Origin of the sequence: Streptomyces sp. CB00316 (assembly GCF_001905595.1) — a bacterium.
In the GTDB taxonomy this organism is placed as follows: Bacteria; Actinomycetota; Actinomycetes; order Streptomycetales; family Streptomycetaceae; genus Streptomyces.
Genome location: NZ_LIXI01000007.1, coordinates 1 through 392,612, shown reverse-complemented (window position 1 = coordinate 392,612; position 392,612 = coordinate 1). Strand labels below are relative to the sequence as shown.

At 71.3% G+C, this 392,612-nt stretch carries 364 protein-coding genes, 1 tRNA gene, 10 pseudogenes and 3 riboswitches; of the genes and pseudogenes, 225 read left to right on the top strand and 150 right to left on the bottom strand.

What is annotated here, in order from left to right:
* Nucleotides 1-167: 167 nt before the first annotated feature.
* Complete coding sequence (locus tag AMK21_RS22165; RefSeq protein WP_079181224.1) at nt 168-416, top strand: TIGR02391 family protein; 249 nt, start codon at nt 168-170, stop codon at nt 414-416.
* Between the two features lie 17 nt (nt 417-433).
* On the opposite strand, the pseudogene AMK21_RS22160 reads toward AMK21_RS22165, so the two are convergent.
* From AMK21_RS22160 to AMK21_RS22150, 3 genes and pseudogenes are all read right to left on the bottom strand, one after another.
* Nucleotides 434-1,531 (bottom strand): annotated as a pseudogene (locus AMK21_RS22160) (ArsO family NAD(P)H-dependent flavin-containing monooxygenase); the annotation flags it as partial.
* A gap of 94 nt (nt 1,532-1,625) precedes the next feature.
* On the bottom strand, nt 1,626-2,723 hold the full coding sequence (gene arsB / locus AMK21_RS22155; protein ID WP_073880564.1) for an ACR3 family arsenite efflux transporter: 1,098 nt from the start codon (nt 2,721-2,723) through the stop codon (nt 1,626-1,628).
* The gene (locus AMK21_RS22150) at nt 2,720-3,028 is read right to left on the bottom strand and encodes an ArsR/SmtB family transcription factor (protein ID WP_073880562.1); all 309 of its coding nucleotides are present in this window, start codon (nt 3,026-3,028) and stop codon (nt 2,720-2,722) included. The genes arsB and AMK21_RS22150 overlap by 4 nt, the downstream gene beginning before the upstream one ends.
* A 90-nt stretch (nt 3,029-3,118) precedes the next feature.
* On the opposite strand from AMK21_RS22150, the gene AMK21_RS22145 reads away from it, so the two are divergent.
* The 3 genes from AMK21_RS22145 to pstS all read left to right on the top strand — a co-directional run bounded on the left by AMK21_RS22145 (nt 3,119) and on the right by pstS (nt 5,869).
* A complete protein-coding gene (locus AMK21_RS22145) occupies nt 3,119-3,532 on the top strand; it encodes an arsenate reductase ArsC (protein ID WP_073880560.1) in 414 nt (137 codons plus the stop codon).
* Nucleotides 3,529-4,518 (top strand): thioredoxin-disulfide reductase, encoded by a 990-nt coding sequence (gene trxB, locus AMK21_RS22140; RefSeq protein ID WP_073880558.1) that lies wholly within the window; start codon nt 3,529-3,531, stop codon nt 4,516-4,518. Before AMK21_RS22145 ends, trxB begins: the two co-directional genes overlap by 4 nt.
* A 232-nt stretch (nt 4,519-4,750) precedes the next feature.
* Nucleotides 4,751-5,869 carry a phosphate ABC transporter substrate-binding protein PstS gene (gene pstS, locus AMK21_RS22135; protein ID WP_073880556.1) on the top strand — a complete coding sequence of 373 codons (1,119 nt, stop codon included), beginning with the start codon at nt 4,751-4,753 and terminating at the stop codon, nt 5,867-5,869.
* A 49-nt stretch (nt 5,870-5,918) separates the two neighbouring features.
* On the opposite strand, the gene AMK21_RS22130 is transcribed toward pstS, so the two are convergent.
* Nucleotides 5,919-6,290 carry an ArsR/SmtB family transcription factor gene (locus tag AMK21_RS22130; RefSeq protein WP_073880554.1) on the bottom strand — a complete coding sequence of 124 codons (372 nt, stop codon included), beginning with the start codon at nt 6,288-6,290 and terminating at the stop codon, nt 5,919-5,921.
* A gap of 150 nt (nt 6,291-6,440) precedes the next feature.
* Here AMK21_RS22130 and AMK21_RS36925 point away from each other — a divergent pair.
* Together AMK21_RS36925 and AMK21_RS36160 are read left to right on the top strand one after the other, a co-directional pair.
* Nucleotides 6,441-6,614 (top strand): annotated as a pseudogene (locus AMK21_RS36925) (arsenate reductase ArsC); the annotation flags it as partial.
* A gap of 142 nt (nt 6,615-6,756) precedes the next feature.
* Entirely contained in the window at nt 6,757-7,113 is a 357-nt protein-coding gene (locus AMK21_RS36160; RefSeq protein WP_234422007.1) for a low molecular weight phosphatase family protein, read from the top strand.
* A gap of 489 nt (nt 7,114-7,602) precedes the next feature.
* Here the strand turns inward: AMK21_RS36160 and AMK21_RS22120 are convergent, their stop codons facing one another.
* From AMK21_RS22120 to AMK21_RS22100, 5 genes are all read right to left on the bottom strand, one after another.
* Nucleotides 7,603-8,397, bottom strand: a complete 795-nt coding sequence (locus tag AMK21_RS22120; protein ID WP_073880552.1) for a response regulator transcription factor — start codon at nt 8,395-8,397, stop codon at nt 7,603-7,605.
* 48 nt (nt 8,398-8,445) lie between these two features.
* Complete coding sequence (pstB, locus tag AMK21_RS22115) at nt 8,446-9,294, bottom strand: phosphate ABC transporter ATP-binding protein PstB (protein WP_107429960.1); 849 nt, start codon at nt 9,292-9,294, stop codon at nt 8,446-8,448.
* Nucleotides 9,295-9,365: 71 nt separating this feature from the next.
* Nucleotides 9,366-10,274, bottom strand: a complete 909-nt coding sequence (pstA, locus tag AMK21_RS22110; RefSeq protein ID WP_107429959.1) for a phosphate ABC transporter permease PstA — start codon at nt 10,272-10,274, stop codon at nt 9,366-9,368.
* Nucleotides 10,271-11,221, bottom strand: a complete 951-nt coding sequence (gene pstC, locus AMK21_RS22105; RefSeq protein WP_073880550.1) for a phosphate ABC transporter permease subunit PstC — start codon at nt 11,219-11,221, stop codon at nt 10,271-10,273. Before pstC ends, pstA begins: the two co-directional genes overlap by 4 nt.
* The gene (locus tag AMK21_RS22100) at nt 11,221-12,195 is read right to left on the bottom strand and encodes a PstS family phosphate ABC transporter substrate-binding protein (RefSeq protein ID WP_073880548.1); all 975 of its coding nucleotides are present in this window, start codon (nt 12,193-12,195) and stop codon (nt 11,221-11,223) included. Before AMK21_RS22100 ends, pstC begins: the two co-directional genes overlap by 1 nt.
* A 401-nt stretch (nt 12,196-12,596) precedes the next feature.
* Here AMK21_RS22100 and AMK21_RS22095 point away from each other — a divergent pair, with 401 nt between their 5' ends.
* Nucleotides 12,597-14,693: a PhoX family protein gene (locus AMK21_RS22095; protein WP_234422006.1), complete on the top strand. Its 2,097-nt coding sequence runs from the start codon at nt 12,597-12,599 to the stop codon at nt 14,691-14,693.
* 187 nt (nt 14,694-14,880) lie between these two features.
* On the opposite strand, the gene AMK21_RS36155 is transcribed toward AMK21_RS22095, so the two are convergent.
* The 3 genes and pseudogenes from AMK21_RS36155 to AMK21_RS36915 all read right to left on the bottom strand — a co-directional run.
* Complete coding sequence (locus AMK21_RS36155; RefSeq protein WP_234422005.1) at nt 14,881-15,159, bottom strand: hypothetical protein; 279 nt, start codon at nt 15,157-15,159, stop codon at nt 14,881-14,883.
* Entirely contained in the window at nt 15,054-15,464 is a 411-nt protein-coding gene (locus AMK21_RS36920) for an LLM class flavin-dependent oxidoreductase (RefSeq protein WP_324613915.1), read from the bottom strand. The genes AMK21_RS36155 and AMK21_RS36920 overlap by 106 nt, the downstream gene beginning before the upstream one ends.
* 166 nt (nt 15,465-15,630) lie before the next feature.
* Nucleotides 15,631-15,780, bottom strand: a pseudogene (locus AMK21_RS36915) (LLM class flavin-dependent oxidoreductase); the annotation flags it as partial.
* 476 nt (nt 15,781-16,256) lie between these two features.
* Here AMK21_RS36915 and AMK21_RS22085 point away from each other — a divergent pair.
* On the top strand, nt 16,257-16,613 hold the full coding sequence (locus AMK21_RS22085) for a HesB/IscA family protein (protein WP_003969624.1): 357 nt from the start codon (nt 16,257-16,259) through the stop codon (nt 16,611-16,613).
* A gap of 73 nt (nt 16,614-16,686) precedes the next feature.
* Here AMK21_RS22085 and AMK21_RS22080 read toward each other — a convergent pair whose 3' ends face one another.
* Together AMK21_RS22080 and AMK21_RS22075 are read right to left on the bottom strand one after the other, a co-directional pair.
* Nucleotides 16,687-18,117 (bottom strand): hypothetical protein, encoded by a 1,431-nt coding sequence (locus tag AMK21_RS22080; RefSeq protein ID WP_073880545.1) that lies wholly within the window; start codon nt 18,115-18,117, stop codon nt 16,687-16,689.
* Between the two features lie 130 nt (nt 18,118-18,247).
* Nucleotides 18,248-18,445 (bottom strand): hypothetical protein, encoded by a 198-nt coding sequence (locus tag AMK21_RS22075; RefSeq protein WP_073880543.1) that lies wholly within the window; start codon nt 18,443-18,445, stop codon nt 18,248-18,250.
* 156 nt (nt 18,446-18,601) lie between these two features.
* On the opposite strand from AMK21_RS22075, the gene AMK21_RS22070 reads away from it, so the two are divergent.
* Nucleotides 18,602-19,576, top strand: a complete 975-nt coding sequence (locus AMK21_RS22070; protein WP_073880542.1) for a carbohydrate kinase family protein — start codon at nt 18,602-18,604, stop codon at nt 19,574-19,576.
* 3 nt (nt 19,577-19,579) lie between these two features.
* Here the strand turns inward: AMK21_RS22070 and AMK21_RS22065 are convergent, their stop codons facing one another.
* Nucleotides 19,580-20,962, bottom strand: a complete 1,383-nt coding sequence (locus AMK21_RS22065; RefSeq protein WP_073880540.1) for a cysteine desulfurase/sulfurtransferase TusA family protein — start codon at nt 20,960-20,962, stop codon at nt 19,580-19,582.
* Nucleotides 20,963-21,234: 272 nt separating this feature from the next.
* On the opposite strand from AMK21_RS22065, the gene coxB reads away from it, so the two are divergent.
* The 4 genes from coxB (at nt 21,235) to AMK21_RS22045 (ending at nt 25,711) form a co-directional block, all read left to right on the top strand.
* Nucleotides 21,235-22,203 (top strand): cytochrome c oxidase subunit II, encoded by a 969-nt coding sequence (gene coxB, locus AMK21_RS22060; protein WP_073880538.1) that lies wholly within the window; start codon nt 21,235-21,237, stop codon nt 22,201-22,203.
* Nucleotides 22,200-23,936 carry a cytochrome c oxidase subunit I gene (gene ctaD, locus AMK21_RS22055; RefSeq protein WP_073880536.1) on the top strand — a complete coding sequence of 579 codons (1,737 nt, stop codon included), beginning with the start codon at nt 22,200-22,202 and terminating at the stop codon, nt 23,934-23,936. The genes coxB and ctaD overlap by 4 nt, the downstream gene beginning before the upstream one ends.
* Nucleotides 23,933-24,331, top strand: coding sequence for a cytochrome c oxidase subunit 4 (locus tag AMK21_RS22050; protein ID WP_073880534.1), 399 nt, complete (start codon nt 23,933-23,935; stop codon nt 24,329-24,331). Before ctaD ends, AMK21_RS22050 begins: the two co-directional genes overlap by 4 nt.
* A 126-nt stretch (nt 24,332-24,457) precedes the next feature.
* Complete coding sequence (locus AMK21_RS22045) at nt 24,458-25,711, top strand: L,D-transpeptidase (protein WP_073880532.1); 1,254 nt, start codon at nt 24,458-24,460, stop codon at nt 25,709-25,711.
* A 60-nt stretch (nt 25,712-25,771) separates the two neighbouring features.
* Here the strand turns inward: AMK21_RS22045 and AMK21_RS22040 are convergent, their stop codons facing one another.
* Nucleotides 25,772-26,173, bottom strand: a complete 402-nt coding sequence (locus AMK21_RS22040; RefSeq protein WP_073880530.1) for a response regulator transcription factor — start codon at nt 26,171-26,173, stop codon at nt 25,772-25,774.
* 187 nt (nt 26,174-26,360) lie between these two features.
* On the opposite strand from AMK21_RS22040, the gene AMK21_RS22035 reads away from it, so the two are divergent.
* The 6 genes from AMK21_RS22035 (at nt 26,361) to AMK21_RS22010 (ending at nt 33,555) form a co-directional block, all read left to right on the top strand.
* Entirely contained in the window at nt 26,361-26,981 is a 621-nt protein-coding gene (locus AMK21_RS22035; RefSeq protein ID WP_073880528.1) for a cytochrome c oxidase subunit 3, read from the top strand.
* A gap of 55 nt (nt 26,982-27,036) precedes the next feature.
* The gene (locus tag AMK21_RS22030; RefSeq protein WP_073880526.1) at nt 27,037-27,846 is read left to right on the top strand and encodes a c-type cytochrome; all 810 of its coding nucleotides are present in this window, start codon (nt 27,037-27,039) and stop codon (nt 27,844-27,846) included.
* On the top strand, nt 27,843-28,895 hold the full coding sequence (locus AMK21_RS22025) for a ubiquinol-cytochrome c reductase iron-sulfur subunit (protein ID WP_073880524.1): 1,053 nt from the start codon (nt 27,843-27,845) through the stop codon (nt 28,893-28,895). Before AMK21_RS22030 ends, AMK21_RS22025 begins: the two co-directional genes overlap by 4 nt.
* Nucleotides 28,892-30,538 carry a cytochrome b gene (locus AMK21_RS22020; RefSeq protein ID WP_073880522.1) on the top strand — a complete coding sequence of 549 codons (1,647 nt, stop codon included), beginning with the start codon at nt 28,892-28,894 and terminating at the stop codon, nt 30,536-30,538. Before AMK21_RS22025 ends, AMK21_RS22020 begins: the two co-directional genes overlap by 4 nt.
* A gap of 124 nt (nt 30,539-30,662) precedes the next feature.
* Entirely contained in the window at nt 30,663-31,727 is a 1,065-nt protein-coding gene (gene trpD / locus AMK21_RS22015) for an anthranilate phosphoribosyltransferase (protein WP_073880611.1), read from the top strand.
* 86 nt (nt 31,728-31,813) lie between these two features.
* A riboswitch (SAM riboswitch) is annotated at nt 31,814-31,931 on the top strand.
* A gap of 205 nt (nt 31,932-32,136) precedes the next feature.
* Nucleotides 32,137-33,555, top strand: a complete 1,419-nt coding sequence (locus AMK21_RS22010) for an aminotransferase class V-fold PLP-dependent enzyme (RefSeq protein WP_073880520.1) — start codon at nt 32,137-32,139, stop codon at nt 33,553-33,555.
* A 65-nt stretch (nt 33,556-33,620) separates the two neighbouring features.
* Here AMK21_RS22010 and AMK21_RS22005 read toward each other — a convergent pair whose 3' ends face one another.
* Both AMK21_RS22005 and AMK21_RS22000 read right to left on the bottom strand, forming a co-directional pair.
* Nucleotides 33,621-33,902, bottom strand: a complete 282-nt coding sequence (locus tag AMK21_RS22005) for an Lrp/AsnC family transcriptional regulator (RefSeq protein WP_003969641.1) — start codon at nt 33,900-33,902, stop codon at nt 33,621-33,623.
* On the bottom strand, nt 33,899-34,663 hold the full coding sequence (locus tag AMK21_RS22000) for a rhomboid family intramembrane serine protease (RefSeq protein ID WP_073880518.1): 765 nt from the start codon (nt 34,661-34,663) through the stop codon (nt 33,899-33,901). The genes AMK21_RS22005 and AMK21_RS22000 overlap by 4 nt, the downstream gene beginning before the upstream one ends.
* Nucleotides 34,664-34,857: 194 nt before the next feature.
* Here AMK21_RS22000 and AMK21_RS21995 point away from each other — a divergent pair, with 194 nt between their 5' ends.
* The 5 genes from AMK21_RS21995 to AMK21_RS21975 all read left to right on the top strand — a co-directional run bounded on the left by AMK21_RS21995 (nt 34,858) and on the right by AMK21_RS21975 (nt 40,422).
* Nucleotides 34,858-35,100, top strand: a complete 243-nt coding sequence (locus AMK21_RS21995) for a hypothetical protein (protein WP_015608051.1) — start codon at nt 34,858-34,860, stop codon at nt 35,098-35,100.
* Nucleotides 35,101-35,139: 39 nt separating this feature from the next.
* Nucleotides 35,140-36,501: an NYN domain-containing protein gene (locus AMK21_RS21990; protein WP_073880516.1), complete on the top strand. Its 1,362-nt coding sequence runs from the start codon at nt 35,140-35,142 to the stop codon at nt 36,499-36,501.
* Between the two features lie 292 nt (nt 36,502-36,793).
* Complete coding sequence (locus AMK21_RS21985; protein WP_073880514.1) at nt 36,794-37,828, top strand: C40 family peptidase; 1,035 nt, start codon at nt 36,794-36,796, stop codon at nt 37,826-37,828.
* A gap of 266 nt (nt 37,829-38,094) precedes the next feature.
* Nucleotides 38,095-39,123, top strand: coding sequence for a C40 family peptidase (locus tag AMK21_RS21980; RefSeq protein WP_073880512.1), 1,029 nt, complete (start codon nt 38,095-38,097; stop codon nt 39,121-39,123).
* A 33-nt stretch (nt 39,124-39,156) separates the two neighbouring features.
* Nucleotides 39,157-40,422, top strand: a complete 1,266-nt coding sequence (locus tag AMK21_RS21975) for a hypothetical protein (RefSeq protein WP_079181221.1) — start codon at nt 39,157-39,159, stop codon at nt 40,420-40,422.
* Here AMK21_RS21975 and AMK21_RS21970 read toward each other — a convergent pair.
* Entirely contained in the window at nt 40,398-41,669 is a 1,272-nt protein-coding gene (locus AMK21_RS21970; RefSeq protein WP_073880508.1) for a glycosyltransferase family 87 protein, read from the bottom strand. The two genes, AMK21_RS21975 and AMK21_RS21970, sit on opposite strands and share 25 nt — an antisense overlap.
* A gap of 113 nt (nt 41,670-41,782) precedes the next feature.
* Between AMK21_RS21970 and AMK21_RS21965 the strand changes: the two genes are divergently transcribed.
* A complete protein-coding gene (locus AMK21_RS21965) occupies nt 41,783-42,925 on the top strand; it encodes a glycosyltransferase family 4 protein (RefSeq protein WP_073880609.1) in 1,143 nt (380 codons plus the stop codon).
* A 63-nt stretch (nt 42,926-42,988) separates the two neighbouring features.
* On the opposite strand, the gene AMK21_RS21960 is transcribed toward AMK21_RS21965, so the two are convergent.
* Nucleotides 42,989-44,785: an AMP-dependent synthetase/ligase gene (locus AMK21_RS21960; RefSeq protein WP_073880506.1), complete on the bottom strand. Its 1,797-nt coding sequence runs from the start codon at nt 44,783-44,785 to the stop codon at nt 42,989-42,991.
* A gap of 279 nt (nt 44,786-45,064) precedes the next feature.
* On the opposite strand from AMK21_RS21960, the gene AMK21_RS21955 reads away from it, so the two are divergent.
* The 6 genes from AMK21_RS21955 (at nt 45,065) to AMK21_RS21930 (ending at nt 50,174) form a co-directional block, all read left to right on the top strand.
* Entirely contained in the window at nt 45,065-45,874 is an 810-nt protein-coding gene (locus AMK21_RS21955) for a metallophosphoesterase family protein (protein WP_073880504.1), read from the top strand.
* 109 nt (nt 45,875-45,983) lie between these two features.
* The gene (locus AMK21_RS21950; RefSeq protein ID WP_073880502.1) at nt 45,984-46,433 is read left to right on the top strand and encodes an SRPBCC family protein; all 450 of its coding nucleotides are present in this window, start codon (nt 45,984-45,986) and stop codon (nt 46,431-46,433) included.
* A gap of 5 nt (nt 46,434-46,438) precedes the next feature.
* Nucleotides 46,439-47,632, top strand: coding sequence for an ArsA-related P-loop ATPase (locus tag AMK21_RS21945; protein ID WP_073880500.1), 1,194 nt, complete (start codon nt 46,439-46,441; stop codon nt 47,630-47,632).
* Between the two features lie 125 nt (nt 47,633-47,757).
* Nucleotides 47,758-48,237 carry a DUF5304 domain-containing protein gene (locus AMK21_RS21940; RefSeq protein WP_073880498.1) on the top strand — a complete coding sequence of 160 codons (480 nt, stop codon included), beginning with the start codon at nt 47,758-47,760 and terminating at the stop codon, nt 48,235-48,237.
* A 120-nt stretch (nt 48,238-48,357) separates the two neighbouring features.
* On the top strand, nt 48,358-49,299 hold the full coding sequence (locus AMK21_RS21935) for an ROK family glucokinase (protein WP_073880496.1): 942 nt from the start codon (nt 48,358-48,360) through the stop codon (nt 49,297-49,299).
* 116 nt (nt 49,300-49,415) lie between these two features.
* Nucleotides 49,416-50,174, top strand: a complete 759-nt coding sequence (locus tag AMK21_RS21930; RefSeq protein ID WP_073880494.1) for an endonuclease/exonuclease/phosphatase family protein — start codon at nt 49,416-49,418, stop codon at nt 50,172-50,174.
* Between the two features lie 4 nt (nt 50,175-50,178).
* Here the strand turns inward: AMK21_RS21930 and AMK21_RS21925 are convergent, their stop codons facing one another.
* On the bottom strand, nt 50,179-50,910 hold the full coding sequence (locus AMK21_RS21925) for a hypothetical protein (RefSeq protein ID WP_073880492.1): 732 nt from the start codon (nt 50,908-50,910) through the stop codon (nt 50,179-50,181).
* Nucleotides 50,903-51,682 (bottom strand): alpha/beta hydrolase, encoded by a 780-nt coding sequence (locus tag AMK21_RS21920; RefSeq protein WP_073880607.1) that lies wholly within the window; start codon nt 51,680-51,682, stop codon nt 50,903-50,905. The genes AMK21_RS21925 and AMK21_RS21920 overlap by 8 nt, the downstream gene beginning before the upstream one ends.
* Before the next feature lie 166 nt (nt 51,683-51,848).
* Here AMK21_RS21920 and AMK21_RS21915 point away from each other — a divergent pair, with 166 nt between their 5' ends.
* The 4 genes from AMK21_RS21915 (at nt 51,849) to AMK21_RS21900 (ending at nt 55,715) form a co-directional block, all read left to right on the top strand.
* Entirely contained in the window at nt 51,849-52,622 is a 774-nt protein-coding gene (locus AMK21_RS21915) for a lysophospholipid acyltransferase family protein (RefSeq protein WP_073880490.1), read from the top strand.
* 32 nt (nt 52,623-52,654) lie between these two features.
* The gene (macS, locus tag AMK21_RS21910) at nt 52,655-53,902 is read left to right on the top strand and encodes a MacS family sensor histidine kinase (protein WP_073880488.1); all 1,248 of its coding nucleotides are present in this window, start codon (nt 52,655-52,657) and stop codon (nt 53,900-53,902) included.
* Between the two features lie 86 nt (nt 53,903-53,988).
* Nucleotides 53,989-54,633, top strand: coding sequence for a response regulator (locus AMK21_RS21905; RefSeq protein WP_051883954.1), 645 nt, complete (start codon nt 53,989-53,991; stop codon nt 54,631-54,633).
* An 86-nt stretch (nt 54,634-54,719) separates the two neighbouring features.
* Entirely contained in the window at nt 54,720-55,715 is a 996-nt protein-coding gene (locus AMK21_RS21900) for a 2-hydroxyacid dehydrogenase (protein ID WP_073880486.1), read from the top strand.
* Nucleotides 55,716-55,725: 10 nt separating this feature from the next.
* Here the strand turns inward: AMK21_RS21900 and AMK21_RS21895 are convergent, their stop codons facing one another.
* Both AMK21_RS21895 and AMK21_RS37145 read right to left on the bottom strand, forming a co-directional pair.
* Nucleotides 55,726-57,660 carry an anthranilate synthase family protein gene (locus tag AMK21_RS21895; protein WP_073880484.1) on the bottom strand — a complete coding sequence of 645 codons (1,935 nt, stop codon included), beginning with the start codon at nt 57,658-57,660 and terminating at the stop codon, nt 55,726-55,728.
* Nucleotides 57,661-57,789: 129 nt separating this feature from the next.
* The gene (locus AMK21_RS37145; RefSeq protein ID WP_107429963.1) at nt 57,790-57,858 is read right to left on the bottom strand and encodes a trp operon leader peptide; all 69 of its coding nucleotides are present in this window, start codon (nt 57,856-57,858) and stop codon (nt 57,790-57,792) included.
* 102 nt (nt 57,859-57,960) lie between these two features.
* On the opposite strand from AMK21_RS37145, the gene AMK21_RS21890 reads away from it, so the two are divergent.
* Nucleotides 57,961-59,307, top strand: coding sequence for a class II 3-deoxy-7-phosphoheptulonate synthase (locus AMK21_RS21890; protein WP_073880605.1), 1,347 nt, complete (start codon nt 57,961-57,963; stop codon nt 59,305-59,307).
* Between the two features lie 174 nt (nt 59,308-59,481).
* Nucleotides 59,482-59,814 carry a (2Fe-2S)-binding protein gene (locus AMK21_RS21885; protein WP_073880482.1) on the top strand — a complete coding sequence of 111 codons (333 nt, stop codon included), beginning with the start codon at nt 59,482-59,484 and terminating at the stop codon, nt 59,812-59,814.
* A gap of 22 nt (nt 59,815-59,836) precedes the next feature.
* On the opposite strand, the gene bfr is transcribed toward AMK21_RS21885, so the two are convergent.
* Nucleotides 59,837-60,316 (bottom strand): bacterioferritin, encoded by a 480-nt coding sequence (gene bfr, locus AMK21_RS21880; RefSeq protein WP_073880480.1) that lies wholly within the window; start codon nt 60,314-60,316, stop codon nt 59,837-59,839.
* Between the two features lie 152 nt (nt 60,317-60,468).
* Here bfr and AMK21_RS21875 point away from each other — a divergent pair, with 152 nt between their 5' ends.
* Nucleotides 60,469-61,101, top strand: a complete 633-nt coding sequence (locus AMK21_RS21875; RefSeq protein ID WP_073880478.1) for a sulfite oxidase-like oxidoreductase — start codon at nt 60,469-60,471, stop codon at nt 61,099-61,101.
* Here the strand turns inward: AMK21_RS21875 and AMK21_RS21870 are convergent.
* The 5 genes from AMK21_RS21870 to thiO all read right to left on the bottom strand — a co-directional run bounded on the left by AMK21_RS21870 (nt 61,098) and on the right by thiO (nt 66,270).
* Complete coding sequence (locus tag AMK21_RS21870; protein WP_073880476.1) at nt 61,098-61,976, bottom strand: deoxyribonuclease IV; 879 nt, start codon at nt 61,974-61,976, stop codon at nt 61,098-61,100. The genes AMK21_RS21875 and AMK21_RS21870 overlap by 4 nt on opposite strands.
* Before the next feature lie 28 nt (nt 61,977-62,004).
* Nucleotides 62,005-63,933 (bottom strand): Stk1 family PASTA domain-containing Ser/Thr kinase, encoded by a 1,929-nt coding sequence (gene pknB, locus AMK21_RS21865; RefSeq protein ID WP_073880474.1) that lies wholly within the window; start codon nt 63,931-63,933, stop codon nt 62,005-62,007.
* Nucleotides 63,934-64,046: 113 nt separating this feature from the next.
* Nucleotides 64,047-64,787 (bottom strand): thiazole synthase, encoded by a 741-nt coding sequence (locus AMK21_RS21860; protein ID WP_251052721.1) that lies wholly within the window; start codon nt 64,785-64,787, stop codon nt 64,047-64,049.
* Between the two features lie 56 nt (nt 64,788-64,843).
* Nucleotides 64,844-65,065, bottom strand: a complete 222-nt coding sequence (thiS, locus tag AMK21_RS21855; protein ID WP_018511972.1) for a sulfur carrier protein ThiS — start codon at nt 65,063-65,065, stop codon at nt 64,844-64,846.
* Complete coding sequence (gene thiO / locus AMK21_RS21850; RefSeq protein WP_073880470.1) at nt 65,062-66,270, bottom strand: glycine oxidase ThiO; 1,209 nt, start codon at nt 66,268-66,270, stop codon at nt 65,062-65,064. Before thiO ends, thiS begins: the two co-directional genes overlap by 4 nt.
* Nucleotides 66,268-66,380, bottom strand: a riboswitch (TPP riboswitch). (Overlaps the previous gene by 3 nt.)
* 52 nt (nt 66,381-66,432) lie before the next feature.
* Between thiO and AMK21_RS21845 the strand changes: the two genes are divergently transcribed.
* From AMK21_RS21845 to AMK21_RS21820, 6 genes are all read left to right on the top strand, one after another.
* Nucleotides 66,433-66,774 carry a hypothetical protein gene (locus tag AMK21_RS21845; RefSeq protein WP_073880469.1) on the top strand — a complete coding sequence of 114 codons (342 nt, stop codon included), beginning with the start codon at nt 66,433-66,435 and terminating at the stop codon, nt 66,772-66,774.
* A 29-nt stretch (nt 66,775-66,803) separates the two neighbouring features.
* Nucleotides 66,804-68,048 (top strand): NAD(P)/FAD-dependent oxidoreductase, encoded by a 1,245-nt coding sequence (locus AMK21_RS21840; RefSeq protein WP_073880467.1) that lies wholly within the window; start codon nt 66,804-66,806, stop codon nt 68,046-68,048.
* A gap of 70 nt (nt 68,049-68,118) precedes the next feature.
* Nucleotides 68,119-68,484, top strand: a complete 366-nt coding sequence (locus AMK21_RS21835) for an Rv2175c family DNA-binding protein (protein ID WP_073880465.1) — start codon at nt 68,119-68,121, stop codon at nt 68,482-68,484.
* A gap of 80 nt (nt 68,485-68,564) precedes the next feature.
* Nucleotides 68,565-69,215, top strand: coding sequence for a thiamine phosphate synthase (gene thiE, locus AMK21_RS21830; RefSeq protein ID WP_073880463.1), 651 nt, complete (start codon nt 68,565-68,567; stop codon nt 69,213-69,215).
* A gap of 133 nt (nt 69,216-69,348) precedes the next feature.
* Nucleotides 69,349-70,266 carry a methylenetetrahydrofolate reductase [NAD(P)H] gene (gene metF / locus AMK21_RS21825; protein WP_073880461.1) on the top strand — a complete coding sequence of 306 codons (918 nt, stop codon included), beginning with the start codon at nt 69,349-69,351 and terminating at the stop codon, nt 70,264-70,266.
* Nucleotides 70,267-70,314: 48 nt separating this feature from the next.
* Entirely contained in the window at nt 70,315-71,283 is a 969-nt protein-coding gene (locus AMK21_RS21820) for a hypothetical protein (RefSeq protein ID WP_073880459.1), read from the top strand.
* 28 nt (nt 71,284-71,311) lie between these two features.
* On the opposite strand, the gene AMK21_RS21815 is transcribed toward AMK21_RS21820, so the two are convergent.
* The 5 genes from AMK21_RS21815 to AMK21_RS21795 form a co-directional block, all read right to left on the bottom strand.
* Nucleotides 71,312-72,814: a phytoene desaturase family protein gene (locus AMK21_RS21815; RefSeq protein ID WP_199863254.1), complete on the bottom strand. Its 1,503-nt coding sequence runs from the start codon at nt 72,812-72,814 to the stop codon at nt 71,312-71,314.
* A gap of 31 nt (nt 72,815-72,845) precedes the next feature.
* Nucleotides 72,846-73,463, bottom strand: a complete 618-nt coding sequence (locus tag AMK21_RS21810) for a DUF4126 domain-containing protein (RefSeq protein ID WP_073880455.1) — start codon at nt 73,461-73,463, stop codon at nt 72,846-72,848.
* Nucleotides 73,464-73,828: 365 nt separating this feature from the next.
* Nucleotides 73,829-74,440, bottom strand: coding sequence for a TetR/AcrR family transcriptional regulator (locus tag AMK21_RS21805; RefSeq protein WP_073880453.1), 612 nt, complete (start codon nt 74,438-74,440; stop codon nt 73,829-73,831).
* A gap of 29 nt (nt 74,441-74,469) precedes the next feature.
* The gene (locus tag AMK21_RS21800) at nt 74,470-76,557 is read right to left on the bottom strand and encodes a YhgE/Pip family protein (protein WP_073880451.1); all 2,088 of its coding nucleotides are present in this window, start codon (nt 76,555-76,557) and stop codon (nt 74,470-74,472) included.
* Nucleotides 76,529-77,299, bottom strand: a complete 771-nt coding sequence (locus AMK21_RS21795; RefSeq protein ID WP_073880449.1) for an ATP-binding cassette domain-containing protein — start codon at nt 77,297-77,299, stop codon at nt 76,529-76,531. The genes AMK21_RS21800 and AMK21_RS21795 overlap by 29 nt, the downstream gene beginning before the upstream one ends.
* A gap of 198 nt (nt 77,300-77,497) precedes the next feature.
* On the opposite strand from AMK21_RS21795, the gene AMK21_RS21790 reads away from it, so the two are divergent.
* From AMK21_RS21790 to AMK21_RS21780, 3 genes are all read left to right on the top strand, one after another.
* Nucleotides 77,498-78,025 (top strand): SAV_6107 family HEPN domain-containing protein, encoded by a 528-nt coding sequence (locus AMK21_RS21790; RefSeq protein ID WP_073880447.1) that lies wholly within the window; start codon nt 77,498-77,500, stop codon nt 78,023-78,025.
* A gap of 125 nt (nt 78,026-78,150) precedes the next feature.
* Nucleotides 78,151-78,909 carry a class I SAM-dependent methyltransferase gene (locus AMK21_RS21785; RefSeq protein ID WP_073880445.1) on the top strand — a complete coding sequence of 253 codons (759 nt, stop codon included), beginning with the start codon at nt 78,151-78,153 and terminating at the stop codon, nt 78,907-78,909.
* 301 nt (nt 78,910-79,210) lie between these two features.
* The gene (locus AMK21_RS21780) at nt 79,211-79,615 is read left to right on the top strand and encodes a DUF3040 domain-containing protein (protein ID WP_073880443.1); all 405 of its coding nucleotides are present in this window, start codon (nt 79,211-79,213) and stop codon (nt 79,613-79,615) included.
* Nucleotides 79,616-79,747: 132 nt separating this feature from the next.
* Here AMK21_RS21780 and AMK21_RS21775 read toward each other — a convergent pair whose 3' ends face one another.
* The 4 genes from AMK21_RS21775 to AMK21_RS21760 form a co-directional block, all read right to left on the bottom strand.
* Nucleotides 79,748-82,168: a transglutaminaseTgpA domain-containing protein gene (locus AMK21_RS21775; RefSeq protein WP_073880604.1), complete on the bottom strand. Its 2,421-nt coding sequence runs from the start codon at nt 82,166-82,168 to the stop codon at nt 79,748-79,750.
* Nucleotides 82,165-83,544 carry a DUF58 domain-containing protein gene (locus AMK21_RS21770; RefSeq protein ID WP_073880441.1) on the bottom strand — a complete coding sequence of 460 codons (1,380 nt, stop codon included), beginning with the start codon at nt 83,542-83,544 and terminating at the stop codon, nt 82,165-82,167. The genes AMK21_RS21775 and AMK21_RS21770 overlap by 4 nt, the downstream gene beginning before the upstream one ends.
* Complete coding sequence (locus tag AMK21_RS21765; RefSeq protein ID WP_073880439.1) at nt 83,544-84,596, bottom strand: AAA family ATPase; 1,053 nt, start codon at nt 84,594-84,596, stop codon at nt 83,544-83,546. Before AMK21_RS21765 ends, AMK21_RS21770 begins: the two co-directional genes overlap by 1 nt.
* 210 nt (nt 84,597-84,806) lie before the next feature.
* Nucleotides 84,807-85,370, bottom strand: coding sequence for a beta-class carbonic anhydrase (locus AMK21_RS21760; RefSeq protein ID WP_073880437.1), 564 nt, complete (start codon nt 85,368-85,370; stop codon nt 84,807-84,809).
* A gap of 427 nt (nt 85,371-85,797) precedes the next feature.
* Here AMK21_RS21760 and rsmH point away from each other — a divergent pair, with 427 nt between their 5' ends.
* The 16 genes from rsmH to AMK21_RS21675 all read left to right on the top strand — a co-directional run bounded on the left by rsmH (nt 85,798) and on the right by AMK21_RS21675 (nt 103,615).
* Nucleotides 85,798-86,763 (top strand): 16S rRNA (cytosine(1402)-N(4))-methyltransferase RsmH, encoded by a 966-nt coding sequence (rsmH, locus tag AMK21_RS21755; protein ID WP_073880435.1) that lies wholly within the window; start codon nt 85,798-85,800, stop codon nt 86,761-86,763.
* A gap of 19 nt (nt 86,764-86,782) precedes the next feature.
* Nucleotides 86,783-87,343 carry an FtsB family cell division protein gene (locus AMK21_RS21750; RefSeq protein WP_073880433.1) on the top strand — a complete coding sequence of 187 codons (561 nt, stop codon included), beginning with the start codon at nt 86,783-86,785 and terminating at the stop codon, nt 87,341-87,343.
* Between the two features lie 4 nt (nt 87,344-87,347).
* On the top strand, nt 87,348-89,330 hold the full coding sequence (locus AMK21_RS21745; RefSeq protein ID WP_073880431.1) for a peptidoglycan D,D-transpeptidase FtsI family protein: 1,983 nt from the start codon (nt 87,348-87,350) through the stop codon (nt 89,328-89,330).
* Nucleotides 89,331-89,370: 40 nt separating this feature from the next.
* Nucleotides 89,371-91,089, top strand: coding sequence for a UDP-N-acetylmuramoyl-L-alanyl-D-glutamate--2,6-diaminopimelate ligase (locus AMK21_RS21740; RefSeq protein WP_073880429.1), 1,719 nt, complete (start codon nt 89,371-89,373; stop codon nt 91,087-91,089).
* A 4-nt stretch (nt 91,090-91,093) separates the two neighbouring features.
* Complete coding sequence (locus AMK21_RS21735) at nt 91,094-92,515, top strand: UDP-N-acetylmuramoyl-tripeptide--D-alanyl-D-alanine ligase (RefSeq protein ID WP_073880427.1); 1,422 nt, start codon at nt 91,094-91,096, stop codon at nt 92,513-92,515.
* Nucleotides 92,512-93,582 (top strand): phospho-N-acetylmuramoyl-pentapeptide-transferase, encoded by a 1,071-nt coding sequence (mraY, locus tag AMK21_RS21730; protein ID WP_073880425.1) that lies wholly within the window; start codon nt 92,512-92,514, stop codon nt 93,580-93,582. The genes AMK21_RS21735 and mraY overlap by 4 nt, the downstream gene beginning before the upstream one ends.
* Nucleotides 93,564-95,006: a UDP-N-acetylmuramoyl-L-alanine--D-glutamate ligase gene (gene murD, locus AMK21_RS21725; protein WP_199863252.1), complete on the top strand. Its 1,443-nt coding sequence runs from the start codon at nt 93,564-93,566 to the stop codon at nt 95,004-95,006. The genes mraY and murD overlap by 19 nt, the downstream gene beginning before the upstream one ends.
* Before the next feature lie 61 nt (nt 95,007-95,067).
* On the top strand, nt 95,068-96,396 hold the full coding sequence (gene ftsW / locus AMK21_RS21720; protein ID WP_073880421.1) for a putative lipid II flippase FtsW: 1,329 nt from the start codon (nt 95,068-95,070) through the stop codon (nt 96,394-96,396).
* Nucleotides 96,397-96,402: 6 nt separating this feature from the next.
* Nucleotides 96,403-97,497, top strand: a complete 1,095-nt coding sequence (gene murG, locus AMK21_RS21715) for an undecaprenyldiphospho-muramoylpentapeptide beta-N-acetylglucosaminyltransferase (RefSeq protein ID WP_073880419.1) — start codon at nt 96,403-96,405, stop codon at nt 97,495-97,497.
* A 49-nt stretch (nt 97,498-97,546) separates the two neighbouring features.
* Nucleotides 97,547-98,341, top strand: coding sequence for a cell division protein FtsQ/DivIB (locus AMK21_RS21710; protein ID WP_073880417.1), 795 nt, complete (start codon nt 97,547-97,549; stop codon nt 98,339-98,341).
* Nucleotides 98,342-98,617: 276 nt separating this feature from the next.
* Complete coding sequence (ftsZ, locus tag AMK21_RS21700) at nt 98,618-99,841, top strand: cell division protein FtsZ (RefSeq protein WP_073880413.1); 1,224 nt, start codon at nt 98,618-98,620, stop codon at nt 99,839-99,841.
* Nucleotides 99,838-100,578 carry a peptidoglycan editing factor PgeF gene (gene pgeF / locus AMK21_RS21695; protein WP_073880411.1) on the top strand — a complete coding sequence of 247 codons (741 nt, stop codon included), beginning with the start codon at nt 99,838-99,840 and terminating at the stop codon, nt 100,576-100,578. The genes ftsZ and pgeF overlap by 4 nt, the downstream gene beginning before the upstream one ends.
* Nucleotides 100,579-100,584: 6 nt before the next feature.
* The gene (locus AMK21_RS21690; protein WP_073880409.1) at nt 100,585-101,304 is read left to right on the top strand and encodes a YggS family pyridoxal phosphate-dependent enzyme; all 720 of its coding nucleotides are present in this window, start codon (nt 100,585-100,587) and stop codon (nt 101,302-101,304) included.
* A gap of 126 nt (nt 101,305-101,430) precedes the next feature.
* Complete coding sequence (locus tag AMK21_RS21685) at nt 101,431-102,054, top strand: cell division protein SepF (protein ID WP_073880407.1); 624 nt, start codon at nt 101,431-101,433, stop codon at nt 102,052-102,054.
* 72 nt (nt 102,055-102,126) lie between these two features.
* Nucleotides 102,127-102,411, top strand: coding sequence for a YggT family protein (locus AMK21_RS21680; protein WP_006123846.1), 285 nt, complete (start codon nt 102,127-102,129; stop codon nt 102,409-102,411).
* Between the two features lie 49 nt (nt 102,412-102,460).
* Nucleotides 102,461-103,615, top strand: coding sequence for a DivIVA domain-containing protein (locus AMK21_RS21675; protein WP_073880406.1), 1,155 nt, complete (start codon nt 102,461-102,463; stop codon nt 103,613-103,615).
* A gap of 275 nt (nt 103,616-103,890) precedes the next feature.
* Here AMK21_RS21675 and ileS read toward each other — a convergent pair whose 3' ends face one another.
* Nucleotides 103,891-107,034, bottom strand: a complete 3,144-nt coding sequence (gene ileS / locus AMK21_RS21670) for an isoleucine--tRNA ligase (protein ID WP_073880404.1) — start codon at nt 107,032-107,034, stop codon at nt 103,891-103,893.
* Between the two features lie 575 nt (nt 107,035-107,609).
* Here ileS and AMK21_RS21665 point away from each other — a divergent pair.
* From AMK21_RS21665 to AMK21_RS21645, 5 genes and pseudogenes are all read left to right on the top strand, one after another.
* A complete protein-coding gene (locus AMK21_RS21665) occupies nt 107,610-108,422 on the top strand; it encodes a TraR/DksA family transcriptional regulator (protein ID WP_073880402.1) in 813 nt (270 codons plus the stop codon).
* 58 nt (nt 108,423-108,480) lie between these two features.
* Nucleotides 108,481-109,071, top strand: a complete 591-nt coding sequence (gene lspA / locus AMK21_RS21660) for a signal peptidase II (RefSeq protein WP_073880400.1) — start codon at nt 108,481-108,483, stop codon at nt 109,069-109,071.
* A gap of 49 nt (nt 109,072-109,120) precedes the next feature.
* Nucleotides 109,121-110,062, top strand: coding sequence for an RluA family pseudouridine synthase (locus tag AMK21_RS21655; protein WP_073880398.1), 942 nt, complete (start codon nt 109,121-109,123; stop codon nt 110,060-110,062).
* Entirely contained in the window at nt 110,059-110,544 is a 486-nt protein-coding gene (locus tag AMK21_RS21650) for a GNAT family N-acetyltransferase (protein ID WP_073880396.1), read from the top strand. The genes AMK21_RS21655 and AMK21_RS21650 overlap by 4 nt, the downstream gene beginning before the upstream one ends.
* A gap of 182 nt (nt 110,545-110,726) precedes the next feature.
* Nucleotides 110,727-110,915: pseudogene (locus AMK21_RS21645) on the top strand (Na+/H+ antiporter); the annotation flags it as partial.
* Nucleotides 110,916-110,930: 15 nt separating this feature from the next.
* Here AMK21_RS21645 and AMK21_RS21640 read toward each other — a convergent pair.
* Nucleotides 110,931-112,082, bottom strand: coding sequence for a mechanosensitive ion channel family protein (locus tag AMK21_RS21640; RefSeq protein WP_073880394.1), 1,152 nt, complete (start codon nt 112,080-112,082; stop codon nt 110,931-110,933).
* 37 nt (nt 112,083-112,119) lie between these two features.
* Between AMK21_RS21640 and AMK21_RS21635 the strand changes: the two genes are divergently transcribed.
* On the top strand, nt 112,120-112,698 hold the full coding sequence (locus tag AMK21_RS21635; RefSeq protein ID WP_073880392.1) for a dienelactone hydrolase family protein: 579 nt from the start codon (nt 112,120-112,122) through the stop codon (nt 112,696-112,698).
* A 22-nt stretch (nt 112,699-112,720) separates the two neighbouring features.
* On the opposite strand, the gene AMK21_RS21630 is transcribed toward AMK21_RS21635, so the two are convergent.
* The 4 genes from AMK21_RS21630 to AMK21_RS21615 all read right to left on the bottom strand — a co-directional run bounded on the left by AMK21_RS21630 (nt 112,721) and on the right by AMK21_RS21615 (nt 117,554).
* Nucleotides 112,721-114,406: an alkaline phosphatase D family protein gene (locus AMK21_RS21630; protein WP_073880390.1), complete on the bottom strand. Its 1,686-nt coding sequence runs from the start codon at nt 114,404-114,406 to the stop codon at nt 112,721-112,723.
* Nucleotides 114,407-114,539: 133 nt separating this feature from the next.
* On the bottom strand, nt 114,540-115,355 hold the full coding sequence (locus AMK21_RS21625; protein WP_073880388.1) for a DsbA family protein: 816 nt from the start codon (nt 115,353-115,355) through the stop codon (nt 114,540-114,542).
* A 61-nt stretch (nt 115,356-115,416) separates the two neighbouring features.
* Entirely contained in the window at nt 115,417-116,148 is a 732-nt protein-coding gene (locus AMK21_RS21620; protein ID WP_073880386.1) for a hypothetical protein, read from the bottom strand.
* 80 nt (nt 116,149-116,228) lie between these two features.
* A complete protein-coding gene (locus AMK21_RS21615) occupies nt 116,229-117,554 on the bottom strand; it encodes a DUF2252 domain-containing protein (RefSeq protein ID WP_073880384.1) in 1,326 nt (441 codons plus the stop codon).
* Nucleotides 117,555-117,770: 216 nt separating this feature from the next.
* On the opposite strand from AMK21_RS21615, the gene dnaE reads away from it, so the two are divergent.
* The gene (gene dnaE, locus AMK21_RS21610; RefSeq protein WP_073880382.1) at nt 117,771-121,310 is read left to right on the top strand and encodes a DNA polymerase III subunit alpha; all 3,540 of its coding nucleotides are present in this window, start codon (nt 117,771-117,773) and stop codon (nt 121,308-121,310) included.
* A 97-nt stretch (nt 121,311-121,407) separates the two neighbouring features.
* Here dnaE and AMK21_RS21605 read toward each other — a convergent pair whose 3' ends face one another.
* Nucleotides 121,408-121,587 (bottom strand): hypothetical protein, encoded by a 180-nt coding sequence (locus AMK21_RS21605; protein WP_073880380.1) that lies wholly within the window; start codon nt 121,585-121,587, stop codon nt 121,408-121,410.
* A gap of 291 nt (nt 121,588-121,878) precedes the next feature.
* On the opposite strand from AMK21_RS21605, the gene AMK21_RS21600 reads away from it, so the two are divergent.
* From AMK21_RS21600 to AMK21_RS21585, 4 genes are all read left to right on the top strand, one after another.
* Complete coding sequence (locus AMK21_RS21600) at nt 121,879-123,141, top strand: NYN domain-containing protein (protein ID WP_199863251.1); 1,263 nt, start codon at nt 121,879-121,881, stop codon at nt 123,139-123,141.
* Nucleotides 123,142-123,271: 130 nt separating this feature from the next.
* Complete coding sequence (locus AMK21_RS21595; RefSeq protein WP_073880378.1) at nt 123,272-124,255, top strand: ABC transporter ATP-binding protein; 984 nt, start codon at nt 123,272-123,274, stop codon at nt 124,253-124,255.
* A 115-nt stretch (nt 124,256-124,370) separates the two neighbouring features.
* Nucleotides 124,371-125,207: an ABC transporter permease gene (locus AMK21_RS21590; protein ID WP_073880376.1), complete on the top strand. Its 837-nt coding sequence runs from the start codon at nt 124,371-124,373 to the stop codon at nt 125,205-125,207.
* Between the two features lie 60 nt (nt 125,208-125,267).
* Entirely contained in the window at nt 125,268-126,014 is a 747-nt protein-coding gene (locus AMK21_RS21585) for an ABC transporter permease (protein ID WP_073880374.1), read from the top strand.
* A gap of 90 nt (nt 126,015-126,104) precedes the next feature.
* Here AMK21_RS21585 and ybaK read toward each other — a convergent pair whose 3' ends face one another.
* The 4 genes from ybaK to AMK21_RS21565 form a co-directional block, all read right to left on the bottom strand.
* The gene (gene ybaK / locus AMK21_RS21580; RefSeq protein WP_073880372.1) at nt 126,105-126,608 is read right to left on the bottom strand and encodes a Cys-tRNA(Pro) deacylase; all 504 of its coding nucleotides are present in this window, start codon (nt 126,606-126,608) and stop codon (nt 126,105-126,107) included.
* Between the two features lie 18 nt (nt 126,609-126,626).
* Nucleotides 126,627-127,391 (bottom strand): LON peptidase substrate-binding domain-containing protein, encoded by a 765-nt coding sequence (locus AMK21_RS21575; RefSeq protein WP_073880370.1) that lies wholly within the window; start codon nt 127,389-127,391, stop codon nt 126,627-126,629.
* 5 nt (nt 127,392-127,396) lie between these two features.
* Nucleotides 127,397-128,437, bottom strand: a complete 1,041-nt coding sequence (locus AMK21_RS21570) for a hypothetical protein (RefSeq protein ID WP_073880368.1) — start codon at nt 128,435-128,437, stop codon at nt 127,397-127,399.
* A 221-nt stretch (nt 128,438-128,658) separates the two neighbouring features.
* Nucleotides 128,659-130,260, bottom strand: a complete 1,602-nt coding sequence (locus AMK21_RS21565) for an oxidoreductase (RefSeq protein ID WP_073880366.1) — start codon at nt 130,258-130,260, stop codon at nt 128,659-128,661.
* A 182-nt stretch (nt 130,261-130,442) separates the two neighbouring features.
* Between AMK21_RS21565 and hisD the strand changes: the two genes are divergently transcribed.
* The 11 genes from hisD (at nt 130,443) to AMK21_RS21515 (ending at nt 141,921) form a co-directional block, all read left to right on the top strand.
* A complete protein-coding gene (gene hisD / locus AMK21_RS21560) occupies nt 130,443-131,765 on the top strand; it encodes a histidinol dehydrogenase (RefSeq protein WP_073880364.1) in 1,323 nt (440 codons plus the stop codon).
* Complete coding sequence (locus AMK21_RS21555; RefSeq protein WP_073880362.1) at nt 131,762-132,892, top strand: histidinol-phosphate transaminase; 1,131 nt, start codon at nt 131,762-131,764, stop codon at nt 132,890-132,892. The genes hisD and AMK21_RS21555 overlap by 4 nt, the downstream gene beginning before the upstream one ends.
* Nucleotides 132,889-133,485, top strand: a complete 597-nt coding sequence (gene hisB / locus AMK21_RS21550) for an imidazoleglycerol-phosphate dehydratase HisB (RefSeq protein WP_073880354.1) — start codon at nt 132,889-132,891, stop codon at nt 133,483-133,485. Before AMK21_RS21555 ends, hisB begins: the two co-directional genes overlap by 4 nt.
* Nucleotides 133,482-133,649, top strand: coding sequence for a hypothetical protein (locus tag AMK21_RS35480; protein WP_003969742.1), 168 nt, complete (start codon nt 133,482-133,484; stop codon nt 133,647-133,649). The genes hisB and AMK21_RS35480 overlap by 4 nt, the downstream gene beginning before the upstream one ends.
* A gap of 10 nt (nt 133,650-133,659) precedes the next feature.
* Nucleotides 133,660-134,301 (top strand): imidazole glycerol phosphate synthase subunit HisH, encoded by a 642-nt coding sequence (hisH, locus tag AMK21_RS21545; RefSeq protein WP_073880352.1) that lies wholly within the window; start codon nt 133,660-133,662, stop codon nt 134,299-134,301.
* Nucleotides 134,301-135,026 carry a bifunctional 1-(5-phosphoribosyl)-5-((5-phosphoribosylamino)methylideneamino)imidazole-4-carboxamide isomerase/phosphoribosylanthranilate isomerase PriA gene (gene priA / locus AMK21_RS21540; RefSeq protein WP_018512033.1) on the top strand — a complete coding sequence of 242 codons (726 nt, stop codon included), beginning with the start codon at nt 134,301-134,303 and terminating at the stop codon, nt 135,024-135,026. The genes hisH and priA overlap by 1 nt, the downstream gene beginning before the upstream one ends.
* Nucleotides 135,023-135,436 carry a RidA family protein gene (locus AMK21_RS21535; protein WP_073880350.1) on the top strand — a complete coding sequence of 138 codons (414 nt, stop codon included), beginning with the start codon at nt 135,023-135,025 and terminating at the stop codon, nt 135,434-135,436. The genes priA and AMK21_RS21535 overlap by 4 nt, the downstream gene beginning before the upstream one ends.
* Nucleotides 135,433-136,188: an imidazole glycerol phosphate synthase subunit HisF gene (hisF, locus tag AMK21_RS21530; protein WP_073880348.1), complete on the top strand. Its 756-nt coding sequence runs from the start codon at nt 135,433-135,435 to the stop codon at nt 136,186-136,188. Before AMK21_RS21535 ends, hisF begins: the two co-directional genes overlap by 4 nt.
* A gap of 201 nt (nt 136,189-136,389) precedes the next feature.
* Nucleotides 136,390-137,304 (top strand): alpha/beta hydrolase, encoded by a 915-nt coding sequence (locus tag AMK21_RS21525; protein WP_073880346.1) that lies wholly within the window; start codon nt 136,390-136,392, stop codon nt 137,302-137,304.
* 165 nt (nt 137,305-137,469) lie between these two features.
* Nucleotides 137,470-140,334 (top strand): helix-turn-helix transcriptional regulator, encoded by a 2,865-nt coding sequence (locus tag AMK21_RS21520; RefSeq protein ID WP_199863250.1) that lies wholly within the window; start codon nt 137,470-137,472, stop codon nt 140,332-140,334.
* 174 nt (nt 140,335-140,508) lie between these two features.
* Nucleotides 140,509-141,921, top strand: coding sequence for a PucR family transcriptional regulator (locus tag AMK21_RS21515; RefSeq protein ID WP_073880342.1), 1,413 nt, complete (start codon nt 140,509-140,511; stop codon nt 141,919-141,921).
* Nucleotides 141,922-141,927: 6 nt separating this feature from the next.
* Here the strand turns inward: AMK21_RS21515 and AMK21_RS21510 are convergent, their stop codons facing one another.
* Nucleotides 141,928-142,560: a TIGR03085 family metal-binding protein gene (locus AMK21_RS21510; RefSeq protein WP_073880340.1), complete on the bottom strand. Its 633-nt coding sequence runs from the start codon at nt 142,558-142,560 to the stop codon at nt 141,928-141,930.
* Nucleotides 142,561-142,644: 84 nt separating this feature from the next.
* On the opposite strand from AMK21_RS21510, the gene hisI reads away from it, so the two are divergent.
* The 11 genes from hisI to lgt all read left to right on the top strand — a co-directional run bounded on the left by hisI (nt 142,645) and on the right by lgt (nt 151,761).
* Nucleotides 142,645-143,028 carry a phosphoribosyl-AMP cyclohydrolase gene (gene hisI, locus AMK21_RS21505; protein WP_073880338.1) on the top strand — a complete coding sequence of 128 codons (384 nt, stop codon included), beginning with the start codon at nt 142,645-142,647 and terminating at the stop codon, nt 143,026-143,028.
* A 9-nt stretch (nt 143,029-143,037) separates the two neighbouring features.
* Entirely contained in the window at nt 143,038-144,531 is a 1,494-nt protein-coding gene (locus tag AMK21_RS21500) for an anthranilate synthase component I (RefSeq protein WP_073880336.1), read from the top strand.
* A gap of 14 nt (nt 144,532-144,545) precedes the next feature.
* Entirely contained in the window at nt 144,546-145,220 is a 675-nt protein-coding gene (locus tag AMK21_RS21495) for a TIGR02234 family membrane protein (protein ID WP_073880334.1), read from the top strand.
* A 132-nt stretch (nt 145,221-145,352) separates the two neighbouring features.
* Complete coding sequence (locus tag AMK21_RS21490) at nt 145,353-145,604, top strand: HGxxPAAW family protein (protein ID WP_018512043.1); 252 nt, start codon at nt 145,353-145,355, stop codon at nt 145,602-145,604.
* A 319-nt stretch (nt 145,605-145,923) separates the two neighbouring features.
* Entirely contained in the window at nt 145,924-146,364 is a 441-nt protein-coding gene (locus tag AMK21_RS21485; protein ID WP_073880600.1) for a DUF2752 domain-containing protein, read from the top strand.
* 115 nt (nt 146,365-146,479) lie between these two features.
* Nucleotides 146,480-147,289 (top strand): indole-3-glycerol phosphate synthase TrpC, encoded by an 810-nt coding sequence (gene trpC / locus AMK21_RS21480; protein WP_010064524.1) that lies wholly within the window; start codon nt 146,480-146,482, stop codon nt 147,287-147,289.
* Between the two features lie 19 nt (nt 147,290-147,308).
* Nucleotides 147,309-147,524 (top strand): tryptophan biosynthesis modulator TrpM, encoded by a 216-nt coding sequence (gene trpM / locus AMK21_RS36910; RefSeq protein WP_073880332.1) that lies wholly within the window; start codon nt 147,309-147,311, stop codon nt 147,522-147,524.
* A 140-nt stretch (nt 147,525-147,664) separates the two neighbouring features.
* Entirely contained in the window at nt 147,665-148,951 is a 1,287-nt protein-coding gene (gene trpB, locus AMK21_RS21470; RefSeq protein WP_073880331.1) for a tryptophan synthase subunit beta, read from the top strand.
* Nucleotides 148,948-149,760: a tryptophan synthase subunit alpha gene (trpA, locus tag AMK21_RS21465; protein WP_073880329.1), complete on the top strand. Its 813-nt coding sequence runs from the start codon at nt 148,948-148,950 to the stop codon at nt 149,758-149,760. Before trpB ends, trpA begins: the two co-directional genes overlap by 4 nt.
* 102 nt (nt 149,761-149,862) lie before the next feature.
* Entirely contained in the window at nt 149,863-150,690 is an 828-nt protein-coding gene (locus AMK21_RS21460; protein ID WP_073880327.1) for a DsbA family protein, read from the top strand.
* A gap of 120 nt (nt 150,691-150,810) precedes the next feature.
* Nucleotides 150,811-151,761, top strand: coding sequence for a prolipoprotein diacylglyceryl transferase (lgt, locus tag AMK21_RS21455; protein WP_073880325.1), 951 nt, complete (start codon nt 150,811-150,813; stop codon nt 151,759-151,761).
* Between the two features lie 31 nt (nt 151,762-151,792).
* Here the strand turns inward: lgt and AMK21_RS21450 are convergent, their stop codons facing one another.
* From AMK21_RS21450 to AMK21_RS21435, 4 genes and pseudogenes are all read right to left on the bottom strand, one after another.
* Entirely contained in the window at nt 151,793-152,659 is an 867-nt protein-coding gene (locus AMK21_RS21450; RefSeq protein ID WP_199863249.1) for an HpcH/HpaI aldolase/citrate lyase family protein, read from the bottom strand.
* Entirely contained in the window at nt 152,656-153,855 is a 1,200-nt protein-coding gene (locus AMK21_RS21445) for a CaiB/BaiF CoA transferase family protein (RefSeq protein WP_073880323.1), read from the bottom strand. Before AMK21_RS21445 ends, AMK21_RS21450 begins: the two co-directional genes overlap by 4 nt.
* Complete coding sequence (gene rbsK / locus AMK21_RS21440) at nt 153,852-154,736, bottom strand: ribokinase (RefSeq protein WP_073880321.1); 885 nt, start codon at nt 154,734-154,736, stop codon at nt 153,852-153,854. Before rbsK ends, AMK21_RS21445 begins: the two co-directional genes overlap by 4 nt.
* Nucleotides 154,733-156,065, bottom strand: a pseudogene (locus AMK21_RS21435) (ADP-ribosylglycohydrolase family protein). The gene rbsK and the pseudogene AMK21_RS21435 overlap by 4 nt, the downstream one beginning before the upstream one ends.
* A gap of 309 nt (nt 156,066-156,374) precedes the next feature.
* Between AMK21_RS21435 and AMK21_RS21430 the strand changes: the two are divergent.
* The 3 genes from AMK21_RS21430 to AMK21_RS21420 all read left to right on the top strand — a co-directional run bounded on the left by AMK21_RS21430 (nt 156,375) and on the right by AMK21_RS21420 (nt 163,574).
* Nucleotides 156,375-157,106 carry a VIT1/CCC1 transporter family protein gene (locus tag AMK21_RS21430; protein WP_073880319.1) on the top strand — a complete coding sequence of 244 codons (732 nt, stop codon included), beginning with the start codon at nt 156,375-156,377 and terminating at the stop codon, nt 157,104-157,106.
* A 446-nt stretch (nt 157,107-157,552) separates the two neighbouring features.
* Nucleotides 157,553-162,121: a glutamate synthase large subunit gene (gltB, locus tag AMK21_RS21425; protein WP_073880316.1), complete on the top strand. Its 4,569-nt coding sequence runs from the start codon at nt 157,553-157,555 to the stop codon at nt 162,119-162,121.
* Nucleotides 162,114-163,574, top strand: coding sequence for a glutamate synthase subunit beta (locus AMK21_RS21420; RefSeq protein ID WP_073880314.1), 1,461 nt, complete (start codon nt 162,114-162,116; stop codon nt 163,572-163,574). The genes gltB and AMK21_RS21420 overlap by 8 nt, the downstream gene beginning before the upstream one ends.
* 157 nt (nt 163,575-163,731) lie before the next feature.
* Here AMK21_RS21420 and AMK21_RS21415 read toward each other — a convergent pair whose 3' ends face one another.
* Nucleotides 163,732-164,640 carry a rhomboid family intramembrane serine protease gene (locus AMK21_RS21415; protein ID WP_073880312.1) on the bottom strand — a complete coding sequence of 303 codons (909 nt, stop codon included), beginning with the start codon at nt 164,638-164,640 and terminating at the stop codon, nt 163,732-163,734.
* 149 nt (nt 164,641-164,789) lie between these two features.
* On the opposite strand from AMK21_RS21415, the gene AMK21_RS21410 reads away from it, so the two are divergent.
* From AMK21_RS21410 to AMK21_RS21400, 3 genes are read left to right on the top strand one after another with little or no spacing between them, the layout of a single operon-like run.
* Nucleotides 164,790-165,539: a vWA domain-containing protein gene (locus AMK21_RS21410; protein ID WP_073880310.1), complete on the top strand. Its 750-nt coding sequence runs from the start codon at nt 164,790-164,792 to the stop codon at nt 165,537-165,539.
* Nucleotides 165,536-166,093 (top strand): HutD family protein, encoded by a 558-nt coding sequence (locus AMK21_RS21405; protein ID WP_073880308.1) that lies wholly within the window; start codon nt 165,536-165,538, stop codon nt 166,091-166,093. Before AMK21_RS21410 ends, AMK21_RS21405 begins: the two co-directional genes overlap by 4 nt.
* Before the next feature lie 55 nt (nt 166,094-166,148).
* Nucleotides 166,149-166,640 carry a pyridoxamine 5'-phosphate oxidase family protein gene (locus AMK21_RS21400; protein ID WP_107429957.1) on the top strand — a complete coding sequence of 164 codons (492 nt, stop codon included), beginning with the start codon at nt 166,149-166,151 and terminating at the stop codon, nt 166,638-166,640.
* Nucleotides 166,641-166,719: 79 nt separating this feature from the next.
* Here the strand turns inward: AMK21_RS21400 and AMK21_RS21395 are convergent, their stop codons facing one another.
* Together AMK21_RS21395 and AMK21_RS21390 are read right to left on the bottom strand one after the other, a co-directional pair.
* On the bottom strand, nt 166,720-167,736 hold the full coding sequence (locus AMK21_RS21395) for an acyl-CoA dehydrogenase family protein (protein ID WP_073880303.1): 1,017 nt from the start codon (nt 167,734-167,736) through the stop codon (nt 166,720-166,722).
* Complete coding sequence (locus tag AMK21_RS21390) at nt 167,736-168,881, bottom strand: acyl-CoA dehydrogenase family protein (protein ID WP_073880301.1); 1,146 nt, start codon at nt 168,879-168,881, stop codon at nt 167,736-167,738. The genes AMK21_RS21395 and AMK21_RS21390 overlap by 1 nt, the downstream gene beginning before the upstream one ends.
* An 89-nt stretch (nt 168,882-168,970) precedes the next feature.
* Between AMK21_RS21390 and AMK21_RS21385 the strand changes: the two genes are divergently transcribed.
* From AMK21_RS21385 to AMK21_RS21365, 5 genes are all read left to right on the top strand, one after another.
* Nucleotides 168,971-169,753: an SDR family oxidoreductase gene (locus AMK21_RS21385; protein WP_073880299.1), complete on the top strand. Its 783-nt coding sequence runs from the start codon at nt 168,971-168,973 to the stop codon at nt 169,751-169,753.
* 30 nt (nt 169,754-169,783) lie between these two features.
* Nucleotides 169,784-170,395: a TetR/AcrR family transcriptional regulator gene (locus AMK21_RS21380; protein WP_073880296.1), complete on the top strand. Its 612-nt coding sequence runs from the start codon at nt 169,784-169,786 to the stop codon at nt 170,393-170,395.
* Between the two features lie 41 nt (nt 170,396-170,436).
* Nucleotides 170,437-171,594 carry an acetyl-CoA C-acetyltransferase gene (locus AMK21_RS21375; protein ID WP_073880294.1) on the top strand — a complete coding sequence of 386 codons (1,158 nt, stop codon included), beginning with the start codon at nt 170,437-170,439 and terminating at the stop codon, nt 171,592-171,594.
* 285 nt (nt 171,595-171,879) lie between these two features.
* Complete coding sequence (locus AMK21_RS21370; RefSeq protein WP_015607926.1) at nt 171,880-172,083, top strand: cold-shock protein; 204 nt, start codon at nt 171,880-171,882, stop codon at nt 172,081-172,083.
* A 187-nt stretch (nt 172,084-172,270) separates the two neighbouring features.
* Nucleotides 172,271-173,956, top strand: a complete 1,686-nt coding sequence (locus AMK21_RS21365) for a DEAD/DEAH box helicase (RefSeq protein ID WP_073880292.1) — start codon at nt 172,271-172,273, stop codon at nt 173,954-173,956.
* Between the two features lie 92 nt (nt 173,957-174,048).
* Here AMK21_RS21365 and AMK21_RS21360 read toward each other — a convergent pair whose 3' ends face one another.
* The 4 genes from AMK21_RS21360 to AMK21_RS21345 are packed head-to-tail and all read right to left on the bottom strand — an operon-like array spanning nt 174,049 to nt 177,529.
* Complete coding sequence (locus AMK21_RS21360) at nt 174,049-175,137, bottom strand: NAD(P)H-dependent flavin oxidoreductase (RefSeq protein ID WP_073880290.1); 1,089 nt, start codon at nt 175,135-175,137, stop codon at nt 174,049-174,051.
* The gene (locus AMK21_RS21355) at nt 175,137-175,886 is read right to left on the bottom strand and encodes a CoA-transferase subunit beta (protein WP_073880287.1); all 750 of its coding nucleotides are present in this window, start codon (nt 175,884-175,886) and stop codon (nt 175,137-175,139) included. Before AMK21_RS21355 ends, AMK21_RS21360 begins: the two co-directional genes overlap by 1 nt.
* A complete protein-coding gene (locus tag AMK21_RS21350; protein WP_107429962.1) occupies nt 175,883-176,743 on the bottom strand; it encodes a CoA transferase subunit A in 861 nt (286 codons plus the stop codon). Before AMK21_RS21350 ends, AMK21_RS21355 begins: the two co-directional genes overlap by 4 nt.
* Nucleotides 176,744-176,779: 36 nt before the next feature.
* Nucleotides 176,780-177,529 carry an enoyl-CoA hydratase family protein gene (locus AMK21_RS21345; RefSeq protein ID WP_073880283.1) on the bottom strand — a complete coding sequence of 250 codons (750 nt, stop codon included), beginning with the start codon at nt 177,527-177,529 and terminating at the stop codon, nt 176,780-176,782.
* Between the two features lie 96 nt (nt 177,530-177,625).
* Between AMK21_RS21345 and AMK21_RS21340 the strand changes: the two genes are divergently transcribed.
* Together AMK21_RS21340 and AMK21_RS21335 are read left to right on the top strand one after the other, a co-directional pair.
* Entirely contained in the window at nt 177,626-178,555 is a 930-nt protein-coding gene (locus AMK21_RS21340; protein WP_073880281.1) for an SDR family oxidoreductase, read from the top strand.
* A gap of 62 nt (nt 178,556-178,617) precedes the next feature.
* On the top strand, nt 178,618-179,181 hold the full coding sequence (locus AMK21_RS21335) for a GNAT family N-acetyltransferase (protein WP_073880279.1): 564 nt from the start codon (nt 178,618-178,620) through the stop codon (nt 179,179-179,181).
* A gap of 24 nt (nt 179,182-179,205) precedes the next feature.
* On the opposite strand, the gene AMK21_RS21330 is transcribed toward AMK21_RS21335, so the two are convergent.
* On the bottom strand, nt 179,206-179,988 hold the full coding sequence (locus AMK21_RS21330; RefSeq protein ID WP_073880277.1) for an ankyrin repeat domain-containing protein: 783 nt from the start codon (nt 179,986-179,988) through the stop codon (nt 179,206-179,208).
* Between the two features lie 30 nt (nt 179,989-180,018).
* Nucleotides 180,019-180,921 carry a hypothetical protein gene (locus AMK21_RS21325; RefSeq protein ID WP_073880275.1) on the bottom strand — a complete coding sequence of 301 codons (903 nt, stop codon included), beginning with the start codon at nt 180,919-180,921 and terminating at the stop codon, nt 180,019-180,021.
* Nucleotides 180,922-181,154: 233 nt separating this feature from the next.
* On the opposite strand from AMK21_RS21325, the gene AMK21_RS21320 reads away from it, so the two are divergent.
* Nucleotides 181,155-181,934 (top strand): S1 family peptidase, encoded by a 780-nt coding sequence (locus AMK21_RS21320; RefSeq protein ID WP_073880273.1) that lies wholly within the window; start codon nt 181,155-181,157, stop codon nt 181,932-181,934.
* 13 nt (nt 181,935-181,947) lie between these two features.
* On the opposite strand, the gene AMK21_RS21315 is transcribed toward AMK21_RS21320, so the two are convergent.
* Nucleotides 181,948-183,795 carry a glycoside hydrolase family 35 protein gene (locus AMK21_RS21315; protein WP_073880271.1) on the bottom strand — a complete coding sequence of 616 codons (1,848 nt, stop codon included), beginning with the start codon at nt 183,793-183,795 and terminating at the stop codon, nt 181,948-181,950.
* 149 nt (nt 183,796-183,944) lie between these two features.
* On the opposite strand from AMK21_RS21315, the gene AMK21_RS21310 reads away from it, so the two are divergent.
* From AMK21_RS21310 to pepN, 3 genes are all read left to right on the top strand, one after another.
* Nucleotides 183,945-184,829 (top strand): AraC family transcriptional regulator, encoded by an 885-nt coding sequence (locus tag AMK21_RS21310; protein WP_073880269.1) that lies wholly within the window; start codon nt 183,945-183,947, stop codon nt 184,827-184,829.
* Between the two features lie 25 nt (nt 184,830-184,854).
* Complete coding sequence (locus AMK21_RS21305) at nt 184,855-185,235, top strand: chorismate mutase (protein WP_073880266.1); 381 nt, start codon at nt 184,855-184,857, stop codon at nt 185,233-185,235.
* 159 nt (nt 185,236-185,394) lie between these two features.
* Nucleotides 185,395-187,920, top strand: a complete 2,526-nt coding sequence (pepN, locus tag AMK21_RS21300; RefSeq protein ID WP_073880264.1) for an aminopeptidase N — start codon at nt 185,395-185,397, stop codon at nt 187,918-187,920.
* Between the two features lie 42 nt (nt 187,921-187,962).
* Here the strand turns inward: pepN and AMK21_RS21295 are convergent, their stop codons facing one another.
* A complete protein-coding gene (locus AMK21_RS21295) occupies nt 187,963-188,295 on the bottom strand; it encodes a transcriptional regulator (protein WP_073880262.1) in 333 nt (110 codons plus the stop codon).
* A gap of 151 nt (nt 188,296-188,446) precedes the next feature.
* On the opposite strand from AMK21_RS21295, the gene AMK21_RS21290 reads away from it, so the two are divergent.
* Complete coding sequence (locus AMK21_RS21290) at nt 188,447-189,865, top strand: pyridoxal phosphate-dependent decarboxylase family protein (RefSeq protein WP_073880261.1); 1,419 nt, start codon at nt 188,447-188,449, stop codon at nt 189,863-189,865.
* The gene (locus AMK21_RS21285; protein ID WP_073880259.1) at nt 189,862-191,310 is read left to right on the top strand and encodes a lysine N(6)-hydroxylase/L-ornithine N(5)-oxygenase family protein; all 1,449 of its coding nucleotides are present in this window, start codon (nt 189,862-189,864) and stop codon (nt 191,308-191,310) included. The genes AMK21_RS21290 and AMK21_RS21285 overlap by 4 nt, the downstream gene beginning before the upstream one ends.
* Before the next feature lie 72 nt (nt 191,311-191,382).
* Here AMK21_RS21285 and AMK21_RS21280 read toward each other — a convergent pair whose 3' ends face one another.
* Nucleotides 191,383-193,200: a bifunctional metallophosphatase/5'-nucleotidase gene (locus AMK21_RS21280; protein WP_073880257.1), complete on the bottom strand. Its 1,818-nt coding sequence runs from the start codon at nt 193,198-193,200 to the stop codon at nt 191,383-191,385.
* 143 nt (nt 193,201-193,343) lie between these two features.
* Here AMK21_RS21280 and AMK21_RS21275 point away from each other — a divergent pair, with 143 nt between their 5' ends.
* A complete protein-coding gene (locus AMK21_RS21275) occupies nt 193,344-194,078 on the top strand; it encodes an SIMPL domain-containing protein (RefSeq protein WP_073880255.1) in 735 nt (244 codons plus the stop codon).
* 119 nt (nt 194,079-194,197) lie between these two features.
* Nucleotides 194,198-195,637 carry a pyruvate kinase gene (gene pyk / locus AMK21_RS21270; protein WP_073880253.1) on the top strand — a complete coding sequence of 480 codons (1,440 nt, stop codon included), beginning with the start codon at nt 194,198-194,200 and terminating at the stop codon, nt 195,635-195,637.
* 6 nt (nt 195,638-195,643) lie between these two features.
* Here the strand turns inward: pyk and AMK21_RS21265 are convergent.
* Nucleotides 195,644-196,423 (bottom strand): annotated as a pseudogene (locus AMK21_RS21265) (transcriptional regulator).
* A gap of 107 nt (nt 196,424-196,530) precedes the next feature.
* Nucleotides 196,531-196,605: transfer RNA gene (locus AMK21_RS21260), tRNA-Leu, on the bottom strand.
* A gap of 99 nt (nt 196,606-196,704) precedes the next feature.
* Here AMK21_RS21260 and AMK21_RS21255 point away from each other — a divergent pair.
* Nucleotides 196,705-197,361 carry an ANTAR domain-containing response regulator gene (locus tag AMK21_RS21255; protein WP_018512090.1) on the top strand — a complete coding sequence of 219 codons (657 nt, stop codon included), beginning with the start codon at nt 196,705-196,707 and terminating at the stop codon, nt 197,359-197,361.
* Between the two features lie 89 nt (nt 197,362-197,450).
* Here AMK21_RS21255 and AMK21_RS21250 read toward each other — a convergent pair whose 3' ends face one another.
* The 7 genes from AMK21_RS21250 to AMK21_RS21220 all read right to left on the bottom strand — a co-directional run bounded on the left by AMK21_RS21250 (nt 197,451) and on the right by AMK21_RS21220 (nt 206,758).
* Complete coding sequence (locus AMK21_RS21250; protein WP_015607899.1) at nt 197,451-198,167, bottom strand: ABC transporter ATP-binding protein; 717 nt, start codon at nt 198,165-198,167, stop codon at nt 197,451-197,453.
* On the bottom strand, nt 198,164-199,144 hold the full coding sequence (locus AMK21_RS21245; RefSeq protein ID WP_073880251.1) for an ABC transporter ATP-binding protein: 981 nt from the start codon (nt 199,142-199,144) through the stop codon (nt 198,164-198,166). Before AMK21_RS21245 ends, AMK21_RS21250 begins: the two co-directional genes overlap by 4 nt.
* 2 nt (nt 199,145-199,146) lie before the next feature.
* Nucleotides 199,147-200,979: a branched-chain amino acid ABC transporter permease gene (locus AMK21_RS21240; RefSeq protein WP_073880249.1), complete on the bottom strand. Its 1,833-nt coding sequence runs from the start codon at nt 200,977-200,979 to the stop codon at nt 199,147-199,149.
* Entirely contained in the window at nt 200,976-201,905 is a 930-nt protein-coding gene (locus tag AMK21_RS21235) for a branched-chain amino acid ABC transporter permease (protein ID WP_015607896.1), read from the bottom strand. Before AMK21_RS21235 ends, AMK21_RS21240 begins: the two co-directional genes overlap by 4 nt.
* 99 nt (nt 201,906-202,004) lie before the next feature.
* Nucleotides 202,005-203,243: a branched-chain amino acid ABC transporter substrate-binding protein gene (locus tag AMK21_RS21230; protein ID WP_073880247.1), complete on the bottom strand. Its 1,239-nt coding sequence runs from the start codon at nt 203,241-203,243 to the stop codon at nt 202,005-202,007.
* Nucleotides 203,244-203,876: 633 nt separating this feature from the next.
* A complete protein-coding gene (locus AMK21_RS21225; protein ID WP_073880245.1) occupies nt 203,877-204,347 on the bottom strand; it encodes a PaaI family thioesterase in 471 nt (156 codons plus the stop codon).
* 89 nt (nt 204,348-204,436) lie between these two features.
* Nucleotides 204,437-206,758, bottom strand: a complete 2,322-nt coding sequence (locus tag AMK21_RS21220; RefSeq protein ID WP_073880243.1) for an FdhF/YdeP family oxidoreductase — start codon at nt 206,756-206,758, stop codon at nt 204,437-204,439.
* A 121-nt stretch (nt 206,759-206,879) separates the two neighbouring features.
* On the opposite strand from AMK21_RS21220, the gene polA reads away from it, so the two are divergent.
* Nucleotides 206,880-209,591: a DNA polymerase I gene (gene polA / locus AMK21_RS21215; RefSeq protein ID WP_073880241.1), complete on the top strand. Its 2,712-nt coding sequence runs from the start codon at nt 206,880-206,882 to the stop codon at nt 209,589-209,591.
* Nucleotides 209,592-209,665: 74 nt separating this feature from the next.
* On the opposite strand, the gene AMK21_RS21210 is transcribed toward polA, so the two are convergent.
* Nucleotides 209,666-210,544 carry a DUF4184 family protein gene (locus AMK21_RS21210; RefSeq protein WP_073880239.1) on the bottom strand — a complete coding sequence of 293 codons (879 nt, stop codon included), beginning with the start codon at nt 210,542-210,544 and terminating at the stop codon, nt 209,666-209,668.
* A gap of 201 nt (nt 210,545-210,745) precedes the next feature.
* On the opposite strand from AMK21_RS21210, the gene AMK21_RS21205 reads away from it, so the two are divergent.
* The 3 genes from AMK21_RS21205 to AMK21_RS21200 all read left to right on the top strand — a co-directional run bounded on the left by AMK21_RS21205 (nt 210,746) and on the right by AMK21_RS21200 (nt 213,785).
* Complete coding sequence (locus AMK21_RS21205; protein WP_073880237.1) at nt 210,746-212,524, top strand: lytic transglycosylase domain-containing protein; 1,779 nt, start codon at nt 210,746-210,748, stop codon at nt 212,522-212,524.
* Nucleotides 212,525-212,656: 132 nt separating this feature from the next.
* Entirely contained in the window at nt 212,657-212,794 is a 138-nt protein-coding gene (locus tag AMK21_RS34415) for an SPW_0924 family protein (protein WP_107429956.1), read from the top strand.
* A 25-nt stretch (nt 212,795-212,819) separates the two neighbouring features.
* On the top strand, nt 212,820-213,785 hold the full coding sequence (locus tag AMK21_RS21200; RefSeq protein ID WP_073880235.1) for a DUF3068 domain-containing protein: 966 nt from the start codon (nt 212,820-212,822) through the stop codon (nt 213,783-213,785).
* Here the strand turns inward: AMK21_RS21200 and hrpB are convergent.
* Both hrpB and AMK21_RS21190 read right to left on the bottom strand, forming a co-directional pair.
* Entirely contained in the window at nt 213,772-216,279 is a 2,508-nt protein-coding gene (gene hrpB / locus AMK21_RS21195; RefSeq protein ID WP_073880233.1) for an ATP-dependent helicase HrpB, read from the bottom strand. The genes AMK21_RS21200 and hrpB overlap by 14 nt on opposite strands.
* 63 nt (nt 216,280-216,342) lie before the next feature.
* Complete coding sequence (locus tag AMK21_RS21190) at nt 216,343-217,182, bottom strand: class I SAM-dependent methyltransferase (protein ID WP_073880231.1); 840 nt, start codon at nt 217,180-217,182, stop codon at nt 216,343-216,345.
* Between the two features lie 435 nt (nt 217,183-217,617).
* On the opposite strand from AMK21_RS21190, the gene rpsA reads away from it, so the two are divergent.
* Entirely contained in the window at nt 217,618-219,129 is a 1,512-nt protein-coding gene (rpsA, locus tag AMK21_RS21185) for a 30S ribosomal protein S1 (protein WP_018512105.1), read from the top strand.
* A gap of 124 nt (nt 219,130-219,253) precedes the next feature.
* Here rpsA and AMK21_RS21180 read toward each other — a convergent pair whose 3' ends face one another.
* Entirely contained in the window at nt 219,254-220,213 is a 960-nt protein-coding gene (locus AMK21_RS21180; RefSeq protein WP_073880229.1) for a right-handed parallel beta-helix repeat-containing protein, read from the bottom strand.
* A gap of 236 nt (nt 220,214-220,449) precedes the next feature.
* On the opposite strand from AMK21_RS21180, the gene AMK21_RS21175 reads away from it, so the two are divergent.
* From AMK21_RS21175 to AMK21_RS21165, 3 genes are all read left to right on the top strand, one after another.
* The gene (locus tag AMK21_RS21175; protein WP_015607883.1) at nt 220,450-221,388 is read left to right on the top strand and encodes a PAC2 family protein; all 939 of its coding nucleotides are present in this window, start codon (nt 220,450-220,452) and stop codon (nt 221,386-221,388) included.
* Between the two features lie 66 nt (nt 221,389-221,454).
* Nucleotides 221,455-222,060: a dephospho-CoA kinase gene (coaE, locus tag AMK21_RS21170; RefSeq protein ID WP_073880227.1), complete on the top strand. Its 606-nt coding sequence runs from the start codon at nt 221,455-221,457 to the stop codon at nt 222,058-222,060.
* A gap of 69 nt (nt 222,061-222,129) precedes the next feature.
* Nucleotides 222,130-222,498 (top strand): tetratricopeptide repeat protein, encoded by a 369-nt coding sequence (locus AMK21_RS21165; RefSeq protein ID WP_073880225.1) that lies wholly within the window; start codon nt 222,130-222,132, stop codon nt 222,496-222,498.
* A 36-nt stretch (nt 222,499-222,534) separates the two neighbouring features.
* Here AMK21_RS21165 and AMK21_RS21160 read toward each other — a convergent pair whose 3' ends face one another.
* Together AMK21_RS21160 and AMK21_RS21155 are read right to left on the bottom strand one after the other, a co-directional pair.
* Entirely contained in the window at nt 222,535-222,867 is a 333-nt protein-coding gene (locus AMK21_RS21160) for a DUF6343 family protein (protein WP_073880223.1), read from the bottom strand.
* A 222-nt stretch (nt 222,868-223,089) separates the two neighbouring features.
* Complete coding sequence (locus tag AMK21_RS21155; protein ID WP_073880221.1) at nt 223,090-223,446, bottom strand: hypothetical protein; 357 nt, start codon at nt 223,444-223,446, stop codon at nt 223,090-223,092.
* A 370-nt stretch (nt 223,447-223,816) separates the two neighbouring features.
* Here AMK21_RS21155 and AMK21_RS21150 point away from each other — a divergent pair, with 370 nt between their 5' ends.
* Together AMK21_RS21150 and AMK21_RS21145 are read left to right on the top strand one after the other, a co-directional pair.
* Entirely contained in the window at nt 223,817-226,846 is a 3,030-nt protein-coding gene (locus AMK21_RS21150) for a DEAD/DEAH box helicase (RefSeq protein ID WP_073880219.1), read from the top strand.
* Nucleotides 226,843-228,162 (top strand): SWIM zinc finger family protein, encoded by a 1,320-nt coding sequence (locus AMK21_RS21145; RefSeq protein WP_073880217.1) that lies wholly within the window; start codon nt 226,843-226,845, stop codon nt 228,160-228,162. The genes AMK21_RS21150 and AMK21_RS21145 overlap by 4 nt, the downstream gene beginning before the upstream one ends.
* A gap of 264 nt (nt 228,163-228,426) precedes the next feature.
* On the opposite strand, the gene AMK21_RS21140 is transcribed toward AMK21_RS21145, so the two are convergent.
* The gene (locus AMK21_RS21140; protein ID WP_073880215.1) at nt 228,427-229,638 is read right to left on the bottom strand and encodes a pyridoxal phosphate-dependent aminotransferase; all 1,212 of its coding nucleotides are present in this window, start codon (nt 229,636-229,638) and stop codon (nt 228,427-228,429) included.
* A gap of 86 nt (nt 229,639-229,724) precedes the next feature.
* Between AMK21_RS21140 and AMK21_RS21135 the strand changes: the two genes are divergently transcribed.
* Together AMK21_RS21135 and AMK21_RS21130 are read left to right on the top strand one after the other, a co-directional pair.
* Complete coding sequence (locus AMK21_RS21135) at nt 229,725-230,402, top strand: winged helix-turn-helix transcriptional regulator (protein WP_073880213.1); 678 nt, start codon at nt 229,725-229,727, stop codon at nt 230,400-230,402.
* Nucleotides 230,403-230,432: 30 nt separating this feature from the next.
* A pseudogene (locus tag AMK21_RS21130) lies at nt 230,433-230,603 on the top strand (uridine kinase); the annotation flags it as partial.
* Between the two features lie 8 nt (nt 230,604-230,611).
* Here the strand turns inward: AMK21_RS21130 and AMK21_RS21125 are convergent.
* On the bottom strand, nt 230,612-231,526 hold the full coding sequence (locus tag AMK21_RS21125; RefSeq protein WP_073880211.1) for a carbohydrate kinase family protein: 915 nt from the start codon (nt 231,524-231,526) through the stop codon (nt 230,612-230,614).
* Nucleotides 231,523-232,455, bottom strand: coding sequence for a pseudouridine-5'-phosphate glycosidase (locus AMK21_RS21120; protein ID WP_073880209.1), 933 nt, complete (start codon nt 232,453-232,455; stop codon nt 231,523-231,525). The genes AMK21_RS21125 and AMK21_RS21120 overlap by 4 nt, the downstream gene beginning before the upstream one ends.
* A gap of 105 nt (nt 232,456-232,560) precedes the next feature.
* Between AMK21_RS21120 and AMK21_RS21115 the strand changes: the two genes are divergently transcribed.
* Nucleotides 232,561-232,923, top strand: coding sequence for a cupin domain-containing protein (locus AMK21_RS21115; RefSeq protein ID WP_030567974.1), 363 nt, complete (start codon nt 232,561-232,563; stop codon nt 232,921-232,923).
* Between the two features lie 8 nt (nt 232,924-232,931).
* Here AMK21_RS21115 and AMK21_RS21110 read toward each other — a convergent pair whose 3' ends face one another.
* The 3 genes from AMK21_RS21110 to AMK21_RS21100 form a co-directional block, all read right to left on the bottom strand.
* A complete protein-coding gene (locus tag AMK21_RS21110; RefSeq protein WP_079181217.1) occupies nt 232,932-234,212 on the bottom strand; it encodes an MFS transporter in 1,281 nt (426 codons plus the stop codon).
* A 120-nt stretch (nt 234,213-234,332) separates the two neighbouring features.
* On the bottom strand, nt 234,333-234,890 hold the full coding sequence (locus AMK21_RS21105) for a methylated-DNA--[protein]-cysteine S-methyltransferase (RefSeq protein ID WP_073880596.1): 558 nt from the start codon (nt 234,888-234,890) through the stop codon (nt 234,333-234,335).
* 78 nt (nt 234,891-234,968) lie between these two features.
* Nucleotides 234,969-235,859 (bottom strand): glycerophosphodiester phosphodiesterase family protein, encoded by an 891-nt coding sequence (locus AMK21_RS21100; protein ID WP_073880205.1) that lies wholly within the window; start codon nt 235,857-235,859, stop codon nt 234,969-234,971.
* A 236-nt stretch (nt 235,860-236,095) separates the two neighbouring features.
* On the opposite strand from AMK21_RS21100, the pseudogene AMK21_RS21095 reads away from it, so the two are divergent.
* The 5 genes and pseudogenes from AMK21_RS21095 to AMK21_RS21075 form a co-directional block, all read left to right on the top strand.
* Nucleotides 236,096-236,740 (top strand): annotated as a pseudogene (locus AMK21_RS21095) (MHYT domain-containing protein); the annotation flags it as partial.
* Nucleotides 236,741-236,787: 47 nt separating this feature from the next.
* A complete protein-coding gene (uvrB, locus tag AMK21_RS21090; RefSeq protein WP_073880201.1) occupies nt 236,788-238,917 on the top strand; it encodes an excinuclease ABC subunit UvrB in 2,130 nt (709 codons plus the stop codon).
* 167 nt (nt 238,918-239,084) lie between these two features.
* Nucleotides 239,085-239,663, top strand: a complete 579-nt coding sequence (locus AMK21_RS21085; RefSeq protein ID WP_073880199.1) for a TerD family protein — start codon at nt 239,085-239,087, stop codon at nt 239,661-239,663.
* A 114-nt stretch (nt 239,664-239,777) separates the two neighbouring features.
* Complete coding sequence (locus AMK21_RS21080) at nt 239,778-241,724, top strand: TerD family protein (RefSeq protein ID WP_073880594.1); 1,947 nt, start codon at nt 239,778-239,780, stop codon at nt 241,722-241,724.
* 242 nt (nt 241,725-241,966) lie between these two features.
* Nucleotides 241,967-242,980 (top strand): TerC family protein, encoded by a 1,014-nt coding sequence (locus AMK21_RS21075; protein WP_073880197.1) that lies wholly within the window; start codon nt 241,967-241,969, stop codon nt 242,978-242,980.
* 102 nt (nt 242,981-243,082) lie between these two features.
* Here the strand turns inward: AMK21_RS21075 and AMK21_RS21070 are convergent, their stop codons facing one another.
* Nucleotides 243,083-243,739 (bottom strand): MBL fold metallo-hydrolase, encoded by a 657-nt coding sequence (locus tag AMK21_RS21070; protein WP_073880195.1) that lies wholly within the window; start codon nt 243,737-243,739, stop codon nt 243,083-243,085.
* 77 nt (nt 243,740-243,816) lie between these two features.
* Complete coding sequence (locus AMK21_RS21065; protein WP_073880193.1) at nt 243,817-244,506, bottom strand: maleylpyruvate isomerase family mycothiol-dependent enzyme; 690 nt, start codon at nt 244,504-244,506, stop codon at nt 243,817-243,819.
* A 178-nt stretch (nt 244,507-244,684) separates the two neighbouring features.
* Here AMK21_RS21065 and uvrA point away from each other — a divergent pair, with 178 nt between their 5' ends.
* Together uvrA and AMK21_RS21055 are read left to right on the top strand one after the other, a co-directional pair.
* A complete protein-coding gene (uvrA, locus tag AMK21_RS21060) occupies nt 244,685-247,720 on the top strand; it encodes an excinuclease ABC subunit UvrA (RefSeq protein ID WP_073880191.1) in 3,036 nt (1,011 codons plus the stop codon).
* A 221-nt stretch (nt 247,721-247,941) separates the two neighbouring features.
* Nucleotides 247,942-248,370 carry a Rieske (2Fe-2S) protein gene (locus AMK21_RS21055; RefSeq protein WP_073880189.1) on the top strand — a complete coding sequence of 143 codons (429 nt, stop codon included), beginning with the start codon at nt 247,942-247,944 and terminating at the stop codon, nt 248,368-248,370.
* A gap of 53 nt (nt 248,371-248,423) precedes the next feature.
* Here the strand turns inward: AMK21_RS21055 and AMK21_RS21050 are convergent, their stop codons facing one another.
* Nucleotides 248,424-249,353, bottom strand: a complete 930-nt coding sequence (locus tag AMK21_RS21050) for a hypothetical protein (protein WP_073880187.1) — start codon at nt 249,351-249,353, stop codon at nt 248,424-248,426.
* Nucleotides 249,354-249,579: 226 nt separating this feature from the next.
* On the opposite strand from AMK21_RS21050, the gene AMK21_RS21045 reads away from it, so the two are divergent.
* The 20 genes from AMK21_RS21045 (at nt 249,580) to AMK21_RS20945 (ending at nt 269,158) form a co-directional block, all read left to right on the top strand.
* Nucleotides 249,580-250,209 (top strand): papain-like cysteine protease family protein, encoded by a 630-nt coding sequence (locus tag AMK21_RS21045; RefSeq protein WP_073880185.1) that lies wholly within the window; start codon nt 249,580-249,582, stop codon nt 250,207-250,209.
* Between the two features lie 4 nt (nt 250,210-250,213).
* Nucleotides 250,214-251,098 (top strand): hypothetical protein, encoded by an 885-nt coding sequence (locus AMK21_RS21040; RefSeq protein WP_073880184.1) that lies wholly within the window; start codon nt 250,214-250,216, stop codon nt 251,096-251,098.
* Between the two features lie 143 nt (nt 251,099-251,241).
* Complete coding sequence (gene uvrC / locus AMK21_RS21035) at nt 251,242-253,329, top strand: excinuclease ABC subunit UvrC (RefSeq protein WP_073880182.1); 2,088 nt, start codon at nt 251,242-251,244, stop codon at nt 253,327-253,329.
* On the top strand, nt 253,326-254,333 hold the full coding sequence (rapZ, locus tag AMK21_RS21030) for an RNase adapter RapZ (protein ID WP_234422004.1): 1,008 nt from the start codon (nt 253,326-253,328) through the stop codon (nt 254,331-254,333). The genes uvrC and rapZ overlap by 4 nt, the downstream gene beginning before the upstream one ends.
* Nucleotides 254,330-255,364 carry a gluconeogenesis factor YvcK family protein gene (locus tag AMK21_RS21025; protein WP_073880180.1) on the top strand — a complete coding sequence of 345 codons (1,035 nt, stop codon included), beginning with the start codon at nt 254,330-254,332 and terminating at the stop codon, nt 255,362-255,364. Before rapZ ends, AMK21_RS21025 begins: the two co-directional genes overlap by 4 nt.
* The gene (gene whiA, locus AMK21_RS21020; protein WP_026241502.1) at nt 255,355-256,344 is read left to right on the top strand and encodes a DNA-binding protein WhiA; all 990 of its coding nucleotides are present in this window, start codon (nt 255,355-255,357) and stop codon (nt 256,342-256,344) included. Before AMK21_RS21025 ends, whiA begins: the two co-directional genes overlap by 10 nt.
* A 263-nt stretch (nt 256,345-256,607) precedes the next feature.
* Entirely contained in the window at nt 256,608-257,618 is a 1,011-nt protein-coding gene (gene gap / locus AMK21_RS21015) for a type I glyceraldehyde-3-phosphate dehydrogenase (RefSeq protein WP_073880178.1), read from the top strand.
* A 113-nt stretch (nt 257,619-257,731) separates the two neighbouring features.
* Nucleotides 257,732-258,943: a phosphoglycerate kinase gene (locus AMK21_RS21010; protein ID WP_073880176.1), complete on the top strand. Its 1,212-nt coding sequence runs from the start codon at nt 257,732-257,734 to the stop codon at nt 258,941-258,943.
* Between the two features lie 6 nt (nt 258,944-258,949).
* Complete coding sequence (tpiA, locus tag AMK21_RS21005) at nt 258,950-259,726, top strand: triose-phosphate isomerase (RefSeq protein WP_073880174.1); 777 nt, start codon at nt 258,950-258,952, stop codon at nt 259,724-259,726.
* 120 nt (nt 259,727-259,846) lie between these two features.
* Complete coding sequence (gene secG / locus AMK21_RS21000; protein WP_018512146.1) at nt 259,847-260,077, top strand: preprotein translocase subunit SecG; 231 nt, start codon at nt 259,847-259,849, stop codon at nt 260,075-260,077.
* A gap of 108 nt (nt 260,078-260,185) precedes the next feature.
* Entirely contained in the window at nt 260,186-260,521 is a 336-nt protein-coding gene (locus tag AMK21_RS20995) for an RNA polymerase-binding protein RbpA (RefSeq protein ID WP_073880172.1), read from the top strand.
* A 202-nt stretch (nt 260,522-260,723) separates the two neighbouring features.
* A complete protein-coding gene (gene pgi / locus AMK21_RS20990) occupies nt 260,724-262,376 on the top strand; it encodes a glucose-6-phosphate isomerase (protein ID WP_073880170.1) in 1,653 nt (550 codons plus the stop codon).
* Nucleotides 262,377-262,380: 4 nt separating this feature from the next.
* Nucleotides 262,381-262,890: a PH domain-containing protein gene (locus tag AMK21_RS20985; RefSeq protein ID WP_073880168.1), complete on the top strand. Its 510-nt coding sequence runs from the start codon at nt 262,381-262,383 to the stop codon at nt 262,888-262,890.
* Entirely contained in the window at nt 262,887-264,416 is a 1,530-nt protein-coding gene (locus AMK21_RS20980) for a PH domain-containing protein (protein WP_073880166.1), read from the top strand. The genes AMK21_RS20985 and AMK21_RS20980 overlap by 4 nt, the downstream gene beginning before the upstream one ends.
* Before the next feature lie 57 nt (nt 264,417-264,473).
* Nucleotides 264,474-265,313 carry a poly-gamma-glutamate hydrolase family protein gene (locus AMK21_RS20975; protein ID WP_073880164.1) on the top strand — a complete coding sequence of 280 codons (840 nt, stop codon included), beginning with the start codon at nt 264,474-264,476 and terminating at the stop codon, nt 265,311-265,313.
* Between the two features lie 177 nt (nt 265,314-265,490).
* A complete protein-coding gene (locus AMK21_RS20970) occupies nt 265,491-266,303 on the top strand; it encodes a recombinase family protein (protein ID WP_073880162.1) in 813 nt (270 codons plus the stop codon).
* Nucleotides 266,293-266,547: a hypothetical protein gene (locus AMK21_RS36145; protein ID WP_234422003.1), complete on the top strand. Its 255-nt coding sequence runs from the start codon at nt 266,293-266,295 to the stop codon at nt 266,545-266,547. The genes AMK21_RS20970 and AMK21_RS36145 overlap by 11 nt, the downstream gene beginning before the upstream one ends.
* Before the next feature lie 314 nt (nt 266,548-266,861).
* Nucleotides 266,862-267,098 (top strand): hypothetical protein, encoded by a 237-nt coding sequence (locus AMK21_RS20960; protein WP_073880158.1) that lies wholly within the window; start codon nt 266,862-266,864, stop codon nt 267,096-267,098.
* A gap of 1 nt (nt 267,099) precedes the next feature.
* The gene (locus AMK21_RS20955) at nt 267,100-267,600 is read left to right on the top strand and encodes a hypothetical protein (protein ID WP_073880156.1); all 501 of its coding nucleotides are present in this window, start codon (nt 267,100-267,102) and stop codon (nt 267,598-267,600) included.
* A gap of 1,096 nt (nt 267,601-268,696) precedes the next feature.
* The gene (locus AMK21_RS20945; protein WP_324613918.1) at nt 268,697-269,158 is read left to right on the top strand and encodes a phage terminase small subunit P27 family; all 462 of its coding nucleotides are present in this window, start codon (nt 268,697-268,699) and stop codon (nt 269,156-269,158) included.
* Between the two features lie 58 nt (nt 269,159-269,216).
* Here AMK21_RS20945 and AMK21_RS20940 read toward each other — a convergent pair whose 3' ends face one another.
* Nucleotides 269,217-270,200, bottom strand: a complete 984-nt coding sequence (locus AMK21_RS20940; RefSeq protein WP_324613914.1) for a transcriptional regulator — start codon at nt 270,198-270,200, stop codon at nt 269,217-269,219.
* Nucleotides 270,201-271,370: 1,170 nt separating this feature from the next.
* On the opposite strand from AMK21_RS20940, the gene AMK21_RS20930 reads away from it, so the two are divergent.
* The 3 genes from AMK21_RS20930 to AMK21_RS20920 all read left to right on the top strand — a co-directional run bounded on the left by AMK21_RS20930 (nt 271,371) and on the right by AMK21_RS20920 (nt 272,605).
* Nucleotides 271,371-271,778: a hypothetical protein gene (locus AMK21_RS20930; protein ID WP_073880150.1), complete on the top strand. Its 408-nt coding sequence runs from the start codon at nt 271,371-271,373 to the stop codon at nt 271,776-271,778.
* A gap of 134 nt (nt 271,779-271,912) precedes the next feature.
* A complete protein-coding gene (locus AMK21_RS20925) occupies nt 271,913-272,305 on the top strand; it encodes a glycine-rich domain-containing protein (protein ID WP_234422001.1) in 393 nt (130 codons plus the stop codon).
* 33 nt (nt 272,306-272,338) lie between these two features.
* The gene (locus AMK21_RS20920; protein WP_073880146.1) at nt 272,339-272,605 is read left to right on the top strand and encodes a hypothetical protein; all 267 of its coding nucleotides are present in this window, start codon (nt 272,339-272,341) and stop codon (nt 272,603-272,605) included.
* Between the two features lie 73 nt (nt 272,606-272,678).
* Here the strand turns inward: AMK21_RS20920 and AMK21_RS20915 are convergent, their stop codons facing one another.
* The 6 genes from AMK21_RS20915 to tkt all read right to left on the bottom strand — a co-directional run bounded on the left by AMK21_RS20915 (nt 272,679) and on the right by tkt (nt 279,697).
* The gene (locus AMK21_RS20915; protein ID WP_073880144.1) at nt 272,679-273,020 is read right to left on the bottom strand and encodes a VOC family protein; all 342 of its coding nucleotides are present in this window, start codon (nt 273,018-273,020) and stop codon (nt 272,679-272,681) included.
* A 71-nt stretch (nt 273,021-273,091) separates the two neighbouring features.
* Nucleotides 273,092-273,874 carry a 6-phosphogluconolactonase gene (gene pgl, locus AMK21_RS20910; protein WP_073880142.1) on the bottom strand — a complete coding sequence of 261 codons (783 nt, stop codon included), beginning with the start codon at nt 273,872-273,874 and terminating at the stop codon, nt 273,092-273,094.
* Nucleotides 273,871-274,908, bottom strand: coding sequence for a glucose-6-phosphate dehydrogenase assembly protein OpcA (gene opcA, locus AMK21_RS20905; protein ID WP_073880140.1), 1,038 nt, complete (start codon nt 274,906-274,908; stop codon nt 273,871-273,873). Before opcA ends, pgl begins: the two co-directional genes overlap by 4 nt.
* On the bottom strand, nt 274,905-276,437 hold the full coding sequence (gene zwf, locus AMK21_RS20900) for a glucose-6-phosphate dehydrogenase (RefSeq protein WP_073880138.1): 1,533 nt from the start codon (nt 276,435-276,437) through the stop codon (nt 274,905-274,907). Before zwf ends, opcA begins: the two co-directional genes overlap by 4 nt.
* 5 nt (nt 276,438-276,442) lie before the next feature.
* Nucleotides 276,443-277,561, bottom strand: coding sequence for a transaldolase (gene tal, locus AMK21_RS20895; RefSeq protein ID WP_073880136.1), 1,119 nt, complete (start codon nt 277,559-277,561; stop codon nt 276,443-276,445).
* A 33-nt stretch (nt 277,562-277,594) separates the two neighbouring features.
* Nucleotides 277,595-279,697 (bottom strand): transketolase, encoded by a 2,103-nt coding sequence (gene tkt, locus AMK21_RS20890; protein WP_073880134.1) that lies wholly within the window; start codon nt 279,695-279,697, stop codon nt 277,595-277,597.
* A 287-nt stretch (nt 279,698-279,984) separates the two neighbouring features.
* On the opposite strand from tkt, the gene AMK21_RS20885 reads away from it, so the two are divergent.
* Nucleotides 279,985-280,938: a heme o synthase gene (locus tag AMK21_RS20885; RefSeq protein ID WP_073880132.1), complete on the top strand. Its 954-nt coding sequence runs from the start codon at nt 279,985-279,987 to the stop codon at nt 280,936-280,938.
* A 95-nt stretch (nt 280,939-281,033) separates the two neighbouring features.
* Complete coding sequence (locus AMK21_RS20880; protein WP_073880130.1) at nt 281,034-281,411, top strand: hypothetical protein; 378 nt, start codon at nt 281,034-281,036, stop codon at nt 281,409-281,411.
* Between the two features lie 62 nt (nt 281,412-281,473).
* Here the strand turns inward: AMK21_RS20880 and AMK21_RS20875 are convergent, their stop codons facing one another.
* From AMK21_RS20875 to AMK21_RS20865, 3 genes are all read right to left on the bottom strand, one after another.
* Nucleotides 281,474-282,460 carry a COX15/CtaA family protein gene (locus AMK21_RS20875; RefSeq protein WP_073880128.1) on the bottom strand — a complete coding sequence of 329 codons (987 nt, stop codon included), beginning with the start codon at nt 282,458-282,460 and terminating at the stop codon, nt 281,474-281,476.
* A 75-nt stretch (nt 282,461-282,535) separates the two neighbouring features.
* The gene (locus AMK21_RS20870; RefSeq protein ID WP_073880126.1) at nt 282,536-283,303 is read right to left on the bottom strand and encodes an ABC transporter permease; all 768 of its coding nucleotides are present in this window, start codon (nt 283,301-283,303) and stop codon (nt 282,536-282,538) included.
* Nucleotides 283,300-284,226 (bottom strand): ABC transporter ATP-binding protein, encoded by a 927-nt coding sequence (locus AMK21_RS20865; protein WP_073880124.1) that lies wholly within the window; start codon nt 284,224-284,226, stop codon nt 283,300-283,302. The genes AMK21_RS20870 and AMK21_RS20865 overlap by 4 nt, the downstream gene beginning before the upstream one ends.
* A gap of 136 nt (nt 284,227-284,362) precedes the next feature.
* On the opposite strand from AMK21_RS20865, the gene AMK21_RS20860 reads away from it, so the two are divergent.
* From AMK21_RS20860 to AMK21_RS20820, 9 genes are all read left to right on the top strand, one after another.
* Nucleotides 284,363-285,106 (top strand): helix-turn-helix transcriptional regulator, encoded by a 744-nt coding sequence (locus AMK21_RS20860; RefSeq protein ID WP_073880122.1) that lies wholly within the window; start codon nt 284,363-284,365, stop codon nt 285,104-285,106.
* Entirely contained in the window at nt 285,103-286,524 is a 1,422-nt protein-coding gene (sufB, locus tag AMK21_RS20855; protein ID WP_030568051.1) for a Fe-S cluster assembly protein SufB, read from the top strand. The genes AMK21_RS20860 and sufB overlap by 4 nt, the downstream gene beginning before the upstream one ends.
* Nucleotides 286,525-286,625: 101 nt before the next feature.
* The gene (sufD, locus tag AMK21_RS20850) at nt 286,626-287,807 is read left to right on the top strand and encodes a Fe-S cluster assembly protein SufD (protein WP_073880120.1); all 1,182 of its coding nucleotides are present in this window, start codon (nt 286,626-286,628) and stop codon (nt 287,805-287,807) included.
* Nucleotides 287,807-288,124, top strand: coding sequence for a bifunctional 3-phenylpropionate/cinnamic acid dioxygenase ferredoxin subunit (locus AMK21_RS20845; RefSeq protein ID WP_073880118.1), 318 nt, complete (start codon nt 287,807-287,809; stop codon nt 288,122-288,124). Before sufD ends, AMK21_RS20845 begins: the two co-directional genes overlap by 1 nt.
* Nucleotides 288,125-288,131: 7 nt before the next feature.
* Nucleotides 288,132-288,896, top strand: coding sequence for a Fe-S cluster assembly ATPase SufC (gene sufC, locus AMK21_RS20840; protein WP_073880116.1), 765 nt, complete (start codon nt 288,132-288,134; stop codon nt 288,894-288,896).
* Nucleotides 288,893-290,161, top strand: a complete 1,269-nt coding sequence (locus AMK21_RS20835) for a cysteine desulfurase (protein WP_073880114.1) — start codon at nt 288,893-288,895, stop codon at nt 290,159-290,161. Before sufC ends, AMK21_RS20835 begins: the two co-directional genes overlap by 4 nt.
* 10 nt (nt 290,162-290,171) lie before the next feature.
* Nucleotides 290,172-290,627, top strand: a complete 456-nt coding sequence (gene sufU / locus AMK21_RS20830; protein ID WP_073880112.1) for a Fe-S cluster assembly sulfur transfer protein SufU — start codon at nt 290,172-290,174, stop codon at nt 290,625-290,627.
* Complete coding sequence (locus AMK21_RS20825) at nt 290,624-290,962, top strand: metal-sulfur cluster assembly factor (RefSeq protein ID WP_015607822.1); 339 nt, start codon at nt 290,624-290,626, stop codon at nt 290,960-290,962. The genes sufU and AMK21_RS20825 overlap by 4 nt, the downstream gene beginning before the upstream one ends.
* Nucleotides 290,963-291,193: 231 nt before the next feature.
* Complete coding sequence (locus tag AMK21_RS20820; protein ID WP_073880588.1) at nt 291,194-291,559, top strand: VOC family protein; 366 nt, start codon at nt 291,194-291,196, stop codon at nt 291,557-291,559.
* 20 nt (nt 291,560-291,579) lie between these two features.
* Here the strand turns inward: AMK21_RS20820 and AMK21_RS20815 are convergent, their stop codons facing one another.
* Nucleotides 291,580-292,563 carry a hypothetical protein gene (locus AMK21_RS20815; RefSeq protein WP_073880110.1) on the bottom strand — a complete coding sequence of 328 codons (984 nt, stop codon included), beginning with the start codon at nt 292,561-292,563 and terminating at the stop codon, nt 291,580-291,582.
* A 282-nt stretch (nt 292,564-292,845) separates the two neighbouring features.
* Between AMK21_RS20815 and AMK21_RS20810 the strand changes: the two genes are divergently transcribed.
* Nucleotides 292,846-293,172, top strand: a complete 327-nt coding sequence (locus tag AMK21_RS20810; RefSeq protein WP_073880586.1) for a DMT family transporter — start codon at nt 292,846-292,848, stop codon at nt 293,170-293,172.
* The gene (locus AMK21_RS20805) at nt 293,172-293,735 is read left to right on the top strand and encodes a TetR/AcrR family transcriptional regulator (RefSeq protein WP_073880108.1); all 564 of its coding nucleotides are present in this window, start codon (nt 293,172-293,174) and stop codon (nt 293,733-293,735) included. The genes AMK21_RS20810 and AMK21_RS20805 overlap by 1 nt, the downstream gene beginning before the upstream one ends.
* A 10-nt stretch (nt 293,736-293,745) precedes the next feature.
* Here AMK21_RS20805 and AMK21_RS34405 read toward each other — a convergent pair whose 3' ends face one another.
* Nucleotides 293,746-293,937: a hypothetical protein gene (locus AMK21_RS34405; RefSeq protein WP_143194874.1), complete on the bottom strand. Its 192-nt coding sequence runs from the start codon at nt 293,935-293,937 to the stop codon at nt 293,746-293,748.
* Between AMK21_RS34405 and dapD the strand changes: the two genes are divergently transcribed.
* Nucleotides 293,936-294,934: a 2,3,4,5-tetrahydropyridine-2,6-dicarboxylate N-succinyltransferase gene (dapD, locus tag AMK21_RS20800; RefSeq protein ID WP_073880106.1), complete on the top strand. Its 999-nt coding sequence runs from the start codon at nt 293,936-293,938 to the stop codon at nt 294,932-294,934. The two genes, AMK21_RS34405 and dapD, sit on opposite strands and share 2 nt — an antisense overlap.
* Nucleotides 294,935-294,950: 16 nt before the next feature.
* Here the strand turns inward: dapD and dapA are convergent, their stop codons facing one another.
* Nucleotides 294,951-295,832, bottom strand: coding sequence for a 4-hydroxy-tetrahydrodipicolinate synthase (dapA, locus tag AMK21_RS20795; protein WP_073880105.1), 882 nt, complete (start codon nt 295,830-295,832; stop codon nt 294,951-294,953).
* Between the two features lie 167 nt (nt 295,833-295,999).
* On the opposite strand from dapA, the gene AMK21_RS20790 reads away from it, so the two are divergent.
* The 5 genes from AMK21_RS20790 to AMK21_RS34885 all read left to right on the top strand — a co-directional run bounded on the left by AMK21_RS20790 (nt 296,000) and on the right by AMK21_RS34885 (nt 301,439).
* A complete protein-coding gene (locus AMK21_RS20790; RefSeq protein ID WP_079181225.1) occupies nt 296,000-296,677 on the top strand; it encodes a DUF4232 domain-containing protein in 678 nt (225 codons plus the stop codon).
* A gap of 84 nt (nt 296,678-296,761) precedes the next feature.
* Nucleotides 296,762-297,475: an antibiotic biosynthesis monooxygenase gene (locus AMK21_RS20785; protein WP_073880103.1), complete on the top strand. Its 714-nt coding sequence runs from the start codon at nt 296,762-296,764 to the stop codon at nt 297,473-297,475.
* Nucleotides 297,476-297,577: 102 nt separating this feature from the next.
* Complete coding sequence (locus AMK21_RS20780) at nt 297,578-299,068, top strand: hypothetical protein (protein WP_073880101.1); 1,491 nt, start codon at nt 297,578-297,580, stop codon at nt 299,066-299,068.
* Nucleotides 299,069-299,533: 465 nt separating this feature from the next.
* Nucleotides 299,534-301,123: a TROVE domain-containing protein gene (locus AMK21_RS20775; RefSeq protein ID WP_073880099.1), complete on the top strand. Its 1,590-nt coding sequence runs from the start codon at nt 299,534-299,536 to the stop codon at nt 301,121-301,123.
* An 85-nt stretch (nt 301,124-301,208) separates the two neighbouring features.
* Entirely contained in the window at nt 301,209-301,439 is a 231-nt protein-coding gene (locus AMK21_RS34885) for a hypothetical protein (protein WP_143194873.1), read from the top strand.
* Nucleotides 301,440-301,565: 126 nt separating this feature from the next.
* Here AMK21_RS34885 and AMK21_RS20770 read toward each other — a convergent pair whose 3' ends face one another.
* Both AMK21_RS20770 and AMK21_RS20765 read right to left on the bottom strand, forming a co-directional pair.
* Nucleotides 301,566-302,777 carry a TerD family protein gene (locus AMK21_RS20770; protein ID WP_073880097.1) on the bottom strand — a complete coding sequence of 404 codons (1,212 nt, stop codon included), beginning with the start codon at nt 302,775-302,777 and terminating at the stop codon, nt 301,566-301,568.
* Between the two features lie 76 nt (nt 302,778-302,853).
* A pseudogene (locus AMK21_RS20765) lies at nt 302,854-303,074 on the bottom strand (hypothetical protein).
* 261 nt (nt 303,075-303,335) lie between these two features.
* Between AMK21_RS20765 and AMK21_RS35470 the strand changes: the two are divergent.
* Both AMK21_RS35470 and AMK21_RS20755 read left to right on the top strand, forming a co-directional pair.
* Nucleotides 303,336-303,575: pseudogene (locus AMK21_RS35470) on the top strand (5-dehydro-4-deoxyglucarate dehydratase); the annotation flags it as partial.
* Nucleotides 303,572-304,747 (top strand): hypothetical protein, encoded by a 1,176-nt coding sequence (locus AMK21_RS20755; protein ID WP_073880093.1) that lies wholly within the window; start codon nt 303,572-303,574, stop codon nt 304,745-304,747. The pseudogene AMK21_RS35470 and the gene AMK21_RS20755, both read left to right, overlap by 4 nt.
* A 100-nt stretch (nt 304,748-304,847) precedes the next feature.
* Here the strand turns inward: AMK21_RS20755 and AMK21_RS20750 are convergent, their stop codons facing one another.
* Entirely contained in the window at nt 304,848-306,299 is a 1,452-nt protein-coding gene (locus tag AMK21_RS20750; protein ID WP_073880091.1) for a peptidoglycan D,D-transpeptidase FtsI family protein, read from the bottom strand.
* A 142-nt stretch (nt 306,300-306,441) separates the two neighbouring features.
* Nucleotides 306,442-307,212, bottom strand: a complete 771-nt coding sequence (locus AMK21_RS20745) for an IclR family transcriptional regulator (RefSeq protein WP_073880089.1) — start codon at nt 307,210-307,212, stop codon at nt 306,442-306,444.
* A 196-nt stretch (nt 307,213-307,408) separates the two neighbouring features.
* Here AMK21_RS20745 and AMK21_RS20740 point away from each other — a divergent pair, with 196 nt between their 5' ends.
* The 4 genes from AMK21_RS20740 (at nt 307,409) to AMK21_RS20725 (ending at nt 311,525) form a co-directional block, all read left to right on the top strand.
* Nucleotides 307,409-308,929: an aldehyde dehydrogenase (NADP(+)) gene (locus AMK21_RS20740; protein ID WP_073880582.1), complete on the top strand. Its 1,521-nt coding sequence runs from the start codon at nt 307,409-307,411 to the stop codon at nt 308,927-308,929.
* Between the two features lie 2 nt (nt 308,930-308,931).
* Entirely contained in the window at nt 308,932-309,543 is a 612-nt protein-coding gene (locus AMK21_RS20735) for a DUF1349 domain-containing protein (protein WP_199863258.1), read from the top strand.
* Nucleotides 309,544-309,662: 119 nt separating this feature from the next.
* A complete protein-coding gene (locus AMK21_RS20730) occupies nt 309,663-310,379 on the top strand; it encodes a DsbA family oxidoreductase (RefSeq protein WP_073880085.1) in 717 nt (238 codons plus the stop codon).
* 87 nt (nt 310,380-310,466) lie between these two features.
* Complete coding sequence (locus tag AMK21_RS20725) at nt 310,467-311,525, top strand: aminotransferase class V-fold PLP-dependent enzyme (RefSeq protein ID WP_073880083.1); 1,059 nt, start codon at nt 310,467-310,469, stop codon at nt 311,523-311,525.
* A gap of 27 nt (nt 311,526-311,552) precedes the next feature.
* On the opposite strand, the gene AMK21_RS20720 is transcribed toward AMK21_RS20725, so the two are convergent.
* Entirely contained in the window at nt 311,553-312,059 is a 507-nt protein-coding gene (locus AMK21_RS20720; RefSeq protein WP_073880081.1) for a MarR family winged helix-turn-helix transcriptional regulator, read from the bottom strand.
* A gap of 193 nt (nt 312,060-312,252) precedes the next feature.
* Here AMK21_RS20720 and AMK21_RS20715 point away from each other — a divergent pair, with 193 nt between their 5' ends.
* Nucleotides 312,253-313,326: an alkene reductase gene (locus tag AMK21_RS20715; RefSeq protein ID WP_073880079.1), complete on the top strand. Its 1,074-nt coding sequence runs from the start codon at nt 312,253-312,255 to the stop codon at nt 313,324-313,326.
* 35 nt (nt 313,327-313,361) lie between these two features.
* On the opposite strand, the gene AMK21_RS20710 is transcribed toward AMK21_RS20715, so the two are convergent.
* The 4 genes from AMK21_RS20710 to AMK21_RS20695 are packed head-to-tail and all read right to left on the bottom strand — an operon-like array spanning nt 313,362 to nt 317,586.
* Nucleotides 313,362-314,396, bottom strand: a complete 1,035-nt coding sequence (locus tag AMK21_RS20710) for a LacI family DNA-binding transcriptional regulator (protein WP_073880077.1) — start codon at nt 314,394-314,396, stop codon at nt 313,362-313,364.
* A gap of 45 nt (nt 314,397-314,441) precedes the next feature.
* Nucleotides 314,442-315,347, bottom strand: a complete 906-nt coding sequence (locus AMK21_RS20705) for a carbohydrate ABC transporter permease (protein ID WP_073880075.1) — start codon at nt 315,345-315,347, stop codon at nt 314,442-314,444.
* Between the two features lie 2 nt (nt 315,348-315,349).
* The gene (locus AMK21_RS20700) at nt 315,350-316,270 is read right to left on the bottom strand and encodes a carbohydrate ABC transporter permease (protein ID WP_073880073.1); all 921 of its coding nucleotides are present in this window, start codon (nt 316,268-316,270) and stop codon (nt 315,350-315,352) included.
* Nucleotides 316,267-317,586, bottom strand: a complete 1,320-nt coding sequence (locus AMK21_RS20695) for an ABC transporter substrate-binding protein (protein ID WP_073880071.1) — start codon at nt 317,584-317,586, stop codon at nt 316,267-316,269. The genes AMK21_RS20700 and AMK21_RS20695 overlap by 4 nt, the downstream gene beginning before the upstream one ends.
* A 213-nt stretch (nt 317,587-317,799) precedes the next feature.
* Between AMK21_RS20695 and AMK21_RS20690 the strand changes: the two genes are divergently transcribed.
* Together AMK21_RS20690 and AMK21_RS20685 are read left to right on the top strand one after the other, a co-directional pair.
* Nucleotides 317,800-319,821, top strand: a complete 2,022-nt coding sequence (locus AMK21_RS20690; RefSeq protein WP_073880580.1) for a beta-galactosidase — start codon at nt 317,800-317,802, stop codon at nt 319,819-319,821.
* A 40-nt stretch (nt 319,822-319,861) separates the two neighbouring features.
* Entirely contained in the window at nt 319,862-321,430 is a 1,569-nt protein-coding gene (locus tag AMK21_RS20685; protein WP_073880069.1) for a glycosyl hydrolase 53 family protein, read from the top strand.
* Between the two features lie 6 nt (nt 321,431-321,436).
* Here AMK21_RS20685 and AMK21_RS20680 read toward each other — a convergent pair whose 3' ends face one another.
* The 6 genes from AMK21_RS20680 to AMK21_RS20655 all read right to left on the bottom strand — a co-directional run bounded on the left by AMK21_RS20680 (nt 321,437) and on the right by AMK21_RS20655 (nt 327,347).
* The gene (locus AMK21_RS20680) at nt 321,437-322,444 is read right to left on the bottom strand and encodes a VOC family protein (protein ID WP_073880067.1); all 1,008 of its coding nucleotides are present in this window, start codon (nt 322,442-322,444) and stop codon (nt 321,437-321,439) included.
* Between the two features lie 103 nt (nt 322,445-322,547).
* A complete protein-coding gene (gene thpD, locus AMK21_RS20675) occupies nt 322,548-323,441 on the bottom strand; it encodes an ectoine hydroxylase (RefSeq protein ID WP_073880065.1) in 894 nt (297 codons plus the stop codon).
* A 6-nt stretch (nt 323,442-323,447) separates the two neighbouring features.
* Nucleotides 323,448-323,846, bottom strand: coding sequence for an ectoine synthase (locus AMK21_RS20670; protein WP_018488170.1), 399 nt, complete (start codon nt 323,844-323,846; stop codon nt 323,448-323,450).
* Nucleotides 323,847-323,931: 85 nt separating this feature from the next.
* Nucleotides 323,932-325,194 carry a diaminobutyrate--2-oxoglutarate transaminase gene (ectB, locus tag AMK21_RS20665; RefSeq protein ID WP_073880063.1) on the bottom strand — a complete coding sequence of 421 codons (1,263 nt, stop codon included), beginning with the start codon at nt 325,192-325,194 and terminating at the stop codon, nt 323,932-323,934.
* A gap of 207 nt (nt 325,195-325,401) precedes the next feature.
* Nucleotides 325,402-325,932 (bottom strand): diaminobutyrate acetyltransferase, encoded by a 531-nt coding sequence (gene ectA / locus AMK21_RS20660; RefSeq protein ID WP_073880061.1) that lies wholly within the window; start codon nt 325,930-325,932, stop codon nt 325,402-325,404.
* Nucleotides 325,933-326,240: 308 nt separating this feature from the next.
* Nucleotides 326,241-327,347: a pyridoxal-phosphate-dependent aminotransferase family protein gene (locus AMK21_RS20655; RefSeq protein ID WP_073880059.1), complete on the bottom strand. Its 1,107-nt coding sequence runs from the start codon at nt 327,345-327,347 to the stop codon at nt 326,241-326,243.
* 112 nt (nt 327,348-327,459) lie between these two features.
* Between AMK21_RS20655 and AMK21_RS20650 the strand changes: the two genes are divergently transcribed.
* Both AMK21_RS20650 and AMK21_RS20645 read left to right on the top strand, forming a co-directional pair.
* Entirely contained in the window at nt 327,460-328,536 is a 1,077-nt protein-coding gene (locus AMK21_RS20650; RefSeq protein ID WP_073880578.1) for an amidohydrolase family protein, read from the top strand.
* A 301-nt stretch (nt 328,537-328,837) separates the two neighbouring features.
* Nucleotides 328,838-329,911 (top strand): SCO1860 family LAETG-anchored protein, encoded by a 1,074-nt coding sequence (locus AMK21_RS20645; RefSeq protein ID WP_324613912.1) that lies wholly within the window; start codon nt 328,838-328,840, stop codon nt 329,909-329,911.
* 76 nt (nt 329,912-329,987) lie between these two features.
* Here AMK21_RS20645 and cobC read toward each other — a convergent pair whose 3' ends face one another.
* Nucleotides 329,988-331,577 carry an Rv2231c family pyridoxal phosphate-dependent protein CobC gene (gene cobC / locus AMK21_RS20640; RefSeq protein WP_073880056.1) on the bottom strand — a complete coding sequence of 530 codons (1,590 nt, stop codon included), beginning with the start codon at nt 331,575-331,577 and terminating at the stop codon, nt 329,988-329,990.
* 185 nt (nt 331,578-331,762) lie between these two features.
* Between cobC and AMK21_RS20635 the strand changes: the two genes are divergently transcribed.
* The gene (locus AMK21_RS20635; protein WP_073880053.1) at nt 331,763-332,485 is read left to right on the top strand and encodes a ZIP family metal transporter; all 723 of its coding nucleotides are present in this window, start codon (nt 331,763-331,765) and stop codon (nt 332,483-332,485) included.
* Between the two features lie 70 nt (nt 332,486-332,555).
* On the opposite strand, the gene AMK21_RS20630 is transcribed toward AMK21_RS20635, so the two are convergent.
* The 7 genes from AMK21_RS20630 to AMK21_RS20600 all read right to left on the bottom strand — a co-directional run bounded on the left by AMK21_RS20630 (nt 332,556) and on the right by AMK21_RS20600 (nt 341,053).
* Nucleotides 332,556-333,905, bottom strand: a complete 1,350-nt coding sequence (locus tag AMK21_RS20630) for a cobyrinate a,c-diamide synthase (protein WP_073880051.1) — start codon at nt 333,903-333,905, stop codon at nt 332,556-332,558.
* A complete protein-coding gene (gene cobO / locus AMK21_RS20625; protein ID WP_073880049.1) occupies nt 333,899-334,498 on the bottom strand; it encodes a cob(I)yrinic acid a,c-diamide adenosyltransferase in 600 nt (199 codons plus the stop codon). Before cobO ends, AMK21_RS20630 begins: the two co-directional genes overlap by 7 nt.
* Nucleotides 334,498-336,534: a putative cobaltochelatase gene (locus AMK21_RS20620; RefSeq protein ID WP_073880047.1), complete on the bottom strand. Its 2,037-nt coding sequence runs from the start codon at nt 336,532-336,534 to the stop codon at nt 334,498-334,500. The genes cobO and AMK21_RS20620 overlap by 1 nt, the downstream gene beginning before the upstream one ends.
* Nucleotides 336,531-338,159 carry a cobyric acid synthase gene (locus AMK21_RS20615; protein WP_073880045.1) on the bottom strand — a complete coding sequence of 543 codons (1,629 nt, stop codon included), beginning with the start codon at nt 338,157-338,159 and terminating at the stop codon, nt 336,531-336,533. Before AMK21_RS20615 ends, AMK21_RS20620 begins: the two co-directional genes overlap by 4 nt.
* On the bottom strand, nt 338,156-339,136 hold the full coding sequence (locus AMK21_RS20610; RefSeq protein WP_073880042.1) for a cobalamin biosynthesis protein: 981 nt from the start codon (nt 339,134-339,136) through the stop codon (nt 338,156-338,158). Before AMK21_RS20610 ends, AMK21_RS20615 begins: the two co-directional genes overlap by 4 nt.
* 125 nt (nt 339,137-339,261) lie before the next feature.
* A riboswitch (cobalamin riboswitch) is annotated at nt 339,262-339,396 on the bottom strand.
* A gap of 148 nt (nt 339,397-339,544) precedes the next feature.
* Nucleotides 339,545-339,772, bottom strand: a complete 228-nt coding sequence (locus AMK21_RS20605) for a hypothetical protein (RefSeq protein ID WP_073880040.1) — start codon at nt 339,770-339,772, stop codon at nt 339,545-339,547.
* 12 nt (nt 339,773-339,784) lie between these two features.
* Nucleotides 339,785-341,053: an inorganic phosphate transporter gene (locus AMK21_RS20600; protein WP_073880038.1), complete on the bottom strand. Its 1,269-nt coding sequence runs from the start codon at nt 341,051-341,053 to the stop codon at nt 339,785-339,787.
* A 277-nt stretch (nt 341,054-341,330) separates the two neighbouring features.
* Between AMK21_RS20600 and AMK21_RS20595 the strand changes: the two genes are divergently transcribed.
* The 3 genes from AMK21_RS20595 to AMK21_RS20585 all read left to right on the top strand — a co-directional run bounded on the left by AMK21_RS20595 (nt 341,331) and on the right by AMK21_RS20585 (nt 344,719).
* Nucleotides 341,331-341,990, top strand: coding sequence for a class II aldolase/adducin family protein (locus AMK21_RS20595; protein WP_073880036.1), 660 nt, complete (start codon nt 341,331-341,333; stop codon nt 341,988-341,990).
* Nucleotides 341,991-342,068: 78 nt separating this feature from the next.
* Nucleotides 342,069-343,196 (top strand): alpha/beta hydrolase, encoded by a 1,128-nt coding sequence (locus tag AMK21_RS20590; RefSeq protein ID WP_073880034.1) that lies wholly within the window; start codon nt 342,069-342,071, stop codon nt 343,194-343,196.
* A 185-nt stretch (nt 343,197-343,381) separates the two neighbouring features.
* Entirely contained in the window at nt 343,382-344,719 is a 1,338-nt protein-coding gene (locus tag AMK21_RS20585) for a hypothetical protein (RefSeq protein WP_073880032.1), read from the top strand.
* A gap of 27 nt (nt 344,720-344,746) precedes the next feature.
* Here AMK21_RS20585 and AMK21_RS20580 read toward each other — a convergent pair whose 3' ends face one another.
* Both AMK21_RS20580 and AMK21_RS20575 read right to left on the bottom strand, forming a co-directional pair.
* Nucleotides 344,747-345,160, bottom strand: coding sequence for a VOC family protein (locus AMK21_RS20580; protein ID WP_073880030.1), 414 nt, complete (start codon nt 345,158-345,160; stop codon nt 344,747-344,749).
* Nucleotides 345,161-345,165: 5 nt separating this feature from the next.
* Complete coding sequence (locus tag AMK21_RS20575; protein WP_199863261.1) at nt 345,166-345,336, bottom strand: hypothetical protein; 171 nt, start codon at nt 345,334-345,336, stop codon at nt 345,166-345,168.
* A 105-nt stretch (nt 345,337-345,441) separates the two neighbouring features.
* Here AMK21_RS20575 and AMK21_RS20570 point away from each other — a divergent pair, with 105 nt between their 5' ends.
* The 3 genes from AMK21_RS20570 (at nt 345,442) to AMK21_RS20560 (ending at nt 348,544) form a co-directional block, all read left to right on the top strand.
* Nucleotides 345,442-347,040 (top strand): ABC-F family ATP-binding cassette domain-containing protein, encoded by a 1,599-nt coding sequence (locus AMK21_RS20570; RefSeq protein WP_073880026.1) that lies wholly within the window; start codon nt 345,442-345,444, stop codon nt 347,038-347,040.
* Nucleotides 347,041-347,402: 362 nt separating this feature from the next.
* Complete coding sequence (locus AMK21_RS20565; RefSeq protein ID WP_006123601.1) at nt 347,403-347,624, top strand: helix-turn-helix domain-containing protein; 222 nt, start codon at nt 347,403-347,405, stop codon at nt 347,622-347,624.
* A gap of 128 nt (nt 347,625-347,752) precedes the next feature.
* Nucleotides 347,753-348,544 (top strand): enoyl-CoA hydratase/isomerase family protein, encoded by a 792-nt coding sequence (locus AMK21_RS20560; RefSeq protein WP_073880024.1) that lies wholly within the window; start codon nt 347,753-347,755, stop codon nt 348,542-348,544.
* Between the two features lie 16 nt (nt 348,545-348,560).
* On the opposite strand, the gene AMK21_RS20555 is transcribed toward AMK21_RS20560, so the two are convergent.
* Nucleotides 348,561-349,373, bottom strand: coding sequence for a hypothetical protein (locus AMK21_RS20555; RefSeq protein WP_073880022.1), 813 nt, complete (start codon nt 349,371-349,373; stop codon nt 348,561-348,563).
* 95 nt (nt 349,374-349,468) lie between these two features.
* Here AMK21_RS20555 and AMK21_RS20550 point away from each other — a divergent pair, with 95 nt between their 5' ends.
* Genes AMK21_RS20550 through amaP form a run of 5 tightly spaced genes read left to right on the top strand, consistent with a single transcriptional unit; the run spans nt 349,469 to nt 351,781 of the window.
* Nucleotides 349,469-349,945: an Asp23/Gls24 family envelope stress response protein gene (locus AMK21_RS20550; protein WP_073880020.1), complete on the top strand. Its 477-nt coding sequence runs from the start codon at nt 349,469-349,471 to the stop codon at nt 349,943-349,945.
* Between the two features lie 39 nt (nt 349,946-349,984).
* Entirely contained in the window at nt 349,985-350,176 is a 192-nt protein-coding gene (locus tag AMK21_RS20545) for a hypothetical protein (protein ID WP_012381448.1), read from the top strand.
* The gene (locus tag AMK21_RS20540; protein WP_073880018.1) at nt 350,173-350,520 is read left to right on the top strand and encodes an Asp23/Gls24 family envelope stress response protein; all 348 of its coding nucleotides are present in this window, start codon (nt 350,173-350,175) and stop codon (nt 350,518-350,520) included. The genes AMK21_RS20545 and AMK21_RS20540 overlap by 4 nt, the downstream gene beginning before the upstream one ends.
* Nucleotides 350,517-351,197: a DUF6286 domain-containing protein gene (locus AMK21_RS20535; protein ID WP_073880016.1), complete on the top strand. Its 681-nt coding sequence runs from the start codon at nt 350,517-350,519 to the stop codon at nt 351,195-351,197. The genes AMK21_RS20540 and AMK21_RS20535 overlap by 4 nt, the downstream gene beginning before the upstream one ends.
* Nucleotides 351,194-351,781 carry an alkaline shock response membrane anchor protein AmaP gene (gene amaP, locus AMK21_RS20530; RefSeq protein WP_073880014.1) on the top strand — a complete coding sequence of 196 codons (588 nt, stop codon included), beginning with the start codon at nt 351,194-351,196 and terminating at the stop codon, nt 351,779-351,781. Before AMK21_RS20535 ends, amaP begins: the two co-directional genes overlap by 4 nt.
* 21 nt (nt 351,782-351,802) lie before the next feature.
* Here amaP and AMK21_RS20525 read toward each other — a convergent pair whose 3' ends face one another.
* From AMK21_RS20525 to AMK21_RS20505, 5 genes are all read right to left on the bottom strand, one after another.
* The gene (locus tag AMK21_RS20525; protein ID WP_073880012.1) at nt 351,803-352,558 is read right to left on the bottom strand and encodes an SDR family oxidoreductase; all 756 of its coding nucleotides are present in this window, start codon (nt 352,556-352,558) and stop codon (nt 351,803-351,805) included.
* 4 nt (nt 352,559-352,562) lie between these two features.
* Nucleotides 352,563-354,356 (bottom strand): glycoside hydrolase family 15 protein, encoded by a 1,794-nt coding sequence (locus AMK21_RS20520; RefSeq protein WP_073880010.1) that lies wholly within the window; start codon nt 354,354-354,356, stop codon nt 352,563-352,565.
* An 84-nt stretch (nt 354,357-354,440) separates the two neighbouring features.
* Nucleotides 354,441-355,247: an SURF1 family protein gene (locus AMK21_RS20515; protein ID WP_073880008.1), complete on the bottom strand. Its 807-nt coding sequence runs from the start codon at nt 355,245-355,247 to the stop codon at nt 354,441-354,443.
* Between the two features lie 78 nt (nt 355,248-355,325).
* Nucleotides 355,326-355,559, bottom strand: a complete 234-nt coding sequence (locus tag AMK21_RS20510) for a hypothetical protein (protein WP_012381452.1) — start codon at nt 355,557-355,559, stop codon at nt 355,326-355,328.
* Nucleotides 355,560-355,622: 63 nt separating this feature from the next.
* Nucleotides 355,623-356,636 carry a DEDDh family exonuclease gene (locus AMK21_RS20505; protein WP_073880006.1) on the bottom strand — a complete coding sequence of 338 codons (1,014 nt, stop codon included), beginning with the start codon at nt 356,634-356,636 and terminating at the stop codon, nt 355,623-355,625.
* Between the two features lie 288 nt (nt 356,637-356,924).
* On the opposite strand from AMK21_RS20505, the gene AMK21_RS20500 reads away from it, so the two are divergent.
* Nucleotides 356,925-357,860: a sterol desaturase family protein gene (locus AMK21_RS20500; protein WP_073880004.1), complete on the top strand. Its 936-nt coding sequence runs from the start codon at nt 356,925-356,927 to the stop codon at nt 357,858-357,860.
* Nucleotides 357,857-358,531, top strand: coding sequence for a lysoplasmalogenase (locus tag AMK21_RS20495; protein ID WP_073880002.1), 675 nt, complete (start codon nt 357,857-357,859; stop codon nt 358,529-358,531). The genes AMK21_RS20500 and AMK21_RS20495 overlap by 4 nt, the downstream gene beginning before the upstream one ends.
* 87 nt (nt 358,532-358,618) lie before the next feature.
* On the opposite strand, the gene AMK21_RS20490 is transcribed toward AMK21_RS20495, so the two are convergent.
* Nucleotides 358,619-360,154: a S8 family peptidase gene (locus tag AMK21_RS20490; protein WP_073880000.1), complete on the bottom strand. Its 1,536-nt coding sequence runs from the start codon at nt 360,152-360,154 to the stop codon at nt 358,619-358,621.
* A gap of 347 nt (nt 360,155-360,501) precedes the next feature.
* On the opposite strand from AMK21_RS20490, the gene AMK21_RS20485 reads away from it, so the two are divergent.
* From AMK21_RS20485 to moaA, 3 genes are all read left to right on the top strand, one after another.
* Nucleotides 360,502-360,867, top strand: coding sequence for a DUF485 domain-containing protein (locus AMK21_RS20485; protein WP_073879998.1), 366 nt, complete (start codon nt 360,502-360,504; stop codon nt 360,865-360,867).
* On the top strand, nt 360,864-362,507 hold the full coding sequence (locus tag AMK21_RS20480) for a cation acetate symporter (protein ID WP_073879996.1): 1,644 nt from the start codon (nt 360,864-360,866) through the stop codon (nt 362,505-362,507). Before AMK21_RS20485 ends, AMK21_RS20480 begins: the two co-directional genes overlap by 4 nt.
* Nucleotides 362,508-362,690: 183 nt before the next feature.
* Complete coding sequence (gene moaA, locus AMK21_RS20475) at nt 362,691-363,680, top strand: GTP 3',8-cyclase MoaA (protein ID WP_073879994.1); 990 nt, start codon at nt 362,691-362,693, stop codon at nt 363,678-363,680.
* A 9-nt stretch (nt 363,681-363,689) separates the two neighbouring features.
* On the opposite strand, the gene AMK21_RS20470 is transcribed toward moaA, so the two are convergent.
* The gene (locus tag AMK21_RS20470; protein ID WP_073879992.1) at nt 363,690-363,932 is read right to left on the bottom strand and encodes a hypothetical protein; all 243 of its coding nucleotides are present in this window, start codon (nt 363,930-363,932) and stop codon (nt 363,690-363,692) included.
* Nucleotides 363,933-364,153: 221 nt separating this feature from the next.
* On the bottom strand, nt 364,154-364,531 hold the full coding sequence (locus AMK21_RS20465; RefSeq protein ID WP_107429961.1) for a DUF3099 domain-containing protein: 378 nt from the start codon (nt 364,529-364,531) through the stop codon (nt 364,154-364,156).
* Nucleotides 364,532-364,735: 204 nt separating this feature from the next.
* Between AMK21_RS20465 and AMK21_RS20460 the strand changes: the two genes are divergently transcribed.
* The gene (locus AMK21_RS20460; RefSeq protein ID WP_073879990.1) at nt 364,736-365,011 is read left to right on the top strand and encodes a GlsB/YeaQ/YmgE family stress response membrane protein; all 276 of its coding nucleotides are present in this window, start codon (nt 364,736-364,738) and stop codon (nt 365,009-365,011) included.
* A gap of 99 nt (nt 365,012-365,110) precedes the next feature.
* Here the strand turns inward: AMK21_RS20460 and tyrS are convergent, their stop codons facing one another.
* The 3 genes from tyrS to AMK21_RS20445 all read right to left on the bottom strand — a co-directional run bounded on the left by tyrS (nt 365,111) and on the right by AMK21_RS20445 (nt 369,435).
* On the bottom strand, nt 365,111-366,382 hold the full coding sequence (tyrS, locus tag AMK21_RS20455) for a tyrosine--tRNA ligase (protein WP_073879988.1): 1,272 nt from the start codon (nt 366,380-366,382) through the stop codon (nt 365,111-365,113).
* A 52-nt stretch (nt 366,383-366,434) separates the two neighbouring features.
* Complete coding sequence (locus tag AMK21_RS20450) at nt 366,435-367,829, bottom strand: metallopeptidase TldD-related protein (protein WP_073879986.1); 1,395 nt, start codon at nt 367,827-367,829, stop codon at nt 366,435-366,437.
* Between the two features lie 82 nt (nt 367,830-367,911).
* On the bottom strand, nt 367,912-369,435 hold the full coding sequence (locus AMK21_RS20445) for a TldD/PmbA family protein (RefSeq protein ID WP_073879984.1): 1,524 nt from the start codon (nt 369,433-369,435) through the stop codon (nt 367,912-367,914).
* A 237-nt stretch (nt 369,436-369,672) separates the two neighbouring features.
* Here AMK21_RS20445 and fabG point away from each other — a divergent pair, with 237 nt between their 5' ends.
* The 3 genes from fabG to AMK21_RS20430 all read left to right on the top strand — a co-directional run bounded on the left by fabG (nt 369,673) and on the right by AMK21_RS20430 (nt 371,712).
* A complete protein-coding gene (gene fabG, locus AMK21_RS20440) occupies nt 369,673-370,392 on the top strand; it encodes a 3-oxoacyl-[acyl-carrier-protein] reductase (protein WP_073879982.1) in 720 nt (239 codons plus the stop codon).
* 5 nt (nt 370,393-370,397) lie between these two features.
* Nucleotides 370,398-371,165 carry an enoyl-ACP reductase FabI gene (fabI, locus tag AMK21_RS20435; RefSeq protein WP_073879980.1) on the top strand — a complete coding sequence of 256 codons (768 nt, stop codon included), beginning with the start codon at nt 370,398-370,400 and terminating at the stop codon, nt 371,163-371,165.
* A 175-nt stretch (nt 371,166-371,340) separates the two neighbouring features.
* Nucleotides 371,341-371,712, top strand: a complete 372-nt coding sequence (locus AMK21_RS20430; RefSeq protein ID WP_073879978.1) for a hypothetical protein — start codon at nt 371,341-371,343, stop codon at nt 371,710-371,712.
* Between the two features lie 16 nt (nt 371,713-371,728).
* Here AMK21_RS20430 and AMK21_RS20425 read toward each other — a convergent pair whose 3' ends face one another.
* Nucleotides 371,729-372,403, bottom strand: a complete 675-nt coding sequence (locus tag AMK21_RS20425; protein ID WP_073879976.1) for a FadR/GntR family transcriptional regulator — start codon at nt 372,401-372,403, stop codon at nt 371,729-371,731.
* Between the two features lie 116 nt (nt 372,404-372,519).
* Between AMK21_RS20425 and AMK21_RS20420 the strand changes: the two genes are divergently transcribed.
* From AMK21_RS20420 to AMK21_RS20410, 4 genes are all read left to right on the top strand, one after another.
* The gene (locus AMK21_RS20420) at nt 372,520-373,821 is read left to right on the top strand and encodes a CynX/NimT family MFS transporter (RefSeq protein ID WP_073879974.1); all 1,302 of its coding nucleotides are present in this window, start codon (nt 372,520-372,522) and stop codon (nt 373,819-373,821) included.
* Between the two features lie 17 nt (nt 373,822-373,838).
* Nucleotides 373,839-373,955: an SGM_5486 family transporter-associated protein gene (locus AMK21_RS36675; protein WP_093693186.1), complete on the top strand. Its 117-nt coding sequence runs from the start codon at nt 373,839-373,841 to the stop codon at nt 373,953-373,955.
* Nucleotides 373,956-374,103: 148 nt separating this feature from the next.
* Nucleotides 374,104-374,346 (top strand): hypothetical protein, encoded by a 243-nt coding sequence (locus AMK21_RS20415; protein WP_073879972.1) that lies wholly within the window; start codon nt 374,104-374,106, stop codon nt 374,344-374,346.
* A gap of 104 nt (nt 374,347-374,450) precedes the next feature.
* Nucleotides 374,451-374,969: a SixA phosphatase family protein gene (locus tag AMK21_RS20410; RefSeq protein ID WP_073879970.1), complete on the top strand. Its 519-nt coding sequence runs from the start codon at nt 374,451-374,453 to the stop codon at nt 374,967-374,969.
* Between the two features lie 89 nt (nt 374,970-375,058).
* On the opposite strand, the gene serB is transcribed toward AMK21_RS20410, so the two are convergent.
* A complete protein-coding gene (gene serB, locus AMK21_RS20405) occupies nt 375,059-376,360 on the bottom strand; it encodes a phosphoserine phosphatase SerB (protein WP_030568214.1) in 1,302 nt (433 codons plus the stop codon).
* 237 nt (nt 376,361-376,597) lie between these two features.
* On the opposite strand from serB, the gene AMK21_RS20400 reads away from it, so the two are divergent.
* Nucleotides 376,598-379,195: an FHA domain-containing protein gene (locus tag AMK21_RS20400; RefSeq protein ID WP_073879968.1), complete on the top strand. Its 2,598-nt coding sequence runs from the start codon at nt 376,598-376,600 to the stop codon at nt 379,193-379,195.
* 97 nt (nt 379,196-379,292) lie between these two features.
* On the opposite strand, the gene AMK21_RS20395 is transcribed toward AMK21_RS20400, so the two are convergent.
* The 3 genes from AMK21_RS20395 to AMK21_RS20385 all read right to left on the bottom strand — a co-directional run bounded on the left by AMK21_RS20395 (nt 379,293) and on the right by AMK21_RS20385 (nt 382,195).
* Complete coding sequence (locus AMK21_RS20395) at nt 379,293-380,057, bottom strand: transglycosylase SLT domain-containing protein (RefSeq protein ID WP_073879966.1); 765 nt, start codon at nt 380,055-380,057, stop codon at nt 379,293-379,295.
* A 273-nt stretch (nt 380,058-380,330) separates the two neighbouring features.
* Nucleotides 380,331-381,476 carry an S-adenosylmethionine:tRNA ribosyltransferase-isomerase gene (locus AMK21_RS20390; protein ID WP_374194576.1) on the bottom strand — a complete coding sequence of 382 codons (1,146 nt, stop codon included), beginning with the start codon at nt 381,474-381,476 and terminating at the stop codon, nt 380,331-380,333.
* Nucleotides 381,473-382,195, bottom strand: coding sequence for an SDR family NAD(P)-dependent oxidoreductase (locus tag AMK21_RS20385; protein WP_073880574.1), 723 nt, complete (start codon nt 382,193-382,195; stop codon nt 381,473-381,475). Before AMK21_RS20385 ends, AMK21_RS20390 begins: the two co-directional genes overlap by 4 nt.
* Before the next feature lie 245 nt (nt 382,196-382,440).
* Here AMK21_RS20385 and AMK21_RS20380 point away from each other — a divergent pair, with 245 nt between their 5' ends.
* The 3 genes from AMK21_RS20380 (at nt 382,441) to AMK21_RS20370 (ending at nt 384,587) form a co-directional block, all read left to right on the top strand.
* Complete coding sequence (locus AMK21_RS20380) at nt 382,441-383,586, top strand: GAF domain-containing sensor histidine kinase (protein ID WP_073879963.1); 1,146 nt, start codon at nt 382,441-382,443, stop codon at nt 383,584-383,586.
* On the top strand, nt 383,579-384,223 hold the full coding sequence (locus AMK21_RS20375; protein WP_018512265.1) for a response regulator: 645 nt from the start codon (nt 383,579-383,581) through the stop codon (nt 384,221-384,223). Before AMK21_RS20380 ends, AMK21_RS20375 begins: the two co-directional genes overlap by 8 nt.
* Before the next feature lie 112 nt (nt 384,224-384,335).
* Entirely contained in the window at nt 384,336-384,587 is a 252-nt protein-coding gene (locus AMK21_RS20370) for a chaplin (RefSeq protein WP_073879961.1), read from the top strand.
* 180 nt (nt 384,588-384,767) lie between these two features.
* Here the strand turns inward: AMK21_RS20370 and AMK21_RS20365 are convergent, their stop codons facing one another.
* The gene (locus tag AMK21_RS20365; RefSeq protein ID WP_073879958.1) at nt 384,768-385,559 is read right to left on the bottom strand and encodes a hypothetical protein; all 792 of its coding nucleotides are present in this window, start codon (nt 385,557-385,559) and stop codon (nt 384,768-384,770) included.
* Nucleotides 385,560-385,694: 135 nt separating this feature from the next.
* On the opposite strand from AMK21_RS20365, the gene AMK21_RS20360 reads away from it, so the two are divergent.
* The 4 genes from AMK21_RS20360 to AMK21_RS20345 all read left to right on the top strand — a co-directional run bounded on the left by AMK21_RS20360 (nt 385,695) and on the right by AMK21_RS20345 (nt 389,084).
* Nucleotides 385,695-386,492, top strand: coding sequence for an ABC transporter ATP-binding protein (locus AMK21_RS20360; RefSeq protein ID WP_073879956.1), 798 nt, complete (start codon nt 385,695-385,697; stop codon nt 386,490-386,492).
* Between the two features lie 112 nt (nt 386,493-386,604).
* A complete protein-coding gene (locus AMK21_RS20355; protein WP_073879954.1) occupies nt 386,605-387,033 on the top strand; it encodes an NfeD family protein in 429 nt (142 codons plus the stop codon).
* A 200-nt stretch (nt 387,034-387,233) separates the two neighbouring features.
* Nucleotides 387,234-388,232, top strand: a complete 999-nt coding sequence (locus AMK21_RS20350) for an SPFH domain-containing protein (RefSeq protein ID WP_073880572.1) — start codon at nt 387,234-387,236, stop codon at nt 388,230-388,232.
* Nucleotides 388,233-388,316: 84 nt separating this feature from the next.
* Nucleotides 388,317-389,084 carry a sulfite exporter TauE/SafE family protein gene (locus tag AMK21_RS20345; RefSeq protein ID WP_073880570.1) on the top strand — a complete coding sequence of 256 codons (768 nt, stop codon included), beginning with the start codon at nt 388,317-388,319 and terminating at the stop codon, nt 389,082-389,084.
* A 62-nt stretch (nt 389,085-389,146) separates the two neighbouring features.
* Here AMK21_RS20345 and AMK21_RS20340 read toward each other — a convergent pair whose 3' ends face one another.
* The 3 genes from AMK21_RS20340 to AMK21_RS20330 form a co-directional block, all read right to left on the bottom strand.
* Nucleotides 389,147-389,659 carry an HNH endonuclease gene (locus AMK21_RS20340; protein WP_073879952.1) on the bottom strand — a complete coding sequence of 171 codons (513 nt, stop codon included), beginning with the start codon at nt 389,657-389,659 and terminating at the stop codon, nt 389,147-389,149.
* A gap of 138 nt (nt 389,660-389,797) precedes the next feature.
* The gene (locus AMK21_RS20335; protein WP_073879950.1) at nt 389,798-390,334 is read right to left on the bottom strand and encodes a YbhB/YbcL family Raf kinase inhibitor-like protein; all 537 of its coding nucleotides are present in this window, start codon (nt 390,332-390,334) and stop codon (nt 389,798-389,800) included.
* 112 nt (nt 390,335-390,446) lie between these two features.
* Nucleotides 390,447-391,229 carry a sporulation protein gene (locus AMK21_RS20330; protein ID WP_073879949.1) on the bottom strand — a complete coding sequence of 261 codons (783 nt, stop codon included), beginning with the start codon at nt 391,227-391,229 and terminating at the stop codon, nt 390,447-390,449.
* A gap of 87 nt (nt 391,230-391,316) precedes the next feature.
* Here AMK21_RS20330 and AMK21_RS20325 point away from each other — a divergent pair, with 87 nt between their 5' ends.
* The gene (locus tag AMK21_RS20325) at nt 391,317-391,961 is read left to right on the top strand and encodes a DNA-3-methyladenine glycosylase (RefSeq protein WP_073879947.1); all 645 of its coding nucleotides are present in this window, start codon (nt 391,317-391,319) and stop codon (nt 391,959-391,961) included.
* Nucleotides 391,962-392,612: the final 651 nt, after the last annotated feature.

Below are 392,612 nucleotides of genomic sequence, written 5' to 3'. Positions count from 1 at the left end.
AAGCCGGCCTCCTCGTCTCCGAGCGGCGAGGGACGTGGGTCTTCTACCGGGTCGCCCCCTCCTTCGAAGCTGCCGGACCGGCCGCCTGCGCCCCCCGCACGGTCACCGGCAGCACCTGAACCGCGGCCGCGCCGGCCGGCGTCAGCAGGCGGCACCGGGCCCGTGCGATGTCAGTAGCCGCGGGGATGATGCGTGAGCCGCGCCTTCGTCTGATGGCGGAGGACGACAGCGACATCTTCCGCAGTGTGCACCGCGGTGCGATGTCCTTCGCCGAGGGCTGCTTCGCGGGTATTCGGAACCCCAACAGTCATGAGGACGGGCTGCCGGAGCTGGCGGAGCACGGGGCCTTGGGACGGCTCGCGGCCTTCAGCGTCCTGGCGCGCTGGGTGGACAGCGCGGCCCTCGACGCACCCTGAGCCCGACCCGGGAGCCGTCAGCGCAGCAGGGCGGCGATCTCGCGGACGGCGTCGCGGGCGGGGCGGCCGACGCCGATCAGGGTGGCCGAGGCGGGCCCGGTCCAGTCGCCGTAGCCGAGGAGGTGCAGTCGAGGGTCGTCGACGGCCCGGGTGCCGTGGGTGGGGATGTGGCCGTGTTCGCCACGCAGTCCCAGCGGGGCGAGGTGGGAGAGGGCGGGACGAAAGCCGGTGCACCAGATGATTGCTGAGGCTTCCGCTCTGGTTCCGTCCGCCCACTGCGCACCGTTCTCGGTGAGGCGGGCGAACATCGACTGGGCTTTGAGGAAGCCGGCATCCCGTGCGGCGCGGACCGGTGCGACGGCGACGATGTCGCCGAGGGAGGCGACGCCTCCCGTGTCGGTGTTCCCGGCGTCCAGCGCTCTGCGGCGGGCGGTGGCGGCGTCGAAGAGGGCGCGGCCGTCGATGTCGTCGGCCAGGAAGCGTGCGGGCCTTTGGGTGACCCAGGTCAGGTCGGTGTGCGGTGCGAGGTCGGCGGCGATCTGGGCTCCGGAATTGCCTCCTCCGACCACGATGACCCGCCGTCCCGCGAACTCGTCAGGGTTGCGGTACTGCACGGTGTGAAGCTGACGGCCGGTGAAGGTCTCCCGGCCGGGTACGGCAGGGAGAAAGGGCCGCCACCATGTTCCGGTCGCCGAGACGACCGCACGGGCGGACCAGATACCCGCGTCCGTCTCCACCCGCAGCCGCTCGCCGTCACGGTGTACGGCCTCGGCGCGGACCGGCCGCACGACGGGCAGGGTGTAGCGCTCTTCGTACGCGGTCAGGTACTCGACGACATGGTGCGCGTCCGGGTACTCCGCCCTGTCCTGGGCGGGCATGAGCCAGCCCGGCAGGGAGGAGTACGCGGCCGGGGAGAACAGGCGGAGCGAGTCCCATGTGTGCTGCCACGCGCCGCCCGGTGAGGGCTGGGCGTCGAGGATGACGAAGTCGAGGTTCTGGCGGCGCAGGTGGTAGCCGGTGGCGAGGCCCGCTTGGCCGCCACCGATCACCACCACGTCCACCACGTGGGTCACCAGGTCACCCCTGTAGCAGCGTCGGGCGTCCCGGCTCCCGCCCCACTCTTGCGCGGCACGGCTTTCACCGTCGGGCGGACGGTGAAGCGGGCCGGGGCGCGGACGGCGGGATGGGGGCGGGAACCGGGGCGGCGCATCAGTGCTGCGTGGTGATCGCGGACGGGGCGAACTTCTTGCGCCAGGCGAGGGCCACGTAGACCAGGGCGATCAGGACCGGGACCTCGATGAGGGGGCCGACGACTCCGGAGAGGGCCTGGCCGGAGGTGACGCCGAAGGTGGCGATGGCGACGGCGATGGCGAGCTCGAAGTTGTTCCCGGCGGCCGTGAAGGCGAGGGTCGTGGTGCGGTCGTAGGCCAGGCCGATGGCCTTGCCGATCAGGAAGCTGCCGAAGAACATGATCGCGAAGTACACGAGCAGCGGCAGCGCGATGCGGACCACGTCCAGCGGCTCCGAGGTGATCGTCTTCCCCTGGAGGGCGAAGAGGATGACGATGGTGAACAGCAGGCCGTACAGGGCCCAGGGGCCGATCTTCGGCAGGAACTTCGCCTCGTAGGACTCGCGTCCCATCTTCTGCTCGCCCAGGCGTCGGGTGAGGAAGCCGGCGAGCAGGGGTACGCCGAGGAAGATGACGACGTTCAGTGCGATCTTCCACATGGAGATGTCGAGGGTCTCGCCGTCGCCGAGTCCGAGCCAGCCGGGTAGCAGGTCGAGGTAGAGCCAGCCGAGCAGGCCGAACGCGATGACCTGGAAGACCGAGTTCAGGGCGACCAGGACGGCTGCGGCTTCGCGGTCGCCGCAGGCGAGGTCGTTCCAGATGATGACCATGGCGATGCAGCGGGCCAGGCCGACGATGATGAGGCCGGTGCGGTACTCGGGGAGGTCCGGCAGGAAGATCCAGGCCAGGGCGAACATGACGGCCGGACCGATGATCCAGTTGATGACCAGTGAGGAGACCATCAGCCTGCGGTCGCCGGTGACGGCGTCGAGCTTGTCGTAGCGGACCTTGGCGAGCACCGGGTACATCATGATCAGCAGACCGACGGCGATGGGCAGCGAGATGCCGCCGATTTCCACCTTCGCCAGTGCGTCGTTCAGGCCCGGGATCAGCCGTCCGAGGCCGAGGCCGAGGGCCATGGCCAGGAGGATCCAGACGGCGAGAAAGCGGTCCAAGGTGGACAACTTCTTCACGACCGAAGGTTCCTCGGTCGTCGCGGGTGCTTGCGTGGAGGTCACGGGCAGGCCCTCTTGTTCTCGGCAGCGGTACAGGCGGACTCGGCCAGGTCGGCGAACTGGCCGGCGAGCTGGGCGATGACGTCCGGGCGGAGCTTGTAGTAGGTGAAGCGCCCGCACGGTTCGGTCTCCACGACCCCGGCCTCGCGCAGGACCTTCAGGTGGTTGGAGAGATTGGTCTGCTTCGCACCGGTCTCCTCCACCAGATGGCTGGTGCACAGCGTCTCGCGGGCGAGCAGGGTCACGATCCGGAGCCGGAGCGGATCGCCCAGCACCCGGATCAGTTCAGTGTCGACTGACGTCATCATGGGCTGATACTCTCACATCAGTGGCTGCTGACGCCATTGGGTGCTGATATCCCGGGCACCTGAATTCACGCGCGACGAGAGAGACCCCTGATGTCCGAAAAGCCCTCTGTGCTGTTCGTCTGTGTCCACAACGCCGGCCGCTCCCAGATGGCCGCCGCCTGGCTGACCCACCTGGCCGGGGACCGCGTCGAGGTCCGCTCCGCCGGCTCCAACCCCGGCGACACCGTCAACCCCGCCGCAGTCGAGGCGATGGCCGAGGCGGGGATCGACATCTCCGCCGAAACGCCGAAGATCCTGACCGTCGACGCCGTGAAGGAGTCCGACGTCTGCATCACCATGGGCTGCGGCGACACCTGCCCTGTCTTCCCCGGCAAGCGCTACCTCGACTGGCAGCTCGAAGACCCGGCCGGGCAGGGTGTGGCCGCGGTGCGCAGGATCCGGGACGACATCAAGTTCATGGTCGAGGGCCTGATCAAGGAAATCCTCCCGGAGGCATCCCAGTGAGCGACCCGACGGACATCCGTAACGTCATCGTCATAGGCTCCGGCCCCGCCGGCTACACCGCCGCCCTCTACACCGCGCGCGCCGACCTCAAGCCGCTGGTCTTCGAAGGCTCCGTCACCGCCGGCGGCGCGCTCATGAACACCACGGAGGTCGAGAACTTCCCCGGCTTCCCCGCAGGCATCGTGGGCCCGGACCTCATGGACAACATGCGTACCCAGGCGACACGCTTCGGCGCCGAGCTGGTCCCGGACGACATCATCGCCGTCGACCTCACGGGCGACATCAAGACGGTCACCGACAGCAGCGGAGCGATCCACCGGGCCCGCGCCGTGATCGTGACCACCGGATCGCAGCACCGCAAGCTGAACCTGGAGCGCGAGGACGAACTGTCGGGCCGCGGTGTCTCCTACTGCGCGACCTGCGACGGGTTCTTCTTCCGCGACCGCGACATCGTGGTCGTCGGCGGCGGTGACACTGCGATGGAGGAGGCCACCTTCCTCACCCGGTTCGCCCGCTCCGTCACGGTCGTCCACCGCCGCAGCGCGCTGCGGGCCTCCCAGGTCATGCAGGGCCGCGCGTTCGCCGACGACAAGATCGCCTTCGTCTTCGACAGCGAGATCGCGGAGATCAAGGAGGAGGGCGGCGCCCTGTCCGGTCTCGTCCTGCGCGACACGTCCAGCGGCCGGACGCGCGACCTCGACGCCACGGGCCTGTTCATCGCCATCGGCCACGACCCGCGCACGGAGCTCTTCGCCGGCCAGCTGGACCTGGACGACGAGGGATACCTGAAGGTCGAATCCCCCTCGACCCGCACGAACATCCCCGGTGTCTTCGGCGCGGGAGACGTGGTCGACCACACCTACCGCCAGGCGATCACCGCCGCCGGTTCGGGATGCGCCGCGGCCCTGGACGCCGAGCGCTACCTGGCAGCCCTCACCGACACGAAGGCGGCCGCAGAGCCCGAAAAGACGCCGACAGCCGCCTGAACGAGTCCTACCGCGCCCTCGTGGAAGCCTTCCATGCGGGAGAGGTGCGCGAGGCCGACGCCATGCCGCGCCGTAGTCGAGGCGCGGCGCCTCGTCGCGGCGCCCGTATGCCACGCGCAGGCCATCCATCCAGTCGTGTTCCGTCAGCTGCTGTTCGTCGGTGCGTCGCCTCCATGGCGTTTACATCGGCAAGCATCTATCCAGCTGGCTGGCCGTCTGGAAGGAAGCACCGGTGCATCACCGAGGGTCGAATCGACGCACTTCACTGAGAGGCGCCGCGGCAGTAGCAGTCGGCGTGTTGCTCCTTTCGGCCTGCGGACGGGGCGGCGGAGGCGAAGCCGCCCCGTCCCCCTCAAGACCGAGCCACATCACCTGTGCCGAGAAAGGTGAGGTGGCCGGCTCCGGGTCGACAGCCCAGCAGAACGCGATGAAGCACTGGCTTCAGGAGTACCAGAGTGCCTGCCCCGGGGTGCAGCTGCGCTACAACCCCATCGGTTCCGGCGGCGGAGTGGCCCAGTTCCTGCGCGGAGCCACGCACTTCGGTGGCAGCGACACCCCGCTGTCGCGGGACGACGTCGAGTTCTCCCGCCGCACGTGCCCCGGGAGCAGGGCGATCGACCTGCCGATGGTCGGCGGTCCCGTCGCCATCGGCTACAACGTCGAAGGCGTGGACAGTCTCGTCCTCGACGCATCGACGCTCGCGCGGATCTTCGACTCGCGGATCACGACGTGGAACGACCCGGAGATCCGGCGCCTCAACCCCGGCACGCGGCTGCCCGAGACCGAGATCAGTGCCGTGCACCGCTCCGACAACTCGGGTACCACGCAGAACTTCAACGCCTATCTGGCGGACGCGGCACCGGAGGAGTGGCCGTACGAGAAGGCGAAGGCATGGCAGGCCAGGGGTGGTCATGCGGCACCCGGTTCCGACGGGGTCGTGTCCACCGTGAGCAGCCAGAACGGCTCGATCGGCTACTTCGAACTGTCCTTCGCCAAGGCGGAGGGCATACCCACCGTGAAGCTGGATACGGGTGCCCCCGAACCGGTCACGGTCTCCGCGCAGAGCGCCTCCGCCGGCATCGCCGCCGCCAAGGTCGCCGACAGCGGCCAGGACCTGACGCTGGAGTTCGACTACCGCACCAGAGCCCCCGGCGCATATCCGATCGTGCTGGTCACCTACGAAATCGTCTGCGCCGACGGCAACCCGGCCGACGCGCTGCCCGCGCTGAAGTCGTTCCTGACCTACACCGCGAGTGCGCGGGTTCAGGCGGGGCTGGCGCGTATCCACTACGCCCCGCTGCCGGAGAAGGTGGCCTCACGGGTGCGGCACGTGGTGAGCACGCTGTCCTGACCTCGGCGGCAGGGGAGCCGGCACCGGCAGGCGACCAGGACGGGCGGCGTCAGCCTGCCGTCGGCTCCAGGATGTCCCGGATCCGGCGAAGCCCTTCGGGGTCGACCGAGAACCAGGCCCACGTTCCGCGCCGCTCCCGGGTGAGGATCCCGGCGTCCATCATGATCTTCAGGTGGTGGCTCACCGTGGGTTGGCGCAGGCCGAGGCAGTCGGTCAGGTCGCACACGCACGCCTCGCGGGTGGGGGAGCGTTCGATCAGGCGCAGTATCTGCAGCCGGGTGGGGTCGGCGATGGCCTTGAGGGCCCCGGCCATGCGCTCGGCCTCTTCGCGGTCGATCAGCAGGCAGGACAGCTGTGGCACGCACGTGGACGCTTCATCGTCCACGACCGGCTTCGTCGCCTCGTAAGCAGTGATGGCCATCTATCCACCATATGGGGCGGTGAGCGGCCCCTGGGGCGCCTATGGCTCTTGCCACTTTGAATTCACTTATCGTTCACTCTCTTCATGTCGATCAACTCGGATATAGATGAGCGTCTATAATTGGAGTCGACTTTCGGAAGGGGCGCAGTCATGGATGAGCAGCCACCACTCGGCCGGGCCACCCCGCCCCTGCGGAGCGCCGGCGCAGTATTGACGCGGATCACCGCCCGGCTCGCCCTGCGTCACCGCCGCGCCTTCTCGCAGGCCACAGTCGCCCAGTACGTGGAGGAGTGCGCCTCTCTCCTCGCCGGCCGGGCTCGTGCCGCTCAGCATCTTCCAGTCCTCGTGGAGCGGTTCGCCGATGAGCGTCTGCGCGGCCTCGCCCGCGCCCGGGGGCTCTCAGACGAATCGCTGCCTGCGGTGCTTTTCGTCTGCACGGAGAACGCTGGGCGCTCTCAGCTGGCCGGTGCGCTTGCTGCGCCGGCGCGCGCTCGGTGCGGTCATGGTCATGACGGCGGGATCGGGGCCCGCTGCCGACATCTCGCCCGTCGTGGTCCGGCTGCTGGCGGAGCAGGGGCTCGACACCGGGGAGGAGTTTCCCAAGCCGCTCACCACCGAGGTCGTCGACGCGGCGGACCTGGTGATCACGCTCGGCTGCGCCGACGCTTGCCCCGTGCGTCCTGGCCGCCGCTATCTCAACCGGGACCTGCCAGACCTCAGCGGCCTCGACATCGAAAGCGCGCGCGCCGTGCGGAACAGCCTGCACACGCGCATCGACCGCCTGGCGGCAGAGCTGACCGCGCCGTCCCCGTCTCCTGCGTGACCTGCCGAGTGTGACGGCCTGACCAGGAACCGGTTCCTTGGCCAAGGGGGCGGGACCGTGCTCAGCTGACCGGCTACCGGGCGGCGGAATCGCCCGAACAGACAGCCGCGTTGGACCCGGAGGATGTGAACCGGCCGGCGGGGCACCGCCAAGCAGCCCGCCGGCCGGTGTTCGAGCCGATGAGCTCCGCTACGGGTGCACATCGGTGAGACAGAGGGAAATCAACGTCCGGGCTTCCGCGAGGGTGCGCGCCGCGATGATCTCCCTCATGGTCTGCGAGTCCGTGGTAAACGTCCGCGAGGTCGACTGGCCGGTGGCCCGGAACCGGACACGAACCTTCGCCGACCAGCACCGCTTACGGTGAAAAGGCGTGCCGATCGTAGGAATGTGATGCCGCCCGTGCACAGCGCCGCGGCGAGGGTAGTGCGTGGCCCATCGAGGCAGGTCGATGTACGAATCTTCCCCCGGCCTCTCGGTCGTCACGGCTGCCTATGCCGTGGCAGTTGGCCGGGAGGAGGAGAGCGGCGGCCGCACGGTATCGGAGGGTCTGCACTCCAGGCGGTAGCCCATGCCGCGGATCGCGTCGATGGTGCAGCAGCTTCCCGCGCCTTCCCGCAGGCGTTGCCGTACGCGGCGGACGTGGACGGTGAGGGTGTTGCTGTCCAGGCTCTTCGTTCCCCACAGGACCTGCGTCAGCTCTGCTCGGGAGACGAGCCGGTTGACGTTCTCCATGAGGTAGCGCAGCAGCATGAATTCACGTACCGGCAACTGGAGCGAGCGTCCTCGTACGTAGACGTGGAACCCGACGGGATCAAGCTCGATGTCACCGACGACCAGCGTTGCGGCCGCCTTGTCATCCGGTGTGAGTCCTGCCGTCAGGAGCGGGAGGATTTCCTCGATCCGGTAGGGCCGTGCCACGAAGGCGACGGCGCCCGCGGCGAGGGCGGCGGTCGCCTCCTCGGTCCCGTCCGGTCCGGCGCCGACGATGACGGGCACGGGGCTGAGCCGGTTGATCAGGCGGGTGACCTGTACGGCGTTCACTACCGGCAGCGGTGCGCCGAGGAGTACGGCGCCGGGGTGCTGTGCTCCGACCTGGAGCAGGGCCTCGGCACCGTCGTGGCAGCCGATCACGCTCACGCCGGCGGCGGAGAAGCGTGCCATGGCCTGCTTTGCCAGCTTCTCGTCGGGCTCGGCCAACAGCAGGGCCGGGGTCCTGCTGATGGCCGGTCCGTCCGGAGACACCCGTGCGGCGGTCTCCGGTGGTCGTCGTGCGTCGGGGGTCACCCGGGTACTCCTTTACGTGGCGGCGCAAAGAGCAGCTTGGCTTCGGGGTCAGCCGAAGCGGCCCGAGATGTAGTCCTCGGTGCGCTGGTCGGAGGGGTTGGAGAAGATGCGTTCGGTCTCGTCGTACTCGACGAGGCGTCCGTGGCGGACCCCCGCGTCGTCGACGTCGGCGGTGAAGAAGGCCGTGCGGTCGGAGACGCGGGCGGCCTGCTGCATGTTGTGGGTGACGACGATGATCGTGAACTCGCGGGCGAGGTGCGTCATGAGGTCTTCGATCTTGGCGGTGGCGATCGGGTCGAGGGCCGAGCAGGGCTCGTCCATGAGGATCACCTCGGGCTTGACCGCGATGGTGCGCGCGATGCACAGCCGCTGCTGCTGGCCGCCGGAGAGGGCGAGCGCGGAGGTCTTGAGCTTGTCCTTGACCTCGTCCCAGAGGGCCGCGTGGGTGAGGGTCTCCTCGACCAGGTCGTCAAGGTTTCCCTCGAACCCGCCGACGCGGGGGCCGTAGGCGATGTTGTCGTAGATCGACTTGGGGAACGGGTTCGGCTTCTGGAAGACCATGCCGATCCGGCGGCGGACCTCGATCGGGTCGACGTCCCGGCCGTACAGGTCCTCGTTGTGGTAGTGGACCTTGCCGGCCACGCGTGCGCTGGGGACGAGGTCGTTCATGCGGTTGAAGCAGCGCAGCACGGTGGACTTGCCGCAGCCGGAGGGGCCGATCATCGCGGTGATCTGCCGGTGCCCGATGGTCATGTTGACGTCGCGTACGGCCTCGTGGTCGCCGTAGAAGACGGACAGGCTGCCGACCTCGAAGACGGGTCCGGCCAGCGAGGGGGCGCTGCGGAAGGCGACCTGGGGAATCCTCGTGCCACCGGTGGCGTCGGAGGGAGGGGTCATGGCGGTCTCCTGCGGAGAGTCGGCGGCGGGGTCGAGGTGTCGGGTCGCGGAGGGTGGGGAGGTCATGGCGGTCACCAGGTGCGGGAGTAGCGGTTGCGGAGCCAGATCGCCACGGAGTTCATCGCCAGCAGGATCGCCAGCAGGATCACGATGGCGGCGGAGGCCAGCGAGACGAACTCGGCACGGGACTGGCTGATCCAGTTGAAGATCTGGATCGGCAGGACGGTGAACTGGCTCTGCACGCCGCTGGGGTTGAACGTGATGAACGTCAGACCGCCGAGCAGCAGCAGCGGGGCCGCCTCGCCGATGGCGCGGGACAGGGCCAGGATCGAACCGGTGGCCATGCCGGGGACGGCCGCGGGCAGGACCTGGCGCCAGATGGTCTGCCACTGCGTGGCGCCCAGGGCGAGCGACGCCTGACGGATGGACTGCGGGACCGCGCGGATCGCCTCGCGGGAGGAGATGATCACCACCGGCAGGACCAGCAGGGACAGGGTCAGGGACGCGGTGAGCACGGTCTGTCCGAAGCCGAGGCCGCGGGAGATGATGCCGAGGCCGAGGATGCCGTAGACGATCGAGGGCACGGCGGCCAGGTTCTGGATGTTGATCTCGATCGCGCGGTTCCACCACTTGTCCGGGTCGGCGTACTCCTCCAGGTAGATGGCGGTGAGGATGCCGGTCGGGAGGCAGTAGACGGCGGTGAAGCCGATGACCCAGACCGTGCCCATGATCGCCGACTGGGCTCCGCCCTGCGTCGGGTCGATGTAGTCGGGGAAGTTCATCCACAGCCGCGGGTCCAGCCGCGACCAGCCCTCGCTCAGCACGTAGGCGAGCAGCGAGGCCAGGAAGACGACGGCGACAGCGAGGGAGACCCACAGACTCAGGTGAAAGACCCGCTCGCGAAGAGGGGTCCCCTTGCCCTTGAGCCGGGGAGCGCCCTCGTGGAGGGCGGCATCGCGGTCGATGACTTCGGAACTCATTCGTACACCTCGCGGTACTTGCGCACCAGACGGATGCTCAGCAGGTTCATCACCAGCGTCATCACGAACAGCAGGGCACCCACGGCGAAGATCGTCTGGTAACCGGTCGAGCCGGTGGGCAGGTCGCCGATGCCGGCCGCCGCGATGAACGCGGTCATCGTCTGCATGCCTTCGAGCGGGTTGAAGGACAGGTTCGGCTGCCCGCCCGCCGCGATGGCCACGATCATCGTCTCGCCCAGCGCCCGGGAGATACCGAGGACGACGGCGGCGACGATGCCGGACAGCGCGGCGGGGAACACCACGCGGGTGGAGACCTGCATGCGGGAGGAGCCGAGGGCGAACGCTCCGTCGCGCAGCGCGCGGGGCACCGCGCTCATCGAGTCCTCGGCGAGCGAGGCGATCGTCGGGATGATCATGATGCCCATGACGAAGCCCGCGGCGAGCGCGTTGAAGATCTGCGGCCCGTCACCGGCGGGCCAGATGCTCTGCAGGACCGGGGTGATGGCCTTCAGCGCGAAGAAGCCGTACACGACCGTGGGGATACCCGCGAGAACTTCGAGCAGAGGCTTGAAGATCTTCCGCACGCGCTTGTTCGCGTACTCGCTCAGGTACACCGCGGCACCCAGGCCCAGCGGAACAGCCACCAGCAGGGCGATGAACGTGACCATCAGGGTGCCGGCGACCAGCGGCAGGACACCGAAGGAGGCGGGCTTGAACAGGGGTGCCCAGTTGGTTCCGGTGATGAACTCACCGAAGTCGACCTTGGAGAAGAACTCGCCGGCCGGGGGGATCAGGGCGATGACGATGCCGATCGTGGTCAGCACCGAGACCATGGAGGCGGCCACCAGGAGGACCTTGATGACCTTCTCGCCGTAGCGCGGCTGGGACCGCTTCAGGAAGCCGGGGCTTCCTGAAGCGGCCCGCCGTGAAGAGAGGGTGGAACTCATCAGGAGTGCTGCTCCCGCAGAGTCGCGAGGTTTTTCTCCAGCTCCTTCTGCTGCTCGTCGTTGAGCGGCACGAACTGCGCCTTCTCGGCGATCTCGGCGCTGTTCTCGACGTAGTACTCGACGAACGCCTCGGCCTCGGGCTTCTCCAGGGAGGACGCCTTCGGGTAGATGAACAGCGGCCGACCGAGCGGCTTGTAGGTGCCGTTCTGCACCGTCTCGACGCTGGGCGCGACGCAGCCCTCGCCGCCGTCGATCTTGAGGGCCTTCAGCTTGTCCTTGTTCTCCTCGAAGTAGGAGAGGCCGAAGTAGCCGATGCCGCCCTTGGAGCCGGACACGCCGCGGACGGTGACGTTGTCGTCCTCGCTCGGGTTGTAGTCGGTGCGCGAGGCGCCTTCCTCACCGTTGATGGCGTCGGTGAAGTAGTCGAAGGTGCCCGAGTCGGTGCCCGCGCCGAACAGGTCCATCTTCTGGTTCGGGAACTTCGGGTCGACCTGGTTCCAGTTGTTCACCTTGGAGCCGGGCTCCCAGATCTTCTTGAGCTGCTCGACGGTCAGGCACTCGACGAAGTCGTTGTCCTTGCTCACCACGACCGACAGGCCGTCGTTGGCGACCGTGAACTCCTCGAACTTGACGCCCTTCTTCTCGCAGAGCGCCTTCTCCTCGTCCTTCATCTCACGGGAGGCGTTGGAGATGTCGGTCTCGTCGGCGCAGAACTTCTCGAAGCCGCCGCCCGTGCCGGAGGTGCCGACCGTGACGTTGACCCCCTTGTTCGCCTGCTGGAAGAGCTGGGCGGCCACGGTGGACAGCGGGGCCACCGTGCTCGACCCGTCCACCTTGACGGTCCCGGACAGCTTGTCGCCACCCTCACCGCCCGAACCGGCGTCGCCGCCGCCGCACGCACTCGCGGCCAGCATCACAGCAGCCGTCAGAGCCAAAGGAGCCTTGGCTCGGCGCAACGAAGTGGAAATGTTCACGACTCTCGACCCTCGTGTCTGCCGGTACACCCGGCTGTCTGCATCAGGTGCGCAGCGCACCCCGTTCGGACTCCTTCATCGAAGTCTGGCTATGTGAACGCGGGGTGTACGAGGGGCCCACCGGCCATGAACGATAGCTAGTCATCTCTATAGACGGATGGCGATGTTTACGTGCGGGGCGCGCTTTCCGGTCAACGCCTCCCCTTCATCGCCCCGACCGTTTGGCCGAAACGAGCAGCACGGGTACCGCTCAAGGGATCCCTCCGGCTCCACCTTCCCTGCAGAGTTGGGCTCCCGTTCACCTTCCGGACGCCCCTCGGCACCCGGGCTGCGCCTAGCGTCACGGATCGATGGCCACCTATATGAGGCCGCGTTCCGTATCCCACCGCGTGGAGGACCTCGTGCTCGAACAGCCCGACAGCCGCACAGACCGCTCAGCGGACCTGCCCGTACTGCCCAGCCACAACACGGCACGCTCGGCACTCACCTGCCGCTACCGGTGCGGCGACGCCTGCTCACACGAGGCCCCCAACCGCTCGCTCAACACCTACTTCGGCGACATCGTCCACCAGGTGTCCCGCCGCGGAGCGCTCAAGAGCGGTGCCGTCCTCGCCCTCGCCGCAGCCGCCGGAACGGCGGTCGCCACACCCGCGGCGGCGTCCGGCACGACCACCACGCCCGCAGCCCACCGCGGTCCGGACCGAGGTGCGGGCCGCCCGCCTCGCGGTCTGCGCTTCGAGGCGGTGCCGCCTAACACCGCCGACGCCGTCACCGTCCCCGCCGGCTACGCCCAGCAGGTCGTCATCCGCTGGGGTGACCCCGTCCTGCGCGGCGCGCCCCGCTTCGACGCCCGCCGCCAGAGCGTCGCGGCCCAGTCCCGCCAGTTCGGCTACAACTGCGACTACCTGGCCCTGCTCGACCTCCCGGCGCACTGCCACGGCGACCAGCTGCTCGTGGTCAACCACGAGTACACCAACGAAGAGATCATGTTCTTCGGCTACGACCCCGCCAACCCGACCCGCGAGCAGGTCGAGATCGCCTGGGCCGCCCACGGCCTGACCGTCCTCAGCGTCCGCACCGATCGACGCTCCGGCCGACTGTGGCCGATCAGCGGCGACGCACTCAACCGCCGCATCACCGCCACCACCCCGTTCGAGCTCACCGGCCCGGCGGCCGGCAGCGACCTCCTCAAGACCAACGCCGACCCCACCGGCCGCACGGTCCTGGGCACGCTGAACAACTGCGGCGGCGGCGTCACGCCGTGGGGCACCGTCCTGTCCGGCGAGGAGAACTTCAACCAGTACTTCGCCAACGCCGCCTCCGTCACCGACCCCGTGGCCAAGCAGCGCCTGGCCCGCTACGGCCTGCCGGCCGGAACCAGCCAGCGCAAGTGGGAGCGCTACGACGACCGCTTCGATCTGGCGAAGGAACCGAACGAGGCCAACCGGCACGGCTGGATCGTCGAGATCGACCCGTACGACCCCGACTCCGTCCCGCGCAAGCGCACGGCCCTCGGCCGGTTCAAGCACGAGGCCGCCGAGCCCCGTCTGACCAGCGACGGCCGGGTCGCCCTTTACATGGGCGACGACGAGCGCTTCGACTACCTCTACAAGTTCGTCTCCACCCACCGGTTCAAGAAGGGCAAGAACCGGGCCGCCCGAGAGCACAACCTCCGCCTCCTCGACGAGGGCACTCTCTACGTCGCCAAATTCACCGGGGACAGCCCGCTCGCCGAGATCGACGGCACCGGCACCCTCCCCGAGGACGGTGACTTCGCCGGCTCCGGCACCTGGATCCCGCTCGTCACCGGCAACACCTCCCACGTCGCCGGCATGGCCGCCGACGAGGTCTACGTCTTCACCCGCCTGGCCGCCGACAAGGCCGGCGCCACCAAGATGGACCGCCCCGAAGACGTCGAGCCCCACCCCCACACCGGCCGCCTCTACGTCGCGCTCACCAACAACAAGGACCGAGGAGCCGCCGGCAAGACCGGCCCCGACGAGGCCAACCCGCGCAACGGCAACAAGCACGGCCACATCCTCGAACTCGACGAACGCCGCGCAGACGCGGCCGCGACATCCTTCAGCTGGCGCCTCATGCTCGTATGCGGCGACCCCAAGGACCCCTCCACCTACTTCGCCGGCTTCGACAAAAGCCAGGTCAGCCAGATTTCCTGCCCCGACAACATCGCCTTCGACGAACACGGCAACCTCTGGCTCGCCACCGACGGCGCCGCCCTAGGCGCCAACGACGGCCTGTTCGCCGTCCCGGTCACGGGGCCCCACCGAGGCCACGTCAAGCAGTTCCTGACCGTCCCCAAGGGCGCCGAGACCTGCGGCCCGATCATCACCGACGACCGCATCCTCATCGCCGCCCAGCACCCGGGCGAAATCGACGGCGCCACCACGGAGAACCCTGGCTCGGCCTGGCCCGACGGGCCCGGAACGGTGCCCAGGCCGTCCGTCGTCGCGGTGTGGGAGACCGGTTACCGCCACTGACCACGAACCACGGAGCGGTGCCTGGGTGTGTGCGCCCGAACGTGTTTCATGTCCCGGCTAGGCATTATGAACAATCCGGGCTGCCGGACAGGACAAGGACGGTGGCCACGGGGCCTCCTCGTAACTCCTGGAGGATCAGGAGGAATCGGTGATGAAGGGGGGAGGGCGGCGGTCCGGCCGCCCCGTGTCAGTGCGGGTTGTCGGGCATGCCGTAGGCGTCGGCGATCAGCTCGGTGGAACGCAGCCGGGCCCGGAGGGAGTGGCCGACGCTGCCGATCATGAGTTCGTCGGCGTCGGAGTCCCGCTGGACCTGGTTCAGGTGGGCGGTGACCTGCTCGGGGGTGCCGTACGGGACCTGGGTCAGCCAGTCGTCGACGGCTCGGCGTTCCTCGGTGTCGTAGGTGTAGGTGGCCACTTCCTCGGGGGAGGGCAGCAGGTAGGACTCGCGCTGGGACATGCGGAGCATGGCGTGTGCGAGGGTGCCGGCCTGGCGGCGGGCTCACGCTCGTCGTCGGATGCCGCGACGGTGAAACTGACCAGTGCGTACGGCTCGGCCAGGGCCTCGGACGGAGTGAGCCGTCGGCGGTACGGGCGCAGGGCGGACACGGCGTCGCGCGGGTTGAAGTGTGCGGCGAAGGCGAACGGCAGGCCGAGCCGGGCGGCGAGCTGTGCCGAGTAGCCGGATGAGCCGAGCAGCCACACGGGCAGGCGGCCGGTGGTCGGGATGACGCCGTTGAGCCGGTCCTGGGCGGGCCCGGGGACGGCGTACACGCGGTTGGCGTAGGGGTGCTCGGCCGGGAAGTCGTCGCCGAGGAAGTGCGGCAGCTCGGCGACCTGCTGGGGGAAGTCCTCGGCGTCGCCCGCGCCGCGGCGCGGTGGCCGTGGCGTGGTCGGTGCCCGGGGCGCGGCCCAGGCCCAGGTCGATGCGGCCGGGGGCGAGGGCGTTGAGCATGCCGAACTGTTCGGCGACGACCAGCGGCGGGTGGTTCGGCAGCATGATCCCGCCCGCGCCGAGCCGTAGCCTGCTGGTCTCCGCGGTGAGCCGGGACAGCAGGACGGGTGGGCTGGAGGTGGAGACGCCGGGCATGGCGTGGTGCTCGTTCATCCAGTAGCGGGTGAAGCCGCGCCGGTCGGCGAGCCGGGCGAGTAACGGATCAGCTTGTCCTTGCCGATCGTCGGGAACGAGCGCAGGGCCTCCCGATTCCTCATCGGAGAACACCTGCGTCGTCATCTTCCCGCCCCTCTCGCCGCCGGATTCACGAGCAGTAGGTGGAGGCCGGCAGCGACTGGACGCTAACCACATTGTCAGCGCCCGATTACGGAGAGTTGTGCTGTCATCGGTTGAGTGCGTCGGGACTGCTCATCGAGCCGGGGAAGCGGCGCTGCTCGCGAAGCGCGGACTACTGCGCTTCCGCAGCACCCGCTGCTCACGGGCGGGCGGACCCTGGACGGCCGGGTGTGCGAGCATGAAAAGGAACAGACAAGCGCTTGGCCCGGAATGAATCCGCGGCTGAGACGGTTGAACCGTCGGCAAGCAGTCCGTACAACCCGGGAGAGAAGCAGATGTCCGTATCGGACGAGACCACCACCGTGAGCGACGGCATCCTCCTGTCCGACGCCGCCGCAGCCAAGGTCAAGGGCCTGCTGGAGCAGGAAGGCCGCGAGGACCTGGCGCTGCGCGTCGCCGTCCAGCCCGGCGGTTGCTCGGGCCTGCGCTATCAGCTCTTCTTCGACGAGCGTTCGCTCGACGGCGATGTCGTCAAGGACTTCGACGGCGTCAAGGTCGTCACCGACCGCATGAGCGCCCCGTACCTGGGCGGCGCCTCCATCGACTTCGTCGACACCATCGAGAAGCAGGGCTTCACGATCGACAACCCGAACGCCACCGGCTCCTGCGCCTGCGGCGACTCGTTCAGCTAACCGCTGCGAGAGCAGAGACATACGAGGGCGGCCCCGGGAACGATTCCCGGGGCCGCCCTCGTATGGCCTCGACTCAGCTGCGCGGCACCGTGGCCCCGCTCTCCGCGTCGATCACCGTCCGGTCGCCCAGCGGCTTCTCCAGCGTCACCGTCCGCTTCAGCTCCTTGGCGATCATGATGCAGGCGCCGCCCTTCTGCGCCTTCTCCGTGATGGTGATCCGCACCTGCCCCGGGCTCTCCTCGGCGCTCGCCGTGTACGCGGAGCAGACGCCGCCCCAGAAGGTCACCTCGAGCGTCCGGCCGTCGGCCGCGTACGAGGTCGCCTTCCGGTCACCCGAGGGCGTCGGGGCCGTGGGCTTCTCGACGAACTCCGGCGCCACCGCGATCTGGGTGACCGTGCTCTCCGGCCCGCCCGTCCCCTGGCGGACGTGGAACAGCCAGGACGGTACGAGGGTCTGCCGGCCCTCCACGTACCGGAGGGCCAGGCCGAACTCCGCGTCCTCGACCGTCTGTGTCACCGGCGCCCGCTTGCCGTTCGGCGGCACGCACTGCGGGTCCGAAGGCTTCGGCTCACCCTCCAGCGGTACGGGAGTGGCGCAGCCACCGATGTCCTTGCCGCCGTCCCCCTTGGCCTTGCCCGCCTGGTTGAGCTGTTCGAGCGCCGCGTCGGCCCCGATCACCGGGTAGGTGTCGCCCTTCTCCAGCGCCTTCAGCTGTCCGCTGCCCCCGACCACCGTGCCGTCCGGGCCGACCTGCACCCCGGTCGACCAGCCGTACGTGGGCAGCCCGTCCACCTTCGGGTCCGCGTTCACCACGCGTACGTCGCCCATGAGCTGGCCCGCGGTGAGCGCCGCGTCGTCCTGGCCGACGGCCTTGAGCACGGGCACCGCGGCGGCCTTCGCCGCCTTCTCGCTCACCGGCTGACCGTCCGCCTCCGGCGGGCTCTGGTTCGCGCACATCTTCCCCGGATCGCAGGGCTTCGTGGGGATGGTGCGGGCGAACGTCCAGGTGCCCGGGGCCTGCTTGGTGACCTTCAGGAGCGCGCCGGGCCCGTCCTCGTCACCGACCACCCATGACGCGTCCACGGTTCGCGGGGTCCCCGGAATGCCGAGCACCTTCGCCAGCCGCGCGACCTCCGCCGACGCGACCGTGCCCGTGGCGCGGTGGACCGCCGCCTCGTCGGGGCCGTCGGGGAGCTGGCCCGCTGCCCGGTAGACCACGGGCGGACCGTTCGGGTCGGGTTCACCCGGGGCGATGCCCGGGGGCGGTGTGCTCGGGTCGCCGGGCGTGGCAGGGCCCGCCTCGGCGGCGTCCAGGGCCAGCACGGGGGCCTTGTCGCGGGAGGCGCTGCCGCCCGCCGGGCTGCCGTCGCCGGACGCGGTGGAGGCCCAGTAGGCCCCGCCGCCCCCGGCCAGCAGCACCGCTGCCGCCACCGAGGCCACCGCGAGCGGCGGACGCCGCCGCCGGGGGCCGGTCACGTCGTTGTCGGGTCGCTCGGTGCTCACCGGATCGCTCCTTCGACTGCGTTGCCGTCGCGTCCACTACCGCGTGCCCCCGGACGGGGGCACCGGTGGGACGGAGCGGAGGAGGATGCGGTTCCCGTCCGGAGGACGCGGCTCCCGTGCGGCGTGGGAATCAGTCCCCGTACTCGGGAGTCGCGTCGATCAGCCGCGCCGAAGCGGGCGGCACCGTCACCCCGTGGATCAGGGACGGCTTCACGGGCACGGTGACGGCCTTCTGGGGCGCGGCCCAGTGCGGAGCCATGCGCGCGCAGTCCCCGCGCAGCTCGGCCAGGCTCACTTCGGACTCTCGCGATGCGGTGTGGTTCGACATATCCGCACCGTAACCACGGTCACGCTCAGGTAGAAAGACCTACTATCGGGTAGTTTCCCCTTTTCCCGCCTGGAGAGCTCACCCGGTAGCGTGAACTGTCACGCCGTCCCGGAGGGCGCACCTCGGCCCTTCGCCTTCCGCAGGAGAAGCCTCCCCGTGCGTATCGCAGTCACCGGCTCCATCGCCACCGATCACCTCATGACCTTCCCCGGCCGCTTCGCCGACCAGCTGGTCGCGGATCAGCTGCACACGGTCTCCCTCTCCTTCCTGGTCGACAACCTCGATGTGCGCCGGGGCGGTGTCGCCGCCAACATCTGCTTCGGCATGGGCCTGCTCGGCACCAAGCCGATCCTCGTGGGCGCCGCGGGCTCCGACTTCGACGAGTACCGCGCCTGGCTGGACCGGCACGGAGTCGAGACCGGGTCGGTCCGGATCTCCGAGGTCCTGCACACCGCCCGCTTCGTCTGCACCACCGACGCCGACCACAACCAGATCGGCTCCTTCTACACGGGCGCGATGAGCGAGGCCCGCCTCATCGAGCTGAAGAGCGTCGCGGACCGTGTGGGCGGCCTCGACCTGGTCTCGATCGGCGCGGACGACCCGGAGGCGATGCTCCGCCACACGGAGGAGTGCCGCTCCCGGAACATCCCGTTCGCCGCGGACTTCTCGCAGCAGATCGCGCGGATGAACGGCGACGAGATCCGCATCCTGCTGGACGGCGCCACGTACCTCTTCGCCAACGAGTACGAGAAGGGGCTCATCGAGTCCAAGACCGGCTGGAGCGACGAGGAGATCCTCTCCAAGGTCGGCCACCGCGTCACCACGCTCGGCTCCCGCGGTGTCCGGATCGAGCGGGTCGGCGAGCCCGTCATCGAGGTCGGCTGCCCCGAGGAGGACACCAAGGCCGACCCGACCGGCGTCGGCGACGCGTTCCGGGCCGGGTTCCTCTCCGGCCTCGCCTGGGGCGTCGGCCTGGAGCGCGCCGCCCAGGTCGGCTGCATGCTCGCCACCCTGGTCATCGAGACGGTCGGCACCCAGGAGTACACCCTGCGCCGCACCAACTTCATGGACCGCTTCACCAAGGCGTACGGCCACGAGGCCGCCGCCGAGGTCCAGCAGCACCTCGTCTAGCCCTCAGGAGAGCCGGCGGACCACATAGGCCGAACCCCGGTCCGCCGGCTCCTCGCCCACGTACTCCTGCTCGCGCATCTGGCACCAGGCGGGGATGTCCAGCCGCGCCGCCTCGTCGTCGGCGAGCACCGTCACCGTGGCGCCCACCGGTACCTCCCCGATCACCTTTGCGAGCTCGATCACCGGGATCGGGCAGCGCCGGCCGAGCGCGTCCACCACCAGGGACGCGGCGGGGGAGGGGGGCGGGGGCGAGGCGACCGGGGCGCCGAGCCGCTCCCGTACCTCCGCGACCACCCCGGGCAGCACCTCCAGGAACCGGTCCACGTCCGCTTCCGCCGTGCCCATCGGCAGCGACACGCGGACGTTCCCCTCGGACAGCACGCCCATCGCCCTGAGCACATGGCTCGGCTCCAGCGTGCTGCTGGTGCAGGACGAACCGGATGATACGGAGAATCCGTGCCGGTCCAGTTCGTGGAGGAGGGTCTCCCCGTCGACATAGAGACAGGAGAAGGTGACCAGATGCGGCAGCCGCCGCTCCGGATCGCCCACCACCTCCACATCGCCCACCCGCTCGGCCACCACCGACCGGATCCGGCCGACCAGCGCCCGCAGCCGCTCCGCCTCCACCGCCGCCTCGTCCCGTACCGCGCGCAGCGAGGCCGCCGCCGCCACGATCGCCGGCAGGTTCTCGAACCCCGGCGCCCGGCCCGACTCCCGCTCCCCGGCCGGGCCGTGCGGGGCGAACCGTACCCCCTTGCGTACCGCCAGCAGTCCCACCCCGGCCGGCCCGCCCCACTTGTGCGCGCTCGCCGCCAGCAGCGACCAGCCGCCCGCCACCGGCCCCCACCCCAGCGACTGGGCGGCGTCCACCAGCAGCGGCACCCCCGCCTCGGCGCACAGTGCGGCCACCTCCTCCACCGGCTGCTCGGTCCCCACCTCGTGGTTGGCCGACTGGAGACAGGCCAGCGCGGTGTCGGCGCGCAGCGCACCGGCGTACGCCGCCGGGTCCACCGCACCCGACCGTCCCACCGGCACCCCGGTGGACGAGCCGCCCGCCGCCTCGTGGGCCCCCGCGGCATGGAGCACCGAGGAGTGTTCGACCGCCGAGAGGGCCATATGGCGGCCGACACGCCGACGCCCCGAAAGAGCTCCGGCAACTCCCGCGTGCACCGCGGTCGTCCCCGAAGAGGTGAAGACCAGCTCGTCCGGACGGCAGCCGACGGCGTCCGCGGCGGCCTCCCGGGCAGCGTCCAGCAGCAGCCGGGCGCGGCGCCCCTCCCGGTACAGGCGGGCGGGATCGGCCCAGCCCTCGTCGAGCGCGGCAAGCAGCGCCTGGCGGGCGACGGGGTGCAGGGGGGCGGCGGAGGCGGCGTCGAAGTAGGGCACACCGCCACGCTAGCCCGCAGCCGGTCCCGCCCCGCAGCCACCTGCCCGCCCCGGCCTGGGAGAGAGGGCGTCAGATGGCGTCCGGAGGCCCCGATTCCACCCCTTCGGGGAGTCGGGCGGCGCGTTGGGCACCCTCCCCGCGCGACCCCAAATAGCGTCCAGTAGGGTTTGGTCCGCATAAACATCCAAACCCCTGCCCGCGACAGGGACGGCGACCGACCACAGAGACGGGCGCGCCGACCGTGCGGGCGAGACTCTCGGGAAGGCGCTACGTGAGTCCCAACGGCTCCGACCGCTCGTCGCGGCGCCCGATGCGGCGGAAGCTGCCGCAGGTGCTGACTGCGGGCCTGGTCCTGGCGACGGCCTCCGGTTGTTCATACAACTGGGAGGATTTTCCCCGCCTCGGTATGCCCACCCCGGTGACGGAAGAGGCCCCTCGGATCCTCTCCCTCTGGCAAGGCTCGTGGGCGGCAGCGCTCGTCACGGGTGTCCTTGTCTGGGGGCTGATCCTCTGGAGCGTCTTCTTCCACCGGCGTAGCCGCACCAAGGTGGAGGTTCCTCCGCAGACCAGGTACAACATGCCCATCGAGGCGTTGTACACAGTGGTTCCCCTCATCATCGTCTCGGTGCTCTTCTACTTCACCGCGCGTGATGAGTCGAAGCTCCTCGAGCTCTCCGACAAGCCGGCCCACACCATCAACGTGGTCGGTTACCAGTGGAGCTGGGGCTTCAACTACATCGAGAAGGTGGAAGGCCAGCCCGCTGCGGGCAGCGAGATCCCCAAGGAACTCGACGCCATCCCCCAGAAGTACCAGGATGACTTCCCGAAGGACGCCACCGGTGTCTACGACGCGGGCATCCCCGGGACGCGCAACCCCCAGAACGGCAACCCGGGCCCGACCCTGTGGCTGCCGAAGGGGGAGAAGGTCCGCTTCGTCCTCACTTCGCGTGACGTCATCCACTCCTTCTGGGTGGTGCCGTTCCTCATGAAGCAGGACGTCATCCCGGGCCACACCAACGTCTTCGAGGTCACTCCCAACCGGGAGGGCACCTTCATGGGCAAGTGCGCCGAGCTCTGCGGCGTCGACCACTCCCGGATGCTCTTCAACGTCAAGGTCGTCTCCCCGGAGCGGTACCAGCAGCACCTCAAGGAGCTGGCTGAGAAGGGTCAGACGGGCTACATGCCGGCAGGCATCGAGCAGACCGACCCGGCCAGGAATTCGGAGAAGAAGCAACTGTGAGCATCCTCAACGAACCTCAGGGTGCGGCTCCGGCAGACGACTCGTACGAGGACGAGCTGCCCGTGCGCCGCAAGCAGCCGGGAAATGTCGTCGTCAAGTGGATGACCACCACTGACCACAAGACGATCGGCTCGCTCTACCTGGTCACGTCGTTCGCCTTCTTCATCATCGGCGGACTCATGGCGCTCTTCATGCGCGCCGAGCTCGCTCGTCCCGGCACGCAGATCATGTCGAACGAGCAGTTCAACCAGGCGTTCACGATGCACGGCACGATCATGCTGCTGATGTTCGCGACGCCGCTGTTCGCGGGGTTCGCGAACTGGATCATGCCGTTGCAGATCGGCGCGCCCGATGTGGCGTTCCCGCGGCTGAACATGTTCGCGTACTGGCTGTACCTCTTCGGCTCGCTCATCGCGGTGGCCGGCTTCCTCACCCCGCAGGGCGCCGCCGACTTCGGCTGGTTCGCCTACGCGCCGCTGAACGACGCGGTCCGCTCGCCGGGCATCGGCGCCGACATGTGGATCATGGGTCTGGCCTTCTCCGGCTTCGGCACGATCCTCGGCTCGGTCAACTTCATCACCACGATCATCTGTATGCGCGCCCCCGGCATGACGATGTTCCGCATGCCGATCTTCACCTGGAACGTCCTGCTGACCGGTGTCCTGGTCCTGCTGGCCTTCCCGGTTCTCGCCGCCGCGCTCTTCGCGCTGGAGGCGGACCGTAAATTCGGTGCGCATATCTTCGACTCCGCCAACGGCGGCGCGTTGCTGTGGCAACACCTCTTCTGGTTCTTCGGACACCCAGAGGTCTACATCATCGCCCTGCCGTTCTTCGGAATCATCTCCGAGGTCATCCCGGTATTCAGCCGCAAGCCGATGTTCGGCTACATCGGTCTGATCGCCGCGACGATCGCCATCGCCGGACTTTCGGTGACGGTGTGGGCGCACCACATGTATGTGACGGGCGGCGTGCTGTTGCCGTTCTTCTCCTTCATGACCTTCCTCATCGCGGTGCCAACGGGTGTGAAGTTCTTCAACTGGATCGGCACGATGTGGAAGGGGTCGTTGTCCTTCGAGACACCGATGCTCTGGGCCGTCGGCTTCCTGATCACCTTCACCTTCGGTGGTCTGACCGGCGTCATCCTGGCCTCGCCCCCGATGGACTTCCACGTCTCCGACTCGTACTTCGTCGTCGCGCACTTCCACTACGTCATCTTCGGCACCGTGGTCTTCGCGATGTTCTCCGGATTCCACTTCTGGTGGCCGAAGTTCACCGGCAAGATGCTGGACGAGCGGCTCGGGAAGATCACCTTCTGGACGCTGTTCGTCGGCTTCCACGGCACCTTCCTGGTGCAGCACTGGCTCGGCGCCGAGGGAATGCCGCGTCGCTACGCGGACTACCTCGCCGCCGACGGCTTCACCGCGCTGAACACGATCTCCACGATCGCGTCCTTCGTGCTCGGCCTGTCGATGCTGCCGTTCTTCTACAACGTCTGGAAGACCGCCAAGTACGGCAAGAAGGTCGAGGTCGACGACCCCTGGGGTTACGGCCGCTCGCTGGAGTGGGCGACATCCTGCCCGCCCCCGCGGCACAACTTCCTCACCCTGCCGCGGATCCGTTCCGAATCCCCGGCGTTCGACCTGCACCACCCGGAGATCGCGGCGCTCGAACAGCTCGAGTACCACTCCGAGTCGGACAAGGCCCTCGCCGGCGGCAAGGAGGCAGGCAAGTGAAGATCCAGGGACAGATGTTCATCTGGCTGAGCGTCTTCATCCTCGGCATGGCCGTCGTGTACGGCGTGTGGTCGAAGGAGCCGGTCGGCACCACGGCCCTCTTCCTGGCCTTCGGGCTCTCGGTCATGATCGGCTTCTACCTGGCCTTCACGGCCAACCGGGTCGACGCCATGGCCCAGGACAACAAGGAGGCGGACGTCGCCGACGAGGCGGGCGAGCTGGGGTTCTTCTCCCCGCACAGCTGGCAGCCGCTCTCCCTGGCGATCGGTGGCGCCTTCGCCTTCATGGGCGTCGTCTTCGGCTGGTGGCTGCTGTACTTCTCGGCCCCGCTGCTCCTGATCGGCCTCTTCGGCTGGGTCTTCGAGTACTACCGGGGTGAGAACCGCACCCAGTGACACCCTCCCGAGGGTGACACCGCACTACCCCACGAGGGGCCCGCGTCGCAGGAAGCGACACGGGCCCCTCGCTCGTTCGGAGTCATTGAACGCGCTGGATCGGATGAATCTTCTTACGTTGAGTTCATGAACCACACGCCGCGCATCCGCACCGTAGTGAGCTGCACTCTGCTGGTCGTGACCCTTGGCGCGGGTGCGACCGCCTGTGGCGAGCCCGACGGACACCCGCTGTCGACGAAGCCGTACGACGCGGGCGACCAGGTCTCCTTCAACGGCCCCTCCAAGAACGAGAAGGCCGACCCCGACAAACCCCTGGAAGTCACCGTCAAGGGCGACGACGGCCGCATCACCGACGTCAGCGCCGTGGACACGGGCGGCCGCCACCTGGCGGGCGAGCTCTCCGCCGACGGCAGGAGGTGGCGCTCCACGGCCCCGCTGGCGGCCGGTACCGGATACACCGTCAGGGTCTCCACCGAGAACGGGGACGGCGCCCCCGGCACCCGTACGCTCTCCTTCGACACCTCCTCGCCCAAGAAGCTGCTGAAGGTGGCCTTCGGCCCGGAGGCGGGCACCTACGGCGTCGGACAGCCCATCACGGCGGAACTCAGCGCTCCGGTCACCGACAAGGCCTCCAGGGCCACGGTCGAGCGTGCCCTGAAGGTCCGCTCCACCCCGGCCGTCACGGGCTCCTGGTACTGGGTCGACGACAAGAAGCTGCACTACCGGCCCAAGGAGTTCTGGCCCGCCGACGCCACCATCGAGGTCCGCTCCAACCTGACGGGCATCAAGGTGACCAACGCCCTCTACGGGGCCGAGGCCAAACCCCTGAAGATCACCACCGGCGACCGGATCGAGGCCCTCACCGACGCCTCGACCCACACCATGACGGTCCTGCGCAACGGAGAAGTGATCAACACCATTCCGGTCACCACCGGCAAGCCCGGCTTCTCCACCCGCAACGGCGTCAAGGTGATCCTCGCCAAGGAGCAGTTCGTACGGATGCGCGGCGAGAGCATCGGCATCGCCGCCGGCTCCTCGGAGTCGTACGACCTGCCGGTCTACTGGGCCACCCGGGTGACCTGGAGCGGCGAGTACGTCCACGCCGCGCCGTGGTCCACCGGCTCCCAGGGCAGCGCGAACGTCAGCCACGGCTGCACCGGGATGAGCACCGGCAACGCCGAGTGGTTCTTCGACACCGTGCGCCAGGGCGACATCGTCAAGGTCGTCGGCAGCGCGGGGGAGACCATGACCCCGTTCGACAACGGGTTCGGCGACTGGAACCTCTCCTGGGAGAAGTGGCAGAAGGGCAGCGCCCTCAACGAAGGGGTGCCGGACAGCCCGCAGACGCTCCAGGCCGCCCGCCTGCGCCCGCATGTCTGACCGGGCAAGGAAGGAGCGCCCCGCACGGCGGGGCGCTCCTCACGGGCGCACAGGGCCCTCTCAGGCCTCCACGGCGAGCCGGGCGCGCAGCAGAGCCGCCAGCGCGCCGGCGAACTCCACCGGGTCCACCGGCAGCGTCACAGCGGCCTCCGCACGGCTCCAGGTGGCCAGCCACGCGTCCTGCGGGCGGCCGATGAGCAGGAGGACCGGGGGGCAGCGGAAGATCTCGTCCTTGATCTGACGGCAGACGCCCATGCCGCCGATGGGAGCCGTCTCGCCGTCCAGGACGCAGACGTCGATCCCGCCGCCGTCCAGCGCCGCCAGGACGGCCGGAAGCGTCGCGCACTCCAGGAACTTCACCGGTGGCACGTCGGCCGCGGGCCTGCGACCGGCTGCCAGCTTCACCTGCTCGCGGATGTTGGCGTCGTCGCTGTAGACCAGGACCGTGGCGGTCGCCTGCATTGTTCCTCCGTGACATCTGTGTCTTCGGGGCTCTCGGGGCATGAACCGATGCGCGGATCGTACTCCGGTCGACCGGCCGTCAGCACCGGTAAGGACACCGATTCGATGGGCCGTTCGGGCAGGACACACGGGACTGACACACCGAACGGCACCCCCCGGGGTGAGGGCGGGATAAGCGACCGACATAATGTCGGTCGTGGCGACAGCAACGACAGTAGAAACCGGGCACGCGCACCCGTCGGTCAATCGGCCGAACCTCACCAGCGTCGGAACCATCATCTGGTTGAGTTCCGAGCTGATGTTCTTCGCGGCCCTCTTCGCGATGTACTTCACCCTTCGATCGGTGATGGGACCCGATTACTGGAAGGAGATGGCCGGTCATCTGAACTTCCCGTTCGCGGCCACGAACACCACGATCCTGGTGCTCTCCTCACTCACCTGCCAGCTCGGCGTCTTCGCCGCCGAGCGGGGCGATGTGAAGAAGCTCCGCACCTGGTTCATCGTGACGTTCGTGATGGGTTCGATCTTCATCGGCGGCCAGGTCGTCGAGTACGTCGAGCTGGTCAAGGAGGCGGGGCTCTCCCTGTCGTCCGACCCGTACGGCTCGGTGTTCTACCTGACCACCGGCTTCCACGGTCTGCACGTGACGGGCGGCCTCATCGCCTTCCTGCTGGTTCTCGGCAGGACGTACGCAGCCAAGAGGTTCACCCATGACCAGGCCACCGCGGCCATCGTCGTGTCCTACTACTGGCACTTCGTGGACGTGGTGTGGATCGGCCTGTTCGCAACGATCTACATGATCAAGTAACCGGGTTCGCACCCGCCCACCATCGACGCAGAAGATCCTGACACCGGGGTAATCCGTGAAAAAGCTCTCCGCACGACGACGCCATCCGCTGGCGGCGGTCGTCGTACTACTCCTCGCGCTGGCGGCTACCGGGGGGCTGTACGCCGCGTTTGCGCCTGCGGGCAAGGCGCAGGCCGATGAAACCGCCCAGTCCCTCGCCATCGACGAGGGCAAGAAGCTCTACACCGTAGGCTGCGCCAGCTGCCACGGAACCGGCGGTCAGGGCACCACCGACGGGCCGTCCCTCGTGGGCGTGGGCTCCGCCGCCGTCGACTTCCAGGTCGGTACGGGCCGTATGCCCGCGCAGCAGCCGGGCGCCCAGGTACCGAAGAAGCCGGTCATCTACACCCAGGCGGAGATCGACCAGCTCGCGGCGTACGTAGCGTCGCTCGGCGCCGGTCCGATCACGCCGACCGACAAGCAGGTCGACCCGGCCGGCGCGGACGTCGCCAAGGGTGGCGAACTGTTCCGCAACAACTGCGCCCAGTGCCACAACTTCACGGGTAAGGGCGGCGCCCTCACCAACGGCAAGTACGCCCCGGACCTCGAAGGCGTGAGCCCGAAGCACATCTACGAGGCCATGCAGACCGGCCCGCAGAGCATGCCCTCCTTCCCCGACACGACGATGCCGGAGCAGGAGAAGAAGGACATCATCGCGTACATCCAGACCGTGAACGGTTCGGAGTCGGCGAGTCCCGGTGGCCTCTCCCTCGGCGGCCTGGGCCCGGTCAGCGAGGGCCTGTTCGCCTGGATCTTCGGGCTCGGCGCCCTCGTCGCAACCGCCGTCTGGGTCGCGGCCCACACCGCTAAGGCCAAGAAGTCATGAGTAGCCAACAGATTCCAGAAGACAACCTGCCCGTAGTGCAGGAGACCGCGCACGGCGCGGTGGTGGGTACGGACGACCCGTTCGCCGACCCGGGGCTGCCGGCCCACAAGCCGCGCATCCAGGACCTCGACGAACGCGCCGCGAACCGCTCGGAGCGGGCCGTCGCGTTCATGTTCGTCCTCTCGATGCTGTCGACGGTGGGCTTCATCGCCTCCTACGTCATCTTCCCGGTGGACAAGATCGTCTACATCTGGCCCTTCGGCCATGTGAGTGCGCTCAACTTCTCCCTGGGACTGACGCTCGGCTTCGCGCTCTTCTTCATCGGAGCGGGCGCCGTCCACTGGGCGCGCACCCTGATGTCCGACGTCGAGGTCGCGGCCGAACGGCACCCGATCGAGGCGCCGGCCGAGGTCAAGGCCCAGGTCATGGCCGACTTCAAGGCCGGAGCCGAGGAGTCGGCGATCGGCCGGCGCAAGCTCATCCGCACCACCATGTTCGGCGCGCTGGCCCTGGTGCCGCTCTCCGGTGTGGTGCTGCTGCGCGACCTCGGTCCGCTCCCGGAGAAGAAGCTCCGGACCACGATGTGGGCCAAGGGCAAGCTGCTCGTCAACATGAACACGGGCCAGCCGCTGCGTCCCGAGCACGTCGCCGTGGGGTCGCTGACCTTCGCCAAGCCCGAGGGGCTCGAGGACGACGCGCACGACTTCCTGTCGCAGATCGCCAAGGCCGCCCTGATGATCGTCCGCATCGAGCCGGACGACATCAAGGACAAGCGCCAGCGCGACTGGGCCCACGAGGGCATCGTCGCCTTCTCCAAGATCTGCACCCACGTCGGCTGCCCGATCAGCCTGTACGAGCAGCAGACACACCACGTGCTCTGCCCGTGCCACCAGTCCACCTTCGACCTCTCCGACGGCGCCCGCGTCATCTTCGGTCCGGCCGGCCACGCGCTTCCGCAGCTGCGGATCGGCGTGAACAGCGAGGGCAACCTCGAGGCGCTCGGTGACTTCGACGAGCCCGTCGGCCCTTCCTTCTGGGAGCGCGGATGAGTACTGCGACAACCAACCCGCCCGCCGACCAGGCGGGACAGCGCAAGGCACCCGCGGGCGAGCGGGTCGCCGACTGGGCGGACGGCCGGCTCGGCATCTACGGCCTGGCCAAGGCCAACATGCGCAAGATCTTCCCGGACCACTGGTCCTTCATGCTCGGTGAGGTCGCGCTCTACAGCTTCATCATCATCATCCTCACGGGTGTGTATCTGACGCTGTTCTTCCAGCCGAGCATGAACGAGATCGTCTACCACGGTCCGTACGAGCCCATGCAGGGCATCCGGATGTCGGAGGCCTACGCCTCCACGCTGAAGATCAGCTTCGAGGTCCGCGGTGGTCTGCTCGTGCGGCAGATCCACCACTGGGGCGCGCTGATCTTCCTGGCCGCCATGTTCGTGCACATGTGCCGCGTCTTCTTCACGGGCGCCTTCCGCAAGCCGCGCGAAGTCAACTGGGTCTTCGGCTTCCTGCTCTTCGTGCTGGGCATGTTCACCGGCTTCACCGGCTACTCCCTCCCGGACGACCTGCTGTCCGGTACGGGTGTCCGCTTCACCCAGGGCGCGATCCTGTCCGTGCCGATCGTCGGTACGTACATCTCGATGTTCCTGTTCGGCGGCGAGTTCCCCGGCCACGACTTCGTGGCCCGGTTCTACTCGATCCACATCCTGCTGCTGCCGGGCATCATGCTCGGGCTGCTGGTGGCCCACCTGATCCTGGTCTTCTACCACAAGCACACACAGTTCGCGGGCCCCGGCCGGACCAACAAGAACGTCGTGGGCATGCCGCTGCTGCCGGTGTACATGGCGAAGGCCGGAGGGTTCTTCTTCCTGGTCTTCGGCATCATCGCGATCATCTCGGCCATCGCCACGATCAACCCGATCTGGGCGCTCGGCCCGTACCGCCCGGACCAGGTGTCCACCGGCGCCCAGCCCGACTGGTACATGGGCTTCGCCGAGGGTCTCGTACGTGTCATGCCGGGCTGGGAGATCGTCTTCTGGGGCCACACGCTCAACCTGGGCGTGTTCATCCCGCTGGTCCTCTTCGGCCTGGTGCTCTCGCTGCCCGCGGTGTACCCGTTCGTCGAGTCCTGGATCACCGGGGACAAGCGCGAGCACCACATCCTGGACCGCCCGCGCAACGCCCCGACCCGTACGGCGCTCGGCGTCGCCTGGATCACGGCGTACTTCATCGGCCTCGTCGGCGGTGGGAACGACCTGTGGGCCACGCACTTCCATCTGTCGCTGAACGCCATCTCGTGGTTCGTCCGGATCTTCTTCTTCGCCGGGCCGGTCATCGCGTTCATCGTCACGAAGCGGATCTGCCTGGGCCTCCAGCGCCGCGACCGGGACAAGGTGCTGCACGGTCGCGAGACCGGCATCATCAAGCGCCTGCCGCACGGTGAGTTCGTGGAGGTCCACGAGCCGCTCTCGCCGGGACAGCTGCACACGCTCACCGCGCACGAGCAGTACAAGCCGCTCGAACTCGGCCCCGAGGTCGACGAGAACGGCGTCAAGCGCAAGATCTCCCCGGTGCAGAAGGTGCGGGCCAAGCTCAGCAAGGGCTACTACGGCGAGAACAACCAGATCGCCAAGCCCACCGCGGAGGAGTACAAGGAGATCAGCGAGGGCCACGGCCACCACTGATCGTCCGACCTGATCGCCACCGTGAGAGCCCCGTCCATTCGATGGACGGGGCTCTTCGCGGTCCCGGTGGCTGGATAGGGTGGAGCCGGACTCTTTACCGGCTGTGGACCCCCTGGAGCGGACCATGAACGTTGTGACCCCGAGCGGCGGCGACAGCGTGGCGGACCGTTCCTGGCCCGGCCTGCTGAACCCCCTGCTGCGCGGCGAGAACCTCTCCTCCGAGGAGACCGCCTGGGCGATGGACCGCATCATGAGCGGCGAGGCGACCGACGCGCAGATCGCCGGCTTCGCGGTCGCGCTGCGGGCCAAGGGCGAGACCGTCGAGGAGGTCACCGGCCTGGTACGCGCGATGTACGCGCACGCCAACACCATCCACGTGCCCGGCCGCACCGTCGACATCGTCGGCACCGGCGGCGACCTCGCCAAGACGGTCAACATCTCCACCATGTCCGCGATCGTCGTCGCCGGGACCGGCGCGAAGGTCGTCAAGCACGGCAACCGGGCCGCCTCCTCCGCGAGCGGCTCCTCCGACGTGCTGGAGAAGCTCGGCGTCAACCTGGAGCTGACCCCGCAGCGGGTGGTCGAGGTCGCCGAGGCGGCGGGCATCACCTTCTGCTTCGCCGTGAAGTTCCACCCCGCCCTGCGGTACGCGGCCAAGGCCCGTCGCGAGCTCGGCGCGCAGACCACGTTCAACATTCTGGGGCCCCTCACCAACCCGGCCCAGGTGCGATCCCAGGCCATCGGGGTGGCCGACGCCCGGATGGCACCCATCGTCGCGGGCGTCCTCGCGGACCGGGGCAACTCGGCCCTCGTCTTCCGGGGTGACGACGGCCTCGACGAGCTGACCACCACCGCCACCTCGCGGGTCTGGGTGGTCCGTGACGGCACGGTCCGCGAGGAGCCCTTCGACCCGCGCGACGTCGGCCTGCCGCTGGTCCCCGTCGAGGCGCTGCGCGGCGCCGACGCCTCGTACAACGCCGATGTGGCCCGCCGCCTGCTGGACGGCGAGGGCGGCGCGGTACGTGAGGCGGTGCTGCTCAACTCGGCGGCGGCGCTGGTCGCCCTCGACCCGGGGCCCGGCACGCTGACGGAGCAGATCGCGGCGAAGATCGTGGTGGCGGCCGAGGCCGTCGACTCCGGGGCCGCCAAGCGCGCGCTCGAGCGGTGGGTGGCGGCCAGCAACGCCTGACCGTAGTCGCGTTGTCACGTAGGGCGCGGTCCGGATGCCGGACCGCGCCCTTGCGCGTACGCACCCATATGGCAAGATGCTGCGCAGGTCATGAGTGACAGCGACTACGGCCCCGGCCCGCTGTCCGGCAACCCTCCGTCCGTGGCGGGGTGCCCCGGGTGAAGACCAGGCCGTAGGCAGCGAGGTCTGCGGCAAGCGCGGGCCCCTCGGCGTCCAGTGGACGCCAGCCCCCGGGGTCCTGGTCCCTAGGGAGCCTCTTGTGAGCAAGCGAATGCGTTAGGGCTCGTCCCAGGGCTCTCCGCGCCCTGGGCTGAACGGCCCTCCTTCCGCGCACCCTTTTTCTTCCTTCTCCTGCGCTGCCGCGTACCCGTCGGCGCCGGATTTCGCCTGCCTTTCACGGGAGTTCGCCATGTCTGTCTCCGCCGCTGCCATCGACCCGTCGGTGTGTTCCCCACTGCCCGTCCTGGGGTGGAATGTCACCGTTCCGCTTGTCACCGGCGGTGAAGTCACCTACGCCGCACTCGACTACGCAGCCAGCACCCCGGCCCTCCAGCGGGTCTGGGACGACGTCGCCGCGTACGCCCCGTACTACGGCAGCGTCCACCGCGGGGCCGGATACCTCTCGCAGCTCTCCACCGACCTCTTCGAGAACAGCCGCCGCACGGTCGCGGAGTTCCTCGGCTGCCGCGCCGAGGACCAGGTCGTCTTCACCCGCTCGACGACCGACTCCCTCAACCTGCTGGCCGCCGCGATCCCCGCCGACTGCCAGGTCTTCGTGTACGAGACGGAGCACCACGCCTCCCTGCTGCCCTGGCGCGACGCCCAGGTCACCTACCTCGACGCGCCCCGCACCCCGGGCCAGGCGGTGGAGACCCTGGAGCGCGCGCTGGCCGACCGCGATCCCTACGGCCCGGCCCTCGTCTGCGTCACCGGCGCCTCCAACGTGACCGGTGAGCTGTGGCCGGTCAGGGAACTGGCCGCCGCCGCCCACGCGCACGGCGCCCGGATCGTCCTGGACGCCGCGCAGCTCGCCCCGCACCACCCCGTGGACATCGCCGAACTGGACGTCGACTGGGTCGCGTTCTCCGGCCACAAGCTGTACGCGCCCTTCGGCTCCGGGGTCCTCGCCGGCCGCGCCGACTGGCTCCAGGCGGCCGAGCCGTACCTCGCCGGCGGCGGCGCCTCCCGCAAGGTCGCCCGGCGCGCCGACGGCGGCGTGGACGTCGACTGGCACACCACGGCCGCCCGCCACGAAGCCGGCTCGCCCAACGTCATCGGCGTCTACTCCATCGCCTCCGCCTGCAAGGCCCTCACCGAGGCCGGGTTCGACTCGCTGGTCGCCCGGGAGCAGGAGCTGGTGACCCGGGTCCGTGAAGGGCTCGCCGAGGTCCCCGAGGTCCAGGTGCTCTCGCTCTTCGGCGACGACGCCCCCCGGGTCGGCGTCATCTCCTTCGTGGTGCGTGGCTGGAACAGCTCGCACTTCGCCGCAGCCCTCTCCGCCGAGTACGGCATCGGCGTCCGCGACGGCCTCTTCTGCGCCCACCCGCTGGTGCGCACCCTCCTCGGCGGCGACCCGCAGGACCCGGGCGAGTGCGGCGCCCCCGAGGCCGAGCCGGGCGAGCTCCCCCAGCCTCCGGCCGGGGGGACCCCCTCCTCGCTTCGCTCGCTCAACGCGATCCGGGTCAGCTTCGGCGCCGGTACGCCGGACGAGCACATCGAGCGGTTCCTGCGCGCGGTCACCGAGCTGGTCCGCGAGGGCGCCCAGTGGAAGTACCGCACCGAGGACGGCCGTTGTGTTCCGGACCGGGGCGAGGCCGCACGGATCTGAGGCTGGTAGAACACTTCGGCCGGGGACAGGCAGCGTGCCTGTCCCCGGCCGAAGTGCGTCGGAGGTTATGCGTCCAGGCCGATGGCGAACGCCGCTTCCAGGTCGTGCTGGGAGTACGTACGGAACGCCACATGGGTGTCGGTGCCCTCGACGCCCGGGATCTTGCTGATCCGGCCGGGGATGACGTCGGCGAGGTCGTCGTGCCTGGCGACCCGGACCATGGCGATCAGGTCGTAGGTGCCGGTGACGGAGAAGACCTCGCTGACACTGTCCAGCGCGGCGATGGCCTCGGCGATCTCCGGAATCCGGTCCACGCTGGTCTTGATGAGCACGATCGCGGTGATCACGGCTGGCTGTCTCCCTCGGTGGCCGTGGCTGGAACCTTCACTCTAGTCCTTCGCCCGTAGCGTCCCCAGGCGTAGAGGAACCCGGCCGCGAACCCCGCCACATGCGCCAGATACGCCACCCCCGGCCCCGCGTCCGCCGCCTGGGCCGCCGCCCACTGGAGCCCGAACCAGAAGACCAGCACGATCCAGGCGGGAAAGCGCAGCGGCAGGAAGAAGAGGAACGGGAACAGGCTGGTCACCCGGGCCCTGGGGAACAGGTGGAGGAAGGCGCCGAGCACCGCCGAGATCGCGCCCGACGCGCCGACCAGGGTCTGTTCCGACTCCGCGTGCAGCGCCGCGTAGCAGACCAGCGCCAGGTAGCCGCACCCCACGTAGAAGAGGGCGAACTGCACCCGGCCCATGCGTTCCTCGGCCATCGCCCCGAACACGTACAGGAAGAGCAGGTTGCCCAGCAGGTGCAGCCAGCTGCCGTGCACGAACAGCGCGGTGAACGGGGTGAGAAGGGCGCGCGCCGAACCCTCCCACAACTCGGCCGGGATCACGCCCCACCGCTCGAAGTATCCGGCCTGCGCGGCGAGCAGAGCGTCCTGGCTCCCGTAGGAGGCGCCGCCGAACCCGGAGAGCGGGCTGATCAGGAAGATGGCGCAGCACAGGGCGATCAGCCCGTACGTCACCGGCGCCCCGCCCACGGTCCCGCCCGCCGCGCTGTCCCGGACCTTCCCGGCCGAGGCCCGCCAGTCGAACCGCCGTACGTCGATCATGTACAGAGCATGACGTACCGGAGGAGAACGGGACGGAGCGCCTCGCCGTGCCGATGCCTATACGCGAGGCCGTAGGGTTACGCCAGGACTTCCGCAGTTCGACGGCGCACCGCGAGATCCTTGACGTAGGACAGGAAGCGACGCGGCGGCACGCCCGGCGCGCGCTGTCGGAGACGACGAAAGAGGACGCAACGATGACGACGGTTCCCCTGCCGACCGACGGGACCCGCTGGCGCTGCACCCTGTGCGGCAATCTCACGCGCTTCGACGTGACGCGGTCCTCCAAGGTCGTGGAGTACGTGCACCTCGACCTGGCCGGTGAGTCCAGTGTCGAGGAGCGGGAGGTGGTCAGTGAGACCATCGAGTCGGTCCGCTGTCGTTGGTGCAACGCGGTGGACCAGATCGAACTGGTTGACAGGCCGGGTGCCGCCTCCTGACGGAGCGCACCGACAGACATATCTATGGGGTGACGGACGGTGGATCAGCCGACCAGCGGCGCCGAACCGGCCGATGCGGCCGACGGCGGTGCAGAGGCGCTCGACCGCCCGCTGCCCGAAGGCGTACGGCGCCGGGTCATCGCCCTGGTCGCGGACGCCTTCGGCGGCCTGACCGTCGCCGAACTGCCCGCCCAGTTGCGACAGTATGCCCGGTTCACCCCGACCCGGCGGGCCAAGTTCGCGGGGAACGCGATGGCCGCCGCCCTGGAGGGCGACCCGCTGTTCCGGCAGCGCATCGGCGAGCGGCTGTGCCAGGCCCAGCCGGAGCTGGCCGGTGCGCTGGAGGCGGGGTCGCCGCCCGCGGCCGCCGACCCCGTCGATGTGGCCGCCGCCGCCTATGTGCTGCGCCCGGTGGGCTGGGTCAAGCTGGTCGAGGCGGCCGGCGAGGAGGTCCAGCGCGCCGACGCGGAGCGGGTGGGCGAGGAGACCCGGCGCGAACTGCTCCAGCTGCGCGAGGAGCTGGAGCGGGCACGCGCCCACACCCACAGCGAGACCGAGCGGCTGCGCGCCGAGCTGGACGCGGCCCGCAAGGAGTCCGAGTCGCTCCACCGCAAGCTCCGCTCCGCGCAGAGCGAGGTGAAGCGCGGCGAGGCCGCCCTGCGCCGCAGCACCGCCGAGGCCGACGCCCAGCGCGCCGAGGCGGCCGCCCAGCTCTCCGCCGCCGAGAGCGAGTCGCGTCGGCTCAAGCACCGGCTCGGCGAGGCCGAGGCGGCCGTGGAGGCGGGCCGCAGGGCCTCCCGCGAGGGGCGCTCGATGGAGGACATGCGGCTGAGGCTGTTGCTCGACACGGTCCTGGACGCGGCCTCGGGGCTCCGGCGCGAGCTGGCCCTGCCCCCGGTGACGGCCCGCCCGGCCGACAGCGTGGACGCGGTGGAGCCGGGGCGGATGTCACCCAAGGACATCGCCGCCAGGGCGCTTTCGGACACCGATCCGGCGCTGCTCGACCAGCTGCTGGCGCTCCCGCAGGCGCATCTCATCGTGGACGGCTACAACGTCACCAAGACCGGCTATCCCCAGATGCCGCTGGAGAAGCAGCGGTTGCGTCTGCTGGGCGGCCTCTCGGTGCTCGCCGCGCAGACCGGCGCCGAGATGACCTGTGTCTTCGACGGCGCCGAACTGGCCGCCCCGGTGCTGCTCGCGCCGCCGCGCGGGGTGCGGGTGCTGTTCAGCAAGGCGGGGGTCACGGCGGACGAGCTGATCCGCCAACTGGCCCGTGCGGAACCGCCGGGACGGCCCGTGGTGGTCGTCTCCACCGACCGGGAGGTGGCGGACGGGGTGGCCAAGGCCGGTGCCAGGCCGGTCGCGTCCGTCTTGCTCCTGAAGCGCCTTTCGCGCGTCTAGGCACAGTTGTACGACATGTGTGGCATGCCGGATTCTTGGGAACGTACCGTCAAGTCGCCACTACACGTGGTGGAGTGAGAGTAAAGAAGTGCCTGATGTGACAAGAAAAATCCTGTGAGGATTTGAACTGATCACAAGAAGGTCACTAGGGTCAGGCCTCGAACCTTCGCACGGTTGATCACCCATCCGGGGTGGCAGCGAAGGAACCGCCTAGTCCGTCATGTGCACGGAGCCGGGGATTCGTTCCCCCACAAGCCCGGTAGGCGGCTCGAGGAAGAAGGAGCTCGCCTTCGTGGCGTCCCACCGTCGTCCCAAGCAGCCGAGCCGCACCCGCGTGACCGTGCTCACCGCGACCGCCGCTGCGGCCGTGGCCCTGACCTCCCAGGCCGCCCACGCCGACCCCAAGCCGACCAAGAACGAGGTCAAGGCGAAGGTCGACAAGCTCTACCACGAGGCCGAGGCCGCCACCGAGAAGTACAACGGGGCCAAGGAGCAGCAGGACAAGCTCAAGAAGCAGGTCGACGCCCTGCAGGACAAGGTCGCCCGCGGCCAGGACGAGCTCAACGACCTGCGCGGCGAGCTGGGTTCGATCGCCACCGCGCAGTACCGCTCCGGCGGTATCGACCCCTCGGTCGCCCTCTTCCTCGCCTCGGACCCGGACAGCTTCCTCGACCAGGCCTCCGCGCTCGACCAGCTGACGGTCAAGCAGACGGAGTCGCTGCAGAAGATCCAGGCCAAGCAGCGCACCCTCGCCCAGCAGCGCAAGGAAGCCCAGGACAAGCTCGGCGACCTCGCCGACGTCCGCAAGGCGCTCGGCGAGAACAAGAAGAAGTACCAGGGCAAGCTGGCCGACGCGCAGCGGCTGCTCAACAGCCTCACCGCCGCCGAGCGGGCGAAGATCGCCCAGGAGGAAGAGGCGAAGGACCGCGCCAGCCGCGCCACCAGCGAGCGCGTCCAGCTCGGCAACGAGGCCCCCGCCTCCAACCGTGGTGCCGCCGCCCTCTCCGCCGCCGCCACCCAGCTCGGCAAGCCGTACGTCTCCGGTGGCTCGGGCCCCAACTCCTACGACTGCTCCGGGCTGACCCAGTGGGCCTTCGCCCAGGCCGGCGTCAACATCAGCCGGACCACGTACACCCAGCAGAACGACGGCGTGAAGATCGGCCGGGGCCAGCTCAAGCCGGGCGACCTGGTCTTCTTCAACGGCCTGTCGCACGTCGGCTTCTACGCCGGCAACAACCAGATCCTGCACGCCCCGAAGCCGGGCACCGTCGTCCGCTACGAGTCGATGGACTACATGGGCACCTTCCAGTTCGGCGTCCGCATCTGACGCCACGCCCGCCCGGAGCGACGCCCGAACGAGGGAATCGCCCCACCCCACGCTGACGCGCTGCCCCGCCTGGAGACCGAGGTCACCGGCGGGCAGCGCTGTTTCGACGCCCCTTCCGCCACCGGCGAGGTCTTTGGCCGCCCGGTAGTCGTCCGATTACTGTCTGGCTGCTGTGCGGCTCCCGCTCTCGGTCCGCCCGTCCCGGGCGGCAGGGCGCCGCGCGTTCCTGCGTCGAACTGCGTCAGCGGAAGGAAGTGCGGCTTCCTGTGGTGTCCCATCGCCGTCCCACCCAGTCCGGCCTCCATCGGGGCGTCCGCGTCACGGTCGTCACAGCGGCCGCCGCCACCGCGGCCGCGACCCTGACCGGGGCCCCGGCGAGCGCCGACCCGAAGGACACCCGCCAGAGCGCCAAGGCGGCCGTCGACCGGCTCTACGCCGAGGCCGAGAAGGCCACCGAGCTCTACAACGAGGCCGGGGAGCGGGTGGAGCGGCTGCGCGGCGAGGCGGACCGCGCCCAGGACGCGGCGGCCCGCGGCCAGGAGTCCGTCAACCGGATGCGCAACTCCCTCGGCGCGATGGCGGGCGCCCAGTACCGCACCGGCGCCATCGACCCCGCGCTCGCACTGCTGCTCTCCTCCGACCCGGACACCTACCTGGAGCGGGCCGCCGCCCTCGACCGGGCCGGCGCGCGCCAGGCGCTGACCCTGGACAAGCTCCGCCGCGCCCAGCGCGGCGTCGCCCAGACCCGCGCCGAGGCCTCGCGCGCCCTCACCGAGCTGGAGCGCAACCGGGCCGCGGTCACCCGCCACAAACGGGACGTCGAGGCCAAGCTCCGTCAGGCCCGGCAACTGCTGAACTCCCTGCCCGCCGAGGACCGCGCCTCCCTCGACCGGGTCTCCCGCTCCGGCCGCGACGGCGCCCCCGACCTCTCCGGCGTCGCCCCCGGCTCGGCCCGGGCGATGTCCGCCGTCGCCGCCGTACGCCAGGCGCTCGGCAAGCCGTACGTGTGGGGCGCCAACGGGCCCTTTGGCTTCGACTGTTCCGGCCTCATGCAGTGGGCCTACGCGCAGGCCGGGGTGAGCCTGCCCCGCACCTCGCAGGCCCAGCGGTACGCGGGCCGCATGGTGCCGCTCTCCCAGGCCCAGCCCGGCGACCTGGTCGCCTACCGTGCCGACGCCAGCCACATCGGGATGTACGTGGGCAACGGCCAGGTCATCCACGCCCCCTACCCGGGCGCCCCGATCCGCTACGACCCCGTCGGGATGATGCCCGTCTCCTCGGTGACCCGGATCTGACCACCGCCCGGAACGGACCGTACGATCGGCAGGGTGGCCGTAGAAGGACGTGGTGCGCGGGGGAGACGCCCTCGACGGCGGCGGCGTGCGGCGGGCCTGGTGCTCGCCGCCCTGCTGACCGCCTCCGCCTGTGTGACCCCGGCGGGCCAACGGGACGCCGCCACCTCTCTCACCGTCCGCGAGATCGACGCCACCCTGGAGCGCCGCGCCGCCGCTGTGCTCGCCCGCGACCCGGCGGGCTACCTCGACACCCTCGCGCCCGACGCCGCGAAGCTGCGGGCCGCCCAGCGCACGGAACTGGCCAACCTCGCCGACGTACCCCTGAAGTCCTGGTCGTACGAGGTGAAGGGCATCACCGAGGAGGACGGCGACCGGGCCACCGCCGAGGTGGAGCTGCGCTATCGGATCGACGGGTACGACACAGCGCCCGTCGCCGCACGCCGCACCCTGGAGCTGATGCGGGACGGCGAGCGGTGGTACGTCAGCGCCGACCGGCCCGCCAAGGGCGCCACCGACCAGCTCTGGCACCAGGGGGAGGTGGAGGTCGTCCGGGGCGCCCACAGCCTCGTCCTGGGCGTCGGGCGGCCCGAGGCGGAGCTGCGCCAGGTCGCGGACACCGTGGACCTCGCCGTCCCGGCCGTGTCCGACGCCTGGCCGCAGCCGTGGGCGCGCCGGGTGGTGGTCCTCGTCCCGGACTCCGTGGAGTCCATGGCGGGGCTGCTGGGCTCCCAGGAGACCAGCTACCGGGGGATCGCCGCCGTCACCACGGGCGAGGCCGGCGCCACCGGGAAGCGCCCCGCCCTCGCGGACCGGGTGATCGTCAACCCGCAGGCGTACGCCTCACTCGGCAGCTTCGGCCAGCGGGTCGTCCTGACCCATGAGACGACCCATGTCGCCACCCGGACCAGCACCTCCGCGGCCACTCCCGTCTGGCTCTCCGAGGGCTTCGCCGACTGGGCCGCCTACCGGGGCGAGGACCGCACCCCCGACCTCATCGCCCCCGAGCTGACGGGCGCCGTCCGGGCCGGTGACGTACCGGCCGAACTCCCCGTCGACAAGGGCTTCGGCTTCGACGGCGACCCCGCCGAGCTCGCCCGGGCCTACGAGAGCGCCTGGATGGCCTGCGAGCTCATCGCGGAGCGGTGGGGCAAGGAGAAGCTCACCGCCTTCTACGCGGCTGTGGGGGCCCATCCCGGGCGGGACGGGGCGGTGGAGCAGGCGCTGGGATCGGTCCTCGACACGACGCCCGAGGAGTTCACCGCCGACTGGCGCGACTACCTGAGCGCCCGGCTCGGCTGATCCCCGCGGGCCGGGTCCGCCCCGGCCGTCTCCCAGGACCGTACCCCCGGCACCGTCTCGCGCCACAGCCGCCGCGCGGCCAGCAGCGAGGCCGCCACCAGGAGCCCGTTCCGTACGCACAGGAGCGCCACGCCCCACGCGTCGCTCGCCACCACCTCGGCGAAGTACACCGGGAACTCCAGCACCGTCACCGCGGCCGCGACCAGCACCAGCACGGCGGGCCGCGACATCCCGCCGCCCCGGAACGCCAGGCAGACCGCCGCCAGCCCGACCAGCCACACCACGTACTGCGGGCTGATCACCCGGCTCGTCGTGGTGAACAGCAGCACCGCCGTGAACGCGGCCTGCGCCGGGGTGTGGGCGGCGAACGTCCGGGCCCGCAGCCGCCACACCAGCAGCCAGCCCAGCGCGAGCACGGCCAGTCCCAGCGCCAGCGTCGAGACCAGTCCCACGTGCGGGCCGAGGAACTCCATGGAGCCGTAGTGCAGCTCCACCCGCCCCTCCCAGCCGACGTGCCGCGCGAGGTGGAAGTACAGCGCCCCCAGCGACTCGATCTCCAGGCCCCGGTCCCGCTGGAAGGCCAGGAACGCGTACGCCCCCGGCATCCACAGCGCGAAGCCCACACCGAGACCGGCCGTCGTCAGCGCCGCCGCCGACCAGGCCGCCCGGGTCGGCCGCCCCCGCCGGACCCCCACCAGCACCAACGCCGGCCACACCTTCAGCAGCGCCCCGAACGCGGCCAGCACTCCCAGCACCTTCGGGTGGCGCACTCCTGCCAGCAGCGCCGCCACCGCGACCGCCGTCACCATCAGGTCGTACCGGGCGTACACGGTCGGCCCCAGCAGCGGCACCCCCACGGCCCACACCCACGCGCCCGCCGCCCTTATCCCCGGCCGCCGGCCCGCGTACAGCAGCAACCCGAACACGAGCGCGTCGCAGAGCAGGACGAGGGCGTAGAAGGCGCTCGCGTACTCCCAGAGGGGCAGCAGGGCGGGGGAGAGGATCGCGAGGGCGGCACCGGGCGGGTACTGCCACGTGACGTCGTCCAGCGGGTACGTGCCGGTGAGCAGCGTCTCGTACCAGCCCCGGTAGATCACCGACACGTCCACCGTGACATCGAGGCCGCCCAGGGAGAACACCCCGGACACACTGAGCAGCAGCGCCGCCCGGGTCAGCGCCCAGGCCGCGCACGGCAGCAGTCCGTACGGCGGCAGTCGTACGCCGGTGGATGCCCGTCGTCCCGTCATCGCCGCCGCCCTCACCGTCCGGGGGCCCTCTCCGGCCCGGGTCCGGCGGCCCATGATGCCGGGGGGTGAGGGCGTGGGCCGTGAAGCGCGGCCGTTCGGTACTGTCAGCCACGATGGACAAGACCCTGATCGTGACCAACGACTTCCCGCCCCGCCCCGGCGGCATCCAGGCGTTCCTGCACAACATGGCGCTGCGCCTGGATCCCGACCGGGTCGTCGTCTACGCGTCCACCTGGAAGCGCGGCGAGGAGGGCGCGGCGGCCACCGCCGCCTTCGACGCCGAGCAGCCGTTCACCGTGGTCCGCGACCGCACGACGATGCTGCTGCCGACCCCGCGCGTCACCAAGCGTGCCACCGCCCTGCTGCGCGAACACGGCTGCACCTCCGTCTGGTTCGGCGCCGCCGCCCCGCTCGGCCTGATGGCCCCGGCGCTGCGCCGCGCGGGCGCCCGGCGACTGGTGGCCACCACCCACGGGCACGAGGCCGGGTGGGCCCAACTGCCCGCCTCCCGGCAGTTGCTGGGGAGGATCGGCGAGGGCACGGACACGATCACCTATCTGGGGGAGTACACCCGCTCCCGGATCGCCGCCGCCCTCACCCCGGACGCGGCCGCCCGCATGGTGCAACTGCCGCCGGGCGTCGACGAGAAGACCTTCCACCCGGCCTCCGGCGGAGACCGGGTCCGTGCCCGCCTCGGGCTCTCGGACCGCCCGGTGGTCGTCTGCGTCTCGCGTCTGGTCCCGCGCAAGGGCCAGGACACGCTGATCCTGGCCATGCCCGCGATCCTGGCGCAGGTCCCGGACGCGGTGCTGCTGATCGTCGGCGGCGGCCCGTACGCCAAGGACCTCGAGCGGCTCGCGGTGGAGACCGGGGTGGAGGACTCGGTGCGGTTCACCGGGCCCGTGCCGTGGGCGGAACTGCCCGCGCACTACGGGGCCGGGGACGTCTTCGCCATGCCGTGCCGGACCCGGCGGCGGGGGCTGGACGTGGAGGGGCTCGGGATCGTCTACCTGGAGGCGTCCGCGACCGGGCTGCCGGTGGTGGCCGGGGACTCGGGCGGCGCACCGGACGCGGTGCTGGACGGCGAGACCGGGTGGGTGGTGCGCGGGAGCAGTGCCGAGGAGTCGGCGGACCGGATCGTGACGCTGCTCGGCGACCCGGAGCTGCGGCAGCGGATGGGGGAGCGGGGGCGGGCCTGGGTCGAGGAGAAGTGGCGCTGGGACCTGCTGGCGGAGAAGCTCAAGACGCTGTTGTGAGTACGGAGGAGGGGCCCGCACCGACTCCCGGTGCGGGCCCCTCCTCCGTACGCGTGACACCGCTCACGCGCGGTAGATCGACTCCACCTCGTCCGCGAAGTCCTTCGCCACCACGTTCCGCTTCAGCTTCAGCGACGGCGTGATGTGGCCCGCCTCCTCGGTGAACTGGGCCGGCAGGATCCGGAACTTGCGTACGGACTCGGCCTTGGAGACCGCCGCGTTGCCGTCGTCCACCGCCCGCTGCACCTCCGCCAGCAGCTCCGCGTCCTCGCGCAGCGACAGGGCGGTCGAGCCGGCCGGCTTGCCGTGCTCCTCGGCCCAGCGGCTCAGGAACTCCTCGTCCAGGGTGACCAGCGCGCCGACGAACGGGCGGCCGTCGCCGACCACCATGCACTCGGCGACCAGGGCGTGGGCGCGGATGCGGTCCTCGATCACCGCCGGGGCGACGTTCTTGCCGCCCGCCGTGACGATGATCTCCTTCTTGCGGCCGGTGATCGCGAGGTAGCCGTCCTCGTCGAGGGTGCCGATGTCGCCCGTGTGGAACCAGCCGTCGGCCAGCGCCTCGGCCGACGCCGACTCGTTCTTCCAGTACCCGGTGAACAGGTGCTCGCCGTGGAGCAGCACCTCACCGTCGTCCGCGATCCGGACCACCGAGCCGGGCAGCGGCTGCCCGACCGTGCCGATCTTCTGCCGGTCCCACGGGTTGAACGCGGTCGCCGCACAGGTCTCGGTCAGGCCGTAGCCCTCCAGGACCGTGAAACCGATGCCCCGGTAGAAGTGGCCGAGCCGCTCGCCCAGTGGAGCACCGCCGGAGATCGCGAACTCGCCCTTGCCGCCGAGGACGGCGCGGAGCTTGCCGAAGACCAGCTTGTCGAAGAGCTTGTGCTTGAGCTTCAGCCCCAGCGAGGGGCCCCGCGGGGTGCTCAGCGCCCGGCTGTAGGCGATCGCCGTGTCGGCGGCCCGGTCGAAGATCTTGCCCTTGCCGTCCGCCTGCGCCTTCGCGCGGGCCGCGTTGTAGACCTTCTCGAAGACCCGGGGCACCCCGAGGATCAGCGTCGGCCGGAACGAGGCCAGCTCGTCGGTGAGGTTCTTGATGTCGGGGACGCAGCCGAGCTTGATCGGGGCCATCACCGAGGCCACCTCGACCAGCCGGCCGAAGACGTGGGCGGCGGGCAGGAACAGCAGCACCGAGCACTCGCCCGTACGGAACAGCGGCTTCAGCCGCTCCACCACGTTGCCGCACTCCGCGAAGAAGCTGCGGTGGGTCAGCACACAGCCCTTGGGGCGGCCCGTCGTGCCGGAGGTGTAGACGATGGTCGCCGGGTCGTCCGCCTTGGCGCTGACCGTCCGCAGGTCCATGGTCTCGTCGGAGACCTCGGCACCCGCCTTGCCGAGCGCCTCCACGGCGCCCGCGTCGATCTGCCAGACATGCTCCAGCTCCGGCAGCGCGTCCCGTACGGAGGCCACGGAGGCCGCGTGCGCGTCGCTCTCCACAAGCACCGCCACCGCACCGGAGTCACCGAGGATCCACTGGACCTGCTCGGCGGAGCTGGTCTCGTACACCGGCACGGTCACCGCGCCCGCGCTCCAGATCGCGAAGTCCAGCAGCACCCACTCGAAGCGGGTGCGGGACATCAGGGCGACCCGGTCGCCGGGCTGCACGCCCGAGGCGATCAGACCTTTGGCGGCGGCTCTCACCTCGGCCAGGAACTGGGTGGCGCTGACGTCGGTCCAGGCACCGGCCACCTTGCGGCTCATCACCGCGACTTCGGGATGCTGAGCGGCGTTGCGGCGGATGAGATCCGTCAGATTGCCGTCCGTCGGGACCTCGTACAGGGCCGGAAGGCTGAACTCGCGCAAGGCTGCTGCTCCTCATCGGGCTCCGGTGCCACGGCTCTGTGTGACGCACCGGCTGCGGTCCAAGAATGGCAGGTGCTCAGTGGGGTGAGCACGACTGGACTGCCCGGACGTTACCCACCGGTACTGGGTTCCCGATAGGGGGTTCCGGCCAGATGTCTTATGCATCACACATATAAATGGCCCTTTCGCGCACAGTAGTCCACCGGCGTGACGACTCGAAAGTAACCGCAGGTCCGGCCGGTCTACCCGCGCGTGGACGGGCGCTTTAGGGTGATCCGCATGCGAGGCAGCGAAGCGGACGGGACCGCGCCGGGCGCACGGCGCTCCACCCGGATCCACGTGGTCAGCGACGTGCACGGCAACACCGAGGCCCTGGCCCGCGCCGGGGACGGCGCCGACGCCCTCATCTGCCTCGGTGACCTGGTGCTCTTCCTCGACTACGCCGACCACTCGCGCGGCATCTTCCCCGATCTGTTCGGCAGGGAGAACGCCACCCGCATCGTCGCGCTGCGCACCGCCCGCCGCTACGAGGAGGCCCGCGCCTTCGGCCGTGAGCTGTGGGCGGGCCGCGACCGCAACACCGAGATCATCGGCGCGGTACGCAGGCAGTACGCCGAACTCTTCGCCGCCTTCCCCACCCCGACGTACGCCACCTACGGCAACGTGGACGTCCCCCGCCTGTGGCCCGAGTACGCCCTCCCCGGCACCACCGTGCTGGACGGCGAGCGGGTGGAGATCGGCGGCCGGGTCTTCGGCTTCGTCGGCGGCGGCCTCAGGACCCCGATGAACACTCCGTACGAGATCAGCGACGAGGAGTACGCCGCCAAGGTCGAGGCGCTCGGCCCGGTCGACGTGCTCTGCTCGCACATCCCGCCCGACGTCCCCGAGCTGACGTACGACACCGTCGCCCGCCGCTTCGAACGCGGCAGCACCGCCCTGCTGGAGGCCATCCGCGTCACCCGTCCCCGGTACGCGCTTTTCGGCCATGTTCACCAGCCGTTGGTCCGCCGGATGCGGATAGGCGACACCGAGTGCGTCAACGTCGGGCACTTCGCCTCCACCGGGACGCCCTGGGCGCTGACCTGGTGACCGGAAGCGCCCGGGCCGTGGACCGGAGCGCGGCGGGCACGCGATAGCCTGCACAGCGGCAGGCTCCTGCCGAACGCGACCGGTTACACCGCACTGGAGGGCCACGGCGATGGCTGAACACACCAGCTCGAGCATCACGATCGAGGCGGCACCGGCCGACGTCATGAGCGTGATCGCCGACTTCGCCCGCTACCCCGAGTGGACCGGCGAGGTGAAGGAGGCAGAGGTCCTGGCCACGGACGACCAGGGCCGCGCCGAGCAGGTCCGCCTCGTCCTGGACGCCGGAGCCATCAAGGACGACCACGTCCTCAAGTACACCTGGCTGGGCGACAAGGAAGTCAGCTGGACCCTGGTCAAGTCCCAGATGCTGCGCTCGCTGGACGGCACGTACGCCCTCGCGCCGATGGCCGGCGGAGTGCGCACCGAGGTCACCTACCGGCTCGCCGTCGACGTCAAGATCCCGCTCCTGGGCATGATCAAGCGCAAGGCCGAGAAGGTCATCATCGACCGCGCGCTCGCCGGTCTGAAGAAGCGCGTCGAGTCCATGCCGCAGGGCTGAGAGCGATGCGTACGGTCCTGGTCACCGGCCCCGGCGGCGCGGGCCGTACCACCCTCGCCGCGACGACCGCCCTGGCCGCCGCCGCGGGCGGCCGCCGCACCCTCCTGGTCTCCGCCGAGTCCATACCCGGCTTCCCCGCCGGCACGGGGCCAACCGCGGTCACCGACCGCCTCGACCACGCCCGGATCGACTCCGGCACCCACTTCCGCGCCGAACTCACCGAGCTCCAGGAGCGCGCCTCCGGCGTGCTGGACCTGGTCGGGGCCGGGCGCCTGGACGGCGAGGAGCTCACCGAACTCCCCGGTTCCCCGCAGCTCGCCCTCCTGCACACCCTGCACCGGGCGGCCGCCGGCGACTGGTCCACCGGCGGCTACGACACCCTCGTGGTCGACCTCCCGCCGCTTGACCAGGCCCTCGCCCTGCTGGCACTCCCCGAGCAGCTCCGCCGCTATCTGCGCCGCCTGCTGCCCGCCGAACGCCAGGCCGCCCGCGCCCTGCGCCCGGTCCTCGCCCAGCTCGCCGGGGTCCCGATGCCCGCGCAGTGGCTGTACGAGGCCGCTTCCCGCAAGGACGAGGAGCTCGCGGCCGTCCAGGCCCTGCTCGAGGACGGCGCCACCACGCTCCGCCTGGTGGCCGAGCCCGGGCCCGCCGCCGAGGACGCCCTGCGCACCGCCCGCACCGGCCTCGCCCTGTACGGGCTCCGTGCCGACCTGCTGGTGGCCTCCCGGGTCCTGCCCCGCCACTCCTCCGACCCCTGGTTCGCCGATCTCGCCGCCCAGCAGGAGAAGTGCCTGGGCCACTGGCACGAGGAGTGGGCCCCGCACGTCCCGGTCCACGAGGCCCCGCACCTGGGCCGCGCCCCCCGGACCGCCGACGACCTGGCCGCGCTCACCGTCCCCGCGCCGGACGAGCGGGGACCGGGCCGGGTGGACGACCCGTGGTGGATCGAGGAGGAGCCGGGTGAGGGGGGCCGCCCGTCCGTGCTGGCCTGGTGCCTGCCGCTGCCCGGCGCGACGAAGGAGGACCTGCGCCTGGTCCGCCGGGGCGAGGAACTGCTCCTGACCGTGGGCCCGTTCCACCGCATCGTCCGGGTCGCCTCGGCCCTGCGCCGCTGCACGGTCTCGGGCGCGGCTCTGACGGACGGCGTCCTGCGGGTCCGTTTCACGCCCGACCCGGCGTTCTGGCCGCGCACCCCGTGACCCCGCGTCCGCGTACGTCCCGCTTCCTGAACGGTCCGCGGCCATTCGGGTAACGTCGGTAGTACGAGTCACGAGCCCTGCCGGCCGCCCGTCGGCGGTCGGCACCCGCGTCGCAGGAGTCCGCCATGAGTGAAGCCACCGATCGTCCCGTCGACGGCGACGCGTGGGCCGACGCCTGCGCCGAGGACCTCGCGGCGGAGAAGGCCCGCCGTCGCGCCCAGTACGGCCCGCAGCCCGGCTCCGCCGCCGAGGAACTGCGCAAGCTGGTCGACGCGGTCGCCGACAAGGTCTCCTCGCTCCAGTCGCCGCTGCTCGGTGTCGCCGCCCAGGGCGCGGTCCAGCAGGCCATCCGGCAGGCGAAGTCCGCCGTCGAACCGGTCATCGAGCGCAACCCGCAGGTCTTCGACCACCTCGCCGCAGCGGGCAACGAACTGCTCGCCGCCTACCGCTCGGCGGTGGAGGGCCAGGAGAGCCGCTGGACCCGCACGGCGGCCGACCCTGCCAAGGCCGCCCCCGCGGACAAGGCCGCCGACGACCCGTCCGACCCCCGCGACGAAGGCCGCGGCGAAGGCCCCTCCGGCACCGAACGCATCGACCTGGACTGACCGGGCGCACCACCCGGCAGCCCGCTCCACATCGGCCGGGACCGACCGGTCCCGGCCGGGCCCGAGCGCTGCCTCGGGTACGGTTGGCCCTAGCGGGGCTCGACCGAAACTGAGGGATTCATGGGACTCACCATCGGCGTCGATATCGGCGGCACGAAGATCGCGGCTGGAGTGGTCGACGAAGAGGGCCGGATCCTCTCGACGTTCAAGGTGGCGACGCCCCCGACGGCCGAAGGCATCGTCGACGCGATCTGCGCGGCGGTGGCCGGCGCGAGCGAGGGCCACGAGGTGGAGGCCGTCGGCATCGGCGCCGCCGGCTACGTCGACGACAAGCGCGCCACCGTGCTGTTCGCGCCCAACATCAACTGGCGCCACGAGCCGCTCAAGGACAAGGTCGAGCAGCGTGTCGGCCTGCCCGTCGTCGTCGAGAACGACGCCAACGCGGCCGCCTGGGGCGAGTACCGCTTCGGGGCCGGCCAAGGCCACGACGACGTCATCTGCATCACGCTCGGCACCGGCCTCGGCGGCGGCATCATCATCGGCAACAAGCTGCGCCGCGGACGCTTCGGCGTGGCCGCCGAGTTCGGCCACATCCGGGTCGTCCCGGACGGTCTGCTCTGCGGCTGCGGCAGCCAGGGCTGCTGGGAGCAGTACGCCTCCGGCCGCGCCCTGGTCCGGTACGCGAAGCAGCGCGCCAACGCCACCCCCGAGAACGCCGCCATACTGCTGGGCCTCGGCGACGGCACGATCGACGGTATCGAGGGCAAGCACATCAGCGAGGCCGCCCGCCAGGGCGACCCGGTCGCGGTCGACTCGTTCCGCGAGCTGGCCCGCTGGGCCGGCGCCGGACTGGCCGACCTCGCCTCGCTGTTCGACCCGTCCGCGTTCATCGTCGGCGGCGGCGTCTCGGACGAGGGCGAGCTCGTCCTCGACCCGATCCGCAAGTCGTTCCGGCGCTGGCTGATCGGCGGCCAGTGGCGCCCGCACGCCCAGGTGCTCGCCGCCCAACTCGGCGGCAAGGCAGGGCTCGTGGGCGCGGCCGACCTGGCCCGCCAGGGCTAGGGGGTGTCCGGCCCTGATCCGCCGGACACCCCCCGGTCACCCGGCTCGTACGACGCACCAGGCGCCCGTCGCCGCCTTCCGGGGCGGCGGCGGGCGTCCGTCGTATCGTGGCCCGCATGGTCCTGACGCCGCTGCCCGACTCCCGTACCGAGCCGGACGGTTCAGCCGTGATCCGGGTGCTGAGCTACAACGTCCGCTCCATGCACGACGACGCCGCGGCCCTGGCCCGGGTCATCCGCGCCTGCGCCCCCGACCTCGTCCTCGTCCAGGAGGCGCCGCGCTTCTTCCGCTGGCGCAAGGCGGCCGCGAGGCTGGCCAAGAGCAGCGGCCTCGTGGTCCTCGGCGGGGGTGCCACTGCCGCCGGACCGCTGCTGCTGTGCTCGTTGCGGGCGGCCGTCGAGAGCACCGAGGACGTTCTGCTGCCGCTCACGCCGGGCCTGCACCGCAGGGGCTTCGCCACCGCCGTCGTCAGGATCGGCGGGGTGCGGCTCGGTGTGCTGAGCTGCCATCTGAGCCTTCAGCGCGAGGAGCGCCTCACCCAGGCCGGCCTGCTGCTGGAACGGCTCGCTTCCATGGGTGTGGACCACGCCGTGGCGGGCGGCGACCTCAACGACGTACCGACCGGGAAGGCGTTCGCACACCTGGCCGGGCACCTTCAGGACTGCCGGGCCGTCGCCCCCTGGGGCGGCGAGCTCACCTTCACCCCCGACGACCCGCGCAAGCGCATCGACGCGGTCTTCGCGACCCCGGGCATCGAGGTGCTCGGCTGCGGCGTCCCGGACGGGCTCCCCGGCGTGAGCGGAACGGACCTGAGGGCGGCCACGGACCATCTGCCGGTCCTGGCCGCCCTCAGAGTCCCGGCCGCAGCCGGCTGATCCGTCACACGACCGCGCCGCGCCCCGGGTCGCCGTAGGTGTCGTCATCGTCGTCGTGCGGCATCCGGGCCACCAGGGTGACGAAGCCGCCCAGGAAGCCGCCGACGCAGAGCGTGGTGAGCCACCACGTCATGTGCCACTGCAGCAGCACCGCCAGCAACATCAGGACCGGCCCGCCGATCACCGCGAGCCAGGCGAACTTCGCCGTGGTGTCGGCCTCCGGCAGCGGCGGCGGCTCCGGGGGCACGAAGTGGCCCTCATCGCCGTCGTCCGGCACGTCGATGCCGTCGTCCTTGGACTCGGGCAGCTCGTAGTCGCGGGGACCGGCCACGCCGGGCGCGAAGACGACGGAACTGCCGAGCGGCTTCTTCTCCGGCGTCTTCGGGGGCGTCTTGCCCGACCCCTTGTCCGCCGGGTCACCGGCCCGGCCGTTGTCCGGCCCCAGCACGTTGCGCTGGTCGTCCTCCAGCAGGGCGAGGTCCTCGATCGACTTGAAGGGCTTGGCGCCCGGGGGGTCCGGCGGTTCCTCCCCGTACCCCGCGACGATCGCGGCCCAGGCCGCGTCCTCGTCGATCGCCCGCTCCTCGTCCGCCCCCTTCTCGGGCCCCGTGCCCTCCGCTCCCTCCGCGCCCTCCGGAACGGCGGACTTCGCCCCCTCCGGGACGGCCGCGCTCTCCGTGGGGCGCGGTTCGCGCTCCTCGTCGCTGCCCGTGCGTTCCGCGTCGTGCTCAGCCACCGGACGTGCTCCCCTTCATCCCGACGCTCGGTGCGAGACGGCCGATGAACCGGTAGCTCTCATCGAAGATCCGCTCCGCATCATGGTCCAACGTCGCCACGTGGTAGCTCTGTTCCAACAGGATCTCCTCGACGTCCGTGGAGGAGATCCGGCTCAGGATTCGCGCGCTGTCCGCGGGCGGTACGACATGGTCCTGCGGGCTGTGCAGCAGCACCACCGGCTGGGTCACCTGCGGCAGCTCGCCGTCGACCAGCCGGAAGAACTTCCGAACCGAGTGGGCGGCGTGCAGCGGCACCTTGGTGTAGCCGACCTCGTGCGAGCCCGGGAGCGCGATGTCGTCGGCCACGCCCTTCGTCGTCCGCACCAGGTGGCGGGCGACGGGCAGCGCGTACGCCGAGAGGCCGTGCACCTTGTTGGCCGGATTGACCAGCACCAGACCGCTGATCGCGTCCCCGTGCTTGGCCGCGAGCCGCAGGCTCAGCGCACCTCCCATGGAGAGGCCGAAGACGAAGACCTGCTCGCACTTCTCGCGCAGCACCCGCAGCTCGCGGTCCACCTCCGCGTACCAGTCCTGCCAGCCGGTGACCGCCATGTCCTCCCAGCGGGTGCCGTGGCCGGGCAGCAGCGGCAGGGAGACGGTGAGCCCGCGCTCGGCGAGGTGATCGGCCCAGGGACGCAGCGACTGCGGCGAGCCGGTGAAGCCATGACAGAGGAGGACGCCGACCTCTCCGCCCTCGTGGCGGAACGGCTCGGCTCCAGGGAGGACCGGCACCGGGGTCTCCTGTTCGTGAGGTGAGGCGGGGGCGGGGCGCGCACCGGGGCGTGCTTGACGGATGACTTCACCGTACGCGACCGGACCGACACCGACCAGGGCCGTCACCGCCCCTCCGGGGCCCCGGGTTAGGGTCTCAACCGACAGCACACAGGAGGCACCACAGTTGATCTACGGCGCAATGAAGTTCTCCATCGGCGGGTCCTTGAAGCTCGCCTTCCGGCCGTGGGCGGAGGGCCTGGAGAACATCCCCGAGCGGGGGCCGGCGATCCTCGCGAGCAACCATCTCTCCTTCTCGGACTCGTTCTTCCTCCCCGCTGTCCTGGACCGCAAGGTCACGTTCATCGCCAAGGCCGAGTACTTCACGGCCCCCGGGGTGAAGGGCAAGCTCACCGCCGCCTTCTTCAAGGGCGTCGGCCAGCTCCCCGTCGACCGCTCCGGAGCGCGTGGCGCCGGTGAGGCCGCGATCAAGGCGGGCATCCAGGTCGTCGAGAGCGGCGGCCTCTTCGGCATCTACCCCGAGGGCACCCGCTCGCCCGACGGCCGCCTCTACCGCGGCAAGCCCGGCGGCCTGGCCCGGGTGGCGCTGGCCACCGGCGCCCCCGTCATCCCGGTCGCGATGATCGACACCGAGAAGATCCAGCCGCCCGGCCAGGTGATGCCCAGACTGATGCGCCCCGGCATCCGGATCGGCAAGCCGCTGGACTTCAGCCGCTACCAGGGCATGGACGGCGACCGCTTCATCCTGCGCTCGGTGACCGACGAGGTCATGTACGAGATCATGAAGCTCTCCGGCCAGGAGTACGTGGACATCTACGCCACCGCCGCCAAGCGCCAGATCGCCGACGAGGCGAAGGCGAAGGCGGAGGAGGCCAAGCGTGGGCGGAAGCAGGCACAGGCGGCCGGCGACGAGGACGGAACGGAACGGTCCGGCGCGTAACGGCGTCGTGGACCGTCGGGGGGTGGGGCCAGATGGCCAAGCGTGAGCGGGTCGTACGGATGTCGGTCGAGCAGCCGCTGTGGCGTGCGCTGACGGGCTACCGCGTACTGACGATGGTCTACGCGGTGCTGCTCGCGATCTTCGGGAAGGACAACTTCGGCCAGCAGAGGTTCGAGCGGCCCTGGGTGGCCTTCGCGTACCTCGCGTTCCTCTTCGTGTGGACGCTCGCCACCCTGCCCAAGGTCCGCTCGGCGGCCAGCTGCACCAAGCGCTTCCTCGGCGCGGACCTCGTCGTCGCGCTGACCGGGATCATGCTCACCCCGATCGCCGACGTCCACTCCCACACCTTCGACGGCCCGACGCTGCCCTCGATCTGGACGGCCGGAGCGGTCCTCGCGTTCGCCATCAAGGGTGGCTGGCGGTGGGCGGCCTTCGCCTCCACCTTCGTCGCCGCCGCCAACATCGTCCAGCGCGGCGACCCCAGCCGGGACACCTTCCACAACGTCCTGCTGGTCTGGGTCGCCTCCATCGCCATCGGGTACGTCGTCGAGGTCGCCCGCGCCAGTGAACGCACCCTGGCCCGCGCCCTGGAGATCGAGGCGGCGACCCGTGAACGCGAGCGCCTGGCCCGCGACATCCACGACAGCGTCCTCCAGGTCCTCGCCATGGTGCAGCGCCGGGGCACCGCGATCGGCGGCGAGGCGGCCGAGCTGGGCCGGATGGCCGGGGAGCAGGAGGTCGCCCTGCGCACCCTGGTCTCCAGCGGCCTGGTCCCGCCCACCCGGGTCTCCGAGGACGCCGCCGAGGGCGCGGTCGTCCGCACGGTCGACGTGGACGAGGAGAGCCCGGACGGCGGGGCCACCTGCGACCTGCGCGCCCTGCTCGCCCCGCACGCCGGCGCCCGCACCAGCCTCGCGGAGCCCGGTGCCCCCGTGGTCCTGCCGGCGGAGGCCGCCCGCGAGCTGGCCGCCGCTGTCAGTGCCGCCCTGGACAATGTGCGGGTGCACGCCGGGGATGGGGCGCAGGCGTGGATCCTGGTCGAGGACGAGCCCGGCGAGGTCATCGTCACCGTCCGGGACGACGGCCCCGGCATCCCGGAGGGGCGCCTCGCCCAGGCGGAGGGGGAGGGGCGGATGGGGGTCGCGCTCTCCATCCGCGGCCGGCTGCGCGATCTCGGCGGCACGGCCGAGGTGATCTCGGTGCCGGGACAGGGCACCGAGGTCGAGTTGAAGGTTCCGAAACCACAGGTTTCCCGGGGGAAGGCAGGATCGGCCCGATGAGCACGCAGAACGCAGTACCGCAGGACGCACCGCACGGCGCACCGCAGCAGGACGGCGCGGAGGCCGCGGACCGGCGCATCAAGGTCATGGTGGTCGACGACCACCCCATGTGGCGCGACGCCGTCGCCCGCGACCTGGCCGAGTCCGGCTTCGACGTCGTCGCGACCGCCGGCGACGGCCCGCAGGCGGTCCGCCGGGCCAAGGCGGCCAACCCGGACGTCCTGGTCCTCGACCTGAACCTCCCCGGCATGCCCGGCGTCCAGGTCTGCAAGGAGCTGGTCCCCTCCCACCCCGGGCTGCGCGTCCTGGTCCTCTCCGCGAGCGGCGAGCACGCCGACGTCCTGGAGGCGGTGAAGTCCGGCGCCACCGGCTATCTCCTGAAGTCCGCCTCCACCCAGGAGCTGACGGACGCCGTCCGCTCCACCGCCAACGGCGACCCGGTCTTCACCCCGGGCCTCGCGGGCCTGGTCCTCGGCGAGTACCGCAGGCTCGCCTCCGACCCCGTACCCGCCGCGTCCAACGAGCCCAAGGCCCCGCAGCTCACCGACCGGGAGACCGAGGTGCTGCGGCTGGTCGCCAAGGGACTCTCGTACAAGCAGATCGCCGAACGCCTGGTCATCTCGCACCGCACCGTCCAGAACCACGTGCAGAACACCCTCGGCAAACTCCAGCTGCACAACCGGGTGGAGCTCGTGCGGTACGCCATCGAGCGCGGCCTCGACGACGTCTGATCCGGGGCCGGGGCCGGGGCCTGTGGCCGGGAGGGCAGGGCCGTCCGGCCCCTGCGCGCCCGGCGGTGGAGCCGTATATTCGCGCTATGGAGATCCTGGCGTTCGGTGTGCAGTCCGACGAGAAGCCCCTGATCGAGAAGGCCTTCGCCGGACTGCACGAGGTCCGCTGCCTGGACGTCTTCCTGAACCGGGACACCGCCCCCATCGCGGCCGGGTACGAGATCATCTCCACCAGCGTCAACGCCGACCTCGGCTCCCCGGTGCTCCAGACCCTCGCCACCGGCGGCACGCAGATGATCGCCCAGCGCTCCACCGGCTTCAACAACATCGATCTGGACGTCGCCGAACGGCTCGCCCTGCGCGTCGCCCGGGTCTCGTACTACTCGCCGTACTCGGTCGCCGAATTCGCCTGGACCCTGGCCATGGCGGTCAACCGGCGCGTCATCCGGGCCGCGAGCCGTACCCGCGACTTCGACTTCCGCCTCGACGGGCTGCTCGGCCGCGACATGCACGGGCGGACCGTCGGCGTGGTCGGCACCGGCAAGATCGGTGAGGCGTTCACCCGGATCGCCCACGGCTTCGGGATGAAGCTGCTCGGCTGGGACGTCGCGGAGAACCCGGCCTGCCTGGAGCTCGGCATGGAGTACGTGGAGAAGGAGCGCCTCTTCGCCGAGGCCGACGTCATCAGCCTCCACGTCCCGCTGCTCCCCGCCACCCAGCACATCATCAACGAGGCCGCCCTCAAGTCGATGAAGGACGACGCGATCCTCGTCAACTCCAGCCGCGGCGGCCTCATCGACACCGCCGCCCTGGTCACCGAGTTGCGCGCCGGCCGCTTCCTCGGCGTCGGACTCGACGTGTACGAGGCGGAGGCCGGGCTCTTCTTCCTGGACAAGTCCCTGGAGGGCGTCGACGACGACACCCTGGCCCGGCTCGTCACCTTCCCCAACGTCATCGTCACCTCGCACCAGGCGTACTACACCGAGGACGCGGTGGGCCAGATCATCGACGCGACCGTGCAGAACGTCACCGACTACCTGGCCCGCCGCACCAGCGAGAACGTGCTCGTGCCGCGTATGTGAACCCGAAGGCTCAGCTCAGCACCGGCAGTCCCGCCAGCAGCTCCGTCACGATCGCGGTCCCCCGCACGGTCAGTACCGACTCCGGGTGGAACTGCACCGAGGCGAAGCCCGGCCCGCGCAGCGCGTGCAGCTCGCCGCTCTCCTCGTCCCGGCTCACCTCGATCCCGTGCGCGGCCAGCTCGGCGGCGGCCGGAGAGTCGCACCGCCCGGTGAAGCTGTTGTAGAAGCCGACCGTCTCCGGCCGCCCGAACAGCTCGATCCTGGTCTGCGCCCCCTGGTACGGCACCGCCTTGCGCACGATCTCCAGGCCCAGCTCGGCCGCGATCAGCTCATGCCCGAGGCAGACGCCCAGCAGCCCGTACCGGTGCTGCCGCACCAGCTCGGCCGCCAGCTCCCGCAGCAGCCGCATCTTCGGATCCGTGAGATCGCCCGGATTCCCGGGGCCGGGGCCCAGCACGACCGGCCCCCGGTGCGCCCGCACCACCTCACGCAGCCCCGGCTCGTCGAACCGGCGCACGGACACATCGAGCCCCGAGGAGCGCAGCAGGTGGGCCAGCATCGCGGTGAACGTGTCCTCGCCGTCCACCACCAGAGCGTGCCCGGTCAGCTCCCGGGTGCGCTCCTGCATCCGCAGCCAGAACGGGGCGAGACCGCCCCGCCGGTCGTCCAGTGCCGCCTGCACCCGGGGGTCGGCGGCCAGCAGCGGACGCCCCGCCTCCGCCTCCGGCCGCCCCGGCCGCACCCCCAGCGCCGCCAGCACCCCGGCGGCCTTGGCATGCGTCTCGGCGACCTCGCTCTCCGGGTCCGAGTGGCGTACGAGCGTGGCGCCGACCGGCACCTTCAGCGAACCGTCCGGGGCGATGTCGGCGGTCCGGATCAGGATCGGCGAGTCCAGCGTCTGCGCCCCGTCGGCGTCCCGGCCCAGAAGAGCCAGCGCCCCGGCGTAGTAGCCGCGCCCGCCCCTCTCGTACCGCTCGATCACCCGGCAGGCGTTCTGCACCGGGGAGCCGGTGACGGTGGCCGCGAACATGGTCTCGCGCAGCACGTCCCGTACGTCCAGGGAGGAGCGGCCGCGCAGTTCGTACTCCGTGTGGGCGAGGTGGGCCATCTCCTTGAGCCTGGGTCCGACGACCACCCCGCCCATGTCGCCGACCGTGCACATCATCTTCAGCTCCTCGTCGACCACCATGGACAGCTCCTCGCTCTCCTTGCGGTCCCCGAGGAACGCCAGCAGGCTCTCGGTGGTGGGCCCCTCGGCCGGGTAGCGGTAGGTCCCGCTGATCGGGTTCATCACGACGGTCCCGCCGGACATCCGTACGTGGACCTCCGGGCTCGCCCCGACCAGCACACGCCCACCCGTCGCCCGCCGCCGCCCTTCGGGCCCGCTGCCTCCCGTGTGCACGACGAACGTCCAGTACGCGCCCCGCTCGCCGGCCAGCAGCCGCCGGAACAGTGCCAGCGCGTCGGCCCGTCCGAACTCCGGGATCTCACCCCGGAACGTCCGCCGGATCACGAAGTTCGCGCCCTCGCCCTGCCCGATCTCGTCCCGGATCACCCGCCGCACGATCTCCGCGTACTCCCCGTCCGCCACGTCGAAGCCCCGGTCCTCCACCGTCACGTCATGGGCGGGCAGCGCGGCCAGCACATCCGCGAGCTCCAGCTCGTGCGTCTCGTCGGCGACCAGCACGCTCAGCGGCGTCCCGTCGTCCCGCACCTCGAAGCCGCGCTCGGCGATCTGCCGGAACGGCACCAGGGCGAGCGCGGGCGACGCGCCCACCGGCAGATCGGCCAGCCGCTCCGCCTCCCGCACCTCACCGATCAGCACTTCCACGTGATCGTGGTCACGGCCGGGCGTACGCCGACGCAGCAGGGCGAAGGGCGGAGCGTCCTCCGCCAGCAGCCGGCGGACGAGGTCGGGGGCGGTGCGGGGCGCGGTACGGGACATGGGAACGGGTTCCTTCCGGACGGTCCGTACGAGGGCTTCGTACAGGACTCACGGGGGAGAGGAACGGCTCCGAAACGCGGATAAGGCCGCCCCTCGGGCGGCCTTCGCGAAGTGTGTCAGCGCGATGAGTCAGCGGGCCGCCGGATGAGCGGTCCACCACCAGTTCTGGATCGAGATCTGGATCTTTCGCGTCGACATGCTGCGACCCTAGCGGACGTTCCGGGCATCGGAGCGGGTGTCTCAACTATTGAGCGCTCGCATGGACGCCCCCCGCGACCCCGTAATGTTGTACGCGTGACCGTGAACGCCAATACCTCCGTCGCCGGTGGCAACACCTGGCGAGACCTTCCCGCGGCGCAGCAGCCCGAGTACCCCGACTCCGAGGCCCTGCGCGATGTACTCGCGGACCTCGCGTCGTATCCGCCGCTCGTCTTCGCGGGCGAGTGCGACCAGCTGCGCGCCCGCCTGGGAGCCGTCGCCAAGGGCGAGGCGTTCCTGCTGCAGGGCGGCGACTGCGCCGAGGCCTTCGACGCCGTGTCCGCCGAGCACATCCGGGCCAAGCTGAAGACGCTGCTCCAGATGAGCGCCGTCCTGACCTACGCGGCCTCCGTGCCCGTGGTGAAGGTCGGCCGGATCGCGGGCCAGTACTCCAAGCCGCGCTCCAAATCGACCGAGACCCGCGACGGCGTGACCCTGCCGACCTATCGGGGCGACTCGGTGAACGGCTTCGCCTTCACCGAGAAGGCCCGGATCCCGGACCCGGCGCGGCTGAAGCAGATGTACCACGCGTCCTCCTCCACGCTGAACCTGGTGCGTGCCTTCACCACCGGTGGTTACGCGGACCTGCGCCAGGTGCACGCCTGGAACCAGGACTTCGTGAAGTCGTCCCCCGCAGGCCAGCGCTACGAGGCCCTGGCCCGCGAGATCGACAACGCGCTCAACTTCATGAAGGCGTGCGGCACCGACCCGGCCGAGTTCAAGGCGGTCGAGTTCTACGCGTCGCACGAGGCGCTGCTGCTGGACTACGAGACGGCGCTGACCCGCACCGACTCGCGCACCGGCGAGCTGTACGACACCTCAGGCCACATGGTCTGGATCGGTGAGCGCACCCGGCAGATGGACGGCGCGCACATCGAGTTCGCCTCCAAGGTCCGCAACCCGATCGGCATCAAGCTCGGCCCGACGACCACCGTCGACGAGGCGCTCGGCTACGTAGACCGCCTGGACCCCGAGCGCGAGCCCGGCCGGCTGACCTTCATCGTCCGCATGGGCGCCGACAAGGTCCGCGACAAGCTCCCCGAGCTGGTCGAGAAGGTCACCGCCTCCGGCGCCACCGTGGCGTGGGTGACCGACCCGATGCACGGCAACACCTTCGAGGCCGCCTCCGGCCACAAGACGCGCCGCTTCGACGACGTCCTGGACGAGGTCAAGGGCTTCTTCGAGGTCCACAAGGGCCTCGGCACCCACCCGGGCGGCATCCACGTGGAGCTGACCGGCGACGACGTCACCGAGTGCGTGGGCGGCGGCCACGAGATCTTCGTGGACGACCTGCACCAGCGCTACGAGACGGCCTGCGACCCGCGGCTCAACCGCAGCCAGTCCCTGGACCTGGCGTTCCTGGTCGCCGAGATGTACCGCGACCAGTAAGCGGTCCGGCGGATATTCCCGTCGGTCGCACCTGTGGGGCACGGATCCATGTGATCCGTGCCCCACAGTCCGTCTCCGGGCTTTTGCGCGCCTCGCCAGGCGGGTAAGGTTAGGTTAGCCTCACCGACGAAGACGGGGACGGCACAGTGACCGGCCCGCAGGGAGGTGAACCGCATGTACGTCTGCTCCTGCTTCGGCATCACCGAGGCGCAGGTCAAGAAGCACGCGGACGCCGGGGCCTGCACCCCGCGTCAGATCGCCTCGGCCTGCAAGGCCGGTACGGACTGCGGCGGCTGTGTACGCCGGATCCAGGCCCTGCTGGGGCGTGACTGCTCGCGCCGCGACCTCGTGGGCCGGCAGCGGGAGTCCGTGGCGGCGTCCGGCACGCACCCGGTCCCCGCAGCGGCATCGGTCACCCACCCGGACACCGCACCGGTCGGGACGCCGGTCACAGCGGGGGTCGCCCTCTCCGCGATCCGGGACGTCCAGCTCTCCGACGCCGCCTGACCACTCCTCGTAACGCGTCGGCTCAGCTCTCCGGCTGCTCGATCAGCTGCGCGATGTAGAGCGGCTCACCGAGCTTCTCCACCAGCTCCAGCTGGGTGTCGAGGTAGTCGATGTGGTGCTCCTCGTCCTCCAGGATCGACTCGAAGATGTTCGCCGAGGTGATGTCCCCCTTGGCGCGCATCACCACGATCCCGCGCTTGAGGCGGTCGATCGCCTCCACCTCGACCTGGCGGTCCGCCTGGAACATCTCGGTGACCGTCTGGCCCACCCGGACGTGGAAGAGCCGCTGGTAGTTCGGCAGCCCGTCCAGGAACAGGATCCGGTCCGTGAGGGTCTCGGCGTGCTTCATCTCGTCGAAGGACTCGGCCCGGGTGTACTTGGCGAGCTTGGTCCAGCCGAAGTTCTCCTGCATCTTCGCGTGCAGGAAGTACTGGTTGATGGCGGTCAGTTCGGCGGTCAGCTGTTCATTGAGGAACTCAAGGACCTCGGGGTCGCCCTGCATCGCAGAGGCTCCTTCCAAGCGTGATCGACAAGGTGGCCGCATCCTCGCACCGCACTCACCGGCCGTCCAGTAAGTGCACGCTTAGTACGAGTTGACCCCATGGGGGTCTGCCCTGGTCATGACCACCCCTGCCTGTCTGTCACCATGGAAGCATGGGTCAGCCGGAAAGCCGGGAATACCGCGAATCAGAGCAGTCCGAGCTTCCGCCGGGACAGCGACTGCAGCGCGGGTGGCCGGTCACCCACTACGGGCCCGTTCCCAAGTTCAGGCCCGAGCGCTGGGAGTTCCGGGTCTTCGGGGCCACCGCCGACGGCGACAAGCACTGCTGGAACCACCAGGACTTCTCGGCGCTGCCGTTCTCCTCGGTCGTCGCCGATCTGCACTGCGTGACGAAGTTCAGCATGATCGGCGCCGAATGGGGCGGAGTCCTCGCCCGCACGGTGCTCGACCTGGCACCGCCCGCGCCCGACGTCACCCATGTGATGGTCTGGGCCGAGTACGGCTTCTCCTCGAACCTGCGCCTGGACGACTTCGCCTCCGAGCGCACCCTCTTCGCCACCCACAAGGACGGCGAGCTCCTCACCGCCGAACACGGCTTCCCGCTCCGCCTCGTCGTCCCGCACCTGTACGCCTGGAAGGGCCCGAAATGGGTCCGGGGCGTGGAGTACATGACGACCGACCGGCGCGGATTCTGGGAGGAGCGGGGCTACCACAACATCGGCGACCCCTGGAGCGAGCAGCGCTACTCCTACCAGGAGGAGCCCGGGGACGGCCCCGAGCTCTAGCGGGTCTTCCGGAGGGCTTTGAGGCGGGCCACGTCCGCCGCGTGCCCCTCCTTGCCGCCGGGCGTCTCGATGATCAGCGGTACGCCCTCGGTCGCCGGGTGCGCGAACAGCTCCCGGAAGGGCTCCGCCCCGATGTGACCGGCGCCGATGTTCTCGTGCCGGTCCTTGTGGGCGCCCACGACGTCCTTGGAGTCGTTGGCATGGATCAGCTTCAGCCGCCCCTCACCGACCGTCTCCACCAGCAGGTCGAGTGTCTGCCGCATCCCCGAGGGGCCGGCCAGGTCGTGCCCCGCCGCGTAGATGTGGCAGGTGTCCAGGCAGATGCCCAGCCTGGGGTGGGAGTCCAGCGCCTCGAAGTACGGCCCGAAGTCCCACGTACGGGAGCAGAGCGAGGAACCCTGGCCCGCGGTGGACTCCAGCAACAGGTACGGGTCGTCGTCGTGGGTCAGCTCGTCCAGCAGCGGCCGCATGTGCTCCCGCACCTGGGCCAGCGCCTCGGAGCGGGGCCGCCCGCCCGTCGCCGAGCCGGTGTGCACCACCACGCCCAGCGCGCCGATCTTCCGGGCCCGTCGCAGCGAGTGGCGCAGGGAATCCACGGATTTCTCGACCGTGGCCTCGGTGTGCGAGCCGAAGTTGATCAGATACGGGGCGTGGACGTACGCCGGTATCGACGCCGCCGCGCACTCCGCGCGGAAGAGCTCGTCCTGGGCCGGGTTCCCGGTGGGCGTCGCCCAGCCGCGCGGGTTGGCGACGAAGACCTGCACGGCCTCGGCCGCCAGCTCACGGGCGTACTCCAGACCGACCTTGGCCAGGCCGCCGGCCACCGGGACATGTCCGCCCACAGGGTTACGCGGGTTGCCCACGAGGTTACGCATGGATCGCTTCCGGCTGTCGCATGTCGTCCTAGAACCCCTTGGTCCTGATGGTGATGGTGGAGCCCTCGGGGGCCTGCTCGCCGCCCTCCACGGACTGGCTCGCGATGGTGTTGCCGAAGGAGAGGAACGGCCGGTCGACCTTCACCTCGAAGCCCGCCTCCTCCAGGGTGGCCCGGGCCTCGTCGACGTCCCGCCCGGTGACGTCGGGGACGTCCAGCATCCGGGGGCCCTTGGAGACGGTCAGCTCGATGGTGTCGCCCTCCGCCGCATCGGCGCCCGCGCCGGGGGACTGCTTCGCGATGTCCCCGTCGGCCTCGGAGGAGTGGACCCGGCCGGGCAGCACCTCCACCTTCAGCCCCTCCTCCGCCAGCTCCGCGGTGGCGTCCTCGACCGAGAGGCCGGTGACGTCCGGGACGTCGACGGGACTGCCCTTGCTGACGACCAGGGCCACGGCCGTGTCGGGGTTCCGGTCGGTGCCCGCGCGGGGATCCGTACGGATCACCTCACCGCGCGCCACGTCCTCGCTGAACTCCTTGGCCACCATGCCGGGGGCCAGGCCCACCTTCTTCAGGGAGCGCCGGGCGTCCGCCAGGGAGGACCCCGCGACATCGGGGACCCGGACGATCTCCGGGCCGCGCGAGACGACGAGCTTCACCGAGCCGTTGCCCCGGATCCGGTCGCCGGAGGCGGGGTCGCTGCCGACCACCGAGCCCCGCTCGACGGTGTCGCTGAAGACCCGCTCCACGCCCTTCAGCCCGAGCCCCTCGTCCGCGAGCCGCTGCTCCGCCACCTTCTGGGTCTGGCCGAGCAGTGAGGGGACCTGGGTGAACTGGCCCGAGTTGATGTACCAGACGCCCGCACCGACGCCGAGCGTCAGCAGGACGGCGGTGATGATCGTGATCAGCTTGCGGTGCCGTCCGCCGACCGGGCCCCGCCGGGCGGCCCTGCGCCGGGGCGGGGCGAGGGGCGGCGGCATCTCCAGGCGGCTGGTGCGGTGCACCGCGCCGCCGTCGCCGTCCACCGGAAGGGCCCGCGGGATCACGCTCGTACGGTCCCGGGCCCCGTCGTGCTTGTCCGACAGCGCCTGCGGCGGTACGGCGTCCAGCTCGGCCTCGGTCAGCCCGGCACGGGCCTCACGGGCCTCGGCCAGCAGCAGGACCGCGTCGTGCGGGCGCACCTCGGGGTTGCGGGCGGTCGCGCTCGCCACCAGGCTGTCCAGCGCGACGGGGAGCCCCGGCACGACGGCGGACGGGGCCGGGACGTCGGTGTTGAGGTGCTGGTAGATGACCTGGGCGGCGTTCTCACCGGTGTGCGGCTTGGCGCCGGTCAGCATCTCGTACAGGACGACCCCGCAGGCGTACACATCACTGCGGGTGTCGGCGGTGCCGTGCTCGATCTGCTCGGGCGCCAGATACGACACCGTGCCCAGCAGCGAACCGGTGGTGTCGGTGGCCGTGCCGACCGCCCTGACCAGGCCGAAGTCGGCGACCTTGACCCGGCCGTCGTCCCCTATCAGGACGTTCTCCGGCTTCATGTCGCGGTGCACGAACCCCGCCCGGTGCGCGGCGCCGAGCGCGGCGAGCACCGGCTCCAGGATGTCCAGGGCGGCCCGGGGCTGGAGGGCGCCGCGCTCGCGCAGGACGTCGCGCAGGGTGCAGCCCGCCACATACTCCATCGCGAGGTAGACGTACGCGCCCTGGGCGCCCTGGTCGAAGACCGCGACGACGTTGGGGTGGGCCAGCCGGGCCACCGACTTGGCCTCGCGGATGAACCGCTCGACGAAGGCGGCGTCGACGGCGAGCGCCGGGTGCATCACCTTGAGGGCGAGTACCCGGTCCAGGCGGGTGTCCACGGCCCGGTAGACCGTGGCCATCCCGCCGACGGCGATGCGCGCCTCAATGCGATACCGGCCGTCGAGCAGCTGCCCGACGAGAGGGTCCTGGAGGGTCGTGTCCACCCCGAGAGTCTACGAGCCGCCACCGACACCCCGGACGGGCCGGGGCATTCCCGGGGCTGTTCTGCAGCCGATCCGTGACAGGGACACGCCCCAGGTCCGGGGCGCGGGAGACCTCAGAACGCCGGGCGCTCCGGGTCGAGCGCCGCCCGCCCGTCCACCGGCGACGAGGCCTCGGCGAAGTGCCGGCGCGGGATGCGGCCCGCCCGGTACGCCAGGCGCCCGCCGTCCACCGCGTGCCGCATCGCGGCGGCCATCAGCTCCGGCTCCTGCGCCCGGGTCACCGCCGAGGCGAGCATCACGGCCGCGCACCCCAGCTCCATCGCCAGCGCCGCGTCCGACGCGGTCCCGGCCCCCGCGTCCAGGATCACCGGCACCCCGGCCCGCTCCACGATCAGCTCGAAGTTGTGCGGGTTGCGGATGCCGAGCCCGGAGCCGATGGGGGAGCCGAGCGGCATGATCGCCGCGCACCCGACGTCCTCCAGCTTCCGGGCCAGTACCGGGTCGTCGTTGGTGTACGGCAGCACGGTGAACCCGTCGTCGACCAGGAGTTCCGCCGCGTCCAGCAGCTCGATCGGGTCGGGCAGCAGCGTCCGCTCGTCAGCCACCACCTCCAGCTTGACCCAGCCGGTGCCGAGCGCCTCCCGGGCCAGCCGGGCGGTCAGCACCGCCTCACCCGCGGTGAAGCAGCCCGCCGTGTTCGGCAGTACCTGGATGGAGAGCCGCTCCAGCACGGAGAGGACCGAGCCCTGCACGGTCGGGTCGAGCCTGCGCATGGCGACGGTGGTCAGCTCCGTACCGGAGGCGATCAGCGACCGCTCCAGCACCTCCAGGCTCGGCGCCCCGCCGGTGCCCATGATCAGCCGGGAGCCGAAGGTGGCGGGTCCCAGGGTGAAGGCGTCGTCGGACACGGTCAGCCTCCCTGCACGGCGGTCAGGACCTCGACGCGGTCGCCCTCGCCGAGCGTGGTGGCGGCCCACTGCCCGCGCGGCACGACGCACTCGTTGACGGCGGCGGCGACGCCGGAGGGCGCGGTGGTCAGGGTGGCGACCAGGCGGTCCAGCGCGGTGCCCGCGTCGAGGACGCGCGGCTCCCCGTTGACCGATACCGAAACGGGCGGGCTCAGAGTGCTCATACGGGCTGCTCCTGGAGTACGCGGGGGGCGCCGGCGGACGTGAACCGGCCCGGGGTGAAGGGGCGGGCCACCTCGGGCAGCTCGCCGGTGGTCAGAGCGTGGGCCATCGCGTCGCCGGTGACGGGCGTCAACAGCACGCCGTTGCGGTGGTGGCCGGTGGCGAGGAGGAGACCGGGCAGGGCGGTCGGGCCGAGCAGCGGGGCGTTGTCGGGGGAGGCGGGGCGCAGACCGGCCCGGGTCTCGGTGAGCGGCAGCTCGGTGATGCCGGGCACCAGTTCGTGGGCGTCGCGCAGCAGCTCGTAGACCCCGCCGGCGGTGACCGTGGTGTCCCAGCCCATCTCCTCGCTGGTGGCGCCGACGACCAGCTCGCCGTTCTCGCGCGGTACGAGATAGAGGTGGCCGCCCCGGACGACGGCGCGCACGGTCCGGCTGAGGAAGGGGGCGTACGTCCGGGGCACGGTGAGCCGCAGGACCTGGCCCTTGACCGGACGGACCGGCGGCACGACCTCCTCCGGCAGCCCCGCGAGCCGCCCGCTGAGGCTGCCCGCCGCCAGGACGACCTGGTCGGCCCCGATCCCCGTACCGTCATCGAGCACGGCTCCGGCCGCCCGGCCCCCGCTGACGGTGAGCCGCTCGGCGGGGGCCGGGCGGAACACCACCCCGGCGCGCTCGCAGGCGGCCAGCAGCGCGGCGGCGAGCCGGCGCGGATCCACCTGGTGGTCACCGTCGACCCGCAGCCCGCCCCGTACGCCCGGCGCCAGCATCGGCTCCAGGCGGCGGCACTCACGGCCGCTCAGCCAGACCGACTCCAGGCCCGAACGCTCCTGGAGGGCGTGCAGCTGGCGCAGATGGGCCCGGTCGTCGGAGTCCAGCGCGACGGCGAGCGTTCCGCAGGTACGGAAGCCGGTCTCCCGGCCGCTCGCCGCCTCCAGCTCCGCGATGAACTCCGGATAGCGGGCGGCGGAGGCGAGGTTGAGGCCGAGCAGCGTCTCCTCGCCGTAGTGCAGTTCGGTGACGGCGGCCAGCATGCCCGCCGCGACCCGGGCGGCGCCGCCGCCCGGATCGGGATCGGCCACGGTGACGGTCAGCCCGCGCTGGGCCGCCCGCCACGCCGTGACCAGGCCGATGATGCCGCCCCCGATGACGAGGACATCGGATCCTGATCTTTTCCCCGGGCTTCCGGAGGTCTTCCCCGAGACGCGCATGGGTGTCCAGCCCCTCCCTTCGCCGGCATGACCCGGATCAGGTTCGTACGGTCGGAGGCGCTCCAGCCTCCCTCTCAGCCCGGTGCGTCCGGGCTCCCGCGAGTGTTCTACCTTGGTCAGCCTAAACCCACCCGCCTCTCGCCCGGCAAGGGAGCAGCCACCGTGGCCCGTTCGCTCGACGGACTCGTCCTCTCGCCCGTCGCCGACCAGGCCCCGGGCCAGGTCGGCACCCGAACCCGCTTCACGTACCACGAGCAGGAGGGCAGGATCTGGGCCGAGTACGCCGGCGGTGACGTGGTCCGCGGCCATCTCGTCGGCACCCGCGAGGGGGACGCGCTCGACTTCCGCTACGTCCAGCTCGAACAGGACGGAACGACCTCGTCCGGTCACTGCCTCTCCACCGTCACCGACCTCGCCGACGGCCGGGTGCGGCTGGAGGAGCGCTGGGCGTGGGAGTCCCAGGAGGGCAGCGGGACGAGCGTGGTGGAGGAAGTCACCATCTGACGCATGGTCAGATGAATAGACTGGTACGCGTGAGCGAGCAGACGGAACACCACGCGGCGCGGCGGCGGACACGGAACGTCGTGGTCGTCGGAGCGGGCATGGCGGGCGTGCAGACCGCCGTCGCCCTGCGGGAAGCCGGCTTCACCGGCCCCGTCACCCTGATCGGCGCCGAACCCCACCAGCCCTACGACCGGCCGCCGCTGTCCAAGGCGGTGCTCCTGGGCAAGGCCGAGGACTCCGCCTTCGACGTCGACTTCGAGGCCCTGGACATCACCCTCCGCCTCGGTGTGGACGTCACCGCCCTGCGCGCGGCCGACCACGTCCTGGACACGGCGGACGGCCCCGTCCCCTACGACGTCCTGGTCCTGGCGACCGGCGCCGAGCCCATCGCCCTGCCCGGCGCCGAAGGCGTCCCCGGTGTCCATCTGCTGCGCACCCTGGACGACGCCGCCCGGCTGCGGCCCGTCCTGGAGCAGCAGCACGACGTGGTCGTCGTCGGGGCGGGGTGGATCGGCGCCGAGTTCGCCACCGCCGCCCGCGCCGCCGGCTGCGCGGTCACCGTCGTCGAGGCCGCCGCCCGCCCGCTGGCCGGCACCCTGCCCGCCGAGGTCGCCGCCCCGATGGCCGACTGGTACGCGCAGAGCGGCACCGAACTCCTCACCGACGCCCGGGTCGAGCGCGTCGAGGAGGGCACGGTGGTCCTCGCGGACGGCCGGACCCTGCCTGCCGGAGCCGTGGTCGTCGGCATCGGCGCCCGCCCCGCCACCGGCTGGCTCGCCGGCTCCGGGATCGAACGCGGCCCGGACGGCTCGGTCACCGCCGACAGCGCGCTGCGCACCTCCCTGCCCGATGTGTACGCGGTCGGGGACTGCGCCTCCTTCCCCTCCGCCCGCTACGGCGAACGCCTGCTGATCCACCACTGGGACAACGCCCTCCAGGGCCCGCGCACCGCCGCCGCCGCGATCCTCGCCGCGGAGACCGGCGAGCCGCTGCCGGTCCACGACCCCGTCCCGTACTTCTGGTCCGAGCAGTTCGGCCGCTTCGTGCAGTACGCCGGCCACCACGCCCACGCCGACACGCTCCTCTGGCGCGGCGACGGCGCCGAGGCCACCTGGTCGGTGTGCTGGCTGAAGGCCGGGGCGCTGGTCGCCGTCCTCGCGGTGGGGCGCCCGCGCGATCTCGCCCAGGGCCGCAGGCTCATCGAATCCGGGGCGGTCCTCGACCCCGAGCGGGTCGCCGACCCCGCCGTACCGATGAAGTCCGCCGCCCTGTGAGCCCCCGGGCCGACCCCCGTACGGTCGGCCCGGCTACCGGCTGTCAGTCCGGGATGGCACGCTTGTCCTTGTGACCGAGATTGACGCAAAGACCGATGCTCTCGTCCCCGCCTGGCTCCACCTCCCCGACATCGCGGAAAAGCTCGATGTCGAGGTGACGCGTGTACGGCAGTTGGTCAGGGAGGGCCAGCTCATCGCCGTACGCCGTGGTGAGAAGCGGACGCTCCAGGTGCCCGCCGCCTTCATCGACGGAGACAAGGTGGTCAAGGGCCTCTCCGGCACCCTGACCCTCCTGAGGGACGACGGCTATTCCGACGAAGAGATGCTGGAGTGGCTCTTCACTCCCGACCCGACCCTGCCCGGCACCCCCGCACAGGCGCTGAGCGAGAATCGCGGTACGGAGGTGAAGCGTCGCGCCCAGGCGCTCGCCGTCTGACCGACACGACCGGAAGCGGCGTACGGGCCCCGCGTTGAGCGCGGGCCCGTGCCCCGCCACGACCACGGGGGGACTCCACCATGCCCACGCCTCGCGAGCAGCTGTCCGACGCCCGGCTCTATCTGTGCACGGACGCCCGTAAGCGGCAGGGTGACCTCCCCGCCTTCCTGGACGCCGTGCTCGCCGGCGGTGTCGACATCGTCCAGCTCCGGGACAAGGGTATGGAGGCCGCCGAGGAGCTGGAGCACCTCGCGGTCCTCGCCGACGCCTGCCGGCGCCACGGCAAGCTCCTCGCCGTCAACGACCGCGCCGATGTCGCCCACGCCGTCGGAGCCGACGTCCTGCACCTGGGCCAGGGAGACCTGCCCGTGCCCGCCGCCCGCGCGATCATCGGCTCCGACCGGCTGATCGGCCGCTCCACGCACGCCGAGTCCGAGGTCGACGCCGCCGTCGCCCAGGAGGGCGTGGACTACTTCTGCACCGGCCCGTGCTGGCCCACCCCCACCAAGCCCGGCCGGCAGGCCCCGGGCCTCGGCCTCGTGCGGTACGCCGCCTCCCTGAAGCAGCCGCGCCCCTGGTTCGCGATCGGCGGGATCGACGCGGGGAACCTGGACGAGGTGCTGGAGGCGGGCGCCCGCCGGATCGTGGTCGTCCGGGCGATCACCGCGGCGGACGACCCTGCGGCCGCCACCGCCGAGCTGGCGAAGAGGGTCCGGGCGCACGCGCTCTGAGCAGCTCTTTCGCGTCTCCCGCAGTGCCCTTGGGGGCACCCTCGTCCCAAGGGGTGGACGGCAAACAGGGAAAACGAGACAATCCAGGCCGCCCTGGTTGGGGAGGTGTCCACCCCCTGGTTAACCTCGGCCTATGGCCCTTGGGACAGCTTCCACCAGAACGGACCACGCACGCACGGTGCGTGACCTGCTCGCGACCGGCAAGACCTCGTACTCCTTCGAGTTCTGGGCGCCCAAGACCGAGAAAGGCGAGCGCAACCTCTGGAACGCGCTGCGCCGGGTCGAGGCGGTGCGCCCGAGCTTCGTCTCGGTGACCTACGGGGCCGGTGGCTCCACCCGGGCCGGGACCGTGCGGGCGACCCAGCAGATCGCCGCCGACTCCACGCTCACCCCGGTCGCCCACCTCACCGCGGTCAGCCACTCGGTCGCCGAGCTGCGCAACATGATCGGCCAGTACGCCGACGCCGGGATCAGGAACATCCTCGCGGTCCGAGGCGACCCGCCCGGCGACCCCATGGGGGAGTGGGTCGAGCACCCGCAGGGCGTGAAGTACGCGGCCGACCTCGTCCGCCTCATCAAGGAGTCCGGCGACTTCTGCGTCGGCGTGGCCGCGTTCCCCGAAATGCACCCGCGCTCCACCGACTGGGAGTCGGACATCGGCCACTTCGTCGACAAGTGCCGGGCCGGGGCCGACTACGCGATTACCCAGATGTTCTTCCGTCCGCAGGACTACCTCCGGATGCGTGACCGAGTCGTCGCGGCCGGTTGCGACACGCCGGTGATTCCCGAGGTCATGCCGCTCACCAGTGTGAAGCAACTGGAAAGATTCTCCCAGCTCAGCAACGCGACCGTCCCTGAGCCGCTGAAAGAGCGGATCCTCGCGGTCAAGGACGATCCGGCCGCTGTACGCTCCATCGGTATCGAGTTCGCAACGGAGTTCTGCGCGAAACTGCTGTCCGAGGGCGTGCCCGGGCTGCACTTCATCACGCTCAACAACTCGACGGCAACGCTCGAAATCTACGAGAATCTCGGACTGCACAAGCAGTCGTGACCGGCCGTACCCGCCCCCGAGCGGCTGCGGCCGCAGGAGGGGGCGGGCGTGGGCTGGACGGTCCTCTACATCGCATTCGGCTTGGTGGCACTGTGGCTGTTGGGTGAGGTGCTGCTGCAGTACAAGGCACGGCTGCGCTGGCGGCTCCTCGCCTTCGGTGGCTTCCTCGGTGTGGTCATGGGGGTCCTGCTCGCCTCCGTCCCGGTCATCGTCGTCGGCACCCTCGCCTTCGCCACCGGCCAGACCTATGTGACGCTCTCCTTCCGGCGCGGCTTCTCCACCGGCTGGGCCATAGGCGGCAGCCCGGGCGAGAGCCGCCGTCGCCGGGGCGGCGGCGAGGGCGCGGCCGCCAAGCAGCCCACGCTGGAAGTCTCCGACCTGGAGGTCTCGGACCCCGCCGCCGAACAGGGCTTCGACTCCTTCGGCCCTGGCGCCGGGGCACCCGCCACCGCGTCCGACGCCCCCACCTCGGTGTACGAGCCGCAGCCGCTGCCCGACGACACCGGTCAGTACGGCGTGTACAGCGAATCCGGCTACGCGGCCGACGGCCCCGGCCAAGGCGGCCAGGACCCGTACCCGTACGAGCCGGACCCCGCGGCCCAGCCGCAGTTCGCCGCGTACGACCCCTACTCCGGCTACGACCAGCAGGCCCAGGACACCTACGCGGGCCCCTACGACTACGGGACCGGCCAGCAGAGCTACGCCGCCTATTCCGACCCGTACATCGGCACCACCAACGGGACCGCCCCCTACGGCGGTTACGACGCCTACGGCAACGGCAACGGCAACGGCAACGGCAACGACAGCCAGGGCGGCCAGCAGAGTCACGCCGACCCCTACGCCCAGAGCTACGGCACGGACGCGTACACCACGGACACCCCGCCCGGAGGCGTCTGGGTCCCGCAGCAGCGCGACGCCGAGCAGCACCCCCCGATGCCGCCCGAGCAGCCCGCTCCGTACGGCCAGGGCAACACCAGCGGCTACGACACCGGCCAGAACGAGCAGTACCGCTACTGAGGCGGGGCGACCTGGCTGCTAGCAAGGCCTACTGCGAGCCGCGGAATCCGTCGCCCTCCACCACGAGCCCGGCCACCAGAGTCCCCGACATCCCGGCGTGCGCGAGCCCGCCGCCCGGGTGCGACCAGCCGCCGGCCAGATACAGCCCCGGCAGCCGGGTGAGGTTGCCGGGGTGCAGATACGCGCCCCGCGCACCGGCCAGCGCGGGCGGCGGCACCGCACCGCCCGCGGCCCCCGTCTGCGCCTCGGTCTCCGCCGGCGTACGGACCTCCGTGTGCAGGATCCGCTGCCGCAGCCCGGGCACGGCCGAACCGGCCCGCTCCACCAGGGCGTCCGCGAACCGCTGCCGCACCGCCGGGTCCGTCCAGTCCACCGGGCCCTGCGGGGCCACCACCGCCGTCAGCGTCACCGCCTCGTGCGCCTCGTCCGGCCGGGTCGCCGGGTCGTCGGGGCGCAGCACCGTCACCGTCGGGTGCGCGGCGACCCGGCCCCCGAACACCGCCTCCTGCTCCGCCGCCCCGTCGGCGCTGTGCACCACGGTCCGGTGCGCCGCGTCCGCCTCCCGGCCCCCACGCAGCGAGAGCAGTACCACGAACCGTCCCGGCACCGAGCCGGCCCGGACCGTCACATCGTCCGCGCCCCACACCTGCCCGCCCGGCACCAGCCCCGCGTGCGGCCGCGCCCCCAGCACCACCCGGTCCGCCTCGGCCACCTCACCGCCCGACAGCTCCACGCCCGCCGCCCGGCCGTCCTTCTCCACGACCCGGACCACCTCGGCCCCGAAGGCGAAATCCACCCGCCGGGCCACACACCGCTCGTACACCGCCCGGGCCAGCTCCCGCATCCCGCCCATCACGTACCAGCTGCCGAAGGTCTGCTCCATGTACGGCAGCAGCGCCGCACTCGCGGGAGCGGTGCGCGGGTCGAGGCCGTACGCGAGCGCGTACCCGTCGAGCAGGGCGCCCAGCCGGGCGTCCGCCAGCTCCCAGGCGCCGATCTCCGCCACGGTGGCCGCCTGCCGGGTGCGCAGCAACCGCCGCTGCTTCAGGGCCGGATACGGGTCGCGGCCCAGCACCTGGTGGTCCGCCCGCAGCGGCTCCTCCAGCAGCGGCCGCCGCGACCGGTCCCAGGCGTCCCTGGCCCGCTCCAGGAACCCGGTCCACCGCTCCCCGGCACCGGCGCCGAGCGCCGCGTCCAGAGCGGAGGCCACCCCGGCCCGGGAGGCGTTGGGCAGGGACACCGCCGTGCCGTCGGCGAAGAGGTGACGGCTCGCCGGGTCGACCTGGGTCAGCGTGACGCTCTGCTCCAGGGACTCCTTGCCGGTCTTGACGAAGAGGTCCCGCTGGACGGCGGGCAGATGCAGCAGCCCGGGTCCGGTGTCGAAGACGAAGCCCTCGTGCTCATGGCGGCCGAGCGAGCCGCCGAAGCTCGCGGACCGCTCGTACACCGTCACCTTGTTGCCCGCGACGGCGAGCCGGGCGGCCGCCGCCATGGCGCCCGTCCCGGCGCCGATCACCGCAATTCGTGCCATGCCGGTGACTCTATCGACCGCCACCGACAGCTCAGCCGGGAGGCCAGGGCCCTTCCGCGCCGGCCAGCCGTTTCTCCTCGCGGCGCTGGGTCCGGCGGCGCAGGAAGCGACGGATCCGCGAGGCCATGAAGATCACTATGACGATCCCGAGCACCAGGAGCACCGCGGCGATGACGGCGGCCGCCACCGGATTGAATATGGCGAACGTGACCACCCCGGCGACCCCGAGGTCCTCCGCGATGCTCATCCCGATGTTGCTGAAGGGCTCCGGTGAGGTGTTGACCGCCATCCTCGTGCCGGCCTTGACCAGATGGCTCATCAGCGCCGTCGACCCGCCGATCGCACCGGCCGTCAGCTCCGGCAGCGAACCGCTCTCCCCGGCGAGCAGCGCGGCGATCACCGCCCCCGTCACCGGACGGATCACGGTGTGCGCGGTATCCCAGACCGAGTCCACGTACGGGATCTTGTCGGCCACCACCTCGCAGAGGAAGAGCACGCCGGCCACGATCAGGACGTCGGTGCGCTGCAACGCGGCGGGCACCTCGTCGGAGACGCCGGTCGCGCCGAAGACGCCGAGCAACAGGACCACCGCGTAGGCGTTGATCCCGCTCGCCCAGCCACTTGTGAACACCAGAGGGATTACGGACACGCAGGAGATCGTAACGACCCGGTCCGACAACGGGCCGGGGTCGGGTGCGCAGCCCTGAGTACCCGTACTCAGGGAGCGAGATGAGTAGGTGCGCGGATAGGCCCGGACCCGCGGGGACGGAAGAGTGGTGACCACGGAAGGGGCGCGGCGCCCGGACCGCCGGCACGGGGCGGCGGACCGGCGCGGCCCCTGACGGAACGGGGGTGCACGACGTCAGGACCCGAGGGCCACGGGGGACATACGGGGTCACGGGGAACGGGTCCGACGGATGCACGGAAGACGCCGGTCCGGTGGGGTTCGCAGGGGGATGCGAACTCCAGCGGCCGGCGTCTTCGTGTTGGTCGCCCGGTGCCCGGGTGGCCCTCTCAACGCCCGCTGACCCGCCCGTGCAGCAGCAGGGACAGCGCCGAGTGGACCTCGTCGATCGACCGCTCCGGCTGGAACGCCTGCCAGTCCAGTGCCGCCACCAGCACCATCCCGACCAGCGCCGCGGCCGTCAGCGGGATGTCGATCTCCTCGCTCAGCTCACCGCTGCGCACCGCCTCGCGCAGCACGTCCTCCACCACCGCGACGGCCTCCTGCCGCACCACCAGCAGCGTGGACTGCCAGGCGCGGTTGGTGCGCCAGAGCTCGGCCACGTACAGCTGGGTGAAGGCCGGGTAGCGGTCGATGAAGGCCAGGCCGGCCCGGATCATCGCGTCCAGCGCCTCGACCCGGGTGCCGCCGCGCTCCTCCGACTCCTCGGCGGCGGCCCGCAGTGAGGCGGTGAGCAGCCCGACGCCGTGCCGGAGCAGCTCCTCGAACAGTTCGGTCTTGCTCTTGAAGTTGTAATAGACGGTGCCCTTGGCGACGCCGGCCCGCTCGGCGATCTCGTCGACGGTGGTGGCCGAGAAGCCCTGCTCGGCGATGAGGGTCACCGCCGCCTCGTAGAGCCTCTGCCGGGTGGCCTGGCGGCGCGTGGTGCCACTGCTTTCCATGAGGCCGATTCTCCCAGCTTCCGGCGCGCTCACAGGCTCAGCTCCGGGTGCAGCCGGCTCAGGCTCCACACCTGCTTGCGGCGCGCGGTGAACGCGGTCAGGGCGAGCGCGCCGACGGTGAAGGCGCCCAGCACCGCGCAGCCCAGCCAGACCGGGCCGAGGGGACCGCCGGTGATGAGCCTGCGCAGCCCTTCGACGACGTACGTCATGGGCAGGTACGGGTGGATCGCGCCGAAGAAGCCGGGGCTGGTCTGGACGGGGTACGTGCCCCCGGCCGAGGTCAGCTGGAGCATCAGCACGACCAGCACCAGGATGCGTCCGGCCGCGCCGAAGCAGGCGTTCAGCCACTGCACGATCGAGGCGAAGCAGCACGTCACCAGGGTGAGGAAGGCGACCGTACCGGCCGATCGCTCCATCTCCAGGCCGAGGCCCCAATGCAGGACGGCCATCAGGGCGCCGACCTGGAGGATGCCGATGGCGGCGACCGGCAGCCAGCCGGCGAAGGCGATCCGCCAGGCGGAGGCGCCGGTGGAGAGCGCCCGCCGGTTGAGCGGCTGGATGATCATGTACGCCACCATCGCGCCGACCCAGAGGGAGAGCGGGATGAAGTACGGGGCGAAACCGGTGCCGTAGTTGGGTGCCGCGTGAAGAGACTTGGAGGCCAGCTGCACCGGGTCGGCCATGACGTCGGTCCGGGCGTCGCGGTCCTTCTTGTCGTAGTCCGGGATCTTGTCGACGCCGTCGTTGAGTCCCTGGGCGAGCTCGGCCGAGCCGTCGCCGAGCCGGAACAGCCCGCCGTCGAGGTTCTCGGCGCCCGTCTTGAGCTTGCCCATGCCGGTGTCCAGATCGGCCGAGCCGGTACGGGCGTTGCCCAGGCCGGTGTGCAGGTCCGCCGCGCCCGCGGCGACCTTGTGGGCACCGGTGTTGAGGGCGTTGACGTCCTTGACGGCCCTCTCCAGGTCGTCGTCCAGGGTCGGGGCGCGCTTCGCCAGCGTCTCGGCCTGCTTCTGGAAGTCGGCCAGATGGGCGCTGAGCTTCTTCAGCTCGCCGTTCTGGCCGGTGACCAGCTTGCTGACGTCGGCGGCGACCATGGCGACGTCCGATGCCGCCTCACTGGCCTTCTTCAGCGCGGGGCAGGACGCCGTATCGGGCTCGGCGGCCTCCTCGCACCGGGTGCGGTACACCCCGCCGAGCTCGTCGGAGGCCGTGCGGGCGTCGGCGGCCGCGGTCGGGGCGGCGGCCACCAGCCGGTCGAGCTCCGCTCGCCAGGTCTTCGAACCGTCGGCCACCAGGCGGGCGGTGTCCCCGATGGCCTTCCCGTTCTCCTTGAAGAAGGGGCGGGCGTCGTCGGCGATGCCGTTGACCTTGTCGGCCAGCTGCTGGGTGCCGCCGGCCACCTCACGGGCACCGGAGGCGACCTTGCCCGCCCCGGTGCTCAGCTTGCCGATCCCGTCGGAAAGCCGCTTGCTGCCCGCCTTGGAGTCCTTGAGGCCGTCCGCGAGCTCCTTGGAGCCCTTCTTCGCCTTTGATATGCCGCCCTTGAGCTCGTCGGCGCCCTTGGCCGCGTCCGCGGTCTTGTCGTGCAGATCGGAGAAGTTGACGAAGATGCGGTCCAGGAAGCCCCGCGAGGCGTTGGTGGAGGCGGCGTTGCGCACCTCACCGAAGACCGTCTTGGAGATCTGCCCGACGATGTAGTTGTTGGCGTCGTTCGTCCGCACCTGGAGCGCGCCCGTCTCCGGGGAGTCCCCGCCACTGGACGCGATCTTCTTGCTGAAGTCGGCCGGCATCGTCAGCGAGAGGTAGTACGTCCCGTCCTCGACGCCCTTCTCCGCTTCCGCGGAGCTCACCTCATGCCACGCGAACACCTTGGAGTCGAGGAGCTTGTCGCTGATCTCGCCCCCCGCGTCGACCCGCTTGCCGTCGCTCGAGGCCCCCTTGTCGTTGTTGACCAGGGCGACGGGCAGCTTGTCGAGATTCCCGTACGGGTCCCAGAACGAGAACAGGTACAAGGCGCCGTAGAGCAGCGGCAGGAGCAGCAGGGCGACCAGTGCGGCGGCCGGCAGCTTCCCCCTGCGGAACCGCCTCAGCTCAAGCGCGGCCAGCTTCGACGATCGCATCGGCGCTCTCCTTCTCGGTGGTGGGTGCGGTCGGGACGTCTTCGGCGGCGGGCGCGGTGCGGACGACCTGGGCGCCCTCGGGGGCCTCGCTGCACACGGCGAGCACGGTGGTGCCGGAATCGGCGATGGAGCGCAGCAGCGCCCAGGCGTCGGTGCGTTCGGCGGGGGAGAGCTTGAGGTCGGCGTCGTCCAGTGCGAGCAGCCGCGGGGTGCCGATCAGCGCCAGGGCGACGGAGAGCCGCAGCGCTTCGAGCCGCTCCAGATCCCGTACGGAGGTCCGCTCGGCCTTCGGCAGGGTGGCGGTGTCGAGCCCCGCGGCTTCGAGCGCCGTGTCGATCCGGGCCCGGGCGGTGGCCCGGCGTTCGGCGCGCGGGCGGAGCAGGGTGCGCAGGGAGGCCCCGTAGCGGCCCTGGAGCAGGGCCCGCTCACGCAGGTGCTCGGCGACGGTGAAGGCGGGGTCCAGCTCGCTGACGCCGGGCACCGGGCCGAGGGCCGCGATCCTGCGGACGGTGGCCGCCTTGCGGGGCAGTTCGAGGCCACCGGTCTCCGCGCTGCCCTCGGTGGCGCGCATGCGGCCGGTCAGAGCGAGCAGAAGACAGGTGCGCCCGGAACCGGACGGCCCCTCGACGGTGACGAGCGACCCCGGCGGAGCGCTGAACCCCACATGGCGGAAGGCCCATCCGCGCGGCCCCTTGAGTCCGAAGTCCTCGGCGCCGACTGCGGCGCCGTGCGGGCTCTCCACAGACCCTCCCCTGATCTCGTCCGTGATCCGATCCGGCCGCACTCTTTTGCACTGACCGGTCAGTGCAAAAAATTAGCCCGAACTCGCGCTCGAAGCAAAGCGGCAGGTCAGGAAAGGTTTTTGATCGATTGTCAGTGGGAGTCGTCACCATGGACACATACGGCCACGGAGCCGTCACACGACGACAGGAGGTTCGTCATGGCCAGCTCGTCCGCAGCCGCCGCCCCGCGGCGCCGCGCAGGCAGCCCTGCCCCCTCACTGACCGGTCCCGCCGACGATGTGCACCCCGTGCTGCGCCGCACCACGGCACCGTCCGCCGCCCTCGACCTGCTCGCCAAGGCCCGTACCGGCCTGGACGAGGCCGCCGTGCTCCACGAACCGAACGAGCGCTACGCCACCGCCCACCTCGCGGCTCTGCGCACGGCGGCCGCCGTGCTGGCCGCCCGTGGCCGCCCCGAGACGAACAAGCGCCACCGCGACCGCATCCGGAGCGTCTGGGAGGTCCTCCCGGAGATAGCCCCCGAGCTCACCGACTGGAGCGACCTCTTCGCCTCCGGAGCGCCCCGCCGTGCCCGCGCGGAGGCGGGCATGCCCGGCGCCGCCGGCGACCGGGACGCGGACGACCTGCTGCGTGACGCCGCACAGTTCCTGCGTCTGGTGGAGCGGCTGCTGGTCCTCCAGCCGGTGCTCCCGCAACCGAGGCCGGGGAGGCCGGCCACGGGATGAGACGGGCCGGTGCCGGATGACCGGGACGGCGGTGCGAGGCAATAGGGTGGTCAACGCTCGCATCACCACCCGCACTGTTCACGCTCCGCCGTCCCAGGCGGCACCGTGCCGAGGAGTCATCTGCCGTGTCGGACCAGCTGCGCCCCCGCGCCTCCCTCCGTACCGCCGTGGTCTGGGAGGTCCTGAAGGACGCTCTGGACCGTCAGGTCAAGGCGGCCGGCCGGGACGCCCTGGATGTTCTGGACACCGGCGGCGGCACCGGCAACTTCGCGGTGCCCGCCGCCCGGCTCGGTCACCGCGTCACCGTCGTCGACCCCAGCCCCAACGCGCTCTTCGCGCTGGAGCGCCGCGCCGCCGAGGCCGGGGTCGCCGACCGCGTCCGGGGCGTCCAGGGCGACATCCTCGGCCTGTTCGACGTCGTGGGGCGCGGCGGCTTCGACGCGGTGCTCTGCCACGGCGTCCTGGAGTACGTCGACGACCCCGCGGAGGGCGTACGGAACGCGGTGGCGGCCCTGCGCCCCTCCGGTGCCCTGAGCCTTCTCGCCGCGGGCCTGGGCGGGGCCGTCGTGGCCCGCGCGCTGGCCGGCCACTTCACCGAGGCCCGGCACGCGCTCGCCGACCCGGCGGGCCGCTGGGGCGAGGGCGACCCGGTGCCGCGCCGCTTCACCGCCGAGCAGCTCACCGAGCTGGTCGCCTCGGCCGGTCTGGAGGTCGGCGCCGTGCACGGCGTGCGGGTCTTCGCCGACCTCGTGCCGGGCGTCCTGGTGGACACCGAGCCCGGTGCCATGGACGCGCTCCTCAAGCTCGAAGCCGCCGTCGCGGAGCTGCCCGCCTTCCACTCCGTCGCGAGCCAGCTGCACGTTCTCGGCGAGAAGCGCCCCTGAATCGGTCGCCGGACCGGCCCCCGGAAGTCCCCGCGAGGACCGGTACGGGGCTGATCAGCAACGAAGCTGCGTACGGAGTGGGACTCGGGACCCCCGTAGCGGGCAGGAGCCCCGTATGATCGGGTGACACCATCCGGCATGACGGATCGGTCGTCGGGGAATCTACGCCTCAGCAGCCGAGCCGACATAGCGGTCCGGACTGGCTGAACGCTAGAGGGCGGGTTTCACGGGGGCGAATCCCTGCCTATCCTGGAAGGGCCGCATACCGGTCGCCCCCGCGGCCGACGACGAGGAGGATCCCGTGCCGCTCTCGGAGCACGAGCAGCGCATGCTCGAGCAGATGGAGCGAGCGCTGTACGCCGAAGATCCCAAGTTCGCGACAGCGCTCGAGGGAACCGGACTGCGTACGTACACCCGACGAAGGGTCTACCAGGCGGTCGCTGGCTTCCTGGTGGGTATCGCGCTCCTCATGGCCGGAATGGTCGCCCAGCAGATCTGGATCAGCGTGGTGGGGTTCCTCGTCATGCTCGGCTGTGCCGTGCTCGCGGTCACCGGATGGCGCAAGGCGCCCAAGCCCGGTGAGCAACAGCAGGCCGCCGGGGACAGCGGGGACAGCGGCTCGCGCCGCCGGCCGAGACAACGCCGGTCGATGATGAACCGCATCGAGCAGCGGTGGCAGCGCCGCCGCGACGAACAGGGCAAGTAGGACTCTCTCGGTCGGCCCTCGGAGTTCATGGCGGGGCCGGGCCGTGGTCGGCAGGGCGTACGACGCCGATGGCTGAGGGGCGGCCGCATTTCTGCGGTCGCCCCTCAGCCGTTGCCTCCAGCCGTCGCGCCCTCAGCCGTGCTGGCGTGACAGCCTGCGCCACCGGGCGGTCCAGCGGCCCCGCCCAGGACTGTCCGTCCACCGCTGGACGAGCGCCGCCCACCGGTCCGAGACCGCCCAGGCCACCCGGACAGCCGATCGGGGTGCCAGCCTCGCCCGCAGCCGTGCGCCCCGGCCGGCTGAGGCCTCCAGCCCCGCCCGTACCGTCAGCGCGTCCTCGGCCAGACCGGCCGCCTGGCGCGGCTCGGGGGCGTACAGCACTTGTTCCACCGCGCCCGCGATCCGGTGCACGGCCTCGGCCGCCATGATGTCGAGCCCGCCCAGACGCACGATCCGGGCCGCCGCCTTCCGGGGCGTCAGCGACTCGTCCGGCGCGATGCCGTAGTCCCAGGCGCAGTCGGTGATCTCCTGCCAGGCCGCCAGAGCCCTGGCCGCCGCGTCCGCGGGCGTGCGCCCCCCGGAACCGAGACGCCTGTCTCTCGCCCGGATCCGCCAGAGCAGCGGCAGCAGGGGCAGCAGCAGGACCAGGAGCCCCCCGAGAACCACCAGCAGGACCGTGCCGGCCGGGGTGCCCTCGTCGGTCGGGGACGTCGGACCGGGCGCGGCGGACAGACCGCACTCACCCTGTCGGCGCATCTGCGGCGAGCAGCTTTCCGGGGCGGACGGGACCGCGGACGGGGCGGTGGAAGCACCGGCCGACGGCTGCGCCGGAGCGCTCGCACCGCCCGTGGGGGTCTCCGGCAGGGTGTACGTCGGCGTGGACCCCCGGCTCGGGGTGGGCTCGAACCGGGTCCACCCGACGCCCTCGAAGTACAGCTCAGGCCAGGCGTGCGCGTCCCGCAGCCCGACCGAGGTCGAGCCGTCCGCCTGGAGGGTGCCCGGGGTGAAGCCCACCGCGACCCGGGCCGGGATGTCCAGGGTCCGGGCCATCGCGGCCATCGTGAAGGAGAAGTGGATGCAGAACCCCTCCTTGTCCCGGAGGAACCGGGCTATGGCCGAGGAGCCCGTCCCCGAACTGACCGAGGTGTTGTACGTGAAGCCGCCCTCGGAGGCGAACCAGCTCTGGAGCTTCACGGCCCGCTCGTAGGCGTTGGCCGAGCCTTCGGTGATCTTCCCGGCCTCCTCGGCCACCACGTCCGGCAGCGAGTCGGGGACCTGGGTGTACTCGCTGCGCAGCTTCTCCGGCGGCGGTCCGGCCGCCGCCAGCTGGGCCGCGGTCGGCTCGACGATCAGGCTGGAGACCTCGTACTGCGCGCCGCCGGTGCTCTGCCCGTTGTCGCCGACGAGCGTGCGGCCCTCCGCCTCGTACCGCCAGCGGCCGTCGATCGACACCTCGCTCGCCGGATAGGGGAGCGGCAGATAGGTCTGCTGGTACGAGGGCGAGGACGAGATGTTCGTCCGGATCTCGGTGACGTCGACGTCCCGGCCGAGACCGGTCGGCTGCGGGAGGCGGTTCGGCACATCCGTCAGACGGCGGGTCGAGGAGCGCCATTCGCTGCCGTTGAACTCGTCCAGGGCCAGGATCCGCAGATAGAGTTCGCGCGGGTCCTCGGCGTTGGTGCGATAGGTCATCACCTCCCGGTTCTCCGGCTGGTTGAGGTTGTCCTTCAGCGACACCAGCGGGTTCACCGCCGAGATGGTGCCGCCACCGCTGCCCTTGCCGCTCCCGCCCCCCCTGCCGCCCAGCAGGCCGCTGTCCAGGGCGGGCAGCGCGAGGGGGACCACCAGGGCGATGCCCAGCGCCAGCACACCGATGCGCCGCCCGGTACGGACCGGCGCGGACGCACCGCCGCCCCGACCGGACAGGCCGTCCGACAGGCCTCCCGGGGACCGGTTGGCACCGCCGAAGACACGCCCCCACCGGGAGAGCCGGTCGCGGCCCTCCGCCAGCAGGAGCAGCAGATAGCCGCAGGCCGCCAGCAGGAACCACAGCCAGCCCGACCCGCCGTCACCGAGTCCGGCGGCGACCGAGTACAGGGCGAGCAGTGGGAGTCCGGCCGGGGCCGCGCTGCGGAAGGTCACCGCCAGGGCGTCCACCGCCAGCCCGATCAGCACCACCCCGCCGACCACCATCAGCCGGATGCCGTCCGTCATGGGGGCCGGGATGGCGTACGTACCGATGTCCTCCCCGCCCGCCACCAGCAGCTCACCGAGGCGTACGACGGCCTGCGGGCCCGGGACCACGCCGAACACTGCCTGGTCCCGCGCGAAGACCACGGTCAGCAGCAGCAGGGTCACCAGCGTCTGCGAGGCGATCGTCAGCGACCGGGCCAGTGGAACCCGGCGGGCGAGCGCGCCCACCCCGCCCTGGACCCCGAGCAGCAGCGCCGCCTGCACGAGCCAGCCCGACCCCTCCACCAGCGGGAGCAGGGCCCCCGACGCCAGGAGTGTCGCCGCAAAGGCGCACAGCGCCAGCCGGGCCCGCCCGCTCATGACCATCCCCCCGGGAAACCTGTCGAACCGCCGTTCCCGGCGGACTGGGTGTCGGTGCGCATCCGACCCGCCAGCCGCCACAGCGCCGGCAGCTCGGCCCCGGGCGGTACGGGCACCACGATCCAGCCCGCCTCTCGCAGCTGCCGCAGCCGCTCCTCGGCCCGCGCGGCCGGGATCGCCGGCGGCTCCACACCGCCGGACCAGCGGGCGCTGTCCAGGACGAAGGCGACCGCAGCGCCGGTGCGCTGCCGCATCCGGGCCGCGACCGAGGTCTGCTCCTCGTCGAGATCGCCGAGGAACGCGATCAGCAGCCCTTCGTCGCTGCCGCGCAGCACATCGTGGGCGCGCGAGAGTCCGCCGCCGTCGGAGTGGCCGACGACCGCGAGGGTGTCCAGCATCAGGCCCGCCGAGTCCGCGGACTCCTGGGTCGAGCCCGCGAAGCCGTCGGACCCGCTCCCGGGCACCGCGTTCCCGTCGTCCGTGAGCAGCCGTACGGCGAAGCCGCGTTCCAGCATGTGCACCAGAGCGGAGGCCGCCCCCGAGACCGCCCACTCGAACGCCGAGTCGGGCCCGGCGCCCACGTAGGCGACCTGCCGGGTGTCCAGCAGCACCGTGCAGCGGGCCCGCTGCGGCTGTTCCTCGCGGCGGACCATCAGCTCGCCGTAGCGGGCGGTGGAGCGCCAGTGGACCCGGCGCAGGTCGTCGCCGTGCCGGTAGCCGCGCGGAATGATGTCGTCCTCACCGGCCAGCGCGAGCGAGCGCTGACGCCCGTCGCCGTATCCCGAGGCCTCCCCCGCGAGCCGCAGAGCGGGCAGCGGGACCGTGCGCGGGATGACGACAAGCGTGTCGTACGCGCTGAAGGAGCGGGTCAGCTCGCACATCCCGAACGGGTCGCTGAGCCGCAACTGCAACGGGCCCAGCGGGTAGCGGCCGCGCAGATCGGAACGGACCCGGTAGGACACCTCACGCCGGCCGCCCCCCTCCACCCTGTCCAGCACGAACCGGGGCCGCGGCCCGAGCACGTACGGCACACGGTCCTGGAGCATCAGCAGCCCCGTGGGGAGCCGGGACACGTTGTCCATCCGCAGGTGCACCCGGGCCTCCGAGCCCGTGGGCACCCGGGACGGCGTCAGCCGCCGGGTCCCCGTCACCCGGTAACGGGTGCGGTAGAGCACGATCACGCAGACCAGGGGCAGCACGGCCAGCAGCAGCCCGACGCGCAGCAGGTCGGCCTGGCCCAGGACGTAGGCACAGACGGCGGCGGCCACCCCGGCGGCGAGGAAGGAACGACCCCGCGTGGTGAGCCCGCCGAAAGCCGCGCGTAGTCCGCCCTTGCTGGAGCCGTCCCGCACGGCGCCGGGCTCGCCGGCCGTCATCACAACCGCCGGGTGCCGGGCTGCTGCTGGCCGTAGAGCGGGCGGCCCGGCTCGTGCGCGCCCTGGACCGGGGGCACGGAACCGCCGGCCGAGGTCGGGACCGGGGTGCGCTGGATGATCTCCAGCACCACCTGCTCCGCCGTCCGGCGGTTGAGCTGGGCCTGTGCGGTGGGCAGCAGCCGGTGGGCGAGCACGGGCGCGGCCAGGGCCTGCACGTCGTCGGGGAGGGCGTAGTCACGGCCGCTGAGGGCCGCCGAGGCCTTCGCCGCGCGCAGCAGGTGCAGCGTCGCGCGGGGTGAGGCGCCGAGTCTGAGGTCCGGGTGGCTGCGGGTGGCCCCGACCAGCTCCACCGCGTACCGCCGCACGGCGTCGGCGACGTGCACCGTACGGACCGCGTCGATCAGCTTGACGATGTCGTGGGCGTGCGCCACCGGCTGGAGGTCGTCCAGCGGGGAGATGCCCCCGTGCACGTCGAGCATCTGCAGCTCGGCCTCCGGGCTCGGATAGCCGATGGAGACCCGGGCCATGAAGCGGTCGCGCTGGGCCTCGGGCAGCGGGTAGGTGCCCTCCATCTCCACCGGGTTCTGGGTGGCCACCACCATGAAGGGGTCGGGCAGCGCGTACGTCTTGCCGTCGATGGTGACCTGGCGCTCCTCCATCGACTCCAGCAGCGCCGACTGCGTCTTCGGCGAGGCGCGGTTGATCTCGTCGCCGATCACGATCTGCGCGAAGATCGCGCCGGGCTTGAACTCGAAGTCGCGCCGCTGCTGGTCGAAGATCGACACACCGGTGATGTCCGACGGCAGCAGGTCCGGCGTGAACTGGATGCGCCGCACCGAACAGTCGATGGACCGCGCCAGCGCCTTGGCCAGCATCGTCTTGCCGACCCCGGGCACATCCTCGATGAGGAGATGTCCCTCCGCGAGCAGCACGGTCAGCGAGAGCCGTACGACCTCAGGCTTGCCCTCGATCACACCCTCCACCGACCTGCGCACCCGCTCCGCTGTGGTGGTCAGGTCTGTGAGGCTCGCTCGATCGTCATAGGTCGTCACCCGGCCCTCCTCGGCCCTTTTCTGCGCACGGGCCGCGGCGGACGTACCCGCCCGGCCCACCCCGAAATACGGACGCTCCTCCGGAAGGTCCGGCGGAGGTCACCCACGCATTCTTGTTGCCGTTACCGCTTCGTGTCACTCGCCTGTGGATAAGTGGGTGCGAAATGTCAGTCTCTGCCGTGTTTCGCGGGTGGGTGGGCGGGCGGAAGGTCAGGAGGCGGGCTGGATCTCGCGGAGCAGACCGGTGGTCACGTCGAAGACGAAACCGCGGATGTCGTCGGTGTGCAGGAGGAACGGCGAGGTCCGCACCCGCTGCATCGACTGGCGCACGTCCTGGTCGGCGTCCGTGTAGGCCTCCACCGCCCAGACCGGCCGCTGGCCGACCTCGCGCTCCAGCTCCTGCCGGAACTCCTCGGTGATGGATTCCAGGCCGCAGCCCGTGTGGTGGATGAGGACGATGCTGCGGGTGCCGAGTGCCCGCTGGCTGATGGTGAGTGAGCGGATCACGTCGTCGGTGACGACACCGCCCGCGTTGCGGATGGTGTGGCAGTCGCCGAGTTCGAGACCCAGCGCGGCGTGGAGGTCGAGACGGGCGTCCATGCAGGCCACGATGGCGACCTGGAGGACCGGCCGGGCGTCCATGCCGGGGTCGCGGAAGCCCTTGGCGTACGTGGAGTTCGCCTCGACCAGCTGATCGGTGACCTGACCCCCCACGCGGACCGCCGCGGCGGTGGACGTCACGGACTCGGCGGGGGAATGAGCAGAAGTCGACATGGATACGACGTTAGCCTTCCCACCAGGCTCGGGTGTGCTGTGAGAGCGGACAAAGAACATGAACGCGGGTTGTTGTGAGCTAACCCACAAGCACCAGGAAACGCGCCCGTTCGGGTGAGGTCGCCGCTTCCGGACGGGTGGCGCGACTCGCTGCCCGGTTCGTTGATCGCGAATCGATCGAGTGGCAGGGTGGACTAAAGTAACGCGAAGTCACCACCCTGAACCCGCACCACCACCACTCCGCACACCCTGCACCTCCTGCATATTCCGTTTTTCCCCCGTGATGTGCGGCGTACGTGCGGCCCGGCCCTCTCCCGCTCTCGGTCGGCCGACGCCCCTTCCCCGGCGCCGGCGGACCTCCCCTTCAGAGCGGGCGGGGACCAGGACGTACGTACCGGCCGCGCGGGACAGAGCCTGAGAGGGCGCATTGAGCCAGACCCGACACGTCCCGGTGATGCTCCAGAGGTGTCTGGACCTGTTGGCCCCGGCTCTCCAGGACTCAACCCACCCCGAGCCCGTGGTCGTCGACTGCACCCTCGGCCTCGGCGGCCACAGCGAGGCGCTCCTCGAAGCCTTCCCGACCGCCCGGCTGGTCGCCCTGGACCGGGACAAGGAGGCCCTGCGGCTCTCCGGTGAACGGCTCGCCCGTTTCGGCGACCGCGCCACCCTCGTCCACGCCGTCTACGACGAGCTCCCCGACGTCCTCGCCCGGCTCGGCGTCCCCAAGGTCCAGGGCATCCTGTTCGACCTCGGCGTCTCCTCCATGCAGCTCGACGAGGCCGACCGCGGCTTCGCGTACGCCCAGGACGCCCCGCTCGACATGCGCATGGACCAGTCCACCGGCATCGGCGCCGCCGAGGTGCTCAACACCTACCCGCCCGGTGAGCTCGTGCGGATCCTGCGCGCGTACGGCGAGGAGAAGCAGGCCAAGCGGATCGTCTCGGCCGTCGTGCGCGAGCGCGAGAAGGAGCCGTTCAGCAACAGCGCCCGGCTCGTCGAGCTGATCCGCGACTCCCTGCCCCAGGCCGCCAAGCGCACCGGCGGCAACCCGGCCAAGCGGACCTTCCAGGCCCTGCGCATCGAGGTCAACGGCGAGCTCAGCGTCCTGGAGCAGGCCATCCCGGCGGCCGTGGCGAGCCTCGCGGTCGGCGGCCGGATCGCCGTGCTGTCCTACCACTCGCTGGAGGACCGGCTGGTCAAGCAGGTCTTCGCGGCCGGCGCCGCCAACACCGCGCCGCCCGGACTGCCCGTCGTCCCCGAGCGCTACCAGCCCCGCCTCAAGCTGCTCACCCGGGGCGCCGAACTGCCCACCGAGGAGGAGGTCGCCGAGAACCGGCGCGCCGCCCCCGCCCGGCTCCGCGGCGCCCAGCGCATCCGGGAGGACGAGCGATGAGCATCACGGGGGGCACGCGGTGAGCAGGCCGGCCGCATCGCCGAAGGGGCGCGCCGGGCGGCTCGCCCAGCTGATGCCCACCGCGTCACCCAGCAGCGCGGCCCGCACGCCTTTCGTCCTGCTGGTAGTGCTCCTCCTGGGCGGCGGACTGATCACCCTGCTCCTGCTGAACTCCGCGCTCAACGAGGGATCGTTCAGGCTCAGCAAGCTCAAGCGGGACACCACCGAGCTCACCGACGAGCAGCAGGCCCTCCAGCGCGACGTCGACAGCTACTCCCAGCCCGACGCCCTGGAGCGCCGCGCCAGGGAACTCGGCATGGTCCCCGGCGGCAGCCCCGCCTTCCTGAACCCGGACGGCACGGTCCGCGGAGTCCCCAAGGAGGCCACCGCCCCGCCGCCCAGCCCCGACCCGACGCCCGGGAACGGCGCCCCGGCCGACGGCACGGACCCCGCCGCCCCGGCCGTCTTCTCCGGCTCCGCGAGCCCCTCGCCGGGCGCATACGCCGAGGCCGAGCCCCAGGACGCCCCCGCCCTGGAGAACACCCCGGCGACCCCGCCCCCGACCACCCCCGGCAGGTGACGCAGTGCCGCCCAAGGAACCGCCGCGCCGCCGCGTACCCGGCCCGGCGCGCCCCCGTAACGGGGCCAACGGCCGCTCCGGCGCGCGCCCCCCGGCCCGCGGCCCCCGCCCCGCCCCACGGCGCCCCGCCACACGCGGACGAGCGCCCCGCACACTGCGGCTCGGCAGCCCGCGCCCCCGGCTCCGGCTGGTCAGCCTCGGCCTGACGCTGATCATGCTGCTCTTCGTGGCCCGGCTGCTCCAGGTCCAGGCCGTCGACGCCACCGCGTACGCGGCCAAGGCCGAGAAGAACCGCTACCTGGAGTACACGGTCGCCGCCGAGCGCGGCGAGATCACCGACCGCAGGGGCGTAGCGCTCGCCACCAGCGTGGACGCGCACAACATCACGGCCGACCCCAAGCTCTTCACGCCCGAGGAGAGCAAGGCCCCCGACGCGCCCCAGCAGGCCGCCGCCCTGCTCGCCCCGATCCTCGGCAAGGACGTCGACGGGCTGGTCGAGAAGCTCTCGACGCCCAAGAGCCGCTACACCGTGCTCGCGCACCGGCAGACCCCCCAGGTCTGGAAGCAGATCAAGGACCTCAAGGCCGTCTTCGCCGAGAAGGCCGCCGAGGACAAGCTGAACGGCGGCGCGGGCGCCAACGTCCTGGCCGGGGTCCTCCAGGAGCCCACCACCAAGCGGGTCTACCCCAACGGGGACCTCGCCGCCGGGATACTGGGGTTCGTCAGCGCCGACGGCAAGGGCGGCGGCGGACTCGAATCGCAGCTGGACAAGGAGCTCGCGGGCGAGGACGGCAAGATCCGCTACGCCCAGTCCGGCGGCCGCCGCGTCCCCACCGCGGGCGGCAGCGAGGTCCCGGCCGTGCCCGGCTCCGACATCGAGCTGACCATCGACCGCGACATCCAGTGGGCCGCCCAGAAGGCCATCAGCGACCAGGTCGAGAAGTCCAAGGCCGACCGCGGATACGTCATCGTGCAGAACACCCGGACCGGCGAACTGCTGGCGATGGCCAACGCGCCCGGCTACGACCCCAACGACCTCTCCCAGGCCACCTCGGCGTCGCTGGGCAACGCGGCCCTCCAGGACGTGTACGAGCCCGGCTCCACCAGCAAGGTCATGTCGATGGCCGCCGTACTGGAGGAGAAGGCCGCCACGCCCGGCACCCACGTCACCGTCCCCAACCGCCTGCACCGCGGCGACCGGCTCTTCAAGGACGACGTCGACCACCCCACCTGGTACCTCACGCTCAACGGGGTCCTCGCCAAGTCCAGCAACATCGGCACCATCCTGGCGACCGGTCAGCTCGGCAAGACCCAGGCCGAGTCCAACCAGGTCCTCTACTCCTACCTGCGCAAGTTCGGCCTCGGCGCCAAGACCGGGCTCGGCTACCCCGGCGAGTCGCCCGGCCTCCTCGCCCACCCCAGGGACTGGTCGACCTCGCAGCAGTACACGATCCCCTTCGGCCAGGGCCTCTCGCTCAACGCTGTCCAGGCCGCCTCGGTCTACTCCACCATCGCCAACGGCGGGGTCCGGATCGCACCCACCCTCGTACGCGGAACCAAGGGCGCCGACGGCCGCTTCACCGCCGCCGAGGCCCCCGAGCAGAACCGGGTGGTCAGCGAGAAGACCGCCAGGACCCTGGCGACCATGCTGGAATCCGTCGTCGACGACCAGGAGGGCACCGGCACCAAGGCCGCCATCCCCGGCTACCGGGTCGCGGGCAAGACCGGCACCGCCAACCGGGTCGACCCGGTCCGCGGCGTCTACAAGGGGTACACCGCCTCCTTCGCCGGCTTCGCCCCGGCCGACGATCCGCAGATCACCGTCTACTGCGCGATCCAGAACCCCACCAAGGGAAGCTACTTCGGCGGCCAGATCTGCGGCCCGATCTACAAGCAGGTCATGGAGTTCGCGCTCAAGACGCTCCAGACCCCACCGTCCGGCAGCAGGCCGCCCCGGCTGCCGGTGTCCTTCGAACCCGGCGAGTGAACACGGGGATGCGCGAGCATCTCCTCCAAGGGAACCCTCAGTGACAACCATCACCCCCGATCCCGGGAACCGGAACGAGAACTTCCCGGGACCCGGTGCCTCGCTTCGCGAGAGCCCGCACCGGCCCGGTACGCTCACCGCCGTGCCCCACGCTGATCAGTCCCAAACCTCTCAGAAGGACGCGCCTGTGACCTACCCGGGAGCGCCCCGACCGGACCGGCTCCGGCCGACCCCCCTCGGCGAGCTGGCCGCCCGGCTCGGCGTCGAAGCGGCCGGATCCGGTGACGTCACCGGCATCACCCACGACTCGCGGGCCGTGCGCCCCGGAGACGTGTACGCGGCCCTGCCCGGCGCCCGCCTCCACGGCGCCGACTTCGCCGCCCAGGCCGCGGGCCTCGGTGCCGTCGCAGTCCTCACCGACCCGACGGGCGCCGAACGCGCCGCCGCCACCGGCCTGCCGGTCCTGGTCGCCGAGGACCCACGCGGCGTCATGGGTGAGCTGGCCGCCGACATCTACGGGCGGCCCGGCATCGGCCTCCTCCAGATCGGCATCACCGGAACCTCCGGCAAGACCACCACCGCGTACCTGGTCGAGGGCGGACTGCGCGCCGCGGGCCGGCCCACCGGGCTCATCGGCACCGTCGAGATGCGCATCGGCGACGAGCGCATCAAGTCCGAGCGCACCACCCCCGAAGCCACCGACCTCCAGGCCCTGTTCGCCGTCATGCGCGAACGCGGCGTCGAGGCCGTCGCGATGGAGGTCTCCAGCCACGCCCTCGTGCTCGGCCGGGTCGACGGCTGCGTCTTCGACGTCGCCGTCTTCAACAACCTCAGCCCGGAGCACATGGAGTTCCACTCCGGCATGGAGGACTACTTCCAGGCCAAGGCCCAGCTCTTCACCCCCGAGCGCAGCCACCGGGGCGTCGTGAACTTCGACGACGAGTACGGCCGCAGGCTCATCGCCGAGTCCGGCGTCCCGGTCACCACCTTCTCCACCGAGGGCCACCCGGACGCCGACTGGCACGCCGAGGACGTCCAGGTCGGCCCCCAGGACAGCACCTTCACCGCCGTCGGCCCCAAGGGCGAGCGGATCGCCGCCCGCGCCCCGCTGCCCGGCCCCTTCAACGTCGCCAACACCCTCGCCGCGATCGTCACGCTGGCCGTCGCGGGCGTCGACCCGCAGACCGCCGCGGACGGCATCGCCGCCGTCCCCGGTGTCCCCGGCCGGCTGGAGCGGGTGGACGCGGGGCAGCCGTACCTCGCCGTCGTCGACTACGCGCACAAGACCGACGCCGTCGAGTCCGTCCTGCGCTCCCTGCAGAAGGTCACCGAGGGCCGGGTGCACATCGTCCTCGGCTGCGGCGGCGACCGCGACACCACCAAACGCGGCCCGATGGGCGCCGCCGCGGCCCGCCTCGCGGACACCGCCGTCCTGACCTCCGACAACCCCCGCTCCGAGGACCCCCTCGCGATCCTCGCCGCGATGCTCTCCGGCGCCGCCGAGGTCCCCGTCCACGAACGCGGTGACGTCCTGGTCGACGCCGACCGGGCCTCGGCCATCGCTGCCGCCGTCGCCCGCGCCGAGCCGGGAGACACCGTCCTCGTCGCGGGCAAGGGCCATGAGCAGGGCCAGGACATCCACGGGGTGGTACGCCCCTTCGACGACCGCAAGGTCCTGCACGACGCCATCGAGCGGTCCCTGGGGCGCACCGGCGCCGCCGACCGTGCCCCTCACCACGAGAACAACAGTCAGGGATGACCAAGTGATCACCCTTTCCCTCGCCGAGATCGCCGAAATCGTCGGCGGGCAGCCGCACGACATACCGGACCCGGCAGTCACCGTCACCGGCCCCGTCGTCATCGACTCCCGCGAAGTCGGACCCGGCAGCCTGTTCGCCGCGTTCGCCGGCGAGCGCGTGGACGGCCACGACTACGCGCAGCGCGCCGTCGAGGCGGGCGCGGCAGCCGTCCTGGCCGCCCGCCCCGTCGGCGTTCCCGCGATCGTCGTGGACGACGTCGTCGGCGCGCTCGGCGCGCTCGCCCGTACCGTCGTCGAGCGCCTCGGGACCACCGTCGTCGCGCTCACCGGCTCCGCGGGCAAGACGTCCACCAAGGACCTGATCGCGCAGCTCCTGCAGCGCAAGGCCCCCACGGTCTGGACGCCGGGCTCCCTCAACAACGAGATCGGTCTGCCGCTCACCGCGCTGCGCGCCACCTCCGAGACCCAGCACCTGGTCCTGGAGATGGGCGCCCGCGGCATCGGGCACATCCACTACCTCGCCGACCTCACCCCGCCCCGCGTCGGCCTGGTCCTCAACGTCGGCTCCGCCCACCTCGGGGAGTTCGGCAGCCGGGAGGCGATCGCCCAGGCCAAGGGCGAACTGGTCGAGGTGCTCCCCGAGGACGGCTGCGCCGTGCTCAACGCCGACGACCACCTCGTACGCGCGATGGCTTCGCGCACCAAGGCCCGGGTTCTGCTCTTCGGAGAAGCCCCGGATGCGGACGTACGGGGCGAGAAGGTCCGCATGACCCCCGACGGGCGGCCCGCGTTCGAGCTCCACACACCCACCGGGTGCAGCGACGTGACCTTGCGCCTGTACGGTGAGCACCACGTGTCGAACGCGCTCGCCGCGGCCGCCGTCGCCCATGAGTTGGGCATGTCCGTGACCGAGATCGCCGAGGCGCTCTCGGAGGCGGGCACCCTCTCCCGCTGGCGCATGGAGGTCACCGAGCGTCCGGACGGTGTGACGGTCGTCAACGACGCCTACAACGCGAACCCCGAATCCATGAGAGCCGCACTGCGTGCGCTGGCTGCCATGGGCCAGGCCCGAGCGGCCGACGGGGGACGCACCTGGGCGGTGCTCGGTCAGATGGCCGAGCTCGGTGACGCGTCGCTCGCCGAGCACGACGCGGTCGGACGGCTCGCCGTCCGGCTCAACGTCAGCAAGCTCGTCGCTGTCGGGGGGAGAGAAGCCTCCTGGCTGCAACTGGGCGCATATAACGAGGGTTCGTGGGGTGAGGAGTCGGTGCACGTGTCCGACGCACAGGCGGCCGTCGACCTGCTGCGCAGTGAACTGCGCCCGGGAGACGTCGTGCTGGTGAAGGCGTCCCGGTCGGTCGGCCTGGAGAAGGTCGCCCAGGCACTGCTGGAGAACTCGACCGAGGGCGAGGTCGCCGGCCGATGAGGCAGATCCTCTTCGCGGGGGCCATCGGGCTCTTCCTGACCCTGGTCGGTACCCCGCTGCTGATCAAGCTGCTGGCCCGCAAGGGATACGGGCAGTTCATCCGGGACGACGGCCCGCGCACGCACGGCAGCAAGAAGGGCACGCCCACGATGGGCGGCATCGCCTTCATCCTGGCGACGATCATCGCGTACCTCCTGGCGAAGGTGATCACCGGCGAGGACATCCGGTACTCCGGCATCCTCGTGCTGTTCCTGATGGCCGGGATGGGCCTCGTCGGCTTCCTCGACGACTACATCAAGATCGTCAAGCAGCGTTCGCTGGGTCTGCGGGCCAAGGCGAAGATGGCCGGCCAGCTGATCGTCGGTATCGCCTTCGCGGTGCTCTCGCTCCAGTTCGCGGACTCCCGGGGCAACACCCCCGCCTCCACCCGGCTCTCCTTCGTGGAGGACTTCGGCTGGTCGATCGGCCCGGTGCTGTTCTGCGTCTGGGCGCTGTTCATGATCCTCGCCATGTCCAACGGCGTGAACCTCACGGACGGGCTCGACGGACTGGCCACCGGCGCCTCGGTGATGGTCTTCGGCGCCTACACGTTCATCGGCCTCTGGCAGTTCCAGGAGTCCTGCGCCAACGCGGACAACCTGACCAACCCCAGCGCCTGTTTCGAGGTACGCGACCCACTCGACCTCGCCGTCGTCGCCGCCGCCCTGATGGGCGCCTGCTTCGGCTTCCTGTGGTGGAACACATCGCCCGCCAAGATCTTCATGGGCGACACCGGATCGCTCGCCCTCGGCGGCGCCCTCGCGGGCCTCGCGATCCTGTCCCGCACCGAGTTCCTGCTCGCCATCCTCGGCGGCCTCTTCGTGATGATCACCATGTCCGTGGTCATCCAGGTCGGCTCGTTCAAGATGACCGGCAAGCGGGTCTTCCGGATGGCACCGCTCCAGCACCACTTCGAACTCAAGGGGTGGTCCGAAGTCCTTGTCGTGGTCCGCTTCTGGATCATCCAGGGCATGTGCGTGATCGTCGGCCTCGGCCTCTTCTACGCGGGATGGGCAGCCAAGAAGTGAGCACCGTGGACTGGCAGGGCAAGCACGTCACCGTCGCCGGGCTCGGCGTCAGCGGCATCCCCGCGGCCCGCGCCCTGCACGAGCGCGGCGCGCTCGTCACCGTCGTCAACGACGGCGACGACGAGCGCGCCCGCGCGCAGGCGGCCGAACTGGAGGCGCTCGGCATCACCGTGCGCCTCGGCGACGGTGCCACCCTGCCGCCGTCCACGGAACTCGTCGTCACCGCCCCCGGCTGGCAGCCGGACAAGCCGCTCTTCCTGGCTGCCGCCGAGGCGGGCGTCGACATCTGGGGCGACGTCGAACTCGCCTGGCGGCTGCGCGGCACGAACGGCCGCAAGGCCGCCCCCTGGCTCGCCGTCACCGGCACCAACGGCAAGACCACCACCGTACGGATGCTGGCCTCGATCCTTCAGGCGGCGGGCCTGCGCACCGCGGCGGTCGGCAACATCGGCGTATCGCTGCTGGACGCGGTGCTCGGCGAGCAGGAGTACGACGTCCTCGCCGTCGAACTCTCCAGCTACCAGCTGCACTGGGCGCCCTCCCTGCGCGCCCACTCCGCCGCCGTCCTCAACCTCGCCCCGGACCACCTCGACTGGCACGGCTCGATGGAGGCGTACGCCGCCGACAAGGGCCGCGTCTACGAGGGCAACACCGTCGCCTGCGTCTACAACGCGGCCGACCCCGCCACCGAGGACCTCGTCCGCGAGGCCGATGTCGAGGAGGGCTGCCGTGCCATCGGCTTCACCCTCGGCACCCCCGGTCCCTCACAGCTCGGGGTGGTCGACGGCATCCTCGTCGACCGGGCCTTCGTGAAGAACCGCCAGAAGCAGGCCCAGGAGCTGGCCGAGGTCTCCGACGTGAACCCGCCGGCGCCGCACAACATCGCCAACGCGCTGGCCGCCGCCGCCCTCGCCCGCGCCTTCGGCGTGGAGCCGGCCGCAGTCCGCGACGGGCTGCGGAGCTTCCGCCCCGACGCCCATCGCATCGAACACGTCGCGGACATCGCCGAGGTCGCCTACGTCGACGACTCCAAGGCCACCAACACCCACGCCACCGAGGCCTCCCTCGCCGCCTACGACTCCATCGTCTGGATCGCCGGCGGTCTCGCCAAGGGCGCCACCTTCGACGAACTGGTCACCGGCGCGGCGAAGCGGCTGCGTGGGGTCGTGCTGATGGGCGCCGACCGCGCGCTGATCCACGAAGCCCTGACGCGACACGCCCCGGAAGTCCCGGTGGTCGACCTCGACCGGACCGACACTGGGGCGATGTCCGAGGCGGTGGAGCACGCCGCCCGGCTCGCGAGGCCGGGCGACACGGTACTGCTGGCCCCGGCCTGCGCCTCGATGGACATGTTCACCAACTACAACAAGCGGGGCGAGGCGTTCGCGGACGCGGTCCGCGCGCGCGCCGAGACGAGCGCCTGACCGACCGGGCTCCGACCCGGGGCCGAGCCCCCGGGCACGAGCAGTGGAGGGGACAGCGACAATGCCGGCCGAGAAGAGCTCCGCCGTACGCAGCCGTCGGCCGACGCCGCCCCGGGGCGCGGGACGCGGCTCCCCGGCCCCCCGGGCCCCACGCGGCGGCGTACGGCGCCTCTACGAGCAGGCACGCCGGGCCTGGGACCGCCCTCTGACCGCCTACTACGTGATCCTCGGCTCCAGCCTCCTGATCACCGTGCTGGGCCTGGTGATGGTCTACTCCGCCTCGATGATCCAGGCGTTGAACATCGACAAGTCGTCGACGTACTTCTTCGGCAAGCAGTTCGTCGCCGCCGTCATCGGGGGCGTGCTCATGCTGATCGCCTCCAGGATGCCGGTGAAGCTCCACCGCGCCCTGGCCTACCCGATGCTCATGATCACGGTCTTCCTGATGGTCCTGGTCCAGGTGCCGGGGATAGGGATCTCCCGCAACGGAAACCAGAACTGGCTCTACCTCGCCGGCCCGTTCCAGCTCCAACCCAGCGAGTTCGGCAAGCTCGCGCTGATCCTGTGGGGCGCCGACCTGCTCGCCCGCAAGCAGGACAAGCGGTTGCTGGCGCAGTGGAAGCACATGCTCGTCCCGCTCGTCCCGGTCGCCTTCATGCTCCTCGGGCTGATCATGCTCGGCGGCGACATGGGGACCGCGATCATTCTCACGGCGATCCTGTTCGGGCTGCTCTGGCTGGCCGGCGCCCCAACCCGGCTCTTCGCCGGAGTGCTCGGATTCGCCGCCGCCGTCGCGGTCCTGCTGATCTGGACCAGCCCCAACCGGATGTCCCGGCTCTCCTGCATGGGCATCATCGGCGAACCCGATCCGGACGACGGCTGCTGGCAGGCCGCGCACGGAATCTACGCTCTGGCCTCCGGCGGATGGTTCGGTTCCGGGCTGGGTGCGAGTGTGGAAAAATGGGGCCAACTCCCGGAACCGCACACCGACTTCATCTTCGCGATCACCGGTGAGGAACTGGGTCTGGCGGGGACGCTGTCCGTGCTCGCCCTGTTCGCGGCTCTAGGCTATGCGGGTATCCGCGTGGCCGGACGCACGGAGGACCCCTTCGTCAGGTATGCCGCGGGAGGCGTGACCACCTGGATCATGGCCCAGGCCGTGATCAACATCGGTGCGGTGCTCGGCCTGTTGCCGATCGCCGGTGTCCCGCTCCCGCTGTTCTCCTACGGAGGGTCCGCCCTGCTGCCGACGATGTTCGCGGTCGGGCTCATGATCGCCTTCGCGCGGAACGATCCCGCCGCGAAGGCGGCCCTGGCCATGCGGAGGCCCGGGGTGAGATGGAAGACGATGAGACGGCGCGTCAAGAAGCGTCCGTCCGGAGAGCGGTGAATTTCGGTGCATGTCGTACTCGCCGGCGGGGGGACCGCCGGACACATCGAGCCCGCGCTTGCCCTCGCAGACGCCCTGCGCAGGCAGGACCCGACCGTGGGAATCACTGCCCTCGGCACGGAGCGCGGTCTGGAGACCAGGCTCGTACCCGAGCGGGGGTACGAGCTCGCCCTCATCCCTGCCGTGCCGCTGCCCCGTAAGCCCACCCCCGAGCTGATCACCGTCCCGGGCCGGCTGCGCGGCACCATCAAGGCCGCCGAGCAGGTCCTGGAGCGCACAAGGGCGGACTGCGTGGTCGGCTTCGGCGGCTACGTCGCGCTGCCCGGCTACCTCGCCGCCAAGCGTGTCGGTGTGCCGATCGTGGTCCACGAGGCCAACGCCCGCCCGGGCCTCGCCAACAAGATCGGCTCCCGGTACGCCCACGGGGTCGCCGTCTCCACCCCGGACAGCAAGCTGCGCGGCGCCCGCTACATCGGCATCCCGCTGCGCCGCACCATCGCCACCCTGGACCGCGCCCGGGTCCGCCCGGAAGCCCGCGCCTCCTTCGGCCTCGACCCCAACCTGCCCACGCTGCTGGTCTCCGGCGGCTCGCAGGGCGCGCGCCACCTCAACGAGGTGGTCCAGCGGGTCGCGCCGCTGCTCCAGCGCTCCGGGATCCAGATCCTCCATGTGGTCGGCCCGAAGAACGAATTGCCGCGGATCGACAACATGCCCGGGATGCCGCCCTACATCCCGGTACCGTACGTGGACCGGATGGACCTCGCGTACGCCGCGGCCGACATGATGCTCTGCCGTGCGGGCGCGATGACCGTCGCCGAACTCTCCGCCGTCGGGCTCCCCGCCGCCTACGTCCCGCTGCCCATCGGCAACGGCGAACAGCGGCTGAACGCCCAGCCGGTGGTCAACGCCGGCGGCGGCCTGCTGGTGGACGACGCGGCGCTGACCCCCGAGTGGGTGCAGGGCAACGTCCTGCCGGTGCTGTCGGATCCCCACCGGCTGTACGAAATGTCCCGTGCCGCGGCGGAGTTCGGCCGGCGCGACGCCGACGACCTGCTCGTCGGCATGGTGTACGAAGCGATTGCCTCCCGCCGCCAGGCGTGAGGCGGTGCGGACCCGGGGCGGGCGCCCCGGGTCCGGCGAAGGAGCGAGCGTGGCCGGACCGACGACCGCCCAGCGCGGCGCAGCGGGGCGTGCGGACACTCCCGCCCGCCCGCCGCACATCGGCCCCGAGGAGCGCCGGCTGAGCCGCCGCACGCTGCTGATCCTGATCGGCGTCGCGGCGGCCCTGCTCACCGCGTTCGTCATCTGGGTGCTGTACGGCTCCTCCTGGCTCCGCGTCGAACGCGTGACCGCCACCGGCACCGAGGTGCTGACCCGCGAAGAGGTGGAAGCGGTTGCCGCCGTACCCCTCGGGGCGCCACTGATCTCCGTGGACACCGGCGCGATGGAAGGCCGGTTGCTCCAGAAGCTGCCACGTATCGACTCCGTGGATGTCGTGCGGTCCTGGCCGCACGGCATCAGCCTTAAGGTGGCGGAACGCAAGCCGGTCCTTCTGGTGGAAAAGGGTGCGAAGTTCGTCGAAGTCGACGGAACGGGCTCCCGTTTCGCCACGGTGGACCGGGCACCCGAGGGTGTGCCGCTGCTGGAGCTGAGGCCGGAACGGTCCGCGAGTCTGCGCAGGTTCGACAGCGACCGCCTGTCGGCGGAAGCCGTGCTGGTCGCGGGCGAGCTGCCGAAGCGTCTCGTGAAAGAGGTCAAGGCGGTGCGGATCACCTCGTACGACGGGATCTCCTTGCGGCTCACCCGTGGCCGGACGGTGATCTGGGGCAGTAGTGAGGACGGGCCGGTGAAGGCGCGTGTTCTCGCCGCCCTCATGAAGGCGGACCCCAAAGCGGGACAGTTCGACGTGAGTGTCCCCAGCGCCCCTGCGGTATCGGGGAGTTGACGTGCATTTGTGCTGGCCAGCACCCTGGTTGGTCAGCGCTACGGGTGATCACATAGGGTGAAAAGAAAAACGGGAGGTTCGGCGTGTTCGTTGAACGTGCGCCACTTGTCGACTTAGTGTCCTGTTCGGAAGAGTCCAGGAAGCAGACACACTGGTAACCCTAAAGTTGAACGTTAGGGTTTGGGTCGGCGTTCGGACCGTCCCCATCGACATCAGTCGTCGCCGCGGGTCCTCCGCAGAGCGACGACACGTAACTCGAGGCGAGAGGCCTTCGACGTGGCAGCACCGCAGAACTACCTCGCAGTCATCAAGGTCATCGGTGTCGGCGGCGGTGGTGTCAATGCCATCAACCGAATGATCGAGGTCGGTCTCAAGGGCGTCGAGTTCATCGCGATCAACACGGACGCACAAGCCCTGTTGATGAGCGACGCCGACGTCAAGCTCGACGTCGGCCGCGAACTCACCCGGGGCCTCGGCGCCGGGGCGAACCCGGCCGTCGGTCGTAAGGCGGCAGAGGACCACCGTGAGGAGATCGAGGAGGTCCTCAAGGGGGCCGACATGGTCTTCGTCACCGCCGGAGAGGGCGGCGGCACCGGCACCGGCGGCGCACCCGTCGTCGCCAACATCGCGCGCTCGCTCGGCGCCCTGACGATCGGTGTGGTCACCCGCCCGTTCACCTTCGAGGGCCGACGGCGCGCGAACCAGGCGGAGGACGGCATCGCCGAACTCCGCGAAGAGGTCGACACCCTCATCGTCATCCCCAACGACCGCCTGCTGTCCATCTCGGACCGCCAGGTCAGCGTGCTCGACGCCTTCAAGTCGGCCGACCAGGTCCTGCTCTCGGGTGTCCAGGGCATCACCGACCTGATCACCACGCCGGGCCTGATCAACCTCGACTTCGCCGACGTCAAGTCGGTCATGTCCGAGGCCGGATCGGCGCTCATGGGCATCGGCTCGGCGCGCGGCGACGACCGCGCGGTCGCGGCGGCGGAGATGGCGATCTCCTCGCCGCTCCTGGAGGCGTCCATCGACGGCGCCCGCGGCGTCCTGCTCTCCATCTCCGGCGGCAGCGACCTCGGTCTCTTCGAGATCAACGAGGCCGCCCAGCTGGTGAGCGAGGCGGCACACCCCGAGGCCAACATCATCTTCGGCGCCGTCATCGACGACGCCCTGGGTGACGAGGTGCGGGTCACCGTGATCGCGGCCGGATTCGACGGCGGACAGCCGCCGACCCGCCGGGAGAACACGCTGGGCGCGAACACGAACAAGCGGGAGGAGCCTGCCGCCCCGGCCAGGCCCTCCGCCGAGAGCGCGCGCCCGTCGGGCGGACTCGGTTCCGTACCTCCGCGCGAGGAGAGCCCGGCCCCGGCCGAGCCCGCCCCCGCGTCGGCTTCGAGCGAGGGCCCGCTGTCGCAGGTCTCTCCGCCGCACGTCCCGCCGGCCCGCCCCTACCAGGACGCCCAGGCCGAAGAGCTGGACGTACCGGACTTCTTGAAGTGATAGGTCAGCACCAGGCGGAACCCGTCACGGGCAGCGCTCATTTCGCCTTCACCGACCGGTGGGGCGGGGTGAGCGCCGCTCCGTACGGTGAGCTCAACCTCGGCGGCGCGGTCGGTGACGACCCCGCCGCCGTCGGCGCGAACCGCGAGCGCGCGGCCCGTCGGCTCGGCCTCGACCCGGCCTCGGTCGTCTGGATGAACCAGGTGCACGGCCGGGACGTGGCGGTCGTCGACGGACCCTGGGGCGCGGACGCGGAGATTCCGGCCGTGGACGCGGTGGTGACCACGCGGCGCGGACTGGCGCTCGCGGTCCTCACCGCCGACTGCACCCCCGTCCTCCTCGTCGATCCGGTCGCCCAAGTCGTCGGGGCGGCGCACGCCGGGCGGCCGGGACTGGTCGCCGGAGTCGTCCCCGCGGTGGTCGACGCGATGACCGCGCTGGGCGCACGCCCGTCCCGGATCACCGCGCACACCGGACCGGCCGTCTGCGGACGGTGTTACGAAGTGCCCGAGGAGATGCGGGCCGAGGTCGCCGACGCGGTCCCCGGTACCTGGTCCGAGACCAGCTGGGGGACCCCGGCGGTCGACGTCACCGGCGGGGTCCACGCCCAGCTCGCCGCTCTCGGGGTGAGCGACCTGCACCGTTCGCCGGTCTGCACCCGTGAATCGGGCGACCACTTCTCGTACCGCCGCGACCGCACCACCGGGCGGCTCGCCGGATATGTCTGGTTGGACTGATAGGGCATGACGGACCGTAAGGCTCAACTCGCGGCGAATCTCGCACAGGTGGAGGAAAGGATCACCTCCGCCTGCACTGCGGCCGGCCGCAAGCGCGAGGAAGTGACCCTGATCGTGGTCACCAAGACCTACCCCGCGAGCGATGTGCGGATGCTGCATGAACTCGGTGTGCGCCATGTCGCCGAGAATCGTGACCAGGACGCGGCACCGAAAGCCACCGCTTGTGCGGATCTTTCCCTGACATGGCATTTTGTCGGACAATTGCAGACGAACAAGGTTCGTTCTGTGACGAGTTATGCCGATGTCGTGCAGTCGGTCGACCGGCTCAAGCTGGTCACCGCCCTCTCGGGTGCCGCGGTCCGCGCGGAGCGCGAGCTCGGCTGTCTGATCCAGGTCGCCCTGGACGCGGAGAGCGGTGAGCGCGGTGAGCGCGGCGGCGTCGCGCCCGACGGGATCGAGGAGTTGGCGGCCGCGGTCGACGCGGCCGAGGGTCTGCGGCTCGACGGTCTGATGACCGTGGCGCCGCTGGCCGGACCGTTTGCCGGCAGGCAACGGGCCGCGTTCGACCGGCTCATGGAATTCGCCACCCGCCTGCGCGCCGGTCATCCGGCTGCCACCATGGTCTCCGCAGGTATGAGTGCGGACCTGGAGGACGCGGTGGCGGCCGGAGCGACACATGTACGCGTCGGTACGGCGGTACTCGGAGTCCGACCCGGGCTCGGGTAACGTCGCGAAGCAGGTCGGACCACAGCAGAAAATATGGTCATTCCCCAGCACGACGGGGCGGACCACAGTGGATCGCGGGCACTTGGTGACGAATGCCGATCCACCACAGAGCGGAGGACTCGGAGCATGGCCGGCGCGATGCGCAAGATGGCGGTCTACCTCGGCCTCGTGGAGGACGATGGGTACGACGGTCCGGGGTTCGACCCCGATGACGAATTCGAGCCTGAGCCGGAGCCCGATCGGCGACGGCATCAGCCCCCGCACCAGGTGGAACGCGAGCGCGAGCGGGAGCGCGAAAGGGGCGAACCGGTACGAGTGGTGCAGCCGCCCGCCCAGCGCGAGCCGGTTCAGCTCCCCGCGGAAAGCGGGCGACCCGCCCGAATCGCACCCGTGGCATCCATCACACCTGAACGCCCGAACATGGAGAAGAACGCACCGGTGATCATGCCCAAGGTCGTGTCCGAGCGGGAGCCGTACCGCATCACCACGCTGCACCCCAGGACCTACAACGAGGCCCGTACCATCGGGGAACACTTCCGTGAGGGCACTCCGGTGATCATGAATCTCACGGAGATGGACGATACGGACGCGAAGCGACTTGTCGACTTTGCCGCAGGACTCGTCTTCGGGCTCCATGGCAGCATTGAACGCGTGACGCAGAAGGTGTTCCTGTTGTCGCCTGCTAACGTCGATGTCACGGCGGAGGACAAGGCCCGCATCGCAGAGGGCGGATTCTTCAACCAGAGCTGAGAACACGACACCGGGAACAACCCGGCCGCGAGGCCGGAGCTACGAGAGCCAGGGGAGAGGGAAGCGCGAGACATGGGCGTCGCACTGGATGTGGTCTATATCGCGCTGATGTGTTTCCTCATCGTGCTGATCTTCCGGCTGGTCATGGACTACGTCTTCCAGTTCGCACGTTCATGGCAACCCGGCAAGGCGATGGTGGTCGTACTTGAGGCCACCTACACTGTCACCGATCCACCGCTCAAGCTTCTGCGGCGGTTCATTCCGCCGCTGCGTCTCGGGGGCGTGGCACTCGACCTGTCCTTCTTCGTTCTGATGATCATCGTCTACATCCTGATCAGCGTTGTGGTCAGGTTGTGAGCGATACGGTCTTGCCGACTGCCGACGACTACGTAGAGGTGAAGAAGAGATGCCGTTGACCCCCGAGGACGTGCGGAACAAGCAGTTCACGACCGTCCGCCTCCGAGAAGGCTATGACGAGGACGAGGTCGATGCCTTTCTCGACGAGGTCGAATCGGAGCTGACCCGTCTGCTCCGTGAGAACGAGGACCTGCGCGCCAAGCTGGCCGCCGCGACGCGCGCCGCCGCGCAGAACCAGCAACAGCAGCAACAGCAGCAGCAGGGTATGCGCAAGCCCCCGGAGCAGCAGGACCGCCCGGGTGCGCCCGTTCCCGCCGCCATATCTGGACCGCCGCAGCAGCAGCAGCCCCCGCAGATTGGTCCCCCCCAGCTGCCCGGTGGAGCTCCGCAGCTGCCTGCCGGTCCCAGCGGTCATGGCCCCCAGGGTGGCCACGGCGGCCCGCAGGGCCCGCACGGCCCCGGCCCGATGCAGGGCGGTCCCATGGGTGGCCCGATGGGCGGCCCCATGGGTCAGCACCCCCAGCAGCAGCAGATGCAGCAGATGCAGCAGCCGCAGATGCAGCAGCAGGGTCAGGCCCCCGGTGGCGACAGCGCCGCCCGTGTCCTCTCGCTCGCGCAGCAGACCGCCGACCAGGCGATCGCGGAGGCCCGTTCCGAGGCCAACAAGATCGTCGGCGAGGCGCGCAGCCGTGCCGAGGGCCTGGAGCGCGACGCCCGCGCCAAGGCCGACGCGCTGGAGCGGGACGCCCAGGAGAAGCACCGCGTGGCGATGGGCTCGCTGGAGTCGGCCCGCGCGACGCTGGAGCGCAAGGTCGAGGACCTGCGTGGCTTCGAGCGCGAGTACCGCACGCGGCTGAAGTCCTACCTGGAGAGCCAGCTGCGTCAGCTGGAGACCCAGTCGGACGACTCGCTCGCCCCGCCGCGGACGCCGGCGGCGGCCTCGCTGCCGCCGTCCCCCTCGCTGGCTCCGGCCGGTGCGGGTGCGATGGGTCACTCCATGGGCAGCTCCAACCACGGTGGCCACGGTGGCCAGCAGATGGGTGGCGGCCAGTCCATGGGCGGTGCGCCGTCGTACGGCGGGCAGCAGCAGATGTCGCCCGCGATGACGCAGCCGATGGCACCGGTTCGGCCTCAGGCGCCGCAGCCGATGCAGCAGGCGCCGTCGCCGATGCGTGGGTTCCTGATCGACGAGGACGACAACTGAGCGGATCGCGCTCGCTGAGCGCGTAGCCGTCGGCAGTCAAAGGGCCGGGCCCCGGGGTTTCCCCCGGGGCCCGGCCCTTTGGCGTGGGCGCCTGCGGCGGGCTGTTCCCCTGGGCTGGATTTTGCTGAGGACATCTTTCAGCCCCGTCGGCGTTTGAGGCGCGGGGATACGGAGGAGGACCCCTTGAGGTGGGTACGCGGAAGGGCCCGGCCGGGATGTGTCCGACGCTGTTGGTCGCGTCGGGATGTGTCCGGCCGGGCCCCAGGCGTAAGGACCTACTTCTTGCGCAGGCGGAACGTCAGCGCAAGGCCCTCGTCCTCGAACGGGGCACCGTACGTGTCGTCCGCCTCTCCCTCCGCGTAGTCCAGGGCCAGGACCTCGTCCGAGATCAGCGGGGCATGCTCCGTGAGGGCCTCCGCCGTCGCCGGGGACGTCGAGGTCCAGCGGACGGCGATGCGGTCCGCCACATCCAGACCGCTGTTCTTGCGGGCCTCCTGGATCAGGCGGATCGCGTCACGGGCCAGGCCCGCGCGGCGCAGCTCCGGGGTGATCTCCAGATCCAGGGCCACCGTCGCGCCCGCGTCCGAGGCGACCGACCAGCCCTCGCGCGGGGTCTCCGTGATGATGACCTCATCGGGGGTGAGGGTGACCTGCTCGCCCTCCACCTCCACCGACGCCGTACCCTCGCGCAGGGCGAGGGAGAGCGCCGCAGCGTCCGCGTTCGCGACCGCCTTGGCCACCGCCTGCACGCCCTTGCCGAACCGCTTGCCCAGCGCCCGGAAGTTCGCCTTCGCCGTCGTGTCGACCAGCGAGCCGCCGACCTCCGCGAGCGTGGCGAGGGATGTGATGTTCAGCTCCTCCGTGATCTGCGCTCGCAGATCGGCGGGGAGTGCGTCGAAGCCGCTCGCCGCCACCAGCGCCCGCGACAGCGGCTGGCGCGTCTTCACGCCCGACTCCGCGCGCGTCGCCCGGCCCAGCTCCACCAGGCGGCGCACCAGCGCCATCTGTGTGGAGAGGGTGGGGTCGATCGCCTCCAGGTCCGGCTCGGGCCAGGAGGCGAGGTGCACCGACTCCGGCGCGTCCGGAGTCACCGGGGCGATCAGGTCCTGCCAGACCCGCTCGGTGATGAACGGGACCAGCGGCGCCATCAGCCGGGTCACCGTCTCGACGACCTCGTGCAGCGTGCGCAGGGCCGCCTTGTCGCCCTGCCAGAAGCGGCGGCGCGAGCGGCGTACGTACCAGTTGGAGAGGTCGTCGACGAACGCCGAGAGCAGCTTGCCGGCGCGCTGGGTGTCGTAGCCCTCCATCGCGAGCGTCATCTGGTCGACCAGCGCGTTGAGTTCGCTGAGCAGCCAGCGGTCCAGGACCGTGCGGTCCGCCGGGGCCGGGTCCGCTGCAGACGGGGCCCAGCCCGACGTGCGCGCGTACAGGGCCTGGAAGGCGACCGTGTTCCAGTACGTGAGGAGCGTCTTGCGGACGACCTCCTGGATCGTGCCGTGGCCCACCCGGCGTGCCGCCCACGGGGAGCCGCCCGCCGCCATGAACCACCGCACCGCGTCCGCCCCGTGCTGATCCATCAGCGGGATCGGCTGGAGGATGTTGCCCAGGTGCTTGGACATCTTGCGGCCGTCCTCGGCGAGGATGTGGCCCAGGCAGACCACGTTCTCGTAGGACGACTTGTCGAATACCAGCGTGCCTACCGCCATCAGCGTGTAGAACCAGCCGCGGGTCTGGTCGATGGCCTCCGAGATGAACTGCGCCGGGTAGCGGCTCTCGAAGACTTCCTTGTTCTTGTACGGGTAGCCCCACTGCGCGAACGGCATCGAACCCGAGTCGTACCAGGCGTCGATGACCTCCGGGACGCGGTACGCCTCCAGCTGGCAGTTCTCGTGCGTGCAGGTGAAGGTGATCTCGTCGATGAACGGGCGGTGGGGGTCGAGCGATGACTGGTCGGTGCCTGTCAGTTCGGTCAGCTCTGCTCGCGAGCCCACGCAGCTCAGGTGGTCGTCCTCGCAGCGCCAGATCGGCAGCGGTGTGCCCCAGTAGCGGTTACGGGACAGCGCCCAGTCGACGTTGTTGTTCAGCCAGTCGCCGAAGCGGCCGTTCTTGACCGAGTCCGGGTACCAGTTGGTCTTCTCGTTCTCCTGGAGGAGGCGGTCCTTGATCGCCGTCGTCCTGATGTACCAGGACGGCTGCGCGTAGTAGAGCAGCGCCGTGTGGCAGCGCCAGCAGTGCGGGTAGCTGTGCTCGAACGGGACGTGGCGGAAGAGCTTGCCGCGCGCGTCCAGGTCCGCGGTGAGTGCCTCGTCGGCCTTCTTGAAGAAGACGCCGCCGACCAGGGGGAGGTCTTCCTCGAAGGTGCCGTCGGGGCGGACCGGGTTGACCACCGGCAGGCCGTACGCACGGCAGACCAGGAGGTCGTCGGCGCCGAACGCGGGGGACTGGTGGACCAGACCCGTACCGTCCTCGGTCGTCACGTACTCGGCGTTGACCACGTAGTGCGCCTCGGCCGGGAAGTCGACCAGCGTGAACGGGCGCTCGTAGGTCCAGCGCTCCATCTCGGCACCGGTGAACGACTGACCGGTCACCTCCCAGCCCTCGCCCAGCGCCTTCTCCAGGAGGGGCTCGGCGACGACGAGCTTCTCCTCGCCGTCCGTCGCGACGACGTAACGGACCTCGGGGTGCGCGGCGACCGCCGTGTTGGAGACCAGGGTCCAGGGGGTGGTCGTCCAGACCAGGAGCGCCGCCTCGCCGGCCAGCGGGCCGGAGGTGAGGGGGAAACGGACGAAGACCGAGGGGTCGACGACCGTCTCGTAACCCTGGGCCAGCTCGTGGTCGGAGAGGCCGGTGCCGCAGCGCGGGCACCAGGGGGCGACGCGGTGGTCCTGGACCAGCAGGTCCTTGTTGAAGATCTCCTTCAGCGACCACCACACGGAGTCGACGTACTCCGGGTCCATCGTGCGGTACGCGTCGTCCAGGTCGACCCAGTACCCCATGCGGGTCGTGAGTTCGGCGAAGGCGTCGGTGTGCCGGGTCACGGACTCACGGCACTTGGCGTTGAACTCGGCGATGCCGAACGCCTCGATGTCCTTCTTGCCGTTGAAGCCCAGCTCCTTCTCGACCGCGAGTTCGACCGGCAGGCCGTGACAGTCCCATCCGGCCTTGCGGCCGACGTGGTAGCCCTGCATGGTGCGGAAGCGAGGGAAGACGTCCTTGAAGACGCGGGCCTCGATGTGGTGGGCGCCGGGCATGCCGTTGGCGGTGGGCGGGCCCTCGTAGAAGACCCACTCCGGGCGGCCCTCGGACTGGTCGAGGCTCTTGGCGAACACCTTGTTGTCCCGCCAGAAGTCGAGAACGGCGTGCTCCAGCGCGGGCAGGTCGACCTGGGCGGGTACCTGGCGGTACTGCGGCGATGTCATGTGCGGCTTCCTCCGGCGGACGTATTCCACTTCCGTCGGAGGGACGAGAGCGTCTGGGCTCCCGCGGTACCACCCTCCTTGGCCCCGGGCGTGTGCCCGTAGCCCCCTCATTGGGGTCGCGATGCCGGGTCTAGTGGCTTCGGCGCCCGTGGGTGGTGCCCGCGGTCCAAAGCGTTCTTCCGGCGGCTCCGGGGTGATCTTCACGACGCGCTCGCCCCCGGGCTCCCACCGTCCCCGGGTCGCTGCTGGCTGCGTACGGCGCTACTCGTCCCATCCATGCCTTTCGCTGCGCCCAGTGTACGGGCCCGGACGGCTGACGGCCGACCGGTTTACCCGGGGCCCGGGCGTGACCCGAATGGCGAGTCGGGGGCGTACGGGGTCGGCCGCGGGGGTGCGGGGGCGTCCGGGGGCTGGATTACCGGGCGGGGAGCTGGGAACAACGGATGCAGGCGCGCCGCGACCGGGTACGGGGAGGGGCGAAAGGGCGGCGTGCCCCGTTGCCGCGGGGCTGGGGCCGATTTATCGTCCCAGCACGATTCGCGTGCAAGATCACAATATGTGAAGGGGCCGCGGCCATGGTGGCGAAGAAGACGGCGGAAGAGACCGCGGCCGGGCAGAAGGCCGACGGGAAGCCACCGGCCGACGAGACGTCCGAGGACGGGACGGCTGCCGGGAAGGCGCCCGCGAAGAAGGCGCCCGCGAAGAAGGCGGCCGCCAGGAAGACCGCCGCGAAGAAGGCGCCTGCCAAGAAGGCGGCGGCGAAGAAGACCGCCGCCAAGAAGAGCACCACGAGCACCACGAGCAGCACCGCGAAGAAGAGCGCGGCCAAGAAGGCTTCGAAGACGGCCGCACAGACGGCCACGGGGGCGGCCCAGGCCGCCGAGGAGACGGGAGCCCACACGGTGGTAGCCAAGAAGAGCGCGAGTCGCCCCGCGGCCGGTCCGGACGAGGCGGCCGTGCCGCCGGCCCGGGGAGCCGCCGCGACCGCTCCCGGCGAACTGGCGGTACGGCCGGGGGAGGACCCCTGGACGCCCGAGGAGGTCACCGAGGCACGCACGCTGCTGACCAGCGAGATCATGCGCCTGCGCAGTGAGCTGGAGGCCTCGGGGGCGGCGCTCGCCGGGCTGATGCGGGACTCCGGCGACGGCGCGGGCGACGACGAGGCCGACACGGGCACCAAGAACATCACGCGGGAACACGAGCTGTCGCTCGCCGCCCACGCCCAGGAGACGCTGGAGCAGACCGAGCGGGCGCTCGCCCGGCTGGAGGCGGGGACCTACGGGCTGTGCGAGGTGTGCGGCAAACCGATCGGCAAGGCACGGATGCAGGCATTTCCCCGCGCCACCCTCTGCGTCGAGGACAAACAGAAGCAGGAGCGGCGCGGCTGACCCGTACAGGTGTGTCGTACCCTCGTCCTCAGTCAGGCACCTAGGTTGAGGGACTCACGTGGCAGAGGCGGAGCGCATCATCGGTACGCCGGACAATCCCGAGGCCGAGCACACGGACGAAGGCGGCTCCACGGCCGCCGACGCCGGGGTGAACGCGGGCACGGGCAAGCGCAAGATCCTGGCGCTCGTCGCCGTCTCCGTCGTCGCCTACCTGCTGGACCTGGTCACCAAGATGATCGTGGTCGCCAAGCTGGAGCACCAGCCGCCGATCGACATCATCGGTGACTGGCTCCAGTTCCGGGCGCTGCGCAACCCGGGGGCCGCGTTCGGGTTCGGCGAGGCGTTCACGGTGATCTTCACCATCATCGCCGCCGGCGTGATCGTGGTCGTGATCCGGCTGGCCCGCAAGCTCTACAGCCTGCCCTGGGCCATCGCCCTGGGACTGCTCCTGGGCGGTGCGCTCGGCAACCTCACCGACCGCATCTTCCGGGCGCCCGGTGTGTTCGAAGGGGCGGTGGTCGACTTCATCGCCCCCAAGCACTTCGCCGTCTTCAACCTCGCCGACTCCGCCATCGTGTGCGGCGGCATCCTCATCGTGGTCCTCTCCTTCAAGGGGCTGGACCCCGACGGGACCGTCCACAAGGACTGACCGGGGCCGGGCTGCGCGGGGAGTCTCCGGCGCAAGGCATACTCGACAGGTGAGTACGCACCCCGAGATCCGCACCCTGCCCGTACCGGACGGCCTGGAAGGCGAGCGCGTCGACGCCGCCATCTCCAGGATGTTCGGTTTCTCCCGCACCAAGGCCGCCGAGCTGGCCGCTGCCGGGAAGGTCCAGGTGGACGGTTCGGTGGCCGGCAAGTCCGAGCGCGTGCACGGCGGCGCCTGGCTGGAGGTCGAGATGCCCCAGGCACCCGCCCCCGTCCAGGTCGTGGCCGAGCCCGTCGAGGGCATGGAGATCGTCCACGACGACGACGACATCGTGGTCATCATGAAGCCGGTCGGCGTCGCGGCCCACCCCAGCCCCGGCTGGACCGGCACCACCGTCATCGGCGGCCTCGCCGCCGCCGGGTACCGCGTCTCGACGTCCGGCGCCGCCGAGCGCCAGGGCATCGTGCACCGTCTCGACGTCGGCACCTCCGGCCTGATGGTCGTCGCCAAGTCCGAGCGCGCCTACACCCTGCTCAAGGCCCAGTTCCGCGACCGGATCGTCGACAAGAAGTACCACGCGCTCGTCCAGGGCCACCCCGACCCGATGAGCGGCACCATCGACGCCCCCATCGGGCGCCACCCCACCCACGACTACAAGTGGGCGGTCACCGCCGAGGGCAAGCCGTCGGTGACCCACTACGACCTGATCGAGGCGTACCGCGCCGCCAGCCTCCTGGACATCAAGCTGGAGACCGGCCGCACCCACCAGATCCGGGTCCACATGTCCGCCCACCGCCACCCCTGCGTCGGCGATCTGACGTACGGCGCCGACCCGACCCTGGCCAAGCGGCTCGGGCTGACCCGGCAGTGGCTGCACGCGGTACGCCTGGGCTTCGAGCACCCGAGCGACGGCAGCTGGGTGGAGTTCTCCAGCACCTACCCGGCGGACCTCCAGCACGCCCTCGACACCATCGCCGCGGAGAGCCAGTGACCGCCGTGCCACCCCCGTACACCACCCGCAGGGCCGTCGCGGAGAGCGATCTCGCGGCCTGCTTCCAGGTGCGCAAGGAGGTCTTCGTCGGCGAGCAGAACGTGCCCGAGGAGATCGAGTACGACGCCTACGACCCGACCGCCGTGCATGTCCTGGCCGTGGCGGCCGACGGCACCGCGCTCGGTACGGGGCGGCTGCTGCACGGGGCCGACGCGGCCGGGAAGACCGGTGGCGACCTCACCGTCGGCTCGCTCGGCCGGCTCGCGGTGACGCGGCAGGCGCGCGGCCTCGGCGTCGGCGCGGCACTGGTGCGCGCCATCGAGGACGAGGCGGTCCGGCTCGGCCTGACCGCCGTTGACCTGCACGCGCAGACCCACGCCCTCGGCTTCTACGAGCGGCTCGGATACGTCGCGTACGGCCCCGAGTTCCCGGACGCGGGCATTCCGCATCGGGCGATGCGCCGGAGGACCGAATCTGCCTGATCCCGCCGTGCGGGGGGTCCCGGCCGTTCCGTGAACCGTGCGTGGCAGGGTGAAGGCCCTGCCCGACCGTCGACCCGGCCGGGCTCCTGACGGCCGCTCACCCCGGCCGGAGTAGCGGGCACGGCCGAGCCGTGATTTGGACGTCGGTCCGGTGAGAGCTCACCGGACGTACTTTCCGGGAGATCGTCGACGAGGAGCGGCGCGAGGCGTACGCGAAGCGGGCCGAGCGGTTCAAGGCGGTCAGCCGGGTCCAGCGGGAGATGATGTCGGCCGCCCGCCACGAGGTGCTCTCCGCGCGCTACGAGGCCGGCTCCGACCCCGAAGGCGTGGACCGGGTGCTGCCCTACCTGGACTTCCGCTCCCTGCGCTGAGGGCCCTCGCGGTTCTCAGCCGCGGCCCGTCCGGGGCGCCTTGGAGCCGTCCAGGTCGCGGAAGGGGCCGGACCCGTTGCGGCCGGGCCGGGGCCGCGCCCCCGTCAGCTCCGCCCACTGCTGGCCCGGCGGCAGCGCGGCGGGGGAGCTGGCGATGCGCGGCAGCGCGTACGGGTGGTGGTCGCGCAGCCAGCAGATCAACTGCTCGCGCACCGCGCACCGCACCGTCCAGATGTCGTCCGCGTCCTTCGCCGTGACCACCGCCCGCACCTGGATCGTGGTCGGGGTCGTGTCGGTGACGGCGAGGGACCAGTCCCGGCCGTCCCAGGCGGCGATGTCACCGAGGATGTCCCGCAGCTTCTTGCGCATCATGGCGATCGGCGCCGCGTGGTCCAGGTGGAAGAAGACCGTGCCGGTCATTTGGACCCCGCCGCGCGACCAGTTCTCGAACGGCTTGCTCGTGAAGTACGAGACCGGCATCGTGATCCGCCGCTCGTCCCAGGTCCGTACCGCCAGGAACGTCAGCGTGATCTCCTCGATGGTGCCCCACTCGCCGTCCACCACCACGGTGTCGCCGAGCCTGACCATGTCCCCGAAGGCGATCTGGAGCCCCGCGAAGAGGTTGCCGAGGGTCGACTGGGCAGCCACACCGGCGACGATGCCGAGCACACCGGCCGAGGCCAGCATCGAGGTGCCGACCCCGCGCATCGCCGGGAACGTCAGCAGCATCGCGGCGATGGCGACCACCGTCACCACCGCTATGACGACCCGCTGGATCAGCGTCACCTGCGTACGGACCCGCCGGACCCGGGCAGGATCGCGGGTGGACGTGGCATACCGGGCGTAACTGGACTCGACGACCGTCGCGGCGGCCCGCACCACCAGCCACGCCGAGGCGCCGATCAGCACCAGGGAGAGGGCCTGGCCGATCCCGGCCCGGTGCTCCCACACCCAGGCGATGCCCGACTGGCGGTAGCTGCCGCGCAGCAGCGCGGTGATGATCACCACTTGCAGCGGTGGCCGGCAGCGCCGCAGCAGACCCCACAGCGGGGTCTCGTGGTGGCGGCTGTCGGCCCTGCGCAGCAGCCGGTCGACCAGCCAGCCGATCAGCAGGGTGATCACCACGGATCCGCCGAAGACGATCAGCGGGCGCAGCACGTTCTCCATCGTCCGGTCCTCCAGGCATCGAGGCGCAACTGGCACCATGGGCCTCATGAACATCATGCTTTTCCACTCGACCTACGGGCTCACGCCCGCAGTGCACGCCGCGGCCGCACGTCTGAGGGACGCCGGCCACGAGGTGCGCGTGCCCGATCTCTTCGAGGGGCACACCTTTGACACGGTGGAGGAGGGCATGGCCTTCAAGGAGGAGGTCGGCAAGGAGGAGCTGCTGAGGCGCGCCGTGCTGGCCGCCGCGCCCTACTCCGATCAGGGGCTCGTCTACGCCGGTTTCTCCCTCGGCGCGGCGACCGCGCAGACCCTGGCGCTCGGCGACGCGAAGGCGCGCGGGCTGCTGCTGTTCCACGGCACCTCGGACATCGCCGAGAACGCGACGGTGGACGAGCTCCCCGTCCAGCTGCACGTCGCGGACCCGGACCCCTTCGAGTCCCACGACTGGCTGAACAGCTGGTACCTCCAGATGCAGCGCACCGGCGCGGACGTGGAGATCTACCGCTACCCCGGGGCCGGCCACCTGTTCACCGACCCCGATCTCCACGACTACGACCAGTCGGCCGCCGAGCAGACCTGGAAGGTCGCCCTCGGCTTCCTGGCCACGCTGTAGGGCCCTCGGGAGATTCGGTGCCTCAGAGCACCGGGCGGTCCACCCGCTCGACCCGCTGGGTGCCCCGGCGCGTCCGGTAGGAGCGGACCCAGGCGGAGGTGGCGTCCGCGGCCGTCTTGTCGGAGAGCACGTAGTAGTCCATCTGCGAGCGCTCGGCGGTGACGTCCAGGACGCCGTAGCCGTGCGAGTCCATGTCCACCCACTTCACATGGCGGTTGGCGGTACGGACGGCCGCCGACGCGGCCAGCGACACGGTCTGCGGCGCGACCCGCAGGATGTCGTCCAGGTTGTCCGAGGTCACCGACGTGACGACGAACTCCGTCGCCGCAGAGGGCGACAGCGGATACGTCGCCGCCCTCACCGGCACCTCACTGGCCCAGGCCATGTGGACGTCGCCGGTCAGGAACACCGTGTCGCTGATCCCCCGGTCCCGCAGATGCCCGATCAGCTCCTTGCGGTCGTCGGTGTACCCGTCCCACTGGTCGACGCTGAACGCCAGCCCCTCCTTCGGCAGCCCCAACAGCCCGGTGAGCGGCCCCAGCAGATGGGCGGGGAGCGCCCCGAAGGCGACCGGCGAGATCATCACCGACGTACCGACCAGCTTCCACACCGCGTCCGACCCGGCCAGACCTGCCTTCAGCCAGTCCAGCTGCGCCCGGCCGGTGATCGTACGCTCCGGGTCGTCCACCGAGCCGTTGCCGATGGACGCCTGCTCGGAACGGAAGCTCCGCAGGTCCAGCAGGTGCAGATCGGCCAGCCGCCCGAACCGCAGTCGCCGGTGGACGGTCCCCTCGGTGGAGGCACGGACCGGCATCCACTCGAAGTACGCCTGCTTGGCCGCCGCCACCCGCTGCGCCCACACTCCCTCCGTACCCGGGGTGTGGTTCTGCGCCCCGCCCGACCAGGCGTCGTTGGCGAACTCGTGGTCGTCCCAGATCGCGATCACCGGGTGGGCGGCGTGCAGCGCCTGGAGGTCGGTGTCGGTCTTGTAGGTGCCGTGCCGGAGGCGGTAGTCGGCCAGGTTCAGGATCTCGTGGGCGGGCCGGTGCTCACGCAGGGCCGCGCCCTGGGTCGGGTAGCCGCCGGTCGCGTACTCGTACAGGTAGTCGCCCAGGTGCAGCACCGCGTCCAGGTCGCCGCGGGCGGCGAGATGGCGGTACGCGGAGAACCAGCCGGCCTCCCAGTTGGCGCAGGACACCACGCCGAAGCGGAGCCCCGCCACGCTCGCCCCGTTGGCGGGCGCGGTGCGGGTGCGGCCGACGGGGGAGCGGACCTCGGTGCTCCCTCCGGCCCCGGCGCCCTCGCCGCCCGCCGTGAAGCGGAAGTAGTACGAGGTGGCCGGGCGCAGTCCGCGGACGTCGGCCTTCACCGTGTGGTCGGAGGCGGCCGAGGCGAGCGTCGTACCGCTCCCGGCTATCGCGGTGAACTCCCGGTCCTCCGCGACCTCCCAGCGCACCGGCGTATCGGCCCCGCGCCCCGAACCGGGCTCCGCGCCGGGCTCGGGGGTGACGCGGGTCCACAGCAGGACACCGTCGGGCAGCGGGTCACCGGAGGCGACCCCGTGCAGGAAGGCGGGCGCCAGGGCTGCGGCCCCCGATGAGGCGGAGGCGGATGTGGTGGCGGAGAGTACGGGAACGGCGGCGGCGGTCGCGGCGGCGGCCCGGACGACCGTGCGGCGGCTCGGCGAGGATATGTGTCGACTGGTCACGGCCGATCACCCTACTGGCGCGTACAGGGAACTGGCGGGCGAACAGAGGAAGTTCGCCCGCCCGTCGGGAAACGGTCGCCGGGAGGTGGCCCGTCGGGGACCGCTTGGGGGCGGTCCGGCCGCCCTGGAGGCGTTACGCCTTCAGGGCCTTGTCCACCGCCGCCGTGAAGTCGGTTGCCGTCATCGGCGCGTTGTCGGTGCCCTCGGCCGTGACCTTCTTGCCGTCCATCTTCAGCGTCGGCGTGCCCTGGACGTCGCTCTTGCCGAACGCATCGGACATCTTCATCGCCCAGGCGTCGTACGTACCGTCCTCGACGTCCTTCTGGAAGGCCTTGTTCCCCTTGAGCGCCTCCACGGAGTCGGCGACCTCGATGAGGTAGCTGTCCTTGGCGAACTTGTCGTCGCTCTCCTCCGGGTGGAACTTCGCGGAGTACAGCGCGGCCTTGTAGTCCATGAACGCCTCGGGGCTCACGTTCAGCGCGGCGCCGAGCGCGCTCAGGGCGTTCTTGGAGCCCTCACCGTTGTCGGTGTTGTCGATGAAGGTCGCACCGACGTACTTGACCTTGTACTTGCCGTCCTCGACGTCCTTCGCGAGGGTCTCGCCCACGCCCTGCTCGAACGTGGCGCAGACCGGGCAGCGGGAGTCCTCGTACAGCTCCAGGGTCTTCTTGGCGTCGGACTTGCCGATCACCACGGTGGTGCCGTCGGTGCCGGAGGTGTTCTTCGGCGCGCTGACGTTCTTCGCGTCGGCGGCGGCCTCCCATGCGTCCGGCTTGTTCAGCTGCATCACGCCGTAGCTGACGCCGCCCACGACGGCGAGGGCCGCGACGACCGAGACGGCCACGACGAACTGCTTGCGGGTCTTGTCCTTCCTGGCCTGGGCCTCGCGCTCGGCGCGCAGCCGCTCACGGGCGGCTGCCTTGTTCTGCTGCGTGTTGCGCTTGCTCATGATCGTTCTCCGTGGATGCGTGGGGAGTGGAAGGGTGCTGCTCGGCGCCGGCCGTCTGCCCTCAGGCAGCGGCGGCGTACGCGGTGAGCGGCGGCCCCCTCCGTCCCACGGAGTGCACGAGGAAGCGGGCCGGGCAGAGCGGGTGCGCGTGCCCGGCGACGCGGGGGAGAGGGGAAGCGGACCGGACGGTCCCGCGCACCACGGCGACCGCGGTGAGCAGCGGCCGGAACGCCACCAGGGCCGCCGTGCGCACCAGCCCCGCCAGCGCCGCCTCGCCACGCCGCAGCCAGGCGGCCGCGAGCAGTCCGACGGCCACATGGGCGGCGAGCAGCAGCCACGGCACGGCCGGACCGGGCTGCGCCAGCAGGGCCGCCGCGCGGTCGCCCGCACCCGCCACCCCGGCGAGCGGAGTGCCCACCGTGCCGACGCCCGCGAGGTGCGCCCCGGCCGCGCCGACCTCGCCGCCCCCGCAGAGCACGTCGAAGCCGACCGAGCGCAGGGGGCCCGCGATGGGCCCGCCGGCCGCCCCGTAACAGAGGTGCTGGCCTGTGGTGAAGAGCGTGTCGGCCACCAACTCCAGCGGGACGAGCAGTCCCGCGATGGCGCCGAAGCCGCGCTCCCGGCCGGCCAGCGCGTACGCGACGGCGAAGACGACCGCCGCGAGGAGCGCGACGGCGGTCAGCGGCAGCGGGACCCCGGAGAGCAGCACATGGGACGCCGTGGACAGGGTGACGACGAGCGCGGCGAAAAGCGCCGCGCGCACCACCCTGAGCTGCGTACCTGAGATGTCCATCGCCGGAAAGTGTGTCATGTGTGGAGGTAAGCGGACCTTAAAAGAAGCTGAGAGTCACAGCACGGCCAGGCGGGGAGGCCCTACAGGCCCGGGATCCGGCCGTTGCGGAAGAGATCCACGAAGATCTGGTGGTCCGCGCGGGCCCGGGCCCCGTAGCTGTGGGCGAAATCGACCAGCAGCTCGCCGAACCCCTCCTCGTCGGCCGCGATGGCCGCGTCGATCGCCCGCTCCGTGGAGAACGGCACCAGCGAGTGGCCGCTCTCGTCGTCCGCCGCCGCGTGCATGGTGGCCGTCGCCCGGCCCAGGTCGGCGACGACCGCCGCGATCTCGTCCACCTCGTCGATCTCGGACCAGTCCAGGTCGACCGCGTACGGCGACACCTCGGCGACCAGTTGGCCGGCGCCGTCCAGCTCGGTCCAGCCCAGCCACGGGTCCGCGTGCGCCTGGAGCGCGCGTTGCGAGATCACCGTGCGGTGCCCCTCGTGCTGGAAGTAGTCCCGCACGGCGGCGTCCGTGATGTGCCGGGAGGCCGCCGGGGTCTGCGCCTGCTTGAGGTAGATCACCACATCGTTCTCCAGGGCGTCGCTGTTGCCCTCCAGGAGGATGTTGTACGAGGGCAGCCCGGCCGAGCCGATGCCGATGCCCCGGCGTCCCACCACGTCCTTGACCCGGTAGGAGTCGGGGCGGGTCAGGCTGGACTCCGGCAGCGTCTCCAGATAGCCGTCGAACGCGGCCAGCACCTTGTACCGCGTGGCGGCGTCCAGGTCGATCGCGCCGCCGCCCTCCGAGAACCGGCGCTCGAAGTCCCGGATCACCGTCATCGAGTCCAGCAGCGAGAAGCGGGTCAGCGACCGGGCGGCGCGCAGCGCGTCCAGCAGCGGGCCCTCGGCGGTGTCCAGCGTGAAGGGCGGCACCTCGTCGTTCTTCGCGCCCGTCGCCAGCGCGTGGATCCGCTCCCGGTAGGCGGCGGCGAAGATCCGGACCAGGTCGGTGATCTGCTCGTCGGACAGCGCCTTGGCGTAACCGATCAGCGCCACGGAGGCGGCGAAACGCTTCAGGTCCCAGGTGAAGGGGCCCACGTACGCCTCGTCGAAGTCGTTGACGTTGAAGACGAGGCGGCCGTTGGCGTCCATGTAGGTGCCGAAATTCTCCGCGTGGAGATCACCGTGGATCCAGACCCGGCCCGTGCGCTCGTCCAGATACGGGCCGCCGCGCTGCTCCCGCTCCAGGTCGGTGTAGAACAGGCAGGCCGCGCCCCGGTAGAAGGCGAAGGCCGAGCCCGCCATCTTGCGGAACTTGACCCGGAAAGCGGCCGGGTCGGCGGTCAGCAGCTCCCCGAAGGCGGTGTCGAAAACGGCGAGAATCTGCTCCCCGCGCCGCGCTGCGCCGGTCTGCGTTTCCGACATTTCTTGCTGCCTCCTGCTGTCGTTGGCGTACCTGGCCGGACCCGGGTCCGGCCAGGTACGCGAGCGTGACTGAGTGCATGACAAAACGGACACGTGTCCCGCCCTCTCCAACGCTCGGCGATCGCGGGTAGTGCCCGCCGTCCGGGTCCGCCACGTCGTAGACTTCCACGCTGCCCCCCCGTCCGTCATCGCCCGACTTCCCGGAGGCCCGACGCCGTGACCAAGCCGCCCTTCACGCACCTGCACGTTCACACCCAGTACTCGCTGCTGGACGGTGCGGCGCGGCTCAAGGACATGTTCGAGGCGTGCAACGAGATGGGCATGTCGCACATCGCGATGACCGACCACGGCAACCTGCACGGGGCCTACGACTTCTTCCACTCGGCGACCAAGGCCGGGGTCACGCCGATCATCGGTATCGAGGCGTACGTCGCCCCGGAGTCGCGCAAACACAAGCGCAAGGTGCAGTGGGGACAGCCGCACCAGAAGCGCGACGATGTGTCCGGATCCGGTGGTTACACCCACAAGACGATCTGGGCGTCGAACAGGACCGGGCTGCACAACCTCTTCCGGCTCTCCTCCGACGCGTACGCCGAGGGCTGGCTCCAGAAGTGGCCGCGGATGGACAAGGAGACCATCTCCCAGTGGTCCGAGGGCCTCATCGCCTCCACCGGCTGCCCTTCCGGCGAGGTGCAGACCCGGCTGCGGCTCGGCCAGTTCGACGAGGCGGTGCAGGCGGCCTCCGACTACAGGGACATCTTCGGCGCCGACAAGTACTTCCTGGAGCTGATGGACCACGGCATCGAGATCGAGCGCCGGGTCCGTGACGGGCTGCTGGAGATCGGCAGGAAGCTGGACATCCCGCCGCTGGTCACCAACGACTCCCACTACACGTACGCGCACGAGGCCACCGCCCACGACGCCCTGCTCTGCATCCAGACCGGCAAGAACCTCTCCGACCCGGACCGCTTCCGCTTCGACGGCACCGGCTACTACCTGAAGACGACGGACGAGATGTACGCCGTCGACTCCTCCGACGCCTGGCAGCAGGGGTGCGCCAACACCCTGCTGGTCGCCCAGCAGATCGACACCACCGGCATGTTCGAGGCGAAGAACCTCATGCCGAAGTTCGAGATCCCGGACGGCTTCACGGAGATCACCTGGTTCCAGGAGGAAGTGCGCAAGGGCATGCAGCGCCGCTTCCCGAACGGTGTGCCCGACGACCGGCAGAAGCAGGTCGAGTACGAGATGGACATCATCATCCAGATGGGGTTCCCGGGGTACTTCCTGGTCGTCGCGGACTTCATCATGTGGGCCAAGAACAACGGCATCGCGGTGGGCCCCGGCCGTGGTTCGGCGGCCGGTTCGATCGTGTCGTACGCGATGGGCATCACCGACCTCGACCCGATCGAGCACGGGCTGATCTTCGAGCGGTTCCTCAACCCCGAGCGCGTCTCCATGCCCGATGTCGACATCGACTTCGACGAGCGCAGGCGCGTCGAGGTGATCCGGTATGTGACGGAGAAGTACGGCGCCGACAAGGTCGCCATGATCGGCACCTACGGCAAGATCAAGGCGAAGAACGCCATCAAGGACTCGGCCCGTGTGCTGGGCTACCCGTACGCCATGGGCGACCGCCTCACCAAGGCGATGCCCGCCGACGTCCTCGGCAAGGGCATCGACCTCAACGGCATCACCGACCCCAAGCACCCGCGCTACAGCGAGGCGGGCGAGATCCGGGGGATGTACGAGAGCGAGCCGGACGTCAGGAAGGTCATCGACACGGCGAAGGGTGTCGAGGGCCTGGTCCGGCAGATGGGCGTGCACGCCGCCGGCGTCATCATGTCCAGCGAGCCGATCGTCGACCACGCACCGGTCTGGGTGCGGCACACCGACGGCGTCACCATCACGCAGTGGGACTACCCGCAGTGCGAGTCGCTCGGCCTGCTGAAGATGGACTTCCTCGGCCTGCGCAACCTGACGATCATGGACGACGCCATCAAGATGGTGAAGTCCAACAAGGGCATCGACCTGGAGATGCTCGCCCTGCCGCTGGACGACCCCAAGACGTACGAACTGCTCTGCCGCGGGGACACGCTCGGCGTCTTCCAGTTCGACGGCGGGCCGATGCGCTCCCTGCTCCGCCAGATGCAGCCCGACAACTTCGAGGACATCTCCGCCGTCTCGGCCCTCTACCGGCCGGGCCCGATGGGCATGAACTCGCACACGAACTACGCGGAGCGCAAGAACGGCCGCCAGGAGATCACGCCGATCCACCCGGAGCTGGAGGAGCCCCTCAAGGAGGTCCTCGGCCTCACCTACGGCCTGATCGTCTACCAGGAGCAGGTCCAGAAGGCCGCCCAGATCGTCGCCGGGTACTCGCTCGGCGAGGCCGACATCCTTCGCCGCGTGATGGGCAAGAAGAAGCCCGAGGAACTGGCGAAGAACTTCGTCCTCTTCGAGAAGGGCGCCAAGGAGAAGGGCTTCTCCGACGCGGCGATCAAGGCGCTGTGGGACGTCCTGGTGCCGTTCGCCGGTTACGCGTTCAACAAGGCGCATTCCTCGGCGTACGGCCTGGTCACCTACTGGACCGCCTACCTCAAGGCGAACTACCCCGCCGAGTACATGGCCGCCCTGCTGACCTCGGTCAAGGACGACAAGGACAAGTCCGCGGTCTACCTCAACGAGTGCCGCCGCATGGGCATCAAGGTGCTCCCGCCCAACGTCAACGAGTCGCTGTCCAACTTCGCCGCCCAGGGCGACGACGTGATCCTCTTCGGCCTGACCGCCATCCGCAACGTCGGCCAGAACGTCGTGGACTCGATCATCCGCTCCCGCAAGGCCAAGGGGAAGTACAGCTCCTTCCCCGACTTCCTCGACAAGGTCGAGGCGGTCGTCTGCAACAAGCGCACCGTCGAATCGCTGATCAAGGCCGGCGCCTTCGACGAGATGGGCCACACCCGCAAGGGCCTCGTCGCGCACCACGAGCCGATGATCGACAACGTGGTGCAGGTCAAGCGCAAGGAGGCCGAGGGCCAGTTCGACCTCTTCGGCGGCATGGGCGAGGAGGAGAGCGACGAGCCGGGCTTCGGCCTGGACGTGGAGTTCTCCGACATCGAGTGGGAGAAGGCCTACCTGCTCGCCCAGGAGCGGGAGATGCTCGGCCTGTACGTCTCCGACCACCCGCTCTTCGGCCTGGAACACGTGCTGTCCGACAAGGCCGACTCCTCGATCTCCCAGCTCATGAGCGGGGACTACGGGGACGGCGCCATCGTCACCGTCGGCGGCATCATCTCCGGCCTCCAGCGCAAGATGACCAAGCAGGGCAACGCCTGGGCCATCGCCACCGTGGAGGACCTGGCCGGCTCCATCGAATGCATGTTCTTCCCCGCCACCTACCAGCTGGTCTCCACCCAGCTCGTCGAGGACACCGTCGTCTTCGTCAAGGGACGGCTCGACAAGCGCGAGGACGTGCCGCGGCTGGTCGCCATGGAGATGCAGGTCCCCGACATCTCCAACGCCGGGACCAACGCTCCGGTCGTCCTCACCATCCCCACCGTGAAGATCACCCCGCCGATGGTCACCCGGCTCGGCGAGGTGCTCAGCCACCACCGGGGCGACACCGAGGTACGCATCAAGCTCCAGGGCCCGCGCAAGACGACGGTCCTGCGGCTGGACCGCCACCGGGTCAAGGCCGATTCGGCCCTTTTCGGCGATCTGAAGGTGTTGCTCGGGCCGTCCTGCCTGGCCGGGTGAGCGCACGCCGGGTCCTTTGAGGGACACACGACGACGAGAGGGGCGTCCCGCACCGTGCGGGACGCCCCTCTCGTGCGTGACCGCGAGCGGCCGCGCGTCAGTTGTGACCGAAGCGCCGCTGGTGCTTGCGCGCCACGTCGGACGGGCTGCCCTGAGCCTGTGCCTGCGGCTGGGTCTGCGACTCGTACGCCGTCGACTTGGCCTGCTCGGCACTGCGCTCCGACGCGGACGCGCGATCGTGCTGGCTGCCCTGCTTGCGGTTCTTGTTCTTGGCCATGGTGAATGCCTCCTGTGGGGAATCCTGGGGGGCCAGGACCATCGTCAGAGTCACATGGCGCCACAAACCGTGCATGTTGGATCATTACCGTGCGTAGTGGTATCCGCAGTGAAGGCCGTTCCGGTCCTCCGCCCGAGACCTTTTCCAGCCCTTTCCCGATTCGCCACGCCGATGATCCAGTTCCGGCCGTTAACCCTTGTGCGGTCGGGCAGACTCGAAGGAAACCCTGGGTAAGCGGACCCGGTCATCGAGGGGCGGGCCGCTGAACCGTTCCCGAATTCCTGGAAGAGGGTGGAGCGCGTGGACCGTTGCGTCGTCCTGGTGGACGCCGGCTACTTGCTGGGCGCAGCCGCGAGTCTGCTGGCCGGAGAGCCCTCCCGTTCCCGCATCACCGTCGACCACACGGCCCTCATCCAGGGGCTGCGCGAACGGGCCGAGGCCGATACGCAGCAGCCCCTGCTGCGTATCTACTGGTTCGACGGCGCCCCCGACCGGGTGCCCCAGCCCGAGCACCGCAGGCTCCGGGTGATGCCCCGCGTGACCGTGCGACTGGGAGCCCTTACCCGCAGCGACGGACGCTGGGCGCAGAAGGGCGTGGACGCCGCCATGCACGCCGAGCTCACCGAGCTGGCGAGGAACCGGGCCTGCTCGGACGTGGTCCTGGTGACCGGCGACGGCGATCTGCTGCCCGGGCTCATGTCCGCCAAGGAGCACGGGGTCGCCGTCCACCTGTGGGCCGTCCAGGCCGCCGACGGCGACTACAACCAGTCCGAGGACCTGGTCGCCGAGGCGGACGAACGCCGCGTCCTGGACCGGGCCTGGATCACCAAGGCCGTACGCGCCAAGGACACCGGCGGCAGCTGCCCGCCGCCGCCCGCCCCGCGCCCCGAGATCGCCGCCATCCTCTCCGCGCCGCTGCCCGAAGCCGCGCTCGCCGCCTCCGCCGAGCGGGCCTCCGAGGCCCAGGCCGCCGCCGCCCGCAACGGACCCGCCGCGCCCGCCGACCCCGGCCCCTCCGAGCCCCCGGCCACCCCCGGCCACAAGGGCGTCCCCACCCCCAAGGACCTCGCCGCTCTCCGCGCCCACTCCACCCACCCGGACCGGACGGCCGCCCAGAACGCCACCCCGGCCAACGCGACCCTGCGCTGGTCCTCCGACAAGGGCTGGATCGAACGCGGCGGCCCCCTCGGCGAACCGGCCGAGACCGCCTCCCTGCCGACCCTCGCCCAGGTCACCAGCGCCGAACAGCGCTGGGCCGACCGGGAGGAGGACATCACCACCGTCGGCGGCGACCCCTTCGAGGTGGGCCAGGTCTTCGCCCGGCGCTGGATGGAACGGCTCCCGGAGACCGTCCACCTGCAGAAGCTGTCCACCATGTACCCGCGCATCCCGCACCGCATCGACGGTGAACTCCTGCGGTACGCGGCCCGCTTCGGGCTCCTCGCCCACAAGGACGACCAGATCGACGAGCACGACCGCTATGCGATCCGGGCCGGGTTCTGGCGTGAGATCGACGTGCGGGCGGCGGCGGAGCACGTGCCCGCGGGGGATTAGGGCCTTCGCCGCGGACCGTGCCGGGCTCGGCGACGCGGGGTGGCCCCGGACGCCAACAGGGGCGTGTGACCCCGTACCCTCGTACCTCGTGAGTACGGGCACAGCACAGGCGCAGAGCGACACCGGCACCGTGTGCGCGGTGCGTGACCTCGTCAAGACCTATCCCGCCGTCCGGGGCCGCCGCGGCGCGCCCGCCACCCCCGAGGCGCGCGCCACCGACGGGATCAGCCTCGATGTCGAGCGCGGCGAGATCTTCGGACTGCTCGGCCCCAACGGCGCCGGCAAGTCCACGCTGGTGCGCCAGCTCACCGGGCTGATGCGCCCCGACTCCGGCTCCGTCGAAGTCCTCGGCCACGACCTCGTACGCCACCCCGAGCGGGCCTCCCGGCTGATCGGCTACCTCGGGCAGGAATCCACCGCGCTGGACGAGCTGACCGTCTCCCTGGCCGCCGAGACCACCGGACGGCTGCGCGGCCTCCCCCTCCGCGAGGCGCGCGCCGAACGCGACGCCGTACTGGAGGAGCTCGGCCTCACCGCGCTCGCCGGGCGTCCCCTGAAGAAGCTCTCCGGCGGCCAGCGCAGGCTCGCCTGCTTCGCCGCCACCCTCGTCGGGGACCGGCCCGTACTGGTCCTGGACGAGCCGACGACCGGCATGGACCCGGTGGCCCGGCGGGCCGTCTGGGCCGCCGTCGACCGCCGCCGGGCCGAGCGCGGCGCCACCGTCCTGCTGGTCACCCACAACGTCATCGAGGCCGAGACCGTCCTCGACCGGGTCGCCGTCCTGGAGCGCGGACGGGTCATCGCCTGCGACACCCCCTCCGGGCTCAAGGAGAAGGTCGCAGGCGAGGTCCGCGTCGAGCTCATGTGGCGCGAGCGGGCCCCGCTGGACGTCCCGGAGGTCGCGGCGCTGCGCCCGTCCGCCCAGGAGTCCGGGCGCCGCTGGGTGCTGCGGCTCAGTCCTGACGAGGCCCGGGCCGCGGTCGCCGCGGTGACGGGTGGCGCGGCCTTCGCCGCGCTCGACGATTTCACCCTGGCCACACCCAGCCTGGAAGATGTGTACCTGGCGCTCGGGGGAGACGCGGCCAATGCGAGCAAGGGGCTGGTGAAGGCGTGAGGATCCGGGGACGCGGGGCGCGGGCGCTGAACGGTGTGCGGGCGCTGTGCGTCATGCGGTACGTGGTGGTGGGCGCGGTGCCTGCGCCGGACGGGTGTAAGGGGAGCGGCCTCAGGTGACGAGCATCATTCCGGCCAGGCCCGCACCGTCGCCCCCGCCCCCGCCCCGCCCCGCCGGCTCCGCCGCGCGGACCGTGCCCGCCCCTCTCGCGCCGCGCGCCCGGCTGCTGCCCTCGCTGGCCGCCGTCTACCGCGCCCAGCTCTCGCGGGCGCGGGTCGCCCGGATCCCGCTGCTCTTCGTGGCGACCTTCCAGTCCGTCGGGATCATGGTCCTGATGCGGGGCGTCGTCGACGGCGGGGCCGAGGCGCGTGCGGTGGTCGCCGGCTCCAGCGTGCTGGTCGTGGCGTTCGTCGCGCTCAACCTGCTCGCCCAGTACTTCGGCCAGCTGCGGGCCGGCGGCGGGCTCGACCACTACGCCACCCTGCCGGTGCCGCCCGCCGCGGTGGTGCTGGGGGCGGCGGCCGCGTACGCCTCGTTCACCGTGCCCGGCACGGTCTTCACGGCGATCACGGGGAGCGTGCTGTTCCAGCTCCCGATGACCCACCTGTGGGTCCTGGTCGCCGTCATCCCGCTCTCCGGCGCCGCCCTGGCCGGTCTGGGGGCGGCTCTCGGGCTGCTCGCCCCGCGCCAGGAGCTGGCCACCCTGCTGGGGCAGCTGGGCATGTCCGCCGCCCTGCTGCTCGGGGTGCTGCCGGCCGACCGGCTGCCGGAGCCGGTGGGGTGGGCGCGGGACCTGCTGCCCTCGACGTACGGGGTCGAGGCGCTGGCCCGCTCCTTCGACGCCTCGCCGGACTGGGGCATGATCGGCTTCTTCCTCGCGGTCTGCGCGGTAGTGGGGGTGCTGTCACTGGCCGTGGCCACGTGGGCGTACCGGCGGGCGGCCGTACGGTAGGTGGCGCCGGCGGTGTGCCCCGTACGCACGGGTGCGGCGGCCGGTGAGGCGCCGCACAGGGTGGCCTGGCACGATGGCACGGTGACCGCACCTCTGACGCCGCCTCACCGGCCGAACCCCCACGATCCGTGGCAGACCCCGCCCTCGGGCTCCCACCTCGCGCCCGCGTACGGCTCGCCCGACGACCCGGACACGGCGACGGAGCTCCGCCAGGCCGTCGTGGTCCTGGCGCTCGTGGCGCTCGCCGGGATCGCGCTCGGGCTGCTGTGGCTGTGGCTGGCGCCCAGGGTCCCCCTGGTCTCCGACGGCAGCGCCGTCTTCCTGAAGAACAGCGAGGGCGAGGAGGCGATCGGGGCGGACGGAACGTTTGTCCTGCTGGCGGCCGTGTTCGGCGTGCTGTCGGCGGCCGCCGTCTCCTGGCGGCTGCGGCGGGGAGGTGTCCTCGTGGTGGTGGGGCTCGCGCTGGGCGGGGTGCTCGGCTCGCTGCTGGCCTGGCGGGTGGGGGTCTGGCTGGGGCCGTCCTCCGACGTGGTGGCCCGGGCCCGGGAGGTCGGCAAGGGGGTCGTCTTCGACGCGCCGCTGGAGCTGCACGCGGTGGTGGTGGCGGTGCTGGTGTGGCCGTTCGTGGCGCTGGCCGTGCATGTGCTGCTGACCGCGGCGTTCGGGGTGCGGGAGCCTGAGCCGGAGTTGCTGGGGGCGGGGTGGACGTCGTACTACGGGGAGCCGGGGCCTGGTGGGCATGGTGGGCCTGATGTGCCGCCCGGCGGGCCGGGTGGGCCGCCTGCTGGGGGGCCGGGGGGCTCGTAGGGCGCCTGCGGCGGGCTGTTCCCCTACCCGCCCCTTTCCTCCCGGAACCGGGGCTCCGTCCCGGACCCCGCTCCTCAAGCGCCGGAGGGGCTACAACTGGCCCCGACCGATCTCCGCGAACACCGCCCCCGTCAGCTCAGCCAGATCCGGCGCCGCCAGCTCCACCTGCAGGCCCCGGCGCCCCGCCGAGACGCAGATCGTGGCGTGCGACCGGGCCGACGCGTCCAGCACCGTACGCAGGCGCTTGCGCTGGCCCAAGGGGGAGATGCCGCCGCGGACGTAGCCCGTGGTGCGTTCCGCGGCCGCCGGGTCCGCCATCGTGGCGCGCTTGCCGCCCACCGCGGACGCCAGGGCCTTGAGGTCCAGGGAGCCGGCCACCGGGACGACCGCGACCGTCAGTTCGCCGTCGACGTCCGCGACCAGGGTCTTGAAGACCCGGTCGGGGGGAACGCCCAAGGCCTCGGCGGCCTCCTCGCCGTAGGAGGTGGAGGCCGGGTCGTGGTCGTAGGGGCGGAGCGTGAAGGCGGTGCCCGCCGCGGTCAGGGCGACCGTGGCGGGAGTGCCGCCCGACTGCTTCTTCGGCTTCTTCGCCACCGGAGAGGGCTTCCTCGTTCAGTTGGGGTGGGTAGGGGCGCGGGTCAGGTCCGGCGCGGGGAGCGAGGGCAGGTGGCGGATGACCGCCGTCTCCCGGCGCAGCAGCGTCAGCTCCTCGCGCAGGCGGGTCGCGGTGTCCGGGGCCTGGAGGAGGCCCTGTTTGGTGGGGACGTCCAGGACCGTGGCCGCCGCGACCAGGTAGGAGACGACGGAGGGGTCGTCGGGCAGCTCGGAGCCGGTGGCGAGCGAGCGTTCGGTCGCTCCCGCCAGGCGCTTCTGGTAGGCGCGGAACGCCCGCAGGACGCCCTCGGCGAGGGCTCCGGCCTCGTCGGCCTCGTCCTCGGCGGGGGGCTCCTCGGTGACCTCCTCGACCTCGGCGCTCAGATACGGGCCGCTCGCGTCGACGGAGAGCAGCCTGACCCGGGTGGTGCCGGTGGCCAGGACCTCGAAGCTGCCGTCCGGGCGCTCACGGATGGTCGCCGCGTCGGCGATGCAGCCGACCCGGTGGAAGGTCTGGATGGGGTCGGGGCCGAAGCCCTCGGCGGGGGCGCGCTCGGCGGGGGCTGCGGAGGCGACGGGGTCCGGCATGCCGGTGCCCGTCACCGCGGTCTCGCGGCCGTCGCGGATCGCGACCACGACGAAGCGGCGAGGTTCGTCCTCGTCGCTCTTCAGCAGCTCCCGCATCATCGCGCGATAACGCTCCTCGAAGACGTTGAGCGGCAGCACGAGGCCGGGGAACAGCACCGCGTTGAGCGGGAAAAGGGGAAGACGGGCGGTGGTCACAACGCTCAAGCGTAATGGCCACGCGGACGTCCGCGGTCGGCCCGGTTCCGCAGGGGGGTCACGGAGGCCACCTGGAGCCGTGCGCCGTCCCGTGCGTCGAGGAACCGGCCCAGGGCGTCGTCGGAGACCGAGGACCACGGGAACGACGTCGCGTGCTGCCCGATCAGCGTGAACTGCTCCAGCGCCTCGGCCCAGCGTCCGCGGGCGAGGAGTACGTACGCGAGGAGGTTGCGGACCTCGGCGGGCCACGGGTCGCCTGGCCGGTAGGCGGCCGACAGCCGGATGGCCGCGTCGGCCGCCGTGTCGATCCGGCCCTCCAGTACGGAGGTGGTGCGGCCGAGCGCCTGGGCGTCCAGGAGGAGGGCGAAGGCCGCCCGGACCGGCAGGGCCTGCACCAGGGAGTGGGGTACGGCGTCCTCGGCGGCCCGCTCGGCGAAGTCGAAGCACTCGCGGTGCGAGCCGTACCAGGCGGCCGAGAGGTAGCGCAGCGCCGACACGTGGCAGCCGTAGTGGTGCGCGGAGCGCCGTACCGCCTGTTCCCACAGCGACTCGAAGGCGGTGTGCGTGGCGTGGGTGCCGCGGGCGTGGTCCAGGGCGAGCCGCCAGGGGACCGGGTCGCGCGGGTCCGCGTCGGCGGCGGCGGTGATCAGCGGGCCGACCTCGTGGAGCCGCTCCGCGCGGGCGGGCGACTCCCAGGCCTGGCGGACCGCGAGCTCCGCCTTGACCAGCAGGGCGTCGGGGTCGCGCGGGGCGGCGGCCAGCCAGTCGGTGAGCCAGCCGTCCCGTTGCCGGGCGAAGGTGACGAGCCGGCCGAGGTAGCGGTCGCGGTTCTCCCAGTCGGCGGCGTCCCGGGTGGTGGCGAGCAGCTTGGCGGCCGGTTCGGGGTCGCCGAGGGCAGCGGCCACCAGCGCCGGGGAGAGCCGCTCGTCGGGGGCGTCGAGCAGCACGGCGTCATCCGCGGGCAGTCCGGCGGACAGCGGAGGGCTGTGCCGGATCATGCGCGCGGTGCTGAGCAGAGCGCGAAGGAAGGCCATGGTGCAGACCATTGAAAAGCCCTGGTGAGGGCCGCGCCAGGGGAGCGCTGTGAAGCTTCTGTGCCGAGTGGATGGGTTGTATCGGACCGGGTCAAGAAAGGGCAAAGGAAATGTCCGGGGATGGCTTGAACATGACCCTCCAGGCGCCTCGTCACCGTTGCCCCAGCGGCCCCGGGCATCTCTCGGAGCCGCCGGTCCCCGCCGCCCCCACCCGGTTCGAGCTGCCCTTTCGGTCAGCCCCTGCGCAGCAGTCGGGAGGCTCCGGCGGCCACCGTCGTGGCCAATATCCATCCCACGAGCACCAGAGCGGCCGCGGCCCACTGCCAGCCGCCCTCCATCCGCCAGTAACCGTCCTGGCCGAGGTTGACCACGGGGATCAGGAGGTCCAGCGCGTAGAGCGCCGGATTCCAGAGCGGCGACTCGTCGTCCTTGATCGTCGCCGGGTCGTACTGCGAGAAGGCCGCCGTGCCCGCCGCCCACAGCACCGCCATCCACACCGCCGCCCGCCCCGGCCGGTACCCGTACGCCACCGTCCAGTCCTGGAGGTACCCCCAGGCCTTCGCGGCAGGCGGCAGCGTCTCCCGGCGGCGACGCTGCTTGGCCAGCAGCACCTCCCGCGCGTCCGCGTCCTCACCGCTGCCGCGCAGCACCGTCGCGAGCCGCTCGTACGGCTCGGGGACGTACTCCGGGGTCGCCGCCAGCACCCACTCCAGCCGCCGCGAGAGCGGGAAGTGGCCGTACGGGACGAGGTTCTCGTAGACGAAACCGCCCATCGCCAGGCCCCCGGGCCCCGGCCAGCTGGTCGAGAGGTCGATCAGGGTCACCACCTTCGCCCCGTTCAGCACGACCCGGCCCTCCTCCGGGCGCTCCGCGTTGAACCGCAGCTCCGGCGTGACGATCCGGCGCAGCGACAGCTCCTCCTGCCGGGTCATCGAGAACCGGGCCTTGTGCAGGTCCACCGCGTCCCCGAACCGCCCGTCGTCCAGCCGCACCGCGCCCTTGCACTCGAAGATCTGCGACCGGGTCCCGCGCGCCGGGGTCGGGGCGTAGACCACGCCGTACGGGGGAGTCGTGCCCTGGTTCCCCGTGTCGACGCTCACCCAGGCCTCGGTCATGTAGAGGGTGCGCTCCACCGTCAGCTGCGGCGCGTTCAGCGCGCGCCGGTCCTCCGCAGCCCTCAGGTGGCTGCCGCGCAGGCTCAGTGAACCGCCCACCTTCGCCCCGCGCAGGCTCAGCTCGCCGTGCGTCTCGATCATCTCGGCCTGAAGGTCCTGGGCGACCGACATGCCGTCCCCGACGAAGGCCCTGCCGTGCCGGTCGGGCCCCACACTGAGCTGGTTGATCAGCAGATCCGTGCCGATCTGGGCGTCGGTGAGCCGGATACCCCGGTCGATCCGGCAGCGCGGCAGATGCAGATCGCCCTCCGTGTGCAGCCGGGCCGCCTCCAGCCGGGGCAGCAGGCAGCCCACCATCCTCAGCGTCGTGAAATGGCACTCGGGGAGCACCACCTCCTGCTCGAAACGGCAACCGGTCAGCTCGACGTACGGCGAGACCCGGCCGCCCGCCAGGTCCAGCTTCCCGGTGATCCGCACCCCCCGGAGCTTGAGCGCCGCCACCCGGCCCGGCCGCGCCGGCGGCCCGCTGAGCAGCAGCCGCGCCACCGTCCGCGCGCCGACACTCCGCTCGGGCCCCCAGTCGTGCGGCGCGAACGGATCGTTGCGGGCGGAGTCGTAGGTGCGTAAGTCGTAGGTCGTGCCGTTGCGGAAGGACTGCCACATGCCCAGCTCCGCTGCGCTGAGGCCGTCCGGGATTTCGCCTTCGTGCGGCTCGGTCACGGCCGCTCCCTCCGTGCACACATGCTGTAGTGCCGTTCTTCCCTCTGCGTGACGGTGTGAAAGCTATCGGTCAGCAGTGACAGCCGTGCCTGACCTGACATGGCCGAGACATGTAGGCCAGGCATGTATCAGCCAGTGATACGGGCGACCGGGCGTCCCGAGCGGTCTGCGAGAATTGCGGTGTGATCTCTCGAATCGATCTGCGCGGCGACACCCTCCCCGAGGGTGCTGCCCTGCGCGACCTGCTGCCCCGTGCCGAGTTCGACGTGGAAGCCGCCCTGGAGACGGTGCGGCCCATCTGCGAGGACGTACGCCATCGTGGTTCCACGGCAGTGATCGAGTGGGGGGAGAAGTTCGACGGTGTCCGGATCGCGTCGGTCCGGGTGCCCGCCGACGCCCTGACCCGGGCGCTGGACGAGCTGGACCCGGCCGTCCGCGCCGCCCTTGAGGAGTCGATCCGCCGCGCCCGCCTCGTCCACCGCGAGCAGCGCCGCACCACGCACACCACCCAGGTAGTCCCCGGTGGCACCGTCACCGAGAAGTGGGTCCCCGTCGAACGCGTCGGGCTCTACGTCCCCGGCGGCCGCTCGGTCTACCCCTCCTCCGTCGTGATGAACGTCGTCCCGGCCCAGGAGGCGGGCGTCGAGGGCATCGCGGTGGCCTCCCCGCCGCAGAAGGACTTCGACGGCCTCCCGCACCCCACGATCCTCGCCGCCTGCGCCCTGCTCGGCGTCGACGAGGTGTACGCGGCGGGCGGCGCCCAGGCCGTCGCGATGTTCGCCTACGGCACCGAGGACTGCCTCCCGGTCAACCTGGTCACCGGCCCCGGCAACATCTACGTCGCCGCCGCCAAGCGCCTCCTCAAGGGCCGCATCGGCATCGACGCCGAGGCCGGACCCACCGAGATCGCGATCCTCGCCGACGCCGGCGCCGACCCCGTGCACGTCGCCGCCGACCTGATCAGCCAGGCCGAGCACGACCCGATGGCCGCCGCCGTCCTGGTCACCGACTCCGTGGAGCTGGCCGCCGCCACCGAGGCCGAGCTGGCCCCGCAGGTCGCCGCGACCAAGCACATCAAGGACCGCATCGAGCCCGCGCTCGCCGGCCGCCAGTCCGCGATCGTCCTGGTCTCCTCGGTCGAGGACGGCCTCAAGGTCGTCGACGCGTACGGCGCCGAGCACCTGGAGATCCAGACCGCCGACGCCGCCGCCGTCGCCGACCGCGTCCGCAACGCGGGAGCGATCTTCGTCGGCCCCTGGTCCCCGGTCTCGCTCGGCGACTACTGCGCCGGCTCCAACCACGTCCTGCCCACCGGCGGCTGCGCCTGCCACTCCTCGGGCCTCTCCGTGCAGTCCTTCCTGCGCGGCATCCACATCGTCGACTACACCCGCGACGCGCTCGCCGAGGTCACCCACCACGTCGTGACCCTCGCCGAGGCGGAGGACCTCCCCGCCCACGGCGCAGCCCTCAAGGCAAGGTTCGGCTGGAAGGTTCCGCAGCAGTGACGTACGACAGCACCACCCCCCTCAACCCCTGGGACGAGCTGCCCATCCGCGACGAACTGCGCGGCCAGTCCCCGTACGGGGCGCCCCAGCTCGACGTCCCCGTACGCCTCAACACCAACGAGAACCCCTACCCGCTCCCCGAAGCCCTCGTCGACCGCATCACCGAGCGGGTCCGTGAGGCCGCCCGCGGCCTCAACCGCTACCCCGACCGGGACGCCGTCGAGCTCCGCACCGAGCTGGCCCGCTACCTCACCCGTACCGCCGGGCACGAGGTGACAGCGGCCGGCGTGTGGGCGGCCAACGGCTCCAACGAGGTCCTCCAGCAGCTGCTCCAGACCTTCGGCGGGCCCGGCCGCACCGCGATCGGCTTCGAACCCTCGTACTCGATGCACGCCCTGATCTCCCGGTCCACCGGCACCGGCTGGATCTCCGGCCCGCGCTCGGCGGACTTCACGATCGACGTGGACGCCGCCCGCGCCGCCATCGCCGAGCACCGCCCCGAGGTCGTCTTCATCACCTCACCCAACAACCCCACCGGCACCGCCGTGGACGCCGACACCGTCCTCGCGCTGTACGACGCCGCCCAGGCCGCCGGGCCCTCGATCGTCGTCGTCGACGAGGCGTACGGCGAGTTCAGCCACCACCCCTCGCTGCTCCCGCTGATCGAGGGCCGCCGCAACCTGATCGTCTCGCGGACCATGTCCAAGGCGTTCGGCGCGGCCGGGCTGCGCCTCGGCTACCTCGCCGCCGACCCCGCCGTGGTCGACGCGGTCCAGCTGGTGCGGCTGCCGTACCACCTGTCCTCCGTCACCCAGGCCACCGCGCTCGCCGCCCTGGAGCACACCGATACGCTGCTCGGGTACGTCGCGCAGCTCAAGAGCGAGCGCGACCGGCTGGTGGCCGAGCTGCGCGCCACCGGCTACGAGGTCACCGATTCGGACGCCAACTTCGTCCAGTTCGGCCGCTTCGACGACAGCCACGCCGTCTGGCAGCAGATCCTCGACCGGGGTGTCCTGGTCCGGGACAACGGCGTGCCGGGATGGCTGCGGGTCACCGCGGGAACCCCGGCAGAGAACGACGCGTTCCTCGATGCGGTACGCGAACTCAAGAAGGAGCACGACGCATGAGCCCCCGCGTAGGCCGCGTGGAACGCACCACGAAGGAAACGTCCGTGCTGGTCGAGATCAACCTCGACGGCACCGGAAAGGTCGATGTCGCCACCGGGGTCGGCTTCTACGACCACATGCTCGACCAGCTCGGCCGCCACGGCCTCTTCGACCTCACGGTCAGGACCGAGGGCGACCTGCACATCGACAGCCACCACACCATCGAGGACACCGCCCTCGCACTCGGCGCCGCCTTCAAGCAGGCCCTCGGCGACAAGGTCGGCATCTACCGCTTCGGCAACTGCACCGTCCCGCTGGACGAGTCCCTCGCCCAGGTCACCGTCGACCTCTCCGGCCGCCCCTACCTCGTGCACACCGAGCCCGAGAAGATGGCGCCGATGATCGGCGAGTACGACACGACGATGACCCGGCACATCCTGGAGTCCTTCGTCGCCCAGGCACAGATCGCCCTGCACGTCCACGTGCCGTACGGGCGCAACGCCCACCACATCGTGGAGTGCCAGTTCAAGGCGCTCGCCCGCGCTCTGCGCTACGCCTGTGAGCACGACCCGCGCGCCGCCGGCATCCTGCCCTCCACGAAGGGCGCCCTGTGACCGGCCTCAACACGATCCTGATCGTCGTCGGCCTCTTCCTGGCCGGCGGCGTCTACTCCTTCGCCAAGCAGGGGATGCCCAAGGGCGTCATCGTGCTGCTGTCGATCGGCTCCGTGATGTGCCTGGTGGCGGGCATCCTGCGGATCCAGGGCCTGTGGGACTGAGGGGCACACCATGACCGACACCAAGAAGGTCGTCGTCTTCGACTACGGCTTCGGCAACATCCGTTCCGCCGAGCGGGCCCTCGCCCGCGTCGGCGCGGACGTCGAGATCACCCGCGACTACGACCGCGCGATGAACGCCGACGGGCTTCTCGTCCCCGGCGTCGGCGCCTTCTCCGCCTGCATGGACGGGCTGAAGCGGGCCCGCGGCGACTGGATCGTGGGCCGCAGGCTCTCCGGCGGCCGCCCCGTGATGGGTATCTGCGTCGGGATGCAGATCCTCTTCGAGCGCGGCATCGAGCACGGCGTGGAGACCGAGGGCCTGGACGAGTGGCCCGGTACGGTCGGGCCCCTGAAGGCCGACATCGTCCCGCACATGGGCTGGAACACCGTGGAGGCCCCCGAGGACTCCCGGCTCTTCGCGGGCCTGGACGCTGACGCGCGGTACTACTTCGTGCACTCCTACGCGGCGCACGACTGGTCCCTCGAAGTCACCAACGCCAAGATCCGTGCCCCCAAGGTGACCTGGGCCACGCACGGCGAACGGTTCGTGGCCGCCGTGGAGAACGGCGCGCTGTGGGCCACCCAGTTCCACCCCGAGAAGTCCGGCGATGCCGGCGCCCAGCTGCTGACCAACTGGATCGAGACGCTGTAATGCCGAAGCTTGAACTGCTCCCCGCCGTCGATGTCCGCGACGGCCAGGCCGTCCGCCTCGTGCACGGCGAGTCCGGCTCCGAGACCTCCTACGGCTCCCCGCTGGAGGCCGCCCTCGCCTGGCAGAGCGCCGGCGCCGAGTGGCTGCACCTCGTCGACCTGGACGCCGCCTTCGGCACCGGGGACAACCGGGACCTGATCGCCGAGGTCGCCGGGGCCATGGACATCAAGGTCGAGCTCTCCGGCGGTATCCGCGACGACGCCTCGCTCGCCGCCGCCCTCGCCACCGGGTGCCGCCGCGTCAACCTCGGCACGGCCGCCCTGGAGACACCGGAGTGGGTCGCCAAGGTCATCGCCGAGCACGGCGACAAGATCGCCGTCGGCCTCGACGTCCGGGGCACCACCCTGCGCGGCCGCGGCTGGACCCGCGACGGCGGAGACCTCTACGAGACCCTCGCCCGCCTCGACGCCGAGGGCTGCGCCCGCTACGTCGTCACCGACATCGCCAAGGACGGCACCCTCCAGGGCCCCAACCTCGGCCTCCTGCGGGACGTCTGCGCCGTCACCGACCGCCCGGTCGTCGCCTCCGGCGGCGTCTCCTCCCTCGCCGACCTCCGCGCGATCTCCCTCCTCGTCCCCGAAGGCGTCGAGGGCGCGATCGTCGGCAAGGCGCTGTACGCGAAGGAGTTCACGCTGGAAGAGGCGCTCAAGGCGGTAGCCGCATGACGGAGCCCACCGCTTCGGCCTCCGTACGCCGGATCTCCACCGGCGCCCCCTGGGAGGAGAAGTTCGGCTACTCCCGCGCGGTCGAGCTCCCGGGCGGCCTCGTCCTGGTGGCCGGCTGCACCTCCGTGGTGAACGGCCAGATCTCCGCCGGCTCCCCGTACGAGCAGGCGATCACCGCCTTCGACGTCGCCTTCGCGGCGCTGGAGCAGGTCGGCCTCACCCGCGAGGACGTCGTCCGCACCCGGATGTACATCACGCACGCCCGGGACGTGGACGACATCGGCCGCGCCCACAAGGAGCTGTTCGACGCCGTACGCCCCGTCGCCTCCATGATCATTGTGTCCGGGTTCGTCGACCCGAGCCTGGTCGTCGAGGTCGAGGTCGAGGCCTATCGAGGAGGCACCGAGTGACTCTCGCCGTACGGGTCATCCCCTGCCTCGACGTCGACGACGGCCGCGTCGTCAAGGGCGTCAACTTCCAGAACCTGCGCGACGCGGGCGACCCCGTCGAGATGGCCAAGCTGTACGACGCCGAGGGCGCCGACGAGCTGACCTTCCTCGACATCACCGCCTCCAGCGGCGACCGCGAGACCACCTACGACGTGGTCCGCCGCACCGCCGAGCAGGTCTTCATCCCGCTCACCGTCGGCGGCGGAGTCCGCACCCCCGACGACGTCGACAAGCTGCTGCGCGCCGGGGCGGACAAGGTCGGCGTCAACACCGCCGCCATCGCCCGCCCCGACCTCATCCGCGAGATCGCCGAACGCTTCGGCCGCCAGGTTCTGGTGCTCTCCGTCGACGCCCGCCGCACCCCGGAGGGCACCTTCGAGGTCACCACGCACGGCGGCCGCAAGGGCACCGGCATCGACGCCGTCGAGTGGGCGCACCGCGCCGCCGAGCTGGGCGCGGGCGAGATCCTGCTCAACTCGATGGACGCGGACGGCACGAAGGACGGCTACGACACCGAGATGATCGAGGCGGTACGGCGGCACGTCACCGTCCCCGTCATCGCCTCCGGCGGTGCGGGCCGCCTCGCGGACTTCGCCCCGGCCATCGAGGCGGGCGCGGACGCGGTGCTCGCCGCGTCGGTGTTCCACTTCGGCGACCTGCGGATCTCCGAGGTCAAGGGCGCGCTGAGGGAAGCGGGCCACCCGGTCCGCTGAGGCCTTCGACCCCTTTCGGCGGTATCACCGGTCCGCCAAGACCGGTGATACCGCCGATGCGTGTCCACGGGACGCACGTGAGAGTGGCGACCGCCGACGAACGACGCCGGCAGCCACGCGGCGCACCCCGACAGCCCCCGGACGACGGGCTCGTGGACGCCTCGCGTGGTGTGGTTCCGCCACCACCGAGAGGATCCCCCCGTGCAGCAGCACCGCCTCCCCTCACCCCCACGCCCGAGCCGCTCCCGTACGCTCACCAGCCTGCTGACCGCCGCCGCGGCCACCGCCGGCCTCCTGATGACCGCCCTGGTCCCGGGCGCCCAGGCCGCCGCCAACCCCTACGAGCGCGGACCGGCCCCCACCAACGCCTCCATCGAGGCGAGCCGCGGCTCGTACGCCACCTCCCAGACCTCCGTCTCCTCGCTCGCCGTGAGCGGATTCGGCGGCGGCACCATCTACTACCCGACCTCCACCGCCGACGGCACGTTCGGCGCGGTCGTCATCTCGCCCGGCTTCACCGCCTACCAGTCCTCCATCGCCTGGCTCGGCCCGCGCCTGGCGTCCCAGGGTTTCGTGGTCTTCACCATCGACACCAACACCACCCTGGACCAGCCCGACAGCCGGGGCCGCCAGCTCCTGTCCGCGCTGGACTACCTGACCCAGCGCAGCTCGGTCCGGGCCCGGGTCGACGCCGCCCGGCTCGGCGTGATGGGCCACTCGATGGGTGGCGGGGGCTCCCTGGAGGCCGCCAAGAGCCGTACATCGCTGAAGGCGGCGATCCCGCTGACCGGCTGGAACACCGACAAGACCTGGCCCGAACTGCGCACGCCCACCCTGGTGGTGGGGGCGGACGGCGACACGGTCGCGCCGGTCGCCTCGCACTCCGAGCCGTTCTACCAGTCGCTGCCCGGGTCGCTGGACAAGGCGTATCTGGAGCTGCGGGGCGCCTCGCACTTCACGCCCAACTCGTCCAACACCACGATCGCCAAGTACAGCATCTCGTGGCTGAAGCGATTCATCGACAACGACACCCGCTACGAGCAGTTCCTCTGCCCGATCCCGCAGCCGAGCCTCACCATCGCGGAGTACCGGGGCAACTGCCCCCACTCCTCGTAGAACCGGCGCAGCCGGTGCGGAACCGGCGCGTAACGGTCCTCCGGCGGCTCCGGCACTGTGCCCGCGCACAGTGCCGGAGCCGTCCGGCTGGGAGCCCGCACCGCCCCGGCCGGGCCGCCGGACACGCACCTTCCGCCCCCGCTCGCACGGTCCTACCGTGCCGATGTGACCTTATCGACGACCGTGCGCAGTCCGCTCCGGCTGTACGGCCGCAGCGGTGAACTCGCCATCCTGGACGGCCTGCTGGCCCGGCTCCGGCAGGGCGACGGCGGCGCCCTCGTCCTGGCGGCACCGCCCGGCCTCGGCCGCAGCGCGCTGCTGCGCGAGGCGGCCGCCGCCCACCGGCCCCGGGGCCCGGTGCTGTACGCCACCGCTTCCCCCGACGAACGCGGCCCGCACGCCCTGTTCGGCTCGGCCCCCGGGTCCCGCACCTCCGAGGTGCTGCTCGCCCGGCTACGGGAACTGGGCGCCGCCCGCCCGCTGCTGGTCTGCGCCGACGACGCGCACACCTGGGAGCCGGCCTCCCGCACCGCCCTCGGCCTCGCGGCCCGCGGGCTGGGCGAGGGCAGCCGGGTCGCCGTCCTGATCGCGGCGGACGACGGCCCCGCCTTCGCCGGACTGCCTGCGCTGCGGCTCGGCCCGCTGGACGAGGATGCGGCGTCCGCGCTGCTGGAACGGCTCACCGGGGGCGGGGAGGAGGTCTCCGGTGGCGCGGAGGGGCTCGGCCGTGGCGCGGGGTTCACCGGCGGGGCGGAGGGCCCCGGCCGTCGCCCGCCAAGGCTTCCAGGCGTCACGGAGGGACTCGACCCGGTCGTCCGCGCGGAGCTCCTCCGGGAGGCGGCCGGCAACCCGCGCCTCCTCACCGGGCTCACCCGCCGCCTCACCCCGGACCAGCTGGCCGGGCGCACCCCGCTGCCCTGTCCGCTGCCCGGCGCCGAGGCGGTGCTGGCCGCGCACGCGGACCGCCTCGACGGGCTCCCGGCGCGCACCCGGGCGCTACTCCTGCTGGCCGCCGCCGCCCAGGAGCACGAGCCCGCCGGCGCCGGGGCCGATGCCCTGCTCCTGCTGCGCGCCGGCACCCGGACCGGGCTGCCCCGGGACTTCCTGGACGGCGTCCTGTTCGGCTCGGCCGCCACCGAGGGCTTCCTCCAACGGGCGGGCAGCCGGGTCCACTTCAGCCACCCGCTGTTCGCCCGCGCGGTCCTGCACCACGCCCCGCCCGCCCGCCGCCGCGCCACCCATGAGCTGCTGGCCGCCCTGCTGGCGGAGACCGGCGACCGGGCCGCCGCGTCAGCGCCTTCCGGAGACCGCGCCGCCCCGCTCGCCTCCCTCGTGCAGCTCTCCTGCGCCGCCCCCGGCCCGGACGCCGCGCTCGCCGCCCGGCTGGAGGCTGCCGCGACCGCCCGGTACCCGCATGCCGAACGCTCCTCGGCCCTCTCCCGCGCCGCCGTGCTCACCACCGACTCGCCCCTGCGCTCGGTCCGGTTCGCGGCGGCGGCCGAACAGGCCGCCCTTGCCGGGGACCCGGACCGGGCCCGCGCCCTGCTGGCCCGCACGGGGGCGGCGGGGGAGCACGCCACCACACCCCGCCATGGCCTCGCCCCCTACGTCCACGGCCTGCTCGCCCTGCGCTCCGGCCCCGCCGCTGACGCCCACGAAGCCCTCATGGCCGCGGCCGCCCTGCTCGGCCCGCATGACCCCCGGCGGGCCCTCGACGCCCTCCTGGGTGCGGCCGAGGCGGCCTGGGTGACGGGGGACGCGCCCGGCTACCTGGAGGCCATGGGCCGCATCGACCCCGCCCCGTACGACCGTGCGTTCGCCTCTTACCGGGCCGGGATGTGCGCGGTGCTCGCCGGACGCACGGCCGAAGGGCACGAGCTCCTCCGCCAGTGCCTGGACCCGGCGGACCCGGTGAGCTTGGACGCCCCCGCCGCCCTCCTCCGCGCCGGGGTCGCCGCCCTCGTCCTCGGGGAAATCGCCGCCGCCTGCCGGACCGGGGCCCGGGCGCTCGCCGCCGTACGGACCACAGGGCCCGACGCCCTGCTGCCGCAGGCCCTGGAGCACCTGGCCTACGCCGAGCTGCGGGCCGGGCGGCACGCCGGGGCCCGCGCCCACGCGCTGGAGGGGCTGCATGCCGCACGCCGTACCGGGCAACCCAACAGCTCCGTCCGCCTCCACGCCGTCCTGGCCCTCGCCGCCTCCGTGGAGGGGCCCGCCGAGGCCTGCACCGCCCACTGCGACGCCGCGCTGGCCGGGGCCGGGCCGCACGGGCTCGCCCAGCCCGCGACCCTCGCCACCTGGGCCAGGGCCCGGGCCGACCTGGCCGCCGGGCGCTCCGAGGAGGCCGCTGCCCGGCTCGGCCCGCTGGTGCGCCCGGGGCCCCGGCAGGGCCACTTCGCCGCCCGGATGCTCGCCGTGCCCTGCTACGTCGAGGCCGCCGTGCTCGCGAGCCGGGGAGCCGAGGAGGCCGGTGAACTCCACGCCGCCGTGGCCGAGTTCGCCGGGTGGGCCGCCCGGACCACCGACCCGCAGGCCCCTGCCCAACTGGCCCGCTGCCAAGCCCTGCTGGCCCCGGCGGAGGAGGCCGACGCCCGGTACGCGGAGGCCCTGGCCCACCACGACCGGGCGGGCGGGGACTTCGAGCGGGCCCGCACCCAGCTCCTGTACGGGCAGTGGCTGCGCCGCCGCCGGCGCACCCGCGAGGCGCGCACCCCGCTGCGCGACGCCCTGGTCGCCTTCCAGCGCTGCTCGGCCCGCGCCTGGGCGGACCGGGCGGCCGGCGAGTTACGGGCGGCGGGGGAGCAGGGCCCGTCGGTGCGGCCCGCGACGGACGGGGTGCTCTCCGCGCTCACCCCGCAGCAGCAGCGCATCGCCCGCTGCGTCGCCGAAGGGGCCACCAACCGCGAGGTCGCGCTCCGGCTCTCGCTCAGCCCGCGCACGGTCGACCACCACCTCCGCAACGTCTTCGCCGCGCTCGGCATCCGCTCCCGCACCGAGCTGGCCCGGCTCCTGGGCCCCGAGGGCCCGTGAAGGCCGTTGGTTGCGAGACCGTGATGACAAGTTCCGCACAGACCCCTAGGTACCGACCGGGCGGTATGCCATTCTGCGGGCGTCAGGATCATTCGGCTGTGCTCGCGCCCTGCCGGGGCCGGGTGCTCCGAGCCGGCCGATCGCGTAGCCGGCCGATTCCCGGTGGAGGCCGCCATGCCACAGGTCGTACGTTCGCGGATCGCGGTGCTGCACGGCGCCCACCCCGAGGCGCCGTTGCCCCGGAGCTTCCGTTCCCTGGCCGACCGCGAAGCCGTCGAGGTGCTGCACCGGGCCGCCCGGGTCCTCGTCGCCTCGCTCCCGGTCCTCACCGAACGGCTCGTGGAGGCCCTGTACGCGCAGGAGCCCGGCTACCGGGCGGCGATCGACTCCGACCGGGCCGAGGTCTGGCAGGAGGTCCACCACTCCCTGCGGCACAACGTCGGCTCGCTGATCCAGCCCCGGGAGTTCCGCGAGGCCGCCCACCGCACCTCCCGCTGGATCGGCGAGATCCGCGCCGAACAGGGCGTACCGCTCGACGCTGTCCTGCACGCCTTCCGGATGGGCGGCGCGATGGTCTGGCAGGACCTGGTGGACGAGACGGCCCGCCGCGACCCCGACGACGTACGGCTGCTGGTCCATGTCGCCGCCGATGTGTGGAACTTCGTCGACGAGCACTGCGGCATCGTCACGGACGCCTACCGGCAGGCCGAGCGTCGGCTCTCCTGGCGGCGCGAGAACCAGCAGCGGCTGATGGTCGCGGCCCTGCTCGACGGGACCGCCCGGATCGCGGACCTCTGCGAGGCGGCGGCGATGCTGGGGCTGCCGGAACAGGGGCGGTACGCCGTACTCGCGGTGGCCTCCGCCCCGCGCGGGCCACAGCAGCAGGGCCCCGCCCGGCCACCCCTGAACCTCCCGGCCGCACTGTCGGGCGCAGCCCCGGAGGGGAGCCCGCACACTGCCCCGGACGGGCAGACGCGACTGGACGGGCCCCGGCACGATGCCCCGAGCCCGGAACCGGACGGGCGCCCGCACTCAGCGCCGAGCAACGCCCCCCTCTGGCACACCGGCCCCGACGCCGTCTTCGCCATCCTCCGGCTCACCGGGGATTCCGATGACCCCGGCGAGCTGCACGCCATCGCCGACGCCCTGGACGCCCCCGCCGGAACCCGGGCGGGCATAGGCTCCGCCGTCGACGGCCTGGCCGCCCTCGGGGACGCCCGGCGGCTGGCGGAGACCGCCCTGCGCGCCTGCCCGGCCTCCGGGGGCACGGTCCTGCTCGACGAGCACCTCCCGGACGCCCTCGTCGTCTCGTCCCCGGCCCTCGGCTCCGCCCTCGCCGACCGGGTGCTCGGCCCGCTCGACCGGCTGGACCCCTCGGACCGGGACGTCATCCTGGAGACGCTGACGGCCTGGCTGGACGCGGACGGCTCGGCGCAGCGGGCCGGCGCGCGGCTCTACTGCCACCGCAACACGGTCCTCAACCGGCTCCGCCGCTTCGAACAGCTCACGGGCCGCTGCCTCACCCGCCCCCGGGACGCCGTCGAGGTCTCCCTCGCCCTGGCGGCCCGGCGGCTGCTCGGAACGTAGAAGCCGCTACATCCCCAGCCCCGCCCGGTGCAGCCGGTCCACAGCTTCCTTCTCGCCCTCCACCTGGACGTCCGCCGCGTCCTGCCGGCCGGACGCGAACAGCAGCAGCTCCGAGGGCTCCCCGGTCACCGTCACCACCGGAGCGCCCTTGCGGGCCACCGCCGTCCGGCCGTCCGGGCGGCGCAACACCAGCCCCACCGGGGACTTGCGCCCCAGCATCCGGGCGGTCTTCTCGGTGTGCGACCAGAGCACGTCGGCGAAGACCGGGTCCAGCTCGCGCCGCGACCAGTCCGGCTGGGCCCGGCGCACGTCCTCCGCGTGGACGAAGAACTCGACGGTGTTCGCCGCCTCGTCGATCTGCTTGAGGGACATCGGGGAGAACCGGGGCGGGCCCGTACGGAGCAGCTGGATCAGCTCCTCGTACGGCTTCGCGGCGAACTCGGCCTGCACCCGCTCCAGCCGGTTCCTCAGGGCGGGGATCAGCAGCCCGCCCGCCGCGTCGGCGCGGCGCTCACGGACCACCACATGGGCGGCCAGATCACGGGTCTTCCAGCCCCCGCACAGGGTCAGGGCCTCGGGACCGGCCGCCTCCAACAGATCGGCGAGCAGGAGACGTTCACGCTTCGCATGGGTCGACATGCCCGCCAGCGTACGACCGCCACCCGGGGTCCGCCCAGTGGACGTCCGCCCGGGAACGCCTCGCCACCACGGCACAATGGGCCCATGACCAGCAGCACTCCCGGCCCCACGCCGCCCGCCAGCAGCCTCGACCCCGCCATCGCCGCCCGCCTCAGGCGCGGCGCCGACGGTCTGGTCCCGGCCATCGCCCAGCAGTACGACACCGGCGAGGTGCTGATGCTCGGCTGGATGGACGACGAGGCGCTGCACCGTACCCTCACCACGGGCCGCTGCACCTACTGGTCGCGCAGCCGCCAGGAGTACTGGGTCAAGGGCGACACCTCCGGCCACATCCAGCGGGTGAAGTCCGTCGCGCTGGACTGCGACGCCGACACCGTGCTGGTCAAGGTCGACCAGACGGGCGCCGCCTGCCACACGGGCGACCGCACCTGCTTCGACGCCGACGTCCTCACCCTCCTCGACAGCTAAGGTCCGGCCATGGATCTCGACACCTTCCGCAAGCTGGCCGTCGACCGGCGCGTCGTCCCCGTCAGCCGCCGCCTCCTCGCGGACGGCGACACCCCCGTCGGCCTGTACCGCAAGCTCGCCGCCGAGCGCCCCGGCACCTTCCTGCTGGAGTCCGCGGAGAACGGCCGGACCTGGTCGCGCTACTCCTTCATCGGTGTACGCAGCGACGCCACCCTCACCGCCCGCGACGGCGCGGCCCACTGGCTCGGCACCCCGCCCGTCGGCGTCCCGGTCGACGGCGACCCGCTGGAGGCCCTGCGCGCCACCGTCGAGACCCTCCACACCCCCCGCGACCTGGTGAGCGACGCGGGCCTGCCGCCCTTCACCGGCGGCATGGTCGGCTACCTCGGCTACGACGTCGTCCGCCGCCTGGAGAAGATCGGCGAGCACGGCGGCGACGACCTGAAGCTCCCCGAGCTGACCATGCTCCTCACCTCGGACCTCGCCGTCCTCGACCACCAGAACGGCACCGTCCTGCTGATCGCCAACGCGATCAACCACAACGACCTCTCCACCGGCGTCGACGAGGCCCACGCGGACGCCGTCGCCCGCCTGGACGCGATGGAGCAGGACCTGCGCCGCCCGGTCGAGAACGCGCCGGCCCTCCTGCCCCCGTCCGAGCTGCCGCCGTACACCGCGCTCTGGGGGGGCGAGGCCTACCAGGTGGCCGTCGAGGACATCAAGGAGCGCATCCGGGCGGGCGAGGCCTTCCAGGTCGTCCCGTCCCAGCGCTTCGAGACCCCCTGCACCGCGAGCGCCCTGGACGTCTACCGGGTGCTGCGGGCCACCAACCCGTCCCCGTACATGTATCTCTTCCGCTTCGACGGGTTCGACGTCGTCGGCTCCAGCCCCGAGGCCCTCGTCAAGGTCGAGGACGGGCGGGCGATGGTCCACCCGATCGCCGGGACCCGGCACCGCGGCACCACCCCGCAGGAGGACCTGGCACTCGCCGAGGAGCTGCTCGCCGATCCCAAGGAGCGCGCCGAGCACCTGATGCTCGTCGACCTCGGCCGCAACGACCTGGGCCGGGTCTGCGAACCGGGCAGCGTGGAGGTCGTCGACTTCATGTCCGTCGAGCGGTACTCCCACGTGATGCACATCGTCTCCACCGTCACCGGCCGCGTCACCGAGGACCGCACCGCCTTCGACGTCCTCACCGCCTGCTTCCCCGCGGGCACCCTCTCCGGCGCCCCCAAGCCGCGCGCCATGCAGATCATCGAGGAGCTGGAGCCGAGCCGCCGAGGGCTGTACGGGGGCTGCGTCGGCTATCTCGACTTCGCCGGGGACTCCGACACCGCCATCGCCATCCGCACCGCGCTGCTGCGCGACGGCACGGCGTACGTGCAGGCCGGAGCGGGTGTCGTCGCCGACTCGGACCCGGTCGCGGAGGACAACGAGTGCCGCAACAAGGCGGCGGCGGTGCTGCGCGCCGTCCATACCGCCAACCGGCTCCACGACCGCTGAGGCGGTAGGGGATAGTGGAACGCGTGAGTGCTGTCCCCGTACCCCAGCCCCGTGCCCGAACCGCCGACCCGGCCGCCGGCTCCGCCCCGACGCCCGACTCCGCGCGCAGCCGCCGGTCGCTCGCGGCCGGGCTGCTCCTGGGCGCGGCCGGTGCGACCGTCGTCCTGCTGGCCTCCGGCCAGGTCTGGGCCGAGGGCCGGGCGGCGACCGGGGGCGGCGCCCTGCCGCTCACCGCCGACGGCCAGGACGTCACCGGCGCCCCGGCGGCCCTGGCGATCGTCGGCCTGGCCGCCCTGGTGGCCGTCTTCGCCGTCCGCGGCGCGGGCCGCCGCCTCGTCGCCGTCCTGCTCGCCCTCAGCGGCCTCGGGGCCGCCCTCAGCGCCTGGGCGGGCGCGACCGACAGCACGGCCCTCGACGAGGAGGCCGCCCGCACCACCGGTGACGCGGCGGCCACCATCGAAGCCCTCACCCACACCGCCTGGCCGTACGTCACCGCCGCCGGGGGCCTGCTGGTCCTGGTCGCCGGGCTGCTCGCCCTGCGCTTCGGCGGCCGCTGGCCCACGATGTCGGGCCGGTACGAGCGCGACGGCACCCCGCGCCCCCGCAAGGCGCCCCGCACCGCCCCGGACCCGGACCGGCCCGAGGAGCTGTGGAAGGCCCTGGACCGGGGCGAGGACCCGACGGGCTAGACAATCCCGAGGGGCGACCCCCCGCTCACCTCCGGTTGCCCCGTACGGGACAATGGAGGGCAGCCGTCCCCCGAGCGACAGCTGCAGCGACACCCACGCGATCCACCGCGCAACACCAACAAGGAGCAACTCATGGCGGGCACGAGCCACGGACACACCCCGGCCGCCTGGACCGGTGTCATCATCGCCTTCATCGGCTTCTGCGTCGCAGGCGTCTTCATGGTCGCGGCCAACCCGCTCGGCTTCTGGGCCGGTATCGCCGTCATCTTCGCCGGTGGCATCGTCGGTTACGCCATGAAGCTCGCGGGCCTCGGGATGCCCAAGGAGTCCGCCGAACTGGTGGAGGCCCGGGCGCGCGCCGGAGAGGCCCAGGTCTCCCACTGACACGCCGCCGGCCCGACCGCGCGGCCGACACGCAGCAAGGCGCAGCCCTGAGTGGGCTGCGCCTTTCCGTATGAGCGGGGACAATCACCGGGTGGACGCCACCCCGACCCCGAACCCCGAAGCCGAGCCCCAGGGCGTCGGCCCCTGGAACATGCCGCTGACGGTCTGCCCGACCCCCGACACGACCCGGCCCACCCCACCCCGCCCGGAGCCCGGGGCCGGAACCCCCGCCACTCCAGCCCGTCCGGCGTTCGAGGACGGCACCCTTGCCGGCGTGGGCCCGGAGCTCACAGGCCCCTCGGGCGAGGAACCCGCGCAGGTGCCCGGCCCCCCAGGCCACGGTTCCGTCCCCGAACGCCGGACGGGCTGGGTGGGGCGGCTCGCCACGCCCGTCGGCATCCTGGCCGCCGTCACAGCCGCCTTCGCCTACGTCGGCACCGTCGACCCCAACGAGCCCGGTCACTACCCCGTCTGCCCGCTGCTCGAGATCACCGGAACGTTCTGCCCCGGCTGCGGCGGCCTCCGCAGCGCTCACGCCTTCATCCACGGTGACCTCGGCACCGCCTTCTCCGCGAACGCGGTCGCCACCACCGGCTACTTCCTCTTCGCCGCGGTCTGGGTCCTCTGGCTCGTCCGGGCCTGGCGCGGACAGCCGCTGCGGATCGTCCTCGCCCCCGTCTGGTGGTGGGGCGTCGGCGCCGTGCTCCTGCTCTTCACCGTCGTCCGGAATCTGCCGTTCGGCTCGGCACTGGCGCCTTGAATGCCCAGGTAATGGGACGCGGCGTGGCCTGATGCGGGCCCCGGGGCCTCCTGCGGATACCATCGGTATGGCTGATCCTGTTCACCGTCAACCGTTCCGGAAGGGGGCCGCTCGCGTGAGTGTGCTCGACGAGATCATCGACGGCGTTCGCGCCGACCTCGCGGAGCGGCAGGCGCGCGTCAGCCTCGACGAGCTGAAGGAGCGTGCGGCCCGTGCTCCCCAGGCCAAGGACGGAGTCGCCGCCCTGCGCGGCGAGGGCGTGACCGTCATCTGCGAGGTCAAGCGCTCGTCCCCGTCCAAGGGGGCCCTTGCCGCCATCGCGGACCCCGCCGCGCTCGCCGCGGACTACGAGGCCGGTGGCGCCTCCGTCATCTCGGTCCTCACCGAGGAGCGCCGCTTCGGCGGCTCGCTCGCCGACCTGGAGGCCGTCCGCGCCAAGGTCGACACCCCGATCCTGCGCAAGGACTTCATCGTCACCTCGTACCAGCTGTGGGAGGCACGGGCGTACGGCGCCGACCTCGCCCTGCTGATCGTCGCCGCCCTCGACCAGGAGGCCTTGGTCTCCCTGATCGAGCGCGCCGAGTCGATCGGGCTCACCCCGCTCGTCGAGGCGCACGACGAGGAGGAGGCGGAGCGTGCCGTGGACGCCGGAGCGAAGATCATCGGTGTCAACGCGCGCAACCTCAAGGACCTCAAGGTCGACCGCTCCACCTTCGAGCGCGTCGCCCCCGAGATCCCCGACCACATCGTCAAGGTCGCCGAGTCCGGCGTCCGCGGCCCGCACGACCTGATCGCGTACGCCAACGCCGGCGCCGACGCCGTCCTGGTCGGCGAGTCCCTGGTCACCGGCCGCGACCCGCGCGCCGCCGTCGCCGACCTCGTCGCCGCCGGCGCCCACCCGGCGCTCCGCCACGGCCGCGGCTGACCGGGAGAGACCGCCGACCATGACCGACCGTCCCGTGCCCCGCACCCGGCCGCCGGGCCTGCGCCCCGCCGGGGCCCTGGCCAGGGATCCGCATGCCCCGCTGGCGCGCGGTTGCAGGCCGCGAGGCTGCCGCGCCCCCGCCCGGCGCGTGCACGGTCGGCGTGTGCGGTACGTGATCGGTGACGAGCCCGGCCAGGTGAACGGGATGCGATGGCGCCCGGGGTCCGCGCTGTAGGCGAGCCCCGGCCGACGTACCGCAGTAACCCCTTCTCGTACGTACGACCGCACCGCCGCGACCGCATGCCGGTCCCGGTGGCGCTCCGCTCTCGGCGCATACGGTGAACCCACCCGTTGCCATGCCAAGGAGCACGTCGCATGACGTCCGAATTCTTCATCCCGGACCCCGAGGGTCTGATCCCCAGCGCCGAGGGCTACTTCGGCGCGTACGGCGGCAAGTTCATCCCGGAGGCGCTCGTCGCCGCCGTGGACGAGGTCGCCGTCGAGTACGACAAGGCCAAGTCCGACCCGGCCTTCGCCGCCGAGCTCAACGAGCTCATGGTCAACTACACCGGCCGCCCCAGCGCGCTGACCGAGGTCCCGCGCTTCGCCGAGCACGCGGGCGGCGCCCGGGTCTTCCTCAAGCGCGAGGACCTGAACCACACCGGCTCGCACAAGATCAACAACGTGCTCGGCCAGGCGCTCCTCACCAAGCGCATGGGCAAGACCCGGGTCATCGCCGAGACCGGAGCCGGTCAGCACGGCGTCGCCACCGCGACCGCCTGCGCCCTCTTCGGCCTCGACTGCACCATCTACATGGGCGAGATCGACACCGAGCGCCAGGCGCTGAACGTGGCCCGGATGCGGATGCTCGGCGCCGAGGTCGTCGCCGTGAAGTCCGGCTCGCGGACCCTGAAGGACGCCATCAACGAGGCGTTCCGCGACTGGGTCGCCAACGTGGACCGTACGCACTACCTCTTCGGTACGGTCGCGGGTCCGCACCCCTTCCCGGCGATGGTCCGCGACTTCCACCGGGTCATCGGCGTCGAGGCCCGCCGCCAGCTCCTGGAGCGCACCGGCCGCCTCCCGGACGCGGCGGTCGCCTGTGTCGGCGGCGGCTCCAACGCCATCGGCCTCTTCCACGCCTTCATCCCGGACGCCGAGGTCCGCCTGGTGGGCTGCGAGCCCGCCGGGCACGGCGTGGAGACCGGCGAGCACGCGGCGACCCTGACCGCGGGGGAGCCGGGCATCCTGCACGGTTCGCGCTCCTACGTCCTCCAGGACGACGAGGGCCAGATCACCGAGCCGTACTCCATCTCCGCCGGTCTGGACTACCCGGGCATCGGCCCGGAGCACTCCTACCTCAAGGACATCGGGCGCGGCGAGTACCGCGCGGTCACCGACGACGCGGCCATGCAGGCCCTGCGCCTGCTGTCGCGCACCGAGGGGATCATCCCGGCCATCGAGAGCGCCCACGCGCTCGCCGGTGCGCTGGACCTGGGCAAGGAGCTCGGGAAGGACGGGCTGATCCTCATCAACCTGTCCGGCCGCGGCGACAAGGACATGGACACCGCCGCCCGCTACTTCGGGCTCTACGACACCGACGCCGCCGTCGAGGCGGACGCGGACAGCGACCGCGCCGAGATCGAGGGGGACGCCAAGTGAGCGGCAACATCGAGCTGTTGAGCACCACCCTCGCCGCCGCGAAGGCGGAGGACCGGGCGGCGCTCATCGCCTACCTCCCGGCCGGCTTCCCGACCGTCGACGGCGGCGTCGAGGCGGTCAAGGCGGTCATCGCGGGCGGCGCCGACGTCGTGGAGATCGGGCTCCCGCACAGCGACCCGGTCCTCGACGGACCGGTCATCCAGACCGCCGACGACATCGCCCTGCGCGGCGGCGTCCGCATCGCCGACGTGATGCGCACGGTCCGCGAGGCGTACGAGGCCACCGGGGTCCCGATCCTGGTCATGACGTACTGGAACCCCATCGACCGGTACGGCGTCGAGCGCTTCACCGCCGAGCTGGCCGAGGCGGGTGGCGCCGGGTGCATCCTGCCCGACCTGCCGGTCCAGGAGTCCGCGCTGTGGCGCGAGCACGCCGACAAGCACGGCCTCGCCACCGTGTTCGTCGTCGCCCCCAGCAGCCAGGACGCCCGGCTCGCCACCATCACGGCGGCGGGCAGCGGCTTCGTCTACGCCGCCTCCCTGATGGGCGTCACCGGCACCCGTGCCTCGGTCGGCGCCCAGGCCCAGGAGCTGGTGGGCCGCACCCGCGCCACCACCGACCTGCCGGTCTGCGTCGGCCTCGGCGTCTCCAACGCCGAGCAGGCCGCCGAGGTGGCCGGATTCGCCGACGGCGTGATCGTCGGCTCGGCCTTCGTCAAGGCGATCCTGGACGCCCCCGACGAGACCGCCGGCCTCGACGCCGTCCGGTCCCTGGCGGGCGAGCTGGCGCGGGGCGTCCGAAAGCGCTGACTGCTCAGGGCGTTCGACAGCGGTGACCGTCGAGGTCACCTGAATGGGTGGAATATGGGCCGGGGAGGCGCGTACGCGCCTCCCCGGTTCGTTGCTGCGGGTGTGAGCGACAAGATTCCTGAGGGAAACCGAAGTGCGCGTGAGCGCCTGGCCCAGCAGCGCGAGCGGGAGAAGGGCCGCGAGAAGCGCCGCCGTACGCTGATCGTCTCCTCCGCCGTGGTCGGCGTCCTGGCGCTGGCCGCCGTGGTCGGCCTGATCGCGGCCAACGTGGGCAAGGACGGCGGCAGTGACAGCGCGTCCGGCCCGGCCATCACCCCGTCGGGGGCGACCGGCGAGGACTCCCTGACCCTGCCGGTCGGCGCCCCCGACGCCCCGTCCACGCTCACGATCTGGGAGGACTTCCGCTGCCCGGTCTGCGCCCAGTTCGAGAACGCCTTCCGGGACACCATCACGGAGCTGGTCGAGGCGGGCCAGCTGAAGGTGGACTACCACCTGGCCACGATCATCGACGGCAACCTCGGCGGCAAGGGCTCGCTGCGCGCCGCCAACGCCGCCGCCTGCGCCCAGGACGTCGGCAAGTTCGCCCCGTACCATGACGTGCTCTTCCGCAACCAGCCCCCCGAGCCCGACGACGCCTTCGCCAAGAACAGTCGGCTGATCGAGTTGGCCGGCGAGGTCGAAGGGCTCGACACTCCCGGCTTCCGCACCTGTGTGGAGAGCGGCGAGCACGACAGCTGGGTCCAGAAGTCGGACACCGCGTTCCGTGAGGGCGGCTTCCAGGGCACCCCGACCGCCCTCCTCAACAGCGAGTCGATCTTCCCGAAGAAGGGCGACGAGCAGATCTCCGTGGAGAACCTGAAGAAGTGGGTCGCCGAGGCCAACAAGGGCAAGAAGCCCGGCACCGCAACCCCGTCCGCCCCCGTTTCCTGAGGGACCGGGGGGCACGCGGAGGGCCGGGCGGTACGGGCCCGTGACAGGGACCCTCGTTACCCAGACGTTGCCGGGTGGCTTGCCGTACCCACCGCCCGGCAAGGTAGCGTCGACCCCGTCATGAACCTTGCCTCCATTCCCAGCCCGTCGACCGGCGTGATCGAGCTCGGCCCGATCCCGCTCCGCGGCTACGCGTTCTGCATCATCATCGGTGTCTTCGTCGCCGTCTGGATCGGCAACAAGCGCTGGGTCGCCCGTGGCGGCAAAGCCGGCACCGTCGCCGACATCGCCGTCTGGGCCGTGCCCTTCGGCCTCGTCGGCGGCCGGCTCTACCACGTGATCACCGACTACCAGCTCTACTTCAGCGACGGCCAGAACTGGGTCGACGCCTTCAAGATCTGGGAGGGCGGCCTCGGCATCTGGGGTGCGGTCGCCCTCGGCGCGGTCGGCGCCTGGATCGCCTGCCGCCGGCGAGGCATCCCCCTGCCGGCCTGGGCGGACGCGCTGGCCCCCGCCCTCGCCATCGCCCAGGCCATCGGCCGCTGGGGCAACTGGTTCAACCAGGAGCTGTACGGCAAGCCGACCGACCTCCCCTGGGCGCTGGAGATCAGCGAGGGCTCGAACCGGGTCGCCGGGACGTACCACCCGACCTTCCTCTACGAGTCGCTGTGGTGCGTCGGCGTCGCCCTGCTCGTCATCTGGGCCGACCGCCGCTTCAAGCTCGGCCACGGACGGGCGTTCGCGCTGTACGTCGCCGCCTACTGCGCCGGACGCGGCTGGATCGAGTACATGCGGGTCGACGAGGCCCACCACGTCCTGGGCCTGCGCCTGAACGTGTGGACCGCGATCTTCGTCTTCGCGTTCGCCGTCGCCTACATCGTGGTCTCCGCGAAGCTCCGCCCGGGCCGCGAGGAGATCGTGGAGCCGGACAAGACCGCCGAAGCCGCCGACTCCACCGAGGTCGCCGACGACGAGGACGGCGCCGAGGACGCGGACGCGCCGGAGGCCGACAGCGCGGACAAGGACCCGCTGAAGAAGGACTCCGCCCCCGAGGCAGCCGACAAGAGCTGACCCCCCGATCGCCGGGCGGACCTGAGAATCCTCAGGACCGCCCGGCGATCGCCAGTGTGCGGCGCGCCGAGGCCACCACCGCCGCGTCCACGAACCGCCCGTCCGGCAGCGCCAGCGCCCCCGCCTCCACCGCCGAGGCCGCGATGATCTCCTCCGCCGCCTCGATCTCCCGGGCCGTCGGCCGGAACGCCCGCTCGATCACCTCCAGCTGACGCGGATGGATCGCCGCCCGGCCCAGCAGCCCGAGCCCTCGCCCCCGTACGCACGAGGCCCACAGCCCGTCCAGGTCCCGGACGTCCGGGAAGACCGACTGCGGGGGCGGCGGCAGTGCGGCCGCCCGGGCCGCCACCACGAGGCGGCTGCGCGACCAGTCGAGCCCGCGGTCCTCCCGTACGCCGAGATCGGCGCGGAGGTCCGCCTCGCCCAGCGCGATGCCCCGGACGGCGGGGTCGGCCGAGGCGATCGAGTACGCGTGCTCGACGCCGAGCGCCGACTCCAGCAGCGGATAGAGCGGTACACCGGGGGCCACCGCCGCCACATGGTGCACGGAGACCGCGTGCGTGATCTTGGGCAGCCGGAGTCCGGAGAGCCCCGGCAGCCCCATCAGGGCCCGGATGTCGTCCTCGCCGTGCACTCGGACATGGACGGGTACGGCGTCGGGGGCGGCGGCCACCGGGTCGGCGAGGAGCTCGGCGGTGGCGGCGCGCGCGTACTCCTTACGGTCGGGGGCGACGGCGTCCTCCAGGTCGACGATCACCACGTCAGCCCCGCAACCGAGCGCCTTGGCCACCACCTCCGGCCGGTCCCCGGGGACGTACAGCCAGGTCAGCGGGGGACAGCCTAGAGGCGGAGGCGGACCTTCCGGCGCCGGCGGGCCCGGGATCGGGCGGCCGGTCACAGGGCGCCCTGGTCGCGCAGGGCCGCGATCCGGGTCTCCGAGAGGCCGAGCCCGGCCAGGATCTCCTCGGTGTCCGCGCCGTGCGGGCGGCCCGCCCAGCGGATGGCGCCCGGGGTCTCCGAGAGCCGGAAGAGGACGTTCTGCATCCGCAGCGGCCCCAGCTCCGGGTCATCCACCTCGGCGATCGTGCCCAGCGCCCGGTACTGCGGGTCCTCCATCACCTCCCGTACGTCATGGATCGGAGCCACGGCCGCCTCCGCCTTCTCGAAGCCGTTGAGGACTTCCTCCCGGCTGTGGCGGGAGATCCAGTGGCCGACCGCGTCGTCCAGTTCCTCGGTGTGCTCGGCCCGGGTGGTGCCCGCGCCGAACCACGGCTCCTCGATCAGCTCCGGGCGGCCCACCAGCCGCATCACCCGCTCCGCGACGGACTGCGCGGACGTGGAGACCGCGACCCGGTGGCCGTCGGCGGTGCGGTAGGTGTTGCGCGGGGCGTTGTTGCGGGAACGGTTGCCGGTGCGCGGCTGGACGTAACCGAGCTGGTCGTACCAGAGCGGCTGCGGGCCCAGCACGGTGAGCATCGGCTCGATGATCGCCAGGTCCACCACCTGCCCCTCACCCGTCTTCTCCCTCCCCGCGAGCGCGGCCATCACCGCGTACGCCGTCGCCAGCGCCGCGATGGAGTCCGCGAGCCCGAACGGCGGCAGTGTCGGCGGTCCGTCCGGCTCCCCGGTGATCGCGGCGAACCCGCTCATCGCTTCCGCCAGCGTGCCGAACCCGGGCCGGTGCGCGTACGGCCCGAACTGGCCGAAGCCGGTGACCCGGGCCAGCACCAGGCGCGGGTTGACGGCGTGCAGCTCCTCGGGACCCAGCCCCCAGCGCTCCAGCGTCCCCGGCCGGAAGTTCTCGACGATGACGTCGGTCTCGGCGGCGAGTCGCAGCAGCACGTCCCGGCCACCCGGGGCGGACAGGTCCAGCGTCAGGGTCCGCTTGTTGCGGCCGAGCAGCTTCCACCACAGGCCGACCCCGTCCTTGGCGGGGCCGTGCCCGCGCGAGGGGTCGGGCTTACGGGGGTGCTCCACCTTGACCACATCGGCGCCGAAGTCCCCGAGCATGGTGGCGGCGAGCGGCCCGGCGAAGAGGGTGGCGAGGTCGATGACCTTCAGCCCGGTCAGGGGCCCTGCTGCTGTCGTACTCATGCTGCCTCGATCTCGCTCCGGTACGGCATGGACATGGACGCGCCCGGCTTCTGGACGCAGAGCGCGGCGGCCGAGGACGCGAAGGCCAGCGCCTTGGCCACCGGCCGCCCCTCCCCGAGCGCCACCGCCAGCGCCCCGACGAAGGTGTCCCCGGCCCCGGTCGTGTCGACGGCCCGCACCTCGGGCGCCGCGAAGAGCACCGGCTCGCCGCCCCGGGCCGCGTACAGGGATCCCTTCGCACCGAGCGTGATGATGACCTCGGGCACCTGACGCAGCAGGATCTGCGCCGCCGCGTGCGGCTCGGCCTGCCCGGAGAGCTCGGCGGCCTCATGCTCGTTGGGGATCAGCAGGTCGATGTGGTCCAGGAGTTCATCGGGCAGGGGCTGTACGGGGGAGGGGGTGAGGATGGTCCGTACGCCCTGGGACCTGGCCGCGCGGGCGCCCTCCACGACGGCGGAGAGCGGGAGTTCGAGCTGCATCAGCAGCAGGTCGGCGGCGGCGATGGCCGCGATCTCGCCGGGGCCGAGCGCGGTGATGACGCCGTTGGCGCCGGGGATCACCACGATGGCGTTGGACCCGTAGTCGTCCACCACGATGTGCGCGGTGCCGCTCGGGCCCTCGGCGGTGTGCAGGAGGTCGGTGTCGACCCCGGCGTGTTCGAGGCCGTCGCGGAGCTGTGCGCCGTACGCGTCGTCGCCGACCGCGCCGATCATCGTCACCTCCCCGCCCGCTCGGGCGGCGGCGACGGCCTGGTTGGCGCCCTTGCCGCCGGGGACCGTCCGGAACTCCCGGCCGGTGACGGTCTCCCCGCGTTCCGGGGCGCGGGCGGTGTAGGCGACGAGGTCCATGTTGGTGCTGCCGAGCACCGCGATACGGGTCATGGGCGCAGAGCCTCCTGGTGGGTCAGTGCGGCGAGGGTGTCGAATCCGGTCCGGTCGTAGCCGGGTACGGAGGTGCGAGGCGGTTCTTCAGCGGGGCCGTCCAGTGGTCGGGCAGGGCGGTCGGGGTGCCCGCGAGGAGTCCGGCGAGGGAGCCCGCGGTGGCCCCGTTGGAGTCGGTGTCCCAGCCGCCGCAGACCGCGAGGCCGATCGACCGGGTGAAGTCGCCGTCGGCGTGGGTGAGGGCGGCGGCGAACAGTGCGGCGTTGGGCAGCACGTGTACCCAGTGGTGGGTGTCGGCATACGCGGCGTGCAGCCGGTCCACCACCAGGTCGAACTCCCCTTCCGTACGCGCGGTCTCGATGCCGAGCCGGACCGCGCCGGCGTACCGCGAGTGCGGCGGAACGCCCCGCAGCCCGGCGGCCAGGCAGCCGTGCACATCGCTCTCCCCGCCCGCCGCGACAGCGAGGGCGGCCGCCGTGAACATCGCTCCGTAGACCCCGTTGGCGGTGTGGGTGAGCACCGCGTCGCGGTGGGCCTGGGCGGCGGCCCCGGCGGGGTCGCCGGGGTGGGTCCAGCCGTGCACATCGGCCCGGATCTGGGCGCCGATCCACTCACGGAACGGGTTGCGGAGGCGGGCCGTCCGTGGGGGTTCGACGCCGCGAGGAGGTTGCCGTACGCGATGCGCTCGGCGGTGAAGGTGCGGCCCGCCGGGAGTTCGTCCAGCCAGAGGCGGGCCAGGTCGGCCGTGGTGAAGGAGCGCCCGTGCCGCTGGAGCAACAGCAGCGTGAGGAGGGGGTGGTTGAGGTCGTCGTCCTCGGGCATGCCGTCGACGTTCTCGGCGAGCGAGGTGGGGGCCGAGCGACGGTTCCACGGGTGGGCGGCCAGCAGCTCGTCAGGCACGCCGCGGGCGGTGAACCAGGTGGTCAGAGGCCAGTTGCCGGTGGCGCGGGCCAGGGCGCGGATCCCGTACAGCGGCAGCTTCTCCACCGGCTTTCCGAGCAGGCAGCCCGCCGCCCGGCCGAGCCAGGCCGCGTGCAGCCGGTCCCGGCCGACGACGGGCGCGGCCTCGGGCGGGCCGGGCCAGTGCGGGCAGGCGGCCATGATGTCGGCCAGCTCGGTGGGCTCGTCGGCGGTCAACGGCGATTCCAGCAACGCGAGTTCATCGAGAGGCTGTCCGGCCAGTGCGCGCAGGCGCGGCGGCGCGGGCGGCTCGGAGGCGCCCGCGCGCTCCGGTGCGGGCGAGCCCCCGGCGGCGTACCACCGCTCCTCGATCTCCCGGGCGTCGCGGCCGTCCTGCGCGGCCCGTTCCTTGCCGACGACCGTGTCCATGGCGTCGCCCTCCGCTCGTCCGACGAGTCCGACTCGGAGTCCGATTCCGACTCCGCTTCCGGGCCCTGTCCGCATATGTGCCACGTGGAGGACGGACGGAGGCCGGACAGCGGCAGAAAGGGGCCGGTCGGATGACCCTGTTACGAAGCTGAGGCTGACCTTTCTTCGCAGGTCAGCGGGGTGGTAAGTCAGGCCTGCCTTGCTGGCGGAGGTCGCCCGTCCGGCGTACCTTGGACTTTGTCGAAAGTTGTACGGGCAACCACTCGGTGGGGGTGACAGCCCACCCGGGGAGCAGGGGAGACACAGACCGTGGCCATCATCGAGACCGACGCCGTCCTCCACGAGGCGCACCGGGACAACCACACCCACCGGGATGTGAACGGCGGCTGGCTGCGCCCCGCCGTCTTCGGCGCGATGGACGGCCTGGTCTCCAACCTCGCCCTGATGACCGGTGTCGCGGGCGGTGCGGTCTCCCAGCAGGCCATCGTGATCACGGGGCTCGCCGGACTGGCCGCCGGGGCGTTCTCCATGGCCGCCGGCGAGTACACCTCCGTCGCCTCCCAGCGCGACCTGGTCGAGGCCGAGCTGGCCGTCGAGCGCCGGGAGCTGCGCAAGCACCCCAAGGACGAGATGGCCGAGCTCGCCGCGCTCTACGAGGCCCGGGGCGTCGACGCCCCACTGGCCGGCGAGGTGGCCCGGCAGCTCTCGCGCGACCCGGAGCAGGCGCTGGCGATTCACGCCCGCGAGGAGCTCGGCATCGACCCGAACGACCTGCCCTCCCCGCTCGTGGCGGCCGTCTCCTCCTTCGGCGCCTTCGCGCTCGGCGCCCTCCTGCCCGTCCTGCCGTACCTGCTCGGGGCGAGCGCCCTGTGGCCCTCGGTGGCGCTCGCGCTGCTCGGCCTCTTCGGCTGCGGTGCGGTGGTGGCCCGGGTGACGGCGCGCACCTGGTGGTTCAGCGGACTGCGGCAGCTCGCCCTCGGCGGTGCGGCGGCGGCACTGACGTACGGACTCGGCACCCTGTTCGGGGTGGCGGTCGGCTGACGCCGGGCGCGGGCGGGCGACGTAACGGGACCGCCCGAACGGCTCAACCGTGCGGCGGCCCGTGTGACGTACGTCCTGGCGCCGCCTCCTGGGCGGAACGGGCCCGGCGGCCGTAAAATGAGACTCTATGCAGGGCTGCACATAAGTAGCCGTTACTCGGTGGTTTCGTTTCCTTTGCCGCCGGGCATGAGCCGTAGGCACCGCAGGCAACGACGCCTGCTCTCTGCGGGTCCCCCCGGGCGCCGATCGTTCCGACAGCGACCCACCCCCTGGTCAGCCGGTCACCTCTGGTCACCCAGTCACTTCCGGTCACCATGGTGTCCGTATGTTGGAACAAGCCTTCCGCTTCTTGAGAAGCGCCCCATCATGTAACCTGCACGAAATTTCGCAGAGGGCCAACGTCGTCCCTCGGCACCGCAAATGCCACGACGACGACGGGAGAGCCGATGCGTATCGACGCCTGGTCGCCCATGGACGGTCGCCCCGCCCAGCAGGGGATGTACGACCCCCGTAACGAGCACGACGCCTGTGGCGTCGGGTTCGTGGCCACTCTGACCGGTGTGGCCAGCCATGAGCTGGTCGAGCAGGCGCTGACCGTACTGCGCAACCTCGAACACCGCGGCGCCACCGGCTCCGAGCCCGACTCCGGCGACGGTGCCGGCATCCTGTGCCAGGTCCCCGACGCCTTCCTGCGCGCCGAGACCCCTTTTGAGCTTCCCGAGGCCGGCGCTTACGCCGTGGGCATCGCCTTCCTCCCCGCCGACGGCTCCACCGAGGCCGTCCGCATGATCGAGGAGATCGCCAGGCAGGAGGGCCTCACGGTCCTCGGCTGGCGCGACGTCCCGGTCACCCCCGCGCTCCTCGGCAACGGCGCCCGCGCCACCATGCCCGAGTTCCGCCAGGTCTTCGTCGCCGACGGCGAGTCCACCGGCATCGTCCTGGACCGCAAGGCGTTCGTCCTGCGCAAGCGTGCCGAGCGTGAGGCCGGGGTGTACTTCCCCTCGCTCTCCGCCCGCACCATCGTCTACAAGGGCATGCTCACCACCGGGCAGCTGGAGCCGTTCTTCCCGGACCTCTCCGACCGCCGCTTCGCCTCCACGGTCGCGCTGGTCCACTCCCGCTTCTCGACCAACACCTTCCCGAGCTGGCCGCTGGCCCACCCGTACCGCTTCGTCGCGCACAACGGCGAGATCAACACGGTCAAGGGCAACCGCAACTGGATGAAGGCCCGCGAGTCCCAGCTCGCCTCCAGCCTCTTCGGCTCCGAGCAGCTGGACCGGATCTTCCCCGTCTGCACCCCGGACGCCTCCGACTCCGCCTCCTTCGACGAGGTCCTGGAGCTGCTCCACCTCGGCGGGCGCTCGCTGCCGCACTCGGTGCTGATGATGGTCCCCGAGGCGTGGGAGAACCACGACTCGATGGACCCGGCCCGGCGCGCGTTCTACCAGTACCACGCCACGATGATGGAGCCCTGGGACGGCCCGGCCTGTGTCACCTTCACCGACGGCGTCCAGGTCGGCGCGGTCCTCGACCGCAACGGTCTGCGCCCCGGCCGCTACTGGGTCACCGACGACGGCCTCGTCGTGCTCTCCTCCGAGGTCGGCGTCCTGGACATCGACCCGGCGAAGGTCGTCCGCAAGGGCCGCCTCCAGCCCGGCAAGATGTTCCTCGTCGACACCGCCGAGCACCGCATCATCGAGGACGACGAGATCAAGGCGTCCCTCGCCGCCGAGCAGCCCTACCAGGAGTGGCTGCGGACCGGCGAGATCGAGCTGAGCGACCTGCCCGAGCGTGAGCACATCGTGCACACCCACGCCTCGGTCACCCGCCGCCAGCAGACCTTCGGCTACACCGAGGAAGAGCTCCGCGTCATCCTCGCGCCGATGGCCCGCACCGCCGGTGAGCCGCTCGGCTCCATGGGCACCGACTCGCCGATCGCCGCGCTCTCCGAGCGCCCCCGGCTGCTCTTCGACTACTTCACCCAGCTCTTCGCCCAGGTCACCAACCCGCCGCTGGACGCCATCCGCGAGGAGCTCGTCACCTCGCTGCGCTCCTCGCTAGGCCCCCAGGGCAACATCCTGGAGCCGACCGCCGCGGCCTGCCGCAGTGTCACGCTGCCCTTCCCGGTGATCGACAACGACGAGCTCGCCAAGCTGATACACATCAACGCCGACGGCGACATGCCGGGCATGAAGGCCGCCACCCTGGCCGGTCTCTACCGGGTCGGCGGCGGCGGCGACGCCCTGGCCGCCCGGATCGAGGAGATCTGCACCGAGGTCGACGCAGCCATCGAGGACGGCGCCCGCCTCATCGTCCTCTCCGACCGGCACTCCGACGCCGAGCACGCACCGATCCCCTCGCTGCTGCTCACCTCCGCCGTCCACCACCACCTGATCCGCACCAAGCAGCGCACCCAGGTGGGCCTGCTGGTCGAGGCCGGGGACGTCCGCGAGGTCCACCACGTCGCCCTGCTCATCGGTTACGGCGCCGCCGCGGTCAACCCGTACCTCGCGATGGAGTCCGTCGAGGACCTGGTCCGCGCCGGCACGTTCATCGAGAACATCGAGGCCGAGCAGGCCATCCGCAACCTGATCTACGCGCTCGGCAAGGGCGTCCTGAAGGTCATGTCCAAGATGGGCATCTCCACCGTCGCCTCCTACCGCGGCGCGCAGGTCTTCGAGGCCGTCGGCCTGGACGAAGAGTTCGTCGCGACGTATTTCAACGGCACCGCCACCAAGATCGGCGGCGTCGGCCTGGACATCGTCGCCAAGGAGGTCGCCGCCCGGCACACCAAGGCGTACCCCGCCTCCGGCATCGCGGCCTCCCACCGCGCGCTGGAGATCGGCGGCGAGTACCAGTGGCGCCGGGAGGGCGAGCCGCACCTGTTCGACCCGGAGACGGTCTTCCGTCTCCAGCACGCCACCCGCAACCGGCGCTACGACATCTTCAAGCAGTACACGGACCGGGTGAACGAGCAGTCCGAGCGCCTGATGACGCTCCGCGGCCTCTTCGGCTTCACCTCCGGCCGTGCCCCGATCTCCATCGACGAGGTCGAGCCCGCCTCCGAGATCGTCAAGCGGTTCTCCACCGGCGCCATGTCGTACGGCTCGATCTCCCGCGAGGCGCACGAGACGCTCGCCATCGCGATGAACCAGCTCGGCGGCAAGTCCAACACCGGCGAGGGCGGCGAGGACGCCGACCGCCTCTACGACCCGGCGCGCCGCTCCTCCATCAAGCAGGTCGCCTCCGGCCGCTTCGGGGTGACCAGCGAGTACCTGGTCAACGCGGACGACATCCAGATCAAGATGGCGCAGGGCGCCAAGCCCGGCGAGGGCGGCCAGCTGCCCGGCCACAAGGTCTACCCGTGGGTCGCCAAGACGCGTCACTCGACGCCCGGCGTCGGCCTCATCTCGCCGCCGCCGCACCACGACATCTACTCCATCGAAGACCTCGCGCAGCTGATCCACGACCTGAAGAACGCGAACCCGCAAGCGCGGATCCACGTGAAGCTGGTCTCCGAGGTCGGTGTCGGCACGGTCGCCGCCGGTGTCTCCAAGGCCCACGCGGATGTCGTGCTCATCTCCGGCCACGACGGCGGAACGGGCGCATCCCCGCTCACCTCGCTCAAGCACGCGGGCGGCCCCTGGGAGCTCGGCCTCGCCGAGACCCAGCAGACCCTGCTGCTCAACGGTCTGCGCGACCGCATCGTCGTGCAGACCGACGGCCAGCTCAAGACCGGCCGCGACGTCGTCATCGCCGCACTGCTGGGCGCCGAGGAGTTCGGTTTCGCGACCGCGCCGCTCGTCGTCTCCGGCTGCGTCATGATGCGCGTCTGCCACCTGGACACCTGCCCGGTCGGCATCGCCACCCAGAACCCGGTCCTGCGCGACCGGTTCTCCGGCAAGGCCGAGTACGTCGTCAACTTCTTCGAGTTCATCGCCGAAGAGGTCCGTGAGATCCTCGCCGAGCTGGGCTTCCGCACCATCGAGGAGGCCGTCGGCCACGCCGAGCTCCTCGACACCGACCGGGCCGTCACCCACTGGAAGGCGCAGGGCCTGGACCTGGCTCCGCTCTTCTACGTCCCCGAGCTGCCCGAGGGCGCGGTCCGCCACCGGATCGTCGAGCAGGACCACGGTCTGACGAAGGCGCTCGACAACCAGCTGATCAAGCTGGCCGCCGACGCTCTCGGCGCCGAAAGCCCCGAGGCCGCCCAGCCGGTCCGGGCCCAGGTCGCGATCCGCAACATCAACCGGACCGTCGGCACCATGCTCGGCCACGAGGTGACCAAGAAGTTCGGTGGCGCGGGCCTGCCCGAGGACACCATCGACATCACCTTCACCGGCTCGGCCGGCCAGTCCTTCGGCGCCTTCCTCCCGCGCGGGGTCACCCTGCGCCTGGAGGGCGACGCCAACGACTACGTCGGCAAGGGCCTCTCCGGCGGCCGCGTGATCGTCCGCCCCGACCGGGGCGCCGACCACCTCGCCGAGTACTCCACCATCGCCGGAAACACCATCGGCTACGGCGCCACCGGCGGCGAACTCTTCCTCCGCGGCCGTACCGGCGAACGCTTCTGCGTCCGCAACTCCGGCGCGACCGTCGTCTCCGAAGGCGTCGGCGACCACGGCTGCGAGTACATGACCGGCGGCCACGCCGTCGTCCTCGGCGAGACCGGCCGCAACTTCGCCGCCGGTATGTCGGGCGGGGTCGCGTACGTCATCGACCTGAACCGCGACAACGTCAACGTGGGCAACCTCGGCGCGATCGAGGAGCTCACCGACACCGACCGGCAGTGGCTGCACGACGTCGTGCGCCGCCACCACGAGGAGACCGGCTCCACCGTCGCCGAGAAGCTCCTCGCCGAGTGGGACAGCGCCATCGGCGGTGCGTCCCGCTTCAGCAAGATCATCCCGTCCACGTACAAGGCAGTGCTCGCCGCCAAGGACGCCGCTGAGCTCGCCGGTCTCTCCGAGCAGGAGACCACCGAGAAGATGATGGAGGCGGCGACCAATGGCTGACCCCAAGGGCTTCCTGACCACCGGACGCGAGGTCGCCCAGACCCGCCCCGTGGCCGAGCGCGTCAAGGACTGGAACGAGGTCTACGTTCCGGGCTCGCTGCTCCCGATCATCAGCAAGCAGGCCGGCCGCTGCATGGACTGCGGCATCCCGTTCTGCCACAACGGCTGTCCGCTCGGAAACCTCATCCCCGAGTGGAACGACTACGCCTACCGCGGGGACTGGAGCGCCGCCTCCGAGCGGCTGCACGCCACGAACAACTTCCCGGAGTTCACCGGGCGGCTCTGCCCGGCCCCCTGCGAGTCGGCGTGCGTGCTCGGCATCAACCAGCCGGCCGTCACCATCAAGAACGTCGAGGTCTCCATCATCGACAAGGCGTGGGACAGCGGCGACGTCACCCCGCAGCCGCCCGAGCGCCTCTCCGGCAAGACCGTCGCGGTCATCGGCTCGGGCCCGGCGGGCCTCGCCGCCGCCCAGCAGCTGACCCGGGCCGGCCACACCGTCGCCGTCTACGAGCGCGCGGACCGCATCGGGGGCCTCCTCCGCTACGGCATCCCCGAGTTCAAGATGGAGAAGTCGCACATCAACCGACGCATCGAGCAGATGCGCCTGGAAGGCACCAAGTTCCGTACGGAGGTGGAGATCGGCAAGGACATCGACGCCGCCAAGCTCCGCCGCCGCTACGACGCGGTCGTCATCGCGGCCGGTGCCACGGTCTCCCGCGACCTGCCGGTCCCCGGCCGTGAGCTGGGCGGCATCCACTTCGCGATGGAGTACCTCCCGCTCGCCAACAAGGTGCAGGAGGGTGACCTGACGGTCGCCCCGATCCACGCCGGCGGCAAGCACGTCGTCGTCATCGGCGGCGGTGACACCGGCGCCGACTGCGTGGGCACCGCCCACCGCCAGGGCGCCGCCTCCGTGACCCAGCTGGAGATCATGCCGAAGCCGGGCGAGGAGCGGAACGCGAACCAGCCGTGGCCGACCTTCCCGATGCTCTACAAGGTCACCTCCGCGCACGAGGAGGGCGGCGAGCGGGTCTACTCCGTCTCCACCACCCACTTCGAGGGCGACGAGGACGGGAACGTCGCGGCCCTCCACCTGGTCGAGGTCGAGTTCAAGGACGGTAAGCTGGAGCAGAAGCCCGGCACGGAGCGGTGCATCCCCGCGCAGCTCGTCACCCTCGCCATGGGCTTCACCGGAACCGACCAGTCCAACGGTCTGGTCCAGCAGTTCGGCCTGGAGCTCGACGCGCGCGGCAACATCGCCCGCGACGAGGACTACGCGACCAACGTTGACGGGGTCTACGTCGCCGGTGACGCGGGCCGCGGCCAGTCGTTGATCGTCTGGGCGATCGCCGAGGGCCGCTCCGCCGCCCGCGGTGTGGACCGCTTCCTGACCGGGACCAGCGCCCTGCCGGCCCCGATCCGCCCGACGGACCGGTCCCTGCTGGTCTGAGCACCACCCGGGTTCCCCCTGGGCCCCACGGCCCGGGGGTGAGCCCCCACGAAACGTCCCGTACAACGGCGTACGGAACTGAACGCGGCGCCTGCCTGTCCCCGACCGGACACCAGCGGGCGCCGTGGCGCGTCCGGGGCCGGGCCGCCCCGGCGGCTCAGCCGGTCAGCGCCGAGGTCTTCACCACCACCGCCACCGCGAACAGGCCCAGCAGCACCACCCCGCCCGCGAGCTGCACGGGCCAGGTCCGCAGCCTGGCCGGGGCGTAGGCGAGCCCGTACGTCACCAGCGCCCCGGTCAGCAGCCCGCCCAGGTGCCCCTGCCACGAGGTGAACAGGGCCGAGAGCACCATCCACAGCAGGAACCCGGCCATGAACCGGTTGACCGCCGCCATGTCCCGCCCGAGCCTCCGGTTGATCACCCAGAACGCGGCGGCCAGCCCGAAGACCGCCCCGGAGGCACCGACCGTGGAGGTGTCCGGGGCCAGCAGGTACACCACGACGGAACCGCCCGCCGCCGACAGCAGGTACAGCGCCGCATAGCGGGCCCGGCCGAGCTGCCCCTCCACCACCCGGCCGATGTTCCACAGCGCGAACATGTTGAACAGCAGGTGCATCACCCCGAACGAGGCGTCCGGCGGCAGATGCAGAAAGGCCCCCGTCACCAGCCGGTACCACTCGCCGTCGGCGATGCCCGTCAGCTCGTACCCGGCGAACGTCTCGCCCCGGTAGTAGTACCGCTCCCCGTCCGGCCCGGTCAGCGCGGCACCGAGCACCGCGAACCGCTCCACGATCTCCGGCCGGACCACCTCGCCGAGGTAGGCCAGGATGTTCAGCGCCATCAGGACGTACGTCACCACCGGGGCCGTCGCCCCCGACACCGCACCGCCGAACACGGTCCGGGCCCGACGCACCGAGCGCTGCCCCTCCTTCACGCACTCCGGGCAGTGGTGACCGACCGGGGCCTCGTGCATGCAGTCCGGGCAGATGGTGCGCTCGCAGCGGGTGCAGCGGACATACGTCTCGTACGACGGATGGCGGTAACACGTGGTGGCGGCGGCCTCCATGACCGGCTCCTTCACTGGGAGTGCGCTGCGGGGCCGGTGTGGGCGGCGGCGATCAAGATAGCGAACCGGGTCGGGGGAGGCAGGGGCCGGGGCCCGGCTGTGGCCTACGCTCTAGGTCCGCAGAGCGCGGAGCGCACAAGGGGGGCGTCATGCACGGCGTGAACACGGCGGCGGCCACCGGCCCGGCCATCAGCCTGACCGAGGTCCAGGAGACGGCTCCCGGCCTCGTCAGCCTGTACAAGAGGGCCGGGGTCTCGCTGGAGAAGCACGGACTGAACGGTCGCCGCGCGGCCGTCTACCTCGTCCTCGACCACTCCGGCTCCATGCGTGACTACTACAAGGACGGCAGCGTCCAGGCGCTGGCCGACCGGGTGCTGGGGCTCTCGGCCAACCTCGACGACGACGGCCGGGTGCCCGTCGTCTTCTTCTCCACGGACATCGACGCGGTCACCGACATCGCCCTCGACAACCACCGGGGCCGGATCGACGAGATCGTGGCGGGCCTCGGGCACATGGGGAAGACCAGCTACCACCTGGCGATGGACGCGGTCATCGACCACTACCTCGACAGCGGCTCCACCGCGCCCGGGCTCGTCGTCTTCCAGACGGACGGCGGGCCGATCAGCAAGCCCGCCGCCGAGCGCTACCTCTGCAAGGCCGCGAAGCTGCCGTTGTTCTGGCAGTTCGTCGGGTTCGGCGACACCCGCAGCAGCCAGTTCGACTTCCTGCGCAAGCTCGACGAACTGGCCGTCCCGGCCAAGCGGGTCGTCGACAACGCCGGGTTCTTCCACGCCGGGCTCGACCCCCGGAAGGTCCCCGACACCGAACTGTACGACCGTCTGGTCGCGGAGTTCCCCTCCTGGCTGGCCGCCGCCGAGGCCCAGGGGATCGTCCGATGAGTCCGCGGATCCTGCGCGCCGCCGACCGTACGCCCGTCCCCTGGAAGAACGGCGGCGGGTTCACCCGCGAGGTGGCGACCGCGCCCGGAGGAACCGACGGGTTCGACTGGCGGGTGAGCCTCGCCGACGTCACCACCGACGGGCCGTTCTCCGCCTTCCCCGGCATCGACCGCACCCTGACCGTCGTCGAGGGCGCGGGCATGGACCTCGTCGTCGGCGGTGAGCACCACATCGTCGACGAGCCGCTGTGGCCGCACGACTTCCCCGGCGACCGGCCCACCGAGGGCTTCCTGCTGTCCGGACCCGTCGTCAACCTCAACGTCATGTACCGCAGGGGGCGTACGCGGGCGGAGACCGCGGTCGTCTGCGGCACCGTCCGGCTCATGGCACCCCCGGGCGGCGCGGTGCTGGCCCTCTCCCTCGACGACGGGGCCGTGCTCGACGGGACGGACATCCGGCTCGACCGCCACGACGCGGTGTTCGCCGAGGGCGGACCGCCCGGGGTGCTGCGGACGATGGGCCAGGCGGTGGTCATCACGTTCTCGGACGTGTGAGGGGTCGGAGACGGTCGGCGATACCAGACAGAAGATGTCCGGTATCGGGTGTTCGATGGCGCCCATGACGTCTTCCGCACCCCTCTCCTGGAGTGGCCTCGCCGCCGCCGAGCCCGTCTTCGCCGACACCGTCCGCCGCCGCTTCCAGCTCTACAAACACCACGTCCTCGCCACGCTCCGGAAGGACGGCTCGCCGCGTGTCAGCGGCCTGGAGGCCGAATTCCGCTTCGATGAGCTGCTGCTCGGCATGATGCCGGACTCCCGCAAGGCCCTGGACCTGCGCCGCGACCCGCGCTTCGCCCTCCACGCCAATCCGGGGCCCGACGCCGAGATGAACGACGGCGATGTCCGCGTCAGCGGCCGGGCCGTGGAGATCACCGACCCGGAGTTCCTCGCCCGCTTCGTCGAGGACGCCACCCCGCCCGAGCCGTTCCACCTCTTCCGGGCACAGCTGACGGAGGCGGTCCGCGTCGGGCTGGACGGCGACTTCCTGGTCGTCCAGTCCTGGCGGCCCGGGCAGCCGCTGCGTACGGTACGCCGGAAGTGACGGCGCTCCGGCTGCCGAGGGCCTGAGCTGTCGGGGGCCTGAGCTGCCGGGGCCCTGAGCTGTCGGGGGCCTGAGGGTTTCACCCCGCCAGCACCCGCGCCCGGCACGCCGACGGCGTCCCCCACGCGTCCCGCAGCGGCCGGGCCCGGCGCAGCCACCACGCCAGGTCCAGCTCCTCGGTGTACCCCACCGCGCCGTGCAGTTGCAGCGCGGTGCGGGCCGCCGCGTACCCCGCCTCGCCCGCCGCGACCTTCGCCGCCGCGACCGCCGCCCCGGCTCCGGGTGCCCCATCGGCCAGCTCCACCGCCGCCCCGTACAGCAGCGGGCGCGCGAACTCCAGGCCGAGAAGGGTGTCCGCGAGGCGGTGCTTGACCGCCTGGAAGGAGCCGACGGGCACACCGAACTGGGTGCGCTGCTTCACGTACGCCACCGTCGCCCGCAGCAGCGCCTCCCCGCAGCCGAGTGCCTGGGCCGCCGTGGCGAAGGTGGCCCAGGTGCCCGCCGCCCGGGCAGCCTCGCGCACCCGTGGACCGGCGTCCACCACCGCGCCGCCCGCCTCCGGCCGGAACAGCCGCCGCGCCGGATCCGCCGAGACCGTCCAAGCACCCGGGCCCGCCGCGAGCCGCAGCCCGTCCCCGGCCCCGGAGGACAGCCGCAGTTCGTCCCCGGTCACCGTGAACACCGCGTCCGCCACATCCGCGTCCAGCGCGTACGGCCCGTACCCCTCCAGCACCAGCGACACCACCGCCGTACCGGAAGCGATCCTCGGCAACCACTCCTTGGCCGCCGGCCCGCCCACCGCCCCCAGCAGCACCCCCGCCGCCACGCTCTCCACCACCGGCCCCGGCGCCCCGTGGCGGCCCAGTTCCCCGTACGCCACGGCCGTCTCCACCGGGAGCCGACCGACCCCCCCGTACGCCTCCGGGACCGCCAGCGCGAACACACCCGCGCCCGCGAGCCGCCGCCACAGGGCCAGGCCCGGCGCGTGGTCCCCGGCGGCCCACCCCCGTACGACCGCAGACATGTCCGCCGCCGTCAGCAGCGCGTCCAGCGAGCGGGCGAACTCCCGCTGCTCGTCGTCCAGGAGGAAACGCATCAGCGCCGTCCCCTCGGCAGGCCGAGCAGCCGCTCGGCGACGATGTCGCGCTGGATCTCGTTCGTCCCCGCGTAGATGGGACCCGCCAGCGCGAAGACGTACCCCTCCGCCCACGGGCCGTCCGCCGCCTCCGCGTCCGGGCCGAGCAGGTCGAGCGCGGTCTCGTGCAGCGCGATGTCGTAGGTCGACCAGAACACCTTGTTCAGGCTGGACTTGGCCCCGGGCGCCGCCCCCGCCGCGAACCGGGACGCCGAGGCGGCCGTGAAGAGGCGGTACGCCCGCGCCCCGATCACCGCGTCCGCCACCCGGTCCCGTACGGCGGTGTCCTCCGGGTCCCCCACCTCCCGCCACAGGGCCGTCAGCCGGTCGGCGGCGGCCAGGAAGCGGCCAGGTGAGCGGAGGGTGAGGCCGCGCTCGTCGCCGGTGGCCGACATGGCGATGCGCCAGCCCTGGCCCGGCTCCCCGACGACGTCCTCGTCCGGTACGAAGACCTCGTCCAGGAAGACCTCGGCGAACGCGGGCTTCCCGTCCAGCCGCCCGATCGGCCGGACCGTGACCCCGGGCGCCCGCAGCCCGAACATCAGGTACGTGAGCCCCTGGTGCGGCTTCGCGGCCCCCGGGTCCGTACGGAAGATCCCGAACGCCCGGTCCGCGAACGCCGCCCGCGACGACCACGTCTTCTGCCCCGACAGCAGCCAGCCGCCCTCCGTGCGCACCGCCCGCGACCGCAGCGCCGCCAGGTCCGACCCGGCCTCCGGCTCCGACCAGGCCTGTGCCCAGATCACCTCGCCGCTCGCCATCGGGGGCAGCACCCGGGCCCGCTGCCCTGCGGTGCCGTGGTCGAAGAGGGTCGGGGCGAGGAGGCTGATCCCGTTCTGCGAGACCCGGCCCGGCGCACCCGCCGCCCAGTACTCCTCCTCGAACGCCAGCCACCCGAAGAGATCCGCGCCCCGGCCCCCGTACTCCTCGGGCCAGGAGACAGCCGACCACCCGTCGGCGTACAGCTCCGCCTCCCACTCACGGTGCGCGGCGAACCCCTCCTCCGTCTCCAGGGAGGGGAGCGGCCGGGCGGGCACATGGGCGCGCAGCCACTCCCGCGCCTCGGTCCGCAGTGCCTCGGTCCGTGCCGTCTGCGCCAGATCCATGGGGCCGCCTTCCGTGAGGCCGTTCCCTAACAAGTGTTTGGTAGGTTAACGTACGGCCCAAGCACCGTCGAGGAGTGGGGGATGGGCCGATGAGCGCACCGGACTACCTGCCGGGCCACGGACTGCTGACCGGTCGCACCGCCGTCGTCACCGCCGCCGCCGGAGCCGGGATCGGCGGCGCCACCGCCCGCCGCTTCCTGGAGGAGGGCGCCCGTGTAGTCATCGGCGACGCCCATGCCCGGCGGCTGAAGGAGAGCGCGCACGCCCTCGCCGAGGAGTTCGGCGCCGACCGTGTCACCGCCCTGACCTGCGACGTCACCGAAGAGGAGCAGGTGCAGGCCCTCTTCGCCCATGCCGAACACGCTCACGGTCGCCTCGACATCGTCGTCAACAACGCGGGCCTCGGCGGTACCGCCGACCTCGCCGAGATGACCGACGACCAGTGGACGAAGATCCTCGACGTCACCCTGAACGGCACCTTCCGCTGCACCCGCGCCGCCCTGCGCTCCCTCAAGGCCGCCGGCACCGGGGGAGTCGTCGTCAACAACGCCTCCGTCGTCGGCTGGCGCGCCCAGCGCGGCCAGGCCCATTACGCCGCCGCCAAGGCGGGCGTCATGGCCCTCACCCGCTGCGCCGCGCTCGAAGCGGCCGACTACGGCGTACGCGTCAACGCCGTCGCCCCCAGCCTCGCCATGCACCCCCACCTGGCCAAGGTCACCTCCGTCGAACTGCTCGCCGAGCTGACGGAGAAGGAGGCCTTGGGCCGCTACGCCGAACCCTGGGAGATCGCCAACGTGATCGTCTTCCTGGCGAGCGGCTACTCCTCGTACATGACCGGTGAGGTCGTCGCCGTCAGCAGCCAGCATGCGTGAACACACAGGCCGCGGGCGGACAATGGGCGGGTGCCTACCAAGAAGAAGCCCCAGGTGAACCCCACCCCCGAACGGCGCCGCGAACTCCTCGCCACCGCCGCCGAGGTCTTCGCCTCCCAGGGATACAACGCCACCACCGTCCGCCGCATCGCGGACGAGGCGGGGATGCTCGCCGGCAGCCTCTACTACCACTTCGATTCCAAGGAATCGATGATCGACGAGATCCTCTCCACCTTCCTCGACGAGCTCTGGCAGGGGTACGACGCCGTCCTGGCGGCCGGACTCGGCCCCCGCGAGACCATCGAGGCGCTGGTCACCGAGTCCTTCCGGGAGATCGACCGGCACCGCCCCGCCGTCGCGATCTACCAGAAGGAGTCCAGGCACCTCGCCACCCAGCCCCGCTTCGCCTACCTCACCGACTCGCAGGCGAAGTTCGAGAAGGCCTGGCTCGGCACCCTGGAACGCGGCGTCGCCGAAGGCGCCTTCCGCGACGACCTGGACATCCGCCTCACCTACCGCTTCGTCCGCGACACCGTCTGGGTCGCGGCCTCCTGGTACCGGCCCGGCGGACACCACAGCCCCGAAGAGATCGCCCGCCAGTACCTGTCGATGGTGCTGGACGGCATCGCCCTGCGTACGTAAGCCCTCTTCGTCCACCCCGAGCGCACCGAGGAGCAGCAGCCATGGCCGAGGCCTACATCGTCGAAGCGGTACGGACACCCGTCGGACGGCGCAGGGGAGGCCTCGGGGCCGTCCACCCCGCCGACCTCGGCGCGCACGTCCTGAAGGAGCTCATCGCCCGCTCCGGCGTCGACCCGGCGGCCGTGGAGGACGTCGTCTTCGGCTGCCTGGACACCGTCGGACCGCAGGCCGGCGACATCGCCCGTACGTCATGGCTGGCCGCCGGGCTGCCCGAGGAGGTCCCGGGTGTCACCATCGACCGGCAGTGCGGCTCCTCCCAGCAGGCCCTCCACTTCGCGGCCCAGGGCGTCCTCTCCGGCACCCAGGACCTCGTGGTCGCGGGCGGCACCCAGAGCATGACCCAGATCCCCATCGCCTTCGCCTCCCGCCAGGCCGCCGAACCCCTCGGCCTCACCGAGGGCCCGTACGGGGGCAGCGAGGGCTGGCGCGCCCGCTACGGCGACGCGCCCGTCGACCAGTTCCACGGCGCCCAGCTCATCGCCGAGAAGTGGGACATCAGCCGCCAGGACATGGAGGAGTTCGCCCTCACCTCCCACCGCCGGGCCGTCCGCGCCATCGACGAGGGCCGCTTCGCCCGCGAGACCGTCGCGTACGGGGACGTCGCCGAGGACGAAGGCCCGCGCCGCGACACCTCCCTGGCCAAGATGGCCGCACTCGGCCCGGTCCTGCCCGGCGGCACGATCACCGCCGCCTGCTCCTCGCAGGTCTCCGACGGGGCCGCCGCCCTCCTCATCGCCTCCGAGCGGGCCGTCGCCGAACACGGCCTCACCCCACGCGCCCGGATACACCACCTCTCCGTACGGGGCGAGGACCCGATCCGCATGCTCTCCGCGCCGATCCCCGCCACCGCGTACGCCCTCGAGAGGACCGGCCTCACCATCGACGCCATCGACCTCGTCGAGATCAACGAGGCCTTCGCGCCGGTCGTCCTCGCCTGGCTGAAGGAGACCGGCGCCGACCCCGAGCGCGTCAACGTCAACGGCGGGGCGATCGCGCTCGGCCACCCGCTCGGCGCGACCGGCGCCAAACTGATGACCACGCTCCTGCACGAACTGGAACGCACCGGGGGGCGCTACGGGCTCCAGACCATGTGCGAGGGCGGCGGACAGGCCAACGTCACCGTAGTCGAGCGCCTCTGACCCAGCCGGGGACGTCGTCGGCGCACCCGGGCGACACCGGCCGTACCCCTTCTGGTCAGCCACGTTTCCCCTCGCGTGGTGTTGTGCGTCACGCCGCGCGAGGAGAGGACGTGCTACGGTGTCTCCGTTGCAGTTTTGGTACCCATGAACTTTATGTGCGCCTGACGGGAATGCTTCCTCAGGCGCTTTATTGTTTTCCGGCTTTCTCCGGGTGGGGCTCAATGCGGCGACTTGGAATCCGTGAAGTGCGGATTCTCGGCACTGCACCTCTTTTAGGAGAATGACATGGCTACTGGAACCGTGAAGTGGTTCAACTCGGAAAAGGGCTTCGGCTTCATCGAGCAGGACGGCGGCGGCGCCGACGTCTTCGCCCACTACTCCAACATCGCCACCCAGGGCTTCCGTGAGCTCCAGGAGGGCCAGAAGGTCTCCTTCGACGTCACGCAGGGCCAGAAGGGCCCGCAGGCGGAGAACATCGTCCCGGCCTAATTGCCGCGACGCGTAGCTCTCTGACCGGGGCCCGCACCGTGAAGGTGCGGGCCCCGGTTTGTGCTGTTCGAGCAACAACCCGCTTTGTGCGCGCATCCTGGGGGCGCACAACGAGCGGTAGGACAAGCACATCGGCAGTGATCCGAATCCGTAGTCGCCCAGGAATCCCCCAGGAGGGCAATTCCGTATGACTCGCTTCGAACGCCAGGACCGCACCCCCCGCTCCCGCCCGGCCCGTGGCCGCGGCCAGGGCGCGACCGCGCAGGCGGCGTCCAACCCCCGCGGCGGCTCCGCCGCCCGCGGCAAGGCCCCGGCCCGCCGCCGCGCCACCCCGCCGCAGGGCGAGTTCGCCCTGCCGGAGATGGTGACCCCCGCACTCCCCGCCGTCGAGGCCTTCGCGGACCTCGACATGCCGGCCGCGCTGCTGAAGACCCTCGCGGCGCAGGGCGTCACCGAGCCGTTCCCGATCCAGGGCGCGACCCTGCCGAACTCGCTGGCCGGCCGGGACATCCTCGGCCGTGGCCGTACCGGCTCCGGCAAGACCCTCGCCTTCGGCCTGGCCCTGCTCGCCCGCACCGCCGGGCGCCGCAGCGAGCCGCGCGCCCCGCTGGCCATGGTCCTCGTCCCCACCCGTGAGCTGGCCCAGCAGGTCACCGACGCGCTGACCCCGTACGCGACCGCCGTGAACCTGCGGATGGCCACCGTCGTCGGCGGCATGTCGATCACCAAGCAGTCCGCCACCCTGCGGCGCGGCGCCGAAGTCCTCGTGGCCACCCCGGGCCGGCTGAAGGACCTCATCGAGCGCGGCGACTGCCGGCTGGACGAGGTCGCCATCACCGTCCTCGACGAGGCCGACCAGATGGCCGACATGGGCTTCATGCCGCAGGTCGTCGCCCTGCTCAAGCAGGTCGAGGCGGACGGACAGCGGATGCTGTTCTCCGCGACCCTGGACAAGAACATCGACCGCCTCGTCAAGATGTTCCTCACCGATCCGGTCGTCCACTCCGTCGACCCGTCCGCCGGCGCGGTCACCACGATGGAGCACCACGTGCTCCACGTGCTGGACGAGACGGACAAGAAGGCCGTCGCCACGAAGATCGCCGCCCGCGAAGGCCGCGTGATCATGTTCGTCGACACCAAGCGCGCCGCCGACCGCTTCGCCAAGCGGCTCCTCGCCAGCGGTGTCCGGGCGGCCGCCCTGCACGGCGGGCGCTCCCAGCCGCAGCGCAACCGGACCCTGGACCAGTTCAAGAACGGCCAGGTCACCGCGCTCGTCGCGACGAACGTGGCGGCCCGTGGCATCCACGTCGACGACCTCGACCTCGTCGTCAACGTGGACCCGCCCACCGACCACAAGGACTACCTCCACCGGGGCGGCCGTACGGCCCGCGCCGGCGAGTCCGGCAGCGTCGTCACGCTGGTGCTGCCCGAGGAGAAGCGGGAGATGACCCGGCTGATGCAGGACGCGGGCATCGCGCCGCGCACCACGCGGGTCACCTCCGGCGACGAGGAGCTCTCCCGGATCACCGGGGCGCGTGAGCCCTCCGGGATCGCGATCGTCGTCGAGGTCCCGCAGCCGACTCCGCCGAAGCAGCGGACCCGGTCGGGCGGTTCGGGTGCTGGTTCGGCCGGCTCCGGCGGGGGCACGGTGCGCTCCGGGAGCCGGGGCCGGGGACGGCGCGGGACCGGCGCGGGTGCGGGTGGCGCCGGTGGCGGTGCGCAGGGTGGTGGCGCGGGTCGTTCCGGCGGCGCCGCGCGTGCCGGTGGGGCGTCCGGTGGTGGTGCGGGTCGTTCCGGCGCCGCGCGTTCGGGCGGCGAGTCCCGTGGTACGGGTCGCTCCGGCGCTCCGGCACGGGGGCGTCGCGCCGCGTAGCGGCATTTCAAGCCGTCCGGCGATCGAGGACCGGGGTCCGGGGCAGAGCCCCGAAGGGCCCCGGCCTCGGTCACCGGCCCCTGGGGGTGTCCTCAAGCGCCGGACGGGCTCGATTCTGCCGCCCGCCCGTGGGGTACGGAGGAGGGCAGCGCGGCCAGCGCCTCGTCCGCCTCCGCCATGATCCGGGCCACCAGCGCCTCCACGCTCGGCAGGTCCCCGATCAGGGCCGCCACCTGGCCCGACGCCATGATGCCCACATCCGTGCGGCCGTCGACCATGGACGCCTTCAGCAGCATCGGCGTGTTCGCCGCCAGCAGCACCTGGCTCCAGTTCAGCTTCTTGCCGTGCCGCAGCGCCAGCCCGTCCCGCACCATCCCGGGCCAGCTCAGCCCGGAGATCCGGCGGAAGCCGGAGGCCCGCCGCAGCGCGCGGTACAGCGAACGCAGCCGCCCCGCCCCCTCCAGCTCCGCCACCATCTCCGTACGGAGCATCCGGTGCGGGAGCCCGTCCACGGCCCTCGTCAGGGCGATGTCCTTCACCGTGGCCGCCAGATACCGCGCCTTCACCGCGTCCGGCACCGTCGAGTCCGAGGTGAGCAGGAACCTGGTCCCCATCGCCACGCCCGCCGCCCCGTACGCCAGCGCCGCCACCAGCCCCCGCCCGTCGTGGAAGCCGCCCGCCGCGATCACCGGGATGTCCACCGCGTCGACCACCTGGGGCAGCAGCACCGTCGTCGCCACGTCCCCCGTGTGCCCGCCCCCCTCGCCGCCCTGCACGATCACCGCGTCCGCGCCCCACGCCGCGACCTTCTCCGCATGCCGCCGCGCCCCCACCGACGGAACGACCACCACGCCCGCGTCCTTCAGCTCCGCGATGAGCTCCTGCGACGGGGCGAGCGCGAACGAAGCGACCCGTACGCCCTCCTCGACGATGATCCGCACCCGCTCCCGCGCGTCCCCGGCATCCGCCCGGAGGTTCACCCCGAACGGGGCGTCCGTCCGCGACCTCACCTCCCGTACGGCTGAACGCAGTTGGTCCGGCGTCATCGTCGCGGAGGCCAGAATGCCGAGCGCCCCGGCCCGCGCGGTCGCCGTGACCAGGCGGGGGCCGGAGACCCACCCCATCCCCGTCTGCACGATCGGGTACCGCACCCCCATGAGCTCCGTGAGCGGTGTGCGCATCAGGCCCGCACCTCGCGGTTCCGGGTGCCCGACGGGTCGATGACCTCGCGGATCAGGGCGAGTTCGGCGGCGGTGGGGTCGCGGGTGTACGGGACGTCGGCGGGGACGGCCAGGGGGAAGCCCGTCGCTTCCCGGACCATCTCCACCGTGACGCCCGGGTGGAGCGAGGCCAGCCGCATCGAACGGTCCGGGGTCGCGAAGTCGAAGACCCCCAGATCGCTGACGACCCGGGGGATGCGGTGGAAGCGCGTCGCCGATGGGCCCGCCGCCTCCGCCCGGTCGTGACCGACCCCGCAGACCATGTCGACCCGCTCCACGAAGACCCGGGGCGAGTGCCGGGGGATCCAGTAACTCACCGGATTGTTCAGCGTGTTGACGGGAGCTCCGCGTACCCCGAGGAGCTGGCGGGCGGGCTGCTCCCAGTCGCCGATGCAGGAGATGTTCTGGTTGCCGAACCGGTCGATCTGGCTCGCGCCCATCATCACGTGCCGCCGTCCGCCGGTGACCAGAGTGAGGTGTTTGCGGTAGGGGAGCCAGCCCTCCGCCTCGCCGCCCGGGCCGACGATCGTCGCCTCGCCGTCCGTGAGCAGCAGTTCGGGGGCGAAGGTCAGCCGGGCCAGCCGTGCGCCGACGGACGGGACCGCGCCCATCGGACTGGCCAGCACCTCGCCGTCGCCGCGCCAGGCCTCCGCGCAGGCGATCACGCAGTACTCGGCACGGGTCGCGGCAACAGTGCCGGGTGTGTTCATCTCTGCTCCTCGTGCCAGGTGCGGACCGCCTGCTGGTAGCCCTTCTCGTCGCCGTCCGGAGGCAGGAAGCGCGCGCTGAACTCCGCCCAGGCCGCCGGGTCCGCAGCGGCGGCCGCGTACGCCTTCTGGAACGGCTCGTCGCGCGGATGGTCGGGAACGCACGAGGTGAAGTGCGCACCGCCCGGCGTCTCGACGACCCCGGTGACGGAGTGCCGCTGAATGAGGAGCGTCTGCGGAGCAGCGCCCCGCCCTCCCGTCAACTCCGCTGTCTCCACCAGACGTTCGCAGGACACGTACGCCGTGTTGGCCGCCTCGCAGAACAGGTCGTCGAAGTACGGGTCGGGGCCCAGGTACTGCCCGTTGCCCAGCCGGTCCGCCCGGTTCATGTGGACCAGCGCCGCGTCCATCCGCAGGGCCGGCACCGCGACGAACTCCTCGCCGTCCTCGTACGGCGAAGTCACCGTGCGCAGACCGGGGTTGACCCGCATCACGTCCGAGCCGAGCCCCGCCCGCACCGGCAGGAACGGCAGCCGGTTGGCGGCCGCGTGCAGCCCCCACATGAACATCGCCTCGTCGATCTCGGTCAGCGCGAACGCCCCGCGCTGCCGGGCCGCCCGGTAGTGCGGCTCCAGCGGGATCGAGTCGAGCGTCACGAACGCGGTGACCAGGCGGGAGATCCGGCCGGCGGCGGCGAGCAGCCCGACGTCCGGACCACCGTAGGAGATCACCGTCAGATCGGTGACGGGGGAGCGGAGCAACGCCCTTACCAGAGCCATGGGTTTGCGGCGCGACCCCCAGCCGCCGATGCCGATCGTCATGCCGCTGTGCAGCCGGGCGGCCACCTCGTCGGGCGTCATCGTCCTGTCGCGCGCGGCGGACACCGTACTCACGTTTCAGGCCTCCTTGCCGAAGGTGTCACGGACCCGGTCGGCCGTCCCCGCCAGGCTCGCCTCGAAGGTGAAGCCCTGCTCGAAGCGGTAGCTGCGCCGTACGTCGACGGGGTCGATGCCGTTGAGCGCGGCCTTGGCCAGCCGCAGCAGGTGCCCGTCCTTACGGGCGATCTCCGCCGCCAACTCGAGCGCCGCGCTCAGCAGTTCGCCCGGTGGGACGACCCGCCAGACCGAGCCGTGGGCCAGCAGCTCGGCCGCGGTCACCGTGCGCGAGGTGAAGTACAGCGTCCGCATCAGATGCTGCGGGACCAGCCGGGCCAGATGGGTCGCGGCCCCGAGAGCACCCCGGTCCAGCTCCGGCAGCCCGAAGACGGCGTCCTCGCTCGCCACGATCGCGTCGGCGTTCCCGACGAGGCCGACACCGCCCCCGAGACAGAACCCCCGCACCGCCGCGACGACCGGGACCTCGCACGCGTACACGGCCTCGAACGCCTCCGCGCAGCCCCGGTTGACGCCGATCAGGGCCGCGTTCCCCGGGTCGCGCCGCAATTCCTTGATGTCGACACCGGCGTTGAATCCGCGCCCGGCGGCGGCCAGGACGACACAGCGCACCTCCCGGTCGCGGCCGGCTGCCCGGACGGCGTCGGCCAGGTCGTACCAGCCCTGCACGGGAAGGGCGTTGACGGGCGGATGGTCGACGGTGATGACGCAGACGCCCTCGGCATCGACCGGATACGCGGTGGAGACAGTCATCGGAGGATCAGCTACCTTTCCACCAAACATTTGTTAGGTGGACGGTAGCAGTCACGCTCCCACCCGCCAACCAGGCCCACGCGTACGGGAGATGCGATGACCACACCCACCACCGGACCCCTCTGCGCCGGCCGGGTCGTCGCCGTCACGGGCGCCGGACGCGGCCTCGGCCGGGCCCACGCGCTCGCCTTCGCCGCCGAAGGCGCCCGCGTCGTCGTCAACGACCTCGGCGTCGGACCCGGCGGCGACGGCGGCTCCGGCGGCCCCGCCCGCCGCGTCGTCGAGGAGATCGTGGCCGAGGGCGGCGAAGCGGTCGTCCACGACGGCGACATCGCCACCACCGAGGGCGCCGCCTCCCTGGTCACCACCGCCCTGGACGCCTTCGGCCGCCTCGACACCCTGGTCAACAACGCGGGCTTCCTGCGCGACCGGATGCTCGTCAACCTGGACGAGGACGACTGGGACGCGGTGATGCGCGTCCATCTCAAGGGTCACTTCCTGCCGCTGAAGCACGCCGCCGCCCACTGGCGCGGCGAAGCCAGGGCGGGCCGGACGCCCGTCGCCCGGGTGATCAACACCAGCTCCGGCGCCGGACTCCTCGGCAGCGTCGGCCAGGGCAACTACGCGGCGGCCAAGGCCGGGATCGTCGCCCTGACCCTGGTCGCGGCGGCCGAACTGGGCCGGTACGGAGTCCACGTCAACGCCCTCGCCCCAGCCGCCCGGACCCGGATGACCGAGCGGACCTTCGCCGCGACGATGGCGGCCCCGGGGGAGGGGGAGTTCGACGCGATGGCCCCCGAGAACGTCTCGCCCCTCGTCGTCTGGCTCGGTTCCGCTTCGAGCGACGGGGTGACCGGCCGCGTCTTCGAGGCCGAGGCGGGCCGTATCACCGTCATGGAGGGCTGGCGCCCCGGCCCCACCGACGACCGGGGCGTCCGCAGGTCCCCGGCCGAGGCGGGGGAGGCCGTACGCCGGCTGCTGGCGGACACGGAGGTCCCGCAGCGCGTGTACGGGGCGCCGTCCTAGGGTCTGTCGCGGCCGCGCATATCCGGTGGCGGGATCCGGCCGTGTACGGAGAGGATCACCGTATGCGCACCTTCCTGGAGACCGAGCGGCTCGTGCTGCGCCCGTTCACGGACGCCGATGTTCCCGCCCTGCTCGCCCTCGACAACGACCCCGAGGTCATGCGGTACATCAACGGCGGCCGGCCCACCACCGCCGAGTCCATCCGGGAGCGCACCCTGCCGAGGCTCCTCCACGAGCACCCGCGCACCGGGACCCGCGGATTCTGGGCCGCCGAGGAGAGGGCCACCGGCGCCTTCCTCGGCTGGTTCGAACTCCGGCCCCTGACCGACCACGACCCCACCGTCGTCGAACTCGGCTACCGGCTCGACAGGGCCGCCTGGGGCCGTGGTTACGCCACCGAGGGCGCCAGGGCCCTCGTGCGCAAGGGGTTCACCGACCTCGGGGTGGAGCGCGTGACCGCCAACACCATGGCCGTCAACGCCGGGTCCCGGCGGGTGATGGAGAAGGCGGGGCTGACCTTCCTCCGCGCCTACACCGAGGACTGGCCGGACGCCATCGAGGGCTCGGAACACGGAGAGGTGGAGTACGAGCTCACCCGGGCGGAGTGGGAGAAGCGCCGGGCGTAGCCCCCCGAAGCCCGCAGTCCGTCCTCACGTGGGCGGAACGGGAGCACCGCCGCACGTAAGCCCCTCCAGCAGCGCCGCGATCTCCGCGTGCCCCGTGTGCCGGTCCACCCCCGCCGCCGGCTCCCCGTCCCGCAGCATCTCCACGGTCACCGTCTCCTCGCCGTCGACCAGGTCCCGCCGGACCACCGCGTCGAGCCCGGGGCCGTACGCCTCCTCCAGCTGCCGCAACAGCTCCTGCTCCAGGTCGAGACCGGCCAGCCGCCGCGCCTCGGCCAGCGCCACCCCGGCCGCCGCTTCCTGCCCCGGCGCCCCCGCCCCGTGCTCCAGCAGCGCCCGCACCGTCCGCAGCGAGCCGCGCTGCGCCGCCAGGATGAGCATCGGCTCGCCCTGCGGGCCGGGCAGCAACGGGTCCGCGCCCCCGGCGAGCAGTGCCTCCACCGTCGCGGCATGCCCCAGGCCCACCGCCCAGCGCAGCGCCGTGAACCCGAACTCCTCGCGCAGATCCGGCCGCGCCCCGGCGGACAGCAGCGCCTCCACCACCTCGGTGTGCCCGCCGCACGCCGCCCCGCACAGCGGCAGGTCGCCCGCCTCGGGGCCGCTCGCGCGGTCGGGATCGGCGCCCGCCGCGAGCAGCAGCCGTACCGTTCCGGGCAGGTCCTGGACCGCCGCCAGATAGAGCGCCGTCATCCCCTCCTCGTCGCTCGACTCGGCCTGCGCACCCGCGCGCAGCGCCCGTACGACAGCGTTCTCGTCCTCGTACAGCGCGTCGAACAGGCTTGGTTCATCCCTGATCGGCTCGTTCGTCATGCTTCGACCCTACGGTGGCCGGAATGACACTCAGGTGTCGCACTCCAGTCGCGTACGGCACAGTCCGCACCGCGCGAAGGTCCGGCCCCGGACGGGGAGCCGGATGCGCTGGTGGCAGGTGGGGCAGGGGAAGGAGACCCGCAGCCCCTCGCCGCCGGGCTCGAAGGCGTACGGAACGCCCGGGTCCGCGCCCGTGCCGGGGTGGTCCTGGGCGTACCGCCGGTCCTTGGCGTAGCGCCGCCGCCCCGCCCACCCTGCCGCTGCCAGCGGGGGCCGGCGCAGATCGTGCAGGGCCTGCGCCCGGCCCTTGGTGTACGCCGTGTACGCCTGCGGGCTGGTGAACCACGGCGAGGGGTCCTCGTCGAACGCCAGCGCCCGCTTGGCCAGGACGTATCCGAACTCCTCCGGCGTCAGGTAGCCCAGCCTCTGCCGGGACGTGGCGTCCTCCCGGAAGGCGTCCAGCAGCAGCCAGCCCGCGCCGAGATAGGCGGTCACCGTGTCGGTGAGGATCTCGTTGCTCCGCGTACCGGGGAACTCCAGGCCGAGCCGGTGCAGCAGGACATGGGTGATCTCGTGGGCGAGCGCCGCGCCGATGTCCCTGCGATGGGCGCGGAACCGGTCGTTCAGCTCGATGAAGTACTCAGGGCCCGCGGTCAGTTCCACGCTCGCCGCGTGCTCCATCGTGCGGAAGCCGACGATCATGCGGGCGTCGGGCAGACGGAGGTGCTGGACCAGGGCCCGGGCCACCCGCTGGGCGCCGAGATGGAGGTCGTCCCCGTCGGAGAAGGCGGCGTCGGCGGGGACCAGGCTGGTGCCGTAGGTGTGGACGCCGTCCGGGGAGAGCCGCCGGTACAGCGCGGTGATCGCGGACCGGACCGTGTCCAGATGCGGAAAGCCGTGGACGACCGGTGCGCCCGGACTGCCGTTGCTCACGTCCCTACCCCCATCCGCTCCGGCCGGGGACCCCCACACCCGGCCGGTCCCCACTGTAGGCCGGGGCGCCTGAGGGGAGCGGGAATCGCCGTGGTGAGCTTGGCCGAAAAGTGAGCCTTGTGGCAGCGGTGACCGCATCCCGATAATCGGATGGCCTTGACGGGTGCATGACCACCTAGTCGCTGCGCCGCGTCGTGGTTCCCCCTGTAACCCCCCACGAAAGAAGGCAGTCCGTGAAGCAGCTCCTGCGCGCGCTGAAGAGATGCTCCGTCGTCGTCGCCACCGTCGCCATCGCGGTCGTCGGCCTCCAGCCCGTCACCGCCTCCGCCGCCCCCAACCCCGTCGTCGGCGGAACCCGCGCCGCCCAGGGCGAGTTCCCCTTCATGGTCCGGCTCTCCATGGGCTGCGGCGGCGCCCTGTACGCCAAGGACATCGTCCTCACCGCCGCCCACTGCGTGAACGGATCGGGCAACAACACCTCGATCACCGCCACCGGCGGCGTCGTCGACCTCCAGTCGCCCAACGCCGTCAAGGTCCGCTCCACCAAGGTCCTCCAGGCCCCCGGCTACAACGGAGTCGGCAAGGACTGGGCACTCATCAAGCTCGCCCAGCCCATCAACCAGCCCACCCTCAAGATCGCCACCACCACCGCGTACAACCAGGGCACGTTCACCGTCGCCGGCTGGGGTGCCAACCGTGAGGGCGGAAGTCAGCAGCGCTACCTGCTCAAGGCCAATGTCCCGTTCGTCTCCGACGCCGCCTGCCGCTCCGCCTACGGCAACGAGCTCGTCGCGGCCGAGGAGATCTGCGCCGGATACCCCGACACCGGCGGCATCGACACCTGCCAGGGTGACTCCGGCGGCCCGATGTTCCGCAAGGACAACGCCAACGAGTGGGTCCAGGTCGGCATCGTCAGCTGGGGTTACGGCTGCGCCCGGCCCGGCTACCCCGGCGTCTACACCGAGGTCTCGACCTTCGCCTCCGCCATCTCCACCGCGGCCGCCACGCTCTGACGCCGGTGACTGATCACGGCTGAACCACCCCGGAGGCGCCCGTCCGTGCGGGCGCCCCCGGACCGGGCTCGGGGGTGCCGGTGCGAACGGGCGCCCCCGGGCCCAGCTCCACCCACGGCTCGCCCGCGCCTTCCAGCTCCAGCACCCACACCTCGTTGACGCCCTCGCTGAGCACGGGCCCCGGCACGTACAGCGTCTCCTGCGGGCCCGCCGACCAGTACCGGCCCAGGCAGAAACCGTTCACCCAGACGAAGCCGCGCGTCCAGCCGGGCAGCCGCAGCCCCGCGTGATCGACGCCTTCCGACCCTTCGACGGTGAACGCCCCCCGGAACAACCCGGTCCCCCCTGGGGCCCCCCGTACCGGCCCGAACGGAACCCCCGCCACCGCGCCCGCCTCCTCGAAGGCGTCCAGCCGCACCCCCCGGGCCCGCACACCGTGCAGGTACTGCCGCTCGTGCAGCACCCCGCCCGTGATCCCCTTCGGCTCACCCAGCCGCGGCCCGTAGTTGACCCGGCCCAGCGACTCCACCCACAGCTCCACCGCCGCCGGACCCGCCACCGGCTCCGGCAGCGTGGCGCTCTCCTCGCTCAGTACCCCCGCCCGCACCCCGTCCACGTACACCACCGCCCGATCCCGCAGCCCGACGGCGGTCAGCGGATACGGGACGCGCGGCCCCGGCACCGCCACCCGGTAGCGCACCAGACCCCGACCGACCCCCAGCTCCTCGAAGGTCGGCGCCACCCCCGACTCCGGCCCCTCCGGATCACCCAGCGCCTCGGTGACGTCGTCGAGCCCGGCCCACCCCTCCAGCTCCACCCGCACCGGACCGGCCAGGCCCCTCGGCTCCGGCGGCAGCGCGGGCAGCGGGCCCTCGGCGTACTCCGCCAGCACCTTCCGGAACAGGTGGAACTTCTCCGTGGCCCGCCCGTACTCGTCGACCGGCGCGTCATAGTCGTACGACGTGACCGTCGGCTGGAACTCCCCGTCCTGCACCGGCCCGCCCCGGTTCGCCCCCGCCCACCCCGCGAAGTTCGTCCCGCCGTGCGCCATGTAGATGTTCACCGACGCCCCGCACTCCAGGATCTCCCGCAGCGCCTCGGCCGCCTGCGCCGGATCCCGTACGACGGGTTCGGCCCCCCAGTGGTCGAACCAGCCGCACCAGAACTCCATGCACACCAGCGGCCCCTTCGGCTGATGGCGGCGTAGCACCGCGAAACCCTCCCGCGCCCCCGAGCCGAAGTTCGCCGTCGCCAGCAGCCCGGGCACCGAGCCGCCCGTCAGCATGTGGTCCTCCGGACCGTCCGACGTGAACAGCGGCACGCTCACCCCGCACCGCCGCAACAGCCCCGCCAGCCACTCCAGATACACCGCGTCGCTGCCGTAACTCCCGTACTCGTTCTCCGCCTGCACCAGGATCACCGGGCCGCCCCGGTCCACCTGCCGCTGCACCACCTGCGGCAGCAGCTCCCGGAACCACCGCTCCACCACCGCCCGGTAGCCGGCGTCCCGCGTCCGCACCCGCCGCCCGAACCGGCCCGTCACCCAGACCGGCAGCCCGCCGTTCTCCCACTCGGCACAGATGTACGGCCCCGGGCGCACGATCGCCCACAGCCCGGCCCGCTCCACCGCGTCCAGGAACCGGCCGAGCGCCCCCACATCCCGGTACGCCCCCTCGCGCTCCTCGTGCAGATTCCACGGCACGTACGTCTCGACGCAGTTCAGCCCCATCGCCGCCAGCATCGCCAGCCGGTGGTCCCACTGCTCCTCGTGCACCCGGAAGTAGTGCAGGGCACCCGACAGCAGCCGTACGGGCTTCCCGTCGAGCCGGAAGCCGTCGTCCCCCACGCTGAAGTCGGTCATCGTGCTCGTACGCTCCTGTGCTCCGCCGCACCCGGCCGTCCGAGGGCGAATTGGTCCGACCACCTTCACCTCTGGCGCGCACCGGGTCCATGGACAAAGATCGCTGCTGATTGGACGCAACGCCCCGGAAGCGGAAAGGAAGAAGCGGAATGCCGACGTACCACACCTGGATGCGCTTCTTCACCCCCAGCCCGCTCCACCACCGCCTCGGCCTCGTCTGCCTCGGCGTCGGCCTCCAGCACGGCGCGCTGCCCACCGTCGGCCCCCGCACCCTGGACCACCACGTCGCCGTGATCGTCAACTCCGGCACCGGCTGGTTCAGCGGCCCCGACGGACGCCGCACTCCCGTCACCGGGCCCACCCTCATCTGGCTCACCCCCGGCACCCCGCACCACTACGGCGCCGACCCCGGCACCGGCTGGGACGAGAGCTTCGTCGACTTCACCGGCCCCGCCACCACCACGTACACCGAGCTCGGCTGCATCGAGCCCGACCGCCCCCTCGTCCCGCTCTCCGACACCGCCGCCCCCCGCGCCGCCGTCGGCCGCATCGTGCGCGCCGCCCGCCGCGGCAACCCCCTGCTGGAGGTCGAGACCGCGGCCGCCGTCCACGAACTCCTCGTCTCCCTGCGCCGCGCCCGCGCCGACCTCGGCCCCGACGGCGACCCGGTCCTGCAGGCGCTCGCCCGCGACGCCTACCAGCCGCTCACCGTCGCCGAGCACGCCGCGAAGCACGGCATGACCCCCGCCGAACTGCGCACCGCCGTCCGGCGCGGCGCCGGGTGCAGCCCCAAGGACTACCTGCTCACCATCCGCCTCGGCCGGGCCAAGGAACTCCTCGCCGCCACCGACCTCCCGGTCGCCGCAGTCGCCCGCCGCGTCGGCTACGACGACCCCGCCTACTTCTCCCGCCTCTTCGCCCGCCGCGTCGGCACCGCCCCCGTCCGCTTCCGCGAACAGCAGGGCCGCAGCGTGCCCGGCGGCTGGAGCGACCAGGTACCGGACCCGGACGACCCGCCGATGATCGGGCCGTGAGGAGGGGCGTCTAAGCTCGCTGACCATGAGTACGAGCGAGAACGACGCGTCCGCGTCCCAGCGGATCGACGCGTCCGTCCAGGCGGAACTGAACCGGCTGCGCGAGAGCATCGACAACATCGACGCCGCCGTCGTCCACATGCTCGCCGAGCGCTTCAAGGCCACCCAGCAGGTCGGCCGCCTCAAAGCCGACCACCAGCTGCCGCCCGCCGACCCCGCCCGCGAGACCCGCCAGATCACCCGGCTGCGGCAGCTCGCGCAGAGCGCCAACCTGGACCCGGCGTTCGCCGAGAAGCTGCTGAACTTCATCATCGCCGAGGTCATCCGCCACCACGAGCGCATCGCGGAGGAGGCGGGGAACGGGGGCGCCGACGGGAACGGGAACGCTACGGCTGCCGAGGTCTGACCGGCGGCCGGGTGAGCCGGGCCCCGAGCGCCCCGGCGCTCCGGCACACCCCCGCCCCGGCCACCGCCCCCAGCAGGGCATCCGCCCGCCCCCGGCCCTCCCGTACGCCCAGCGAGAACCCCCCTGTGCCCGCCCCACCCCGTACGGCAGCATGGGCCCATGTCCGTACTGACGCGCGACGAAGCGCAGACCCGAGCCCAGATCATCGACGTGGAGCGGTACACGATCGCCCTCGACCTCACCACCGGCGAGGAGACCTTCGGCTCCCAGGCCGCCATCCGGTTCACCGTCCACGCGGCCGGAGACACCTTCGTCGAGGTCAAGCCCGCCACCCTGCGCTCCATCGCCCTGGACGGACAGCCCCTGGACCCCGCCCTCCTCGACGGGAACCGCTACCCCCTCACCGGCCTCACCCCCGGCCCCCACGAACTCCACGTGGACGCCGCGATGAGCTATTCGCGCACCGGCGAGGGCATGCACCGCTTCACCGACCCCGCCGACGGCGAGACGTACCTCTACACCCAGCTGTTCATGGAGGACGTCCAGCGGGTCTTCGCCGCCTTCGACCAGCCCGACCTCAAGTCCGTCTTCGCCATCGACGTCACCGCCCCCGAAGGCTGGAGCGTCCTCGGCAACGGCGTCGCCGAACACACCGGCCACGGGCGCTGGACCATCGCGCCCACCCCCCTCATCTCCACCTACCTCGTCGCCGTCGCCGCCGGGCCCTGGCACTCGGTCACCACCGAGCACGCCGGACTGCCCTTCGGCCTGCACTGCCGGCGCTCCCTCGCGCCCCACCTGGACGCCGACGCGGACGAGATCCTCGGCATCACCCGCGCCTGCTTCGACCGCTACCACGAGAAGTTCGACGAGCCCTACCCGTTCGACTCCTACGACCAGGCCTTCGTCCCCGAGTTCAACGCCGGCGCCATGGAGAACCCCGGCCTCGTCACCTTCCGCGACGAATTCATCTACCGCTCGGCCGTCACCGACACCGAACGGCAGACCCGCGCCATGGTCGTCTCCCACGAGATGGCCCACATGTGGTTCGGCGACCTCGTCACCCTGAGCTGGTGGGACGACATCTGGCTGAACGAGTCGTTCGCCGAGTACATGGGCTACCAGACCCTCACCGAAGCCACCGGGTTCACCGACACCTGGGTCGACTTCGGCGTCGCCCGCAAGGGCTGGGGCTACGACGCCGACCAGCGCCCCTCCACCCACCCGGTCGCCCCCGACCCCGACGCCGTACCCGACACCGCCTCCGCCCTGCTCAACTTCGACGGCATCAGCTACGCCAAGGGCGCCTCCGCGCTCCGCCAGCTCGTCGCCTGGCTCGGTGAGAAGGACTTCCTCACCGGGATCAACACCCACTTCGCCCGGCACAAGTTCGCCAACGCGACCCTCGCCGACTTCCTCGACAACCTCGCCTCCGCCACCGACCGCGACGTCCACGCCTGGGCCGAGCAGTGGCTGCGCACCACCGGCGTCGACACCCTCACCGCCGACGTCCACGAACCCACCGCGCCCACCGAGGCCGGGCAGTCCTGGGCGCTGGCCGTCGACCGCGCCGGCAGCCGCCCCCACCGCATCACCGTCTCCACCTTCGACCACGCCCTCAACACCCAGGCGGGCCCCGGCCACCTCGCCCCGCGCGACCGCTTCGAACTCGACATCCCGGGCGACTCCACGCCCACCGTCCGGGTCGGCCGCCGCCCCGCCCTCGTCGTCCTCAACGACGGCGACCTCACCTACGCCAAGATCCGCCTCGACGCCGCCTCCTGGGACACCGCCCTCACCCACCTCTCCGCCATCCCCGACGCCCTGACCCGGGCCGTCATCTGGAACGCGGCCCGCGACATGGTCCGCGACGGCGAGCTGGACCCCGCGTGCTACCTCACCGCCGCCCGCACCCACCTCCCGTACGAGAGCGACCTCGCCCTCGTCCAGGGCGTCCTGTCCTTCGCCGGGGGCCAGATCGCCGCCCGCTACACCACCCCCGAGGCCCGCCCCGCAGCCCTCGCCACCCTCACCAGCCTCTGCCGCGACCTCATCCGCCGGACGGAGGACGGCTCCCACCCGGGCCTGCGCCTCACCGCCGTACGCCATTTCATCGACGCCGCCACCCAGCCCGACACCCTCCAGAGCTGGCTCACCGAAGGCACCGTCCACGGCGGACCCGAACTCGACCCCGAGCTCCGCTGGCGCATCCTCACCCGCCTCGCCGCCCTCGGCGCCACCGACGAGGCGGCCGTCGCCGCCGAACTCGCCGCCGACCCCAGCGCCACCGGCCGCGAAGGCGCCGCCCGCTGCCGGGCCGCCCTACCCACCCCCGAGGCCAAGGCCACGGCCTGGCAGGCCATGTTCAGCGACGACACCCTGTCCAACTACCTGTTCACCGCCACCGCCCAGGGCTTCTGGCAGCCCGGCCAGGACGAGCTCCTGCGCGCGTACGTCGACCGCTTCTACCCCGACGCCACCGCACTCGCCGCCCGCCGGGGCCCGGCCATCGCCGAGGCCGCCGGACGGTACGCCTTCCCCGCGTACGCCATCGACCCCGAGAGCCTCGCCACCGGCACCCGGGCCCTCAAGGACCCGGCCCTCACCCCGGCGCTGCGCCGCAAGCTGGTCGACCAGCTCGACGACCTGCGCCGGGCCCTGGCCGTACGGACGACGGAGCACTGAGCCGGCAGACCCGCACCCGGACCGGCCGGTACACAGCAGCCCTCACGTACCGGCCGGCCCCTCGCCCGTACCCGGACCGGCCGCCCGCAGGTCCGCCAGCAGCTCCGCATGGCCCGCCGGCACCTCGGGCAGGATCGACCGGGCCACCCGCAGCGGCTCCGCCACATCCGGAGCGGCAGGCCTGAAGTACACGGCGGAACCCTCCTCACCCAGCATCTCCGAGACCGCGTGCTCACGCTCACCGAGCGGTTCGAGCACCCGGATCCTGACCGGGTGACCCAGCGTCCCGAAGAACTCGGCCTTCAGCCGGTACAGCGGCGCACCTACCGACGGGACCCCGTTCCGTACACCCGTACACCCGTCCCGGAACCGCACACCCTTACCACCCGAACCCCCGGCAAATGGCCCACACCGGCCACCAGTACCCCTTTCGAGTTCAGATCGTTGGGCTCTTCGGCCGCGCCCCCCGAAACCCGGGACAAGCTGGCATGTCCACTCCCGCCCCTCCCGAAGGACCACCCCACCCATGTCCACCCCACCCCTCGCCGGAGGCACCGCAGGCCCCGCCGCACTGCGCCCCCTCATCGACACCGTGCTCACCGCACTCCACGACGGCGCGGCCCTCCGGGACGGCCCCCTCCCCGCCGGCGGACCCGACACCGTCACCCCCCGCACCCGCACCGCCGCCCACCCCCTCATCCCCGACCACGGCACCGGCGCCCACCACGCCCTCCGCTCTCTCGTCACCGCCCTCACCGAAGGCGCCGCCGACCCCGCCCACCCCCACTGCGCCGCCCACCTCCACACCCCACCCCTCGCCCTCGCAGCAGCAGCCGACCTCGCCGCCAGCGCCCTCAATCCCTCCATGGACTCCTGGGACCAGGCCCCCGCCGCCTCCGCCCTCGAAGCCGACCTCACCACCGCCCTCGCCGCCGAGATCTACCCCCACGCCCCCTCACCCGACGCCGTCATCACCACCGGCGGCACCGAAGCCAACCAACTCGCCCTCCTCCTCGCCCGCGAACGCCACGGCCCCGTCCAGACCGTCTGCGCCACCAACACCCACCACAGCGTCGCCCGCGCCGCCTGGCTCCTCGGCCTCCCCGACCCCGTCACCGTCCCCGCCCCCACCGGCACCCTCGACCCCACCGGACTCGACGAAGCCCTCACCCGCCTCCACCCCCCCCTCCTCGTCGTCGCCACCGCCGGAACCACCGACACCGGCGCCATCGACCCCCTCGACGCCATCGCCGACCTCTGCGCCACCCACGGCGCCGAACTCCACATCGACGCGGCCTACGGCGGACCCCTCCTCTTCAGCCCCACCCACCGCACCCTCCTCCACGGCCTCCACCGCGCCCAGAGCGTCACCCTCGACCTGCACAAACTCGGCTGGCAACCCGCCTCCGCCGGCCTCTTCGCCGTCCCCGAACGCCACCACCTCACCCCCCTCCACCACCACGCCCCCTACCTCAACGCCGACGACGACACCGAAGCCGGCCTCCCCGACCTCCTGGGCCGCTCCCTGCGCACCACCCGCCGGCCCGACGCCCTCAAGATCGCCGTCACCCTCCAGGCCCTCGGCCGCACCGGACTCGCCGACCTCATCGACCGGACCCTCACCACCGCCCACCACCTCGCCGACCTCATCACCAAGACCCCCGCCCTCGACCTCTACGAACGCCCCACCATCAGCACCGTCCTCTTCCGCCCCACCGACGCCGACGACCACACCGTCGCCACCCTCCGCCGCACCCTCCTCAACCGCGGCCACGCCGTCCTCGGCCGCGCCCACGCCGCCGGCCGCCTCTGGCTCAAGGCCACCCTCCTCAACCCCCACACCACCCCCCAGGACCTCCAGGCCCTCATCGACCTGATCACCGCCACCGCCACCGACCTGGCGGTCACCACCACCCCCCGCACAGAAGGCGACACCCCGCGATGACCGACCGGCCCGCCCCCGACCGGCCAGCCCCCACCCCCGAACCCGACCGGCCGCACGACCTCGTCGGCATCGGCATCGGCCCCTTCAACCTCTCCCTCGCCGCCCTCGCCCACAACATCCCCGCGGCCCCCGACGACCCCCGCCCCCTCGCCGCGACCTTCTACGAACAACGCCCCGCCTTCCACTGGCACCCCGGCCTCCTCCTCGACGGCGCCAGCCTCCAAGTCCCCTTCCTCGCCGACCTCGTCACCCTCGCCGACCCCTCCAGCCCCTGGAGCTTCCTCAACTACCTCCGCACCCGCGACCGCCTCTTCCCCTTCTACTTCGCCGAGCGCTTCCACATCCAACGAGCCGAATACGACGCCTACTGCCGCTGGGTCAGCGAACAACTCCCCGGACTCCACTTCGGCCACCAGGTCGACGCCGTCCGCTGGAACACCGAACGCGCACTCTTCGAAGTCGACTTCACCCAACTCGACCGCGACGGCGAAGCCGAAGCCCTCGGCCGCGCCTACGCCCGCCACATCGCCCTCGGCATCGGCACCGAACCCTTCGTCCCCGAACCCCTGCGCCCCCTCGCCGAAGCCCCGTCCGTCCCCGTACTCCACTCCGCCGACTACCTCCGCCACCGCGAACGCCTCCTCGCCGCCGACCACATCACCGTCATCGGCTCAGGACAGTCCGGCGCCGAAGTCTTCCTCGACCTCCTGCGCGCCCGCCCCGAAGGCGCCGAGAAACTCCACTGGCTCGCCCGCACCCAGGCCTTCGCCCCCATGGAATATTCCAAGCTCGGCCTGGAGCACTTCACCCCCGACTACAGCCGCTACTTCCACGCCCTCCCCGAAACCGCCCGCGACGAACTCGTCCCCCGCCAATGGCAGCTCCACAAAGGCATCGACGCCGACACCATCGCCGCCATCCACGACGAGCTCTACCGCCGCACCCTCCACGGCGGCTGGCCCGACGCCACCCTCACCCCCGGCGTCCACGTCCGCACCGCAGGACGCCTCGCCAACACCCGCGTCGAACTCCACCTCGAACACACCCAGCAAGGCACCCGCTCCCGCCTCACCACCGACGCCGTCATCCTCGCCACCGGCTACCGCGAACGCCCCCTCGACGCCCTCCTCGGCGGCCTCGACCCCTACCTCCGCCGCGACGCCTCCCACCGCCCCCGCATCGACGACCAGTACCGCCTGGTCCTCGACCGCAACGTCACCGGCCACGTCTACGTACAGAACGCCGAACGCCACACCCACGGAGTCGGCGCCCCCGACCTCGGCCTCGCCGCCTGGCGCAGCGCCACCATCCTCAACAACCTCACCGGCACCACCCCCTACCCCCTCCCCGAACGCACCGCCTTCACCACCTTCGGCCTCACCCCCAACCACCCCCGAGTCCCCGCCCAGGCCCCCGCCCTCATCCCCCTCAGCCAGTCCGTCTAGCCGCCGGACACAGAACGGCCCGGGACTCCACCCACGGAGACCCGGGCCGAACGAACAGCACACCCCACAGAGCTACGGGAAGACCGGCGTCCCCTCACGCGTCAGCCGCCACCCCACCGAAGCGAACGCCGCCGGATCCACCGACCCCTTCTCCCGCACCCACGCGATGATCGTGTTCCGGATCTCGTCCGAATTCGCCCACAGCTGCTTCGCCCCCGGCACATGCGGGAAATTACCCCCACCGCTCGCCCGGTAGTTGTTCACGGCGAACACGAACTGAGCCGCCGGATCGACCGGCTTCCCCTCGAAGGACAGCCCGACGATCCGCGACCCCACCGGCTTGGCGATATCGATGTCGTACGTCACCCCCGACACCGCGTCATAGTTGTAATCCGGAATCCCGTCCGCATTCGTCAGCTTCGCCGTATCCACCGGACCCCCCGCCGCGGTCCGCACGTAATACCGCGCCGAATACTCCAGATACTCCTTCAACTGCGCGCCCGTGAGCAGCCGCGCCTCCAGCGTGTTCTCGAACGGATACAGCCCCGCCGCATCCTTGATCGTCACATCACCGGCCGGAACCCCCGCCGTACGCGAGAAGCACGACGCCTGCGACAACACCGGCAGCGCCGCGTACTCCCCACCCGCCAGCGCCGCCGCCACCGTCTCCGCCTGCACCTGGTTGATCAGATCGATGATCGGCTCGTCCTTCCACGGCGCGTCCGCCGTCGACATCGCCACCACCGACGTACCGATCACCTGATTGACGTACGCCACCACCTTCCGGTGCTCGTCCCGCAACAGCGAAACCACCTTCCGGTCCTCCGTCACCGTATTCGAGTTCAGCACCTGCGAAGCGGCCTTCTCGACCGTCCAGCGCCCCTTCTCCCACACCAGATCGAAATCGAACAACGTCAGCCGCTGCCCCCACTTCGCCGGCTCCGACAGAACGACCCGCTTCCCCGTCACCTTGTTCGTGACGAAGTGCTCGGCGATCTCCACATGCGCGTGCCCCACCAGAATCGCGTCGATCCCCGGCACCTGCTCCGCCACCAGACCCGCCGCATTCTCCACGTACGGCAACTGATCCCCGTACGACGACGTCCCCGACGAACCCGAATGCGCCGACACGATCACCACATCCGCACCCATCGAACGCAGCTTCGGCACCCACTTCGCCGCCTGCTCCTCCAACCCCGGGAACACCATCCTCCCGCCCACATTCACCTTGTCCCAGATCGCGATCCCCGGATTCGTCAACCCGAGAACCGCCACCCGAACATCCCGCCCGAACGGCGTCCGCAACCGCTTGATGACGTACGGGGCGAACGCCGGCCGCAACGTCTTCGCATCCAGCGCGTTCGCCCCCAGCAGCGGAAAATCACACTGCTCCTCGAACTTCCGCAGCACCGGAATCCCGTAATTGAACTCGTGATTCCCCAGCGCCGCCGCGTCGTACCCGATCGCGTTCATCGCCTGCGCCATCGGATGCACCGGACCACGCCGCGCCGTGATCGGATCGACCTTCGCGTAGTAGTACGACAACTGCGTGCCCTGGATGGTGTCTCCCGCGTCGATCAGCAACGTGTTCCGGCGCCCCTTCTCCCGGCGCACCTGATCCACCAGCGTCGAGATCTTCGCCAGACCGACGTCGTTGTGGGCCGCGTCGTCGTACTCCTTGTCGGTGAAGTAGTCCCAGTTGAAGACGTTCCCGTGCAGATCCGTCGTGCCCATCACCGTGAACGAGTACCGCCTGCCCGGCCGCCTATGACCCCGGCCGTGCGCCTCAGCCGTACCCGCCGCGACCGCACCGCCCGCCAACGCCACCCCCGCACCGGCGGCAGCCGAACGGCCCAGAAACGTCCTGCGGTCCACGGGGTTCAACGACATCGCTCACTCACTCCTCGTTCAGTACGGGCAACGCGCGTAGATTCTGACCCGCCCCCCGTTCCACGCAACACCCCGCACAGGTTTCGATCCGATGACCCCCCGACACACCTCCTCCACACCCACCCCCGTGCCACAGTGAACGCATGACCGAAACCCCCACGCCCCAGCCCGCATCCACCCCCACCACCCACCACCCCTACGGCACCCCCGACACCCCCCACGTCACCGTCCGCGGCGAAGCCCACCTCGAAGTCGACCCCGAAATCGCCCACATCACGATCACCCTCACCGCCCGCGGCACCGACCGCCGCACCACCCTCGACGACCTCACCCACCGCAACACCACCACCCTCGACCTCATCAAGAGCTACGGCGACACCATCGAAAAGCTCGAAACCGGCACCCTCACCATCAACCCCGAACTCACCCGCCACGGCCGCGCCGAACGCATCCGCGCCTACCACGGCCACATCCAACTCACCGCCAGCCTCAGCGACTTCACCACCCTCGGCGAACTCATCACCCGCCTCGCCGACCACGAACTCACCCGCATCGACGGCCCCTGGTGGTCCCTACGCCCCACCTCCCCCCACCACGCCACAGCACGCCGCCAAGCCGTCCGCGAAGCCCTCCAACGCGCCCGCGAATACGCCGAAGCCCTCGACACCCGCCTCGGCGCCCTCCTCGAACTCAGCGACACCGGCACCCACCACACCCCCCTCGGCCGCGCCGCCTTCGCCGAGTCCATGCCCTACGCGGCAGCGGCAGGCGGAGCCGACGCCGCCGACGCCGCCCCGATCAACCTCGAACCCGTACGCCAGAACATCGACGCCCAGGTCGAAGCGTCCTTCACCCTCATCCCGCCGGCCCTCGGATAACGCTCATCGGAGCGGACCACCGCACAATTCAACACTTGTCAATAACCCTTCACCCAAAGGTTGTTGAGGTGTCATGCCGAGCCAAATACCTACCCGTAGGTAAGGTTTAGGCTCGAACCATGCGCCGAGCGAAAATCGTTTGTACCCTGGGTCCGGCAACCGACACATACGACCAGATCAAGGCCTTGGTCGAAGCGGGAATGGACATCGCCCGCTTCAACCTCAGCCACGGCTCCTACGCCGAACACGAGCAGCGATACCACCACGTCCGCAAGGCCTCCGAAGAGACCGGCCGCAGCGTTGGCATCCTCGCCGACCTTCAAGGCCCGAAGATCCGCCTCGGACGCTTTCGCGAAGGCCCCGTACTCCTTGAACGCGGCGACACCTTCACCATCACCGTCGAACCCCTCGAAAACGAAGGCGACGGCGACATCTGCGGCACCACCTACGACGGCCTCGCCGCCGACGTCGCCACCGGCGAACGCATCCTCGTCGACGACGGCCGCGTCACCCTCGAAGTCACCGACGTCGACGGCCCCCGCGTCCACACCACCGTCATCGAAGGCGGCATGGTCTCCGACAACAAGGGCCTCAACCTCCCCGGCGTCGCCGTCTCCGTCCCCGCCCTCTCCGAGAAGGACATCGACGACCTCCGCTGGGCCCTGCGCACCGGCGCCGACCTCATCGCCCTCTCCTTCGTCCGCACCGGACGCGACATCGACGACGTCCACCGCATCATGGACGAGGAAGGCCGTCGCCTCCCCGTCATCGCCAAGGTCGAAAAGCCCCAGGCCGTCGAGAACATCGACGACATCGTCGCCGCCTTCGACGGCATCATGGTCGCCCGCGGCGACCTCGGCGTCGAAATGCCCCTGGAACAGGTCCCGATCGTCCAGAAGCGCGCCATCAAGCTCGCCAGGCGCAACGCCAAACCCGTCATCGTCGCCACCCAGATGCTCGACTCGATGATCGACAACTCCCGCCCCACCCGCGCCGAAGCCTCCGACGTCGCCAACGCGATCATCGACGGCACCGACGCGGTGATGCTCTCCGGCGAGACCAGCGTCGGCAAGTACCCCATCGAGACCGTCCGCACCATGTCCCGCATCGTCCAGGCCGCCGAGGAAGACATCCTCGCCAAGGGCCTCCCACCCCTCACCGACCGCAACAAGCCCCGCACCCAGGGCGGCGCCGTCGCCCGAGCCGCCGCCGAGATGGGCGACTTCCTCGGCGCCAAGTTCCTCGTCGCCTTCACCCAGAGCGGCGACACGGTCAAACGCCTCTCCCGCTACCGCTCACCCATCCCGCTCCTCGCCTTCACCCCCGACGAAGCGACCCGCGCCCAGCTCAACCTCACCTGGGGCGTCGAGACCTTCCTCGGCCCGCACGTCGACTCCACGGACGCGATGGTCGCCCAGGTCGACGAGGAACTCCTGCGCATCGGCCGCTGCGCGAAGGGCGACATCGTGGTGATCACCGCCGGCTCCCCGCCCGGCGTGGCAGGCTCCACCAACCTGGTCCGCGTCCACCACATCGGCGAGGACGACAGCCCGAAGTAGGGCGGCTCAGTATTTAGGCCCGACGTGCGCATCCACGAGGGCGACGGATGCCCGTCGGGCTACGGAGATGTTGAACGGATCGCTGCCGCGCGCGAGGGTGGTCCACTCGACGCCTATGGCGGTGAGAGTGTCGCTGAAGAGCTTGCGGATGTCGTCGGACTTGTTGGTGAAGAAGTACCGAGGGTATTCGTACCGCTTGCGTTCGCCGCGAACCATGCGTGTGGCCCAGTTGGTGATGCGGCAGCCGTCGGAGTGGAAGAGCCCGCGGATGAATTCCCAGGGGTGGGCGTCCACGATCTGCTGCTGCCAGGGCTCCAAGATGATCCTGCGGTCGTGCTTCTTGCCGGGGCCGTGCTGAGGGAAGAAGCAGGGCCAGTGTTTGCTGAAGGAAGTGACGTACTGGCAGCCCGCACTTGCCACCCGGCAGAGCTTGTTGTGGGGTCGCGCGATCTGCACGGCTTCGGCGCAGGCGTCGATCAGGCCAGGCCGATCGTCGGCGCACGCGATGCGCAGTGAGTACACGCCTCGCTTCGCTGTGCTGATGCATGCAGCCGTCGCCGAGGTAGAGCCCCAGTAAGTACGCGTACGCGGACGGGTTCTCGATCGCCGTGGGCTCTTCGGTGCACCTCGGGCAGGGTTTGCCCCGGTTCGCGTCGAGCGGTTCGAGGCGCGTCTGCCAGGAGCGAATCGCGGCGCGCGATATGCCGGTCTGCTGGCTCACGGAATTCTGGCTGAGCCCTGGGCGAGAAGGGCGAGTGCTCTCTTGCGTGTTCCAAGGTCGTACACGCGGACAGCCTGGCCGAGTTCCGTCGGCCCGCAGTGAAAACGTGGAGTGATCACGCAATCACGTGAAACCTTGCGATTCTCAGGTGACCTTGGAATCGAAGGAAGAGTGCCCCGAGTCGGACTCGAACCGACACTGTATGGGTTTTGAATCCATTGCCTGCTGCCAATTGGGCTACCGGGGCTCCCAGGATCGAAGGTTCCCTTCAACCCACTGCGCGACCACCATACCGCAGCTAGGTAGGCTCAGGGGAAGCAGTACCTGCCCCGGAACAAGGAGCCCCGTGACCACCCCCGAGTCGCCCCAGCCCGTAGACGCCGTCGACGACGACAAGTCGCACGTCCCGCCGCTGACGACCCGTGTCGTCATCGCCGAGGACGAGGCCCTCATCCGCCTCGACCTCAAGGAGATGCTGGAGGAGGAGGGCTACTCCGTCGTCGGTGAGGCGGGCGACGGGCAGCAGGCCGTCGAGTTGGCCCGGGAGCACAAGCCGGACCTGGTGATCCTCGATGTGAAGATGCCGGTCCTCGACGGGATCTCCGCCGCCGAGAAGATCGCCGAGGAGTCCATCGCGCCCGTCCTCATGCTCACCGCCTTCTCGCAGCGCGACCTGGTCGAGCGGGCCCGGGACGCCGGGGCGATGGCGTACCTGGTGAAGCCGTTCAGCAAGAGCGACGTGGTGCCGGCCATCGAGATGGCCGTCTCCCGGTTCGCGGAGCTGAAGGCGCTGGAGAGCGAGATCGCGGACCTGTCCCAGCGGTTGGAGACCCGCAAGCTGGTGGACCGGGCGAAGAGCATCCTGCAGACGGATTACGGGCTCTCCGAGCCGGCCGCCTTCCGGTGGATCCAGAAGACGTCGATGGACCGCCGGATGTCGATGCAGCAGCTGGCGGAGGCGCTGATCGCGGACGCCGAGGAGAAGAAGAAGGCGGCCGAGTAGCCCCGTACGTACGCGATCGTACGAAGAAGAGGCCCGCACCCCGGCTCAAGAACCGGGTGCGGGCCTCTCCGCGTACAGGGGGAAGGACCTCAGTCCTCGCCCAGGTACGCCTTGCGGACCGAGTCGTCGTGCAGCAGGTCCTGGCCGGTGCCGGAGAGGACGATGTTGCCGACCTCCATCACGTGCGCGTGGTTGGCGAGCGAGAGCGCCGCCTGGGCGTTCTGCTCGACGAGCAGGATGGTGGTGCCCTGTGCGCGCAGTTCGGTGATGGTCGCCATGATCTTCTGCATCATGATCGGGGAGAGGCCCATGGAGGGCTCGTCGAGCATGAGCAGCTTCGGCTGGGACATCAGGGCGCGGCCCATGGCGAGCATCTGCTGCTCGCCGCCGGAGAGGGTTCCGGAGGCCTGCTTCCGGCGTTCCCCGAGGATGGGGAAGAGGTCGTAGGCGCGCTGGATGTCCTTGTTGATCCCGTCGCTGTCCTTGCGGAGGAAGGCGCCGAGGCGCAGGTTGTCCTCGATGGACATGCGGGGGAAGATGTGGCGGCCCTCGGGGGAGTGGGCGAGTCCGAGGGAGACGACCTGGTGGGCCGGGACCTTGCGGAGGGACTTGCCGTTGAACTTGATCTGGCCGGTGAGGGGCTTGATCAGTCCGGAGAGGGTGCGCAGCGTCGTCGTCTTGCCGGCGCCGTTGGTGCCGATGAGGGTGACGACTTCGCCTTCTTCGACCTTGAACGAGATTCCCTTGACGGCCTCGATCTTGCCGTAGGCGACGCGCAGGTCCTCGACTTCGAGAAGTGCGGTCATCGGTCGTTCTCCTTGCTGGTGCTCTTGCCGGGGGCGGCCGGAGCGTCCTCGGTCGTGGCCTCGGCCGCGGGGGCGGTGGCCTCCGGGGCGGTGGCCTCGGTGGTCTCCGCCGCTGCGGCGGCTTCGGCGGCTTCGACCTCGGCTACCTCGGCCGCGCCCGGGTCGCCCTCGAAGGGTTCGCCGAGGTAGGCGGCGACGACGCGGTCGTCGCCCTGGACCTCGGCGGCGGTGCCTTCGACGAGCTTCTCGCCCTGGACGAGGCAGGCGACGCGGTCGCAGAGGTTGAAGATGAAGCGCATGTCGTGCTCGATGACGAGGACGGCGATGCCCTTGTCGCGGATGGCGAAGATGAGTTCTTCGGCCGCGCGGGTCTCCTGCGGGTTCATGCCGGCGGTGGGCTCGTCGAGCAGGAGGAGGCCGGGCTCGCTGGCGAGCGCGCGGGCGATCTCCAGCTTGCGCTGTTCACCGTAGGGGAGGTTGCGGGAGAGGTGTTCGGCCTTGTGGTCGAGGCCGACGAACTCCAGCAGCTCCATGGCCCGGGCCTTGGATTCGGCCTCGGCGCGGTGGAAGCCGGGGCCGCGCAGGAGGGCGGACCAGAGGCCTTCCTTGGTGCGGGTGTGGCGTCCGACGAGGACGTTCTCCAGGACGGTCATGTTGGAGAAGAGCCGGATGTTCTGGAAGGTGCGGGCGATGCCGGTCGCCGTGATCTTGAAGGACTTGGCGGGGAGGACGTTGCCCTTGTAGCGGACCTCGCCCTCGGTGGGGATGTAGAGGCCGGTGAGGCAGTTGAAGAAGGTGGTCTTGCCTGCGCCGTTGGGGCCGATGAGGCCGACGATCTCGCCGGAGTTGACGGTGAGGTCGACGGACCGGACGGCGGTGAGGCCGCCGAACCGCATCGTGACGCCGCGGGCGTCGAGGACGGTCTCGCCGGGTGCGCTCACGGCTGTGGCCTCGGCGGTGGTGGTGTCGGTGGTCATCGTCAGGCCCCTGCCTTGGTGAGAGTGGCGGGCGCTTCGTCCTTCTCGTGGAATTCGAGCTGTTGGCGGCGGTTGGCGATGAGGCCCTCGGGGCGGAAGCGCATGAGCAGGACCAGTGCGAGGCCGAAGGCGAAGAGCTGGTAGTCGCTCATGAACTGGAGCTTGGCCGGGATGAGGAAGAGCAGTGCGCCGCCGACGAGCGGGCCGCTGATGGTGCCCATGCCGCCGAGGACGACCGCTGCGAGGAGGAAGGCCGAGTTGGGCGGGACGGCGTGGGCGAACTGGTACTGCTCGGGGGTCACGGTGTAGGTGACGTGGGCCTGTACGGCTCCGGCGAGGCCGGCGAGGGTGGCGCCGAGGGCGAAGGCGATGAGCTTGGTGCGGAAGCCGTTGATGCCCATGGCTTCTGCGGCGGTCTCGTCCTCGCGGATGGCGACCCAGGCGCGGCCGATGCGGGATTCGGCGCTGCGGCGGAAGACCACGACCACGATGAGGGTGACCAGCAGCATCAGGAAGAAGTAGTTCGCGAAGCGGCCGATGGTGAACCCGGCGATGGTGTGGGTGGCGCCGAAGTCGAAGCCGAACATGGTGAGGTTCGGGATCGAGGAGATGCCGTTGGAGCCGTTGGTGACGTCGGGTCCGGAGGTGCCGTCGAGGTTGAGGACGGCGATGCGGAAGATCTCTCCGAAGCCGAGGGTCACGATGGCGAGGTAGTCGCCGCGCAGTCGCAGGGTGGGGGCGCCGATGAGGACGCCGAAGACCATGGAGGCGGTGGCGCCGACCAGGATGGCCTGCCAGAACGGCAGTTGGATGCCGAGCGGGGAGGTCGGGGAGCCGGATACCAGGGCGGCGGCGTAGGCGCCGACGCCGAGGAAGGCGACGTAGCCGAGGTCGAGGAGGCCGGCGAGGCCGACGACGATGTTCAGGCCGAGGGCGACGGTGGCGAAGATGAGGATGTTGACGCCGATGGTCGCGTACTGGTCGTCGGACTGGGTGAACGGGAAGGCCGCGGCGGCGACGAAGGCGCCGACGAGGGTCACGTTGCGGTGGCGTGCGGTGAGGGTGGAGACGCGCTGGATGAGGCCGGCTTTCTGGATCGCCGCGAAGCCGAAGCCGGCGGTGATGAGGAAGCCGATGAAGAGCTCGTCGTACTCGGTGGTGATGCCGTAGGTGAAGACGGCGAGGCCGAGGGCGAGGACGACCGCGACGATCAGGATCTCGATGTACGAGGGCAGGGTCTTCGCGGGCTGGGCGGTGGTGGTGGCGAGGGTGCCCTTGTAGATCGCCCAGCGGTTGCTCAGGTTGTGCTTGAACTGGTCGTAGGCGCTGTCCTCGGGGTCGGCGGGGGTGATCTCGGGCCGCTCGTAGGGCAGGGAGCGGGCGCCGAGCCAGCCGATGAGGGTGGCGACGAGGGCGACGTAGGCGCCGGGTTCGAGGTTGACGACGCCGCCGAGCTGGACGCTGATGGCGATGATCGAGAACCAGGCGGTGGCGAGGGCCGCGTAGGCGGCGAGCCGGATCGCGGGGTCGGCGCCCTGCGGGGTGAGCCAGGCCAGGCCCTTGATCCCGTAGGAGGAGAGGCCGAAGAGGGCGAGGAGGGCGCCGCTGACGAGGACGAGCCACTGGAGGCCGCCGGGGTAGCCGTAGACCGTGAGGTCGCCGGGGAAGGCGGAGGTCCAGGTCCAGGCGAGGAAGGCGGAGACGACGGTGAGTGCGCCGCCTGCGGTGGCTGTGGCCCGTGCGATGTGGGGCGGGAGGAGGGAGCCGCGGGTGGCCGGGGTGGCCGGTGCGGGTGCGGTGACCGTGGTGGTCTGTGTAGTGGTCATCGTGGTCACGCCCTGTCCGCGACGCGCTCGCCCATGATGCCCTGGGGCCGGAAGAGGAGCACGAGGATGAGGAGTACGAAAGCCCAGGCGTTGGCCCAGGACTGGCCGCCGAGCTGTTCGAGGCCGGGGATTTCGGCGACGTAGGCGGCGGCCATGGTCTCGGCGACGCCGAGGGTGAGGCCGCCGATCATGGCGCCGTAGATGTTGCCGATGCCGCCGAGGACGGCTGCGGTGAAGGCCTTGAGGCCGAGGAGGAAGCCCATGCGGAACTGGACTTCGCCGTACTTGAGGCCGTAGGCGACGGCCCCGATGGCGGCGAAGGTGGCGCCGAGGGCGAACGCGACCACGATGATGCGGTCGGTGTTGATGCCCATGAGCTTGGCGGTGTCCGGGTCCTGCGCGGTGGCCTGCATGCCGCGGCCGGTGCGGGTCTTGACCACGAAGTAGCCGAGGACGGCCATCGAGAGGGGGGCGGCGATGAGCAGGAAGACGTCACCGGTCTGGATGGTGACGGGGCCGAGCTCGAAGGGGCCGCCGGGGATCTCGGGGAAGGTGCGGGCGGACTTGGCGCCCGGGTACCAGGCCCATACGGCTTGCTGGAGGGCGAGCGAGAGGCCGATGGCGGTGATGAGGGGTGCGAGGCGTGGTCCGCCGCGCAGCGGTCGGTAGGCGAATCGTTCCGCTCCGACCGCGATGGTGGTGGCGACGACGATCGCGCCGATGAGCATGAGGGGCAGTGCGAGCAGCACGCTGGTGCCGCTGGGGAGTATGAGCCAGACCGTGAGGGCCCCGAAGCCGCCGGTCATGAAGATTTCGCCATGGGCGAAGTTGATGAGCTGGACGATGCCGTAGACCATCGTGTAGCCAATTGCGACGAGCCCGTACATCGATCCGAGTAGCAGGCCGTTGACCAGCTGTTGCGGCAGTTCGTTCACCGCGGGTCCTCCGTGTCTTTCGCCGGGTATAGAACAGCGCGGGGCGCCTGGTGTGCGGCGCCCCGCGCTGCCGGTGGTGGGTCGGTCGGACTGGTGGTGTCAGCTGGTGAGTTCGCCGGACTTGACCGGGGCCCAGTCGCCGTTCTTGTACTCGTAGACGGTGAGCTGCTTGTTGGTGGTGTCACCGAACTCGTCGAAGGAGACCTTGCCGGTCACGCCTTCGAAGTCGACCTTGCCGACGGCCTCGGCGACCTTGGCGCGGGCGTCGCTCGGGAGCTTGCCGTCGTTGGCCTCGACGACGGCCTTGACGGCCTCGATGATGGCCCAGGCGGCGTCGTAGGAGTAGCCGCCGTACGCCTCGAAGGGCTCCTTGTAGCCGGCCTTCTCGTAGTTGGCGACGAAGTCCTTGGCGGACGGGAGGGTGTCGATCGGTGCGCCGACGGAGGTGGCGAGGTCGCCCACGCCCTCCGCGCCGGAGAGCTTGATGTACTCGCCGCTGTAGATGCCGTCGCCGCCGACGAGCGGGATCTTGGCGCCGGCCTTCTTGATCTGCTTGCTCAGCGGGCCTGCGGCGGGGTACTCGCCGCCGTAGTAGACGACGTCGGCGCCGGAGCTCTTGACCTTGGTGGCGACCGAGGAGAAGTCCTTGGTCTCGGGGTCGATGTGCTCGGTGCCGGCGATCTTGCCGCCGAGCTTCTCGAACTCGGCCTTGAAGGTGCCGGCGAGGCCGGCGCCGTAGGTCTTCTTGTCGTCGATGACGAAGACCTTCTTCTTCTTGGCGTCGTTGAAGAGGTACTGCGCCGCGAAGGGGCCCTGGACGGCGTCCGTGGTCGCGGTGCGGAAGTAGGAGGCGAACGGGCGGGTCTTGGTGCCGCCGTTCCAGTCCTGGCCCTGGGTGAGGGAGGGCGAGGTGTTGGCCGGGGAGACCTGGACGAGCTTGGCGTCGGCCAGGACCTTCTGCATGGACTCGCCGACGGAGGAGTTCAGCGGTCCGACGGTGCCGAGGACCTTCTTGTTGGCGACGAACTTGCTCGCGTTCTGCTGGCCGGACGACGGCTGGGCCTGGTCGTCGAGGGCCTGGATCTCGAAGGTGACGCCTTCGACGTACTTCTTGGCGTTGGCCTGCTTGGCGGCGAGGTCGGCGGAGTTCTTGATGCCGAGGCCGAGGGCGGAGAGGTCGCCGGTGAGCGGGGCGTCGAGGCCGATGACGACGGTCGTGGTGCCACCGTCGCCGCCGCTGCCGCCGCCCTTGCTGTCGTCACGCGATCCGCAGGCGGTGAGGGTGAGTGCTCCGGTGGTGAGCACGGCAGTGAGTATGAGCAAAGAACGGTGTCGCACGAAAAGTCCTTTCCCTGGCGCGGCCTCCTCTGCTTGAGGTGCCGTGTCGGTCGCCGGGCCGTACTGAGGTGGTGCGAGGGGGCTGTGCTGCAGACGTGCCCGGCGGCGCGGTGACTGGCGGTGACTCTAAGCGCAGCTGGGGGCGTCCGGGACGGGTCGGCGACGGATGTGACGCTCTTGTTATGCCGTTGAGCAAGGCTTGAGGTTCCTGGGTGCGGATGTGTGGCTTTGGCACGGAGTGCGGAGTGACCACATGTTGAGAACGCGCAGCTCTGCTAAGGGGCTTGGGGTGATCTTGGTGCTGACGCGGGGTGGGGGTGGCGTCGGGCGTGCCGGAGTGCCCCGGGGCTATCGGGCCGGGGTGGCGGCTGGTTCTCGCATTTCGTGGTTGTTACGCAGTGTTACAGCGACGAAGGTGCGTTCGAGTCCGCTGAGGTCAATGTGGCTGTTGAGTGGCTCATGGAACGTTGTGCGCCGTCAAGGGTGTTGACCGAGTGTGGTGATCGATGCCGTCGGATTTGGTGGGGATATGGCGCTGCCCGGCCGGAATGCGGAGGTGCGATTCCGGCCGGGCAGTGGGGCCCTGCGGGGGCGGTACGGGGGTGGCGGGGTGTGCTGTCGGGGGTGCGGGGGTCAGTCGGCGTCGGGGTGGGGGGCGTCGCGGAGGAGGCAGGTGAGGCGGGCGGTGCAGACCCGCTTGTCCTGTTCGTCGGTGATGACGATCTCGTACGTGGCGGTCGAGCGGCCGCGGTGTACGGGAGTGGCGACACCGGTGACGAGGCCGCTGCGGGCGCCTCGGTGGTGGGTGCAGTTCAGGTCGACGCCGACGGCGATCTTGGTCGCGCCGCCGTGGAGCATGGAGCCGATGGAGCCGAGGGTCTCGGCGAGGACGGCGGAGGCGCCGCCGTGCAGGAGGCCGTAGGGCTGGGTGTTGCCTTCCACGGGCATGGTGCCGACGACGCGGTCGGCGGCCGCCTCGACGATGGTCACGCCCATGCGTTCGCCGAGGTGGCCGGCGGAGAAGAGGGCGGGCAGGTCGACGCCGAGTGCCGCGTACTCGTCGATGACTTCCTGCGGGAAGAGGGGTGCGGTGTGCTCGCCCATGGGTCCGGCTCCGATCGTCTGCGCTGGTTCATCGTTGTGTCCACTGTTCTTACCAGACGGCTGAGCGGGCGCTTAGGGGGTGGCGGTTTTCAGTCGCCCCGGGGGTTCTCGGAGTCGTCCCGCAGGTTCTCGGAGTCGCTTCGAGGGCTCTCGAAGCGGATGACGACCGACTTGCTGGCCGGGGTGTTGCTGGTGTCCGCGGTGGAGTCCAGCGGGACCAGGACGTTGGTCTCGGGGTAGTAGGCGGCGGCGCAGCCGCGGGCGGTGGGGTAGTGGACGACGCGGAAGCCCTCCGCCCGGCGCTCCACGCCGTCCTTCCACTCGCTGACGAGCTCGGTGTAGGAGCCGTCGGTGAGGCCGAGGGCGGCCGCGTCGTCGGGGTTGACCATGACGATGCGGCGGCCGCCCTTGATGCCGCGGTAGCGGTCGTTCAGGCCGTAGACGGTGGTGTTGTACTGGTCGTGGGAGCGCAGGGTCTGCAACAGGAGCCTGCCTTCGGGGAGTTCGGGGAACTCGACGGGGGCGGCGGTGAAGTTGGCGCGGCCGGTGGCGGTGGGGAAGCGGCGCTCGTCGCGGGGGGCGTGGGGGAGGGTGAAGCCGCCTGGGCGGGCGATGCGGGTGTTGAAGTCCTCGAAGCCGGCGACGACGCGGGAGATGCGGTCGCGGATGGTGGCGTAGTCCTGCTCGAACTCCTCCCAGTTCGTAAGGGACTTGGCGCCGAGCACCGCCCGTGCGAGGCGGGCGACGATGGCCGGCTCGGAGAGCAGGTGAGGGCCGGCGGGGGTGAGGTTGCCGCGGGAGGCGTGGACCATGCCCATGGAGTCCTCGACGGTCACGAACTGCTTGCCGCTCGCCTGGACGTCCTTGTCGGTGCGGCCGAGCGTGGGGAGGATCAGCGCGCGGGTGCCGGTGACGGCGTGGGAGCGGTTGAGCTTGGTCGACACGTGGACGGTGAGGCGGGCGCGGCGCATGGCGGCCTCGGTGACGGCGGTGTCGGGGGTTGCGGCGACGAAGTTGCCGCCCATGGCGAAGAAGACCTTGGCCTCGCCGTCGCGCAGGGCCTGGATGGAGCGCACCACGTCGTAGCCGTGGTGGCGGGGCGAGGTGATGCCGAACTCCTTGTCGAGGGCGTCGAGGAAGGCCGGTGCGGGCCGTTCGAAGATGCCCATGGTGCGGTCGCCCTGGACGTTGGAGTGGCCGCGCACGGGGCAGACACCGGCGCCGGGGCGGCCGATGTTCCCGCGCAGGAGAAGGAAGTTGACGACTTCCCGGATGGTGGCAACGGAGTGCTTGTGCTGGGTGAGGCCCATGGCCCAGCAGACGATGGTGCGCTCCGAGGCGAGGACGAGGGCGAGGGCCTGCTCGATCTCGGCGCGGGTGAGGCCGGTGGCGGTGAGGGTCTCGTCCCAGTCGGCGGCTTCGGCGGCCTTGGCGAACTCTTCGTAGCCGTGGGTGTGTTCGGTGACGAACGCGGTGTCGACGGCGCCTTCGGTGGCCAGGATCAGCTTGTTGAGGAGGCGGAAGAGTGCCTGGTCGCCGCCGATGCGGATCTGGAGGAAGAGGTCGTTGAGCGCTGTGCCCTTGAGCATGCCGTGCGGTGTCTGCGGGTTCTTGAACCGCTCCATGCCGGCTTCGGGGAGCGGGTTCACCGAGATGATCTTCGCTCCCGAGTTCTTCGCCTTCTCCAGGGCGGAGAGCATCCGGGGGTGGTTGGTTCCGGGGTTCTGTCCGGCGACGATGATCAGGTCGGCCTGGTGGATGTCCTCCAGGGAGACGCTGCCCTTGCCGATGCCGATGGTCTCGTTGAGCGCCGAACCGGACGACTCGTGGCACATGTTGGAGCAGTCGGGGAGGTTGTTGGTGCCGAACTCGCGGGCGAAGAGCTGGAGGAGGAACGCGGCCTCGTTGCTGGTGCGCCCGGAGGTGTAGAAGAGGGCCTCGTCGGGGGAGTCGAGCGCGGTCAGCTCCTCGGCGATGATCGCGAAGGCGCGCTCCCAGGTGGTCGCCTCGTACCGGTCTGCGCCTTCGGGGAGGTACACCGGCTGGGTGATACGGCCCTGCTGGCCCAGCCAGTAGCCGCTGCGCCCGGCGAGGTCGGCGACGGGGTGGGCGGCGAAGAAGTCGGGGGTGACGCGGCGCAGCGTCGCCTCCTCGGCGACGGCCTTCGCCCCGTTCTCGCAGAACTCCGCGGTGTGCCGCTTCTCGCCCTCGGGCCAGGCGCAGCCGGGGCAGTCGAAGCCGTTCTTCTGGTTGACCTTGAGGAGGGTCTGCGCGGTGCGGCGCACGCCCATCTGCTGCCTCGCGATGCGCAGGGAGTGGGCGACGGCGGGCAGCCCGGCGGCGGCGTGCGGGGCCGCTTCGACCTGCGGGGCGTCCTGGACCGGGTCACCGGTCGGCGGCTTGCTGGCCATGATGCTGCTCCCCTTCGAGCGCTGTGTCCACGTGCTCTGTGTCCTCACCATCGATCCTGTCACGGCTGCGCAAGGCCGTGCCCGGTCCGGATTGTCAGTGGGCCGTGGCAGGATCGGGGGCGTGGCTGAGACGGCATCGAAGAAGACGGCAGACAACCGACCGCGCCTGCTCCTCATGGACGGGCACTCCCTGGCGTACCGGGCGTTCTTCGCCCTGCCCGCGGAGAATTTCACGACGGCGGTGGGGCAGCCGACGAATGCCGTGTACGGCTTCATGTCGATGCTGGCGAACACCCTGCGTGACGAGGCGCCCACGCACTTCGCGGTGGCGTTCGACGTGTCCCGCAAGACCTGGCGGGCGCAGGAGTTCCCGGAGTACAAGGCGAACCGCTCCAAGACCCCCGACGAGTTCAAGGGGCAGGTCGAGCTGATCGGCGAGCTGCTGGACGCGATGCACGCGGACCGGTTCGCGGTGGACGGTTTCGAGGCGGACGACGTCATCGCGACGCTGGCGACCCAGGCCGAGGCGGCCGGGTTCGAGGTCCTGATCGTCACCGGCGACCGGGACTCCTTCCAGCTGATCACGGAGAACGTGACCGTGCTGTACCCCACGAAGGGGGTCTCCGAGCTGACCCGGTTCACCCCGGAGAAGGTCTTCGAGAAGTACGGGCTCACCCCGCAGCAGTATCCGGACTTCGCCGCCCTGCGCGGCGATCCGTCGGACAACCTCCCCGGCATTCCGGGTGTCGGTGAGAAGACGGCCGCGAAGTGGATCAACCAGTTCGGGTCGTTCGCCGATCTGGTCGAGCGGGCCGACGAGGTCAAGGGCAAGGCCGGGCAGAATTTCCGCGACCACCTGGACGCGGTGAAGATGAACCGGGTGCTGACCGAGATGGTCCGGGACGTGGAGCTCCCCAAGACCCCGGCCGAGCTGGAGCGCGCCCCGTACGACCGCACGGCGGTCACCGGTGTCCTGGACATACTGGAGATCCGCAACCCGAGCCTGCGCGAGCGCCTTCTCGCCGTCGACCCGGGCGCCGCGGAGGCCGAGCCGCCCGCACCGGCGGCCGGTATCGAGCTGGACGGCACGGTCCTCGGCTCGGGTGAGGTCACCCCGTGGCTGGAGGCGCACGGTGCGCAGCCGCTCGGCGTGATGACGGTGGACACCTGGTCGCTGGGCGCCGGCACGGTCACCGAGGTCGCGCTCGCCGCCGCCGACGGGGCCGCCGCCTGGCTGGACCCGACGCAGCTGGAGGAGGCCGACGAGCGGGCGTTCGCCGCGTGGGTGGCGGACCCGGCGCGGCCGAAGGTGCTGCACAACGCGAAGAACGTGATGCGGGTCTTCCCGGAGCACGGCTGGCAGCTCGAAGGCGTCGCGATGGACACCGCGCTCGCCGCCTATCTGGTGAAGCCGGGCCGCCGCTCCTTCGCCCTGGACGCGCTGGCCGTGGAGTATCTGGGCCGTGAGCTGGCCCCGGCCGCCGCCTCCGACGGGCAGCTGGCCTTCGGCGCGGACGACCGGGCCGAGGCGGACGCCCTGATGGCGCAGGCCCGCGCCGTGCTGGACCTGGGTGACGCGTTCACGACCCGTCTGAAGGAGGTCAACGCCACCGAGCTGCTCCACGACATGGAGCTGCCGACCTCCATCCTCCTGGCCCGTCTGGAGCGGCACGGGATCGCCGCGGACCGGGCCCATCTGGAGGGCATGGAGCAGCAGTTCGCGGGGACCGTGCAGCAGGCGGTGAAGGAGGCGCACGCGGCGGTGGGCCGGGAGTTCAACCTCGGTTCGCCCAAGCAGCTCCAGGAGATCCTCTTCGGGGAGCTGGGCCTTCCGAAGACGAAGAAGACGAAGACCGGATACACCACGGACGCGGACGCGCTGGCCTGGCTGGCCGCGCAGACCGAGCACGAACTGCCGGTCCTGATGCTGCGCCACCGCGAGCAGGCCAAGCTCCGCGTCACGGTCGAGGGCCTGATCAAGACGATCGCCGCCGACGGCCGCATCCACACCACGTTCAACCAGACGGTGGCGGCGACCGGCCGGCTCTCCTCCACCGACCCCAACCTGCAGAACATCCCCGTCCGCACCGACGAGGGCCGAGCGATCCGCCGGGGCTTCGTCGTCGGCGAGGGCTTCGAGACGCTGATGACGGCGGACTACAGCCAGATCGAGCTGCGGGTCATGGCCCACCTCTCCGAGGACGCCGGGCTCATCGAGGCGTTCACCTCCGGCGAGGACCTGCACACCACGGTCGCCTCCCAGGTCTTCGGCGTCGAGAAGGACGCCGTCGACCCGGAGATGCGCCGCAAGATCAAGGCCATGTCGTACGGCCTGGCCTACGGTCTCTCCGCGTTCGGCCTCTCCCAGCAGCTGAACATCGACCCGGCCGAGGCGCGGGTGCTGATGGACACCTACTTCGAGCGGTTCGGCGGGGTACGGGACTACCTCCACCGGGTCGTCGAAGAAGCGCGGGCCACCGGTTACACGGAGACGATCCTCGGCCGCCGCCGCTATCTCCCCGACCTGAACAGCGACAACCGCCAGCGCCGCGAGGCCGCCGAGCGGATGGCGCTCAACGCCCCGATCCAGGGCACCGCCGCGGACATCGTGAAGGTGGCGATGCTGCGCGTGGACCGGGCGCTGCGGGAGGCGGAGCTGAACTCGCGGATGCTGCTCCAGGTCCACGACGAGATCGTGCTGGAGATCGCGAAGGGCGAGCGGCAGCAGGTGGAGCAGATCCTGCGCCACGAGATGGCGGGCGCTGTCCAGCTGCGCGCCCCGCTGGACGTCTCGGTCGGCGTCGGCAAGGACTGGGAGTCGGCGGCCCACTGAGTCACGGGAAGCCGAAGGGCCCGGAACCGCACCGCGGTCCCGGGCCCTGTCCGTTCGCCTGCTTCTTCCGTTCTCTACTTCCGGCCGGTGGACGCTTCCGTACGGGCTTCGTCCGCCACAGGCACCTGCCCCGGGCAGTCCTCAGCCGGCCGCCGCCTGCGCAGCAGCCGCATCCACACCCCGTACAGCAGCAGCCCCGCCCCCAGCCCGGCGCCCGCGCCGAAGCAGGCGGTCGGGATGATGTCGAGCGGGTTCTCGATGCGCCCGAAATGGGTGAGGAAGCGCACGCACCGGTGGACGATGCCCAGCACCACACAGCCGGCCAGCAGCCCGAGCGCGCCCCACCGTTCGCCCCGGCCGAGCGCCCGGAGCGCCTCCGGCACCGGGGCCTCGGCGGTCCGCCGCAGCCCGGTGGCGACGAACCGGACCAGCACCGCCAGGGCCACCGCCGAGCTGCCGTACTGCGCGAACTGGTAGAGCGGGAAGCCCCCGACGCTCCGGTTCAGGAACGGCAGCAACTCCGTCCCCCACCTGCTGTGATGGGTGAACGCGTCCCACACCACATGCGTGGCCGCGCCGAGTGCGGCGGACCGCGCGAAGCACAGCCAGGCGGACGGCCCGAACGACTCCCGGTTCCACCGCTGCCCCCGTACGAAGGTGTGGACGCGGCTCCGTACGCGTACCGGAAGCAGCGCCACCAGCGGTTCGCGCAGCGCCGCCCACACCGCCACCAGCACGGCGGCGATCAGCACGTTCACGGTGACCACACCGAGGAAGGTGTGCGTGAAGTCGCCGAACCTCATGGCCCCGGGGATCACCGTGTCCGCGAAGTAGGTGACGTCGGGCGCGAACGAACCGGCGACGAGGGCCGAGGGGAACAGCCCCCAGCGGGCGGTCCCGTTCCGGCGGATTGCCGGGAGCACGGCGGCGGCATGACTGAGGGTGAACGGCATGGCGGCAAGTATGCGGGAACGTCCGGCACCGCACGTCAGGGCACCCTCCGTTGCCCTCCCGGACAACGTGTGTGCGGGAACGTGAAAGAACAGTAAGAAGCGGTCAGGGTGCGGTGCCTGGGCGCCATGAGGTGCCGTAGGGTCGCTTGAGTCCTGCGCTGGGGAGCGCGAGCAGCCTTCGAGGGGGAGGGACCGGAACGTATGGCAGCGCACATTCGCCGACGGCTGCGCAAGGGGGCCACGACCACCGCGGTGGCGGCGGCCGCCGTGGCGGCGCTCGCGGCGTCCCAGGCACCCGCGGCCCCGCTGGCCGAAGGGTCCACGGGCGGCGACCAGCAGACCGCCGGCGGTGAGTCGGGTGGCCCGGAGGACGGCGCCGCCACGGGCAACTCGCCCTACTACACCGACCTTCCGCCCCTCGTCACGCCCAATCGGCCCGGTTCGTCCAGCAACCTCCCGGCCGCCACCGGCAGCGCGGAAGCGGGCATACCGGCCTCCGTCCTGGCCGCGTACAAACAGGCCGAGCGGACCGTCGCGACCACCGACCCGGCCTGCCGGCTGCCCTGGCAACTCCTCGCGGCGATCGGCAAGGTCGAGTCCGGCCAGGCCCGCGGCGGCCAGGTCGACGCGAACGGCACCACCCCCACCCCGATCCTCGGCCCGGCCCTCAACGGCCAGGGCTTCGCGCTGATCAAGGACACCGACGGCGGGGCGTACGACGGCGACGCCGTCCACGACCGCGCGGTCGGCCCGATGCAGTTCATCCCGTCCACCTGGGCCACCTGGGGCCAGGACGCGAACGGTGACGGCCGCAAGGACCCCAACAACATCTACGACGCGGCGCTCGCCGCCGGCCGCTACCTCTGCGCGGGCGGCCGGAACCTCGCCGTCGCCGCCGATCTCGACCGGGCGGTGCTGAGCTACAACCAGTCGACGGAGTACCTGCGTACGGTCCGCTCCTGGTTCGCGTACTACCAGCGCGGCACGCACGAGGTGCCCGACGGCAGCGGAGTCCTCCCCACCGCGCCGAGCACCCCGTCGCCGAGCCCCGGCCCGCGCCCCGGCGGGACGACGAGCCCCACCCCCGGCGGGACGACGAGCCCGCAGCCGTCCCCGTCCCCCTCCAAGCCCGGCGCTACGAAGCCGGGCCCCGGCCCGTCGAAGCCCGGCGACGGCACGACCGGTCCGACCCCGACGCCGCCTCCCAGGCCGACGCCGCCCCCGAAGCCGTCACCGCCCCCGGCCGAGACCTTCGGCTCCCTGGAGAACGCGGGCACCGGGCCCCTCACCGCCACCGCCGGCGGGACGTTCGACCAGCGGGTCTCCGTACGCGCCCGCAACGCCCTCGGCGCACCGATGGCCAAGGTGCCCGTCACCTTCACGGTCACCGGTACCACCGGCACGCTCTTCGAGGGCGGCAAGAAGACGGTCACGGTCGTCAGCAATGCCGACGGCACCGCCACCGCACCCGCGCTCAAGGCGGGCGAGAAGACCGGCGAGTTCACCGTGACCGCCACCGCGGGCACCACCCGGCCGCGCACCCTGACCTACGCGGCGAGCGTCACCGCCCGCCAGGCCGACAAGATCGTACGGACCGACGACAAGGCGCTCGTCGCCGCGCCCGGCGAGAAGTTCGCCGACGCCGTCACCGCCAAGGCCACGCACAAGGGCGCTGCCGCCGCCGGAGTGGCCGTCACCGCCACCATGGTCAAGGACGGCCCGGGGCTCATCGGCAACGACAAGGGCCCGTACTTCAAGGACGCGGACGGCAAGCCGCTGCGGACTCTGGACCTCACCACGGACGCCGACGGCCTGCTCCAGCTCCCGGAGATCTTCGCCGACGAGAACCCGGGCACGTACAAGCTGCGGCTCACCACCGAGGGCGGCGGCTCGGTCGTCATCGAGCTCACCGTCCAGGCCCCGGAGGAGACGGTCCCCGAGGAGACGGCCCCCGAGGAGACGGAAACCCCCGAAGCCTGACCGCCCGCTCTCCCGACAGCCCCCGCGCCCGCCCGGCGCGGGGGCTGTCCTGCGTGTTCTCATCTCGCGCCCCGGTTGCTACGGTGCCTGACCTCTGACGCGCCGTCAGTTCACCGTCCCGGGAGGTCGAGCATGCGTGCCCTCGTCGCCGCCGCCATCGGTCTGGCCGCGGCCCTCGCCCTCGTGTTCACGATCTCCGCCGTCGGCTCCCCGCCGGGCGAGACCTCGCCGGAACCCCTGCTCACCACCGTCCCGGGCCCCAAGCAGTAGCCCGGCAAGGGAGAGGTCCACCACCATGCGCCGCCGAGCCGGTCTCGTCCTCCTGGCCTTCGCCGTCTTCTTCGCCGCCCTGTCGCCGCTGCTCCGCTGGTACGCCTTCCCGCGCCTGGCCAAGGTCCCGCCGAACCAGTACCAGGAGGTCGTCCTGGAGGCGAAGCCCGCCACCCTCCTCGACTACACGACCCTCAAGGCGAAGGAGGTCGAGAAGGTCACCATCGTCCAGACGCTCAAGGGCAACGTGGAGGAGTCCGAGAAGATCGAACGCAGCGCCGGGCGGGACGTCGTCGTCTGGGACGCGCTCTCCTACATCGAGGGCCCCGACGGCAAGATGGTCTCCGAGATCCCCGAGCGCTACATCTTCGACGCCCACACCCAGGCCCCCGTCAACGCCACCGGCGAGATGGTCGACGGCGACCCGGTCCGCCGCACCGGCATCGAGTTCAAATGGCCCTTCCTCACGGAGAAGCGGGACTACGAGTACTTCGACGCCCAGAGCCGCACCACCGCCCCCATCCACTACCAGGGCACCCGCACCTTCCGCGGCCTGGAGGTCTACTACTTCGAGCAGACCATCCCGTGGACCAAGGTCCCGATGCCGAAGAAGATGCCCATCGAGGGCGTCACCGCCGAGCAGATCGCGCAGACCGGCATGACCCGCTGGTACACCACCAAGCGCATGTTCTGGGTCGAGCCCGTCACCGGGGCCCCGGTCAACGGCGAGGAGATCCACGAGGAGGAGCTGCGTGACGCCAAGAAGATGGGCATGTCCGAGGACACCGTCACGGCGTTCTCCGGCCATGTGAAGATGCGCGAGGACTACATCGTGGACACCGTCGAGCTGGTGAAGTCCCAGCGCGTCCTGGTCCTCCTCCTCACCTCGCACCTGCCCTGGGGCTTCCTGGGCCTGGGCATCGGCCTGCTCGCATCGGCGCTGTGGCTGGAGGCGCGGTCGCGGCGGTCGGCGGATACTACGAACGGTTGAGCCGGGCCGAGGTGTACCGCGTCGCCTCTACGGTCGCGGGGTCCTCCGGCCACGGATGCTTCGGGTAGCGGCCGCGCAGCTCCGCCCGTACGGCCTTGTAGCCGTCCTGCCAGAACGACGCCAGGTCCGCCGTGACAGCGGCGGGCCGCCCTGCGGGGGAGAGCAGGTGGACCAGGACCGGCACCCCGGCCACCCGGGGCGTCTCGCTCAGCCCGAACAACTCCTGGAGCTTCACCGCCAGTACGGGCTGCTCGCCGCCGTACTCGACCCGGATACGGGAGCCGCTCGGCACCTCGATCCGCTCCGGCGCCAGCTCGTCCAGCCGCACCGCCTCACCCGTCGCCCACGGCAGCAGCCGGCGCAGCGCCTGCCCCGCGTCGATCCGGCCCAGGTCGGAGCGGCGCCGGGCCCGCGAGAGCTCCGGCTCCAGCCACGCCCCGGTCTCCGCCAGCAGCGCCTCGTCCGACACGTCGGGCCACGGCGCGCCCATCACCCGGTGCAGGAACGCCAGGCGCAGCCGGAACTGCTCACTGTCCCGGGTCCACCGCAGCAGCCCGAGACCTTCCCGCCCCAGCCCTTCCACCAGGGCCCCGCGCACCAGCTCCGGATCCGGCTGCTTCAGCGGTCGCACCGACAGTTCCACCGCCCCCACCCGGTCCACCGACCGGGCCACCACCTCGCCGTCCACCCAGCGGACCTCCTCGCCCCGCACCCGCAGATGCCCGGCGGCCAGGAGTGCCGTGGCCTCGTCGACCACCGCGGCCAGCCGCACCCGGGCCGAGGCCGCGTGGGAGGGGCGGTCCGCGACGGCGACGGCCAGCCAGGGCGCGCTGCGCAGCCGCGAACCGTCCCGCAGCTCCGCACCCGTGCCCGACACCATGAGGAAGGCCCCGTCGCCCCGGGCCCGCGCCACCCGCTCCGGAAACGCCAGGGCGGCGACGAGCCCGACGACGGCGTCGTCGGAACCAGCGCCCTTCGTGCTGCCGGAACCGGAGCCCAGGGACGCCGACAGCCGCCGCACCTCCTGCTTCCAGCGCTCCGCGTACCCGTCCTGCCCCCGGCGCGCGGTCCGCAGCGCCGCCGCCAGATCGTCCCCGTACTCCCTCGGCGGCTCCTCGCTGAGCAGCGCCACCACCTCCGCGGCCCGCCGCGCCCCGGCCTCCCGGGCACCGTCCAGCAGGGCGCGGGCCAGCCGGGGGTGCAGTCCGAGCCGGGACATCCGTACGCCCCGGTCGGTGACCCGGCCGGTCGCGTCCACGGCACCGATCGCCTCCAGCACCTGGCGGGCGGCGCCCATGGCCCCGGCGGGCGGCGGGTCCAGCAGGGCGAGCGAGGAGGCGTCCGGATCGCCCCAGCACGCCGCCTGGAGCGCGAACGCGGCGAGGTCGGCGACCTTGATCTCGGGGGAGGGGAAGCGTGCGAGCCGCCCGTCCTCGGCCTGCTCCCAGCACCGGTACACGGCCCCGGGTGCCTCGCGCCCGGCCCGGCCCGCGCGCTGCCGTCCGGCCGCCTGGGAGGCCCGTACGGTGGTCAGGGCGCTGAGGCCCCGGGCGTGGTCGGTACGGGGTTCCCGGGCGAGACCCGAGTCGACGACGACCCGCACGCCGGGCACCGTCAGCGACGACTCCGCCACCGAGGTCGCCAGGACCACCCGCCGCCCCTCCAGCGACCCGCCGAGCACCGCGTCCTGCACGGCGGCCGGGGCGCGCCCGTGCACCTGGAGGACCTCCGCGTCCACCCCGGCGAGCTGACCGGCCACCCGTGAGATCTCCCCGACGCCGGGCAGGAAGCAGAGCACGTCCCCCTTCCGCTCCGCCAGCGCCCGCCGCACGGTCGCCGCCACATGCGTGAGCAGCGCCGGATCGACGCGCATGCCGTGCGGCGGCTTCACCGGCCGGGCGGGCGGCGCCCAGACCACCTCCACCGGATGGGACACGCCCTGCGCCTCGATCACCGGTGCGTCGCCCAGCAGCCGCGCCCACCCCTGCGCGTCCGTCGTCGCGGAGGCGGCCACCAGCCGCAGATCGGGCCGGATCGTCTCCCGTACGTCCAGGAGGAAGGCGGCCACCGTGTCGGCGTCCAGATGGCGCTCGTGGCACTCGTCGATGATCACCACGTCGACACCGGCCAGCTCCTGGTCCCGCTGGAGCCGCTGGAGCAGCACCCCGGTGGTCACGACCTCCACCACGGTGTCCCGCCCCACCACACGCTCCCCGCGCACGGTGAAGCCGATCCGCCCGCCCGGCTGCTCGCCCAGCAGCCAGGCCATCCGCCGCGCCGCCGCCCGCGCGGCGATCCGGCGCGGCTCGGCGACCACGACACGGCGCACCGGCCCTTCGCCGGTCAGCCCGGCCAGGACTAGCGGGACGAGCGTCGTCTTGCCGGTGCCGGGCGGGGCGCACAGGACGGCGACGCCCCGCTCGTCGAGCGCGCGCTCCAGGGCGGGGACGGCGGTGCGGACGGGGAGACGGTCCAGGGCTTCGGTGCGGATCACGCCCCCAGTGTCGTACGGGCGCTTCCGGCGAGGGACCGGCAGCCCTGGCCGGTCAGCCGGGGATCAGTCCCGCTCACACACGAAGATCGCCGTCCCGGGGATCAGGTTGCCGCGCAGCGGGGACCAGCCGCCCCACTCCTGGTCGTTCCAGGCGGGCCATTCCGGTTCGACGAGGTCGACCAGCCGGAACCCGCCCGCCACCACGTCCCTCACCCGGTCACCGAGCGTGCGGTGGTGTTCCACATAGACGGCGTTGCCCTGCTCGTCCTGTTCCACATAGGGGACGCGGTCGAAGTAGGAGGCGGCTACGGAGAGGCCTTCGGGCCCCGGCTCGTCGGGGAAGGCCCAGCGGATCGGGTGCGTCACGGAGAAGACCCAGCGGCCGCCGGGCCGCAGCACCCGGTGGACCTCGCGGAAGACCTGCACGGGGTCGGCGACGAAGGGCACCGCCCCGTAAGCGGAGCACGCCAGGTCGAAGGAGGCGTCCCGGAAGGGGAGCCGGCCCGCGTCCGCCTCGACGAGGGGGAGGCCCTCGCCGATGCGCAGGGCGTGCTGGAGCTGGCGGTGGGAGAGGTCGAGGGCCACCGGACGGGCCCCCTGTCCGGTCAGCCAGCGCGAGCACTGGGCGGCCCCGGCGCCGATCTCCAGGACGTCCAGGCCCTTGAGGGACGCGGCGGGCCCCAGGAGGCCGACCTCCGCCTCGTCGAGCCCTTCCGGGCCCCAGACGAAGCGGTCGTCCCCCAGGAAGCCGCCGTGATCGCTCTGGTACTCGTCGGCGTTCCGGTCCCACCAGCCGCGGCTGGCCCGGCTGCTCTCGGCCTCGTCCGCCGCGCGGCGGGTGGCTTCGGGTTCCGCGGGTCCCGCGGGTTCGTCGGAGTGGGTTCCGTGGATCTCTTGGCTCATCGTGCCCGCCGTTGTAGTTTGCCTTCACTCGCCGCTCGCGGTACGTACCAGGGATGGGTACCGGGATAGGACGCGTGTGCGCGACGCCTTGCCGCACTGCCGTATTGTGTTCGGGTCGAATCGGCCCGAACACGCCTCGGAGAACAGGAGTTGCTCCGGTACAGGGCCGTTGAGGGGCCGTCGCGCCCCAGGTCCGCGCCTGCGCGCATTGACCCTGTCCGGCTGCCCCCGTATGCTACAAGTTGCGCTGCGAGCCTGCGCGCCTCAGACCTAGCAGGCCGCGCTCGCGTCTGTTGCATGTCCCCTCGGTTGTCGAGGCGTCTCTCCGGAAACGGATTGCGCGCTTTCCAGGCTGTCCGGCTTCTGCAGAGGCGATACGGGCTTTCGGCGTAGCAGTACCTACGACTCTCTGTCCGTACCGGAGCCCTTTCCCACATGACGAGCAGCACCGAGACCACCGCCACCACTCCGCAGGTTGCGGTCAACGACATCGGCGACGCGGACGCGTTCCTCGCGGCGATCGACGAGACGATCAAGTACTTCAACGACGGCGACATCGTTGACGGTGTCATCGTCAAGGTTGACCGGGACGAGGTTCTCCTCGACATCGGTTACAAGACCGAAGGCGTCATCCCGAGCCGCGAGCTCTCGATCAAGCACGACGTCGACCCGAACGAGGTCGTCAAGGTCGGCGACGAGATCGAGGCCCTGGTTCTCCAGAAGGAGGACAAGGAAGGCCGCCTGATCCTCTCGAAGAAGCGCGCTCAGTACGAGCGTGCCTGGGGCACCATCGAGAAGATCAAGGAAGAAGACGGCATCGTCACCGGTACCGTCATCGAGGTCGTCAAGGGTGGTCTCATCCTCGACATCGGCCTCCGTGGCTTCCTCCCGGCGTCGCTCGTCGAGATGCGTCGTGTCCGCGACCTCCAGCCCTACGTGGGCAAGGAGCTCGAGGCGAAGATCATCGAGCTGGACAAGAACCGCAACAACGTGGTCCTGTCCCGCCGCGCCTGGCTCGAGCAGACCCAGTCCGAGGTTCGCCAGACGTTCCTCACCACCCTGCAGAAGGGTCAGGTCCGCTCCGGCGTCGTCTCCTCGATCGTCAACTTCGGTGCCTTCGTGGACCTGGGTGGCGTCGACGGTCTCGTGCACGTCTCCGAGCTGTCCTGGAAGCACATCGACCACCCGTCCGAGGTTGTCGAGGTCGGCCAGGAAGTCACCGTCGAGGTTCTCGACGTCGACATGGACCGCGAGCGCGTCTCCCTGTCGCTCAAGGCGACGCAGGAAGACCCGTGGCAGCAGTTCGCCCGGACGCACCAGATCGGTCAGGTCGTCCCGGGTAAGGTCACGAAGCTCGTTCCGTTCGGTGCGTTCGTCCGCGTCGACGAGGGCATCGAGGGTCTGGTCCACATCTCCGAGCTGGCCGAGCGCCACGTGGAGATCCCGGAGCAGGTCGTCCAGGTCAACGACGAGATCTTCGTCAAGGTCATCGACATCGACCTCGAGCGCCGCCGCATCAGCCTCTCGCTGAAGCAGGCCAACGAGTCCTTCGGTGGCGACCCGGCCTCGGTCGAGTTCGACCCGACGCTGTACGGCATGGCCGCGTCGTACGACGACCAGGGCAACTACATCTACCCCGAGGGCTTCGACCCCGAGACCAACGACTGGCTCGAGGGCTTCGAGGCGCAGCGCGAGGTCTGGGAGACCCAGTACGCCGAGGCGCAGCAGCGCTTCGAGCAGCACCAGGCCCAGGTCATCAAGTCCCGCGAGGCCGACGAGGCCGCCGCTGCCGAGGGTGCTGCCGCCCCGGCCGGCGCCGCTCCGGCCGCCTCGGGTGGCTCCGGTGGCGGTTCCTACTCCTCGGAGTCGGCGGACAACTCCGGCGCCCTGGCGTCGGACGAGGCCCTCGCCGCCCTGCGCGAGAAGCTGGCGGGCGGCCAGAGCTGACGCTCCGGACCCCGACGGCTCATCGGCTGCGGTAGAGCTGTAGAGCACTCAGTGAGGCCCGTTCCCTTCGGGGGGCGGGCCTCACTCGCGTACAAAGGCGCTGATCCGCTTATAGAGGTGCTGATCAGGGCGTCACGGTGACGTTGGTCAGCCCGCTGCCGCCGGTGACGGTGTTGCTCGCGTACACCGTGGTGCGGCAGCCGGCGCTGTTGTTGGTGACGTTGATGGCGAGCTGCCGGTCACCCGTGGCGCCGGACAGGTTCGAGGTGTTGCCGCGGAAGACGGTGCCGCAGCCCCAGCCGCTTCGCTGGGTGTGTGTCTCGTAGCCGTTGTTGGTGGTACGGGAGCCCCTGTTGCCCTCCACCAGGACGTCGTTGCCCTTCACGTCTACCCAGGAGTCGTCGTAGTTGGCCCCGGTGAGCCCGTTGCCGTCGAAGGTGTTGCCGATGATCCGGGCGCCGGTGGTGCCTTCCTTGATGTCGACGTTCTCGCCGCGGACGTCCGGCCCGATCGTGTTGTTCAGGATCTGCGCGTTGTCGCTCCGGTCGGAGAGGTCGTTCGCCGTGCCGACGTACACGCCCTCGCCCATGCCGCGCCCGTTCTGCCCGGTGTCGTAGATGCGGGAGTTCTTCAGTACACCGTCGCGCGAGGACCTGCGGAAGTGGACGCCCTCCATGTCGAGGTCGTGGACGGTCACGGAGTCGATGACGACCCTGTTCGCCGCGTCGGCCATGATGCCCTTCTGGCCGCCCTTGATCGTCACCCCGTGGACCGTCCAGTACGAGGCGCCGTCCAGGTGCAGCCCGTAGCCGCCGCCCGCCGTGAGTACGGCTCTGCTGGAGCCGGTGAGGATGATCCGGGCGCCGGAGGTGCCGGGCCTGGTGGCCTTGAAGTTCCCGGTGTACGTGCCGTCGGCGAGCCGGATCGTGTCGCCGGGGGAGACGGTGGTGAGCGCCGACTTCAGCTGGGCCGCGGTGGACACGTCGATCACGGCCGCCGCGTCGGCGGGGGCCGCGGTCAGGGCGAGGCCGCCGGTGGCGAGGGCGACGGCCAGCAGGGCGGTGAGGGGAGTGCGGGGACGCATGGGGGGAGCCTTCCCGTCGGAGGGGTCCAGTAGATTCCCGTACATTCCTGTACATGAATGTAGGATGCATCTCTGAACGCGTTGCCCGGTGACGGTAGGGACGGCCGGAGGGCGCGTCAAGGTCTGGACCAATAGCTGACGCGCCGTGAAGCCCCGTCGCCGGAAAGTGCGGTCGCCGGGAATGCTCATGGAGCCGGCCGCGTTCTTCCCAAGGAACACGAGGAGGAGCGTTAACCGTGCCTGATCCGCAGAGTTTGTACGAATGGGAGCCGAAGGGGCTGGCCGTCGTCGACATGGCGCTGGCCCAGGAGTCGGCCGGCCTGGTCATGCTCTACCACTTCGACGGATACATCGACGCGGGCGAGACCGGCGAGCAGATCGTCGACGGCCTGCTCGAAACGCTGCCCCACCAGGTCGTGGCCCGCTTCGACCACGACCGGCTCGTCGACTACCGCGCGCGCCGCCCGCTGCTGACCTTCCGACGCGACCGCTGGACGTCCTTCGAGGCCCCGACCCTGGAGGTCCGGGTCGTCCAGGACGCCACCGGAGCGCCCTTCCTCCTCCTGTCGGGCCCGGAGCCGGACGTGGAGTGGGAGCGGTTCGCCGCCGCCGTGGAGCAGATCGTCGAGCGCCTCGGCGTGCGCCTCACGGTCAACTTCCACGGCATCCCGATGGGCGTCCCGCACACCCGCCCCGTCGGTATCACCCCGCACGGCAACCGCACCGACCTGATGCCCGGTCACCGCAGCCCCTTCGACGAGGCCCAGGTCCCCGGTTCGGCGGAGTCCCTCGTCGAGTACCGGCTGATGGAGTCGGGCCATGACGTCCTCGGGGTCGCCACCCACGTCCCGCACTACGTCGCCCGGTCCGCCTACCCGGACGCGGCGCTGACCGCGCTGGAGGCGATCACCGCCGCGACCGGCCTGGTCCTGCCCGCGCTCGCGCACTCCCTGCGCACCGAGGCGCACCGCACCCAGACCGAGATCGACCGGCAGATCGGCCAGGGCGACGAGGAGCTCGTCTCCCTCGTCGAGGGCCTTGAGCACCAGTACGACGCCGTCGCCGGCTCCGAGACCCGCGGCAATCTCGTCGCCGAACCGGTCGACCTGCCCTCCGCCGACGAGATCGGCCGCGAGTTCGAGCGCTTCCTCGCCGAGCGGGAGGGCGACGGCTGAGCCGCCGCCGAGCCCAGCGGGAGGCCGGCCGCCGCGAGCCTCTCCCCGCCCCGTAGGCTGCGGCCCATGCTGAAAGTGGGCCTGACCGGCGGGATCGGCGCCGGCAAGAGCGAAGTGTCGCGGCGACTCGTCGAGTACGGTGCCGTGCTGATCGACTCCGACCGGATCTCGCGCGAGGTCGTGGAGCCCGGAACCCCCGGGCTGGCGGCCGTGGTCGAGGAGTTCGGGCCGGACATCCTGGCCGCTGACGGCACCCTGGACCGCCCGGCGCTCGGTCGAATCGTCTTCGCCGACCCGGACCGCCGCGCCGCGCTGAACGCGATCGTCCACCCGCTGGTCGGCGCCCGCGCCGCCGAGCTGGAACGGGAGGCTGGTACGGACGCCGTCGTCATCCACGACGTACCGCTGCTGGCCGAGAACGGCCTCGCCCCCTTCTACGACCTGGTCGTCGTCGTGGACGCGTCCCCCGAGACCCGGCTCGACCGGCTGGTGAACCGGCGCGGAATGACCGAGTCCGACGCCCGCGCCAGGATGGCCGCCCAGGCGACCCGCGAGGAACGCCTCGCCGTCGCCGATCTCACCGTCGACAACGACGGGCCGCTGGAGGCGCTGGAGCCGCAGGTCCGCGGGGTCTGGGAGGAACTCCTCCGCAGGGCCGCCGCCACCGGCTGACCCCCGCGCCGGGAATACCGGCTCCGGGGTGGATGTTGGAAACCCGGGAGCGAAGGGAAGGATGCGACCGTGCCCGAGAGCAACCCGGAAACCCATGTCATCGACTTCCGCGCGGCCGAGCAACTGCTCGACGCCCGGGACCCCCGGGGCGCGGTCAAGCTGCTCGACTCGGTGATCGCCGCCCACCCGGAGAACACCGCCGCCCGGCTGCTGCGAGCCCGCGCTTTCTTCGCCTCGGCCCAACTGCGCCCGGCTGAGCTGGAGTTCGAGCTGGTGCTGGAGCGCGAACCGGACAACGCGTTCGCCCACTACGCGTTGGCCCGAACCTTCGAGCGGGCAGGCCGCCCGGAAGCGGCGATGCGCCACTTCCGGCTCGCGGCGGCGCTGGATCCCAAGCCGGAGTACCTCAAGGCCGCCAGGTTCGACGCGGGGGACTGAGCGGTCCGGCACCGGGCGCCGGAGGCCTCAGGGCCGTCACGGCGGTTTCGTACCGTCCCCCGGGTCCGGCCTGCGCCACCGGGGCCGCCCGCCCCGGTCGGGCTCGTAGGGCGGCACGTCCCGGCCCGGCTGGAAGTGCGCCCCCTGGCGGATGCGGTAGGTGACCACGCAGAGGTCCAGCAACGTGAGGGCCAGGAGCACCGCGCAGGCCACCGCCCACCCTGGCCGCCCGACCAGCGAGAACGCCACCAGGCCGAAGAGCGCCCAGAACGTCCCCCAGAGACTCAGCCAGAGCCGCATCCGCAGCGGACTGCGGGCGGTCGCGGGCTCACTGCCGGTACGCATGGCGATCACCTCACCCTCCAGCATGGACCCGCGAGGCCCTCGGCGGGAACCGGGTCCGCGGGGCGGACCGTTGGTCCTTCATGGGTGAATCACTGGTACCCAGCGCGAGGGCGTCGAGCACCGCTCCAGGCTGCCGTGGGAGCGGGTCGACGCACCCTCACCGACGACGGAACCCGGCTGCTGGCCCGCCCCGCGCGCTGACAGGCAGCCTGCCTCGCGTTCGGGCCGTCGCAGTCTCCGGCTCGCTCAGTGCACGAAGGTGTAGCTGCGCCACGGCGGGCCGCTCTCGGCCGCCACATCGCTGAACCGGGTGGCCACGTAGGCCGTCCCGCGGCCGGTGCAGTCGCGGGTGGGGTAAAGGACGATGTCGACCAGCGTGCCGTTCTCGATCTCCCGGGCCCCGGCGGGGGCCATCCGGTGGCAGCCGCGTACCGAGGGGTTGTTCACCTGTACCACCGCCTCACGGTCGGTGTGGTAGGTCACCGGGCCGACGGCGGTGCGGCCGAGGCCCGAGCAGCCCGAGACGGTGAGGGCGAACAGCGAGGCGGCGGCGACGGCGCCGAGACGGCGTCGGCGGCGAAGATCGGGCGCGGTCACGGACATGGGCGGGTCCTCGTCTGCTCTTCCGGTGCTCGTCCGGCTCTCACCGGTTCTCGTCCGGTTCTCATCGGTACGCCTCCGACCCTCATCGGTACGCCGGGGAGACGTGCTGGCGCTGGCCACCCTGCCCGCTTCCCACCGCCCCGGCACTTCGTGCGCGGCCGACCGGGCGAGCAGCGGGCCATGCGGCGGGCCGTATCGCCCGTCACGGGGCGTGATTGGTGACGGACCGGTCCCGAGCGCCCCGCATACCGCTCCGAACTGCGGTGACGCGGCCGAGGGAAGGGTTGTCAGACCCCCCGCCTAGACTCGCGGAGTCAGCATGGACCGTGCTGGCCGGATCAGCGGACCAGGTGGGGAGGGGGTGGCCGGAATGGCAGAGTCAGCGGCACAGGGCGCACGGGAACCGCGCACCGACGAGCTGCGCACAGCGGACGTCGGCCGCCTGCTGCGCTGTGCGGCGGTCTTCCTGCCGGGCCCGGTCCCGCGAGACGGACGGATCGCCTTCTGGGACCCCTTCGCGGTGTCCGGAGCGCCCGCGCGGGACGGGTCCTCCTTCGCCTACGCGGACAGTGCCCACGCGGACGGTGCCTACGCCGACGACCGGGTCCCGGCTGACGCCGTGCCGTACAGCCCGGCCGAGCTCACCGTGGTCCGGCGGGACGGCGCCCCGGGCCGGGGAGACCCTGTTGTCCGGAGCGCCGAGGTGCCCGCCGCACTGCTCTCCGTGGCCGACGCGCTCCCCGTCCTCGTCCGCGCCCGGCACCAGGCGTCCGCCCACCCCGCCACCCGCTGCTGGGGCGCGGCCGCGCTCCACGCCCTCCACCTGGTCGCGCGCGGCAGGCTGCTGCCCGGTCTCACGGCGGGCGGCCACGACGCCTGGCGGGCGGGCCCGCGGGACGCCGAGGACATCGCACACCTGCGGGCCATCGCCGCGGCGATGCCGTTCGAGGGGTACGCGGTGCCGCTCCCGGAGCCGGATCCGCCCCGGCTCCCAGACCCGGAGGCGCTGATCGGGTCCTTCCTGGACTCGGTCGCCGACACGCTCCCGCGCACCCCCGCCGCCGCTTACGCGATGGGCGCGCCCTTCGCCGCCCGGGAGCCCCAGCACCTGCCGCACGCCGCAGCCTGGGCCGTCGAGGTGGCCTCCGGACTGGACGCGGGGGTGCGGGTCTCGCTCCGGCTCGACCTCTCCGCCTACGAGCTGTTCGACACCGCCGACACCTGTGCCGTCACGGCCTCCGGAGAGGACGGCGATGCGGGCGCCCCGGCGCACCCGGACGACCCGGCGGCCCGCCACGCCGCCGCGGCCGTCGTGCAGGTGCACAGCCTCGCCGACCCGACGTACGTGGTCGACGCCGCCGCCCTGTGGAACGGGCCGACGGGCGAGCCGTTCGGGCCGCGCGCCCGGGTCGACGCGGTGCTGGCGCTGCGCCGGGCCGCCCGGGTCTGGGCCCCGCTGGAGCGGCTGCTGGGCCGGCCCGTCCCCGATGTGCTGGCGATCACCGAGGACGAGCTCTACGAGCTGCTGAGCGACGCGGGAGCCCGGCTGGCAGCCGCCGGGGTCCCTGTGCACTGGCCGCGCGAGCTGGCCCGTTCGCTCACCGCGGCCGCCGTCGTGCGGCCCGCGCCCGGATCGGCCACCGACGGCACCTCGTTCTTCGACGCCGAGCAGCTCTTCGCCTTCAACTGGCAGGTGTCGCTGGGCGACGAGCGGCTGACCGAGGCCGAGATGGACATCCTCGCGGAGGCCCACCGCCCGGTGGTGCGGCTGCGCGACCAGTGGGTGGTCGTCGACCCCGCCCTCGTACGGAAGGCGCGCAAGCGGGAGCTGGGGCTGCTGGACCCGGTGGACGCGCTGGCCGTCGCCCTCACCGGGAGCGCCGAGGTGGACGGGGAGCAGGTCGAGGCCGTCCCGGTCGGAGCCCTCGCCGCGCTCCGTACGCGCATCCTCGCCGACGACGCGACGATCGCACCGCCGCCCGGTCTCGACGCGACCCTGCGCGACTACCAGCTGCGCGGCCTGGCCTGGCTGGACCGGATGACCTCGCTCGGGCTCGGCGGCTGTCTCGCGGACGACATGGGTCTAGGCAAGACGATCACCCTCATCGCCCTCCACCTGCACCGCGCGCGGAAAGCCCCCACCCTGGTGATCTGCCCCGCCTCCCTCCTCGGCAACTGGCACCGGGAGATCAGTCGCTTCGCCCCAGGCGTCCCGGTCCGCCGCTTCCACGGCACCGACCGGACCCTGGGAGAGCAGGACGGCGGCTTCGTCCTCACCACGTACGGCACCATGCGCTCCAGTGCGCCCCAACTCGCCGCGCACACCTGGGGCCTGGTCGTCGCCGACGAGGCCCAGCACGTCAAGAACCCCCACTCCTCCACCGCCAAGGCCTTGCGCACCATCCCCGCTCCGGCCAGGGTCGCCCTCACCGGCACCCCCGTGGAGAACAACCTCTCCGAGCTCTGGGCCCTGCTCGACTGGACGACCCCCGGACTCCTCGGCACGCTCAAGGCGTTCCGGGCCCGGCACGCCCGGATCGTGGAGAACACCGGTACGGCCGCCGGCCTGGGCAACGAGGAGGCCGTGGAGCGGCTCTCCCGGTTGGTCCGCCCCTTCCTCCTCCGCCGCAAGAAGTCCGACCCCGGCATCGCCCCCGAGCTGCCGCCCAAGACGGAGACCGACCACCCCGTCTCCCTCACCCGGGAGCAGGCCACGCTGTACGAGGCGGCGGTGCGCGAGACGATGACGCGGATCGAGGCGGCCGAGGGCATCGCTCGCCGCGGTCTCGTCATGAAGCTGCTGGCCTCGCTCAAGCAGATCTGCAACCACCCGGCGCAGTATCTGAAGGAGGAGCCCACCCGGCTCACCGGCCGGTCCGGCAAGCTCGCCCTGCTGGACGAGCTCCTCGACACGATCCTCTCCGAGGACAGCTCCGTCCTGATCTTCACCCAGTACGTGACCATGGCCAAGCTCCTCTCCGCCCACCTCGCCTCCCGCGCGATCCCCTCGCAGCTCCTGCACGGCGGTACGCCGGTGCCCGAGCGGGAGCGGATGGTGGACCGCTTCCAGTCCGCCGAGGTCCCCGTCTTCCTGCTCTCCCTCAAGGCGGCCGGGACCGGGCTGAACCTCACCCGCGCCGCCCATGTCATCCACTACGACCGCTGGTGGAACCCGGCCGTGGAGGAACAGGCCACCGACCGGGCGTACCGCATCGGGCAGACCCAGCCCGTGCAGGTCCACCGGCTCATCGCCGAGGGCACGGTGGAGGACCGGATCGGCGAGCTGCTGGAGTCCAAGCGCGCCCTCGCCGACGCGGTCCTCGGCACCGGTGAGACCGCCCTCACCGAGCTGAGCGACCGGGACCTCGCCGACCTCGTCTCGCTGCGGAGGCCCGCATGACCCCGCGTTCGGCCCCCCGCGCCCGCCCCGGCCCCGACGACCTGCGGCGCACCTTCGAGGCGGTGCCCGCCCGCACCTCGCAGGAGGGCGAGCCCTTCGCGGACAGCTGGTGGGGCCGCGCCTGGGTGGCCGCGCTGGAGTCCCTGTCGATGGACGAGGCCCGGCTCGCCCGCGGCCGGGCGTACGCGGACGAGGGCAAGGTCGCCGCGATCACCGTCACCCCCGGCCGCGTCGTCGCCTATGTCCACGGCAGCCGCGCCCGCCCCTACCGCGCCGAACTGCGCCTGCGCACCTTCACCGACACCGGCTGGGACACCCTGCTCGACGCGGTCGCCGCCCACCCCGGCCACCTCTCCGCGCTGCTGGCGAAGGAGATGCCGCACTCCCTGGCCGACACCGCGCGGGAGGCCGACATCCGGCTGCTGCCCGGCGGCAACGACCTGGACCCGAGCTGTACGTGCCCCGACCACGGCCGGCCGTGCAAGCATGTCGCCGCCCTCTGCTACCAGACCGCGCGGCTGCTGGACAGCGACCCGTTCGTCCTGCTGCTGATGCGGGGCCGGGGCGAGCGCGACCTGCTGGACGAGCTGGGCCGCCGCAACGCCGAACACACCGCCCGCGAGCGCCCCGCCGCCCCCGCCGTACCGTCGGTCCCGGCGGCGGAAGCGCTCACGGACCGCTACCTGCCGCCGCTCCCGGCACCCCTGCCCGTACCGCCGTATCCGGGCCAGCCGCCGTCCTACCCGGACCTGCCGGGCGCGCGCGACCCGCTGGGCCTGGACCACCTCGCCACCGACGCCGCCGCCCGCGCCCACGCCCTCCTGACGACGGGCCACGATCCGCTCGCCGGGCTCACGCCCTGGCAGGACGCCGTCCGGATCGCCGCCTCACGCCCCACCGCAGGCCTCACCGCCACCACCCGCGCGCTCTACCGGGAGCTCGCCCACGCCACCGGCCGCAACACCACCGACCTGGCCCGCGCGGTGGCCGCCTGGCGGCAGGGCGGAGCCGAGGGCCTCACGGTCCTGGAGACGCCCTGGGACCCCCCGGCCGGCCCCTTCGACCGGGCCAGGCCCCTGCTGGCCGCCGCCGAGTTCCCGCGCTTCACGCCCTGGCGCAACCACCTGACCCACCCGGTCGGCACGCTCCAGCTCCGCTTCGGCCACGACGCCCGCTGGTACGGCTACGAGTCCGACCCCGGCGCCGACGACTGGTGGCCCCGCGCCACCCCCGACCCGGACCCGGTCGCCGCCCTCGAAGCCCTGCTGACCGGCGACACGGTGACGGCGGCCCCCGACGACTCGCACGTACGGTAAATCCCTTGGCCACAGCGCAGTTGGCACTGTTTGCGTCCTCGACGTGGCGGCTCTTCGAAGTCACCGCCACGAAGGTCGACGGCCGGGCGTCCGGCCCGGCTTCCGCGTCTTCGGCGTGGCCGTCGGCGTCCCGCGCGCCGCAGAGGCCGGCTCGGTCCTGGACGCGCCCGGTGCGACGACCCGCGCTCCGCCGAGAACGTCTCCGACGTCCACGCCGCCGAACTCTTCCGCCTCATCCGACCCGGGCCGGTCCGGGAACACGGGTCACTGCCGGTACCCGTTCAGGAAACGGCCGATGCGGCTGATCGCCGCGTCGAGGTCATCGGCGTACGGGAGGGTCAGGATGCGGAAGTGGTCCGGGCGCGGCCAGCTGAAGCCCGTGCCCTGCACCACCTGGATCTTCTCCCGCAGCAGCAGGTCCAGGACGAACTTCTCGTCGTCGACGATGGGGTGCACCTTCGGATCGATGCGCGGGAACGCGTACAGCGCGCCCTTCGGCTTCACGCACGAGACGCCGGGGATCTCGTTCAGCCGCTCCCAGGCCCGGTCCCGCTGCTCGTGCAGCCTGCCGCCCGGCGCCACCAGCTCCCGGATGGTCTGCCGGCCGCCGAGCGCGGCCTGGATGGCGTACTGGGCAGGGGCGTTGGGGCACAGGCGCATGGAGGCCAGCATGGTGAGGCCCTCCAGATAGTTGCGGGCGTGCTGGTGCGGACCGGACACCACCATCCAGCCGGAACGGAACCCGGCCACCCGGTACGTCTTCGAGAGCCCGCTGAAGGTGAGGCAGACCAGGTCCGGGGCGAGGACGGCCGCGCTGTGGTGCTCGGCCCCGTCGTACAGGATCTGGTCGTAGATCTCGTCGGCGAACACCATCAGCCCGTGCCGACGGGCCAGGTCCAGGATTCCCTCGAGGATCTCGCGCGGATAGACCGCGCCGGTGGGGTTGTTCGGGTTGATGATCACGACGGCCTTGGTCCGGTCGGTGATCTTCGACGCCATGTCGGCGAGGTCCGGGTTCCAGTCCGATTCCTCGTCGCAGACGTAGTGCACGGCCTTGCCGCCCGCGAGCGTGGTCACCGCCGTCCAGAGCGGAAAGTCCGGGGCCGGGATCAGCACCTCGTCGCCGTCCTCCAGCAGCGCCTGGACCGCCATGGAGATCAGCTCGGAGACCCCGTTGCCGAGGAAGATGTCGTCCACGCCGACCTCGGTGAGCCCCATGGCCTGGTAGCGCTGCGCCACCGCCCGCCGCGCGGAGAGGATGCCGCGTGAATCGGTGTAGCCGTGGGCCTGGGGCAGCATCCGGATCATGTCCTGGACGATCTCCTCCGGCGCCTCGAAGCCGAAGAGCGCCGGGTTGCCCGTGTTGAGCCGGAGCACGCTGTGGCCCGCCTCCTCCAGGGCGTTGGCGTGCTCGATGACCGGGCCCCGGATCTCGTAACAGACCTCGTTGAGCTTGCTGGACTGCCGGAACTCCATGCGGTGCCTCCCCGAGCCGAACTGCGATACTTGGTTTTACCAAGTGGGAGCTTGGAAAGTCCAACAACATGTCTAGACTGCGTCGCATGCCACGTCAGCAGCCCGCCGCATCACGCCCCGTCAGACGCCGGAGCTACGACCAGTTCTGCGCCTCCGCCCGCGCCCTCGACTCCGTCGGCGACCGGTGGACGCTGCTGATCGTCCGCGAACTGCTCGCCGGCCCCCGCCGCTACACCGACCTCCACGCCGACCTGCCGGGCGTCTCCACCGACGTCCTGGCCTCCCGCCTCAAGGACATGGAGCAGGGCGGCCTCGCCGTACGCCGCAAACTCCCGCCCCCCGCCGCCGCCTCGGTCTACGAGCTGACCGAGCGGGGCCACGGCCTGCTGCCCGTGCTCGCCGCCCTCGCCGAGTGGGGAGCCCCGGCGCTCACCGAACGCCGCCCCACCGACGCCGTGCGGGCCCACTGGTTCGCCCTGCCGCTGCTGCGCGCGCTGACGGGGCTGACGCGGGAGGGCGTCCTCGAAGTCCGTCTGGGCGAGGGCGAGTTCCATGTCCGTACGGGGAGGGGTGCGGCAGTCGGGTCCGAGGGTGAACCGTACGGCTTCGGTCCGGCGCCCCGGCCCGACGCCCGCATCACCCTCGACGCCGAGCTGTGCCTGGAGCTGGGGCGTGGCGACGTCACCCTCGCGGAGGTGGTCAAGGACGGGCGGATCGAGGTGGCGGGCGACGGACCGCTCGCCGCCGAGCTGCGGGGCGAGTGACGCGGGGGCGCGTCGGCAGGGATGGATGATGTGCGGCTCTCGCCGGGGGCGTTGCGGCGGCGCACGGCGGAGGCGGAGCGATGGACGCTGCCCGCTTTCGCCCGGTACGAGGAGCAAGTGGCGCCCTTCGACGTCGCGGACGTTCTCGTGCGCGCGGACGACCCGCTCCATCCGGCGTGGTCGGGGCTGGGCGGCCCGTAGAGGCTCTTCTACGTGGGCGGGCGTCCGCCCACCGTGGCCACCGCCTCGGCCCCCGCCCGGCAGCCCTCCGCGGCGGCGGCCTTGTCGTCGGCCCCGGCCAGCAGGGCCGCGAGGAACCCGCCGGTGAACGCGTCGCCCGCCCCCGTCGAGTCGACCGGGTCCCGGACCGGCAGGGCGCGGACCTGCCCCGTCACCGCGCCCCCGGCGGCCAGCACCGCACCACCGCAGCCCAGAGTGACCGCGATCCGGGGAAACGTACGGCTCAACTCCGCCGCCGCGTCGGCCGTTTCGGGCAGTCCGGTCAGCAGCCGGGCCTCGTCCGCGTTCGGCAGCAGCAGCTCGGCCCCCTCGGCGTACTCCAGGAACCGCTTCGGGCCCAGCTCCGCGAGGAACCCGGCCGACGCCGGATCCACGCTCACCGCAATGCCCCGCTCCCGCGCCGTCCGCAGGGCGAGCCGCGCCGTGGCGCGGCTGGTCGCGGCGAACAGGAGGTAGCCGGAGAGGTGCAGCCACCCCGCGCCGTCCAGCATCGAGGGCGCGAAGTCCTCGGTGGCCAGCCGCACCACGGCCCCGCTGTCGGTGAGGAACGTCCGCTCGGCGGCGGCGTCCACCAGGGAGATGACGGTCGCGGTCGCCACCTCCTCGTCCACCGCCAGCAGCGCCCGCACCCCCGCCCGCTCCAGCGCGTCCCGGTGCCACTCGGCCGACTCCGCCCCGGCCCGGGCCAGCAGCGCCACGTCCCGGCACCCCGAACGCACCGCCCAGCACGCGACGTTGGCCCCCGCACCGCCCGGCACGCTCCGGATCCGGGCGGCGGTGTCCGTGCCGTGGACGAGCGCGGAGCCGTGGAGCGCCACCACGTCCGTGACCACGTCCCCGACCACGAGGAGCCCGCGCCCGGTCGAGGGGCCGGCGCCGGTCACCGTGCGGCTGCCGCTGCGGCGATCCGTGCCGCGAGCCGCACGTTCCCGCGCACCGCCGCCAGGTTCGCCTCCAGCGACGCGCCCTCCGTCCGCCGCATCAGCTGGTCCAGCAGGAACGGGGTGACGCCCTGCCCGCTGATCCCGCGCTCCCGGCACGCGTCGAGCGCCTCCGCGAGCACCCGGTCGTGCAGCGCGGGGTCCAACTGATCCTGTTCCCGTACGGGGTTGGCGACGATCAGCGCCGCGTCCGGGCCGCCCAGCGCCTCCTTCGCCCGGACCACCTCCACCACCTCCTCGGGGCTGTGCGCGGTCCAGTCGACCGGTTGGCCGGAGCTGCTCAGATAGAAGCCGGGGAAGTGGCCGGTGCCGTAACCGATGATGCCCACCCCCAGGGTCTCCAGCCGCTGGAGCGTCGCCGGGACGTCGAGGATCGACTTCACGCCCGCGCAGACCACCGTGATCCCGGTGCGGGCGAGCAGGCGCAGATCGGCGGACTCGTCCTGGCTGTCGGCCCACTCCCGGTGTACGCCCCCGAGCCCGCCGGTGGCGAAGAAGCGCAGGCCCGCCCGCGCCGCCAGGAACGCCGTCGCGGAGACGGTCGTCGCCCCGCTCGCCCCGAGCGCGAGGGCGGGGGCGAGATCGCGGTGGCCCAGCTTCCGGACCGCCGGGTCCCCGGCCACCCGATCCAACTGGTCCTTCTCCAGACCCACATGGGCCCGCCCGTCCAGGACGGCGATGGTGGCCGGGACCGCACCGGCGGACCGGACGATCGCTTCCAGTTCGACAGCGACCCGGAGGTTGCGGGGGCGCGGCAGCCCGTGCGCGATGATCGTCGACTCCAGGGCCACGACGGGCAGCCCGCCGGCCAGGGCCGCGCGTACCTCGGCGGAGAGGGCCGGCTCGTAGGAGCTGTCGGTGTTCTGTGGCATGCCCCCATCCCTGTCGCGGTCAGGAGGGCCGCAAACCAACGGGGGACAGGTTCCGGCCGGTCCTGGTGACGGGTCGGCCGGAAGCGGTCGCTAAGGTGACCGGCCATGACGACAAATGACCAGGCCGCCGCCTCCTTCGCCGTGCACATCCCGGACGCCGAGCTCGAACCGGAGCCGCTGGATCCGGCGCAGATCGTCTCGGGTGAGCCCGTGGTGACGGGCAAGGTGCTGTGGGAGTCCGCCGACGGCAAGCAGGTGCGCGGGATCTGGCAGATCACGCCGGGAGTGGTGACCGACACCGAGGCGAACGAGCTGTTCGTGGTCGTCAGCGGGCGGGCGACCGTGGCGGTCGAGGGCGGCGCGACGCTGGAGATCGGGCCGGGGGACGCCTGCGTCCTGCGCGAGGGCGACCGGACGACGTGGACGGTCCACGAGACGCTGCGCAAGGCGTACCACATCAGCCTCTGAAGCTGGGTTCAGGCGCCGGCGGCGGAAGGCTTCATGCTCCGCCGCAGCGCGAGCGCGGCCACCGGCAGCAGCAGGGCGGCACCGGTCGCGTTCAGTGGGCCGTACCCCCACTGGGCGACGATCACCCCGGCCGTCGCTCCGCCGATGCCCGCCGCCGCGTTCATGGTCAGGTCCGACAGGCCCTGCACGGCCGCCCGGGCATCCTGCGGTACGGAGTCGGTGAGCAGCGCCGAACCGGCGATCATCCCCGCCGACCAGCCCAGGCCGAGCACGAAGAGGCCCAGTGCGGTCTGGCCGTGCCGGGGCCCCGCGGTGCCCGCGAGCAGTGCGGCGCAGCTCAGCAGGCCGACCGCGAGGCCGATCACGGAGAGTCGGCCGAAGCGGTCGGCCAGCCACCCCATCACCGGCGAGAACGCGTACATGCCCGCGATGTGCCCGCTGATGACCAGCCCGATCAACTGGAGACCGGCGCCGTGCCCGCCCAGATGGACCGGGGTCATGACCATGATCGACACCATCGCCGTGTGCGACACGGTGACGGTCCCCAGGGCCAGCTTGGCCATCGGCGACTCCCGTACGGCCGCGACCCCGGCGCGCAGGGACCGCTTCCCCTCTCCCTGCGGAGTCCGCGGGGCCAGGGCGCGCGCCGTGAGCAGCGGGTCCGGGCGCAGCAGCACGGCCACGGTCACCCCGGCGGCCAGGAAGGCGACCGCGGACCAGAGGTAGGGGCCCGCGGTCTCGGGCACCGGGCTCCCGCGGAACAGCCGGCCCGCCGGGGCCGCGATGTTGGGGCCCGCCACCGAGCCGATCGTGGTGGCCCAGACGACGGTGGAGATCGCCCGGCCCCGCTTTTCCGGCCCGACCAGGTCGGCCGCCGCGAACCGGGCCTGGAGGTTGGCGGAGGACCCCGCGCCGAACGCGGCCATCCCGAGCAGCAGCAACGGGAAGCTGCGCGCCATCGTGCCGAGGACCACCAGGGCGCCGCCGAGCGCGCCGATCAGATAGGCGAGCACCAGGCCGGGGCGCCGGCCGCGCGAGGTCATCAGGGCGGCGAGCGGGAGCGATAGCAGCGCCGTGCCGGCGACGGACGCGGTCGGGGCCAGCCCGGACAGGGCCTCGGAGCCGGTCACCTCGGTGGCCAGCATCGGAGCCAGGGCGATGCCGATGGCCACACCGAGGCCGCCGAGTATCTGGCTGACGACGAGCACGGCCGACGTCCGGCGCTGGAGGGCGGGCAGACCGGCGGCCGTGACCGGGGGTACGGCGGAGCGGGGGAGGGATGGTGTCACCGGCGCAGTGTGCCATCAGATGAGCGGCGTGTTGCACCCGTACGGGTGAACCGGCCGCCGACGTGCCCGGCAAGCGCACGGCCCGCCGGGCACCCCCTGCGACAGCTGCGCGGCCACCCCCTAGAACAGCGGTTGCGGAAGCACCCCCTCCAGCGCCAGCAGCTGCCGCTTCGTCTCCAGCCCGCCCCCGAAACCCCCGAGGCCGCCGTCGCTCTCCACCACCCGGTGGCAGGGCACCACCACCGGCAGCGGGTTGGACCCCATGGCGGCCCCCACCGCCTGCGCCCCCTCCGGCCGGCCGACCCGCGCGGCCAGCTCCCCGTACCCGACGACCGTCCCGTAGGGCACCCCGGACTCCAGCTCACGGAGCACCTCGCGGTGGAAGCCGGCCGTCAGCGACCAGTCCAGCTCCAGGCCGAAGTCCTGCCGCTCACCCGCGAAGTAGGCCGCGAGCCGGCGTATCGGCTCGGCGAGGCGCGGGGAGCCGGGCGCCTCCACCGGCTCCGTGCCGAGCCGGGTCCGCAGCCGGGCCAGCGCCGCGTCCCGCACGTCGGCGCGGGCGTGGAAGGCCACGTTCACCAGACCGGCGGGGGTCGCGGCGAGCAACAGCGGTCCGATGGCGCTCTTCACGACGGACCACTCGACGGCCGGCTCGGCACCGGCCCCGTACCTGTTCATGCCGTCCACGGTACGACCGGCCACTGACAACGCCGGTCCCGTAGGCGGAAACCCGGCACCCCCCGTCCGAGCCACCCGTCAGCGCGTGGCGTCGCGCACCACGTCGGGATAGTTGGTGATGATGCCGTCGACGCCGTAGCCGTGGACCTTCGCCGCGTTCGCCGCGTCGTTGACCGTCCAGGTGTTCACCCTCAGCCGCTTGCCGTGCGGGCCCTTCAGCCGCTGGACGGCAGCGACGTAGTCGGCGCCGATCGTCGTGTGCGAGGGGTTGATCTGGTCGGTGAACGCCGCGTACGCGGGGAGGTCGGCCACCGCCGGGGTGCCCAGAAACCCGGTGGTGATGTCGGGGCGCAGGGCGTGCACCTTCTTGACGCTGTCGGCGCCGAAGCTCTGGATGACCAGGCGGTCCCGCACGTGGGAGCGGTCCAGCCACCCTTCCTTGCGCAGCACGCGGAGGATGTCCCGCTCGATGCCCGGGTAGGTCGCCGGGCTCTTGATCTCCAGGAGCAGCTTCTGCCGGTTGCGCTCGAGGCGGTTCACGAACTGGGTGAGCGTCGGCACCCGGGCCCCCGCGAACCGCGCCCCGAACCAGCTGCCCGCGTCCAGTCTCGCCACCTCGGCGGCCGTGAAGTCCTTGACCGCCCACGGCGCACGGTCGGGGAAGACCTGCTCGACATCGGTCGTGCGCTTCAGGCCGGTGTCGTGCAGCACGACCAGCACACCGTCCTGGGTGCGGTGGACATCGTTCTCCACCCAGTCGATGCCGAGCGCCTTCGCGGCGTCCGCGGCGGCGAGCGTGTTCTCCGGCGCGTACCCCGACGCGCCCCGGTGGGCCACGACGAGGGGGCTCGCCTGTCGGTCCGGGCTCCGGGCGGCCGTCTCCTGCGGCTGGGCCGCGGGCGACAGCAGGGCGCCGGCGCCGAGTACGGCCGCGGCGGCGGTGGAGGCGGTTGCGGTGCGTACGAACACGTGGACTCCCCGTATCGGAGGGTGCGGACACGACGAGACTGGCAGCGGCCCACCAACGCCGGGCGGGGCGGCGATGGCCACGGGATGAACGGAGATCCGCGCCACCGAGTGGCCCGGAAAACACACCAGGGGGCCAGGAGCACGGTCCTGTGCCGATAAAATGTGTTCCTTACATATGCCTGTCGGGCCCTGGGGGATCCCCCTCGAACCAGGGCTTTCTCGGAGGGCGTGACGGCGTGCAGGGAACGGTTGACGGATTCACCCACGGCCCGGTGATCCCTGCCCTGGCCTTCCTCGCGGCCTGTCTGGGGGCCGCTCTCGGACTCCGCTGCGCCATCAGGTCCCTGCGCACGGCACGCTCCTTCAAGACGGGCCGGCTGGCGCTCGGTGCGCTGTCCATCGGCTCCGGGATCTGGACCATGCACTACGTGGCGATGACGGGCTTCACCGTCGTGGAGGCACCGCTCTCGCACGACAAGCCCTACATCCTCGCCGGTCTGGCCGTGGCCGTCGTGATGGCCGGCGTCGGCCTCTTCATTGTCGGGTACCGGGGCGCGACCCGCATGGCGTTGATCACCGGTGGCACCCTCACCGGCCTCGGCATCGCCTCCACGCACTACCTGGGCATGGCGGGCATCCGCTTCCGGGGGCACTTCACGTACGAGACATCCCTCGTCGTCCTCTCGGTCCTGATAGCCGCGACCGCCGCCACCGCCGCGCTCCGGGCAGCCCTCTCCGCCCGTGTCCTGGTCTCCGGCCTGGGCGCGGGCGTCATGATGGCCGTCGCGGTGACCGGGATGCACTACACCGGCATGGCCTCGCTCGGCGTGCACCTGCATCCGACCGCGCCCGGCCCCACCTCCGGCCACCTGCCGTCGGACTGAGCGCATCCGAGGCCGTTGTCAGTGGGGGGCCGTACGGTGGTTCCATGCGGCCTGTTTCCCAGATCGAACGTTCGGTGGCGCCCTTCGAGGTCGTCAGTCCCTACCAGCCCAGCGGCGACCAGCCGGCGGCCATCGCCGAGCTGGAGCGGCGTATCCGCGCAGATGAGAAGGATGTCGTCCTGCTCGGTGCGACTGGCACCGGCAAGTCGGCGACCACCGCGTGGATGATCGAGAAGCTGCAGCGCCCCACCCTGGTGATGGCGCCGAACAAGACGCTCGCCGCACAGCTGGCCAACGAGTTCCGCGAGCTCCTGCCGAACAACGCGGTGGAGTATTTCGTCTCGTACTACGACTACTACCAGCCCGAGGCGTACGTCCCGCAGTCGGACACCTACATCGAGAAGGACTCCTCGATCAACGAGGAGGTCGAGCGGCTGCGCCACTCGGCGACGAACTCGCTGCTCACCCGGCGCGACGTCGTCGTGGTCGCCTCCGTCTCCTGCATCTACGGCCTCGGTACGCCCCAGGAGTACGTGGACCGCATGGTCCAGCTCAAGGTCGGCGAGGAGATCGACCGCGACCAGCTGCTGCGCCGGTTCGTGGAGATGCAGTACGCGCGCAACGACCTCGCGTTCACCCGCGGCACCTTCCGGGTCCGGGGCGACACCATCGAGATCTTCCCGGTCTACGAGGAGCTCGCCGTCCGCATCGAGATGTTCGGCGACGAGATCGAGGCCCTCTCCACCCTGCACCCTCTGACCGGCGAGGTCATCAGCGAGGACCGGTCGCTGCACATCTTCCCCGCCAGCCATTACGTGGCCGGGCCCGAGCGGCTGCAGAAGGCCGTCCGGGGCATCGAGGAGGAGCTTGAGGAGCGCCTGGCCGAGCTGGAGAAGCAGGGCAAGATGCTGGAGGCCCAGCGGCTGCGCATGCGCACCACGTACGACATCGAGATGCTCCACCAGATCGGCAGCTGCTCCGGCGTCGAGAACTACTCGATGCACTTCGACGAGCGGGCCCCCGGCACCGCCCCCAACACCCTCCTCGACTACTTCCCCGAGGACTTCCTGCTCGTCCTGGACGAGTCGCACGTCACCGTGCCGCAGATCGGCGCGATGTACGAGGGCGACGCCTCCCGCAAGCGGACCCTCGTCGACCACGGTTTCCGGCTGCCGTCCGCCATGGACAACCGCCCGCTGAAGTGGGAGGAGTTCCTGAAGCGGATCGACCAGACGGTCTACCTCTCCGCCACCCCGGGGAAGTACGAGCTCTCGCGCGGCGACGGCTTCGTCGAGCAGATCATCCGCCCCACCGGCCTGGTCGACCCCGAGATCGTCGTCAAGCCCACCGAGGGCCAGATCGACGACCTCGTGCACGAGATCCGCAAGCGCACGGAGCGCGACGAGCGGGTCCTGGTCACCACCCTCACCAAGAAGATGTCGGAGGACCTCACCGACTACTTCCTGGAGCTCGGCATCCAGGTCAGGTATCTGCACAGCGACGTCGACACCCTGCGCCGCATCGAGCTGCTGCGCGAGCTGCGCTCCGGCGAGTACGACGTCCTGGTCGGCATCAACCTGCTGCGTGAGGGCCTCGACCTCCCCGAGGTGTCCCTCGTGGCCATCCTCGACGCCGACAAGCAGGGCTTCCTGCGCTCGGGCACCTCGCTCATCCAGACCATCGGCCGCGCCGCCCGGAACGTGTCCGGCCAGGTCCATATGTACGCGGACAAGGTCACCCCGGCGATGGCACAGGCCATCGACGAGACGAATCGCCGCCGTGAGAAGCAGATCGCCTACAACACCGAGCGCGGCCTCGACCCGCAGCCGCTGCGCAAGAAGATCAACGACATCGTCGCGACCATCGCCCGCGAGGAGATCGACACCGAGCAGCTCCTCGGCACCGGCTACCGGCAGGGCAAGGAAGCCAAGACACCGGTGCCGACGCTCGGGGCGAAGGCGGCCAAGGGCGGCGCGAGGGGCAAGGGCACGTCGGTCGGCGCGGTGGTCAGCGACCGTCCCGCCACCGAACTGGCCGGGATCATCGAGGAGATGACCGACCGGATGCGGGCCGCCGCCGCCGACCTCCAGTTCGAGGTGGCCGCCCGACTGCGGGACGAGGTGGGCGAGTTGAAGAAGGAGCTGCGCCAGATGAGGGAGGCGGGCCTCGCCTGAGGCCCGGCACACCGGGCGGCGACCGCAGCGCCGCCTGGCGGCCTGCCCGGTGTGTTGCAAGACCGACACAAAAACGGACCGACCTGCTGCCGTCCCGGGGGGAATGCGTAGGGTGCGGGGAATCCGCACACGGACGGTTGCGGGGCAATGCCGAGAGGGGACAGCGCGTGACGGTCAACATGACCAAGGGTCAGGCCATCAACCTGCAGAAGAGCGACGGGGGGACCCTTACGGCGGTACGGATGGGGCTCGGCTGGCAGGCGGCTCCGCGCCGCGGTCTGTTCGGCTCGCGCACCCGGGAGATCGACCTGGATGCCTCGGCGGTGCTCTTCGCCGACAAGCAGCCCGTCGACGTCGTGTTCTTCCGTCACCTCGTCAGCGACGACGGCTCGGTCAAGCACACCGGGGACAACCTGGTCGGCGGGGCCGGCTCCGGCGGCGACGACGAGGCGATCCTCGTCGATCTTCAGCGTGTCCCGGTCCACATCGACCAGATCGTCTTCACGGTGAACTCCTTCACCGGACAGACGTTCCAGGAGGTCCGACACGCCTTCTGCCGCATCGTCGACGAGACCAACGGCCAGGAGCTCGCCCGGTACACGCTGGACGGCGGCGGCCAGTACACCGCCCAGATCATGGCGAAGGTGCACCGTTCGGGCAGCGCATGGCAGATGACAGCCCTCGGGAACCCGGCCAACGGCCGCACCTTCCAGGACCTGATGCCGTCCATCCTGCCCCACCTGTAGGCGGACCGGACCGGATCAGGCCGACACCGGCACGTGCGGCTCCCGGAGGCACCCGCCTCCGGGAGCCGCACCGCGCGGGACCGCGCGGAACACATCGTCGAGGGGGACAGCGCAATGACGGCCGAACTGGTCCGGGGGCAGAACCACACCTTGCCCCAGACCCGTCTGGAGATCCGGGTATCGGCAAGCTCACCCGTCGTGGCCGGAGCCACCCTCGGCGACGAGAACGGCGTGGTGCGCGGCGCCGAGTGGATCGCCCACCCCGGCTCGCCCCAGCTCCCCGGCCTCGAAGTCTCCCAGCAGGCCGCGGCCGACCACCGTCTCGCCGTCGACCTGGAGGCCCTGCCCGAGACGGTGCACCGGGTCACCGTGCTGCTCGCCCTCCCGGTTGGCGTGGGCGGCCCCACCCGGTTCGGCACCGCCGCCGCGCCCTTCGTCGCCGTCACCGGGCTCGACGGCACCGAGATCGCCACCTTCACGCTCACCGGCCTGGACGCCGAGTCGGCGGTCAGCGCTCTTGAGCTCTACCGCCGCCAGGGGGCCTGGAAGGTCCGGGCCGTCGGCCAGGGGTACGCGGCCGGGCTGGCCGGGATGCTCGCCGACCAGGGCCTGGCCGCGGCGGCGGAACTGGCCGCGTCCATCCAGGAGGCGGTCGCCCGGTCCCTGGCCCGCTCGGTGGCCCCGCCGCCCCGCGCGCCCGAAGGCGACCGCGTACGGCACGCCTCCGGGGCGCCGGACCCCGGCCCCGCGCCCGCCGCGCTTCCGCAGTCTCCGGCAGCCACCCCCGTACAACCGGCGGCCGATCCCGGTCCCACCCCCGCCACAGCCCCCGGCGGACCCATCGACTACGCGCACCCGCGCCGCCGGCACCCCGCCCCGCCGACGCCGCCGCCGCCCACCGCGCCGCCCGCCCAGCCCGGGCAGGCCGCGCAGCCGGTCGCCGGTGACGCCACCGGCTGGTCGATGGACGAGCGGCTCTACAACCAGATCTGGGGCATGTTCGAGGACCTGGCACGGGCCGCCGCGGCCTACCGGAGCGCGGTGGACTTCGCCGAGTCCCGGATGGACCAGGAACTCGACCGGTCCCTGTCCGACCCGCGCAACCGGATCGGCGGCGCGGGCGACCGCGCCCGCGAGGAGGCCCGCGCCAAGCGCGACGAGCTGACCGCCCGGGCCCGTGAGGTCCTCGACCGCGACCTCGCCCAGCTGGCCGCCGAAGCCGCGGTCGTCGAACCCGCGCTCCCCGCCGCGTACGCAGGCTGGGACAACCCCGTCTGGCACGCCCACCGCGTCCCGATGGAGCTGCCGATGGCCCTGCGACTCGGCGACCTCCATCTGCCCGAGCGCACCGGCCTGCGCATCCCGCTGCTCGTCCGGCTGCCGCTGGAGCGGGGGATATGGGTCGACAGCGGGCGTACGGCCTCCGAGGCCGCCGCGCTCACCGGCAGCGACCGGCTGCGCCGCCTGGCGGTGGAGACCGCGGTCCTGCACGCCGCCCGGCTGCTCGCGGTGTACCCGCCCGGTGAGTTCTCGGTTCACGTCATCGACCCGGCGGGTTCGGCGGCGGGGCCGCTGGCGCCGTTGGTCGACGCGGGCGTCCTCGCCGGGCCGCCGGCCGCCGGGCCCCAGGGCGTGGCCTCGGTCCTCGCCCACCTCACGCGCCGCGTGGACCTGGTGCAGATGGCGGTGCGGGCCGGTGCGGCCGATTCGCTCCCGCCCGACCTGGACACCGGCGAGCAGCTCCTGGTGGTCAACGACTTCCCGCACGGCTTCGACGACCGCGCCGTCACCCAGCTCCGCTATCTCGCCGACGAGGGCCCCGCGGTCGGCGTGCATCTGCTGATGGTGGCGGACCGCGAGGATGCGAGTGCGTACGGGCCGGTGCTCGACCCCCTGTGGCGTTCGCTGCTGCGGATCACCCCGGTCGCCGACAACCATCTCGCCGACCCCTGGGTCGGTCACGCCTGGACGTATGAACCGCCGGCGACACCCCCGGGCAACCGCGTCCTGGAACAGGTCCTCGCGGCGGTCACGGCTGCCCGCAGAGCTGCCGGCCGCTGAGCTTAGTGCCGCTCCTGACCTGCACACTTGGTGAGTTCTTTACCTTTTTCTTTACCTTTACTTGATGGTGCCTGTACTGTTCGGTGCACGGAGGGGAGTACTCCTTACGCGACGTTCCCGTCAGTACGGACCGTGACCGGTCCCGGGGCGTCGGCCCGGCACGCATCCCGTGTGCCAGGGTGGAAGAGACCTCCGGCAGCGACGACGCTGATCAGTAGCCGTAGCGAACTGCCGGAGGCGCAGTGGACGTTTCATGGACCCTTTGGGCCCTGACCATCATTGGTCTGTCAGCCTTGATCGCCGTCGACTTCTTCATCGGGCGCAAGCCCCACGACGTGTCGACCAAGGAAGCCGGGATCTGGACGATCGTCTGGATCGCCCTGGCCGTCCTCTTCGGACTCGGCCTGCTGGTGTCCGGCAACACCCAGGCGTCCGGCGAGTTCTTCGCCGGATTCATCACCGAGAAGTCGCTGAGCGTCGACAACCTCTTCGTCTTCGTCCTGATCATGGCGAAGTTCTCGGTGCCCTCGCACCTCCAGCAGCGGGTGCTCCTCATCGGTGTGCTGATCGCCCTGGTGCTCCGGGCGATCTTCATCGCCGCCGGTGCCGCCGTGATCGCGAACTTCTCGTGGGTGTTCTACATCTTCGGCGCGTTCCTGATCTACACCGCCTGGAAGCTCATCCAGGAGGCGCGGGCCGGCGAGGAGGAAGAGGAGTTCGAGGAGAACCGCCTCCTCAAGAAGATCGAGCAGCGCTTCGGCGTCGCCGACCAGTACCACGGCACGAAGCTCTTCATCCAGCGCAACGGCAAGCGCGTCCTGACCCCGCTGATGGTGGTCATGCTCGCCATCGGCACTACCGACGTCCTGTTCGCGCTGGACTCGATCCCGGCGATCTTCGGCCTGACCCAGGACCCGTACATCGTCTTCACGGCCAACGCGTTCGCGCTGATGGGCCTGCGCCAGCTGTACTTCCTCATCGGCGGTCTGCTGAAGAAGTTGGTCCACCTCAGCTACGGCCTGTCGGTGATCCTCGGCTTCATCGGCGTCAAGCTCGTGCTGCACGCCCTGCACGAGTCCGGGGTGCACGTGCCCGAGATCTCCATCCCGTTCTCCCTCACCGTCATCTGCGGCGTCCTGGTGGTCACCACGATCACCAGCCTGATCGCCAACAAGAAGCAGGAGGCGGCCGAGGCGGCAGCGAAGGCGAAGAGCGTCGACGCGGCCGACGAGGAGACCGAGAGCGTCAGCAGCTGACCCCGGGCCGCTCAGGGCGGCCCAGGGACCTCATTTGGCAGCGGCCGGGGCGGAACGGCGCAAGCCGTACCCCGGCCGCTGTCCGCCGTAGGACCAGGCCGGTCACCAGCCCCGTGCCCGCCACTCCGGCAGATGCGGACGTTCGTCGCCGAGGGTCGTGTCGTTGCCGTGGCCCGGGTAGACCCAGGTCTCGTCCGGCAGCCGGTCGAACAGCTTCGTCTCGACGTCGTGCAGCAGGCTCGCGAACGCCTCGGGGTCCTTGTGCGTGTTGCCGACCCCGCCGGGGAAGAGGCAGTCCCCGGTGAACAGGTGCGGCGCCCCGTGCGGGTCGTCGTAGACCAGCGCGATGGAGCCGGGCGTGTGGCCGACCAGGTGGCGCGCGGTCAGCTCGACCCGGCCCACCGTGATCGTGTCGCCGTCCTCCACGGGCACATCCGTGGCGACCGGGATGCCCTCGGCGTCGTACCGGCCCGCGTACGTCCGGGCGCCGGTGGCCGCCACCACCTCGGCCAGCGCCTGCCAGTGGTCGCCGTGCCGGTGGGTGGTGACGACGGAGGCGATGCCGTCGTCACCGATCAGCGCCAGCAGGGTGGCGGGCTCGGCCGCCGCGTCGATCAGGAGCTGCTCGCCGGTGGCCCGGCAGCGCAGCAGATAGGCGTTGTTGTTCATGGCACCGACGGCGACCTTGGAGATCATCAGATCCGCCAGTTCGTGCACGCTCGCAGCTCCGCCGACCTTCACCGCTCCGCTGTACGTCATACGGATCACCCTAATCCGTCGCCGCCGGGGCCGGACGGAGTCCGAGGAGACCCGGCCGGGCCCCGGCGGGAACCCGCCTACAACGGTGGCAGCGCCGGCAGCGCACCCCCGGACACGGCCAGGGCGGAGCCGTCGCGGCGGCCTGCGAGCCAGCCCAGCAGGTCGGCGGCCGTACCGCGCACCGAGACCGCGGGGCCGTCCGACCCGCCGCCCGTGGTCCAGGTGCGGCCGCCCTCGGCGGTCACCGTGGTGGCGGGAACATCCGGGTGCCCGCTGAAGCGGTCGGCGAGGAAGGCGATCTCCCGCTCCGTGAACTCCTCCGGCAGGTCCTCCAGCTCGTAGCCGGTGTCCAGGTCGACGTGGTGGATCTCCAGCTCGATCAGCCGACGGAAGGGGACCCGGGAGGCGGAATCCGTCACGCCGTTGCGCAGGGTGACCGTACGGGACCAGTCGGCCGGTTCGTCGGCCACCGCCTGCAAGCGGTCCGCGCTCTTTCGGAAGTCGGCCAGCTGCTCTTCCAGGGGGCGCGTGGCGCCGGCCGCGATGTCGGCGTCCCGGGTTTCGCTGGTCGCGTACATCGGCAGACCCCGGAGAACATTTCCGAGCGCGTCGGCGTTACGTGACAGGTGGGCCAGTACATGGCCCCGACTCCATCCGGGCAGCCGTGACGGCTCGGCGAGGACGGCGTTGTCCCATTCGGCCGCTTCGTTGAGCAGCCGATCGGTCGCTTCGCGTACAGCTCCCAGGTCATGCGCGTGATCCATCATGCGGTCGAGCCTAGCTCCGCCACCCATTCGGGTGAAGGTGTCCGAGCGCGACCGTAAATCGAATGTGCGTGCTATACGCTCGGAGGAGACAAAGCTTCCCACATCGCAGTGGCGCCCCCCATAACCTGGAACGGGGGCTGAGATTCCCCCGTTGCTCTCTAGAAAGGTGCGGACCGGCGTGGCCGACCGTCTCATCGTCCGTGGCGCGCGCGAGCACAACCTGAAGAACGTCTCGCTCGATCTCCCCCGTGACTCCCTCATCGTCTTCACCGGGCTCTCCGGGTCGGGCAAGTCGTCCCTCGCGTTCGACACGATTTTCGCCGAGGGCCAGCGGCGCTATGTGGAGTCCCTCTCCTCGTACGCCCGGCAGTTCCTCGGCCAGATGGACAAGCCGGACGTCGACTTCATCGAGGGTCTCTCCCCGGCCGTCTCCATCGACCAGAAGTCGACCTCGCGCAACCCGCGCTCCACGGTCGGCACCATCACGGAGGTCTACGACTACCTCCGCCTGCTCTTCGCCCGGATCGGCAAGCCGCACTGCCCCGAGTGCGGGCGCCCCATCGCCCGCCAGTCGCCGCAGGCCATCGTGGACAAGGTCCTCGGCCTGCCCGAGGGCAGCCGCTTCCAGGTGCTCTCACCGCTGGTGCGCGAGCGCAAGGGCGAGTTCGTCGACCTCTTCGCCGACCTCCAGACCAAGGGGTACAGCCGCGCCCGGGTCGACGGCACGACCATCCAGCTCTCCGAGCCGCCCACGCTCAAGAAGCAGGAGAAGCACACCATCGAGGTGGTCATCGACCGCCTCACCGTCAAGGACAGCGCCAAGCGCCGGCTCACCGACTCGGTCGAGACCGCGCTGGGCCTCTCCGGCGGCATGGTCGTGCTCGACTTCGTCGACCTCCCCGAGGGCGACCCCGAGCGCGAGCGCATGTATTCGGAGCACCTCTACTGCGCGTACGACGACCTCTCCTTCGAGGAGCTGGAGCCGCGCTCCTTCTCCTTCAACTCGCCCTTCGGCGCCTGCCCCGACTGCACGGGCATCGGTACGCGCATGGAGGTCGACCCGGAGCTGATCGTTCCGGACGAGGAGAAGTCGCTCGACGAGGGCGCCATCCACCCCTGGTCGCACGGCCACACCAAGGAGTACTTCGGCCGGCTGATCGGCGCGCTCTCCAAGGCGCTCGGCTTCCGCACGGACATCCCCTGGGCCGGTCTGCCACAGCGGGCCAAGAAGGCCCTGCTGTACGGCCACAAGATCCAGACCGAGGTCCGCTACCGCAACCGTTACGGGCGCGAGCGCGCCTACACCACCCCCGCCTTCGAAGGCGCGGTCCAGTTCGTCAAGCGGCGCCACACCGAGGCCGAGAGCGACTCCAGCCGGGAGCGCTTCGAGGGCTATATGCGCGAGGTGCCCTGCCCCACCTGTGAGGGCTCCCGGCTCAAGCCGATCGTCCTCGCGGTGACGGTGATGGAGCGGTCCATCGCCGAGGTCGCCGCGATGTCGATCAGCGAGTGCGCCGAGTTCCTCGGCCGCCTCAAGCTGAACGCCCGCGACAAGAAGATCGCCGAGCGGGTCCTCAAGGAGGTCAACGAGCGGCTGAAGTTCCTGGTCGACGTCGGCCTGGACTACCTCTCGCTGAACCGCGCGGCCGGCACCCTCTCCGGCGGCGAGGCCCAGCGCATCCGGCTCGCCACCCAGATCGGCTCCGGTCTGGTCGGCGTGCTGTACGTCCTGGACGAGCCGTCCATCGGGCTGCACCAGCGCGACAACCACCGCCTGATCGAGACCCTGGTCCGGCTGCGCGACATGGGCAACACGCTCATCGTCGTCGAGCACGACGAGGACACCATCAAGGTCGCCGACTGGGTCGTCGACATCGGCCCCGGCGCCGGTGAGCACGGCGGCAAGGTCGTCCACTCAGGCTCGCTCAAGGAGCTGCTGACCAACAAGGAGTCGATCACCGGCCAGTACCTGTCCGGCAAGCGGGCCATCCCGACGCCGGACATCCGCCGCCCGGTCGACCCGGCCCGCAGCCTCACGGTGCACGGTGCCCGCGAGAACAACCTGCACGACATCGACGTCTCCTTCCCGCTCGGCGTGCTCACCGCGGTCACCGGGGTCTCCGGGTCCGGGAAGTCGACCCTGGTCAACGACATCCTCTACACCCACCTGGCCCGCGAGCTCAACGGCGCCAAGTCGGTCCCCGGCCGCCACACCCGGGTCGACGGCGACGACCTCGTCGACAAGGTGGTCCACGTCGACCAGTCGCCGATCGGTCGGACGCCCCGGTCCAACCCGGCGACGTACACCGGGGTCTTCGACCACGTCCGCCGGCTGTTCGCCGAGACGATGGAGGCGAAGGTGCGCGGCTATCTGCCGGGCCGCTTCTCCTTCAACGTCAAGGGCGGCCGCTGCGAGAACTGCTCCGGCGACGGCACGATCAAGATCGAGATGAACTTCCTGCCCGACGTGTACGTCCCGTGCGAGGTCTGCCACGGTGCGCGCTACAACCGGGAGACCCTGGAGGTCCACTACAAGGGCAAGTCCATCGCCGAGGTGCTGGACATGCCGATCGAGGAGGGCCTGGAGTTCTTCGAAGCCGTCCCGGCGATCGCCCGCCACCTCCGTACGCTCAACGACGTCGGCCTCGGATACGTCCGGCTCGGCCAGTCCGCGCCGACCCTCTCCGGCGGTGAGGCGCAGCGCGTCAAGCTGGCGAGCGAGCTCCAGAAGCGTTCCACCGGCCGCACGGTCTACGTCCTGGACGAGCCGACCACCGGACTCCACTTCGAGGACATCAGCAAGCTGATCACCGTCCTCTCCGGCCTGGTCGACAAGGGCAACACGGTGATCGTCATCGAGCACAACCTGGACGTCATCAAGACCGCGGACTGGGTCGTCGACATGGGCCCCGAGGGCGGCAACGGCGGCGGACTGGTCGTCGCCGAGGGAACGCCCGAGCAGGTCGCCTCGGTCCCCGCCAGCCACACCGGGAAGTTCCTCCAGGGCATCCTGGACGCGGACCGGATCAGCGAGGCCGCGGTGCCGTCGGGGCGGGGCACGGCGCGTAGGGCCGCCGCCAGGAAGACCACCACGGCGAAGAAGACCGCGGCGCCGAAGAAGGCCACGGCGGCTGCCGCCAAGGCCACGACGGCGAAGAAGGCGACGGCCACCCAGGCCACCGCCAAGAAGGCGACCCGCGCCCCCAAGGCGTGAGCCGACGGCTGTGGCCCCCTCCTGCCCGGGAGGGGGCCACAGCCGTGTGCGGGCCGGCGAGGGACCGGGCCCGGCCGCAGGCCGTCCGTTCCCCGCCGGTATCGTCGGTTCCGTCACCGGCGGGACATCGGGACGGGAAACGGACGGCCTGCGGCCCCCGTCGCCTTTCTGCCCGCCCGGCGACACCCGCCCCACCCCGAACAACGATCCGTGGAGTCCGCATGCCCGGCCTGCCCGCCGCCCGCCGAACCGTGCTGAAGGGTGCCGCGCTCGCCGGTGCCGCCGGGCTGGGAGCGGCCGCCTGCTCCACCGAGTCCAAGCTCGGCCACGCCAAGTCGCCCACCCCCACCGCACCCGTCGCCCTCGGCGAGGCCTCCGAGGTGCCCGTCGGCGGCGCCAAGCTCTACCGCGAGCAGCGTCTCGTCGTGAGCTGCCCGGCGAAGGGCGAGTACAAGGCGTTCAGCGCCCAGTGCACCCACGGCGGCTGCGTCCTGACCAAGATCGAGGGCACCGAGGGCCACTGCGCCTGCCACGGCAGCCGCTTCGACACGACCACCGGTGAGGTCGTCCAGGGCCCGGCCACCGTGCCGCTGCCCGCCGTCCCGGTCACCGCCGAGGGCGGAAAGCTCGTCGCGGGCCCTGCCGCCTGACCCCGCCGCACGACCTCGGCGCCTGACCCCACCCCGTAACGCGGACCGGGCGGTCAGGCCCAGTCCCAGTCGATGCCGACGAGCCCCGGCCGCACCCCCTCCTCCACCACATGCACCGTCCGGTGCCGTCCGGTGAGCGTCAGGTCCCTGCGGGCGGCCCGCGCCGCGCCGGCGGAGGACTGCTCGAACCGGCGGCACCGCACCGGCAGCGCTCCCTCGTCGAAGCCGACCTGGAGCACGTACTGCCCGCCGCCGAAGGTGAAGCCGCGCACGTACTCGTCGCTGGGCCCGCCCGTACCGTCCTCGAAGCCGTAGCCGAAGACGTACGTCTCGCCCGACCGCAGCCGGGTGTCGAAGAGCAGCTCCGCCACCAGCACCCCCGCGTCCGCGTCCCAGCGCACCCGTCCGGTCCGGCAGTTCTCCCCAGCCCGTACGGCGATCCGCGAGGGGTCGCACCCCGGATCGCCCCGGTGGATCGCCAGATAGCGGTCGACCCCGTCCCGGTGCGCCCGTACGACATGGAGCGAGGTACGGCCCGCCAGCTCACGCCGGGACCCGATCCGTACCCGCTCCTGGTGGTCCACGGTGTGCAGCCCGCCGTCCACCGGTGACTCCAGCACCGCCAGCAGCCGCTCCACCGCCCCCGAGGACTCCAGCAGCGAGCGGTACGAGCGCGCCGCCGGGCGCTCCCCGTCGGTGCCACCGGAACCGTCGCCCCGCAACAGCCGCAGCAGCGAGTCGTCCGGCAGCGCGAGCACGTCCTCCAGCGCGCGCACGGCCCGCAGCGACTCCGGGCGACGGGGGCGCCGCACGCCCTGCTGCCAGTAACTCAGGCTGGTCACCCCGAGCTTGACGCCCCGGTGTGCCAGATGGTGCTGCACCCGGTGCAGCGGCAGCCCGCGCACGGAGAGGGCGGTGCGCAGGGCCAGATGGAAGGGGCCGGTGTGCAGCACCCGGGCCAGTTCTCTCTCGGTGTGCCGCATAGGGGCCTCCGGTGAACGTTCACGTGGGGGAGAGGGGACACCGCCCCCGGGGGATGCGGGGAAGCAGGTGAAGGGGCTGCGCCGTTCACACGGGCGTCGCGCCGTTCACACCGTGATGTCACTCCGCATTGAAGCGTGTTGACCTGCTCCGGACAACGGTCGATGCTCCTCATCAGCGTCCGGACGCGCTCCTCCGATCCCCGCCCCCCGCCTTGGGAGGAACGCCATGCGCAACCGAAGAATCCGGCCCCGTAGGCTCCCGTTCACGGCCCTTCTGGCCGCCGCCCTCCTCGCCGTCCCCGCGGCCACCGCCACCGCCACCGCCACCGCGGCCCAGTCCCCGTCCGCATCGCAGGACGGCGGAGTCTCCGTCGCCGCCGCCCAGCGCCTCAACATCACCATGCAGGCCCAGCAGAAGAGCAACTGGTGCTGGGCGGCCGGCGGCAACACCATCGCCGCCTGGTTCGGCCGCGGCTACTCCCAGAACCAGTTCTGCAACGCCTCCTTCAACCGTTCCCAGAACACCGAGTGCCCCAACTCGCAGGCCACCCTCGGCAACGTCCAGACCGGCCTGGCCTGGACCGGCGTCCGGCCCGGCAGCTACGTCACCGGCTGGCTGCGCTACCCGACCGTCCAGACCGAGATAGCCGCCCAGCGGCCCATCGAGACCCGCATCCAGTGGTCGTCCGGCGGCGGCCACATGCACGTCATCTACGGCTACGACGACGCCGACAGCTGGGTCTACTGGGGCGACCCGTGGCCCTCAAGCGACCGCTACAACTGGGCCTCGCACTCCTGGTACGTGAACAACAACCAGTTCTCCTGGACCCACTCGCTCTACCGGATCGGGGCGTGAGGACATGACCGCGACCACCCGGCGCCTCGCCGTCGCCACCGCACTCGCCGCCACCGCCCTGTTCACCGCCGCGCCCCTGGCCACCGCCGACGAGGCGCCCGCCCCGCCCAAGCTGACCGCCGCCACGCTCGAAGCGGCCCACGAGGCCGCCTCCGCACCGGCGACCCTGGACACCCTGTCCCGGTTCTTCGCCCGGGAGGGAGCGGTGGCGCGTACGGCGGCCGCCCCGCGCATCGAGGCGAAGACCGTCCCCGTACGCACGCTCTCCGCCGCGTTCGTCGCCGGGAGGCCGGGGGCCGCGCCGAGCACCCTCGACTACCTCGCCGCCACCGCCGTCTCCTCCGACGGTCAGAAGGCCTCCCTGTGGACGGTCCCCGGGGCCGACGGGAGCGGGAAGTGGCAGGTGGTGAACGTCGCCACCGGCGACGACGAGGCCCGCTACACCGCGCGTGGGGCCCGCGCGCTCCCCGGCGGCACGGTCTTCCGCGAACCGCAGATCGACGCCTGGTACGTCCACGACGCCTCCCGGGTGCTTCCGCTCGACGAGGACGCGACGGCCGCGGTGGGCGCGAAGGGCACCACCCTGGTCGCCTACCGGGCCCGGGTGAAGGAGGCGTACGGCGACAAGCTGCCCGGCTCCGGCTACGCGAAGTCCGGCAAGGCGGGAGGCTACGGCCCCGAGGCGGCGGCAGGCACCGGAGCGGCCCCGGCCGCCCCCGCGCCCGGCCCCGCGCTCGCCGACGCGGCGGGCACGGGAACCCCGGACACCGCCCTGACCACGGTCTCCACGATGGCCGGGGCCGGGGCCCTGCTCGCCCTGGCCCTCGGCGGCGCCGCCGCCGTACGCCACCGCGTCCGCACCCGGCAGAACCCCGCGCCGGACGCCTGAGCGGAGCGCCCCGGGGCACGCACGCCCCGGAACGGCCGTTCATGAAGCTGCGCTCCGGGGCCGCCGGCACCCCCGGAGCCCCGGAGCGCACCGGTCACCCGGAGGACGACGCGCTGTCACACCCCGCAAGTAGGGTGTGAACCATGGCAGACCCCTCCAGCTACCGCCCCAGCCCGGGGCAGATCCCCGACTCCCCGGGGGTCTACAAGTTCCGCGACGAGCACCGCCGGGTGATCTACGTCGGGAAGGCCAAGAACCTCCGCCAGCGCGTGGCCAACTACTTCCAGGACCTGGCCGGTCTCCACCCGCGTACGCGCTCGATGGTCACGACCGCCGCCTCCGTGGAGTGGACGGTGGTCTCCACCGAGGTCGAGGCGCTCCAGCTGGAGTACACCTGGATCAAGGAGTTCGACCCCCGGTTCAACGTCAAGTACCGGGACGACAAGAGCTACCCCTACCTCGCCGTCACGCTGAACGAGGAGTTCCCCCGCGTCCAGGTGATGCGCGGTGCGAAGAAGAAGGGCGTGCGCTACTTCGGTCCGTACGGGCACGCCTGGGCGATCCGCGAGACGGTCGACCTGATGCTCCGCGTCTTCCCCGTCCGCACCTGCTCCGCCGGCGTCTTCAAGAACGCCGCCCGCACCGGCCGCCCCTGCCTGCTGGGCTACATCGACAAGTGCTCGGCCCCCTGCGTCGGCCGGGTCACCCCCGAGGAGCACCGGGAGCTGGCCGAGGACTTCTGCGACTTCATGGCCGGGCGCACGGGCACCTACATCCGCCGCCTGGAGAAGGACATGACGCAGGCGGCCGAGGAGATGGAGTACGAGCGCGCCGCCCGCCTCCGTGACGACGCCGGGGCTCTCAAGCGGGCCATGGAGAAGAGCGCCGTCGTCCTCGCGGACGCCACCGACGCCGACCTGATCGCCGTCGCCGAGGACGAGCTGGAGGCCGCCCTCCAGATCTTCCACGTGCGCGGCGGCCGGGTCCGCGGCCAGCGCGGCTGGGTCACCGACAAGGTCGAGGCGGTCGACACCGCCGGCCTCGTCGAACACGCCCTCCAGCAGCTGTACGGGGAGGAGCGCGGCGACGCCGTCCCCAAGGAGGTCCTGGTCCCCGCCCTGCCCGAGGACCTCGAAGCGGTCTCCCAGTGGCTCGCCGAGCGTCGGGGCTCCCAGGTCAGCCTGCGCATCCCACAGCGCGGCGACAAGAAGGACCTCATGGCCACGGTCCAGCGCAACGCCCAGCAGGCGCTCGGCCTGCACAAGACCAAGCGCGCCTCCGACCTGACCACCCGCTCCCGGGCCCTGGAGGAGATCGCGGAGGCGCTCGGCCTGGACACGGCCCCGCTGCGCATCGAGTGCTACGACATCTCCCACCTCCAGGGGGACGACGTGGTGGCCTCCATGGTGGTCTTCGAGGACGGCCTCGCCCGCAAGAGCGAGTACCGCCGCTTCCAGATCAAGGGCTTCGAGGGCCAGGACGACGTCCGCTCGATGCACGAGGTGATCGGCCGCCGCTTCAAGCGCTACCTCCAGGAGAAGGAGCGCACGGGGGAGTGGGAGGCGACACCGGAGGCAGCCCGCGGGGCCCTGGCGCCCGCCCTCACCGATCCGCCCCCCGCAGGCCCCACCGCCACCGGCCCCGTCCCGGCCCCCGCCCTCCCCGCCGTCTCCCCGGCCGACGAGACCGACCCCCGGGAGGACGACGGCCGCCCCAAGCGGTTCGCCTACCCGCCGCAGCTCGTCGTGGTCGACGGCGGACAGCCCCAGGTCGCCGCCGCCAAGCGCGCCCTGGACGAGCTGGGCATCGACGACATCGCCGTCTGCGGCCTGGCCAAACGCCTGGAGGAGGTCTGGCTCCCCGATGACGACGACCCCGTCGTCCTCCCCCGCTCCAGTGAGGGCCTCTACCTCCTCCAGCGCGTCCGGGACGAGGCCCACCGCTTCGCCATCACCTACCAGCGCGCCAAGCGGGCCAAGCGCATCCGCTCCAGCCCCCTGGACGACGTGGCGGGCCTGGGCGAGACCCGCAAGCAGGCCCTGATCAAGCACTTCGGCTCCGTGAAGAAGCTCCGGCAGGCGACAATCGAGGAGATCTGCGAGGTCCCCGGGATAGGGCGCAGGACGGCCGAGTCGGTGGCGGTCGCCCTCGCCGCGGCGGCTCCCGCGGCCCCTGCCGTGAACACGGCCACAGGAGAGATCATGGAAGAGGACGACGGGGGCACGTCATGACCGAGCACACCCGCCGGGCCGACGGCGGAGGTGACGCCGACAGCGCGCCCACCGACGACCGGCAGCACGAACGAACAGACCGAGCAGACGGAGTAGACGTGAGTACGGACACCACGAACGAGACGGGCGAGGCAGTGGCGCCGACCATCCCCGAGCTGGTGATCATCTCCGGCATGTCCGGCGCCGGACGCAGCACCGCCGCCAAGTGTCTGGAGGACCTCGGCTGGTTCGTCGTCGACAACCTGCCGCCCGCGCTGATCCCCACCATGGTGGAGCTCGGCGCCCGCTCCCAGGGCAACGTGGCGCGGATCGCCGTCGTCGTCGACGTACGCGGCCGGCGCTTCTTCGACAACCTCCGCGAATCCCTCGCCGACCTGGAGGCCAAGCACGTCACCCGGCGGATCGTCTTCCTGGAGTCCTCCGACGACGCCCTGGTGCGCCGCTTCGAGTCCGTCCGCCGCCCGCACCCCCTCCAGGGCGACGGCCGCATCGTCGACGGCATCGCCGCCGAGCGCGACCTGCTGCGCGAGCTGCGCGGCGACGCCGACCTGGTCATCGACACCTCCAGCCTCAACGTGCACGAGCTGCGGGCCAAGATGGACGCCCAGTTCGCGGGCGAGTCGGAGCCGGAGCTCCGCGCCACGGTGATGTCCTTCGGCTACAAGTACGGCCTGCCCGTCGACGCCGACCTGGTCGTGGACTGCCGCTTCCTGCCCAACCCGCACTGGGTCCCGGAGCTGCGTCCCTTCACCGGCCTGAACGAGGAGGTCTCCGCCTACGTCTTCGACCAGCCGGGGGCCAAGGAGTTCCTCAACCAGTACACGGAGCTGCTCCAGCTGATCGCCGCCGGCTACCGCCGCGAGGGCAAGCGGTACGTGACCATCGCCGTGGGCTGCACGGGCGGCAAGCACCGCTCCGTCGCCATGTCGGAGAAGCTCTCGGCCCGCCTCGCCGCCGAAGGCGTCGAGACCGTCCTCGTCCACCGGGACATGGGGCGAGAGTGACCGGTCGCAATCTGCGGATGCGGCGGCTGAGCCGCGCCACCTCGGCGCTCTCCGGCCGCAAACGCGGTGGACAGCCCAAGGTCGTCGCCCTCGGCGGCGGCATGGGCCTCTCGGCGTCCCTGGCGGCGCTGCGCCGGATCACCGGCGATCTCACGGCCGTGGTCACCGTCGCCGACGACGGCGGCTCCAGCGGCCGGCTGCGCGAGGAGCTGGGTGTCCTGCCGCCCGGCGACCTGCGCAAGGCGCTCGCCGCGCTCTGCGGCGACGACGACTGGGGCCGCACCTGGTCCCGGGTCATCCAGCACCGCTTCGAGTCCAAGGGCGACCTCCACGAGCACGCGGTCGGCAATCTGCTGATCGTCGCCCTCTGGGAGCAGCTCGGCGACCACGTCCAGGCTCTCGACCTGGTCGGCAAGCTGCTCGGCGCGCACGGCCGGGTGCTGCCCATGTCCGCCGTGCCACTGGAGCTCCAGGCGCTGGTCAAGGGCCACGATCCGGAGCTGCCCGACGCGATCGTCACCGTGCGCGGTCAGGCCACCGTCGCGCTCACCCCGGGCGAGGTGCAGTCCGTGCACGTCGTCCCGCCCGACCCGCCGGCCGTCCCGGAAGCCGTCGAGGCGGTCCTCGACGCGGACTGGGTGGTGCTCGGCCCGGGCTCCTGGTTCTCCTCGGTGATCCCGCACCTGCTGGTGCCGGAACTGCTCGACGCACTGGTCACCACGAAGGCCCGCAAGGTGCTGTCGTTGAATCTCGCACCACAGCCCGGTGAAACCGAGGGGTTCTCACCGCAGCGTCATTTGGAGGTTTTGGGACGACACGCCCCTAAACTCGCCTTGGACGTGGTGCTGGCCGACGAGGCAGCCGTGCCCGACCGCGAATCGCTCGACGACGCCGCCCGGCGGCTCGGAGCCGTGGTCGAGCTGGCGCCGGTGGCATCGCCCGACGGCGTTCCGGTCCATGATCAGGAGCTGTTGGCCGCCGCGTACGACCGTATTTTTCGGATGCATGGAAGGATCGGCCCATGGCGATGACGCCAGCGGTGAAGGACGAAATCTCTCGGCTTCCCGTCACCCGGACCTGCTGCAGGAAGGCAGAGGTCTCGGCGATTCTTCGGTTCGCGGGCGGGCTGCACCTGGTGAGCGGCCGCATTGTGATCGAGGCGGAGCTGGACACCGCGATGGCGGCGCGCCGGCTCAAGCGCGACATCCTCGAGATCTTCGGGCACAGCTCGGAGCTGATCGTGATGGCCCCCGGTGGGCTGCGGCGCGGCTCGCGCTATGTCGTACGGGTGGTGGCGGGCGGCGATCAGCTGGCCCGCCAGACCGGTCTGGTGGACGGCCGGGGCCGCCCCATCCGCGGGCTGCCCCCGCAGGTGGTCTCGGGGGCCACCTGCGACGCCGAGGCCGCCTGGCGCGGGGCGTTCCTCGCGCACGGCTCGCTCACCGAGCCCGGCCGCTCCTCCTCGCTGGAGGTCACCTGCCCCGGCCCCGAGGCGGCCCTCGCCCTGGTCGGCGCGGCCCGCCGGCTCTCCATCGCGGCCAAGGCCCGCGAGGTGCGCGGCGTGGACCGGGTCGTCGTCCGCGACGGCGACGCGATCGGCGCCCTGCTCACCCGGCTCGGCGCCCATGAGTCGGTGCTGGCCTGGGAGGAGCGCCGGATGCGGCGCGAGGTCCGCGCCACGGCCAACCGGCTCGCCAACTTCGACGACGCGAACCTTCGCCGCTCGGCCCGCGCTGCGGTCGCCGCCGGGGCCCGGGTGGGGCGCGCGCTGGAGATCCTCGGCGAAGAGGTCCCCGAGCACCTCGCGGCGGCCGGCCGGCTGCGCATGGAGCACAAGCAGGCCTCGCTGGAGGAGCTGGGAGCGCTCGCCGAACCCCCGCTGACGAAGGACGCGGTCGCCGGCCGGATCCGCCGCCTGCTGGCCATGGCCGACAAGCGAGCCCAGGATCTCGGCATCCCGGGGACGGAGGCCACGCTCAGCGAGGAGCTGGCGGACGGCCTGGTCGGCTGACCCGCCCACGGACTGCCGGCCGACTCGGCCGCGAACACAGGACGTTGGTCCCCGGCCGCCCGGGACCATGGTCCTGAAGCGTGAACGGAGGCCCGTGACCCTACTGGGAAGTACGGGCCTCCCGCCGTATTCCGGTGGCGCGTACGGCCCCTCTCGATGTCACTCCGGAGCCCTTGGAGGGGTAGGGTCGGAGGCGGTCGGGGACATCCCTATACAACTCGCCGGCGTCGAAAACCGGCGTACCTATACGAGGAGATCGGTTCGTGACGATCCGCGTAGGCATCAACGGCTTTGGCCGCATCGGCCGCAACTACTTCCGCGCGCTGCTGGAGCAGGGTGCGGACATCGAGATCGTGGCTGTCAACGACCTGGGTGACACTGCGACCACGGCCCACCTGCTGAAGTACGACACCATTCTGGGTCGTCTCAAGGCAGAGGTCAGCCACACCGCCGACACCATCACGGTCGACGGTCACACCATCAAGGTGCTCTCCGAGCGCAACCCGGCCGACATCCCCTGGGGTGAGCTGGGCGTCGACATCGTCATCGAGTCGACCGGCATCTTCACCAAGAAGGCCGACGCGCAGAAGCACATCGCCGGTGGCGCCAAGAAGGTCCTCATCTCGGCTCCGGCCAAGGACGAGGACATCACCATCGTGATGGGCGTCAACCAGGACAAGTACGACGCGGCCAACCACCACGTCATCTCCAACGCCTCCTGCACCACCAACTGTGTGGCGCCGATGGCCAAGGTTCTCGACGAGAACTTCGGCATCGTCAAGGGCCTGATGACGACGGTCCACGCGTACACCAACGACCAGCGCATCCTGGACTTCCCGCACTCGGACCTGCGCCGCGCCCGCGCCGCCGCCGAGAACATCATCCCGACCACGACCGGTGCCGCCAAGGCCACCGCCCTGGTCCTCCCGCAGCTCAAGGGCAAGCTCGACGGCATCGCGATGCGCGTCCCGGTCCCGACCGGCTCCGCCACCGACCTCGTCGTCACCCTGGACCGCGAGGTCACCAAGGACGAGGTCAACGCCGCGTTCAAGAAGGCTTCCGACGACGGCGACCTCAAGGGCTTCCTGACGTACACCGAGGACCCGATCGTCTCCTCGGACATCGTCGGCGACCCGTCGTCCTGCACCTTCGACTCCTCCCTGACCATGGTCCAGGAGGGGAACACGGTGAAGATCCTCGGCTGGTACGACAACGAGTGGGGCTACTCCAACCGCCTCGTCGACCTCACGGTCTTCGTCGGCGAGCAGCTCTGACCCTCGGGTCGGCAGGCAACTCGATGTGAGTGAAGGGGCTCGGCCGGCGCAACGAAGCGCCGGCCGAGCCCCTCAGCATGCTCATCGGTCCTCCCAAGGAGTAAACGGAACAGATGAAGACGATCGACGAACTTCTCACCGAAGGGGTCGCCGGCAGGCGGGTATTCGTCCGCGCCGACCTCAACGTGCCGCTGGACGGCACCACCATCACCGACGACGGCCGCATCCGCGCCGTCCTGCCGACGGTCTCCAAGCTCGCCGAAGCCGGCGCGCGCGTCGTCGTCGCCTCGCACCTGGGCCGCCCCAAGGGCGCCCCGGACCCGGCGTTCTCGCTGGCGCCCGCCGCCGCGCGCCTCGGTGAACTCCTCGGTGCCGACGTGGCCTTCGCGACCGACACCGTCGGCGACTCCGCCCGTGCCACCGTCGCGGGCCTGACCGACGGCCAGGTCGCCGTCGTGGAGAACCTCCGCTTCAACGCCGGTGAGACCTCCAAGGACGACGCCGAGCGCGGCGCGTTCGCCGACCGGCTCGCCGAGCTCGCGGACGTGTACGTGGGCGACGGCTTCGGTGCCGTACACCGCAAGCACGCCTCGGTCTTCGACCTCCCGGCCCGGCTGCCGCACTACGCGGGCTACCTCATCGCCACCGAGGTCGGCGTGCTGAAGAAGCTCACCACCGACGTCAAGCGCCCGTACGCCGTCGTCCTCGGCGGCGCCAAGGTCTCCGACAAGCTCGGCGTCATCGACCACCTGCTGGAGCGGGCCGACCGCATCCTGATCGGCGGCGGCATGGCGTACACCTTCCTCAAGGCCCAGGGCCACGAGGTCGGCAGCTCGCTGCTCCAGGAGGACCAGATCACCGCCGTCCAGGAGTACCTGCGGCGCGCGGAGGACAAGGGCGTGGAGTTCGTCCTCCCGGTCGACGTCGTCGTCGCCCCCGCCTTCCCCGACCTGAAGACCAGGGCCCCGGCCCACCCCAGCACCGTCGCCGCCGACGCCATTCCGGCCGGTCAGATGGGTCTGGACAACGGACCGGAGACCAACAAGCTCTACGCATCGAAGCTCGCCGACGCGGCCACCGTCTTCTGGAACGGCCCGATGGGCGTCTTCGAGCACCCCGACTTCGCCGACGGCACCCGCGCGGTCGCCCAGGCGCTCGTGGACTCCCCGGCCTTCAGCGTCGTCGGCGGTGGCGACTCCGCCGCGGCCGTCCGCATCCTGGGCTTCGACGAGAATGCTTTCGGACATATTTCGACCGGTGGCGGCGCCAGCCTCGAATACCTCGAGGGCAAGACGCTTCCCGGCCTCGCCGCACTGGAGGACTGAACCCCAATGACCACCCGCACCCCGCTGATGGCGGGCAACTGGAAGATGAACCTCAACCACCTCGAGGCCATCGCCCACGTCCAGAAGCTCTCCTTCGCCCTGGCCGACAAGGACTACGACGCCGTCGAGGTCGCCGTCCTGCCGCCCTTCACCGACCTGCGCTCCGTGCAGACCCTGGTGGACGGCGACAAACTGAAGATCAAGTACGGTGCCCAGGACATCTCGGCGCACGACTCCGGTGCGTACACCGGGGAGATCTCCGGCCCGATGCTCGCCAAGCTGCGCTGCACGTACGTGGCCGTCGGCCACAGCGAGCGCCGCCAGTACCACGGCGAGAGCGACGAGATCTGCAACGCCAAGGTGAAGGCCGCCTACAAGCACGGGCTGACCCCGATCCTCTGCGTCGGCGAGGGCCTGGACATCCGCAAGGCCGGTGAACAGGTCGCCTACACGCTCGCGCAGCTCGACGGCGCCCTGAAGGACGTCCCGGCCGAGCAGGCCGAGTCCGTCGTCATCGCCTACGAGCCGGTCTGGGCCATCGGGACCGGCGAGGTCGCCACCCCCGAGGACGCCCAGGAGGTGTGCGGTGCGATCCGCCACCGGCTGGCCGAGCTGTACTCGCAGGAGCTGGCCGACGCCGTCCGCATCCAGTACGGCGGCTCGGTGAAGTCCGGCAACGTGGCGGCCATCATGGCGCAGCCCGACGTCGACGGCGCCCTGATCGGCGGCGCCGCGCTGGACGCCGACGAGTTCGTCAAGATCGTCCGCTTCCGCGACCAGTGAGTATGCGGTAGCGCGGATCCGTCGTACCCTTGCGGGGGCCGTGGGGGTTGCCACCCTCCGGCCCCCGCTGTACGTACAGGCAGTAGTCGAGAATTCTGAAAGTAGGGACCAGCCGTGGTTATGGCGTTCCAGATCGCTCTGATCGTCTTCAGCCTGCTGCTGATGCTGCTGGTGCTCATGCACAAGGGCAAGGGCGGCGGCCTCTCCGACATGTTCGGTGGCGGAATGCAGTCGTCCGTCGGTGGCTCCTCCGTCGCCGAACGTAACCTCGACCGCATCACCGTTGTGGTGGGCCTGGTCTGGTTCGCGTGCGTCGTCGTCCTCGGCCTGCTGGTCAAGCTGGGCGACTGACCCCCGTCCGCGATTGCCGGTGAGGGTGTAACTCCTTTCACTGGACGCGCGTTGGGCCTTACGTAGACTGGGGCATCCTCGAGCACCATCACGCAGGGAGTTACGACCGTGGCAAGTGGCAACGCGATCCGGGGAAGCCGGGTCGGAGCGGGGCCGATGGGTGAGGCCGAGCGGGGCGAGTCCGCGCCGCGCCTGCGCATCTCCTTCTGGTGCTCGAACGGGCACGAGACGCAGCCGAGCTTCGCCCATGACGCGCAGGTGCCGGACACCTGGGACTGCCCGCGCTGCGGCTTCCCGGCCGGCCAGGACCGGGACAGCCCTCCGGACCCGCCCCGCACCGAGCCGTACAAGACCCACCTCGCGTACGTACGCGAGCGGCGCAGCGACGAGGACGGCGAGGCCATCCTCGCCGAGGCGCTGGCCAAGCTCCGCGGCGAGATCTAGCACGGCGAGATCCCGCACCGCCACGTTCCGTACAGCTCCACGAACCACCCCAGTCGTTCACCGGCCGGACACCCCACGGGTGTCCGGTCGGACTGCTTTTCCGCGCCGTGGCCCGCGTCCGCGCCACCCGCCTCCTCGATCAATTAGGTTGGAGGGGCAGCGGGGATGCTGACGTACAAGAAGAAGTGGGCTGATATCCGGGATGAACGCAGCAAGCCGAACCAAGCTCAACCAGACCCCCGAGTGGACGGCTCTCGCCAAGCACCGTGAGGAGTTCGGCGCGGCCCAGCTGCGCGAACTGTTCGCGCAGCAGCCGGACCGGGGCACCGCCTACACCCTCCGGGTCGGCGACCTCCACCTCGACTACTCCAAGCACCTGGTCACCGACGAGACGCTGCGCCTGCTGCGTGAACTCGCCGCCGCCACCGGGGTCGCCGGGCTGCGGGACGCGATGTTCCGCGGCGAGAAGATCAACACGACCGAGGACCGGGCCGTCCTGCACACCGCGCTGCGCGCTCCGCGCGGAGCGGTGATCGAGGTCGACGGTGAGAACGTCGTGCCCGCCGTGCACGCCGTCCTGGACAAGATGGCCGCCTTCGCCGAGAAGGTCAGGGCGGGGGAGTGGACCGGCCACACCGGCAAGCCCGTCAAGAACATCGTCAACATCGGCATCGGCGGCTCCGACCTCGGCCCCGCCATGGCGTACGAGGTGCTGCGCTCCTTCACGGACCGCTCCCTCACCGTCCGGTTCGTCTCCAACGTCGACGGCGCCGACCTCCACGAGGCGGTCCGCGACCTGGACCCCGCGGAGACGCTGTTCATCGTCGCCTCGAAGACGTTCACCACGATCGAGACGATCACCAACGCCACCTCCGCCCGCGACTGGCTCCTCACCGAGCTGCGGGCCGGTCAGGACGCCGTCGCGAAGCACTTCGTGGCGCTGTCGACCAACGCGGAGAAGGTCGAAGAGTTCGGCATCGACACGGCCAACATGTTCGAGTTCTGGGACTGGGTCGGCGGCCGCTACTCCTACGACTCCGCGATCGGCCTCTCGCTGATGATCGCCATCGGCCCGGACCGCTTCCGCGAGATGCTCGACGGCTTCCACCTCGTCGACGAGCACTTCCGCACCGCCCCCGCCGAGGAGAACGCCCCGCTCCTGCTCGGCCTGCTCGGCGTCTGGTACGGCAACTTCTTCGACGCCCAGTCGCACGCGGTGCTGCCCTACAGCCACTACCTGTCGAAGTTCACCGCGTACCTCCAGCAGCTCGACATGGAGTCCAACGGCAAGTCCGTCGACCGCGAGGGCGACCGCGTCGACTGGCAGACCGGACCGGTCGTCTGGGGCACCCCCGGCACCAACGGGCAGCACGCGTACTACCAGTTGATCCACCAGGGCACCAAGCTGATCCCGGCGGACTTCATCGGCTTCGCCGCCCCGGTCCACGACCTGCTGCCCGGCCTGATCGCCCAGCACGACCTGCTGATGGCCAACTTCTTCGCCCAGACCCAGGCGCTCGCCTTCGGCAAGACGCCCGACGAGGTACGCGCGGAGGGCGTGCCCGAGGAGCTCGTCCCGCACAAGACGTTCCGGGGCAACCACCCGACGACGACGATCCTCGCCGACAAGCTGACCCCCTCGGTCCTCGGCCAGCTCATCGCGCTCTACGAGCACAAGGTCTTCGTCCAGGGCGCCATCTGGAACATCGACTCCTTCGACCAGTGGGGCGTCGAACTCGGCAAGGTCCTCGCCAAGAAGATCGAGCCCGTCCTGACCGGGGATGCCTCCACCGGGGAGCTCGACAGCTCCACCGCCGCCCTGGTCTCCGCCTACCGCACGCTGCGGGGGCGCTGAGCCCATGCCGGCGGGGGAGGGGACGGCGACGGTACGGCTGCGGCCGCCGCGCAACACGCTGAACGAGCGGGTCGTGAGCTGGTGGCGGGTCCAGTGGCTGCTGATGACGGCGGTCCCCGTCCTCCCGCTGGCCGTCCTGGGCGCGGTGATCGAACCCGCCCGCCTCTGGCTGCTGCTGCCCGCCGCGGTCCTCGCCGCGGCGGGCGCGGCGGCCGCCGTCCTCCTCCCGCTCTGGTGGTTCCGCACCCATCGCTGGGAGGTCACTCAGGACGCGGTGTACGTACGCACCGGGTTCTTCCGGCAGGAGTGGCGGATCGCGCCGATGTCCCGGATCCAGACCGTGGACACGGTGCGCGGCCCGCTGGAACAGCTCTACCGGCTCGCCACCGTCACGGTCACCACCGCATCCTCCAAGGGCGCGGTACGGATCGAGGGCCTGGACCACGAGATCGCCGCCGAACTGGCCGAACGGCTCACCCGCATCACCCGTGACACCCCCGGCGACGCCACATGAGCACCCCGCAATCCCCGTACGCCCCCGCGGACGGCTGGCGCCGCCTCGACCCCCGTACGGTCTGGGTCACCGCCCTCGTCGTGGCGGGCGTCGTCGCGGGCGCCGCCGTGCCCGCCACCCTCGGCCTCGCCCGCTGGCTGGGGCTCCCCGGCGCGGTGCTCTGGGCGCTCGCCGCGGCCGCCGGAGCCATCGGCGTCGCGGCGGGCGCCGACCGGGTCCGCTGGCACCGCACCCGCTACCGGATCGGCGAGGAGCGCGTCGACCTCCACACCGGCCTCCTCCTCGTCAAGCGCCGCTCCCTGGCCCGGACACGGATCCGCACCGTCGACCTCACCGCCAACCTGCTGCTGCGCCTCCTGGGCCTCGTCACCGTCAGGATCGGCACCGGCGAGCACGGCAGCGACTCCACCCTGGAGCTGGACCCGGTCACCCGCGCCGAGGGCGAACGGCTCCGCCGCCTCCTGCTGGAACGCGCCACCACCCCGCAGCCCGGGATGCACCGCGACGGCGAACTGGCCACGCTGGACCCGCGCTGGATCCGCTACGCACCGGTCTCCTTCGTCGCCCCCATGCTCGGCGGCGCGGCCGTCGGTGCCGTCATGCAGATCAGCGACTGGGTGGGGGCCCAGGGCGAGGTCATCGCCTGGCTCGGCGACCGCTTCCAGGAGACCCCGCTCCTGTGGGTGATCGTCATCCTCGTCGCGGCCGCCCTGGTCGCGGGTGTGGTCGGGGCCCTCGGCCTCTGGATCGAGATGTGGTGGAACTACCGCCTGGAGCGCGAGCCCGGCGGCACCATCCGGGTCCGGCGCGGGCTGTTCACCTCCCGGTCCATCTCCGTCGAGGAGGCCCGGCTGCGCGGAGTCGACCTGGTCGAACCCCTCGGCGTACGGATGGTCGGCGCCGCCCGGCTGGACGCCATCACCACCGGGCTCGCCCAGGACAGCGAGTCCAAGAACGCCGACCACAACACGGTCCTCCCGGCCGTGCCGCGCCCGCTGGCCGACTCCGTCGCCGCCGCGATACTGCGCGAGGAGGCCACCCCGACCGGCGCCCCGCTGACCCGCCACCCACGTGCCGCCCGTGGCCGCCGGCTGCGCTGGTCGCTCGCCGCCGCCCTCGCCCCGGTCCTGCTGCTCACCCTCCTCGGGGCGCTCCTCACCCCCGTACTCCTGTGGATCGCGCTCGGCTGCGCGGTGGTGTTCCCGCCGCTCGCGGTGGCGCTGGCGCTGGACGCTTACCGGAACCTGGGCCACGCGCTCTCCGGCCGCTACCTGGTCACCCGATCCGGCACGCTCCGCCGCTCCACCGCCGCCCTGGAGCGGGCCGGGGTGATCGGCTGGACCGTCAGGCAGTCGTACTTCCAGCGGCGGGCGGGGCTGCTCACCCTCACGGCGACCACGGCCGCCGGAGGGGGCGTGTACTCGGCGTACGACACCGACGTGTCCGAGGGCCTCACCTTCGCCGCCGAGGCCGTCCCCGGGCTGCTGGAGCCCTTCCTGGAGCGGGATGTGCGCCCCGGCCCGTGACGGACGGCACAACCGGCCTCCTGGGCAGCCGGACCGCTGTCGGCGACGATAGTGATCATGACCTTCACCCACCGTCGTACGGTCCTCACCGCCCTGGCCACCGCCGCCGTCAGCGGTCCGCTGCTCGGCTCGCTCACCGCGACCCCGGCGCACGCCACGGACGATCTGGACACCTACACCTCCAACACCGACCTCTACAAGAAGCTCGCCGGACAGGAGGGCGTCGAGTTCGCCCGCCGCTACAAGAGACACGAGTACGCCGACCACTCGACGCCGCAGAGGTACCCGTACAACCGGACCACCGTCATGGCCCTGCACGGCGGCGGCATCGAGACCGGCACCTCCGAACTCTGCCTCGGCATAGCCGGCTACCACCCGGCCACGCTCGCCCCGCTCCAGGACGGCCACGGGGTGCACGACTACTGGATGTTCGAGGGGCTGCGCTCCTCGGGCAACCGCGATCTGCACGTCACCGCCAAGAACTGCGACGACCACGTGGCGATCTCCATGGCGGCCGGCAGCCTCAACGTCCTGAGCCTGCACGGCTGTACGGCGGCGCAGGCGGGCACCGTCCCGCAGGCCGTGGTGGTCGGCGGGCTCAACACCCGCTTCAAGACCCTGCTCAAGGCCGAGTTCGACCAGGTGGGCATCGCCTGGCGGGACGGGAACGAGACGCCCGACCTGGCAGGCGTCAACCCCGCCAACCCCGTCAACCGCACCATGCTGTCCAAGGGCGGTCAGCTGGAGCTCACCACGGAGCTGCGCGCCGCCATGTTCACGAACAACACCCGGGCGGGCCGGGCCGGCAGCACGACCCCGGTCTTCGACCGCTTCGTCGGAGCCTGCCGGGCCGCGATCAGCAAGCTGGAGCAGGGCACGGACCAGGTCATCCTCTGACGCCGGGATGCCCGGGGCCCGTCAGCCGCCGTGGGTCGTGTCGATGACGCAGAAGCGGTTGCCCTCGGTGTCTCCCAACACTCAGAACTAGAGGTTCTGGAGTGTGCAGCATGGTGGCATCGGTCCTGGTCAAGCCCGGTAGCGGGAATCCCTCGGTCCCTACGGGGAGCATGAACAGTGCACCCCTTCGGGTCCGGTGACGCGCTCCGCGAGGCCGTAGACCTGGACGTGAGCGCGTCCACGTTCGGACCGTTCGACCGTCCGGAACTCGGCGGATGGCTCAACCGGCCCGACGAGTACGACGCGCTTGTCTGGTGGCGCTTCGACCGCGCTATCCGGTCCATGGCGCACATGCACGAGCTTGCGAAGTGGGCTCGTGACCACCGGAAGATGCTCGTCTTCGCCGAGGGCATTGGCGGGGGCAAGCTCGTCTTTGACTTCCGGAACCCCGTGGACCCCATGGCCGAGTTCCAAATGATGATGCTCGCCTTTGCGGCACAAGTGGAGTCGCAGAGCATCAAGGACCGCGTTACCGGGGCCATGGCAGCCATCCGCCGGATGCCGCTCCGGTGGCGCGGGGGTGGTCGTCCCCCGTACGGCTACATGCCCGCCCCCATGGCCGCAGAGTTCGGCGGTATCGGGTGGACGCTCGTACCGGACCCCGACGCGGTAAAGGTCATTGAACGGATCGTCCGTGAGCTGTTGGAAGGGACGACCGTTTCGGCAATCCACGTAGTCGAGATTCCGGGGTACGACCCCGAGCCCGAGTTGCGCCCGCAGCATCGACAACAAGGAACGCACGGACACGGACGCGCGCTGGTGCTCCTCGAACTCCGCCAACGTGGTATGCGGCCGGTCGGTGTGACGATGCGTTGCGGGTCGACCTTTTCGGCTGCTTCCAGGGAGGGACGCCCCGTGCGCGACGCCGAAGGTGTTCGCCGACGAGTGGGCCGAGAAGGACACGGCGGGGCGACGCGCGATGCTCATTGAAGCGGGGGTCCGGCTCGACGTGCGGCGCGGTGTCCGTGGCGGATGGCGCAAGCTCGACGTACGGCGCGTGGACTTCACCATGCGCGGTGAGCTGGACCCCGCAGCGGAAGCCCTCGCGGGAGAGGTGTCGGCGCTTGAGTCCGTGGTACGCGGAGACTCCCCCACCGAGGGCGCGTCCGTGCGCCTGGTCGAGCCAGCCCGTGAACTGGTCGCCGAGCCGGTCCGCGAACTGGTGGCCGCGTAGCACCACGCGCCCGCTACGCCCCTTAAGAGCCCCGGACGGCCCCTGTGTGCTGCCGGGGCTCTGGCGTGCCCGCAGACGGGCATACGCGGCTTCGATGATCAGCGGGGATGCCATGACGGAATGACGGTTCTACCCGTTTTTTCGGATGCGTCTAGAAAACCTAGGAGAAAACGAAACGCGCGTGCACTGATCAGCACCCCGCAAGCGGTTTCCGCGTAGGGACACACGCCCCCATAATTCCAGAACTTCAATCACGAACCCCTGACGTGCCATACGCAGGGGCTTTTTCATGCCCGGACAGTGGAGAAAAAACCATGAACGAATATCTCAGCCGCGCCGAATTCCTGGACGGGAAGCGCGACAAGGGCCAAAACTGTGCTGACACATTCAAGTGGGACGAGCGAATGGAAGAACTCGCCGCACTGCGTGACTCGCGTCCCGCGGTGTTCGAAATGCTCGGCACGTCTACCCGGATGAGCCTTGGCTACTACGAGAACGACAAGAAGATTGCAGCCGAGCACGGCCGCGACGTGACGAAGGGTGCCAACTGATATGACCAACAACGAAATTCAGAAGGCTGCCGAGCGGGTCGCCAAACTCCAGGCTCAGGCAGAAAAGCTCTCCGCTCCGATCGCTGACGCTCAGGCACAGTTGGAAGCGGCGCAGGAATCCGAAAAGGCTCGCAGGGCCGAGCGCGGGGCGGTCTACGACCGTGAATTTGTGGAGTCTTGGGGTGCGCGAGCGGAGGAAGCTGCCCACTCCGGCGATGACGCCCGAGAGCGGTTCATTCAGGCACTGTCGGCCGAGCCGTGGTTTGCCGCGTACGTAGAGTTCCGCGCGGCTCGTTACCGGCGGAGCCACGTGCTGACCGAAGCCCAGCGGGCACAGCGGTCTATCGGCGAACCGAACACGGTTCCCGAACAGCGCTGGTACGACTCGCAGATGCTGGACGAGATTCAGCAGGCGGTTGAAAAGCAGGCGGCCGAACTCGGGGCCCAGTTCGCCGAGGAAGTGACACAGTCACGCGAGGACCACGTTTCCCGGAAGGGTTAGAAATGGCTACAGACGCACTCGACCCCGGACCGGACGGGGATTACCCGTACTTCCCCCGTGATGAGCAGGGGCGGCCCGCGTGGGCCGACACGGCAACGGACGCAGAGACAATAATGCCGAGGGGAGTTCAGCAGATGCGGCACGCTGGCCGGCTCACGGTTATCGACCTCACACCCCGCCACCCGGACGGAACTCCGATCGATCCCTCGGTGATCCCTCCGAATGGCCCCCATGCCGCGTAAGCCCCGTACCCCCTGCCCGAAACCCGGATGCCCGGGGTTGACGGCAGGGGGGCGCTACATGGTCCAGAGCGCTCACCGCGACGTGAGCCACGCTGCGAGTCCGCTTCCTGTGGCTGTGGCGAGGGCTGCCACCAGCCATCCGGGAACGCGTTGGACGGTCAAGTGGAGTCCGCCGCAACGGAGTTCAACTGCGGGGTGCGTCTCTGCCTGCTACTTCGATGTCATAGCGGCAGTGGACCACGGGGACCGAGGGCCAGTGTCAGCTTGTGTGCAGAACCCCACTCCCAGCGGAGGGTCCCACATGCCCCGCAGACCCCGCCCCCCTTGCTCTATCCCCGGGTGCTCCGAACTGACCCCCCCGTGGTGGTCGCTGTCCGAAGCACACCAGGGAAGCGAACGCGGACCGTGCGGCGCGCGGTGGAGCTGTCTATACCACCCGTTGGCAGCGCATCCGGCGCGCGTACCTGTACGCGAACCCTTGGTGCGTGCTCTGCGGACAGTTGGCGAACGTCGCCGACCATTTCCCCTTGAGCCGACGCGAGTTGATCGCTCGGAATGAGCCGAATCCTGATGCGGCAAAGCATCTGCGTCCGCTGTGCGTCGCGTGCCGTAACCGCGAGACCGCACGTAATCAACCAAGCGGATTTGCTGCCGAAGCACGTTCACGCCGCGAATCGGCCGAGCGTCCGCCGTTCTGACCAGGGGGTGACCCCCTGCCCCTCCCGAGATTGAGCGGCAGGGAGGCAAAAGACTCTCGCCGCAGCTAAAGCCATTTGCGCGGGCCTGCAACGCTGCCCACATATCGAAAGGGAATAACCTTGGCCGACCCACGGCGCAAGAAGCCCGCTCTGCAAGTGATCCGAGAAGGCAACCCCGGAAAGCGTCCTGTCCCGGATAGCGCTGCCGTACCACCCTCGGAACTGACAGAGCCCGATTGGCGCGAGACCTTCCACACTGTGGAAAACCCCAAACGGGAAGCGGTTAACTCTCGCTGCCGCGCAGTCGCCTCGCGCGAATGGCGGCGAGTCGTCCCCGTACTGAAAATCGCGGTCGGACTCGGCGAGGTAGATACCACGGTCCTCAAGGACTACTGCATATCCGCAGCGCGTATCGACCAGTGCGAGCGCGAGCTATCAGAGCACGGCTTGCTCGTCCGGGGCGAGCGAGGGTGGCAGAAGAACGGGGCTACCACCATCGCAGGCCAGTACCGGGCGCAACTTGCGCGGTACGTGCGGGAGTTGGGTCTTTCGCCGAGCGCCCGCACCGCGATTACGGCACCCGCGCCCGACGCTGACGACTCGGATGTTTGGGACTGAATGTAGTTGCACACCGAACCCGCTCTTTCGTCCTTGCGAGGCGAGAGAGCGGGTTCTTTTATTTCCGGGTGAGCGAAATTGCCTTCTCAGCTGTTTGCCGGGCTAGGGGATTCCCGCGATAGGGGGAGAGGAGAGGAGCGATCTTCTTCACTTGCTCGTCAATTCTCCCTGAGTGAATGGCCGGGTAGTCATCCAGAACGGAACTCCATGTAGAGCATGCCGCTTCCATGTGGCCGATTTCGAGCTGTCTCTCAGCCAATAGAGAGCTAAAAATCAGCTTACTGCGTTGCATGTCCGTCGAGTCTCGAAGTCGAAAATGGTCATGCAAGGACTCGACGCTTCCTTTGGTATCGCCCAGGGCATGTCGTACTTCTGCGGTTGAGTATGCGAGAGTGGCGGAGCTGAAGCCGCCGAAAGTCCCAAGCTGGCTTTCTGCTTGGTTAACTGCTCGCTCCGCCTCGCGTAGGCTCGTAAGCGCATTCGTCTTTTCCCCTGCAAGGGCGTAGGCGTGGGCCTGTTGTCCTGCCATGAATGCCCGCATGCGAGGAGTGGACTCGGGCGCTGCCTCTGCGGCAGCGTTCGCGAGCCTTGCCGCTGGTGCTCCGTGACCGAGGTTCGCGGCCTGCACGGACATGCCTCGTAGGACGTGGCAATAGGTGTTATGGTCGCCGCCCGCCCCAGCGAGTTCTAGGGCTTTCACGTAATACTGCTGGGCCCTACCGTGAGCACCTTCGTCGACTGCCATCCATCCGGTCAGGTAGCACAGAAATGCGGCGGCAGACAGCATGGATTTTTGCGTCTCGCTGGACGCGTCCGCGTTGAGATACGGGGTCACAGTGTTGACCAGAAAGGCTGCGGCCAAGGGGCGCGCGTAGCGGCCGCCGAAATCATCGTCGAGATCCGAAAGCCGTTCAGTCATCGCTTTGACCGCTTGAACCTCTGATTGGCCGATGCGCAGCTTCGGATTCCTCTTAAGTGCTTCTATGCGCCCCACAACATCTGGCCATCCTGGGATGGTAAGAGCGACGGAGAATAGTCCCACGCCTAGAACGCTGCGGCGTGATGGGTCCATATCTTGCCTCCCGAGGTCTAGCAGACCTTCAACAGTATTCGGGTGGCCGTTGGAATCATTTGCGGGCGAAGGGAATCCTGCTTCCGCGTGCGTGACCGGGCGGAGCAGTCTCCGTGCAAACGCTTCCAGAATCAGCGGCCGTACGGACTCTTTGGGAAGCTGACCGCGTAACCACTGGTGCACGGACGGCTGTTGGTACTTAAGGGGCGTCCCGCGCTCGGTCCCGATGCGGTTGACCGCTTGGGCGCACTGGCGCATGGTCCACCCGCTCTCGCGGAACAGGCGCTCAAGTCCGGCGTTCGGCTGTCGTGTCGTCATGGCCCAACTCCCGTGCTCTGACTGCTTAACGCTCTTATCTCTTGCCCTCTTCCCAACGGTACCGCTGTGCGTGGTCGGACGGTTGCCTAGTGCGAGCACGGACCACCAAGGGATGACAGTGCAAGGAGGGCTCGGACATGGAACAAGAGCACAGCGACGCTGGCGGGAGCCCGCTCGTTCCCCGCCGGCTCGCAGTGCCCCCGGGCGGCCAGGCCGAACGGCAACGCGAGCGCTGGGAGGCTGGTGCGGTCATGGTGACCCGTCAGCACTTCCCCGAACGAGGTGAGCCGCCCGTCCGGTCGGCGTTCCTGTGGCCCCGGTGCACGTGTGGTTCCCCGCAGTGCCCGGACACGGTGGGAGCGGCCGACGCGGCCGGCGACGACCGGTCGCAGAGCCCGACCATGCAGCGCATTCGCCCCTTGATCGAGGCGGAGAACGGCCGCGCACGCGGGGGGCGTCCGTGAGCGCCGAGACGGCCGAGAAGCCCGCTGTGGACCTCTTCACGGGCACGCCGTACGCGAACAGCCCCGAAGGATGGTGGACGCCGTACGGGGGCGCGCTGGACCGAAAGTCAGGTGTGGTCTACCTGCCCGGCCCGCATCACCCCCCGTCGCCTTTCCACCCGGACGGCTGCCCCAGCTGTGTTCGGCCGGAGGGCCTTTCATGAAGCGGACCTACCACGCCGTCGCGGCGTTCACGGGGCCGCTGCTGATCATCGCTATCAGCGCCTCATGCGGTTTCGTAATCGGCGTGGCCGTCATAGGCCGAAACTGAACAGCCGTCACACGCCCGGCCCTGCCGCCCTGAACGACTGGAGCGAACATGACGCATGAATCCCACTCGGTCGGACCCGACTATTTCGACGACGGCGACCGCGCGGACGCCGCAGCCGTTGCCGCTGGACTCGTCAACGCACTCATTCCGTACGGCATTTCACTGGACGGCATCAGTCTTCGGCAGGTGTGCGATGAATGCTCGGCGCTCAAGGATGCCTATGTGATCAGTCTGGGTTTCCTGCGGCTGGACGATGCGCGAGAGGTCACCGCGAAACTCAAAGACCACACCAACGAATTTCAGCGCTTACACGACACCACCGCCAACATCCAGGTCGGTAGGCAACGGCCCCCTAGTCTCCCGTCCCTGCCGAACGTGGCCGTAGTCGAGGCTCCCTCGTACTCGATTCGGCATCTCGGCAGGGACGGGGCTCGACCCCCGTTCCGACCGTTCTAACCCCTGGACAGGACGCACGGTCGGAACGGGTCAACCCAACAAGGAAGGCAACACAGATGCGAAACGCACTCGCGTTACTTACCCCCGAAGGGCTTGGGGGTGTCGTCGCAACGGTCTCCGACAACAACCCCGGTATGACCGAGGGTACGGCGCAACGGATCGTCGCGGAGGCGATCAAGTTCGTGGACGCCGCAGCGCAGTTCCCCACCACCAGGATCGCCCCTTCCAAGGTCGTGGACGAGGGGTGGCACGCCCTGATCCTGCACACCGAGCTGTACGCCAAGCTGTGTGAAGGGCTGGGCCGGTTTGTGCACCACTACCCCGAGCGCCCCGACCCCGAGCGCTTCGACGAGCACGTCATCACCCGCACCATCGCGACCATCGAACAGGCCGGGTACGAGACGGACTCGGACCTGTGGACGAGCCCCACGAAGTCCCTGGTGTCCGTGGCGGCACAGTGCCAGCACACGCCGCCCGGTGGCTGCGGCCCGATCCGTCCGGGCAACTGCGCGACCACCGGCGAGTAGCTACGCTGCCCGCACACAACGGAAGGTGACCACATGGACGCGGAACAGGCCCGACAGGTAGACCACGTGCTGCGGCAGTTGGGCATCCCGGGTGTCGTCGCGCCGGAAGACCCGGAGAACCTGACGGGCCCATGGCGCGTGTACGACACGGCCGACCCGGCAACCCGCAAGGACACCACCGCTGACGCGCTCGCAGCCCTGGCGGCGACGTTCCGGCCGTCCACCCCCGACCCTGCCCCCCGGCGGCAGAACGGGCCTACCAGGGGCTTCGTGCTGCCCCCGAAGAAGGACGACGAGTAGCAGCACCTCATACCGTCCCGCTCGGCCAAGTGCCGGGCGGGGCTCTGTCGTTGGTGCTGACGTGCGCGTATGCTCAGAACCGGTAGTCAGAAGTGTTGGGGTCGGCGAGGACCACGAAGTCCGGGTCCGGCGGGTAGAGCTCCCACGCGACCCGCTCGGCGCCCAGTGCGATCAGCCGCTCGACCTCGGCCTCCTGCGTGTCGGAGTAGAGGTCGATGTGGACCCGGGGGACCTCCTGCACGGGGGAGGCGGAGCGCCCCAACGCCACGCCGACACCGGGCCCTTCGACCGGGACCAGCACCACCCAGTCGTCCGTCCCCCGCTCGCGCTCGGTGTACGTGAGCGCCGCCTTCCAGAAGGCGGCGGCCCGTCGTACGTCGCTCGCGCCCATCACCACGGTTCCGATACGTACCATGGGGGCGAGCTTTTCACGCCTCAGGCCCGGCCCGCTGGGAAAAAGCGGGCCGGGCCTGAGGGTCCGTACGGTCAGGCAGAAGCCGGCGGGTACAGCGCGCGCGGCAGCTGGGATGCCGCCGCCGCGTCCAGCAGCCAGAGCGTCCTGCTGCGCCCGTACGCGCCCGCCGCGGGCGCCTGGATCTCCCCGGCGCCCGACAGCGCGATGGCGGCGGCCTCCGCCTTGTCCTCACCGGCCGCCAGCAGCCACACCTCACGTGCCGCGCGGATCGCGGGGAGCGTGAGCGAGACGCGGACCGGCGGCGGCTTGGGGGCCCCGTGCACACCGACGACGGTGCGCTCGGTCTCCCGTACCGCGGGCAGCTCCGGGAAGAGCGAGGCGACATGGGTGTCCGGGCCGACGCCCAGCATCAGCACGTCGAACGCCGGCACCCGGCCGTGGTCCTCCGGCCCTGCGGCGGCGGCCAGCTCGGCCGCGTACCCGGCGGCCGCTTCGTCCACGTCCTTGCCGTACGGGCCGTCGGATGCGGGCATCGCGTGGACCCGGGCCGGGTCCAGCGGCACCGCGTCGAGCAGCGCCTCGCGGGCCTGGGTGACGTTCCGTTCGGGGTCGCCCTCGGGCAGGAACCGCTCGTCGCCCCACCACAGGTCGAGCCGCGCCCAGTCGACCGCGTCCCGGGCGGGCGCGGCGGCGAGTGCGGCCAGCAGGCCGTTGCCGTTGCGCCCGCCGGTCAGCACCACCGAGGCGTGGCCCCGGGCTGCCTGGGCGTCCACGATCCGCGTGATCAGCCGGGCCGCCGCGGCCTGCGCCATCAGCTCCTTGTCGCGGTGCACCACCAGCTGAGGAGGCGTCACTTGGCGGCCGCCTTCTTTGCCGGGGCCTTCTTCGCCGCGGGGGCTTTCTGCCCGCTCCCCGGGGCCTTCTCCTCGGCAGAGGCAACCGGAGTGGCCTTGACCTCGCCGCCCGCGTGGAGCTTCTCCACCCCGAACTTCACCGCGGACGCGTAGGTGTTGTCCGGGTCCAGCCGGCGCAGCTCCTCCGCCAGCAGCTCGGCGGTGTCACGGCGCTTGAGCGCCACCGCGCGGTCCGGCTGGCCCTGCATGGAGAGCGTGGCCAGCGAGCCGTCGGCCCGGTCGAGGACGATGACGCCGTTCTTCGTCTCCATCCGGACCGCGGTCAGGCCGGGGCCGCCGGAGAGCGTGCGCTCCACCGGGACGCCCAACCGGTCCGCGAGCCACATCGCGAGCAGTTCGCAGCTCGGGTTGTCGCTCTCGCCCTCGACGGTGGCGCCGATGACCTGCGCGGGCTGCTGGTCCAGGGCCGCGGCCAGCATGGAGCGCCACGGCGTGATCCGGGTCCACGAAAGGTCGGTGTCGCCGGGGCTGTACGTCGCCGCCCGCACCGCCAGCTCGTCGAGCGGGCGCTCGGCGGAGTAGCCGTCGGTGATCCGGCGCTGGGCGAGCGCGCCCAGCGGGTCCTTCGCCGCGTCGGCGGGCGCGTCCTCGGGCCACCACACCACGACCGGGGCGTCCGGCAGCAGCAGCGGGAGCACCACCGACTGGGCGTGGTTGGCCAGTTCGCCGTGGAGGCGCAGCACCACGGTCTCGCCGGTGCCCGCGTCGGAACCGACCCGGACCTCGGCGTCGAGCCGGGCGTCGCGCCGGGCGCGCGGCGAGCGACTGACCCGCTTGATCACCGCGATGATCCGCGAGGGGTGCTCGCGGGAGGCGTCACCGGCCGACTTGAGCGCGTCGTACGCGTTCTCCTCGTCGGTGACGATGACCAGCGTGAGGACCATGCCGATGGCGGGGGTGCCGATGGCCCGGCGGGCCGAGACCAGCGCCTGGTTGATCTTGCTGGATGTGGTTTCCGTGAGATCGATCTTCATGGCCGCCTCCAGCTCCGTCCGTCACGTGCGAGCATCTCGTCGGCCTCGGCCGGACCCCAGGTGCCGGCCGGGTACTTCGCGGGCTTGCCGTGCTTGTCCCAGTACTCCTCGATCGGGTCGAGGATGGTCCAGGAGAGCTCGACCTCCTGGTGGCGCGGGAACAGGTTGGCGTCGCCGAGCAACACGTCGAGCAGGAGCCGCTCGTACGCCTCCGGGCTGGACTCCGTGAAGGACTCGCCGTACGCGAAGTCCATCGTGACGTCCCGGACCTCCATCGAGGTGCCGGGCACCTTGGAGCCGAAGCGCACGGTGACGCCCTCGTCCGGCTGGACCCGGATGACCAGGGCGTTGCCGCCGAGCTCCTCCGTGGCACCGGACTCGAAGGGCAGGTAGGGCGCGCGCTTGAAGACGACCGCGATCTCCGTGACCCGGCGGCCGAGCCGCTTTCCGGTACGGAGGTAGAACGGCACGCCCGCCCAGCGGCGGTTGTTGATCGTCAGCTTGATCGCGGCGAAGGTGTCGGTCGTCGACTTGGGGTCGATGCCCTCCTCCTCGCAGTAGCCGAGGACCTCCTGGCCGCCCTGCCAGGCGTGCTCGTACTGGGCACGCACGGTGTGCAGGCCGAGGTCCTCGGGCAGCTCGACGGCGGTGAGCACCTTGAGCTTCTCGGCGACCAGGGCCTTCGGGTGGAAGGAGCCGGGCTCCTCCATCGCGGTCAGTGCCAGCAGCTGGAGCAGGTGGTTCTGGATGACGTCACGGGCGGCGCCGATGCCGTCGTAGTAGCCGGCCCGGCCGCCGATGCCGATGTCCTCGGCCATCGTGATCTGTACGTGGTCGACGTAGGACCGGTTCCAGATCGGCTCCCACATCGTGTTGGCGAACCGCAGCGCCAGGATGTTCTGGACCGTCTCCTTCCCCAGGTAGTGGTCGATCCGGAAGACCTCGTTGGGCGGGAAGACGTCGTGCACGAGCTGGTTGAGCTCCTGCGCGCTGGCCAGGTCGTGGCCGAAGGGCTTCTCGATGACGGCACGCCGCCAGGAGCCCTCCTTCTGGTCGGCCAGGCCGTGCTTCTTGAGCTGCTGGACGACCTTGGGGAAGAACTTCGGCGGCACGGAGAGGTAGAAGGCGAAGTTGCCGCCCGTCCCCTGCGCCTTGTCCAGCTCCTGGATGGTCGCCTTCAGCGTCTCGAACGCCTCGTCGTCGTCGAAGTTGCCCTGGACGAAGCGCATCCCCTGGATGAGCTGCTGCCAGACCTCCTCGCGGAACGGCGTACGGGCGTGCTCCTTGACGGCGTCGTGGACGACCTGGGCGAAGTCCTCGTCCTCCCAGTCGCGGCGCGCGAAGCCGATGAGCGAGAAGCCCGGTGGCAGCAGGCCGCGGTTCGCCAGGTCGTAGACAGCAGGCATCAGCTTTTTACGGGACAAATCGCCCGTGACGCCAAAGATGACCAGGCCCGACGGCCCCGCGATACGCGGGAGCCGTCGGTCCTGTGCGTCACGGAGCGGGTTGGCTCCGGGAACAGCAGACAAAGTGGTCAGCCCTCCGAGGGGGCGAGGCGCGAGAGCTCCGCCTCGGTCGACTTGAGCAGGTCGGTCCAGGACGCCTCGAACTTCTCGACGCCCTCGTCCTCCAGCACCTGGACGACGTCGTCGTAGGAGATGCCGAGCTTCTTGATCGCGTCGAGGTCGGCGCGGGCCTGGTCGTAGCCGCCGGCGACGGTGTTGCCGGTGATCTCGCCGTGGTCGGCGACGGCCTCCAGGGTCGCCTCCGGCATGGTGTTCACCGTGTTGGGGGCGACCAGGTCGTCGACGTACAGGGTGTCCTTGAGTGACGGGTCCTTGACACCGGTTGAGGCCCAGAGCGGGCGCTGCTTGTTGGCCTGCGCCTTGTCCAGCGTGGCCCAGCGGTCGCCCGAGAAGACCTCCTCGTACGCCTCGTAGGCCAGGCGCGCGTTGGCCAGGGCGGACTTGCCCTTGGCGGCCTTCGCCGCCTCGGAGCCGATGGCGTCCAGACGCTTGTCGATCTCGGTGTCCACCCGGGACACGAAGAAGGACGCCACCGAGTGGATCTTGGAGAGGTCCAGGCCCGCGGCCTTCGCCTTCTCCAGGCCCGCCACGTAGGCGTCCATGACCGCGCGGTAGCGCTCCAGCGAGAAGATCAGCGTCACGTTGACGCTGATGCCCCGGCCGATGGTCTCGGTGATCGCCGGGAGACCGGCCTTGGTCGCCGGGATCTTGATGAGCGTGTTCGGCCGGTCGACGAGCCAGGCCAGCTGCTTGGCCTCGGCGACGGTGGCCAGGGTGTTGTGCGCCAGGCGCGGGTCGACCTCGATGGAGACCCGGCCGTCCTGGCCGCCGGTCGCGTCGAAGACCGGACGCAGGATGTCGGCGGCGTCGCGGACGTCCGCCGTCGTGATCATGCGGACCGCTTCCTCGACGGTGACCCGGCGGGCGGCGAGGTCGGTGAGCTGCTGCTCGTAACCGTCGCCCTGCGAGATCGCCTTCTGGAAGATGGACGGGTTGGTGGTGACGCCGACGACATGGCTCTGGTCGATCAGCTCGGCCAGATTGCCGGACGTGATCCGCTTGCGCGACAGGTCGTCGAGCCAGATCGCCACGCCCTCGTCGGAGAGGCGCTTGAGTGCGTCTGTCATGGGTTGCATCTCCTACTAGTCGTATTATCGGCGTCAGCGTGCTGCGGCGGCGAGAGATTCCCGCGCGGCGGCGGCCACGTTCTCGGCGGTGAAGCCGAACTCGCGGAAGAGGACCTTCGCGTCGGCCGAGGCACCGAAGTGCTCCAACGAGACGATCCGGCCGGCGTCCCCGACATACCGGTACCAGGTCAGGCCGATGCCCGCCTCGACGGCGACCCGCGCCTTGACCGACGGCGGGAGCACGCTCTCCTTGTAACCCTGATCCTGCTCCTCGAACCACTCGACCGACGGCATCGAGACGACCCGGGTCGGCACACCGGCCGCCTGGAGCTGCTCGCGCGCCTCGACGGCGACATGGACCTCGGAGCCGGTCGCGATGAGCAGCACCTGTGGCTCCGTGCTCTGCCCGGAGGGCCCTTCGGCCTCGAACAGGACGTAACCGCCCCTGGCCGCGTCCTCGTTCGCCTCGTACGTCGGCACGCCCTGCCGGGTCAGCGCCAGACCGTGCGGGGCGCCCTCGCCGAACACCTTGGTGTAGCGGCGCAGGATCTCGCGCCAGGCGATGGCCGTCTCGTTGGCGTCGGCCGGGCGCACGATGTTCAGGCCCGGGATGGCGCGCAGCGCGGCCAGGTGCTCCACCGGCTGGTGGGTCGGACCGTCCTCGCCGAGGCCGATCGAGTCGTGCGTCCACACGTATGTCACCGGCAGGTGCATCAGCGCGGAGAGCCGCACCGCGTTGCGCATGTAGTCGGAGAACACCAGGAAGGTGCCGCCGTAGACGCGGGTGTTGCCGTGCAACGCGATGCCGTTCATCGCGGCGGCCATCGCGTGCTCGCGGATCCCGAAGTGGATCGTTCGGCCGTACGGGTCGGCCTCCGGCAGCGGGTTGCCCACCGGGAGGAACGACGACGTCTTGTCGATCGTGGTGTTGTTCGAGCCGGCCAGGTCGGCGGAGCCGCCCCACAGCTCGGGCACGACCTCGCCCAGCGCCTGGAGCACCTTGCCGGACGCGGCACGGGTGGCCAGGGACTTGCCGGGCTCGAAGACCGGGAGCTTCTCCTCCCAGCCCGCGGGCAGCTCGCCCGCCGCGATCCGGTCGAAGTCGGCGGCGCGCTCCGGGTTGGCGGTGCGCCACGCGGCGAACGCCTTGTCCCACTCGGCGCGGGCCTCACGGCCGCGGTCCAGGGCCTCACGGGTGTGGCCGATGACCGCGTCGGAGACCTCGAAGGTCTGCTCCGGGTCGAAGCCGAGGACCCGCTTGGTCGCCGCGATCTCGTCGTCGCCGAGCGCCGAGCCGTGGGCCGCCTCGGTGTTCTGGGCGTTCGGCGCGGGCCAGGCGATGATCGAGCGGGCCGCGATGAACGAGGGGCGCCCGGTCTCGGCCTTGGCCGCCTGCAGCGCCGCGTACAGACCCGCCGGGTCCAGGTCACCGTTGGGCAGCTGCTCGACGCGCTGGACGTGCCAGCCGTACGCCTCGTACCGCTTCAGGGTGTCCTCGGAGACCGCGGTCTCCGTGTCGCCCTCGATGGAGATGTGGTTGTCGTCCCAGAGCAGGACCAGGTTGCCCAGCTTCTGGTGCCCGGCCAGCGAGGACGCCTCGGCCGAGATGCCCTCCTGGAGGCAGCCGTCACCGGCGATGACCCAGACCGTGTGGTCGAAGGGCGAGGTGCCGGGGGCCGCCTCGGGGTCGAACAGGCCGCGCTCGTAGCGGGCGGCCATGGCCATGCCCACCGCGTTGGCGACACCCTGGCCCAGCGGGCCGGTCGTCGTCTCGACACCGGTGGTGTGTCCGTACTCCGGGTGCCCCGGGGTCTTGGAGCCCCAGGTCCGGAACGCCTTCAAATCGTCCAGCTCCAGGCCGTAACCGGCGAGGTAGAGCTGGATGTACAGGGTCAGGCTGGAGTGGCCCGCCGAGAGGACGAACCGGTCGCGGCCGGTCCACTCCGCGTCCGCGGGGTCGTGCCGCATGACTTTCTGGAAAAGGGTGTACGCGGCGGGAGCCAGGCTCATGGCCGTACCCGGGTGGCCGTTTCCGACTTTCTGTACGGCGTCCGCGGCGAGGACGCGGGCGGTGTCCACGGCCCGCTGGTCCAAATCGGTCCACTGGAGGTCTGTGGTGGTCGGCTTGTTGCTCACCCTGAGTCAGGGCTCCTCTCCACTGTCGTAAACCGGTGACTGTTACCGCACCGGGCGTTGCCGAGCCTACCCCCGCCGCGGGGCACACTTCCCGAGCACTTTCCAGGGTGCGGGCGGCCTGCGGACTTCGCCTCCCGGCGGACGGGCTCCGGACACCGCGCAGTCACCCTCAACACGACCCCACCCCCGCGAAGGACGGTGTGTGCCCAACGTTTAGAGTGGTCGGGTTCGCGCAAGTCTTCACCGGGCCTCCTCGCCCGGAGCTTGCTGGGATTTCTCTGTCAGGGGTGTGCGTGACGGCCGTCGAGTCCCGACCCGCAGGGGTCGCCTTGACTCCCAGCCCAGGGGGCCATCGCCCGTACGGGGCCCGCGTCAAGGCATTCGTGGCGCTTACCAAGCCACGGATCATCGAGCTGTTGCTCATCACCACCGTTCCGGTGATGTTCCTCGCCGCCCAGGGCGTACCCGACCTGTGGCTCGTGCTCACCACCACCATCGGGGGATACCTCTCGGCGGGCGGCGCCAACGCGCTGAACATGTACATCGACCGCGACATCGACGCGCTGATGGACCGCACGTCACAGCGTCCGCTGGTCACCGGCATGGTCAGTCCCCGTGAGTGCCTCGCCTTCGGGTTCGCCCTCGCGGTGATCTCCACGCTCTGGTTCGGGCTGCTCGTCAACTGGCTGTCCGCCGGGCTCGCTCTCGGGGCGCTGCTCTTCTACGTCGTCGTCTACACGATGCTGCTGAAGCGCCGCACCTCGCAGAACATCATCTGGGGCGGCATCGCCGGCTGCATGCCGGTGCTCATCGGCTGGTCCTCCGTGACGAACTCCCTCTCCTGGGCCGCCGTCATCCTCTTCGCCGTCATCTTCTTCTGGACGCCGCCGCACTACTGGCCGCTCTCCATGAAGGTGAAGGAGGACTACGCCCGGGTCGGCGTCCCGATGCTCCCGGTCGTCGCCTCCAACCAGGTGGTCGCCAAGCAGATCGTCCTCTACAGCTGGGTGATGGTCGGCGTCTCGCTGCTGCTCACCCCGCTGGGCTACACCGGCTGGTTCTACCTGTCGGTGGCGCTGCTGGCGGGCGGCTTCTGGCTCTGGGAGGCCCACGGGCTGCAGAACCGGGCCAGGGCGGGGGTGAGCGGCTCCAAGCTCAAGGAGATGCGGCTGTTCCACTGGTCCATCACCTACGTCTCGCTGCTCTTCCTGGCCGTCGCGGTGGATCCCTTCCTCCGCTAGCCGCTTCTGTCAGTACGCCGACGGGCGGGTCACGTGGCACAAGCCACGCGACCCGCCCGTCGCCGTTCGAACTACTCGTCGGTAGCATCCTGTTCATGGGAGAGACGGCAGCAGACGCAGCAGACACCGGGCAGACCTCGCGGACGGAGGCCAGGAAGGCGGCCCGCGCAGAGCGCAGGGCGGCGAAGCTCGCCCGCGAGATCGGGGCCTTCGCCAAGGAGCACGGCGGCGCCGAAGGGCAGCTCGCCTACATCGGCCAGGCGGGCGCCCGTATCGTCCTGGTCGGTCAGGACGGCGCCTGGGGCGACCTGGTGGCTCCGACGTACGCCGTGGCCGAGAGCGCGGCGGAGAAGTCGGGGATCACGATGCACGAGGAGTTCGACGGCGACCTCGCCCTCAAGGTCCGCACGGGTCCCTACGAGTGGTCGCGGATGGCCGGGATCCAGGTCGGCGGCCCGTCCAACGACAGCTGAGCGGGTACGGCGCAGGGGCGGCGGGCACATGCCCGCCGCCCCTGCGCCGTATGCGGGGCCTCTCAGACCGCCTGCGCAGCCGGCTGCTGCTCGGCGGAGGCGGACGGTCCCGGCAGCGTGGCCGACTCGTCGTCGCCGCGCTCGCGCATGCTCATCACCAGGCGGATCACGGCGATCCACATGATGGCCGAGCCGAACATGTGGACGCCGACCAGGACCTCGGGGACATCGCTGAAATACTGCACGTACCCGATCGCGCCCTGGGCGAGCAGCACGATCAGCAGGTCACGGGCGCGGGCCCGGGTGTCGGCGGGGGCGTCGACGGCCCGCAGGGCCAGCCACATCGCGATGGCCAGCGCGCAGACCACCCAGGCGGCGATGGCGTGCACATGGGCGGCGGCCGACCAGTCCCACGGCATGCGCGGTACGTCGCTGCTGTCGCCCGCGTGCTTGCCGGAACCGGTCACCGAGGTGCCGAGCACGATGAGGACCACGGTAGTGGCCAGGATCGCCCAGGAGAGGCGGCGTACCGGCAGGGGAGCGCGGGGCCGCGCGGGGCCGTCGCCCTCGCCGATCCGGACCCAGGTGATCACGGTGACGGCCAGCAGAGCGTTGGCGAGCAGGAAGTGCCCGGCCACCGTCCACGGGTTGAGCCCCGCCCAGACGGTGATGCCGCCGAGGACGGCGTTGGCGAGCACGATCCAGAACTGCGACCAGGCCAGCCGGGTGACCTTGCGACGGCGCGGCTTGGCGGAGCGGGTCGCGACGATGGTCCAGCCGACGGCCGCCGACAGGACGTACGTCAGCATCCGGTTACCGAACTCGATCGCGCCGTGCAGGCCCTGCTCGGGCGTCGCGAACAGGCTGTCGTCGGTGCACTTGGGCCAGGTGTCGCAGCCGAGGCCCGAACCGGTCAGCCGGACGGCACCGCCGGTCACGATGATGAAGACGCTCATCATCACGGCGGAGAGCGCGGCACGCTTCACCACCTTGGTGGACGGCGTCCAGCGCTTGGCGATGGCAGAGATGGGGGTTTCCACGCGGACCATCGTAGGACGAGGCTTGTGCATGTTTTCACGAGGGGTGGGTTCGCACCCGCTTGCCCGCGAAAGTCCCCGGCCGGCCTACTCCCAGCGGAAGAACCTCGCCGCCGCGCCCAGCCCCAGCACCGCCCAAACCGCCAGGATCCCGGCCTGCGTCCACGGCGTCGACGCACCGTGCTGGAGGACGTCCCGCAGCCCTTCCGAGAGCGCCGAGATGGGCAGCAGCCCCAGCACCGACTGCACCGCGTCCGGGAACTTGTCCAGGGGCACGATGACCCCGCCGCCGACCAGCAGCAGCAGGAAGACCAGGTTGGCGGCGGCGAGTGTCGCCTCGGCCTTCAGCGTCCCGGCCATCAGCAGCCCGAGCCCGGAGAACGCGGCGGTCCCCAGCACCAGGAGCAGCAGTACGGAGAGCGGGTTGCCCTGCGGCGACCAGCCCAGCGCGAGGGCGATCACCGTCAGCAGCAGCACCTGGAGCACCTCGGTGACCAGCACCGACAGGGTCTTCGCCGTCATCAGGGCCCACCGGGGCAGCGGGGAGGCCCCGAGCCGCTTCAACACCCCGTAACGGCGCTCGAAGCCGGTGGCGATGGCCTGGCCGGTGAAGGCGGTCGACATCACGGCCAGGGCGAGGATGCCCGGCGCCAGGAAGTCGACCGACGCGCCCGAGCCGGTGTCCACGATGTCGACGGCGCTGAACAGCACGAGCAGCAGCGTCGGGATGATCACCGTCAGCAGTAGCTGCTCGCCGTTGCGCAGCAGCATCCGGGTCTCCAGCGCGGTCTGCGCGGCGATCATCCGGGGGAGCGGGGCGGCGCCGGGGCGCGGGGTGTACGTACCGGCGCTCATGCGCGCAGCTCCTTGCCGGTCAGTTCGAGGAAGACGTCCTCCAGGGTGTGCCGCTCCACCGAGATGCCCTCGGGCATCACGCCGTGCTGGGCGCACCAGGAGGTGACGGTGGCCAGCAGCTGCGGGTCGATGGCCCCGGTGATGCGGTACGTGCCCGGGAGCGGCTCGACGGCCCCGGAGCCGTCGGGCAGCGCCTTGACCAGGGAGCCGAGGTCGAGCCCCGTACGGCCGGTGAAGCGCAGGGTGTTCTCGGCGCCGCCCCGGCAGAGCTGCTCCGGGGAGCCCTGGGCGATGACCCGGCCCGCGTCGATGATCGCGACGTCGTCGGCGAGCGCCTCGGCCTCGTCCATGAAGTGGGTGGTCAGCACCACGGAGACCCCGTCTCCGCGCAGCTCGCGCACCAGGTCCCAGGTGGAGCGGCGGGCCTGCGGGTCCAGGCCCGCGGTCGGCTCGTCCAGGAAGACCAGCTCGGGCCGGCCGACGACCGCGAGGGCCAGGGCGAGGCGCTGCTGCTGGCCGCCGGAGAGCCGGCGGTAGGCGGTGCGGCCGCAGGAGCCGAGGCCGAGGCGTTCGATCAGGGCGTCCACGTCCAGCGGGTGGGCGTGGAGCTTGGCCATGTGGCGGAGCATCTCCTCCGCCCGGGCGCCGGAGTAGACGCCGCCGGACTGGAGCATGACCCCGATCCGGGGGCGCAGCCGCTCCGCGTCGGCGACCGGGTCGAGTCCGAGGACCCGTACGGTGCCGGCGTCGGGGCGGCGGTAACCCTCGCAGGTCTCGATCGTGGTGGTCTTCCCGGCGCCGTTCGGGCCGAGCACGGCCGTCACCGCGTCCGACGCCACGACCAGATCGAGGCCGTCCACCGCGGTCTTCGTGCCGTACCGCTTCACCAGGCCCTTGACCTGTACGACGGGCTCGTTCTCCATGGCGCGTAAGTCTAGGCAAGGGCTCCTGCCGCCCCTCTTCCGGGGCCAGATTAGGTAACCCTAAGTGACGAACCGCACCGTAGATCGTTTCGGACCGTGGTTGTCATGACCGAATGAATTACGCAACAATGGTGTTGTGAAATACGACGGTGGGTCTCCTCAGGAGGAACTCGCGACCGGTGAGCGCTCCACGCGCAACCGGGTCGCGCGCTCCATCCTGGACCACGGTCCGTCCACAGCCGCCGATCTGGCCAAACGCGTCGGCCTCACCCAGGCCGCCGTCCGCCGCCACCTGGACGCCCTCGTGTCCGACGGTGTCGTCGAAGCCCGTGAACAGCGGGTCTACGGGGCGCGGACCCGCGGCAGGCCCGCCAAGGTGTTCGCCCTGACGGACTGCGGCCGGGACGCCTTCGACCAGTCCTACGACAAGCTGGCCGCGGACGCCCTGCGCTTCATCGCCGAGTCCGGCGGGGACGAGGCGGTCACCGCCTTCGCCCGCGCCCGGATGGCGGCGATGGGGGAGCCGTACCGCGCCGCGGTCGAGGCCGCGGAGCCCGCGGAGCGCACGGAGGCCCTCGCCAGGGCCCTGAGCGCCGACGGGTACGCTGCTACGGCGCGAAGCGCGCCGGGCCCGCAGCAGGGCGAGCAGCTGTGCCAGCACCACTGCCCGGTGGCGCATGTCGCCGAGCAGTTCCCACAGCTGTGCGAGGCGGAGACGGAATTCTTCTCCAGCCTCCTCGGGACCCATGTGCAGCGTCTGGCCACCCTCGCCCACGGCGACGGCGTGTGCACGACATATGTGCCGCGCAGCGGCCAGGCAGCACCCCCACAGACCACCCATTCAGCATCTGCAAGCACGGCCGGGAGGAACCCCGCATGACGCTCCCCACGGAGACTGCCCACCCTGAGCTCGAGGGTCTGGGTACGTACGAATTCGGCTGGGCCGACTCCGACGCGGCAGGCGCGGCGGCGAAGCGCGGCCTCTCCGAGGCTGTCGTCCGCGACATCTCGGAGAAGAAGAACGAGCCCGAGTGGATGCTGAAGCTGCGGCTCAAGGGCCTCAAGCTCTTCGGTAAGAAGCCCATGCCGAACTGGGGCTCCGACCTGTCGGGCATCGACTTCGACAACATCAAGTACTTCGTGCGGTCCACGGAGAAGCAGGCGGCCTCCTGGGAGGAGCTGCCCGAGGACATCAAGAACACGTACGACAAGCTCGGCATCCCGGAGGCGGAGAAGCAGCGCCTCGTCGCCGGTGTCGCCGCGCAGTACGAGTCCGAGGTCGTCTACCACCAGATCAACGAGGAGCTGGAGGCGCAGGGTGTCATCTTCATGGACACCGACACCGCGCTGAAGGAGCACCCGGAGCTCTTCAAGGAGTACTTCGGCACCGTCATCCCCGTCGGTGACAACAAGTTCGCCTCGCTGAACTCGGCCGTGTGGTCGGGCGGCTCGTTCATCTACGTGCCCAAGGGCGTCCACGTCGAGATCCCGCTCCAGGCCTACTTCCGTATCAACACGGAGAACATGGGCCAGTTCGAGCGGACGCTGATCATCGTCGACGAGGACGCATACGTCCACTACGTCGAGGGCTGCACCGCCCCGATCTACTCCTCGGACTCGCTGCACAGCGCCGTGGTCGAGATCATCGTGAAGAAGGGCGGCCGCTGCCGCTACACGACGATCCAGAACTGGTCGAACAACGTCTACAACCTGGTCACCAAGCGGGCCGTGGCCTACGAGGGCGCGACCATGGAGTGGGTCGACGGCAACATCGGCTCCAAGGTGACCATGAAGTACCCGGCCATCTACCTGATGGGCGAGCACGCCAAGGGTGAGACCCTCTCCATCGCCTTCGCGGGCGAGGGCCAGCACCAGGACGCCGGCGCCAAGATGGTCCACATGGCGCCGAACACCTCCTCGAACATCGTCTCCAAGTCGGTGGCGCGAGGTGGCGGCCGTACGTCCTACCGCGGTCTGATCGAGATCGGCGAGGGCGCGCCGGGCGCGAAGTCCAACGTGCTCTGCGACGCTCTGCTCGTCGACACGATCTCCCGCTCGGACACCTACCCCTACGTCGACGTCCGCGAGGACGACGTGTCGATGGGCCACGAGGCGACCGTCTCCAAGGTCTCCGAGGACCAGCTCTTCTACCTCATGAGCCGCGGCCTCACCGAGTTCGAGGCCATGGCGATGATCGTGCGCGGCTTCGTCGAGCCGATCGCGAAGGAGCTGCCCATGGAGTACGCCCTGGAGCTGAACCGGCTGATCGAGCTGCAGATGGAGGGTTCGGTCGGCTAGGTCCTCGACCCGAGGACGACACGGAGCGGCCGCACGCGGCCGCCCCGGCCCCTACCGAACCACCCCCCTTCTTGACTGAGAAAGCGAGCACTACGACAGCCATGGCTGAGGCTCAGAACACTCCGGTGGGCTCCACCACCGCCGGCTCCATCGCGGTGGCCGCCGAGTCGACCGTCGCCACGCGCATGAGCGCGCCTCCGTCCTTCGACGTCGCGGACTTCCCCGTCCCGCACGGTCGCGAGGAGGAGTGGCGCTTCACCCCGCTGGAGCGGCTGCGCGGGCTGCACGACGGCACCGCGGTCGCGAACGGCGGCGGTGTGAAGGTCGCGATCGAGGCGCCCGACGGCGTCAGCGTCGAGACGGTCGGCCGCGACGACGCGCGGCTCGGCAAGGCCGGTACGCCGGTGGACCGGGTCGCCGCCCAGGCGTACAGCTCCTTCGAGCAGGCCTCGGTCGTCACCGTCGCCAAGGAGGCCGTGCTCACCGAGCCCATCCGGATCACCGTGCACGGTGAGGGCGGCACCGCCTACGGTCACCAGCTCATCGAGCTGAAGCCCTTCGCCGAGGCCGTCGTCGTCATCGACCACACCGGTGACGCGGTGCTCGCCGCCAACGTCGACTACGTCCTCGGTGACGGCGCCAGGCTGACCGTCGTCTCCGTCCAGGACTGGGACGACACGGCCGTCCACGTCGGCCAGCACAACGCGCTGGTCGGCCGGGACGCCTCCTTCAAGTCGATCGTCGTCACCTTCGGCGGCGACCTGGTCCGCCTGCACCCGCGGGTCGCCTACGCGGCGCCCGGGGGCGAGGCTGAGCTCTTCGGTCTGTACTTCACCGACAAGGGCCAGCACCAGGAGCACCGCCTCCTGGTCGACCACAACACCCCGCACTGCAAGTCCAACGCGGTGTACAAGGGCGCACTCCAGGGCGACGGCGCGCACGCCGTCTGGATCGGGGACGTCCTCATCCAGGCCGTCGCGGAGGGCACCGACACCTACGAGATGAACCGGAACCTCGTCCTCACCGACGGCGCCCGGGTCGACTCCGTACCCAACCTGGAGATCGAGACCGGCGAGATCGTCGGCGCCGGCCACGCCTCGGCGACCGGCCGCTTCGACGACGAGCAGCTCTTCTACCTCCAGTCCCGCGGCATCCCGGCCGAGGAGGCCCGCCGCCTGGTCGTGCGCGGCTTCTTCGCCGAGCTGGTCCAGCAGATCGGCCTGCCGGACGTGGAAGCGCGTCTGCTCGACAAGATCGAGACCGAGCTGAGGGCGTCCGTCTGATGACCTTCGTCAAGGCGTGCGCGCTGAGTGAGCTGGAGGACGACACTCCGAAGCGGGTGGAGTTCGACGGCATACCGGTCTCCGTCGTCCGCACCGGGGGCGAGGTGTTCGCGATCAACGACATCTGCTCGCACGCGAACGTGTCGCTCTCGGAGGGCGAGGTGGAGGACTGTGCGATCGAGTGCTGGCTGCACGGCTCGTCGTTCGACCTCCGCACCGGCAAGCCGTCCGGCCTTCCCGCGACGCGCCCCGTCCCCGTATACCCCGTAAAGATCGAAGGGGACGATGTGCTCGTCTCCGTCACCCAGGAGTCCTGAGTCACCCATGGCAACGCTTGAAATCCGCGACCTGCACGTCTCCGTCGAGGCCGACAACGCCACGAAGGAGATCCTCAAGGGCGTCGACCTGACCGTGAAGCAGGGCGAGACCCACGCCATCATGGGCCCCAACGGGTCCGGCAAGTCCACCCTCGCGTACTCGCTCGCGGGTCACCCCAAGTACACGATCACGAGTGGCACGGTCACCCTGGACGGCGAGGACGTCCTGGAGATGTCCGTCGACGAGCGCGCCCGCGCCGGCCTGTTCCTGGCCATGCAGTATCCCGTCGAGATCCCCGGTGTCTCGGTCTCCAACTTCCTGCGCACCTCCGCCACCGCCGTCCGCGGCGAGGCGCCCAAGCTGCGTACGTGGGTCAAGGAGGTCAAGGAGACGATGGCCGGGCTCCAGATGGACCCCGCCTTCGCCGAGCGCAACGTCAACGAGGGCTTCTCCGGCGGTGAGAAGAAGCGCCACGAGATCCTTCAGCTGGAGCTCCTCAAGCCGAAGATCGCCGTCCTGGACGAGACCGACTCCGGCCTGGACGTCGACGCGCTCAAGACCGTCTCCGAGGGTGTCAACCGGGTCCGCGCGACCGGCGAGGTCGGCACGCTGCTGATCACGCACTACACCCGCATCCTGAAGTACATCCAGCCCGACTTCGTGCACGTGTTCGCCAACGGCCGGATCGCGGCCTCCGGCGGTGCCGAGCTGGCCGACCAGCTGGAGAATGAGGGCTACGAGGCATACACGAAGGGTGGCGCTTCCGCGTGACTGACGCCCGACAGGGGCTCACCGGCCTCCTCGACACCGAGGCGATCCGCAAGGACTTCCCGATCCTGGACCGCACGGTCCACGACGGCAAGAAGATCGTTTACCTGGACTCCGCGGCGACCTCGCAGAAGCCGCGCCAGGTTCTCGACGCGCTGAACACGTACTACGAGCGCCACAACGCGAACGTGCACCGCGGCGTCTACACGGTCGCCGAGGAGGCCACCGCGCTGTACGAAGGCGCCCGTGACAAGGTCGCGGCCTTCATCAACGCGCCGAGCCGCAACGAGGTGATCTTCACCAAGAACGCCTCGGAGTCGCTCAACCTCGTGGCCAACATGCTCGGCTGGGCGGATGAGCCCTACCGGGTGGACCGCGACACCGAGATCGTCACCACGGAGATGGAGCACCACTCCAACATCGTGCCGTGGCAGCTGCTCTCGCAGCGCACCGGCGCGAAGCTGAAGTGGTTCGGCATCACCGACGACGGCCGGCTCGACCTGTCGAACATCGACGAGATCATCACCGAGAAGACGAAGATCGTCTCCTTCACGCTGGTCTCCAACATCCTGGGCACCGTCAACCCGGTCGAGCAGATCATCCGCCGCGCCCAGCAGGTCGGCGCGCTGGTCTGCATCGACGCCTCGCAGGCGGCCCCGCACATGGTGCTGGACGTGCAGGCGCTCCAGGCCGACTTCGTGGCCTTCACCGGCCACAAGATGGTCGGTCCGACCGGCATCGGCGTGCTCTGGGGACGACAGGAGCTCCTGGAGGACCTGCCGCCGTTCCTCGGTGGCGGCGAGATGATCGAGACCGTGTCGATGCACTCGTCCACCTACGCTCCGGCGCCGCACAAGTTCGAGGCCGGTACGCCCCCGATCGCCCAGGCCGTCGGCCTCGGCGCGGCCGTGGACTACCTCTCCTCGATCGGCATGGAGAACATCCACCAGCACGAGAAGGCGATCACCCAGTACGCGGTGAAGCGCCTCCTGGAGGTCCCCGACCTGCGGATCATCGGTCCGGCGACGGCCGAGGACCGCGGGGCGACGATCTCCTTCACCCTCGGGGACATCCACCCGCACGACGTGGGCCAGGTCCTCGACGAGATGGGCATCTGTGTCCGGGTCGGCCACCACTGCGCGCGCCCGGTCTGCCTGCGGTACGGAATTCCCGCGACGACGCGAGCGTCGTTCTATCTGTACTCCACGCCCGCCGAGGTAGACGCACTGGTGGACGGGCTGGAGCACGTCCGGAACTTCTTCGGCTGAGGGCGTAACGGTGAAGCTTGATTCCATGTACCAGGAAGTGATCCTGGACCACTACAAGCACCCCCACGGGCGTGGCCTGCGGGACGGCGACGCCGAGGTGCACCACGTCAACCCGACGTGCGGCGACGAGATCACGCTCCGGGTGAAGTACGACGGCGAGACCATCGCCGACGTGAGCTACGAGGGCCAGGGCTGCTCCATCAGCCAGGCCAGCGCCTCCGTGCTGAACGAGCTGCTCGTCGGCAAGGAGCTGCCCGAGGCGCAGAAGATCCAGGCCGCCTTCCTGGAGCTGATGCAGTCCAAGGGCCAGCTGGAGCCGGACGACGCGATGGAGGAGGTGCTGGAGGACGCCGTGGCGTTCGCCGGCGTCTCCAAGTACCCCGCCCGGGTCAAGTGCGCGCTGCTGAGCTGGATGGCGTGGAAGGACGCGACGGCGAAGGCGCTGTCCGAAGGGAAGACCGCATGAGCGAGAACGAGACCGCGACCATGAAGCCGGCCTCCGAGGAGGAGGTCCGCGAGGCGCTGTACGACGTCGTCGACCCCGAGCTGGGCATCGACGTCGTCAACCTGGGCCTGATCTACGGCATCCATGTCGACGACGCCAACATCGCCACCCTCGACATGACCCTGACGTCCGCGGCCTGCCCGCTGACCGATGTCATCGAGGACCAGGCGAAGTCCGCCACGGACGGCATCGTCAACGAGCTCCGGATCAACTGGGTCTGGATGCCGCCGTGGGGCCCGGACAAGATCACGGACGACGGGCGCGAGCAGCTGCGCGCGCTCGGCTTCAACGTCTGATCCCGCGTCGGCACCACGCGAACGGCCGTGCCCGCCAGTCCTGCCGGCGGACACGGCCGTTCGCGTTCGCCCAGGCGAACAGCGGCCCGAAGAAGCCCGGACAGGCGATCTGCGGGCCGAGCAGGACGGGCGCGACCCCGTGGCTGAGCAGGCGTTTCACGGAGTGTCTCCGGAAGGCGCTGCGTAGGGGTGCGGGTGCGGCTGTCGTACCGGCCGGGCACACTGTCCGGCATGGCCGTCTCCATGTACCACCTCGCCGTCGATGCCCATGACCTGCCGCTCCTGGCCCGCTTCTGGAGCGCCGTGCTGGACTGGCAGGTGCTCTTCGAGGACGAGGGCGAGATCGTCATCGGCGCCCACGAGACGGCGCTGCCGGGCATGTGCTTCCTCCCCGTGCCGGAGGGGAAGACCGTCAAGAACCGGCTGCACATCGACCTGACGCCCGACGACCAGGACGCCGAGGTGGAGCGCATTCTCGCGCTCGGCGCACGCCGGCTGGATGTCGGGCAGGGGCCGGAGGCCACCTGGGTGGTGCTGGCCGACCCCGAGGGCAACGAGTTCTGTGTGCTGCGCCCGAAGCGGACGCTGACCGACTGAGCCCGCCGGGCCGTGCGGCCCTACGCCGGGGTGGTCGGCGGCGGCCCGTACTGCTCCGGCAGGTTCTGTGCCGCCGCCTCCGCCAGGACCGGGGCCAGGCCCTCGTTGCGCATCCGGAGGTCCACGTACAGCAGTCCGGTCATCAGGGGCGGGAAGATCGACGAGAAGAGCTGGCTCACCAGCCCGCTGACCATGGACAGCACCACGATGCCGCCGAACAGGGCGAGGATCTCCCCGCCGCTGGGTTCGCCCGTCATGTCCGTGCTGCCCAGGAAGCCGGGGATCACGCCGAGCGCCTGGAACGGCATCTGGATCATGTAGCCGACCACGGACGCCAGCCCGAAGGCGAGCAGGGTGATGCCGAGGACCCGCCACCAGCTGCCCTGTACCAGCCGGGACGAGCGGCGCAGCGCCGCGACCGGGCGCTGTGCCTCGAAGACCACGATCGTCGGGGCCAGGGAGAACTTCACCCAGAGCCAGATCGCGACCGGGGCGAGCACCAGCCAGCCGAGGAGGCCGAACAGGAACAGCGGGCCCGCGGTGTCCGAGTCGCCGAGCGAGACGGCGTTCACCACGGTCGCGACCATGGTGAACATGATGACCAGGAAGGGGATGGTCACGGCCAGCCCCAGCAGGAACACCGTGCCGATCACGGCCCAGACCCGTGACCAGGCCCGCCTCCAGACGGTGCCGAAGCCGATCGGGCGGCCCAGGACGGCTTCCTGGAGGACCACCGGGACCGCAGCCTGGACGACCGCCGACGCCAGCAGGTAGGCGATGACGCCGATGACCATCAGGACGCCGAACGCGATGCCCAGCGGGACCAGTTGGGCCGTGTCCGGTTCGCCGGGCCCGGTCAGGTCGTCCCAGTTGGCCGCCACGGTGGAGAAGGCGATGGCCACCCCGATGCCCAGCACGGCCGTCGCCGCGCCGAAGAGCGCCAGGGCTATCCCGACCAGCGGTTTCCAGTAGCCGCCGATCGTCGCGAAGGCGCCGCTGAGCATGTCCGAGACCCTCAGCGGCGCCAGGGGTATCACCCCCGGCCTGGGCGGCGCCGCCCATCCGCCCATCCAGCCACCCGGTCCCTGCGCTCCCCCGTGGAAGGGCCCCCCACCGTGGGGCGCGCCGTACGGGCCACCACCCCACCCTGCATCCTGCGCCACTGTCGCTCCGCTCACGTCGTCGGCCCGTGGTCCGGGCCATGTCATCGGTCGGCACACCGTAGCGCCCCTGGAGTGGGGCGATGATATGTACGGCCGTACGCAACGATGCGTACACTCGTACACATGGGATACGCATACGGACTGCTGGCCGCGGCGATCGCGGCGGAGGTGGCCGGGACGACGGCCATGAAGTACAGCGAGGGCTTCACCCGGCTCTGGCCCTCGATCGGCACGGCGGTGGGGTATCTGATCGCCTTCACCCTGCTTGCGCAGACCCTCAAAACGCTCTCCGTGGGCACCGCGTACGCGATCTGGGCCGGCGTCGGCACAGCGGCCGTGGCCCTCATCGGCATCCTGTTCCTGGGGGAGTCCAGCAGTCTCGTCAAGATCGCGGGGGTGGCCCTGATCGTCGCCGGGGTCGTCGTGCTCAACCTGGGAGGAGCGCACTGATGGCCCGCCGGTACGACCCCGAGCGGCGGACGCGGATCGTCGACGCGGCGCTGCGGGTGATAGCGGCCGACGGGATAGCAGGGCTCAGCCACCGCACGGTGGCCGCCGAGGCCGATGTGCCGCTCGGCTCGACCACGTACCACTTCGGCTCGCTGGACGAGCTGCTGACGGCCGCCCTGCGCCGGTCCAACGAGAACTTCGCCCAGGCGCTGCGCGACAGTGCCGCCTTTGCCGGGGAGTCCTCCGCCCAGGGCACCGGCGGCGGACTCGCCGATGACCTGACCCGGGTGCTGGGGGAGTGCTTCGCGGGGGAGCGGGGCGCGATCGAGCTGGAGTACGAGCTGTACCTGGCGGCCCTGCGCCGCCCGGCCCTGCGACCCGTCGCCGCCGAGTGGACCCAGTCCGCGGTCGAGGTGCTGTCCGCGCGCACCGACCCGGCCACCGCGCGGGCGCTGGTCGCGCTGATGGACGGCGTCTGCCTCCAGGTGATGCTGACCGGCTCCGCCTTCGACGTGGCCTACACCCGAGAGATGCTGGCCCGGGTGGTGGACGGCTGCGCCTGAGCGGCCCTGGTCAGCCCAGGCCGCGTACGGTCTCCAGCGCCGTGCGCACGCTCGCCTCGATGTCCGTGATCGGGTACAGCACGCCGCCGGGGGAGCGGTGCTGGCGGCGTGGCAGCTGCCCGTACCGGGGGCGCGGGTGCCGGGGCCGGAAGCCGAGACCGGTTCGCCCGAGCGGGCCCCGGCCGGTTAGGTTTCTGTCCATGACCGACACGACTTCCCAGGCCACTTCCCGTACCACCGGCGCCGTCGCCGCCGGCCTCGCCACCGTCGCCGGTGACGGCACCGTCCTCGACACCTGGTTCCCCGCCCCCGAGCTGAGCGCCGAGCCCGGCCCGGCCGGTACGCAGCGGCTCACCCCGGACGAGGCGGTCAACCGCCTCGGTGAGGGCGCCGCCCGGGCCATCGGCGTGGACGCCCGGCGCGGCGTCGAGGTCGTCGCCGTCTCCACGGTCATCTCCTCGCTGGAGGACAAGCCGCTCGACGCGCACGACGCTTACCTGCGCCTGCACCTGCTCTCGCACCGGCTCGTCCAGCCGCACGGCCAGAACCTCGACGGTGTCTTCGGCCTGCTGGCCAACGTGGCCTGGACCTCGCTCGGCCCGGTCGCGGTCGAGGACCTGGAGCGGGTCCGCCTCAACGCCCGCGCCGAAGGGCTGCACCTCCAGGTGACCTCGGTCGACAAGTTCCCGCGGATGACGGACTACGTCGCCCCCAAGGGCGTACGGATCGCCGACGCCGACCGGGTCCGCCTCGGCGCGCACCTCGCGGCCGGGACCACCGTCATGCACGAGGGCTTCGTCAACTTCAACGCGGGCACGCTCGGCACCTCCATGGTCGAGGGCCGCATCTCCGCGGGCGTCGTCGTCGGCGACGGCTCCGACATCGGGGGCGGCGCCTCCACCATGGGCACCCTCTCCGGCGGCGGAAACGTCCGTATCGTCATCGGCGAGCGCTGCCTGGTCGGCGCGGAGGCCGGCGTCGGCATCGCGCTGGGCGACGAGTGCGTTGTGGAGGCCGGGCTGTACGTCACGGCCGGCACCCGCGTCACGCTGCCGGACGGCCAGGTCGTCAAGGCCCGTGAGCTCTCCGGCGCCTCCAACATCCTCTTCCGCCGCAACTCGGTCACCGGCACCGTCGAGGCCCGCCCGAACAACGCGGTGTGGGGCGGCCTGAACGAGGTCCTGCACGCCCACAACTAGTGTTTGGAGCAGCGCTTCAGGCCGCGAGGAGCTCCTCGTACGCCGCAAGCAGCCCGTCGACCGCCTCGCGGCCGGCGGGCTGCAGCGGTTCCCGGACCGGGCCCGCGTCCAGCAGGGCCTTCGCGGTGACGGTGCCGGGCAGCCCGCCCGCCATCATCATTTCGGCCAGCCGGACCGTCAGCCCGTTCAGCCGCGCCGCCTCGTCCGTACGCCCCGCGTCGAACGCGTCCAGCGGTGCCCGCATCTGACGCGGGGCCACGTTGGCGACGGTGCTGACATAGCCCGCGCCGCCCAGCGCGTACAGCGGGAGGTTCAGCTCCTCGCACCCCGAGTAGTACGCCAGCGAGCTTTGCGCCAGCACCTTCGTGGAGCCGAGCAGGTCCGACGCGCAGTCCTTCACCGCGACGATCCGCGGGTGGTCCGCGAGCCGCAGCAAGGTCTCCGGCTCGATGCGGACGCCGGTGCGGGCGGGGATGTCGTACAGCATCAGGGGTACGCCGGTGGCCTCGGCGACCCGCAGGAAGTACGTCTCCACGGCGGCCTGCGGCGGCCGGCTGTAGTACGGCGGCACCACCAACAACCCGTCCGCGCCGGCCCCTTCGGCCTCCCGCGCCAGGCGCACCGCGTGCGCGGTGTCCGCGCTGCCGACGCCGGAGAGCAGCGGCACCCCGTCGCCGACCTCCGCCCGGACCGCACGCAGCAGGTCCGACTTCTCCGCGTCCGACGTGGTGGGCGACTCCCCGGTGGTGCCGCTGAGGACCAGCCCGTCGCACCCCTCGGCCATCAGGTGCGCGGCGTGGGCGCGGGCGGCGTCGAGGTCCAGCGCCCCGGTGGCGGTGAACGGCGTGATCATGGCGCAGAGCGTGCGGCCGAAGGGGCGCGGTGCGGTGGCAGTCATGTCCGAAGTGTCGGCTCCGGTGACCGTGAAGGTCCACTTAGATCTGCTTGTCCGCACCGGGAAGAGATGCTGAACAGTGCCCTAGGAGAGCCCGCCCCCTGACATGATCGAACACACGGACGGCATATGGCCGGGGGTGCGACGAGGGCGGGCGAGGGGTGGACGGCATGGGTGAGCGGGTGCGGGACCGAGTGCGGACGTGGAGGCCGGCCCCGGTGGCGTGGGTGGTGCTGACGGCGGTGGCCGCCACCGCGCTGACCGGCTGCTCGGGGTTCCTCGTCCCGGCCGGTGAGGGTGAACGCGCCCCCACCCCGTCCGCCCGGGCCGCAACGCCGCCTCCGCCCCCCGTCACCCCGCCGCCGGTCGCCGACGTTCCTGCGCAGGGCCCGGGCCCGTCCCCCACGCCCACGCCCACGCCCACCGGCACGTGCCCCGCCTCCGGGGCCGTGGTGACCATGGGGGAGGTGCTGACCGCGATGATGAGCCGTGCGGCCGTCCTGACCCTGACCAACTGCGGCTCGAAGCCCTACCGGGTCGACGGCTACCCCTCGGTCCAGGCGCTCGGCGAGGGCGGTGAGCGCCTCCCGGTGAAGGTCAACCCGGCGGGCTCGATGTTCGGCCGCGACCAGGGCCCCGAGGCGCTCACCCTGAAGCCGGGCGCCACCGTGAAGTCGATGCTCGCCTGGGTCTCCACCCAGGAGGGTGGCGAGCTCGTCATGGCCGACGCCCTGGAACTGGCCGCCGCCCCCGACGCCGGGGCGCGGGTCCAACCCCTGGAGGGCCACGACATCCGGTACATGGACGAGCTGAACATCACGGCCTGGCGGGCGGAGCTTCCCGAGTGACCACCCTTGACCTCAAGCCTGCTTGAGGTGTGACGGTGGTGGCGACGGCGCACCGGACGGTGCGCCTGAGAGGGGAGTGCCACCATGACCGTGCAGTTCACCGACCGCCCGGACCCGGCCCGTGACGACGCCGGGATCGCCAAGGCCAGTACCTGGGACGTCGGTACGCCGGAGCGGCAGCGGCAGGCCGTCGACGCCATCAGGAAGGCGTGGGAGAGCCGGGAGTGGCCGCACCCCGGGCTGCTCTCGTACAGCGTCTACGCGGGCGAGGACGGCAGGACCCTGCTGCACTACTCCCAGTGGGCCGGCGAGCAGGCCTACCAGGACTTCGTCCGGGAGAGCCGCGACGCCCGCAACGCCGACATCGACGCCGCCGTGCCCGGCATCGAACGCCTCGCCCTGCACACGTACGAGCTCTACCGCTCCGGACTCCGGGCCGCGGGCGACACCCGCGAGCCCGGGTGCGTCGTGATCGTCGACGTGGAGTTCGCCGGCCCTGACCCGGCCCGGCAACGGGACTGGGTGGACGCCGTGTTCGAGGCGCTCGGCGAGGACTCCCGCACCCCCGCCGGCGGCATCGCCGCACACTTCCACGTCAGCACCGACGGCACCCGGGTCCTCAACTACGCCGAGTGGGAGAGCGCCGGACACCACATCGCGGCCCTCGCCGCACCCGGCGAGGGGATCGGCTCCCCGTCACCGCTGTGGGAACGCGTCCAGAAGTACCCGGGGATGACCGGCGGGGGCGTGAACCGCTACACGCCCGCGCTCAGCATGGAGGCGGGCGCGGGCGCATGAAGGGCGCGCCGGACGGCGGGCGGCGAATGACGTCTAGGCTTGGACGGCTGAACCGCGTACGCACTCCGTACGTTCCCGCGCACGCACCGAGGAGAACTCCCGATGTCCGCAGAGCGCCCCATCCTGCCGCCGGTGCGGCTGCACTCCGAGGCCGAACTGGCGCGGGACGCACTCGCCGCACCGCTGTTCGTGCGCGCCGTGAAGCTCGCCCGCTGGGCCGGCCCGGACACCCGTGTCGGCGCGGGCGGCGAACTCGTCGAGGAGCAACTGCCCACCGCCGCCGAGCACCTCGGCCTCCCCGCCGACGAGGAGGGCGCCGCGTACGCCGGCGAGGCCTGGCGGCTCGCCGTGGACACCGGGCTCCTCGACGTGACGGACCCGGAGGAGGGGGAGCTCCCGGAGGGCTCGGAGGACACGGAGGCCGAGGGCACCGTCACCGCGGGCGAGAGCCTGGCGCTGCTCACCTCCGGCTCCCCGCAGGACATCCTCGGGATCTGGCTCGACGGCCTCGACGCCGTGCACGCCGACGCCACCGCGCCCGTCCTGGACGACTTCGCGGACCTCGTCGGTGAGGACGGCTCGATCGACTTCGACGCCCTGGACTGGGACCCGGAGTCGGAGGCGGAGTTCCTCGACGGGGTCCTCGGCAACCTCTACCTGCTCACCCTCGCGGACAACGGCGCGGGCGAGGGCCCGGTGCCGCTGCCCGCCCTCGCCGCGTCGATGATCGTCCCCGACGACATGGGCGAGCCCACCGACGACATCCTGGAGCAGGTGTCCGAGGCGATGATGCGGCTCGACGACCAGTTCCGGCTCCTCGAACCCATCGGGATCGTCGAATACCAGCCGGTCGACGAGGCGTTGATGGTCGAGGAGGGCGAGACGGCGGACGCCTCCGCCGCCGGGGCCGACGAGGAGGACGTCACCCGGTACGGGATGGTCAAGCTCACCCCGCTCGGCCTGTACGGCGTCCGGGCCCGGATGCTGGAGGCCGGGGTGGACGCCCCCGCCGTCGGCGACCTCGCCGACAAGGGCGCCGACGCCCTCCTCGACGGCATCGCGCACTACCCGGAGGCCGCCGCCCGCGCCGAGATCCAGCTGTGGCTCGCCGGGCGCGGCCCCCAGGGCGCGGTCGCGGCGGCAGCCGAACTGCTGGCGGCGGCGCGCGGCACGGACGAGGGCGCCCCGCTGCGCCGCCTCAACTGCCAGCAGGCACTCGCCCTCGCCGGTGAGGAGGCCGAACCCGCCGTACGCGCGGTCCTCGGCGACCAGGAACTCGGCGGCCTGGCCCGGGTCTGGCTCGCCGAGCACGGCGCGTCCGACATCCCGCCCCCGCCGGAGGCCATGATCTTCTGGCTGGCCATCGACACGATCGCCGCCCAACTGGACGCGGACGGCGAACTCGACGAGCTCCAGGGACTGATCGAGGGGCTCTCCGCCCAGCACAGCGGCTTCTTCGACAAGGTCTGGCGCGTCGACCACCCGGCCACCGGCGCTGTGCTGGAGGCCATGGGCCGCCTGCACAGCGACAAGAAGGCGGCGAAGGACGCCCGGAAGGCCGCGTTCAAGGCCCGGTCGCGCACGGGGCGCTGAGGAGGGCGTAGCTCAGGTGTCGCTGACATCGACAGCGGCGGTCACTCGCGGTCAGGGCGCCTCCTGAGCGGCCGGACTACGAAGGTGTCCGGCGAGCTGGACCGTACCTCCGGTTGCGCACGGAAATCCCTTCGCGCCTCCGGAGGTTGTTCTCTAAGGTCATGGACATGCACCTCCCGGTGCGAAGGCGGCGGCTCCTTCTTCCAACGAAATACGCCGCAGCCACTGTTGATCTCGGGAGGCGCGAGCGCCGGGGTGCCCGGTGCGCAGACGACGGATACTTCCTTGATCTGGCGGTTGCGGGTTCGAGTCCCGCCCGGCTTCGGCCGGTAGCTCAAGTGGGTAGAGCACCAGAATGTTCTCCGGCGTCGACCCCGGGTCGTTCAACGGCCCCGATCTCGGGCACCCCGTTCCGCCGCCGCGTCCTCCCCACGAACCAGGATTCAGGAATTCGGGGGAATTCTCATGGCCCGCTTCAACCAGCGCGTCACCCAGCTCCGTACCGTCCTTTCGCGGCCCACCTCGCCCGTCACCACGACCGGTGCGCTCGCGGCCAACCACCAGGGCGGGACCGGGCGTGTGCGGGACGCCCGGTCCGAGCTCTTCCTTCTCGCCGTCGCCAACTTCGTGGCGCAGGAGACCTTCTACGAGGGCGGCGAGGAGCGCGACACCCGGTTCGCCGTCCTCGTGCGCCGCCTCGCCGTCGAAGACCCCGCCTGGACCGCGGGGCTCCTCCACTGGCTGCGCCGCGACGGGCAGATGCGGACCGCCTCGCTGGTCGGCGGCGCGGAGTACGTGAAGGCGCGGCTGGACGCGGGGTGCACCGAGGGGCCGACGAACCGGCAGGTCATCGACTCCGTACTGCTGCGCGCCGACGAGCCGGGCGAGCTGCTCGGCTACTGGACCTCCCGCTACGGCCGTGCTCTGCCCAAGCCCGTCAAGCGGGGCATCGCCGATGCCGTACGCCGCCTCTACACCGGCCGGGTGCTGCTGAAGTACGACACCGCGTCCAAGGCCTTCCGCTTCGGTGACGTCCTCAACCTGGTGCACGCCGCGCCGGACCCGGCCAAGCCCTGGCAGGGCGAGCTGTTCCGGTACGCGCTGGACCGCAGGCACCGGCCCGAGAACGCCGCGCCGCCCCTCGACGACCGCACCCTGACCGCCCACCGGGCCCTCATGGAGCTGCCGGTCGCCGAGCGTCGCGCCGTCGTCACCGGGCCCGGCGGCGCCGAGCGGCTGGCCGAGGCCGGGATGACCTGGGAAGCGCTGGCGGGCTGGCTGCAGGGGCCGATGGACGCGGCGGCGTGGGAGGCGGTCATCCCCTCCATGGGGACGATGGCGCTCGTGCGCAACCTCCGGAACTTCGACGAGGCCGGGGTGAGCGACGAGGTCGCGGCCGGGGCGGCGGAACGGATCAGCGACCCCGAGGCCGTCGCCGCGTCCCGGCAGTTCCCCTTCCGCTACCTGGCCGCCCACCGGCACGCGCCCTCGCTGCGCTGGGCGTACCCGCTGGAGCAGGCGCTCGGCCACTCGCTCAGCCAGGTCCCGGCGCTGCCCGGCCGCACCCTGGTCCTGGTCGACCGCTCCGGTTCCATGTGGTCACGGCTCTCCGAGCGCTCCCAGCTGAACCGGGCCGACGCGGCCGCCGTCTTCGGCGCCGCCCTCGCGCTGCGCGCAGCCGACGCGGACCTGGTGGAGTTCGGCACGACCAGCGCGCCGGTGACGTACCGCACGGGCGAGTCGGTGCTCAGGGTCCTGGAGCGCTTCGGCAACCTGGGCGGCACCGACACCGTGCGGGCGGTGGAGCGCCACTACCGGGGCCACGACCGGGTGCTCATCGTCACCGACGAGCAGGCGTCGTACACTCACCGTGGCGATGCCACCCGGAGCGTTCCGGACACGGTGCCCGTCTACACCTGGAACCTGGCCGGATACCGGCTCGGCCACGCCCCGTCGGGCGACGGAAACCGCCACACGTTCGGGGGGCTTTCCGACGCCGCGTTCCGCATGGTTCCGCTGCTGGAGGCGGGGGTAAGCGCTGACTGGCCCTGGTGAGCACGGGTCACGAATCCGGCACTTCTGGGGCTCGGGCGGCAAACGGGCATGGCGTCGGGCCTTCACAGGGCGCATACTCGACTTAATGAAACAGTCAGCCGGCTCCCGGCGATACCTGCCTTCCAGTCCCTTCAACCGCCCGGCCCAGGACGCCCCACCGGTCGAATGCTTCGATGTGGGCGACAGGGTGTCGCACGACCAGTTCGGGCTCGGCAGAATCCTTGCTGTCGAGGGCGACAACGACGCAGTCCTCATCGACTTCTCCGGGCGACAGGGGAGGATCCTGAGCCCGTACTCCAAACTGACCAAGCTCTGAGACACCGCACGAGCACGAGCAGCGTCCGTCTTCTCCGGATCCGGGGCACCTGAATCACATCAGGTGCCCCGGATGCCGTTGTTGCCCGGGCTCACCAGGCCTCCAGGGGCTACCGGGCCCCGGAGGTCAGAGGGACTTGGCGGCGGGCTTCACCATGCCCCGTACGGTGCGTGACTTCACGAACTCGCCCATCGCCGTCATCTCCCACTCGCCGGTGAACTGCTTGATCAGCTTGGCCATCATGACGCCGGTCTGCGGCTCGGCGCCGGTCAGGTCGAAGCGGACCAGCTCCTCGCCGGTGGCCGCGTCGATCAGGCGGCAGTAGGCCTTGGCGACCTCGCTGAACTTCTGGCCGGTGAACGAGTTCACCGTGAAGACCAGGCCCGTCGCCTCGGCCGGGATGCGGCCCAGGTCCACGACGATCGTCTCGTCATCCCCGGCGCCCTCACCCGTGAGGTTGTCGCCGGAGTGCTTGATCGCCCCGTTGAGGATGGAGAGCTTGCCGAAGTAGCAGCTGTCCAGGTGGTTCCGGTTGGGGCCGTAGGCGATGACCGAGGCGTCCAGGTCGATGTCCTTGCCGCGGAACGCGGGCTCCCAGCCCAGGCCCATCTTGACCTGGGAGAGGAGCGGGGCGCCGCCCTTGACCAGGGAGACGGTCTGGTTCTTCTGGAGGTTGACCCGGCCCTTGTCGAGGTTGATCTTCCCGGCAGCGGCGGCGGGCGGGGCTGCGGGCGGTGCCGGGGGAGCGGCGGGGGCCGGCGGGGCGATCCTCGGGTCGACCGGGGCGGCCGCCGGAGCCACCGGGGCGGCCGCGGCCGGGACCGGCGGGGCGGCCGGCTCCTCGACCGATACGCCGAAGTCCGTGGCGATGCCGGCCAGTCCGTTCGCATACCCCTGGCCGACCGCGCGGGCCTTCCAGGCGCCGTTGCGCCGGTACACCTCGATGACCACGAGCGCCGTCTCGCCGCCCAGCTGGGGCGGGGTGAACGTGGCGAGCGCGGCGCCGTCGTCGGCGTTGCGCACGGTGGCGGTGGGCTCGATGCCCTGGAAGGTCTGGCCTGCGGCGTCGGGGCTCGCGGTGACGACGATCTTCTCGATGCCGGGCGGGACCGCGGTGGTGTCCACCACGATGGCGTCGGGTGCGGAGCCCCCGCCGGCGCGGTAGGTCACACCGGGGCCGGAGGGCTGGTTGTAGAAGATGAAGTCGTCGTCGGAGCGCACCTTGCCGTCGGCGGTGAGCAGCAGGCCCGAGACGTCGAGCCGCACCGGAGCGGCGACGTCCACCGCCACACGGACGGCGGAGAGAGGGATGTTCGAGCCGGGGGTCATTGCGGTCATGCACGGGGTAACGAACGACCCCGCTTTGCCGTTCCCTTACCTTTGCGGCTGTCCGGCATGCCGCCCTCCGCGACGCTCAGCGGCGGTTGCGCGGGTGGTCGCGGGCCGTGCGTTCGTTGCCGTGCTTGTACGCGCCGGTCAGCGCGCCCTCACCCTCTGTGCGTCGCCCGCTGCCACCTCGGCCAGGAACCTCTCCGCCCGGCCGCCGCGCAGGGTGCCCGCCGGGCGGCCGTGGTGGGTGACGATGACGCTCCGGTCGCCGTGCTGTTCGTACTGGAATCCGGAAGGCCGCGGCATGTCCGCATCCTGCCGCTCCGGCGGTCCCCAGTCCATTCATATGCGTGGACGTGTCAGCGGTGAGGCGAGGTGCGTCAGGAGGCCTCCTCGGCCTTGACCCGCCATCAAGAGCTGCTCTAACGTTGCCGTGTTCAGAAATATGTACACCGGTCAGATTCGTGCACGCTTGAATCTGCTCAGGGAGCGCCCGTGACCTCAGCCCCCCTCGCCGCCCGACTCAGCGAAGTCGCCGGGCCGCTCCTCTTCCCCGTGACCGCCTACGGACCGGACGGCACCGTCGACCTCGACGTCTTCAGGGCCCCCGTGCGCGCCGGGATCGACGTTTACGCCGTCTCCCTGGTCAAGGCGGGCGTCCGGCTCCAGGGCCTGGACGTCGGCGAGGTGCGCACCCCGCTCACCGAGCCGCCCGCCGCTCACGTCAAGGACCTCATCGCGAGCGGCCGCGCCCTGCTGGCCGGGCGCGCCTCCGAAGGCGAGCGGGGAACGGGGGAGCGGGCGTGAAGGCGAGCGCTTTCCTCTACCCGTGGGACGTGGTCGGGGACCCGGCCGCCGCCGCCCGCATCGCCGACCTCGGCGTCCGGCAGGTCACCCTCGCCTCCGCCTACCACTCCACCCGGGCCCTGACCCCCCGCCACCCCGCCCACCGCATCGTCACAGCCGAACACGCCGCAGTCCTCCACCCGCCGGACCCGGACCGCTGGGCGGGGCGCGCCCTCGCCCCGTACCGGCAGAGCTGGATGGTGGGCGAAGACCCGTACGGCGAGGCGGCCGAGGCGCTGGCCGCCGCCGGTCTCGAGGTGCACAGCTGGGTCGTCCTCGCGCACAACTCCCGCCTGGGCGCCGAGCACCCGGACACCTCGGTCGTCAACGCGTACGGGGACCGCTACCCCTGGGCCCCCTGCATCGCCCGCCCCGCCGTCCGCGCCTACCTCGTGGACCTGGCCGCCGATGCCGCCGCCCGGCCCGGCGCGCGCGGCACCGAGCTGGAGTCCTGTGGCTGGTACGGCTTCGCCCATCTCCACGCCCACGACAAGGTCAGCGGCGTCGGCCTCGGCGACGCGGCGCAGTACCTGATGTCGCTCTGCTTCTGCGCGGAGTGCCGCCAGGGGTACGGGGAGGCCGGCGCCGACCCGGACGAACTGGCCGCCGCCGTCCGCCGCGCCCTGGAACCGGCCTGGTCCGGCAGCGGCTCCACGGAGTCCGGCTGGGACGGCGTCGGCAAGCTGCTGGGCCCCGGTCTCGCGGACGCCACCTGGCGCTGGCGCGGCCGGGTGGCCCGTACGTTGCAGGAGTCGGCCGTCGCCGCCGTACGGGCCGAGGCCCCGCCGGGCTTCCAGGTGCTGCTGCACGCCGACCCCGCCCCGTACCGCACCGGCGCCAACGCCGGCGTGGACCCCGGCCACATCCTCGCCGTGGCGGACGGCGTCGTCCTGCCCTGCACGGGGCCCGACGCCGTACGGGAGACGGTTCTCGGGCCGTTCACGGGCCGCACCGGAGTGCTCGCGGCCAACTTCGGCGTGGTCAGCGGCATGGGCGGCAGCCCGGCCACCCTGGAGCGCGACGCGGCCCACGCCGCCTCGCTCGGCGCGGACCAACTGCGCCTGTACCACGCGGGCCTGGCCTCCGGCCCGGACCTGGCGGCCGTGGCCGGGGCGCTGTCACGGATCGGGTGAGGCGGAGGGGGTGGGGTCGACCCCGTAAAGCAGTTGCTCGGCGTGAAGTCGTGAAGTAGTCCGACGGGGCCGGTGTGCGCTCGGCCACCGGCGCTCGGACTCACCGCTCCAGCGCCGCCTTCATCATCTTCTGCGCGATCGGCGCCGCCAGGCCGTTACCGCTGACCTCGGAGCGCGCCGAGCCGGAGTCCTCGACGATCACCGCGACGGCGACCTCCTTGCCGCTGCTGTCGTCCTTCGCGTACGACGTGAACCAGGCGTACGGGGTGTTGCTGTTGTCCACGCCGTTCTGCGCGGTCCCCGTCTTTCCGCCGACCTCGGCCCCGGCGATCTTCGCGTTGGTGCCGGTGCCCTCCTCGACGACGGTCACCATCGCGCTGCGGAGCTGCTCGGCGGTCTCCTCCTTCACGACCCGCTCGCTCTCCCCGTCGCCGGTCTCCTCCAGCGCGGAGCCGTCCCCGTCCGTCACCGCCGAGACCATGTGCGGCGCGGCCAGCTCACCCCCGTTGGCCAGGGCCGCGGTGACCATCGCCATCTGGAGCGGGGTCGCGGTGACCTCGAACTGGCCGATGCCGGTCAGCGCCGTCTGCGCCTCGTCCATGCCGGTCGGGTAGACGCTCTCGGCGGCCCGCACCGGGACGTCCAGCTTCTCGGTGTCGAAGCCGAACGCGTCCGCCATCTTCTTCACCTTGTCCTGGCCGAGGTCGGCGGCCACCTTGGCGAAGACGTTGTTGCAGGAGTAGCGGAGGGCGGTGCGCAGGGTCGCGTTCTCGCAGGGGGCGGAGGCGTTCTCGTTGCGCAGGACGGTACGGGTGCCGGGCAGGGTGTACGGGTCGGGGCTGTCGGTCGCCTCGTCGACGGAGCCGTGAAGACCGTTCTCCAGCGCCGCCGCCGCGACCACCAGCTTGAACGTGGAGCCCGGCGCCAGCGGTTGCCGCAGTGCCCGGTTGACCAGCGGCTTCTCCTTGTCGTCCAGCAGCTCCTTCCAGGCTTCGCCGTCGTCCGTACCGCTGATCTCCGACGGGTCGTACGAGGGCGTGGAGACCATGCCCAGGATGCGGCCGGTCTTCGGGTCGACGGCCACGGCCGCGCCCTTGTCGTCGCCGAGCGCCTCGTAGGCAGCTTTCTGGACGCCCGGGTCGATGGTGGTGAGGACGTTGCCCGGGGCGGCCTGCCTGCCGGTGATCAGGTCGGCCGGGTTCTTCAGACGGTCGTCCGTGCCGTCCAGCACGTCGCTGTAGATGCCTTCGAGCTGGGTCGCCCCGTACGCCTGCGAGCTGTAGCCCGTCACGGCCGCGTAGAGCTCGCCCTGCGTGTAGGTCCTCTTGTACCGGAGGTCGCCGCCACTGGTCCCCTTCGATCCGGTGACCGGCGAACCGGCCACGATGATGTCCCCGAGCGGGTGCGCGTACTGCGCGATGGTGTTCCGCCGGTTGTGCTCGTCGTCTGCGAGCGCCTTGGCCTGGTAGCCCTGCACCCACGTCGCCCGCACCAGCAGGGCGAGCACCATGAGCAGGCAGAAGACCGAAGCGCGCCTGATTGTCTTGTTCATCCCGCTGGAGGGACGAGCGGGGGCGTTCCGCCCGTTCCCGGTTGTTCCGCTTCTCACCGATTTCTCACGCGGCCCACAGGCGGTGACGCTCGGGCCACCACCAACCGGGACCCGGCCGATGCGGTACGGGACGGGGTAGAGCTCACAGCCTCCGCGTGGCGAGGGTGAGGCGGTCGCGGGCGTCCAGCAGGGCGTCCTTCACCGTCTGCTCGTGGCCGGGGGTGAGGCGGGCGACCGGGACCGAGCAACTGATCGCGTCGCGTGCGGGCGTCCGGTAGGGGATGGCCACGCCGAAGCAGCGCAGGCCGAGGGTGTTCTCCTCGCGGTCCACCGCGTAGCCCTGCTCGCGGACCAGCCGCAGCTCCCCGATGAGCTTCTCGCGGTCGGTGATGGTGTGTTCCGTCAGCGCGGGGAGCGTCTCGGGGAGCATCTTGCGGACCTGCTCGTCGCTGTGGGTGGCCAGCAGGGCCTTGCCGAGCGAGGTGGAGTGCGCGGGCAGCCGACGGCCGACCCGGGTGAAGGGGCGCAGGTAGTGCTGGGACTGCCGGGTGGCGAGGTAGACCACGTTCGTCCCGTCGAGCCGGGCCAGGTGGATGGTCTCCGTGGTGTCGTCGGAGAGCCGGTCCAGGGTGGGCCGGGCGGCGGCCACGACCTCGTCGCCGTCGATGTAGGACGTGCCGACCAGTAGGGCCCGCACCCCGATCCCGTACCGCGTGCCCGTCGCGTCCGTCTCCACCCAGCCGAGCTCCACCAGGGTGCGCAGCAGCATGTAGAGGCTGGACTTGGGGTAGCCCACGGCCTCCTGGACGGCGGTGAGCGAGTGCATGCCGGGGCGCCCCGCGAAGTATTCGAGCAGCTCCACCGTCCGTACCGCGGACTTGACCTGTGCCCCACCGGACTCGGCGACCGACATCGCCCCACGCTCCTTCTTCGGCTTCTTCGGCCCTCGGCTCTGTGCCCGAAAAGCCCGCCACCATGGATTGCCAACACGGAAGGCCCGGAAATAGAGTCCGAGCACGTTCACGATCAGGAACTCTGTTCAGAATACCGAACGCGGTCTGATGTGCGGCCCCGTGTGCGAGGACCGCCAGAACCCGGAGGGAATCACGGTGAGTGCAGCACCAGTCTGGAGTGTCGACCCCCGCAGCGGGAAGCCGCGCGAGCAGGTCGCCGTGGAGGCTACCGCCGAGGAGGTCGACCGGGTGGTCCGGGCGGCCCACGCCGTACGCGACGCCCTGGCCGACCGCCCGGCACGCGCCGCGTTCCTGCGCGCCGCGGCGGAGCTGCTGGAGGAGTCCGGCGAGCACATCATCGAGGCCGCCGACGCGGAGACCGCCCTCGGCCCGGCCCGGCTCACCGGGGAACTCGCGCGCACCGCGGCCCAGTTGAGGGCCTTCGCGGAGGTCGTCGACGAGGGCGCCTACCTCGACATCCGCATCGACCACGAGGACGGCTCCCGCACCCCGCCCTGGCCCGACCTGCGCCGCTGGAAGATCCCGCTCGGGGTCGTCGCCGTCTACGCGGCCAGCAACTTCCCGCTCGCCTTCTCCGTCCCCGGCGGCGACACCGCCAGCGCCCTGGCGGCGGGCTGCCCGGTCGTCGTCAAGGTCCACCCCGGCCACCCGGCCACGTCCGAGCTCTGCGCCTCGGTCCTCCGCCGCGCCGCCGCCCGCACCGGCCTGCCCGAGGACGTGGTGACCCTGGTCCACGGCTTCGACGCGGGCGTCGAGCTGGTCCGCCACCCGCTGGTGAGCGCGGCGGGCTTCACCGGATCGGTACGCGGTGGACGCGCCCTGTTCGACGCGGCGGCCGCCCGCCCCGTCCCCATCCCCTTCCACGGCGAACTCGGCTCGCTCAACCCGGTCGTGGTCACCGAGGCGGCCGCCGCCGAGCGTTCCGCGGAGATCGGCGCCGGGCTCGGCGCCTCGATGACCCTGGGCGTCGGCCAGTTCTGCACCAAGCCCGGTTTCGTCCTCGCCCCGTCCGGCGACGCGGGCGACCGGCTGGTGAAGGCCCTCACCGAGACGGTCGGCGACACCGGATCGGGTGTGATGCTGGACCACCGGATGCGGGACGCGTTCCTCACAGGCGTACGCGAACGGGCCGGACTCCCGGATGTCGAGGCCCCCGTCACCCCCGGCGCGGGCGGCGAGCACACGGTCTCCGCCGGATTCCTGACCGTACCGGCGGGCAGGCTCACCGCCGAGGGCCCGCACGACGCGCTGCTGGAGGAGTGCTTCGGCCCGGTCACCGTGATCGCGCGCTACGACTCCGAGGACGAGGTCGCCGCCGTACTCGCCCGGCTCCCCGGCAACCTCACCGCCACCCTCCAGACCGCGGCGCAGGTCGACGACCCGGAGGCGGCCGGGCTCCTCGCCGCCCTCACCCCGCTGGCCGGCCGCATCCTGGTCAACGGCTGGCCGACCGGCGTCGCCGTCGCCCCCGCCCAGCACCACGGCGGGCCCTACCCCGCCACCACCTCCCCCTCCACCTCGGTCGGTGCCACCGCCATCGAGCGCTGGCTGCGCCCGGTGACGTACCAGAGCACCCCCGACCCGCTCCTCCCGCCGGAACTGCGCGAGGCCAACCCCCTGTCCCTGCCCCGCCGCGTGGACGGACGCCGCGCATGAGCCTGAGCATGCGCCTGGACGGGCTCCCCTTCGCCCTGGACGCCTTCGGCCCCGACGGCCGCTGGACCCGTGCCGACGGCATCCTGACCGGCCGGGCCGGACCCGGCCAGGACCTCTTCGTACCGCCGTCCGGTGAAGCCCTGGATCCGGCGACCGACGCGCCACGGCTGCTCGGCGCGGTGGGCGACGGCGACTTCCGCCTCCTCGCCCGCGTCCGCCCCGGCCTGGTCGCGGCGGGCGACGCCGGGGCGCTCCACCTCCACCTCGGCGACCGCGACTGGGCCAAGCTCTGCCTGGAGCACTCCTCGGGCCTGGCGACCGTGTGCAGCGTCGTCACCCGCGGCCACTCCGACGACGCCAACGCCTTCGTGGTGGAGGAGGACAGCTACTGGCTCCGCCTCAGCCGCACCGGCAACGCCTACGCCTTCCACGCCTCCGCCGACGGCGAGACCTGGACCTTCGTCCGCCTCTTCACCCTGGGGACGGCAGAGCAGCGGGCGTCCGCCCGGGCCGGTTTCCTGGTGCAGTCGCCCACGGGGGAGGGGTGCGGCGCGGTCTTCGACCGGATCGCGTTCCTGACCGGGGGAGTGGAGGACCTGCGCGACGGGCGGTGACGTACGCGGGCGGGGAATCACCTGGTCAGGTTCGATGTTCGACCCAGAGGTCCGTCCTGCGGAGGAACACCTCCGCACCCCGTCCGCGACCCCCGCGACCCCTGGAGAGAAGAAGAGTCATGCGCGTCGAGATCTGGTCCGATATCGCTTGTCCCTGGTGCTACATCGGCAAGGCCCGCTTCGAGAAGGGCCTCGCCGAGTTCGCCCACCGGGACGAGGTCGAGGTCGTGCACCGCTCCTTCGAGCTCGACCCCGGCCGGGCCAAGGGGGAGACCGAGCAGGTCATCGACATGCTGGCCGCCAAGTACGGGCGGACCCGCGAGGAGGCCGCCTCGATGGAGGCCAACGTCGCGGCCAACGCGCGGGCCGAGGGGCTCGGATACCGCACCGAGGGCCGGGACCACGGCAACACCTTCGACATCCACCGGCTGCTGCACCTGGCCAAGGCCCGCGGCCGTCAGGACGAGCTGCTGACCCTCGCCTACCGGGCCAACTTCGCCGAGGAGCGGTCCGTCTTCGACGACGAGGTGCTGCTCGCCCTCGCCGTGGAGGCCGGGCTCGACGCCGACGAGGCGCGCGCGGTGCTCGCCGACCCCGAGGCGTACGCCGACGAGGTCCGGGCGGACGAGCGGGAGGCGTCCGAACTGGGCGCCAACGCGGTGCCGTTCTTCGTGCTCGACCGGCGGTACGGGATCTCCGGCGGCCAGCCCTCGGAGGTCTTCGTCCAGGCGCTGGAGCAGGCGTGGAAGGACCGCCCGGCCACCACACCGACCACCGTCGGCGGCGACGCGGCGGCGTGCGACACGGACGGGGCCTGCGAGGTTCCGAAGGGCTGAGCACCGCCTCGGCCATAAGCGCTTCTTGGGTGCGCCCCGCGGACTTCGGCAATTGACCGGAGGTCGCGGGGGCTCCAGGCTGGGCGTATGACGATCTCTCCGCTCAGCCAGGTGGCCGCCGCCGAGTTCGCTCCCGAGGTCACGTATCTCAACACCTCCAGCTGGGGGCTGCTGCCCCGCCGGACCATCGCCGCCGTCAAGGCCCTCGCCGACGAGAACGCCGCCGGCCGCCGGATCGGCGCGGGCAGCTTCGACGCGGTGGAGGCGGCCCGGGCCGGCTTCGCCCGGCTGGCCGGGGTCGGGCCGGAGAGGGTCGCCACCGGCAGCTCGGTCACCGTCCATGTCGGGCTGATCGCCGCCTCGCTCCCGGCGGGCGCCGAAGTCCTGTCACCCGAGGGGGAGTTCACCTCCGTGGTCAGCCCGTTCGCGCTCCGCGGCGACCTGCGTATGCGGTACGTCCCGCTCGCGGAGCTCGCCGACGCCGTACGGCCCAGCACCGCGCTCGTCGCCTTCTCCTCGGTCCAGTCGGCCGACGGCCGGGTCGCCGACCTCGCCGCCGTCCGCGCGGCCGCCGCCGCCCACGGGGCCCGGACGCTCCTGGACGCCACCCAGTCGGCGGGCTGGTCCCCGCTGGACGCCGGGGCGTACGACTACACCGTCACCGGCGGCTTCAAGTTCCTGCTCTGCCCCCGGGGTACGTCGTTCCTCACCGCGACCGAGGAGGCGCAGGCCGTCCTGCCGCCGCTCTTCGCGGGCTGGGCCGCCGCCGGCGCTCCCTGGACGAGCAACTACGGCCCGCTGGAGCGGGTCGCCCCCGGAGCCCGGGGGTTCGACGAGCCGCCCGCCTTCCTCTCGTACCACGGGGCCGAGCACTCCCTCGCGCTGCTCGCGGAGATCGGCACCGACGCGCTGTACGCGCATGCCACCTCGCTGGCCGCCCGGCTGCGCTCGGGGCTGACGGAGCTGGGGCACAAGGTGGTGCCGGGGGAGTCGGCGATCGTCTCCGTGCCCGGGCTCGACAGCCGCCACGACGAACTCACGCGGGCCGGGATCGCGGTCTCGGCCCCGGCCGGGAACCTGCGGATCTCCTGCCACCTCTACAACACGGAAGCGGATGTGGACCGGGTGCTGGACGTGCTGGGCTGACGTGCTCCCGGCCGACTTGCCGGCCTCTCAGCCCCGCTCCGGGCACCCCTCCGTCTCCTTGCAGAGGTTCGCCTCCACCTTCGCCAGCAGCCGCGTCAGCTCCGTACGCTCATCGCTCGCCAGCCCCGCGAGCGTGTGCTCCTCCAGGCTGCCCCACGCGTCCCGCACCGCCGCGTGCAGCGCGCAGCTCTCGTCCGTCGCCTCGACCAGCACGGCCCGCCGGTCGTCCGGGTCGGGGCGGCGGCGCACATGGCCGGTCTGTTCGAGGCGCTGGAGCATCTTGGTGACCGTGGACGGGTCCAGGTCCAGGGTCTTGATCAGCTCGGCCTGGCGGACCGGCCCCGAGTCCCACAGGTGCATCATCAGCAGCTCCTGGCCCGGGTAGAGCCCCAGCCCCTTCAGCAGCTTCCCCGCCGCGATCCGGTGCAGCCGGGCGACCCGGGATACGGCATGGCTCACGGGCCCGCTGAGCGCTGCTCCGGGCAGCGCGTCGGTACAGGCGGCTTCCGTGGTGCCGGCGGGGGCGGTGTTCATGTCGGGGCTCCTCGGTGCTGCTCCGGTGGGGCTTCGATGATGCCCGGCAGTCCTTTCGTCCACTTTACCTTGGTCGGCCAATTAATGGGCTACAGTGGCGTCAGCGCCGATGGTTGGTCGACCACATACTTTGTTGGTCGGCCATATACCTCTCGCTGCGTACTCCTTGCCACACACTCTTTGGAGAGCCCGCATGACCACCGCATTCGACCCGATCGACCTGTCCGGCACCCCGCTGGCCAACCGCATAGTGATGGCCCCGATGACCCGGAGCCGGGCCGGCGAGGGCGGTACGGCCACCGAGCTCACGGCCGCCTACTACGCCCAGCGCGCCTCGGCCGGCCTCGTCATCACCGAGGGCATCCAGCCCTCCGTCGTAGGCCAGGGCTACCCCTTCACGCCGGGGCTGCACAGCGCCGAGCAGGTCGCCTCCTGGCGCAAGGTCACCGACGCGGTGCACGCCGAAGGTGGCCGGATCTTCGCCCAGATCATGCACGCGGGCCGCATCGGCCACCCGGTCCTGCTCCCCGACGGCCTGGTCCCGGTCGGCCCCTCGCCGGTCAAGGCCGAGGGGCAGGTCTACACCCACGAGGGACTCAAGGACTTCGTGGAGCCGCACGAGCTGACCGACGCCGAGATCCGGCAGACCATCGCCGACTTCGTCTCCGCCTCCCGCAACGCCATCGAGGCCGGGTTCGACGGCGTGGAGCTGCACGGCGCCAACGGCTACCTCATCCACCAGTTCCTCGCGCCCAACACCAACCTGCGCACCGACGCGTGGGGCGGCTCGGAGACCGGCCGCATCCGGTTCGCCGTGGAGGTCGTCAAGGCGGTCGCGGCCGAGATCGGCGCGGTGCGCACCGGGCTGCGCATCTCGCCCTCGAACGTCTACAACGACATCGACGAGCCCGCCCCGGACGCCGTCTACACCGCGCTGGTCCAGGAGATCGAGCCGCTCGGCCTCGCCTACCTGCACATCCTGGAGGGCGCCCCGATCCGCGAGCTGACCCTCACGCTGCGGAAGGTGTTCACCGGCACCGTTCTGATCAACGTGCACTCCGACGGGCCGACCGGGCCGGACGCCCACACCGTGATCGACGACGGGATAGCCGACCTGATCTCGTACGGCGTGCTCTTCCTCGCCAACCCGGACCTGCCCGCCCGGCTCAAGGCCGGGGGCCCGTTCAACACCCCCGACCCGTCGTCCTTCTTCGGCGGCGACGCCGAGGGGTACACCGACTACCCGGCGCTGGACGCCGTCAAGTAGCGCGCCGCGTCAACCAGCCGTTCCGGCGGGCCGGTTCACGCCGAGTCCCGGCGGACCAGCTCGGTGGGGAGGATCACGGCGGCCGGGTCCTCCCCGCCGATCTGCGCCAGGAGCACCCGTACCATCTCGGCGCTGATCCGGTCCCACGGCTGCCGGATCGTCGTGAGGGCCGGGCGGGAGGCGACGGCTGCGGGGGAGTCGTCGAACCCGCCCACCGCGACATCCTCGGGCACCCGCCGCCCCGCCCGCTCCAGCGCCGCCAGGACCCCCTGCGCCATCAGGTCCGACGCGACGAACACCGCGTCCAGGTCGGGGTCCCGCTCCAGCAGCGCGGCGGCGGCCGCCTCACCGCCCGCCCGGCTGTAGTCGCCCGGGGCGATCAGAGCCTCGTCGGCGGGCAGCCCGCACTCCGCCAGCGTCTCCCGGTACCCGGCCAGGCGCTCCACCCCGCCCGGGGTGTCCAGCGGGCCGCTGACCGTGGCGATCCGGCGGCGCCCCGACCCGTACAGGAAGCGCACCATGTCCCGCGCGCCGTCCCGGTCGTCCGCCGCCACGTAACTCACCTTCGAGCCCTGCCCGATCGGCTTGCCGCAGGCCACCAGCGGGATCCCGGCCTCGTGCAGCTGGGCGGCGACCGGGTCGCCGGAGTGGCTGGAGACCAGCAGCACCCCGTCCACATGACCGGCGATGTAGCGCATGTTGCGGCGGCGCTCGGCCTCCGTGCCCGCGATCATCAGCAGCAACGGGATGTCGTGCGCGGCCAGGGCCGATGTGCAGCCCCGCAGCAGAACGTTGAAGTTCGGGTCCTCGAAGAACCGCTCCTGCGGCTCGGTCAGCAGGAACGCCACCGAGTCGGAGCGGCCGGTGATCAGGGACCGGGCGTGCCGGTTCACCGTGTAACCAGTCCTGCGGATCGCGGAGTTGACCGCTTCGAGCGCGGCGGGGCTGACGTTGTGGCCGCCGTTGAGGACCCGGGAGACCGTGCCCCGGGAGACCCCCGCCTCCCGTGCCACGTCATGGATGGTCGGCGGCCGGCGGCGGCCCACGCCGGTCTGTTCGGTGCGGCTCATGGTGCATGATCTTTCATCATTCGGGGCCCTGATGTTGAGGAGCGGTCAGGACTTCACGGCTCCGGAGAGCAGATCGAGGCTCCAGAAGCGCTGGATGACCAGGAACAGGGCGATCAGCGGGACGATGGCGAGCAGGGCGCCCGTGATCACCAGGGTGTAGAGGGCCGGCGTGCTCGCGCCCTGCTGGAGCAGCGTGTAGAGGCCGAGCGTGACGGGGAACTTCTCGTCGTCGCCGAGCATGATGTACGGCAGCAGGAAGTTGTTCCAGATCGCCACGAACTGGAACAGGAAGACCGTCACCAGCCCGGGCAGCATCATCGGCAGCGCGATCGTCCGGAAGATCCGCCACTCCCCGCCGCCGTCCATCCGCCCCGCCTCGACGACATCGCCGGGCACGGCGGCCGCCGCGTAGATCCGGGCGAGGTAGACCCCGTACGGGGAGAGGATCACCGGGAGGAGGACCGAGAGGTACGAGTCCGTGAGGTCCGCCTTGGCCAGCAGCAGGTACTGCGGCACCGCGAGGATCACCGGCGGCATCAGGACCCCGGCCAGCAGGATGTTGAAGACGGACTCGCGGCCCCGGAAGCGGTACATCGCCAGCGCATACCCGGAGACGGCGGAGACGGCCGTCGAGAGCAGCGCCCCGACGCCCGCGTAGAACGCCGAGTTGGCCATCCACCGCCAGTAGACGCCCTCCCGGTACGCGGTCAGATCGCCCACGTTGTCGGCGAAGCCGGTGCCGGGGAGGAAGGTGAAGGTGGCGAACAGCTCGCTGCCCGACTTGGTGGAGGCGACCAGCACCCAGGCCACGGGCAGCAGGCAGTAGAGCGCGCCGAGGAGCAGCGCGGCGGTCGGCAGCAGCGGGAAGCGGCGGGGGCCGGCGGGGGAGGGGGCCGGACGCGCGGGCCCGCGGACCGGGGATGGAGCCGTCGGCAGGACGGGGGCGCTCATGGTCATGCTCCCTGCTTCGTACGGGAGTTGGCCACCCGGAGGAAGCCGAAGGACAGGGCCAGCGTGGCGGCGGCGATGATGACCGCCTGGGCGGCGGCCGCGTGGATGTCGTTGTTGACGAACGCGTCCTGGTAGACCTTCATCAGCGGACTCCACGTGGTGGAGAGGGAGTTGGTCAGCGGCTTCAGGGTGGTCGGCTCGCTGAACACCTGGAGCGTGGCGATGATCGAGAAGAAGAAGGTCAGCACCAGCGACGGCGCCACCATCGGGATCTTGATCCGGACCGCGATCTGCCAGGGCGAGCAGCCGTCCAGCCGGGCCGCCTCGAAGACCTCGGCCGGGATCGCCCGCAGCGCGGTGTAGATCACGATCATGTTGAAGCCGGTGCCGCCCCAGACGGCGATGTTGGCCAGGGCGAGGTAGAGCGGGCCGCCGTCCAGGAGGTCCGGCTGCGGCAGCCCCGCCAGGTCCAGCAGGTAGTGGAAGGGGCTGACCGTCGGCAGGTAGAGGAAGCCCCACATCAGGGCGGCGACCACACCCGGAACGGCGTACGGCAGGAAGATCGCCAGCCGGGTGAAGCCGCGCAGCCGGACCCGGTCGCTGTCCAGCAGCAGCGCGAAGAGGAGGGCGAGCCCGAGCATCACGGGGACGACGATCGCCCCGTACCCGAGGATGCGCAGCGCCCCGTGGAGCAGCTCGGAGTCGGTGAGGGCGTCGGTGTAGTTGGCGAGCCCTGCCCACACCTCCTCCCGCGCGCCCCGGCCGAGCCCCAGCCCCTTGACCTCGGTGCGGCGCAGGCTCAGCAGCAGGGCGTAGCCGATGGGAAGGGCGAAGAAGAGCAGGAAGAGCAGGGCGGCGGGGACCAGGAAGACGTACGGGGCGCTCCTGACCTGGTACGCCTTCGCGCGGCGCGGGCGGGTCACTCGGAGACTCCGAAGCCCTGCTTCTTCAGGTCGGTGACCGTGGCGTCCTGCATCGCGGTCAGGGCCGTACCGAAGTCGCCCTTCCGCTTGGCGGCCGAGGCGAAGTGGTCCTTGAAGGCGGTGTATGCGACGTTGACGTTCGGGCCCCAGGCGGCCGGGGCGGTGCCTTCGGCGATCTTCGCGGCCTCGGTGTAGAAGCCGGGCTGGCCGGCAAAGTAGCCGGGGGCCTGCGCCAGGGCGCCGCCGGTCTGGGCGGCGGTCGCGGCCGGGTATATGCCGCTCTCCTCGACCAGGGCGGCGACCGCCTCCGGGTCGGTGTTCAGCCAGGTGGCGAAGGTGGCGGCGGCCTTCTTGTGCTGCGAGTCGTTGGTGACGGCGGTGGAGGAGCCGCCCCAGCTGCCGGTGACGTTCTGCCCGGCCGCCCACTGGGGGAGGGGCGCCATGGCCCACTTGCCCTTGGTGTCGGGGGCGGCCGTGGTGAGCGTGCCGGGCGCCCAGACCGCGCTGACCCAGGCGATCTGCGTACCGGTGTTGAGCGCCTTGTTCCAGGCCGGGGTATACATGGGCTGGTTGTCGATCGCGCCCTCCTTCACCAGTCCGCCCCAGAAGTCGGCGACCTTGCGGGTGGCCGGGTCGTCGATGGCGACCTTCCACTTCTCGCCGCCGGTGGTCCACCACTGGGCCCCGGCCTGCTGGGCGAGGCCCGCGAAGAGGCCGGCGTCATTGGAGGAGAAGGTGGTCAGCGCCTTGTCGGGGGCCTTCTTCTTCAGCGCGCGGGCGGTCTCGGCGAAGGCGTCCCAGGTGTCCGGCACGGTCAGGCCGTACTCCTCGAAGAGGTCCTTGCGGTAGTAGAACATCAGCGGGCCTGAGTCCTGCGGCAGCGCGTACAGGGCGTCCGAACCGAGCGTCGCCTGCTGCCAGATCCCCTTGGCGAACTGCCCCTTCGCGTCTCCCGCCTCCTTCGAGATGTCGGCCAGCACGTCGTTGGAGACCAGGGTCGGCAGCGCCTGGTACTCCGCCTGCACCAGGTCGGGGGCCTTGTGCGCCTTGGCCGCCGTGATGATCTTGGTGACCAGGTCGTCGCCGGACGCCTGCTTCTTCACCGTGACCTTGATCCCGGCCTTCTTGCCCTCGCCCTTGTTCCAGAGGTCCGCGACCTTGTCCAGGCCGGGCGCCCAGGCCCAGTAGGTGAGCGACACCGGGTTCTCGGCCGACGGGCCCTCCGAGCCGTCACCGTCCGGCGAACCGCAGCCGGAGAGCAGGGCGGTGGCGGTGAGCACGGCTGCCGTGGACGCCGCGACGATGCGGTACTTCATGGGTTCTCCCCTGACGAGAGGCGCGGGTGAGGCGCGGGGTGCAGCGCCGAAATGCGCTGTGATCGTTCACAGTAGAGAAACTGAACCGACACTTGTCAATGGTTGTTGCTGTGCGGTTATGTTGGGTCAGCGCCACCGAAAGGGGGTGTGCACGTTCCCAGAAAGCGTCCCAGGAACCGTCCAGGAGCCCCCATGTCCCACCCCGCTCCCGCCCTGCCTCCCACCACCCCGCGGGGGCTGCGCCGCCTCGCTTTCGGCGGTGACTACAACCCCGAGCAGTGGCCCGAGGAGGTCTGGCACGAGGACATGGCCCTGATGGGTGAGGCGGGGGTGTCCATGGTGAGCGTCGGGATCTTCTCCTGGGCCCTGCTCGAACCCGCCCCCGGCGCCTACGACTTCGGCTGGCTGGACCGGCTTCTGGACCTTCTCCACGAGCACGGCATCCGCGCCGACCTCGGCACCCCCACCGTCGCCCCGCCCGCCTGGTTCTACCGGGCCCACCCCGAGGCGCTCCCGGTCGGCCGGGACGGTGTCCGGTACGCCTTCGGTTCGCGCGGGGCGATCTGCCACAGCTCGGCCGCCTACCGGGAGGCCGCCGCCGCCATCACCGAACAGCTCGCCCGGCGCTACGGCAGCCACCCGGCCCTCGCGCTCTGGCACGTCCACAACGAGTACGGCGTCCCCGTCAGCGCCTGCTACTGCGACAGCTGCGCCGCCCATTTCCGGCGCTGGCTCACCGCCCGCCACGGCACGGTCGACGCGGTCAACGAGGCCTGGGGCACGGCGTTCTGGGGCCAGCGCTACGGCAGCCTCGACGAGATCGACCCGCCCCGCACCACCCCGACCGTCGGCAACCCCGCCCAGCAGCTGGACTACGCCCGCTTCGCCGACGCCACCATGCGGGAGAACTTCCGCGCCGAGCGGGACATCCTGCACCGGCTCGCCCCGGGCATCCCCGTCACCACCAACTTCATGACCGCGCTCAGCCAGTGCGAGTCCGTGGACTACTGGGCCTGGGGCCGCGAGGTCGACCTGGTCAGCAACGACCATTACCTGATCACCGACGGCCGCCGCACCCACGTCAACCTCGCCATGGCCGCCGACCTCACCCGCTCGGTCGCGGGCGGCGCCCCCTGGCTGCTCCTGGAGCACTCCACCGGCGGCGTCAACTGGCAGCCCCGCAACCCCGCCAAGCGCCCCGGCGAAATGGCCCGCAACAGCCTCGCCCATGTGGCCAGGGGATCGGACGGTGCGATGTTCTTCCAGTGGCGGCAGTCCCGGCGCGGCGCCGAGAAGTTCCACTCGGCGATGGTGCCGCACGCCGGGACGGACTCCCGGATCTGGCGCGAGGTCACCCGCCTCGGGGCCGACCTCGGCCTCCTGGACGGGATCCGGGGGACCCGGACCGTCGCGGACGCCGCCATGGTCTGGGACTGGCAGTCCTGGTGGGCGCAGTCCCTGGAGTGGCGCCCCAGTCAGGAACACGACGCCCGGGAGCGCGCCGACACCTTCTACGCCGCGCTCTACGACCGACACCTCACCGTCGACTTCGCCCACCCCGAGGCCGACCTCTCCGCCTACCCGCTGGTGGTCGTCCCGGCGCTCTACCTCGCCTCCGAGGCCTCCGGGCAGAACCTGCGCCGGTACGTGGAGGGCGGCGGCACCCTCGTCGTCTCGTACTTCTCCGGGATCGTCGACGCCGACGACGCCGTCCACCCCGGCCCGTACCCGGGTGTCCTGCGCGACGTACTCGGCCTGACCGTCGAGGAGTTCGCCCCGCTTCCCGAGGGCGGCACGGTCCGCCTGACCACCCCCGGCGGACCGGACCTCACCGGCGACCTCTGGTCGGACGTGGTGATCCCGCGCGGGGCCGAGACCATCTGGTCGTACGCGGACGGCATCCCGGCCGGCCGCCCCGCCGTCACCCGGCACCGGCTGGGGGAGGGCAGCGCCTGGTACGTCTCCACCCGGCTCGGCGGCCTGGACCTGGACGCGGTCCTGGAGCGGGCCTGCGCGGACGCCCGCATCGCACCCCGCACCGGGCTGCCGCACGACGTGGAGGTGGTCCGCCGCACCGGCTCCACCGGCACGTACCTCTTCGCCGTCAACCACACCGAGACCGACGCCAAGGTGCCGCTGGACACCCCCGGCACCGAACTCCTCACCGCCGAACCCGCCACGGGCCACCTCGCCGTACCGGCGGGCGCGGTCCGCGTCGTACGGCTGGACAGCTGACCTCGGAAACCCCCCCCGCACAGTCGAAGGGATATCGACCATGTACGGAACTGCGCGTCCCCGTCACCCCCGCCGCGGCAGAGCCGCCGCCGCGACACTCCTCGCCGCCCTGCTCCTGGCCGCACTCCCCGCGCCCAGCGCCCATGCCGCCACCACCCCCGTCAACCCCGGCTTCGAGTCCGGCACCACGGGCTGGTCCACCTACTCACCCACCGGCCGGACCGCCGCCTCCTTCACCGAGGCGGGCGGCCACACCGGCGCCACCCGGCTCAGCCACTGGTCGAACTCGGCCTACCGCGTGGAGACCTACCAGTACCTCACCGGCCTCACCGACGGCACGTACACCCTGAGCGCCCGGGTCCGCTCCAGCGGCGGGCAGAACGCCGCGTACATCGCCCTGCGCAACTGCGGTACGGCCGAGCAGCGCACCGACCTGCCCGCCACCGCGAACGGCGCCTGGATCCGCATCGTCACCTCGGTACGGGTCACCGGCGGCGGCTGCACCATCAGCCTCAACTCCGACGCGGGCGCGGGCCAGTGGGCCAACTTCGACGACATCACCTTCACCCCGGGCGCCACCGGCCTGGCCGTGAAGGGCGGCGACCTCTCCACGCTCCCGAAGAACGAGGCGTACGGCGCCCGTTACCGCAGCGCGAGCGGCGCGACCGGCGACGCGATGAGCATTCTGGGCACCTCCGGGATGAACTACGTCCGCCTCAAGGTGTGGGTGGACCCGGCCGACGGCTACAACGACAAGGCGCATGTCCTCGCCATGGCCAAGCGCGCCAAGGCCCTCGGGATGAAGACCCTGGTCGACTTCCACTACTCCGACCGCTGGGCCGACCCGGGGCACCAGACCAAGCCCGCCGCCTGGGCGGGCCACGGCTACGAGCAGCTGAAGCGGAACGTCCACGACCACACGTACGACGTGCTGAACGCCCTCAAGGCGCAGGGCACCACCGCCGACATGGTCCAGATCGGCAACGAGACCAACGCGGGGATGCTCTGGCCCGAGGGCTCCACCGCCAACTGGCCGCAGCTGGCCGGTCTGCTCACCGCGGGCGCGAACGCGGCGAAGGCCGTCTCCTCCGGTACGCGGGTGGCGCTGCACCTCGCCGAGGGCGGCGACAACGCCGGGACCCGCTGGTGGTTCGACAACGCGGTGGCCCAGCGCGTCCCGTTCGACGTCGTGGCGCTCTCGTACTACGGCTACTGGCACGGCCCGCTCTCCGCCCTCCAGGCCAATCTGGACGACACCGCCGCCCGCTACGGCAAGCCGGTCCTGGTCGCCGAGACCGCGTACGCGCACACCCTGGCCAACGGCGACGGGCTGGAGAACAACATCGCCACCGCCTCCCAGCTCGCCCCCGGCTACCCCGCCACCCCCGCCGGGCAGGCCGCCAATCTCCGCGACGTCATGAACGTGGTGGAGGCCGTCCCGAACGGGCGCGGCCTGGGTGTCGTCTACTGGGAGCCGTCCTGGACCGCCGTGCGCGGCAGCGGCTGGGACCCGCAGGACCCGGCCTCCGGCAACGCGTGGGAGAACCAGGCCCTGTTCGGCTACGACACCACGCTGCTGCCCGCCGCCCGCTGGTTCTCCCACCGCTGAGGGGGGCTACCGAGGCTCCCCGTTCCACCGCCACGACGTGCGGCGCGGGTGGTCCGGCAGTTCGGCGCGACCGGTGGCCCAGAGCAGGACGGTCCACCGGTCGCCGCCCGCCGGGGCGTCGGGGAAGAGCCGGGCCAGCACCCGGTCGCAGAGGGTGCCCGGCGGCGCCCACTCCAGGCCCAGGCCCGCGGCGAGGTCATGGGTGTGCACCAGGGTCTCCACCACGCCCATCGCCGCGAAGCCCTCCGGGTCGGAGACCCCGAACCCGTGGTACGAGCGCACCTCGGGCGGGGTGGTCCTGACCATCGAGGCCAGCAGCGCCCCGCTCGCCTCCACGGTCGCCAGCAGCCCGGCGGGCCCGGCCGCCCGGTCGGCGGAGACCGCGTTGGCCGGGCCGCCCGGCCGCCCGGCGGCCCACCGGTAGGGCACCTCACGGTCGAGCGGGGGCGTACGCGGGCCCAACTGGACGGCGTACGCGAAGAGATCGTCGCTCAGGTGCTCCACCGTCTCCCAGCAGGTCCACTCCAGCGTTCCGGCGGGCGTGTCCCAGCGGTCCGCCGGAGCCCCGGCCAGCGTGTCCGCCGCGAGCCGGACGGCACGGGTCACGTCGTCGGCGGTGACCGGCAGCCGGGTACCGGCCAGCGCGGCCCGCTCGGCGGCGGAACACTCCACACAGAACTCGTTGCCCTCGGGATCCGCCAGGGTCGCCCACCCCCGCCCGTCCGGCCTGCGGTGGTCCTCCACCAGGGTGGCGCCGAGCGCGAGGAGCCGCTCGACCTCCTCGTCCCGGGTGCGGTCCTGCGGCTGGACGTCGAGGTGGACCCGGTTCCTGACGGTCTTCGCGTCGGGCCCCTGGACGAAGAGGATCGCCGCTCCGGGGGTTTCGAGCAGGGCCTCCGGATCGCCGGGGAGGTCGTCGTCGGCGAGCGGGGCGCCGAGCACCTGGGACCAGAAGCCGCCGAGCGCGTGGGCGTCGGTGCAGCCGACGGTGATGTGCCGTACGTGAGATGTCATGGCCGCCACCCTCCCCGGTGGCCGGTGGCGGGGTCCAGCGAGTTACGCGCCGGTGCCCGGGACGGCGTACCGTCCCGGGCACCTGAGCTGCCTGCGTGTGGCGCTACTTCACCGGGGTGAAGTCCCGCGCCCCGATGAACTCGGGGCGGCGGATCGGCGCCGCGAACGGCTCCTGCGCCTCGTTCTCCACGCTGTTGAAGACGATGAAGACGTTGGAGCGCGCGTACGGGGTGATGTTGTCGCCCGAGCCGTGCATGGCGTTGCAGTCGAACCAGGTCGCCGAACCGGCCTTGCCCGTGAAGAGCTTGATGCCGTGGCGGTCGGCCATCTTCGTCAGCGCCTCGTCGGACGGGGTGCCGGCGTCCTGCATCTGCAGCGACTTCTTGTAGTTGTCCTTCGGCGTCTCGCCCGCACAGCCGAGGAACGACTTGTGCGAACCGGGCATGATCATCAGCCCGCCGTTGGTGTCGAGGTTCTCGGTGAGCGCGATCGACACGGAGACGGTCCGCATGTTCGGCAGCCCGTCCTCGGCGTGCCACGTCTCGAAGTCCGAGTGCCAGTAGAAGCCCGAGGCCCCGAAGCCCGGCTTCACATTGATCCGGGACTGGTGGACGTACACGTCCGAGCCCAGGATCTGGCGGGCCCGGCCCACCACCCGCTCGTCGCGGACCAGTGCGGCGAAGACCTCGCTGATCTTGTGGACCTCGAAGACGGAGCGCACGTTCTGCGACTGCTTCTCCACGATGGAGCGCTCGTCGGCACGGATCAGCGGGTCGGCCACCAGCCGGTCCAGCTCCGCCCGGTAGACGGCGACCTCGTCGGGGGTGATGAGCTGGTCGACGGTGAGAAAGCCGTCGTGCTCGTACCCCTGGAGATCCTTGGCGGCGATCGGGCCCGGTGCGCCCGGCGCGGACCAGATGACCGGGTCCTGGCGGGGAGTGGTCATCTCGGCGGCACCGCGCGAGGGATACAGATCGGCGCGTACTTCGGTGGTCATGGTGGTTCAGGCCTCCTCGGTCAGCAGTGGGTAGACACCGTTCTCGTCATGGTCCTCCCGTCCGGTGACGGGAGGGTTGAAGACGCACACGCAGCGGAAGTCGGTCTTGGGCCGCAGGGTGTGCCGCTCATGCCCGTCCAGCAGGTACATCGTGCCCGGGGAGATCCAGTGGGTCTCGCCGGTCTCGTCGTTGGTGAGCTCGGCCTCGCCCTCGGTGCACAGGACGGCCTCGATGTGGTTCGCGTACCACATGGAGGTCTCGGTGCCCGCGTAGAGCACGGTCTCGTGGAGCGAGAAGCCCACCTTCTCCTTGGCGAGCACGATGCGCTTGCTCTCCCAGGTGCCGGACGCGGCCTTCACGTGCCGGTCGGTGTTCTCGATGTCCTTGAACGATCGGACGATCACGGTGAGCAGTGCCTTTCTCTTGTACTCCGCCCCGGGCCCGCGGGCCCGGGGCTTCTCTTTTCCCGCCTGCCCCCGACTCGTCGGGTCAGGCCGTCTCGCGGACGCAGCGGGCCAGCGTGCGCAGGCCCTCGTCCAGCTCGTCGGTGGTGACGGTCAGCGGCGGCAGCAGCTTGACGACCTCGCTCTGCGGGCCGGAGGTCTCCAGCAGGAGCCCCAGCTCGAAGGCGCGGGCGCAGACCGCCGAGGCGCGCGCCGGGTCCTGGAACTCCATGCCCCAGACCAGGCCGCGGCCGCGGAACTGCGCGGTCGGCTCCTCGGCGCAGATGGCCAGCAGCGCCTGCTCGACCTGCTCGCCGCGGGCCAGGGTCTGCTTCTCCATCTGGCCGTCGGCCCAGTAGGCGTCCAGAGCGGCGGCGGCCGTGACGAAGGCCGGGTTGTTGCCGCGGAAGGTGCCGTTGTGCTCGCCCGGCTCCCAGATGTCCAGCTCCGGCTTGAACAGGCACAGCGACATGGGCATGCCGTAGCCGCTGATGGACTTGGAGAGCGTGACGATGTCCGGGACGATGCCGGCCTCCTCGAAGGAGAAGAAGCCGCCGGTACGGCCGCAGCCCATCTGGATGTCGTCGACGATCAGCAGCATGTCCTGGCGGTGGCACAGCTCCTGCAGCGCGCGCAGCCACTCGGCGCGGGCGACGTTGATGCCGCCCTCGCCCTGGACCGTCTCCACGATCACGGCGGCGGGCTTGTTCAGCCCGGAGCCCTGGTCCTCGAGAAGCCGCTCGAACCACAGGAAGTCCGGGACGGTGCCGTCGAAGTAGTTGTCGAACGGCATCGGCGTGCCGTGCACCAGCGGGATGCCGGCCCCGGCCCGCTTGAACGCGTTGCCGGTGACGGCGAGCGAGCCCAGCGACATGCCGTGGAAGGCGTTGGTGAACGAGACGACGGACTCGCGGCCCTTGACCTTGCGGGCCAGCTTCAGCGCCGACTCGACGGCGTTGGTGCCGGTCGGGCCGGGGAACATCACCTTGTACGGGAGGTCGCGCGGGCGCAGGATGACGTTCTGGAACGTCTCCAGGAAGGCGCGCTTGGCGGTGGTCGCCATGTCCAGGCCGTGGGTGATGCCGTCGCGCTCGATGTAGTCGATCAGCGCTCGTTTCAGCACCGGGTTGTTGTGGCCGTAGTTGAGCGAGCCGGCCCCGGCGAAGAAGTCCAGGTAGGAGTGGCCGTCCTCGTCGGTCAGCCGGGCGCCCTGGGCGCGGTCGAACACGGCCGGCCAGCCGCGGCAGTAGCTACGCACCTCCGACTCCAGGGTCTCGAAGACGCTCAGTGCGGGCGGGGTGATGGTCACAGCGGATCTCCTGCGTGAGGGGGTGTGACGGGCAGTGGTCGGTGCTCCCTGCCGCACGGAGGCGGCCGGGACCGCGCCGGGTGGTCGGCCGGCGCGAGAAGTCATGGGGATCCGGTCGTACGGGTCAGGTACGCCGGGCCGTGGCCGGGTGGCTCACGGGGCCGATGAGGCTGCCGAGGCCGGTGCGGCTCGGGTGGCTCGGAGGCCTCAGCCGGCGAAGGGGCCTATCCGGTAGAGGACCTCCGGCAGGTGCGTCCCCTCGGGGAACAGCCCCCCGTCGAAGAGGACCTCCTGCTCCAGGGGGACGTCGTGCCGCTGGGCGTAGGACGTGAACAGCCGGTCGGACGCGGTGTTGTCAGGGGTCACCGTGGTCTCGACGCAGGAGAGTCCCTGGCCGGCGGCGACGCGGGCGGTCAGCGCGTCCAGCAGGGTGGCGGCCAGTCCCTTGCCGCGATGTGCCTGGTCGACGGCCACCTGCCAGACGACGAGGGTCTCGGGCCGGTCGGGCCTGATGTAGCCGGTGACGAAGGCGATCGGCTCGCCGTCCTCGCCACGGGCGACGGCGGACGTCGCGGCGAAGTCACGACACCACAGCAAGTAGCTGTACGAGGAGTTCAGGTCCAGAACCTCGGAGTCGCGGGCGATGCGCCAGATCGCGGCTCCGTCCTCCACTCGCGGCGTGTCAATACTGAGAAATTCGCTTCGGGCACGGGCAAAATCTGCTGGTGCGGCGGTCATGCGAATTGAATTTACCGAGCAAATTTCCAAATTGCATCGAGGCAAAGGGTTGGGAGAAGCGCCGGTATGTGTTATCAGGCGTGCGCGAGATCCCCCACGATATGGGTGCGATTTCACACTCTTTGTCCAGAATTTTTCGGGCATAACGCCGCCCGTGTGGAGTCGGTCACAGGGTTGTAACTCCTGTGAGACGTGTCCGAATCATGTAGTTCGAGCCCCGAAAAAACTTACGCGTTTAGGGGGCGAGAAAGCGGGCAGGAGAATGCGGGGAGCTGCTTTCGATAAAGCAGCTCCCCGCATTATGAATATCAGAGGCCCGGCCAGGTTTCCGCAACCGCACGGCGGGCAGCTTCGAAGTCGACCCGTCGGCCCGCGTCGCCCAGCGCCGCCCCCAGGGCCGCGAGCGAGGACAGCACCGCGTCCCGCGTCGCATCCGCCCCGTAGTGATTGACCCGGATCATGTCCTTGGAGAGCGCCCCGCCACCCGCGATGAGCGGCAGCGAGGGCGCCGGCTCCAGCGCCCGCGCGACCAGCGCGGAGGCGTCGGTCCCCGCCGGGGCGCGCAGCGTCGTGGCCACCGGAGCGGCGTCCCGCGCCTGAAGGACGTACGGCTCCAGACCGCCGCCCAACGCCACCGCGCCCACCCGGGTCGCCGCGGCGGCCGAGGCGTGGCGGGCCGTCACCGTGTCCAGGCCGTCCTCCTCGATCCGCTCCAGGCACGCCTCCAGGCCCAGCATCTCCAACTGCGCCGGAGCGTGCGGCAGAGCCTTGCGGCCGCCGTCGATCCAGCGCTCCTTCCAGTCCAGCAGCGAGAGGTACGAGCGGCGCGGGGCGGCCGGGTTGGCGGCGATCCGCTCCCAGGCCCGCGCGCTCACCGACACCGCCGACACCCCGGCCGGACCGCCCATCGCCTTCTGCGCGCCGATCACGCACAGGTCGACGCCCCAGGCGTCCGGCAGCAGCGGCTCGGCGCCCACCGAGGCGACCGCGTCCAGCATGAACAGCGCCCCGTGCGCCCGGACCACCTCACCGATCTCCGCGACCGGGTTGGTGTTGCCGGTCGCCGCCTCGGCGTGCACCAGGGAGACGAAGTCGATCGCCGGGTGCTCGGCGAGCGCCTCGGCCACCTGGCCGGCGGTCACCGCGGTGTGGAAGGGCACGGTGAGGTCGACGACCTCGGCGCCGCAGTCCCGCAGCCAGTTGCCGAAGGTCTGCCCGTACGGTCCGGTGACCACGTTCAGCGCGGTCGAGCCGGGCCGGGCACCACTGCGGATGCAGCCCTCCAGCGGCAGCAGCGCCTCGCCCTGTGTGATGACGACGTCCTCCTCGGTGGCGAGGAGCGCGGCCACCCGTCGCTCGATGGCCGCGAAGTGCGCGGCGGTCAGCGGGGGGAGGTCGAGGAAGGGGTGCGTCACGGTGGGGCTCTCTTCGGATTCGGCCGGCGGTCGACAGGTCATGGCAGCCTACCGAGGGCCTCGTACAGTGCCGCGTATGAGTGATCAGGTGCGCGGTCAGGACGGGCAGCGGGTGCTGCGGGTGAGGGGACGGGTCCTCGTCGGCCCGGACGAGGTCCAAAGCGAACTGTGGGCCGTCGACGGGCGGATCACCTACGAGCGGCCGCCGGGCGCGGACCGCGCGCAGACCGTCACGGGCTGGGCGCTGCCCGGCCTCGTCGACGCGCACTGCCATGTCGGCCTGGACCGGCACGGCCCGGTCGACGCGGCGACCGCCGAGAAGCAGGCGCTCACCGACCGGGAGGCCGGGACCCTGCTGATCCGGGACGCCGGATCGCCCTCCGACACCCGCTGGATCGACGACCGCGAGGACCTGCCGAAGATCATCCGGGCGGGCCGCCACATCGCCAGGACCCGTCGCTACATCCGCAACTACGCCCACGAGATCGAGCCCGGCGACCTCGTCGCGTACGTCGCCCGGGAGGCCCGGCGCGGCGACGGCTGGGTCAAGCTGGTGGGGGACTGGATCGACCGGGACGCGGGCGACCTCACGGCCTGCTGGCCGCGCGGCGAGGTCGAGGCGGCCATCGCCGAGGCGCACCGGCTGGGCGCCCGCGTCACCGCGCACTGCTTCGCCGAGGAATCGCTGCGCGATCTGGTGGAGGCCGGCATCGACTGCGTCGAGCACGCCACCGGCCTCACCGAGGAGACCATCCCGCTCTTCGCGGAGCGCGGCGTCGCGATCGTTCCCACGCTGGTCAACACCGCCACGTTCCCTGACCTCGCGGCGGGCGGCGAGGCCAAGTTCCCGCGCTGGTCGGCGCATATGCGACAGCTGTACGAGCGCCGCTACGACACCGTGCGCGCCGCGTACGACGCCGGCATCCCGGTCTACGTCGGCACCGACGCGGGCGGCTCGCTGGCGCACGGCCTGGTCGCGGGCGAGGTCGCCGAACTCGTGAAGGCGGGCATCCCGGCCCTGGAGGCCCTCTCCGCCACCGCGTGGGGGGCGAGGCGGTGGCTGGGGCGGCCGGGGTTGGAGGAGGGCGCTCCGGCCGACCTGGTCGTCTACGACGAGGATCCGCGCGCGGACGTCCGGGTGCTGGCGGCACCGCGCCACATCGTGCTGAACGGGCGGGTGATCGGCTGAGGTCGTGGTGTGTTGACAGGCAGTGACGAAAGCGGCCCCGGCTCGTTGGTGTACCTCCGCTCGTCGAGGCGCTCGGCTCACACCGTGTGAAACGAGTGACGGAATGAGGCGGGAGGGAACGCACGTGCCGAAAGATTCGAATATGCGCGCGGAAACCCCCCTTTGGGGTGAACTCACCTCAGGTATCCGCCAGTTCACCCTCAGTGCGTAAAGATTCACGGAGTCGAGGCCACCGGCACAGGCGATGTCCCCCATTGGACTGTGCCGGTGGCTCCATGTCTCTTGTGGGGGTTCCACCATCTTGAACAGCAACACCTTCCGTCTCGCTGCCCTGGCGGCCGCCACCGCTCCTGTCGCTCTGCTTGTCGCCGTCCCCGCGCAGGCAGCCCCGGCGACGCCCGTCACCGGCGGCGAGGGCAAGGCGAGCGCGGTCGTGCTCCGTACGGGGCTCGACGTCTCGCTCCTCAACAAGTCCCTCCAGGTGCCCCTCGAGGTCACGCTCAACGAGGTGCAGGCACCGGCAAGCGCCGAGAGGACCGCCCTCACGGTGAACCTGGACGGCGTGGCGGGCGGGAAGCCGGTCAGCGTCCTGCGCGCCGACGTGGCCGCCGCGAACGCCACCGTGGACGAGCACAAGGCCGAGGGATACACCAACCTGGCCAAGGCCCGGGTCCATGTGCCCGGTCTGCCGCTGCTCTCGCTCATCGAGGTCGAGAAGGTGACCTCCAAGGCGCTCTGCGAGGCCGGCGAGCAGCCCGTCGCCGAATCGAACGTGCTCGGCCATGTCAAGGTGCTCGGCAAGAAGGTGTCGCTCTCCGCGGGCGGACCGACCCGGGTCGTGGTACCGGGCGTCGGTGAGGTGAGCCTTGACCTGTCGAAGACGGAGACGACCTCGCGTACGGCCGCCGCGACGGCACTTCAGCTGAAGGTCTCGGTGAACCCGCTCAAGCTCAACGTGGCCGAGGTGGAGGGCGAGGTCACCCTGGCGGAGGCGACCTGCGAGACCCCGAAGGGGCCCAAGACGCCCGAGGAGCCGGGGGAGAGCGACGGCGGCGCCACGGACGGAGGTTCCACGGGCGGCGACACCGGGGGTGCCACAGGCGGTTCCACCGGCGGTTCCACGGGCGGCGACACCGGCGGCTCCACGGCCGGTTCGGACGGCGGTTCCACCGGCGGCGACCAGGGTGACGGCGGCGCCGATGTGAAGCCGCAGACCGGCTCCGACACCGGCAAGGCCCCCACCACGGCCAACCTGGCCGAGACCGGCGGCAGCTCCACCACCCCGTACCTCGCGGGCGGTGCGGCCCTCCTGCTCGCGGTCGGCGCGGGCGCCACGGTGGTCGCGCGCCGGCGGAGCGGCGGCAGCCAGGCCTGATCCGCGCCCGCGCACGGGACCGTGGGGCGGCTTCGTACGACGGAACGCCGCCCCACGGGCTTGCCCCGAGGACCCCTCAGCGCCCCGTTCGCGCGGGCAGCGCCTGAACGGCCTGGTCCAGGGCCTGGAGGAAGCGGTTGGTCGTCGCCCGGTCGCGTACGGCCAGCCGCAGCCACTGCGGCCCGAGCCCCGGGAACGTGTCGCCGCGCCGGGCCGCGAAGCCCAGCAGCCGGAGCCGCTCGCGGATCTCCGCCGCCCGCGCCAGCCGCACCAGTACGAACGGGCCCCGGGCCTCCTCGACGGCCTGCACCTCGCTGAACTCCGCGAGCCCGGCCAGCAGATGGGCCCGGTCCACGGTGATCCGGTCCGCCGCCTCGGCAGCCTCCACCAGCGCCCGCGGCTCCATGCACGCCTGCGCCGCCGCCAGCGCCGGGGACGACACGGGCCACAGTGGCTGCGCCTCGGCGAGCAGCGCGATCGTCTCCGGGTGGGCCAGGACGTAACCGATCCGCAGCCCGGCCAGCCCCCAGGTCTTGGTGAGGCTGCGCAGCACGACCAGACCGGGGATGTCCGTCCGCCCGCACAACGCCTCGCGCTCGCCCGGCACGACGTCCATGAACGCCTCGTCGACCACCAGCGTCCGCCCCGGTCTGGCCAGCCGCTCCAGCAGGGCCGCCGGGTGCAGCACGGACGTCGGGTTGGTCGGGTTGCCGACCACCACCAGATCCGCCTCCTCCGGCACCGCCGCCGGATCGAGCCGGAAGCCGTCCTCCTCCCGCAGCAGCACCCGCCCCACCCCGTGCCCGGCCGCCCGCAGCGCCGCCTCCGGCTCGGTGAACTGCGGATGTACGACCAGCGGGCACCTGGCCGGGAGTGCCCGGGCGATCAGAACGAACGCCTCGGCGGCCCCCGCCGTCAACAGCACGCGTTCCACCGGCAGTCCGTGCCGCTCGGCGACCGCCTCCCGGGCCGGTGTGGCGTCGGGGTAGGCGGCCAGCGAGACGAGGGAGGCGGCTATCCGCTGGCGCAGCCACTCCGGTGGTGTGTGGGTACGGACGTTCACGGCGAGATCGGTCAGATTCTCGCCGCGCACCTCCGCGTCGCCGTGGTGGCGCAGGTCGGGCCCGGCGCTCTCGATGTCTCGCGTGGGGGGATGTGTGGGGGGATTCATGGCTGTCATGGTGAACGGCCGGGGGCCTTCCGTCACGAGTGGGGTGGAAGTTTTCTCGCCGGAAACAGGGAAAGGCGCGAGGACGGCCGGAAACCGGCGTGCCACGGCGCAGGTCGCGACCGCCGTACGGCTCGTGCCGACGGACTTCTCCACCACCAGCTCGTCCGCCTCGATCAGCGCCGCCGCCTCCGCGACCGACGGCGTCCCCACCGCCCCGTCGGCCGCGTCCGACGGGTGCGGCACGCGCACCCCCGCGAGCGCCGCCGCCGGGTACGTCCGCACCGGCACCCCGAGCCGGGCGGCGGCCCCCACGATCCCCGGCTCGTCCGCCTTCGCGTCGACGGTCGCCACCTCCACCACGTCGGCGGTACGCAGCCCCGCCCCGTGCAGGGTCTCCTCGATCAGGCCGTACACCTCGCCGAGCGGCGCTCCCCGTCGGGCACCGACCCCGATGACCAGGTTCCGCGCGCCGGGTTCGGGTGTGGGGGTCGTCATGGCGGAGCCTGCCTTTCAGATCAAGCGGTGGAGGGTGGAGCTGTTCCGTATACGGTCACGGATCCGGCCGTCGCACGGTTCGTCGTACGGGCGGACGAGGCCGCCGCGGACAGGGGCGCGGGTAAGGGCGCGGGTAAGGACACCCTGAGATGCGGTCGACCGGGTCGATCGACTAGCAAGACCCCATGGCGGTGTTCGTCGCGCTCGGCGCGTTCCTGATGACTCTGGCCGGCGGCTGGGTCGCGCAACGCGTCACGGACCGCCGCCATCTGGTGCTCGGTTTCGCGGGCGGGCTGATGCTCGGAGTGGTCGGCCTGGACCTCCTGCCGGAGGCGATGGAGGTCGCGGGGACACCGGTGTTCGGGGTGCCCGCCGCCCTGCTGCTGTTCGTCGGCGGCTTCCTGGTGGCCCATCTGGTCGAGGGGCTGCTCGCCGTACGCCAGGTGGCACACGGGGCGAGCGGTGAACGCGTCCCGCAGGTGGGGCTCACGGCGGCCGCCGCGATGGTCGGCCACAGCCTGATGGACGGCATCGCGCTCGGCGCCGCCTTCCAGGTCAGCGGAGCCATGGGCGTGGCCGTCGCGCTGGCGGTGATCAGTCATGACTTCGCCGACGGATTCAACACGTACACCCTCACCAGTCTCTACGGGAACGCCCGACGCAAGGCGCTCCTGATGCTGTTCGCGGCTGCCCTGGCACCGGTCGTGGGCGCCGCGACGACGCTGCTGTTCACCCTTCCGGAGGAACTGCTCGGCGGCTATCTCGGTTTCTTCGGCGGAGCGCTGCTCTACCTGGCCGCTGCGGAGATTCTTCCCGAGGCGCACCACACCCATCCCGCCCGCTCCACCCTTCTCTGCACCATCGGGGGCGTGGGCTTCATCTGGCTGGTGGTCGGCATCGCCGAGTGAGCCCGCGTACGCCCGCACCTGGCGCTGCCACGGACGCGCCGCCGGGGCAGTGACGCACCGCGCCGGCCGCTCACCGCGCCCGGCAGTGCTCCACGAAACGGCGGGCCACCTCGGGGGAGGCCGCCCAGTGCGTGTGCAGATAGCTGGCGTGCACGCCCCGCTGGACGTACCCCTCCACCCGCCGCTGCGGCTGGTGCATGCCCCACGCGGGCGCCGGCCCCGCCCCCGGCTCCAACGCCGTCCGGTGGAACTCATGGCCGCGCGTCCGGGTCCCGGCGACCGCGAGCGGACTGTCCGAGACCGCCACCGCCTGCCGGTACCCGAGCGTGAGCCGCTCCGACATCCGGGCCGTGGCGTCCAGCACCCCGCACATCGGCTTCCCGTCCAGCTCCCGCGCCAGATACAGCAGGCCGGCGCACTCGGCCGCCACCGGGGCGTCGCTCAGGGCCAGTTCGGTCACCGCCCGCCGCAACGGTTCGTTGGCCGACAGCTCGGGGGCGTACATCTCCGGGAACCCACCGCCGATCACGAGCCCCGCCGTGTCGGCCGGCAGTTTCTCGTCCCGCAGCGGGTCGAAGACCACGACCTCCGCACCGGCCGCCGTCAGCAGTTCGGCGTGCTCCGCGTACGCGAAGGTGAACGCCGCCCCGCCGGCCACGGCGACGACGGGCCGGGGCCTCTCCACGACGGCGTACGCCGGTTCCCACGCCTCGTCCGCAAGCGCGGGCGCACTCCGGGCCAGCGCCATCAGCGCGTCCAGATCACACCCGGCGCGCACCCGCTCACCCATGGCGCGTACGGCGTCCACCGCATCGCCCTGCCGCTCGGCCACCGGCACCAGACCCAGGTGGCGTGAGGGCGTCGCGACCTGGGGCGCCCGCCGCAGCACGCCGAGGACCGGAAGCCCCGACTCGTCCAACGCGTCCCGCAACAGCGCCTCGTGCCGGTCGGAGGCCACCTTGTTCAGGATCACGCCGCCGATCCGCACCTCCGGGTCCCAGGAGGCGAACCCGTGGACCAGGGCCGCCACGGACCGGGACTGGGAGGAGGCGTCCACGACCAGGACCACCGGCGCCCGCAGCAGCTTCGCCACCTGAGCGGTGGACGCCAGCTCCCCCTGCCCCGAGGCACCGTCGTACAGCCCCATCACGCCCTCGACCACGGCGAGGTCGCACTCCGCCGACCCGTGCGCGAAGAGCGGGGCGATGAGATCCGTCCCGCACATGTACGCGTCGAGATTGCGGCCGGGGCGGCCCGTCGCCAGCGAGTGGTACCCGGGATCGATGTAGTCCGGCCCCACCTTGTGCGGCGAGACGGCGAGCCCGCGTGCGGTGAAGGCGGCCATCAGGCCGGTGGCGACGGTGGTCTTGCCGCTGCCGGAGGCCGGAGCGGCGATGACCAGGCGGGGCACAGTCACCACTCGATGCCCCTCTGGCCCTTCTGCCCCGCGTCCATCGGGTGCTTGACCTTCGACATGTCGGTCACCAGGTCGGCGGCCTCGACGAGCGCGTCCGGCGCGTTGCGGCCGGTGATCACCACGTGCTGGGTGCCGGGCCGGTTCCGCATGACCTCGACGACCTCGTCGGTGTCGATCCAGCCCCAGTGCATCGGGTAGGCGAACTCGTCGAGCACATACAGCTTGTACGTCTCGGCCGCCAGGTCGCGCTTGACCTGCTCCCAGCCCTCGCGGGCCTTCTCCTCGTTGTCGAGCTGGCCGTCCCGCTGGACCCAGGACCAGCCCTCGCCCATCTTGTGCCAGTCGACGGTGCCGCCCTCGCCGCTCGCGCCCAGCACCTTCAGCGCGTTCTCCTCGCCGACCTTCCACTTCGCCGACTTCACGAACTGGAACACCCCGATCGGCCACCCCTGGTTCCAGGCCCGCAGCGCGAGCCCGAAGGCGGCGGTCGACTTGCCCTTCCCGATGCCCGTGTGGACGAACAGAAGCGGGCGGTTGCGCCGCTGACGGGTGGTGAGCCCGTCGTCCGGCACCGATGTCGGCTGTCCCTGCGGCATTAAGCGGCCCTCCCGGCTGCGGTGACGTCCTTGACGAGCCCGGCGATCGAGTCGGCCCGCAGCTCGTCGAGCGTGACGGCGGTGCCTCCCAGTTCCCGCGCGAGTTCCCCGGCGAGGCCGAGGCGTACGTACCCCGACTCGCAGTCCACGACGACCGAGGCCGTCCCCTCGGCCTGGTGCAGCCGCGCCGCCCGCCCCGCGAGCGCCACCGGCTCAGGCCCGCCGGTCGCCCGGCCGTCCGTGACGACGACGAGCAGGGGCCGGCGCGAAGGATCGCGCAGCCGCTCGACGCGCAGGACGTCATGGGCCTTGAGCAGGCCGGCGGCGAGCGGGGTACGCCCCCCGGTCGGCAGCGACTCCAGTCGGGACGCCGCCGCGTCCACGGACGAGGTCGGCGGCAGCGCCACCTCCGCCTGCTTGCCCCGGAAGGTGACCAGGCCGACCTTGTCCCGCCGCTGGTACGCGTCCAGCAGCAGCGACAGCACGGCCCCCTTGACCGCACTCATCCGCTGCCGGGCCGCCATCGACCCGGAGGCGTCCACGACGAACAGCACGAGGTTGCCCTCACGCCCCTCCCGGGTCGCCTGCCGCAGATCGTCCCGGCGCACCACGAGCCCGCGACCGGACCGCCCGCGCGCCCGCTGGTGCGGGGCGGCGGCCTGCACGGTGGCGGCCAGGTGCAGCTTGGTCAGAGCGCCCTGTGGCCGGACCGCTCCTGTGGTCCGACCATGCGCCGTGCGGGCCCGGGAACGCCGCCCGGCAGCGCCTTCCCCCAGCCCCGGCACGCTGAGCATCTTCGTACGGAACGGCTCGGCGGCGGCCACAGGCCGCTGCTCGGCCCCGGCGGACCGCCCGGGCGCGTCGGGAGCGCCTTCGGGGGCCTGGGACGGCGTGTCGTCGCCTTCTGAGGCCTGCGGCGGGGTGCGGTCGCCATCGGCCTGGGGCGGTACGTCACCGCCCCCACCGCCACCGCCACCACCGTCGGGGCCGGGGTCGGGATCGTCGTCGTGGCCCTGTCCCTCGTCCCCGGCGGCCTCCTCCAGGGTCTGGTCCAGCTTGTCCTCGTCAAGACCCGGCGCGTCGAACGGGTTGCGGCGCCGCCGGTGGGGGAGCGCCAGCAGAGCGGCCTGCCGTACGTCGTCGGCGGTGACCTCCTCGCGCCCGGCCCAGGCGGCGAGCGCGGTGGCGGTACGGGCCATCACGATGTCGGCCCGCATCCCGTCGACCTCGAACGCGGCACAGGTCGCGGCGATCTGCCGCAGCACGCCGTCACCGAGTACGACACGCGGCAGCAGGGCACGCGCGGCGGCGATGCGCTCCCGAAGCGCCGTCTCCTCCTCGGCCCAGCGCGCGGCGAACCCCTCGGGATCGTCGTCGTAGGCGAGCCGGCGCCGCACGACCTCCACCCGCTCGTCGGTGTCCCGGGAGGCGGCCACCTCGACGGTGAGCCCGAACCGGTCCAGCAACTGCGGCCTCAGCTCGCCCTCTTCGGGGTTCATCGTCCCGACCAGCAGGAACCGCGCCGCATGCCGTACGGAGACGCCTTCGCGCTCGACGTACGAGGCCCCCATGGCCGCCGCGTCCAGCAGCAGGTCCACCAGGTGGTCGTGGAGGAGGTTGACCTCGTCGACGTACAGGATCCCGCGGTGCGCGTCGGCCAGCAGCCCCGGCTCGAACGCCTTCACGCCCTCCGAGAGCGCCCGCTCGATGTCCAGCGCCCCCACGAGCCGGTCCTCGGACGCCCCGACGGGCAGCTCCACCGTCCGCGCCGGGCGCGACACACCGGCGGCCTCCGCGTGGGGCCCGTCGGGACACACCGGATCGGGGGAGACGGGATCACAGGAGAACCGGCACCCCGGTACGACGGAGACCTCGGGCACGAGCGCGGCCAGTGCCCGCACGGCGGTGGACTTGGCGGTGCCCTTCTCGCCCCGCACGAGCACACCACCGACGGCCGGACTGACCGCGTTCAGCAACAGCCCGAGCCGCAGGTCGTCCTGCCCGACGATCGCGGTGAAGGGATACGGCGTACTCACTTGGCCTCCTCGTTGACATGCTCTTCGGCTTCGACGTGACCGGTCACCACAAGTTCCTTCGGCGATAGAGGAGCGGGGCCCGGGGCAGCGCCCCGGCTCTCCGCCGCCCCCGCACCCGACGGCGGCGCCCCCGGCGGCACGAACGGCAACCCCGTCGGCGCGCCCTCCTCGATCAACCGCCACAGCGCATCCGTGTCCGCGTGCTCCTCCACCAGATCCCCCAGCCGATCCAGCTGCTCCTCCCGCAGCACCCCGAAGCTCGTGTCCGGCGCAGGCACGAACCGCCGCCCCGCACCCCGGGCCACCTCCTCCAGGAACCGCCGCCGGAACCCGTCGCTCTCCAGCGACCCGTGCCAGTGCGTCCCCCACACCGCCCCCACCCGGCACCCGTCCAGGAACGGCTCCCCGCCCCGCACATCGGCGACCCCGTGGTGGATCTCGTACCCCTCCACCGGCTCGCCCAGCGCCGAACCCACCGGCCGCGCCAGCGTCTTGGCCCGGTCGAAACGCACCCGCACGGGCAGCAGCCCCAGCCCCTCCACGACCCCCGCCCGCGACTCCACCTCGTCCTCGATCCGCTCTCCGAGCACCTGGAACCCCCCGCAGATCCCCAGCACCGGCCGCCCCTCCGCCGCCCGCCGGAGCAACGCGTCCGCGAGCCCCCGCTCCCGCAGCCAGGCCAGCGCCTTGACCGTGCCGCGCGTCCCGGGCACGACGACCAGGTCCGCGTCGGCCAGCTCGTCGGGCCGGTCCACGAACCGCACGACGACGCCCGGTTCGGCGGCCAGCGCGTCCACGTCCGTGAAGTTCGACATCAACGGCACCGCGCAGACCGCGACCCGCAACACGTCCTCCCCACGGGGCGGCGCCACGACCGACTCCCGTACCGCACCCCGCAAGGAGACCCGCAGGCCGTCCTCCTCGTCGATACCGAGCCCATGGGTGAACGGCAGCACCCCGTACGTCCGCCGCCCGGTCAGCCCGTACAGCATGTCCAGGCCCGGCTCCAGCAGCGAGACGTCACCCCGGAACTTGTTCACCAGGTAGCCCGCGACCAGCGACTGGTCCTCCGCGCTGAGCAGCGCCGTCGTCCCGAAGAAGGAGGCGAAGACCCCGCCCCGGTCGATGTCCCCGACCACCAGAACGGGAAAGCGGGCCGCCCGCGCGATCCCCATGTTCACGATGTCCGTACGCCGGAGGTTGATCTCGGCCGGCGACCCGGCCCCCTCGCAGATCACCGCGTCGTACGTCGACCGCAGCTGCTCCAGGCAGTCCGTGACGGTCCCGAGCAGCGCCTCCTGCCGGCCCCCGTGGTAACCCCGGGCGCTCATCTCGCCCACCGGCTTCCCCATCAGGACGACCTGGCTGGACCGGTCGCTGCCGGGCTTCAGCAGTACCGGGTTCATCAGAGCGGTCGGCTCCACCCGGGCGGCCTGCGCCTGCATGGCCTGGGCGCGCCCGATCTCCGCACCCTCGCGGGTCACGAAGGAGTTGAGGGACATGTTCTGCGCCTTGAAGGGCGCGACCTTCACGCCCCGGCGCACCAGCCAGCGGCAGATGCCCGCCGTGACGACGCTCTTGCCCGCGTCCGATGTGGTCCCCGCGACCAGCAGCCCACCGCTCATGCCCGACCCCGCCTCTGTCCTGTCGACGACCGTCCCGCGACCACGCGCCCCACGACCATCCGGCCCACCACGCACACCCCGAGAGCCAGCACACTCACGCGGCGCGACAACCGGACCGCGCGCTCGATGTCGGAACTCCGGACCTCCCGGCCCGACTCCCCGTTCAGGACCGGCCGGTGCTCGACGCGCCCCGCGTACGCCAACGTCCCGCCGAGCCGTACGCCGAGCGCCCCCGCGAACGCGGCCTCCACCGGCCCCGCGTTCGGGCTCGGGTGACGCCCCGCATCCGCCTTCCAGGCGCGTACGGCCTCCGAGGGCCGCCCGCCGCCCACCACGGCCAGCGCGGCCGTCAGCCGCGCCCCGGGCCACCCCGCGAGGTCGTCCAGGCGGGCCGAGGCCCAGCCGTAGCGGCGGTGGCGGGGGGACTTGTGGCCGACCATCGCGTCGAGCGTGTTCACGGCCCGGAAGCCGACGAGCCCCGGCACCCCGCCGATCGCGCCCCACACCAGCGCGCCCACGACGGCGTCCGAGGTGTTCTCCGCGACCGACTCCACGACGGCACGGGCGATCTGCGGCCCGTCCAGGGAGTGCGGATCACGCCCGCACAGGTGCGGCAGCCGCTCCCGCGCCACCTCCAGGTCCCCGGCGGCCAGCGCGCCCCCGATGGCGCGGGCCTCCCGGCCCAGCGACGTCCCGCCGACGACCGACCAGGTGGTGGCGGCCGTCAGCGCGACGGCGAGCGCGGGCCGCTCCCGTACGGCACGGGCGGCCAGTGCCGCGGCCCCCGCGGCGCCTCCGGCGCACAGCAGGGTGTGCAGCGCTCCCCGGCCCCGGTCGTCCCGCCACAGCAGGGACTCCACCCGCGCGGCGGCCCGGCCGAAACCGGCGACGGGATGACCCCGGCGCGGGTCGCCGAGAGCGGCGTCGGCGATCAGGCCGGCGACGGCGCCGTACGCGAAGACACGGTCGGCACGCACGGTTCAGCCCGCCATGGGCAGAGGTGATCCGGCAGGAAGAGGCACTGGATGCGGCGCACGGCGGCCGGGCATGGCTTATGTCCTCACTCAGGGTCCGCGCCCTGGTTCGACGTGACCGGCGACAAGAGTCTCCTGGCTTCCCGGATCCGCAGTTCCCCCGGCCTTCCAGCCCGCGTTGCGAGGGCCGTGACATCCGGTGTGGGGGAGTGCTCCCCGGTGACAGTGGCGGGACCGCGCCGGATTCGCACCGGCTTCCTCTTCTGTCGCCGTAAATGGCTCCGGCAGTCCACCACGCTGCGAGAACGGCCGTCAACTTGCTGTTGACCTGCGGAGCTCCAGTGTGCGCAGACGCACATCGGGCCGGACACACGGTGGTGTGTCCGGCCCGAAGGAGTGCGGTGGGTCGCGTCAGGCGACGATCAGATAGATCCCGTACGCGACCGCTCCCACGCAGAGCGCGAAGCAGGCGTACGCGCTGGTGCGCGCCAGCACGGCCGAGGCGCCGGAGGCGCCGCCGGCCGGGGCCGACAGCTTGGAGAGGGCGACGATGCCCAGGGTGAACACGCCGACCAGTGCGACGGTGACCACGAGACTGACACCGAAGACGGAGGCGAGAGCTGCCCAGTCGATTTTCATACGGATCTGTCCTTACACCGTGGCCGCGGGGCGGGGCGTGTCGTCGGGTGCCGCGGCCGGGGCCGGGATGGTGGCCGAGAGGTCGGAGACCGCACTGGCGGTGGGCGGCGGAGCGACCGCGGCCATGGCGGTGGTGACGACGCCCCGCGGCTCGTCCGCCGTCGCGTCCTCGGTGTCGTTGACGTTGGTGTGGTCCACCGGCTGGCGGCGCGAGGCCAGCCAGATGGCGAAGGAGCCGCCGACCAGCAGGATCGCGGTGGCGGTGATGCCCCACGGGCCCTGCTTGGTGAGGAACTCGGCACCTGCGCCGACCAGACCCGCGGCCGGGAGCGTCAGGCCCCAGGCGACGAACATCCGGGTGGCGGTGGACCAGCGGACCACGCCGCCCTTGCGGCCGAGGCCCGCGCCCATCACGGCACCCGAGCACGACTGGGTGGTGGAGAGCGAGAAGCCGAGGTGCGAGGAGGCCAGGATGACGGTGGCCGCGCTGGTCTGGGCGGCGAAGCCCTGCGGCGGCTGGAGGTCGGTCAGGCCCTTGCCCATGGTGCGGATGATGCGCCAGCCGCCGAGGTAGGTGCCGAGCGCGATGGCGACACCGGCGGAGACGATGACCCACATCGGCGGGTTGGAGCCGGGGGCGAGGACGCCGCCGGTGACCAGGGCCAGGGTGATGATGCCCATCGTCTTCTGGGCGTCGTTGGTGCCGTGGGCGAGCGAGACGAGACCGGCCGAGGCGATCTGGCCGGCTCGGTAGCCCTTGGCCGTCGACTTGAGCTGGTTCTCGTCGGTGACGTTCCGGTTGATCCGGTACGTCAGCTTCGCGGCCAGCATGGCGGCGAGACCGGCGACCAGCGGGGCGGCGATCGCGGGGAGCAGCACCTTGGTGACGACGGTGCCGCCGTTGATCGAGGACCAGCCGGCCGACATCACGGCGGCGCCGATCAGACCGCCGAACAGGGCGTGGGACGAGCTGGAGGGCAGGCCGACCAGCCAGGTCAGCAGATTCCACAGGATGGCGCCGACGAGCGCCGCGAAGATGACCTCGGTTCTGAGGCCGTTCTCGTTGACGATCCCGCCGGAGATCGTCTTGGCGACCTCCACTGACAGGAACGCGCCGACGAGGTTGAGAACGGCGGACATGGCCACCGCCGTCTTGGGCTTCAGTGCGCCGGTCGAGATGGTCGTAGCCATCGCGTTGGCGGTGTCGTGGAAACCGTTCGTGAAATCGAACACGAGAGCTGTCACGACCACAATCGCGAGCAGCAGCGTGATGTGTTCCATTTACCCAGGCAATCGTTCGACGTCAGTGGCTCGTGGACCGTAGGCAACCTGGGTGAACGGAAGATGAACTGGGCGGGGCGCTGTGGTGACTCGAATCGGAGTGCGGTGATTCCGTTTGTGTGCGCGAGGGGCTGCGGGAGGTCGGTGGGGCACCGGCTGGTCTGCCCTTTACTCCTCGTTGGCGAAGTTTTTGACGGTCACATCCGGCCCCGGAAGAGATCCCGGTCACGTGGGGGATGACGTTCCGGTTTCGACCCACCGCCCCTACGCTCACCCCATGAGCGAGCAGCAGCCGGAATCAGTGGCCCTGGCCTGGCGTGACGTGGTCGCCACCGCCCGCCGGAGCGCCGCCGAGGGCTTGGTCGTCGGCACCTCCGGCAATGTGTCGGCCCGCGTCGGAGACCTGGTCCTGGTGACCCCCAGCGGGGTGCCCTACGACCGGCTCGGACCCGGGGACGCCGTCGGCGTCGACCTGGACGGCCGGCAGGTGCTCGGGGAGCTGAAGCCGACCAGCGAACTCCCCCTCCACCTCGCGGTCTACGGGGAGACCGACGCCGCCGCCGTGGTCCACACCCACGCCGTGCACGCCACCGCCGTCTCCACCCTCGTCACCGAGGTGCCGCTCGTGCACTACGCGGCCGCCATCCTCGGCGGCCCCGTCCGCACCGCCCCCTACGCCCGCTACGGCACCCCGGAGCTGGCCGGTGCCATGCTCACCGCCCTCCGCGGCCGCACCGGCTGCCTGCTGGCCAACCACGGCACCGTCACCTACGGCTCCACCCTCGCCCAGGCCTACGAGCGCACCGCCCAGCTGGAGTGGCTCTGCCGCCTCTGGCTCACCGCGAGCGCGCTGCCGGGCCGCACTCCGGCGCTGCTCGGCGAGGCCCAGCTGGCCGAGGTGACCGAGGCGCTCAAGGGGTACGGGCAGCCCGGCTGACCCGGTGCACCTCCGCCCGCCGCACCGGACGGCCCCCGCCCACTGGCATCGCGCCGCCCGCCCCACGACACTGAAGCGGTGCGCCCGGCAACTGCGACGGCAACGGCCGTCACCACGATCCTCGGCGTCGGCGCGGCAGCGGTCGCGGCCGGCCGGTACGCCAGCGACGCCGCCCTCAAGTCGGCGCCCGGACGTCCCCTCCCCACCGACCGCAGACTCACCGTGCACGCCACGGGGATCCGGCGGATCACCCTGACCCGCTCCCTCACGGCGCTCCGCCCGGGTACGTACGGGATCGAGGGCCCCGGTGTCCACGCCGTGGTCGGCCCCGTGGTCGAAGGGGCCGAGTCCACCGCCGACACCGTCGTCCGCACCCTGGAGCGGGTCACCCACGGCATCCTGGAGCCGGGCGACACGGTCCGCCTCACCCCCGAGGTGCACCGGGGGGACCCGGGCGCCGCCCTCGGCCTGGAGTACCGGGAGGTCGAGATCCCCGGCGAGCTGGGCGGACTGCCCGCCTGGTGGGTCCCCGGCGACCGCGACACCTGGGTCGTCACCGCGCACGGCCTCGGCACCACCCGCGAGCACCCCATGAACCTGATGGGCTTCCTGAGCGAACAGCAGCTCCCCGTGCTGGACCTCGCCTACCGGGGGGACGCCGGAGCCCCCCGCCCCGCCGACGGCCTCGGCCACCTCGGCGCCTCCGAATGGCGCGACCTGGACGCCGCGATGCGCTTCGCCGTCCGCTACGGTGCCCGGAACGTGATCCTGTACGGCTGGTCCACCGGCGCCTCCATGGCCCTGCACGCCGCGGTCAACTCCCCGTTGCGCGAGCGCGTCAGCGGCCTCGTCCTGGACTCCCCGGTCCTGGACTGGCCGACCACACTGCGCGCCCTGGCCGCCGCCCGCGGAGTCCCCGCCGCCCTGCTGCCGCTGGCCGTCCGCGCCGCCCAGGGCCGGACCGGCATGACCTCGGCCCCGCTCCTGGAGGCCTCCCTGGCCGATGCGCTGCCGGCCCCGACGCTGATCGCGCACGGCCCGGACGACACGATCGCCCCCTGGGGCCCGTCGCGGGCGATCGCCGCCCGCCGGCCGGACCTGGTCAGCCTCCACGCCGTACCGCAGGCTCCGCATGCGTCGATGTGGAACGCGGATCCCGCCCGTTACGAAGAAACCCTCAGGCGCTTCCTCACGCCTCTGATGTGAGGTGATGCGGGGATCGGTCCTTGTGGTCACCGCACCGGCGGTAACCGGGCGGGGACCGGGGAAACACCTTCCGTTTGGGCTTTCGGGCCGTCAGAGGCAAGACTGCTCCCGTGACGTCCCGTACCCCGCGCGACTCCAGGCTGCGACTTGTCCGCCCGCGACCCCTCGCCACCGCCCGCAGGGCTGTGTCCACCCGGCGCACCAGGCCGGCCCCCCGCCCCCCCGAGGGCACCCCGCCCCGCACCGAGCTGGCCCGCCAGGCCCGGGCGGTCCTCGCCGACGCCGTACGCATCGCCCACTGGGCCGCCGGCGCCCCCGCCCCCGTCCCCGGAAGCGCCGCGCCACTCGCCACCCAGGCCCTCGAACGGGCCGCGACGGCCCTGGAACTCTCCCCGGCACAGGTGCGTGCGGGCTGGGACCGGGCCCGGTTGGCCGGCCTGATCGAGCTGCACGGCGACACCGCCCGCCCCGGCTGGCGGCTGCGCGCCTGGGACCGGGACGACTCGGCCGTGCTGCGCGGCTGGGTCGCGCTCTTCGACGCCTGGTCGCTCGTCCACGCCGCCCCCGAGGGCATCGAGACCGGTGCGGTCGCCGAAGCCGTCGAGGCCGTGCCCCAGGTGCTCTCCCTCCTCCAGCTCTCCGCGGGCCCCGTCGCCGTACCCGCCCTCCTCGACCTCCTCGCCCAGCGCATCGCCGAACTCCAGGAGGAGCGCTGCGAAGTGCCGTACGGTGCCGGCCGCGCGGCCACCGAGAGCACTCCGGCCACCGGACGCCCCGCACCCGCCCCGGACCGCAGCGCCGACCTCGACGCCCTGCTGCTCGACTGGGCCCTGGAAGGCCTCGCCGCCGTCGGCGCCCTGACCCTCGGCAACGGGCACGCCACCCTCACCCCGCTCGGCAACTGGGCGGTCTGGGTCAAGCTGGAGCAGATCTGCGTCGCCGCCCAGAGCCCGGCCGGAAACATCGAGCAGTCCGCCGCCGACATGCTCCTCGGCTGCGCCCGGCTCACCCCTGGACCGGCCCGCGCCGAATACCGGGCCTGGCTCGCCGCCCGTACGGTCGGCAGCGCCGTCGCCGAACTCCTCGCCGTAGCCCGGGGCGAGGACGCGCTGCTGCGGGGACTGGCCTTCGAAGCGCTCCGGGTCGTCGGCGCCCCCGCCGAGCCCGAGGTCCGCGCCGTGGTCACCCATCCGTCGCTGCGGCCCTACGCGCTGCTCTGGCTCGCCGAGTACGAGGGGGCGGACCCGGACGACGCGCAGGAGATCCTCAGCCGCGAGGAGGCCACCTGGCTCTGGGTCGACACCGCCGCCGCCGTCGCCGACCACGGCGAGACCGGTCTGCTGGTGCGCCACCTCGACTCCGCCGTCCAGGGCACCGTCCCGGCCCTCCTCGACGAGGTCAGAGCCGTCGGCCACCCGCGCACGGTCCAGGTGCTGGTCGCGCTGGCCGCCGCCCACCCGGACCCGGCCCTGGCCAAGGCGGTCCGCCGGGCCGCGTTCCAGGTCCACACCGGCGGAGCCTGAGCCCCGCGTCCCCGGTGTCCGCCGAGCTCAGCCGGCGGACCCCGGGGCATACGTCCCGAAGCTCCATACGTTGCCCTCGGCGTCCCGCGCCATGTAGTCCCGCGAGCCGTAGTCCTGGTCCGTCGGCTCCCTCAGGATCTCCACGCCGAAATCCCGGGCCCGGGCGAAGTGCTCGTCCACGTCGCCCACCACCACGTACACCCCCGCCGGGCCCGCACCCGCCATCGCCCGGGCGAACACGCCGTCCCCGCCCTTGGAGCCGAGCATCACCCTGCCGTTGCCGCAGGACAGCTCGGCGTGCAGCACGCTGCCCGTCTCGCCCTCGTAGACCGCTTCCTCGGTGAAGCCGAGGCCCTCCGTCAGCGTCCTGATCGCGGCCTTCGCGTCGTCGTAGAGGACCGTCGGGTAGATCGTCGGAACACCCTTCGCCACGCCTGTCATCGCACTCACCTCTTCTGTGATCTGCGCGGGCTGTCGACCCGCTCGCCGAGCTGTTCGGGGCCGATGCCGAACAGCAGCCCCAGGATCAGGGCGATCACCCCCACAATGCCGCCGCCCACGGTGGCCCGCCCGCCCGGGATCCGGCTGCCGCGCACGTCCCGGAAAAGCAGTTGCACACCGCCGGTAGAATGGGGCCTATGGCCATTCTCCTTGCGCATTAGCGGCGTCGAGAGACCTCCGCCCTCGTCCCTTCGCCGTCCATACTGCCCTGGAGTTCTTCCGTGATCACCGCCTCCGGCATCGAGCTGCGCGCCGGCGCCCGCATCCTCATCGAGTCCGCCTCCTTCCGTATCGCCAAGGGCGACCGCATCGGCCTGGTCGGCCGTAACGGCGCGGGCAAGACCACCCTCACCAAGTGCCTCGCGGGTGAGGGGACCCCCGCGGGCGGCACCATCACCCGCTCCGGCGAGGTCGGCTACCTCCCGCAGGACCCGCGCACCGGCGACCTGGAGATCCTCGCCCGCGACCGCATCCTCTCCGCCCGGGGTCTCGACGAGATCCTGCGCAAGATGCGCGAGAACGAGGAGCGGATGGCGAACGGCAAGGGTGCCACCCGCGAGAAGGCGATGAAGAAGTACGAGCGCCTGGAGACGGAGTTCCTCACCAAGGGCGGGTACGCCGCCGAGGCCGAGGCCGCCACCATCGCCGCCGCGCTCAGCCTGCCCGACCGGGTGCTCGGCCAGCCCCTGCATACGCTCTCCGGTGGTCAGCGCCGCCGCGTCGAGCTGGCCCGGATCCTCTTCTCGGACGCCGACACCCTGCTCCTCGACGAGCCCACCAACCACCTCGACGCGGACTCGATCGTCTGGCTGCGCGACTACCTGAAGAACTACCGCGGCGGCTTCGTCGTGATCTCCCACGACGTCGAGCTCGTCGAGACCGTGGTCAACAAGGTCTTCTACCTCGACGCCAACCGCTCGCAGATCGACGTCTACAACATGGGCTGGAAGCTCTACCAGCAGCAGCGCGAGGCCGACGAGAAGCGCCGCAAGCGCGAGCGCCAGAACGCCGAGAAGAAGGCCGCGACCCTCAACGCGCAGGCCGACAAGATGCGCGCCAAGGCCACCAAGACCGTCGCCGCCCAGAACATGGCCAAGCGCGCCGACCGGCTGCTCTCCGGTCTGGAGGCCGTGCGGGTCTCCGACAAGGTCGCCAAGCTGCGCTTCCCCGACCCCTCGCCCTGCGGCAAGACCCCGCTGATGGCGGAGGGCCTCTCCAAGTCGTACGGCTCGCTGGAGATCTTCACCGACGTCGACCTGGCCATCGACAAGGGCTCGCGCGTCGTCATCCTCGGCCTCAACGGCGCCGGCAAGACCACACTGCTTCGCCTGCTCGGCGGCGCCGAGAAGCCCGACACCGGCCAGGTCATCGAGGGCCACGGCCTCAAGCTCGGCTACTACGCCCAGGAGCACGAGACCCTCGACCCGGATCGCACGGTCCTGGAGAACATGCGCTCCGCCGCGCCCGACCTCGACCTCGTCGCGGTCCGCAAGACGCTCGGCTCGTTCCTCTTCTCGGGCGACGACGTCGACAAGCCGGCCGGGGTGCTCTCCGGCGGCGAGAAGACCCGGCTCGCGCTGGCGACCCTGGTCGTCTCCTCCGCCAACGTGCTCCTGCTCGACGAGCCGACGAACAACCTCGACCCCGCCAGCCGCGAGGAGATCCTCGGCGCGCTGCGCACCTACAAGGGCGCTGTCGTCCTCGTCACCCACGACGAGGGCGCGGTCGAGGCGCTCCAGCCGGAGCGGATCATCCTGCTCCCGGACGGCGTCGAGGACCTCTGGGGTGCCGACTACCGGGACCTCGTCGCCCTCGCCTGACCCGTCCGGAGGGAGCGCCGGCCCTCTCCGGACGGATCTCCGGCCCCTCCGGATAGATCATTCGGCCTACGCGTGATCCACCATCTGCGTGAGGACGTCTCGTACCCCGGTGGGGCGCCCGGCGCTCACCCGCCACGCGCCCCTTTCCGGGGCCTTGCTCCCCGTACGGCTCTGACCTGCCGGTTCTTTAGCCGGTACGGTCCCCATGCCTCTGCGGTCCGCCGGAATACAGGATTCCGATCGTGTCCGGGTGCTCTCCGGTCCGGAATCCGGTCACACCGACCTTGCCGAATGGGTGGCCAGGAAGCGCGGGAGGGGTGATCATGAGAGTCCAGAGCGCACTTCCCATAGAGGAGGCACGGGTGGCCGAGACTCTGAAGAAGGGCAGCCGGGTGACCGGCGCCGCGCGTGACAAGCTCGCGGCAGACCTGAAGAAGAAGTACGACTCCGGTGCGAGCATCAGGGCGCTGGCCGAGGAAACCGGCCGCTCCTACGGGTTCGTCCACCGGATGCTCAGTGAGTCCGGAGTGACGCTGCGAGGACGCGGCGGAGCCACACGAGGCAAGAAGGCCGCTTCGGCCTGAGTGCCCGGAGGTGTGAGGGCTCATCGGAATTCGGGGTGGCCACCCGGCTGACCGTGAGGTCGTCCGGGTGGTTACTGTTCAGTCACTTAGATTCTGAGTGCTGACTGCACCCGATCCGGAGGCGCCCCATGACCTCGCTCGACCCTGTGCTCGACAAGGACGGCGTACGGCTCACCGTCGAAGACGCGGTTGCCACCGTGACGCTCACCAACCCGGCCAAGCGCAACGCCCAGTCTCCCGCTCTCTGGCGGGCGTTGACCGAGGCCGGACGGGTGCTGCCCGGCGATGTCCGCGTCGTGGTGCTCCGCGGCGAGGGCAGGTCCTTCTCCGCGGGCCTCGACCGGCAGGCGTTCACCCCCGAGGGGTTCGACGGCGAGCCGTCCTTCCTCGACATGGCGCGCGGCCCGGAGGCCGAGCTCGACGCGACCATCGCCGAGTACCAGGAGGCGTTCACCTGGTGGCGCCGCAACGACCTCGTGTCGATCGCGACGGTCCAGGGCCACGCCATCGGCGCCGGCTTCCAGCTCGCCCTCGCCTGCGATCTGCGGATCGTCGCCGAGGACGTCCAGTTCGCCATGCGCGAGACCAGCCTCGGCCTCGTCCCCGACCTCACGGGCACCCACCCCCTGGTGAACCTCGTGGGGTACGCCCGCGCGCTCGAGATCTGCGCCACCGGGCGGTTCGTGCACGCCGAGGAGGCCGAGCGCACCGGCCTCGCCAACCTCGTGGTCCCCGCCGACCAGCTCGACGCGGCGGCCCGCGACCTGGCCGCCGCCCTGATTTCCGCACCCCGCGACGCCGTCGTGGAGACCAAGGCCCTGCTGGCCGGCGCCGTCTCGCGTACGTACGAGGAGCAGCGCGCCGCCGAGCGCGCCGCCCAGGGCCGCAGGCTGCGCGACCTGGCGGGCATCACCGACTAGCGGGCATCACCGGGCGTCAACGGGTATCACCGGACGCCTCGACCACGTCGGTGACCAGCACCGACACCGGCAGCCGGTCCGCCGTGGCCGCCGACACCGCCGTGCGCACCGACCGGGCCACATCGAGAGCCCGGTGGTCCCCGGCCGTCGCCACCTCGACCCGGATGTGGTCCTCGGCGGTGTGCACCGCACCGCCCAGGACCCGGGTCAGCGCGACGACACCGGGCACCCCGGCGGCGGCCGCCGCGGCCGGCCCCTCCGCCTTCGTATCCGCCCTCGCGACCGGGGCCGGGGCCGGCGGGGAGTGCGCGGCGGCCGGGTCCGTCACCTGATCGGGCGCAGCGTCGTCGAGCAATGCCGTCACCCGCAGGTCCACCTCCGCGATCTCCAGTCCGAGCCGGGCGGCGGCCGCCGTGACGAGCGCCACGCGCAGGGCGGCCGCCGCGTCCGGCAACGGGCGGTCCCCGGCCGCCCGGAACTCCGCCTCGATCCTCAGCGGCCCCGGCGGCAGGCCGCTCGGCGGCGCCGGAGGCACGGCGGGGCCCGCCTCCGCCCGGACGCCTGCTCCCGCCGGCCCCCCCGTTCCCACCGGGCGATCCGCCCCCGCCCGCGTATCCGCACCGGCGGCCTCCCGGGCCGGTCCGATCCTCAGCGTCCCCAGCACCGCCCCCGGCACGGCCGCCCCGCGCAGCACCGAGGCCGCCGCGGTCTCCGCGATCCAGGCGCCGTCCACGGCGCCACCCAGGGGGAGCAGTCTGCCGAGGCCCAGGCGTTGCCGTACCGCGGCTGTCCATTTGTCGGCCCTCTGCGGGCTCCGCTCCGTCGTCATCGCCCCAGCCTGCCGTATCCACAGCGCGAGACCGGGCAAGCGCACTTAACGTGGGCGAAGGAAGTCCCCACCCCGCCCCGAAAGGAAGAGCGGCGATGACTGAGACACCCCAGCACAACAGCCCCGGCAGCGGTTCGGGCAAGTCCCCTCTGAGCAAACGAGGCGGTGGGGATCCCGGCACCCGCGGCCGCACCACCATCGCCGACGGCGTCGTCGAGAAGATCGCCGGAATGGCCGCACGCGATGTGGTCGGCGTCCACGCCATGGGCAGCGGCCTGTCCCGGACCTTCGGCGCGGTCCGCGACCGGGTCCCCGGCGGCGGCAAGTCCGTCACCCGCGGTGTGAAGGCCGAGGTCGGCGAGTCCCAGGCCGCCCTCGACCTGGAGATCGTCGTCGACTACGGCGTGGCCATCTCCGACGTGGCCCGCGACGTCCGCCAGAACGTCGTCGAGGCGGTGGAGCGCATGACCGGCCTCGAAGTCGTCGAGGTCAACATCGCGGTCAGCGACGTCAAGCTGCCCGACGAGGACGACGACGAGGACGACGGCGATCAGCAGCAGCGAGTCCAGTAAATTCCGGGTTCCCCGCCGAAAGGCAGTTGAGGAGAGACGATGAGCATGGCTGTGGCCGGTCTGCTGGCCGGCATGGCGCTGGGATTCGCCGGATATTTCGGCGGGTTCGGAGCCTTCGTACTGGTGGCCGCGTTGGGCGCGGTCGGCTTCATCGCCGGCCGCTTCCTGGACGGTGACCTGGAACCCGGCGACTTCTTCCGGAGTCGCGAGCGCGGCGACCGGCGACGGTGACGGCGGTGACCGGGCGGGTCGCCGCCGCCGAACGGGGCGAGACCCGGATCGCCGACCGGGTCGTCGCCAAGATCGCCGCCCAGGCGGCGAAGGAAGCCGTCGACCATCCGCCCTCGAACGGGGCCTCCCCCCGCGCCACGGTCACCGTCCACCGTGACGCCGCCCGCGTACGGGTCAGCCTGGAGCTCGGCTACCCCTGCGACATCGGCCGCCAGTGCGGTGCCGTGCGGAGCAGGGTCGCCCAGCGGGTCACGTCGCTTGCGGGCATGGAGGTGCCCGAAGTGGCCGTCCAGGTCGAACGGCTGCACCCGGCCACCGGCGGAGCACAGGGGAGGATCCGATGACCGAACCCGTCGACCCCACCGGCTCCACCCGGTGGATGCCCACGGTGGATCAGGCCGGCGGTGGGACGCACACCCCCGACCCCGGCACCCCCTCCGACCACGACCGGGTCCCCACCCTGGAGCAGGGCGGCGGCCGGGCCGGCCGCTTCTGGTCCGCGCGCCGGGTACCGGCCGCACTGCTGGCCCTGGTGCTCCTGGGCGCCGCCGGGCTGCTGCTCTACGACATCGCCGCCGTACGGACCGGGCATCCGGCCATGCAGTGGCGGCGCTCCCTCGCCGACGGCCTCGCCGATCGGCAGCTCGACGACGTCGCGGTGCTCATCGGCGCGGGGGCCGCCGCACTGATCGGCCTCTGGCTGCTCCTTCTCGCCCTCACCCCCGGGCTGCGCGATCTGCTGCCGATGCGCCGCGACCGCGCCGGCGTACGCGCCGGACTCGACCGGACCGCCGCCGCACTCGTCCTGCGGGACCGGGCCGTGCGGGTGCCCGGGGTGCAGTCCGTCCGGGTCCGGATGGGACGGCGCAAGGCGAAGGTGCGCGCCCTCTCGCACTTCCGGGAACTCGACGACGTACGCGGCGACCTGAACACCGTACTGGCCACGGCCGTCCGGGAACTGGGCCTGGCGAAGCCGCCCGGCCTCTCCGTCCAGGTGCACCGACCGGCGAAGAAGGGATGAGCGGCATGCGCTCCACCGTCAACCGGGTCCTGCTGGCCCTGGCCGGTCTCCTGCTGATCGCCGTGGGCGGAGGGGTGCTCGCCGTCGGCCTCGGCGTCTCCCTGCCGTCCTGGTGGCCCTGGGACGGCAAGAACGACGTGCTGCTCAGCGCGGACGACCGGGGCCGCTGGCGCGACGAGGGCTGGTGGTGGCCGACCGTGATCGCGGTCCTCGCCGTCCTGGTCGTCCTCGCCCTGTGGTGGCTCCTCGCCCAGCTCCGGCGCGGCCGCCTCTCCGACGTGCTGGTCGACAGCGGCGACGGTGAGGGCGCGCAGGTACGGGGCAAGGCGCTGGAGGGCGTGCTCGCCGACGAGGCGGGCGAGGTGGACGGAGTGGCCCGCGCCCAGGCGGCCCTGACCGGCCGCCGGACCGCCCCGCAGGCCCGCATCCGGCTGCTGATGGAGCCGCACGCCGCCCCCGAGCAGGCGCTGAACGCGGTGGCCGACGGAGCGCTGGCCCACGCCCGCGATTCGGCCGGCCTGGACGAGCTCCCGGCCGAGGTACGGCTGCGGGCCGTCAAGCACCGCGCGGAGCGGGTGGCCTGACGGCCCGTGGACCGGGCTTCCTCAGAACCCGCGCCGCGAACCGCCGTCGACCGGCACCATGATCCCCGTCAGATACGAGGCGGCGGGGGAGAGCAGGAAGGCCGCGGTCTTCCCGAACTCCTCCGGCGTCCCGTAGCGCCGCAGCGGGATACGCGCCTCGTTGGCCGTACGGGCCGCCTCGGCGTCGCCCGAGAGCGCGTCCAGCTCGCGGACCCGGTCGGTGTCGATCCGGGCGGGCAGCACCCCGACGACCCGGATGCCGCGCGGCCCCAGCTCGTCGGCGAGCGACTTGGCGAAACCGGCGAGGCCGGGGCGCAGCCCGTTGGAGATGGTCAGTCCGCCGATCGGCTCGTGCACCGACCCGGAGAGCACGAAGCCGATGACGCCGCCCTCGCCCAGTGCGGCGGCGGTCGTCCGGGCGAGCCGGACCGCTCCGAGGAACACCGTCTCGAACGCCGTCTGCCACTGGTCGTCCGTGTTGTCGGCGGCGAAGCCGGGCGCGGGCCCGCCGACGCTGATGAGCACACCGTCGAGCCGCCCGAATCGCTCCCGGGCCGTGTCCACCAGCCGCTGGGCGGCGCTCGGGTCGGCGTTGTCGGCGGCGAGACCCACGGCGTCCGGCCCCAGCTCGGCGGCGGCCTCCTCGGCGCCCCTCTCGTCCCGGCCGGTGATGATCACCTTCGCGCCGTCGGCGGCCAGGGCGCGCGCCGTGGCGTTGCCGAGCCCCCGGGTCGCGCCGGTGACGATGTACACGCGGTCCTTCAGTCCAAGATCCATGGCCCTATCCTGCCGGGTCCACCCCGGCGAGGTCGACCGCGGAGTTGACCAGTCCGATATGGCTGAACGCCTGGGGGAAGTTGCCCAGCTGCCGCCCGGCCGCGACGTCGTACTCCTCGGCCAGCAGCCCCACATCGCTGCGGAGCTCCAGCAGATGCTCGAACAGCTCCCGCGCCTCACCGGGCCTGCCGATCCGCTGCAAGGCGTCCACCAGCCAGAACGAGCAGGCGAGGAACGCCCCCTCGTCGCCGGGCAGCCCGTCGACGGAGACCCCCTCGGTGCTGTAGCGGCGGACCAGCCCGTCGCTGCCCAGCTCGTCGCGGACCGCGTCGACCGTGCCGATGACCCGGGGGTCGTCGGGCGGCAGGAACCCGGTCCGCACGATGAGCAGCGTCGCCGCGTCCAGCTCCCGCGACCCGTAGGACTGGGTGAAGGTGTTCCGCGCGGGGTCGTACCCCTTCTCGCACACCTCGGCGTGCACGGCGTCCCGCATCGCCCGCCAGCGGTCCGCGTCTCCGGGCAGCTCGGGGTTCTCCTCCAGCGAGCGCACCGCCCGGTCGGCGGCGACCCAGGCCATCACCTTGGAGTGCACGAAGTGGCGCCGCGGGCCGCGGATCTCCCACAGCCCCTCGTCCGGCTCCCGCCACGAGGACTCCAGGAAGCCGAGCAGGCTGAGCTGGAGGTTCCAGGCGTGCGGCTTGTCGTCCAGACCGGCGACGCGGGCGAGCCGGAGCGCGTCGATGACCTCCCCGTAGACATCCAGCTGGCGCTGGCGGACCGCCGCGTTGCCGGTGCGCACCGGGCGGGAGTTCTCGTACCCGGCGAGCCAGGGCAGCTCCATCTCGGGGAGCCGGCGCTCGCCCGCGAGCCCGTACATGATCTGGAGGTCCGCCGGATCCCCGGCCACGGCCCGCAGCAGCCAGTCGCGCCAGGCCGCCGCCTCCTCCAGATAGCCGGCCGAGACCATCGCCCCGAGGGTGAGCGTCGCGTCCCGCAGCCAGCAGAAGCGGTAGTCCCAGTTCCGTACGCCGCCGATCTCCTCCGGCAACGAGGTGGTCGGGGCCGCCACGATGCCGCCCGTCGGGGCGTACGTCAGCGCCTTCAGGATGATCAGCGAGCGCATCACGGCCTCGCGGTACGGGCCCTCGTAGGTGCACCTGGCGGTCCACTTCGCCCAGTCGTGCAGCGTGTGCTTCAGCGCCTTGTGCGGGTCGATCAGTTTCGGCCGGGGCGAGTGCGAGGGGTGCCAGGTGAGGACGAACGCCACGCTCTCGCCCTCGGTGACGGTGAACGAGGAGCAGGTGCTGAACTGCTGGCCCCACGTCTTGACCGGCGGTTCGCTGCGCAGCCAGACGGAGTCGGGGCCGGCGACCGCGACCCGGTGGCCGTGCGACCGGCGTACCCACGGCACCACGGATCCGAAGTCGAAGCGCAGCCGCAGGACGGAGCTCATGTCGACGGTGCCGCTGACGCCCTCGACGATCCGCATCACATCGGGCGACTTGTCCCGCTGCGGCATGAAGTCGATGACCTTGACCGTGCCGGTCCGGGTCTCCCAGTACGTCTCCAGGACGAGCGAACCCCCCGTGTAACCCCGTCGGGTGCAGGTGTCCGTGGGCCCGGCTCCCTGCGGGGCGATGCGCCAGTGGCCGTTCTCCTCGGTGCCGAGCAGAGCGGCGAAGCAGGCGCCGGAGTCGAAGCGGGGCAGGCAGAGCCAGTCGATCGAACCGTTCCTGCCGACGAGCGCGGCGGTCTGGAGATCGCCGATCAGGGCGTAGTCCTCAATGCGTGGGGTCACGCTCTGGCGTGTTCCCGAACAGGACCCTCGTCAACCAGCCCCTCGGTGTGCCGGAGCTCTCAGAACCCCTGGACCGAAAGGCTCTCAGGCGCTCGCGGTCTCCGGCCGCTCGGCGGCGGTACCGGTCGGCTCACCCTTCGCGGCGGCCTCCTCGCGGTCGCGCTTCTCCCGCCGTACGAGGATGACCCAGCCGACCGGAACTGCGGCGACGAACAGCCACCACTGGACGGCGTACGCCATGTGCGCGCCGATGGAGCTGTCGTCGGGGTCGGGGATCTGCTCGGGCAGCCCGCCCGCGGGCTGCGGTGCGGTCTGCTCGATGTACCCGCCGAGGACCTCGCGGGAGAGCAGATGCGCCTGCTGCTCGCTGTTGATCAGCATCACCTGCCGGTCCGGCAGCCCCGCCAGATCCTTGATGCCGCTGCTGCCGGTCGTCTCGTCCGCCTTGAGCCGCCCGGTGACGGTCACTTCGCCCTGGGGGGCGGGCGGCACGTCCGGATACGCCGTCTGGTTCGGCGCGGCGGGCACCCAGCCCCGGTTGACCAGGACGGTGCCCCCGTCCCTGAGGTCCAGCGGCGTCAGCACATGCACGCCGATCTTGTCGTCCTCGGACGTACGCCGGCGGACCACCACCTCGTGCTCGCTGTCGAACGTGCCGGTCGCCATCACCGCCCGCCAGTAGTCGGCGCGCGGGACGGTGTGCCCGGGGGAGGTGAGATCGGTGACCGGGAGCGGCTGCGCCTTGAGGTTCCGCGAGATCAGCTCGTTCTGCGCGACCCGGTGCTGATGCCGGTGCAACTGCCAGAAACCCAGCTCGACCATGGTCGGCATCAGGACGAGAGCCAGCAGGGTGAGAATCACCCACTGCCGGGTCAACAGGAAGCGGTACACCCCATGACCGTACAACCGGGGTCATGGGGCGCGGCACTCAGGGGTACTGCCGGGCAGGCCCGGCAAAGGGATGTTCCCTCACACTTTGTCCACGATGCCCGCCCTCCCTTCGGCGCGGGCGCAGTGGGCGCCGCAGTACCAGTGCCCGTCGGCCTCGACGCCCTGCCCGATCACCTGGACCCGGCAGTGCTCGCAGATCGGCGCCATGCGGTGGATGGCGCAGGAGAAGCAGTCGAAGACGTGCACCGCGCCCTGCGCGTGCACCTCGAAGGACATGCCGTAGTCGTTTCCGCAAACCTCGCAACGTGCCATGCGCCACAGGGTGGGACGCGGGGCGGCGACGGGCCAGCGGACTCCGGGCGAGTCGCGCCCGGTTCACTCCGATGACGGTGGCGGCGCCTGGTGCGGGAGGACGACCCCGTCGGCGGGCGCCACATCGCGCAGCAGATGGGTGAAGGAGCTCTCCTCCAGGATCGGCGTGCCGAACGACTTCGCCTTCTGCGTCTTCGACGTCGCCGCGTCCGGGTCGTTGGTCACCAGCAGACTGGTCAGCCGCGACACGCTGGTCGCCACATGAAGCCCCGCCTCCACCGCCCGGTCCTCCAGCAGCTCCCGGTCGATCGAGGTGTCCCCGGAGAACGCCACCCGCATCCCCTGCTTGAGCGGCTTCTCCTTCTCGTACCGCCCCGGATTGGGATACGGGCAGGCCGGCCGCTTCCGCGAGGGCCGCCAGCTGTTCGGCTGCCGCGCGGGCTGATACCCGACGCGCGGGGCGACGGGGGAGTCGGACCACTCGGTCAGCGGCCGGCACTCCAGCAACGGCAGCCGCACCCCGCCCCGGGCCGCCGCGTGCAGACTCGGCCGGAACGCCTCGGCCAGCACCCGGGCGTCGTCCAGGGCGTGGTGGGCGTGCTGCTGTACGACGCCGAAGTGGGCGGCGAGGGAGGCCAGCTTGTGGTTGGGCAGCGGCAGCCGCAGCTCCTTGGCGAGCGCGATCGTGCAGAGCCGCTGCTCGACCGGGGCGACCACCGCGGCCCGGGCGTACTCCCGGGCGATCATCGACCAGTCGAACGCCGCGTTGTGCGCGACGAGCACCCGGCCCGCGAGCCGCGCCGACAACTCGGCGGCGACCTCGGGGAAGAGCGGCGCGCCTTCCAGTACGTCGCTCGTCAGCCCGTGGATCCAGACGGGACCGGGGTCCCGCTCCGGATTCACCAGCGTGTACCAGTGGTCCTCGACATTGCCCAGGGCGTCGAGCCGGTAGACGGCGGCGGACACTATCCGGTCGTCGCGGGCGAGGCCGGTGGTCTCCACGTCGACGACCGCGTACCCCTGGGGGTAGGCGGTCGGCCATGGTGCGGCTGTCTGGCGGTCGTCGAGCATGGTCACAGAGAATACGGGCCGCGACTGACAGTGCCCTATTCGGCCGGGACACCACCGGCGACAGATCGTGAGGGTCGTCCGACACGTTCGGGTGCCGATCACCGTCGTGGCCGACCGGGACAGGGCAACTTCCGTACCGAACACGGGTGTTTCTCCTTCTCGGCCACAACGTGTCCCGCACATCCTCCAGTCGGGCCATTGGCAGAAGGTGCCAAAGACTGCTGACACCAGATCTCGCATACTTGTGGGTAACAACGTCTAGCCCTCACCGATCCGCGGCCCTACGGTGCTCGCATGGAGCCGAACCTGCCCGATGTCGTGCTGTGGTCAATACCGGCCTTCGTGCTGCTCACCGTGATCGAGATGGTCAGCTACCGCCTCCACCCCGACGAGGACGCCGCCGGGTACGACACGAAGGACGCCGCCACCAGCCTCACGATGGGGCTCGGCAGCCTCGGATTCGACCTGCTGTGGAAGATCCCCATCCTGGCCGTCTACATGGGGGTCTACGAGCTGACGCCACTGCGGGTGCCGGTGCTGTGGTGGACCGTCCTGCTGATGCTCCTGGCCCAGGACTTCTTCTACTACTGGTCCCACCGCGGCCACCACGTCGTCCGGATCCTGTGGGCCTGCCACGTGGTGCACCACTCCAGCCGGAAGTTCAACCTCACCACCGCGCTGCGCCAGCCCTGGACCTCCGCCACCGTCTGGCCCTTCTACCTCCCGCTCATCGCCTGCGGGGTGCACCCGGCGGCGCTCGCCTTCTGCCAGTCGGCCAACCTCGTCTACCAGTTCTGGGTCCACACCGAACGCGTGGGCAAGCTCCCGCGCCCCTTCGAGTACGTCCTCAACACGCCCTCGCACCACCGCGTCCACCACGCCTCGCAGGGCAGCTACCTGGACCGCAACTACGGCGGCATCCTGATCATCTGGGACCGGATGTTCGGGTCCTTCGCGGCCGAGACCGAGCGGCCCGTCTACGGACTCACCAAGAACATCGCCACCCACAACCCGCTGCGCGTCGCCACCCATGAGTACGCCGCCATCGCCCGGGACGTCCGGGCCGCCGGGAGCTGGAGCGAGCGCGCCGGGCGGGTCTTCCGGGGGCCGGGCTGGCAGCCCGCTCCCAGAACGGGCGCCGAAGCCGTCGTTCCTGAGCCCGTTCCCGTACGCGCCGAAGCTCCCGCCTCCGTACCCGCCGCGGCCCCCGCCCCGGGACACACCCGATGAGCGCCACCGCGTCCCGCCCCGCCCGGCCGGAGGCGGCAGGGCCTGGCCGGTTCGCCCGGCCCCTGCTCATCGCCTTCCTCCTCGCAGCCGCCGTCGACCTGGCCGGGCTCCTCGCCGGGCACGACACCGTCCACCTGGTCGCCAAGCCGCTGCTGATGCCGCTGCTCGCCGGATACGCCGCCGTCCGGGGCGGGCCCCGGCTGCTCACCGTGGCCCTGCTGTTCGGGTGGGGTGGGGACGTGTTCCTGCTCGCCGACAACGACCTGGCGTTCCTCCTCGGGATGGGCTCCTTCGCCGTCGGCCATGTCTGCTACCTGACGCTGTTCGGCCGGGACCGGGCCCCCGCGGCCCTGACCACGGGGGTCGCGTACGTTCTCGTCCTCGCCGTCTTCCTCGTCCTGATCTGGTCCGACCTCCCGGCGGAGCTGCGTGTTCCGGTGGCCGGCTACAGCCTGCTGCTCACCGCGATGGCGTGGCGGGCCGGTGTGCTCGGCCGGTACACGGCGGCCGGCGGGGCGCTCTTCCTGCTCTCCGACGCCCTCATCGCCACCGGTATCGCGGAATGGCCCCGGCTGCCCGCCCCTGACTTCTGGGTGATGCTCACCTACATCGCCGCGCAGCTCCTGCTGGCCCTCGGGGTGGTGAGGGCGGGGCGGGCCGACCGGCCGTAGGAGTACGGACGTACGAGCAGGGGCCCGGGGGAGCTGCCCCGGGCCCCTGCCGTGATGGCCGTGCCTACCGTGTCACGCGCCTGCCGCCTACCAGCGGACCGCGTCCAGTGCGTCCACCACTCCGGCCCCGTAGAAGCCGTTGTAGCTCTTGCCGCCCTCGCAGACCGCGTCGATGACCCCGTCACCGTTGTAGTCGTACGGCTCGCCGCACGCCTTCGCGTCCGCCTGGAGGCCCAGCAGCACCTTCACCGCGGCCGGAGAGGCGTGCGGGTGCCGGGACTTGATCAGGGCCACGACGCCCGCGACGTGCGGGGACGCCATCGACGTACCGGCCTTGTAGCCGAACCTGTCGCCGGGCAGCGTGGAGAGGATCAGCCCGCTGACGGCCGGCGGCTCGGGGGTCTGGTAGACCGTCGAGTCACCGCCCGGGGCCGCCACGTCGATGACGCCCTTGCCGTAGTTCGAGTACGAGGACTTGAGGCCCTTGGCGCCCGTGGCGGAGACCGTCACGACGCCCGGCAGCATGGTCGGGATGTCGGGGCAGACCCGCGGGTCGATCGTCCGGGTGACCGGCTCGGTGTCGTTCGGGCTGGTCCGGTCCTCGATCGTGCGGGACAGGTCGTGGCGGGCGTTGCCCGCCGCGGCGACGTTGACCGTGCCCTTGCGCTCGGCGTACTTGACGGCCCGGGTGAGGGACTCGACCAGGGCGCCCTGGTCCGGGTCGTTCTTGCAGGCGTAGAGCCACGGGTCGGTGTAGTAGCTGTTGTTCGTCACCTCGACGCCGTGCTCGGCCGCCCAGAGGAAGCCGCAGACGACGGCCTCGGTGTAGAAGAAGCCGTCCGGGGTGGAGACCTTGATGCCGGAGACCTTCACACCCGGCGCCACCCCCGTCACGCCGAAGCCGTTCTTCGCCGCGGCGATGGTGCCCGCCACGTGCGTGCCGTGGTCGCTCTCGCCCGCCGCCGGTCGCCAGGAGCCGGCGGTGGTGTCCGGAGCGCCCGTGACGCAGTTGGCGGAGGCGGCGCGGTCGAAGTTGGGTGCCAGGTCCGGGTGGGTGTCGTCCACGCCCGTGTCGATGACGGCGACCGTCACATTCTTCGAGCCGAGCGACTTCTGGTGCGCCTTGTCCGCCTTGATCGCGGGAAGCGACCACTGCAGCGGCTCCAGCGGGTCCTGCTCCGCCGTCGCCTGGGCGGCCGCTGCCGCCGCCTGAGCCTCGGTCAGCGGCTGCGCTATGGCGCCGACGTCCTTGGTGGCCTGGGGCACGATCGGATTGGTCCGGGTCGCGCCCGCCGACTGCACGCCCCGTACCCGGCGGATCGTTTCGCCGAAGGCCGGGTTCTGCGAGTGGGCGACGATGACGCCGATCTGCTCATAGGCGATGACGACCGTGCCGCCGGCCTGTGTGATGGCCTTCTTCACCTGCTGGACGGCGGTGCGGCCGCTGCCGGTGTTGACGACGTAACTCAGCTTCGGTCCGTCGGTCCGCGGGGTCGCGGTGGCCGGTGCGCCGGTGGGCGCCGCCGTGGCCGACGCCGCCGGCAGGAAGCCGAGCGAGGCGACGAGCGCGAGTCCGACGGGCAGCGCGAGCGCGCGGGTCCGTCTCGATGCCAGATGAGCCATGGGTTCTCCACATCATCCGTGCCGGTCGACCGGACACCTGGCGTGTTCGGTCGCGTACATGACGAGTGAAGCTATCGCTGATCTTCCTGGCACATCAATGATTTGGGGCAAGTGAGTTCGAAGAGTGCACCTGTGCGGCCGAAGGCGTACGGGCGACTTCAGGCCACCGGGACGGATGGGCTTCCGGTCACCGGGATGGGCCCGAGAAGGCGAAAGATCCGGTGAACCGCTTCGTCGCGCCCTCCGTGCCGTTGTCCAGGAGGTACATCACCGTCCCCCGGTATCGAGGCCTCCCCATGACACCCACCGTCCCCCAGACCACCGCACCCGCGTCGCGAGGAGATTCCGTGGCTACCGATGCACCGCCGCCCGAGGGCCGTTTTGACACCGGCCCGGCCCAGCCCACCACCGAGGCGTTCAACGCGGTGCAGGCGAGTGCCGAGTTCGCCGACCTGCGCCGCTCGTTCCGCTCCTTCGCCTTCCCGCTCACCGTCGCCTTCGTGACCTGGTACCTGCTCTACGTCCTGCTCTGCAACTACGCGGGCGGCTTCATGAGCATCAAGGTCGCCGGCAACATCAACATGGCGCTCGTCCTCGGCCTCGCCCAGTTCGCCACCACCTTCCTCATCGCCGTGCTCTACTCCCGGCACGCCGCCACCAAGCTCGACCCGAAGGCCGAAGCGATCAAGTCCCGTATGGAGGCCGACGTATGAGTGCCGCCCACACCCTCTATCCGGCCGTCCAGCTCGCCGCCACCGAAGGCGCGAGCGAACACCGGCCACTGATCATCACCCTGTTCGCCGCCTTCGTCGTGGCGACCCTCTTCATCACCGTGTGGGCGGGCCGCCAGACCAAGAGCGCCTCCGACTTCTACGCGGGCGGCCGCCAGTTCACCGGCTTCCAGAACGGGCTCGCGGTCTCCGGCGACTACATGTCCGCGGCGTCCTTCCTGGGCATCGCGGGCGCCATCGCCCTCTTCGGATACGACGGCTTCCTCTACTCCATCGGTTTCCTCGTCGCCTGGCTCGTCGCCCTGCTCCTGGTCGCCGAACCCCTGCGCAACTCCGGCCGCTACACCATGGGCGACGTCCTCGCCTACCGGATGCGCCAGCGCCCCGTCCGTACCGCCGCGGGTACGTCCACCATCGTCGTCTCGATCTTCTACCTGCTGGCCCAGATGGCCGGTGCCGGCGTCCTCGTCTCTCTGCTGCTCGGCATCACCAGCGACTTCGGGAAGATCGTCATCGTCGCCCTGGTCGGCGTGCTCATGATCCTTTACGTCACCATCGGCGGTATGAAGGGCACCACCTGGGTGCAGATGGTCAAGGCCGTCCTGCTCATCGCGGGCACCCTGCTCATCACCTTCCTGATCCTGCTGAAGTTCAACTTCAACATCTCCGACCTGCTCGGCACCGCCGCCAGCAACAGCGGCAAGGGCGCAGCCTTCCTGGAGCCCGGCCTGAAGTACGGCGTCACCGGCGTCTCCAAGCTGGACTTCATCTCCCTCGGCATCGCCCTGGTCCTCGGCACCGCGGGCCTGCCGCACATCCTGATCCGCTTCTACACCGTGCCCACCGCCAAGGCCGCCCGTAAGTCCGTGAACTGGGCGATCGGCATCATCGGCGCCTTCTACCTGATGACGATCGTGCTCGGGTTCGGCGCCGCGGCGATCCTCAAGCCCGGCGACATCATCGCCTCGAACAAGGCGGGCAACACGGCGGCACCACTCGCCGCCCTGGAGATCGGCGGCGGCTCCGGATCCACCGGCGGCGCCATCCTCCTCGCGGTGATCTCCGCCGTCGCCTTCGCGACCATCCTCGCCGTCGTCGCCGGACTCACCCTCGCCTCCTCCTCGTCGTTCGCGCACGACATCTACGCCAACGTGATCCGGAAGGGGAAGGCCACCGAGAAGGAGGAGGTCCGCTCCGCACGCTGGGCCACCGTCGCCATCGGCATCGTCTCCATCGCGCTGGGCGCGCTCGCCCGCGACCTCAACGTGGCCGGACTGGTGGCCCTCGCGTTCGCGGTCGCCGCCTCCGCCAACCTGCCGACGATCCTCTACAGCCTCTTCTGGAAGCGGTTCACCACCCAGGGGGCCCTCTGGTCCATCTACGGCGGGCTCAGCTCCTCCGTCCTGCTGGTGCTCTTCTCGCCGGTCGTCTCCTCCAAGCCGACCTCGATGTTCCCGAGCGTCGACTTCGCCTGGTTCCCGCTGGAGAACCCCGGCCTGATCTCGATTCCGCTCGGTTTCCTGCTCGGCTGGCTCGGCTCGGTGATCGGCAAGGAGAAGCCCGACACCGACAAGTACGCCGAGCTGGAGGTCAAGTCCCTCACCGGCACCGGAGCGCACTGAGAGAGGGAATTCACCGAGCCGTTCGGTGCATCACCTACCCCTTGGGCCGGGCCGCGTCGTAGAGTCCTACGACGCGGCCCGGCCGCACCTCGTGGCAAACGGGCCCCTGCGATGTCACCGGTCTCACGTAGGCTCGGTGGAGAGCGTCCGTACCGACGACACCACCGGGGGAGGAGAGCCACCGTGCTCATCGACACCTATGACAGGGTCGCCACGGACCTGCGCGTGTCACTGACCGACAAGTGCAATCTGCGGTGCACCTACTGCATGCCGGAAGAGGGCCTGCAGTGGCTCGGCAAGAGCGAGTTGCTCTCGGACGACGAGATCGTGCGCCTGATCCGCATCGCGGTCACCAGCCTCGGCATCACCGAGGTCCGCTTCACCGGCGGGGAGCCCCTGCTCCGTCCCGGCCTCGCCTCCATCGTCGAGCAGTGCGCCGGCCTCACCCCGCGCCCCCGCATGTCGCTCACGACCAACGGCATCGGACTCAAGCGGACCGCCGCCGCCCTCAAGGCCGCAGGCCTCGACCGGGTCAACGTCTCGCTGGACACCCTGCGCCCCGACGTCTTCAAGACCCTCACCCGCCGTGACCGCCACAAGGACGTCCTGGAAGGCCTCGAAGCCGCCCGTGAGGCCGGCCTCACCCCGGTGAAGGTCAACTCCGTCCTGATGCCGGGACTCAACGACGACGAGGCCCCCGAGCTGCTGGCCTGGGCCGTCGCCAACGCGTACGAGCTCCGCTTCATCGAGCAGATGCCCCTGGACGCCCAGCACGGCTGGAAGCGCGACGGCATGATCACCGCCGGTGACATCCTGGCCTCGCTGCGCACGCGCTTCACCCTCACCGCCGAGGACGACGAAGCCCGCGGCTCCGCCCCCGCCGAGCGCTGGACCGTCGACGGCGGCCCGCACCGCGTGGGCGTGATCGCCTCGGTCACCCGCCCGTTCTGCCGCGCCTGCGACCGCACCCGGCTCACCGCCGACGGACAGATCCGCACCTGCCTCTTCGCCCGCGAGGAGACCGACCTGCGCTCCGCCCTGCGCTCGGACGCGCCGGACGAGGAGATAGCCCGCCTCTGGAAGGTCGCCATGTGGGGCAAGAAGGCGGGCTCCGGACTGGACGACCCGTCGTTCCTGCAGCCGGACCGCCCGATGTCGGCGATCGGCGGCTGACCAACCCCTTCATGGGCTCCCGGACTCCCAGTCGGCGAGCGCCACGACATCCTTGAGGAAGCCTCGTACGCCCAGGAACTGCGACAGGTGCTCCCGGTGCTCGTCGCAGGCCAGCCAGGTCTTGCGCCGCTCGGGCGTGTGCAGCTTGGGGTTGTTCCAGGCGAGCACCCAGACCGCGTCGGCCCGGCAGCCCTTGGCGGAACAGATCGGGGCACCAGCGGCGCTCTCGGCGGATGTCTCGGGGAAGATCACGGCACCCAGCCTAAGTCAGGTGCTCCGCACGCTGAACGACGCATCCCCGGCCGGAGGAACGGCGACGCCGAGCAGCCACGGGGGGAGCTGCCCGGCGTCGGTCCATCGCTCCGACGGGGGATGCGGAGCGCCTCTGAAGTATGTCACGGGCACCGGGGTCCGGTGCACCGGAACGTCATGATTGATCTGAGCCTTTCCGGAGCTTCGCGGGACGCGCGGGCTCAGATGTGCTCCTGTGACGGGGGCACCCACCCGGCCCGCCCCTCGTGGCCCTCGGACTCGGCGCGACCGGCGGTCGGAGCGGCCTCCACGGCGGGCCGCACCGGTGCGGTGAGATACGCCGACGGCAGTGAAGGGGCGCTCTCCCGGCCCGCGTTGGCGATGACCACCGCCACGTACGGCAGCAGCACTCCCAGAGCGAGCGCCACGATCGCGACATGCCGCTCCACGTTCCACAGCACCGCGGCCAGCACCACCGACACCGTACGCACGGACATCGAGATCACATAGCGCCGCTGCCTGCCCCGCACATCGTCGGCCAGGCCCTGACGGGCCTCCGTGATCCGGAAGACCTCCACCTCGTCGCTCTTCCGCAGCATGTGTTCCACCACCAGATCTCTGTGCCGGACGCTCCGGGACCGGGCCGCATCCACGGTACGCCGGGTACCCCGTGTACCGAAGACCGGGGCGCGCCCACCGCCGCCCTTGACGCCCCCACCCTTACGGCCCAGCCCGGAGTGCGGCCGACCGCCGGCCGCCCAAGACTGGGCGGCAGCGCACTCCGCGCCGTACGAGGAGGCGAAATGAGCTGGTTGTGGGCAATCATCGTGGGCCTGGTGCTTGGTGTGATCGCACGAGCGATCCTGCCGGGCAAACAAGACATCCCACTCTGGCTGACGGCCGTGTTCGGCATTCTCGGCTCCATCCTCGGTAACGCCGTGGCCAGCTGGATCGGCGTCGAGGACACCAAGGGCATCGACTGGATCCGCCATCTGCTCCAGCTGATCGGTGCCGTGGCCGTCGTCGGTGTCGGGGACATGGCCTGGCAGTCCATCCGCGGCAACAAGAACAGAACCTGACCCGGGGCTGGACAGCACAGCAGCAAAGCACAGCGCCGCGGCCGGACACACGAGGAAAAGCGTGTCCGGCCGCGGCGCTGTGGTGCGGTACGGCGAGCCTCAGCCGGCCGGGACTACCTCCACGGCCGCCAGGTTCTTCTTGCCCCGGCGCAGCACCAGCCAGCGACCGTGCAGCAGCTCCCCGGCGGCCGGCGCGACCTCACCGTCGGCGACCTTCACGTTGTTCACGTAGGCGCCGCCCTCCTTGACCGTGCGCCGGGCACCCGACTTGCTCGGTGCGAGACCGACCTCCACCAGAAGGTCCACCAGCGGGCCGAGCTCGCGGACCCGGGCGTGCGGCACCTCGGAGAGGGCCGCGCTCAGCGTCGTCTCGTCCAGCTCGGCCAGGTCGCCCTGGCCGAACAGCGCCTTCGACGCCGCGATGACCGCCGCGCACTGCGCCCCGCCGTGCACCAGCGCGGTCAGCTCCTCGGCCAGCGCCCGCTGCGCGGAACGCGCCTGCGGCCGCTCCTCGGTCAGCTGCTCCAGCTCCTCGAGCTCCTCACGGCTCTTGAAGCTGAGGATGCGCATGTAGCGGGAGATGTCCCGGTCGTCCACGTTCAGCCAGAACTGGTAGAACGCGTACGGCGTGGTCATCTCCGGGTCCAGCCAGACGGCGCCGCTCTCGGACTTGCCGAACTTGGTCCCGTCCGCCTTCACCATCAGCGGCGTCGCCAGCGCGTGCACGGTGGCACCCGGCTCCAGGCGGTGGATCAGGTCGATGCCCGCGGTGAGGTTGCCCCACTGGTCGCTGCCGCCCTGCTGGAGGACGCAGCCGTAGCGGCGGTACAGCTCCAGGAAGTCCATCCCCTGGAGCAGCTGGTAGCTGAACTCCGTGTAGCTGATGCCCTCCTGCGACTCCAGCCGGCGCGCGACCGAGTCCTTGGTGAGCATCTTGTTGACCCGGAAGTGCTTGCCGATGTCCCGCAGGAACTCGATCGCGGACATCCCCGCGGTCCAGTCCAGGTTGTTGACCATCGTCGCCGCGTTCGGGCCCTCGAAGGTGAGAAAGGGCTCGATCTGCTCCCGCAGCCGCTGCACCCAGGCCGCGATGGTCTCCGGGTCGTTCAGCGTGCGCTCGGCGGTCGGGCGCGGGTCACCGATCTGACCGGTGGCCCCGCCGACCAGGGCGAGCGGGCGGTGCCCCGCCTGCTGGAGCCGGCGCACGGTGAGGACCTGCACGAGGTGCCCCACGTGCAGGCTCGCCGCGGTCGGGTCGAAGCCGCAATAGAAGGTGACGGGACCGTCCGCGAGAGCCTTGCGCAATGCGTCCTCGTCAGTGGACTGGGCGAACAGCCCGCGCCACTTCAGCTCGTCGACGATGTCCGTCACGGTTCCGGTGCTCCTTGCGTTTCGTGGGGATGTACGGGTCAGTCTAGGCGGGTCACACCCCCTGGCTGACCGAGCTCATGTTGAAGTCCGGGATGCGCAGCGCGGGCATCGCGGCCCGGGTGAACCAGTCGCCCCACTCGCGCGGCAGCGTCTTCTCCGTACGGCCCGCCTCCGACGCCCTCGACAGCAGGTCCACCGGCGACTCGTTGAACCGGAAGTTGTTCACCTCGCCGACCACCTCGCCGTCCTCCACCAGGTAGACGCCGTCCCGGGTCAGCCCGGTCAGCAGCAGCGTCGCCGGGTCCACCTCGCGGATGTACCAGAGGCAGGTCAGCAGGAGCGCCCGCCCGGTCGTCGCGGCCACCATCTCCTCCAGCGACCGCTCACCGCCCCCGTCCAGCACCAGGTTGTCGACGGCCGGGGCGACCGGCAGCCCGGTAAGGGCCGCGGTGTGCCGGGTCGTCGTCAGCCGCTCCAGCTCTCCGTCCCGCACCCAGTCCGTCGGGGCCAGAGGCAGTCCGTTGTCGAAGACGGAAGCGCTGTCGCCGGAGGAGTGGGCGATCACGAAGGGCGCCGACTCCAGGCCCGGCGCGTGCGGGTCGCTGCGCAGGGTCAGCGGGAGCGGAGCCAGCGTCTCGCCGAGCCGCGTGCCCCCGCCCGGCTTGGAGAACACCGTCCGCCCCTCCACGGCGTCCCGCGCGGTGGACGACCAGAGCTGGTAGATCAGCAGGTCCGCCACGGCGGTCGGCGGCAGCAGGGTCTCGTACCGCCCGGCGGGCAGGTCGATACGCCGCTCCGCCCAGCGCAGCCGCTGCGCCAGCTCCGCGTCGAGGGCCGCCGGGTCGACGTCCTTGAAGTCGCGCGTCGACCGGCCCGCCCACGCGGATCGGGTCCGGTCCGGGGACTTGGCGTTCAGCTCCAGCGTCCCCGTCGGCTGGTCGTGGCGGAGCCGCAGCCCCGTCGACGTACCCAGGTAGGTGGAGGTCAGCTCGTGGTTGGCGAACCCGTACAGCTCGCGGCCGCCGGAGCGGGCCCGGGCGAAGGCGTCACCGAGCGCCGGGGCGAAGTCGGCGAAGACCTCGGAGCCGGTCTCGGCGGGCGCGTCCGTGAAGTCGGGGGACGAGGGCACCCCGCTGACCAGCGGCTGCGCGTCCTCGGCGGGACCCGCACCCCGGGCGGCGGCCTCGGCGGCCCGCACAAGCGGCTCCAGGTCGTCGGCGGTCACGGCGGACCGGGAGACGACGCCGGAGGCCGTGCCCTGCGCACCGTCGACGGTCGCGATGACGGTGAGGGTCCGCCCCCGGGTCACCCCGTTGGTGGTGAGCGCGTTGCCCGCCCAGCGCAGATTTGCGGAGGAGTGCTCGTCGGCGATGACCACCAGACCGTCCGTGGTGGACAGCTCCAGGGCCCGCTCGACGATCTCGTACGGCTTGCTGACGCGGCTCATCGTCCGGCCTCCTGCGTCGTGTTGAGACTGTGCCTGCCCGGGGGACGACCCCCGGACCCCCCGCCGGTTCCGTGGTCGCCGTTCATCGTCCGGCCTCCTGCGTCGTGTTGAGGATGTTCACGCCTCGGAAGAGGGCGGAGGGGCAGCCGTGGGAGACCGCCGCGACCTGGCCCGGCTGGGCCTTGCCACAGTTGAACGCGCCGCCGAGCACATACGTCTGCGGGCCGCCGACCTTCTCCATCGAGCCCCAGAAGTCCGTGGTCGTCGCCTGGTACGCCACATCACGCAGCTGCCCGGCGAGCTTGCCGTTCTCGATGCGGAAGAACCGCTGCCCGGTGAACTGGAAGTTGTAGCGCTGCATGTCGATCGACCAGGACCGGTCGCCGACGACATGGATCCCGCGCTCGACCCCGCCGATCAGGTCCTCCGTCGACAGCCCTCCCGGGTCCGGCTCGAGCGACACGTTCGCCATGCGCTGCACGGGGACGTGGCCCGGCGAGTCCGCGTACGCGCACCCGTTGGAGCGGCCCAGACCCGTGAGCTTCGCGATCCGGCGGTCCAGCTGGTAGCCGACCAGCGTGCCGTCCTTGACCAGGTCCCAGGACTGCGCCTCGACGCCCTCGTCGTCGTACCCGATGGTCGCGAGACCGTGCTCGGCCGTGCGGTCACCGGTCACGTTCATGACGGGGGAGCCGTATGTCAGCTTGCCCAGCTGGTCGAAGGTGGCGAACGACGTGCCCGCGTACGCCGCCTCGTAACCGAGCGCCCGGTCCAGCTCGGTGGCGTGGCCGATCGACTCGTGGATGGTCAGCCAGAGGTTCGACGGGTCGACGACCAAGTCGTACGTCCCCGCCTCGACGCTCGGTGCCCGCATCTTCTCCGCGAGCAGCCCGGGGATCTGCTCCAACTCGGCGTCCCAGTCCCAGCCGGTCCCGGTCAGGTACTCCCAGCCGCGTCCCGCGGGCGGTGCGATGGTCCGCATGGAGTCGAACTCACCGGTCGTGGAGTCCACCGCGACGGCGGTGAACTGCGGCTGGATGCGCACCCGCTGCTGCGTGGTGACGGTCCCGGCGGTGTCCGCGTAGAACTTGTTCTCGTGCACGGTCATCAGGGACGCGTCCACATGCGCCACCCCGTCCGCGCCCAGCAGCCGCCCGCTCCACTCGGCGAGCAGCGCCGCCTTCTCCTCGTCCGGTACGGAGAACGGGTCGACGTCGTACGCCGAGACCCAGGTCCGCTCGCCGTGCACCGGCTCGTCCGCCAGCTCCACGCGTTCATCGGACCCGGCGGCGGCGATCACCTTCGCGGACAGCTTGGCCATGGCGACGGCCTGCGAGGCCACCTTCGCCGCCGCGTCCATCGTCAGGTCGACGCCCGAGGCGAACCCCCAGGCCCCGCCGTGCACCACCCGCACCGCGTACCCGAGGTCCGTACTGTCCGAAGCCCCGGCAGGCCGCGCGTCCCGCAACCGCCAGGAGGCGCTGCGCACCCGCTCCAGCCGGAAGTCGGCGTGCGTGGCGCCGAGCGCCCGCGCCCGCGCGAGCGCCGCGTCGGCCAGCGCGCGCAGCGGCAGGGCCAGGAATGACTGATCTACCTCGTGGGGCACAGGGAATTCCCTTCTCGATACACGACGGCAGTGAACCATGCGGAAGGCGGGGAAAGCCGGGGATATCGCGGACGTGTGTGCCCGGCACGCAACCGCGCGGACTGTAGGAACCCCACAGCGCCCCGGACGAGCCACTGTCAGGGCCCGATTCCTCGATCGGCGCACGGTACCGATAGGTTTTCGACGTACCAGCCCGCCATGGACTGCGCACCACACCGCCAAGGAAAGGGTGATCCGTTGAGCCGCTCGGTTCTCGTCACCGGAGGAAACCGGGGCATCGGCCTCGCCATCGCCCGCGCCTTCGCCGACAACGGCGACCAGGTAGCGATCACCTACCGCTCCGGCGAGCCTCCCCAGGCCCTCACCGAGGTCGGTGTCCTCGCGGTCCGCTGCGACATCACCGACGCCGAGCAGGTGGAGCAGGCCTACAAGGAGATCGAGGAGAAGCACGGTCCCGTGGAGGTGCTGGTCGCCAACGCCGGTATCACCAAGGACCAGTTGCTGATGCGGATGTCCGAGGAGGACTTCACCTCCGTCGTCGACACCAACCTCACCGGCACCTTCCGCGTCGTCAAGCGCGCCAACCGCGGCATGCTGCGCGCCAAGAAGGGCCGCGTCGTCCTGATCTCCTCCGTCGTCGGCCTCCTCGGCTCGGCGGGCCAGGCGAACTACGCCGCCTCCAAGGCCGGACTGGTCGGGTTCGCCCGGTCGCTGGCCCGGGAACTCGGCTCGCGGAACATCACCTTCAACGTCGTCGCCCCCGGTTTTGTCGACACCGACATGACCCAGGTGCTCACCGAGGAGCAGCGAAAGGGCATCGTGTCCCAGGTGCCGCTGGGCCGCTACGCGCGGCCCGAGGAGATCGCCGCCGCGGTGCGCTTCCTCGCCTCCGACGACGCGTCGTACATCACTGGAGCCGTCATCCCCGTTGACGGCGGATTGGGCATGGGTCACTGATCACCATGAGCGGAATTCTCGACGGCAAGCGCATCCTCATCACCGGGGTGCTGATGGAGTCGTCCATCGCGTTCCACGCCGCGAAGGTGGCCCAGGAGCAGGGTGCCGAGGTCATCCTCACGGCCTTCCCCCGCCCCACCCTGACCGAGCGCATCGCCAAGAAGCTGCCGAAGCCGGCAAAGGTCATCGAGCTCGACGTGACCAACCAGGAGCACCTGGACCGGCTGGAAGGCCTGGTCCGTGAGGAGCTCGGTTCGCTGGACGGCGTCGTCCACTCCATCGGCTTCGCGCCGCAGGACGCGCTCGGCGGCAACTTCCTCAACACCCCGTTCGAGTCCGTGGCCACCGCGATGCACGTCTCGGCGTTCTCCCTGAAGTCGCTGGCCATGGCCTGCAAGCCGCTGATGAGCGAGGGCGGCTCGATCGTCGGCCTCACCTTCGACGCCCAGTACGCCTGGCCGCAGTACGACTGGATGGGCCCGGCCAAGGCCGCGCTGGAGGCCACCTCCCGCTACCTCGCCCGTGACCTGGGCAAGGACGGGCTGCGCTGCAACCTGATCTCCGCCGGGCCGATCGGCTCCATGGCCGCCAAGTCCATCCCGGGCTTCTCGGAGTTGGCCGACGTCTGGAACCACCGTGCCCCGCTCGCCTGGGACATGTCCGACCCGGAGCCGGCCGGCCGCGGCATCGTGGCGCTGCTCTCCGACTTCTTCCCGCGGACGACGGGCGAGATCATCCACGTCGACAGCGGCGTGCACATGATGGGCGCCTGACCGCGCACCACCCCTGCGAGACGGCCCCCGGCCGCGTACCCCCCCGCGTCTCTGCGGAGGCGGTACGCGACCGGGGGCCGTTACCGTATGCGGCCGCTCCGGTCGAAAAGTCGGCCGGTCCACTGCAGAATGTGGAGGAACCGGACTTCTGTCGGGCTGCGGGAGGGAGATCGCTGTGCGCCCCACGCGTCGCCGCACCCGTCTCCTGCTGGCCGCATCGGCGGCCGTCGCCGCACTCGCCGTACCCCTGGGAGTCCACGTCGCCCGTGGCGCCGACTCCGGTGCGCCGACGGAACCCCCCAAGCCCGAACCGGCCGGCTCAGAGTGCCGTACGGCGATCGAGGGCTCCCGGGTCGTCGCGTACTGCCACAACCCCTACCCCTCCACCGACCTGGTCCAGCTCCACACCGAGTGCGCCCGCTGGTGGGACGTCGACGCGGACGGCGCGGCGGTCGCGGTGGCGCCGGGGCGGACCGTGCGGCTGGAGGACCGCTGCTGGAAGGAGATCGCGACCGCCTGGGTCAGCCATCGTCCGGCGCCGCTCTGAGGGAGTCCTCCCGGGGCTAGACCCGGTCCGCCAAGCAGTTCAGCGCGTGGCTCGCCGCCTCGACCGCCGCCGTCTCCGCGTCCCCGGCCCGGATCGCCTCGACCAGTCGCGCGTGATCCATATGGTTCTCCGGGCGCAGCTCGGGTCCCACGTCATCCCGTAGGTATTCGCGCAGCAGATCCCCGAGGTCCGCGTAGAGCTCGGTGAGGACGTCGTTGTGCGAGGCGGCGACCACCGCCAGGTGCAGGGTCGCGTCGGCCGCGACGAACGCCTCCGCGTCCCCGGCGGCCCACGCCTCCTCCCGCCGAGCCATCAGGGCGTCGAGCTGCCGCAGATCGCGCTCGGTGCGCCGTACGGCGGCGAGCCGGGCGGCCGACGACTCCAGCGTCGAGCGCAGCTCCGCGACATGGCGCGGGTCGGCGGCGGCGAAGCGGCGGTGCATCACCCCGGCCAGCTCGCTCGTGGCGATCACATAGGTGCCCGAGCCCTGCCGGATGTCCAGCAGCCCGTTGTGCGCCAGGGCCCGCACCGCCTCGCGCACGGTGTTGCGGGCCACGCCGAGCTGCTCGACCAGCTCCGGCTCGGTCGGAATCCGCGAACCGACCGGCCACTCGCCCGACGTGATCTGGTTCCGCAACTCCGCGATCACCTGGTCGGAGAGTGCCGAACGCCGTGGAGACGTCAGCGCCATGGTGCTCCTTGCTCGTGAGCTGTCAGGTCCGGGCCGAATTCTCGCAGGGAAACCGGGGGATCCTGGGGTTCCGCGAGATTGGACAACCAATCATCCCATGATTCTATGATGGCCCCATGCCGGACGACGAGACCCAGATTCAGACCCTGAACCGCGGCGGCGCCGCGCACACCCAGGCCGGACCGGCCCCGCAGCTCCCCGGAGCCGCCGAGGCCCCCTCCCCCTGGCTGCTGCGTCTGATCGCCGTCGGGCTCGTCCTGGCCGCCCTGAACCTCCGCCCCGCCATCACCAGCCTCGGCGCCCTCCTCGAAGAGGTCCGCGACGGGCTGCACATGAGCGGCAGCGTGGCGGGCGTGCTCACCTCCGTACCGCCGCTCTGCTTCGCGGTCTTCGGGGTCATGGCGCCCCGCCTCGCCCGCCGCTTCGGTGTGGGCGCCGTCGTCTGTGCGGGCATGGCGGCCATCGCGGCGGGCCTGGTCATCCGCCCGTACATCGGGTCCACCGCCGGGTTCCTTGCCGCCAGCGCGCTGGCCCTGATGGGCATCGCCGTCAGCAACATCCTGATGCCGGTGATCGTCAAGCGCTGGTTCCCCGACCGCGTCGGCACCATGACCGGCCTCTACTCCATGGCCCTGGCCCTCGGCACCGCCCTCGCCGCCGCCGTCACCGTGCCGCTGACGAGCGCGCTGGGCGGGAGCTGGCAGTCCGGGCTGGCCGTCTGGGCCGTGCTCGCGGCCCTCGCGGTGCTGCCCTGGATCGTCCTCGTACGGGACCGCACCCCGGCGCCCGGTCAGCCCGTTCCCGGCTCGACTGCCGCACGCCCCGCCGACGCCCCGGCGCTCCGGATCACCCGCAGCCGGACCGCCTGGGGGCTCGCATGCTTCTTCGGGCTCCAGGCGACGGCCGCGTACATCACCATGGGCTGGATGCCGCAGATCTTCCGCGACGCCGGGGTCTCGGCCGGTACGGCGGGGGTCCTGCTCGCGGTCACCATGGCGATGGGCGTGCCGCTCGCCTTCGTCATCCCCCGGGTCGCCGGGCGGCTCAAGCAGCAGGGCCCCATCGTCGTCGTCCTCGGCCTGTGCGGCCTGATCGGCTACGGCGGCCTCTACCTGGCCCCGGCCGCCGGCGCGTGGGTCTGGGCGGTGCTGCTCGGCGTGGCCAACTGCGCCTTCCCGCTCGCCCTCACCATGATCGGCATGCGGTCGCGGACCGGGGCGGGGGTGGTCCGGCTCTCCGCCTTCGCCCAGTCCACCGGCTATCTGCTCTCGATCCCGGGCCCGCTGCTCGTCGGCGTGCTCTACCAGCACAGCGGCGGCTGGGGGCTGCCGATCGCCCTGATGGCGTGCCTGATGATCCCGCAGATGGTGGCCGGTGTGCTGGCGGGGCGGGACCGGACCATCGAGGACGAGTGCTGAGATGCGAGACTGTCTCCATGCCAGTGCTCGATCCGCAGCCCAAGAACGGTCAGAAGAAGCTCCTCCTCGTCTTCGGGGCGATGCTTCTCGTCACGGTGGTCATCGGTGTGATCGCCACGATCGCCTCCCCCTGACGCCCGGCCGCACCGCCCATGGTGGGGCTGGCCCCCCTGTCCCCTAGGGGGCCAGGGTCAGGGTGAAGTGGGTGGATCACCGGATGGGACCGGCCCGGTCCGTTCCGTAGGTTCTTCGGCAACGAACCGAACACCCACGGAGGCGGACATGCCGGTCCCTGCGCACCCCAGGTCCCATCGACCGGCTGTCTCCCTCCGACCGGCCGTCTCCCATCGACCGGCCGCCGACCGTGTGGAGATACGGCTGCCGTGGTGGGCCGTGGCGCTCCCGGCCGTCGCCTTCGCCGCTCTGCTGCTCATGATCATGAGCCCGGGGCAGGCACAGGCGGCCACCGCCGACCCCGCACTCGGACAGCTGATCGAGCGCACGCTCCACCTGCTCGCCCCTTGATCCACGCGTCACGGCGAACCCATCCCGGACCACCGTGTCAACCTTCCGGATGAGCCCGTCAACACCCTGCGCCAGAGGCCGCGTTTCATGCGAAGCTGAGTTGTATGAGCGTCGAGACACCTCGCAGGATCGTCCTTCTCAGGCATGCCAAGGCGGAATGGTCGCAGTCCTCCGATCATGAGCGCCCCCTGGCCGAGCGCGGCCGTAAGGACGCGCCCGTGGCCGGCCGCAGGCTCGCCGACTCCGGTATCGACTTCGATCTGGCCCTGTGCTCCAGCGCCGTCAGGACCCGGGAGACCTGGAAGCTGGCGGTCCACGAATTCGCACAGCGCCCCAGGACCGTCTATGAGGAGAGGCTGTACGAGGCCTCCCTCGGCGATCTGATCACTCTCTTCAACGAGACCCCGGACGAGGTCCGCAACCTCCTGGTGATCGGTCACAACCCGGGCATGCACGGAGCCGCCGACGCCCTCTCCGGCTCGGCCGAGGGCGACACCCTGGCCAGGATGACCCGGGACGGCTTCCCGACGGCGTCCTACGCCGTGGTGGAGTTCCCCGGCTCCTGGAAGAGCGTGGAGCACGGGGCGGGCCGGCTCACCGAGTACTGGACACCTAACGACTGAGTGCCCCGGTCCCGCCGGCACACATGAACGCGCTGGGCCCCGGAACACCTGGTGTTCCGGGGCCCTCTTCCGTACGGCTGCCGCAACCGTCAGTCGACGAGGCCGTCTGCCGCCTCGACCTCTTCACGGGTGATGCCGAGCAGATAGAGCACGGTGTCCAGGAACGGCACGTTCACCGCGGTGTGCGCCGCCTCGCGGACCACGGGCTTGGCGTTGAAGGCGACCCCGAGTCCCGCCGTGTTCAGCATGTCGAGGTCGTTCGCCCCGTCCCCGATGGCCACCGTCTGCGCGAGCGGCACCCCCGCCTGCTCGGCGAAGCTCCGCAGCAGCCGGGCCTTCCCCGCCCGGTCCACCACATCGCCGACGACCCGCCCGGTGAACTTGCCGTCCACCACCTCCAGCGTGTTGGCGGAGGCGAAATCGAGGCCGAGACGTTCCTTCAGGTCGTCCGTGACCTGGGTGAAACCGCCCGAGACGACGCCCACCTGGTATCCGAGGCGCTTCAGCGTGCGGATCAGGGTCCGGGCCCCGGGCGTGAGCCGCACCTCGGCGCGCACCTTGTCCACCACCGAGGCGTCCAGCCCCGCCAGCAGCGCGACCCGGGCGTGCAGCGACTGCTCGAAGTCCAGCTCGCCCCGCATCGCCTGCTCGGTGACCTCGGCGACCTTGTCCTCACAGCCCGCGTGGGCCGCGAAGAGCTCGATCACCTCGTCCTGGATGAGCGTGGAGTCCACGTCCATCACGACCAGCCGCTGCGCCCGTCGGCTCAGCCCGGCCGAGACCACCGCGACGTCCACGCCGATCTCGGCGGCCTCGGTCGCCAGTGCGGTCCGCAGCTCCGCGGTCTCCGTTCCCGACACCGCGAACTCCACGGCGGTGACCGGGTACTTCGCCAGCCGGAAGATGCGGTCGATGTTCCCGCCGGTCGAGGTGATCGTGGCCGCTATGGCGGCGGTCGACTCCGCGGTGAGCGGGTGCCCCAGCACGGTCACGTGGGAACGGCCGTAACCACGGGGCCGGTTGTCGCCCGTGCCCGAGATGATCTCGGCCTGCAGCTTCAGGGACTCGGCCCAGCTGTGCACGGTCGCCCGCAGGTCGCCCTCGGTCGTCCCGCCCGCGGTGGGCGAGGTGACCAGGGCGCAGAGCACGATGCGGCCCCGGGTGACGACCTGCTCGATGTCCACGACGTCGACGGAGTACGCGGCGAGGGTGTCGAACAGCCCGGCGGTGATGCCGGGGCGGTCCTTGCCGAAGATCTTGACGAGAAGTGTGGGTGTGTTGTCCACGAGAGGAGGGGACTCCTCGCTGTCCCGGGCGGGCTCGCCGCCGGTCCGAGGGGAATCGGGGAGCTCGGGGGAGGAGGGAGGCTGAGGTGGCTGAGATGCGCTCATGGTGTTCCCACCGTATCGGTCCCGCGGCCGCGCTCGGCCGCCCGTCCCGAGTGCCGGACGGAAGGCGCGGGGCTTTCCGTCGGCTGTCCCCTTTGTTCCGGGATCGCACCGCTTCTCCGCTTCGGGGCCCGTCTTCTCCGGCCCGACTTTCGGATAAGGGACTGCTCCTGGAATAGTTCCCCACGATGTTCAGCATCCCTAGACTCCCTGCGACGGGGGAAACTCGGGGGACAACAAGTGGGGCGCGGAGTGCCGGAACTCGTACTGGAATTGAATGGCAGCACCTGGACGCTCGATCCGTCCAGGCCGTACACCCTGGGGCGTGACCCGCAGGGGGACCTGACGATCGACGACGCCAGAGTCTCGTGGCGGCACGCCACGATCAGCTGGGGCGGTTGGAGTTGGTTCATCGAGGACCACGGCTCCACCAACGGCACGTATGTGCAGGGGCAGCGGATCCAGCGGACGGAGATCGGGCCCGGCTCCGCCCTACGCCTGGGCAACGCGACCGACGGCCCGCGGCTGAATCTCACCGCCGGCGCCGGTGCCCACGGCGGCCAGCCGGCCGCCGCAGCCCACCAGGCCCCCGCGCAGCAGCACGCGCAGGCGGGCGGCGTTTGGCCCGGACAGCAGGCACCCGCCCAGCACCAGGCCCCGCCCCACCAGGCACCGCCCCAGCAGGCGTGGCAGCAGGCACCGGAGCCCCAGCAGCAGGCCCCGTACCAGCAGGTTCCGCACCAGCAGGGACCGGCCCAGCCGGCCGCCCCGGCCCATGGCGGCGGACCGGCGCACGGCGGCGCCGCAGGCGCACCGCCCGTCTACGGCGACCGCAGCCCGACCACCTTCCACCAGCTGGCGCTCGGCCGGGTCATGCGCATCGGCCGTGCCCTGGAGAACGAGCTGGTCGTCTCCGACCTCCAGGTCTCCCGTAACCACGCCGAGTTCCACGCGACGCCCGACGGCCGCTTCGAGATCCGTGACCTCGGCTCGCACAACGGCACGTACGTCAACGGTCTGCCGCTCCAGAAGTCCGGCTCGGCGCTCATCGGCCCGAACGACATCGTCGGCGTCGGCCACTCGACGTTCCGCCTGGTCGGCGACCGGCTGGAAGAGTTCGTCGACACCGGTCAGGTCTCCTTCTCCGCCCGCCACCTCACGGTGACGGTCGACGGCGGCAAGCAGATCCTCAAGGACGTCTCCTTCGGCGTCCCGGAGAAGTCGCTGATCGCGGTCATCGGCCCCTCCGGCTCCGGAAAGTCCACCCTGCTGAAGGCGCTCACCGGCTACCGGCCCGCCGACGAGGGCGACGTCCTCTACGACAACCGGAACCTGTACAAGCAGTTCGCCGAGCTGCGCCAGCGCATCGGTCTGGTCCCGCAGGACGACATCCTGCACAAGGAACTGACCGTCACCAAGGCCCTCAAGTACGCGGCCAGGCTCCGCTTCCCCGCGGACACCACCGAGGCCGAACGCCAGGCCCGGATCACCGAGGTCCTCGCCGAGCTCAAGCTCGACATCCACAAGGACAAGAAGATCACCTCGCTCTCCGGCGGCCAGCGCAAGCGCGTCTCGGTCGCCCTGGAGCTGCTGACCAAGCCGTCGCTGATCTTCCTGGACGAGCCGACCTCCGGCCTCGACCCGGGCATGGACCGCGACGTCATGAAGCTGCTGCGCGGCCTCGCCGACGACGGCCGTACCGTGCTCGTCGTCACGCACTCCGTGGCCGAGCTGGCCATCTGCGACAAGCTGCTCGTGATGGCGCCCGGCGGTTCCGTCGCGTACTTCGGTCCGCCGGAGGAGGCGCTGAACTTCTTCGGCTACAGCTCGTGGGCCGACGTCTTCTCCGCCTTCGAGAACTACCGCGACTACGACTGGGCGGGCCGCTGGCGCGGTTCGCAGCACTACCAGATGTACGCCGCCGACATCGACGCCGTCGCCGCGCAGTCCGTCCACATGCCGCCGCCCCAGCAGATGCGGCCCCCGAAGCCGCAGAGCTGGGGAACGCAGCTGTGGACCCTGGTGCGCAGATACACCTCCGTCATCGCCTCCGACAAGGCCTTCCTCGGCCTGATGGTGGCGCTGCCCGCGGTGATCGGTGTGCTGGCCGCGGTCATCCCGGCGGACTTCGGACTGGCCCCGCCCACCCCGCCGACCCAGTTCAACGGGAAAGCCGGAATGATCCTGCTGATCCTCGCGGTCGGCATCTGCCTGGCCGGGTCGGCGAGCTCCGTACGAGAGCTGATCAAGGAACGCGTCATCTACGAACGGGAACGGGCCACCGGCCTCTCCCGCTCGGCCTATCTGGTCTCCAAGGTGATCGTGCTCGGCGTGATCACCGCCTTCCAGAGCGTCATCCTCTGCGGTATCTGCTTCGCCGCCCGCGAGCTGCCGGCCGAGGGGCTGTTCATGCCTCCGGCCCTGGAGATCTGCATCTCCATCGTGGCCCTCGGGTTCACCTCGATGATGTTCGGCCTGATGATCTCCGCGCTGGTCAAGACCTCCGAGATGACCATGCCTCTCCTGGTCATGTTCGCGATCGTCCAGCTGGTGTTCACCGGAGTCCTCTTTCAGGTGTACGGCACGCCCGGCCTGGAGCAGCTCACCTGGCTGATGCCGTCCCGCTGGGGCGTGGCCGCGGCCGGCACCACGCTGGACCTGGCCAATCTGATGCCGCCGTGGGACCCGAAGAACCCGACCGACCTGGACCCGCTCTGGGAGGCCACGGCGGCCCAGTGGGGGATCAACATCTTCGTGCTGCTGGTGATCGGCCTCCTCTGTGCCGTCGCCGTCGCCCGGCTGCTGCGCCGCCACGAGCCCGAGGTCATGCGCAAGTAGTCCACGCGGGGACAAGCACGTAACGAACGACGCCGAGGCCGGCACCCCGTGGGGTGCCGGCCTCCGGCATGTGTACGGCTCAGTTGTACGACCGGGCTCAGTACGCGCTGTTGACGTTGTCCATGGAGCCGTAGCGGTCGGCCGCGTAGTTGCAGGCGGCGACGATGTTGGCGACCGGGTCGTACAGGTCCTTCTTGGTGCCCTTGACGTGGTACCGGTCGAAGGTCGGCTGGATCACCTGGAGCAGGCCCTTGGAGGGGATGCCGTTGCGGGCGTTGATGTCCCAGTTGTTGATCGCCCAGCGGTTGCCGCTGGACTCCCGGATGATGTTGCGGTGGATGCCCTCGTAGGACCCGGGGATGCCTTCCTTCTTCATGATCGACATCGCCTCGCGGATCCAGCCGTCCAGGTTGTTGGCGTAGACGGGCTTGCGCGCGGTGGAGCGGTTGGCGGCCTCGGCGCCGCGCTTCTTCGCGTCGGCCTTGGCCTTGGCGGCCTTGGCGGCCTTCTCGGCCTTGTCCTTCGCGTCCGCCGCGGCCTTGGCCTTCGCGGCCTTCGCGGCCTTCGCCTTGGTCTCGGCGGCGGCCTTCGCCTTGGCGGCGTCGGCGGCCTTCACGAGCTGCTCGGCGGTGGAGTGCTGCTCTATGAGGCTGTCCTGCACGGTCTTGGCCTGTGCGGAGCCTCCGGTGAAGGCGACGGGAGCGGCAGCGCCGGCTGCCTGCGGGGCAACCTCGGCCTCGGCGTTCGACGGGACGAGCGAGAAGGTCAGGGAGGCGACGGCCAGGGCCGACACACCGGCCACGGAGATCTTCTGGACCTTGTTGAGACGACGGACACGGCTGGGAATGCGAGTCGCAGACATGTAGGGCTACCTCTTCGAATTGCTCAGGTGTCCTCACGGAGGACGAGACCGGAGGCGGCGATGCGCACCTCCGTCGGGGACGAGAGCAATTCTTAGCGGCAGCAAAATCGCGTGGCAAAGGTGTGACGTACGAAGCTGGGTAGTGGAAGAGGATCCTGTTCGTCCGAAATAACCCCCGCTCATGCCTACCCAAATCGCCCTTTTGGGTCCACTAGGTGTGTTCGTAAGTGACGCACGCCCTATGCCCGGGCTCACATCGGTGACGTAACAGGCTCACCGTTCGTTGCTGAAGCAATTCGGAGGGTTACGTTCCTCATTCGACAGGATGAGGTGGGCGTCCCCGAACTCGTGCCAGAGGTAGCGCCGCTCCAGCGCGGCCTCGTACCCGCGGCGCAGCGCCTCGCGCCCCGCCACCGCCTCCAGCATCAGCAGGTGCGAGGCCCGCGGCTCGTGCAGCCCGGTCAGCAGCCCGTCCACCGCCCGCACGCCCCGGCGCGGCGTCACCACCAGATCCGTCCAGCCCGCGGCCGCGCGCACCACCCCCTCCGCGTCCGCCGCCGACTCCAGCGCCCGCACCGCCGTCGTCCCGACCGCCACCACCCGGCCGCCCGCCGCCCGCGCCGCGTTCACCAGCCACGCCGTCGTGGACGGCACCGCGAACCGCTCCGGGTACGGCGGCTCGTGCGCCTCCGCCGACGCCACCCCCGTATCCAGCGACAGCGGGGCGAACTGCACCCCCCGGCTCACCAGCTCCGCCACCAGGGCGGTCGTGAAGGGGCGGGCCGCGCTCGGCATCTCCGCCGAACCGCGCCCGTCGGGCGCCTGGACCGCGAACACCGTCTGGTGGGCGGACAGCGGCTGATCCCGTTCCGTGTACGCGTACCGGATCGGCCGCCCGTACCGCCGCAACAGCTCCGGCACCCGGTCCGGGACCCGCGCCCACCACAGCCGCGCCCCCACCGCGGGCCCCAGCGGTTCCTCCAGCACCAGCTCCCGCCCGCCCGGCAGCCGCACCACCGCACCGGCCGGCCCGCCCGGACGCGGCGCGGTGGCCCCCGAGGCGCCGGGCGCCCGCAGCTCCACCGCCCACCGCCCGTCCTCACCCCGCGTCGAGAAGTGCACGACGACCCGCTCGCCGCCCACCCGCCCGTTCACCGCGGCCGGCAACGTCGCCGACGTGTTCACCACCAGCACGTCCCCGGCCCGCAGCTGCCCCGGCAGCTCCCGGAACGCATGGTGCGAGACGGCCGTCCCCCGGGTCACCAGCAGCCGTACGTCGTCACGCCCCGCCCCCCGCTGCTCGGCCGGCACCCGCGCCGAGAGCTCCGCAGGGACCCGCAACGCCTCCAGTGGCGAAGTCCCGGGCCCGGCCGAAGGGGCGCCGCCCCCGTTCCGCCTCGCCGCCCCCACCGCACTCACCGCAGGCCCCCGTCCGCCGCCGGCTCCTCCAGCAGCGTCGGAGCGGCGAACCGCCCACTGGCCGGCCGCTCCCGCACCAGCCACAGGAACGCGGGCGCCACGCTCGCGGGCGAGGTCCGCGTCTCCCCGCCGTCATTCGGCACCGCGGCCTCGTACAGATCCGTGTCCATGTCCCCCGGATCGACGGCCCACACCCGCAGCCCCGGCTCCTCGACGCCCAGCACCGACGCCAGCTGGTCCAGCGCCGCCTTCGACGCCCCGTAACCGCCCCATGTCTCGTACGGCTCCGCCGCCGCGTCCGAGCTGACCATCACCACAGCCCCCGCGGCCGACCCCCGCAGCAGCGGCAACGCCTCCTGTACGAGACCGAGCGCGGCCACCACATTGGTCTCCAGCGCCTGCCGCAACCCCTCCAGTGGCTGCGCCTCCAGCCGCACCAGCGGCTCGGCACCCAGCACACTCGCGTTGCTCACCAGCAGATCGAGCCCGCCCAGCTCCCCGGCGGCCGCGACCAGGTCCGCCCGGTGCGCCGCGTCCGTGACATCCCCCGGAACGGCCGCCACCCGCGTCCCGTACCGCTCCCGCACCTCCCGCGCCGCCGCCTCCAGAGCACCGGCCGTCCGCGCGTCCAGCACCAGATCCCACCCCTGCCGGGCCAGCGCCTCGGCCAGCGCGCGTCCCAGCCCCTTCGAACCACCCGTGATCAACGCAACCGGCATCGTGACCGTCTCCTCGCTGCACATCGGCATCCACCGGGGCGACCCCGGCGACTCCAACGTAGGAAGCCCCGAACGCACCGCGCCTCGCCCGCGAGCCGCACCGGCACCCGGCACTTCGTCCTAGGACCGGGGAGGACCTAGGACCTGGGACCCGGCCCGGGCCCCGGCCGGCCTAGGTCTCCCGCTCCTCGGCAGCCGTCCTCGGCCCGATACGGCCGCCGGACCCCCGCCGGTACGGTGATCCCATGAGCCATCGCCCGCCGTCGGCCCTCGCCGCGGTGAGTGCCGCGCTGCTCGCCATGAGCCGGCACCTCGAAGTAGGAGACGTCCTCAAGACGATCGTCGCCTCCGCCCGCGAACTGCTCGACGCCCAGTACGCGGCCCTCGGCGTCCCGGACGACCACGGCGGCTTCGCCCAGTTCGTGGTCGACGGCGTGAGCGACGAGCAGTGGAAGGCCATCGGCCCGCTGCCCCGCCAGCACGGCATCCTCGCCGCGATGCTGCACCAGGCGAAGCCCGAGCGGCTCGCCGACCTCCGCAAGGACCCCCGCTTCGAGGGCTGGCCCGACGCGCACCCCGACATGTCCGACTTCCTCGGCCTGCCCATCACGGACGGCGACGAGATCATCGGCGCCCTCTTCCTCGCCAACAAGATGTGCCCCAAGCCCGACGGCGGCTGCGGCTTCACCGCAGAGGACGAGCAGCTGCTCTCGATCCTCGCCCAGCACGCCGCGATCGCCCTCACCAACGCCCGTCTCTACGAGCGCAGCCGCGAGCTGACCATCGCCGAGGAACGCTCCCGACTCGCCCACGAGCTGCACGACGCCGTCAGTCAGAAGCTGTTCTCGCTCCGGCTCACCGCCCAGGCCGCCGCCGCCCTCGTCGACCGCGATCCGGCGCGCGCCAAGGGAGAGCTCCAGCAGGTCGCCGTCCTCGCCGCCGAAGCGGTCGACGAGCTGCGGGCGGCCGTCGTGGAGCTGCGCCCGGCCGCCCTCGACGAGGACGGCCTGGTCGCCACGCTCCGTACCCAGATCCAGGTGCTGGACCGGGCCCACGCGGCCGCGGTCACCTTCGGCAGCAGCGGTGTACGCGCCCTGCCCGCCGCCCAGGAGGAGGCGCTGCTCCGGGTCGCGCAGGAGGCCCTGCACAACGCCCTGCGCCACTCCGGCGCGGAGCACGTGGACGTCACCCTGGCCCGGCGCTCCACCGCGACCGTCCTCCTCGTCGCCGACGACGGCATCGGCTTCGACCCCACCGCCGTCCGGCGGGCGGGCCGGCACCTCGGTCTCGTCTCCATGCGCCACCGGGCCAAGAGCGTCGGCGGCAGACTCACCGTTGTTTCGGAGCCCGGGAAGGGCGCCACGATCGAGATGGAGGTCCCCGGTGGCTGACAAGATCATCAGGGTGCTGCTGGTCGACGACCATCAGGTGGTCCGCCGCGGACTGCGGACCTTCCTGGAGATCCAGGAGGACATAGAGGTCGTCGGCGAGGCGTCCGACGGCGCGGAGGGCGTGGCCCGCACCGAGGAGCTGCGGCCCGACGTCGTCCTCATGGACATCAAGATGCCCGGCACCGACGGCATCGAGGCGCTGCGCAGGCTCCGCCAGCTCGACAACCCGGCCAGGATCCTCATCGTCACCAGCTTCACCGAGCAGCGCACGGTGGTTCCCGCGCTGCGCGCCGGAGCCTCCGGTTACGTCTACAAGGACGTCGACCCGGACGCCCTGGCCGGCGCCATCCGCTCGGTCCACGCCGGACACGTCCTGCTCCAGCCGGAGGTCGCCGGGGCGCTCCTCGCCCAGGACGACGCCGGCAGCGGCACGGGGCGGGGGAGCACCCTGACCGAACGCGAACGCGAGGTCCTCGGCCTCATCGCCGACGGCCGCTCCAACCGGGAGATCGCCCGCGCCCTCGTCCTCTCCGAGAAGACGGTCAAGACGCACGTGTCGAACATCCTGATGAAGCTTGACCTGGCGGACCGCACGCAGGCGGCGCTCTGGGCGGTTCGCAACGGCGCTGCGGGCTGAGATTCATACTGTCGGGTACATGTCACCCGAACGGCGCATCCTTCCAGGCCGCATGCCGTTCTCCAGGACATGCTGCGGCGGCTGGCCGCAGCCTCTCCAGGAGGACCCTGAAGTGAGGAACCTGAAGAAGGCCGCCGCCGTCACCATGATCGCCGGCGGGCTCATCGCCGCCGGTGCCGGCGCGGCCTCCGCGACCGGCCAGGGCGGAGCCGACGCCCACGGCGTGGCCGTCGGCTCCCCGGGTGTCGCCAGCGGCAACCTTGTACAGGTCCCGGTCCACGTCCCGGTGCACGTGGTCGGCAACACGGTCAACGTGATCGGCCTGCTCAACCCGGCCTTCGGCAACCTCGGCCTGAACCACTGACCCCCCCAGCACCAAGAGCCGGGCCGCCCCCACGTTCCCCGGGGGCGGCCCGGCACCCGTTCCAGCCCGTCCGCCGCTTGAGGGCGGACGCCTCGCGCCGGGGCCCCGCACAAGAACAGGCCCCCGCCCAGGGGCCCTACCCCCAGCCCGTCCGGCGCCTGAGGACAAAGGCCCGCGGGCCTACCGCCGAACCTCCCCGCCCTCCACATACGCGTTGTAGGCCGCCACCAACGCCCGCCGAGCCACCCGCTCCACGGGCCGCAACGCCGCCCCCCGAGCCGCGATCTCCGACGCGCTCACCGCGCCCCCGTGCCCCGACCCGTACGCCACCGAGACCAGCAGCCCCACCCGCCGCGCCAGCTCCAGCACCCGCACCGCCCGCGGCGGATACCCGGGCGCCAGCACATCGCGCCCCCGGCCCCCCTCCGCCCGCGCCCGGTACGCGTCCACCGCCGCCTCCGCCACCGGACCAGAACCGGCCACATCCAGCCGGGCCAGCGCCGCCGTCGCATCCCGCAACGCCTCCGCCAGCTCCCGCTCCGCCTCACCCAGCGACGGCACGTCCGCCGGCGGAGCCTCCCGCACCGACAGCACCCGCCACACCACCTCGACGTGCAGGTCCCCCTCAGGCCCGGCCTCGCTCACCTCCGGCACCAGCCCGTACGGCACCCCGAACGCGATCACCGCCTCCTCCGCCTCCAGCGCCCGCGCGTTGAAGTCGGGCGGACCGGACAGCCCCAGCGGATGCCCCGGCACCGGCAGCGCGACCCGGAAACCGGTCGCCCCCAGCGCCCGCAGCCGCCCGAGCGCCAGCGTGAGCCCCACCGGCCCCGCCTCACCCGGCAGCCCCTCGACGCGGTGCACCGCGTCCTCCCCGACAATCGCGAGAGCCGCGTCGTCCGGCGAGACAAGACCCGCCAGAAGCGCGTTCCCCCAGGCGGCCAACAACCCTGAACGTGGTTCCACAAGCATGGAGACAGCCTAGGGAACGGACCGGGGACGGACCTCACGGCCGGAGCACTCGCGCGGTGGCGTAGGTTTTCCCTGGGACTGTGCCCACAGGCACGCGACGATCTCGACGAGACTGCATGGGGAGACAACGCGCTCATGAGCGATGTACTGGAGCTGGTGGACGTATCCGTGGTCCGCGACGGACGCGCTCTGGTGGACGACGTCTCCTGGTCGGTCAAGGAGGGGGAGCGCTGGGTCATCCTGGGCCCCAACGGCGCCGGCAAGACGACGCTCCTCAACCTCGCGTCCAGCTACCTCTTCCCGAGCAGGGGAACGGCCACCATCCTCGGCGAGCAGCTGGGCGGCGTCGGCACCGACGTCTTCGAGCTCCGCCCCCGGATCGGCATGGCGGGCGTGGCGATGGCCGACAAGCTGCCCAAGAAGCAGACGGTGCTACAGACGGTGCTCACCGCCGCCTACGGCATGACCGCCACCTGGCACGAGAACTACGAGGCCGTCGACGAGGAGCGCGCCCGCGCCTTCCTGGACCGCCTCGGCATGACCGAGTACCTGGACCGCGAGTTCGGCACGCTCTCCGAAGGAGAGCGCAAGCGCACGCTGATCGCCCGCGCGATGATGACCGACCCCGAGCTGCTGCTCCTCGACGAGCCCGCCGCCGGACTCGACCTCGGCGGCCGCGAGGACCTGGTCCGCCGCCTCGGCCGGCTCGCCCGCGACCCGTACGCCCCCTCCATGATCATGGTCACCCACCATGTCGAGGAGATCGCGCCCGGCTTCACCCACGTCCTGATGATCCGCCAGGGCAAGATCCTGGCGGCCGGCCCCATGGAGACCGAGCTCAGCTCCCGCAACCTCTCGCTCTGCTTCGGCCTGCCGCTGATCGTCGAGCACACCGGAGACCGCTACACCGCCCACGGCCTGCCGCTCTCCTGACCGCCGCGGGGCGGTCTCCGGGGCGGCCCCCGGAACAATCCCTGGGTCGCTTACCACAGTTGACCACCCCTGCGCCCTGTCGGTGACGCACCGACAGTCCTACGATGACCATGTGGACATCGACGCGTGGGTGTGGTGGCTGATCGTCGCGGCGGGACTGGGCATCCCCCTCGTCCTGACCGCGATGCCCGAGTTGGGAATGTTCGCCGTCGGGGCGCTGGCCGCTTCGGTCGTCGCCGCGCTCGGTGGCGGCATCGTGGCCCAGGTGCTGGTCTTCGTCGGGGTGTCGGTGGCGTTGCTCGTCGTCGTCCGCCCGATCGCGGCCAGACACCGGGCCGGGCAGACAGGGCACGCCAGTGGTATCGATGCCCTGAAGGGCCGTCAGGCGGTCGTGCTGGAACGGGTCAGCGCCGCCGGCGGCCGTATCAAGCTCGCCGGCGAGGTCTGGTCGGCACGCTCGCTCGACGAGGAACAGGTCTACGAACCCGGCAGCCAGGTCGATGTCGTGGACATCGACGGAGCGACGGCCGTCGTCATGTGAGCGAACCGTGCACGAGCCGGGCCCAGTTCTGCGAGACTCGAAGTCGATCATGTCGATCATCATGAGACATGAGGACCGGGTCCGGTCCCGAACTCCCCGGCGAACGGCTCCAGTCCGCATCCCATGACGATCCGACCCCGACCACACCGATCACCCAGCTCACCGCGATCCGTCGGCAACCGAAGGGCACGAGAGACACGATGCAACCGATCATCATCGTCCTGATCATTCTGGTGGTGCTCGTCTTCATCGCCCTGATCAAGACGATCCAGGTCATCCCGCAGGCCAGCGCCGCCATCGTGGAGCGCTTCGGCCGCTACACGCGCACCCTGAACGCGGGCCTGAACATCGTCGTCCCGTTCATCGACTCGATCCGCAACCGGATCGACCTGCGTGAACAGGTCGTGCCCTTCCCGCCGCAGCCGGTGATCACCCAGGACAACCTGGTCGTCAACATCGACACCGTCATCTACTACCAGGTGACGGACGCCCGCGCCGCGACCTACGAAGTCGCCAGCTACATCCAGGCGATCGAACAGCTCACCGTCACCACCCTCCGCAACATCATCGGCGGCATGGACCTGGAGCGCACCCTCACCTCCCGCGAGGAGATCAACGCGGCGCTGCGCGGCGTCCTCGACGAGGCGACCGGCAAGTGGGGCATCCGCGTCAACCGCGTCGAGCTCAAGGCCATCGAACCGCCCACCTCCATCCAGGACTCGATGGAGAAGCAGATGCGCGCCGACCGCGACAAGCGCGCCGCGATCCTCACCGCCGAAGGCATCCGGCAGTCACAGATCCTCACCGCCGAAGGTGAGAAGCAGTCCGCGATCCTGCGGGCCGAGGGTGAGTCGAAGGCAGCGGCCCTCAGGGCCGAGGGTGAGGCACAGGCCGTCCGCACGGTCTTCGAGGCCATCCACGCAGGGGACCCGGACCAGAAGCTGCTCTCGTACCAGTACCTCCAGATGCTCCCGAAGATCGCCGAGGGCGACGCCAACAAGCTCTGGATCGTGCCCAGCGAGATCGGCGACGCCCTCAAGGGCCTCAGCGGAGCCTTCGGCAACCTCGGCGGCGGCGCCCCCGGCTTCAACACCGGCGGCAACGGCAACGGGGGGAACGGCGGCAACGGATCCGGCCCCAACGGGGGCAACTCCGGTGGCACCGCGGTCGAGCGACGTGAAGAACCCCCGGTCTACTGACGAGCGACCCCCTTCGTGCATGATCAGTGAGGCCCCTCGACCTTCATGGCGGGGAGGCATCACTGACCATCGAAGGAGATGGCCTTGTCCATCTGGGAAATACTCGCAGTCTTCGCGGCGGGAGTCGGCGCGGGCACGATCAACACGATCGTCGGCTCAGGCACCTTGATCACCTTCCCCGTCCTGCTCGCCACCGGCCTCCCGCCGGTGACCGCCACCGTCTCCAACGCACTCGGCCTGATCCCCGGCTCCATCAGCGGAGCCATCGGCTACCGCAAGGAGCTGGCCGGCCAGCGCCACCGCATCCTGAAGCTCTCCGTCGGAGCCGCCGTCGGCGGCCTCACCGGCGCCACGCTCCTCCTCGCGCTGCCCTCCACGGCGTTCGAGACGATCGTCCCGGTCCTGGTCGCCCTGGCCCTCGTCCTGGTGATCCTGCAGCCACGCATCAGCAAAGCCGTCCAGCGCCGCCGCGAGCACACCGGCACCCCGGCCCGCCCCGACGGCGGCCCGCTCCTGTTCACCGGCCTCACGCTTGCCAGCGTCTACGGGGGCTACTTCACGGCCGCCCAGGGGATCATCTACCTCTCCCTGATGGGGATGCTGGTCGACGACACGCTCCAGCGCCTCAACGCCGTGAAGAACGTCCTGGCCGCCGTGGTCAACAGCATCGCCGCGCTGTTCTTCCTCTTCGTCGCGGACTTCGACTGGACGGCGGTCGTCCTGATCGCGGTCGGCTCGGCCATCGGCGGCCAGATAGGGGCCAAGGTCGGCCGTCGCCTCAGCCCCGCCCTGCTGCGCGCCCTGATCGTCGTCGTCGGCTCTGCGGCCATCGTCCAGCTGCTGCTCCGCTGACCCATGTGGGCCCGCCCCCTCACAGGGACGGGCCCACGCGTCCATCACCAGGCGTACGTCACCTACGCGGCCGCAGCACCCCGGTCCAGCCACTCCGGCAGCTCCGCCCGGCCACCGGCCCCCATCGCCAGCAGCATCGCCTCGGCGGGGGAGGGGACGAACGGCTGCTTCAGCAACGGCATCCCCGCCTGTTCCGGCGTCCGGGCCGCCTTGCGGTGGTTGTCCTCGGCACAGGAGGCCACCGTGTTCAGCCAGGTGTCCTGACCGCCCTGGGCCCGCGGCACGACGTGGTCGACGGTGGACGCCCGCCGCCCGCAGTAGGCGCACCGGTGCTGGTCCCGTATGAGCACACCCCTTCTGGACCACGGGGCCTGTCTTCGGAACGGCACCCGTACGTACCGGCAGAGCCTGATCACCCGGGGCACCGGAATGTCCACGGCGGCACCACGCATACGGAGCTCGGGATGCGACTGCTCGACGACGGCCTTGTCCGTCAGGATCAGGACCACCGCACGGTTGAGCGTCACTGTCGACAGCGGCTCGAAGCTCGCGTTGAGAACCAGCGTGTCACGCATCCTGCCCACCTCCCGTGTGCCGCCCGCCCCCTGGCAGGCCCGGATCAACTCTGGCTGGGCAGGCCGCGATGGACAACGCAATAAAAAATGCCCTGCTCTGGTCTCTCCAAGACCAGAGCAGGGCAAACAACAGGCGAATTAATCGGCGGCGGGAGCCTCGTACTCACCGATCAACTGAGCACGTCCCAGGGTGTGGAACCGGAGGTTGAACCCGACCACCGCGGGCGAGGAGTCGCCGTCGATCCCGAGCGTCTCGGTGTCCACCGCGTACACGGTGAACACATAGCGGTGGTTCTCCCCGGCGGGCGGCGCGGCCCCGCCGAACTCCTTCGACCCGTAGTCGTTACGGGCCTGGACGGCCCCCCCGGGCAGTCCCTCGAACGCACCGCTGCCCGCACCGGCCGGCAGCTCGGTCACGGAGGCCGGGATGTCGAAGACCACCCAGTGCCAGAACCCGCTCCCCGTCGGGGCGTCCGGGTCGAAGCACGTCACGGCGAAGCTCTTGGCCTCCGCCGGGAAACCCTCCCACCGCAGGTGCGGCGAGGTGTTCCCGGACGCAAGCACCTGAGCATCGGCCAGCACGGCACCGGGCGCGAGATCCTTGCTCGTCACGGTGAACGCGCGCACCTCCGGATGGAAGTCGTGCGGCAGCGGGGCCCTCTTCGGCTCGGTCACGTCTCGTTACCTCTCCTGATCGGTGCTGGTCTGCTGCGAGCGGCGCGCCGGCCACCCGCTGACAGGTCCCGGGCGGGTTCACCCCCGGCCGACCCCATCCGACCATAGGGCTCTAAAGCCAGTTACGCTGTCCGCCGACCTGGGCCAGCCACTGGTTGAGGTAGGCCGCCCAGTCGGTCTGCTGGAAGTCGTGGAGACCGACCTTGAACGCGCGGTAGGAGTCGCTGCCCTCGCTGAACAGCCCCGGCTTCTTGTCCATCTCCAGGATCACGTCCATCTCGCGGTCGTCCGCGACGAACGTGAGCTCGACCTGGTGAAGCCCGCGGTACTGCGACGGCGGTACGAACTCGATCTCCTGGTAGAACGGCAACCGCTGACGCGAGCCCCGGATGTGGCCGCGCTCCATGTCCGCACTGCGGAAACGGAAGCCGAGCTGCCCGAAGGCGTCCAGAATGGCCTGCTGAGCCGGCAGCGGGTGCACATTGATCGGGTCCAGGTCACCGGAGTCCAGCGCCCGGGCGATCTCCAGCTCGGTGGTCACCCCGATGTCCATGCCGCGCAGGTGCTGACCGGCGAACATCGTGACCGGCGTCTCCCAGGGGATCTCCAGACCGAACGGCACCACGTGCGCCGCCCCCGCCTGCACCTCGAAGGCGCCGCCGAGCCGCACCTTGGCGAACTCGATGTTCTGCTTCGTCTCCTGGTCACCGCTCTCGACCTCGACCCGCGCCTGCAGACCGACGGAGAGCCCTTCGATCTGCTGAGCCACCGACCCGCCCTGGATCCGCACCTCCCCCTGAACGACCCCACCGGGGACGACGTTCACCTCGGTGAGCTCGGTCTCCACCGAGGCACCCCCGGCACCCAGACTCGCGAGCAGCCGCTTGAAGCCCATGTTCACTCCTTCTTGGTCCTGACCCCTAGATACGCGCCATGACCGTAGCCGGTTCCCGCGCTCACCTCCCCAGTACCCTCGGACGGCATGACCAAGGGCTTTGACCGCACACCACTGACACGCGACTTCTTCGACCGATCCGTCCTGGACGTCGCCCCCGACCTGCTGGGCCGCACCCTCGTCCGCCACAGCGACGAGGGCACGATCGAGGTACGTCTCACCGAGGTGGAGGCGTACGCCGGCGAGGTCGACCCCGGCTCGCACGCCTTCCGGGGCCGCACGGCCCGCAACAGCGTGATGTTCGGCCCGCCCGGTCATACGTACGTCTACTTCACGTACGGGATGTGGCACTGCCTCAACCTGGTCTGCGGCCCGGAAGGCCACGCGAGCGGAGTGCTGCTCCGGGCCGGTGAGATCAACGTGGGCGCCGGCCTCGCCCGGGTACGACGGGTCTCGGCCCGCAATGACAAGGAACTGGCCAAAGGCCCGGCCCGCCTCGCCACCGCCCTGAACGTCGACCGCACGCTGAACGGCAGCGACCTCTTCACCGGCCCCACCCCCGCACTGTCCATACTCCACGGCACCCCGCCCCCACGTGACCAGGTGCGCAGCGGCCCCCGCACCGGAGTGGGCGGCGACGGGGCACACCAGCCCTGGCGCTTCTGGATCGGGAGCGACCCCACGGTGAGCCCGTACCGCGCCCACGCTCCCCGTCGCCGCCGGGCGAAGTGACGGACCATGAGCGACTTGACGGGCCCTGGGCGGACGCCTACTGTAGTCCGAGCCACTTGACACGGGTACAGCTGTCGGCACGGTCCATCGGACCGGTCCGAGCAGCCCGAAGAGGCCAAACCACTACCTACGACTCACCTTGGCGGGTGCGAGTTCGGCATGCCCGTAATTCGCTCGACAGGCTCGATTATGAGCTGCCAAGAGAATGGGCTAACGTAGCGGACATGCCGAAAGGCAAGGCCACTCCACAGGCCACCAGAAATGGAATTCGGACCGGAAACGGAACGAAAAAGAGTCTGGTAAAGTCGGAACCGCCGGAAAGGGAAATCGCGAAAGCGAAGAACCTCGAAAGCACCCCGCTTCGACCGGGAATCGGACACATAAGAGTCTGATAGAGTCGGAAACGCAAGAACGAAGGGAAGCGCCCGGAGGGCCCCGGTGAAACGGGACCGAAGGAAGCGTCCGTTCCTTGAGAACTCAACAGCGTGCCAAAAGTCAACGCCAGATATGTTGATACCCCGGCCTGCTTCGGCAGGTTGGTGGTTCCTTTGAAAAGTCCTGCTCCGGACCGCTTCGGCGGTATTCGGGCAGGCAATTACACAGCGAGGACGCTGTGAACAACGGGTCTTATTCCGACCGGTTGTTCCGCTC

What these genes read in the sequence shown, in the direction of transcription:
- AMK21_RS22145 (WP_073880560.1), top strand. Translation starts at nt 3,119, where the DNA reads ATGTCCGAAAAGCCCTCTGTGCTGTTCGTCTGTGTCCACAACGCCGGC.
- AMK21_RS21225 (WP_073880245.1), bottom strand. Translation starts at nt 204,347, where the DNA reads ATGGGCGAGCACACCGCACCCCTCTTCCCGCAGGAAGTCATCGACGAG.
- AMK21_RS21625 (WP_073880388.1), bottom strand. Translation starts at nt 115,355, where the DNA reads ATGAGCAAGCGCAACACGCAGCAGAACAAGGCAGCCGCCCGTGAGCGG.
- AMK21_RS20535 (WP_073880016.1), top strand. Translation starts at nt 350,517, where the DNA reads ATGACCGAACCCGTCGACCCCACCGGCTCCACCCGGTGGATGCCCACG.
- AMK21_RS21675 (WP_073880406.1), top strand. Translation starts at nt 102,461, where the DNA reads ATGCCGTTGACCCCCGAGGACGTGCGGAACAAGCAGTTCACGACCGTC.
- uvrC (WP_073880182.1), top strand. Translation starts at nt 251,242, where the DNA reads ATGGCAGACCCCTCCAGCTACCGCCCCAGCCCGGGGCAGATCCCCGAC.
- AMK21_RS21245 (WP_073880251.1), bottom strand. Translation starts at nt 199,144, where the DNA reads ATGACCACCGACACCACCACCGCCGAGGCCACAGCCGTGAGCGCACCC.
- AMK21_RS21040 (WP_073880184.1), top strand. Translation starts at nt 250,214, where the DNA reads ATGACCGCGACCACCCGGCGCCTCGCCGTCGCCACCGCACTCGCCGCC.
- AMK21_RS21065 (WP_073880193.1), bottom strand. Translation starts at nt 244,506, where the DNA reads ATGATGGATCACGCGCATGACCTGGGAGCTGTACGCGAAGCGACCGAT.
- AMK21_RS21490 (WP_018512043.1), top strand. Translation starts at nt 145,353, where the DNA reads ATGGCGGGCACGAGCCACGGACACACCCCGGCCGCCTGGACCGGTGTC.
- AMK21_RS20450 (WP_073879986.1), bottom strand. Translation starts at nt 367,829, where the DNA reads ATGAGCCGCGTCAGCAAGCCGTACGAGATCGTCGAGCGGGCCCTGGAG.
- AMK21_RS20580 (WP_073880030.1), bottom strand. Translation starts at nt 345,160, where the DNA reads ATGACAGGCGTGGCGAAGGGTGTTCCGACGATCTACCCGACGGTCCTC.
- lgt (WP_073880325.1), top strand. Translation starts at nt 150,811, where the DNA reads ATGAACCTTGCCTCCATTCCCAGCCCGTCGACCGGCGTGATCGAGCTC.
- AMK21_RS20865 (WP_073880124.1), bottom strand. Translation starts at nt 284,226, where the DNA reads ATGGAGAACGAGCCCGTCGTACAGGTCAAGGGCCTGGTGAAGCGGTAC.
- AMK21_RS21930 (WP_073880494.1), top strand. Translation starts at nt 49,416, where the DNA reads ATGGTCCTGACGCCGCTGCCCGACTCCCGTACCGAGCCGGACGGTTCA.
- coaE (WP_073880227.1), top strand. Translation starts at nt 221,455, where the DNA reads ATGCTGAAAGTGGGCCTGACCGGCGGGATCGGCGCCGGCAAGAGCGAA.
- gltB (WP_073880316.1), top strand. Translation starts at nt 157,553, where the DNA reads ATGCGTATCGACGCCTGGTCGCCCATGGACGGTCGCCCCGCCCAGCAG.
- AMK21_RS21350 (WP_107429962.1), bottom strand. Translation starts at nt 176,743, where the DNA reads ATGACGCCCGACGAGGTGGCCGCCCGGCTGCACAGCGGCATGACGATC.
- AMK21_RS21365 (WP_073880292.1), top strand. Translation starts at nt 172,271, where the DNA reads ATGACTCGCTTCGAACGCCAGGACCGCACCCCCCGCTCCCGCCCGGCC.
- AMK21_RS20410 (WP_073879970.1), top strand. Translation starts at nt 374,451, where the DNA reads ATGAGCGTCGAGACACCTCGCAGGATCGTCCTTCTCAGGCATGCCAAG.
- bfr (WP_073880480.1), bottom strand. Translation starts at nt 60,316, where the DNA reads ATGCAGGGCGACCCCGAGGTCCTTGAGTTCCTCAATGAACAGCTGACC.
- AMK21_RS21220 (WP_073880243.1), bottom strand. Translation starts at nt 206,758, where the DNA reads ATGGCCAGCAAGCCGCCGACCGGTGACCCGGTCCAGGACGCCCCGCAG.
- AMK21_RS21205 (WP_073880237.1), top strand. Translation starts at nt 210,746, where the DNA reads ATGGCAGCGCACATTCGCCGACGGCTGCGCAAGGGGGCCACGACCACC.
- AMK21_RS20330 (WP_073879949.1), bottom strand. Translation starts at nt 391,229, where the DNA reads ATGGGCTTCAAGCGGCTGCTCGCGAGTCTGGGTGCCGGGGGTGCCTCG.
- AMK21_RS21945 (WP_073880500.1), top strand. Translation starts at nt 46,439, where the DNA reads ATGCGTACGGTCCTGGTCACCGGCCCCGGCGGCGCGGGCCGTACCACC.
- AMK21_RS20500 (WP_073880004.1), top strand. Translation starts at nt 356,925, where the DNA reads ATGGAGCCGAACCTGCCCGATGTCGTGCTGTGGTCAATACCGGCCTTC.
- AMK21_RS22020 (WP_073880522.1), top strand. Translation starts at nt 28,892, where the DNA reads ATGAGTACTGCGACAACCAACCCGCCCGCCGACCAGGCGGGACAGCGC.
- AMK21_RS21995 (WP_015608051.1), top strand. Translation starts at nt 34,858, where the DNA reads ATGACGACGGTTCCCCTGCCGACCGACGGGACCCGCTGGCGCTGCACC.
- AMK21_RS20465 (WP_107429961.1), bottom strand. Translation starts at nt 364,531, where the DNA reads ATGCTGCGGAAGAGCGACGAGGTGGAGGTCTTCCGGATCACGGAGGCC.
- dapD (WP_073880106.1), top strand. Translation starts at nt 293,936, where the DNA reads ATGACCGACACGACTTCCCAGGCCACTTCCCGTACCACCGGCGCCGTC.
- AMK21_RS21620 (WP_073880386.1), bottom strand. Translation starts at nt 116,148, where the DNA reads ATGGACATCTCAGGTACGCAGCTCAGGGTGGTGCGCGCGGCGCTTTTC.
- whiA (WP_026241502.1), top strand. Translation starts at nt 255,355, where the DNA reads ATGGCGATGACGCCAGCGGTGAAGGACGAAATCTCTCGGCTTCCCGTC.
- AMK21_RS20635 (WP_073880053.1), top strand. Translation starts at nt 331,763, where the DNA reads ATGGCGGTGTTCGTCGCGCTCGGCGCGTTCCTGATGACTCTGGCCGGC.
- AMK21_RS20695 (WP_073880071.1), bottom strand. Translation starts at nt 317,586, where the DNA reads ATGAAGTACCGCATCGTCGCGGCGTCCACGGCAGCCGTGCTCACCGCC.
- AMK21_RS22035 (WP_073880528.1), top strand. Translation starts at nt 26,361, where the DNA reads ATGTCGGTCGTGGCGACAGCAACGACAGTAGAAACCGGGCACGCGCAC.
- pstA (WP_107429959.1), bottom strand. Translation starts at nt 10,274, where the DNA reads ATGAGTTCCGAAGTCATCGACCGCGATGCCGCCCTCCACGAGGGCGCT.
- AMK21_RS22085 (WP_003969624.1), top strand. Translation starts at nt 16,257, where the DNA reads ATGTCCGTATCGGACGAGACCACCACCGTGAGCGACGGCATCCTCCTG.
- mraY (WP_073880425.1), top strand. Translation starts at nt 92,512, where the DNA reads ATGAGGCAGATCCTCTTCGCGGGGGCCATCGGGCTCTTCCTGACCCTG.
- AMK21_RS20605 (WP_073880040.1), bottom strand. Translation starts at nt 339,772, where the DNA reads ATGAAAATCGACTGGGCAGCTCTCGCCTCCGTCTTCGGTGTCAGTCTC.
- trpD (WP_073880611.1), top strand. Translation starts at nt 30,663, where the DNA reads ATGAACGTTGTGACCCCGAGCGGCGGCGACAGCGTGGCGGACCGTTCC.
- trpM (WP_073880332.1), top strand. Translation starts at nt 147,309, where the DNA reads ATGACCGACCGTCCCGTGCCCCGCACCCGGCCGCCGGGCCTGCGCCCC.
- AMK21_RS20805 (WP_073880108.1), top strand. Translation starts at nt 293,172, where the DNA reads ATGGCCCGCCGGTACGACCCCGAGCGGCGGACGCGGATCGTCGACGCG.
- AMK21_RS20425 (WP_073879976.1), bottom strand. Translation starts at nt 372,403, where the DNA reads ATGGCGCTGACGTCTCCACGGCGTTCGGCACTCTCCGACCAGGTGATC.
- AMK21_RS20420 (WP_073879974.1), top strand. Translation starts at nt 372,520, where the DNA reads ATGCCGGACGACGAGACCCAGATTCAGACCCTGAACCGCGGCGGCGCC.
- AMK21_RS20685 (WP_073880069.1), top strand. Translation starts at nt 319,862, where the DNA reads ATGTACGGAACTGCGCGTCCCCGTCACCCCCGCCGCGGCAGAGCCGCC.
- AMK21_RS20975 (WP_073880164.1), top strand. Translation starts at nt 264,474, where the DNA reads ATGACCTTCACCCACCGTCGTACGGTCCTCACCGCCCTGGCCACCGCC.
- AMK21_RS20360 (WP_073879956.1), top strand. Translation starts at nt 385,695, where the DNA reads ATGAGCGATGTACTGGAGCTGGTGGACGTATCCGTGGTCCGCGACGGA.
- AMK21_RS21805 (WP_073880453.1), bottom strand. Translation starts at nt 74,440, where the DNA reads ATGGAAAGCAGTGGCACCACGCGCCGCCAGGCCACCCGGCAGAGGCTC.
- AMK21_RS22130 (WP_073880554.1), bottom strand. Translation starts at nt 6,290, where the DNA reads ATGGCCATCACTGCTTACGAGGCGACGAAGCCGGTCGTGGACGATGAA.
- AMK21_RS20915 (WP_073880144.1), bottom strand. Translation starts at nt 273,020, where the DNA reads ATGGTACGTATCGGAACCGTGGTGATGGGCGCGAGCGACGTACGACGG.
- AMK21_RS21150 (WP_073880219.1), top strand. Translation starts at nt 223,817, where the DNA reads ATGGCAGAGTCAGCGGCACAGGGCGCACGGGAACCGCGCACCGACGAG.
- AMK21_RS20815 (WP_073880110.1), bottom strand. Translation starts at nt 292,563, where the DNA reads ATGCTCAGCGGCGCCTTCGCGACGATCGGCGGCTACTGGAAACCGCTG.
- AMK21_RS21210 (WP_073880239.1), bottom strand. Translation starts at nt 210,544, where the DNA reads ATGCCGTTCACCCTCAGTCATGCCGCCGCCGTGCTCCCGGCAATCCGC.
- AMK21_RS21895 (WP_073880484.1), bottom strand. Translation starts at nt 57,660, where the DNA reads ATGTCCCGTACCGCGCCCCGCACCGCCCCCGACCTCGTCCGCCGGCTG.
- tal (WP_073880136.1), bottom strand. Translation starts at nt 277,561, where the DNA reads ATGACAGACGCACTCAAGCGCCTCTCCGACGAGGGCGTGGCGATCTGG.
- AMK21_RS21955 (WP_073880504.1), top strand. Translation starts at nt 45,065, where the DNA reads ATGCGAGGCAGCGAAGCGGACGGGACCGCGCCGGGCGCACGGCGCTCC.
- thiO (WP_073880470.1), bottom strand. Translation starts at nt 66,270, where the DNA reads ATGCGCGTCTCGGGGAAGACCTCCGGAAGCCCGGGGAAAAGATCAGGA.
- thpD (WP_073880065.1), bottom strand. Translation starts at nt 323,441, where the DNA reads ATGACCACCGAAGTACGCGCCGATCTGTATCCCTCGCGCGGTGCCGCC.
- AMK21_RS21665 (WP_073880402.1), top strand. Translation starts at nt 107,610, where the DNA reads ATGGTGGCGAAGAAGACGGCGGAAGAGACCGCGGCCGGGCAGAAGGCC.
- AMK21_RS36145 (WP_234422003.1), top strand. Translation starts at nt 266,293, where the DNA reads ATGCTCATTGAAGCGGGGGTCCGGCTCGACGTGCGGCGCGGTGTCCGT.
- uvrB (WP_073880201.1), top strand. Translation starts at nt 236,788, where the DNA reads ATGCGGCCTGTTTCCCAGATCGAACGTTCGGTGGCGCCCTTCGAGGTC.
- AMK21_RS20480 (WP_073879996.1), top strand. Translation starts at nt 360,864, where the DNA reads ATGAGTGCCGCCCACACCCTCTATCCGGCCGTCCAGCTCGCCGCCACC.
- AMK21_RS21080 (WP_073880594.1), top strand. Translation starts at nt 239,778, where the DNA reads ATGACGGCCGAACTGGTCCGGGGGCAGAACCACACCTTGCCCCAGACC.
- AMK21_RS20790 (WP_079181225.1), top strand. Translation starts at nt 296,000, where the DNA reads ATGGGTGAGCGGGTGCGGGACCGAGTGCGGACGTGGAGGCCGGCCCCG.
- AMK21_RS20415 (WP_073879972.1), top strand. Translation starts at nt 374,104, where the DNA reads ATGCCGGTCCCTGCGCACCCCAGGTCCCATCGACCGGCTGTCTCCCTC.
- AMK21_RS20785 (WP_073880103.1), top strand. Translation starts at nt 296,762, where the DNA reads ATGACCGTGCAGTTCACCGACCGCCCGGACCCGGCCCGTGACGACGCC.
- AMK21_RS21875 (WP_073880478.1), top strand. Translation starts at nt 60,469, where the DNA reads ATGGGTCAGCCGGAAAGCCGGGAATACCGCGAATCAGAGCAGTCCGAG.
- AMK21_RS20775 (WP_073880099.1), top strand. Translation starts at nt 299,534, where the DNA reads ATGGCCCGCTTCAACCAGCGCGTCACCCAGCTCCGTACCGTCCTTTCG.
- AMK21_RS21275 (WP_073880255.1), top strand. Translation starts at nt 193,344, where the DNA reads ATGACCGAAACCCCCACGCCCCAGCCCGCATCCACCCCCACCACCCAC.
- AMK21_RS20460 (WP_073879990.1), top strand. Translation starts at nt 364,736, where the DNA reads ATGAGCTGGTTGTGGGCAATCATCGTGGGCCTGGTGCTTGGTGTGATC.
- ileS (WP_073880404.1), bottom strand. Translation starts at nt 107,034, where the DNA reads ATGACATCGCCGCAGTACCGCCAGGTACCCGCCCAGGTCGACCTGCCC.
- AMK21_RS20550 (WP_073880020.1), top strand. Translation starts at nt 349,469, where the DNA reads ATGACTGAGACACCCCAGCACAACAGCCCCGGCAGCGGTTCGGGCAAG.
- pstC (WP_073880550.1), bottom strand. Translation starts at nt 11,221, where the DNA reads ATGAGTTCCACCCTCTCTTCACGGCGGGCCGCTTCAGGAAGCCCCGGC.
- AMK21_RS20490 (WP_073880000.1), bottom strand. Translation starts at nt 360,154, where the DNA reads ATGGCTCATCTGGCATCGAGACGGACCCGCGCGCTCGCGCTGCCCGTC.
- AMK21_RS20525 (WP_073880012.1), bottom strand. Translation starts at nt 352,558, where the DNA reads ATGGATCTTGGACTGAAGGACCGCGTGTACATCGTCACCGGCGCGACC.
- AMK21_RS21970 (WP_073880508.1), bottom strand. Translation starts at nt 41,669, where the DNA reads ATGACGGGACGACGGGCATCCACCGGCGTACGACTGCCGCCGTACGGA.
- AMK21_RS22040 (WP_073880530.1), bottom strand. Translation starts at nt 26,173, where the DNA reads ATGCAGGCGACCGCCACGGTCCTGGTCTACAGCGACGACGCCAACATC.
- ftsW (WP_073880421.1), top strand. Translation starts at nt 95,068, where the DNA reads ATGCCGGCCGAGAAGAGCTCCGCCGTACGCAGCCGTCGGCCGACGCCG.
- AMK21_RS20730 (WP_073880085.1), top strand. Translation starts at nt 309,663, where the DNA reads ATGCGCGTCGAGATCTGGTCCGATATCGCTTGTCCCTGGTGCTACATC.
- hisH (WP_073880352.1), top strand. Translation starts at nt 133,660, where the DNA reads ATGACCGACACCAAGAAGGTCGTCGTCTTCGACTACGGCTTCGGCAAC.
- AMK21_RS22165 (WP_079181224.1), top strand. Translation starts at nt 168, where the DNA reads ATGTCAGTAGCCGCGGGGATGATGCGTGAGCCGCGCCTTCGTCTGATG.
- AMK21_RS21390 (WP_073880301.1), bottom strand. Translation starts at nt 168,881, where the DNA reads ATGGATCTGGCGCAGACGGCACGGACCGAGGCACTGCGGACCGAGGCG.
- pstB (WP_107429960.1), bottom strand. Translation starts at nt 9,294, where the DNA reads ATGACCCCTCCCTCCGACGCCACCGGTGGCACGAGGATTCCCCAGGTC.
- secG (WP_018512146.1), top strand. Translation starts at nt 259,847, where the DNA reads ATGGCGTTCCAGATCGCTCTGATCGTCTTCAGCCTGCTGCTGATGCTG.
- hisB (WP_073880354.1), top strand. Translation starts at nt 132,889, where the DNA reads ATGAGCCCCCGCGTAGGCCGCGTGGAACGCACCACGAAGGAAACGTCC.
- cobO (WP_073880049.1), bottom strand. Translation starts at nt 334,498, where the DNA reads ATGCCGCAGGGACAGCCGACATCGGTGCCGGACGACGGGCTCACCACC.
- sufD (WP_073880120.1), top strand. Translation starts at nt 286,626, where the DNA reads ATGGCTGAGGCTCAGAACACTCCGGTGGGCTCCACCACCGCCGGCTCC.
- AMK21_RS34885 (WP_143194873.1), top strand. Translation starts at nt 301,209, where the DNA reads ATGAAACAGTCAGCCGGCTCCCGGCGATACCTGCCTTCCAGTCCCTTC.
- AMK21_RS21305 (WP_073880266.1), top strand. Translation starts at nt 184,855, where the DNA reads ATGAGTACGAGCGAGAACGACGCGTCCGCGTCCCAGCGGATCGACGCG.
- AMK21_RS21155 (WP_073880221.1), bottom strand. Translation starts at nt 223,446, where the DNA reads ATGTCCGTGACCGCGCCCGATCTTCGCCGCCGACGCCGTCTCGGCGCC.
- AMK21_RS21345 (WP_073880283.1), bottom strand. Translation starts at nt 177,529, where the DNA reads ATGACTGTCTCCACCGCGTATCCGGTCGATGCCGAGGGCGTCTGCGTC.
- AMK21_RS20340 (WP_073879952.1), bottom strand. Translation starts at nt 389,659, where the DNA reads ATGCGTGACACGCTGGTTCTCAACGCGAGCTTCGAGCCGCTGTCGACA.
- AMK21_RS34415 (WP_107429956.1), top strand. Translation starts at nt 212,657, where the DNA reads ATGCGTGCCCTCGTCGCCGCCGCCATCGGTCTGGCCGCGGCCCTCGCC.
- AMK21_RS22010 (WP_073880520.1), top strand. Translation starts at nt 32,137, where the DNA reads ATGTCTGTCTCCGCCGCTGCCATCGACCCGTCGGTGTGTTCCCCACTG.
- AMK21_RS21360 (WP_073880290.1), bottom strand. Translation starts at nt 175,137, where the DNA reads ATGCGCACACCGCTCACGGAGCTCATGGGGGTGCGGTACCCGATCGTG.
- AMK21_RS21775 (WP_073880604.1), bottom strand. Translation starts at nt 82,168, where the DNA reads ATGAGCGGGCGGGCCCGGCTGGCGCTGTGCGCCTTTGCGGCGACACTC.
- AMK21_RS20560 (WP_073880024.1), top strand. Translation starts at nt 347,753, where the DNA reads ATGACCTCGCTCGACCCTGTGCTCGACAAGGACGGCGTACGGCTCACC.
- AMK21_RS20745 (WP_073880089.1), bottom strand. Translation starts at nt 307,212, where the DNA reads ATGTCGGTCGCCGAGTCCGGTGGGGCACAGGTCAAGTCCGCGGTACGG.
- AMK21_RS20365 (WP_073879958.1), bottom strand. Translation starts at nt 385,559, where the DNA reads ATGCTTGTGGAACCACGTTCAGGGTTGTTGGCCGCCTGGGGGAACGCG.
- AMK21_RS21395 (WP_073880303.1), bottom strand. Translation starts at nt 167,736, where the DNA reads ATGCGTTTCCTCCTGGACGACGAGCAGCGGGAGTTCGCCCGCTCGCTG.
- AMK21_RS20920 (WP_073880146.1), top strand. Translation starts at nt 272,339, where the DNA reads ATGGACGCGGAACAGGCCCGACAGGTAGACCACGTGCTGCGGCAGTTG.
- rpsA (WP_018512105.1), top strand. Translation starts at nt 217,618, where the DNA reads ATGACGAGCAGCACCGAGACCACCGCCACCACTCCGCAGGTTGCGGTC.
- AMK21_RS36155 (WP_234422005.1), bottom strand. Translation starts at nt 15,159, where the DNA reads ATGCTCCGCATGTCCCAGCGCGAGTCCTACCTGCTGCCCTCCCCCGAG.
- AMK21_RS20985 (WP_073880168.1), top strand. Translation starts at nt 262,381, where the DNA reads ATGCCGGCGGGGGAGGGGACGGCGACGGTACGGCTGCGGCCGCCGCGC.
- AMK21_RS21115 (WP_030567974.1), top strand. Translation starts at nt 232,561, where the DNA reads ATGACGACAAATGACCAGGCCGCCGCCTCCTTCGCCGTGCACATCCCG.
- AMK21_RS21140 (WP_073880215.1), bottom strand. Translation starts at nt 229,638, where the DNA reads ATGGAGTTCCGGCAGTCCAGCAAGCTCAACGAGGTCTGTTACGAGATC.
- AMK21_RS21800 (WP_073880451.1), bottom strand. Translation starts at nt 76,557, where the DNA reads ATGCGATCGTCGAAGCTGGCCGCGCTTGAGCTGAGGCGGTTCCGCAGG.
- AMK21_RS21355 (WP_073880287.1), bottom strand. Translation starts at nt 175,886, where the DNA reads ATGAACACACCCGGCACTGTTGCCGCGACCCGTGCCGAGTACTGCGTG.
- AMK21_RS21250 (WP_015607899.1), bottom strand. Translation starts at nt 198,167, where the DNA reads ATGACCGCACTTCTCGAAGTCGAGGACCTGCGCGTCGCCTACGGCAAG.
- AMK21_RS21815 (WP_199863254.1), bottom strand. Translation starts at nt 72,814, where the DNA reads ATGGCACGAATTGCGGTGATCGGCGCCGGGACGGGCGCCATGGCGGCG.
- AMK21_RS20545 (WP_012381448.1), top strand. Translation starts at nt 349,985, where the DNA reads ATGAGCATGGCTGTGGCCGGTCTGCTGGCCGGCATGGCGCTGGGATTC.
- AMK21_RS21935 (WP_073880496.1), top strand. Translation starts at nt 48,358, where the DNA reads ATGGGACTCACCATCGGCGTCGATATCGGCGGCACGAAGATCGCGGCT.
- pepN (WP_073880264.1), top strand. Translation starts at nt 185,395, where the DNA reads ATGTCCGTACTGACGCGCGACGAAGCGCAGACCCGAGCCCAGATCATC.
- AMK21_RS20680 (WP_073880067.1), bottom strand. Translation starts at nt 322,444, where the DNA reads ATGACATCTCACGTACGGCACATCACCGTCGGCTGCACCGACGCCCAC.
- AMK21_RS21315 (WP_073880271.1), bottom strand. Translation starts at nt 183,795, where the DNA reads ATGACCGACTTCAGCGTGGGGGACGACGGCTTCCGGCTCGACGGGAAG.
- amaP (WP_073880014.1), top strand. Translation starts at nt 351,194, where the DNA reads ATGAGCGGCATGCGCTCCACCGTCAACCGGGTCCTGCTGGCCCTGGCC.
- AMK21_RS20870 (WP_073880126.1), bottom strand. Translation starts at nt 283,303, where the DNA reads ATGAGCGCCGGTACGTACACCCCGCGCCCCGGCGCCGCCCCGCTCCCC.
- AMK21_RS21640 (WP_073880394.1), bottom strand. Translation starts at nt 112,082, where the DNA reads ATGGAGAACGTGCTGCGCCCGCTGATCGTCTTCGGCGGATCCGTGGTG.
- AMK21_RS21145 (WP_073880217.1), top strand. Translation starts at nt 226,843, where the DNA reads ATGACCCCGCGTTCGGCCCCCCGCGCCCGCCCCGGCCCCGACGACCTG.
- AMK21_RS20510 (WP_012381452.1), bottom strand. Translation starts at nt 355,559, where the DNA reads ATGGCACGTTGCGAGGTTTGCGGAAACGACTACGGCATGTCCTTCGAG.
- AMK21_RS21180 (WP_073880229.1), bottom strand. Translation starts at nt 220,213, where the DNA reads ATGCGTCCCCGCACTCCCCTCACCGCCCTGCTGGCCGTCGCCCTCGCC.
- AMK21_RS21860 (WP_251052721.1), bottom strand. Translation starts at nt 64,787, where the DNA reads ATGGGCACCGGCGGGGCGCCGAGCCTGGAGGTGCTGGAGCGGTCGCTG.
- AMK21_RS21940 (WP_073880498.1), top strand. Translation starts at nt 47,758, where the DNA reads ATGAGTGAAGCCACCGATCGTCCCGTCGACGGCGACGCGTGGGCCGAC.
- AMK21_RS21045 (WP_073880185.1), top strand. Translation starts at nt 249,580, where the DNA reads ATGCGCAACCGAAGAATCCGGCCCCGTAGGCTCCCGTTCACGGCCCTT.
- AMK21_RS21410 (WP_073880310.1), top strand. Translation starts at nt 164,790, where the DNA reads ATGCACGGCGTGAACACGGCGGCGGCCACCGGCCCGGCCATCAGCCTG.
- AMK21_RS21050 (WP_073880187.1), bottom strand. Translation starts at nt 249,353, where the DNA reads ATGCGGCACACCGAGAGAGAACTGGCCCGGGTGCTGCACACCGGCCCC.
- AMK21_RS21515 (WP_073880342.1), top strand. Translation starts at nt 140,509, where the DNA reads ATGCCACAGGTCGTACGTTCGCGGATCGCGGTGCTGCACGGCGCCCAC.
- thiE (WP_073880463.1), top strand. Translation starts at nt 68,565, where the DNA reads ATGCCCACGCCTCGCGAGCAGCTGTCCGACGCCCGGCTCTATCTGTGC.
- AMK21_RS21160 (WP_073880223.1), bottom strand. Translation starts at nt 222,867, where the DNA reads ATGCTGGAGGGTGAGGTGATCGCCATGCGTACCGGCAGTGAGCCCGCG.
- AMK21_RS20595 (WP_073880036.1), top strand. Translation starts at nt 341,331, where the DNA reads ATGAGCGAGCAGCAGCCGGAATCAGTGGCCCTGGCCTGGCGTGACGTG.
- cobC (WP_073880056.1), bottom strand. Translation starts at nt 331,577, where the DNA reads ATGACGACCCCCACACCCGAACCCGGCGCGCGGAACCTGGTCATCGGG.
- AMK21_RS21685 (WP_073880407.1), top strand. Translation starts at nt 101,431, where the DNA reads ATGGCCGGCGCGATGCGCAAGATGGCGGTCTACCTCGGCCTCGTGGAG.
- AMK21_RS21950 (WP_073880502.1), top strand. Translation starts at nt 45,984, where the DNA reads ATGGCTGAACACACCAGCTCGAGCATCACGATCGAGGCGGCACCGGCC.
- tpiA (WP_073880174.1), top strand. Translation starts at nt 258,950, where the DNA reads ATGACCACCCGCACCCCGCTGATGGCGGGCAACTGGAAGATGAACCTC.
- pyk (WP_073880253.1), top strand. Translation starts at nt 194,198, where the DNA reads ATGCGCCGAGCGAAAATCGTTTGTACCCTGGGTCCGGCAACCGACACA.
- AMK21_RS21500 (WP_073880336.1), top strand. Translation starts at nt 143,038, where the DNA reads ATGGATCTCGACACCTTCCGCAAGCTGGCCGTCGACCGGCGCGTCGTC.
- AMK21_RS20845 (WP_073880118.1), top strand. Translation starts at nt 287,807, where the DNA reads ATGACCTTCGTCAAGGCGTGCGCGCTGAGTGAGCTGGAGGACGACACT.
- AMK21_RS21375 (WP_073880294.1), top strand. Translation starts at nt 170,437, where the DNA reads ATGGCCGAGGCCTACATCGTCGAAGCGGTACGGACACCCGTCGGACGG.
- AMK21_RS22150 (WP_073880562.1), bottom strand. Translation starts at nt 3,028, where the DNA reads ATGATGACGTCAGTCGACACTGAACTGATCCGGGTGCTGGGCGATCCG.
- AMK21_RS20385 (WP_073880574.1), bottom strand. Translation starts at nt 382,195, where the DNA reads ATGCCGGTTGCGTTGATCACGGGTGGTTCGAAGGGGCTGGGACGCGCG.
- rapZ (WP_234422004.1), top strand. Translation starts at nt 253,326, where the DNA reads ATGACCGAGCACACCCGCCGGGCCGACGGCGGAGGTGACGCCGACAGC.
- AMK21_RS20705 (WP_073880075.1), bottom strand. Translation starts at nt 315,347, where the DNA reads ATGAGCGCCCCCGTCCTGCCGACGGCTCCATCCCCGGTCCGCGGGCCC.
- AMK21_RS21385 (WP_073880299.1), top strand. Translation starts at nt 168,971, where the DNA reads ATGAGCGCACCGGACTACCTGCCGGGCCACGGACTGCTGACCGGTCGC.
- AMK21_RS21420 (WP_073880314.1), top strand. Translation starts at nt 162,114, where the DNA reads ATGGCTGACCCCAAGGGCTTCCTGACCACCGGACGCGAGGTCGCCCAG.
- priA (WP_018512033.1), top strand. Translation starts at nt 134,301, where the DNA reads ATGCCGAAGCTTGAACTGCTCCCCGCCGTCGATGTCCGCGACGGCCAG.
- AMK21_RS20810 (WP_073880586.1), top strand. Translation starts at nt 292,846, where the DNA reads ATGGGATACGCATACGGACTGCTGGCCGCGGCGATCGCGGCGGAGGTG.
- pgi (WP_073880170.1), top strand. Translation starts at nt 260,724, where the DNA reads ATGAACGCAGCAAGCCGAACCAAGCTCAACCAGACCCCCGAGTGGACG.
- AMK21_RS20615 (WP_073880045.1), bottom strand. Translation starts at nt 338,159, where the DNA reads ATGAGCGGTGGGCTGCTGGTCGCGGGGACCACATCGGACGCGGGCAAG.
- AMK21_RS20955 (WP_073880156.1), top strand. Translation starts at nt 267,100, where the DNA reads ATGACCAACAACGAAATTCAGAAGGCTGCCGAGCGGGTCGCCAAACTC.
- AMK21_RS21885 (WP_073880482.1), top strand. Translation starts at nt 59,482, where the DNA reads ATGTACGTCTGCTCCTGCTTCGGCATCACCGAGGCGCAGGTCAAGAAG.
- hisI (WP_073880338.1), top strand. Translation starts at nt 142,645, where the DNA reads ATGACCAGCAGCACTCCCGGCCCCACGCCGCCCGCCAGCAGCCTCGAC.
- murD (WP_199863252.1), top strand. Translation starts at nt 93,564, where the DNA reads ATGGGCAGCCAAGAAGTGAGCACCGTGGACTGGCAGGGCAAGCACGTC.
- AMK21_RS21680 (WP_006123846.1), top strand. Translation starts at nt 102,127, where the DNA reads ATGGGCGTCGCACTGGATGTGGTCTATATCGCGCTGATGTGTTTCCTC.
- sufB (WP_030568051.1), top strand. Translation starts at nt 285,103, where the DNA reads ATGACGCTCCCCACGGAGACTGCCCACCCTGAGCTCGAGGGTCTGGGT.
- AMK21_RS21570 (WP_073880368.1), bottom strand. Translation starts at nt 128,437, where the DNA reads ATGGTCTGCACCATGGCCTTCCTTCGCGCTCTGCTCAGCACCGCGCGC.
- AMK21_RS21190 (WP_073880231.1), bottom strand. Translation starts at nt 217,182, where the DNA reads ATGAGCCAAGAGATCCACGGAACCCACTCCGACGAACCCGCGGGACCC.
- AMK21_RS20600 (WP_073880038.1), bottom strand. Translation starts at nt 341,053, where the DNA reads ATGGAACACATCACGCTGCTGCTCGCGATTGTGGTCGTGACAGCTCTC.
- sufC (WP_073880116.1), top strand. Translation starts at nt 288,132, where the DNA reads ATGGCAACGCTTGAAATCCGCGACCTGCACGTCTCCGTCGAGGCCGAC.
- AMK21_RS20750 (WP_073880091.1), bottom strand. Translation starts at nt 306,299, where the DNA reads ATGAACAAGACAATCAGGCGCGCTTCGGTCTTCTGCCTGCTCATGGTG.
- AMK21_RS21280 (WP_073880257.1), bottom strand. Translation starts at nt 193,200, where the DNA reads ATGTCGTTGAACCCCGTGGACCGCAGGACGTTTCTGGGCCGTTCGGCT.
- AMK21_RS21200 (WP_073880235.1), top strand. Translation starts at nt 212,820, where the DNA reads ATGCGCCGCCGAGCCGGTCTCGTCCTCCTGGCCTTCGCCGTCTTCTTC.
- AMK21_RS20825 (WP_015607822.1), top strand. Translation starts at nt 290,624, where the DNA reads ATGAGCGAGAACGAGACCGCGACCATGAAGCCGGCCTCCGAGGAGGAG.
- AMK21_RS21790 (WP_073880447.1), top strand. Translation starts at nt 77,498, where the DNA reads ATGGCCAGCTCGTCCGCAGCCGCCGCCCCGCGGCGCCGCGCAGGCAGC.
- AMK21_RS20715 (WP_073880079.1), top strand. Translation starts at nt 312,253, where the DNA reads ATGACCACCGCATTCGACCCGATCGACCTGTCCGGCACCCCGCTGGCC.
- AMK21_RS21535 (WP_073880350.1), top strand. Translation starts at nt 135,023, where the DNA reads ATGACGGAGCCCACCGCTTCGGCCTCCGTACGCCGGATCTCCACCGGC.
- dapA (WP_073880105.1), bottom strand. Translation starts at nt 295,832, where the DNA reads ATGACTGCCACCGCACCGCGCCCCTTCGGCCGCACGCTCTGCGCCATG.
- AMK21_RS20880 (WP_073880130.1), top strand. Translation starts at nt 281,034, where the DNA reads ATGGGAGAGACGGCAGCAGACGCAGCAGACACCGGGCAGACCTCGCGG.
- AMK21_RS36675 (WP_093693186.1), top strand. Translation starts at nt 373,839, where the DNA reads ATGCCAGTGCTCGATCCGCAGCCCAAGAACGGTCAGAAGAAGCTCCTC.
- AMK21_RS20770 (WP_073880097.1), bottom strand. Translation starts at nt 302,777, where the DNA reads ATGACCGCAATGACCCCCGGCTCGAACATCCCTCTCTCCGCCGTCCGT.
- AMK21_RS21400 (WP_107429957.1), top strand. Translation starts at nt 166,149, where the DNA reads ATGGCGCCCATGACGTCTTCCGCACCCCTCTCCTGGAGTGGCCTCGCC.
- AMK21_RS21905 (WP_051883954.1), top strand. Translation starts at nt 53,989, where the DNA reads ATGGTGGTCGACGACCACCCCATGTGGCGCGACGCCGTCGCCCGCGAC.
- opcA (WP_073880140.1), bottom strand. Translation starts at nt 274,908, where the DNA reads ATGAAGATCGATCTCACGGAAACCACATCCAGCAAGATCAACCAGGCG.
- AMK21_RS22045 (WP_073880532.1), top strand. Translation starts at nt 24,458, where the DNA reads ATGAACCACACGCCGCGCATCCGCACCGTAGTGAGCTGCACTCTGCTG.
- AMK21_RS20725 (WP_073880083.1), top strand. Translation starts at nt 310,467, where the DNA reads ATGACGATCTCTCCGCTCAGCCAGGTGGCCGCCGCCGAGTTCGCTCCC.
- trpB (WP_073880331.1), top strand. Translation starts at nt 147,665, where the DNA reads ATGACGTCCGAATTCTTCATCCCGGACCCCGAGGGTCTGATCCCCAGC.
- AMK21_RS21335 (WP_073880279.1), top strand. Translation starts at nt 178,618, where the DNA reads ATGCGCACCTTCCTGGAGACCGAGCGGCTCGTGCTGCGCCCGTTCACG.
- AMK21_RS21010 (WP_073880176.1), top strand. Translation starts at nt 257,732, where the DNA reads ATGAAGACGATCGACGAACTTCTCACCGAAGGGGTCGCCGGCAGGCGG.
- AMK21_RS20925 (WP_234422001.1), top strand. Translation starts at nt 271,913, where the DNA reads ATGACCGAGGGTACGGCGCAACGGATCGTCGCGGAGGCGATCAAGTTC.
- rbsK (WP_073880321.1), bottom strand. Translation starts at nt 154,736, where the DNA reads ATGACCCGTATCGCGGTGCTCGGCAGCACCAACATGGACCTCGTCGCC.
- AMK21_RS20325 (WP_073879947.1), top strand. Translation starts at nt 391,317, where the DNA reads ATGACCAAGGGCTTTGACCGCACACCACTGACACGCGACTTCTTCGAC.
- AMK21_RS21415 (WP_073880312.1), bottom strand. Translation starts at nt 164,640, where the DNA reads ATGGAGGCCGCCGCCACCACGTGTTACCGCCATCCGTCGTACGAGACG.
- AMK21_RS20780 (WP_073880101.1), top strand. Translation starts at nt 297,578, where the DNA reads ATGTCCGCAGAGCGCCCCATCCTGCCGCCGGTGCGGCTGCACTCCGAG.
- AMK21_RS21290 (WP_073880261.1), top strand. Translation starts at nt 188,447, where the DNA reads ATGTCCACCCCACCCCTCGCCGGAGGCACCGCAGGCCCCGCCGCACTG.
- AMK21_RS34405 (WP_143194874.1), bottom strand. Translation starts at nt 293,937, where the DNA reads ATGGACAGAAACCTAACCGGCCGGGGCCCGCTCGGGCGAACCGGTCTC.
- AMK21_RS20395 (WP_073879966.1), bottom strand. Translation starts at nt 380,057, where the DNA reads ATGTCTGCGACTCGCATTCCCAGCCGTGTCCGTCGTCTCAACAAGGTC.
- AMK21_RS20350 (WP_073880572.1), top strand. Translation starts at nt 387,234, where the DNA reads ATGCAACCGATCATCATCGTCCTGATCATTCTGGTGGTGCTCGTCTTC.
- serB (WP_030568214.1), bottom strand. Translation starts at nt 376,360, where the DNA reads ATGAGCGCATCTCAGCCACCTCAGCCTCCCTCCTCCCCCGAGCTCCCC.
- AMK21_RS20960 (WP_073880158.1), top strand. Translation starts at nt 266,862, where the DNA reads ATGAACGAATATCTCAGCCGCGCCGAATTCCTGGACGGGAAGCGCGAC.
- AMK21_RS22025 (WP_073880524.1), top strand. Translation starts at nt 27,843, where the DNA reads ATGAGTAGCCAACAGATTCCAGAAGACAACCTGCCCGTAGTGCAGGAG.
- AMK21_RS20980 (WP_073880166.1), top strand. Translation starts at nt 262,887, where the DNA reads ATGAGCACCCCGCAATCCCCGTACGCCCCCGCGGACGGCTGGCGCCGC.
- AMK21_RS21055 (WP_073880189.1), top strand. Translation starts at nt 247,942, where the DNA reads ATGCCCGGCCTGCCCGCCGCCCGCCGAACCGTGCTGAAGGGTGCCGCG.
- AMK21_RS20820 (WP_073880588.1), top strand. Translation starts at nt 291,194, where the DNA reads ATGGCCGTCTCCATGTACCACCTCGCCGTCGATGCCCATGACCTGCCG.
- AMK21_RS21690 (WP_073880409.1), top strand. Translation starts at nt 100,585, where the DNA reads ATGACGGACCGTAAGGCTCAACTCGCGGCGAATCTCGCACAGGTGGAG.
- AMK21_RS21105 (WP_073880596.1), bottom strand. Translation starts at nt 234,890, where the DNA reads ATGAACAGGTACGGGGCCGGTGCCGAGCCGGCCGTCGAGTGGTCCGTC.
- AMK21_RS20380 (WP_073879963.1), top strand. Translation starts at nt 382,441, where the DNA reads ATGAGCCATCGCCCGCCGTCGGCCCTCGCCGCGGTGAGTGCCGCGCTG.
- AMK21_RS21310 (WP_073880269.1), top strand. Translation starts at nt 183,945, where the DNA reads ATGCCGACGTACCACACCTGGATGCGCTTCTTCACCCCCAGCCCGCTC.
- AMK21_RS20555 (WP_073880022.1), bottom strand. Translation starts at nt 349,373, where the DNA reads ATGACGACGGAGCGGAGCCCGCAGAGGGCCGACAAATGGACAGCCGCG.
- AMK21_RS20875 (WP_073880128.1), bottom strand. Translation starts at nt 282,460, where the DNA reads ATGGTCCGCGTGGAAACCCCCATCTCTGCCATCGCCAAGCGCTGGACG.
- AMK21_RS20930 (WP_073880150.1), top strand. Translation starts at nt 271,371, where the DNA reads ATGACGCATGAATCCCACTCGGTCGGACCCGACTATTTCGACGACGGC.
- AMK21_RS21340 (WP_073880281.1), top strand. Translation starts at nt 177,626, where the DNA reads ATGACCACACCCACCACCGGACCCCTCTGCGCCGGCCGGGTCGTCGCC.
- AMK21_RS20710 (WP_073880077.1), bottom strand. Translation starts at nt 314,396, where the DNA reads ATGAGCCGCACCGAACAGACCGGCGTGGGCCGCCGCCGGCCGCCGACC.
- metF (WP_073880461.1), top strand. Translation starts at nt 69,349, where the DNA reads ATGGCCCTTGGGACAGCTTCCACCAGAACGGACCACGCACGCACGGTG.
- AMK21_RS21330 (WP_073880277.1), bottom strand. Translation starts at nt 179,988, where the DNA reads ATGACGAACGAGCCGATCAGGGATGAACCAAGCCTGTTCGACGCGCTG.
- AMK21_RS22000 (WP_073880518.1), bottom strand. Translation starts at nt 34,663, where the DNA reads ATGATCGACGTACGGCGGTTCGACTGGCGGGCCTCGGCCGGGAAGGTC.
- AMK21_RS21285 (WP_073880259.1), top strand. Translation starts at nt 189,862, where the DNA reads ATGACCGACCGGCCCGCCCCCGACCGGCCAGCCCCCACCCCCGAACCC.
- AMK21_RS20495 (WP_073880002.1), top strand. Translation starts at nt 357,857, where the DNA reads ATGAGCGCCACCGCGTCCCGCCCCGCCCGGCCGGAGGCGGCAGGGCCT.
- AMK21_RS21615 (WP_073880384.1), bottom strand. Translation starts at nt 117,554, where the DNA reads ATGTCGGAAACGCAGACCGGCGCAGCGCGGCGCGGGGAGCAGATTCTC.
- AMK21_RS21445 (WP_073880323.1), bottom strand. Translation starts at nt 153,855, where the DNA reads ATGAGTACGACAGCAGCAGGGCCCCTGACCGGGCTGAAGGTCATCGAC.
- macS (WP_073880488.1), top strand. Translation starts at nt 52,655, where the DNA reads ATGGCCAAGCGTGAGCGGGTCGTACGGATGTCGGTCGAGCAGCCGCTG.
- AMK21_RS21635 (WP_073880392.1), top strand. Translation starts at nt 112,120, where the DNA reads ATGGGCCTCATGAACATCATGCTTTTCCACTCGACCTACGGGCTCACG.
- thiS (WP_018511972.1), bottom strand. Translation starts at nt 65,065, where the DNA reads ATGAGCACTCTGAGCCCGCCCGTTTCGGTATCGGTCAACGGGGAGCCG.
- AMK21_RS21605 (WP_073880380.1), bottom strand. Translation starts at nt 121,587, where the DNA reads ATGGCCAAGAACAAGAACCGCAAGCAGGGCAGCCAGCACGATCGCGCG.
- AMK21_RS21900 (WP_073880486.1), top strand. Translation starts at nt 54,720, where the DNA reads ATGGAGATCCTGGCGTTCGGTGTGCAGTCCGACGAGAAGCCCCTGATC.
- AMK21_RS21760 (WP_073880437.1), bottom strand. Translation starts at nt 85,370, where the DNA reads ATGTCGACTTCTGCTCATTCCCCCGCCGAGTCCGTGACGTCCACCGCC.
- AMK21_RS21370 (WP_015607926.1), top strand. Translation starts at nt 171,880, where the DNA reads ATGGCTACTGGAACCGTGAAGTGGTTCAACTCGGAAAAGGGCTTCGGC.
- AMK21_RS21965 (WP_073880609.1), top strand. Translation starts at nt 41,783, where the DNA reads ATGGACAAGACCCTGATCGTGACCAACGACTTCCCGCCCCGCCCCGGC.
- ectA (WP_073880061.1), bottom strand. Translation starts at nt 325,932, where the DNA reads ATGACCGCCGCACCAGCAGATTTTGCCCGTGCCCGAAGCGAATTTCTC.
- AMK21_RS21070 (WP_073880195.1), bottom strand. Translation starts at nt 243,739, where the DNA reads ATGACGTACAGCGGAGCGGTGAAGGTCGGCGGAGCTGCGAGCGTGCAC.
- AMK21_RS21405 (WP_073880308.1), top strand. Translation starts at nt 165,536, where the DNA reads ATGAGTCCGCGGATCCTGCGCGCCGCCGACCGTACGCCCGTCCCCTGG.
- fabI (WP_073879980.1), top strand. Translation starts at nt 370,398, where the DNA reads ATGAGCGGAATTCTCGACGGCAAGCGCATCCTCATCACCGGGGTGCTG.
- AMK21_RS21510 (WP_073880340.1), bottom strand. Translation starts at nt 142,560, where the DNA reads ATGTCGACCCATGCGAAGCGTGAACGTCTCCTGCTCGCCGATCTGTTG.
- AMK21_RS20720 (WP_073880081.1), bottom strand. Translation starts at nt 312,059, where the DNA reads ATGAACACCGCCCCCGCCGGCACCACGGAAGCCGCCTGTACCGACGCG.
- AMK21_RS21135 (WP_073880213.1), top strand. Translation starts at nt 229,725, where the DNA reads ATGCCACGTCAGCAGCCCGCCGCATCACGCCCCGTCAGACGCCGGAGC.
- AMK21_RS22075 (WP_073880543.1), bottom strand. Translation starts at nt 18,445, where the DNA reads ATGTCGAACCACACCGCATCGCGAGAGTCCGAAGTGAGCCTGGCCGAG.
- AMK21_RS21120 (WP_073880209.1), bottom strand. Translation starts at nt 232,455, where the DNA reads ATGCCACAGAACACCGACAGCTCCTACGAGCCGGCCCTCTCCGCCGAG.
- AMK21_RS21770 (WP_073880441.1), bottom strand. Translation starts at nt 83,544, where the DNA reads ATGACGGCCGGCGAGCCCGGCGCCGTGCGGGACGGCTCCAGCAAGGGC.
- AMK21_RS21870 (WP_073880476.1), bottom strand. Translation starts at nt 61,976, where the DNA reads ATGCGTAACCTCGTGGGCAACCCGCGTAACCCTGTGGGCGGACATGTC.